Raw genomic sequence first — 444,348 nt, forward strand, 5'->3', positions numbered from 1 at the left:
GGATGCCGCCCAGCGTGTTGTTCGTCGCATCGATGGTGATCGGCTTGGCCGTGCGCGTCATGTCCTTGTCGAAGGTGGCGCCGGTGTACTGACCGGTCGCCGGGTCCAGCGTGCCGCCCGAGACCTTGCCGAAGTCGATGGTGATCTTGCCGCTGCCGATCGACGTGGTGGTGTTGGCCTGGCCCTTCGCGATGACCGACTGCGCCTGCGCGAGCTGCGAGATGTCGATGGCATAGGTCCCGACCGAGCGCGGGTCGGTGCCGCTCGCGGCCAGGATGCCGCTCACGCTCGGCGTGCCGGTGATGGCCTGAAACAGCGCCGGATCGCCCAGCTTCTTGGCAGCCGCCTGAATGCCGTTGAGCGCGCTTTGCAGCGTGCCGTAGGCCGAGAGCTTGCTGTTGTAGCTGGTCTGCTTGGCCTTCAGGGCCACGAGCGGCTGGTTCTCCGCGGTCTGCAGCTGGGTCAGCAAAGCGCCCAGGTCAAGGTTGGAGCCAACGCCGATGCTGCTGATCGATGCCATGTCGAGGGTGTCCTGAAAAGCGGGTGAAATGAAGAGGTCTGAAGCAGGTCGCGCTCAGGCTTGCTGACTCACCAGAAGCCCGGCCTGCTGGTCCATGACCCTGGCGATGCGAACGACCTCTTCGGTCGGAATCTGGCGAATGACTTCGCCGTTGCTGCGGTCGACCACCTTGACGATGAGCTTGTCGGTGTCGCGGTCGACCTCGAACTTCAGGCTGATCGAACGGCTTTCGAGCGACGCGTTGACGGACTTCACCGCCATCTCGATCTGCACCGGCGTCACCTCTTCGACCTCGGCCTTGCGCAGTGCGGCGGCCTCGGCGGCAGCCGTGGCCGTGGCCGCGCCGCCGGTGCGGCCGGCCAGCAGTTGCTGCAGCCAGGGGCTTTCTGTCGCGGCAGAGGCGGCGGGTACGGGCTGGGACATGGTCTGCGTTCTTCTTCTGGAGTTCGTTGTCCTGTGCGGCCTCGCCAACGACGTGGCCGCACAGGACAACGCAGGCGGTTTCGGATCGCCCCGACGGCCTGCGAGCACAAAGAAAGACACCGGGCGCCGCCCTCGTGAGGCGCGCCCGGCGGTCTTCGCGAATTAACGCAGCAGCGAGAGCACGCCTTGCGTCGTCTGGTTCGCCTGGGCCAGCACCGAGGTACCGGCTTGCTGCAGGATCTGCGCGCGCGTCATGTTCGACACTTCCACGGCGTAGTCCGAGTCTTCGATGCGCGAACGCGACGACGACAGGTTGGTGATCGTGGTGCCGAGGTTGGCGATGATCGAGTCGAAACGGTTCTGCACCGCACCCAGCGAGGAGCGCAGCTTGTCGACCTTCGACAGGGCAGCGTCCAGGGCCTTGAGCGGGTCGACCGTTGCGGTGGTGTTGCTGACCGTCTTGGTGGTCAGGGCGCCGGTCTTCGTGGCGTCTGCGTAGACGGTGTTGGCCTTGCTGTCGGTCACAACGCCGTTTTCATGCATCGTGATCGTTTCCGACGTCGCGGCGGTCAATGCGCCGCTGATGTCGACGAATTGCGCAGCAGGCGCGGTCTTGCTCTTCACATCGCCCGTGGTGATATCCACGGTGTAGGCGTCGGTGGTGCCGGCGCCGTCGATGTCGATCTCGTTGGCGGTTGCAAACGTGTTCACCAGTGCCTTGACCGTCGAAGCAGCCACGGGCTCGTTCTTGACGCTCATCGTGCCGGCGGTAGCCGTGGCGGTGAACACCGTACCGGTGCCGTTGATCTTGATCGTGTCGCCGGCAGTGGCCATCTTGCCGGTCAGCGACGTGACGGTTGCCGCGACGGCCGTACCGCCGTTGTTGGTGGCCGTCAGGTTGCCAGTCGTGTCAACGAAGAGCGCCGAGCCGTCGGCTGCCGTGATACCACCGGAGCTGTCGATCTTGACGTCCGTGGCCTTGCCGCTGAGGGAGACGGTGGCAGACAGGCTCTGGCCAGCCGGCGCCTTCAGCGAGTCCGTCAGCGCGGTGCCGGTGCGGCCCGTTTCAGCCAGCGTGTAGCTCTTCGACGAAGCGCTGTACGTGTAGGTGGAATTCGCGCCGATCTGGACCGTGCCGCCGTCCTGCATCTTGCCGAGCACGTCATTGGCCGTGGCAGCCACGGTGTTCTTCGTGTAAGCCGTGTTGCCGTTGGTGGTGGGACCCTTGGCCCAGCCGGCGACCAGCAGGTCGGCCTCGGTGGCGGCCTTGTTGGTGGCGCCCTTGCCGTTCACGTTGAAGTTGTCCAGACCCAGGGTCTTGGCGCTGATTTCCTGCAGGTCGATGTCGATGGTTTCGCCATCGTTCGCGCCCACTTGCACCGTCAACTTGCCGGCGTTGGCCGACAGGACCTTCACGCCGTTGAACTGGGTCTGCTCCGAGACGCGGTTGATTTCGTCCAGGCGCTGGCCGATTTCCGACTGGATCGAGTCCAGGTCGGTGGCCGAGTTGGTGCCGGTGGCGGCTTGCACCGACAGGTCGCGGATGCGCTGCAGGTTGTTGTTGACTTCGGTCAGTGCGCCTTCGGTCGTCTGCGCGATCGAGATGCCGTCGTTGGCGTTGCGCGAAGCTTGCGTCAGGCCCTTGATGTTGGCGGTGAAGCGGTTGGCGATGGCCTGGCCGGCTGCGTCGTCCTTGGCGCTGTTGATGCGCATGCCCGAAGACAGGCGCTCGATGGCCGTGTTCAGGGCCGATTGCGACTTGTTGAGGTTGTTCTGCGTGAGAAGAGAAAGGCTGTTCGTATTGATGACTTGCGCCATGTTCGACTCCTGATTGACAAAAGGTTGTGGACTCCGGCCATCGGCCGTAACGCTGGACCCGCTTCCACGGTGAGACTCAAGCCATCGTTGAAGGGGATATCGGCCGGTGTCCGCAAACCTTTAGGGCGACGACGAAAAAAGTTTGACGTCGCGGCCCTGCCTCGTCATGCCTGCATGCTCATGATGTCCTGGTAGGCCGACACCAACCGGTTGCGCACCTGCAGCCCGGTCTGGAACGCCACGTTGGCCTTCTGCAGGTCGACCATCACGTCGTTGAGCGCCACGCCGGGCTTGCCCAGCTCGAACGATTCGGCCTGCGCATAGGCCTGCTGCTGCGCGCCGCTGATGTTGGCGAGCGAGCGCTGCAGCTCGGCCGCAAAGCCGCCCGCGCCGGCCGGCGCAGAGGTCGCAGGCCCCATGCCGCTGGCGAGCGCGGTGGCGCGCATCTGCTGCAGGACGGATTCGATGGCATTGATGGAGGACATGGGCAAAAGTTCACTTCCAGCTGACTTGACACAGAGCACGCGAGCGCCCCAACCGGCAGGCAGCGTATCAAGGGAAGACCCCGATTCAAACGCGCAACTGAGGGCAAAACCCCCGGCTGTTCGACCGATCGAATTTGGCGGTGCCTGCTGAAAATCGTTCGCGAAACGAACAGGCCTTGGCCGAGATCGCCGGCCCCCTGGAATGACATCCCCCTACCGAATCCTCTCTCTCACCCCGGCGCCGGCCCCGTGCGGCGCGACGGCCGCAGCGAAGGCGCGCCGATGAGCACGGCCGCGCCCACGGGCGGCCTGCCGGCGGGCGGCAACGGCCTGCCTCCGATGCTGGAGCGCATGCGCGCGCAGCCGCGCCTGCCGCTGATCATCGGCGCCGCGGTGCTGGTGACGGTGCTGGCCGCAGCCCTGCTGTGGAGCCGCGGCCCTGACTACAAGGTGCTCTACACCAACGTGTCGGACCGCGACGGCGGCGCGATCATCGCGTCGCTGCAGCAGATGAACGTGCCCTACAAGTTCGCCGAGGGCGGCGGCGCGATCCTCATCGCGGGCGACAAGGTCGCGGAAACGCGCCTGAAGCTCGCGGCGCAGGGCCTGCCCAAGGCCGGCGGCGTGGGCTTCGAACTGATGGACAACCAGAAGTTCGGCACCAGCCAGTTCGCCGAGCAGGTCAACTACCAGCGCGGGCTCGAAGGCGAGTTGGCGCGCTCCATCGAATCGATCGGCAGCATCGAAGCAGCGCGCGTGCACCTGGCACTGCCCAAGCCCTCGCTGTTCGTGCGCGACCAGAAGAAGCCCTCGGCCTCGGTGGTGCTCACGCTCATGCGCGGGCGCAGCATCGACGAAGGCCAGGTGAGCGCCATCGTGCACATGGTGTCCAGCAGCGTGCCCGACCTGGACGCCAAGAACGTGACGGTGGTCGACCAGCGCGGCAACCTGCTGTCGTCGGCGCGCGGCACCAGCCAGGGGCTGGACGTGAGCCAGCTCAAGTACGCGCAGGAAATCGAGCAGGGCTACGTGCGCCGCATCGAAGCCATTCTTCAGCCGCTGGTGGGCGCAAGCAACGTGCGCGCGCAGGTCGCGGCCGAGATCGACTTCTCGGTGGTGGAGCACACCGACGAGAAGTACAAGCCCAACCAGGACCCGACGCAGGCCGCGATCCGCAGCCAGCAGTCCAGCGAATCGGCACAGCAGAACGGCGCGCCGCCCGGCGGCGTGCCGGGTGCGCTGTCGAACCAGCCGCCGGTGAACCCGACGGCGCCGATCACGGCGCCTAAGCCGCCGAACGCACCGGGCGCACCGAACACGCCCGCCGCGCCTGCCGCCGCACCGGCCGGCCCGAGCAACACGCGCAAGGACGTCACGACCAACTACGAACTCGACCGCACCATCCGCCACGTGCAGCAGGCCGCCGGCGGCGTGAAGCGCCTGTCGGTCGCCGTGGTGGTGAACCACCGCGACACGGTCGATGCCGCGGGCAAGGCCAGCGCCCATGCCCTCACGCCAGCCGAGCTGGAGCAGATCCGCAACCTCGCGAAGGAAGCCATGGGCTTCAGCACCGAGCGCGGCGATTCGCTCAACGTGGTCAACAGCGCCTTCGCCCGCGACGCCGAGGCCGGCCCCGCGCCCGAGCTGCCGTTCTGGCGCGACCGCGACAACCTTGCGCTCGGCAAGGCGCTGGTCCCCTACCTGCTCATCGGCCTGATCGCGCTGTTCGCCTGGTTCGCCGTGGTGCGTCCGCTGATGCGCCGGCACCTGGCGCCGCTGCCGCCCGCGCAACCTGCGACGCCCGTGGTCGCTGACGCCGCCGCGCCTTCCGCCGAACCCGAAGAAACACTGCAGCAGCGCGAGTCCACACGCCAGAAGGCCGACATGGACTACGCCCAGCAGACCGCCGACAAGGACCCCAAGCTCGTGGCCGCCCTGATCCAGCACTGGATGCACACCCATGACTAGCAGCGAGGCAGGAACCCGCAAGAGCGCCATCCTGCTCATGGCGCTGGGCGAAGACCGCGCCGCCGCCGCGCTGCACCTGCTGCCCACCTCCGAGGTGCAGGCGCTGGGCCTGGCCATGTCGAAGCTGAGCGCGGTGTCGCGCGACGAGCTGGCCTCGGTGCTGGCCGAGTTCCGCCAGGAGACCGAGCAACTGTCGGCGCTGCACCTGGGCTCGACGAGCTACATCCGCGCCGTGCTCAAGAAGGCACTGGGCGACGACCGCGCGAGCAACCTGCTCGAAGACATCCTGCAGCCCGACGAGCCGCACGGCGGCATCGAGCGCCTGAACGAACTCGAGGCCGGCGAGGTGGCCGAGCTCATCCGCGACGAGCACCCGCAGATCCTTGCGACGCTGCTGGTGCACCTGGACCGCATGAAGGCGTCGGAGGTGCTCGAGAAGCTGCCTGCGCGCCTGCGCCACGACGTGATCATGCGCGTGGCCACCTTCGGCGGCGTGCAGCCGTCGGCGCTGAACGAGCTGACCGAGGTGCTGACCGAAATGCTCGCGGGCCAGGGCCTGCGCCGCAGCCGCCTGGGCGGCGTGCGCACCGCGGCCGAGATCGTCAACCTGATGAGCACCACGGTGGAAGAAGAAGCCATTGCCCATGTGCGCGAGCAGGACGAGGCGCTGGCCCAGCGCATCGTCGACGAGATGTTCGTGTTCGAGAACCTGCTGGGTCTGGAAGACCGCAGCATCCAGCGCCTGCTCAAGGACATCGAGTCCGACTCGCTCATCATCGCGCTCAAGGGCGCACCCCTGGAGCTGCGCGACAAGTTCCTCAGCAACATGTCGCAGCGCGCGGCAGAAACGCTGCGCGAGGACATGGAACTGCGCGGCCCCGTGCGCGTGTCGCAGGTCGAGACCGAGCAGAAGGCCATCCTGCAGGTCGCCCGCCGTCTGGCGGACGCCGGCGAGATCGTGATCGCAGCGCCTGGCACCGATGACTTCGTCTGACCCCGGCGCCTTCGGTGGATCGCGCGAGCGCCTCGCCGCCATCCACGCCGCCGCGCGCCAGGCCGGCGCCGGCACGCCCGCGCTCTCGGCCTGGGAGCGCTGGGAGATGGGCACGCTCGATGGCAAGGCCGCCGCACCGTCCGCCGCGCGGCAGGCGGCGCAGCGCATCGCACCGCCGCCTGCACCGCCTGCGCCCAAAGTCGACCTCGCCGAGCTGGCCCGCATCCGCAAGGAAGCGCGCGCCGCCGGCGAAGCCGAGGGCCGCGCCGCCGGGCTGGCCGAAGGCCGCCAGGTCGGTCACACCGAAGGCTTGGCCACGGGCCTCGCCGCCGCCAGCGTGCACGCCGAACGCCTGCGCGCGCTGGCCCGCTCGTTGCCCGAAGCCTTGCGCGGCGCCGAAGCCGAACTGGCCGAGACCGTGCTGGCGCTCGCACTCGACGTGGCGCGCCAGGTGGTGCACCGCACCTACCAGGCCGAACCTGAATGGGTGCTGCCGCTGGTGCGCGATCTGCTGCACGCCGAACCCGTGCTGCGCGGCGAACCGCGCCTGCTGCTGCACCCCGACGACATCGCGCTGGTGAAGAACAGCCTGGGCAGCGAGATCGAGGCGGCCGGCTGGCAACTGCGCGCCGACGACAGCCTGGCGCGCGGCGGCTGCCGCGTGCAGTCGGCCACGGGCGAGCTGGACGCCAGCCTGGCCACGCGCTGGGAGCGCGTGGGCGCGGCGCTGCGTGGTGACGCCCCCTGAGCCGATGCAGGCCGCCGCCGCCAACCCTCATCTGAACAGCGTGCGCGCCGCGTTGGAGCAGGCGCGCGCCGACGTCGCCCGCTGCACGACCACGACCGCCTCGGGGCGCCTCACGCGCGCCGTCGGCCTCGTGCTCGAAGCCGTGGGCCTGCAGCTGCCCGTGGGCAGCGACTGCCTCATCGAACTGCCGCCCGGTCATCCGCAACGCCACGCGGAAGCGGAAGTCGTCGGCTTCGCAGGCGACCGTCTTTTCCTCATGTCGCAGACCGAAGTGGCGGGCCTGCTGCCCGGCGCGCGCGTGTTCGCACGGCCGAGCCTGCGCGAACCGGGCGCGACCGGTGACGCCCACACCAAGCGCCTGCCCGTCGGCGAAGGCATGCTCGGCCGCGTGGTCGATGCGGCCGGTCGCCCGCTCGACGGCCTGGGCCCGCTCGACGTGGCGCGCCAGGTGCCGCTCGCGGCGCCGCCGATCAACCCGCTGTCGCGCGCGGCCATCGACTCGGTGCTCGACGTGGGCGTACGCGCCATCAACGCGATGCTCACCGTCGGCCGCGGCCAGCGCATGGGCCTGTTTGCTGGCTCGGGCGTGGGCAAGAGCGTGCTGCTGGGCATGATGGCCCGCTACACCAGTGCCGAAGTGATCGTGGTCGGCCTCATCGGCGAACGCGGGCGCGAGGTGAAAGACTTCATCGAGAACACGCTGGGCGAGGAAGGCCTGGCCCGCGCTGTGGTGGTGGCCGCACCGGCCGACAACTCGCCGCTGCTGCGCCTGCAGGGTGCGGCCTATGCCACCTGCCTGGCCGAGTACTTTCGCGACCAGGGCAAGGACGTGCTGCTCATCATGGATTCGCTCACGCGCTATGCGATGGCGCAGCGCGAGATCGCACTGGCCGTGGGCGAGCCGCCCGCCACCAAGGGCTACCCGCCTTCGGTGTTCGCGCGGCTGCCCGCCTTGGTCGAACGCGCCGGCAACGGCGCGCGCGACGCGCAGGGGCGCGGCGGCTCGATCACGGCCTTCTACACCGTGCTGTCCGAAGGCGACGACCAGCAGGACCCGATCGCCGATTCGGCGCGCGCAATCCTCGACGGCCACATCGTGCTCTCCCGCACGCTGGCCGAGGCGGGGCACTACCCGGCCATCGACATCGAGGCGTCGATCAGCCGCGCGATGACGTCGCTGATTCCGCCCACGCAGTTCGACACCGTGCGCCGCTTCAAGCAGATGCTGTCGCGCTACCAGCGCAACCGCGACCTGATCAGCGTGGGCGCCTACGCGCCCGGGCACGACCTGCAGCTGGACCAGGCGATCGCGATGTACCCGCGCATCGAGGCCTTTTTGCAACAGTCGATGCACGAGCGCACGGGCTACGAGGAGGCCATCGCCCACATGGACAGCCTGTTCACCACCCCATCTCACGGACGCCCATGAGCAGCAGCAGCAAGCTCCCCCTCGGCATGCTCATCGACCTGGCGCAGAGCCAGACCGACGACGCCGCGCGCCGACTGGGCGCATTGCAAAGCGCGCACCTGAGTGCGCAGCAGAAGCTCGATCTGCTGCTGCAATACCGCCAGGACTACCACGCGCAGCTCGACGCGCTGATGCGCGGCGGCCTGCCGTCGTCGCAGTGGCGCAACTACCGCAACTTTCTCGGCACGCTCGACCACGCGATCGCGCAGCAGCGCGCCATCGCCGAGCGGGCCGGGCACCAGCTCGACCGCGGCCGCACCGACTGGCAACGCGAGAAGCGCCGCCTCAGCTCGTTCGACACGCTGGCCGATCGCGTGCGCGCGCAGGAGCTGATGGCGCAGGCCAAGCGCGAACAACGCGACAGCGACGAACGCGCCGCCCGCCAGTTCTTCGACCGCGCCTCGCACCCCACCCACTGAATCTTCGCCAGGAACCGACATGCCTCCCACGATCCCGCCGTCCGTCACGCCTGCAGCTACTTCGCCGGTGGCGCAGGCCGGCGCACGTGGCCGCAGCAGCGCCGACGAGACGCAGGGCCGCGCGTTCGGTGCGGCGCTCGAACGTTCGCGCGCGAGCCAGGCCGAGAAGACGCCGGATGCCGAGACTGCGGTTGCGGAGGCCAAGCCGGCGCGCAAGACGGAGCTTGCGGAAGAGATGCGGGATGCGCAGCCTGCCGAACCGGATCTCGCTTTTCTTGCTGCGGCTGTCACGCCGCAACAGGCATTGACTCTTGCGGGACGTGCGGTCACACAGAGCAGCGGTGCGCCAGAAACTGTACTGACGACCGATGCACAAACCGCCCTGCCTGCAGGCCCGGTTCGCCTGAGCAGCGATGCCGCAGTCACGCCCGAGCCGGCCCTCGCCACTAAAGACGTCTCCGCCCCCACCGCGACCGCCGCCGCACAGAGCGCAGCGCCCGAAACCGACACCGCAGCCCCACCCTCGCTGTACGAGATCGTGCGCGCCGCCGTAGCCGCACAACCGTTGGCTGTCGACGGAAAGAAGCCGGCTGCTGCACCTGCAGGCCCGCCCGTCGGCACCGCCGCACCGGGCCGCGCAGGCGCACCGCGCACCGTGAGCACCACCACCACCGAACAACTCGCAGCCGCTGCACAAGCCCAGCCCGTTGGCGATGCGAAGCCCGCTGCGGCAGAAGCCGCACCTGTCGCCGCAGCGCCCGCCACCGCTTCAAGCGACGACGCGGCAACCTCAGCCGCTTCTTTCGCCTTTCAACAACCCACCGCCGCTTCCACCGAGCGCACGGCCGAAAGCCCCGCCGCACGCCCCCTCGTGCACACGCTCGCCCCCGAAGTCGGCAGCGAGAAATGGGCACCCGCACTCGGCCAGCAGCTCGCGCGCATGAGCCTCACCGGCACGCACACGGCCGAGCTGAATCTCAACCCCGCCGGCCTCGGCCCGCTGAAGGTCACGCTGTCGATCGGCGAGCACCAGGCGCAGGCCGCGTTCGTGTCGGCCCACGAGAGCGTGCGCAAGGCCGTCGAGGCTGCGCTGCCGCAGCTGCGCACCAGCCTGTCGGAGCAGGGCATCACGCTGGGCCAGACCTCGGTCGGCGCGGACACGCGCGCGCCGTTCGGGCAGGACGCCGCGTTCGCGCAGCAACAGCAGCAGCAACAACACCAGCGACAGGGCGCGTGGCGACCGCAAGGCGCGTCTGCCACGGCCGACATCGCACGCACGACCACGGCGGCACCTCGCCCCGTTGCCACCCCACGCACGGGCCCGGGCGTCGACACCTTCGCCTGAAACCGCCCCCGCCCGCCTCCCGCAATGAACGGATGTGAAGCGCCTTTGTGCGCTTGTTCGGCCGTTCGCTCGCGGGGGACTTCGCAAAGAATAGATCGGACCCGTCCACCGTTTCACCATGGCTACCTCTTCTCCCGCCGCCACCGCGGCTGCGTCGGTCGCGACCGACCCGCCGGCCTCGCGCCGTATCTCGAAACTGCTGATCGGATGCGTGGCCGCGCTCGGCCTGGCCGCGGCCGGCGCGGCTGCGTACGTCTTCGTGCTTCCCCGCTTCACCGACCACGCCGCCGCCGAGACGGCCAAGGCGCCGGTGCCCGAGAAGCCCATCTTCCTCATGCTGGAGCCGCTGACCGTCAACCTGCAGTCGGAAGGCCGCTCGCGCTTCCTGCAGATCGGCTTGGCGCTGAAGCTGCGCGACGAGCAGGCCAAGGCGCAGATCGTCGAGTTCATGCCCGAGCTGCGCAGCCGCCTGCTGGTGCTGCTGTCGAACCGCCCGCCCGAATCGCTGGTCACGTCGGAAGACAAGGCCCGGCTGGCCACGGAGATTCACAGCGCCCTGAACGCACCGCTGGCCGAGGGCCTGCCCGAGCTGGGCATTGCGAGCGTGTCCTTCAACTCCTTCGTCGTGCAGTGACGACGATGCCCGTTTGCGGACCCGCGATCCATGGCGTATGAACAGGTGCTCTCCCAGGACGAGGTCGACGCGCTGCTGCAGGGCGTCACCGGCGGCGACCTCGACCAGGCCGCCGCGCCGGCATTGCCGCCCGACGGTCTGCCGGCCTACGACCTCGGCGCGCCCGACCGCGTGGTGCGCAATCGCATGCACACGCTGGAGGTCATCAACGACCGCTTTGCGCGCGGCCTGCGCAGCGCGCTGCTGAACTTCATGCGCCGCAGCCCCGACATCTCGGTCGGGCCGGTGCAGATCCAGCAGTTCGGCGAGTTCGTGCGGCACCTGCCGGTGCCCGCGAACATCAACATGATCCACATGAAGCCGCTGCGCGGCACCGCGCTCTTCGTGTTCGACCCGAAGCTCGTGTTCCTCGTGGTGGACAACCTGTTCGGCAGCGACGGGCGCTACCACGTGCGCGTGGAAGGCCGCGACTTCACGCGCACCGAGCAGCGCATCATCAAGCGCCTGCTCGACCTGTCGCTGCAGTGCTACGGCGACGCGTGGCAGCCCGTGTTCCCGCTGGCCTTCGACTACGTGCGCGCCGAGATGCACGGCAAGCTCGCCAACATCGTCGCGCCCAACGAGGTGGTGATCAACACCACGCTGCAGATCGAGTTCGGCCCCATCGGCGGCTTTCTGCACGTGTGCCTGCCCTACTCGATGATCGAGCCGATCCGCGACCTGCTGTCCAACCCGATCCAGGACGAGGTCGAGGTCGACAAGCGCTGGGTCACGCAGATGTCGCGCCAGATGCAGGCCGCCGACGTCGAGCTCACCGCCGACTTCGTCACCATGCCCTCGACGCTGGGCGAAGTGATGAAGCTGCGCGTGGGCGACGTCATTCCCATCGAGCTGCCGGCGACGGTGGTCGCCAAGGTCGGCGGCGTGCCCGTGATGGCCTGCGGCTACGGCACCTCCAACGAGCGCTACGCCCTGCGCGTGCAACACATGATCTCCCACCAAGACAGCGATTCGAAGAACGACCATGACTGACAACACCTCTGCCGCCAGCGACGCGGACGACTGGGCCAGCGCACTGGCCGAGCAGACCGCGGCCAGCGCGCCCACGCCCGAGCCGGCCGTGGCGCCGGCCACCGCGCACGTCTTCCAGCAGATCCAGGACGCGCCGGCCGCATCGTCCACCACGCCCGTGGACATCGCGCGCGTGCTCGACGTGCCGGTGCAGCTCACCGCCGAGATCGGCCGCACGCGCATCACCATCAAGAACCTGCTGCAGCTGTCGCAGGGTTCGGTGGTCGAGCTCGACGGCCTGGCCGGCCAGCCGCTGGACGTGCTGATCAACGGCTACCTCATTGCGCAGGGCGAGGTCGTGGTGGTGAACGAGAAGTACGGCATCCGCCTGACCGACATCGTCACGCCCTCCGAGCGCATGCAGAAGCTCGCGCGCGCATGAACCTGGCTCGGGTGTCTTCGCTGCTCGCGCGGGCAACCGCGCTGCTCGCACTGGGCGTGCATGCGGCCCATGCCGCGCTGCCCACCGTGCCCACGCCGGTGCGCGAAGCCGCACCGCCGTCGGCAGTCGGCGGCGCCGGCCTGCTGCAGGCGGGCTTCGGCATGGCGGCGGTCGTCGGCCTGATCTTCCTGTGCGCGTGGCTGGCGCGGCGCTTCGGCCTGCAGCGGCTGGGCGGCGGCCAGGTGGTGAAGGTGGTGTCCACCGCCATGGTCGGCCCACGCGAGCGCGTGGTCGTGGTGGAAGTGGCCGGCCAGTGGCTGGTGCTCGGCGTCACCGGCAGCCAGGTCAACACGCTGCACACGCTGCCGGCGCAAGCAACGCCTTCAGTTGCAACGCCCATGTCTCCACAGAATCCGGTGGGCCTGTTCGCCCAGAAGCTGCGCGACTCCCTTGCCGGCAAAGCGCGCACCACGCCATGACGCGCCCCGCCCTGCACCGCGGCCTGCGCACCGCCCTGCTGCTGCTCGCCGCCACGCTGCCCGCCGCCGCGTGGACGCAAGGGCTGCCCGGCCTCACCAGCACACCCGGCCCCGGCGGCAGCCAGACCTGGTCGCTGAGCGTGCAGACGCTGGTGCTGCTGACCTCGCTCACCTTCCTGCCCGCGCTGCTGCTGTCGATGACCAGCTTCACGCGCATCCTCATCGTGCTGGGCCTGCTGCGCACCGCCATCGGCACGCAGACCTCGCCGCCCAACCAGATCCTGGTGGGGCTGTCGCTGTTCCTCACCTTCTTCGTGATGTCGCCGGTGTTCGACAAGGCCTACACCGAGGCCTACGTGCCGTTCTCGGAAAGCAAGCTCGGCGCCGAGAAAGCGCTGGAGCGCGGCATTGCGCCCTTCAAGACCTTCATGCTCAAGCAGACCCGCGAGACCGACCTGGCGCTGTTCGCGCGGCTCGCCAAGGCGCCCGAAATGCAGGGGCCCGAAGACGTGCCGCTGCGCATCCTGCTGCCGGCCTTCGTCATCAGCGAGCTGAAGACCGCGTTCCAGATCGGCTTCACCATCTTCATTCCCTTTCTCATCATCGACCTCGTGGTGGCGAGCGTGCTGATGTCGATGGGCATGATGATGGTGCCGCCTGCATCGATCGCGCTGCCTTTCAAGCTGATGCTGTTCGTGCTGGCCGACGGCTGGCAGCTGCTCATCGGCGCGCTCTCGCAGAGCTTTTATTTATGACGCCCGAAGCCGTCATGACCATGGGCCACCGGGCCATGGAAATTTCGCTGCTGCTGGGCGCGCCGCTCTTGCTGGTGGCACTGGTGATCGGCCTGGTGGTCAGCATCTTCCAGGCGGCCACGCAGATCAACGAGGCCACGCTGTCCTTCATTCCCAAGCTGCTCGCCGTGTTCGCGACGCTGGTCATCGCCGGGCCGTGGATGCTCGACCGCATGCTCGACTACATGCGCGCCCTGTTCGCCAGCATCCCGCAGATGCTGGCGTGACGCCCTCGGTTTTCTCCGTCACCTCGGGCCAGCTCGAGGCCTGGCTGGTGGCCTTCCTCTGGCCTTTTGTGCGCATGCTGGCCATGATTTCCACGGCGCCGGTGTTCGGCGAGCCGTGGGCGACGCGGCAGCTGAAGGTCGGCATCGCCGCCGTGCTGACGCTGGTGATCTCGCCCACGATCGGACCGCTGCCCGCAGTGCCCGTGGTGTCGGCAGGCGGCCTCTGGATTGTTGTGCAGCAGGTGCTGATCGGCGCCGCCATGGGCTTCTCGATGCGGCTCGTGTTCACCGCCGTGCTGGCCGCGGGCGAGTACATCGGCCTGCAGATGGGTTTGTCGTTCGCGTCTTTCTTCGACCCCATGAGCCACGGCAGCACGATGGTGGTGTCGCGGCTGCTGAACATGCTGGCGATGCTGATCTTCATGGCGCTCGATGGCCACCTTCTCATGCTGGAAGCGCTGGCCGCGAGCTTCCACACGCTGCCCATCGCCGACGCGCCGCTGGCGGCCGGCGGCTGGTTGTTCCTGGTGCTGGCGGCCGGCGACATCTTCGCGAGCGGCCTGCTGCTGGCGCTGCCGCTGATCACCGCACTGCTCACGCTCAACCTCGCCATGGGCATCCTGAACCGCGCCTCGCCGCAGTTCAGCATCTTCGCAGTGGGATTTCCGCTGACACTGCTGGCGGGGCTGGTGATGCTGCAGTTGCTGATGCCGCACCTGGCGGCGTTTCTGGAGCCGCGGTTTGCGGAATCGCTGGCGAACATGCTGCGGTTCACGCAGGGGCTTCGGCCCTGAGGGGTGGACATCTGCTTGCGGCCGTTCAGCGGTTTTGAAGAACAGCAGGGTCACTTGATGAAAAGCCACTCCCCCTGAGATCATTCCGGTCGCAACACGGAAGGTCGCGCATGTCACACCCTGTTTACCTGTCCAGCTCCTCCCTGCCCCGGATGCCGGAAGGCAGCCGCAACGAATGGCGCAGCTTCTTCGGCCATGGCGCCGAGTTGGAGGCCAACGCGTTCTTCCCGATGTTCTGGCGCGCACTCTTCAGCACCAGCGACATCCGGCATGCGCGCTTCATCGACGAATACGACATTCATGATGAAGCCTCGGCCGTCGACCGGGAGGAGTGCCTGGCGGATTTCGGCGCCGACGCGACCTATCCCTACCTCGTCATTGACAAGGCCGTGGCGGTTGCGCGGCTGGCGACACGGCGTGAAGCGATCCTCGGCACCGTCGGGGAACGCTACCGCCCGATCTACGCGTCCTTTGAAGCACTGATTGCGCAGCACTTCGGGGACTACCTCCTGCTGCGCACTTCCGGCCTGCCGGACGCCGCCGACGCCGAGCCATGGCTGCGCGCCGATCTGGAGGACATCGACGGTCTCCACAACGGCAAGGCGCTCGAGAGCCTGATGTCGGATCTTGCAAGGCACGATGCGGACCCGGTCTGGACCTTGAGCGGCATCGCGTCGTCCAGCGATGGCGCCTGGCCCACGCTGGCGTTGCGAGAACACTTCCCCGACCCGCGACAACGGAAGGCCCGCAGACCGCCGACAACAACACAGCAGATCGACGAACACGATCGCGCGATCGCGGAACCCAAGGCGCAAGCTTCCAAGAGCTGGCTCGACCCCGCCCTGGAATGGCTGGGCGCCTTCGTGGCTGCGGGTGCGGCCTTGGGCGCCTACTACTTCACTCAATCCACCTGGCTGGCCGTGCTGGCATTCTTGTGCGTCGCAGTGGCATTGGGCTTCGGCATCGCGAGGTTGCGCGCCCCGAGACGATGACCCCGGCCCTGGCCATCCACGAGCCCGCTGCCGCTACATCGCGCGGAACAGGTGCCCGAACGCACGGCTGACCTTGAGCGGTCGCTGCAGGCCCCGCACGGACAGGCTGTAGCGCCCGTTCTCGTCACGCGTGGCGCTCTCGATGCAGTGGGTGTTGACGAGCACGCCGCGATGCACCTGCGTGAAGTCGGCGGCGTCGATGCGCGACACCAGATCGCGCAGGCTCATGCGCACCAACGCCTCGCCCTGGGCCGTGACGACGTTGACGTACTTCTCGGCGGTTTCCAGACAGATCACCTCCGAGACCGGAATCATCCGCACGGTGTTGCCGACGCCGGCGCGGATGACCTTGATCTTTTCAGGCGCGTCGGCCGGGTCGGTGATCGACTGCACGCGCTGCATCAGGGCCGCCATGCCACCGGCCGCCGGTGTCCGCGCGCGCTCGTGCAACCTTTGCTTCAGACGCTGCACGCAGACCTGCAAGCGTTCGAGCGTCGCCGGCTTGAGCATGTAGTCCATCGCCGCATGCTCGAACGCCGAGATCGCGAAATTGTCGTATGCGGTGATGAACACGAAGAGCGGCTCGGCCTGATCGTCGGGCCACTCGTCCGCGACGGCCTCGGCGACTTCCAGGCCGGTCTTGCCCGGCATCTTGATGTCCAGGAACATCACATCGGGCGCCAGGGTCTGGGCCAGCTCGATCGCCTTCAGGCCGTCTTCGGCGACGCCCGCGATGTTCAGTTCGGGCCAGGCTTCGAACAGCAGCCGCTGCAGCGTTCTCGACAGCACCGGTTCGTCTTCGGCAATCACGGCACGCCACGCGTTCACGAGGGAATCCTCACGACGGCGCGAACGCCGCACGGCGATCGCGCTTGCAAAGTCAGGGACGCGCGCACGCCATAGAGGGCCTGGAGGCGGTCACGCACGTTCTTCAGTCCGGAGCCGCAGACCTCGCCGGCCTGGTCATCACTCGAAGCGAGATGGTGCGGCGACAAGCCCAGGCCGGAATCGTCCACCGCGACCTCGATGCCCCCCTCGATCGACCGCGCCAGCACATCGATGCGTCCTGCGCCCAACTTCGGCTCCAGGCCGTGTCGGATGGCGTTCTCGACCAGCGGCTGCAACAGCATCGGCGGGACGGCGATTCGCGCCAGTTCGGCGGGCAAGTCGAGCCGGTAGGCCAGCCTGGGCCCCATGCGCAGGGACATGATGTCGAGGTACGCCCGCAGCTGGGCGAACTCCGACTGCAGCGTCGTCACTTCGTCGCGTGACGCGGCATGCGTGCTGCGCAGGTAGACGATCAGCTGGTCGATCATGCGCTCGGCCTGTGGCGGGTCTTCGCTGACGAGCGAGCGCAGGTTCGCCAGCGTGTTGAACAGCATGTGGGGTTCGAGTTGCGCGCGCAGCAGCCGCAGTTCCGATTCGGTGGCGAGGCGCTGGGCATCGGATCGCGCGACCGCCTCCTTGGCAAGCTGGTCACGCGTCGCGGCAACGTAGAGGACGAACACGGCCAGCACCAGGCCGAATGCGAACGCCACCATGTAGTCGCTTTCATGGCCCACGACGCGGCCGATCGGTTCGCCCAGGATCAGGAGCGCGACCAGGTGCCCCCCGAAGTACCCTGCCGGGATGGCGATCGCGCCGGTCAGCAGCCAACGGGGCAGCGCCTGCATTCGCCGCAGCCGTCTGGTGCGGCCCAGCAGCGCGACGCACGCGATGAACACCATGCCGACGCATTCGATAAAAACGAACAGGCGCGCCGGCGTCCCGAGCGCAGGCGCGGCCCAGAAGAGCAGCCCCGTCGCGATCGCGCACAGCAGGAACGCGCCGGCCGTCAGCCGCGCTGCGCCCATCCAGCGGGCGGGAAGGGAGGAGTCAACGCGGATCACAGGTGGCAGTCGGCTGCATGCATCGCGGCACTGTAGAGGTTGGCGCGCCATGCGGCTACCGATCAAGGGCCCGTGGGGGCGAGTTTGTCCTCGAACCGTCGTTTGGGTGGACCGAACGGCGACCGCTCGGTGCCGCTTCACGACCGTTGGCACCCTCCGCCGGGCGTTTGGGCGCCAAACCAGATGCGTGCCTGGCAGCGGCGGCCGACAGTGCGGGCCTCACCACTCGGGAGTAGTCCCCATGCAACGATCTTCTTTTTCTCTTTCGAACGCGCTGCTTTGCGCCGCGGCCACCGTCTGTGCAGCCCTCGTCACGACGAACGCACAGGCCTTCGACGGCATCGTGGAAAAGCAGGTGTTCACCCTGCCCGCCTACACGACCGTGAACGGCCAGGCCATCAAGGGCGTGCGCATCGGCTATGAAACCTATGGCCGTCTGAATGCGGCGCGAGACAACGTGATCCTCATCAATCACTTCATCACCGGCACCTCGCACGCCGCCGGTCGGTATGCCGCGAGCGACGCCGCGCCGGGTTACTGGGACACGATCATCGGCGCCGGCCTGCCGATCGACACCGACCGGTTCTTCGTCATCGCAACCGACGCGTTGAGCAACCCCAATCGCGCATCGGCCACCGTCATCAGCACCGGCCCCGCCAGCATCGACGCCGCCACCGGCAAACCGTATGGCCCGCGCTTCCCGGTGCTGGCGGCGCGGGACACGGTGGAGGTGCAGAAGGCCCTGCTCGATTCGTTGGGTATTCGAACCCTCTACGCCGTGGCGGGTGCGTCGGCCGGCGCCTGGATGTCGGTGGAATGGGCCTCGGCCTACCCGGAGCGCGTGCAGCGCCTGGTGTCCATCGTGGGCCCTGGCGTCGACAGCCCGGCCTATGCCATCGCCAAGATGAGCTCGTGGGGCGCGGCCGTGAAGCTGGACCCGAACTGGGCCAACGGCGACTACCACGGCAAGGCCGAACCGCTGGCGGGCATGACGCAGGCCATGCGACTGGTCACGCTCGACGCGCTCAGCTTCGCCTGGGCCGACAAGGCCTTCGGCCAGAAGTGGGCCGACCCGGGAAAAAACCCCGGCGAGGCGGCTGCAAATCAGTTTGCGGTCGATGCCACCCTCGAGAAGATCGGCGAAGCGCGTGCCAAGGGCATGGACGCCAACAGCTGGCTGTACACGCTGAAGGCCTTGCAGCTGCCCAGCGCCAAACCAGACCGCATCAAGGCCAAGTCGCTGTTCGTGGGCATCAGCTCGGATCAGATCTTTCCGCCGCTCTTGTCGAAACGCGCCGTGGAGATCCTCAAGGCGCAAGGCACGCCGGCAGAGTATGTCGAGATGAACAGCCCCAATGGCCATGCCGATGCGCTGGGTGCCACCATCGGCCAGGCCGGGCCGGCGATTGCGTCGCTCCTGGCGAAGTAGGCACGCGGGAGGGGCTGCGCCCCCCTGCGGCGGGCGCGCCCGGCGCTAAACTGCTTCTCCGTTTTTCAGGAGACCACGCCATGACCCGATTGCTCGTGCGCAGCTTCAGCGTTTCGCTCGATGGCTTTGCCGCCGGCCCGGACCAGAGCCTGGCGCACCCGCTGGGCGTTCGCGGCCCGGAACTCATGGACTGGTTCTTTCCCACGCGCGTCTGGCAGCAGATGCAAGGCACGGGCGAGGCCAACGGCGAGACCGGCATCGACAACGAGATCGCCGAACAAGGCTTCGTCGACATCGGGGCCTGGATCCTCGGTCGCAACATGTTCGGCCCGGTGCGCGGCCCCTGGCCCGATGACAGCTGGAAAGGCTGGTGGGGCGACGAGCCCCCCTATCACGTGCCGGTCTTCGTGCTGACCCACCATGCCCGCCCGCCCCTGACGATGCAGGGCGGCACCACCTTCCACTTCGTCACCGGCGGCATCCAGGATGCGCTGGCGCAGGCAAAAGCGGCCGCGGGTGCGCGCGACGTGCGCGTGGGCGGCGGCGCGGCGACCGTGCGCGCGTATCTGAAGGCCGGGCTCATCGACGAACTTCACCTGGCCGTGCGGCCGATGCTTCTGGGCAAGGGCGAGGCACTGTTCGCAGGCCTGGATCTGCCGGCGCTGGGCTACCGCTGCGAGCGGCAGGTCGCAGGCGAGCGCGCCACGCACATGTTCCTGCGCCGCAACGGGGCCTGACGTCAGGGAGGCGGCCCTTGCTCGCTCAATCGATCGATCCATCAACGGCTTCTGGCCAGATGCCGAACCGCGAGAATGCAGCCAACACCGTCCAGAGGAGCTCGCCTTGACCACCGTCACCATCACCCCCTCCATCCACGTCAGCAACACCAACGGCTTTGTCCTGTTCGGCGGCGTGAACGTCCTCGAGTCGAAGGACATGGCCCTGCGTGCTGCAGAAGAATATGTCCGCGTCACGCAAAAGCTCGGCATCCCCTACGTCTTCAAGGCCAGTTTCGACAAGGCGAATCGCTCGTCGATCCACTCCTACCGGGGCCCCGGCATGGAAGAGGGCCTGAAGATCTTCGAGGCCGTCAAGGCGGCGTTCGGCGTGCCCGTTCTTACCGACGTGCACGAGCCGTGGCAGGCGGCGCCCGTGGCCGAAGTGGTCGACGTTCTGCAGCTGCCCGCGTTCCTCGCGCGTCAGACCGACCTGGTCGTTGCGCTGGCCAAGACAGGCAAGGTCATCAACGTCAAGAAGCCCCAGTTCCTGAGCCCGACGCAGGTGCTCAACATCGTCGAAAAGATCAGGGAGGCAGGCACGTCCCCCGTCATCCTGTGCGACCGTGGCACCTGCTTCGGCTACGACAACCTGGTGGTGGACATGCTCGGCTTCGGCACCATGAAGAAAGTCACCGGGAACCTGCCCGTCATCTTCGACGTGACCCATGCGCTGCAGCAACGCGAGGCGAACGCCGTCGCTTCTGGCGGGCGACGCGAGCAAGTGGTCGAACTGGCGCGCGCAGGCCTGGCGGTGGGCCTGGCGGGCCTCTTTCTTGAAGCACACCCTGACCCGGCGCAGGCCAAGTGCGACGGTCCCAGCGCCCTGCCGCTGGACCAGCTGGAGCCCTTCCTCACGCAGCTGAAGGCGCTGGACGACCTGGTGAAGTCGTTCGCGCCCTTGCACATCCGCGCCTGAAAAAGACGCCGCGCCCGGCGCGCCCGCAGGGGCCAGCCGATCCGCGCGTTCTGCCGAACATCGCGATGGTCGGCTTCGTTGCTCAAGCAGCCGGCCGCACCCTCACAGGTAGTTGAACAACGAAATGCTGTTCAGCCGCGCAAACGTCATCTGCGTCGCCTGCAACGACGACTGCCGCTGGTAGAAATCAGAAATCGCGGTGTACGGATCGAGGTCCTCGATCGACGACAGGTAGCTTTCTTCCTGCAGCTTGTTCATCGCACCGGCGCTGTCGAGCGCCTGCAGCTCGACCTGGCGCGCGCCCACCGACGACAGCACCGTGAGCACGTTGTCGTGCGCGTTCGTGACCTTCACGTTGGCGGTGCTCAAGGCGTTGCGCAGCTGCGCCTGGGCCGCGGCGCCGCCGCCGTTCAGCGGTGCGCGCAACGCGCTCACCAGCTCGCCCAGGGCCGCGAAGATGTCGGTGCCGGCGTTCTTCGCGGTCGACACGTCGAAGCTGTCGCCATTGGCCGGCGAGCCGCTGATGGCAATCTGCACGCCGCCAAACGAGATCGGGGTGCCGGCGGTGAACGGGCCGCTCGCCGCCACCACGGGCGGCGTGTCCTTGGTCATCACCGTGTAGTCGGTGCCGGTGAAGCGGATGGTGAAGTCCTTGCCGTAATTCGGTGCGGTGGCGTCGGTGGTGCTCACCGCGCCGAACACGCCGGAGCCGGTGTTGGCAGGTGCGCCTGAAGCCACGTAGCCCGCGCCGCCCTGCACTGTCTGAAAGATGCTGCGGCCGTCGTCCGAAGTCGACATCTGGCGCGCCACGTCGATCTGCATCAGCCGCTCGCCCTGGTCGCCCACGTACTGCACGCCGCCGCCGGCGGCCATCACGAAGGGCGGGCTGCCGCTCTTGAAGCCGGCGAACAGGTACTGGCCGTTGCCGTTGTCGCTGTTGGCCACGCCCACGAGCTGCTCCAGACTGCTCTGGATGGCCGTGGCCAGCGAGCCGCGGTCGGCGTCCGACAGGCCGCCGCCGCCGGCCTGCACGACCAGCGTCTTCACGTGCTGCAGGATCGACGTCACCGAGTCGAGCGCGTTCTCTTCGGTCGACAGCGCCAGCGCCGCGCGTTGGCGGCTGGTGGTGAACTGGGCGCCCTCCGCCAGCGTCTGGCTCACGCCGAGCGCGCGCGCCGCGGCCACCGGGTCGTCGCCGGCCGACAAGAACTTGGAGTTGGTCGCCAGCTGCTGCTGGACCCTGAACAGCTTCTGCTGCTGCAGACCCATCGACTGCAGGCTCTGTTCGAAGAAGGATTGGGTGCTGATGCGCATCGCGGGTCCTGGAATCTGTGTGAAAGGTAGAAGGTTCAGCTGCTGATGCCGAGGATGGCGTCGAACATCGCCGAGGCGGTCTGGATCACCTTGGCGTTGGCCTGGTACATCTGCTGGAACATCAGCAGGTTGCCGGTTTCCTCGTCCTGCACAACGCCGGAAATCGCACGCTGGCTGGCCTTGATCTGGCCGGTCACGCTGTCCTGCGTGACGGCGGCCACCTTGATCGACATGGCGCGGTTGCCGACGTCGCTCACCAGCTGCGAGTAGGCGCCGTTGAAGGTCGCGGTGCCGTTCGACATCGTGGTCTTGCGCTGCAGTGCGCCCAGCAGCAGCGCATTTCCGCCGTCGGAGACACCGCCGGTGTTCTTGCCGAGGGTGAAGGTGTCGCCCTGCGCGGGCGCGCCCGTCATGCTCACGGTGATGCCGTCGAAGCGCATCTTCGCGCCCGCCGTGTAGGGCACGGGCGTGCCGGCCGGATAGCTGGTGGCGGTGCCGTCGGCCCGCGTGACAGTCACGGCCGAGCCGGCCGGAAAGCCCGACAGCGTGCCGGTGCCCGCGTTGAAGCTCAGCGTGACGTTGCCGGCCAGCGGCGAGCCCGGGTAGGCAGCATCGACCGTGGCCGCGCCCAGCGCGCCGCTGCCCTTGTTGCCCGCGGTGTTGCCGGTGACCACGGGCGACGCGGCGGCCACCTTGGCCGGATCGCGCACCAGCACGTCGAGGTCGCGCGCGCCGGTGCGCGTGGGCTGCACCAGGAACGAGTCGCCGGCCTGCGCCGTGCCACTCGCGGCCGTGAGGCTCACGCCGTCGAAGCTGATCGGGAAGGTGGTGAAACTGCCCATCGACGTCTTATCCGAAAGCCGTGTGACCGTGTAGGTGAGCGTGCCCGCCACGTCGGTGACGCTGACGTTGTAGTCGCTGGTCGTGAGCTTCGACGCATCGGTCAGCGTGGCGCCGAACTCGAGGTTGCCGGTGTTGCCCGCGTTGGCGATCGTGCCCGGCACGGCCTGCGAGAAGAAGTTCTGGCCCAGCACGCCGTTCAGGTCCACGCCCAGCTTGTGCTGCGCGTTCACCGCGTCGGCCACCGACATGGCGAGCCGGCCGACGGCGTTCTGCGTGGGGATCAGCGTGTCCTTGCGGAAGGCCATGAGGCCGCCGAGCACGCCGCCGGTGAAGGCGCTGTCGTCGAGCTCGACGGTGTTGCCGGCAAAGCCCGACAGCGCCACCACCTGGCGCGTCGGGTCCGACGACGACGCCACCGCCGCCATCTTCGAGGCATGGTCGCCCACCACCAGCGACTGGCCGGTGGCGATGAACACGTTGTACTTGCCGTTGTCCTGCTGCAGCACGCGCACGTCGACCACCTGGCTCAGCTCGCTCACGAGCTGGTCGCGCTGGTCGAGCAGGTCGTTCGGCGCCTGGCCGCCGGCCACCGCGCTCATCTGGCTGATCTGCTGGTTCAGGCTGGCGATCTTGGCGGCGTAGGTGTTGATCTGGCTCACGCTGCCCCCGATCTGCTCGTTGACCGAGGTGTTCAGGTCCGACAGGTACTGGTCCGTCGCACGGAACTTGCTGGCCAGCGACTGCGCCGCGCTGATCATCTGCTGGCGCGCCGCCGGGTCGGCCGGCGTGTTGGCCACGCCCTGCACGCTGGTGAAGAAGCTCTGCATCAGCGGCGCGATGCCCGAGGTCTTGTCGGCCAGCAGCGTGTCGATGCGGTTGACCTGCACGCCGTTGGTGGCGAGCGCGGCCGACTGCGACTGCGCGGCGGCCAGCTGCGCCGTGAGGTAGCGGTCGTAGCTGCGCGACACGGTCGTCACGTTGGCGCCCGAGCCGATGAAGCCCGAGCCGCTGGCAATGCCGCCGGCCGTGGCGATCTGGGCGATCTGGCGGCTGTAGCCGGCCGTGTACACGTTGGCGGTGTTGTGGGCCGTGGTCATCAACGCGGTGCGGGCGACCGCGAGGCCGCTCAGACCTGTGTAGAACATGCTTCCGGACATAAGGCTTTACCTGTCAAAGGGGTGTGTGGGAGCGGCATCGCGCGCGATGCCTCTCGGTGGTTATCGGCAGCGCGCGCCCGAAGTTGAGGGCGCGCGTTGTCTTTACGCTTGGCTCAGAACTCCGACCAGTCGCCCTTGGCGTCGCCGGCCATGGCGAGCTGCGGTGCGCCAGTCGGTTCGCGGCGCGTGGGCAGCGCCTTGGCGCGCGGCTTGGGCGTCGGTTTCTGCGGCTTGGGAATCGGCGTGATGCGCGTGAAGCTGGCGCGGGTCGTCGCGACCGCGTGGGCGTCGAGCTTGAAGACGCTCACGGCCTGCACGAGGCTGCCGGCCTGCTCCTGCAGCGACTGCGCCGCGGCCGAAGCCTCTTCGACCAGCGCCGCGTTCTGCTGCGTCACCTGGTCCATCTGCGTGATCGCCTGGTTGATCTGCTCGATGCCCGAGGTCTGCTCCTGGCTCGCCGCCGTGATCTCGCCCATGATGTCCGTCACGCGCTTCACGCTGCCCACGATCTCTTCCATCGTGCGGCCGGCTTCGGCGACCTGCTTGCTGCCTTCTTCGACCTTTTCTACCGAGTCGCCGATCAAGGTCTTGATTTCCTTGGCTGCGGCTGCGGAGCGTTGAGCGAGGCTGCGGACTTCCGAGGCCACGACTGCGAAGCCACGGCCTTGCTCGCCTGCGCGGGCCGCTTCAACAGCCGCATTCAGCGCCAGGATGTTTGTCTGGAACGCGATGCCATCGATCACGCCGATGATGTCGACGATCTTCTTGGACGAGGCGTTGATCGAGCCCATCGTGTCCACGACTTGCGACACGACTGCGCCGCCCTTCACGGCCACTTCCGACGCAGAGACCGCCAGCTGGTTGGCTTGCCGCGCGTTGTCCGCGTTCTGCTTCACCGTCGAGGTCAGCTCTTCCATCGATGCCGCCGTCTGCTCCAGCGAACTGGCCTGCTCTTCGGTGCGCGAAGAAAGATCCTGGTTGCCCGAAGCGATCTGCCCCGACGCCGTGGCGATCGTCTCCGTGCCCATGCGCACCTCGCCCACCACCTTCGCCAGGTTGGCGTTCATGTCCTTCAGCGCCTGCATCAGCTGGCCCGTCTCGTCGCGGCTGTCCACCCGGATGTTCGCGCTCAGATCGCCGGCCGCCACGGTCTCGGCCACGCCGACGGCCTTGGCCAGCGGGCGCACGATGCTGCGCGAGATGAAGAAGGCGAACAGGCCGCCCAGCAGCACCGTGAGCGCCGTCAGCAACAGCCGCAGGTTGAAGCTCTTCGCATTCGCTGCGTCGATGGCATGGCTCATCTCGTCGATGTCCCGGCGCTCGATGGCCAGCAGTTCGAGCACGCGGTTTTCATACGCCTTGGCGGCCGGCTGGAACGACAGCTGGTAGGCGCGCACGGTCTCGACCGTGTTGCCGCTGGCCTTGGCGCGGGTCACGTCGTCCTTGGCGGCCTGGTACTTGGTGCGCAGCTCGACGATGGACTTGTAGGTCGCCTTCTCTTCGTCGGTGACCAGCAGCGCCTCGACCTTGGCCATGGTCTCGGTGCCCTTCTTCACGCTGTCGGAGATCACGTCGGCGAACAGCATCGGCAACGCCTCGTCGGTGGTGCGCGCAATCATCGAGGTGCGCGCAATGGCCGAGTAGGTCAGCACGTACCAGTCGGCAATGAGCCGCTCCTTGGCCAGCGGGCTCTGCATCATGAGCCGCGTGGCTTCCGCGGTGTTGCGCGCGGACATCAGCGCCACGGCGCTGGAGATCACCGACAGGCCCAGCACGATCGCGAAGGCGATGGTCAGGCGGGTGCCGATGCGAAGGTTCGAAAAGAATGTCATGGGTCGTTCCTCAGGCGGTGGCGGCAGATTCGATGAGGCCCATCTCTTCGCTGGACATCAGCCGGTCGATGTCCACCAAAATCAGCATGCGTTCGTCCAGCGTGCCCAGGCCGATCAGGTAGTCGGTGTCGAGCACCGAGCCCATCTCGGGCGCCGGCTTGATCTGCTCGGCCGTGAGCGTGATCACGTCCGACACGCTGTCCACCACCATGCCCACCACGCGACCCGAGATGTTCAGCACGATCACCACCGTGAACTGGTCGTAGGTGGGTGCGCCCAGCTCGAACTTGATGCGCATGTCGATGATCGGCACGATGATGCCGCGCAGGTTGACCACGCCCTTGATGTAGTCCGGCGCGTTCGCGATGCGCGTCACGGCGTCGTAGCCGCGCAATTCCTGCACCTTCTGGATGTCGATGCCGTATTCCTCGTCGCCGAGCTTGAAGGTCACGACCTCCAGGCGGTTGGCCCCGGCGGATGCGGCCGGCGATGTGTTGTCTCTGGTGTGGTTCAGCATGTGTTCTTCTCCTCGTTCAATACGCATCCCGGGCGCCGGCACCCTCGCCCGCCCCGGTCCTGAATACCCCTGCGGCCCGGACCAGGCCCTCGGCCTGTTCCTGCAGCGACTGCGCCGTGGCCGACGCCTCTTCGACCAATGCGGCGTTCTGCTGCGTCACCTGGTCCATCTGTGCGATGGCCTGGTTGATCTGCTCGATGCCCGAGGTCTGCTCCTGGCTCGCCGTCGTGATCTCGCCCATGATGTCGGTCACGCGCTTCACGCTGCCGACGATCTCCTGCATGGTCCGGCCGGCCTCGGCCACCTGCTTGCTGCCCGCCTCGACCTTCTCCACCGAGTCGCCGATGAGGGTCTTGATTTCTTTCGCGGCAGCCGCCGAGCGTTGCGCCAGGCTGCGCACCTCCGACGCGACCACCGCAAAGCCCTTGCCCTGCTCGCCCGCGCGCGCGGCTTCCACCGCCGCGTTCAGCGCGAGGATGTTGGTCTGGAACGCGATGCCGTCGATCACGCCGATGATGTCGACGATCTTTTTTGACGAGGCGTTGATCGAGCCCATCGTGTCCACCACCTGCGACACGACCGCGCCGCCCTTCACGGCCACCTCCGACGCAGAGACGGCCAGCTGGTTCGCCTGCAGCGCGTTGTCCGCGTTCTGCTTCACGGTCGAGGTCAGCTCTTCCATCGACGCGGCCGTCTGTTCGAGCGAGCTGGCCTGCTGCTCGGTGCGCGACGACAGGTCCTCGTTGCCCGAGGCGATCTGGCTCGACGCCGACATCACGCCCGCCACGTTCGCGCCCACGTCCGCGACGATCGCGAAGAGGTTGGCGCTCATCTGATTCAGCGCGCGCAGCAGCCCCGCGATCTCGTCGCCGGGCCGCACCGTGAAGCGCACGAGGTCGCCGCCCGCGATGGTGCGTGCGACCTCGATGGCGTCGTCGAGCGGACGGAAGACCGTGCGCCCGAGGAACGCACCGAGGCCCAGCCACGCCAGCGCCGCGCCAAAGCTGCCCGCCGCCACGGCAGTGGGCAGCCAGCTGTGCGCGCCGGACACAACGGCCAGGCGGGACGCTTCCATCCAGCCCATCGCGCCCAGGCCCGCTGACAGCGCAGCCGCCGCGACGGTCACGCCGAACACACGGCGCCGCACCGGGATGCGCCGCAGCCGCGCCAACGGACGCACCCAGCCACTGCGCACCACCTCGCCCTGCAACAGTTCGAGGCCCTTGGCCTCGCCTTCGCGCATGCGGCGGTAGAGCGCATCGGCCGCCTCCACGTCTTCGCGCGCGGGACGGCTGCGCACGGACATGTAGCCCTCCACGCGGCCCTGGTGGCGGATCGGCGTGACGTTGGCGAGCACCCAGTAGAAGTCGCCGTTCTTGCGGCGGTTCTTGATGAGGCCGGTCCACGGCAGGCCTTGGTCCAAGGTGCGCCACAGGTCGGCGAAGGCCTCGGGCGGCACGTCGGGGTGGCGCACGATGTTGTGCGCCTTGCCCAGCAATTCGGCGGCCGTGAAGCCGCTGGCCGCGACGAAGGCCGGGTTGACGTAGGTGATGCGGCCCTGGAGGTCGGTGCGGGACACCAGGGCCTCTTCCTTCGACAGTTCGTATTCGGTGTCGGTGACGGGCAGATTGACGCGCATGGCCGGTGCGTCGCCTTCAGGCCAGGGCCAAGGCGTTGCTGCTGCCGTGGCTGCTGCCGCCGAGGCGGAACACGCCGACGACCTGCGACAGGCTGCCGGCCTGTTCCTGCAGCGACTGCGCGGCTGCTGAAGCTTCTTCGACCAGCGCCGCGTTCTGCTGCGTCACCTGGTCCATCTGCGTGATCGCCTGGTTGATCTGCTCGATGCCCGAGGTCTGTTCCTGACTGGCTGCCGTGATCTCGCCCATGATGTCCGTCACGCGCTTCACGCTGCCCACGATCTCTTCCATCGTGCGGCCCGCTTCTGCGACCTGCTTGCTGCCTTCTTCGACCTTTTCTACCGAGTCGCCGATCAGGGTCTTGATTTCCTTGGCGGCTGCGGCCGAGCGTTGAGCCAAGCTGCGAACTTCGGACGCGACCACTGCAAAGCCTCGGCCTTGTTCGCCCGCGCGTGCGGCCTCAACTGCGGCATTCAGCGCCAGGATGTTGGTCTGGAACGCGATGCCATCGATCACGCCGATGATGTCGACGATCTTCTTGGACGAGGCGTTGATCGAGCCCATCGTGTCCACGACCTGCGACACCACGGCGCCGCCCTTCACTGCGACTTCCGAAGCAGAGACGGCCAGCTGGTTCGCCTGCCGCGCGTTGTCCGCGTTCTGCTTCACCGTCGAGGTCAGCTCTTCCATCGATGCCGCCGTCTGCTCCAGCGAACTGGCTTGCTCTTCCGTGCGCGATGACAGATCCTGGTTGCCCGAGGCGATCTGCCCCGAGGCCGTGGCGATCGTCTCCGTGCCCGTGCGCACCTCGCCCACCACCTTCGCCAGGTTGGCGTTCATGTCCTTCAGCGCCTGCATCAGCTGGCCCGTCTCGTCGCGGCTGTCCACGCGGATGTTCGCGCTCAGGTCGCCGGCGGCCACCGTCTCCGCCACTTCGAGCGCATGGCCCAGCGGGCGCACGATGCCCAGCGTCAGGCGCCAAGAGAACAGCGCGCCCAGCACCAGCGCGATGGCCGACAGCGCGAGCAGCGTGGTGCGGCCCTCGGTGTGGTCGGCTGCGATGCCCTTGGCGGCGGCGTCGATCTTCTCGCGCTGGTGGTCGGCCAGGCTTTCGACGGCGTTGGCGTAGACGGTCAGTGCCGCCGTGAACTTGGTGTCGACCATCACGTTGGCTTCGTCGAACCGCTTCTCGTCCTTCAGCTTGTTGAGTGCACCCACAGTCTCGAGCACGACGACGCGCGCCGCGACCACCGCGGCATAGAGCGCTTTCTCTTCCGGGCTGGAGAGCATCGCCTCCAGCTTCTTCTGTGCGGGCGTGATGCGCGCCGAGCCCGCTGCCTGGAGCTTGGCGAAATAAGCCGCCACTTCAGGATCGGTGGTCTTGACCATCGCGTAGTTGGCGACGGTGTTCGACTTCAGCAGGCTGAGCCATTCGGCCGCCAGCCGCTCCTTGACCAGCGCGCCCTGCACCATCTCGTCGGTCGCCTGGCCCACGTTGGTGAGGCGCAGCACGCCGGTGCCCGCAATGAACGCCATCAGCAGCAACAACACCGCGAAGCCGAGCCCGAGGCGGGTGCCGATTTTCAGATCCTTCAAACTCATTGCGCTTTTCTTCCTTCAATAACGGGGAGCGGTGGCCGCATCGCGCGGCGGGCCACCGGCATGACATGACGGCATGGCGGGGCGGCCTGCGCCACCCCGTCTCCCTGTTATCGGCAGCGCGCCGCCAGACTTGAGTCTTTTTTCTGAATATCGGTGCGAGTCGGGGCGCGGGCGCATGCGTTCTCTGTCAGGCGTCGGTGGCGTTGACGTGCTGGAACACCCGGTCCAGCCGCTCGGCGACCTTCGCGTCGTGACGGCTCGAACGGGCCCGCGCCTGCGCCGCAAGGCCTGCGAGGCCGAGGCCGGTCAGGCAGGCCGCACCCGCGAGTGCCCACACGGCCCGCAGCGCCCAGGCGCAGCCCGTACCGATGTGAAAGCCCAGGAAGAGCGCCACGGCCAGCAGCAGGAGCAATACGGCGAAGCCCATGCCGACGCGGCGCATGGCTTTCGGATGGAAATGCGCAGACACGGGGCGTTCAGGCCGCGACGGCTTCGTCGGCGTCGAGCTTGAAGGTGCTCACGGCCTCCACCAGGGCGCCGGCCTGTTCCTGCAGCGACTGCGCCGCGGCCGACGCTTCTTCGACCAGCGCCGCGTTCTGCTGCGTCACCTGGTCCATCTGCGTGATCGCCTGGTTGATCTGCTCGATGCCCGAGGTCTGTTCCTGGCTCGCGGCCGTGATCTCACCCATGATGTCCGTCACGCGCTTCACGCTGCCCACGATCTCTTCCATCGTGCGGCCGGCTTCTGCGACCTGCTTGCTGCCTTCTTCGACCTTTTCTACCGAGTCGCCGATCAGGGTCTTGATTTCCTTGGCTGCTGCGGCGGAGCGTTGCGCGAGGCTGCGAACTTCCGAAGCGACCACTGCAAAGCCGCGACCTTGTTCACCCGCGCGTGCAGCTTCAACAGCAGCGTTCAATGCCAGGATGTTGGTCTGGAATGCGATGCCATCGATCACGCCGATGATGTCCACGATCTTCCTGGACGACGCATTGATCGATCCCATCGTGTCCACCACCTGCGACACGACCGCGCCCCCCTTGACGGCCACTTCCGAAGCCGACACCGCCAGCTGATTCGCCTGCCGCGCGTTGTCCGCGTTCTGCTTCACCGTCGAAGTCAGCTCTTCCATCGAAGCCGCTGTCTGCTCCAGCGAACTCGCTTGCTCTTCCGTGCGTGACGACAGGTCCTGGTTGCCCGCCGCAATCTGCCGCGACGCCACCGCGATCGAATCGGTCGAGGCCTTGATGCGCGTCACGAGGTCGGTGAGCGTGTCCTCCATCTCGCCCATGCCGCGCAGCAGCCGGCCGAAGTCACCGCCACGCTCGGTCTCGAACTCCTGGCTCAGGTCGCCCGAGGCCACGGTCTCGGCGATCAGCATCGCCTCGGCGACCGGCTCGGAGATGCTGCGCGTGAGCAGCCATGCGAGCACCGCGCCCAGCGCGAGCGCGGTCGCGGCCAGCGCAACGATGTAGAGACGGCCCGCCTGGTACTGCGCATCGATGACGGCAGCGCTCTTGTCGATCTCCTGCTGCTGGTGCGCCACCATGGCGCGGATGCTCGCGTCGTAGCCGTCGAGCATCGGCAACAGCTGCGTGTCGGTGCGCGTCGCGGCCTCGTCCTTCTGGCCGTCGGCCTTGAGCTGCAGGATCTGCTTGCGCAGTTCGACGTACTCGCCGCGCCGCTTCTGGATGTCGGCGCTCAGCGCCAGCTCGGCGGGCGACACGAGCATCGCTTCCAGCGTCTTCTGCGTTTCGGAGATGGTGGCGCTGGTCGCGGCAATCTGCTTTTGCAGGTGCGCCTGTACCTGCGCGTCGTCGCTCTTGAGCAGCGAGAAGGTGCGCACGCTGTTGGTGGCCGTGCCCAGCTGCCAGGCCGTGGCCAGGCGCTCCTTCGACAAGGTGCGCGAGGCCAGCTCCTTCGTGGCCTCGCCCACGTCCTGCAGCCGCAGCACGCCGATGCCCGCGACGGCCACCAGCAGCGCCAGCACCAGCGCAAAGCCGGCGCCCAGCCGCATTCCGATCGTCCAATTTTTTACCGTCATTCGCTTGTCTCCTCTCGGGGCCTCTCGTGTCGTTGTTCTCGGGTCCGGGCAGTCAAGTCAGGCTGTGCGAGCGGCTCAGCCGAACTTCTGCATGATGCGAACCAGCTTCTCGCCGTACTTCGGGTCGGTGGCATAGCCCGCGCGCTGCAGGCCGTGCGCGGCTTCGGCCGGGTCGGCGGTGGCCAGCACGTTCGCGTAGCGCGGGTTGCGCGTGATGAAGCGCGCGTAGTCGGTGAAGGCTTCCTCGTACGAGGCATAGGCGCGGAACTTGGCGCGCACCTTCTGCGGCTCGCCATCGATGTATTCGGTGGTGGTGGTCTCGACCGTCGCGCCCTTCCATCCCTTGTCGGCCTTGATGCCGAAGAGGTTGAAACTTTGCGTGCCGTCGTCGGCGCGGATCTCGCGCTTGCCCCAGCCCGATTCGAGCGCGGCCTGCGCCAGGATCAGCGGCGCGGGCACGCCGCTGGCCGCGCTGGCCGCCTGTGCCGAAGCACCCATGCGGTCCACGAACGCATCGACCTGGCCTTGCAGTGAGGCATTGGCGGCCGGCGCGGAGCCGCTCTTCATTTGATAGACGCCAAGGTCGGCCGCCGTCGACACGCGCGCGCCAGGCGACGAGCCGACGGGAATGCCCGCGCGCGGGCCGTACGGCAAGCCGCCCGGCGGCTCGAGCGACATCGGGCGCGTGCCGATGCCATCGTCGGCTTCAGGCGCCGCCGAAGGCATCTGCCGCCGCAGCTGCGCCAGCATCGCTTCGGCAAGCCCCACGCCGCGCCCCGAGAGGTTCTGCGTGAGCTGCTGGTCGAACATCGACAAGTAGACCTTCTGGTCCTGGCTGTCGAGCAGGCCGCTCGAGGGCGTGGCCTCGCGCATGCTCTTGAGCACCATGTTCATGAACAGCGCCTCGAACTGGCGCGAGACCTGTTGCAGGCCCTCTTCGGGCGAGGTGCGCACGGTGCGCCGCAGCGCATCGACGCCCTGCACGTCGAGCGCAAAACGCTGGTCGAGCGCGCCGCTGCGGCTGGCCGCGTCGGTGCCGGTCCATGCGGTGTTGGCAGAAATGGTCATGACAGCAGCCTCAGATGATCTCGAGCTCAGCGCTCAGAGCACCGGCCGACTTCATGGCCTGCAGGATCGACACCAGGTCCTGCGGGTTGGCGCCCAGGCTGTTCAGCCCCTTGACCACATCGGCCAGCGAAGCACCGCCGCGCACCATCTGGATCGCGCCGCCGCCCTGGTTGACGGAAATCTGCGAGGTCTGCGCCACCACGGTGCTGCCGCCCGAGAACGCGCCCGGTTGGCTGATCACCGGCTCGGTGTTGATCACCACCGACAGGTTGCCGTGCGCCACGGCGCAGTCTTTCACGCGCACCGCCTGGTTCATCACGACCGAGCCCGTGCGCGCATTCACCACCACCCGCGCGCCCGCCTGCGTGGGCGTGACCTCGAGCTCCTGCAGCTGCGCGAGAAAGCCCACGCGCCGCTGCGGCTCGGGCGCCTGCACGCGGATCACGCGCGCGTCCATCGCCTCGGCGGTGCCGGCGCCGAACTGGCGGTTGATGGCGTCCATGGCGCGCTGCGCGGTGCCGAAGTCGGAACGGTTCAGCTCGATGGTGAATGAGCCTTCCGCGCCCACCGGCGCCTCGACCGTGCGCTCCACCAGTGCGCCGGCGGGAATGCGCCCCGAGCTCAGCTGGTTGACCTGCACCCTGCTGCCGTTGGCTGCGGCGCCCGCGCCGCCCACCACCATGTTGCCCTGCGCCACGGCATAGGTTGCGCCGTCCACGCCCTTGAGCGGCGTCATCAGCAGCGTGCCGCCGCGCAGGCTCTTGGCATTGCCCATGGACGACACCGTGACGTCGATGTTCTGGCCCGGCCGCGCGAACGACGGCAGCGTAGCGGTCACCATCACGGCCGCCACGTTCTTCAGCTGCATGTTCACGCCCTGCGGGATCGTGATGCCCAGCTGCTGCAGCATGTTGTTCAGGCTCTGCGTGGTGAACGGCGTCTGCATCGTCTGGTCGCCCGTGCCGTCCAGGCCGACCATGAGGCCGTAGCCGATGAGCGGGTTGTCGCGCACGCCCTGGATGCTGGCGAGTTCCTTCAGGCGCTCCGCGTGCGCAGGCGCAAAGAACATGGACACGACCACCGCAAGCGCCGCGATGCGCCAGCGAGCCGAATCATTCGTGGGATGCCGCGGAACCGGCTTTGCCGGGCCGCAGGCATCGCCCCCTGCAAGGGGGTTGGCGTAGCGACACGAAGTGCGCGAAGACTGGGGGTTAGTCATTAGAACGGCATCACGTTCAAGAAGATGCGCTGCATCCAGCCCATGTGCTGGGCTTCATCGATGTAGCCCTTGGCCGAGTACTCGATGCGCGCATCGGCCACCAGCGTCGAGGGCACGGTGTTGTTGCCCGACACCGTGCGCGGGTTCACCACGCCCGAGAAGCGGATGTACTCCGTGCCCTGGTTGATGCCCATCTGCTTCTCGCCGCTCACCAGCAGGTTGCCGTTGGCCATCACGTCGGTCACGGTGACGGTGATCACGCCGTTGAAGGTGTTGTTGGCGTTGGCGCCGCCCTTGGCGTTGAGCGTGTTGGTGCCCGACAGCTTGGTCTCCTGCCCGTCGAGCAGGCCGCCGATGAGCTTGGGAATGGCCGCGAACACGCCGGTCGTGTTGCCCGTGCGGCTGGCATTGGCGCCCGAGTTCTTGGTCGCGTTGACCTTCTCGCTGATGAGGATGGTGAGGATGTCGCCGACATTGCGCGGGCGGCGGTCTTCGAACAGCGCGTTGGCACCGGGGCCGTCCTGAAAAATCGCCCCGGGAGCGCGCCGCGCCTGCACCGCCGCGTACTGGTCGGCACGCGCCGTCATCGGCTGGTGCACCAGCGGCTCGCGTGGCACCTGCGCGCAGCCGGCGGCCAGCGCAACAGCGAGCAGCGCCGCCGCCCGGCGAAGAAGACGCTCCCCCGCACGCATCACAACTGGGCCAGGCGCTGCAGCATCTGGTCCGAGGTCTGGACCGCCTTGCTGTTGATCTCGTACGAACGCTGGGTGGCGATCATGTTGACCAGCTCTTCCACCACGTTGACGTTGGAGGCCTCGACATAGCCCTGGCTCAGCGTGCCCGCGCCGTCCACGCCGGGGTTCACCTGGTTGGGTGCGCCCGAGGCGTCGGTCTCGGCATACAGGTTCTCGCCCTGGCTCTGCAGGCCCGTCGGGTTGACGAAGGTCGCGAGCTGCAGCTGGCCGACCTGCACGGTGTTGGTGCCGCCCGCCTGCACCACCGACACGATGCCGTCGCGGCCCACGGTGATGCTGGTGGCGTTGGCCGGGATGGTGATGGCCGGCTGCACCGGGAAGCCGCTGGCCGTGACCAGCTGGCCGTCGCGGTCGGTCTGGAACGAGCCGTCGCGCGTGTACGAGGTGGTGCCGTCGGGCATCAGCACCTGGAAGAAGCCGCTGCCGCTGATGGCCACATCGGTCGGCTTGTCGGTCTTGGTGAGGTTGCCCTGCGAGTGGATGCGCTCGGTGGCGACCACATGCACGCCGGTGCCGACCTGCAGGCCCGAGGGCAGGCGCGTCTGGTCGGAGCTCTGGCCGCCGACCTGGCGCAGGTTCTGGTAGACCAGATCTTCGAACACGGCGCGGCTGCGCTTGAAGCCGGTGGTGCCGACGTTGGCCAGGTTGTTCGACACGACGTCCAGCTGCGTCTGCTGCGCGTCCAGGCCGGTCTTGGCGATGTAGAGGGAGCGGATCATTTGGGGGAATTCTTGGGAAGGGGTTAGCCGTAGGCCAGCAGCTTGTTGGCGGTCTGCGCGTTGATGTCGGCGGTCTGCAGCGACTTCATCTGCATCTCGAAGCTGCGCGCGTTGGCGATCATTGCGACCATGGCATCGACCGGCTGCACGTTGCTGCCCTCGATGGCGCCCGAGATCAGCGTGACGGCCTCGTCGGCCTCGGCCGGCGGCAGGTCGGCGCGCATGCGGAACAGGCCGTCGTCGCCGCGCACGAGGTCGGTCGTCGGCGGGTTGACCAGCTTGAGCCGGCCCACTTCGGCGATGCCGGTGAGCACGGTCGAGGCCGCGTCGCGCGCACCCACGAGGCCGTTCGACGCAATGCTCACGGCCGAACCCGGCGGCACGGTGAGCGCGCCGTTGTCGCCCACCACGGGGCGCCCGCCCATCGTCGTGAGCTGGCCGTCGGCGCCGATCTGCAGGTTGCCGACGCGCGTGTAGGCCTCGCCGCCGTCGGCCGCCTGCACCACCAGCCAGCCCTCGCCGCCCACGGCCACGTCGAGCGCGCGGCCGGTCTGCGTGAGCGGGCCGTGGGTGAAGTCGGCGCCGGGCGTGGTGGCAGCCACGAAGGCGCGCGTGGGCGCTTCGTCGCCGACCACGGGCACGGCGCGGAAGGTCGCGATCTGCGAGCGGAAGCCCGGCGTCGAGACGTTCGCCATGTTGTTGGCGACCACGGCCTGTTGCTCCATGGCCTGCTTGGCGCCGCTCATGGCGACATACAGCATTCGATCCACGCGATGCTCCCGGTCAGCGGATGTTCATGAGCGTCTGCATGACCTGGTCCTGCGTCTTCACGGTCTGTGCATTGGCCTGGTAGTTGCGCTGCGCGACGATGAGGTTCACCAGCTCGGAGGTCAGGTCGACGTTGGACGACTCCAGCGCGCCCGAGGCCAGCGAACCGGCCTTGGTGCCTTCGCCCGGCGTGCCGGTGAGCGCATTGCCCGAGGCCTGCGTCTCGGCCCACACGTTGTTGCCCTTGGGCTCCAGGCCGTTCGGGTTGGCGAACGACGACAGCACGACCTGGCCCAGCAGACGCGTCTGCTCGTTGGAGAACTTGCCGGTGATGGTGCCGTCGGGATTGATCGAGAACGCGGTGAGCTCGCCCGACTTGTAGCCGTCCTGGCCCAGCTTGCTCATGCCGTTGGCGCTGCCGAACTGCGTGGTGCCCGTGAGGTCGACCGAGGTGGTGAGCGGCGAGGCCCCGTTGGTGAAGGTGAGCGGCCCGATGTTGAACGCACCCGAGGCCGGTGCGGTCATGACGCCCTTGGCATCGAAGGTCACGTTGGACAGCGCGGCGCCGCCGTTCAGCGGTGCGCCGTCGGAGGTGCCGTACACGTTCCAGGTGTTGGCCGCGGTCTTCACGAAGTACACGGCCACGTCGTGCGGGTTGCCCAGCGAGTCGTAGATGGGCCCGATGGCGTTCGGGTAGTTGTAGGTGGCCGCGTCGGTGGGGCTGAACGGCGTCTTGGCGGGCACCGTGCTGCGCGCGTCGAGGTTGAACTGCGCGTCGACGTTGGCCGTGGGCTTGGGCGGCATCATGCCGCCCTGCACCTGGATCGGCCCCGGTGTGCCGCCGCTGATGCCGCCGCTGGCATTGGCGCCGTAGCCGGTGAGCTGCAGGCCCTGCGCGTTGACGATGTAGCCGTCCTTGTCGCGCGTGAACTGGCCGTTGCGCGAGTAGAAGACCTCGCCACTGGTGCTGGCCAGGCGGAAGAAACCGTCGCCGTTGAGGATGGCCACGTCGAGCGGGCGCGTGCTCGACTGCGTCACGCCCTGCGTGAAGTTCTGCGTCACGCCCGACACCGAGGCGCCCAGGCCCACGCGCGAGCCGGCGTACACGTCCTGGAAGGTGGCGGCGGCCGACTTGTAGCCCACCGTGCCCGAGTTGGCGATGTTGTTGCCGATGACGTCGAGGTTTGCCGCGGCCACGCCGAGTCCGCTGATGCCTTGGGAAAAACTCATGAGAGGGTCCTTGTTCGATGCGAGGAAGAAGAGTGCGAAGGGCGCGAAAGGCGCGGCCCGCGCGGGCCACGCCGAACACGAAAGCTCAGAGGAACAGGCGCACGTCGCCCAGGCCGATGCTGGCGCCCGAGGCCAGCTCGAGCGTGACGCCGTCGGCGCCCTGCTTCACGGCGGCCACCTGCGAGAAGGTGAGCGCGGTGGCCTTCACCGTGGTGCCGTTGTTGCTGGCATCGACCGTGAAGCGGTAGGCGCCCGGCGCCACGGCCACGCCCAGGTCGTCCTTGCCGTCCCAGGTGACGGCGTTGACGCCTTCCTTCATGGCACCCGCGTCGAGCGTGCGGATCACCTTGCCGGTGCTGTCGACGATCTTGATCTCGACGTCGGCGGCGGTACCCGGCAGCTGCACGGCGAAGGCCTGCGTGGCGGGGTCCTTGCCGTCTTCGGGCTTCTTGGTGGTGAGCACGTCGCCGGGCGAGAGCACGTTGTAGCCAATGAGCGAGGTCGCCTGCAGCAGCTGGTTGGCGCCGCTCTGATTGACCAGGGCGGAGAGCGTGGCGTTGAGCTTCTCGATGCCGCTCACGGTGCTCATCTGCGCGAGCTGCGAGGTGAGCTCGGCGTTCTGCATCGGGTTGAGCGGGTCCTGGTTGTTCAGCTGCGTGACGAGCAGCTTGAGAAAGCGCTGCTCGCTGTCGGCGCTGGACACGTTGTTGTTGCTGTTCGCCGCCGTGGGCGCGTTCAGCCCGCTGATGGACGAGGTGTCGGAAAGGGCCATGGGGTCGGGGTTCTTCCTGCGGGAGGTGGGTGTGCGTGCGTGGCTTACTGGCCGATGGTCAGCGTCTTGACCATCAGCGTCTTGGCCGTGTTGAGCACCTCGACGTTGGCCTGGTAGCTGCGCGAGGCCGAGATCATGTTGGTCATCTCTTCGACCACGTTGACGTTGGGCATCGCCACATAGCCCTCGGCGTTGGCGTGCGGGCTCTTCGGGTCGAACACCAGCCTGGCGGGCGACGGGTCTTCGATGACACCGGCCACCTTGACACCGCCGATGTCGCGCCGGCCCGAAGCCGCCACCTCGAACACCACCTGCTTGGCGCGGTAGGGCTGGCCGTCGGGGCCGGCCACGCTCTCGGCGTTGGCGAGGTTGCTCGCGGTCACGTTCATGCGCTGCGACTGCGCGGTCATGGCGGAGCCCGCCACGTCGAAGATGTTCATGGCTGCACCGCCGACAGGAGCGACTTGATCTTGGCGTTGATGAGGGTCAGGTTCGACTCGTAGCGCAGCGCGTTGTCGGCGAAGGCCACGCGTTCGACGTCCATCTCGACGGTGTTGCCGTCGAGGCTGGACTGGTGCGGCACGCGGTACTGCAGGTCGTGGCCGGCCGTGGCCTGCGCCTGGCCCGCGAGGTGGCGCGACGAGGTGACGGCCATCGACACCGACGACGATGCGCGGCCGCGCTCGACGGCTTCGCTCAGGCGCGCGCCGAAGTCGAAGTCGCGCGCCTTGTAGTTCGGCGTGTCGGCATGGGCGATGTTGGCCGCGAGCACCTCCTGGCGTTCTGCCCGGAGATGGAGCGCTTCGCGGTGGAAGCGAAACGCCGCATCCAGCTTGTCGATCATCTTTGTTCCATCTGTTGAGGCGTCGCCAGTGCACGGGGCGCAGCGACCGATGGAAAGCGAGTCTATGCATGACGCGCGTCGGCAATCGCCCGAACAAAGGGGGGTTTCGCCTGCTGCTCGCACCTTCGCTCGCAGGGCAAATTCATAAAAATCCAGGGGCGCCGGTTGTGGCTTCCTTGCACCGGTGCCTTCCATTTTTCGCCCACTTCTTTCGCTCTCGATGACCCTCTCGCCGCTTCACCGACGCCTGCTGCGCACCGCCTGTGCGATGGGGCTGGCGTGCGCGATGTCGTCCGCTGCGGTCGCAAGCGATGCAGCCGAGAAGGCCGTCGAAACCTACCTCCAGGTGCAGAGCGCCGGCCTGCCGGGCCAGGTGACGGTCAGCCTCGAAGGGCGTGGCACGTCGGCGCTGCCGCCCTGCGACGCGCCCGAGGTGTTCCTGCCGCCGGGCGTCACGCCGTGGGGCCGCATCTCGGTGGGCGTGCGCTGCCACGCCGAGCGGCCGTGGACGCGCTTCGTGCAGGCGCGCGTCGCGGTGACGGGCCGCTACCTGGTGGCCGTGCACGCCATCGACGCGGGCCGCCCGCTGGGCGCCGGCGACGTGGTCGAGCGCACCGGCGACCTCACGCGGCTGCCGCGCTCGGTGGTCACCAGCGCGGCCGAGCTGGCCGGCATGGTGAGCGCCAACCGCGTGGCGCCCGGCGCGCCGATCCGCAAGGAGCTGCTGCGCGGCGTCGCCGTGATCCAGCAGGGCCAGACCGTGAAGGTGGTGGCGCAGGGGCCGGGCTTTGTCGTCAGCACCGAGGGCAAGGCCCTGAGCGGCGCCGCGGTGGGCGCGGTGGTGCAGGCCAAGACCCTGGACGGCCGGGTGATCCGCGGCGTGGCCGACGAGGAAGGACAGGTCCGGCTGGTGCAGTAGCGGCCGCCGCGCTCGCGCAGGCTTCACTTCATGCACGCCCTTCCTAAAGTTCTTGCACCGGCTGCCGATATACGGGTCAGCCCCTGAGGAATCACCTTGAAAATCGATCCCACCGCCCCTTCGGCCACGCCCCTGCACCGCACACCTGCACCGGGTGCGCCGGCGCCGTCGACGCCTGCCGAGGCCGTGCAGCGCCCCAAGGAAGCGCCCCCCGTTTCCGCGCTCGTCCATGCGATGCCCGCCGCCGTGGGGGGCAGTGATTTCGACGCAGCCCGCGTGGCCGCGATCCGCGAGGACATCCGCGCCGGCCGCTACGAGATCCGCCCCGAGCGCATCGCCGACGGCCTGCTGGCCAGCGTGCGCGAGCTGCTCGCACCGAAGGGCGAGGCATGACGACCTTGCTGGCACAGCTGCGTGCGGAAGCCGGCTGCATCGAGGAATTTCTCGCGGCGCTGGACGAGGAGGCGCAGGCCATGTCGGACAGCGCCTTCGACGCGCTGAGCGCCATCGCCGGCCGCAAGACCGCGCTGCTCGACCGCATGGCCGAACTCGACCGACAGCGCGAATCGCTGCAGGCGGCGCTGGGCTTCGCGCCCGGCCGTGCGGGTGCGGACGCCGCGGCTGCAGCGGGCGGTGAACCCACGCGCCAGGCCTGGCGCGAACTGCTCGCGCTGGCTGAAGACGCGCGCAACCGCAACCTGCACAACGGCACGCTGGTCTACGCGCACCTCGACTTCACGCAGCAGGCGCTGCACTTCCTGCAGGCCCGCGCCCAACCCTTCTACGGCCCCGACGGCGTGCGCAAGACGCAGGCCGGCGCGGGCACCCGGCTGGCCGCCGGCTGAGCAGTCTCGTGAACGCATCCGCACGCTTCGCCTTTCCACGCACCGCGATCCCGCTGGTGCTGCTGTGGCTCGCGTGCACCGGTGCCCATGCCTTCGAACTCGCCCCCGCCGTGCGGTCGGACGACGCCATCAACCTCGGCCAGCTGCACCCGGTGCGCACGGCCGTCGGCGACACGGCACGCATCGCGTACTCGGGCGCGGCCATGGCCATCGCCATGTCGGCCGCCTATGTGCCGTCGTACCGCCCGGGCGAACAGTCCCTGGGCCTGGCCTTCGGCAACTACCGGGGCTACACGGCCGCGGCACTGGGCTTCAAGCGCACCTCGGGCGACGGCGACGCGGCCTGGGGCATGGGCGTGTCCAGCACGGGCCGGGAGTGGGGCTTCAACGCAGGCATCGGCTGGAAGCTGCCGCGCAGCACCAGCGCCGCCCGCCCCTGACCCTCATGCCATTGCCCGGGACGCCCTTCACCACCTTCGCATGGATGCCATCGACATGAAGACCCTTCCTTCCACGCCAACGTCCCGCCACCAGAAGGTCGCACCCCGGGGAGCCCGCGCATGATGGCCGCGCAGCAGGGCGCGTGTCGCATCGCGATGGTGGGCTGCGACGAGGCGCAGCAGGCCGGCTGGGGCAACCGCCTGCGCCTGATGGGCTGCGAGCCCGTGTCCTTCGGCGACAGCACGGAGTTCCTGCTGGCTGTCACGCAGGGCCAGCAATTCGGTCTGCTGCTGGTCGTGCTGAAGGACGAAGGCGCGTGGCCGATCCTCACGGCGATGTGCCGCGCGCTGCGCATTCCCATTTTTCTGGTGGCGCGCGCCTCGCAGCGCGACCTGCTGGTCGACGTGCTGGCGGCCGCGGGCGGCGAAGCGCAGGGCGCGAGCATCGACTTCGCGGTGCTGCCTGTCGACGAGTTCGAGCTGGAACTGCGCGTGCGCGAATCGCTGCGGCGCAACCGCACCTTGCTGCAACCGCAGGCCACGGCCGCGTGCTTCGGCGACTACCAGTTCCTGGGCGAGCGCCGCGTCGTGGTGTGCCATGGCGTCGACGTGCGATTGAAGCCGCGCGAGTTCGAGCTGGCGCTGCTGCTGTTCCGCAACGCGGGGCGACTTCTGGAGCGCGACTGGCTGCTGGCCTCGCTGTGGGTGGACGCGCGCATCGAACGCACGAGCCGCACGCTGGACTGCTGCGTGGCCAGCATCCGCCGCAAGCTGTCGCTGCACAAGGGCGGCGAGTACGTGCTGGTCTCGGTGTATGGGCGGGGCTACGAACTGCGGCACACGGCGCCGGCGGCGCGGTGCGTGTCCGAGGTCGATGAAGCGCCGCTGATCGACACCGCGGACTTTCCGGACACATCGAACGAGCCGGTGTGGCTCGGCGAAAGCGCGCGGGCCTGAGCATGAGCATGAGCACCAGCCGGCGCGAGAAAACTGTGACGACCTCCGGCCTCGAGGAACCACCACAGAGGGCGGGTGCCGAAGCCTCCTCTACCAACGCCAGAAGACCGTCGCCGCCAGTATCCGCGGCCAACCTGAAGCCTGGCTGAAGCCCCGCATAAAACCCTTCTTGCTTCCGCACTCAGCCGCCGGTCAGCGAACCTAGGTTCAATGGCAGGACACACCGTGAGGGGGAGATTCTTTGCAGGACACCATGAGACTACTCGCAGAGGCATCGCTGATTCTTGCCCTGGCCATCGTCCTCGGCGGGTTGGTGCTCGGGCTGCTGGCCGGTCCGCAGCACCCCGACGACCCGGAGTAAGCCGTCGGGAGACCTTGCGTGGCCGCGCAGGACTACAGCGCAGTCGGCGGCTTCGCATCGATGGCCTTCAGCAGGGCCTGCAGCGCCTGGGTGCCCTGGCTGTCGAGTCCGAGCAGCGGTGCGCGCGGCACACCCGCCTCGAAGCCGCGCAGGCCCAGGCCGGCCTTGATGGTCGTGGGCAGGCCGCCCTGCAGGATGAAGCGCAGGATCGGCAGCTGGGCGTAGAACACGCGGCGCGCGCGGTCCAGGTCGCCTGCGGCGCAGATGTCGTACAGCGCCTGGGGCCACTCGGGAATCAGATTGGGCGCGGCGGTGCACCAGCCGATGGCGCCGGCCGCAAAGGCTTCGAGCGCCAGCGGGTTGCTGCCGTTGAAGAACGGAATGCCGCCATCGGACAGCTGCATCAGCGTGTGCATGCGCTGGATGTCGCCCGAGCTTTCCTTGACCATCGTGGCGTTCGCGATGTCCTTGACGATGCGCACGATCAGCTCGGGCTTCATGTCGACGCCGCTGGTGGCCGGGTTGTTGTAGACCATGATTGGCACGCCCACGGCCTGCGAGATCGTGGCGTAGTGGCGAAAGATCTCGTCGTCCGAGAGCTTCCAGTACGACACCGGAAGCACCATCACGGCATCGGCGCCGGCTGCTTCCGCGAACTTCGCCTTGCGCACCGCATTGCGCGTCGTCAGGTCGGAGATGCCCACGATGACCGGCAGGCGCTTGTTGACCTGCTGGATCGACGCTTCGGCGACGGCGTCCCATTCGGCGTCGTCCAGGTAGGCGCTTTCGCCGGTGCTGCCCAGCGGGGCGATGCCGTGCGAGCCGCGTTCGACGAGACGGTCGATGAGGCCGCGCACGGCCGCCAGGTCGACACGGCCCGAGGCCTTGTCGAACGGCGTGACGGGGTAGGAAATGATGCCTTTGAATGACGTGCTCATGATGGCTTGGGGATCTTTCGGTGAAGGGATCGAATGCACGCCGTTCAGCGCGAACGGATGCAGTCCGCGTGGCGGCCGGTGCGCAGGGTGCGGCGCGCGTAGTACGCGAAGGCCGCCTCGTTGCGCTTGGGACGCAGGATCCAGTCGTGCGCTTCACGGCCCAGGGCCGGATCGATGGGCTGGATGGCCCCTGCGGCGGCGGCCAGCAGCTGCATCCTGGCCGCGCGTTCGAACGCAATCGCCAGCACGCAGGCGGCCTCGACGCTTTCAGCGGCCACCAGCAGGCCGTGGTGCGAGAGCATCAGGGTGCGCTTGCTGCCCAGTGCCGTCGAGATGAGCTCGCCCTCCTCGTTGCCGACCGGCACGCCGGGCCACTTCGGAACGAAGGCCACGTCGTCGTACAGCACGCAGTTGTCCATGTGGGAAACCTCCAGCGGCACCTCGAGCATGCTCAGGGCCGCTGCGTGCAAGGCGTGCGTGTGGATGATGCAGTTGACGTCCGGCCGCGCGCGGTAGACCCACGAGTGAAAGCGGTTGGCCGGGTTGGCCATGCCCGAGCCCGACTTGACGTTCAGGTCTTCATCGACGACCAGCAGGTTGTCTTCCGAAATCTCGTCGAAGCCCAGGCCCAGGCGCTGCGTCAGGTACGTGCCGTGAATCTCGGTGCGCGTGGTGATCTGGCCCGCGAGGCCGGAGTCGTGCCCGTTCTCGAAGAGGATGCGGCACGTCAACGCCAGCTTCTGGCGCAGGGTGTACTCCGATGGCAACAGGGTCGTTTCCATCTCGGCATTCGCCTTGTCGATCAAGGCTTCTTTGTTGAGGGAAAAAGTGTCTTCTGACATAGCGATCGCTCCCGTATCAGCGTTGAGAAAAAGTCAGCCCGAGGTTTTTTCGAGCGTGGAAAGGGTGAGGTCCGGTTGTCCCGGGAACAGCGGTGCGTAGCCCGGCAGGCCTTCGATGCGGTCGATCCAGCGCTGCACCTGCGGGTAGCGCGCGAGATCGATGCCGCCCATCGGCGCCATGCGGGTGTACGGATACAAGGCGACGTCCGAAATGCTCGGTGCCGTTTCCGTGGAAACCCACTGCCTGCCTGTTGCCAGGCGTGCTTCGAGAATCGCCAGCGCTTCGTGGCCTTCCTGGCGCCAGGCGCGCGCCGGGGCGTCGGCGGGCGTGAGGTCTTTGCGCAGGGCCAGATGCAGCCGCAGCTGGGCCAGCGGGCGCATGTGCTGCTCTTGCTCGAAGTGCATCCATGCGAGCGTCTGCGCCTGGTCGTGGAGCGCCTGGGGCCACCACGGCGTGCCCTGTGCCAGGTAGAAAAGGATGGCGCCCGATTCGCTCAGCGTGCGGCCGTCGTCCAGTTCGAGCACGGGCACCCGCTTCATCGGCGCGTGGGCAAGGAAACTTGCCGACTGCAGGTCGCCGCGGTCGATCGACAGCGTGCGTCGCTGCAGATCGATGCCCACGAAACTCGCCAGGAGCCGGACCTTCCAGCAGTTGCCGGAGCGCTGTGTGTCGATGATGCGCATGGCGGTCAGTCCACCTTGGTGCCGGCGGCCTTGGTGATGCGCGTCCACTTGTCGGTCTCGCTGCGCACATGCTTCAGGTAGGCCGCTTCACCCGTGGGCAACGGCTCGACGCCGATCTCCGCCAGCTTGGCCTGCAGTTCGGGGCGGGCCAGGGCGCGCGCCAGGGCTTCGGACAACAACGTGGTCTGCTGCTTGGGCGTGCCCGGCGGCGCGAGCAGTGCATTCCACGACCCGATCAGGAAGGTGGGCACGCCGGCTTCGGCGCTGGTCGGCACCTTCGGCATGGCACCACTGCGCGCGTCGTCGGCGATGACGAGGGCCTTCAGGCGTCCGGCCTGGACCTGGCTCCGGATGACGGGAATGGCGTCGATCACGATCTGCACCTGCCCGCCCAACGCGGCATTGATGGCTTCGGCACCGCTCTTGAACGGCACATGGACGATCTCGGTGTGGGTGGCGATCTTGAAAAGCTCCAGCCCCAGGTGCGGCGAGCTGGCGTTGCCCGCGGAGCCGGCGTTGAGCTTGCCGGGATTGGCCTTGGCATAGGCCACCAGGCCTTTCACATCGTCGACGCGCAGCGCGTCGTTCACGGCCAGCACGTACGGCGAGTTGCTCACCAGCGAGACGGGCGCGAAGGCACTCGCGTCATAGGCGAGCTTGCTGTAGATCATCTTGTTGACGACCTGCGTGCCCACGGTGCCAAGCAGCAGCGTGTAGCCATCGGGTGCGGCCTGGGCGAGTGCCTGCGCCGCGATGTTGCCGCCCGCGCCAGCGCGGTTGTCGATGATCACCGACTGCTTGAGTTCTTCGCCCAGCTTCTGTCCCACCAGGCGCGCCACGACGTCAGTGATGCCGCCCGCGCCGAACGGCACGATCAGCTTGATAGGTTTGGCGGGATAGGCGGCCTGCGCAAAAGCAGGCCGGGGAAGGGCCACGACCGTGGCCGCGCACAGCACCGCGCCGAGCAGGGCCGCGGCAGTGAGAAATGGATTTTTCCAGCGAAAAGACAGGAAATTCGACATGACATACTCCAAAAGGAACCCAACGGTGCGGCGACCCATCGGTGTCGCTGCTCAGGACTCAAATGTACGATAGGACTCATGTGTCCTGCAAGAAACCATGACGATCAAGTTGAAACTCCTGCGCACGCAGGCAGGAATGACGCTGGAAGAACTGGCACAGGCGGCCGACCTCACGCGCAGTTATGTCTCCAAGGTGGAGCGTGGATTGGCGAACCCTTCGGTCGGTGTGGCACTGAAACTCGCCAAGGCGTTGAAGCTGCCGGTGGACGAGTTGTTCGGCCAGGCATCGACGAGCAGCTCAGTCACGATCACGCGTGCCGCTGACGCCAAGGCGAAGCAAAAAGACGAAGGCGCGCCGCGGCTGGTCGCTGGCACGGCACCCGGTCAACGCGTGGTCGCATTCGTGTTGCAGCCCGGTCGCGAAAAAGGCACGAAGCACCTGAAGAGCGACCACGAAGGCGAAGAGCTCATCTATGTGCTGAGCGGCGAGGTCAGCCTCGAACTCGACGACAAGACCGAAGACCTGGTCGCCGGAGACTGCGTGCATTTCAACGCCTCCGTGCCGCACCGGCTGATCTGCACGAGCAAGAAAGCGGCGCAAGTTCTGTTAGTGATTGCGAGCCCCTCGCCCGCCTCGTAAGACGATGTGCTTACAGCGAAGAAGCCAGTCGCGTTGCACGCGATGCGCTTCATGCGCCTGACCGTCGAGCACGCACACCGCCGTCTGTTTCTTCCAACCAACGGTCGCTGAAAGACCTGTCGAAAACCTGTCAGCGCTGGCGACAATCCGTCGCCCGCCGCCGGCAGTACACACACGCCGCAGCAGCGCGTCGCGTCTCATCGCGACAGGGAGGTGCGACCCCGCTCGCACTTCCGGCCTCATGTCCAAAAAGTTAGAACTACAAAGGAGAAGAACCATGACGCACGCGCGCAAGCTCGTGACCCTGATCGCCTGCCTCGTCCTGTCCGCCTGTGGCGGTGGCGGCGGGGATTCCGGCGGCGCCGGTTTTGCCGGCATCGGCATGCCCGGCTCACCGGGCACGTCCACCGGTGCGCCGGACGATGGCGCCACGCCGCCCGTGAGTCGCGTCGATGCGGCACTCGACAACGGAGACCCGAGCGGCCTGCGGCCCGAGGACCGCGCCACGCTGCTGGAGCGCGCCACGCGCAAGGCCATCGAACTGCGCCCGCGCCCGCAGCAGATATTGGCCGACATCTACAACACGAAGGGCCAGGTGCCGAACCTTGCGCTCGACATCAGCAAGAACAGCGCCGAGCTGACGCCTGCCAGCCTCACGCAGGCGATTCCGTTCATCGTTGCCGACGACGGTTCAGGCATCGCGGCCATCGCCGAACTGGGCGACGGCCGCGCGCTGGCCTACGGTGCCGACGTGCTGGGCTGGATGGCCGGCACGACGCGAGAGCAGCAGCATCTGCCGCTGTTCACGCGCGCCTTCACCTGGGTGATGACAGGGCAGGCCGACGGCACGCTGCCGGCCACGCTCAAGTTCAGCCAGGCCGGCTACAACGCGGGCGCCATCAAGAACTTCGCGACCCGCCTGCAGAAGAAGACGCAAGAGATCGCCTGCGACATCGCCTCGCCCACCAACACCTGCTGGCACGACGCCGACCTGCTCGTCTTCGGCGCCAGCGTGGCCGACAACCCCGCGCTGGGCGAGCTGGTGCGAAGCTACGTGAAGGCCGGCAAGGCCGTGATCTACATGCACAGCAGCTGGTGGACCGCCCCGGGCGGCACACGGCTGCTGTCCAGCCTGGGCATGAGCCTCGCCGCCGACCCCGGCAACTTCTTCGCGCCAGCGTCGGGTTACTCAGTGAGCGCAGGCCGCACAGCCGCCGACGCCCTGGCGCGCGGCGACCAGCTCGGCAGTCTGGTGCACACGCTCGAGTGGCTCGCGAAGGACAAGTACACGCAGGACTTCGCCGTCGACAACGCACCCATCGTCGGGATCGACGCCGCGCGCAAGGACCTGTCGAGCACCGAGCTGGCCGGCCGCCCGCTCTTCAAGACGGAGAACACCGAACTGCAGCGCCTGCTGGTGCTGTGGGCCGATGAATGGCGCCGCGACATCGCCTACGGCAAGATCAACCGCACCAGCGATGCAGCCAACTTCCTGCGCGCCTATGCGTCCGATTCGTGGCAGGCCCACGGCCGCACCGCGACCACGACGCAACCGGGCGGCCAGGGCGACTACATGCCCGCCGGCGCGCAAAAACTCGCCACGAGCACCGATTACGAAACCATCGAACTCACGCTCCCGCAAGGCAGCGGCAAGACGGCGATCGGCCGCGGCGCGATTCCAGCGAAGGCCGTGGCGCTCGAGATCGCCGAGGCACCCGCCGACGTGAACCTCGGCGTGCAGACCAGCCATGTCCGCACCTACGGCGACCCGCTGAAGGACAACAACAACTACGGCCGCCCGCGCCAGGCGCCGTCATGGACCGTGCCGCTGCAGCGTGATGCCGTCAACGACTTCGTCGCGCCGTTCGGCGGTCCGCTGTTCCTGAGCTACAGCGGCGCCACGGCCGGGCAGAAGGTCAAGCTGCGCGTGAAGGGCACGATCAGGTACGCCCACTTCGACTTCAGCCAGGGCCCCCCCGCACAGGCCGAGCTGGACGCCGCCATGGCCGCGCTGCAGCGCCAGGACTACGGCTGGTCGACCTTCAAGTTCCGCGGCGGTGAGCTGCAGCAGACCATCGCCGTCGCGTTCAAGAGCTTCAAGTCGGGCATGCCGGCCGGCACCCTGCGGACGCCGCAGGACCTCGTCACGCGGCGCATCGAAGGCATCCTCATGGACACCAACCACATGTCCAACGGCTACAACGACATGAAGATGCCCAGCACCGTGTCGACCTTGTGCACCAGCTTCGCATGGGCCTGCGACGACGCCGTGCACAACGCGCCGGGCGTGCAGCATTTCGTGAGCTGGCTGCCGGCGTGCGGCAGCGGTTGCTCGGGCCACCCGATCGACTCCGACAACTGGCCCATGGACATCGGCTGGGGCTGGCCGCACGAGCTGGGCCACAACACCGTGCAGCCCTGGATGCGGATCGTGATCAATGGCAAGGGCTGCAGCACCGAGTGCGACAACAACACGCTGTCCAGCGCGCACATGCTGCGCCGCTATGCCGTCCTCGGCGAGGACGACAGCGGCACCCGCACCGCCCACGCGGCCCTGTACAAGATGATCCAGGACAACCGGGCGCGCGCGCTCAGCGGCGAGCCGCAGCGCGCCGACATGCAGGCGCGGCTGTGGGGTGGCCCGGAGCAAAGCCCCATGCTCGCCATGTACTTCCAGCTGGCTTTTCTCTACACCCAGGCCCGTCACAGCGAAGCCCAGCCCACGGCCGCCAACACCCTCGAGTTCCTCACGCTGCTGTCGAAGGGCGGGCGTCTGGTCGCCAAGAAATGGAGCACCAACACGGCGGGCAACTACGGCATGAGCGGCTACCCCAGCAACGACATTTCGAACCACGAACTGCTGTACGTGCTGAGCTCGAAGATCATCGGCCAGGACCTGCGCAACGTCTTCGCCATGTACGGCGTTCCGCTGACGCAGACTGCGCTGGATTCGGTGGCGGCGCTGACGCTGCCGATGGCGCCGCAGCGCTTCTATGCCTTGGGGGCCAGCAAGGCCAACCAGCTGTCGACGGGGCAGTGGTTGTCGGTGCAGGGGCAGACGCCGGCGTATCCGTTCTGAGCGGACGGGGGCGTGGTCACGGCGTTCCGTCGTGGCCATGCCTGGTCTTCAGCATCGCTCGGGTACCGCAGGTCTTGTGAATCCGTGCGGGACGGCAGCCCGGCTGCTCCGGTGCGGAATGGCTCTTTGGCGGTAGGGAGTCGACGCATACGCAGGCGGTGGCATCGGCCGAGGCCCTGATCCCGCGAGGCTCTGTTCAGAAGCGAACAGGCGAAAAAATAGCCCCTTGCGGGGCTATTCTTGGAGGAGAGGGAGTCAGTTTGAGAAATGCCCGTCATTGCCCGCCAATGACCGTTTCTCCAACACTGACAATGGCTTAGCGCAGATAGAACGGCCGAGAATGTCCACCATTCGCCGCCGGAAACCGCGCCACTTTCGAGAGGGGGTGCGGATAAAAACTTGGACTGGTTTTACGTCGCAAGTCCAAGACTCTCTCGGTACTGGATGGGGCTCAGAGAGCCAAGGGAGATCTTGTCCAGATATTCCATCCGCTTCCACCGTGGGCGCCGCTCTTCAGTCCTAGCGTTGACCAGTGCGCGCCCGATGGCACCGATCGCCCGGCCGTCACTGACGGCAACGGCGCGCGCCGTTCGAGCGCGCGCCGTCCGGGGTCGTTTCAGATTGATTGAGGGAGTTAGCGAGCGCCGCCGTTGACGTGCAGGTGTTCGCCACTGATAAAAGAGGAATCATCGGACGCCAGGAAGACCGCAACCTTGCCCAACTCCTCGGTCTTGCCGAGGCGGCCGAGTGCCGTTCTCGAGGTGATGGCGTTGGCGAAGTCGGACCCGACGAAACCATTGGCAATCACTCTTTCGGTGGCGGTCAGCCCAGGGTTCAGGGCGTTGACCCGGATACCGCGCGGTCCCATCTCTTGGGCGAGGACGCTGGTGTAACCATCGATCGCAGCCTTGGACGCCGTGTAGACAGCATTGCCGGGCATAGGGAACCTCGCTGCCAACGAGCCGATATTGATAATGCTGGCGCCCGCCTTGAGGTGCTGGACGGCGGCGGCGGTCACCAACATCGTACCGAGCACATTGAGCTCGAACTCCTGATGGAACTGCTCTTCGGTGACCTCCTCGACGGTACCGAACGTGTGCATGCCGGCATTGTTCACCAGGATATCGAGCCGACCGAACGTCTTGATCGCCGCGTCCACAATGGCTTGAGCCGATACCTTCTTCGTGATGTTCGCGCCGATGGCGATGGCGTCGCCACCGGCTTTCTTGATATCCGCAACGACGGCATCCGCGCCCACCTGGTCGCTGTTGTAGTTGACGACGACCGAAGCGCCCTCGGCGGCCAGCGCCCGCGCGATTGCGGCACCGATACCGGTTGAGGATCCGGTCACGATGGCAACTTTTCCGGTAAGTTTCTTGGACATAATCAATTCCTTTGCAGATGGTTTTTTACTGATCGATACAAAACATGGCGTGCCGGTTTGCCTCAGGGCAGAGCGCCCCGTTTATTCCTTTGTCCGTGGGAGTGTTGTGGTGGAGGCTTAGCCGACCGAGGTTTTGTACCGAAAGTATATTAAGGTGGCTTGGGCTAGGTCAAGAAGGAATTGTACTTTTCGGTAAAAAACCCTAAGGTGTCAAAAGTGATGGATAGTTCTTCGAAAAAAAATCTTGGGGGGCGCCCCTTGGAGTTCTGTCTGGAGACAGCGCTCGAAGCGGCGACGGGCGTTTTTGCGTCGAAGGGATTTGAGGCGGCCTCGCTGAGTGATCTCTGCTCGGCGATGGGGATCAACCGGCCGAGCCTCTATCTGCACTTCGGGAACAAGGAGGCGCTCTACCTGAAATCGCTCGAACGCTACTCGCGCATGAGCGCACAGGATCTGGAGACCTGCCTTTCCGATCCGTCCGCGCGAGCGGGAGTCGAGCGGCGGCTGCGCGAAGTTGTGATGATGGCCACCGATCCGCACGGACCGGGTGTGTGCTTCACCACCCAAGGCCCCCTGAAGAGCCGCGCAGCGTCAGCGGAGACGCGCGAGGAGCTGGCGCGATGGCGCGGCGCCACAGCGCTCAGGCTGCGTGCGCGCTTTGATAAAGCGGTGATGGACGGCGAACTATCGCCCGGCACGAACACCGAGAGCCTCGCCAATTACTATACGGTGCTGATGCAGGGCTTAGCGGCGCAGGCGCAGGACGGCGGCGAGCGAGCGGCGCTGCTCAATGTGCTCGATGTCGCGATGGCTGCCTGGCCAGCGTCCCGCTAGGCGCTCTTTACGTTCGCGTCGGTGCGCTGCGGCGCCTTTTTGGGAACAATATCTCGCCGATTTCCAGCAGATCCCGCAATTAACACTCAGCTTCTCGGCGCAGTCGGCCAGTTCGAGTGCGCACCCATCAAAGAGCGCCAGCGTGAAGGCATTGCAATCGCTAAGACCAAGGGGTGTTGAATTCCGCTGATCTCTCACTGGGTTTAGAGGGTCAATTTTCGGCGGCAATCAACAGGCTCCGAAAGGCTGCTAGCCAGGGCGGCAACCGAGTACAGCACAGTCAGTCGGGCGGCGCGCAGGCCCTGCCCGCGCCATGCGCGCGGAGCAAACCCAAACATGGGCAAAACCATTGCACGCAGCCCACCAACCAGCGCGCCCAGCAAAAAGCCCCTGTAGCAAGGGCTGCTACAGGGGCTTGAGTTTGGAGGAGAGGGAGGGATTCGAACCCTCGGTACTATCGCTAGTACGCCTGATTTCGAGTCAGGTACATTCGACCACTCTGCCACCTCTCCGGTGCTGTCGAGCCTCAGATTATAGCCAGAAAAATCTGACTTTTGACACTCTGAACCTCAACCGCGCAAAACTTCAAGACCGCCGAGGTACGGACGCAACGCCGCCGGCACGTTGATCGAGCCGTCTTCGTTCTGGTGGTTCTCCAGCACGGCGACCAGCGCGCGGCCCACGGCCAGGCCGGAGCCGTTGAGGGTGTGCACCAGCTCGTTCTTGCCGTTGGCGTTCTTGAAACGGGCCTGCAGGCGGCGCGCCTGGAAGGCTTCGCAATTCGACACCGAGCTGATCTCGCGGTAGGTGTTTTGCGCGGGCAGCCACACCTCGAGGTCGTAGGTCTTGGCGGCGGTGAAGCCCATGTCGCCGGTGCACAGCAGCACCACGCGGTACGGCAGCTCCAGCGCCTGCAGCACGGCTTCGGCGTGGCCGGCCATCTGCTCGAGCGCGTCGTAGCTCTTCTCGGGGTGCACGATCTGCACCATCTCGACCTTGTCGAACTGGTGCTGGCGGATCATGCCGCGCGTGTCGCGCCCGGCGCTGCCGGCTTCCGAACGGAAGCACGGCGTGTGGGCGGTGAGCTTGATCGGCAGTTGCGCCTCGGCCACGACCTCGTCGCGCACGAAGTTGGTCAGCGGCACTTCGCTGGTCGGGATGAGGTACAGCGCCGAATGGTCGGACGCAGCCTCGCCGTCCTGGCCGCCCTTCTTCGCGGCGAACAGGTCGCCTTCGAACTTGGGCAGCTGGCCGGTGCCGCTGAGCGTGGCGGCGTTGACCACGTAGGGCACGTAGCACTCGGTGTAGCCGTGCTGTTCGGTCTGCAGGTCGACCATGAACTGCGCCAGCGCGCGGTGCAGGCGGGCGATCGGGCCCTTCATGACGGAGAAGCGCGAGCCCGAGAGCTTGGCGCCCATCTCGAAATCGAGCCCCAGCGGTGCGCCGAGGTCGACGTGGTCCTTGGGCGCAAAGGCCAGCGGCGTGGCGTTGGCGCCGGCGCCGCCCTTCGGGGCCCAACGGCGAATCTCGACGTTGCCGGCTTCGTCTTCACCGAGCGGCACGCTGGCGTGCGGCAGGTTGGGCACGGCGAGCAGCAGCGCGTGCAGCTCGGGCTGGATTTCTTCGAGGCGCTTGGACTGCGATTCCTGCTCGGCCTTGAGCGCGTTGACTTCGGCCATGAGCGCGTCGACCGACTCGCCCTTGGCCTTCAGCGGGCCGATCTGCTTGTTCAGCGTGTTGCGGCGCGCCTGGATTTCCTCGGTGCGGGTCTGCAGCGTCTTGCGCTCGGCCTCGAGCGCGCTGAACGCCGAGACGTCGAGGTAGGGCTGGTTCTTCTTGCGTTTTTCGAGGCCGGCCACAGCGGAGGCCAAGTCTTTGCGGAGCAGGGTGATGTCAAGCATGGGGAGATTTTAGGTGGGCGCCCGGCCCGCGCCCGCCCTCCCCGCTCGCACGCCTGCGACGACTCAGGCGACCGTGGCCGGATCGACGTTCGCCCCGCAGATGATCAGGCACACCTTCTCGCCCTCACGCGGCACGTAGGCGCCGGTCTGCAGCGCCGCCAGCGGCAGTGCGGCGGCCGGTTCCACGGCGAGCTTCAGCTCTTTCCACAGCCACTGCTGGGCGGCGCGGATGGATTCGTCGGACAGCAGCAGCGCGTCGCGCACCTGCTGCTGCGTGATCTCCCAGGCGATGGCGCCGATGCGGCGTGCGCCGAGCGAATCGGCTGCCACGCCGCCGACGTCCACGTCGACGGGTTCGCCCGCCTCGCGGGCGCGGAACAGCGTCGGGGCCTTCTCGGGTTCGAGCGCGACCACGCGGGCGCGCTGCTCGAACCAGCCGGCAAGGCCGCCGATCAGGCCGCCGCCGCCCACGCTCACGAGCACGGCGTCGGGCAGTCCGCCCTGCGCCTCGATCTCGCGGCCGAGCGTGCCGGCGCCGGCCACCACTTCGGGCTGGTCGTAGGCATGCGTAAGCAAGGCGCCGGTTTCTTTCTGGCGCGTCAGGCAGGCGGCCAGTGCGTCGGGGTACAGCTCGCCGACCACGACCACTTCGGCGCCCAGCGCCCGCAGGCGCGCGCGCTTGGCTTCGGGCGACACGCCCGGCAGGAACACCTGGCAGGGCACGCCCAGCGCCTTGGCGGCCGCGGCGGTGGCGATGCCGGCGTTGCCGCCCGAGGCGACGATCACGCCCGCAGCGGGGATGTCGTTGGCCAGCAGGCGGTTCATCATGCCGCGGGCCTTGAAGCTGCCGCTGACCTGCATGTGCTCCAGCTTGAGCCAGACTTCGGCGCCGGGCGCGGTCACGCCGACGGCGGCGGCCGGCAGCTTCCACAGCGGCGTTTCACGCAGAAAGTGGCCAGCGCGCTCGCTCAGCCTGCGGGAGGCGCTCTCGATTTCGGAGCGCCAGTTGGTGTTTTTCATGGGATTCAGGAGATGTGCCCGGGGGGCGGAATGTCGTCGAGCTTGAGGCCCTTGGGAAGCGGGAACTTGATGGTTTCCTCGATGCCGTCCATCTTGCGCACCGACACGGCGCCGAACGCGCGCACGCGCTCGATCACCTCGTGCACCAGCACCTCGGGCGCCGACGCGCCGGCCGTGAGGCCCACGCGCGACTTGCCTTCGAACCATTCGGGCTTGAGCTCGTCGGCCGAATCGACCATGTAGCTCTCGGTGCCCAGGCGCTGCGCCAGCTCGCGCAGGCGGTTGCTGTTGGAGCTGGTGGGGCTGCCGACCACGATCACGAGGTCGACCTGCGGGCTCATGATCTTCACCGCGTCCTGGCGGTTCTGGGTGGCGTAGCAGATGTCTTGCTGCTTGGGCTCGCGCACGTTCGGAAAGCGCGCGCGCACGGCGGCGGCGATCTCGGCGGCGTCGTCCACGCTGAGCGTGGTCTGGGTGACGACGGCGAGCTTCTCGGTCTGCAGCGGTGCGGCGTTGGCCACGTCGGCCACGTCTTCCACGAGGTGGATGCCGCTCGACAGCTGACCCATCGTGCCTTCGACCTCGGGGTGGCCCTTGTGGCCGATCATGATGAATTCGTAGCCCTCTTTCGCGAGCTTGGCCACCTCGACGTGCACCTTGGTCACGAGCGGGCAGGTAGCGTCGAAGATCGAGAAGCCGCGGTCGCGCGCCTCCTGCTCGACCGCCTTGCTCACGCCGTGCGCGCTGAACACCAGCGTGGAGCCGGGCGGCACGTCGGACAGCTCTTCGATGAAGATCGCGCCCTTGGCCTTGAGCTCGTTCACCACGTAGGTGTTGTGCACGATCTCGTGGCGCACGTAGATCGGCGCGCCGAACTTGGCGAGGGCACGCTCGACGATCTCGATGGCGCGGTCCACGCCGGCGCAGAAACCGCGCGGCTCGGCGAGAAGGACTTCCTCGATGTTCGGGTTCATAGCACGCCGATCAGCTTCACTTCGAAGGTGACGGGCTGGCCGGCCAAGGGATGGTTGAAGTCGAAGCGCACGCCGGTCTCGTTCGACTCGACGACCGCGCCCGCGTAGCTGCCCGCGCCGTCGGGCGTGGGGAACTGCACCACGTCGCCGACGGCGTACTGCTCGTCGGGGTCACCCATCTGGGCCAGCAGCTTGCGCGCCACCCATTGCTGCATGTCGGGATTGCGCTCGCCAAAGGCCTCGCCGGCGGGCAGCTCGAAGGTGGCGTGCGCGCCCTCTTCCAGGCCCATCAGGCGCTGCTCCATGGCCGGCGAGAGTTCGCCGGTGCCCAGCGACAGCGTGGCGGGCTTGTCGGCGAAGGTGTTGATGATGTCGCCCGCCGGACCGGCCAGCCGGTAGTGCAGGGTCAGGAAGGAGCCGGAAGTCACAACTTGGGACATGGGTGCAGCGAAGGTGGGCAAAGAGGAGGGAGGTGTCCCGATAAACTGACCCTCATTTTAAGGATCGGGGCAACATCTCGCCCCGGCCCAGGTTTCAGCAGGGTTTCATGGCATTCAAGGATCTCCCTCTCGACGCCCGGCCGCGCGAAAAGCTCATGGCGCGGGGCGCCGCCGCGCTGGCCGATGCCGAGCTGCTGGCGCTGCTGCTGCGCACCGGCGTGGCCGGCAAGAACGTGCTCCAGTTGGCCCAGCAACTGCTCGAACGCTTCGGCGGCCTGTCGGGGCTGCTGCACACCGCGCCCGATGACCTCAAAGAGGTCAAGGGCATGGGCGGCAGCGCCAAGCGCTCGGAACTCATGGCGGTGCTCGAGCTGGCGCGCCGCGCCATGGGCGAGCGCCTGAAGGAGCGCACGGTGTTCGACTCGCCCGAGGCGGTCAAGCAGTACCTGCAGCTGCACATCGGCTCACGCCCGCACGAGGTGTTCGCGGTGCTGTTCCTCGACGTGCAGCACCGCCTGCTCACGCTCGAAGAACTGTTTCGCGGCACGCTCACGCAGACCAGCGTCTACCCGCGCGAGGTCGTCACCCGCGCCCTGCACCACAAGGCCGCGGCCGTGGTGCTGGCCCACAACCACCCGAGCGGCAGCATCGAGCCCTCGCGCGCCGACGAATCGCTCACGCAAACCCTGCGCGCCGCGCTGGCGCTGGTCGACGTGCGCGTGCTCGACCACGTCATCGTGAGTCCGGGCCAGAGCTTCTCGATGGCGGAACGGGGACTGATCTGATGGCTTCGTCATCTTCCCGTCCCCCCGCGCTGAAAACCCTCGCCGACCTCAAGCAGGTGCAGCGCGTGCTCGCCGAAACCCGCGAACGCGAAGCCGCCGAGGCTGCCGCGCGCGCCGCGGCCGAGCGCAAGCGCGCCGCCGAGAAAGACCTGTTCACGCGCGCCATCGGTGCCACCGAGCCGCTGCGCCGCAAGGCCGCGGTGCCGCTCGCGCCCGAGCCGCCCGCGCCCATTCCGTTCCAGCACCAGCTCGACGAGCAGCGCGTGCTGCGCGAGTCGCTGTCCGACGAGTTCGACGTGACCACGCTGCTCGACGTCGACGACGCCATGAGCTTTCGCCGCCCCGGCATCGGCACCGACATCACGGCGCGGCTGCGCAAGGGCGACTGGTCGATCCAGGCGCAGGTCGACCTGCACGGCCTGCGCAGCGACGAGGCGCGCGAGGCGCTCGGCGGCTTCATCCGCAACGCCCACAAGCAGGGGCTGCGCTGCGTGCGCGTGGTGCACGGCAAGGGCCTGGGCTCGCCCGGCAAGCAGCCGGTGCTCAAGACCAAGACGCAGCGCTGGCTGATCCAGAAGAACGAGGTGATCGCGTTCGTGCAGGCGAAGCCGGCGGAGGGTGGGGCCGGGGCGCTGGTGGTGCTGTTGGCGCCCGTGCGGCGCTGACTGGCTCCCTCTCCCCTCGGGGAGAGGGTTGGGGTGAGGGCTGCGGCGCTTGCACCGACGCCGCGCCTTGTCGAGCGCACTTCCCTCACCCTATCCCTCTCCCCGAGGGGAGAGGGGACAAGACGGGGAACTACTTGCTCAGATCGACCTTGTAGACCGAGCGCCCCTTGCCGCTGTCATCGTCCGCCTTCAGAAGCGAGATGTTCGTCAGCCCCGCGTCCGTCGCAGCGCTCAGTTGCCCCTGCCCCGACGTGATCGTCACATTCCCCGCCGTCGTCACCTGCGTGAAGCGCCAGCTGCGCGCCGCGCCGTTGGCCGCGCGCGTGATGGTCTTCTTCGCCTTGATGTACGCGATCAGCACGTCGCGGTTCGCATCGGGCGAAGCGTAGATCGTCGCCCGGCCGTCCAGCGCCGGAATGAAGCTCGCACCACTGGTCGCGCGGTAGTTGTTCGTGGCAATGACGAACTCCTTCGCCGGGTCGATGGGCGCGCCCAGGTACATGAGGTTCTTGATGCGGCTGCCCACGGCCTGCGTCACGTCGATCTCGTACTGCATGTCGGGCGTGGTGAACATGTCGAAGTTGTAGCCCGGGAAGGTGCTGATCAGCGCCTGGTCGGTCGCGAGGGCCGGGTCGATGGTGTTGAAGCGCTTGGCCGCGGCTTCGAGCCAGCCCTTGATCTCGGCGCCCGTCACCTTCACTGCGTACACCGTGTTCGGGTACAGGTACAGGTCGGCGGCACTGAAGATCGCGAGGTTGCCCACGGCCACGTCGGTGTAGTCGCGCCCGCCCTCGAAGCCCGACTTGAAGGGCGCGCTCACCGACAGCACCGGCAGGCTCGCGTACTGCGGCAGGTTGGCCTGGATATACGTCTTCACGTAGTCGGCCTGGGCCTGGTTCACGATCTGGATCGCGCCCGGGTCGCCCACGTCGGCGAAGAAGGTGTTCATGCGGAAATCGGTGGTGCCGACCGGCGTCTTCACGTAGTCGATCGCGGCCTGGTGCTGGGTGTCGACCAGCGGCGCCACGCTCGGGTCGGCGTCGACGTACACGGCCTTGCCTGCGCCGTCCTTGCCGGTTTGCGTGGAGCGCGCCTCGACCAGCGTCTTGCTCTTGTCCACGCCCCAGGCCTTGCCATCCCACACCAGCTCCAGCTTCACGAGACCCAGCGCCTTGCCCCACGAGCTGGGCATCACGGCCGGCACGCCGTTGACGGTGCCGGCGGCGTTGTCCACACCGGCCTGCGTGTAGCCGGGCTTGGCGCCGCGGTCGGGGAACAGGCCGTGCTGGTGGCCCATCATCAGCACGTCGATGCCGGGCACCTTCGACAGGTACAGGCCCGGGCTTTCCATCGTCGGCGAATACGGCGAGCCGTCGAGGCCGCCGTGCTGCAGCGCGACGACGATGTCGGCGCCCTTCTCGCGCAGCTCGGGCACGTAGCGCTTGGCGGCTTCGACCGCGCCTTCGGTGCGCAGCTTGCCTTCGAGAAAGCGCTTGTCCCAGTTCATGATGCCGGGCGTGGTGAAGCCGATCACGCCGACCTTCACCGGCACCGTCACGCTCTTGCCGTCAGGCGCGGTGGCCGTGAACTGCTTGGTGACGATGGTGTACGGCGCCACGAGCGGCTTGCCGCTCTTGAGGCTGTGCACGTTGGCCACCACCATCGGGAAGCTCGGGCCTGCGCACTTCTTGCTGCCGTCCACGCCCTCGACATCGAGGCCGCCACCGAGCACCTGGTTGAGGAAGTCCAGGCCGTAGTTGAACTCGTGGTTGCCCAGCGTGCCGGCGTCGTAGCCGGTGGCGTTCATCACCTTGTACATCGACAGCGGCTGCGTGCACGGGATGCGGCTGACCAGCGCTTCGTAGTCGGCCAGCGCGGTGCCCTGGATGGTGTCGCCGTTGTCGAACAGCATCGTGTTCGCGAACTCCTTGCGCGCGGCGTTGATGAGCGTCGCAGTGCGCTCGTAGCCGTACGACTTGTCTTCGGCGAGCTTGAAGTAGTCGTAGCTGCGCACGTTGAAGTGCAGGTCGGTCGTTTCGAGCAGCGCGACCGTGGTGCGCGTGCCGGCGGCCACGGGCGCCGGCGCAGGCGCGGGCGCAGGGGGCGGAACGATCGGCGGGAAGGTAGTGCCGCCCCCGTTGCCACCGCCACAGGCGGTGAGCACGGCGGTCAGGACGGCGGCACAGGTGGACATGGGGGCGAGGCGCGCCAGCGACGCGGCCACTGCGTTGTTCATCGAGAGGTCTCCCTACGGATATGAGGAAGGCCAGTCTCCGAAAGCAGGGTGACAGACCGGTGAATCCGGGCCTGCCGTGCAGCGCCGTTGCGACAGCAGTTACGCCAGGTGATTCTTTAGTGGTACCGCCGCGTCCGCCACCGCTTCGGGCGCGGGGCTGCGGCCCGCTTCGAGCAGCTTGCGGCTCATCATGTGATCGACCGGCGCGTTCACCGATTCGACGCACACGAGCTGGCCGTCGACGTAGTGGAACAGCGAGAACGCCTCGGGCTTCGGCCCCGCGCGGCGCACGCTCACCAGGCCCGGCGTGCCTTCAGCCGGCATGAGGCCCGCCATCTGCAGGCGCAGGCCGCCCTGGTCGGACCAGAACCAAGCGACCGCGTCGTGATCGCGTGCGGCGCCGGTCAGCGTGGCCACGGCGGTGCGCGCCTGGTCGTTCGCGTTCTGCACCGATTCGAGCCGCAGCGCACGGCCCGCGCGGCGGTCGGGGAAGCGCGTGCAGTCGCCCACCGCGAGCACGTCGGCCGCGCTGGTCTGCATGTGGCCGTCGACCACGATGCCGTCGGCGCACTCGAGGCCCGCGGCCTGCGCGAGCGCGGTCTCGGGCACAGCGCCGATGCCCAGCAACAGCAGGTCGATCGGCTGCTTCGTGCCGTTGACTTCGACCGACACGAGCCGGTCGCCCACGACCTCGAAGGCGCCGGTCTGCGCGCCCAGCACGATGTCGATGCCGGCCGCGCGGTGCGTGGCCAGCACGTGCGCCGACAGCTCGGGCGACACCGCGCGGCCCAGGAGGCGCGGCGCGCATTCGATCACCTGCACGCGCTTGCCCAGCGCCTGCGCGGTGGCTGCCACTTCGAGGCCGATGAAGCCGCCGCCCAGCACCGTGACCTGCTGCGCATCCATCAGCCGCGTGCGCAGACGATGCGCCTCGTCGGCGGCACGCAGGCTCGCGACGTTTTCCAGGCCCGGCTGCAGGCCGGGCATCTGGCGTGCGCGCGTGCCGGTGGCCAGCACCAGGCGCTCCCACGGCAGCACCGCGCCCGAGCGCAGCGTGACGGTGTGCGCCTCGCGGTCGATGGCCACGGCGGCGTCGCCCAGGTGCAGCGTGATGCCCGCTTCGCGGTACCAGTCGGCGGCTTTGTGCGGCTGCGTGGTTTCTTCGGCGCTCTTGAGAAAAGCCTTCGACAGCGGCGGGCGGTGGTAAGGCTCACAGGCCTCTTCGCAGACCAGGTGCACGCGCGCGCCCTGCCCGGCTTCCGCCAGGCCCGCGCAGAGCTGGGCCGCGGCGTGGCCGCCGCCGATGATGACGATGGAATTCATGGAGAACAGTCTTTCGGGAATCGTTGTCTGGTCACTCACCGCGGTTGCGCATCCAGTCCGCGGTCTTGAAGAAAGAGTCGCGCAGGCGTGCGCGCAGGTCTTCAGGCACACCGGTCTCGCCCATCGCCTGGTCCATGCAGGCCAGCCACTGGTCGCGCTCCTTGATGCCGATGCTGTGACCGCCGATGGCCTGCGGCATGTGCCGCGCGCGCAGCATCGGGTGGCCGAAGCGGTCGGTGTAGTGGGCGGGCCCGCCGAGCCAGCCGCACAGGAACCAGAAGAGGCGCTGGCGCGCGTTGTCCAGGTCGGTGCCGTGCACGGCGCGCAGTTGCGCGTAGGCCGGCTCGAGGTCCATCAGGTCGTAGAAGCGCTCGACCAGCGCCTCCACCTTGGGCTCGCCGCCGATCCACTCGAAAGGCGTGCCGGCGGGCGGTTTGTCTTGAATCTGCATGAAAGCGAGTATCCCTGCGAGGGCACTCTAGAGCTGGATCAGGTCGGGAATGCCCACATCGGTGCTCACGTCGGCCGTGTAGTCCACGCCGTCGACGGCAAAGCCGAACAGGCGCAGGAACTCGGTCTTGTAGCCCGCGAAATCGGTCATCTCGTTGAGGTTCTCGCCGGTGACCTGCGGCCAGAGTTCCTGCACGCGCGCCTGCACCTGCGGTGCCAGTTCCTTGTAGTCGGCGCGCAGGCGGCCTTCGTCGTCCAGGTGCGGCGTGGCGCCGTACAGGCTGTCGGCGTACAGGCCGTGCACCTGCTCGATGCAGCCCTCGTGCGTGCCTTCGGCCTTCATCACCTTGAACAGCAGCGACAGGTACAGCGGCATCATCGGAATGGCCGAGCTGGCCTGCGTGACCACCGCCTTCAGCACCGACACGCGCGCGTCGCCGCCCTTGGCCGCCAGCTGCGCGCGGATGTCCAGCACCTTCTCGTCCAGATCCTTCTTGGCGGCACCGATGGAGCCGTTCCAGTAGATGTCGTGGGTGATCTGCTCGCCCAGGTAGGTGAAGGCCGTGGTCTTGGCGCCGTCGGCCAGCACGCCGGCCTGCTGCAGCGCGTCGATCCACATCTGCCAGTCGTCGCCGCCCATGACGGCGACGGTGTTGTCGATTTCTTCCTGCGTGGCGGGCTCGAGCACCGACTCCTTCACGGCCCCGCTGTCGGTGTCCAGGCCGCGCAGCGTCACGGCCTTGCCGATGGGCTTGAGCACGGAGTTGAAGACCTGGCCCGTCTTCGGGTGCGTGCGGCGCGGCGCGGCCAGGCTGTAGACCACGAGGTCGACCTGGCCGAGGTCGGCGCGGATGGTGTCGATGGTCTGCTGCTTCACCGCGTCGGAAAAGCCGTCGCCGTTGATGCTCTTGGCGTAGCGCCCTTCGGCCGTGGCGGCGCGGTGGAACGCGGCGGTGTTGTACCAGCCGGGCGAGCCGGGCTTGGTCGCGCTGCCCGCGCGTTCGAAGAACACGCCCAGCGTGTCGGCGCCGCAGCCGAAGGCCGCCGTGATGCGCGCGGCCAGGCCGTAGCCGGTGGAGGCGCCGATGACCAGCACGCGCTTCGGGCCGCCCGCGATGGAGGGCTTGGCTTTGACGTAGTCGATCTGTTGCCGGACATTGGCTTCGCAGCCCACGGGATGGGTGGTGACGCAGATGAAGCCGCGCACGCGGGGTTGGATGATCATGAAAAGCTCGCTCGGTAAGACATTCGGGGGACGGCGGCAGGGCACGTCGCGGCGTCGCGAATTTAACCCAGCCGGCAACAGGCCGATTCATCAGCCCCATATGCATATGTCGATTGACGATTTAATAATCTTGGGTTTTATTGATATGGTTCCGGCCTGAATTTCACTCTGGAGAGAGGACGATCCCACCATGCGCCACACCCTGCTTGCCGCGGCCCTTGCCGCCTCCGCCCTGCTGACCGGCGTTGCCGCCCATGCGGACCAGCTCGCCGACATCAAGAAAAAGGGCGAACTCGTGGTCGGCGTGCTCGGCACCGACGAGCCCGCCACCTTCATCGATCCGAAGACGCGCCAGATCGTCGGCTACGAGGTCGACCTGGTGAACGCCATCGCGAAAAAGATCGGCGTGAAGCCGGTGCTCAAGCAGATCGCCGTGGCCGCGCGCATTCCCGAACTGCAGCAGGGCCACGTGGACCTGGTGGCCGCCGGCCTCACGCACAACAAGGAGCGCGAGGCGCAGATCGACTTCTCGCTCACCACCTTCGTCACCGGCCAGAAGGCCGTCGTGAAGAAGACCAGCGGCATCACCGACGTGCCGCAGCTCGGCGGCAAGAAGGTGCTGACCATCCGCGGCGGCACGCAGGAGCCGAACATCCGCAAGGCCGTGCCCACCGCCGAGGTCGTGACCTTCGACACCAGCCAGCAGGCCTTCCAGGCGCTGCAGCAGGGCAAGGGCGTGGGCTACGTGGACGACGAGGCCGCGCTGCTGCGCAGCTACGCCAAGCTGGGCCCGCAGAAGGCGCAGTACGTGGTGCTCAAGCAGAACCTGAGCACCGAGTCGCTGGCCATCGGCATCAAGAAGGGCGAGAGCGGCCTGAAGGCCGTGGTGGACGACACGCTGCGCGAACTCGAGAAGTCGGGCGAAGCGCAGAAGATCTTCATCAAGTGGTACGGCCCGAACACGGCCTCCGGCTTCCAGACGCGCGACTTCAAGCTCGAGACCGACAAGATCGACTGACCGGTCTTTTGACTTTCTCCTTCCCCCCTGGGGGAAGGCCGGGATGGGGGCTGACAGCCTTCGCACAGGCCGCGGCGCATCGATCGCCGCCGTGCCCCCCACCCCCACCCTCCCCCAGCGGGGGAGTGAGCCAAGCCCCCTCGCGACGGTGATACTGTCGCCCCCCATGCCCCTGTTCGACTATTCGCTGCTGCTCACCGGCCAGTACCACGACATGCTGGTCGCGGGCCTGTGGCTGTCGCTGCAGCTGCTCGCGGTCTCGCTCGTCTTTGCGCTGCCGCTGGCGCTGGTGGTGGCGCTGCTGCGGCTCTCGCCGCTCGCACCGCTGCGCTGGCTCGGCTTTGCGTATGTGGAATCGATCCGCAACATCCCGCTGCTGGCCCACATGCTGTTCTGGTATTTCGGCGCGCCCGAGCTGCTGCCCGAAGGCATCAAGACCTGGCTCTATGAAGGCCACATCGAGGCCTACAGCGCGATCGTCGCGCTGTCGCTGTACACGGCCGCCTTCATGGCCGAGGACATCCGCAGCGGCATCCGCTCGATCCCGGCCGTGCAGTTCGAGGCCGGCCGTGCGCTGGGCTTCAGCTTCCTGGCCACCATGCGCCGCGTGGTGCTGCCGCAGGCGCTGCGCGTGACCGTGCCGCCGCTCATCTCGCAGACCCTGAGCCTGTGGAAGAACACCTCGATCGCCACCGTGATCGGCGTGGCCGAGCTGATGTACCAGGCCGGGCAGGTGGAAAGCGCGACCTTCCGCAGCTTCGAGTCGTTCGCGTTCGCGAGTGCGGCTTATCTGACGGTGTCGCTGGCGATCACGGGGCTCGCGACCTGGTACCACCACCGCTTCCCGGTGCGGACCATATGAAGGCGGTCGAGCGCCGCCGGGCCGCCCCAAGGCGCGAGCGGCCCCCTCGGGGGGCAGCGAGGACACGCAGTGCCGAGCGTGGGGGCCATTTCCAATGTTAGAAATCATCAACGACTACTGGGTCTACTTCCTCATCGGCCAGTACCCGAACGGCCCGCTCGGCGGGCTGGTGCTCACGCTGCTGCTGGCCTCGTGCGGGCTGGTGCTCGCACTGCCGCTGGGCATCGTGCTCGGCCTGGCGCGCGTGAGCCCGTGGCGCTGCGTGCGCTGGCCCGTCACGGCGCTGGTGTTCGTGGTGCGCGGCCTGCCGCTGTTGATGGTGATCTTCTGGGCCTACTTCTTCCTGCCCAGCGTCACGGGCGTGAAGACCGACCAGTTCACCACCATGCTGATCGCGCTCGTGATCTTCGATGCGGCCTACCTCGCCGAGATCGTGCGCGCCGGCATCCAGGGCCTGCCGCGCGGGCAGATGGAAACCGCGCGCGCGCTCGGCCTGAGCTACTTCGGCGCGATGCGCCTCGTGGTGCTGCCGCAGGCGCTGCGCAGCATGCTGCCCTCGCTGGTGAACCAGTTCGTCTCGACCATCAAGGAGACCTCGCTGGGCTACATCATCGGGCTGGCCGAGGTGTCGTTCATTGCCACGCAGATCAACACGCAGGTGTTCACCAAGCCGGCGCAGATCTACCTGATCCTGGGCCTGACCTACTTCATCCTGTGCTTCGGCCTCTCGCGCTTCGCCTACTGGCTGGAACGCCGGCTCGCGCGCCGCGGCCTTCCCGCCGCGACCCTCAAGGTGCCCGCATGATCGAACTCGAAAAAGTCAACAAGTGGTACGGCAGCTACCACGCGCTGGTCGACGTGACCGAAACCATCCACAAGGGCGAGGTGGTCGTCGTGTGCGGGCCCTCGGGCTCGGGCAAGTCGACGCTGATCCGCACCTTCAACCGGCTGGAGCCGATCCAGTCGGGCCGCATCACGCTCGACGGGCAGGACATCCACGCGCCCGGCCTGGACGTGAACGCCTTTCGCTCGCGCATCGGCTTTGTCTTTCAGCAGTTCAACCTGTTCCCGCACCTCAGCGTGCTGCAGAACTGCACCATGGCGCCGATGCAGCTGCACGGCCTGTCGCGCAAGGAAGCCGACGCGCGCGCGATGGCGCTGCTGGAGCGCGTGGGCCTCGCGAACAAGGCCAATGCCTGGCCCGGCGAGCTGTCGGGCGGCCAGCAGCAGCGCGTGGCCATTGCGCGCGCGCTCGCCATGAAGCCGCCGCTGATGCTGTTCGACGAACCCACCAGCGCGCTCGACCCCGAGATGGTCGGCGAGGTGCTGCTGGTGATGCGCGACCTCACGCGCGACGGCATGACCATGGTGTGCGTCACGCACGAGATGGGCTTCGCGCGCGAGGTGGCCGACCGCGTGCTCTTCATGGACCAGGGCCAGGTGCTCGAACGCGCCACGCCCGACGATTTCTTCAACCGCCCGCAGCACCCGCGTGCGCAGCAGTTTCTGTCCGACATCCGTTCGCCTTTTTCGAGAGACGCATGACCGACTCCACCCTTCCCCTCATCGACGTCGCGCCGCTCGTGGCCGGCGCGCCCGAACGCGAACGTGTGGCGGCGCAGATCGGCGACGCCTGTCGCGCGCACGGCTTCTTCTACGTCACGGGCCACGGTGTCGACACCGCATTGATCCAGCGGCTCGAAGACCTGAGCCACCAGTTCTTCGACCTCCCCGAAGAAACCAAGATGCAATGGCGCATGGCCCTGGGCGGCCGTGCCTGGCGCGGTTATTTCCCGCGCGGCGGCGAGCTGACCTCGGGCCGCCCCGACTGGAAGGAAGGCCTCTACCTGGGCACCGAGCTGCCCGCCGACCACCCGCTGGTGCAGGCGAAGACGCCGGTGCACGGGCCGAACCTCTTTCCCGATGTGCCGGATTTTCGCGAGACCATCCTCGCGTACATGGACGCCGTCACGCAGCTGGGCCACCGGCTGATGGAAGGCATCGCGCTGAGCCTCGGCCTGCCCGCGAACTACTTCGCGCAGCGCTACACGGCCGACCCGCTGATCCTGTTCCGCCTCTTCAACTACCCGACGCAGGCCGTGCCCGAGGGGCTGGACGTGCAATGGGGCGTGGGCGAGCACACCGACTACGGCCTGCTCACGATCCTGCACCAGGACACCGTGGGCGGCCTCGCGGTGCACACGCCGGGCGGCTGGATCGACGCGCCACCGGTGCCCGGCGCCTTCGTCTGCAACATCGGCGACATGCTCGACCGCATGACCGGCGGGCGCTACAAGTCGACGCCGCACCGCGTGAAGCGCAACACCTCGGGCCGCGACCGGCTGTCGTTCCCGCTGTTCTTCGACCCGAACTTCGAGGCCCGCGTGCAGCGCATCGAAGGCCTGGCCGGCGCCGACGCGCTGGACGACAGCGCCGAACGCTGGGACCGCGCGAACGTGCACGCGTTCAGCGGCCGCTACGGCGATTACCTGCTGGCCAAGGTGTCGAAGGTGTTTCCGCAGCTGCGGGACGAAGTGCTCTGAGGCGACCCCGCGGGGAGGTCGCTGAACGCGTCCTTCCCACGGGCGACATCCGCATCCGCATCGAGATCGGCCCCGCACGGCCGGGGCTTGGCGCCGCCATTCACTTTCATGAAATGGCAAGCAAGTGGCGATATCGAGCCATTTTCAACACTGAATCGGACATGAAGAATCCGCCGCGTCGCCGTCCATCCGGCCTGCGGCCAACGATTCCAACCCATCCCTCTCATGACGATTCAAAAATTCACCCAGCAAAGCTTGCAGGATTTCGCTCTCACCGCCAGTGCGCACAACCCGAGCCGCGGGAGCCAGAAATTCTCGATGCCTGAACGGGAGCCGCTGGAGTTCGGCGTCTGGGAGAGCGACGTGGGCACCTTCGCGCGCGCCACGCCCAAGGGCGAGCTGATGTTCATCCTGTCCGGCGCGGCCACGTTCATCGAAACCGATGGGCCCACGCTGAGCTTCGGTGCGGGCGATCTCCTGGTGGTTCCGCCGAACACGCAGGGCACCTGGGTGGTGTCCGAGAAGCTGCGCAAGGTCTATGTGATGGCATGAGGACTGGAACCACCATGACCTCCCTCACTTCTCCGCTTCTTGGCCTGAACGACCCGAGCCTGCTCCAGCGCAACGCGCTCATCGACGGCCAGTGGGTCGCCGGCCACAGCCGCTTCGACGTCACCGATCCGGCCACGGGCCTCAAGCTCGCCGATGTGCCCAATCTCGGTGCTGCCGATGCCGAACTGGCGATCGCGGCCGCCAACAGGGCCTGGCCCGCCTGGCGTGCCACCACCGGCAAGCAGCGCCACGCCATCCTGTTGAAGTGGTTCGAACTGCTGATGGCCCACCAGGACGATCTGGCCCGCCTCATGACGGCCGAGCAAGGCAAGCCCTTCGCCGAGGCCAAGGGTGAAGTGGCGTATGCCGCCAGCTTCGTCGAATGGTTCGCCGAAGAGGCCAAGCGGGTCAACGGCGAAACCTTGCCGCAGTTCGACAACAACCGCCGCCTGATGGTGCTGAAACAGGCCGTGGGCGTCTGCGCAGCCATCACGCCCTGGAATTTCCCGCTGGCCATGATCACCCGCAAGGTGGCGCCGGCCCTGGCCGCCGGGTGTCCGGTCATCGTCAAGCCTTCGGAGCTGACCCCGCTGACGGCGCTGGCAGCCGCCGAGCTGGCGGTGCGCGCCGGTGTGCCCGCGGGGGTCATCAATGTCCTGACGGCCGACGGCAGCAACAGCATCGCGGTCGGCAAGACGCTGTGCGCTTCGGACGTGGTGCGCCACATCAGCTTCACGGGCTCCACGGAAGTCGGCCGCATCCTGATGGCGCAAAGCGCGCCGACGGTGAAGAAGATGTCGTTGGAGCTGGGCGGCAACGCGCCCTTCATCGTGTTCGACGACGCCGACCTCGACTCCGCCGTCGAAGGCGCCCTGGCCAGCAAGTTCCGCAATGCCGGCCAGACCTGTGTCTGCGCCAACCGCCTCTATGTGCAGGACGCGGTCTACGACGCCTTCGTCGAGAAGTTCGCGGCGAAGGTCAGTGCGTTGAAGGTCGGCAATGGCTTCGATGAGGGCGTGGTGCAGGGCCCGCTCATCGAGCCGGCCGCTGTCGCGAAAGTCCAGAGCCACCTGGATGACGCGGTGTCCAAGGGCGCGCGCATCGTCGCGGGCGGCAAGGCCCTGGGCGGGCAGTTCTTTGCACCGACCGTCGTCGCCGATGCCACGCCAGAGATGCAATGCGCGCGCGAAGAAACCTTCGGTCCCTTTGCGCCCATCTTCCGGTTTTACGAGGAACAGGAAGCGATCGATGCGGCGAACCACACGGAGTTCGGCCTGGCGAGCTACTTCTATACCCGCGACGTCGGCCGCATCTTCCGGGTGGCGGAGGCGCTGGAATACGGCATGGTCGGCATCAATGCCGGCGTCATCGCGACCGAGCACGTCCCGTTCGGCGGCGTGAAGCAGTCAGGGCTCGGCCGCGAGGGTTCGCATCACGGCATCGACGACTACCTCGAGCTGAAGTTCCTGTGCCTCGGCGACATCCAGCATCCCAAGAAATAGACGAGTCGACTGAAGGCGCCGGCCTTCAGTCCACGCTGCGCGCCGAACTGGTGAGAGACCGCGCGCACAGCAGGAGCGCAGGCGCCAGCTTGCGCTCGGCCTCTTCCATGGTCCAGCGGCTGGTCGGCGCCACCACGTGCACGGAGGCCACGGGCCGGCCCTGGCTGCCCAGCACGGGTGCGGCGATGGTCATGTCGCCGAGGAACAGTTCTTCTTCGTTCGTGGCGTAGCCGCGTGCACGCGCCGTGCGCAGGGCGTCCATGATTTCGCCGACGTCGGTGCGCGTGCGCGTGGTGTGGACCACGCGATCGGAGGCCTCGATGCGCGCACGCGCTTCGTCTTCCGGCAGCGCGCTCAGGTAGGCGCGCCCCGACGCGGTGCAGTACATGGGCACGCGGCTGCCGATGGGCATGTGCACCGGCACGAACTGCGCGCTCACGAAACGCGCCACATAGACCATGTCGAGCCCGTCGGCCTCGGTGAGGCAGGTGGTCTCGGTCGTGACCTTGGTGAGCTCCGACAGGAAGGGCGTGGCCACGTCGATCAGCGCATGGGCCGAGAGGTAGTTGAAACCGATCTCCATCACGCGCGGCGTGAGCTGGTAGCGCCGCGTCTTCGGGTGCTTGCGCAGGTAGCCGAGCTTTTCGAGCGTGAACACCATGCGCTGCGCCGAGCTCTTGGTGATGTCGGTGGCGGCGGCCACGTCGGCCAGCGTCATGGTGCGGCGGCTGGCGCTGAAGGCGCACAGCACGGCCAGGCCTTTTTCCAGCGACTGGTTGAACAGAAGGCTGGGGCTGTCGTCCTGCGGAACGGCGGATTCGAGGGGGGCGTCCATGGATTCGAGTATAGCGGGAAGACTCAATCGAATCGCATATCGATTCTTAAAACGCGACTAGTGGTTTTCATTAATTGATTAGAGATTTAAAACAATCGATTATTGGCACGAATGCTGCATCGGTTCCGGTCTCTCTTTTCCATCCTTTCACCTTCCTCTTCCTCAGGAGTGCTCTCATGAAACGAGTCGTTCGTCACCTTCATCGCCTGGCCACGGGCCTGGCACTGGCCGCCGGCGTCGGGCTGGCCGGCGCCCAGAGCGCGGCACCCGCCGCCACTCCCGCACCCGCGAGCTACAACGTGGGCGCCACAGCCACGGGCGTGCCCTTCACCTTCCTGGACGTGAAGACGAACTCGATCCAGGGAATGATGGTCGACACCGTCACCGCCGTCGGCAAGGCGGGCGGCTTCGGCGTGAACGTGCAGCAGACCGTGTTCTCGGCGCTGATTCCCTCGCTCACGGCGCGCAAAGTCGACATCATTTCGGCCGCCATGCTGAAGACGCCCGCGCGCCAGGAGGTGGTCGACTTCAGCGACCCCGTGTATTCGTACGGCGAAGGCCTGATCGTGAAGGACAGCGACACGCGCCCCTATGTGTCGCTCGACGAACTCAAGGGCGAGGTGGTCGGCGCGCAGGTGGGCACCGTGTTCCTGGACATGCTCAACAAGAAGGGCATCTTCAAGGAAGTGCGCAGCTACGACTCGGTGGCCGACATGACTCGCGACCTGTCGCTGGGCCGCATCAAGGCCGGCCTGGGCGACCAGCCCGTCATCGCCTACCAGCTGCGCCAGGCCGCCTTCAACGGCGTCAAGCTGGTGCAGAGCTACAAGTCCGTGAACGTGGGCGACGTGTGCCTGGTGGTGCGCAAGGGCGACACGCAGACGCTCGAGCGCCTGAACAAGGCCATCGCCAAGGTCAAGGCCGACGGCACGCTGGCCGCCATCGTGGGCAAGTGGGGCATCTGAGATGAGCAGCTTCCTGCAGAACGCGCAGGAGTTCCTGCCCATCCTGCTGCAGGGCGCGGTGGTCACGGTGCAGGTCACCGTGCTGTCGTTCCTGCTGAGCAGCGTGCTCGGGCTGGCCTTTGCGCTGATGAAGCTGTCGCCGGTGCGGGCGCTGTCGGTCACGGCCGACGTGGTCATCAACGTGATCCGCGGGCTGCCGATCATCGTGCAGCTGTTCTACATCTACTTCGTGCTGCCCGAGTTCGGCGTCGAGCTCACGGCGTTCCAGGCCGGCGTGATCGGGCTGGGCATTGCCTACTCGGCCTACCAGGCGGAGAACTTCCGCGCCGGCATCGAGGCGGTCGACCCGGGCCAGCGCGAAGCGGCGCAGGCGATGGGCATGCGCTCGATGCTGATCATGCGCCGCGTGATCCTGCCGCAGGCCTTTCGCATCGCGCTGCCGCCCTACGGCAACACGCTCGTGATGATGCTGAAGGACTCGTCGCTGGTGTCCACCATCACCGTGGCCGAGATGACGCGCGCGGGCCAGCTCATCGCCTCGTCCACCTTCCAGAACATGACCGTCTACACGCTGGTCGCCCTGCTCTACCTGCTCATGAGCCTGCCGCTGGTGTGGGGCCTGCGCCGGCTCGAGAAGCGCTTTGCCGCCGGGAGAAAAAAACCATGATCGACGTCCACGGACTCGAAAAGAATTTCGGCGCGCACCGCGTGCTGCAGGGCGTGAGCCTGCGCGTGGACGCAGGCGAGGTGGTGTGCCTGATCGGCCCGTCGGGCTCGGGCAAGTCGACGGTGCTTCGCTGCATCAACGGGCTGGAGTCTTACGAAGGCGGCGAGGTGCGCGCCTTCGGCGAGCGCGTCGACCGCGCCGCGCCCACCATCCACCGGCTGCGCAGCCGCATGGGCATGGTGTTCCAGCGCTTCAACCTGTTCCCGCACCGCACCGTGCTGGAGAACGTGATGGAAGGCCCCGTCTTCGTGCAGAAGCGCCCGCCCGCGCAAGCCCGCGAAGAAGCGCTCGCGCTGCTGGCCAAGGTCGGCCTGGCCGAGAAGGCGCAGGCCTGGCCCGCGCAACTGTCGGGCGGCCAGCAGCAGCGCGTGGCCATTGCGCGCGCACTGGCCATGAAGCCCGAGGCGATGCTGTTCGACGAGCCCACCTCGGCGCTCGACCCCGAACTGGTCGGCGATGTGCTGGGCGTGATGCGCGCGCTGGCCGACGAAGGCATGACGATGATCGTCGTCACGCACGAGATGGGGTTCGCGCGCGAGGTGGCCGACCGCGTGTGCTTCCTGCACAGCGGCAGCATCGTCGAGGAAGGCCCGGCCGCGCAGGTGCTCGGCGCGCCGAGTCATGCGCGCACGCAGGACTTTTTGCGCCGCGTGCTGCATCCGTCGACGGGCGCAGCGGCATGAGCGACATGAGCGCCATCGCCATGCCGCCTTCGCTGTGGGCCGCCACCGCGCCGGCCGCGTCGCCCACGCCCCCGCTGGCCGAATCGCGCCATGCCGACGTGCTGGTCGTGGGCGCCGGCTTCACCGGCCTGAGCGCCGCGCTGCACCTGGCCGAAACGGGCGCGCGCGTGTGCGTGCTCGAAGCCGGCGAGCCCGGCTGGGGCGCCTCGGGGCGCAACGGCGGGCAGGTGAACCCCTCGCTCAAGCACGACCCCGACGACCTCGTGCGCCTGTACGGCGCGGCGCGCGCAGAGCCGCTCATCGAGGCCGTGTCGAACTCCGCCGACCTGGTGTTCGACCTCATCGCGCGCCATGGCATCGACTGCCAGCCCGTGCGCAACGGCTGGCTGCAGGTGGCCTATTCGCCGAAGCACGTCGGCGGGCTGCACGCACGCGCACGGCAATGGGAGCGTCGCGGCGTGCCCACGCGCATGCTCGATCGCGCCGAAGTCGCCGCGCGCCTGGGCACGCAGGCCTTCGCGGGCGGCTGGCTCGACGGGCGCGCGGGCGGCATCCAGCCGCTGGCCTACACGCGCGGGCTGGTGCGCGCCGCCCAGCAAGCGGGCGTGGCAGTGCACGGTGGCAGTGCGGTCACGGCGCTCGCGCGCCAGGGCGTGCACTGGCACGCCACCACGGCCAGCGGCGCCACCGTGACGGCCGACCAGGTGCTGCTGGCCACCAACGGCTACACCGGCGCGCTGTGGCCGACGCTGTCGCGCACCGTGCTGGCCGCCAACAGCTTCATCGTCGCGACCGAGCCACTGTCGGGCCGCGAGGCCGACGCCATCCTGCGGGGCGGCGAGACGGCCTCGACCTCGCAGCGCCTGCTGCTGTACTTCCGCAAGGACGCGCAGGGCCGGCTGCTCATGGGCGGGCGCGGCCACTTCGCCGATCCGACGGGCCCCGCCGATTTCGCGCACCTGGAGCGCTCGCTCGAACTGCTGTTCCCGCAGCTGGGTCCGTTGCGCTACCAGTACCGATGGGCCGGCCGCATCGCGGTCACGCGCGACTTCATGCCGCACGTGCACACGCCCGCGCCGGGCCTGACGATCGCGCTGGGCTACAACGGGCGCGGCATCGCACTGGCCACGAGCGTGGGGAAGCACGTGGCCGCGCGCATGGCCGATGCGCGCGCGCCGTTTCCGTACCCGGTGACGCCGCTGCAGCCGATTCCACTGCACGGGCTGCAGCGCTTCTACATCGGCGGTGGGGTGGCCTGGTACAGCCTGCTCGACCGACTGGCCTGAGCACACGCACGCACGCGCCCGCGGCGCGTGGCCGCACCTGAACTGAACACGCCAGCCGATCGCTGGCGTCCCCCATCAAGCGCTCTCACGGCCTTCAGTGCAGCGTTCTGGGGTCAGAAGGGGAGCGAGACCTCGAGGGCGCTTCGAGCGCGCGATGGCCCGGTGATGAGACCCGCGCGCGGCCTGCTCACGCAGAACCGCCATGGCGGTGGGCAAAGAGGAACGGGTTACGACGGAAACCAGCGCGGCACATGCGGCACCGCATCGTGCAGCGAATCGAGCACGTGAAAGGCCTGCGCGACGATCGCCTCGGGCGGGTGCTTGAGGTCGGGCACCACCACCACGCGCATCCCGGCGGCCAGCGCGGCCTTGGCGCCGTTCTCGCTGTCTTCGAAGGCGACGCAATCGGCAGGGTCCACGCCCAGGCGCTCGGCCGCGAGCCGGTACAGCGCCGGATCGGGCTTGGCGCGCGCCACCTCGTCGCCACCCGCGAAGGCCTCGAAGTGATGGAGCACGTCGAGGCTGCCCAGGCAGGCCGCGATCTGGCCGCGCGTGGACGACGAGGCGACCGCGCAGCGCGTGCCGCGTCCGCGCAAGGCGGTGAGCAGCTCGGCCGCGCCGGGCTTGATGGGAAAGAGCGGCCGGACGTCGCCTGCCAGACGTTCCAGCTGCAGCGCGGCAGTCACTTGCGCCGCCGCATGCTGGTAGGCAGCGACGCCGCCGAGCAGCGTCGCAAGGATCTGCTTCGACTCGCTCATGGCCAGCCCCACGCATTGCAGGTACTGGGCGTGCGAAAGCTCGACATCGAGCGTGCGGGCCGCTGCGATCCAGGCGGCCATGATGGGGCGCTCGGAATCGATCAGCAGCCCATCCATGTCAAAAATGGCGGCGGTGAACATCGAGGCGAATCCTAAGCCAGGGCGCGCCTGTGCCGCGGAGGCCATGAAAAAAGGGGCCATCGGCCCCTTCGTTCGAGAAACGGCAACGCGCCGCTCAGTCCCGCGCCAGCGCCCGGTTCAGCCCCAGCGCCGCCAGCGTGCCGAGCGCGCCCGACAGCAGGTAGATGCTCACGAAGGCCAGGCCGAAGTGGGCCGACAGGCCCAGGGCGACCAGCGGGGCAAAGGCCGCGCCGATGAGCCAGGCCAGGTCGGCCGTGAGGGCCGCGCCCACGTAGCGGTACTTGGGCGCGAAGTTGGAGGTCACGGCGCCGGCCGCCTGGCCGTACGACAGGCCCAGCAGTGCAAAGCCCAGCACGATGAAGATGTCCTGGCCGATGCGTCCGCCGTCGAGCAGCGTGGGCGCAAAGCCGCTGAACACGGCGATCATCGCGGCCAGGCCGCCGAGCGTGAAGCGACGGCCGATGCGGTCGGCGATCAGGCCCGAGGCCACGATGCCGATGGCACCGAACACCGCGCCGACCATCTGCACGATCAGGAACTCGGTGATCGACTGGTCGGAGTACAGCGAAATCCACGACAGCGGGAACACCGTGATCAGGTGAAACAGCGCGTAGCTGGCCAGCGCGGCGAACGCGCCGATCAGCAGGTTGGCGCCCTGCGAGCGGGTCAGCTCGACCACGCTGGTGGGCTGCAGCTCGCGCTCTTCGAGCAGGCGCGCGTACTCGTCGGTGGCCACCAGGCGCAGGCGCGCGAACAGCGCCACCACGTTGATGGCGAAGGCCACGTAGAAGGTGTAGCGCCAGCCCCAATCGAGGAAGTCGGCCAGCGGCAGGCTGGAATACAGGTACGCGAACAGCGCGCTGGCCACGAAGAAGCCCAGCGGTGCGCCCAGCTGGCCCAGCATGGCGTACCAGCCGCGCTTGTTGGGCGGGGCGTTCAGCGCCAGCAGCGACGGCAGGCCGTCCCACGAGCCGCCCAGTGCCAGGCCCTGGGCAAAGCGGAAGATCGACAGCAGCACGATGGCCGTGAAGCCGATGCTCGCGTAGCCCGGCAGGAAAGCAATGCCGGCCGTCGAGGTGCCCAGCAGGAACAGCGCAATCGTGAGCTTGGTCTCGCGCCCGAAGCGCCGCTGGATCGCCATCGAGATCACGGTGCCGAAGGGGCGCGCGATGAAGGCGAACGAGAAGATCACGAAGGCCCAGAGCACGCCTTCCAGGCGCTGCTCGAACGGGAAGAACACCGCCGGGAACACCAGCACCGAGGCGATGCCGTAGACGAAGAAGTCGAAATACTCGGAGGCGCGACCGATGACCACGCCGACCGCGATCTCGCCCGGGGCGATGTGCGAATGGTCGGCGCCTGCGACGCGGGCGCCGCCTTCGGTCGGGTGCGGCACGGGCTGGGCGCCTTGTGGACTGATGCTGGACGTCGTCATCTTGCTAGCTGGCTGGCTGTAATTCGGGTGTCACGCCGGGGCGCGACACAGGGGAAATTCTGGACACCCTGTAGCGTCTCACCGAATTGCATTTACCGCCATAGGACAAAACGTCCAATAGGCGAAATCCCTTGGGCGGCGTAGATTGCAGGGTCATTTTTGCGCGGCCTTCGCACTTTCCTCTCCCGGCATGCACATCCTCAAGACCCTTCGCCGAGCGCTTCTGCTGCTCTCCGCCGTTTTCCTGGCGGGCTGCAACACGGTGCTGTTGAACCCCTCCGGCGACATCGCCAACCAGCAGGGGCGCCTCATCGTCGTCTCGACGGTGCTGATGCTGATCATCATCATCCCGGTGATCGCGCTGACCATCTTCTTTGCCTGGCGCTATCGCCAGTCGAACAAGGAGGCCACCTACAGCCCCGACTGGGACCACTCCACGCAGCTCGAGCTGGCGATCTGGGCCGCGCCGCTCCTGATCATCATCGCGCTGGGCGCGATCACCTGGATCAGCACCCACACGCTGGACCCGTACCGCCCGCTGAGCCGCCTGGACGCGCAGCGCCCGATTCCCGCCGAAACCAAGCCCCTGGTGGTCGAGGTGGTGGCGCTGGACTGGAAGTGGCTCTTCATCTACCCAGAGCAGGGCATTGCCACGGTGAACGAGCTGGCGGCCCCGGTGGACCGCCCGATCAGCTTCAAGATCACGGCCTCGTCGGTCATGAACTCCTTCTTCATCCCCGCGCTGGCCGGCCAGATCTATGCCATGCCGGGCATGGAGACCAAGCTGCACGCGGTGATCAACAAGCCGGGTGAGTTCGACGGCTTCTCCGCCAACTACAGCGGCGCGGGCTTCTCGGGCATGCGCTTCAAGTTCCACGGCCTGAGCCATGACGGCTTCGACCAGTGGGTGGCCAAGGTCAAGACCGGCAAAGAGGGCGAACTGACCCGCGAGCAATACAAGAAGCTCGAAGTGCCGAGCGAGCGCGAGCCCGTGCGCCACTACGCCGCGGTCGATCCCGCCCTGTACGACGCCATCCTGAACCTGTGCGTCGACCGCAACAAGATGTGCATGAAGGAAATGATGGCCATCGACGCCGACGGCGGCCTGGGCAAGCCCGGCGCGTTCAACGTCGCCACCAAGCTGGCCTGGCAGGCCGACTCCCTCGACACGCCCAAGCGCAAGTACGTCACCGCGATGTGCACCACCGAAGAATAAGATGTTGCAGAACCTAGACCTGACGAAGCTCGTCTTCGGCCGCCTCTCCTGGGAGGCGATTCCCCTTCACGAGCCGATCCTGCTCGTGACCTTCGCGGCCGTGATCCTGGGCGGCCTGGCGCTGCTGGGCGCCGTGACCTACTTCAAGCTGTGGGGCACCTTGTGGAATGACTGGATCACCAGCATCGACCACAAGAAGATCGGCATCATGTACATCATCCTGGGCCTGGTGATGCTGCTGCGCGGCTTCGCCGACGCACTGATGATGCGGGCCCAGCAGGCCGTCGCCTTCGGCGACAACGCGGGCTTTCTGCCGCCGCACCACTACGACCAGATCTTCACCGCCCACGGCGTGATCATGATCTTCTTCGTGGCGATGCCGCTGGTCACGGGCCTCATGAACTTCGTGGTGCCACTGCAGATCGGCGCGCGCGACGTGGCCTTCCCGTTCCTGAACAACTTCAGCTTCTGGATGACCACCTTCGGCGCCGGCCTCGTGATGGCCTCGCTGTTCGTGGGCGAGTTCGCCAAGACCGGCTGGCTGGCGTACCCGCCGCTGTCGGGCATCCTGTTCAGTCCTGACGTGGGGGTGGATTACTACATCTGGTCCTTGCAGATCGCGGGGGTGGGCACATTGCTCTCGGGCGTGAACCTGCTGGCCACCATCGTGAAGATGCGCGCGCCCGGCATGACCATGATGAAGATGCCTGTGTTCACGTGGACCGCCCTGTGCACCAACGTGCTGATCGTGGCTGCCTTCCCGGTGCTCACGGCCGTGCTGGCCCTGCTGTCGCTCGACCGTTACGTCGGCACCAACTTCTTCACGAACGACATGGGCGGCAACGCCATGATGTACGTGAACCTGATCTGGATCTGGGGTCACCCCGAGGTGTACATCCTGATCCTGCCGGCCTTCGGCATCTTCTCGGAAGTGGTCTCCACCTTCTCCAGCAAGCGCCTGTTCGGCTACGCCTCGATGGTCTACGCCACGGTCGTGATCACGATCCTGTCGTACCTCGTGTGGCTGCACCACTTCTTCACTATGGGCTCCGGCGCCAGCGTGAACTCGTTCTTCGGCATCACGACGATGATCATCTCGATCCCGACAGGGGCGAAGATCTTCAACTGGCTCTTCACCATGTACCGCGGCCGCATCCGTTTCGAGCTGCCCATGATGTGGACCATCGGCTTCATGATCACCTTCGTGATCGGCGGCATGACCGGCGTGCTGCTGGCCGTGCCCCCGGCCGACTTCGTGCTGCACAACAGCCTGTTCCTCATTGCCCACTTCCACAACGTGATCATCGGCGGCGTGCTGTTCGGCATGCTGGCGGGCATCACCTACTGGTTCCCGAAGGCCTTCGGCTACAAGCTCGATCCGTTCTGGGGCAAGTGCTCGTTCTGGTTCTGGATCGTCGGCTTCTGGATGGCCTTCATGCCGCTGTACATCCTGGGCCTGATGGGCGTCACGCGCCGCATGAGCCACTTCCAGGACATGTCGCTGCAGATCTGGTTCCAGGTCGCCGCCGTCGGCGCCGTGCTCATCGCACTGGGTATCGCCTCGTTCCTGATCCAGCTGGTGGTGAGCTTCATCCGCCGCGAGTCGCTGCGCGACACCACGGGCGACCCGTGGAACGGCCGCACGCTCGAGTGGTCGACCTCGTCGCCGCCGCCGGCCTACAACTTCGCGTTCACGCCGCGCGTGCATGACAACGACGCCTGGACCGACATGAAGGCCCGCGGCTACCAGCGTCCGCTGGACGGCTTCAGCCCCGTGCACATGCCCAAGAACACGGCCGCCGGCTTCATCATCGCGGCGCTGAGCGCGGTGTGCGGCTTCGCCTTGATCTGGCAGATGTGGCTCGTGGCCGGCATCGGCTTCGTGACCATGCTGGTCGCGATCATCGTCCACACCTTCAACTACAAGCGCGACTACTACATCCCCGCGGAAGAAGTCGTTCGCACCGAAGAAGCGCGCACGCGCCTGCTGGCCACCGCCCATGTCTGATACCACCGCCCTCCCCTCCCGGAACGCGAACGCACCGGCGTTCGAGCTGTTCCACGTCCGCAACGAGGACCACCACCCCGAGAACGGCACGCTGCTGGGCTTCTGGCTCTACCTGATGAGCGACTGCCTCATCTTTGCCTGCCTGTTCGCGGTGTATGGCGTGCTGGGCCGCAACTACGCGGCCGGCCCCTCGGGCGCCGACCTGTTCGACCTGCCGCTGGTGGCGATGAACACGTCGCTGCTGCTGCTGTCGTCGATCACCTACGGCTTCGCGATGCTCGAGATGCAGCGCAAGCGCATGGGCGGCGTGCTGCTGTGGCTGGGCATCACCGGCCTCTTGGGCCTGGGCTTCATCGGCCTGGAGCTGTACGAGTTCGCGCACCTCCTGCACGAAGGCGCCGGCCCGCAGCGCAGCGCCTTCCTGTCGTCGTTCTTCGCGCTGGTGGGCACGCACGGCCTGCACGTGAGCTTCGGCATCATCTGGCTCGTCGTGCTGATGGTCCAGCTGCCCAAGCACGGCTTCACCCCCGCCAACCGCCGCCGCCTGATGTGCCTGTCGATGTTCTGGCACTTCCTGGACGTCGTGTGGATCGGCGTCTTCACCTTTGTGTATCTGATGGGATCGATGGCATGAGCGCCCACACCGACACCGCCGCGCACGGCCATGGCGCACACGATGGGCATGACGCCCACCACGACGACGGCCCCGTGAGCCACAGCACCTTCAAGGGCTACATGACCGGCTTCGTGCTGGCCGTGATCCTGACCGCGATCCCGTTCTGGCTCGTGATGGGCAAGGTGATCGCCAACCCGAGCACCACCGCCCTCGTCATCCTCGGCTTCGCCGTGGTGCAGATCGTGGTCCACATGGTGTACTTCCTGCACATGGACGCCAAGTCCGAAGGCGGCTGGAACATGCTGGCGCTGATCTTCACGCTGGTGCTCGTGGTCATCACGCTGGCCGGGTCGCTGTGGGTCATGTATCACATGAACACCAACATGATGCCGGCCATGGTCCACGACATGAAGAACATGCCCTGATGGCCTCGGCCGCCCGCCCGCGCTCCGTTGTCACGCGTGCGGCGCTGGCGGTCTGCGCCGTCCTCGCCTTTGCCGGCTTTCTTGCGCTCGGCACCTGGCAGGTCGAGCGCCGGGCCTGGAAGCTCGATCTCATCGCCCGCGTCGACCAGCGCGTGCACGCCCCGGCCACCGACGCGCCGGCGCGGTCCGAATGGCCCACGGTCAACGCGGCCGACAACGAATACACCCACGTGCGCCTTCGCGGCACGTTCCTCCACGACAAGGAAGCGCTGGTCCAGGCCAACACGAAGCTCGGCCCGGGCTTCTGGGTGCTGACCCCGCTGCGCACCGCCGACGGCAGCGTCGTGCTCGTCAACCGCGGCTTCGTGCCGCCCGAGGCGCGCGAGCGCGCGGCGCGCACCGCCCCCGAGCCCCAAGGCGACACCGCCGTGGCCGGCCTGCTGCGCCTCACCGAGCCGAAGGGCGGCTTCCTGCGCACGAACGACCCCGCGGCCGACCGCTGGTTCTCGCGTGACGTGCAGGCCATTGCCGCGGCGCGCGGCCTGGCCGATGTGGCGCCCTACTTCGTCGATGCCGAAGCCGGCCGCGCGATTGCGCAGGCCGCGCCCACGTGGCCGGCCGGCGGCCTGACGGTCGTCGCCTTCCCCAACAGCCACCTGGTCTACGCCCTCACCTGGTACGGGCTGGCGCTGATGGTGCTCGGCGCCTACTGGTTCGTGTGGCGCGACGACCGGCGCCGGCAGGCGGCACCCGGCGGCAGCGGCGAAAATGCGCCGCATGCCGACGCCGCACGCTCCGACCCCGCCGGTCCCGCCGATGTCCGCCGCGACTGACAAGCTCGTCGCGGTGGCCGGCGAGCTGCACGCCCCGCGCGCGGGCGTCGCCAGCCTGGACAACGCCATCGGCCACCAGAACATGCAGCAGCTGATCCAGCTGCGCTGGTTCGCCGTGGTCGGACAGGTGGCCACCATCCTCGTGGTGCACTACGGTTTCGGCATCCGCCTGCCGCTGAACCACATGCTGCAGGTGCTCACCTGCCTGGCGCTGTTCAACATGGTGAGCCTGCTGCGCCTGCGCATCCATGGCCGCGTGACCAACGAAGAGCTGTTCGTCGCGCTGCTGGTCGACGTGGCCACGCTCACAGCCCAGCTGTACCTCAGCGGCGGCGCCACCAACCCCTTCGTCTTTCTGTACCTGCTGCAGGTGATCCTGGGCGCGGTGCTGCTCAAGGCCTGGTCGACCTGGACCATCGTGGTCATCACCGGCCTGTGCTTTGCGGGCCTGGCGCTGTTCTCGCGCCCGCTGCCGCTGCCGCTGGACCACGACCGCGGCCTGTGGAGCCCCTACGTGCAGGGCATGCTGGTGTGCTTTGCGCTCAACGCCGCGCTGCTGGTGGTCTTCATCACCCGCATCAGCCGCAACCTGCGCGTGCGCGACGCGCGGCTGGCCGACCTGCGCCAGCGCGCGTCGGAAGAAGAACACATCGTGCGCATGGGCCTGCTGGCCTCCGGCGCGGCGCACGAGCTGGGCACGCCGCTGGCCACGCTGGCCGTGATCCTGGGCGACTGGCGCCGGCTGCCGCACTTCAGCTCCGACCCCGAGCTGCTGCAGGAAGTGGCCGAAATGGAAGTGCAGATCCAGCGCTGCAAGAGCATCGTGAGCGGCATCCTGCTATCGGCCGGCGAGACGCGCGGCGAATCGTCCGAAGAGACCACCGTGCGCACCTTCCTGGACGACCTCGTCGAAGAATGGCGCACCACCCGCCCGGTCGAGGAGTTCGACTACGAGAACCTGTTCGGGCAAGACCTGCCGATGGTCTCCGACTCGGCGATCAAGCAGATGGTGTGCAACGTGCTCGACAACGCGCTCGAGGCCTCGCCGCACTGGCTGCGCCTGGAAGCCACGCACGACGCCGATGCGCTCACCATCACCGTCACCGACGCGGGCCCCGGCTTCATGCCGGCCATCCTCGCGGAGTTCGGCAAGCCCTACCAGTCGAGCAAGGGCCGTCCCGGCGGCGGGCTGGGCCTGTTCCTGGTCGTGAACGTGGCGCGCACACTGGGCGGGCGCGTCTCCGTGCGCAACCGCCCCGAGGGCGGCGCCATCGTGACCATCACGCTGCCGCTGGCGGCCATCGTGCTCGAAGAGGACGAAGAAGCAGCAACCACCCTCGCGGACAACGCCGCCCCCCCAGCCCCGAGCAGCCCATGACCCCCACACCCGACCCCACCGCCGAGGTCCGCCAGCTGCTGATCGTCGAGGACGACGAAGCCTTCGCGCGCACGCTCGCGCGCTCGTTCGAGCGGCGCGGCTACGTGGTGGTGCATGCGCGCAACCTCGAGGAAGTGGAAGCGGTGCTCGAGGAAGGCGACGGCCCCTCGCCGGGCTACGCCGTGGTCGACCTGAAGCTCAACGGCGAGGCCTCGGGCCTGGCCTGTGTGCAGATCCTGCACCGGCACGACGCCGAGATGCTGATCGTGGTGCTCACCGGCTTCGCGAGCATTGCCACTGCCGTCGAGGCCATCAAGCTCGGCGCCTGCCATTACCTGGCCAAGCCCTCGAACACCGACGACATCGAGGCCGCCTTCGGCCGCGCCGCCGGCACCACCGAGGTCGAACTGACCAACCGCTCGACCTCGATCAAGACGCTGGAGTGGGAGCGCATCCACGAAATGCTGGCCGAAACCGGCTTCAACATCTCGGAAACCGCACGCCGGCTTGGCATGCATCGGCGCACATTGGCACGCAAACTCGGCAAACAGCAGGTCAAGTAACATGATCTGCCGGTTTCGCGCATTCTTGCGGAACCAAACCCGACCCTGGAGGCTCTGTTCCTGATGACGAATAGCCCGCCGCTGCAACTGCAGCCCGCCCTTTCCGCCGATCTGAAGAAAACGCCGGCGTCCGCCGCGCGCGACCAGACCGCGATGGAAGAGCTCTTCAACGCCCTGAGCCACGGCCTGGGCCTGTTGCTGGCGATCGCCTCGCTGCCGATCCTGGTCTACAGCGCCGCCCAGAAGGGCCAGGCCGCAGCCGTGGTGGGCGCGTCGCTCTTCGCGGGCACGGCCATCGTGCTGTACCTGATCTCCACGCTGTACCACGCGCTGCCGATCGGCCGCGCCAAAGCCTGGTTCAACCGGCTCGACCACGCGGCCATCTACCTGTTCATTGCGGGCAGCTACATGCCCTTCTTGTTCGGCGTGCTGCGCGGGCCCTGGGGCTGGACGCTGTTCGGCGCCATCACCGCCGCCGCCGTGCTGGGCGTGAGCGCCAAGCTGTTCAACCGCCTGCAGCACCCGCTGTGGTCCACCGGCCTGTACGTGGCGATGGGTTGGATGGCGCTGATGGCGGCGGTGCCGCTGTACGAGCGCATGTCATCGGCCGGTCTGGCCTGGCTCGTGGCCGGCGGGCTGTTCTACACGGCCGGGGCCGTGGTGTTCCTGTTCGACAACAAGGTGCGCTATGCGCATTCGGTGTGGCACCTGTTTGTGCTGGCCGGCAGCACCTGCCACTTCTTCGCCGTGCTCTGGCACGCGCACGGCTGAGCGCTTTTACTCAGTAGTGAGGCGGGAGTTCGTCGCGCAGGTTGCGCGCGCCCCCGTCCTGCCCCGCGTTCTGGCTCTGCAGCCGCAGCTGCGCGACCTGCAGGATCAGGCTGTCGATCTGCTGCTGTTGCCGGTAGATCGTCATGTTCAGCTGCTCGAGCAGGTCTTCGGCGTAGCTCGACTTGATCTCGAGGTCGTTCAGACGCTCTGTCACGTCGTTCGGTGAATGTTCCATGGGGCTATTGGACAGGAAGATCCACCGGTTTTCTTGACAGCGCCCCGCTCAGTCGCGCGTGCGCGTGTTCACGCAGCGGCTGCGAAACATCTTCGGGGCGACGCAGGCCAGCCAGCGTCATGCGCCGCCGCGATGAGCACCCCCACTTTTCCACGCTCATCGCAATTTTCTGCGGCACACCCGCTTCGGTTGACGATTGTTCGCAGTGCGTGCGACGGCATCCCCGCAGACTGCTTCGACCTCTTTGCCTGTCACGGAAGACGTCGATGCCGCGCACACTTTCAATTGAACCTCCCCCGATCCCCCTTGTCCTGAGACCCCGCGTACGGGAGGCAGCGGTAGCAAAACGGTCACGTACCGGCAATGCACCCTTAATGGCATATCGGCAGATCCAAATCAGCAGGGCAGCGTCGGGACCTACGGCGAATCCGCCTTCATTGGGTGCAATGGCAAGTGGTTCGGTGTTCTCGGTCACTCGGCGTTGCTCATCCATAACTGCGAATTCGATTCAATGAATTGCCTCATAGATGCGCGCGAATCGAATGGTATCGTCCCCAACGTTGTAATCAGCGACTGCAAGCTGCGCGGCAAGTTCGACATGGTCTCAAGCGTTCTGCAGTCGCTCACCATCCGCGACACCGTGCTGGAAAACCTCGACCTCCTCAACGCCACAGTCAAAGAGGATGTAGTGCTAGAGAGAGTCAAGGGCGGCGCCTTGAAAATTTCCATCAAAGAAGGCGCACGCAACTTTGTGCTCAAGGACAGTCAGATCTACGGCAACGACAACGCCGTTTGCAGCGTATATGCGGGGGCCTTCAAAACCCTTCTTGTCGAAAACAATATCTTTGGCGGCGGTCCGGGCAAGCGCACAGGCATCGGAGGTGGTTTTGAACCTGACGACAAGAATCCGCAACCCGTTCTCACGCAAAGCCTCGTGTTCAGGAACAACAAGATCCCGTCGCTGCGTAGCGGTCGGCTGAATGCCGCTCAGGTACTGCTCGAAGGCAACACCATCGATTCGTTGGAGCTTCAACAGGGCAACATTGGCAATTTGAAGATCGTCGGAAATACCATCAGCCGCTCGGTCGACTTCACCAACACCCAAGTCAAAGAAAGCAATGTGCAGTCGCTCGCCAAGGGGCAAGCCAAGCTCGAAGGCTCCAACATCAAGCTGAACTGAGGGCGGCGCCCCGCTCAGGACGTCGAGCCATTCAGCGCAGCCTTCGCGCCGTGCGACTCGACCTCGCCGCGCAGAAACACAAACACCACCACCGCCGTCAACACCGTCACCCCAGCCAGCACGCGCAACAGCGTCCCGAATGCCACGCCATACGCGTGCAGCAGCCCCGCGCGGTCCATGCCCGGCAACAAGGCGAGCGCCTGCGCCAGGTCGCCCGTCACCACGCGCTGCGCCGCCTGCGACACCGCCACGGACGAAGACGACGACACCCCCAGCTGCCGCACCACCAGCGCCGTGAGCCCCGCCCCCACCAGTGCCAGCGCAATGCCCTCCCCCGCGACCCGCACGGTGTTGAAGATGCCCGACGCCATGCCCGCCCGTTCGCGCGGCACCACGCTCACGGCCAGGCCATCCATCAGCCCCCACGGCAGGCCGATGCCGGCGCCGATCAGCAGCAGCGGGCCGACGAGGCCGTGCAAGGGCGTGCCCGGCGCGCAGCGGCTCAGCCACACCAGCCCCGCCGCACACACCAGCAACCCCACCGCCGAGATCACACCCGCCGAGAACCGGTGCGCAAGCCACGCAGCCAGCGTCGGCACCATGAGGATCGGCCCCGACAGCGCGAACATGAAACCGCCCGCCTCCAGCGCGCTGCGCCCTTCGAGCCCGATGAAGCGGATCGGCAGCAGCACCAGCAGCACGACAAAGCCGTAGGCCGGCGCCGCGGCCAGCAGCTGCACGCCGACGAAGCGCGGAAAGCGGAACAGCGACAGGTCGAGCATCGGATGCGCCACGCGCCGCTCGATGGCGATGAAGGCCGCGCCCGTGGCCAGCGCACCGGCCAGCGCCGCGAGCACCCACGGGCTGCCCCAGCCGCTGTCGGGCGCCTGCAGCACGCCCAGCGTGAGCAGGCTCAGCGCGGCCGTGAAGCTGAGCGTGCCCGGCACGTCCAGCCCCATTGCCTGCGGGTTGCGTGACTCGCGCATGCGCGGCGCGGCCAGGCACAGCGCGACGAGGCTCACGGCGCCGGGGCTCAGCATCACGGCGTGCCAGCCGACGGTGTCGGCCAGCCAGCCGGACAGGATCGATCCGCACGACAGCCCCACGCCGAACGAGGTGCCGATGAGGCTGAACGCCCGCAGCCGCGCCGGCCCGTCGAACAGCTGCGCCAGCGCCGCCGTGCCCGCCGCAAAGGCTGCCGCCGAGCCCAGCCCCTGCACGGCGCGCGCGAGATCGAAAGCAACGATGCCCGGCGCCAGCGTCAGCAGCGCACTGCTCAGCGCCACCACCGCCAGGCCCAGCAGAAAGACGCGCTTACGCCCGTACGCATCGGCCAGCGCGCCGGCCGCCATCAGCGTGGCGCCGAAGCTCAGCATGAAGGCGTTGGTCACCCAGTTGAGCTGCACCGGCGTGCCGCCCAGCGTGTCGCGGATCGCGGGCAGCACCACGGCCGGGCCGGTGAAGCTCAGCGGCATGCCGAGCGCGGCCAGGCAGACGGCGGCGAGCAACCAGGCTTTGTGGGAATCGGGGGAAGACATCGGGAGGGCTTTCACGCGGAAGAAGACAAAAGGGGAAATGCGTGAAACGAAGATAAAAGGGATTCAATGAAACGAAAATAGGCCCTCTTATCCTCACACTACCAACCTAAAGTTGCCAATCAAGCCCATGGACAGCTTCAGCGGACTCGAATCCTTCGTGCGGGCGGCCGACCTGCAGAGCTTTGCGCGGGCGGGCCGCGACCTGGGCATCTCGGCCTCGGCCGTGGGCAAGAACGTCGCGCGGCTCGAGGCGCAGGTGGCCGTGCGCCTGTTCCACCGCACCACGCGGCAGGTGCGGCTCACGGCCGAGGGCGCGATGTTCCACGAGCGCTGCCGCCGCATCCTCGACGAGCTCGGCGATGCGCGCGCCATGCTGCAGGACGCCGTCGCCACGCCGCGCGGCCGCCTGCGCGTGAGCCTGCCGACCATCGGCTACCGCTTTCTGTTGCCGATCCTGCCGGCGTTCAAGGCGCGCTATCCCGAGATCGAACTCGACCTCGACTTCAACGACCGGCTGGTCGACGTGGTGGCCGAAGGCGTCGACGTGGCGATCCGCAGCGGCGAGCTGGTCGATTCACAGCTCGTGGCGCGCCGCCTCGGCCCGTTCAGCTTCGTGCTCGCGGCCTCGCCGGCCTACCTCGCGCAGCACGGCGTGCCGCGAGTGCCGGCCGACCTCGCGCGCCACAGCTGCCTGCGCTACAAGTTCGTGACCGGCGGAAAGATCGAAGACTGGGACCTGCCCGGCCTGCCGCCCCAGCTGCCGCCGGGCCTGGTCTGCAACAACATGGAAGCCATGCTGGGCGCCGCGGTCGCGGGCCTGGGCATCGCGTACATGCCCGACTTCCTGGCGCGCGATGCGTTGCGCCGCGGCGAGCTGCAGCGCGTGCTGGCGCCGCACCTCGTGCGGCGAGGGCAGTTTTCTGCGCTGTGGCCGTCGAGCCGGCAGTTGTCGCCGAAGGTGCGGGCGTTTGTCGATTTCGCGAGTGAACACATGTTCACTGCGACCGCCGACGAAGAAGAGAAAGACAACCGCCCGCCGCGCCGCTGAACGGCGGGCGGGGCGGGTGCGTCAGGCCGCGACCGCGAGGTCGGGCGCTTCGACCGGCAGCGGGGCTGGCGCAGCCACGACAGTGGCCGGCTGCGGTTGCACCGGTGCAGCCGTGCGGCCCCACAGCGCCGCCAGTGCGTCCAGCGGGAACAGCGTGCGCGCGTCCTCCGGCGTCGCCGCGCGCACCGTGGTGCCCGCCACGTCGTCGATGTGGGCCGCGCGCACGGCGTCGGGCCGGTGCGCCGGCACCATGAACGGCGAGTGCGTGGTGTAGAGGATCTGGTGGCCGAAGTCGTTCTCCAGGTGCGCGAGCAGATCGGCCTGCGAGCGCGCATGCAGGTGCAGCCCGGGCTCGTCGAGCAGCAGCACGACCGCCCCGGATGCAACGCCCCGGGTGCCGGCGAAGAACGCGATGTAGAACGAGAAGAACCACTGGAAGCCGCGGCTGCGCTCGTCCAGGTTCACTTCGACTTCGTAGGCGCCGTTCGGGTCCGACACCAGCGTCTCCAGGTGCTGCCCGTCGAGGTTGAAGCGAATCTTGAGCGGGCGGTCCTTCCACAGCCGACGGATCTCGGCGGTCACGACGGCACCGGCCCGGTTCACCAACTGGTTGCGCGTCGCCAGGTCGTTCTTCGCCAACAGGTCCTGCAACTGCTGCGGGTCGAGCCCCGCCACCTGGCACAGCTTCTCGAAATTGCGCTCGCCCGCCGTGCGCTCGCCCCAGCCCTTGCGCATGAGGTACTCGGCGATGTTCTGGCGGCCGGGCAGCGAGGCGTAGTCCTCGACGTAGATGAAGCGCGGCAGTTGCTCCAGCACCCAGGCGCGGGCGCGGGCCAGCGCGGGCTGGTCGTTGTCGATCGTGCGTGCCAGCTCTTCGAGCTCGGTCAGCATCTGCGCCTGCTTGTCGGCGATCTCGGCGCCGGCCGTGGCCAGCGCCTGGCGCAGTGCCTGCAATGCCAGCAACGCGCCGGCCGACCACTTGACGAAATCGGGGCTCGGGATCATCGCGGCGTCGAAGGCGTCGGCCTCCTGTTCGAGCGGGGCCTTCAGTTCGTCGGCGACCTTCTCGGCCGCGGCCTTGACGGCGGGCACGATCTTGCGGACCTTGGCCTTGATGTCGCTCACGTCGATCGACAGCGGGCCCAGGCCCTCGAAGCCGGTCGTGCGCGTGGCGCCGTAGCCGCGACCGGCCGTGACCTGGCGCACGCCCGCTGCGCGCGGCAGGATGGCGGCGAGCGCCAGCTGTTCGGAGGCGTCGAGGTCCCAGCGCGTGTGCACGACGGGGGTGTCGTCGGTGCATTCGTCCAGGCGGCGGTGCCGCGGAAAGTCCTTGATGGGACTGAGTGCCGTGAGCCCGTCGGTCGGGTTCAGGCTGTGCAACGCGCGCAGCAGGTTCGATTTGCCGCTGTCATTTCGGCCGAGGATCGCTGTGATCTGGGAGGAATCGATGGAGCCGCTGTCGTGGATCGAGCGATAGTTGGTGATCTGGAATGACGCCAAGCGCATGCAGGAATTTCTCTTCTGAATTGGATACGGGGCCGGGGAATGTATTGCATCCCCGGCCCCGTCTTGCCGATCGCGGAAGAAAAAAACTGTACGGCGCGCTCTTGCCGCGGTGCTGCCCTACTCTGCCGCGCGCCGCAGCGTGTCGACCACCGGCCGGCGCAGCACATCGCGCAAGCCCCACCACCCCGCCGCCAGCGCGAGCACCGCGCCGGCCAGCGCGCCCGCCACTGGCACGAGTGGCGAGGCGGTCCAGGTGAACTCGAACACGTAGCGCGCGAGCCCCCAGCCGATCACCGAGGCCACGATGCTCGCGAGAAAGCCCGCGAGCAGACCGACGCCGATCAGTTCGGCGCGCTGCACCTGCCGCAGCAGGCTGGCGCGGGCGCCCACGGCGCGCATCACGGCGAACTCGCGCGCACGCTCTTCGCGCGTGGCGGTGACGGCCGCGAACAGCACCACCAGCCCGGCCGCCAGCGTGAAGCCGAACAGGAACTCGACCGCGCGGATCACCTGGTCGAGCACGCGCTGCACCTGGTTGATGGTGGCGCTCATGTCGACGTTGGTCACGTTGGGGAAGCTGCGCACCAGCGCGTTGTCGAAGCCGCGCGTTTCGGGCGCGCGGAAGGCGCCCATGTAGGTCACGGGCACGTCGGCCAGCGAGGCCACGGTGTACATCACGAAGAAGTTGGCGTGCAGCGAGCCCCAGTCGACCTTGCGCAGCGAGGTGATGCGCGCGTCGTTCTGCATGCCGCCGATGTCGAAGCGCAGGGTGTCGCCGAGCTTCAGGCCCAGCGTTTCGGCCAGGCCTTCTTCCACGCTCACCTCGTTCTTCGCCTCGGGCGTCCAGGCACCGGCGGTGACGGCGTTGTGCGCGGGCGCGGCGGTGCTGTTGCTCAGGTTGAACTCGCGGTCGACCAGGCGCTTGGCGCGGTCCTCGGTGTAGTCGTCGGGCGTCACGGGCTTGTCGTTGATCGCCACCAGCCGGCCGCGGATCATCGGGTACCAGTCGAACTTGGCGACGCCCGCGTCGCGCAGCGTCTTCTGGAACGCGTCGCTCTGCTCGGGCATCACGTTGATGACGAAACGGTTCGGCGCATCGGGCGGCGTGGCCTTGCGCCAGCTCGCGACGAGGTCGGTGCGCAGCAGAACGAGCAGCACCAGCGCCAGCAGGCCCACGGCGAGCGCGCTGACCTGCACCACGGCGTACGCCGGCCGCGCCGAGATCTGCCGCGTGGCCAGCACCAGCCAGCGCGGCGCGGTGGTTTCGTTGACGCTACGGCGCAGCACCTTCACGGCCAGCCAGCTCAGGAGCGCGAACACGGCCACGGCACCGGCAAAGCCGCCGACCGCGATCAGGCCCAGCTTGATGTCGCTGCTCGCCGCCATCAGCAGCGCCGCAAAGCCCGCCACGCCGATGCCGAGCACGGCGAGCGATGCAGGCTTGAGCCCGCCCACGTCGCGGCGAATCACGCGCAGCGGCGGCACGCGCGCCAACTGCAGCACCGGCGGCAGGCCGAAGGCGAACAGCAGCGTGAGCCCCATGCCCAGGCCGAAGGCCACGGGCCACAGCGTGGCGGCGGGCAATGCGGTCTCGACCAGCCCGGCCAGCAGCAGCACGAACACATAGTGGACGGCGAAGCCGATGGCCACGCCGATCGCGCTGGCCACGGTGCCGATCACCGCGAACTCGAAGGCATAGGCCGCGGCGATGGTGCGCTGGCTCTGGCCGAGCACGCGCAGCATGGCGCAGTCGTCCAGGTGGCTGGCCGCGAAGCCGCGCGCGGCCAGCGCCACGGCCACGGCCGACAGCAGCGCGGCGAGCAGCGCGACGAGGCTCAGGAATTTCTCGGCGCGGTCGAGCGTCTGGCGCATCTCGGGCCGGCCGCCTTCGAAGGAGTCGAGCCGCACGCCGCGCAGCTCGCCCTTCTTGATGGTGGCGTCGGCCCACTCGGTGAAGCGCTTCACCGCGGCGTCGTCGCCGGCCACGGCGTAGCGGTAGCCCACGCGGCTGGCCGGCTGCACGAGGCCGGTGCGCGCCACGTCGGACTGGTTGAGCATCACGCGTGGCGAAAAACTCATGAAGCCCGCGCCCCGGTCGGGTTCCAGCGTGATCACGCGGCCCACGCGCAGGCCGGTGTCGCCCAGCAGCAGCGTGTCGCCGACCTTCAGACCCAGCGAGTCGAGCAGCGAGGCATCGACCCAGACCTCGCCCGACGCCGGCACGTCGCGCGTCACGGTGCCCGCGCCTTCGGCCGTGGTGGCCGTCTGCAGGTTGCCGCGCAGCGGGTAGCCCGGCGCCACGGCCTTCAGGGCCACGAGCTTGCTGGCGCCACCCTGCGCCTCTTCGGCCCGCGCCATGGTGGGGAAACCGAAGGTGCCGGTGCCCGCAAGGCCGAACGACTTCGCCTGTGCGATGAAGGCCTCGGGCGTCGGGTTGTCGCTCACGACCACGGCGTCGCCGCCCAGCAGTTGGCGCGCGTCGCGCTGCAATCCGCCCTGCAGCCGGTCGGCAAAGAAGCCGACCGCCGTGAGCGCGGCCACGGCCAGCACCACGGCCACGATCAAGAGGCGCAGCTCGCCGGCACGCAGATCGCGCCAGAGCGTGCGCCAGCCAAGGCGAAGGGAAGCATTCATAGGCGCGAACGATAGCCGAGCCCCGCCAGGGCCGCGGCGATCAAGGGTTATTGCCCGCCCCGGGCCCTTGATCGAAGCGACATGCTGTCGCATGATGCGAAAAACGCATCCCGTCGCCACCGTCGGCACGGGGACTAAAACAGCCCGTGAACAGCCCGTTGTCGGACCGCCCTTCCCCCACAAGGAGTGTTGTCGATGCCTCGATGTCAGCGCCTGCCAGCCCTCGGCCTTTGTCTGGCCCTTGGTTTGTTGTTGAGTGCCTGTGACCCCAAGCCCGCGAGCGCTCCCGCCGCTGGCGCCGCCCCCGCTCCTGCAGGCGGCAGCCCGACCGGCGTCAAGCCGGCCGCCTCGGGCGACACCGTCGATCCCTCCGCTTCCCCCAAAGGCCCGTCCGAAGGCGGCGCAGCCGTGGGCGGCATGAGCGGCGCGGGCGGTGGTGGCACCTCCGGCGGGGCAGCCCCGGCCCCGAGCGGCGGCGACGGCACTGCCCCCAAATAAGAAAACAGAAGCCCCCGAAAGAAGAACCCACGATGAAACAACCCACATCCGTTGTGCAGGAGGTCATGTCATGGACATAAGCCGCCGGCAATTCTTCCGCGTGAGCAGCGCGGGCCTGATCGGCTCCAGCATCGTCGCGCTCGGCTTTTCGCCGACCGCCGCGCTGGCCGAGGCCCGCAACTTCAAGCTCGCGCGCACCACCGAGACCCGCAACACCTGCCCGTACTGCTCCGTGGGCTGCGGGCTCATCATGTACAGCCTGGGCGACAAGGCCAAGAACGTGGTGTCGGACATCCTGCACATCGAGGGCGATGCCGACCACCCCGTGAACCGCGGCACGCTGTGCCCCAAGGGCGCGGGCCTGCTCGACTTCGTGCACAGCCCGATGCGGCTGAAGTACCCGGAAGTGCGCGAGGCCGGCAGCACCGAGTGGAAGCGCATCGGCTGGAACGAAGCGCTCGACCGCATCGCCAAGCTGCTCAAGGCCGACCGCGACGCCAACTTCCAGACCGCCAACGCCGACGGCAAGACCGTCAACCGCTGGACCAGCACCGGCATGCTCTGCGCGTCGGCCTCGTCCAACGAAACCGGCTACATCACCCACAAGGCATTCCGCTCGACCGGAATGCTGGTCTTCGACAACCAGGCACGCGTTTGACACGGACCGACGGTGGCCAGTCTGGCCCCGACGTTCGGCAGAGGCGCAATGACCAACCATTGGCAGGACATCCAGAACGCGGATGTCGTGCTGATCATGGGCGGCAATGCCGCGGAGGCGCACCCGTGCGGCTTCAAGTGGGTCATCGAAGCCAAGAAACAGAACAAGGCCCGCCTGGTCGTGGTCGATCCGCGCTTCACGCGGTCGGCCGCCGTGGCCGACTACTACGCGCCGATCCGCGCGGGGTCGGACATCGCGTTCCTGGCGGGGGTCCTCAACTTTCTCCTGAGCAACGACAAGATCCAGACGGAGTACGTGCGCAACTACACCAACGCGCCGTTCATCGTCGGGCCTGACTACAAGTTCGAGGACGGCCTGTTCAGCGGCTACAACGCCGAGAAGCGCAACTACGACCCCAAGTCGTGGGCCTACGCGCTCGACGAGGCCGGCATGGCCAAGGTCGACATGACCATGCAGGACCCGCAGTGCGTGCTGCAGGTCATGAAGCGGCACTATTCGCGCTACACGCCCGAGCTGGTGAGCCGCATCACCGGCACGCCGCAGGACAAGTTCCTGAAGGTGTGCGAGTACATCGCGAGCACCAGCACCAGCGGCCGCACCATGACCATCATGTATGCGCTGGGGTGGACGCAGCACAGCCAGGGCTCGCAGATGATCCGCACCGGCGCGCTCGTGCAGTTGCTGCTGGGCAACATCGGCGTGCCGGGCGGCGGCATGAACGCGCTGCGCGGCCACAGCAACATCCAGGGTCTCACCGACCTGGGGCTGCTGTCGAACTCGCTGCCGGGCTACATGTCGCTGGCGCGCGACAGCGAGCAGACGCTGGAGGACTACTACAAGACCCGTGCCCTCAAGCCGCTGCGGCCCAACCAGATGAGCTACTGGCAGAACTACCCCAAGTTCTTCGTCAGCATGCAGAAGTCGTGGTGGGGCAACGCGGCCACGGCCGAGAACGAGTGGGCCTTTCACTACCTGCCCAAGATCGACAAGCTCTACGACATCCTGCAGGCCTTCGAGCTCATGAACCAGGGCAAGCTCAACGGCTACATCTGCCAGGGCTTCAACCCCGTGGGCTCGTTCCCCGACAAAAAGAAGATCATCGACGGGCTCTCCAAGCTCAAGTTCCTTGTCACCATCGATCCGCTGCAGACCGAAACGAGCGAGTTCTGGCGCAACTTCGGCGAGTTCAACGACGTCAAGACCACCGACATCCAGACCACGGTGTTCCGCCTGCCGTCGACCTGCTTCGCGGAAGAAGACGGCTCGCTCACCAACTCCAGCCGCTGGCTGCAGTGGCACTGGAAGGGCGCGGAGCCGCCGGGCGAGGCCAAGGGCGACATCGAGATCGTGGCCGGCATCTACAACCGCATCCGCCAGGCCTACATCAAGGACGGCGGTGCGTTCCCCGACCCGATCGTCAAGCTGACCTGGCCCTACAAGATTGCGCACTCGCCTTCGGCGCAAGAGCTGGCGATGGAATACAACGGCCGCGCGCTCACCGACCTGCTCGACCCGAAGGACCCGAGCAAGCCGCCGCTGGCCAAGGCCGGCGAACAGCTGGCGGGCTTCGGCCTGCTGCGCGACGACGGCTCCACCGCGAGCGGCTGCTGGATCTACGCTGGCGCCTGGACCCAGGCCGGCAACCAGATGGCGCGGCGCGACAACGCCGACCCGTACGGCATCGGCATGGTGCAGAACTGGGCCTGGGCCTGGCCGGCCAACCGGCGCATTCTGTACAACGGCGCCTCGACCGACCCGACCACCGGCAAGCCGTGGATCGCCCGACGCAACCTCGTGGCGTGGAACGGCAAGCAGTGGGCCGGCTCCGACGTGCCCGACATCCGCCCCGACGCCAACCCGATGGACGCCGACGCCGTGCGACCGTTCATCATGACGGCCGAAGGCGTCGCGCGGCTCTACGCGCCCACGGGCATGGCCGAAGGGCCGCTGCCCGAGCACTACGAGCCCTTCGAGTCGCCGCTGGTCAACAACCTGATGCACCCGAAGAACGACAAGGCGCGCGCCAATCCGGCGGCGCGCATCTTCAAGGGTGACCTCGAACGCCTGGGCACGCCGAAAGATTTTCCGTACGTGGCCACCAGCTACCGACTCACGGAGCACTTCCACTACTGGACCAAGAACGTGCGCACCTCGGCCATCATCCAGCCGCAGCAGTTCGTCGAGATCGGCGAAGAGCTCGCGAAGGAGAAGGGCATCGCCAACGGCGACATGGTGAAGGTGTCGAGCAAGCGCGGCTTCATCAAGGCCGTGGCGCTGGTCACCAAGCGCATCGTCGGGCTGCAGGTCGACGGCCGCACCGTGCACACGGTGGGACTGCCGAACCACTGGGGCTTCGTCGGCATCGCCAAGCCGGGCTACCTGGTGAACACGCTGACACCGTTCGTGGGCGATGCGAACACGCAGACGCCTGAGTACAAGTCGTTCACTGTGAACATCGAGAAGGCGTGAGATGAAGCGCACGCCCCTTCTCCATGACACGGCCCTGACTTGCCCCCTCTCCCGCGTGCGGGAGAGGGCCGGGGTGAGGGCCGACGGCGATGGAACCGCAGACAACACTTGCCAGGCTGCGGCCCTCACCCTAACCCTCTCCCGCACGCGGGAGAGGGGACAAGAAAAAGACCGGAGCCGCTGATGTCCTCCCTTCAAACCCTCGACATCCTCGCCCGCTCGGCCACCACCACGCCGTCGCCCGAGATCCGCAACCGCCCGCAGGTGCAGGAGGTTGCGAAGCTCATCGACGTGACGACCTGCATCGGCTGCAAGGCCTGCCAGGTCGCGTGCATGCAGTGGAACGACCTGCGCGACGACATCGGCACCACGCACGGCACCTACGACAACCCGAACGACCTCACGCCCGCCTCGTGGACCGTGATGCGTTTCTCGGAAGTCGAGCCCGAGGAAGGCAAGCTCGAGTGGCTGATCCGCAAGGACGGCTGCATGCACTGCGACGACCCGGGCTGCCTCAAGGCCTGCCCGGCGCCGGGCGCCATCGTCAAGTACGCCAACGGCATCGTCGACTTCATCAGCGAGCATTGCGTGGGCTGCGGCAACTGCGTCACCGGTTGCCCGTTCGACGTGCCGCGCATCAGCAAGGCCGACAACAAGGCCTACAAGTGCTCGCTGTGTTCCGACCGCGTGGGCGTGGGCCTGGAGCCGGCCTGCGTGAAGGCCTGCCCCACCGGCGCGCTGCACTTCGGCACCAAGGACGACATGCACGAGTACGCCGCGGAGCGCATCGTCGACCTGAAGGACCGCGGCTTTGCCAACGCCGGCGTGTACGACCCGGCCGGCGTGGGCGGCACGCACGTCATGTACGTGCTGCAGCACGCCGACCGCCCGGGCCTGTACGCCAACCTGCCTAAAAACCCGACCATCAGCCCGCTGGTGTCGCTGTGGAAGGGCGTGGCCAAGCCGCTGGCCATGGTCGCGATGATCGGTGCCGTGGTCGGCAGCTTCTTCCACTACATGAAGACCGGCCCCATCGAGCCCAAGGACGAGCACCCCGATGCCGACGCCGATGGCAAGCCCGATGACGTGGTGGTGATCGAGGCGCCGCCGGCCACGACGGCTGCGCCCCGCGCGACCGAAGCCCGAGGAGACACGCGATGACCCGCTACTACCTTCGCCGCTACCGCGACGCCACGCGTATGAACCACTGGTTCGTCGCGATCATGTTCTTCGCGGCCGCGCTCTCGGGCCTGGCCTTCTTCCACCCGAGCCTGTTCTTCCTGAGCACGCTGTTCGGCGGCGGGCAGTGGACGCGCATCCTGCATCCCTTCATGGGCCTTCTGATGGTGCTGGGCTTCGTGTTCCTGTTCGGCGCGATGTGGCGCGAGAACATCCTGGACAGCGGCGACCGCGAGTGGGTCAAGAACGCGCCGAAGATGCTCAAGGGCGACAAGTCGGGCATGCCACCCGTCGGCAAGTACAACGCCGGGCAGAAGCTGGTGTTCTGGGCCTTCGGCATCAGCCTCTTGCTGCTGCTGGTGACGGGCTTCATGTTCTGGAGTCCGTGGTTCGTCGGCTTCTTCCCGATCCTCTTGCGGCGCATCGCGGTGGTGGTGCATGCGGTCTCGGCGGTGGTGTTGATCCTGTCGGTCATCACGCACATCTATGCCGCGATCTGGGTCAAGGGCACGCTGCGCGCGATGACGCGGGGCACCGTCACCGAAGGATGGGCCAAGCTGAACCATCCTCTTTGGCATCGCAAAATGACGCGTGGTGAGTGATACTGCGCCGATGACGAGCCCCACCGGTACGCCGCCACCGATCCGCACCACGCGCGTCCTCGACCCCGAACAGATCGCGATGCAAGCCGGGCGGCAGATGCCGTTCCTGCGCCTGCCGGTGCGCGCCGCGGTGTTCTCCGACCGGCAATTGCGATTGCGCCAGCTCACGGCTTCGCACCCGATGCGCGAGTACCTGATCTTCATCGCCGACCTTGCGCAGGCGCAGCACCAGGTGCTGCAGGACTACCCGGCCGTCGCGCTCCCCGAATCCGAAGCGCTCGAGGCCGCCGCGAAAGTGCTCAAGCCGCCGATGCCCGCCTTCGGCTGGACGCGCGATGCGGTGTGGCGCGTGCAGCTGCGGCGCCTGCTCGGCCTCTTTCGCGCGCGCCTGCCCGAAGGCCCTGCACGCGACACGCTCGACCGCGTGGTGGCCGCCGACGACGCCTGGCTCGACCAGCAGGCCGACCTGCTCTCGCGCCGCATCATGTTCGGGCTCGACCTGGCCGCAGCGCCGCTGATCGCCTCTGGTCTCCAGGCCTACTGGACGCAGCTCGTGCTGCAGGTGGCCGATCGCAATGGCGAGAGCATTTTCGGCCGCACCGATCCCGGCAACGAATGCCCGTGCTGCGGCAGCGCGCCCACCGCGAGCATCACGCGCATCGGCGCCGACGAGGCGGGCTTTCGCTACCTGCACTGCTCGCTGTGCAGCACCGAGTGGCACTACGTGCGCATCAAGTGCACGCACTGCGAAAGCACCAAGGGCATCCATTTCGAATCGCTCACGCCGGAACCCGGCATCGAGCTGCCCGCGACCGGCGCACGCGAAGGCGCGGTGAAGGCCGAGTGCTGTGACAGCTGCGGCCACTACTTGAAGCAGATCGCGATGGAGCGAGACCCCGAGGTCGAGCCCGTCGCCGACGACCTCGCCAGCGTCACGCTCGACCTGCTGGTGTCCGAGGCCGGCCACCAGCGCAGCGGCCACAACCTGATGCTGCTGTTCGGCGACCCCGAAGAAATCCTCGACGACGGCGGAGGCGGCTGATGGCAGCGCCCGAAGAGTCCGTGGTCCACGGCTCGACGGCAAGGCCCCAGGATCTGCCTTCTGTCGATCAACTGCTGCGCGCCGATGCGCCGCGCGCCCTCTTGGCCGAACACGGCCGCACCCTCGTTGTCGGTGAAGCGCGCGCGCTGCTCGAAGGGCTTCGCGCGCGGGCCGTGGCCGGCACGCTCGCCGCGTCGGAAGTGCAGACCGAAGCGCTCGCCACTGCACTCACAGCTCGTGTCCAGGACCGCCTCGCACCGCGCATGCGCGCCGTGTTGAACCTCACCGGCACCGTCATCCACACCAACCTCGGCCGCGCGCTGCTGGCCGATGCCGCATTGCAGCGCCTGCTTGCGGTGATGACCTCGCCCAACAACCTCGAGTACGACCTCGCCACCGGCAGCCGCGGCGACCGCGATTCGCTGGTCGAGGAGCTGCTGTGCACCATCACCGGCGCCGAGGCCGCGACGGTGGTCAACAACAATGCGGCCGCGGTGCTGCTCACCATCGCGGCGCTCGCGCGCGAGCGCGAAGTGATCGTCTCGCGCGGCGAGCTGGTCGAGATCGGCGGCGCCTTCCGCATGCCTGATGTGATGGCCAGCGCCGGTGCGCGCATGGTCGAAGTGGGCACCACCAACCGCACGCATCCGCAGGACTACGAACGCGCCATCAACGCGCAGACCGCGCTCGTGATGAAGGTGCACACCAGCAACTACGCGGTGCAGGGCTTCACCGCCGCGGTCGACGAAGCCACGCTCGCCGGCATCGCGCATGCGCGCGGCGTACCGCTGGCCACGGATCTCGGCAGCGGGTCGCTCGTCGACCTCGCGCACTACGACCTGCCGCGCGAGCCGCTGCCGCAGGAAATGCTCGCGGCCGGCTGCGACGTGGTCACCTTCTCCGGCGACAAGCTGCTGGGCGGCCCGCAGGCCGGGCTCATCGTGGGCAGCAAGGAGGCCGTGGGCCGCATCCGCAAGTTCCCGATGAAGCGCGCGCTGCGCATGAGCAAGCTGCCGCTTGCGGCGCTCGAAGCGACGCTCTCGCTCTACCTGCGGCCCGAGCGCCTGGCGAAAGACCTGCCGACGCTGCGCCTGCTCACACGCCCCGCCGATGCGATCCGCGAGATGGCCGAGGCGCTCTTGCCTGCCGTTCAAGCTGCTGTGTCGCCGCGCTTCACCGTCGAGGTGGTGCCGCTGCTCGGCCAGATCGGCTCGGGCTCGCTGCCGGTCGAGCGTCTGCCTTCGGCCGGCCTCGCACTCGCACCGGCCGGCACCGCAAAGAAAGGCCTGGGCACGGCGCTCGACAAGCTCGCCACCGCCCTGCGCGGCCTGCCGCTACCGGTGATCGGCCGCATCGCGGAAGACCGCCTTCTTCTCGATCTGCGCTGCCTCGAAGACAGCGCCCCCTTCACGGCCCAGCTCGCCGAATTGCGCGAGCGGCTGGAGTAGCAGTCCCTTCCCTCAACCTCTACCCTCAGGAGAAAGCGATGAATCCCCTCGACGTGCTCGCCGGTATCGAAACGGAAACGCTGCAGCCCTTGGCCTTGCGCACCGACAGCGAGGCTCGCTTTCCGCGAGAGACGACCCAGGCGCTGGGCAAGGCGGGCCTGCTCGGGCTGATCTCGGCCACGTCGGTCGGCGGCCAGGGCCTGGGCTTGAAGGAAGCGGCGCAGGTGGTCTCGCGCATCGCGCAGACCTGCCCCTCCACCGCGATGGTGGTGTGCATGCACTACTGCGCCACCGCCGTGCTGGAACAACAGGGCCCCGAGGCCGTGCGCAAGGCCATCGCCCAAGGCAAGCACCTGGGCACCCTCGCTTTTTCCGAAGCCGATTCGCGCAGCCACTTCTGGGCGCCCACCGGCACCGCGCGCGCGGACGGCGCGAACGTGGTGCTCGATGCGCGCAAGAGCTGGGTCACCTCGGCCTTCGAGGCCGACAGCTATGTCTGGTCGAGCAAGCCGCTCGCAGCCGAAGGCGCGAGCACGCTGTGGCTGGTCGATGCGAAGTCCGATGGCCTCACTCAACCCGGCCGCTTCGACGGGCTGGGCCTGCGCGGCAATGCCTCAACGCCGATCACCGCGAAGGGCGTTCGCATCGGCGCCGACGCACGCCTGGGCGAAGACGGCAAGGGCTTCGACACGATGATGGGCGTGGTGCTGCCCTGGTTCTCGGCGCTCAGCGCGGCGTGTTCCGTCGGCCTCATGGAAGGCGCATTGAGCCGCGCCATCGGCCATGTGAGTCAGACGAAGCATGTGCACCTCGATTCGTCGCTGGCCGACCTGCCCACCATCCGCGCTTATCTCGCGCGCGCCCGCATCAAGACCGACATGGTGCAGACGCTGCTCGACGACACCGTGGCCGCCATCGGCGCGGGCCGCGCCGACACCATGCTGCGCGTGCTCGAAGTGAAAGCCGCAGCCGCCGAAACCGCGCTCGAAGTGACCGACATCGCCATGCGCGTGTGCGGCGGCGCGGCCTTCCGCAAGGAGGCCGGCATCGAGCGCCTGTTCCGCGATGCGCGCGCCTCGAGCGTGATGGCGCCCACCTCCGACGTGCTCTACGACTTCATCGGCAAGGCCATCACCGGCCTGCCCCTGTTCTGAAAGGCCCATCGCCATGTCCGAACCGGTATTGATCATGGGCGCAGTCGCCTACGCGCCCAAGGTCGTCACCATCTGGGAAGGCTTCAAGGCCTTCTTCATGAAGAACGGCCTGCCCTTCGACTACGTGCTGTATTCCAACTACGAAAGCCAGGTCGAGGCGCAGTTCGACGGCACGCTGCACCTGGCATGGAACTCGCCGCTGGCCTGGGTGCGCGCCGACCGCATCGCGCGCAGCCGCGGCCAGCAGGTGCAGGCCGTGGCGATGCGCGACACCGACTGCGACCTGCGCTCGGCCATCGTCGTGCGCGCCGACAGCCCGGTGCAGACGCTGGCCGACCTGCGCGGCAAGACGGTGGGCATGGGCGCGCTCGATTCGCCGCAGGCCACGCTGATTCCGCTCGACCACCTGCGCAGCGAAGGCTTGGTGACGGCACGCGACTTCCAGGCGCGCTACTTCGATGTGCTCGGCGGCAAGCACGGCGACCACATCGGCGGCGAGCGCGATGCGGCCGTGGCGCTGAGGGCGGGCGAAGTCGATGCCTGCTGCCTCATCGATGGCAACCACCTGGCCTTCGGCCTGGACGGCACGCTGCCTTCGGGCAGCACGCGCGTCATCGCGCGCACCGGCGCCTACGACCACTGCAACTTCACCACCAGCCCCGACGCGCCCGCCGAGCTGATCGAGCGCTTCGTCGCGCTGCTGATGGCGATGCGCTGGGACGACCCGCAGGTGCGCCCGCTGCTCGAACTCGAAGGCCTGCGCGAATGGCGTGCCGGCCGCACCAGCGGTTATGCGCTGCTCGAACGCGCGGTGGACGACGAGAACTTCTACAGCCGCGATGGCGCCATCCTCAACCCCGACTATCGATATTGAGTCGCTGGGCCTCGACCAGGGCGCCCTGCTGCTCATTCGCCGCGCGCTGGCCGAACGGCCGGTGGGGGGCGAGCTGCAGGTGCGTGGATGCTCGCCGGACTGGGAGATGCACCTCGAAGCCTGGTGCCGCAGCCAGGGGCATCCGCTGCGCTTCGACACCGTGGAGGGACGGCCGCAAGCCCGCATCACACGCGGCCCGCATGCCGAAGGCCGGTGGCGCGATGCGCAGGCGACCGGCACGGCGCTCGGCGACATCAACGGCGCGCCCGCCGACGACGCCGAAGCAGGCTGGGGGCTGGCCGCGCGCGGCGCCACGGTCGAGGCCGGCAGCCCGAATTTCTTCTTTGCGCTGCACCGCCGCCACGAGCTCTGGGCCGCGACGGCGGGCGAGCTCTACCGGCAGGCCGCGGCCGCCCAATGGGACCCGGCCACCGCCATCGAGTGGGATGCCGAGTTCGACCTGCCGCCCGCCATCGAAGCCGCCGTGATACAGGTGATGACGTACCTCATCGAGAACGAGAACGCCGCGCTGCTCGTGCCTGCGCGGCACCTCGGGCAGATCCACCCGCACTTTCGCGAGGTGCTGCAACTGCTGGCGCTGCAGTGCGCCGACGAGGCGCGGCATGTCGAGGTGTTCACGCGGCGCGCCACGCTGCGCGGCCACGAGCCTGCGCTGTCGACGGCCGGCGGGCAGGCGTCGCTGCGCACGCTGTTCGATGCACCGGATTTCTCGGTCGCCACCTTCCTGCTCGCCGTGCTGGGCGAGGGCAGCTTCGTGAACCTGCTGAACTTCCTGCAGGCGAACGCGCCCGACCCGGTAACGCGGCAGATCGCGCGGCTCACCGCGCGCGACGAGGCGCGGCACGTGGCCTTCGGCATGGCGCATCTGGAATACCGGCTCTCGGTGCAGCCCGACTACCAGGCCACGTTGCGCAACGCGATCGAGGTGCGCTACGACGCGCTCGCCAGCACCGCGGGGCTCAACGAGGAAGTGTTCGATGCGCTGGTGCTGCTGGCGGCCGGCGAGTTGTCGCCAGGCGCCGTCGCGCGCGGCCACGCGGCCGTGCAGCAGCTGCAGCGCGACATGGCCGCGGGCCGGCGTGCGCGCCTCGCGCGGCTGGGCTTCGGGCGCGACGAGGCGGAGCGGCTTTCCGCGCTGCACACGCGCAACTTCATGTGACGAGAACGACACGATGATCATCGGCACCGCCGGCCACATCGACCACGGCAAGACCACGCTGGTGCGCGCGCTCACGGGCGTCGACACCGACCGCCTGCCCGAGGAGAAACGGCGCGGCATCTCCATCGAGCTGGGCTACGCCTACCTGCACGCGCCCGACGGCGTATCGCTGGGCTTCGTCGACGTGCCGGGCCACGAGCGCCTGCTGCACACCATGCTGGCCGGCGCCACCGGCATCGACCACGCGCTGCTGGTGGTGGCAGCCGACGACGGCGTGATGCCGCAGACGCGCGAGCACCTCGCCGTGGTCGCGCTGCTCGGCGTGCGCGAGGCCACGGTGGCGCTCACCAAGACCGACCGGCTCGATGCCGCCACGCGCGATGCACGGCTGGCCGAGGTGCGCGCCGAGATCGCTGCGCTGCTCGCGCCCACGCCCTTCGCGCAGGCGCCGGTGTTCCCGGTGGCCGCGACCACCGGCGAGGGCATCGACGCGCTGCGCGAACGGCTGCTGGCCGTGGCGCGCGGCAACCCGACGCGCGCCGACGACCTCGCGTTCCGGCTCGCGGCCGATCGCGCCTTCACGCTGTCCGGTGTCGGCACCGTGGTGACCGGCACGGTCCACAGCGGCACGGTGCGCATCGGCGACGAACTGACGCTCGCGCCGCGTGCGCGCCCGGTGCGCGTGCGCGGCATCCACGCGCAGAACCGGGCCGCCGAGACGGCGCATGCGGGCCAGCGCTGCGCGCTCGCATTGGCCGGGCTCGCGAAGGACGAGGTGCACCGCGGCGACTGGGTCTGCGCGCCCGCCATCGCGCTGGCCACCGCGCGCATCGACGTACTGCTCACGCTGTCGCCCGACGAGGCGCGCGCCCTGCGCTCGGGCGCCACGGTGCACGCACACTTGGGCGCCAGCGACGTGATGGCCTCGGTCGCGCTGCTCGACCGCGAGGCACTGGCACCGGGCGAGACGGCGCTGGCGCAGTTGGTGCTGCGCGAACCGGTCGGCGCCTGGCACGGCGATCGCGGCGTGCTGCGCGACGCGTCGGCCAGCCGCACCGTGGCCGGCGTGCGCGTGCTCGACCCCTTCGCGCCGGTGCGCTACCGGCGCACGCCCGAACGGCTGCGCACGCTCGCGGCCTGGGCCGTCGACGAGCGCGATGCCTGCGTCGCCGCACTGCTGCACCACGCGCCGCTCGGCCTCGACACCGCGCGCCTCGCGCAAGCGCTCTCGCTGCCCGGCGAGGCCGCCCTGCCGCTGCCCGCCGATGCAGTGCGCATCGGCGCGACCGCCATCGCGCAGTCGCACCTCGACACGCTGCAGACACAGATCGTCGACCGCCTTTCTGACTTTCACCGCGACGCGCCCGACGAGGTCGGCCCCGATGCGCGACGCCTCAAGCGGCTGGTCGCCCCGCGCACCGACGACGCGCTGTGGCGCCATGCGATCGACGCGCTGCTGGCGCGTGCGGCGCTCGCGCGCAGCGGCACCTGGCTGCACCTGCCCGACCATGCGGCGCGGCTCGGCGAGGCCGAACAGAAGCTCGCGCAGAAGCTGCTGCCCATGCTGGCCGACGGTGGCTTCGACCCGCCGTGGGTGCGCGACCTCGCGAAAGATTGCGCCGTGGGCGAGCCGCTGGTGCGCCAGACGCTCGCGAGCCTCGCGCGGCGCGGCGAGACCTTCCAGGTGGTGAAAGACTTGTACTATCCGCTCGCGACCGTCGAACGGCTGGCCGCGCTCGCGCGCGACTGCCTCGACGGGCCCGAAGGCCTGCAGGCCGCGAGCTTTCGCGACGCCACCGGCCTGGGCCGCAAGCGCGCGATCCAGCTGCTGGAATTTTTCGACCGCGTGGGTTTCACGCGGCGGGTGAAGGACGCGCACTTGCTGCGCCCCGACACCCCGTTGTTCGACGCGATGCAGCGATGACAGGGTCATCGCAAGCACCGTGGTTCATGGGGGGGAATCGTCCCTGGTGGGGCGGCTGGGCTTCAAACCCAGTGGGTGGCGCCAGTCGTCGCCGGGAGGGTTCGACTCCCTCTCCCTTCCGCCCGCTTCTGCTGTCTTGCGCCTTCCCCTTTCGGGGGAAGGTTGGGATGGGGGCATGCGGCGTTCGCATGATGGCTGTGCCTGATCGATCGCCGCGTGCCCCCACCCCTGCCCTCCCCCAGCGGGGGAGGGAGAAACACGCGGGCCTACGGCAGCACGACGAGGCCCGGCGCACCGGCCTCGACGCGGCCAATCACCGCGGCCTGCCCGAAGCCCTCCTGCCGGAAGATTTCGAGCACTGCCTCGGCCACCTCAGGCGCGCAGCTCACGAGCAAGCCACCCGAAGTCTGCGGATCAGTCACCAGCGCCTGCGCGGTGGCCGGCAGCCCTTCGTGCAATTGCACATCGCCGCCATACCCCGCCCAGTTGCGCCCCGACGCACCCGTGACCAGCCCGCCGGCCGCCATCGCGATCACGTTGTCGAGCAACGGCACGCGCGACCACTCGACCACCGCCGTGAGCCCCGCGCCGCGCGCGAGTTCGAGCGTGTGACCGGCCAGACCGAAGCCGGTGACGTCGGTCAGCGCATGCACGCCGTCGAGCGCCGAGAGCGCGATGCCGGGCGTGTTGAGCTTGGTGGTGTTCTCGATGAGCTGGCGGTAGCCGGCCTCGGACAGCTGCTGCTTCTTGAGCGCCGCCGACAGCACGCCCACGCCCAGCGGCTTGCCGAGCACCAGCACGTCGCCGGCCTGCGCGTCGGCGTTACGCCGCACGCGCTTGGGGTGCACCAGCCCCATCGCGACCAGCCCGTAGATCGGCTCGACCGAATCGATGGTGTGGCCGCCCGCAATGGGAATGCCGGCCGCGCGGCACACGTCCTGCCCGCCGCGCACGATCTCGGCGATGACTTCCACTGGCAGCTGGTTGATCGGCATGGCGACCAGCGCCAGCGCCATGATCGGGCGTCCGCCCATCGCATACACGTCGCTGATCGCGTTGGTCGCGGCGATGCGGCCGAACTCGTAGGGGTCGTCCACGATGGGCATGAAGAAGTCGGTGGTGGCGATCAGCGCCTGCTCGTCGTTGAGCCGGTAGACTGCCGCGTCGTCGGCGGTCTCGATGCCGACCATGAGTTCGGGCGGAATCAGCCCGCCCGCATGGTTCTTGAGGATCTGCGACAGCACGCCCGGCGCAATCTTGCAGCCGCAGCCGCCCCCATGCGAGAAGCTGGTGAGCCGCAGCGGCGCCAACGGATTCAGGAGCTTGGAAGGTGCGGCTTCGATCATGGCGGCGGTTCGGTCGAATGGAACAAGCCGCAATTATCGAAGCCCGCGCCGCCGTCTGCCCGCGCGCCTGAACACACCCTTTTCTTTCTCCACTGAACGCTTCATCACATCATGCAAACGAAACAAACCGTGTCCCGGCTCGCGATCGCGCTGGCCCTGTCCCTCACCGCCGTGGGCGCCTTCGCCCAGGGCGTGCTGCGCGTGTCGGCCATTCCCGACGAGGCGCCCACCGAGCTGCAGCGCAAGTTCACGCCGCTGGGCGACTACCTGAAGAAGGAAACCGGCATGGACGTGCAGTTCACGCCCGTGACCGACTACGCCGCCGTGGTCGAGGGCCTGGCGACGAACAAGATCGACATGGCCTGGCTCGGCGGCTTCACCTTCGTGCAGGCGCGCATCCGCACCAACGGCGGTGCGGTGCCGATCGTGCAGCGCGCGGAAGACGAGGTGTTCACCAGCAAGTTCATCGTGCCGATCGACAGCCCTGCCAAGACCCTGGCCGACCTGAAGGGCAAGACCTTCGCCTTCGGCGCGCCCTCGTCCACCTCGGGCAGCCTGATGCCGCGCTACTTTTTGCTGCAGGCCGGCATCAACCCCGAGAAGGACTTCAAGACCGTCGCGTTCTCGGGCGCACACGACGCCACCGTGGCCTTCGTGGCCGCCTCGCGTGCCGAAGCCGGCGTGCTCAACGCGTCGGTGTGGGACAAGCTGGTCGAGTCGAAGAACCCCAACGCCGCCAAGGTGCGCGTGCTCGCGACCACGCCGACCTACTACGACTACAACTGGACGGTGCGCCCGGGCATGGACGCGGCACTGCAGAAGAAGCTGACCGACGCCTTCCTGAAGCTCGACCCGGCCAACCCGGCGCACAAGGAGATCATGGCGCTGCAGCGCGCGAGCAAGTTCATCCCCACCAAGTCGTCGAACTACGACGGCATCGAGACGGCGGGCAAGTCGGCAGGCCTGATCAAGTGACTTTGATGCGTGTGGGGGGTTCACCCTCACCCCAACCCTCTCCCGCCAGCGGGAGAGGGGGCCAACAGCCGGGCCCCGCTTTGCTCCCTCTCCCGCTGGCGGGAGAGGGCCGGGGTGAGGGAACGGCGCCCGAAAGACCTGCAGCGTGAGCTTCTCCCTCGAAGCCATCGGCGTCGTCCACCCCAACGGCCAGCGCGCGCTGTCCGGCGTGACGCTGGCCGCGCACAACGGCGAGCGCATCGCCGTCATCGGGCCTTCGGGCGCGGGCAAGACCACGCTGCTGCGTGTGCTCGGCGCGGCGCTGCGGCCCGGCGAGGGCGAGGTGCAGGCGCTGGGCCAGCACCCGTGGCGGTTGTCGGCGCGTGCGCTCAAGCAGCTGCGCGCGCGCATCGGCACCGTGCACCAGGCGCCGCCGATCGCGCCACGCCTGCGCGTGGTCACGGCCGTGCTCGCGGGCCGGCTCGGCCAGTGGTCGGTGCCGCGCGCGCTGGGTTCGCTTTTCTATCCGTCCGACATCGCAGGCGCGCACGAGGCGCTGACCCGGCTCGCGCTCGAAGACCGGCTGTTCGACCGCTGCGACCGCCTCTCGGGCGGCCAGCTGCAGCGCGTGGGCATCGCGCGCGTGCTGTACCAGCGCCCCGCGCTGCTGCTGGCGGACGAGCCGGTGTCGGCGCTCGACCCCACGCTGTCGCACGCGGCCGTGGGCCAGCTGGTCGCACAGAGCGAATCGACCGGCGCCACGCTGGTCGCGTCGCTGCACGCAGTCGATCTGGCGCTGCGCTGGTTTCCACGCATCGTGGGCATGCGCGACGGGCAGGTCGCCTTCGACCTGCCGGCCGCCGAGGTGACGCCGGCGCTGCTCGAGGCGCTCTATGCGAGCGAAGGCGGCGTGGCGACGCAGGGGCCGCTGCCGGTCGGCACCGCCGAGCCCGCCTTCCATAGGCCGGACTGCCCGTGATGGCGACGACGACGCTTTCTTCTCCCGCCCTGCGCGATCCGCAGGCGGGCCGCCGCCTGGCCGGCTGGCTTGCGGCGCTGGTCGTCGCATGGCCGATGCTGGCGCTCTCCGAATTCAAGCCGTGGGCGCTGTTCGGCAGCGGCAACCTTGCGGTGATCGGCGGTTTTCTCGCAGGCTTCTTTCCGCCCGACAGCTCGCCAGCTTTTCTCGCGCTGCTCGCCAAGGCCACGCTCGAGACGCTGGCCATGGCCACGGCCGGCACCGCCATGGCGCTGCTGATCGGCGCGCCGCTGGGCTTCGTGACCACGCGCGCGCTCTCCATCTCGCGCATCGGACCCGGCCCTGGCCGGCTGCAGGCCGGCATCGTCCGCCAGGCAGCGCGCTGGCTGCTGATGGTGCTGCGCGCCATTCCCGAGATCGTGTGGGCGCTGCTGTTCGTGCGCGCGCTCGGGCTCGGCCCCGCGGCCGGCGTGCTGGCGCTGGCCATCACCTACGGCGGCATGCTCGGCAAGGTCTACGCCGAAATCCTCGAATCGACCGACACGCGCCCCGCGCGCGCGCTGCTCGAAAGCGGCAGCGGCCGGCTCGCGGCGCTGTGCTATGGCCTGCTGCCGCACACGGCGCAGGAGCTGGCCTCGTACACCGTGTACCGCTGGGAATGCGCGGTGCGCGCCTCGGTGGTGATGGGTTTCGTGGGCGCAGGCGGCCTCGGGCAGCTGATGGACCAGTCGATGAAGATGCTCAACGGCGGCGAAGCCAGCAGCATCCTGCTCGTGTTCCTCGCGCTCGTGCTGCTGGCCGACATGCTCAGCAACGCGCTGCGAAAGCTCCTGGCATGACGACGCTGCCGCCACGCCCTCCTCTGTGCCTGCGCTGCTGGCTCGCAGTGGCGCTGATCGCCGCCGCGGTGGTCGCGAGCTTCGTCTACCTGGGCATCGACTACGGCGCGCTGGGCTCGGCCGAATCGCTCCGGCTGATGGGCAAGTTCATCGCGGAGTTCTTCCCGCCCGACGTATCGCCAGACTTCCTCGCCAAGGTCGGCCACGGCGCGCTGCAGACGCTGGCCGTGTCGGCGCTGGGCACTGTGCTGGCCGCCGTAGCCGGTGCCGTGCTCGCGCTGCCGGCCTCGGGCCGCACCGGCGCGCCGCTGCGCCATGGCGCGCGCTTCGTGCTCAACTTCTTGCGCAGCGTGCCCGAGCTGGTGTGGGCCGCGCTCATGGTGCTGGCCGCCGGCATCGGGCCGTTCGCGGGCGCGCTGGCATTGGCGCTGCACACCACGGGCGTGCTCGGCCGTCTCTTTGCCGAGGCGCTGGAGAACGCACCGCGCGAGCCCGAGCAGGCCTTGGCGCTATCCGGCGCCGGCCCGGTCGCCGCCTTCAGCTACGCCAGCCTGCCGATCGTGCTGCCGCAGTGGGTGGCCTACACGCTCTACCGCTGGGAAATGAACATCCGCATGGCGGCCGTGCTGGGCTTTGTCGGCGGCGGCGGGCTGGGGCAGCTGCTGTACTTCCACCTGTCGATCTTCCAGCAGCAGCAGGCGATGACGGTGCTGATCGCGATGTTCGTTCTGGTCACCTTTGTCGACTTGGCGAGTGCTCGCTTGCGCAGAGGCCTCGGCCCCGCCTACGCCTGAGCCCTGCGGCGACAATCGGGGGATGAGGTCCCTCCCGCCATGAGTCATCGCCAGCCCGTTCGGGTGGCCGATCGCCACGCCTTCGATTCGATCATCGACGCCCGCTCGCCGGCCGAGTTCGCGCTCGACCACATCCCCGGCGCCATCAACTGCCCGGTGCTCAACGACGAGGAGCGCCACATCGTCGGCACCGTCTACGTGCAGACCGGCGCCTTCGAGGCACGCCGCATCGGCGGCGCGATGGTGGCGGCCAACATCGCGACGCATCTGCGCGACACGCTCGCCGACCGGCCCGAGAAGTGGAAGCCGCTGGTCTACTGCTGGCGCGGCGGCATGCGCAGCGGCTCGATGGTCACGTGGCTGCGGCTCGTGGGCTGGGACGCGCAGCAACTCGCGGGCGGCTACAAGAGCTTTCGCCGGCACGTGATCTCGCAGATCGATGCGCTGACGCCGCAGCTCGACCTGCGCGTGGTCTGCGGTGCCACCGGCAGCGCCAAGACGCGCGTGCTGCACGCGCTGGCCGAGCGCGGCGCGCAGGTGCTCGACCTGGAAGACTTCGCCAACCACAAGGGCTCGCTGCTCGGCGCGCTGCCGGGCGTGCCGCAGCCTTCGCAAAAGCACTTCGAGACGCGCATCGCGACCGTGCTCGAAGCCATCGACCTCTCGCGCCCGCTGTATGTCGAGGGCGAGAGCGTGCGCATCGGGCGGCTGTCGCTGCCGCTGGCGCTGGTGGCGCAGATGCGCGCCGCGCCGTGCATCGAGGTGGCCGCCACGCCCGAGGCGCGCCTGAGCTACCTGCTGCGCGACTACGCCTACCTGGGCGACGACCGCGCGGCGCTCGCCGAAAAGATGGGCGTGCTGAAGGAAATGCAGGGCAAGGAAACGGTGACGCGCTGGCAGCAGTGGGCGCACGACGCCGACCTGCCGCACCTGTTCGCCGAACTCATGTCGCTGCACTACGACCCGCACTACGAGAAGTCGCAGGAGACGCACTTTCGCGCGTGGGCCAGGCGCCAGCGCGTGGCGGCGTCCGACCTGTCGGATCAGGGCATCGAGGCCGTGGCCGACGCGGTGCTGGCGCTCGCCAATCCACCCGTCGCACCCAGCCCGTCGGCATAGAGCACGCCGCGCGGCGCGCGGCACAGCCCCCAGAAACGCAGGCCGCTGAGCTCGGCCATGCGCACGCCCATCGCGGTCGGCGCCGAGATGGTCGCCATCGCCGCGATGCCCAGGCGCGCGCACTTGCGCACCAGCTCGTGGCTGCCGCGGCTGGACATCAGCACGAAGCCCGGCTCCTGCAGCCGATTCGCACGCGCGAGCTTCCCGAGCAGCTTGTCGAGCGCGTTGTGGCGGCCGACGTCTTCCATCAGGTCGGTGAGTTCGCCGTCGACCGTGGCCCAGCCCGCGGCGTGAATCGCGCCGGCTTCGGCATTGAGCACCTGGCGCGGCGACATGGCCGCGAAGGCGCGCAGCACGGTGGCCAGGTCGATGCGTTCGATCCAGTCGCGCGGCGGCACGCGCTGCGGCGACAGGTCGAGCCCCGCGAAGCTTTCGACGCCGCACACGCCACAGCCCGTACGGCCCGCGAGGCTGCGGCGCCGGTCCTTCAGGCGCTCGAAGCTGCGCGTGGCAATGTCGAGCTGCACCTCGATGCCGGGCATGCCCTCGGGCAGGCCGGCGTCGGAAGCATCGACCACCTGCACGTCGATGCCGCGGCAATCGGCGGCGCTGTCGAGGATGCCTTCGCTCAGCGCAAAGCCGAGCGCGAAGGCTTCCAGGTCTTGCGGCGTGGCCATCATCACCGCGTGCGAGACGCCGTTGAACACCAGCGCCACCGGCACCTCGGCGGCCAGCGTGTCGTCGCGCACCACGCCCTCGGGCGCAAGGCCGCGCTCGCCGAAGACGTGCACGGCATGCCGCGCGAGCGGCGGCAGGGAGTCAGGTTCGGGGGTGTTTTCCATGGCCGCGGCCATTGTCCGCTCAGCCGGGGTTTTCGTCAGCCGGCAGGCCGGCGACCAGCGCGCGCCCGGCGTCGGTGAGGTGCGCGACCCAGCGGTCGTCCAACTGCACCACGCGCACCCAGCCGGGCCCGCGCACGCCGCCGAGGGTGGCATCGCCCATCCGCGTGAGCTGGCGCATGACCACGCTCGCGCCCTGCCCGAGCCGCTTGCCCAGGCGCGGCAGCGACATGCCGCCCTCGCCCGGTGCTTCGGCAAGCGCGCGCAGGATCGCTATGGAGAAAGCGTCGGCGTCGAACCCGGAATCGCTCATGCCGCCACGGCGTCGGCCTGCGCCGCGACCGGCGCCACATGCAGCGACAGCACCACGGGAATCGACTTGGACGTCGGCGTGCCCGCGTTCTCTGCCACCGATGACAGCGGCACCAGCGGATTCGTCTCGGGGTAATAGGCTGCCAAGTTGCCACGCGGGATGTCGTACGCCACCAGCTTGAAGCGATCCGCACGGCGCTCCTGGCCGTCGCTCCACACGGTCTGGATGTCGACCCAGTCGCCGTCCTTCATGCCGAGCTGGCGGATGTCATCTTTGTGGATAAACACCACGCGGCGCTGGCCGAACACGCCGCGGTAGCGGTCGTCCATGCCGTAGATGGTGGTGTTGTACTGGTCGTGCGAGCGCGTGGTGAGCAGCGTGAACACCAGCGTGTCGCGCTGCGACGCAAAGCGCGCGCGGGCCCGGTGCGCGTGCGTGTCCATCGGCACGGCATGCGTGAAGAACACGGCCTTCTTCGACGCGGTGGCCCACACACGCTCGCTCGCCGTGTTGCGCAGGCGAAAGCCGCCGGGGTGCGCCACGCGTGCGTTGAAGTCCTTGAAGTCGTCGAACACGGCTTCGATCTTGTCGCGAATGCGGGCGTAGTCTTCCACCAGCCAGAGCCACGGCGTCTTGCTGCGTGCGCCGATGGTGGCCGCGGCCAGGCGCGCCACGATGGCGGGTTCGGACAGCAGGAGCTCCGACGCGGGCGGATTGATGCCCACCGAGATGTGGACCATGCTCATCGAGTCTTCGACCGTCACGCCCTGCGGGCCGTTGGCCTGCATGTCGATCTCGGTGCGGCCCAGGCACGGCAGGATGAGTGCCGCGCGCCCGTGCACGATGTGGCTGCGGTTGAGCTTGGTGGTCACGTGCACCGTGAGGTCGCACTGCTGCAGCCCCTTCCACGTCTGGTAGGTGTCGGGCGTGGCCGCAGCGAAGTTGCCGCCGAGCGCAAAGAACACCTTGCCCTTGCCGTCGAGCATGAGCTGGATCGCCTCGACCGTGTCCACGCCGTTCTCGCGCGGCGGCTCGAAGCCGAACACCTGCTGCAGCCGGTCGAGCAGCGCGGCCGGCGGCTTTTCCCAGATGCCCATGGTGCGGTCGCCCTGCACGTTGCTGTGGCCGCGCACCGGGCAGGCGCCCGCGCCTTCGCGGCCCATGTGGCCGCACAGCATGAGCCAGTTGCCGATCATCTGGATCGTGGCCACCGAATGCTGGTGCTGCGTGATGCCCATGCCCCAGCAGGCGATGACGCGCTTGGCGCCCAGGTACACATCGGCCGCCGCGCGGATCTGCGCTTCGCTCAGGCCCGACTCCTGCACCAGCAGCGGCCACGATTCGGCGCGCAGGTCGTCCGCCAGCGCCTCGAAGCCCAGCGTGTGGGTGGCGATGAAATCATGGTCGAGCACCGAGGGCTCGCCGCGCGCCACCGCCGCGTCTTCGCGCTCGATGACGTGCTTCATCATCCCCTTCACGGCCGCGAAGTCGCCGCCCACGCGCAGCTGGAAGTAGTGCGTGCTGATCGGCGTGGAGCCCAGCGTGGCCATCTCGAGCTTGTCCTGCGGATCGGCAAAGCGTTCCAGCCCGCGCTCGCGCAGCGGGTTGAAGCTCACGATGCGCGCGCCGCGCTTGGAAGCCGCGCGCAGCTCGCCGAGCATGCGCGGGTGGTTGGTGCCCGGGTTCTGGCCGAAGATGAAGATCGCATCGGCCTTCTCGAAATCTTCGAGCGTGACCGTGCCCTTGCCCACGCCGATCTGCGGACGCATGCCGCTGCCGCTGGGCTCGTGGCACATGTTCGAGCAGTCGGGAAAATTGTTGGTGCCGTACTCGCGCACGAACAGCTGGTACAGAAAAGCCGCCTCGTTGCTCGCGCGGCCCGAGGTGTAGAAGATGGCCTGGTTCGGGTCGGGCAGCGCGTTCAGGTGGCGCGCAATCAACGCGAAAGCGTCGTCCCAGTCGATGGGCACGTACCTGTCGCTGGCCGCGTCGTACACCATGGGATGCGTGAGCCGGCCCTGGTCTTCGAGCCAGAAGTCGCTCTGCTGGGCCAGTTCGGCCACGGTGTACTTCGCAAACAGCGCCGGGCCCGCGCGGCGCGCGGTGGCCTCGGCAGCCACGGCCTTCACGCCGTTCTCGCAGAACTCGAAGGTCGAGGCATGGTTGCGGTCGGGCCAGGCACAGCCCGGGCAATCGAAGCCGTCGGGCTGGTTGGCCGAGAGCAGCGTCTTCGCGCCCTTGACCGGAATGTCCTGCCGCAGCAGCGCATTCGTCACGCTGCGCAACGCGCCCCAGCCACCGGCCGGGCCCTTGTAAAACTCGATCTTCTGCTCGCTCATGGCGGCAGTGTTGGCTGGTGGGGGCGCGGCGTCAAATTGAATCGGGACATGCGGCGATTCAAAATGGAAATGAAGGGGGAGGAAAGCCGCTCAGGCCTCGCGCGCACCACCCATCAGCAACCCCCGCAGCTTGCTGCGCAGCGGCGTCTCCTCGACCTCCTGCACACCCGCAGTCTCGCGCAGCGCGAAGTCGCGGCTGTCGGCGTTGTGCAGGTCGATCTCACGTACCACCTGACCGTCCTTGTAGACGAAGGCCACGTCGGCCAGGGCGAGCACGTCCTCGATGTCGTGCGTGATCATCAACACCGGAATGCCCCACTGCTTGCGCACCTGCGCCAGCTCGTTGCGCAGTTCGGCGCGCAGCATCGGGTTGAGCGCGGCAAAAGGCTCGTCGAGCAGCAGCACCTGCGGCTCGCAGGCCAGCGCACGGGCCAGCGCCACGCGCTGCTGCTGGCCGCCCGAGAGTTTCTGCGGCCGGCTGTCGGCCAGCGCGGCGAGGCCGAAGCTGGCCAGCAGCGCCTGCACGCGCTCGGCGTCGCGCGCCGGCAGCGTGCGGCGGTGCCACGCCGTGAGCCCGAAGGCCACGTTCTCGCGCACCGTGAGGTGCGGGAACAGCGCGTAGTTCTGGAACAGGTAGCCGATGCGGCGCGCCGGCGCGGGCACGTCGATGCGCTGCGCTGCGTCGTACAGCGTGCGGCCGTCGAGCCGCACATGGCCCGCCGTCGGATGCAGCAGGCCGGCGATGGCCTGCAGGGTCAGCGACTTGCCGGCCCCCGAGGGGCCGTAGAGCGCAGCAAAGGGAACGTCGGTCTGGAAGCGCACGGCGAGGTCGAAGCGCCGGGCCCCGTCCTTCACCGTGAGCTGCAGATCGACATCGATCATGGCTTGCCGAAACCGTAGCGCGTGAGCACTTCCTGGGCGGCGGGCGTCGACAGGAAGGCGATGAAGTCGCCGGCCAGCGCCTTCTGCTTGCTGTCGGCCACCACGGCGATCGGGTACGTCACGGGCGTGTGGCCGGTGGGTGTGAAGGCGACCTTGACCTTGTCGCCGGCCACGGCCGCGTCGGTGCGGTAGACAAAGCCGGCCTCGACCTCGCCGCGGCTCACGTAGTCGAGCACTTGGCGCACGCTGTCGGCCTGCACGAACTTAGGTTCGAGCGCGGTCCACAGGTTGGCGTTGTCCAGCACCTGCTTGGTGTAGCGGCCGACCGGCACGGTGGCGGTCTTGCCGACGGCGATCCGCTTCACGCTGGCTCCGCTCAGGTCTTGCAGCGACTTCAGGCCGACGGCGCCCTGCGCAGGCTCGACCAGCACCAGGCTGTTGGTGACGAAGTCCTTGCGGGTGGCGGTGTCGATGAGCTTCTGGTCGTTGCCGCGGTTCATCGTTTCCTGGTCGGCGCTCGCGAACACGTCGACCGGCGCGCCCTGGCCGATCTGCTGCAGCAGCACGCCCGAGGCGGCGAAGTTGAAGCGCACGGTGCTGCCCGCCTTGGCGGCTTCGAACTTGGGACCGATTTCCTTGAACGCGTCGGTCAGGCTCGCAGCAGCGGACACGGTGATCTGCTGCGCGGCGGCCGCGAACGGCAGGGCCAGGGCGAGCACGAGGGACAAGAGGCGGAACGGACGCATGGCAAGAGTCTCCTGGAAAAAGTGGAAATCAACGAAGCGAAAAGAATCGGTTGGACACGACCAGCACGGCAATCGACAGCACCGACGTGACGACGACCAGCAGCAGCGCCAGGTCGTCGTGGCCGGCCTGCACGGCGTCGTAGATGGCCATCGACAGGGTCTGGGTCTGCTTGGGAATGGAGCCGGCCACCATCAGCGAGGCACCGAACTCGCCCATGGCGCGCGCGAACGCGAGCAGCGTGCCGGCCAGGATGCCGGGCCAGGCCAGCGGCAGCGTGACGCGCAGGAACACCGAGAACGGCGACTGGCGCAAGGTGCTCGCGGCGGCTTCGAGCGAGCGGTCGACGTTCGAGAACGCCGCGCTGGCCGACTTGAGCACCAGCGGCAGCGCAACCACGGCCGAGGCCACCACGGCGCCGTGCCAGCTGAAGATGATGGTGTAGTCGAAGTGCTCGCGCAGCCACGCGCCGAGCGGGCTGCGCCGCCCCGCCGCCACCAGGATGGCGTAGCCGATCACCGTGGGCGGCAGCACCAGCGGCAGCATGAACACGGCCTCGAGCACGCCCGAGCCGACGAACTGCTTGCGCGCGAACACCCAGCCCAGCGCCACGCCCGCGATCAGCGCCAACAAGGTCGCGACCGCCGCGACCTGCAGCGACAGGACCAGCGGAGACCAGTCGGTGGTGGCGATGAGCGAAGCGGTCGTCGTGTTCATTGAGATACGGCGTAATTGTTACATGAGGCGCCTTCTGGTTCACACGGGGATGCACGGAGGCGCGGGTCTTCATATACTGGCGAATACAGCGTTGGAGACTTTGTCGATCCGCCCCATGCGCCCTTCCGTTCACGACACCGTTGTCCGTTCGACCTCCGGCAGGCCCGAGCTGCGCCATGTGACGCAGGTGCACGAATGGCGCATCGAACGCACGCTGGACGCCGGCGGCTTCGTGCTGTCGATCATCGCGCCGGGCGGCGAGAGCCAGTCGTTTCTGGTCGCGCCGGGCGACGCGCAGGACATCGGCGAGGTGCTGCGCCGCAGTGCCGCGTGGACCGACCGGCGCGAGCAATGACCACCCAGTGGCACCACATGACGGGTGCGGAACGCATCCTCGAAGTGCTGCTGACGCGGCGCTCGGTCTCGCCGCGGCGCCTGCAATCGCCCGGCCCGAACCCCGACGAACTCGACGCCATCCTGCAGGCCGGCCTGCGCGCGCCCGACCATGGCGGGCTGCATCCGTGGCGCGTGATCGAGTTCCGTCCGCAGAACCGCGAGGCGCTGGCTTGGTGCTTCGAACAGGAAAAGCTGCGGCGCGATCCGCTCGCCAGCCCCACCGACCTGCGGCGCGCCCGCGAGCACGCCACGCGTCCGCCGCTGCTGCTGGGCTTCGTGGTGTCGCCGCGCGAGCGCAGCAAGATCCCGGCGCGCGAACAGTGGCTGGGCGCCGGCGCGGCGCTGGGCAACCTGCTGGCCGCCGCCCATCAGCTGGGCTACGGTGCCATCGTGCTCAGCGGCGAGCGCTGCTTCGACGAAACGCTGGTGCGCCAGGTCGGCGTGCAACCGGGCGAGTACCTGGCGGGCTTCATCAGCATGGGCACGGTCCGCGAGGCGCCGCCGCAGGCGCGCGAGACGCTGTCGCAGGACGTGTGGTCGTGCTGGCAAGGCGACCTGCTGCCGGGCGTGGCCGGCGATGCGTCAACCGACGACAACGGGGCAGGTCAGTCCATCCGGCCGTCGGAGCGCGTGCGCGGCAGCTGATCGAGCCGCGCGCCGAACCAGCCCACGCGCTCGGTCTCGCGCACGTCGAAGCGCGGCACGTAGGGCTTGATGTCGAGCACGGGCGTGCCGTCGAGCATGTCGTTGCCGCTGAAGTGCAGCGTGCTGCCTTCCACCGCCGTGAGCCGCACGATCGACAGGCCCAGCCGGTTGGGCCGCGCGGGCGCGCGCGTGGCGAACACGCCGTGCGTGGCGTCGTCGAGAAAGGGCACCACCTCGAGCCGTTCGTGTGCGCAGCGGTGCAGGTGCGTCACGAGGATCAGGTAGTCGAAGCCTTCGATGTCGCGCAGCCCCGATGCGAACTCGGCGAACACCTCGAGGCTGCCCGTTTCCTCGGGCGCGCCGGCCGTCTGGATGGGCATGCCCGAGGTCTCGGTGAAGCGGCTGCGCACGATGCCGATCGGGCGGCTGACGACGGGGTCGATGTCGGCGGCGTTCATGGCGCGAGCAGCCGCGTGAGCGCGCGAACGTCGGCCGCGGTCGCGAGGCGCGCAGCGTTCTCGATGGCGCGGTAGCGCTTCACGATGTCCTCGCCCACCGGCGTGAGCGCCGTGCCGCCGCCGCGCGAGCCGCCGGCTGCCGTGTTCACGGCCGGCGAAGCCAGCGTCTGGTTCATTTCGTCGATCAGCATCCACGCGCGGCGGTACGACATGCCGAGCAGGCGGGCCGCCGCCGAGATCGAGCCGGTCTCGGCCACGGCTTCGAGCACGGCGATCTTGCCGGGGCCGATGGCGATGGTGTCGTCCCGGTAGATGCGCAGGCGGAACTGGGCTTTGGATTTCATGATGGCGCGAAGGGTAAACCATCCGGGTGCCATCGGGCACCCAGCTACGCAGCGTCGAGCGCGCCGCTGTGCTCACGCGCCTGCGCCTGCCACTCGGGCGTCAGAAGGAAGGCCAGCGCGGCATCGAGCGCACGCGCGGGCCGCACGCCCTCCTGCGTCATGAAGCCGATGGGCGTGCGCACCTCGGGCGACACCAGCGGCAGCGCCTCCAGTTCGCGGTGGCTGCGCACGGCCGCGACCATGGCGCCGGGCAGCACGCTGCTGACGGTGCCCACGCTCACGGCCAGCGCGAGCGTGAGCACGGAATTGGTTTCGATGGCGGGCGCCACCGCGGCCACACCGGCGTCGCGCAGGGCCTGGTCGATGATGGCGCGGTTGTGCATGTCGGGCGTGAGCAGGCACAGCGGCAGCTTGCCGGCTTCGGCCCAGGGGATCGGGCGGCCGATGCGCAGCCGGTCGGCCGAGGGCTTCTTGGCGCGCCGCAGCAGGAAGTAATGTTCGATGCTCTGCGGCCAGGCCTTGAGCTTGACGCCCGGCAGGTGCATGCGCTCGGTGTAGCCCAAGGCGAGGTCGACTGAGAGGTTCTCGAGGCCTGTTTCCAGCTCCTGCGAACTCATGGAGAGCACGGCCGGCACGATGCCGGGGTGGCGTTGCTGCAGCATCGCGGCAAAGCGCGACAGCATCGGGATCGCGGTGGGCACGGCGGCCATGCGCAGGCGCCCGCGCGGGTCGTCAGCCTCGCTGCGCAGCTCCTGCAACAGCACCTCGTTGTCGCGCAGCATGCGCTGCGCCGTGGCCAGCACGCGCTCGCCTTCGTGCGTGAGGCCCACGTACACGCGGGAGCGCTTGACGATGACGACGCCGAACTCGCCTTCCAGCGCGCGCAGCGCGTTCGAAAGCGCCGGCTGCGTGATGTGGCAGGCCTGGGCGGCGCGGCCGAAATGCTTGTGCTCGCTGAGTGCGACGAGGTAGCGCATGGAGGCGAGAAGGTTCATCTCGTTGCCTTTCCGTCGGCGCTCCGCCTGCCCGACGCCGCCATGCCGTCAGGTATTTTTGCTGATCGAAATCGTCGGGAACTTCGCCGAGAAGTCCTTCGCCTTCTCCGCAATCCCCACCGCCACGCGGCGCGCCACAGCCTTGTAGAGCCCGGCCACTTCGCCCTCGGGATCGGACACCACGGTCGGCGCCCCGCTGTCCGCCTGCAGCCGGATGTTGATGTCCAGCGGCAGCGCGCCCAGGTATTCCATCTGGTACTCCGCCGCCATGTTCTTGCCGCCGTCCGCGCCGAAGATGTGCTCCGCATGGCCGCAGTTCGAGCAGATGTGCACCGCCATGTTTTCCACGATGCCCAGGATCGGCACGCCGACCTTCTCGAACATCTTGATGCCCTTGCGCGCGTCGAGCAGCGCGATGTCCTGCGGCGTGGTGACGATCACCGCGCCGGTCATCGGCACGCGCTGGCTCAGCGTGAGCTGGATGTCGCCGGTGCCCGGCGGCATGTCGACGATCAGGTAGTCGAGGTCTTTCCAGTTGGTCTGGCGCAGCAGCTGCTCCAGCGCCTGCGTGGCCATGGGGCCGCGCCAGATCATGGCCTGGTCGGCATCGACCAGGAAGCCGATCGACATCACCTGCACGCCATGGCGCTCCTTGGGCTCCATGGTCTTGCCGTCGAGGCTCTCGGGCTTGCCCTCCAGGCCCATCATCATGGGCTGGCTCGGGCCGTAGATGTCGGCGTCGAGCAGGCCCACGGTGGCGCCCTCGGCGGCCAGCGCCAGCGCCAGGTTGGCGGCCGTGGTGCTCTTGCCCACGCCGCCCTTGCCCGAGGCCACGGCCACGATGTTGCGCACGTTGGGCATCAGCTGCACGCCGCGCTGCACCGCATGGCTGATGACCTTGGTGACGATGTTGACCGACACGTTCTCCACGCCCGGCACCGCCTTGGCCGCGGCCACGAGCGACTTGCGGATGGCCGCGTGCTGGCTCTTGGCGGGATAGCCCAGTTCGAGCTCGAACGAGACATCGCCCTCGGATATCTGCAGGTTTTTGAGCGAGCGCGTCGCTGCGAATTCTTTGCCGGTGTTAGGGTCCGTGACGCTCTTGAGCGCGTCCATGAGCCCGTCGGGGGTGAGTGCCATTGATCAAACTCCTGAATGGCGGGTAGTCTATTCCGCCTGCCAAGCCCGTACCGGACCGCGCTCAATACCCGAAAACCCAGACGCCAAAAAAAGAATGCCCGAGACAAGCCCCGCCACCGGCCTGCTGCTGACAGGCGGCGGCGCCCGCGCCGCCTACCAGGTCGGCGTGCTCGAAGCCATCGCCGAGATCCGGCGCGACGCCCTGGCGGCCGGCGCGGCCGTTGGCAGCGGCAACCCGTTCCAGGTCATCACCGGCACCTCGGCCGGCGCCATCAACGCCGCCGCGCTGGCCTGCGGTTCCGACGACTTCGACCGCGTGGTCGCGCACATCGCGCAGGTGTGGGGCAACTTCCGCGCCGAGCAGGTCTACCGCGCCGACTCGCTCTCGGTGCTCGGCAGTGGCGCGCGCTGGCGCATGCTGCTCGGCCTGGGCCGTTTTGCGGCCAACTGGATGCGCATCAAGCCGAAGTCGCTGCTCGACAACGCGCCGCTGGCCGAATTGCTCGCACGCCTGGTGCCGCTGGACCGGCTGCCGCAGCTCATGCGGCAGGGACACGTGCAGGCGCTGGCCGTCACGGCGTCCAGCTACAGCTCGGGCGAGCACGTCACCTTCTTCGAAGCGGCCGTACCGATGGAACCCTGGGTGCGCTCGCAGCGCCTGTCGGTGCGCGACCGCATCACGCATGCGCACCTGATGGCATCGTCGGCCATTCCCTTTGTGTTCCCGGCCACCGCGCTGCCCATGCCGCCGGGCCACACCGAGTACTTCGGCGACGGCTCGATGCGCCAGTCGGCGCCCATCGCGGCGGCGATTCATCTGGGCGCGCAGCGCATCGTGGTGATCGGCGCGGGCCGCATGCACGAGCCGCGCGACGAGGCCGGGCCCAACACCCACAGCGGCTACCCGACCATGGCGCAGATCGCGGGCCATGCGCTGTCGAGCATCTTTCTCGATGCGCTCGCGGTCGACATCGAACGCCTGCGCCGCATCAACCACACGCTGGGCCTGATCCCCGAAGAGGCGCGCGCCGCCAGCACGCTGCGCCCGCTCGACCTGCTGGTGATCTCGCCGTCGGAGCGCATCGACATGATCGCGGCGCGCCACGTCGATGCATTGCCGGGTGCGGTGCGGCATCTGCTGGGCGGCTCGAAGGTCGCGGCCGATGTGAAGGGCGGCGCGCTCGCGAGCTACCTGCTGTTCGAGTCGGGCTACACACGCGAGCTGATGGCGCTCGGGCGCGCGGATGCGATGCGGCAGCGGGACGAGGTGCTGCGGTTCTTCGGGTGGGAGCTGGCGTGATGGCGCAGGCGGTCGACTGACATCCCGCCGCTCACCCCGCTTCGTCCACCAACCCCAGAACCACATCCATCAGCACATTCGCGCCCTGCACCAGGTCGGCGCTCGCCGTGTGCTCTTTCGGGTTGTGGCTGATGCCGCGCACGCTCGGCACGAAGATCATGGCGGCGGGCGCGATGCGCGCCATCATCTGCGCGTCGTGGCCCGCACCTGAGGTCATGCGGCGGTGGCTCAGGCCGCGTGCATGCGCACTGGCTTCGATGACGCGCACCAGCCGCTCGTCGAAGGGCACTGGCTCGAAGCGCGCCAGCGTGCGGGCTTCGACGGTCACGCCTTCGGTCGCTTCGAGTTGCCGCAGGTAGTTCGCGAGTTCGCCTTCGGCCGCCTGCAGCATCGCCTCGTCGGTGTTGCGCAGGTCGACCGTGAGTGTGGCGCGCGCCGCGATCACGTTGATGAGGTTGGGGTGCAGGTCGATCGCACCGACGGTTGCGACCTGGCTGCCGCCGTAGCGTCGCGCCAGCTCGCGCACGAACACCGCGATGGCGGCGGCGCAGTAGCCGGCGTCGTGGCGCAGGCGCATCGGCGTGGTGCCCGCGTGGTTCGACTGGCCGGTGACGACGATCTCCTGCCATGAGATGCCCTGCAGGTCGGCCACCGCGCCGATGGTGATGCCTTCGGCCTCCAGCACCGGGCCCTGCTCGATGTGCAGCTCGACAAACGCATGCGGCACCAGCGTGCCGCAGGGCATGTCGCCCGCGTAGCCGATGCGCGCGAGTTCGTCGCCCAGCCGCGCGCCGTCGGTGGCGACGGTGTCGAGCGCGGCATCGAGCGCCAGGCCGCCCGCATGCACCAGCGAGCCCAGCATGTCGGGCATGAAGCGCACGCCCTCCTCGTTGGTGAAGGCGGCGACCACGAAGGGGCGCAGCGTCTGGCGCTGGCGTTCGTTGAGCCAGCGCACCACCTCGAGGCCGGCCATCACGCCGTAGTTGCCGTCGTAGCGCCCGCCCGTGGCGACGGTGTCGATGTGCGAGCCGGTCATCACAGGTTTTGCACCGGGCCGTTGGCCGGGGCGGATGCCGAAGATGTTGCCGATGCGGTCGATGCGCACCGTGAGGCCCAGGTCTCGCATCCACTGCACGAGCTGGTCGCGGCCTGCGCGGTCGGCGTCGGTGAGTGCGATGCGGCAGACGCCGCCTTGCGCGGTCGCGCCGATGGCGGCATGGTCGTCGATGCGCGCCATCAGCGCCGCTTCAGCGATGCCTTCGCGTTGCAGCCATTGCGTCTGCGCCGTCACGACTTCTTCGCCCCAGCGACCGGTCAGCGCGCGGTACACGCCGGGCGCGGTCGCGCCCTCGGTGCTGAACAGCAGCACGCGCGAGCTGGCGTCGAGGCCGGCGGTGCGCGCCAGTTCGGGATCGGCCGCGAGCACCTGCAGCGCAGCCAAGCCTGCAGCGCCGGATTCGCCGACCAGCACGGGCACGTCGCCCGCCTCGCCGGTGGCGAAGGTGCGCATGGCGTGTTCAGCGTCGGCATCGGTGACGGTCATGAAGAGGTCGACGGAGGGCTGCAGAAAGCGCCACGCGAGCGGTGAGGTCTCGCCGCAGGCCAGCCCGGCCATCACGGAGTCGACGCTGCCGGTGGCGCGGTCGGGGCGGCCGCTGCGCGCGCTTTGCAGCAGGCAGTCGGCCTGCTCGGGCTCGACGACGATGAGCGTCGGGCGCGCGGCGCCGTAGCGCTCCCAGACATGGCTGGCCACGCCGGCTGCGAGCCCGCCGACGCCGCCTTGCACGATGACGTGGGTGAAGGGGCACGGCGCGCCGGGCGCGGTGTTCTCCAGCAGCTCGTCGACGAGGATGCCGTAGCCCTGCATCACGTCGCGCGGAATCTCTTCGTAGCCTTCGTAGGAGGTGTCGGAGACCACCTCCCAGCCATTCGCCTGAGCCAGGCGCGCGGCCTCCTCCACCGAGGCGTCGTAGTTGCCGGCGATGCGCACGATCTCGGCGCCGAGCGCGGCGATGGGCGCCTCGCGCTCTTCGCTGACCTGGGCGTGCAGCACGATCACGCAGCGGCAGCCCATGCTCTGCGCGGCCGCGGCCAGTGCGCGGCCATGGTTGCCGTCGGTCGCGCTGATGACGACGAAGTCGCGCAGCGCTGCGGCGTGCCGGCCCGCGAACAGGTCGGCCGGCGTCCAGCCCCGGTCGGGCCAGCGGCGCAGCACCAGGCGCAGCAAGGCCACCGGCGCGCCGAGCACCTTGAAGCTGCCGAGCGCGGAGCGGCGCGATTCGTCTTTCACGACGACCTGCGCGATGCCCAGTTGTGCCGCGAGCCGGGGCAAGCGCCACGCGGGTGTCGGCTGCGGCGCGAGCCGGTCCCAGGTGGACAGCCACTGGCGGCTCTCGCGGCCGCGTGCGATGTTCATGACGGCCTGCAGGGCCGCGTCGTAGCCGCGCCGTTGCGCGTGAGGGTTGGCGAAGAGCATGGGAAGAAAACCGGAAAAGAAAAATGGATCAGGCGGCGGTGCGCACGGGAAGCCGCAGCCGCACGATCTCCGCGAAATAGCGCGCGCCCGTGGTCAGCACCGCGTCGTTGAAGTCGTAGCGGCCGTTGTGCAGCGGCGTGCCGCCGGGCTCGCCCTCGGCGCCGTTGCCCAGGAAGACGAAGGCGCCCGGCACGGCGCGCAGGAAGGCGCCGAAGTCTTCCGAGATCATCATCGGCGCGACGTTGGCATCGACCTTCTCTGCGCCCACCACGGCCGTGGCGGCGGCCACCGCGGTCGGCACGCATTCGGCCCAGTTCACGGTGGGCGCGAACTCGTGCGTGTAGCTGAACGTGCAGTCCGCACCGTGCATGCGGCAGATGCTTTCGCTGATCTCGCGCATGCGCGCCTCCAGCATGCGCTGCACGGCGGGGTCGTAGCTGCGCGTGTCGCCCTTGATGACCACGTTCGACGGAATCGCGTTGCGGATGCCGTCGGTGATGAACTCGGTGCACGACACCACGGCCTGCGCGCCGGGATCGAGCGTGCGTGAGACGATGGTCTGCAGCGCCAGCACGATCTGCGCGCCGATCACGATCGGGTCGATGCCCATGTGCGGTCGCGCGGCGTGCGTGCCCCGGCCGTGGATGTGGATGACGAAGTTGTCTTCGCTCGCCATCAGGCCACCCGCGCGCGTGGCGAAGGTGCCGGCAGGCAGGCCGGGCATGTTGTGCAGGCCGTAGATCTCGTCGGCCGGAAAGCGCGTGAACAGGCCGTCTTCCATCATCGCGCGGGCGCCGCGGCCGTGCTCTTCGGCGGGCTGGAAGATGAAGCGCACGGTGCCGTCGAAATCGCGCCGCTCGCGCAGCAGCTGCGCCGCGCCGAGCACCATCGCCATGTGACCGTCGTGGCCGCAGGCGTGCATGCGCCCGGGCGTGCCGGAAGCGTAGGGCCGCTCGGTTGCCAGCTCGGTGATGGCGAGCGCGTCCATCTCGGCGCGCAGGCCGATCACGCCCGTTCCGCTGCCCACCGTGAGGCTGGCGACCAGCCCGGTGCCGCCGATGCCGGTGTGCACCTCGAGCCCCAGCGCCCGCAGCGCGTTGGCAATGAAGGCCGAGGTTTTTGCTTCCTCGAAGCCGGTCTCGGGCATCGCATGCAGCTGGTGCCGCCAACCGGCCAGCTGGTCGCGCAGGGGGTGGTCTGGAAACTTCATGGCGAGATGCTATTGACAACGCGGCGGGACAGGTGCGCAAAATGAGCCGCCGCCACGCAACGTTTTTGCGTGAAGCCTTTTCTTTTCATGACGCCCCTCGACGCCCTCGACCTGCACCTGCTGGAACTGATCCAGGCCGACAGCCGCCTCTCGCAGGGCGAACTCGGCGAGCGCATCCACCTGTCGACGGCGGCGGTGAACCGCCGGCTCAAGCGCCTGCGCGACGAGGGCGTGATCCAGCGCCACGGCGCCGTGCTGTCGCCGGCCGCGCTCGGGCACCCACTCACCATCGTGGTCGAGGTCGAGGCCGAGAGCGAGCAGATCGAACGGCTCGACGCCATGAAGCAGAGCTTTCGCGACTGCCCACAGGTGCAGCAGTGCTACTACGTGACGGGCGAGTGGGACTTCATCCTCGTGTGCGTGGTGCGCGACATGGCGCAGTACACGGCACTCACCCGCCAGCTGTTTTTCCAGAGCAACAACGTCAAGCGCTTTCGCACGCTGGTGACGATGGACCCGGTGAAGGTGAGCCTGGATGTGCCGGTGTCGGTGGGGGGCTGAGGGCGCGGGCTCAGCGCACCGGCAGCATCGATCGCAGCATCAGCAGCACCGCGCCGACGATCGGGGCCATGGCCAGCAGCCGGCCGGGTTCGAAGGCCAGCCCTGCGACGGCGCCGAGGAAGCAGCCGACCTTGATCCACGTCGGCACCGCGCCCCAGCCGCGCCGATGGGTCACGGCGAATGCGGTCAACGCGACCCAGCCGAATGCGCCGCCAATGACCGACAGCGTCCAGCTCAGCAGGTAGAACGCCGAATCCGCGTCGCGGAACGCGAGGGCCGTGCCCAGGCCGCACCAGGTGTGCCACCAGCCGTCGAACAGCAGGAAACCGGTGGCCGAGGCGGCCCACCAGAAGAAGGCGTAGAGGCTGGCAATGCCGGCGAGGGCCGCCAGGCCGCCCAGCAGGCGGCGGGTGATGTCGTCGAAGGGCGTGTGGTCGCGCCAGGCTGCTGTCTGTCCGTGGTCCATGGTCGGAGCTCCATTGGGTTCGCAATGGGTCCGACGGTAGGCGGCGAATGTGCGGGCTGGATGAAGCCTTTGTGAAGCGGGGGGATCAGGCCTCGGGTGCTTCTGGCGTGGCTGGTGCGTCAGGGGAAATGCCCAGCTCCGAGCACACGCGCCCCAGCAGCGCCTTCAGCGACGCCACCTCGGTCTCGAGCCGCGCCACGTTGGCCTTGAGCGCCGCGACCTCGCCGAGCGAATCGCCGTGCGTGGCAAAGGCGCCATCGCCCGATGCGCCCGGCCCCGCCACCTCTTCCGCCGGCGGCCCGCTCAGCAGGTGCGCCCAGCGGCTTTCGCGCGCGCCGGGCAGGCGCGCCAGCTTCACCACCAGCGCGCCGGCGGGGCGCTCGGACAGCTCGTTGAGGAAGCCTTCGACCGACGAGATGTCGGCGAAGTTGTGCATGCGGTCGCAGGCGATGCGCAGTTCGCCGGCCGTCTGCGGGCCACGCAGCATCAGCACGGTGAGCAGGATGACCGACTGCGACGGAATGCGCAGCACGCGGTCGGCGTTGTGTTCGTAGCGGAAGGCGCGCCCGCCGCTGGTTTCGGCCACGAGGCTGTAGCCCTTCAGGCTCTCGATGGCGGCTTGCACCTGCGACTCGCTGAGTTCGAGCACCGGGTTGCGGCTGGTCTTCTGGTTGCAGCCCGACACCAGCGAATTGAGCGTGAGCGGGTAGCTGTCGGGCACGGTGCGCTGCTTTTCGGCCAGCACCCCGAGCACGCGGGTTTCGAGGAGGGACAGGACGGGCAGCGGTGTGGTGGACATGGCTCGGGAAGAAGGGACGACAGAAGTGAAAAGGGCACGCACGCGCCTCAGGGCGCCACCACGGCCAGCATCGGCCCGAGGTCGCGCACGAAGTCGTTGCGCTGCAGTGTCTTCGAGTAGATCGCCGACACGGTGCCGTCGAGGTACAGCGCGTCGCGGCAATGCAGCACATCGCGGAAGTAGAGCGCGAAATCGTAGAAATTCACCGGCGTTTCGGCAAAGACGAAGACGGCCGTCGGGCCCGACACGCACACGCCGTTGCGGGTCTTGCGCGAATCCGAATTGGGAATGAGCGCCGGATGCACCGCGCCGTGGCGCAGCAGCAGCGGGCCCGACTGGGTTGCCAGCTGCACGCCGCCCTTCGCAACCACCGCCGGGTACTCCGACGCCTCGACGATGCGCGGCCCCTCGGCCGTCACCAGGAACACGCCGTTGGGCTTGCGAAAGAAATTGCCGACACCGTCGGCCAAATTCAAAGGCGCTTCCTCGCGGCCTTCGCGCACCAGCAGGCCGACCGGTGCAAAGTCGGCGTGGTACATGCCGGCGTTCACCGCGAACAGCAAGTGCTTGTGGCGCGCCTTCAACCAGGCCTCGAGCCGGTCGAAGCGCTTGAAGGCGGCGCCCGTGTCGTCGTTCAGGAACAGCGCGAGCCGCTCGGTGCGAAGGTCGACCTTCACGACGGTGTAGCGCGGCGCGTCTGCGGCCCCGGCGGCGGACCACGCCAGGCCGGCGAGCAGGAAGACCAGCGCAGGCAGCAGCAGTTTTTTCATGCGACGACCTGCGCTGCCGTTTTTTTTGCTCAACCGCCGTGGATGCGCGCGACCAGCGCCTTGGTGAAGGCCGCCGTGCCGGCCGTGCCGCCGAGGTCGCCGGTGCGCACGTTGTCCAGGTTGAGCGTCTGGTCGATGGCGGTGCGCAGGCGCGTGGCCAGCTCGGGCCGCTTGACGTGGTCGAGCATGAGCGCGGCGGCCAGCAGCAGCGCGGTCGGGTTGGCGATGCCCTTGCCGGCGATGTCGGGCGCCGAGCCGTGCACGGCCTCGAAGATCGCGGCGTCGGTGCCGATGTTGGCGCCGGGCGCCATGCCCAGGCCGCCGACCAGCCCGGCCACGAGGTCCGAGAGGATGTCGCCGAACAGGTTGGTGGTCACCAGCATGTCGAACTGCCAGGGGTTGAGCACCAGCTTCATCGCGCAGGCGTCGATGATCACGGTGTCGAGCTCGAACTGGCCCTTGTACTTCTCTTCGTACAGGTCGAGGCCGGTCTCCAGGAAGAGGCCCGTGAGCGCCTTCATGATGTTGGCCTTGTGGACCAGCGTGACCTTCTTGCGGCCGGTGGCCACGGCGGTGTCGAACGCGTATTCGAGCAGGCGGCGGCTGCCCTTGCGGGTGTTGACGCCGGTGGCCATGGCCACGGCATGCGGGTCGCCGTCGATGGGCACGTAGTGCTCGTGGCCGATGTACAGGCCTTCGAGGTTCTCGCGCACGACCACGAGGTCGATCTTGTCGTAGCGACCGCCCGGGATGATGGTGCGCGCGGGGCGCAGGTTGGCGTACAGCTGGAACTCCTCGCGCAGCCGCACGTTCGACGAGCGGTAGCCGCCGCCCGAGGGAGTTTCGAGCGGGCCCTTGAGGGCGAGCCGGGTGCTGCGGATGCTGTCGAGCGTGGCCTTGGGCAGCGGGTCGCCCGAGGCCTTGACGCCGCCCAGGCCGGCGATCTGGGTGTCCCACACGAAAGGCGCCTTCAGCGCATCGAGCGCGGCCAGGGTCGCGTCGACGATTTCAGGGCCGATGCCGTCGCCGGGGATCAGGGTTGCGGGAATGGAAGTGGTCATGGAATGGGCGCTCAGGTCGGTTGGCGAAATGGCTGGCGGGCATCATCCCACGGTGTGCCTGCGCGGCAGGCCCAAGACCGTATGCCCCCAGGGACGTACAGGAAGAACGGGAAGTGGCGTCCGATTTTCCAGTCGACCTTCCCGCCCGCGCCTCAACGTTCTTCCAGGCCGTCGAGTTCGTAGCTGAAGAGCGCCTCGCCCTTGGCGGTCTTCACCTGCATCTTGATGACGCCGTACTCCGGTGCGTACCAGGAGTCGACCGCGTTGTCTTCGCCGCGGGAGCGCATGTGGCAGACGTTTTCGAAAGTGCGGGCGTTGTAGTTCGGCTTCAGTTCCAGGTTCTCGAAGCCCACGAAAACGAGGTCCGCCTGGTACTTCTTGCCGAAGTCGAACGGCTCATTGCCCGCGCTCGTCGTCTTCACGCCCTTGCCGGCCAGCTTGAAGCTGGCACCCGGCTTGACGTCGGCCGGCACCTCGGGGAACGGGGCCGCAAAGACTTCCTTGATGACCACCTTGCTGGCGTTTCCGCCGAGCGCCGCGATGCCGTACTGCTCGGAACCCAGCCGCTGGCGGCCGGTTTCGTCGAAGAAATTGACCGTCTTGACGCCGCCGTCGGTGCTGACCACGCCCATGGCGGCCTTGCCCGCGAACTGGGACTTGATGATCTGGACCTTCGAGCGGTCGCTCAGCGTGTAGGCCACGCCGGGCTTGAGCTTGAAGCAATCGGCAAAAGACGGTGCGGCGGCGATGGCGCTGGTGGTTGCCGCGGCCGCGATGGCGGCGCCCAGAATTGCCTTGAATGCAAGTGACTTGGTGTTGTGCATTGAATCCTCCCAGTGGTTCGAGCGGGGATGATGCCATGCACTTTTCGCCGATTTTTCGGCTCAATGTGGGTCGTCGGGCAGCGCCTGATCGAGCAGCGAAGCGCGCGGCGAATCCGGCGATGCAAGCACGGAGATCGATGGCGTGGGGCATAGGGGACATGCGGGACATGCGGGACATGGGGGTTGATGCGTCACCGAACCCACCGGCGGACGCCGCCACCTAAAATGCCCGGTTCCGTCCGTACCACTCCCGAAAGCGCCCTCCCCGATGTCCGCCCCGCGCAAGCTCTTCGTTACCACCGCCCTGCCGTATGCCAACGGCAAGTTCCACATCGGCCACATGATGGAATACATCCAGGCCGACATCTGGGTGCGGAACCAGCGAATGAATGGCGCCGAGGTCAACTTCGTGTGCGCCGACGACGCACACGGCGCGGCCATCACCATCGCGGCCGACAAGGCCGGCGTGACGCCGCAGGCCTTCGTGGCCGAAATCGCCGCGGGCCGCAAGCCCTACCTGGACGGCTACCACATCGCCTTCGACAACTGGCACTCGACCGACGCGCCCGAGAACCATCAGCTCGCACAAGACATCTACCGCGACCTGCGCACCGCCGGCCTCATCGAGACCAAGAGCGTCGAGCAGTTCTACGACCCGGCCAAGGGCATGTTCCTGGCCGACCGCTTCATCAAGGGCGAGTGCCCCAACTGCCACGCGAAAGACCAGTACGGCGACAACTGCGAGGTGTGCGGCGCCGTGTACGCGCCCACCGAGCTGATCAACCCGTACTCGGCGCTGTCGGGCGCCAAGCCCGAGCTGCGCAGCTCGGAGCACTTCTTCTTCAAGCTGTCGGACCCGCGCTGCGAGGCCTACCTGAAGGAATGGACCGCCGCCCCGGGCCACGTGCAGTCCGAAGTGCAGAACAAGATCCGCGAGTGGCTCTACAAGGACGACGAAGGCAAGGGCGGCCTGGGCGACTGGGACATCAGCCGCGACGCGCCCTACTTCGGCATCGAGATCCCCGATGCGCCGGGCAAGTACTTCTACGTGTGGATGGACGCACCCGTGGGCTACCTGGCCTCGCTGAAGAACCTGCTGGACAAGCGCTGCATCGAGCTGGGCGGCGACGGCATCTCGTACACCGAGTACATGGCCGACCCCGAGCTGGAGCAGGTGCACTTCATCGGCAAGGACATCATCACCTTCCACACGCTGTTCTGGCCCGCGATGCTGCATTTCAGCGGCCGCAAGGCGCCCAACGCCATCTACGTGCACGGCCACCTGACGGTGAGCGGCGAGAAGATGAGCAAGAGCCGCGGCACCGGCATCGACCCGCTGAAGTACCTGTCGATCGGGCTCGACCCCGAATGGCTGCGCTACTACATCGCCGCCAAGCTCAACGGCCGCAACGAGGACATCGACTTCAACCCCGACGACTTCGTGGCGCGCGTCAACAGCGACCTCGTGGGCAAGTACATCAACATCGCCAGCCGCGCGGCCGGCTTCATCGGCAAGCGCTTCGGCGGCCAACTGGGCGCGGTGTCGGCCGACGGCGACACGCTGCTGTCCACGCTGCGTGCTGCGGCCACGCAGGTGCAGTCGCTGTACGACGGCCGCGACTACGCCCGCGCGCTGCGCGAGGTGATGGCGCTGGCCGACAAGGTGAACGAGTACGTCGACCAGAACAAGCCCTGGGAACTGGCCAAGAAGGAAGGTGCCGAGGCGCGCCTGCACGACGTGTGCACGGTGTGCATCGAAGCTTTCCGCCTGCTCACGCTGTACCTGAAGCCGGTGCTGCCGGCGCTGGCCGTGAACGTCGAGGCCTTCCTGAAGATCGCGCCGCTGACCTGGGCCGACGCCGCGCAAGCGCTGCCGGCCGGCCACGCCATCGGCGACTACAAGCACCTGATGCAGCGTGCCGATGCCAAGGTGGTCGACAAGCTGTTCGACGTGCCGGAAGCCGCCGCAGCCGCCGCGCCCGTCGCCGTGGAAGCACAAGACCTGCCGGGCGGCGAAGCCATCGCGCCGACCATCACGATCGACGACTTCGTGAAGATCGATCTGCGCCTCGCGAAGATCGTGGCCTGCGAGAAGGTCGAGGGCTCGACCAAGCTGCTGCGCCTGACGCTCGACGCGGGCGAAGGCAAGACGCGCAATGTGTTCAGCGGCATCGCCTCGGCCTACCAGCCGGAGCAGCTCGTGGGCAAGCTCACGGTGCTGGTCGCCAACCTCGCGCCGCGCAAGATGAAGTTCGGCATCAGCGAAGGCATGGTGCTGGCCGCGAGCCATGGCGACGAAAAGGCCCACCCGGGCATCCACGTGCTCGAGCCCTGGGCGGGCGCGACGCCGGGCATGCGCGTGCGCTGACCCGACGTCGAAAAGAAGAACTAGCCGAACTTGTTGTTCAGCACGAGGTCGGCAAACACCTTGCCGCCCACCGAGATGTGGTCGCGCATCGCCTCCGCGGCGTTGTCCGCGTGGCCTTTGAGAATCCACTCGACCACCCGTTCGTGCTCCCGCTGTGAAGCGGCGAGCCGTCCGGGCTTCTCGAACATCCGGCCGCGGTAGGCCGCGATGCGCAGGCGCACGGTCTGCGCCTGTTCCACGATGAAGGGGTTGCCGCTGGCGCGGTAGATCACGCCGTGCAGCGCGGCGTTGGCCTGCTGGTAGGCCTCGGCGTCGTCTGCCTGCGCCTGTGCGGCGGTGTCGGCCAGGGCGCGCAGCAACTCGTCGCGCAGTGCCGGGCCGATGCGCAGCGCCGCCAGCCGCGCCAGCACGCCTTCGAGCTCGCCGAGCGCTTCCATCATCGCGACCAGTTCGTTCGCCCGCAGCTGGCGCACGTAGATGCCGGTGCGCGGAACGATGTCGACGAGCCCCCGCGCACTGAGCAGCAGCAGCGCCTCGCGCACCGGCGTGCGCGAGGTGTTGAAGCTCAGGGCCAGCGCCTTTTCGTCGATGGGCATGCCGGGCGACAGCACGCCGCCCAGGATGTCTTGTTCGAGCCGGGCGCGGATGCGGTCCTGCAGGCTGTGGGTGTCGAGGGTTTTCGCGGGTTGCATGGCAATCTGGATATTAGCTAACCTTACAGATATATCAATTCATCTGTTTGGTACATCAATGTCTCCCACCCTTGCGATCGACGGCCACGTCGCCTACCTGACGCTGCACCGCCCCCAGGCCGCCAACAAGCTCACGCCGGAGGACTTGCCCGTGCTGATCCAGCATGTGGACACGGTGAACCGCACGCCCGAGGTGCTGGTGCTGGTCCTGCGCGCCGAGGGTAAGTACTTTTGCAGCGGGTTTGATATATCAGAAGTAGCCACCCAGAGCCAGACCGAGGGCCGCAGCTTCGGCGAGATGGTCGATGTGTTCGAAAACTGCCGCGCGGTCACCATCGCGGCGGTGCACGGCGGCGTCTACGGCGGCGCGACCGACCTCGTGCTGGCCTGCGACTTCCGCGTGGGCGCCCGCGCCGCCGAGATGTTCATGCCGGCCGCCCGGCTCGGCCTGCACTACTACCAGAGCGGCATGGAGCGCTACGTATCGCGGCTGGGGCTGGACACGGCCAAGCGGCTGTTCCTCACCGCCGAGAAGCTCGACGGCGCCGCCATGCGCGACTGCGGCTTCCTCACGCAACTGGTCGAGGACGCCGCAGCGCTGGACACCGAGGTGCAGCGCCTGCGCACCGTGCTTGCCGGCATGGCGCCGCTGGCGCTGCTGGGCATGAAGAAGCACCTGAACCAGATCGCACGCGGCACTGCCGATGCCGCCTCCATCGCACGCGAGGTGCAGCGCACCGTCGCGTCCGAAGACCTCGCCGAGGGCGGCCGGGCCTGGCGCGAGAAGCGCACGCCGGTGTTCCAGGGCCGCTGAGCGCGCCCGCCCTTCCCTACACAAGACTCAGGAGACAACCCATGAAGCAAGAACTGCGAGCCCTCTCGTTCGCGGCCGCCGCGCTGCTGGCCTCGGCCGGCGCGCTGGCCGACACCTACCCCTCGCGGCCGATCACGCTGGTGGTGGGCTTCCCCGCCGGCGGCGGTGCCGACACCGTGGCACGCATCGTGAGCGACAAGATGGCCAAGCTGCTCGGCCAGCCGATCGTCATCGACAACAAGCCGGGCGCCGGCACCACCATCGCATCCGACCAGGTCGCGCGCGCCGCGCCCGACGGCTACACGCTGCTGCTGGGCAGCGCCAACCTCTACGGCAGCGACAAGCTGCTCTACAAGAGCGTGAAGTACGACGGCGCGAAAAGCTTCGTGCCGATCTCGCGCTGGAGCTCCGCGCCGATGCTGCTGGCCGTCAACAAGGACGTGAGCGCGAAGACCGTGCAGGCGCTGATCGCCGAGGCGCGGCAGAACCCCGGCAAGCTGGCGTATTCGTCGTCGGGCGCCGGCGTGGTCACGCACCTGGCCGGCCTGTCGTTCGAGAAGGCAGCCGGCGTGCAGATGCTGCATGTGCCGTACAAGGGCGGCGCCCCGTCGATCCAGGCCGTGGCCGCGGGCGACGTGCAGCTCACCTTCGGCACGCCGCCCTCGGTGCTGCCGATGGCGCAGGGCCAGAAGCTGCGCGTGCTGGCCGTCACCTCGGGCCAACGCTCGCCGCTCTTTCCCGACGTGCCCAGCGTGGCCGAGGCCGGCGTGAAGGGCTACGACTACACCTTCTGGTTCGGCCTCTTCGCACCCGCAGGCCTGCCGCCGGAGGTGACGCAGAAGCTGTTCGACGCCAGCGTGGCGGCGCTCAACGACCCCGAGGTGAAGGCGCGACTGGAGAAGTCGGGCAACGAGTCGGCGCCCTCGAAGTCGCTGGCCGAATTCCGTGCCTGGGCCCTGGCCGAAGGCGCGAAGTCGAAGGAACTCACCGCGCGCTCCGGCGCGAGCATCGAATGACGACCGACGCAACCAAGGCGGGCCCGCTGCAGGGCTTCACCGTCATCGACCTGACCCGCGTGCTCGCAGGCCCGTACTGCACGATGCTGCTCGCCGACCTGGGCGCGCGCGTCATCAAGGTGGAGCAGCCCGGCCTGGGCGACGACGCGCGGCAGATCGGCCCCTTCGTCGAGGGCGACTCGGCCTACTTCATGTCGGTCAACCGCAACAAGGAGTCGATTGCGCTCGACCTGAAGGCGCCGGCCGACCGCGCGGTCTTCGAACAGCTGCTGGCCACGGCCGACGTGCTGGTCGAGAACTTCCGGCCCGGCACGATGGAAAAGCTGGGCTACGACTGGCCGACGCTGCGGGCGCGCTTTCCCCAACTGGTGTTCACCTCGGTCTCGGGCTTCGGCCAGACCGGGCCGTACAGCAAGCGCCCCGCCTACGACATGGTGGTGCAGGCAATGGGCGGCATCATGAGCCTCACCGGCCACCCGGGCGCGCCGCCGACGCGCGTGGGCGTGTCGATCGGCGACCTCGGCGCGGGCCTGTACGCGGCCATCGGCACGCAGGCCGCGCTGCTGCAGCGCGGTCGCACGGGCCGGGGCGACCGGGTCGACGTGGCGATGCTCGACTGCCAGGTCGCGCTGCTCGAGAACGCGATCTCGCGCATGGAGGCGGAAGGCCGCGCGCCGGGGCCGATCGGCTCGCGGCACCCGTCGATCACGCCCTTCGACGTGTTCCGCGCAGCCGACGGCTGGTTCGTGATCGCGGCGGGCAACGACGCGCTGTTCCAGCGCCTGTGCACTGCCCTCGACCTGCCCGCGCTCGCCGAGGACGCGCGCTTTGCCACCAACGCGGCACGCTGCCAGCACCACGAGGCGCTGAAGCAATTGCTCGAAGAGCGCCTGTCGACCGCGCCCTGCGCACACTGGCAGGCGCTGCTGATGCAGCACAACATTCCCACCGGCGACTACAACGACGTGGCGGCGGTGGTGAAAGACCCGCAGGTGCAGGCGCGCGAGATGCTGGTGCAGGTGCGCACGCAGGGCGGCCAGTCGCTCACGGTGGCGGGCAACCCGGTGCATGTCGGCGGGCTGCGCACGCAGGTGCGGCGGCAGCCGCCGCGGCTGGACCAGGACCGGAAAGCCATCCTGGCGTCACTCGCGCAGGCTTGAGCAGGACGGGGCCGGCAGGTGCAGAATCCGGCCCATGCAACGCAGTGACCGCCTCCGCCCCTTCGTCCTTTCCGCGCTCGGCCTCGCGGGTGCGCTGCTGCTGAGCGGCTGCGCGGTGGTCAGCGTCGCGAGCACCGCCGTGAGCGTGGGCGCCGGCGCAGTCGGCCTCGCGGCCGATGCCGCCATCGGCACCGCGCGTATCACCGGCAAGGTGGTGGGTGCGGCGGCCGACGCGGTGATTCCCGACAGCAAGGACTGATCCGCTTCCCGCCTCAGCGCGGCAGGCCCAGCGCCGCGAGGTGCGCGGGCGTGTGCTGCGCCTTCTCCTTGCGCACGAAGGCCGAACGCAGCGCCGCGTGCGGCTCGGCCGGATCGAAGAAATTGCGCCGCATGTGCGCCAGCTCCTCGTCGCGATACGCCTGCAGCGGCTTGGCCGCTTCGTCGCGGGCGCGCACCGCCTGCTTCTGCGCAACGCGCGCAGCCAGGTCCGGCGATGCCGCCAGTTGCGCGGCCAGCCGGCCAACCTCGTCACCCAGCTCCTCCGGCGCCGCCTGCAGCACGCGCTGCGCCAGGCCCAGCGCCACCGCGCGTTTCGCGCTCACGGGCAACGCCGACTGCGTGAGCCGCTCGGCCTCGTCGGCGCCCACGCGGCGCGGCAGGCTGTAGGTCCAGTATTCGGAGCCGTGCAGGCCCATCAACGTGTAGTGCGGGTTGAGCACCACGCCGTCGCGGCACCACACCTCGTCGGCCGCAAGCGCGAGCATCACGCCGCCCGCCGCGGCATTGCCGCCCAGCGCGGCCACGGTGAGGCGGTCGGTGGTGGTGAGCACGGCCTCGACCAGGTCGTTCATCGCGTGGATGTTCGCCCACGATTCCTCCGCCGGATCGGCCGCCGCCTCGATCACGTTCAGGTGGATGCCGTTGGAGAAGAAGTCGCGCAGCCCGCCGAGCACCAGCACCGACGTCGGGCGGGTGCAGGCGAAGCGGTAGGCAACCAGCAGACGCCGGCATTGCGCGGTGCTCATGGCGCCGCCCGCGAACGAGAAGTTCAGCACGCCGACAGCGCCGTGCTCGCTGTAGCGCATGTCGGTCCAGGTGCGGCGGCCAGCGGGCAACTCGAGCGGCGCGGGCACCTCGGGCAGCCCCGCAGGCAGCCGCGCACCCAGTGCTTCGACCGCCGGCAGCTTGTAGCTCGGCAGGCCCGAACCCGGCTCGCGCCAAGGCCGCAGTTGCGTGAGCCAGACCGCGCCGTCTACCGTGGCGCGGCAGACCGCACCGGTGCGCGTGGCGATCAGTTCGCCGGGCGTGCCGCGCAGTTCGTCTTCGGCATGGCCGCCGTGCAGGTACCACGGCGCGCCCAGCAGTTCGTCGAGTACGCCGGGCTGCGAATCGGCCGCGCGCAGGTGCTGCAGCACCGAGTCGGTGGTCTGCGTGGCCCAGTCGATGCGGCGCTCGGCCTGCTTCATGAAGGGCCGCCAACCGGCGGCGAGGTCGGCCGCCTTCTGCCGCTTCGGCTTGTACGTGCCCGAGGCGAAACGCTCGACCGCCAGCAGCACCGCATCGACGGCGGCATCGGCCACCTCGCCGCGGTACAGGTCGCTCTTGCCGGCCTGCGGCGGCACCTTCAGCGGCGACCAGGCCCAGACATCGCCGGCGTCCATCTCGGCCACGGCCTCGAGCACGGTGACGCCCCAGCTGGCAACGCCGCCCTGCAGCGTCCGGTCGAGCGACGACGGGCCCCGGTCGCCGGGCGGGCCCGGGTGCACGATCAGGCAGGTGTGGACGCGCCAGACATCCTCGGGAATCGCCGTGGTCAGCATCGGCGCGACGACGAGCGCGGGCGCGTGCTGGCGCACCGCCTCACGCAGCGCCTCGTCATCGCCGAGCGCCAGCACGATGCCTGCTGTGTGACCCCGGTCCTGGAGTTCGGCCAGCACGCGCTGCGTGAGGCTGTTGAAGGCGCTCGTGACGAGCAGGATGTGCATGGGCGGCCTCATTGACGTTTGTTTCTAAACGTCAAAAATGTATCTTTCAGCCTCGCCGCCGATAAGCTGGCTGAAAGTACTCACCCCGGGAAATCGCGGGCCCGCCGCGACGGCCGGGCCACAATGACCGCACATGTCGTCACCGCTGAACCTCACCCGCTTCCGACCCCGCCTGATGGACACGATGGCGGGCTACGACCGGGGGCGGTTCCTGAGGGACCTGGGCGCGGGCGCCACGGTGGGCATCGTGGCGCTGCCGCTGGCCATGGCCTTTGCCATCGCCTCGGGGCTCAAGCCCGAGGCCGGCATCTGGACCGCGATCATCGCGGGCTTCCTGATCTCATTCCTGGGCGGCTCGGCCGTGCAGATCGGCGGGCCGGCGGGCGCGTTCATCGTGATCGTCTACGGCATCGTCGAGCGCTATGGCGTGGCCAACCTGCTGATCGCCACCGCCTGCGCGGGCGTGCTGCTGTTCATGGCGGGGCTGTTCGGGCTCGGGCGACTGGTGCGCTTCGTGCCGCTGTCGATCGTGGTCGGCTTCACCAACGGCATCGCGGTGCTGATCCTGCTGTCGCAGCTCAAGGATTTGCTCGGCCTCACGGTGGAGCGCATGCCGGCTGACGTGTTCTCGCAGCTGCACGCGATGGCGCTGCGGCTGGACACCTTCAACCCGCAGGCCTTCGCGCTCGGGCTGGCCTGCGTGCTCGGCCTGCTGGCGTGGTCGCGGCTGTTTCGCGGCGACTCGGCGCTGGCGCGTGCGGTGCAGCGCGTGGGCGGGCGGTGGGTGCAGACGCGCCCGGTGCAGATCGTCGGGCGCATCCCGGGGCCGATCGTCGCGCTGGTGTCGCTCACGCTGGTGTCGTGGGGCTTCGCGCTGCCAGTAGAGACCATCGGCACGCGCTTCGGCGGCATTCCCGAGGGCGTGCCGGCCTTCGCGCTGCCCGACTTTTCGTGGGAGACCGTCAAGCAACTGGTGACGCCGACGCTCACCATCGCGCTGCTCGGCGCCATCGAGTCGCTGCTGTGCGCGCGCGTGGCCGACCAGGTCAGCGGCCAGCCGCGCCACGACCCCAACCAGGAGCTGATGGCGCAGGGCATCGCGAACATCGTCACGCCCTTTTTCGGCGGCATGCCGGCCACGGGCACCATCGCGCGCACCGTGACCAACATCCGCTCGGGCGGCAGCTCGCCCATTGCGGGCATCGTGCATGCGGTCACGCTGCTGCTCGTGGTGCTGCTGGCGGCGCCGCTGGCGCGCCACGTGCCACTCGCGGTGCTGGCGGGCATCCTGGTGTTCGTGGGGCTGAACATGGGCGAATGGCGCGAGTTCACGCCCGGCCAGCTGCGCCACTTCAGCCGCCACTACCGGCTGCTGATGCTCGGCACCTTCTTACTCACCGTGGTGTTCGACCTCACGGTGGCGGTGCAGGTGGGCATCGTGCTGGCGTGTGCGCTCTTCATCCGGCGCATGAGCGGGCTGTTCAGCGTCGAGCTCGTGACCTTGCAGCCGCCGGTGCTCACCTACCGGCTGTACGGCGCGATGTTCTTCGGCGCGGCGGCCAAGCTCGACGAAGCAGTGAACGCCGCTGAGCGCGCACCGCGCGGCATGACGGTGGTGCTGGACGCCACGCACCTGATCTACATCGATGCCACCGGCGTCGATGCGCTGCGGCAGCTGCACCGGGCGGTGCTGGCGCGCGACGGGCTGTTGCGCATCGAGTCGCTGCAACCGCAGCCGCTGGAGGTGCTGGAGCGTTCAGGCTTCGCCGAGGAGCTGACGACGGGCCAGCCCGGCGCGTCGCACAGCGCCTGATTGCCGCGCTACGGCGCCTCGGTGCCCCGGTCGGGCGACGACCCGCTGCGCACCACGCGCTGGTCGTCGTTCAGCGTGGCCGTGAACACCATCGACGAGTTCGGCGGCTGCACCCAGCGCCATTCCCATTCGGTCTCGCGCTTGAGCGCATAGGGCGTGACCTTGGCCGGCTTGCCGAGCAGCTTGCGCAGGTCTTCCATCATCATGCCGGGCTGCACCTTGGCGAAGTTCTCGGGCGTGAGCACCTGGCGCAGCGCGCTCATCTTGCCGTCGGCGCCGATGGTGATCATGTAGTTCTTCTGGCCCTGCGGCTGGCGGTTGAACTCCAGCACGCGGCCGTTGGGCACGTCCCAGACGTTCTCGGGTTCGCCGAAACGCGCGCGCACGTCGGCCTCGGTCGAGACGCCTTCTTCGAGCTCGCTGATGCGCTGCGGATCGCAGCCGGCGAGCCCGATGAGCCCCGCCAGCAGAGCCGCTGCAAGGCCGATCCGGCCCTTCTGAAATCGTTGCATGCCGTCCCCGGTAAAATTCGAGCGATAAAGGTCCAGTCTATGTCTATCTTCCGCCGCCCCCACTACACCTCCGAGATCACGAACTTCATCGAGGAGATGAAGGAAAAGAAGCCGACGCTGGAAGCCGAACAGCGCGCCGGCCGCGCCCTGCTCTGGGACAAGCACCTCGACCGCAGCCTGCTCGAGGAGTACAGCGAAGCCCGCGTGCCGATGCAGCCGTACGTCTACCAGACCCAACCCAAGTGAATGGTGCCCACCCGGCATCCCGCCGCCCCGCGTGCGCGCACAGCTATTAAGTTGATAGCAACCGCCTCATGAGCGCAGACGAGGACAACGGCACGATCGTGGCCAGCATGCCCGAGGTCGTCGACCAGGTCGCCCTGGCCCGGCTCTACGGCGAGCCGCTGTTCGCGATGCCGAAAGACCTGTACATCCCGCCCGAGGCGCTGCAGGTTTTTCTGGAGGCCTTCGAGGGCCCGCTCGACCTGTTGCTGTACCTGATCCGCAAGCAGAACTTCAACATCCTCGACATCCCGATGGCGGGACTCACGCGGCAGTACCTGAGCTACGTCGACGAAATTCGCCAGACCAACCTCGAACTCGCGGCCGAATACCTGCTGATGGCCGCGATGCTGATCGAGATCAAGTCGCGCATGCTGCTGCCGCCCAAGAAGGTGGCCGACGGCGAAGAAGCCGAAGACCCGCGCGCCGAACTGGTTCGCCGGCTCATGGAGTACGAGCAGACCAAGCTGCAGGCCGCCGCCATCAGCGCGCTGCCCACCTACGGGCGCGACTTCTGGAAGGCGCAGGTCTACATCGAGCAGTCGATCAAGCCGCGCTTCCCCGACGTCGACGTGGTCGAGCTGCGCGATGCCTGGGCCGACATCATGAAGCGCGCCAAGCTCGTGCAGCACCACAAGATCTCACGCGAAGAACTCAACGTGCGCGAGCACATGAGCATCGTGCTGCGCCACCTGCAGGGCCAGCGTTTCGTCGAGTTCGAAAAGCTCTTCGATGTTTCGCGCGGCGTGCCCGTGCTGATCGTCACCTTCATCGCGATGCTCGAGCTCGCGAAAGAAACGCTGATCGACATCACGCAGGCCGAGGCCTTCGCCCCTATTTACGTCCGACTGGCCTACTCGCCGGCCTGACCCTACCGGTTCCCACGCCTGTGACTTCCGCCGTTCGCGACTTCGACGTCCTCATTGTCGGCAGCGGCCTCGCAGGCCTCTCCGCCGCACTGCACCTGGCCCCCACGCACCGCGTGGCCGTGCTTACCAAGCGCGCGCTCAACGACGGCTCCAGCGCCTGGGCGCAAGGCGGCATCGCGGCCGTGCTGGCGGCGGGCGACAGCTTCGACGCCCACGTGGAAGACACGCTGGTGGCCGGTGCCGGCCTGTGCGACCCCGAGGCCACGCGCTTCGTGGTCGAAGGCGCGCCGCAGGCCATCGGCTGGTTGCGCGAACTGGGCGTGCCCTTCTCGGAAGAAGGCGGCGACCTGCACCTGACGCGCGAAGGCGGCCACAGCCAGCGCCGCATCGTGCACGTGACCGACGCCACGGGCGCGGCCGTGCAGCAGGTGCTGATCGAGCGGGTGCGCCGCACGCCCAACATCACGCTGTTCGAGCACCACACGCTGGTCGACCTGGTCACCGGCACCAAGCTCGGCCTGGCCGATCCGTCGTGCCAGGGCCTGTACGCGCTGGACGGCGAGACCGACGAGGTGCTGGCCTTCCGCGCGCCGCACACCATCCTGGCGACCGGCGGCGCAGGCAAGGTGTACCTGTACACCACCAACCCCGACACCGCCACCGGCGACGGCATTGCCGCCGCCTGGCGCGCGGGCTGCCGGGTGTCGAACCTGGAGTTCATCCAGTTCCACCCGACCTGCCTGTACCACCCGCACGCGAAGTCGTTCCTGATCAGCGAGGCGGTGCGTGGTGAGGGCGGCCTGCTGAAGCTGCCCGACGGCACGCGCTTCATGCCCACGCACGACGAGCGCGCCGAACTCGCGCCGCGCGACGTGGTGGCCCGCGCCATCGACTTCGAGATGAAGAAGCACGGGCTCGATTGCGTGTACCTCGACATCTCGCACCAGCCGCCCGCGTTCCTGAAAGAACACTTCCCCAACATCCTGGCGCGCTGCCTGGAGCTGGGCATCGACATCACGCGCGAGCCGATTCCCGTGGTGCCCGCCGCGCACTACACCTGCGGCGGCGTGCTCAGCGACCTGGCCGGTCGCACCGACATCCCGGGCCTGTACGCCATCGGCGAAACCGCCTGCACCGGCCTGCACGGCGCCAACCGGCTGGCCAGCAACTCGCTGGTCGAGTGCATGGTGTTCGCGCGCGCCGCGGCCGATGCCATTGCGCAGGCCCCGTCGCGCGAACGCGCCGCGCTGCCCGCCTGGGACGAAAGCCGCGTCACCGACGCCGACGAAGCCGTGGTCATCTCCCACAACTGGGACGAGCTGCGCCGCTTCATGTGGGACTACGTCGGCATCGTACGCACCAACAAGCGCCTGGAGCGTGCGAGCCACCGCATCGCGCTGCTGCAGGCCGAGATCCAGGAGTTCTACGCGAACTTCCACGTCACGCGCGACCTGCTCGAACTGCGCAACCTGGTGCAGGTGGCCGAGCTGATCGTGCGTTCCGCGCAGGCCCGCCACGAGAGCCGTGGCCTGCATTTCAGTCGCGATTACCCTTCGCTGGCCGAGCCCACCGCACCCACCGTGCTGGTGCCGCCGGTCGACTGAGCCCACCCTTCGTCACCTTTCGATCACCCTCAGGATGCCCGGCCACCGACGCCCGCAGGGAGAAAGCCAACCATGTCGAACACACCTTCCACACCCACCTCACCGTCCGAAGCTCTGTCCGAAGCCCCGGCCGGCACGCCCTACGGCACGCTGCCGCCCGCCTCGCCGCTGGCGCAGCGCAAGCCCGTGAGCCTGCCGCGGCTGGCCGACATGCATGCGCGCGGCGAAAAGATCGCCATGCTCACCGCCTACGACGCCACCTTCGCGGCCATGGCCGACGCAGCCGGCATCGACTGCCTGCTGGTCGGCGACTCGCTGGGCATGGTCTGCCAGGGCCTGAACAGCACCGTGGGCGTGAGCCTCGAAGCCATGCGCTATCACACCGACAGCGTCTCGCGCGGCCTGCGCCGCGTGCAGGGCACGACCTGGCTCATCGCCGACCTGCCCTTTGGCAGCTATCAAGAATCGCGCGAGCAGGCTCTTCGTAGCGCCACCGTGCTGATGCAGGCCGGCGCGCACATGGTCAAGCTCGAAGGCGGCGGCTGGACCACCGAGACCGTGCGCTTCCTGGTCGAACGCGGCATTCCCGTGTGCGCCCACCTCGGCCTGACGCCGCAGACCGTGCATGCGCTCGGCGGCTACCGCGTGCAGGGCAAGGGCGACACCGCCGGCGCGCTGCTCAAGCAGCAGGCCCACGCGCTGCAGGACGCGGGCGCAACCATGCTGGTGCTCGAAATGGTGCCGGCCGCGCTGGCCGCCGAACTCACCACGGAGCTGAAGCACTGCGCCACCATCGGCATCGGCGCCGGCAAAGCCACTGCCGGCCAGGTGCTCGTGCTGCACGACATGCTGGGCATCAACCTCGGGAAGATGCCGAAGTTCGTGCGCAACTTCATGGCCGACGCGCCGGGCGTGCTGCCCGCGCTGCAGGCCTACGTGCAGGCCGTGAAGAACGGCAGCTTCCCCGACGACCGCCTCCACGCCTGGTAAGCCCCGAAGGACACCGACCATGTACATCGCCAAGACCATCGACGAGCTGCGCCAGCACCTGTCTTCCAGCCGCCGCCCCACCTTCGTGCCCACCATGGGCAACCTGCACGAGGGCCACCTCGCGCTCGTGCGGCAGGCCAAGCCGCTGGGCGACGCCACGGTGGCGAGCATCTTCGTGAACCGCCTGCAGTTTTTGCCGCACGAAGACTTCGATACCTACCCGCGCACCTGGGACAGCGACTGCGAGAAGCTGCGCGCCGCCGGCTGCGACGTGCTGTTCGCGCCCGACGAGAAGGCGCTCTACCCCGAGCCCCAGACCTGCAAGGTGCACCCCGACCCGACGCTGGCCGACCTGCTCGAAGGGCACTTCCGCCCCGGCTTCTTCATCGGCGTGTGCACGGTGGTGATGAAGCTGTTCCAGTGCGTGCAGCCGCGCGTGGCCGTGTTCGGAAAGAAGGACTACCAGCAGCTGATGATGATCCGCCACATGGTGCGGCAGTTTGCGATGCCCATCGAGATCGTCGGCGGCGAGACCTTCCGCGCCGACGACGGCCTGGCGCTTTCGTCGCGCAACGGCTACCTGAGCGCCACCGAACGCGCCGAGGCCGTGCAGCTGTCGAAGGCGCTGCGAGACATGGCCGAGGCCGTGCGCGCCGGCGAGCGCGACGTGGCGGCCCTCGAGGCGCGCGCCATGCAGTCGCTCACGCAGCGCGGCTGGCAGCCCGACTACCTCGTGCTGCGCCGCCGCGCCGACCTGCAGACGCCGCAACCCGGCGATGCGCTCGTGGCCCTGGCCGCCGCGCGGCTGGGCAGCACGCGACTCATCGACAACCTCGAAATCGACACCCCTCTTTCAGCATGACCTACAGCGTCAAGGAAATCTTCTACACGCTGCAGGGCGAAGGCGGCCAGGCCGGCATGCCGGCCGTGTTCTGCCGCTTCGCCGGCTGCAACCTCTGGACCGGCCGCGAGGAAGACCGCGACACGGCCATCTGCCGTTTCTGCGACACCGATTTCGTCGGCACCGACGGCACGCTGGGCGGCAAGTTCAAGAGCGCCGACCAACTCGCCGACACCATCGCCGCGCAATGGCCCGCCGGCGACACCGCGCACCGGCTGGTGGTGCTCACGGGCGGCGAGCCGCTGCTGCAGGTCGATGCGGCGCTGGTCGATGCGCTGCACGCGCGGCACTTCCGCATCGCGGTCGAGAGCAACGGCACGGTCGCCGCGCCCGCGGGCATCGACTGGCTGTGCATCAGCCCCAAGGCCGGCGCGCCGTGGGTGCAGCAGCGCGGCCAGGAGCTGAAGCTGGTGTGGCCGCAGGCCGGGTTCGACCTCGACACGATGGCGCGCACGGGCGAGTTCACGCACCGTTTCCTGCAGCCGATGGACGGGCCCGACCGGCTCGCCAACACCGAACGCTGCATCGACGAATGCATGAGGCAGCCGGTATGGCGCCTCAGCGTGCAGACCCACAAGATCACGGGCATCCGCTGACGCGGCGGCCTCCTTCTTTTTCCTTCATTTCCGAGTTTCTTTTTTCTGACGATGCGCTTCACCATCAGCCAACGCTTCTTCTTCGACGCCGCCCACACGCTCAAACGCGAGATCGAAGTCGAAGGCAGCCGCCGCATTCACGGCCACACGTATCACGCAGAGGTGTGGCTTGCGGGCGAGCGCGACCCGGTGACGGGCATGGTGATCGACCTGGGCCTGCTGCGCCGACGGCTCGAGGATGTGCGCGAACAGCTCGACCACCATCTGCTGGACGACGTGCCGGGGCTGCATCCGCCGACGCTGGAGAACCTGTGTGTGTTCATTGCGGAGGCGCTGCCGGATCTGCGGGCCTCGCTGGCGCGCGTGCGCGTGTGGCGCGAGGCGCTGGGCGATTCCTGCACGGTGGAGTTCTAGAAGCAGGCCACCTGGCGCCGTGCCGGGCGGGGACTATGAACCAGCGTCTTGCTGCAGCCAACGCGCCACGGCCAGCGGCGTTCGGTCTTCGAAGCGGGGTCCGATGATCTGCAGCCCGACGGGTAACTGCTGAACGGTCTTTCCCACCGGCACCACCGTGGCCGGCAGGCCCGCCAGCGTGGCGAGACCCGACCAGGCCAACTGATCGCGATAGAACGTGGGTTCGCCGTCGATGTTCAGGGTGGTGTGCGCCCAGTCGGGCGCATCCATGTGCGCGAAGGCTGTCGTGCCGAAGACCGGTGCGATGACGACGTCGAAGCTTTCGAACAACCGCTGCCAGTCCCGCTGCAGGCTCATGCGCCGATCGAGCAGCCGCAGCCACTCGTGTGCCGGGATCGACGGCGGGGGATTCGGGCCACCGCGCGTGGTGATGGTGCGCAGGATGCTCACGTAGTCCCCCTGGATGGCCGCCAGGTCGGGCAGCAACGCGCTGGCGCGCTCGACACGTGCGCCAGCCGCAGCAAGGTTGCGCGACACCTCGTCGACCGCATGGCGCACCTGCGCACTGGTACGTGCCGAAGGATGTTCGCCAAGGGCCAGCACGCGCAGGCCACGTGCGCCAGCGTGCCGGGCGCGCGGCAGCGCCAGTTGGAAAGCGCGGGCTTCGTCGCCGTCAGGGCCGGCCAGCACGTCCAGCGCCAGTTCGAGGTCGCCCGCGCTGCGTGCCATCGGTCCGATGACCGACAGGATGTCGGGGGCCGCCTGGTAGCCGCCGGGGAAGTCGTGGCCGCGCACAGGCAGCAATCCGTGCGTCGGCTTGTGACCGCAGACCCCGCAGAAATGAGCGGGCACCCGGATCGAACCGCCGACGTCCGAGCCCAACTCCAGCGAGACCATGCCGGCCGCCAGCGCCGCGGCCGAGCCGCCAGAGGAACCACCGGGTGTGCGCCCCGCGTCCAGCGGATGCAGGGTGCGGCCGTAGACCGGGTTGTTGCTCTCGTAGTCGCCGAGCCCGAGCGCGAGGTTGGTCTTGCCGAGGATCACCGCGCCTGCGGCCTTCAGGCGACACACGGCGACCGCATCCTGGGCCGCCGGCGGCAGCGAGCGCGCGAACTCGAAACCCCAGGTCGTCGGCAGGCCCGCCACGTTGAACGACTCCTTCACGGTCATCGGCAATCCGAGCAACGGATGCCGCTCTCCTCGGGCCAGGGCAGCGTCCGCGGCACGCGCCTGCTCGCGTGCGCGCTCGAAGTTGCGAACGACCACAGCGTTGACTTGCGGGTCGCGGGCCTCGATGCGCGCGATGGCCGCGTCGCAGGCTTCGAGCGCACCGATCTGTCGTGCGGCGAGTGCCTGAACCAGCTGGCTGGCCGTCTGGCGTTCGGGGGGGAATGAGGACATGAGCGGTCTTACTGCAGCGGGAGATAGAGGTGGGTGCGCCATGCGTCGCCGAGCGGCTCGCGTGGATCGTTGACGTAGTGGATGAAGCAGGGCACGTCGCGCAGCGCGTACCCGGTGGCCGGCAGCCAGTCGCGGTAGATGGCGGTCCACGCGGCGTGCAGCAAGGTGTGCGCGCCTCGGTGCGTGAACACGGCGCAGCGGCCCGCGGGCAGATGGCACCATTCGAGGCTGCCGGCCAGCGACAACGCCGGCTGATCGGGGGTGCCGGTGCGTTCCGCCAGCGAGTGATCGAAGAGGATGCCGCACAGCATGCGCGCCTCCTGGTCGTCCGGGCCTTGCGGCTCGTCGGGAAATACGGCGACCCAGCTGCGCGCACGCGGGAGCAGGCCCGCCGCGCGCACCGCGGGCACCAGCTCTTCGAATGCGCGCTGCGCCGCGCCCGTGCGCACGCCGTCCTTCATGCCACGCGCGGTGGCCGTCAGCACCGCAAGTGCGGGCACATCCAGCATCTGCGGTCGCAGCACCGGGTCCTGGTGCACTGCGTCGGGATCGGGCGAGGGACGCCGGTCGAACAACTGCTGCCAGCGTGGCGCTTCACCCGCGCGCACTGCCATCGGCGTGGTATCGAGTTCGCGGCGCATGGCCTTGGCCAGCGCCTGCGCCGACTCGTAGCCGACCTGCAAGGCCACATCGGTCACTGAGACCGGGTTGTCGGCGAGCAGCTCGCAGGCGCGTTGCAGGCGCCGCCAGGTGACATAGCCCCCGACCGTGATGCCGAAGTAGGCGCGGAAGATTCGGTGGAAGTGGTAGCGCGACATGGCGGCCATGTCAGCCAGCAGGGCCCCATCCAGCGATTCACCGAGGTGAGCGTCGATATGGGCGGCTGCGCGCGAAAGCAGCTCGAGGTAGCGCACGGTCTGCGTGCGGTGGTTGGCGAAGGCATCGAGGGTCATGGACCCGGCGATTGTTTCGCGGACGGCGCGGTGCGGCGTGTCCCGGCTTGCTCGATAGCGCTGTGACCCGTGCCCGCCACTCCCTCCCCCAAAGGGAAGGAGTGAGGACAAGGCCTCAGGCGGCGCCGATGCCGGCGACCAGACTGCCCGGCGCCTGCCCGTTCTTCAGCCCAGCCGTGAACGCCAGCATCCGATCGATCGGCACCCGCGCGCGCACGCCCAGTGCCGGATCGACGTGAATCTCGCCCGCGCCGGTTTCCAGCGCATTCGCCAGTTCGACCAGCCCGTTCATCGCCATCCACGGGCAATGCGCGCAGCTCTTGCAGGTGCCGCCGTTGCCCGCCGTGGGCGCTTCGATGAAGGTCTTGCCGGGGTTCAGCGTGCGCAGCTTGTGCAGCATGCCGGTGTCGGTCGCGACGATGAACTCGGTCGCGTCGAAGCGCTGTGCCGCGTTCAGGATGGCCGAGGTGGAACCCACCGCATGCGCCAGCGCGATCACGTCCGACGGCGACTCGGGGTGCACCAGCACCTTGGCCTTCGGGTACTCCTTCATCAGCAGCTCGAGTTCGAGCGCCTTGAATTCGTCGTGCACGATGCACGCACCGTTCCAGCTGACCATGTCGGCGCCGGTCTGGCGGCGGATGTAGTCACCCAGGTGGCGGTCGGGGCCCCAGAGGATCTTCTGGCCGGCCGCGTGCAGCGCGTTCACCACGTCGAGCGCGCAGCTGGAGGTGACGAGCCAGTCGGCGCGCGCCTTCACGGCCGCGCTGGTGTTGGCGTAGACGACCACGGTGCGGTCGGGGTGCGCATCGCAGAAGGCGCTGAATTCGTCGACCGGGCAGCCCAGGTCGAGCGAGCAGTTCGCGTCGAGGTCGGGCATCAGCACGCGCTTCTCGGGCGAGAGGATCTTCGAGGTCTCGCCCATGAAGCGCACGCCCGACACCACCAGCGTAGTGGCGGCGTGATCGCGGCCGAAGCGCGCCATCTCGAGCGAATCGCTCACGATGCCGCCGGTTTCCTCGGCCAGGTCCTGCAGGTCGGGGTGCACGTAGAAGTGCGACACCATCACCGCGTTGCGTTCGCGCAGCAGCCGGCGGATGCGGTCCTTCAGCGCGATGCGTTCATCGGGCGAAGGCTCGGGGGGCACGCGGGCCCAGGCGTGGCGCGTGTCGCAAACCGAACCCTCCGCGGGCTGTTCGTAGTCGACATCGATGACGGAAGCGGTCCTCATGGCGGTTCAGTGGTTCAGGAAGCGCATCGAGTAGTCGATGGCCTTCACGTCCTTGGTCAACGCGCCGATCGAGATCCGGTCGACACCGGTCTCGGCCAGGGCGCGCAGGCCGTCCAGCGTGACGCCGCCCGAGATCTCGAGCACGGCCTTGCGATCGGCGCCCACGGCGTCGTTCAGGCGCACGGCCTCGCGCAGCGTGGGCAGGTCCATGTTGTCGAGCAGCACCATGCGGGCGCCGGCGTCCAGCGCTTCCTGCAGCTGGGCCAGGGTCTCGACCTCGACCTCGACAAACGCGGCCTGCGCGGCCACGGGCGCCACCGCGCGCAGGGCGGCGGCCACGCCACCGGCCGCGGCGATGTGGTTTTCCTTGATGAGCACCGCGTCGTACAGGCCGATGCGGTGGTTCAGCCCGCCGCCGGTGCGCACGGCGTACTTCTGCGCCAGGCGCAGGCCCGGCAGGGTCTTGCGGGTGTCGACGATGCGCGCGCGCGTGCCCTTCACGGCATCGGCGTACAGCGCGGTCTTGGTGGCGACGGCGCTCAGCAGCTGCAGAAAGTTGAGCGCGGTGCGCTCGGCCGTCAGCAGCGCACGGGCGCCACCCTGGATTTCGAGCACGGGCTGGTCGGCGGCGCAGCGTTCGCCCTCGCCGCACAACCAGGTGATGCGCGCCTGCGGATCGAGCCGCCGCACGGTGGCCTCGACCCAGGGCGCACCGCAGACCACGGCGGTTTCGCGCGCGAGCACGCGGGCATGGGCCGTGCGGGAAGCGTCGACCAGCGAGGCGGTCAAGTCGCCGTCGGCGACGTCTTCCTGCAGGGCGCGGGCGACGTCGGACTCGGCCAGCGCGGCGACGGCCGACGCCGAGAAATCAAAGCGAAGGCTCATGTCTCTGGAATCTCTAATTTTCAGGAGGAGTGGCGGGGGACCGAACCGGCTTGTACCGATTCCGGCACCGGGTCGCGCCCGGTCAGCGCCGCGACGGCATCGCGCGGGCTCACCTGGCCGTCGAGCAGCGCGACCACGCCTTCGGCGATGGGCATCTCGATGCCCAGGCCGCGCGCGCGCTGCACCACGGTGCGGGCGCAGTACACGCCCTCGGCCACGTGGCCCAGCGAATCGACGGCCTGCGCGAGCGTGCGGCCCTGGGCCAGCAGCAGCCCGACCTTGCGGTTGCGCGAGAGGTCGCCGGTGGAAGTCAGCACGAGGTCGCCCAGGCCCGACAGGCCCATGAAGGTGTCGGCGCGGGCGCCGAGCGCCAGGCCGAAGCGGGTCATTTCGGCCAGGCCGCGGGTGATCAGCGCCGCGCGGGCGTTGAGCCCGAGCGCGAGGCCGTCGCACAGCCCGGTGGCGATGGCGAGCACGTTCTTCACGGCGCCGCCGACTTCGACGCCGACGATGTCGTCGTTGGCGTACACGCGCAGGGCCGGGCCGTGGAAGGCGTCGACCAGTGCATCGCGCACGCCGGCGTGCGGGCTGGCGGCCACCAGCGCGGTCGGGCGCCCTTCGGCGACCTCCTGCGCAAAGCTGGGGCCGCTGAGTACGCCCGCCTTCAGTTCAGGCGCAACCTGCGCCCAGATTTCATGGGCGAGCAGGCCGAAGGCGGTGGGAGAGGTATCGCGCGCGGGCTCGACGCCCTTGCACAGCCACGCCACCGGCACTGTGGTGCCGCGCAGGGCGATCAGCTGTTCGCGCAGGGCGGCCATCGGCGTGGCGACGATGACGAGGTCGGCCCCGGCCTGCGCCTGGGCGATGTCGCCCGCGCGCACGGTCAGCGAGGCCGGCAGGGCCAGTCCGGGAAGGTAGCGGGTGTTTTCACGCGCGGCCGACATGGCGTCGGCCTGGGCGGCGTCGCGCGCCCACAGCGTGACCTCGTGGCGGGCCGCCGCGTTGACTGCGACGGCCGTGCCCCAGGCACCGGCGCCATGAACGCAGATCTTCATCGTGCGCTGGCGGCGTCGTGCGGCCTGTTTACTGGGCCAGGGTGGGTGCAGCCTGGCCGGCGGCCTGGGCTTGCTGCTGCTCGTACATGGCCTGGAAGTTGATTTCAGCCAGGTGCACGGGCGGGAAGCCGCCGCGCTGGATCACGTCGGCGACGTTGCCGCGCAGGTACGGGTAGACGATCTGCGGGCAGGCGATGCCCAGGATCGGGCCCATCTGGTCTTCCGGCAGGTTGCGGATCTCGAAGATGCCGGCTTGCTTGGCTTCGACCAGGAACACGGTGCGGTCGTCGATCTTGGTCTGCACGGTGGCCGACACGGTGATCTCGAAAATGCCGTCGGCCACGGGCTGGGCGTCCACGCCGAGCTGGATGTCGACGGTGGGCTGCGTCTGCTCCAGCAGGATCGCGGGCGAGTTGGGTTGTTCGAGCGACAGGTCCTTGAGGTAGACGCGCTGGATCTGGAACACGGGATCTTGGGCTTGCTGGTCGGCCATGGCTGAACTTTCGAGGATCAAAACAATGCCCGCCGGGGAGAGGGTCCCGCAGCGGGCTGCAGATGAGGGAACAAACGATTATCGCCCGACGGCCCGCGCACTTTCGTGACGCCCGGCCGCGGTGGGCTTCAGGCGCCCTGCAACAGCGGAACGAGGCCGCCTCGGCTGTCCAGGGCCTGCAGGTCGTCGCAGCCGCCCACGTGGGTGTCGCCGATGAAGATCTGCGGCACCGTGCGGCGCTGGGTAATCTCCATCATGGTGTTGCGGGCCTGCGGGTCGGTGTCGATGCGGATCTCTTCGATCTGCTCGACGCCCTTGGCCTTGAGGATCTGCTTCGCACGCGTGCAGTACGGGCAGACGGCGGTGGTGTACATCTTGACGGCTTGCATGCGCTCTACCTTGGGAAGAATCAGGCTTTTTCAACCGGCAGGTTAGCCTCTTTCCAGGCCTTCAGCCCGCCGGCGACGGCTTGGGCCTGCTCGTAGCCGAGCTTCTTGGCCGTGGCCACGGCGCGCTGGGCGCGGGCGCCGGTGGCGCACACCAGCAGCAGCGGCACGTTCTTGTTCTTGACCGTGCCAGCCAGTTTTTCCTCGAGCAGCTTCAGGGGCACGTTCTTGGCGCCGATCATGTGGCCGGTCGCAAACTCTTCGGGTTCGCGCACGTCGACCAGCACGGCGCGTTCGCGGTTGATGAGCTGCACGGCGCCCTGGGCCGTGAGCGTGCCTCCGCCCGCACCCCGGAGCATCGGCCAGGCCAGCATGCCGCCCGAAGTGAGCGCCATCAGGATCAGCATCCAGTTCGCGGTGACGAATTCGATCAATTTCACGGGGGTTCCTTGGATGGCAAACCCGGGATTTTAGAATGCTGGTTTTCCCACGCGCTTCCAAAGGCCTCCGACATGCACAAACTGGTACTGATCCGCCACGGCGAATCGACCTGGAACCTCGAAAACCGCTTCACCGGCTGGACCGACGTCGACCTGACCGAGACCGGCGTCGAGCAGGCCAAGCAGGCCGGCCGGCTGCTCAAGGCCGAGGGTTACGACTTCGACGTGGCCTACACCAGCGTGCTCAAGCGCGCCACCCGCACCCTCTGGCACACGCTCGACGAACTCGACCGCACCTGGCTGCCCGTGGTGCACTCCTGGCGCCTCAACGAACGCCACTACGGCGGCCTGCAGGGCCTGAACAAGGCCGAAACCGCCAAGAAGTACGGCGACGAGCAGGTGCTGGTCTGGCGCCGCAGCTACAGCACCCCGCCGCCGCCGCTGGAAGCCGACGACCCGCGCAGCGAGCGCTCCGACGTGCGCTACGCCAAGCTGTCGCCCGAGCAGATTCCGCTGACCGAGTGCCTGAAGGACACGGTGGCGCGCGTGCTGCCGTTCTGGAACGAGTCGATGGCCCCGGCCATCCGCACCGGTCGCCGGCTGGTGGTGGCCGCGCACGGCAATTCGATCCGCGCGCTGGTGAAGTACCTGGACGGCATCTCGGACGACGCCATCGTCGGCCTGAACATCCCGAACGGCATTCCGCTGGTCTACGAGCTCGACGACGACCTCAAGCCCCTGCGCCACTACTACCTGGGCGATGCCGCCGCCGCCGAAAAGGCCGCCGCCGCGGTGGCGTCGCAAGGCAAGGGCTGAAGACGTAAGCAAAAGAAGAAAACCCGGCTTGCCGGTCCCTCCGTGGAACCCCGGCAGGCAATTTGCTTCCAAGCTGTGTATATTGGTTCGACAGCCGTCGACATACAGGACATTTCACTCATGATGGGCCAGAAACTGAAGATCACCGGCTGGGTCGCCGCCGGCGCCGTTGCTGGCGTCCTGACCACCGTCTCGTTGCAGACGGTCGCGCGAGGTTCGCTCGCGCCGCTCCCGCTCGAGGAGTTGCAGCAGCTCGCGGCCGTCTTCGGGATGGTCAAGAGCGACTATGTCGAACCGGTCGACGAGAAGAAACTCATCTCGGACGCCATCTCGGGCATGGTCGCCGGGCTCGATCCGCACTCGCAGTACTTCGACAAGAAGTCCTTCAAGGAATTCCGCGAGGGCACCACGGGCCGTTTCGTGGGCGTGGGCATCGAGATCTCGCAGGAAGACGGCCTCATCAAGGTCGTCTCCCCCATCGAGGGCTCGCCGGCCTTCCGCGCCGGCCTCAAGCCGAACGACCTGATCACCAAGATCGACGACACCGCCGTGCGCGGCCTGTCGCTCAATGAAGCCGTCAAGCGCATGCGCGGCGAGGCCAACACCAAGGTGCTGCTGACCATCTTCCGCAAGGACGAGAGCCGCACCTTCCCGGTCACGATCACGCGCGAGGAAATCCGTACCCAGTCGGTGCGCGGCAAGATGATCGAGCCAGGCTACGGCTGGATCCGCCTGTCGCAGTTCCAGGAGCGCACGGTCGACGACTTCGTCAAGAAGATCGAAGAGCTCTACAAGGAAGACCCGAACCTCAAGGGCCTGGTGCTCGACCTGCGCAACGACCCGGGCGGCCTGCTCGATGCGGCGGTGGCGGTGTCGGCGGCCTTCCTGCCCGAGAACGTCACGGTGGTCACCACCGACGGCCAGCTGGCCGAAAGCAAGTCGATCTACAAGGCGGCGCCCGAGTACTACCAGCGCCGTTCGGGCAGCGACCCGCTGCGCAACCTGCCGGCCGCACTCAAGAACGTGCCGCTGGTGGTGCTGGTGAACGAAGGCTCGGCCTCGGCCAGCGAGATCGTGGCCGGCGCGCTGCAGGACCACAAGCGCGCCACCATCATGGGCAGCCAGACCTTCGGCAAGGGCTCCGTGCAGACGGTGCGCCCGCTCGGCCCGGACACCGGCCTGAAGATCACCACCGCGCGCTACTACACGCCCAGCGGCACCTCGATCCAGGCCAAGGGCATCGTGCCCAACGTGCTGGTCGACGAAAGCGCCGAGGGCAGCCCGTTTGCCGCCCTGCGCATGCGCGAGGCCGACCTCGAGAAGCACCTGGCCAGCGGCCAGGGCCCCGAGGTGAAGGACCCCGAGCGTGAAAAGGCCCGCGACGAAGCCCGCAAGCGCCTCGAGGAAGAAGCCAAGAAGCCGCCGCAGGACCGCAAGGTGCCCGAGTTCGGCACCGACAAGGACTTCCCGCTGGTGCAGGCGCTCAACCGCCTGAAGGGCCAGCCGGTGCTCGTGAGCAAGACGCAGGTCATCGTCGACAACAAGGACGAGAAGAAGGAAAACTGATCCCGGCGAGCGGGCCGCACGCACCGTGCGGTTCGCGCCACCGGCGGTTTTTCTTCCTCCGCAACGGCCCAGGCAGGCGCGCATGGACGACCACGACCTGCTGCGCTATTCGCGGCACATCCTCCTCGAAGAATTCGGCATCGACGGCCAGGCGCGCGTCGGTGCCGGCCGGGTGCTCGTCATCGGCGCCGGTGGGCTGGGCTCGCCGGTGGCCCTGTACCTCGCGGCAGCCGGGGTCGGCCACATCGTGCTGGTCGACGACGACGAGGTCGATCTCACCAATCTCCAGCGGCAGGTCGCCCACACGCATGCGCGGGTCGGTCAGTCCAAGGTCGCATCCGCCGCGCAGGCCATGCGCGACATCAACCCCGACATCGCCATCGAGACCCACGCGGTGCGCGCCGACGAGGCGCTGCTGTCGCAGCTCGTGGCCGGCGCCGACGTGGTGGTCGATTGCTGCGACAACTTCGCCACCCGGCAGGCCGTGAACCGCGCCTGCGTGGCGCACGCCAAGCCGCTGGTGGCGGGCGCAGCGATCCGCTTCGACGGGCAGTTGAGCGTGTACGACACGCGCGACGCCGCCTGCCCCTGCTACGCCTGCCTGTTCCCGCCCGAAGCCAGCTTCGAAGAAACGCGCTGCGCGGTGCTCGGCGTGTTCGGTCCGGTCGTCGGCACCATCGGCACACTGCAGGCCAGCGAGGCGCTCAAGCTGCTGGCGGGCATCGGGCCGTCGCTGGCGGGCAAGCTGCTGATGTTCGACGGGCGCAGCACCAGCTTCGACACGCTGCGTGTCTCGCGCGACCCGCACTGCAGCGTCTGCGCGCAGCGGCCCTCAACAGGCGCCTGAGCGCCCACCCTCTTCTCTTTTAAGGCTGGCGAGCCCCCTTGGCCCGCGCGGCGCCGCGCGACGCCGCCCCGGCCGTGGGCCGGTTCGCCTGCGCCAGCACGCCCGTGCAGTCGGCGTTCTCGCCGGGGCCGGTCTCGATGGTCGCGGCCAGCGCCAGCAGCGGGTTGATGGCGCCGAGCGCCAGCGCTGCCAGCCCACGGCCGGCCAGTGGCGCGATCTCGACGCCGCCCTTGGGTGCGCCAAAGGTGCCGCTCACGACCAGCGGCGTGCGCAGCGAGAGGAAGCTCGCGCTCTTGGGCTCGGGGCGGATCACGAAGTCGAGCGACTCGGTCGCGAGGTTGGCCTGGCCGGTGGCGGTGAAGACGGCGTTGGTGGTGTCCAGCACCAGCGTGCGCCCGCTCATCACGCCCTTGTTCACGTCGAAGGCCAGCGCCGCGCAGCGCAGCTCCACATCGCGGTCGCCGCGCAGCAGGAACTTGAGGATGTCGCCGCCCACCAGCGTCGCGAACACCGGCATCAGGTTGCCGAACTGGCCGCGCCCCGACAGCACCGCCATGTCGCCCGACGCACCGCCGAGCCAGCTGGCCACCGAATTGCCGGCGCCCGACAGATTGATGCGCCCGTCGAGCTGGCCGACGCTGTTGCCCGAGCTTTCCAGCTTGGGAATCAGCCGCGCGAGCTTCAGGCCGCGCACGTCGAGCGACACGCGGATGTCGGTCGGCGTCTTGCCGGCGTCGATGCGCACCGCGCCCACCAGCTTGCCGCTGGCCACGCCGAGGTCGAGCGGATCGAGCGACAACACGCCGTCGGTCAGCTTGATCTGGACGCTGCCACGGTCCAGCGGCACCTCGCGCACGTTGCGGATGCGCTCGGCGGTGTAGCCCACGTCGGCGTTCATGGCGTGAAGCCGCCCGAAGTCGAAGGGCGTGGTCGGCAGCACCTTGCCGCCGGGCGGGCGCTTGGGTTGGGCCGAGGCGACCGGCGTCACGCCTTCCACCGCGTTGGCCGAGCGCGCCGTGGGCGGCAGGCCGATCAGCGGACCCAGGTCGTCCATGTCCATCACGCGCGAGCGCAGCGTGCCCGACAGGCGCGGCACCTTGTCGGCCTGGTCGAAGCGCATGTCGCCGCCGATGTCCGACAGGCCCAGCCGGCCGTTGAGCCCCGCCGCCGCCCAGAGCTTGCCGCGCTTGCTCAGGCTGCCGCTCAGCGCATAGGGCGGGGTCTGCGGCAGCACGACGCCGGTCAGCGGGAACAGCGCGCTCAGCGTCTGGCCCTTGACCTGGAACGTGGCGTCGATGCCGTCGAAGCCCGCGAGCTGGGCCACCGTGCCGCTGGCCTTGAGCTTCGTCTGGCCGGCGGCAGCATTGATCTCGAGCGGGAACGGCGGCGCGCCCGCGGCGTTGATCTGCAGCACGTCGCCCGTGCGCCCGTCGGCCGTGAGCGGCTGGCCCTTGTAGCGGCCTTTGATGCGGTAGTGCAGCGGCAGCTCGCCGCGGGTGCTGTCGTAGTCGAGGTCGGCATGCACGTCGACGCCCAGGTGCGTAGCCAGGAAGTCGACGGCGCCCTTGTCGACCTGGATCAGGCCGATGGTCGGCACGGTGCCGGTGTCCGAGGTGTCCTTGCCGAAGGCCCAGGTGCGGCGCCCGTCGGCCTCCATCTGCAGCCCCACTGTGGGCCCGGACAGCGCCAGGCGCGGAATGACCACTTGCTTGTCGATGAGCGGCCAGAGCCGGATCTCGAAGCTCGCGCGCTCGGCCTTCACCAGGTAGGGGTCGCGCGCCCAGTCGGGGTTGGCGAACGCGATGCCGTCGAAGGTCACGGTGGCGGCTTTCCAGCCCAGGTCGACATCGAGCCGGCGGGTGATCTCGAACTTGCGCCCGGTCTTCTCGCTCACGAAACGGTTGAGCGGCTCGCGCAGCGTGTCCCACGGAAAGAAGGCGACGAGGAGCGCGAATGCGGCCAGCAGGACGGCGACCAGCAGCACGAAGGCCGCCAGCAGCTTCTGCCAGCGCGGCCGGGCGCGAAGGGATTGGGTTGCCATGCTCGATTCTTACCCGGATGACCGCCCCCGCCGGGTCGGCGGCGGGCCGCAGACCCCGTGCGGCATGGCCTACGGCGGCGACGGCGCGACCGTGCGTCGGAACCCGCCTACAACACGCGGCCCTCGAACCCTGCATGATCGGACGCGGGGAGGCCTCAATGTGTGCACGGGCAGACGCTCCCCTTCGCGGGACGCTTCAGGACACGAGCACCTGCCCACCTCGGAGGAAGCGGCTCGGCATGGATTCCAGATTGCAGACCTACGTCGTCGAAGACAACCCCACGATCCGTGAAAACCTCATCGGCACTCTGGAGGAGCTCGCCTGCGCGACGGTCGTCGGCTTTGCCGAGACCGAGCAGCATGCGCGCGAATGGCTGCACGGCCACACCGACGAATGGCACCTGGCCATCGTCGATCTCTTTCTGAAGCAAGGCAGTGGCCTGGGCATCCTTCAGGCCTGCCAGTCGCGCAAGCCTGGCCAGAAGGTGGTGGTGCTCAGCAACTATGCGACGCCCGACATCCGGCGCCGCTGCGCCGAGTTCGGGGTCGACGCGGTGTTCGACAAATCCAACGAGATCGACGCGCTGGTCGACTTCTGCCTGGCGCAGGCCGGAAGCATGCATGCCGCGCCCGATGCGAACTGAACGCAGGCCAGCACGGGCACGCGCCCCGGCCGCCGGCCCCCATGCGGGAGCACGCTCAATCGATGAGCTTGTTCTTCAGCGCGTAGTAGGTCAGGTCGCTGTTGGACGACAGATTCATCTTCTCCATCAGCCGCGTGCGGTAGGTGCTCACCGTCTTCACCGACAGCGACAGCGTCTTGGCGATGTCGCCGGCGGTCTCGCCCTTGGCCAGCTTCAGGAACACCTGGAACTCGCGCTCCGAGAGCTGCTCGTGCGGCGCCGCGTCGTCCTTGCGGTCGAGCTGGCGGGCCAGCAGTTCGGCCACGGCGGGCGTGATGTAGCGCCGGCCCAGCGAGATGGTGCGAATGGCGTTCACGATCTCGATGGGATCGCATTCCTTGTTGAGGTAGCCGCTCGCGCCCTGACGGATCAGGTTCATCGCGTAGTGCTCCTCGGGGTAGCCGCTGAGGATGAGGATGCCCACGTCCGGCGCCTTGGCGCGGATCATGGCCAGTGCATCGATGCCGCTTTGTCCCGGCATGGAGAGATCCATCACCAGCACGTCCAGTTCGGTGGTGCGTACCAGCTCGATGGCTTCGCGGCCGCTCGCTGCCTCGCCCGCCACGCGCAGGTCCACGTGCTCGGAGAAGAACTGCCGGAGGCCCGATCGCACGATGGCGTGGTCGTCCACAATTCCAATTTTGATCATCTGTTACTTTCGTCGTTGTGCTGCGGACTTGGAAGCCGAAGCATGCCGGTCCCTGATTGTTATCAATTATTCACGAAGTTGCATTGAATGCGACCTTAAAGGTGACATGCACTGGTTAGCCCCTCCAAAAATGGCCGTCAGCCTGCTGCTCGCGGCGCTGGCTGCATTGGCCCTCGTGGGCATCAACGAGGCAGGGTACAGGCAATCGAGCCGGGCCCTGGCGGACATCGACGAGGCACAGCAGATCCGCGGCACGCTCAACCAGATCCTGCAGAACATGCTGGACGCAGAAACCGGCCAGCGCGGCTTCCTGCTCACGGGCGAAGCCGCCTACCGCCAGCCCTACGACGTGGCCGTGAAGCAGGTCGACGGCAACCTGGCCACGCTGCGCCAGCTGTACGCCGAACGCCCGGCCGAGCGCACCCAGCTGACCGAGCTGTCCAAGCACGTGCTGCGCAAGATCGCCGAGATGGACATGAGCGTGCGGCTGCGCCACGAGGGCAACGAGGACGCCTGGAAGTTCGTCATGACCACCGACGTCGGGCGCGAGGAGATGGAGGCCATCCGCGCCACCGCCAGCGAGCTGGTGAAAGCCAGCAACCAGACACTGCGCGCCAGTCAGCAGCAGGTGATGAAGTCGCTGCAGCTGGCGCGCATCGGCACCGGCATCGTGGCGCTGGCCGCGCTGATCGCCTTCTTTCTGTACCTGCGCCAGACGCATGCGCTGCGCTCGGTGGGCGAGCGCCAGCAGGAGGTGCTGCAGCGCGAGCGCAATGCGCTGGAAGACGAGGTGCGCGAGCGCACCGCCTCGCTGGCCGAGCTCGCCACCCACCTGCAGGACGTGCGCGAGACCGAGCGCGGCTACCTGGCGCGCGAGCTGCACGACGAGCTGGGCTCGCTGCTCACCGCCGCCAAGCTCGACGTGGCGCGGCTGAAGTCGCGGCTGGCCGACGCGCCCGACGCGATCCAGCGGCTGCAGCATCTGACCGAGCTGCTCAACAGCGGCATCGCACTGAAGCGCCGCATCATCGAGGACCTGCGGCCTTCGTCGCTCTCCAACCTCGGGCTGGTCGCCTCGCTGGAAATTCTGGGGCGCGAGTTCGGAGAACGCTCGGGGCTGGCGATCGAGATGGCGCTGGAGCCCGTGAGCATGGACGAGTCGCGCCAGCTCACGATCTACCGCATGGTGCAGGAGAGCCTGACCAACATCGGCAAGTACGCCGAGGCCAGCGAAGCCACCATCGTGCTGAAGAACTACGCCAACCACGTGATCGTGGAAGTGACCGACAACGGCAAGGGCTTCGATGCACAACGCGTGCGCCCGTCGACGCACGGCCTGGCGGGCATGCGCCACCGCGTCGAGGCGGCACGCGGCAAGCTCACCATCACCTCCACGCCCGGACAGGGCACGCGGCTCACCGCGATGCTGCCGGTGGTGAAGCCGGCGAGCCCCGACACCACCGCGCCGCGCGCGGCCTCGGCCTGAGGGGCCGTGGCATTTCTTCACGCCACCGCCTGCAGCGACTCGGTCGCCTCCTACGCGCCCCCGCCCCGGTCGCTGACAGGGCCCCTGCGGCCCTGCCCTTAAGGTGGGTCCTGTGTCATCCGGTGCGGCATCGCTTCTTCGGCGCTGCTGTCGGATGCACGGTTTCAAACCATAAAAGAGGGAAGCCTCGAAGGAGTTCCGCATGCTGCACTACGCCGTGGTATTTCTGGTCATCGCACTCATCGCCGCCGTGTTCGGCTTCGGCGGCATCGCCGCCAGCGCGGTGGGTATCGCCAAGGTCCTTTTCATCATCTTTGCCGTGCTTGCCATCGCCAGCTTCCTGGCCGGCTTGCTACGACGCAAGTAGCGTAGTTACGATCCATAGGCTCCCGCATTTCATCTTCCCGGAAAGGACTCCCCCATGAACACGACCAAGACCCCTTCGCAACTCGCCGACGACGTGCGCCAGACCGCCCAGGAAGCGGCGGAAACCACCCGCGCCTACGCTCAGAACGCGGTGAATGCGGCGGGTGAAAAGGTCCGCGAACTGCGCCGCGACGCCGAACCGGGTGTCGAGCAGTTGGCCGCACGCGTGCAGCAAGCAGTGCAGCGCGGCCTCGACGCCGCCTCGACCACCGGCGCCCGCGCGCACCGCCGCATCGAACAGGCCGCCGACGTGACGGGCCGCTACATCTCGGACCAGCCCGTGCGCTCGGTGCTGCTGGCCGCCGCTGCCGGTGCCGCCATCACGGCGCTGATCGTGCTGGCCAGCCGCCGCAGCCGCGACGACTACTGATCCGTCGATCCGCCGTCACTGACCGACCGACCCCGCCCGACCACCCTCGCACATGCTTCATCCGATCTTCTCGACGGTGCTCGGGCACCCGGAACTCATTGCCGATCACATCGCCAACTACGCGGCCCTGGCCCGGCAGGAGAGTGCCGTGGCGGGGCGCGGCCTCGTCGCCCGACTGGTCGCGGGCGTCCTGGCCGTGGCCACCGCCGTGTTGGCGCTCGGGCTGATCGGCGTGGCCGTGCTGCTAGGCGTGCTGCACGGCAGCTTCCACTGGGTGCTGGTGGCCGTGCCGGCCGTGGCGGTGCTGATTGCGGCGATCTGCACCTGGATCGCCACCCGCCCGAGTCCGAACTACGGCTTCGACGATCTGCGCGCCCAGCTGGCCGCGGACCTCGACGCGCTGCACGCCGCCGGAGCCCGCCATGAGCAGCCCTGATCCCCGCCGCCCTGCCGCATCGCAGCTGACGCCGCAGCAGCGGCTGGCCATTTCGCGCCGCGCGCTCGTGCGGCAACTGAACGGCGGCGAGCCCGACGCACCGGCGCCCCACCGCGCCTTTGGCGCCGGCGAGGCCGACGACGATCTCGAATACGCACACACCGACGCCGATGCGCCACCCGCCTCGCCGGGGCGCCGTCACGGCGTCTGGAGCGGCATGGCGCGCGGCGTGGTGCAGCGCTGGTGGCGCCGCCATCCCGCGCACGCGGCGGGCCAGCTGGCCCGCCCCCTGCTCGAGCACTACGCCCGCACGGAGCCCGTCAAGCTCATGGCCGCCGCAGCAGCCACGGGCTCGCTGCTGGTGCTCGTGCGGCCCTGGCGGCTGATCTCGGCCACGGCCGTGATCGCGGCGGTGCTCAAGACCTCCGACGTGGCCGATCTGGTCAACACGCTGATGCAGAAGCCCGCGCGGCCACCACGGCAAGACCCGCCCTGACATCACGCCCGCGCGTACTTTGCGCACCCAAGAAAAAGCCCTCGCGAAGGGGGTTTTTCTGTTTCTGGCGGAGGGCCGATCAGCCCTTCACTTCGAGCTGGTTGTCCACCGACTTCACACCCTGCACCGCCTTGGCGATCTCTTCGGCGCGCGACTTGGCGGCGGCTGTCGGTGCCGGGCCCTTGAGGCTCACGGCGCCGCCCTTGGTGTCGACGTCGATCTTGATCGCACTCAGGTCCGGGTCCTTGGCCAGGCCGGCCGAGACCGAGGCGGTGATCGCGGCGTCGTCGACCGTGGCGGTCACGGCGGCGGTGGCGTCCTTGGTCGCTTCCTTCACATCGGCCACGGCGCCGGCCATGCCGGTCTTCGCATCGGCTGCGGCCTGTTCGGTCTTCGCCTTGGCATCGGAGGCCGCCTGCTCGGTCTTGGCGACCGCGCTGTCGAGCTTCTCGCCGGCCGTCTGATTGGCCGGCTTGTCGCAGGCGGCCAGGGTCAGTGCGGCGCCAGCCGCCAGCACGGCGAGCCAGGTGCGCGACGAGGCGAACGGGGCAAAGGAAGCGAGGGAACGGTTCGATGTTGTCATGCGGAAATCCTCCTGCGGTCGGAATGAATGCATGGACCGGCTTGGTCCACGACGATCAATCTAGCGCCCGCGGCCTGCGCACGGGTGTCGCCGCAGGCCCGAAGCGCTGTAGGACAAGCAAGCGACGGCAGGCGGCTCAGGCGCTGACGATCCAGCCTTCGAGCGGGTCCATGGCCTGCGGCAATCCGTAGCCGGGCCCCGGGCTGTCGGCGCGCTGGCGGGCCCAGGCGGCCTGCAGCAGGCACAGCACCGCATCGAGTTCATCGCCCTTCGCATCGGCCCTCAGCGCGTCGCGCTGCGCGGCTGTGAGGTCGAGCCGCAAACCGAGCCGCGTCTGTCCGGCCTCGAGCGCGGCCAGCAGGTCGGCGCGCGCGATCTCGCGCTCGGGCGACTGGCGCGCGAGGTCGTCGCTCTTGTAGCTGCGCCGGCCGATGAGTTCGCGCGCCAGCAGGCCCGGGTAGGCCTCCAGTGCGATGCGGTCCTTGTGGGTGCCCGTGTGCAGGCCCGGCAATGTCGCACCCGCCGCGAGCAGGCGCGGCACGCCAGCGTGCAGCATGTAGGCGACGGGTGGGTTCACCCATTTCATCGACGGACTCGAGCCAGCCGGTGCGTCGGTCGCACGGTGCGCGAACTTGCCGCCGACCGGGCGCGCCGCACAGAAGGCGGCGAAGGTGTCGCGGATCTCGGCACGGCTCAGGGCGGCGTAACGGGCGATCAGCGCGCTCCATGCCGTGGGCCATTGCAGGTGCTCGACCAGCTCGCGCGGCAGGCCAAAAGGAAAATCGAAGCCACCGACCCAGGCGGGCGTGCCACGCAGCCAGTCGCCCCACGTCTCCAGCGAGGAGAAGCGATGCAGACCCGTGAGCACGACCCTGTGCGTGTCGGCCATCTCGCCGACGGCCACGACGATGGGTTTGCGGGCCGTCGGTGCGCTCGAGAAATCGCAGCCGAAGAGCATCGCCCGCTTTCGGTCAGCCCAGTGCGAGCGCGATCACACCGGCCGCGATGAACAGCGCGCCCAGCAGCCTCAGCATGCGATCACCTTCGCGCAGGAGGTGCCCGCCGATCAGCGCGGCGAACAGCATCGACACCTCGCGCGCCGGCGCGACGTGCGAAATGGGCGCCTGCTGCACCGCGTACAGCACGAGCACGTACGAGACGGGGCTGATCGCCGCCACCAGCAGCGCGTACTTCCACTGCTCGCGCCACATGCGCGCGGTGGTCGCGCGGTCTTGCAGCGCGGCGGGCAGCAGCAGCACGAGGCGCACGAAGTTGCTCATGTAGTCGAGCAGGATCGGCGACATCGCGAGGAACTTGACGGCGTAGCTGTCGGTGATCGTGTAGGCCGCGATGAAGGCGCCGGTCAGCACGCCGTAGCGCATGCCCTTTTGCACGCGCTCGCGCTGCACCGGGTCGTGCTTCTTGTGAAAGAGGCGCGGGCCACCGGCCACCAGGAACACACCGAGCACCACGCCGAAGATGCCGGCCACGCCGACGAGACTGATCTTCTCGCCGAGGAACAGGATCGCGACCAGCGACGAGAGCAGCGGCCCTGAGCCGCGTGCCAGCGGGTAGACCACGGTGAGATCGGACTTGCGGTAGCCGCGCAGCAGCACGACGTAATAGAAGACGTGCAGCACGCCGCTCAGCACGATGAAGGCCCACTCCTTCGAGCCCCAGGTCGGCACGACGCTCCAGCCGAGCGTGATGCCCACGGGCGCCCACACCACGGCCATGAACACGCCGCTCTGGAACGCAAAGCGCGAGTCGCCGTTCGCCTTCTTGGCGGCGATGTTCCAGCTGGCGTGAATGACCCCGGCCAGGAGGATCAGTGCAAAGGCGGAAAGCGGCACCTCGAGTCAGGCGAACCCGAGCGCCGCCGGGCCGCCCCAAGGCGCGAGCGGCCCCCTCGGGGGGCAGCGAGGACACGAAGTGCCGAGCGTGGGGGCCACGTGCTCAGTGGCGGCCGACGATGGCGGCGGTGGCCATCAGTTCTTCGAGCAGCGCGAGCGAGACCTTGCCCGATACCTTGTACGGGTCGAGTTCGGGCTTCTCGGAGTACTTGAGCAAGGTCGAGGCGTTGAGCTTCGAGAGGTTGACCTGCCCCATCGTCCAGCCGCCGAAACGGCGTTCGGAGATTTCTTCGTAGTGCAGCAGCACCACGTCCTTGTGGCGCGCATCGCGCTGGATATGGCCGTAGAGATCGCTGATGGCTTCGCGCCCGCCCTCGATCGCCTGCAGGAAGGTGCCCGCGCCGTAGCAGAGGATGCCGGTGATGCCGCAGGCCGGGTTGTGCATGCGCGATTTCGTGAGGATCGCCTCGATGGCCTCGGGGCTGGTATCGACGGCACGGCTGGCGTAAAGAAGACGGACCAGCATGGCTCAGCTCTTTCGTGGCAAGAGGGAAAGGAATTCGCGGCGCAGGCTCGGGTCCTTGAGGAACACGCCGCGCATGACGGAGTTGATCATCTTGCTGTCCATTTCCTTCACGCCGCGCCAGGCCATGCAGAAGTGCTCGGCTTCCATGACCAGCGCAAGGCCGTCGGGCTGCGTCTTTTCCTGGATCAGGTCGGCCAGCTGCACCACGGCTTCTTCCTGGATCTGCGGACGGCCCATGACCCATTCGGCCAGGCGCGCGTACTTCGACAGGCCGATCACGTTCGTGTGCTCGTTGGGCATCACGCCGATCCAGAGCTTGCCGATGATCGGGCAGAAGTGGTGCGAGCAGGCGCTGCGCACGGTGATCGGGCCGACGATCATCAGCTCGTTCAAGTGCTCGGCGTTGGGAAACTCGGTGAGCGGCGGCGGCGGCACGTAGCGGCCGCGGAACACCTCGTTGAGGTACATCTTGGCCACGCGGCGCGCGGTGTTGTCGGTGTTGTGGTCGTTCTCGACGTCGATGACCAGGCTCTCGAGCACGCCCTTCATCTTGACCTCGACCTCGTCGAGCAGTGACTCCAGCTCGCCGGGTTGAATGAACTCGGCGATGTTGTCGTTGGCGTTGAAACGCTTGCGCGCTGCATTCAGTCGCTCGCGGATCTTGACGGAGACGGGGGTGCCCTCGTCATCGTCTTTTCGATCGGGAAGCGGTTCGACGTCGGTTTTCCTCAGCATGGCGGGGATCGTACCAGTGAATGGCTCCAAGGGATTCGGGCTGCAACGCCCGCCCCTTCTCGGAGCAATGCTATCAATTAGGTAGCGCGAAGTCGGCTACCAGCGGAAGGTGATCGGACATTCGGGCCCAGATCGGGCCGCGCGGCACCGAGCAAGCCAGCGGCTCAAGCTTGCGGCCGTAGACGAAATCGAGCTGCGCCACCGGCAGCCGCGACGGATACGTGAGCGTGCGGGGGCCGCGCAGGTCGCTGGTGTCGCGCAGGCCCATGGCGTTCATGGCGTAGCGCATGCGCGCGCCCCAGTCGTTGAAATCGCCGGCCACCACCACGGCCTCGTCGGCCGGCACCTCGCGCTCGATGAACTCGCGCAGTCGGGCCACCTGCCGCACGCGGCTGCCCTTGATGAGCCCCAGGTGCACCACGATGGCGTGGATCGGGCGGCCCTCCACCTCGATCACTGCGTGCAGCAGGCCGCGCTGTTCGAAACGGTGGTCGGAGATGTCCTGGTGGCTGGTGCGGATCACCGGCCAGCGCGTGAGCAGCGCGTTGCCGTGCTCGCCATGGCGCGTGACGGCGTTGGTCTCGTAGACGGCCGTGTAGCCCTCGGGCGCGAGAAAGTCGGCCTGCGGCAACTCGGGCCAGCGCGGAAAGCGGGCGGCGGCCTGGCGGTTCATCTTGCGCACTTCCTGCAGGCAGACGATGTCGGCATCGAGCTGCTCGATGGCGTGGCCCAGGTTGTGGATTTCAAGCCGCCGCGCCGGCCCGATCCCCTGCACACCCTTGTGGATGTTGTAGGTCGCGACCCGGAGGTTGTGCGTTGCTGCTGCGGCTGCCGGTGGGTTCATCGCGCAAATTCTGGCAGCAACAGAATGGCTTCGGCGTTCGACGGGGAAAAGCAGGCGTCGGCCGCCTCCTGGTACGGCAGCCACTTCCAGTCGGTGTGCTCGCGCGCGGCGAGCACGGGCGTCAGGCGCTCGGGCACGCACAGGCCGAACAGGTGCTCGGTGTTGTGGGTGATGCCGGGTTCGTAGCGCGCGCGCCAGCCGGGGTAGATCTCGTAGATGTTGCGCAGCTGCCAGTCGACCAGTTGCAACGCCAGCGGCGCGCCCTCGCCGCACTGGATGCCGGTTTCTTCGGCGACTTCGCGCGCCGCGGTGAGCATGAGCGGCTCGTCGAGGGCATCCTTGCTGCCGGTGACCGATTGCCAGAACTCATGGGCATCGGCGCGCCGGATCAGCAGCACGTCGAGCGCGGGCGTGTGGATCACGACCAGCACCGACTCGGGGATCTTGAAGGGACGCGTATCAGAAGCCACTGAGCACAGCGTCCAATGCGGCTGCCACCTCACCGGCCCGGGGAGCGAGCGAGGCGACCGGCTTCTTGAGAAGTCTTGCTGAAAGAGGGGCCGCCAGATGCGGCATCAAGGACAAGGTTTCCCCGTCCATTTCCACGGTCGGGCACAAGTTGACCGGTGCCTGGCGCGCTCCAACGCGAAACACAGGAACGACAAGGCGGGTCGACAAGTGATCGAGCAGGCCGCTTTGCACGTCAACGACGTAGGGAACCGTCCGGCGCGCCTCAAGCCGAGGGTTCTCGTAGATGTCGAACTGTGCCATTCAAGGCGCGTCCTGCCAGGCCACCATGCCCTCGCACCACAGCCCGTGCTTCTCCACCAGTTCGTTCTGTGCGGCGATCCAGTCCTTGTATTCCGCATTGAACTCGCGCTTGCGCTGCGCCATCGATTTCTTTTGCTCCAGCGCCTCGAGTTCCGCAAAGCGCGCCGCAGAAACAAGAACGACCGCCACGCGGTCGTTCTTCATCACGTGCACCGGTTCGCGCTCGGCTTGGCCGAGGTAGTAGCCGAATCGGTTCTTGGCTTCGGTGGCGGTGATCTGCATGGCTGGCTCCGGGGAGTGATTAGCCATTTTAGCCAATCACCCTGCCCGTGCCAACCGACCGGCCTCAGGCCGCGGCTTGCGGCGTGTTGCGCAGCTTGATGTGCAGTTCGCGCAGCTGCTTCTCGTCGACCGGGCTCGGCGCCTGCGTCAGCAGGTCTTGCGCGCGCTGGGTCTTGGGGAAGGCGATCACGTCGCGGATCGACTCGGCGCCGGTCATGAGCATGACGAGACGGTCCAGGCCGATGGCGATGCCGCCGTGCGGCGGGGCGCCGTACTGCAGCGCGTCCAGCAGGAAGCCGAACTTGAGCTGCGCGTCTTCGGCGCTGATCTTCAGCGCGCGGAACACCTTGCTCTGCACTTCCTCGCGGTGGATACGCACCGAGCCGCCCCCCATCTCGATGCCGTTGAGCACCATGTCGTAGGCCTTGGCAATGCACTTCTCGGGCGCGGTGTCCATGAGGTCTTCATGGCCGTCCTTCGGTGCGGTGAACGGGTGGTGCACGGCGCTCCAGCGCTGGCCTTCCTCGTCGAACTCGAACATCGGGAAGTCGACCACCCACAGCGGGGCCCAGCGGTCCTCGAAGAGGCCGGCCTTCTTGCCGAAGGCGCTGTGGCCGATCTTCACGCGCAGCGCGCCGATGGCGTCGTTGACGACCTTTTCCTTGTCGGCGCCGAAGAACAGGATGTCGCCGTTGCGGGCGCCGGTGCGGGCGATGATCTCGGCCAGCGTGGCGTCGTCGAGGTTCTTGACGATCGGGCTTTGCAGGCCTTCGCGGCCGGCGGCTGCGTCGTTGACCTTGATGTAGGCCAGGCCCTTGGCGCCGTAGATCTTCACGAACTCCTGGTACGCGTCGATCTCGCCGCGCGACAGGCCGCCCTCGGCACCGCCGCCGGGCACGCGCAGTGCGACGACGCGGCCGCCGGTCATGGTGGCGGCATTCGAGAACACCTTGAACTCGACGCGCTTCATCAGCTCGGTGAGTTCGGTGAATTCGAGCTTCACGCGCAGGTCGGGCTTGTCCGAGCCGTACTTGAACATCGCGTCGGCGTAGCTCATGGTCGGGAACACCGGCAGGTCGATGTCCGCGGCGTTGCGGAACATGGTGCGGACCATGCCTTCGAACATCTCGCGGATTTCTTCTTCGGCGAGGAACGAGGTCTCGATGTCGATCTGCGTGAACTCAGGCTGGCGGTCGGCGCGCAGGTCTTCGTCGCGGAAGCACTTCACGATCTGGTAGTAGCGGTCGTAGCCGGCCACCATCAGGAGCTGCTTGAAGAGCTGGGGTGACTGCGGCAGCGCGAAGAAGCTGCCGTCGTGCACGCGGCTGGGCACGAGGTAGTCGCGCGCGCCTTCGGGCGTGGACTTGCCGAGCATCGGCGTCTCGATGTCGATGAAGCCGTTGGCGTCGAGGAACTTGCGCGTTTCCATCGTCACCTTGTAGCGCAGCATCATGTTGCGCTGCATAGCCGGGCGACGCAGGTCGAGCACGCGGTGCGTGAGGCGGGTGGTTTCCGACAGGTTGTCGTCGTCCAGCAGGAACGGGGGCGTGACCGAGGGGTTCAGCACCTTCAGTTCGTGGCACAGCACTTCGATCTTGCCGCTCTTGAGGCTGTCGTTGGTCGTGCCTTCGGGGCGCGAACGCACCAAGCCGGTGATCTGCACGCAGAACTCGTTGCGCAGGTTCTCGGCCACGGCGAAGGTCGAGGCGCGGTCGGGGTCGCACACCACCTGCACGTAGCCTTCGCGGTCGCGCACATCGATGAAGATCACGCCGCCGTGGTCACGGCGACGGTTGACCCACCCGCACAGGGTGACGGTCTGGCCCAACAGGGCTTCGGTCACAAGACCGCAATAGTGAGTACGCATGGCCATAGGAAGGACTTCCGGCGCCGTCGTGGCGCGTTCGTTTTTTATGAGTTGGATGGCTTCACCGTCACCGCGGGGGGGCTGCCTGGAACGACCACCCCCATCGAGACGATGTACTTGAGCGCTTCGTCCACGCTCATCTGGAGTTCGATGCAGTCGCTGCGCTTGAGCATCACGAAGTAGCCGCCCGTGGGATTGGGCGTGGTCGGCACGTAGACGCTGAGGAACTCGCCCTCGCCCAGGTGCTCGGCGACTTCATTGCCGGGCGCGCCGGTGACGAAGGCGATGGTCCACACGTTTTCGCGCGGCCACTGGATCAGCACCGCGGTGCGAAAGGCATTGCCGTTCTCGGAGAACAGCGTGTCCGACACCTGCTTGACGCTCGAATAGATCGAGCGCACCACCGGAATGCGGCGCACCACGGCGTCGCCCCAGCCGAGCAGGCGCTTGCCGACGAAGTTGCTGGCCGTGGCGCCCACCACCAGCAGGATCGCCAGCGTGAGCAGCACGCCCAAGCCGCGCACCTTGTGGTCGCTGAGCCAGAGCTGCCACTGCTCGGGCAGCAGCCACAGCGTCTGGTCGAGCGTGCCGATGATCCAGTTCAGCACGCCGAGCGTGATGACCAGCGGCACGATCACCAGCAAGCCGGACAGCAGCCATTTGCGCAGGGCGGACATGGGAGAGGGTTCCGTCAGTCGCCGCTCTTGGCGGCAGCCGGTGCAGCGGGGGCCGGCGCGGGCGCCGGTGCGGGGCTGGCGGCGGAGGACGAGGAAGACGCGTCGGCCGACTTGGCACCGTCGCCGGAAGCAGCGGGCGCCGTGGCGGGCTCGGACTTCTTGCCGCTGCCCTCACGGAAGTCGGTCACGTACCAGCCCGAGCCCTTGAGCTGGAAGCCGGCGGCGGTGACCTGCTTTTCAAATGCGCTCGCACCGCATTCCGGGCACACCGAGAGTGGCGTGTCCGACATCTTCTGCAGAACGTCCTTGGCAAAGCCGCAGGAACTGCACTTGTAGGCGTAAATGGGCATGGAAAATCGGGTGGGAATGGGGGGCGTAGCAACTCGCAGCGAGCCGCTCGCAAAGCCCTCGATTATAGGGGCGACCCCGCCAGCAGGGGCCGCAGGGGTGCGGCCCTGCCCGCCGTCAGGCCGGCTCGGTCGCCAGGAGGCGGTGCGGCGTGTGAGTGTTCGCTATCCATTGCGGCATCAGCGAGCCGGTGACCATGCCCGCGAACGAGGACAGCACGCCGGCCAGCTGGGCCGGGAAGGCGGTGCCCCAGGGCATCGCCATGAACAGCAGCCAGACGCCGATGCCGCCGGCGATCGAGGCGATGGCGCCTTGCGTGGTGGCGCGGCGCCAGTACAGGCCGCAGACCAGCGGCACGAAGGCCCCCACCAGCGGCACCTGGTAGGCGCCCGACACCAGTTCGTAGATCGGCGTGCCCTGCATGCGGATCGCGTAGGCCAGCACGGCGGCGCTGAACACCAGCACCGTGATGCGCATGGTCATCAGGTTCTGGCGGTCGGTGCCGGCGGGGCGGAACTGGCGCCAGATGTTCTCGGTGAAGGTGACGCTGGGCGCCAGCAAGGTGGCCGAGGCGGTCGACTTGATGGCCGACAGCAGCGCGCCGAAGAACAGCACCTGCATCACGAAGGGCATCTTCTGCAGCACCAGCGTGGGCAGCACCTTCTGCGGATCTTCCTTCAGCAGCACGGCCACCTCCTCCGGCATGATGAGGAGCGCACTGGCCACGAGGAACATCGGCACGAAAGCGAACAGGATGTACGCCACCCCGCCGATCACCGGGCCGCGCGTGGCGGCCTTCACGCTGTTGGCCGACATCACGCGCTGGAACACGTCCTGCTGCGGAATGGAGCCCAGCATCATCGTGATGGCCGCGGCAAAGAAGAACACCATGTCGTGCCAGTTGGGCTCGGGCCAGAACTTGAAGAGGTCCTTGCTGACCGCGAAGGCGATCACCTTGTCGGCGCCGCCGGCCATGTCGCCCGCGAACATCGCGATGACCGCCAGGCCGATGACCAGGATGATCATCTGGATGAAGTCGGTCACGGCCACCGACCACATGCCGCCGAAGAGCGTGTAGGCCAGGATCGAGACCACGCCGATCACCATGCCCACCGGGATGCTGATGGCGCCGGCCGACAGCACGTTGAACACCAGCCCCAGCGCCGTGACCTGCGCCGACACCCAGCCCAGGTAGCTCAGCATGATGATCAGCGAGCAGGCCACTTCCACGCTGCGGCCGTAGCGCTCGCGGTAGTAGTCGCTGATGGTCAGCAACGTCATGCGGTACAGCTTGCCCGCGAAGAACAGGCCCACCAGGATCAGGCAGGTGCCCGCGCCGAACGGGTCTTCGACCACGCCGCTCAGGCCGCCTTCGATGAACTTGGCCGGAATGCCGAGCACCGTCTCGGACCCGAACCAGGTCGCGAAGGTGGTCGTGACGATCATGAACAGCGGCAGGTGCCGCCCCGCGATCGCGAAGTCGGTGGTGTTCTTCACCCGTTTGGCCGCATACAGGCCGATGGCGATGGTGACCAGCAGATAGACGATGACCAGCGTCAACAACACGGTGAAACTCCTCCAGCCTCTAGAACAAACGCACGCGCACCAGCAGTTGCATGGCGAGCAAACCCAGGACGAATCCGATGCCGCCATAAAGGATGGCCTGCAGCAGCCGGTTGGTGCGCTTCTGCGCGGCCAGCAGTTCCTGCAACTCGCGGCGGTGATCGGGCGGCCGATTTTCCAGGAAATCGTGCAGCAAGCGCGGCAATTGCGGCAGCAATTTCGCGTAGCGCGGCGCCTCGGCCCGCAGCTGCTGGAACAGCTTCTTCGGTCCGATCTGGTCGAGCATCCACTTCTCGAGGAAAGGCTTGGCCGTGGCCCAGAGGTCGAGCTCGGGGTCGATGCTTCGGCCCAGGCCTTCGATGTTCAGCAAGGTCTTCTGCAGCAGCACGAGCTGCGGCTGGATCTCGACGTGGAAGCGGCGCGAGGTCTGGAACAGGCGCATCAGCACCATGCCCAGCGAGATTTCCTTCAATGGTCGGTCGAAGTACGGCTCGCACACGGTGCGGATCGCGGCCTCGAGTTCGTCGATGCGCGTGCCCTGGGGCACCCAGCCGCTCTCGAGGTGCAGCTCGGCCACGCGCTTGTAGTCGCGCCGGAAGAAGGCCGCGAAGTTCTGCGCGAGGTACTCCTTGTCGGACTCGGTGAGCGTGCCGATGATGCCGAAGTCGAGCGAGATGTAGCGCCCGAAAGTCTCGGGCGCCAGGCTCACCTGGATGTTGCCCGGGTGCATGTCGGCATGGAAGAAGCCGTCGCGGAACACCTGCGTGAAGAAGATCGTCACGCCGTCGCGCGCGAGCTTGGGAATATCGACGCCGGCCGCCCGCAGCTTGTCGAGCTGGGCAATGGGCACGCCGTTCATGCGCTCCATCACCATCACCTCGGGGTGGCAGAAGTCCCAGAACATCTCGGGGATCAGCACCAGGTCGAGCGAGGCCATGTTGCGGCGCAGCTGCGCGGCGTTGGCCGCCTCGCGCACGAGGTCGAGCTCGTCGTGCAGGTACTTGTCGAACTCGCCGACCACCTCGCGCGGCTTCAGGCGCTTGCCGTCGGCCGAGAGGCCTTCGATCCAGCCGGCCATCATGGCCATGAGGGCCAGGTCCTTCTCGATCACGCCGCGCATGTTGGGGCGCAGCACCTTCACCGCCACGTCGCGGATCTCGCCCTGGTTGGCGCGGATGGTCGCGAAGTGCACCTGCGCGATCGAGGCGCTGGCAATGGGCGTTTCGTCGAACTGCACGAACACGTCGCTCACCGGGCGGCGGAAGGCGCGCTCGATGGTTGCGACGGCCACCGCCGAAGGGAACGGCGGCACGCGGTCCTGCAGAAAGGCCAGCTCGTCGGCGATGTCGGGCGGCAGCAGGTCGCGCCGCGTGGACAGCACCTGTCCAAACTTCACGAAGATGGGGCCCAGCCGCTCCAGTGCCTCGCGCAGGCGCTGGCCGCGCGGCGCGTCGAGGTTGCGCCCGACAGAGACGATGCGTGCCACCACGCGCAGCCAGGGCTTCTGGAAGCTCGTGAGCACGAGCTCGTCCAGGCCATAGCGCAGTGCGACCCAGACGATGAACAGGCCGCGATAGAAGCGACTCATTCGGCGTGGCCCGCCGCACCGCCGGCACGGGCCGAGCGGTCGCCGACGAACTGGCGCAGCGCGCCCACCACGCGGCGCACGCCGTTGCCCAGCGTGTGCGCGGGCACGTCGCCGATCACACGGGCCAGGTCGTCCTCGACGTCCCAGCGCACGTGGTCGACCAGCCAGTTGACCTCGGCCGCGAGTTGCACGTCGCCGACGATCTGCACGGAAGGCTTGTCGCCGCGCAGCGTGGCGCGGGCGATGTCGAAGGGGGAGTCATCGATCACGGTGAGCGTGAGTTCGGGCGTGGAGCCGGCGGGTGCCAGATCGAGCAGGCCGGCCGGCGTGGCCACCAGCTCCATCGTCACGAAGCGCCACTGGAAGCGCACCACCCTGCCCTGCTGGCGCAGCAGCCGCTGCTGTGCTTCGGGCTCCTGCTGCAGCACATGGTTCATGAACAGGACCACGCGGTGCTGGATCTCGTGGACTGCCCAGTCCGGCGGTTGCAGACGTTCGCCGATGCGGTTGAACAGGTCGCCGAGCAAAGAAAAAGGGGACGATGGTGTAGCCATGGTCCCCATTATCCCGTCAGTGCCACAGACGAGTGGCAGCTGTGACTCAGGTTTTTGTCATTGCAGCGCTTGCACGCCTGCGACCAACCAGCCGGCGCTGCCGGTCTTGGTCATGTTCCAGACTTCGCGGAACGGGGCCGGGCCCGCCGACGCGTCTTCGCGGATCATGCCGGAGAACTCCACGCTCGCCATGTAGGCGTCGGGCAGCTCTTCGATGCCCAGCAGCTTGGCGTCGAGCATCACGACTTCGGTCTTGTTCGACGAACCACCGGTGTGGCTGGCGCGATCGGCCAGCTGCGTGCGGATCTCTTCGACCATGCTGTCGGTCATCATGGAACGCAGCATCGACACGTCGGCGCGGTCCCAGGCGTCTTGCAGGGTCACGAAGTTGCGCTTGGCGGCGGTGAGGAAACCGTCGGCATCGAAGCCCGCGGGAACGCCCCAGGACTGCGAGCCGGCCAGTGCCGAACCGATCATGCTGCCGCCGGCTGCGGCACCCGCGGCCGACAGGCTGCTGCCGTGCGATGCCGGTGCGGCGTCGAAGGCGGTGGCGTTGCGCTCCCACGGCCGTGCCGAGGCGTCGTTGCCGACGTTGGCCGGGCTGTACTGTGCCGGTGCGCGTGCATCGGCGGGGCTGCCGGCGCCCTGGAAGGCGAAAGCACCCTGGCGGTTGGCGTTGCCCGACGACGCGGCCGAGCGCGCCTTGAAGATGCGCCACACCGCGAGCGCGGCGAAGGCCAGCAGCGCGATCAGCAGGATGTTGGCGAAGCCGGCACCCAGACCGAGCGAACTCGCAAGCCATGCCAGGCCGAGGCCGGCGGCGAGACCGCCGAGCATCGCGCCCCACGGACGCTTCGGTGCAGCGGCGGCGGGCGTTGCGGGCTTGGGCGCCGCATTGGTCGCGTTCTGCTGCGCGGGGGCCGCGGGCTGCGTGGCCTGGCGCTGCGTCACGTTGGACGACTGGCGACCGACGGACTTGCCGCCGCCCATGCGTGCGGCTTCCGCCTGAACGCTCCCCAGCACCAGCGCTGCTGCCAAAAACAAAGAACCCAAACTCTTCATGCCGTCTCCTCTTGAGCGAAAAATTCGCGTCGTCATCGTGATCAACACTTGATTCCAACATGGAGGGCTGCAATTCCCCCCGTCATATTGTGATAGTCCACATGTCCGAAACCGCCCTCTTTCATGAGGGTCTTGAGCTCCTCTTGCGAGGGATGCATCCGGATCGATTCGGCCAGGTAGCGGTAGCTCGCGTCGTCGCCGGCCACGAGCTTGCCCAGTCGCGGCAGCACATTGAACGAATACCAGTCGTAGGCCTTCGTGAGCGGCTTGGCGACCTTCGAGAACTCGAGCACCAGCAGCTTTCCGCGCGGCTTGAGCACGCGGTTCATCTCTTTGAGCGCGACGTCCTTGTGCGTCATGTTGCGCAGGCCGAAGGCCACGGTGACCACGTCGAAGTGGTTGTCGGGAAAGGGCAACTTTTCGGCGTCGCAGACCGTGGTGGGCAGCACCACGCCGGCGTCGAGCAGGCGGTTGCGGCCGGTGCGCAGCATGGCTTCGTTGATGTCGGTGTGAACCACCTGGCCCGTGGCGCCGACCTTCTTCGAGAAGGCGAGCGCGAGGTCGCCGGTGCCGCCCGCGATGTCGAGCACGCGCGAGCCTTCGCCCACGTTCGCGACCATCACGGTGTAGGCCTTCCAGGCCCGGTGCAGGCCGGCCGACATCAGGTCGTTCATGATGTCGTAGCGCGAGGCCACCGAGTCGAAGACGCCGCGAACGCGTTGCGCCTTCTCGCTTTCGTCGACTTTCTCGAAGCCGAAGTGGGTTGTACTCATGCGGGGGATGTTAGGCCGGAAGGCATTCCTTCAAGGCGACGACCCCGCGGGCACGGCGGACATTTGTTGCTTTTTCCTCCAACGGAGGGCCGCTGCAACGCGCGTCTTTGCTATGTGTAAGGCTATCTTTTCAATAGCAACAGGGTATGTTTACCCTCGGTCTCGCGCTCAGTGGCTGCTGCAGGCGCTGCCGCCCTTGTCGGCCATCGGCGCATCGCGGTCCACACCGGCCGCGGCCAGGCGCCGCTCGTAGTCGGCCCACAGCTCCGCCTGCCGGGCACCCAGCTCATACAGCAGGCTCCAGGTGTAGATGCCGGTGTTGTGGCCGTCGCTGAAGACGGGCTGCACGGCGTAATTGCCGACCGGCTCCAGCCCCACCAATTCGACCTCGCGCTTGCCGGTCTGCAGCACCTCCTGCCCCGGGCCGTGGCCCTGCACTTCGGCCGACGGCGAGCAGATGCGCATCAGCTCGAAGGGAATGCGGAAGGTCGCGCCGTCCGAGAAGCCGACTTCGAGCACGCGCGACTGGCCATGCACGGTGATCGATTGGGGCGTCGGCGCGCCGGCTTGCAAACCTGCCATGGGGAATCCGTTCGAAAGAAGGAAGAGAAGAGAGAAAAGGGATCGGAGTCGCGCAGTATGCCGCGCGCTCTGCGGCGGCGTGCTGGTCGCCTGCGCTTAGCATTGCGGCATGCCGTCACGCACACGCTTCCACCCGCTCCTGTCGCGTCCGAACCGGGCCGCCCTCGTCCTCTGCGTCGCGCTCGCGGGGGCTGCCCTCACCCCGCCCGCCCACGCTTTCTGGGGCCTGATCGGCAAGGCGGCGGGCAAAGCTGCGACGGCAGGAAAAGCGGCTGGCGTGGCGGGCAAAGGAGCGGCGGTCGGCGCGGGTGCAGTGGCGGCCGAAGGCGCGACGGGCGTGGCCGCCAAGGGCGCCATGGCGCTGGGCGACGACGCGGCGCATGCCGCTCAGGCGGGCTCGCGGGGCTTCGGCGGCGCGCATGAACTGAGCACCGTCAACGCCGCGCTGCCGCCCGAGGTCGCGGCCTACCTCGCCAAGCCGGCAAAGGACCTCACACCCAAAGACACGTCGTTCATGATGGACAGCTACCGACAGATGGTCGAACGCGCCGGCAAGAGCGGCGACTTCACCGCTGTCGAGCGTCTGCCGACCTCGGCGAACACCGCACGCACGCTGCCCGCAGAGCCCGTCAAGGCCGCCTCACCGCAGCCGGCGACCGCAGCAGCCACCGCATCGTCCGGCACCTCGGGCGTGCCCTTCCACGCGGTGCGCCTGCTGGCCCATGCCGCGCATGCGGGCAACAGGAGCGCGCAGGCCGAACTCGATCGTGTGTGCAGGGACGGCAGCGTGGCCTCGAGGCGCTTCTCGACGGAGACGCGCGCCACGCCGGAATTCAAGCAGGCCTGTGCGGACCGCAAGGCAGGCAGCGCAACGCGCACCGCCGCGGCCAGCTAGAAAAACGAAGGCCTCAAGCCAGCGTCGCGAGCCGGCGGACCATGTCGGCCTCCGCCTGCGGCAGCAGCGCCTGCACGGCGGCCAGCCGCTCGGCCGGCGCCGTCCGCTGCACGGCGGCCCAGACCGACCCCGGGAAATGGCTGTCCCAGTCGAAGCGCGCGATCACGTGCCAATGCAGGTGCGCCACCATGTTGCCGAGCGCGGCGATGTTGAGCTTGGTGGGCGCCAGCGCGTCGCGCAGGCTCTGCTCCACGCGCACGACAGCCTCCATGCACAGCACGCGGTCGGCCGCGTCGAGGTCGGAGAACTCCGCCGCATGGTCGCGCCACACCACGCGGTAGAAGGCCGGAAAGCCCTCTTCCTGCGCATGGATGACGCGCAGCTTCGCGCCTTCGAACACGAGGCGCCCGCCGGGCGCGTCGCACAGCGGGCAACCCGCCACCGCCGTCATTGAAATACCTCCGTGCTTCGCACTTCGGTGCGAGCTTGCTTGGGGCGGCCCGGCGCGGCGCTCATACGAGCACCCGCTCGATGCCGCCCTGGTTGGCAGCCGCCACGTACTTCGGCATCCAGTCGTCGCCGAGCAGCTTGTTGGCCATCTCGACCACGATGTAGTCGGCTTCGAGCAGGCCGTTGTTCAGGTCGTTGCCGTAGCGCGAGAGGCCTTGCAGGCAGCTCGGGCAGCTGGTGAGGATCTTCACGTTGTCGGTGGCGCCGACCTGGCCGGCATCGCGCAGCGCGGCCTCGCCCTTCTTCAGCTCTTCTTCCTTGCGGAAGCGGATCTGCGTCGAGATGTCCGGCCGCGACACGCCCAGCGTGCCCGACTCGCCGCAGCAGCGGTCGTTCTTGAGCACGTTGTCGCCGACCAGCGCCTTCACGGTCTTCATCGGGTCCTGCAGCTTCATCGGTGAATGGCAGGGGTCGTGGTACAGGTAGCCGCCACCGCCGGCATCGGCCAGGGTGATGCCCTTTTCGAGCAGGTACTCGTGGATGTCGATGATCCGGCAGCCCGGGAAGATCTTGTCGAACTGGTAGCCCTGCAGCTGGTCGTAGCAGGTGCCGCAGCTCACCACCACCGTCTTGATGTCCAGGTAGTTGAGCGTGTTGGCGACGCGGTGGAAGAGCACGCGGTTGTCCGTGATCATCTTCTCGGCCTTGTCGAACTGGCCGCTGCCGCGCTGCGGATAACCGCAGCACAGGTAGCCCGGCGGCAACACCGTCTGCACGCCCGCATGCCAGAGCATCGCCTGCGTGGCCAGGCCGACCTGCGAGAACAGCCGCTCCGAACCGCAGCCCGGGAAGTAGAAGACCGCTTCGGTTTCCGAGGTGGTCGTCTTCGGGTCGCGAATGATCGGCACGTAGTCGGCATCCTCGATGTCGAGCAGCGCGCGCGCCGTCTTCTTCGGCAGGTTGCCCGGCATCTTCTTGTTGATGAAGTGGATCACCTGCTCCTTGATCGGCGCAGGCCCCAGCGTGGCCGGCGGCGCGCCGGTCTGCTTTTTCGCCAGGCCGCGCAGCAGGTCGTTCGCCATGCGCTGCGCCTTGAAGCCGATGCCCACCATGCCCGCGCGCACCGCCTTGATGGTCTGCGGATTGGTCGCGTTCAGGAAGAACATCGCGGCCGCGTTGCCGGGGCGGAAGCTCTTCTGACCCATCTTGCGCAGCAGGTTGCGCATGTTCATCGACACGTCGCCGAAGTCGATCTTCACGGGGCACGGCGTGAGGCACTTGTGGCACACGGTGCAGTGGTCGGCCACGTCCTCGAACTCTTCCCAGTGCTTGATGCTGATGCCGCGCCGCGTCTGCTCTTCGTAGAGGAAAGCCTCCACCAGCAGCGAAGTCGCGAGGATCTTGTTGCGCGGGCTGTACAGCAGGTTGGCGCGCGGCACGTGCGTGGCGCACACCGGCTTGCACTTGCCGCAGCGCAGGCAGTCCTTCACGCTGTCGGCAATGGCGCCGATGTCGCTCTGCTGCATGATCAGCGACTCGTGCCCCATGAGGCCGAAGCTCGGCGTGTAGGCGTTGGTCAGGTCGGCGTGCAGCGTCTGCGCCTGCCCCGCGGGCGCGCGCAGCAGCTTGCCCTTGTTGAAGCGGCCTTCGGGGTCGACCCGGGCCTTGTACTCGGTGAACGGGCGCAGCTCTTCGTCGCTGAGGAACTCGAGCTTCGTGATGCCGATGCCGTGCTCGCCCGAGATCACGCCGTCCAGGCTGCGTGCCAGCGCCATGATGCGCACCACCGCGGCATGCGCGGTCTGCAGCATCTCGTAGTTGTCGCTGTTGACGGGCAGGTTGGTGTGCACGTTGCCGTCGCCCGCGTGCATGTGCAGCGCGACCCACACGCGGCCCTTGAGCACCTGCTTGTGGATGGCGGTGCACTCGGCCAGGATCGGCCCGAACTCGGCGCCCGAAAAAATCTCCTGCAGCGGCTGGCGCAGCTGGGTCTTCCAGCTGGCGCGCAGCGTGTGGTCCTGCAGTTGGGGGAACAGCGCGTCGACGTTCTGCAGCCAGCCGGCCCACAGCGCACGCACCTCGTGCACCAGCGCCACGGCCTGCGCCACGCGGTCTTCCAGCAGCTCGGCCGCGGGAATCTCGTGCGCGTCGTCGGTCTTGCCCAGCGGCAGGTTGCCGCGCGTGAGGAACACTTCGAGCGCATCGGTGAGCGCCAGCTTATTCTGCAGCGACAGCTCGATGTTGATGCGTTCGATGCCGTCGCTGTACTCGGCCATGCGCGGCAGCGGGATCACCACGTCTTCGTTGATCTTGAAGGCGTTGGTGTGCTTGCTGATGGCGGCCGTGCGCTTGCGGTCGAGCCAGAATTTCTTGCGCGCCTCGGGGCTGATGGCAATGAAGCCTTCGCCGCTGCGCGAGTTGGCGATGCGCACCACTTCCGAGGTGACGCGCGCCACCGCATCGGCGTCGTCGCCCGCGATGTCGCCGAACAGCACCATCTTCGGCAGGCCGCCGTGCTTCTTCGACTTGGTGGCGTAGCCGACCGCCTTGAGGTAGCGGTCGTCCAGGTGCTCGAGGCCGGCCAGCAGCACGCCCGAGCGTTTCTGCTCGGCGAACATGAAGTCCTTGATCTCGACGATGCTGGGCACCGCGTCTTTCGCGTTGCCGAAGAATTCGAGGCACACGGTGCGCGTGTGCGCCGGCATCTTGTGCACCACCCAGCGGCAGCTGGTGATGAGGCCGTCGCAGCCTTCTTTCTGGATGCCCGGCAGGCCCGAAAGGAACTTGTCGGTCACGTCCTTGCCCAGGCCTTCCTTGCGGAAGGTCTTGCCCGGAATGTCGAGGCGCTCGGTGCGCAGCGGGGTCTTGCCGTCGGCGGCGAAGTACTGCAGCTCGAACAGGGCGCTCTCGGCGTCGTGGATCTTGCCCAGGTTGTGGCCGATGCGGGTCACTTCGAGCCATTCGGCCTGCGGCGTGACCATGCGCCATGAGGCGAGGTTGTCGAGTGCCGTGCCCCAGAGCACGGCCTTCTTGCCGCCGGCGTTCATGGCGACGTTGCCGCCGACGCACGAGGCCTCGGCGGAGGTCGGGTCGACCGCGAACACGAAGCCCGCACGCTCAGCCGCGTCGGCCACGCGCTGCGTGACCACGCCGGCCTCGGTCCAGATGGTGGGCACGGGGTGGTCGAGGCCGGGCATCGAGATGTGCTCGACCTCGGTCATGGCCTCGAGCTTCTCGGTGTTGATGACCACGCTCTTCCACGTGAGCGGAATGGCGCCGCCGGTGTAGCCGGTGCCACCGCCGCGCGGAATGATGGTCAGGCCCAGCTCGATGCAGCCCTTGACCAGCAAGGCCATCTCGACCTCGGTGTCGGGGCACAGCACGACGAAGGGGTACTCGACGCGCCAGTCGGTGGCGTCGGTCACGTGCGACACGCGCGAAAGGCCGTCGAACTTGATGTTGTCCTTGGCCGTGAGCCGGCGCAGCACGCGCGTGGCCTTGCGGCGCAGGGCGGAGACTTCGCGGAAGGTGTCGTCGAAGGCGGCGACGGCCTGGCTGACGAGCCCGGTGAGCTCACCCACCAACTGGTCGCGCGGCAGGTCGCTGTCGGGGGTGCGGCGCTTCTGCACTTCGCCCAGGCGGTGGCGCAGGGCATCGACCAGCTGGCCGCGGCGGCGCGGGTTGTCCAGCAGGTCGTCGACGAGGTAGGGGTTGCGCTGCACGACCCAGATGTCGCCCAGCACCTCGTAGAGCATGCGCGCCGATCGGCCGGTGCGGCGCTCGGCACGCAGGGTCTGGAGCAGGTCCCAGCCGCGTTCGCCCAGCAGGCGAAGCACGATCTCCCGGTCGGAGAAGCTGGTGTAGTTGTACGGGATCTCGCGCAGTCGTACAGGCTCTGCGGCCTGTGACAACAGCGTATTCAACGCGGTCGGAGCATTCATCGGGTGGGGCCCTTGGCCAGGCGCTGCGCGCCCATGTAGCCGGGGGGTGGATTTTAGGGCAGGCCTTGGGGTCTTTGCCCTTCCCGTTCCGCTATTCCCTATGGCAGGCCCGATGCCTGCCGTGGCGCGGGGGCCGCCGGCCCTCACCCCTGCCCTCTCCCGGAGGGAGAGGGAGAAAGACAGGGGCTTAGAACAGCACCCGGCTGCGGATCGTCCCGTTCACCTTGGCCAGCTTTTCCAGCGCCAGGTCGGACGAGGCAGCGTCGATGTCCATCACGACGTAGCCGACCTTCTCGTTCGTCTGCAGGAACTGCGAGGAGATGTTGATGTTGTTGTCCGAGAAGATCTTGTTGATCTCGGACAGCACGCCCGGCACGTTGCGGTGGATGTGCAGCAGGCGGTGCTTGCCCGGGTGCGCCGGCAGCGCCACCTCGGGGAAGTTGACCGACGAGGTCGAAGTGCCGTTGTCGCTGTACTTGACCAGCTTCTCGGCCACTTCCAGCCCGATGTTGGCCTGGGCTTCCATGGTCGAACCGCCGATGTGCGGCGTGAGGATCACGTTGTCCAGCCCGCGCAGCGGCGACTGGAACTCGTCCTTGTTGCTGCGCGGCTCCACCGGGAACACGTCGATCGCGGCGCCCAACAGCTTCTTGCTCTTCAGGGCCTCGGCCAGCGCGTCGATCTCGACCACGGTGCCGCGCGAGGCGTTGATCAGGATCGACCCCGGCTTCATGGCGGCGATCTCGGCGGCGCCGATCATCCATTGGGTGGCTTGCGTCTCGGGCACGTGCAGGGTCACGATGTCGCTCTGGGCCAGCAGCTGGTGCAGCTCGCGCACCTGGCGGGCGTTGCCCAGCGGCAGCTTGGTGACCACGTCGAAGAAGGCCACATGCATGCCCAACGCCTCGGCCAGCACCGACAGCTGCGCGCCGATGGAGCCGTAGCCCACGATGCCCAGCGTCTTGCCGCGGATTTCGAAGGCGTTTTCGGCCGACTTGAGCCAGCCGCCGCGGTGCGCCACGGCGCTCTTCTCGGGCACGCCGCGCAGCAGCAGGATGGCTTCGGCCAGCACCAGCTCGGCCACCGAGCGGGTGTTGGAATACGGGGCGTTGAACACGGCCACGCCGTGTTCGCGGGCGGCTTCGAGGTCGACCTGGTTGGTGCCGATGCAGAAGCACCCGGCCGCCACCAGCTTGTGCGCGGCGGCGAACACCTCGGCCGTCAGCTGGGTGCGCGAGCGGATGCCCACGAAGTGCACGTCGGCGATCTTGGCCTTGAGTTCGGCGTCGGGCAACGCACCCGGCAGCGACTCGATGTTGGTGTAGCCGGCGGCGCGCAGCACCTCCACGGCCGAGGGGTGGATGCCCTCGAGCAAAAGGAACTTGATCCTGCTTTTGTCGAGGGAGGTTTTGCTGCTCATGACGTACTCGAGGAGGCCCCGGCCATGGCGACAAGCTAGGCCAAAAAAGGGGAGGGCGATGCTAGCATGGTGCAGCGCAGCATGTGCCCCGCAACCCGCGCCGGGCTTGGCGCCAAAGGGGTTTCCCCGATTGGAATAGCCCCCGGGTCCGTGCCCCAATGTGACGCGGCTGTGTCACGCACATGCCCTAGCATTCGCGCTTTCCATTTTTTCCCCGAGGAGACTTCATGCGATTCAAGACGCTCGCGTTGGCATCGGCGCTGGCCGCCACGCTGTTCAATGCAGCCCAGGCCCAGACCGAGATCCAGTGGTGGCATTCCATGACCGCCGTCAACAACGAGTGGGTCAACGACCTGGCCAAGCAGTTCAACGAGAGCCAGAAGGACTACAAGATCGTCCCCACCTTCAAGGGCACGTACGACGAATCCATGACGGCCTCCATCGCGGCCTTCCGTTCGGGCAACGCACCGCACATCCTGCAGGTGTTCGAGGTGGGCACCGCCACCATGATGGCCAGCAAGGGCGCCGTCATTCCGGTCGGCCAGGTCATGAAGGACGCGGGCGAGAAGTTCGACCCGGCCGCCTACATCCCCGCCGTGGCCGGTTACTACACCGCCCCCAACGGCCAGATGCTGAGCTTCCCGTTCAACAGCTCGACCACCATCTTCTATTTCAACAAGGACGCCTTCAAGGCCGCCGGCCTGCCCACCGACAAGGCACCCTCGACCTGGCCCGAAGTGGTCGCGGCAGCCGCCAAGCTCAAGGCGAGCGGTCACAAGTGCCCGTTCACCACCGCCTGGCAGAACTGGACGCAGGTCGAGAGCTTCTCGGCCTGGCACAACGTGGAGTTCGCCAGCAAGGCCAACGGCCTGCAGGGCCTGGACGCGCGCCTGAAGGTGAATTCGCCGCTGCACCAGCGCCACATCGAGAACCTGGCCAGCATGTCCAAGCAGGGCCTGTTCATCTACAAGGGCCGCGGCAACGTGCCTGAAGCCTCGTTCGTGTCGGGCGAGTGCGCCATGATCAACACGTCGTCGGGCTTCTACGGCAACGTGGCCAAGAACGCCAAGTTCGCCTACGGCCTGGCCCCCCTGCCCTACTACCCGGACGTGCCGGGCGCACCGCAGAACACCGTGATCGGCGGCGCCAGCCTGTGGGTCATGTCGGGCAAAAAGGCCGCCGAGTACAAGGGCGTGGCCAAGTTCTTCAGCTTCATCTCGACGCCTGAAGTGCAGTCCGCCAGCCACAAGCGCACCGGCTACCTGCCGGTGACCACCGCCTCGTACAAGCTCACCGAAGAGTCGGGTTTCTACAAGCAGAACCCCGGCACCGACGTGGCCGTGACGCAGATGATCCGCAAGGTCACCGACAAGAGCCGCGGCATCCGCCTGGGCAACTACGTGCAGATCCGCGCCATCGAGGACGAAGAGCTCGAACAGGTCTGGGGCGGCAAGAAGACGGCCAAGGAAGCCCTCGACGCCATCGTGACCCGCGGCAACGAGCAGCTGGAACGCTTCCAAAAGGCGAACAAAAGCTAACGATTGAAGATCCGGGCTCCGTGTCCGGCTAATATCGCCCGCCCCCGCACGCCCTTGTTCCAGGGCGCGCCGGGCGGGATTTTTTATGTAGAGGCTTCATGGAAAAACGCGTTTTCTTTCGCTCGGGCTGGTTGCCCTGGCTGCTGTTGACACCGCAGATGGCGGTGATCCTCGTGTTTTTCTTCTGGCCGGCCGGCCAGGCGCTGTTGCAGTCGTTGCAGCAGCAGGACGCGTTCGGCACGTCGGTCGAGTTCGTCGGGCTCGACAACTTCCGCCAGCTCTTCAACGACCCGGCCTATGGCGAGTCGTTCAAGACCACCGCGCTGTTCTCGGTGCTGGTGGCGGGCATCGGCATCAGCCTGTCGCTGATGCTGGCCGTGTTCGCCGACCGCATCACCCGCGGCGGCATGTTCTACAAGACCATGCTGATCCTGCCGTACGCCGTGGCGCCCGCCGTGGCGGCCGTGCTGTGGGTCTTCATGTTCTCGCCCTCGCTGGGCGTGGTGGCCTATGCCCTGGGCAAGATCGGCATCAACTGGAACCACCTGCTCGACTCGGGCCACGCCATGACGCTGATCGTGATGGCCTCGGTGTGGAAGCAGATTTCGTACAACTTCCTGTTCTTCCTGGCCGGCCTGCAGTCGATTCCGAAGTCGCTGATCGAGGCCGCGGCCATCGACGGCGCGCGCCCATGGCGCCGCTTCTGGACCGTGCAGTTCCCGCTGCTGTCGCCCACCACCTTCTTCCTGCTGGTGATCAACGTGGTCTACGCCTTCTTCGACACCTTCGCGATCGTCGATGCGGCCACGCAGGGCGGTCCGGGCAAGGACACGACCATCCTGGTCTACAAGGTCTACCACGACGGTTTCAAGGGCCTGGACCTCGGCGGTTCGGCCGCGCAGTCGGTGGTGCTGATGGTGATCGTGGTGGCGCTGACGGTCATCCAGTTCCGCTACGTCGAGAAGAAGGTGCAGTACTGATGAAGCAACAAGAACAAATAAAACTGGGCGGAGCGCAGCATGGTTGAGAAACGCGGCACGCAGGGCATCCTGGCCCACGTCATCATGATCCTGGGCGTGTTCATCGTCGCCTTCCCGCTCTACCTGGCGTTCGTGGCGTCCACGCACACGGCCCAGGAGATCGTGCAGGCGCCGATGCCCCTGACACCCGGCTCGAACATCGTCGACAGCTACAAGGGCGCGCTCTTCGGGCGCGAGAACAGCGCGGGCTCCAACGCCCCGGTGGCGCACATGATGTGGGTGAGCTTCGTGACGGCCATGGTCATCGCCATCGGCAAGATCACCATCTCGCTGCTGTCGGCCTTCGCCATCGTGTATTTCCGCTTCCCGTTCAAGAAGATCTGCTTCTGGGCGATCTTCGTGACGCTGATGCTGCCGGTGGAGGTGCGCATCCTGCCCACCTACAAGGTGCTGTCCGACCTGAACATGCTGAACACCTACGCGGGCCTCACGGTGCCGCTGATTGCGTCGGCCACGGCGACCTTCCTGTTCCGCCAGTTCTTCCTCACGGTGCCCGACGAACTCACCGAAGCGTCGCGCATGGACGGCGCGAGCCCCATGCGCTTCTTCTTCGACGTGCTGCTGCCGCTGTCGAAGACCTCGATCGCGGCGCTGTTCGTGATCCAGTTCATCTACGGCTGGAACCAGTACCTGTGGCCGCTGCTCGCGACCACGAGCGAAGACATGTACCCCGTGGTGGTCGGCATCAAGCGAATGATTGCCGGCGGCGACGGACAGAACGAATGGAACGTCGTGATGGCCACCGCCATCCTGGCGATGCTGCCGCCCGCGCTGGTGGTGATCCTGATGCAAAAGTGGTTCGTCAAGGGCCTCGTGGACACTGAAAAATAACTATGGCTGCTCTCTCTCTACGCAACGTCATCAAGCGCTACGGCCATGGGCCGAAAGCCAACCAGGTCATCCACGGCGTGAGCGCCGAGATCGCCGACCATGAATTCATCGTCATCGTCGGCCCCTCGGGCTGCGGCAAATCGACGCTGCTGCGCATGGTGGCCGGCCTCGAGGAAATCTCGGCCGGCGAGATCGCCATCGGCGGCAAGGTGGTGAACCAGCTCGAGCCCTCCGAGCGCGACATCGCCATGGTGTTCCAGAACTACGCGCTGTACCCGCACATGAGCGTGTTCGCGAACATGGCCTACGGCCTGAAGATCGCCAAGGTGCCGACGCCCGAGATCAAGGTGCGCGTCGACAAGGCCGCCAAGATCCTCGAGCTGGGCCACCTGCTCGAGCGCAAGCCGCGCGAACTCTCGGGCGGCCAGCGCCAGCGCGTGGCCATGGGCCGCGCCATCGTGCGCCAGCCGCGCGTGTTCCTGTTCGACGAACCGCTGTCGAACCTCGACGCCAAGCTGCGCGCCCAGACCCGCCTCGAAATCCAGAAGCTGCACCGCGAACTCGGCATCACCTCGCTGTTCGTCACGCACGACCAGGTCGAGGCCATGACGCTGGCACAGCGCATCATCGTGATGAACGGCGGCGTGATGGACCAGTTCGCGACGCCCGAAGAGGTGTACTCGCGCCCGGCCACCACGTTCGTGGCGAGCTTCATCGGCTCGCCGCCGATGAACCTGCTGCGGCACGCACCGGGCGTGCGCCCGGGCCAGATCCTCGGCATCCGCCCCGAGCACATGAAGCTCGACGAAAGCGGCTGGACGGTGCAGGTCGAACAGGTCGAACTGCTGGGCGCCGAGCGCCTGGTGTACGGCCGCATCGGCGAGGAGCAGATCATCATGCGCACCGACGAAGGCGACCACCCGCCGGTGGCCGGCGACACGGTGAAGATCGCCGCGCGCGAAGACAAGCTGCACTGGTTCGACGCCGGATCGGGCAAGAGGGCAGACTGAGCGATGGCCGAACGCAGCCCCTGGCCCTACCCCCGCTGGGTCGCCCACCGCGGCGCCGGCAAGCTGGCGCCTGAAAACACGCTCGCCGCCTTCCGCTTCGGCGCGTCGCATGGCTACCGCATGTTCGAGTGCGATGCCAAGCTCAGCGCCGACGGCGTGGTCTTCCTGATGCACGACGCCACGCTCGATCGCACCACCAACGGCCACGGCATCGGCGGCCAGCAGACATGGGGTGCGCTGTCGCAGCTCGACGCCGGTGGCTGGCACTCGCGCGCCTTCGCGGGCGAGCCGCTGCCCACGCTGGGGAACCTGGCGCGCTTCTGCCGCGCCAACGACCTCCTGCTGAACATCGAGATCAAGCCCACGCCCGGCACCGAACGCGAGACCGGCGAAGTGGTCGCACGCGAAGCCGCGCGCCTCTGGCAGGGCACGGCCGTGCCGCCGCTGCTCACCTCGTTCCAGATCGACGCGCTGAAGGGCGCCCAGGCCGTGCAGCCCGAACTGCCGCGCGGCCTGCTGCTCGACACGCTCTGGAACGGCTGGCTCGACACCGCGCTGAACCTGGGCTGCCAGGCCATCGTCTGCAACCACGCGCTGTGGGACGCCGCCACCGTGGCGCAGGTGCATGGCGCCGGCCTGCGCTCGCTGAGCTACACGGTGAACGACGATTGGGCCGCGCAACGGCTCATCGAGCTGGGCACCGACGGCATCATCACCGACCGGGTCGACCTGTTCAGTCCCGCGGGCTGAGGCTGCATTTCTTACCCGTTCTTACGTCATGGCGGCTTCTATGATGCGGCCATGAATCGGACCTCTCGCCTGGCGGGCCTGCGCCTCCCCGCGCTCCTTGCCGTGTTGACCGTGTGGGCCCTGCTGACGTGCGGCGTCGCCCTCGCGCAGCCGGACGCCAGCATGAACGCCGGCAACGGCAACCCCAACAACAGCGCCAACACCGTGGCCGCCGCTGCGGCCCCGCCACCCACCATCGCCGAGCTGCGCGCGCAGTTCGCCCGCATTGCCCCTTCGGGCAAGGCCAATGCCACGGTCGTTCCGGGCGCCGAAGACGACGCACGCAAGCAGCTCGCGCAGATCAACGAGATCGGCGTGCAGGCCGACAAGTTCGTCGCCGCCCGCACCAGCGAACTCGCCGACCTGAACGCACGGCTCGGCGAGCTCGGCAACCCGCCCGCCGCCGGCGCCACCGAAGACCCCAACATCACGCGCCAGCGCGCACAGCTGACCAAGGAGCGCAATGCGCTCGATGCGGACATCCGCCTGGCCAAGCTGCTGGCGATCGACGTGCGCCAGCGCGGCACCGACGTCGTGTCGCAGCGGCGCCAGCAGTTCGAGGCCGAGCTCACCAGCCGCGCCGCCTCGCCGCTCGGCCGCGAGTTCTGGGACGACCTGCGCGACGCCTGGCCCGACGACTTCGAACGGCTGCAGGCGCTCGGGTCGGCGCTCGGCGACGGCTTCGATCAGGCGCTGCAGCCCGAAAGCCGCACGCCGGTGATCGCCTCGTTCATCGGCGCGCTGCTGCTCGCATGGCTCGGCGTCTGGGCCGCCGAGCGCGGGCTGGCGCGCCTGGCCACGCGCGTGCTGCCGGCCGGGCGGCTGCGCCGCTCGCTGCTGGTGATCGCCATCGTCGCGACGCACGTGCTGCTGGTCGCCGTGGCCGCGCACGGCGTCGTCGAAGTGCTCAAGGCCCACGCCACGTGGGACGCGCAGGCGCGCAAGGCGCTGCAGTCGGCGGCGCAGACGCTGACCTTCATGGCGTTCATCATCGGGCTGGGGCGCGGGCTGCTGGCCACGGGGCGGCCGTCGTGGCGCCTGCCGGCCATTCCCGACCTCACGGCGCAGCGCCTGTCGGCGCTGCCGTGGCTGGTGGCGCTGGTGGCTGCGCTGGCGTGGACGCCCGCCGAGCTCAACGCGCTCATCGACGCCAGCTTTGCCGCCGTGGTGACCACGCACGTGGCGACGGCGCTGCTGCTCACCGCGCTGGTCGGCACCGTCGTGTACCGCCTGAAGGCGCTGCGTGCCGACGCGCCCGACGCCGGCCTGCCGGAACGGCCGATGTGGGTCGGGGTGCTGGTGGCGCTGATCGCGGTGCTGGTCATCACCATCTGGGTGCTGGTGGCCTTCGGCTACGTGGCGCTGGCGAGCTTCCTGGCCTCGCAGCTCACCTGGAGCGGCATCGTCGCGGCGGCCTTCTACGTGCTGTTCAAGTTCGCCGACGACCTGTTCATGGCGGTGGTGTCCTCGCGCAGCGCCTCCGGCCAGCGGCTGCAGAAGAGCTTCGGCCTGGCGCCGCAGACGCTCGACCAGGCGGCCACCGTGCTCTCGGGCCTGAGCCGCGTGGCGCTGTTCTTCTACATGCTGGTCGCATTGGCCGCGCCGCTGGGCACGGGCCCGGGCGAGGTGTTCCAGCGCGGCGGCAAGCTCGGCACCGGCGTGAAGGTGGGCGAGTTCCAGCTGGTGCCGGGCGCGATCCTCAGCGCCGTGGCCGTGGCGGTGATCGGCTTCATCGTGCTGCGGGTGTTCAAGCGCTGGCTCTCGCGCAGCTACCTGCCGAGCACGCAGTTCGAGCCGGGCATGCAGAGCTCGATCACCACGCTGCTGGGCTACGTGGGCGGCATCCTGGTGGTGGCGTTCTCGCTGTCGGCGCTGGGCATCGGCATCGAGCGCATCGCATGGGTGGCGAGCGCGCTGTCGGTGGGCATCGGCTTCGGCCTGCAGGCCATCGTGCAGAACTTCATCTCGGGCCTGATCCTGCTGGCCGAGCAGCCGGTGAAGGTGGGCGACTGGGTGGTGCTGGGCACCACCGAGGGCGACGTGCGGCGCATCAACGTGCGCGCCACCGAGATCCAGCTGGGCGACCGCTCGACGCTGATCGTGCCGAACTCGGAGTTCATCACCAAGACCGTGCGCAACATGACGCTGGCCAACGCCGAGGGCCGCGTGCTGATCCGCCTGCCGATGCCGCTGACCACCGACGCGCAGCGCGTGCGCGAGCTGATCCTCGAAGCCTGCCGCGCGCACGAGGGTGTGCTGGAAACGCCGGCGCCCTCGCTCACGCTCGAAGGCATCGAGAACGGGCTGCTGATCTTCCAGGCCATCGCCTACGTGCCGAGCCCCCGGCTGGCGGGCGGCGTGCGCAGCGACCTGCTGTTCACGATCCTCGATGCGCTCAAGCAGGCCGACCTGCCGCTGGCCACGCCCACGACGCTCGTGATGGCGGCGGCCGCGCCGGTGCTGCCCGCCGAGCCGTCGCCGGCCCCCGCCACGCCAGCGTCGCCGCTGCCGGGCACCACGAGCACCTGAAGCACTCGCCGCTCTATTCGAGCGGCAGTGCCCCCGTGCACTTGATTTCGTTCAGGCACACGCTGGAGCGCACGGCCGACACGCCCGGCATGTGCATCAGCGTGTGCATGAGGAACTGCGACAGCGCCTCCAGGTCGCGCGCGACCACCTTGAGCACGTAGTCGAAGTCGCCGGTCACCGAGTAGCACTCCAGGATCTGCCGCATGTCGGCGATGAGGTCCTGGAACTTGGGCAGCTCGTCGACATGGCCGCGCGCCATCGTGACGTGGATGAAGGCGATCACGCCCAGCCCGATGTGGCGCGCGTTGAGCCGCGCGGCGTAACCGCTGATCAGCCCCAGTTCTTCGAGCCGCCGGTGGCGTCGCAGGCACTGCGCAGGCGACAGCTGGGCCACCTCGGCCAGGTCCAGGTTGGACGCGCGGCCGTGCGCCTGGAGGTGGTCCAGAATCCGCCGGTCGGTGCGGTCGAGTTCGATGATCTGCAATTTCGTCTCTCCATATGCCTCAATGATGCAATTATGTTTCTTAAAGCGGGGAAAGCCCGAGGGGTTCATGCACCTTAATTGTGCAAAGTACGATCTAGACTTCGACGCGCCCGGATGGCGTTGCACCCATCCGGGCCGCTGAATGGCGCCTCCCAGGCTTTGCCGGCGGCTTCGAACGCACCCACACCCCTTTCCCCACCCGGAGACCCTTACGTGAAAAACGCTTTGCTTCGCACCCCCTTCAGCGCCGTGGCCCTGGCCCTCGGCGTGCTCGCCGCCGCACCGGCGCTGGCCGCCGACAAGTCGGTCGCCGTGACCGCCATCGTCGAGCACCCGGCCCTGGACGCCGTGCGCGACGGCGTGAAGGAAGAGCTGAAGGCCGCCGGCTACGAGGTGGGCAAGAACCTCAAGTTCAGCTACCAGAGCGCACAGGGCAACGTGGGCACCGCCGCCCAGATCGCCCGCAAGTACGTGGGCGATGCGCCCGACGTGATCGTGGCCATCGCCACGCCGTCGGCGCAGGCGACCGTGGCCGCCACCAAGACGATTCCCGTCGTGTACTCGGCCATCACCGACCCGGTGGCCGCCAAGCTGGTGAAGAACTGGGAGCCCTCGGGCACCAACGTGACCGGCGTGTCCGACCTGTCGCCGCTCGAAAAGCACATCGACCTGATCAAGAAGGTCGTGCCGAACGCCAAGCGCATCGGCGTGATCTACAGCCCCGGCGAAGCCAACTCGGTGGCCATCGTCACCGCGCTGAAGAAGGCCGCCGCCGACGCCGGCATGACCGTGGTCGAAGCCGCCGCCGCGCGCACGGTCGACGTACCCACCGCCGCCCAGAGCCTGGTCGGCAAGGCCGACGTGATCTACACGCCCACCGACAACAACGTGGTCTCGGCCTTCGAAGGCATCGTGAAGGTGGCCCAGCAGGCCAAGCTGCCCGTGGTGGCCGCCGACACCGCCACCGTCGAGCGCGGCGCCGTGGCTGCACTGGGCCTGAACTACACCGACATCGGCCGCCAGACCGGCAAGATCGTGGTGCGCATCCTCAAGGGCGAGAAGCCCGGCACCATCGCCTCGCAAACCAGCACCAACTTCGAGCTGGTGGTGAACCCCGGCGCGGCCAAGCTGCAGGGCGTGACCCTGTCGGACGCGCTGCTGAAGTCGGCGAAGGTCGTCAGCACCAAGTAAAAGCCGCCCCGGCGGGCTTTTAGCTCCCGGCGCAGGCCGGGCGCGCCAGCCCGCCGACTGCGCTCCCCGGAAGCCCCCATGTCCCTCATTGCTTCGCTGGGCGCCATCGAGATCGGTCTGATTTTCGGACTGGTCGCGCTGGGCGTCTTCATGTCGTTTCGCATCATCAACTTTCCCGACCTCACGGTGGACGGCAGCTTTCCGCTGGGCGCCGCCGTGGCCGCGACGCTCATCGTCGCGGGCTGGAACCCCGCCGCCGCCACGGCCGTGGCCTGCGTGGCCGGTGCCGCCGCAGGCTGGCTCACGGCCTGGCTCAACGTCAAGCTGAAGATCATGCAGCTGCTCGCGAGCATCCTGGTGATGATCGCGCTGTACTCCATCAACCTGCGCGTGATGGGCAAGCCCAACGTGGCGCTCATCACCGAACCCACGGTGTTCAGCATGGTCAGCTTCGGCGGCATGCCCGAGCAGTGGGCCAAGCCGCTGTTGCTGCTGATCATCGTGATCGCCGCGAAGATCGTCGTCGACATGTTCTTCGCCTCCGAAGCCGGCCTGGCGATGCGCGCCACCGGCGGCAACGCGCGCATGGCGCGTGCGCAGGGCATCTCGACCGACTTCCACACGATGGCGGGCCTGGCGCTCTCCAATGCGCTGGTGGCGCTGGCCGGTGCGCTGTTCGCGCAGAGCCAGGGCACGGCCGACATCTCGATGGGCGTGGGCACGATCGTGATCGGCCTGGCCGCCGTGATCATCGGCGAGACCCTGCTGCCCGCGCGCAGCATGGTCATCACCACGCTGGCCTGCGTGCTGGGTGCGCTGCTCTATCGCTTCTTCATCGCGATGGCGCTCAACACCGACTTCATGGGCCTGCAGGCGCAAGACCTGAACCTGGTGACCGCCGTGCTCGTGGCCTTCGCGCTGCTGGTGCCCGCCTACAAGCGCAAGCTGGGCGGACTCTTCAAGGGGAAGAACTGATGCTGCGCGCCCAACAACTCGAAATTACGTTCAACCCGGGCACGCCGATCGAAAACCGCGTGCTGCGCGGCCTGAGCCTGGACATTCCGACCGGCCAGTTCGTCACCGTGATCGGATCGAACGGCGCGGGCAAGTCGACCTTTCTCAACGCGATCAGCGGCGACCTGATGGTCGACAAGGGCCGCCTCGAAATCGACGGCAAGGACGTGACCCGCCTGAACGCCTGGCAGCGCTCGGGCATGGTGGCCCGCGTGTTCCAGGACCCGATGGCCGGCACCTGCGAGGCGCTGACCATCGAGGAAAACATGGCGCTGGCGTGGAAGCGCGGCGAGCGCAGGGGCTTCGGCTTCTCGCTGAATCGCAACCTGCGCGAGCTGTTCCGCGAGAAGCTGTCGATCCTGAAGCTGGGCCTCGAAAACCGGCTGGCCGACCGCATCGGCCTGCTCTCGGGCGGCCAGCGCCAGGCCGTGAGCCTGCTGATGGCGTCGCTGCGGCCTTCGCGCATCCTGCTGCTCGACGAGCACACGGCCGCGCTCGACCCGAAGACCGCGGCCTTCGTGCTGGAACTCACCGCCAAGATCGTCGAAGGCAGCCAGCTCACCGCGATGATGGTCACGCACAGCATGCGCCAGGCGCTGGACTACGGTTCGCGCACCGTGATGCTGCACGAAGGCCAGGTGATCCTCGACGTGGCCGGCGACCAGCGCTCGGGCCTGGACGTGCCCGACCTGCTGCGCATGTTCGAGCAGACGCGCGGCGAGAAGCTGGACGACGACAAGCTGCTGCTCGCCTGATGGACGCAGCGCCTTCTCTGCTCGTGCGCGACATGCGCGCGGACGATCTCGACGCCGTGCTGGCGGTCCAGCTCGCCTGCTACGGCGCGGGGTTCGTGGAGGACGGCGTGCTCATCGCGCGGCGGCTGGCCGCCTCGCCGCGCACCGGCTGGGTGGCCGAGCACGGCGGCGCCGTGCGGGCCTACCTGGCGGCGTACCCCTCGCAGCGCGGCAAGCTCACGCCGTTGCACGGCGACTTCGAGGTGGCGCCCGACGCCGACGCGCTGTACCTGCACGACCTGGCCGTGCACCCCGAGGCCTCGGGGCTGGGCCTGGGGCCGCGCCTCGTGCGCCACGCCTGGGCCCACGCACTGCGGGCGGGCTGGCGGCATTCGACGCTGGTGTCGGTGCAGGCCTCGGTCGGGTTCTGGGAGCGCCAGGGGTATGCGGCCACGGCGCCGGCCGGCGACGAGCAGCAGGCCCGGCTGGCAACCTACCCCGGGCTGTCGATCTACATGGCCCGCCGGCTCGATTAACGCCGGCTCAGCGGCCCCAGCCGCGCATCACCAACCACTGCACGGTGCCGCAGACCGCCGCCAGCGCGGCATAAGTGGTCATCGAGCCGTCGCGGCCCGTGACGATCAGGCCGGCCAGCGAAGTCAGCAGGCCGGCCCCGAAGGTGATCGCCCATTGCATCCACCCGCGCGGAACGCCGGTGCGCGGGCCCCCGAGAAAGCGGCCCACGACCACGAGCACCCCGGCAATGAAAGCCGCAGGTGCCGCAAAATTAAGCAGGTGATTGAAGAGGTCCAGCAAGTCCATGAAGGGCCGTGAGTGAGCACGAAGGCCATGTGGCGGCGCATATGGCTGTCATAGGGAAAGCCATTTGCCCCTCGGCAAACCTCGCCCGGCTGCTGATTTTATAATCATGGAATGTCAGTCTGGGCTCTCGGCTTGAACCACACGACCGCGCCGCTCGATCTGCGCGGTCGTTTCGCGTTCGCGCTCGACCAGATCGCCCCGACGCTGCACAGCCTGCGCAGTTCTTTCGGCAGCAGCAGCCACCCGCAGGTCGAGGCCGCGATCATCTCGACCTGCAACCGCACCGAGATCTATTGCGCCTCCGAGCACATCGCGCTCGACCACACCTTCGGCTGGCTGGCCCAGAGCGGCGGCGTGGCCCCCGCCCTGCTGCGCTCGCATGCCTACACCCTGCACGACGACGAAGCCGCACGCCATGCCTTCCGCGTGGCCAGCGGGCTCGACTCCATGGTGCTCGGCGAAGCCCAGATCCTCGGCCAGATGAAAGACGCCGTGCGCGCGGCCGAAACCGCCGGCGCGCTCGGCAGCACGCTCAACCAGCTGTTCCAGCGCTCGTTCGCGGTCGCCAAAGAAGTGCGCACCGCCACCGAAATCGGTGCCCACTCGATCAGCATGGCCGCCGCCGCCGTGCGCCTGGCCGGCCAGCTGTTCGAAGACCTGCGCACCACGCGCGTGCTGTTCGTCGGCGCGGGCGAAATGATCGACCTCGCGGCCACGCACTTCGCGGCCAAGGAGCCCAAGGCCATCGCCATCGCCAACCGCACGCTGGAGCGCGGCGAAAAGCTCGCCTCGCGCTTCGGCGGCGAAGCCATGCGGCTGGCCGACCTGCCGGCACGGCTGGCCGAGTTCGACATCGTCATCAGCTGCACCGCGAGCACGCTGCCGATCATCGGCCTGGGCGCCGTGGAGCGCGCGCTCAAGACCCGCAAGCACCGCCCGATGTTCATGGTCGACCTGGCCGTGCCGCGCGACATCGAGCCCGAAGTGAAGGCGCTCGAAGACATCTACCTGTACACCGTGGACGACCTCGCCCAGGTCGTGCAACAGGGCCAGGCCAACCGCCAGGCCGCCGTGGCGCAGGCCGAAGTCATCATCGACGCCGGCGTGCAGAGCTTCATGCACTGGCTGGGCCAGCGCGGCACCGTGCCGCTGATCCAGCAGCTGAACGCGCAGGCCGACGAATGGCGCGCCACCGAAATGGCCCGCGCGCGCAAGCTGCTCGCCAAGGGCGAATCGGTCGAGGCCGTGCTCGAAGCCATGTCGCGCGGGCTCACGCAGAAGATGATGCACGGCGCGATGGCCGAGCTGCATGCGGGCGATGCCGCCTCGCGCGAACAGACGGCGCAGACGCTCTCGCGCCTGTTCCTGCGCAAAGAGCGTTAGCGACGACGCTCGCAAATGGCCCGCCGCGCGGGCCGCGGTCTTCATTCATGCGCCCTGCCGCTGCACTGCGGCGTTCCTCCCTCCCATTTTTCGGGCCCCTTCCGTCGTGAAATCCTTTCTGCGCCACCAACTCGAACGTTATGTCCAACGCCTGGGCGAGCTCGACTTCCTGCTCTCGCGCGAAGACATCATGAGCGACATGGCGCAGTACCGCACCATCTCGCGCGAGCACGCCGAGGTCACGCAGATCGCCGGCCGCTACGAGCGCTTCAAGCAGCGCGAAGCCGACATCGCGGGTGCGAAAGAAATGCTCGACGACCCCGACATGGCCGAGATGGCCACGGAAGAAATCGCCGGTGCCGAGGCCGAGCTGGTGCAGCTCGAAGACGAGCTGCAGCGCCTGCTGCTGCCCAAGGACCCGGACGACGCGCGCAACGCCTTCATGGAAATCCGTGCCGGCACGGGCGGCGACGAATCGGCCCTCTTCGCAGGCGATCTGCTGCGCATGTACACGCGCTACTGCGAGCGCGCCGGCCTGCGCTGCGAGATCGTGAGCGAAAGCGCGAGCGAGCTCGGCGGCTACAAGGAAGTGGTGATCCGCATCGTCGGCGACGAGGTGTTCGGCAAGCTGCGCTTCGAATCGGGCGGCCACCGCGTGCAACGCGTGCCAGCCACCGAGACGCAGGGCCGCATCCACACCAGCGCCTGCACCGTCGCCGTGCTGGCCGAGCCCGACGAGACCGTGGCGGTGCAGATCAACCCGGCCGACCTGCGCATCGACACCTACCGCGCGAGCGGCGCCGGCGGCCAGCACATCAACAAGACCGACTCGGCCGTGCGCATCACGCACATCCCGACCGGCATCGTGGCCGAGTGCCAGGACGACCGCAGCCAGCACCGCAACAAGGCCAAGGCGCTGCAGGTGCTGTCGGCACGCATCCAGGAGAAGGACCGCAGCGAACGTGCGGCCAAGGACGCGGCGATGCGCAAGGGCCTGATCGGCAGCGGCGACCGCTCGGACCGCATCCGCACCTACAACTTCCCGCAGGGCCGGCTCACCGACCACCGCATCAACCTGACGCTCTACAAGCTGCTCGCCATCATGGAAGGCGACCTGGGCGATGTGCTCGAAGCACTGCGCGCCGCGCGCGAGGCCGAGCAGCTGGCCGAGCTGGAATCGAGCCTGCCCGCGTGATGACCGACACCACCGCACCGTCCACCGTGGCGCAGGCGCTGGCCGCGGCCGTCGCGCTGGGCGTCGACCGCCTCGACGCCCAGTTGCTGCTGCTGCACGCGCTGGGCCGCCCCGTGAACGACCGCGCCTGGCTGCTCGCGCACGACACCGACCCGTTTCCCGGCGAGGCCTGGCCCGCGTTCGCGCGCCAGCTGTCGCGCCGCACGGCGGGCGAGCCGGTCGCCTACCTGCTGGGCGAGAAAGAATTCCACGGCCTGCAGCTGCAGGTCGACGCCCGCGTGCTGGTGCCGCGCCCCGACACCGAAACGCTGGTCGAGTGGGCCCTCGCCTGCCTCGATGCCCGCCCGTCCCCGCGCGTGCTCGACCTCGGCACGGGCAGCGGCGCGATCGCGCTGGCGCTGCAGCATGCGCGCCCGGATGCGCAGGTCGACGCGGTCGATGCCAGCGCCGACGCGCTCGCGGTGGCCCGGGCCAACGCGCAGCGCCTGGGCCTGCCGGTGCGTTTCACCGAATCGAGCTGGCTCGACGGCGCCGCCGATGGCTACGCGGTCATCGCCAGCAACCCGCCGTACATCGCCGCCGGCGACCCGCACCTGCCCGCGCTGCGTCATGAGCCGACCCGCGCGCTGGTCGCGGGCGCCGACGGCCTCGACGACATCCGCCAGATCATGCGCGACGCGCCCACCCACCTGGCCGACGGCGGCTGGCTGCTGCTGGAGCACGGCCACGACCAGGCCGCGGCGGTGCGCCAGCTGCTGGCCGAACGCGGCTTCGCCGAAGTGCAAAGCCGCGACGATCTTGCCGGCATCGCGCGCTGCTCCGGCGGCGTTTGGCGCACGGTGAAATAATCCCCCCAGCCCACTTTTCTTCAGGAGTCCCCATGTCCGACGCTCAACAACGCATCGACGACCTCGTCAAATCCAACGAACTCGTGCTCTTCATGAAGGGCAACGCCAGCTTCCCGATGTGCGGTTTCTCGGGCCGCGCCATCCAGATCCTCAAGGCCGTGGGTGTCGACACCAAGGCGCTGAAGACCGTCAACGTGCTCGAAGACGACGGCATCCGCCAGGGCATCAAGGAATACAGCAACTGGCCCACCATCCCCCAGCTCTACGTGAAGGGCGAATTCGTGGGCGGCTCGGACATCATGATGGAGATGTACGAGTCGGGCGAGCTGCAGCAGGTGATCGGCGGCGGCGCGTCCGCCTGAGCCCTGCGCTCCCTGTTTGACGGGCGCCGCGCCCCGCGCGCGCCCGAACCCGGTGCCAGTCATGGCACCATGGCGGTCTACAACGTGCCGCCATGACTCTCACCCAAAGCCTGCTCATCATCGCGCTGCTGATCGCGATGAGCGCCTTCTTCTCCCTCGCCGAAATCTGCCTGGCCGCCTCGCGCCGCCTGCGTTTGCGCCAGATGGCCGACGAGGGCGACCCGCGCGCGGAAAAGGTGCTGCGCGTGCAGGAGCAGCCGGGCCACTACTTCACCGTGGTGCAGATCGGCCTGAACGCCGTGGCGATCCTCGGCGGCGTGGTCGGCGAAGGCTCGCTGAGCCCGTACTTCGCGCGCTTCTTCGAAAACTGGCTGAGCGTGGAGGTCGCGGCCAACATCGCCTTTCTCTGCTCGTTCGTGATCGTGATCGCGGTGTTCCTGGTGTTCGCCGACCTGTTCCCCAAGCGGCTCGGCATGAGCAACCCCGAGCAGCTGGCGGTGCGCCTGGTCGGACCCATGCAGTTGCTGATCACCACCTTCAAGCCGCTGGTGTGGTTCTTCACGCGGTGCACCGACCTGCTCTTCAAGCTGCTCGGCATGCCTATGGCGCGCGACGACAAGATCACCTCGGCCGACATCCTTGCCATGACCGAGGCCGGCGCGCGGGCCGGCGTGCTGGCGGTGCGCGAGCAGCAGGTGATTGCCAATGTGTTCGAGCTGGAAACGCGGCTCGTCAGCAGCGTGATGACCGCACGCGACAGCATCGCCTGGTTTTTGCACGACGACCCCGAGTCGGTGCTGCGCGCACGCATCGTCGCCGAGCCGTTCTCGGCCTACCCGGTGTGCGACGGCGACATCGACCATGTGCTCGGTTATGTCGACGCCAAGGACATGTTCCAGCGCGTGCTGAGCGGCCAGCCACTGGCCTTCGACCAGGGCCTGACGCTGCACAAGGCGCTGGTGATTCCCGACCGGCTCTCGCTCACCGAGGTGCTCGAGCAGTTCCAGCAGGCGCGCGAAGACTTCGCGATCATCGTCAACGAGTACAGCCTGGTGGTCGGCGTGATCACACTCAACGACGTGATGAGCACGGTGATGGGCGACCTGGTGTCGACCTCGACGCCCGAAGAAGAGCAAATCGTGAAGCGCGACGAGAACTCGTGGCTGATCGACGGCATCACGCCCATCCAGGACGTGCAGCGCGCACTGCACATCGACGAGTTGCCGCACGCCGAGGAGTACGAAACGCTCGCGGGCTTCCTCATGGTGATGCTGCGCCGCGTGCCCAAGCGCACGGACAGCGTGACCTGGGGCGGCTACACCTTCGAGGTGATGGACGTCGACAGCTACCGCATCGACCAGGTGATGGTCACCAGGGGCTCGACCACTGCCAAGGCCGTGGTCGCCGACTGAGCGATTGCGCTCAGGCCGCCGAGCGGTCGCGCTCGCGGTCCTTGTCGACGTACGCCCAGAGTCGCTGGTTCGCGAACACGGCGTTCGGGTACGGCGCCCGGCCGCGGCTGCCGTTGTAGCGGCCCAGCGTCATGAACAGATCGCCCTTCTCGCGGTCGAGGTAGTGGCGCAGGATCACGCAGCCGAAGCGCAGGTTGGTCTGCATGTGGAACAGCTTGGCGGAGTCGCTGTCGCCGATCACGCGGGTCCAGAACGGCATCACCTGCATGTAACCGCGCGCACCGGCGCTCGACACCGCAAACTTGCGGAAGTTGCTCTCGACCTGGACCAGACCCAGCACCAGGCTCACGTCGAGCCCCGAGCGCTTGGCCTCGTACCAGACGGTTTGCAGGAACTCGATGCGCGTGGACGCGTCGGCCACTTTCTTGCGCAGGCGCTCGCTCATCTCGCCGAGCCACCGCAGGTACGCAAGGCGAGCCTCGGTGTCGGCAAACTGCGGCACCGGCGGCGCCTTGTTGTGGACAGCCGAACTCAGCGCGGTGCGCACCGAGTCGATCAGCGGCTCTTCGATCTGCGCACCGGCCCAGGCCGTTTGCGGCAGCGACAGAGCCGTCAGGGCGCCTGCCGCAACGCTGCCCACACCTAACAGGCAGCTGCGTCGCGAAAGGCCCCCTGCCACGCTCATGCCGCGAGCTTGCCGGCGATGAAGTCGGCGATGCCGGCCGCAGGCACCTTGGTGGCCGCGGCGTCGCGCCGGCCCTGGTACTCGAGCTGGCCTTCCTTGAGGCCGCGGTCGGAGATGACCACGCGGTGCGGCACGCCGATCAGTTCCCAGTCGGCAAACATCGCGCCGGGGCGCTCGCCGCGGTCGTCGAGCAGCACGTCGACGCCCTTGGCCAGCAGCGCTTCGTAGAGCGCTTCGGCCGCGACCTTGACCTCGGGACTGCGGTCCATGCCGATCGGGCAGACCACCACGGTGAACGGCGCCAGCGCGTCGGGCCAGATGATGCCGCGCTCGTCGTGGTTCTGTTCGATGGCAGCGGCCGGCAGGCGCGTGATGCCGATGCCGTAGCAACCCATCTCGAGGAACTGCGGCTTGCCGCCTTCGTCGAGGTAGGTGGCGTTCATGTCCTTGCTGTACTTGGTGCCGAGCACGAAGACGTGGCCCACTTCGATGCCGCGCTCGATGGCCAGCACGCCCTTGCCGTCGGGCGAGGCGTCGCCGGCGACCACGTTGCGCAGGTCGGCCACCAGGTCGGGCTCGGGCAGGTCGCGGCCCCAGTTGACGCCGGTCATGTGGAAATCGACCTCGTTGGCGCCGGTGATCCAGTCGGCCAGCACGGCGGCCTCGCGGTCGGCCACGAGCTTGACGGGCTTCTTGAGGTTCAGCGGGCCGAGGTAGCCCGGCTTGCAGCCGAAGTGCTCGTCGATCTCGGCGGTGGTGGCAAAGCGGAAGCCCTTGTCGAGGCCCGGCAGCTTGCTGACCTTGATCTCGTTCATGTCGTGGTCGCCGCGCAGCAGCAGCAGCCAGACCTGTACGCCCTTGATGTTGCCGGTCGCGTCGAGGACGTCGGTGGCCAGCACCAGCGATTTGACCGTGGTCGCCAGCGGCACGCCGAGCAACTCGGCCACGTCGGCGCAGGTGCTCTTGCCGGGCGTGGGCGTCTTCTCGAGCGCGTTGGCGGCGGCGGGACGCGGGCCGGCCGGGGCAAGCGCCTCGGCCTTTTCCATGTTGGCCGCGTAGGTGCTGTCGGGGCAGTAGACGATGGCGTCTTCGCCGGTGGCGGCGATCACCTGGAACTCTTCGCTCAGGTCGCCGCCGATGGCGCCGCTGTCGGCCGCGACGGCGCGGTAGCGCAGGCCGAAGCGGTCGAAGATGTTGCGGTAGGCCTGCGCCATGATTTGGTAGCTGGCCTTGGCCGCGTCGAGGTCGCGGTCGAAGCTGTAGGCGTCCTTCATGATGAACTCGCGCCCGCGCATCAGGCCGAAGCGCGGACGGCGCTCGTCACGGAACTTGGTCTGGATCTGGTAGAAATTCTTCGGCAGCTGCTTGTAGCTGCGGATTTCCTGGCGCGCGATGTCGGTCACCACCTCTTCGCTGGTCGGCTGGATCACGAAGTCGCGGTCGTGGCGGTCCTTGATGCGCAGCAGCTCGGGGCCCATCTTGTCGAAGCGACCGGTCTCCTGCCAGAACTCGGCCGGCTGCACCACCGGCATCGCGAGCTCGACGGCGCCGGCGCGGTTCATTTCCTCGCGCACGATGGCCTCGACCTTGCGGATCACGCGCAGGCCCATGGGCATGTACGTGTAGATGCCCGTGCCGAGCTTCTTGATCATGCCGGCGCGCATCATGAGCCGATGGCTCGCGACCTCGGCGTCAGCGGGCGCTTCCTTCAGGGTGGAAACAAAAAATCGGGAAGCTTTCATCGGGATCGCGCAGGTGGGTTCGAAGTGAGGAGGGAGACAGGCACCCCGGATAGACCCTGAGAGCCCGGAACCGGTCGCTTGCCGAGGGCAACCCGGCATGCATAATCGACTCAGTTCAAAAATTGGGGTTTGATTATGCTCGACCGGGACGGCTTCAGGCCCAACGTCGGCATCATCCTGCTCAACCAGAGAAACCAGGTTTTCTGGGGCAAGCGCATACGCACGCATTCCTGGCAGTTTCCGCAAGGCGGCATCGACCGTGGCGAAAGTCCCGAGCAAGCCATGTTCCGGGAACTGCACGAGGAAGTCGGGCTCCATCCGGAGCATGTGCGCATCGTGGCCCGTACCCGCGACTGGTTGCGCTACGAGGTGCCGGATCGGTTCATCCGCCGTGACGCACGGGGCCACTACAAAGGCCAGAAGCAGATCTGGTATCTGCTGCAACTTGTCGGCCACGACTGGGATCTCAACCTGCGTGCCACCGACCATCCCGAATTCGACGCTTGGCGCTGGCATGACTACTGGGTCCCGCTCGACGTGGTCGTCGAGTTCAAGCGCGGCGTCTACGAGATGGCGCTTACCGAGCTTGCTCGCTACCTGCCCCGGCAGGATTTCCGCAACCGCTTCCTGCGCAGCAACGTGCGCGCCCGAGAATTCGAGCGCCACACGCTGGACCATGGAGCACCTGCGGGCCTCGACCTGCCGCCCGGCGGCAGCTTCGATCCGCATCCCGACCTTCCTTCTGCGAGCGATGAACCTCCTCCCAAGAACAGCGCGCCTTCTTCTTTCCCGACGCCACGCTGAGCGTGCGCTCGTCATCGCCTGCGTCAGCCTGCTGGCTGCCTGCGCCTCTCGCGGCTACGACACCGACAACCCCGACTGGGCCCAGGCCGGCATGCCACCCGCGCCCAAGAGCACGGAGCAGGACAAGGAGTGGGAAGAAACCGCGGTGCCGCCGCCGCCCGCCTTCAGCGAAAGCCGTCTGCTGCCGATCACGATGCCGCCCTACATGACGCTGAAGTTCGGCGTCGACCCGAACACGATCGCCATCACGAAGGATGGCATCGTGCGTTACGTGGTGGTGGCACAGAACCGGGCCGGAGGCGCCGTCAATGCGTTCTACGAAGGTGTGCGCTGCTCGACGGCAGAGATGAAGAGCTATGCCCGCTACAACAACGGCGCCTGGCAGGAAACCAAGTCGCCCGAGTGGAAGCGCGTGAAGGACATGAACTCCAGCTACGTGCCGGCGCTGGCATCCCAAGGCCTGTGCCGCGGCAACGCGCCGCGCAGCTCGGTCAACGAAATGGTTCAGAACATCCGCAATCCGCTGCGCGAACTGCCGTGAACCGACGGCGGGGCATGGCGCCCCGCCTTGGCGATCAACCCGGCATCAGCACCATGTTGTCGCGGTGCACCATCTCCGGCTCGGCCGCGTAGCCCAGCAGCCGTTCGAATTCGGCTGACGGCTTGCGGCACAGCAGCCGGGCCTCCATGCTCGAATAGTTGGCCAGACCGCGGGCCAGCTCGACGCCGTCGACGTCGCGTACCGCGATCACGTCGCCGCGCGAAAACTCACCCGACACACCCGTCATGCCGATCGGCAGCAGGCTCTTGCCTTCGCCGCGCACCTTCGCGGCCGCGCCGGCATCGACGATGACGGCACCGCGCAGTTGCAGGTGATCGGCCATCCAGCGCTTGCGCGCCTGGTGCTTGGCGGTCTGCGCCACCAGCAGCGTGCCGATGGATTCGCCGCGCGTGAGCCGCAGCAGCGCGTCGGCCTCGCGGCCCCAGGCAATGACGGTCGAGGCGCCGGAGCCCGCCGCGCGCTTGGCCGCGAGGATCTTGGTGATCATGCCGCCCCGCCCGATGCTCGAGCCGGCACCGCCGGCCATGGCTTCGAGCGCCGGGTCGCCTGCGGCAGCTTCGTGCACAAACCTGGCGTCGGGGTCCTTGCGTGGGTCGGCCGTGTACAGGCCCTTCTGGTCGGTCAGGATGATCAGCGCATCGGCCTCGACCAGGTTGGCAACCAGCGCGCCGAGCGTGTCGTTGTCGCCGAACTTGATCTCGTCGTTGACCACGGTGTCGTTTTCGTTGATCACCGGCACCACGCCCAAGCGCAGCAGCGTGACCAAGGTCGAGCGCGCGTTCAGGTAGCGTTCGCGGTCAGCCAAGTCGGCGTGCGTGAGAAGCACTTGCGCGCTGCCGATCTGGTTCTCACGCAGCTTGGTCTCGTACATCTGGGCCAGGCCCATCTGCCCGACGGCCGCTGCGGCCTGCAGTTCGTGGATCTCGTGCGGCCGGGTCTTCCAGCCCAGGCGCTTCATGCCTTCGGCGATGGCGCCGCTCGACACCATGACCACCTCGCGCCCGTCGCGCACCAGCTGCGCCAGCTGCCGGCACCACTCGCCGATGGCGGCTTCATCGAGGCCGCGCCCCTCGTTGGTCACGAGGCTGGAGCCCACCTTGACGACGATACGGCGGGCATCCCGCAAGGCAGTGGAACCGGAATTCGAGGTCATGAAGGAAGAAGGCGTGTTTCAGGGATGCAGCCTGCGCTGCTTGCTATCCATTTTGCAGCACCGAAGGCGCCGCAACGCCCTCAGTTTCCTTCGGGCGGCAGCGGAACGAAGCGCGGATCGACCACGACGGTTTCGTGCTCGGCCACCTGCTGCGCCTTGACCTGCTGGTACACAGCCTTGATCAGGTGCTCGCAACCCTCACGCGTGAGCGCCGAGATCTCGAAGACCGGGCCCTTGAAGCGCAGGCGCTTGACGAAGTCCTTGACCAGTGCCGCGCGCTCGTCGCCAGGCACCATGTCGAGCTTGTTCAGCACCAGCCAGCGCGGCTTGTCGTAGAGCGCGGCATCGTACTTCTTCAGCTCGCCCACGATGGCCTTGGCCTGAGCGACCGGGTCAACAGCATCGTCGAACGGCGCCATGTCGACCACGTGCAGCAGCAGGCGCGTGCGCTGCAAGTGCCGCAGGAACAGGTGACCGAGGCCGGCGCCTTCGGACGCACCTTCGATCAGGCCGGGCAGGTCGGCGACCACGAAGCTTTGCTCCGGACCGACGCGCACCACACCCAGGTTGGGGTGCAGTGTGGTGAAGGGGTAGTCCGCGATACGGGGACGGGCATTCGAGATGGCGCTGATCAGGGTCGACTTGCCCGCGTTGGGCATGCCCAGCAGCCCCACATCGGCCAGCACCTTGAGCTCGAGCTTGAGGCTCTTCTTCTCACCGGGCCAGCCGGGCGTCTTCTGGCGCGGCGCACGGTTGATCGCGCTCTTGAAGCGCATGTTGCCGAAACCGCCGTCACCGCCCTTGGCGATCGTGACGACCTCACCTTCCGTCAGCATCTCGTACAGAACCTCGCCGGTTTCGGCGTCGGTGATGATCGTGCCGACCGGCATCCTGAGCACGATGTCGTCGCCCGCGGCGCCGAACATGTCGGAGCCCATGCCGTGCTCGCCGCGCCTGGCTTCGTGCCGGCGCGAGTAGCGGAAATCGACCAGGGTGTTGAGATTCGAGTCGGCCACCGCGAACACGTGGCCGCCACGGCCGCCGTCGCCGCCGTTGGGGCCGCCGAACTCTTTGTACTTCTCATGACGGAACGACACGCAGCCGTTGCCGCCATCGCCCGCGGCGATGTCGATGAAGGCTTCGTCGACGAACTTCATGGGATGTCCAGTTTACAAATGAAGAAGCCCCGGCAATGCGGGGCCTCGGAAAGATCGAAGTGACTGGCGGGGCTTAGGCCGCGGGCGTCACGTTGACCATGTGCTTGTTCAGCGCACCCTTGTGACCGAACGACACGTGGCCGTCGACCAGGGCGAAGAGCGTGTGGTCCTTGCCCACGCCGACATTGACGCCGGGGTGGAACTGGGTGCCGCGCTGGCGCACGATGATCGAGCCTGCGCTGATCAGTTCGCCGCCGAAGGCCTTCACGCCGAGCATCTTGGGCTTGGAATCGCGCCCGTTTCGCGTTGAGCCGCCGCCTTTTTTCTGTGCCATGGAATGTGCTCCTTAGCCGGCGATCGCGCCGATTTGCAGTTCGGTGAACTGCTGGCGATGGCCTTGACGTTTTTGATAGTGCTTGCGACGGCGCATCTTGAAGATGCCGACCTTGTCGTGCTTGCCGTGCGACAGTACCGTGACTGTCACCGTTGCGCCGGACACCAGGGGCGTGCCAACCTTGATTTCAGCGCCGTTTCCGACAGCCAGAACCTGGTCGATCACGATTTCCTGGCCTACGTCCGCAGCAATCTGTTCTACTTTAATTTTTTCGCCGGAAGCAACGCGATATTGCTTGCCGCCGGTTTTTATGACCGCGTACATGTAAACCTCTTAGAAATGAGTCCCCGCAGCGAATTCCGCAGAGCCCAAGATTATAGCGCGGTTTGCGATCGCTCACCACCCCGACGCTGAGACACACCCGGGATTCGTGCACGGCTCCCTATAATTCCGGCGTTCCGGCCTCCAGGGCCGCCCTCATCTTCGCAGCGCCCCGCGCCTTCGCCTTGCCAGTTCCCGCCGCCGACACCTCCCCCACCGCCACCGTGCTGGACCTGATAGCCGGCGACATGGTCGAAGTCGACCGTGTGATCGCCCAACGCCTCAATACCGGCGTCCCGCTGGTCAGCCAGGTTTCGCAATACATCATCTCGGCGGGCGGCAAGCGGCTGCGGCCGGCACTGCTGCTGCTCATGGCAGGCGCACTCGGCTACACCGGCGACCAACGCTTCAATCTGGCGGCCGTGGTGGAGTTCATCCATACCGCCACCCTTTTGCATGACGACGTGGTCGACGAATCGACCTTGCGGCGTGGTCGCGCCACCGCCAACGAATCTTTCGGCAACCCCGCCAGCGTGCTGGTGGGCGACTTCCTGTACTCGCGCGCCTTCCAGATGATGTTGGATGCAAACAACATGCGCATCATGCAGATCCTCGCCGAAGCGACCAACGTGATCGCGGAAGGCGAAGTGCTGCAGCTGATGAACATGCACAACGCCTCGCTGGACGAAGCGGCGTACCTGCGCGTGATCCGCTCCAAGACCGCCAAGCTCTTCGAGGCGAGCACCCGGTTGGCGGCCGTGCTGGCCGGCACCACGCCCGAAATTGAAGAAGCCTGCGCCACTTACGGACAAGCGCTGGGCACCGCCTTCCAGGTGATCGACGATGTGCTCGACTACGCGGGCGACGCCCAGGAAACCGGGAAGAACGTCGGCGACGATCTGCGCGAAGGCAAGACCACCTTGCCGCTGATCTTCGCCATGCAACGCGGTACCCCCGAGCAGAGCGCCCTGGTGCGCGCTGCCATCGAGGCCGGCGACACCGCGCAGCTGGGGAAAATCGTCGAGATCGTTCGCGAAACCGGTGCCCTGGAAGCCTCGCGCGCAGCCGCAGCCGCAGAGGCCGAGCGTGCGATTCATGCATTGCGCGACCTTCCGTCGAATTTGCACGCTTCAGGTTTGCTACAATTAGCGGCTCAGTTGCTTGAGCGACGTGCCTGAAACACCTCCACAGAGTTGGCATCTAGGACGAGTTCTTTTTCTTGCAACCAATCGGGGTGTAGCTTAGCCTGGTAGAGCGCTACGTTCGGGACGTAGAGGCCGGAGGTTCGAATCCTCTCACCCCGACCAGTTTTTCTCGACTGGTCCAGTTAATGTCAGCTCCTGTTGCTGTGTAACGATTTACAGCACAGGCGTGTTCAGCGATGATCGTGAAGCACTTTTTCACATCTTTTGCATTCGCTGAATGGCCGCTGCCGAAATTCCCGTTAAAGAAACTACGCAGATCGCCCTTCCCGGCTTGGCGCGCGCCTTGGTGTCCGCCGGCAAGCTTGCAGCGAAATCAGCCGAAGAGATCTATCAGAAGTCGCTGAGCGGCCGCACCAGCTTCATCGCCGAGCTGACCGGCACCGGCGCCGTCTCTGCTGCAGACCTCGCCCACACCCTGTCGAGCGCTTTCGGCGCCCCACTGCTCGACCTCGATGCCATCGATCACCAGCGCCTGCCCAAGGACCTGCTCGATCCGAAGCTCTGCCATGCGTACCGCATCGTCGTTCTCAGCAAACGCAACAACCGCCTGATCGTCGCCACGGCCGACCCCTCGGACCAGCAGGCCGCAGAAAAGATCAAGTTCGCGTCGCAGATGGGCGTGGACTGGGTCATCGCGGAGTACGACAAGCTCTCGCGCATGATCGAGGCGGCCGCAGTCAGCGCGGCTGAATCCATCAACAGCATCGTCGGGGCCGAGTTCGAATTCGACGATGTCACGGCCGACACCTCGGGCGATGCCAACGAGCAAGCCATCGCCGAAGTCGAAGACGCACCCGTGGTGCGTTTCCTGCACAAGATGCTGCTCGACGCGGTCAGCATGCGGGCTTCGGACATTCACTTCGAGCCCTACGAGCACCACTACCGGGTGCGCTTTCGGGTCGACGGCGAGCTGCGCGAAATCGCCTCCCCGCCCACAGTCATCAAGGACAAGCTGGCCTCGCGCATCAAGGTCATTTCGCGGCTCGATATCTCGGAAAAGCGCGTGCCGCAAGACGGCCGCATGAAGCTCAAGATCGGTCCCGACCGCGTGATCGACTTCCGCGTGAGCACGCTGCCCACGCTGTTCGGCGAGAAGATCGTCGTGCGTATCCTGGACCCGAGCAGCGCGCGCATGGGCATCGATGCCCTGGGCTACGACGCCGACGAAAAGGAGCGGCTCCTCCACGCCATCGGCCGCCCCTACGGCATGGTGCTGGTGACCGGTCCCACGGGCTCGGGCAAGACCGTGTCGCTCTATACCTGCCTGAACCTGCTCAACCAGCCGGGCGTGAACATCGCGACGGCGGAAGACCCGTCGGAAATCAACCTGCCCGGCGTCAACCAGGTGAACGTCAACGAGAAGGCCGGCCTGACCTTCGCTGCCGCGCTGCGCGCCTTCCTGCGGCAGGATCCCGACATCATCATGGTCGGTGAAATCCGCGACCTCGAAACCGCCGACATCTCGATCAAGGCCGCGCAGACCGGCCACCTGGTGCTGTCGACGCTGCACACCAACGACGCCCCGACCACGCTCACGCGCATGCGCAACATGGGCATCGCGCCGTTCAACATCGCATCGAGCGTGATCCTGATCACCGCCCAACGCCTTGCGCGCCGACTGTGCATGCTGTGCCGCGCGCCAATCGATATTCCGCGCGAAGCCCTGCTCGAGGCCGGTTTCAACGAGGCAGACATCAACGGCACCTGGAAGCCATACCGCCCGGTCGGCTGCGCCGCCTGCAGCGGCGGCTACAAGGGCCGGGTCGGCATCTACCAGGTGATGCCGATCACGGAAGCCATCCAGGAAATCATCCTGCGCGACGGCAGCGCACTGGACATCGCGAACCAATCCGAAGCCGAAGGCGTGCGCTCGCTGCGCCAATCCGGCCTTCGCAAAGTCATGCAGGGCCTCACTTCGCTCGAAGAAGTCGTGGCCTGCACCAACCTATAACGAACACACTGAACCGGAGATCGAATGGCAACAGTGGCACCCTCCCGCTCGCAGGTCACACACAAGGAATTCGTCTTCGAATGGGAAGGCAAGGACCGCAACGGCAAGCTGGTGCGCGGCGAGCTTCGCGCCGCCGGCGAGAACCAGGTGCAGGCGGCACTGCGCCGCCAGGGCGTGCTGGCGTCCAAGATCAAGAAGCGCCGCATGCGCTCGGGCAAGGCGATCAAGCCCAAGGACATCGCCATCTTCACGCGCCAGCTCGCGACCATGATGAAAGCCGGCGTGCCGCTGCTGCAGTCCTTCGACATCGTCGGCCGCGGCAACGCGAACGCAAGTGTCGCCAAGCTGCTGAACGACATCCGCAGCGACGTCGAAACCGGCACCTCGCTGTCGGCCGCCTTTCGCAAGTTTCCGAAGTACTTCGACAACCTCTACTGCAACCTGGTGGAAGCCGGCGAGGCGGCCGGTATTCTGGAAGATCTGCTCGACCGCCTGGCCACCTACATGGAGAAGACCGAGGCGATCAAGTCGAAGATCAAGTCGGCATTGATGTACCCGACCTCGGTGGTCGTCGTGGCCTTCGTGGTGGTGGCGATCATCATGATCTTCGTGATCCCAGCGTTCAAGCAGGTGTTCTCCTCCTTCGGCGCTGACCTGCCCGCGCCGACGCTGATCGTGATGGCGATCAGCGAGTTTTTTGTTTCCTATTGGTGGCTGATCTTCGGCGTGATCGGTGGCGGCATCTACTTCTTCCTGCAAGCCTGGAAACGCAACGAGCGCGTCCAGAAGGTCATGGACCGCCTGCTGCTGCGCCTCCCCATCTTCGGCACGCTGATCGAGAAATCCTGCGTGGCGCGCTGGACCCGTACGCTCGCCACCATGTTCGCAGCCGGCGTGCCGCTGGTCGAGGCCCTCGACTCCGTGGGCGGTGCCTCGGGCAACTCGGTGTACGGCGATGCCACCGCCAAGATCCAGCAGGAAGTCTCGACCGGCACCAGCCTGACGACCGCCATGACCAACGTCAACCTGTTCCCGTCGATGGTGATCCAGATGACCGCCATCGGCGAGGAGTCGGGGTCAATCGACCACATGCTCGGCAAGGCCGCCGACTTCTATGAATCGGAAGTCGACGACATGGTCGCCGGTCTTTCCAGCCTGATGGAACCCATCATCATCGTGTTCCTCGGCGTCATCATCGGTGGCATCGTGGTGTCGATGTACCTGCCTATCTTCAAGCTCGGCCAGGTCGTCTGATGCTGGTGTCGCAAGGGTTCGACACCGCGCTGGCGGGTGTGCTGGGGCTATTGGTCGGCAGTTTCCTGAATGTGGTGATCTACCGCACCCCGGTCATGATGTACCGGGAGTGGCTGAGCGATGCGGTTGCCAACCTCATGTCGTCGAAGGACATGCCATCGCTTTGGTCGCTGGTCTTCGGCCCGAAGGCCGTGCCGCCCGCAGGTCTCGAAGCGGCCGCGGACAAGGCGGCCGAAGCCCTCGAGAAACTGCCACCTTTCGACCTGTCACGCCCTGCTTCGCGCTGCGGTGCCTGCGGTCACAAGATTCGCTGGTACCAGAACATCCCCGTGCTCAGCTACCTGCTGCTGCGTGGCCGATGCGCCAGCTGCAAGACCTCGATCAGTCCCCGCTACCCTCTTGTGGAGCTCATCACGGGCGCGCTGTTCGCTCTGTGCGCACATCGCTTCGGCATCACCCCCACCGGCGCGCTCTGGGCAGCTTTCGGCGCCGTGCTGATCTGCCAGTTCCTCATCGACTTCGACACCCAGTTCCTGCCCGATGCATTGAACTACCCACTGCTTTGGCTCGGCCTGATCGGCGCCGCCATGGGCTGGACGGGCGTCAACTTGAGCGCCGCGGTCTGGGGCGCCGTGTTCGGCTACCTGAGCCTGTGGCTTGTGTACCATGGCTATCGCCTGGCCACAGGCAAGGAAGGCATGGGACATGGGGACTTCAAACTGCTCGCCGCATTGGGTGCCTGGCTCGGCGCCGATTACCTCATCGCGATCATCCTCGTCTCCTCGGTGGTGGGCGCCGTGATCGGCCTCACGCTGCGCTTTGCCGGCAAGCTGGCCCACAAGGACATTCCCATCGCCTTCGGCCCCTTCCTGGCCGGTGCCGGCCTGATCTGCCTCGTGGTCGGTCCTGCCGTCGTGAAGCAGTGGATTCCTTTCGCTTTCCCTTTCGGGGCCCTGGCCCTTTGACGACGACAGCGGCATGGCGGTGAAGCGCATCGGCCTGACCGGGGGCATCGGCAGCGGCAAGAGCACGGTCGCAGCGCTGCTGGTGGCCGAAGGGGCGGTGCTGGTCGACACCGACGCCATCGCACGCAGCATCGCGCAAGCCGGAGGCATCGCGATGCCCGCCCTCGAAGCCGCGTTCGGCCCCTCAGTCATCGCACCCGACGGCGCTCTCGACCGGGCCGCCATGCGCCAGCTCGTGTTCACCGACGCGGGCGCCAAGACCCGCCTCGAAGCCATCCTGCACCCGCTGATAGGCGCCGAGACGCAGCGCCAGGCTGCCGCAGCGGGCGACGATGCCATCGTCGTGTTCGACGTGCCTCTGCTGGTCGAATCCGGTCGCTGGCGCGCCCTCGTGGACCGCGTGCTCGTGGTCGATGCCCGGGAAGAAACGCAACTGCAGCGTGTGATGGCCCGCTCGGGCTGGACGCCTGAGGCCGTGCGCGCCGTGATCGCCCAGCAGGCCCCGCGCAAGGCACGCCGGGCTGCCGCTGACGCCGTGATTTACAACGAGTCACTCAAGCTCGCGGAACTGGGCACCGAGGTGCGGGGTCTCTGGAAGCTGTGGGCTGCGGCCACCACGCGATAATCGGAGACCAGCCGCCCCGGCGGCTCTGTAACGATTACGACAAAAAGGCGCTCGCCACTGCAGTGCCCTCCCCGAGATGCTTTTCAACTCGTATCCCTTCATTTTTGTCTATTTCCCGCTGGTCCTGATCGGGTTCTTCCTGATCGGCAAGCGCAACACCCGTGCCGCCGCCGGCTTCCTCGGACTGGCCTCGCTGTTCTTCTACGGCTGGTGGAGCATGCAGGCCCTGCCGCTGCTGCTGGGCTCCATCTGCGTCAACTACTGGTTCGGCCTGCAGCTGACACCCGCACCGGGCCGCAACGACCGCAAGCGCAAGACGCTGCTGATCACCGCGCTGGTGATCAACCTGGGCGTGCTCGCCGTCTTCAAGTACGCCAATTTCTTCCTGGAAAACGTCGACGCCGGGCTGGTCGCGGCGGGTCTCACGCCGATCGATCTGGTGCACATCGTGCTGCCGATCGGCATCTCGTTCTACACCTTCACGCAGATCGCCTTCCTGGTCGACTGCTGGCAAGGCAAGGTGCACGAGCGCAGCTTCATCCACTACATGCTGTTCGTCACCTACTTCCCGCACCTGATCGCGGGCCCGGTGTTGCATCACGCGCAGATGATGCCGCAGTTCGCGAACCCCGCGACCTACCGCGTGGACCCGAACAAGGTCGCCATCGGCATCACGATCTTCGTCTTCGGCCTCGCCAAGAAACTCCTGATCGCCGACCCCATGGGGCAGTACGCCGACCTGATGTTCAACGGCGTTCACAAAGGCATCGAGCCCACGCTGTACACCGCATGGTTCGGCGCGCTGGCCTACACGCTGCAGATCTATTTCGACTTCTCGGGCTATTCGGACATGGCCGTGGGCCTCTCGATGTGCCTGGGCGTGCAGCTGCCGCTCAACTTCCGCTCGCCCTATAAGTCGACCAACATCATCGAGTTCTGGCGCCGCTGGCACATCTCGCTGTCGACCTTCCTGCGCGACTACCTCTACGTGCCGCTGGGCGGCAACCGCAAGGGTCCGGCGCGGCGCTACCTGAACCTGTTCCTCACGATGCTGCTGGGCGGCCTGTGGCACGGCGCGGCCTGGACCTTCGTGGTCTGGGGCGCGATGCACGGCGTGTTCCTGATGATCAACCACCTCTGGAACGCCAAGATCCGTCGCAACGCCACCCCGGGCCGCATCGCACGCGTGCTGGGCTGGCTGCTGACCTTCCTGTGCGTGGTGGCGGCCTGGGTCGTCTTCCGCGCCGACGGCATGACCACCGCCATGTCCATCTACAAGGGCATGCTCGGCATGCATGGCGCGCCGGCCTCGGCGTTCAGCGAGTTCGGCAAGGTGCCGTTCCGCAAGCCGGAGTTCTTCCAGCTCATGCTGGTGGCGATCGTCATCTGCCTGACGCTGCCGCCGACCATCACGCTGGAGCGCTGGATCCCCCATCCGAAGTCGATGGCCGGCCGCCCGGTGATGGCCCGCCTGTCGACCGTGGTGCTCGCCATCGGTACCTTCGCACTGTTCGCATGGTGCGTTTCGAAGCTGGGCGGCTACAGCCCCTTCCTCTATTTCCAATTCTGATTCGACATGACGACGACGACGCCCGCGAAAGTCTGGCTGCGCTTCTTCCTCATCGGCTACTTCGTCCTGATGGCCCTGTGGATCGTTTCGCTCACCAGCCCGGTGCCCTACGGCGACCTCACGCGCATCGGGCGCCTGTCCGAACGCGAATTCGGCTGGCGCGACCCGCCGCCCAAGGTCGACCCCGTCTACCTGGCAGGCACGCCCATCGAACAGGCGGACGTGATGGTGGTGGGCGACAGCTTCTCCATGACGCACCGCTGGCAGTCCGTGCTCGCCAAGGCCGGCTACCGCGTCTCGACCTCCTACTGGGGCCAGTACGGCGAATCGCTGTGCGGCGACTTCAGCCAGTGGGTCCATGACTCCGGCTTCAAGGGCAAGCTGGTCATCATCGAAAGCGTGGAGCGCCTGCTGGACATGCGCATGCGCTACAGCGAGCGCTGCAAGGACGGCAAGACCATCTTCCCCTACAGCGCCAAGCCCGAGCCCCTGATCGAGCCCGACGAGACCGTGCCGGGCTTCGCGCCCAACTGGGAAGTGCAGTACATGACCGGCGTCGTGACCTACTACCACACGTGGAAGGCCAAGAACTCGCCGGTAGACACCTATTTCGACCGTGACACCTGGGTAAGGAAAGTCCCCGATGGTTGCAAATTCTTCTCGCATCGCCAGTGCGACCGGATGCCCTTCTTCCAGGAAGACGAAGACAATGGCCCGTTGACCCCTGAGACGCTGGCGCGAATGAAGAACTTCACCGGTGCGCACAGCACCATCCCCCTCCTGTGGATGGTGGTGCCCAACAAGACCACGGTCTACATCAAGCCCGACTTCTCGAAAGACTTCGAAAACGGCTTGCGCGACGCGAAGCTCGGCCCCGACCTCTATGCCTTCACCCGCGAAAAGCACACGCAGATCCGCGACTTCTACTTCTCGAACGACACACACATGTCCATGCACGGACAGCTCGCACTCGGCGAGCGCATGCTGGCCGCCGTGCGCGAAGTGATGCCGACACCCCCTTCGAAATCGCCCTGAAGTTATGATTCCGCGACAGGAAACCGACAAATACGCGTGATCCTCTACGAGTACCCCTTCAACGAGCGCATCCGCACGTACCTGAGGCTGGAGCATCTGTTCCGTCGCCTCGGGGAACTGGTGCCCTCGGAATCGCCGCTTTCGCACCACTACGCCCTGGTCACGATTTTCGAGATCATGGATGTGGCGGCGCGCGCCGACCTCAAGGCCGACGTGCTGCGCGACCTCGACAAGCACAAGAACGTCTTCAACAGCTACCGGGGCAATCCGGCCATCGCCGAGACGGTGCTGAACCAAGTCGTCGACCAGCTCGAACGCAACTTCAGCGCGCTCAACGGCGTCGCTGGCAAGGCGGGCCAAGCGCTCACCGAGAACGAGTGGCTCATGAGCATCCGCAGCCGCGCCGGCATTCCGGGCGGCACCTGCGAATTCGACCTGCCCGCCTACTACGCTTGGCAGCACCGCGCGCCGCCCAGCCGCCGCGCCGACCTGGAACGCTGGTCGAACACGCTGTCGCCGCTGGCCTCGTCGATCTACCTGCTGCTCAAGCTGCTGCGCGACGCCGACGTGCCCTACAAGGTGATCGCCAGCCACGGGCAGTTCCAGCAGAACCTGCCGCAGGGGCGCAGCTTCCAGCTGCTGCGGTTGCGCATCGATCCCAAGCTGGGCCTTGTCCCGGAAATCAGCGGCAACCGCCTCATGGTCTCCGTGCGGCTCATGCGGCACGAAGCCGACGACCGCCTGCACGCGAGCACACAAGACACCCCCTTCGAACTGACGCTTTGCGCATGAGGCCCGGTGTGAGCAAGAAGAAAGAAGACGAGCGCATCGTCCGCTGCCCAAGTTGCGGCGGCGACAGCATCTACGCCGAGCGCAACCCGTTCCGGCCGTTCTGCAGCGCACGCTGCAAGGGCATCGACTTCGGTGCCTGGGCCAGCGAGGAGTTCAGGATGCCGGCGGAAGCACCGCCCGACGAAGAACCTTTCGGCGATCCCAAACTGACGCAGTAGATTGCCCAGCGACGCCGCAGCCCAAGGCTGCGGATTCGTCGTCAGTTGGCCGTCGCGGGCTGCACGCCCTCTTCCAGGAACACCTTGTCCAGGTAGGTCGCGAACTGCCGTGTGAACGCAGGCCGCAGGTGGCCGTGGTCCTTGTAGGCGGGCGCCCCATCGGGCATCGTCCGCGGACACTGGCCGTCCTTGCACAGGGCGCCCAGCACGTCGATCGCCTCCGCGCCGCTCGCGGCCGCAATCTGCAGGAGCCGCTGGTTGAGCTTCACCTGGTCGGCGGGCACAGGCGCGGTCGGCGAATTCCCCACCACCGAGAGCGTGCGCAGGCGGCTGCCCTCGATCATGCGACGGGGCTCGAAGTCGTCGCCCAGCGCGTTGTCGAGCAGCAGGTAGACCTTCTTCTTCTGCTTGACCAATTCGGTCACCCACGCCTGCAGCGCCACCAGCGAGGGCTCGATGCCGGCGCGGTCGCCGCGGGTCAAGGAGAGCGACGCGCCGTTCGCGCGCAGCACGTAGTCCAGCGGGAACTCGCCCGTGAAGTAGCAGTTCCAGCAGCTTCCGATCACCACGGTGTCGATCTGCGGGTCGCGCGCCATCGCCATCCACTGGTCGCGGGCCGGGCCGCAGCCAGGGTTCTGTTCGGCAAAGACGTTCGGAATGGCCGGGCACGCGCCGTAGGTGAAGAAGTAGGTGGTCGCCATGCGCTCGGGTGCGATGCGCGCCAGCTCTGCGGCACGGGGGCCGTATTCGATGACGTGGCTGTCGCCGATCAGCAGCACCTTGCGGGCGCCGTTGCCGATGCGGTTCACCGCGTAGGGTCCGAAGTTTTCCGAAGAAAAGCCAGCGTAGTAATCGCCGTCCACCGTCGCATCGGTCACCTTCTGCAGCAGCTCGCTGTTGTGGCGCGCCGGCAGGCCGTTCAGCACGGCCAGGCCGGCCACGGCCACGAACGCACCGGTTCCCACGAGCGTGCGCAGCATGCCCACGCCGACGCGGGCCCGCGTGAACCGCTCGATGAAACGATAGGTCAGCCAGGCCAGCAGCACGCTCGCGACCACCATCGTCACGCGCGTGGGCACCGAGAGCTCGGTGCCCTTGATGATCCGTTCGAACACCAGCAACGGCCAGTGCCACAGGTACAGCGGATAGCTGATCAGGCCGATCCATACCATCACACGGTTGGAAAGAAAGTACTTGTTCAGCACGCCCGTCGGGCCGGCCGCAATGCAGCTCACCGCACCCAGGGTCGGCAGCAGCGCCCACCAGCCCGGGAAGGCCTTGTCGCTGCGGGTCATCACGAGGCCCAGCACGATCAGGCCCACGCCCAGCACCGACTGCACATGGCTGCGCCAGATGTTCGGCACCGAAGGCTTCAGCCGCATGCAGGCCAGGATGCCACCCACCATCAGCTCCCAGAAGCGCGAGGCCGGCGAATAGAAGGCCGCCGTGCGGAACGGGTGGATCGTCGTCACGTTGATGAGGAACGACACCACCGCCAGCACCCACAACACCCGCACGATCGGCCAGCGCCGACGCCAGGCCAGCCCGAGCAGCAGCGGCCAGAAAATGTAGAACTGCTCCTCGATGCCCAATGACCACAGGTGCAGCAGCGGCTTGGTCTCGGCGGCCGTGTCGAAGTAGCCAGCCTCGCTCCAGAAAACGAAGTTGGCCACGAAGCCCACGCCACCCAGCGCCTGCTTGCCCAGCTCGACGAACTCCTTGTTCAGGAGCACGAACCAGCCGAAGGCGAGCACCGCCGCCAGCACCAGCATCAGCGCCGGGAAGATGCGGCGGATGCGGCGTGCATAGAAATCGCGGTAGCTGAAATCGCCGGCCGCGTGGCTCTGCATGATGATCGTCGTGATCAGGAAGCCCGAGATCACGAAGAAGATGTCGACGCCGATGAAGCCGCCAGGCAGCAGCTTCGGAAACGCGTGATAGAGGACGACCGAGGCCACGGCCACGGCGCGCAGGCCGTCAATGTCGGCACGGTACTTGGGATGCAGCATGTCTCTTACTTCTCGCGCACGGTCTCGCCGTGCAACGTCAGGCGAGGGTCGACACCGCCTCGGCGGCCGACGCGGGCAGCCCGCGCTCCTCGACCAGCCACTGCAGCACCGGCAGCGCGCCCGGCAGCACCGGCGCCACCTCCAGCGGCAGCTGCTGCCAGGCCATCGCCTGGCTCTCTCGCATTTCGAATTCGCCGGTCCAGTCCGTCACCTTGCACCAGTGCAGGCGCACCAGCGCATGCGGGTAGTCGTGCTCGGTGACCTTCCAGACCTCGGCGCCGCCGATGGTGACGCCCAACTCTTCCTGCAGCTCGCGGCGCAGGGCCTCTTCGACCGTTTCGCCGGCCTCGATCTTGCCGCCCGGAAATTCCCAGTAGCCCGCGTAGGCCTTGCCTTCGGGCCGCGTGGTGAGCAGCAGCGCGTCGTCGGCCAGGCGGATCAGCACGCCGACGGCCACTTCGGTGTGCTTGCGTGGCGTCTCGCTCACGCGCCGGCCCGCCCTGCGTAGTCGCGCGCGAACTGGTAGGCCACGCGGCCGCTGCGCGAGCCGCGCTCCAGCGCCCACACGAGCGCCTCGGGCCGTGCCGCAGCAATGGCCGCGTCGTCGACGCCGAACGACGAGAGCCACTGGCCCACGATCGTCAGGTATTCGTTCTGGCTGAAGGGATAGAAGCTCACCCAGAGGCCGAAGCGCTCCGACAGCGAAATCTTCTCTTCGATCACTTCGCCCGGATGCACCTCGCCATCGTCCGTGTGCTTGTACGTGAGGTTGTCCTTCATGTACTCGGGCAGCAGGTGGCGCCGGTTGCTGGTCGCGTAGATCAGCACGTTGGGCGTCGAGGCGGCAATCGACCCGTCCAGGATCGACTTGAGCGCCTTGTAGCCCGGCTCGCCCTCGTCGAAGCTCAGGTCGTCGCTGAAGACGATGAACTTCTCGGGGCGCTGCGAGACCACCTCGACGATGTCGGGCAGGTCGACCAGCTCGGCCTTGTCGACTTCGATCAGGCGCAAGCCCTGCGGCGCATAGGCCTGCAGACAGGCGCGGATCAGCGACGACTTGCCCGTGCCGCGTGCGCCGGTCAGCAGCACGTTGTTGGCCGGCTTGCCTTCGACGAACTGGCGCGTGTTGCGCTCGATCTTTTCCTTCTGGACGTCGATTTCCTTCAGCGAATCGAGCGCCATCGTGGCCACGTGCTTCACCGGCTCCAGCACACCATGGCCGGAGTTGCGGCGGCGGTAGCGCCAGGCGATGGAGGCGTTCCAGTCGGGCGGTGCCGACAGCGGCTGCGGCAGGATCGATTCGATGCGGCCGATGAGCTGCTCGGCGCGCTCGATGAGCTTCTGGAATTGCTCGTTCATGACCGGTAGTCGGCGTTGATGGTCACGTATTCGTGGCTGAAGTCGCAGGTCCACACGGTTTCGCTGGCGGTGCCGCGGCCCAGGCCGATGCGCACGGTGATTTCGCTCTGCTTCATCACGCGCTGGCCGTCTTCCTCGCGGTACGACGGGTTGCGCCCGCCCTTCACGGCCACATGCACGTCGTCCAGGAACAGGTCGATGCCGGTCTGGTCGAGATCGGCAATGCCGGCGTAGCCGACCGCCGCCAGGATGCGGCCCAGGTTCGGGTCGCTGGCGAAGAACGCGGTCTTGACCAGCGGCGAATGCGCCACGGCGTAGGCCACCTGACGGCACTCGGCCGTGTCCTTGCCACCGTCGACCTGGATGGTGATGAACTTGGTCGCGCCTTCGCCGTCGCGCACGATGGCTTGCGCCAGCAGGCGGGCCACGTCCCGCATCGCGGCCACGAGCACCTGGCCGTCGGCCGAGTCGAGCGAGGTGATGGGGGCGTGCGCGGCCTTCTGCGTGGCGATGACGACGAACGAGTCGTTGGTCGAGGTGTCGCCGTCGATGGTCACGCGGTTGAACGAGGCATCGGCCAGCTGCTTGGCCAGCGGCTGGATCAGCGACGGGTCGATCTTCGCGTCGGTCGCCATGAAGCCGAGCATGGTCGCCATGTTCGGACGGATCATGCCGGCGCCCTTGCTGATGCCGGTGATGGTGACCGTGGCGCCACCGATCTTCACCTGACGGCTGAACGCCTTCGGGATCGTGTCGGTGGTCATGATGCCTTCGGCGGCACGGCCCCAGTTATTTTCCGACGCGTCGGCCAGCGCGGCCGGCAGGCCGGCTTCGATGCGGTCCACGGGCAGCGGCTCCATGATCACGCCGGTCGAGAACGGCAGGATCTGCTCGGGTGCGAGTTCCAGGTGGCGCGCCAGCGCGATGCAGGTCGAGCGCGTGCGCATCAGGCCGTCTTCGCCGGTGCCGGCGTTGGCGTTGCCGGTGTTGATCACCATCGCGCGGATGCCGTAGTTGGCCGCCAGGTGGTCGCGGCAGACCTGCACGGGTGCCGCGCAGAAACGGTTCTGCGTGAACACGCCGCCGACCGCCGAGCCTTCGTCGATCAGCACGACGGTCAGGTCCTTGCGGTTGGCCTTGCGCACGCCGGCTTCGGCCACGCCGATGCGGACGCCGGGCACCGCGAACAAGGCGGCAGGATCGGGAGCGGACAGGTTCACGGGCATGGAATTTCTCTCAATGAAAAGTGCGGGACTTCAGCTCAGCTTGCCGTGGCACTGCTTGTACTTCTTGCCGCTGCCGCAGGGGCAGGGGTCGTTGCGGCCGACGCGCGCGAAGGCGGCGGCTTCGGCGCTCAGGGCGCCGGTGCCGACGGCCGCGAGACGGCGCTGGTTCTCTTCGTCGACGCGCACCTCGACCTCGCCCGTCTCGGTGGGCGCGGTGTAGGTGATGTTCGAGACGTTCTCGCCGCGGCTTTCCATTTCTTCGGCCGCCTGCTCGAGCTGTTCACCCGACTGCACGCGCACCGTCATGAGCTGGCGCGTGACTTCGTTCTTGACCGAGTCGAGCAGCTGGCCGAACAGTTCGAAGGCTTCGCGCTTGTATTCCTGCTTGGGCTGCTTCTGCGCATAACCGCGCAGGTGGATGCCCTGGCGCAGGTAGTCGAGCGAGGCCAGGTGTTCGCGCCAGTGGGTGTCGATGCTCTGCAGCAGCACCATGCGTTCGAACTGGGTGAAGTTCTCCTGGCCGATCAGCGTGACCTTGGCATCGAAGCTCTCGTTGGCGTAGGCCACGATTTTTTCGACCACTTCCTCGTCGGAGATGGCGTCGGCGGCCTCGACCTGCTGCTTGAGCGGCATGTCGATGCCCCACTCGCTGAACAGGCTCTTCTCGAGGTTGTCGAGGTCCCATTGCTCTTCGACCGATTCACGCGGCACGTACTGGCGCGCGAGGTCGGTGAAGCAGCCTTCGCGCAGCGCGGCGATCTGCGCCGTAAGGTCGGCCGCATCGAGGATGTCGTTGCGCTGCTGGTAGATCACCTTGCGCTGGTCGTTCGACACGTCGTCGTACTCGAGCAGCTGCTTGCGGATGTCGAAGTTGCGCGCCTCGACCTTGCGCTGCGCGCTCTCGATGCTGCGCGTGACGATGCCGGCCTCGATGGCTTCGCCGTCGGGCATCTTCAGGCGGTCCATGATCGCCTTCACGCGGTCGCCCGCGAAGATGCGCATCAGCGGATCGTCCAGGCTCAGGTAGAAGCGCGACGAACCCGGGTCGCCCTGGCGGCCCGAACGGCCGCGCAGCTGGTTGTCGATGCGGCGCGATTCGTGGCGTTCGGTGGCAATGATGCGCAGGCCGCCCAGCGACTTCACGAACTCGTGGTCCTTGGTCCATTCGGCGCGCACGTGCGCGATGTCGGCTTGCTTGGTGGCTTCGTCGCGGCCTTCGTCGTTCTCGATCGCCTCGATCATCTTCTCGATGTTGCCGCCCAGCACGATGTCGGTGCCGCGGCCGGCCATGTTGGTCGCGATGGTGATCATCTTCGTGCGACCGGCCTGCGCCACGATGTCGGCTTCGCGGGCGTGCTGCTTGGCGTTCAGCACCTGGTGCGGCAGGCCTGCCTTCTCGAGCAGGGCGTCGATGATTTCGGAGTTCTCGATCGACGAGGTGCCCACCAGCACCGGCTGGCCGCGCTCGTAGCACTCGCGGATGTCCTGGATGGCCGCTTCGTACTTCTCGCGCGTCGTCTTGTAGACGCGGTCGAGCTGGTCGTCGCGCTTGCTGATGCGGTTCGGCGGAATGATCGTGGTCTCGAGACCGTAGATTTCCTGGAACTCGTAGGCCTCGGTGTCGGCCGTGCCGGTCATGCCGGCCAGCTTGCCGTACAGGCGGAAGTAGTTCTGGAAGGTGATCGAGGCCAGTGTCTGGTTCTCGGCCTGGATCTCGACGCCTTCCTTGGCTTCCACGGCCTGGTGCAGGCCGTCGCTCCAGCGGCGACCGCTCATGAGGCGGCCGGTGAATTCGTCGACGATGACCACTTCGCCCTGCTGCACCACGTAGTGCTGGTCGCGGTGGTACAGGTGGCGGGCACGCAGCGCGGCATTCAGGTGATGCATCAGCGTGATGTTGGCGGGGTCGTACAGCGACGCGCCTTCGGGAATCAGCTTGAGCTCGCCCAGGATGCGCTCGGCGTTCTCGTGGCCGTCTTCGGTCAGGAACACCTGGTGGGTTTTCTCGTCCACCGTGAAGTCGCCGGGCACCGTGACGCCCTCGCCCGTGCGCGGATCGGCTTCGCCTTCCTGCTTCTTGAGCAGCGGCACCACCTTGTTGATCGCCAGGTACAGGTCGGTGTGGTCTTCGGCCTGGCCGCTGATGATCAGCGGCGTGCGGGCCTCGTCGATCAGGATGGAGTCCACCTCGTCGACGATCGCGAAGTTCAGGCCGCGCTGCACCCGGTCGCCGGGCTCGTAGACCATGTTGTCGCGCAGGTAGTCGAAGCCGTACTCGTTGTTGGTGCCGTACGTGATGTCGCTGCGGTAGGCCTCCTGCTTTTCTTCGCGCGGCATCTGGGGCAGGTTGATGCCCACCGACAGTCCCAGGAAGTTGTACAGGCGGCCCATCCAGGTCGCGTCGCGGTTGGCCAGGTAGTCGTTCACCGTGACCACGTGCACGCCCTTGCCGGACAGCGCATTCAGGTACACCGGCAGCGTGGCGGTCAGCGTCTTGCCTTCGCCGGTGCGCATTTCGGAAATCTTGCCGTTGTGCAGCGCCATGCCGCCGAGCAGCTGGACGTCGAAGTGGCGCATCTTCATGACACGCTTGGAGCCTTCGCGCACGGTGGCGAAGGCTTCGGGCAGCAGGTCGTCGAGGCTTTCGCCCTTGGCGACGCGGTCCTTGAATTCCTGCGTCTTGGCGCGCAGCGCGTCGTCGCTGAGCTTTTCGAATTCGGGTTCGAGCGCATTGATGCGCGTCACCGTCTTGCGATACTGCTTGAGGAGCCGGTCGTTGCGACTGCCGAAGATCTGGGTCAGGAAGTTGGTTGCCATGGGCGTGGAGAGGGGCGGGCACCTGACACGACAGGCACTGCGACCGGATTCCCTAAGATATGGTGAAAGCAGTTGGGCGCACCTTCTTCGAATGCAAGCTTGGCAAGTCTCGAAGTCGGATGGCCCCGTTCCGGAACAAACGCCGACGCAAGCGTCGGCAAACCGGGCATTTTAGCTGTCTTGTTTCTAACCCCTGGATTACCCATGTATCGCCGACTTCCCCCCGCCATTTCACTGCACGAAGCTGCGGCAGGCGCCCCCACCCTGGGGAGCCTGATGGCGCGCGCGCGGGACACGGCCGAGCGGCTGAAGGCCATCGAAGGGTTGATTCCGCCGGCCATGCGCGCGGCCATCCAGCCGGGGCCGGCCGAGGGCGATGTGTGGTGCCTGCTGGTCAAGGGCAGCGCCGCCGCGGCCAAGCTGCGGCAGCTGTCGCCGATGCTGGTCACGCGCCTGAAGAACCGGGGCTGGGACGTCGCGACGATCCGCATCAAGGTGTACACGGGGCGCTGAGCCCCGGGGCCATGCGACACGCGTGGCACGCGCGGCTCAGGCCACGGCGCGGTCGGGCCAGCTCGGATCGCTCGACGCGTCGGAGGTCAGCACCAGCACGACGTGCGCATCGGCCGCGATGGTCTCGGCCTCGCGCAGTTGCCGCACGGCCCCCAGGCCCGCCGCCGCCGCCAGCTCGGCGCTCACGCCGGCCGCGGTAAGCAGCCGCCGCGCCGCGCGGGCCTCGTCATCGCCCACCACCACGGCACCGCCGCCGCTGGCCGTGGCCGCCTGCCATTGCAGATACGTGACCGTCGCGCCCGCGCTCGACAGCTGCGCCGTGCGACCGGGGTAACTGCCGTTGAGCGCCCCGCCCCCGAGCACGCGCGACAGCCGCGGGAAGGGTTCGACCAGCCACATCCGCGGCAGGCGCGCGATGCGCCCTGCCGCCAACAGGTCGCGAAAGCCGGCGTAGATGCCCCAGGCCATGTCGCCACGGCCGGTCGGCACCACGACGTGGTCCGGCAGGCCGCCGTCCTGCAGGCACTCTTCGGCGATGGCCTTGTAGCCCTCCACACCCAATGGCGCGCTGCCGAGCGCCGGCAGCCGGTAGTTGGAGAGCGCGAAATAGCCCGGGTACTGCGAGCGCTCGCGCACGAAGCCCCAGCGGCCCGTGTTGTCGGCGAACACATAGCGCCGCGCGCCCAATGCGTCGAGCTGGCGCGCATAGGTGGCGGGCATCGCCTCGTAAGTGGCCACTTCGCAACCGAGCCCCGCGGCCCACGCGTAGTGCGCCGCCGAGACCGCCGTGTTGCCTGACGATGCGAGCACCAGCGTGTGGGCGCCGGCGTCCAGCGCCTGGGCCACGCCCATCGCGGTCAGCCGGTCTTTGGGCGAGCCGGTCGGGTTGCGCGATTCGTCCTTGATGCTCAGGCGCGCCACGCCGAACTGCTGCGCCAGGTCGGGCATGTCGTGCTGGGGCGTGTTTCCCTCGCCCAACGAAAAACCCTGCACGTACGGCATCGGCACCACGTCCGTGCCGCCGGGCCGGTAGCTTGCGCGCAGCCCGACATGAAAGCCGGCCTGCCGGCAGGCCGGGCAGCCGTCGTTCGCGAGCGTGACCGGGTACAGCGTGTCGCAGCGCAGGCACTGCAGCCCCTGCAGCCGCGGATTGCGCTCGGGCGTGAACGAGCGGCCGAGCACCCCGGCCGGCCGGCCCGGCAGGAAGGTCTGCGCGGGGTTCTCCGGCGGCGCGGTGAACTTGAAGTCCAGAACGGGCGATGGGGTCACGGATCGTTGACTCGTTAATAAATGTGACCGAATCTTATTCAAAATCAACGAAATCCACGATACGGGAGTTCATCCCATTGCAGTGAATTTCAGATTTCCTTCACTTATTTCCACGTGAATTCGTGGTTCAGCCCGATCACCACGCCGCGCACGCCCTGCGGCCCGGTGCGCGAGGTGCTGATGTCGACGCTGATCAGCGGCGTCAGGCTGAAGCGGCCGCCCACGCGCGAGGTCCACACGCCCCCGGCCCGGTTGCGCTCCGCGATCAGCGACACGGCGTCGTTCAGCGCCCACTCCACCGCCAAGCCGCCGCGCGGCGTGCGCAGGCCGGTGCCCAGCGCCCAGTCGGCGCCCAGGTTGGCGTGGAACTGCAGGCTGCCGGTGGGCCGCCACGTGAGCGGCACGACCAACTGGCCGCCCCAGCGACCGCCGCGCCGCAGGTCGGCCACCGCGCCCATCGACACGGCGGCGCTGAAAGGCGCGTCGGCGGCCGTCCCGGCAAAGGTCCATTTGAGTTGAGGACCGCCCGTGACCGAATGAACGCCCTGTGCCGAGAGCCGGTCGAAATTCAACCCCAGCTCGACCGGCCCGACCCGGCAGGCCGGCCCGACATGCCAGCCCGTCGTGACCGGCTCGGCGCCGCTGCGGCCCCACCAGGTTTCGTACTGGCACTGGCCCGGATCGAGCGTGCCGGCGTCGTCGACATCGAAGTGGCCGGCGGCCTGCGCGCCGAGGCCTGGCAGCGCCGCGCATGCGGCAAAAAGCAGGCGTGCGGTGCGCATGTTGTTGTTCTTCATCTCGTGCTTCCCTCAGAGAGCCCTGCCTCATTCTAGGAAGCCGGAAAGTCCACGCCATGACGCGGCGCAGCCCTCGCACCCTCAGAACTCGAACTGCGGCTGCAGCTCGCGGATGCGCTTGATCGCCACGCCGGCCGCTGCCGTGCGCGTCTCCACGCCCAGCTTCACGTACACGCGTTCCAGATGCTTCTTCGCGGTGGCCGGGCTGCTGCCGAGGATCTCGCCGATGTCCTTGTTGGTCTTGCCCTTGACCACCCAGTACAGCACCTCGGCCTCGCGCGCCGTGAGCTTCAGGCTCAGGCTCATGGCCTCGATCACGGCGGTGTCGGAGACCTCGCGCATGACGATCATCCATTCGTCGCCCGCATCGTCCTCGCCGGTCTGGCGGTGCAGCCGCAGGCTCAGGCTGCGCGCGCCCTGCGCGATGACCAGCGCGGGCGGCTCGATGCCGCGCGCGCGTGCCTCGGGCGCGTGCTGGCGCAGCCAGTCGAGCACGGCCGGCGGCGTCTCGGGCGCCTGCGTCTCGCAGTAGCGCGCCAGCAGGTCGCGCGCCAGCGCCGTCTGCCAGATCAGCCGCCCCTCGGGCAGCCGCACCGTGATGCTTGCGTAGCCGAAGGCGTCGAGCGCATTGCGTGCCTGGCCGGCCTGGTGCGCCTCCTGCCGCGCGCGGCGGGCGCCCTGCAGGTGCACGTTCATGCGCGCCAGCACCTCCTTCGGCTTGATGGGCTTGGTGACGTAGTCGACCCCGCCCGCCTCGAGCGCGGCCACGAGGTGCTCGGTCTCGGTGAGGCCCGTCATGAAGACGATGGGAATGTGCGCGGTGGCCGCATCGGCCTTGAGCCGGCGCGCCACCTCGAAGCCGTCGATGCCCGGCATCATGGCGTCGAGCAGCACGATGTCGGGACGCGCCTGCGCGGCGCGCTGCAGTGCCTGCTCGCCGTTGGTGGCGATGAGCACGGTGTAGCCCGATTCGTCGAGCGCGTCGTGCAGCACGGCGAGGTTGTCGGGCACGTCGTCGACGATCAGCACCAGGTCGCCGTGGGCGCCCTGCTGTTCACGCAGCGTGCGGGCGAGCGGCGAAGTGAGCATGGTCGGTGGAGACAAAAGGGTCATGCGGCGCCCTCGGCGGCTTCGGCCAGCGCGCGGCCCATGGCCTCGAACTGGAACTGGCGGGCCAGCGCGCGCTGGGCCTCGGTCCACGCGGCGCATTCGGGCTGCGCGGCGTCGATGTCGTCGAGCTGGTTCATGATGCCGCGAAAGTAGCCCAGACCCACGGCCTCGTCGAGTGCACGCAGACGCGCGAGCGACGGCGGCTGCATCGCACGCGGCGCGGCCACGGTGGGTGCGGGCCGCGCGGCGGTGTCGGTCCACTGCAGGGCGAGCCGGCGCTCCAGCCAGTCGAGCAGTTCGGTGTGGCGCACGGGCTTGACGAAGAAGTCTTCGGGCGCAATGCCCACGTCGTTGTCGAGCCCTTTGTCGAAAGCGTTGGCCGAGACGATGGCCACCGACGCTTCGGCCAGCCCCAGCTTGCGCGCGCGGCGGATGGTTTCCCAGCCGTCGATGCCGGGCATCGCGAGGTCGACGAACATGGCGTCGGGACGGTAGCCGGCGGCGATGAGGTCCAGCGCGTCGTGCCCGCTGGCCGCGCTGCGCAGCTCGAAGCCCAGCGGCGCGAGCACATGGCCCAGCAGCTCGCGGTCGGCCTCCTCGTTGTCGACCACCAGCAGGCGCCGCCGCGCGCCCTCGTAGCCGCGCCGTGCACGCGGCGCCGGCGCGATGCGCGCAGTGCCCGCCACCGCCTCGTGCACCCGCGGCAGGAACAGCCGCACGCAGAACAGCGAGCCCTCCCCCGGCGTGCTGCGCACCTTCATCTCGCCGCCCATCAGGTCGGTCAGCATCTTCGCGATGGTCAGGCCCAGGCCCGCGCCCGGCGCCGACGACACCGCCGCGTGGCCGCGCGCAAAGGGCTCGAAGATGCGCTCGATGTCGGCGTCCGTCATGCCCGGCCCGGTGTCCTCGATCTCGATGGCGGCGAACTCGCGTGCGTAGGACATGCGCAAGGTCACCTGGCCCGCCGCCGTGAACTTAATCGCGTTGCCCAGCAGGTTGATGAGGATCTGGCTCACGCGTTTTTCGTCGGCGCGCACCACGTCGGGCAACGCACCGGCCGCCTCGAAGCGAAAGCGCAGTCCCTTCTCGGCCGCCTGCAGTTCGAACATGTCGGCCAGCTCGCGCATGGCATCGGCAAAGCGCATGGGCCGCGCATCGAGCGTGAGCTTGCCGGCCTCGATGTGGGCGATGGCCAGCGTGCCCTCGATGAGCGACAGCAGGTGCTCGCCGCCGCGCTTGATGACGGCCACCGCCTGCTGGCGGTGCGGCGGCACCGAGTGGTCTTCGCCCATGAGCTGCGCATAGCCCAGGATGCTGTTGAGCGGCGTGCGCAGCTCGTGGCTGATGGCGCTGATGTAGCGGCTCTTGGCCTGGTTCGCGAGGTCCGCTGCGCGCCGCGCCTGGTCGGCCGCGAGCTTGGCGTGCTCGGCGATCTCCCGGGCTTCTTCGGCGCTCTGCTTGGCGTCCTGCAGCGCGCGGTCGGTTTCGCGGTGCAGCGCGATCTCTCGCACCAGCAGGTGGGTCTGCCGGTTCGACTCCTCTTGCGCCACCTTGCGGCTCTGGTGCGCCAGCACCAGCCACCACGCGACGATGCCCGCGATGACCAGCAGCGCCATGTAGGCCTTGAGAAAGCCCGAGCGCAATGAGGCCTGCTGCACGGCGACGAGCGCCCCGGCCACGTCGACCTGCGCCGCCAGCGCGAGCGCGCCCTCGCTCAGGGCGCGCAGCTCCTGCTGGTAGAGCACGCCGAACACCACGGCCAGCAGCGGCACGATGACCAGCATCAGCAGCAGGAAGTGCCCAAGCCCCGTGTCGAGGTAGCGCCAGCTGCGGCGCGGCAGCAGCCAGCGCAGCACGGCGGACCACTGCGCCGACAGGCTCGCGTGCGGCTTGCACAGGTCGCCGCAGCGCGCATCGAGCGTGCAGCACAGCGAGCAGATCGCGCCCTGGTAGGCCGGGCAGTGCGCCATGTCGGGGCCTTCGTACTCGCGCTCGCAGATCACGCAGTGCTGCACCTTCAGGCGCTGGTAGCTGCCGCCCTCGTCCGTCGACGGCTCGACCCGCGCCCAGCGCACCTTGCGTCCGCCCGCGGCCGGCGCAAACAGCACCGAGCCGCCCGCGTCGGACGTGCGCGCCAGGTAGTACTTGCCGCCCGTGGCCCACGCCAGCAACGGCGACGCCACCAGCGCCGTGCCGAGCGCGATCAGCGCCGAGAACGCTTGCGCCAGCGGCCCGAACACACCGAGGTGCGCCGTGATCGACAGCACCGACGCCAGCGCCATCGCGCCCACGCCCACCGGGTTGATGTCCCACAGGTGCGCGCGCTTGAACTCGATGCCGGGCGGCGACAGCCCCAGCGGCTTGTTGATGACCAGGTCGGCCACCACGGCCATCATCCAGGCGATGGCGATGTTGGCGAACAGCCCCAGCACATCGCCCAGCGCCTCGAACACGTTCATCTCCATCAGCATGAAGGCGATGAGCGCGTTGAACACCACCCACACCACGCGCCCCGGGTGGCTGTGCGCCACGCGCGAGAAGAAATTGCTCCAGGCCAGCGAGCCCGCATAGGCATTCGTCACGTTGATCTTCAGCTGCGAGATCACCACGAACAGCGCCGTCGCCGCCACCGCCCAGCCGTAGTTCGGGAACACGTACTCGTAGGCCGCCAGGTACATCTGGTTCGGATCGACCGCGCGCTCGACCGGCACCATGTGCGTGATCGCCAGGTAGGCCAGCAACGCCCCGCCCAGCATCTTGACCACGCCCAGCACCACCCAGCCCGGCCCGCCCGCCAGCACGCCCGCCCACCAGCGGCGCGCCGTGCCCGCGGTGCGCGCCGGCATGAAGCGCAGGTAGTCGGCCTGCTCGCCCATCTGCGTGATGAGCGCGATGCCGACCGTCAACGCGGCACCGAACAGGTGCAAGTTGAATCCTTGCGCGCCCGGCTTCGCCCCGCTGTAGTGCGTTATGCCCGCAAACGCACCAGGATCGCGCACGAGCACGAACACAAAAGGCACCACCAGCATCAGCAGCCACAGCGGCTGTGTCCACAGCTGCAGCCGGCTGATCACCGACACCCCGTGCGTGACCAGCGGAATCACCACCAGCGCGCACACCAGGTAGCCCCACACCGGCGGAATGCCCAGCGCCAGCTCGAGCGCATAGGCCATCACGGCTGCCTCGAGCGCAAAGAAGATGAAAGTGAAGCTCGCGTAGATCAGCGAGGTGAGCGTCGAGCCGATGTAGCCGAAGCCGGCGCCGCGCGTGAGCAGGTCCATGTCCAGGCCGTAGCGCGCCGCGTACATGCTGATCGGCAGGCCTGCCAGGAAGATGATGAGCCCCGTCGCCAGGATCGCCCAGAAGGCATTGGCAAAGCCGTACTGCACCAGCAGCGTGGCGCCGACCGCCTCCAGCACCAGGAACGAGGCCGCTCCGAAGGCCGTGTTGGCCACCCGCCATTCGGACCATTTGCGAAAGCGCTGTGGCGTGTAGCGCAGCGCGTAGTCCTCGAGCGTTTCGCTCGCGACCCAGCTGTTGTAGTCGCGCCGCACCTTCACGATGCGCTGGGGGGCGTCGTCGGTCAGGAGAGGGGGTTCGGCGGAATTCACACCGTTTCGGTGCAGCTTCCGTGCCACCAGGTACGGCATTTGGCGAACAGGGCACGACTGTTGCAAAGAGACCGGCTTGACCATAATCACCGACCGCCACCCGACGAAGCCGCCGCCATGGAACTGACCCCGCGCGAAAAAGACAAGCTGCTGATCTTCACGGCCGCCTTGCTGGCCGAACGCCGCAAGGCGCGCGGGCTCAAGCTCAACTACCCCGAAGCCGTCGCGCTCATCACCGCCGCCGTGATGGAAGGCGCCCGCGACGGCAAGAGCGTCGCCGAGCTGATGAGCGAGGGCCGCAGCGTGCTCACGCGCGCCGACGTGATGGACGGCATCGCCGACATGATCCCGGACATCCAGGTCGAAGCCAGCTTTCCCGACGGCACCAAGCTCGTGACCGTCCACCAGCCGATCGTCTGAACCTCCGCCACAAGAAGAAAGACCCCTCCATGCGCTTCGCAAAGACTTCCGCCCTGCTCGCCACCCTCCTCCTGCTGCCGCTGGCCGCCAGCGCCCACACCGGCGTCGACGGCGGCGTGCACCACGGCTTCGTGACCGGCTTCATGCACCCGCTGACCGGCGCCGACCACCTCGCGGCGATGGTCGCGGTCGGCCTGTGGAGCGCGCTGGTCGCGCGCCGCGCCTGGCCCGACCTGCTGTGGGCGCCGCTGGCCTTCGCCGGCATGCTGCTCGCGGGTGCGCTGGCCGGGCTGGCCGGCGTGCAGCTGCCCGCCGTCGAACCGATGATCGCCGCCTCGCTGCTGGTGCTGGGCCTCCTGGTCGCCACGCGCGTGCACCTGCCGGCCGGCGTCGCCATGGCCGTCGTGGGCCTGTTCGCCGTCTTCCACGGCGTGGCGCACGGCCACGAACTCGCGGGCGAGCACGGCGCCGCCCTCACGCTGGCCGGCATGGTCAGCGCCACGCTGCTGCTGCACGCGGCCGGCATCGCGCTGGGATGGGCCCTGCGCCATGCCAACGTATGGCTGCCACGCGTGGCCGGTGCTGCCGTGGTCGCCCTCGGCGCCACGCTGCTGGCCCAGGCGATCTGAGGCGGCCATGACGCCCGGCGAACTTTTCACCGACGACGGCGAGCACACGCTCAACCCCGGCCGCCGCGCCCTCACGCTGGTGGTGCGCAACACGGCCGACCGGCCGATCCAGGTCGGCTCGCACTACCACTTTGCAGAAACCAACGGCGCGCTCGACTTCGACCGCGCCGCCGCGCGCGGCATGCGGCTGAACATCGCTTCGGGCGCCGCGGTGCGCTTCGAGCCGGGCCAGCAGCGCACGGTCGAGCTGGTCGATTTTTCCGGCGATCGCATCGTCTACGGCTTTCGCGGCCTCGTTCAAGGGAAGCTCTGAAACATGGCCACCATCGGGCGACGCGCCTATGCAGAAATCTTCGGCCCCACCGTGGGCGACCGGGTTCGTCTCGCGGACACCGACCTGCTGATCGAAGTGGAAGCCGACTACACGCTGCGTGCCGGCGGCTACGGCGAAGAGGTGAAGTTCGGCGGCGGCAAGACGATCCGCGACGGCATGGCGCAGTCGCAGCGCACGCGCGCCCAAGGCGCCGTCGACACCGTGATGACCAACGCGTTGATCCTCGACCACTGGGGCATCGTCAAAGCCGACATCGGCCTGAAGGACGGCCGCATCGCCGCCATCGGCAAGGCCGGCAACCCTGACGTGCAACCGGGCGTGGACATCGTCATCGGCCCGGGCACCGAGATCATCAGCTGCGAAGGCACCATCGTCACCGCGGGTGGCATCGACAGCCACATCCACTTCATCTGCCCGCAGCAGATCGAAGAGGCGCTGGCCTCGGGCGTGACGACCATGCTCGGCGGCGGCACCGGCCCGGCCACCGGCACCTTCGCGACCACCGCGACGCCCGGCCCGTGGCACATCGAACGCATGCTGCAGGCGGCCGATGCGTTCCCGATGAACCTGGGCTTCCTCGGCAAAGGCAACGCCAGCCTGCCCGATGCGCTGCACGAACAGATCGAGGCCGGCGTCATGGGCCTGAAGCTGCACGAAGACTGGGGCACCACGCCCGCGGCCATCAGCAACTGCCTGGACGTGGCCGACGCCACCGACACGCAGGTGGCGATCCACAGCGACACGCTCAACGAGTCGGGCTTTGTCGAGAACACGATTGCCGCCGTGGGCGGGCGCGTCCTCTGCGCCTTTCACACCGAGGGCGCGGGCGGCGGCCATGCGCCCGACATCCTGCGCGTGGTCGGCGAGGCGAACTTCCTGCCCTCGTCGACCAACCCGACGATGCCCTACACCGTGAACACGCTCGACGAGCACGTCGACATGCTCATGGTGTGCCACCACCTGGACGCCGGCATCGCCGAAGACCTGGCCTTTGCCGAGTCGCGCATCCGCAAGGAAACCATCGCCGCCGAAGACGTGCTGCACGACCTGGGCGCGATCAGCATGTTCAGCTCCGACAGCCAGGCCATGGGCCGTGTCGGCGAGGTGATCATCCGCACCTGGCAGACCGCGCACAAGATGAAGCAGCAGCGCGGCGCACTGCCCGAAGACAGCGAACGCAACGACAACTTCCGCGTGCGGCGCTACATCGCCAAGTACACGATCAACCCGGCCCTCGCGCACGGCATCGCGCACGAGGTGGGCTCCATCGAAGTCGGCAAGTGGGCCGACCTCGTGGTCTGGAAGCCGGCCTTCTTCGGCGTGAAGCCCTTCACCATCATCAAGGGCGGCACTATCGCCATGGCCGCGATGGGCGACCCCAGCGCGTCGATTCCCACGCCACAGCCGGTGCACTTCCGGCCGATGTTCGGCGCCTACGGCGGCTCGCTCGCCAAGAGTTCACTGACCTTCGTCTCGCAGGCCGGGCTGGCCGCGGGCATCAAGGAGCGCTACGGCCTCAGCAAGCACCTCAGCGCGGTGAAGAACATCCGCAACGTGCGCAAGAGGGACCTGATCCACAACGGCTATACGCCGAAGATGGAGATCGACGCGCAGACCTACGCCGTGCGCGCCGACGGCCACCTGCTCACCTGCGAGCCGGCCAAGGTGCTGCCGATGGCGCAGCGGTACTTCCTGTTCTGAAACCTCACACCGCCGGATGCCGGCGGTGCCAGTCGGTCGCCCGCTGGAACGCCCAGCCCGCGCGCACCAGCAGGTCTTCTCCGAAGTGCGGCGCCACGAACTGGAAGGCCACCGGCACACCCGCCTCGGTGGCGCCGCCCGGCAAAGTGAGCGTGGGGCTGCCCGTGAGGTCGAACGGGCAGGTGTAGCGCAGCATGCCCGCCAGCAGCTCCGGGTCCACGCCGAGCTGGCTCGCGCGTTCGAGCGTTGGCGCCGCGAAGGGAATGGCCGGAATCAGCAGCAGGTCGATCGGCTCGAAGAACGCACGCACACGGCCAGTGAAATCGGCGCGGCGCAGCAGCAGCTTCTGGTAGTCGGTGGCGCTCTGCGACAGGCCGAGGTCGATCAGCCCCGAGAGGCCCGGACCGTACTCTGCACGCCGCGCCGGGTACGTGGCCTCATGCGCCACGGCAGTCTCGACCGCGCACAGCCGCGACCAGTCGAGCACCGCCTGCGCCGTGTCGGGAAACACCACCTCGCGCACCGAAGCCCCCAGCGATTCGACCGTGCGGATCGCGGCGGCCAGCGTGGCGCGCGTGGGAGCGTCCACGCGGTCCAGCGTCCAGGCGGGGTCGATGCCCACGCGCAGGCCGGCCAGGCCGCGCGTCATCGTCGCCAGGTAGTCGGGCACCGGCAACGTGCTCGCCGTCGGGTCGCGCGAATCGGCGCCGGCAATGGCCGCCAGCATCGCGCCCGCGTCGGCCGCGCTGCGCGTCATCGGGCCGATGTGGTCGAGCGAAGCGGCCAGCTCGAAGGCGCCGTAGCGGCTCACCCGCCCCCACGTCGGCTTCAGGCCCGTGATGCCGTTGGCCGCCGACGGAAAGCGGATCGACCCGCCCGTGTCGGTGCCCAGCGCGCCAAAGCACAGGCCTGCCGCCGTGGCCACGCCCGAGCCGCTGGACGACACGCCGGGCCACAGCGTGGCGTCCCACGGGTTGACCGGCGACGCGATCTGCGGATGGTGGTCGGCGAACGCGCCTTCGGTCTGCTGCAGCTTGCCGAGGATCACCGCGCCGGCCTCGCGCAGGCGGCGCACCACGGTCGCGTCTTCCGTCGGACGGAACGACTGGTGGATCGTCATGCCGTGCGCGCTCGGCACGCCCTCGGTCCACAGCAGGTCTTTCACGGCCAGCGGCACGCCGTGCAGCGGCCCGCGCGCGCGGCCAGCGGCGATCTCGGTGTCGGCGCGGCGCGCGTCGTCGAGTGCCTGCGCGTCCATGCGCGTCGCGTAGCTGCGCAGCCGCCCATCGACAGCCTCGATGCGCGCGAGCATGGCGCGCGTGACCTCCTCCGACGAGCGCTCGCGCGACTGGATCTGCCGGCCGACTTCCAGCAGTTCGAGATGATGCAATTCCTTGTCCGCCATGACTGACTCCCGCATGTGTAGGGTTGAGAAAAAGAAGGTCCGAATCCAAATACCAAGCGGCAGAAGCTGCCACCCCGGGCGAACCTTATCGGCGCGGGGCGGCCCGCGCTGGTCTCTTCCGGACATGCACTTGTGCTGGGGCGGACACCCCACGCGCAGCGCTCAACGCGCCTTCAGCAGCGTGTGCGGCGCGCAGCCGTACGCCTTGCGGAAGGCCCGGCTGAAATGCGACAGGTCGGAGAACCCGTGCTGGAACGCGACGTCCGTCACGCTGTGCGCGCGCCCGCCCATCAGCGCGTCGCGGCTGGCTGCGAGACGTGCCTGCCAGACCGCGCCCATCGCCGTGGCGCCCTGCCGCGCGAATGCCCGCGCCACGGTGCGCGCCGAGACGTGGTGCGCCTGCGCCATCGTGTCGAGCGAAAGAGCAGGGTCATCCAGGTGGCGCGCGATGTAGGCCGTCATGCGCGCGTGCAGGCCGTGCTCAGCGCCGGCGTCGCCGGTGAGGTCCTGCTGCAGTTCGAGCGTCACGGCCAGCAGATCGATGAGCGCGCCGCCGAAGCGTTCGGCGGCAGCGGAATGTGGCTGCGCAAAGGCCGGATTCGCCGTCTCCTGCAGCATCGCGTGCAGCGGCCTCGCGCCGGGGCGGTCCGCGGCGATGGTGCGGGCGGTGAAGTCTTCGGCCTTCGCAAAGCGCCGCAACAGCAGCCGGCGCGGCATGCGCGCCAGGTAGACCGAGCGCGCGTCCATCGTGCATTCGAACGGCCGGCCGGCGTCGTAGAGCAGCATGTCCCCGGTGTTCAGCCGCCCCTGCCGCCCGCCTTGCACGAACGCGCCCTCGCCGTCCTGCACGAACGCCAGCCACAGGTCGTCCAGGGGGTGCTGACGCAGGTGGTGCGCGTCGCGCGACCAGTAATGCAGCGGCGCCGACATGCGGTTGACGCTGACCGCGCCCACGTCACGCACGTCGAGCCGCCCTTCGAACGGCTCCGCCGTCATCGCACGGCTGGCCGCGGGAATGCAGTGACGGCACACGACGTCGTGCCAGTAGTCGAAACGCAGCGGGGTGGCGACATCGGTCGTCAGGTAGGCCAGGCTGTTCATGACGCGGATGCTGGGGCGGATGGGGCGCGGAGGCAAGCCCTGCGCGGGGCCCGGTACTTGCTACGAGAAGAAGAACCCTTGCTGCAACGTGCTCATGCCTACGCTTTCACTCACCCGCGCCACGCGCGCCGCTTCAGCCGCCCCGTGGCGCCAGGTGCTCGCGAATCCACTGGGCGAGCGCGTCTTCGTCCAGTGCTCCTTCGGCGAGCTTCAGCGTGATGAGCACGCAGTCGTGGTCGGACGCAACCAGCGCGAAGCCATTGAGGTCGAGGAACACTTCCATCGCGACAAAAGCTGTTCGCTTGTTGCCGTCCGTGAAGGGGTGGTTGCGCGCAATGCCGAAGGCGTAGGCTGCGGCCAGCGTGGCCACATCGGGCGATTCGTACAGCGCGCGGTTCTGCGGCCGGCCCATGGCCGAAGCCAGCAAGCCCTCGTCGCGCACGCCGGCCGGCCCGCCGTGTTCGGCCAGCTGTTCCTCATGCACGGCATGGATCAACTGCAGGCTGAGCCAGACCCAGGCCTGGTTGGCCGCGCTCATTTCGCCAGCTCGCGCAGCACGTTGCGCCGCTTCTTCATGACGCGCCGCGCCGCCTCCATCTGGCGTTCGAAGGCGTCGTCGTACGGTGTCAGCGTGAAGCCGCCACCGGCGGCCTGCGTGAGGTAGACCGTGTCGCCCTTGCCGACCTTCATGCTGGCCAGCACCTCCTTGGGCAGGATGACGCCGACCGAGTTGCCGATCTGGGTCAGTTTGAGTGCGGACATGGCGGACTCCCACGAGAAAAAGTTATAACAAGCGTTATATTATTCCGCCTCATCTGGAGTCGCAACCCGCCATGCTCACCGCCAACAAACTCATGCCCCAGGGCCGCGGCCTCGCGCCCGTGCTGCTCAAGCGTGCCGCCACCATCGAACTCGACTGGGACGTGCGCCAGAAAAGCCGTTTCGACGCCACCGACTCGCAGGGCCGGCAGATCGGCATCTTCCTGCCGCGCGGCACCGCGGTGCGCGGCGGCGACGTGCTGGTTGCGGAAGACGGCTCGCTGGTGCGCGTGATCGCGGCGCCGCAGCCGGTGCTGCGCATCACGCACTGCACCGCCCACGGCACGCCCTTCGACCTGACGCGCGCGGCTTACCACCTGGGCAACCGGCATGTGCCGATCGAGCTCAAGCCCGACCACCTGAAGATCGAACCCGACCACGTGCTGGCCGACATGCTGCGTTCGATGCACCTGATCGTCGTCGCCGTCGAAGAAGCCTTCGAGCCCGAAGGCGGTGCGTACGGGTCGCAAGGGCATTCGCATGGGGGCCACAGTCATGACCACGACCATGGCCATGACCACGGACATTCCCACGGCAAGAGCGGCCCAAAGCCGCTCGTGCTCGCCCCCGAACTGCTCGACGACGATCACGGCCACGACCACTCCCACGGCCACTCGCATTGAAATGAACCCTCGCGCTCCGAATCGCCGTCGCACTGCGTGTGGCTCTTCAGGGCGCGATCACGCCGACGGGGCACCTTGCTCCGCGAATGTCCTCCGCCCTTCGGGCTCCCCCTTGATTTCGCTGCGCAAGGCACCCCATCAGCGTGATCGTTGTTCGCAGCGGTCATTGATCAGCCGCGAACCGACAGCGTGCCCTCGTGCACAGGGCATCGGGTGCTCCCCGCAGCGAAATAAAGGAGGAGGCCGCAGGCCGGGGGACATTCGCGGAGGGGAGTACCCGGTGTCCTGTGCAAGCGCCCTGAACAACGGCGCAGGCTAGGAAGACATGCCCACCCCCCACAGCCTCCTACAGCTCATCTGGCTCGCCTCCCCCGCCCTGCCGGTCGGCGGCTTCTCGTACTCCGAAGGCATCGAGGCCGCCGTCGAATGGGCCGGCATCCAATCAGAAGCCAGTGCCACCGAGTGGCTCTCCGACCAGCTGCACCTGAGCTTCGCGCGCGGCGATCTCGCACTGATGGCCCAGGCCATCGCCGCCTGGCGCGCGAACGACCCACAACGCATCCGCACCCTCAACGACTGGGTGCTGCACACGCGCGAATCCGCCGAGTTCTTCCTGCAGACCGAGCAGATGGGCCGCTCCTTCGTCGAATGGCTGAAGCTTCACCACGCCGACACGGCCGAGGTCTTCGCCGGCCTGCCCGTGACCTACCCCGTGGCCTTCGCGTTCGCGGCCAGCCGCACCGAAGCCTCCGTACAAGACGGCTGCCTGGCCTTCGCCTTCGGCTGGGCCGAGAACATGGTGGCCGCCGCCGTCAAGGCCGTGCCGCTGGGCCAGAGCGCGGGCCAGCGCATCCTCGCGCGGCTGGCGAACGAGATCCCTGCGGCCGTCGACCGCGCGATGCAACTGAGCGACGACGATCGCCAGGCGTTTGCGCCCCTGCTGGCGGTGTTGTCGGCCCGCCATGAAACACAATATTCCCGCCTCTTCCGAAGCTGACCGAACCGGACCTTTCCGCCCATGACCTCCGCCCTGCACCACATCCCGAACCGCACCAAGAAGCTCCCGCCGCTGCGCGTGGGCATCGGCGGCCCCGTCGGCTCGGGCAAGACCACGTTGCTCGAAATGCTCTGCAAGGCGATGCGCGACAAGTACGACCTCGTCGCCATCACCAACGACATCTACACCAAGGAAGACCAGCGCCTGCTCACCGTGGCCGGCGCGCTGCCGGCCGAGCGCATCATGGGCGTGGAAACCGGCGGCTGCCCGCACACCGCGATCCGCGAAGACGCGTCGATCAACCTCGAAGCCATCGACCGCATGCTCGAAGACTTTCCCGACGCCGACATCGTGTTCGTCGAATCGGGCGGCGACAACCTCGCGGCCACCTTCAGCCCCGAGCTGTCGGACCTCACGATCTACGTGATCGACGTGGCGGCCGGCGAAAAAATCCCGCGCAAGGGCGGGCCCGGCATCACCAAGAGCGACCTGTTCGTCATCAACAAGACCGACCTCGCGCCCTACGTCGGCGCGAACCTCGACGTGATGGAACAGGACACCCAGCGCATGCGCCGCCAGCGCCCCTACGTGATGACCAACCTCAAGACGCTGACCGGCGTCGCCGAGGTCGTCGCTTTCATCGAAACGCGCGGCATGCTGACGGCTTAGGCTCGCCCCCAGGCTTCGCGCACTTCGTGTCGCTTCTCCAACCCCCTACCGGGGGCGACACCAGCAGCCCGGCAAAGCCGGTTCTGCGGTGTCTCGCGACCGGAACGCAGGGGCTCAAGCCGGCTGCATCTGCCCGAACTTCCCGCTGCCGAAGTCCTTCATCGCCTGCACGATCTCGTCGCGCGTGTTCATCACGAACGGGCCGTGGCCGACGATGGGCTCGTCGATCGGCTCGCCGCTCAGCAGCAGCACCACCGCGTCGTTGTTGGCGTCGATCGTCAGCGCATCGCCCGTGCGGTCGAGCAGCACCATCTGGGCGTCGCGCACCACCGTCTCGCCGTTCACCTGCACCGTCCCACGCAGCACCACGATGGCGGCGGCGTGGCCTTCGGGCACCGGCAGCGTCACCTGCGCGCCCTGGTTCAGGCGCAGGTCCCACACGTCGATCGGCGTGAAAGTGTGCGCCGGCCCCTTGTTGCCGAGATAGTCGCCCGCAATCACGCGCACGCTGCCCGCGCCTTCAGGCAGCGGCACCGACGGAATCTGCGCATCGACGATGGCCTGGTAGCCGGGCGTGGCCATCTTGTCCTTGGCGGGCAGGTTGACCCACAGCTGCACCATCTCGAGCTCGCCGCCGTCGCGCGTGAACGCTTCGGAATGGAACTCCTCGTGCAGGATGCCCGCGCCGGCGGTCATCCATTGCACGTCGCCGGGGCCGATGGTGCCGCCCTGCCCGGTCGAGTCGCGGTGCGACACCTCGCCCTTGTAGACGATGGTCACGGTCTCGAAGCCGCGGTGCGGGTGCTGGCCCACGCCGCGCGGCTGCGCGGTCGGGGTGAACTGGGCCGGACCAGCGTAGTCCAGCAGCAAAAAGGGGCTGGCGTGGCGGCCCAGCGTGTCGTAGCTGAACAGCGAGCGCACAGGAAAGCCGTCGCCGACCCAGTGCGGGCGCGGGGCGCTGTAGGTGCCGAGGATCTTCTTCATGGGGTCTTTCCTTTCCATCTGGCGGCTCGCCCGGTGCGGGAAAGCCATGCATCAAGGATGGGGCCGCAACGATGCTTTGAGTAGATGCCAGAATTCGCCCTCATCGTTCCATTTGACGAACGATCAACGGCACGGAGGCCCCCCAGCCATGCGCGACCTGAACGATCTCTACTACTACGCCCAGGTGGTCGACCACGGCGGTTTTGCCCCGGCCGGCCGCGCGCTGAGCGTGCCCAAGTCGAGCCTGAGCCGGCGCATCGCGCTGCTCGAAGAGCGGCTGGGCGTGCGCCTCATCCAGCGTTCCACGCGCCGTTTCAGCGTCACCGACATCGGCCGCCAGTACTACGAACATTGCGTCGCCATGCTGGTCGAAGCCGACGCCGCGCAGGAGGCCATCGACCGCCTGCAGGCCCAGCCGCAGGGGCTGGTGCGGCTGTCCTGCCCGCCGGCGCTGGTGTACTACCAGGTGGCCGAAATGCTCGCCCGCTTCATGACCGAATGCCCGCGCGTGACCGTGCAGTTGGAAAGCACCAACCGCCGCGTCGACGTGATCCGCGAGGGTTTCGACCTCGCGCTGCGCGTGCGCTTTCCGCCGCTCGAAGACACCGACCTGGTGATGAAGGTGCTGGGCCACAGCACGCAGCGGCTGGTGGCCCACCCGCGCCTGCTCGAAGGCCTGACGGCGCCGGCCAGCCCCGCCGACATCGGCCTGCTGCCCAGCCTCGACCTCGGCCCGGCCCAGCCGCACCACACCTGGTCGCTCGAAGGCCCCGACGGCGCGAGCGCCGAGGTGCGCCACCAGCCCCGGCTGGTGACCGACGACATGGCCGCGCTGCGGCATGCCGCCCTGCAGGGCGTGGGCGTGGCCAAGATGCCGACGATGATGGTGCGCGAAGACCTGCAGGCCGGCCGCCTCGTCGACGCGCTGCCGCAATGGGCGCCGCGCAGCGGCATCGTGCACGCGGTGTTCCCGTCGCGCCGCGGCCTGCTGCCGTCGGTGCGCAAGCTGGTGGACTTCCTGGCGGTGGAGTACGAGGCGCTCGAAGCCCTCGAACTGTCGGGTGTATCGGCACCGCCGGCCGCGTCGGGGCCGACGCGCACCTCAGTCGACTGATCCGGCGGTCACCGGCGCGTAGAGCGGCAGGCGCAGCGTCAGGCCGAGCACGCCGCCGTCGTCCGGCGCCGAATAGATGCGCCCGCCGTGGCGCCCCGCGATGCGCTCGCAGATGCGCGCACTGGCCAGCGAGGCGGCGTCGAGCGCATCGAAGAAGCGCGCCAGCGGTGGCCGTTCGCCTTCTGCGTCGAGGTCACGCCAGTGAATGACCGCCTGCGTGCCTTCGATGCGCGCGCGCACTTGCAGCGTCGCACCCGCCGCCATCACGCGCGCGGCATGCGCGGCCACCTTGGCCAGCAGCTCGCGCAGTTCCGACGGAATGCCGAAGACCGGCACTGCCTCTGCAGGCAGGTCTACATCGAGGCGCAGCGCTGTTGCATCGCCCGATTCAGCGCCGAGCAATGGCCGCAGGTCCTGCACGCGGCTGTCCGCCAGTTGCTGTTGCAGCTCGGTCCGGGCCTGCTGGGCGAGGCCACGGGCATGCGCCGCCGCGCGCGCATTGGCGACGAACAGCGCCCCCATCAGCGCGAGCACGCCGGTGAGCCCAAGGCCGATAAGCGTGGCAATGATCAAGCCGAGCTGACTGCCGTACATGGTCGACAGTCCTCAGCGCGTTTCGGGAAAGGCCGGCCGCGCGCAGGCGCTCGGGGCCCCGCACCGGGGCGGGGGCGGCCCCTCCCCGCGAAACCCCGGCGGAAAGAGAGGCGGCGGCAGCACGATGCAGCCCGACAGGCCGAGCGCTGCCAGCACGCCTGCGAGGTGGTGAATTCGGATCATGTGAATCGATGCGTTGCATGTTCGACGGCACGGACCGTTCGCGTGCGCCGGCCGCGCCGCCGCACGCGAACGGGGGCCGATCAGAACGCGTGGCGAATGCCGAAGTCGTAGCCGGTCGACGAACGCGGCAGGCCCGTGTAGCCCACGCCCGTGCTGCCGTAGCCCGTGGTGCTCGCGGCCGTGAGGCTGCCCGTGTAGTTCGCGTCGTTGCGGTTGCTCACGCGCGCCACGGTGGCGTACAGCGCCGTGCGCTTGGAGAGGTTGTGCACGTAGCCGATCGCGAGCTTGTTCGAACGCGGATCGTCGCCCGTGACGCCGACCGCGCCTTCGTTGTAGCGAACGGTCGAGTACGACGCGCGGATCAGGCCCGCGCCCACCGGCATGCTCGCGCCGATCAGGTAGCCGTTGTAGCTGTCGTGGCGGTCGCCCAGTGCCGCGAGGTCGAACTTGTTCTTCACGTTCGACAGCTCGCCGAACAGCTTGACCGGACCGAAGTCGTACGACGCACCGAGGTTGATGGTCTGCACCTTGCGCGTGAGCGTGGTGGTGTCGGCCGCGACGTTCTGGCCCACCGCCAGCGCGATGTCCAGCGGACCGTTCGCATAGCCGAAACGCCCGCCGACATAACGGCCTGCGCTGCTGCTGGTGGCGGCGGTGGTGTCCGTGGCGCTGGTCTTCGTGTTCTCGTTCAGGCTGTACTGCAGCTGGCCGTAGAAGCCACCCAGGTTCGGCGGCAGGAAGTAGCCGACCATGTTGCTGGCGCGCACGTAGTTCGTGTTGCCCAGCGCGGTGCTGCCGCTCACCGTGTTGATCACGCTCGAGCCCGAGCCGTTGGTGCCGAACGGGTCGAACACCGTGTCGTTCCAGAACGTGGCCGTGTAGTCGCGGCCCAGCCGCACTTCACCGAAGCCGCCCGACAGGCTGACCGTGGAACGGCGGTTGAAGTTGGCGATGCCCGTTGCGCCGTCGTCGTTGCTAATCGGCGCCTCGAGCCAGAAGCTCGCCGCGAGCCCGCCGCCCAGGTCTTCCGTGCCGCGAAAGCCGATGCGGCTGGAGTTGTAGCCCGAGTTGGCCAGGCTCCATTGGCTTTGCTTGCTGGTGGTGCCGGTGACGGGGTTGCGCGACGTGGCGCTCTGGTAACTCACGCCGGCATCGACGACGCCGAACAGGGTGACCGACGATTGGGCAGAGGCCAGGCCGGTGACGGCCAGCGCGGCGAGTGCCGTGAGGGATTTCTTCATTCAGGTTTCTCCGGGGTTTGCAGCTGCTCTTCATCGAGCCGCTGACCGGATGGTCCTGTTCAAAATTGGAGGAATCTGGTGGACGCCACCTCACGGCGGCCATGTGTTGTTTTGCACTCACGCCCCAACAAGCGCCCGGCAGGCGGTGTGGTGCGGGCGGCCCCTCTGTGCCGCCGAGGCGCACAGCGTTTCGCGGATCAGGGCTCGCAGCTGTTTGAGCGAAGCGAGTTCTGCGAGACCCCGCGAAATGCGAGCACCGCAGGGCAGCCCGAAGGGCCGGCACAGTGGGGCCGCCCGCGCCGCACCGCCTGCCGGGTGCGTTCCCACCACCGCCAGAGCGCGTATACCAGAAGTCTCCCAAAAGCCCGGCAATGCTCACCACTCCGAAGGAGTTCGACATGACCATTGTTTTGCAGCAAAGCGCGGTCGCCGCATCGCTCGGTGTGCAACAGCTCGCCACCGCGTTCAGCCCCGCGTTTTCCCATCTGCGCATTCTTCGCAACCTCATCATCCCGATGCCATCCGGTTGCGCCGTGCCCACCGCGCGCATCGATGCGGTGATCGTGTGCGAGACGGGCGTCTACCTGTTCGAGATCAAGGCCTGGCGTAACGCGTTCGTCTATCGCAAGAAGTCCGACGAGGCGCCACCGCGCTGGTTTCTGCGGTTACATGGCTGCACGCGGGCGCGTGAAGTGAAAGACCCGGCCTGGCAGGGCGGGCGCAAGACGACGCAGCTGCGCAGCCTGCTGCCGGACGACCTGCGGTTGCAGTACTTCGTGCTGTTGCCTTGCGAAGGCGTAGAACTCGAAGGGGTGATGCCCGCGGCCGTGATCACGCAGCAGGACCTGCCGTACATCGCGCGCCTGGTGCGCAACAACGGGCGCACGGCGCGCACGTATCCGCTGCTCGACGCGCACGCGGTCGATCGCACGGTGCAGCGGCTGCTGGAGATCCAGGGCGATCTGTCGCTGGAGACGCATGCGCAGAACTGCCGCGAACGGATCGAACGGCCTGCGGTGTCGTGGTCCGCCGTGAGCGCCATGGGATTGCAGTAACGACGGCTTGCCACCCGGCCCTGCAAGCGGGAGGGCGTCCCACATTCCTCCGACATTGGTGAAGACCATGCGGTGATGATGACGATCCCTCCCAAGTCTCTCGCAGCCCTTGCTGCGCTGTGCCTCGCGATGGCGGCCTGCCCCGCACAGGCCGCCGACCCGTTCACCGTGCAGGACATCCGCCTCGAAGGCCTGCAGCGCGTCGAAGCCGGCACGGTGTTCGCAACCCTGGGCCTCAAGGCCGGCGACACGTACAGCGATGACCGCGGCAGCGCGGCCATTCGCGCGCTGTTCGACCTCGGGCTCTTCAAGGACGTGCGCATCGACGTCATCAACGGCCAGGTGTTGGTCGTCATCGTCGAAGAGCGGCCGACCGTGGCCGACGTCGACTTTTCGGGTACCAAGGAATTCGACAAGGCCGCACTGCAGAAGGCGCTGCGAGACATCGGGCTGGCCGAAGGCCGGCCGTTCGACAAGGCGCTGGCCGACCGCGCGGAGCAGGAGCTCAAGCGCCAGTACATCGGCCGCAGCCTCTACAACGCGCAGGTCGTCACCACGGTCACGCCGCTGGAGCGCAACCGCGTCAACCTCACGTTCAGCGTGACGGAGGGCGAGCCGGCGCGCATCACGCGGGTGCGCGTGGTCGGGCCGCAGGCTTTCGACGAACGCACGCTGCTCGACCTGTTCGACCAGGACAGCGGCGGCTGGCTGGCCTGGTACACGAAGTCGAACCAGTACGCGCGCGCCAAGTTCGACGCCGACCTGGAAACGCTGCGCTCGTTCTACCTGACGCGCGGGTACCTCGAGTTCCGCATCGAGTCGACGCAGGTCGCGATCTCGCCGGACCGGCAGACGCTGGAACTCACGGTGAACATCAGCGAGGGCGAGAAGTTCGCCGTGGCCGGTGTGAAGCTGGCGGGCAACTACCTGGGGCGCGAGGACGAGTTCAAGTCGCTCGTCAGCGTGCGCCCCGGCGCGCCCTACAACGGCGAAGACGTGGCGGCCACCACCACGGCCTTTGCCGACCACTTCGGCACCTTCGGCTACGCCTTCGCGCGCGTGAAGGCGCAGCCCGAGATCGACCGCGCCCAGCGCCGCGTCGTGATGGTGCTGAACGCCGAGCCCGGGCGGCGCGCGTACGTGCGGCGCCTGAACATCGGCGGCAATGCGCGCACGCGCGACGAGGTGATCCGCCGCGAGTTCCGCCAGTACGAAGGCGCCTGGTACGACGGCACGAAGATCAGGCTCTCGCGCGACCGCGTCGACCGCCTGGGCTTCTTCACCGACGTGAACGTCGAGACCGCCGAAGTGCCGGGCAGCAACGACCAGGTCGACCTGAACGTCACCGTGACCGAGAAGCCCACGGGCGCGCTGCAGCTGGGCGCGGGCTACTCGTCGACCGACAATATCTCGCTGAGCTTCGGCATCACGCAGGAGAACGTGTTCGGCTCGGGCAACTACCTCGGGCTGCAGGTCAACACCAGCGCGTACAACCGCTCGGTGTCGCTCACGGCCACCGACCCGTACTTCACGAAGGACGGCATCTCGCGCACCTTCAACCTCTTCCACACCACCACGCGCCCTTACTACGAGGCCGACGGCAACTACAAGCTCGCCAGCGACGGCGGCTCGGTGCGCTTCGGGCTGCCGGTGAACGAGCTGGACACGGTGTACCTGGGGATCGGCGTGGAGCGCTATGCGTTCACGCCCGGCACCAACGGCTCGTACACGCTGGTCAATGGTTCGTACGTCTACACGGCCACGCCGCAGGCCTACCTCGACTACTTCCAGTGCACCGGCACGGCGCCGAGCGTGGTGTGCGCGGGCAAGAACGTGGTGGGCATTCCGGCGACGGTGGGCTGGTCGCGCGACGACCGCGACAGCGCGCTGGTGCCCACGCGCGGGCGCCTGCAGAGCGCCAACCTCGAGCTGGGCGTGGGCAGCGAACTGCGCTACCTGAAGACCAACTACCAGTACCAGCAGTACGTGCCGCTGTCCAAGCAGTACACGCTGGCCTTCAACGGCCAGCTCGGCTATGCGAAGGCGCTGGGCGGCAGCAGCTTCCCGATCTTCAAGAACTTCTATGCGGGCGGGCTCGGCTCGATCCGCGGCTTCGAGCAGAACTCGCTGGGCCCGACCGACGCGGTCACCGGCGGTTCGCTGGGCGGCACGCGCAAGGCGATCTTCAACATGGAGCTGACCACGCCCTTCCCCGGCGCGGGCAACGACAAGTCGCTGCGCCTGTACACCTTCTTCGATGCGGGCAACGTGTTCGCCGAACGCACGGCGAGCATGACCGACGCGCAGTGGAAGGCGCAGAACCGCCTGCGCGCCTCGGCCGGGCTGGGCATCAGCTGGATCTCGCCGTTGGGCCCGCTGCGCCTGGCGTATGCGGTGCCGATCGTCTACCAGAAGGAGGACACGGCCAATGGCATCGCGGCCGACCGCACGCAGCGCTTCCAGTTCCAGATCGGCACGTCGTTCTGAACCGGCCCGCCACACCATGAGCCGCATCCTGCTGGTGGAACACGGACGCGACATCGCGTCGGTGCTGCTGGACCTGCTGCACCGCGCGGGCCACGAGGTCGAGCAGCTCGGCGACGGCGCCGCTGCGCTAGACCGCATCCTGCATGCGCCCCACTCGCCGCCGGCGCTCACCCTGCTCGACGTGGTGCTGCCGCGCATCGACGGGCTGCAGGTGATCGAGCAGGTGCGCTCGCGCAGCGACCACCCGATCATCGTGCTGACGGCGCGCGCGCACGAGGCCGACCGGCTGCGCGGGCTCGACCTGGGCGCCGACGACTATGTCTGCAAGCCCTTCTCGCCGCGCGAGGTGGTGGCGCGCGTGCACACGGTGCTGCGCCGGCGTGCGCAGCGCGACCTGAACGTGGGCATGGCCTCGCCTTCCGTGGCCTTCGACAGCGCCATGGGCGACGCGTGGCTCGAAGGCCGGCCGCTGACGCTCACGCACCGCGAGCTGCTGTTGCTGCGTGCGCTCTCGCGCGAGCCAGGGCGCGTGTTCACACGCTCGAAGCTGCTCGAAGCGGCATTCCCCGAAGCACTCGACGTGAACGAGCGCGCGGTGGACGGGCACATCAAGAACCTGCGGCGCAAGCTCGCGGCCGTGTCGCCCTCGCACGGCTGGATTCGTTCGGTCTACGGCGTGGGGTTCAGCTTCGCGGAACGGCCGGGCTGAAGGTGGACCTGGCCTTGCACGGGCCGGGGCCGCGCGGCGTGCGGCCTTCGCTGCGCCTTTGCATGATCGGCGCCAGCGTCGACAGGCTGGCATTGCGCACGGCCGCCTGCCGTGCCTCGACGCAGGCACCGCGTGCCGCGACGCTGATGCCCAACGCCAGGCTGCAGAACGCCAGGCACCCCGCGCAGGTGTGCGCCAGCGCGCGCATCGCAGCGCGCGGCGTCACCCGCCAATCAGCGGACATGGTGGACCGGAGGGGCATGCGCAACACCGCTCAGCCTTCGGTGCGCGGCGGCACGCCGCACCGATCGCAGCCAGCAAGCCCCCGGCGCCCGATCGCTTCATCGGCCATGGGCCGCCTCTTTCTTCTTCGCAGGTGCCTGCACGCCCGAGGCCCGCGCTTCGGCCCAGACCACGAGCAGCGTCCACACATGCGTGACGACCCAGAACAGCGCCGTCAGCAGGAAGAACAGCAGGCCGGCATCGGTGTCGGCCGGGGGTGTGGATGCGGGCGCCGCATGCCCCGGCGGGGCCCAGGCGAGCGCGGCGGCGGCCAGCGCGTGGAAGGCAAAGGTCGGGCGGGAGCGGTGCGTGTCCGGTGTCATGGCGCGCATCGTGCGATTCGAATCGGGAGAAATGTGGGAGAGGCGCGGCAAGGCGGCCTCTCCCAGATTCCTCCCCAATCCGGCGCCATGATCGGCGGCTTGCCTATGACGTCCCCGCCCCCGAAACGCATGCCGCAGAATGCGCCCATGCCTCCGCCGCCGAGCCCATGCCGCGCCTGACACTCTCCCGCAAGATGTTCCTGGCGCTGGCCGCCCTGCTGATCGTGCTGCTGCTCAGCTTCGTGGGCTTTTCGATCGTCGCGCTGCAGCGGGGCCTGGGCGCCTACGTGGCCGAGATCGAGATCCGCCGCATGGACTGGCTCTCGCAGCTGCTGCTGAAGCACTACACCGCCAACGGCGACTGGAAGAAGCTGCGCGACAACGACGACGCCTGGCACCGCCTGCAGATGGGCCAGCTGGCGATGGTGATCGACGGCGCCACCACGCCCGACGACCGGCGATTGCCGCCCTGGTACGAGCGCCGCACGCCGAGCGACAACACGCAGCACACCGAGCCGTCCTCCGGCATCTCGCCCACCGCCTCGCCCCCGCTGCCGCCGCCGCAGCTCGACCTGCTGCCCCGTCGCTTCCTGATGCCGCCGCCGGGTTTCTTTCCCGGCCTGTCGGGCCCGCCCGATTCGATCTACCGCCGCCTGGCCCTGCTCGATGCGCAAGGCGCGTGGGTGGTCGGGGCCACCCTCGACCTGGCCACCGCCGCGCGCCTGCCGATCCGGCGCGGGCGCACCGTCGTGGGCTACCTCGCCCTGGCCCCGGTGCAGGGCCTCGAAAGCGAAGCCGACCGCGCCTTTCTTGCGCAGCAATCGGGCGTGATCGCGCTCACCGGGCTGTGCGGGCTGGCCTTCGCGCTCGTGCTGTCGTGGCTGCTCGCGCGCCGCTGGTTCAAGCCCATCGATGCGCTCACGCAGGCCGCGCAAGACGTGGCGCGCGGACGGCTCTCGACGCGCGTCGCGGTCCACGGTTCGGACGAACTCGCGCTGCTGGGCAAGACCTTCAACGACATGGCGCAGCGCCTGGACACCGTCGAGGCCTCGCGCCGCGCCTGGCTGGCCGACGCAGCGCACGAGCTGCGCACGCCGCTGGCGGCGATGCGCGCGGAGATCGAGGCGCTGCAGGACGGCGTGCGCAGCTTCGACGAACGCACCGCGCTGCGCATGCACCGGCAGGTGATTCGCCTCGGCCAGCTGGTCGACGACCTGCGCAGCAGCATGCGCGAGCCCCAGAGCGACCTGCTGAAAGCGCCGGTGTATCCGCTGTCGCTGCTGAAGGAGGCGCTCGACCACACGCGCGACCGCTTCACGCAGCGCGGCATCGCGGTCGATCGCGACGCCATCGACCGCATCGCCGCCTCGGCCCAGCCGGTGATCGACGGCGACGCGCACCGGCTGCACCAGGTCTTCATGAACCTGCTGGAGAACACGCTGGCCTACACCGATGCCGGCGGCGCGCTGCGCATCGGCGTGACCGTCGAAGGTGCATGGACCGGTCACTGCCTCACGCTGGTGTTCGACGACAGCGCACCGGGCGTACCCGAGGACGAAATTCCGCGGCTCTTCGACCGCCTGTTCCGCGGCGAGGCCTCGCGCAGCCGCGCGCTGGGCGGCTCGGGCCTGGGCCTGTCGATCTGCCGCGCAACCCTCGAAGCGCACGGCGGCAGCATCGAGGCGGCGCCCTCGCCGCTGGGCGGGCTGCGCATGACGATCACCCTTCCGCTGGCGGCCTCCGCATGACACGCATCGTGATCGTCGAGGACGAACTCGACATCGCCTCCGTGGTGCAGGACTACCTGCGCCACGCCGGCTACGACACCGAACACTTCGCCGACGGGCAGAGCGCGCTCGAACGCATCGTCGCCGCACCGCCCGACCTCACGCTGCTCGACATCATGCTGCCGCGCCTCGACGGCATCGAGGTGCTGCGCCGCGCGCGCGAGCACACGGCGCACCCGATCATCATGCTCACCGCACGCATCGAAGAGGTCGACCGTCTGCTCGGCCTGGAGCTGGGCGCCGACGACTACGTGTGCAAGCCCTTCTCGCCGCGCGAGCTGGTGGCGCGCGTGCGCGCCGTGCTGCGCCGCACCGCGCCTGCTTCCGTGCCGGGACAGCCGACTGCTTCGGACGACGCACCGGGCCTCGTGCTCGACGACGTGCACTGGCGCGCCTCGCTCGACGGCACGCCGCTGAACCTCACGCGCCGCGAGTTCGGGCTGCTGCAGGTGCTGTCGCGGCACCCGGGCCGCATCTTCTCGCGCGCGCGGCTGCTCGAGCTGGCCTACGACGACACCGTGGACGTGACCGAGCGCGCCATCGACAGCCACGTGAAGAACCTGCGCCGCAAGCTCGGCGCGGTGACGCCCGCGCACGACTGGATACGGTCGGTGTATGGCGTCGGCTTTGCGTGGGAAGCGCCGGCCGACGCGGCGCATTGAACGCCCTTGTTCCTTGTGGAAGCGGCGCTCAGCCGTTCCACGGCGGGCTCGCCACCACCGCCGACGTCGCGGGCCGCGACAAGCCCAGTGCCCCTTCCAGCATCCGCATGATCGTCTCGCGCGCCTGGTCGAAATCTTCCGGCTCCAGCGCCTGCTTGCCGAGCAGCATCCGCATCTGCCAAGCGAAGTCGGCATACGTCTGGGTCATGGCCCAGAGCGTGAAGAGCAGGTGCGGCACCGGCAGCGGGTCGATGTCGCCGCCCGCCATCCAACGTTGCAGCACGGCCGCCTCGGCGCGAAAGGCGGGCACCAGCTTGGCCTGGATATCGTCCGCACACTGCGGCGCCTGCGAGATGATTTCCTGCGCGAACAGGCGCGAACCCGAAGGGTGGTCGTAGGAGAACTTGAGCTTCTGCGTGACGTAGCGCTCCAGCGCCGCGTGCGGATCGAGGTCGGCATCGGCGAGGCTGTCCAGGTTCGACAGCCATGAATCCAGCACATCGTTGAAGACGCGCCGGTAGAGCGCCGACTTCGAGGGAAAGTAGTACAGCAGGCTCTGCTTGGACACCCCCGCATCGGCCGCGATGTCGTCGACCGACACGCCGCCATAGCCGTGCAGCGCAAAGCGCTCCTGCGCGACGGCGAGGATGGCGCTCTCCAGGTTCTGGCGGCGCGCCTGGCGCTTCACCGCAGGGGGACGTGGCGCGATGCTCATGGGTGCTTGATCCGCGCCAGGAAGCGCACCAATCGCTCGTCGCCGCACTGCGTGACGTTGAACCGGAACCACGCGAAGGGCTGCGGCGTGGTGCAGAAGTCCGCGGCGGCGGTGAGCGGCAGGCCCTGCTTGCGGGCTTCCAGCAGCACCGCATCGCTCGACGGCCGCGGCTCGCTGCCGGCCGGCCAGCCGGCACAGAGGAAGGGGCCGCCATCGGGCACGCACAGCGCCTGCAGGCCCGCGCCGGTCAGCAGCGACAGGGTGCGCTCGCCGGCGATCTTCAAGGACGTGTTGAGCCGCTGCAGAAAGCGCGCATGGCCGGCGTCGGCCAGCACTTCGCAGGCCACGCGTTCCTCGAACTCACTCGGCCCGAGCGTGGTGTGCAGGCAGCGCAGCGCGGGGTCGTCGGTCCAGCGCTGCGGCAACAGCACATGCGCGAGCCGCAGCCGGGCCGACAACGTGGCCGAGACGCTGCCGACCTGGGCCACGCGCTGCAGGCCGTCCATGGCCGCCAGGCTGGGCGCCTGCAGCGGCGAGAGCCCGCGCCAGGCGTCCAGCTCGATCACGCGCAGGTCGTGCCGCTCGGCGGCCTGCAGCGCCTGGTGCGCGCCTTGCGGCGTCATGCACACGCCCAGCGGATTGGACACGGCCGTCGACACGAACAGCAGCCGGCGCCTGCCCTCCGCAGGCAGCAAGGCGGCCTGCTCGTCGAGCGCGGCAATGTCGAGGCAGCCGCCGCGCCGCGGCACTTCCAGCGTGCCCCGGCCCAGCGTGTGGATCAGCCGGCGCAGCTGGCGCGACGCAGGCGACTCGATCAGCACCGCGTCGCCGGGCGCGGTCCACGCCTGCAACAGGCACATCGCGGCGCCGAGGCTGCCGGCGGCGGTCATCACCTGCTGCGCACCGAGTGCGGGCAGCTCGGTGCGATGGCGTGCGGCGATGCGTTCGCGCAATCGCGCCAGCCCGAGCCCGGGCCTGGCGCCGTCGTCCCATTCGGGGGTCGCCCGGGCCACGCGGCGCATGGCCTCGCGCACCAGTTCGTCGCCACGGTATTCGGCCGGCGGCGGTCGGTCGTGGTCCGCGTGCGCCTCGGCCGCGGGCGGAGTCGCAGCGTCCGGCGCAGGCGCGGGCCGGTGCAGCACGTAGTAGCCGCTGCCCGGCCGCGAGGCCAGCACCGAGCGTGCACGCAAGGCGCTGTACGACTCGGTGACGGTGAAGGTGCTGATGCCCAGCTTGCCGGCCAGCGCGCGCACCGACGGCATCTTGGTGCCGGGCGCCAGGCGCCCGTCGATGACGCGCAATTCGACGCCCACCACGAGGCGCTGCGCCAGCCCGAGGCCGGGCGCGGCTTCGTCCATGTCGCCCATCAGGCCCTGCATCCAACCGGCACCGGCCGGCGCCGGCTGGCGCAGCGCCGACGCGTTGCTTGAACTCTGCATCACCGGGTCTCCTTGAGAAACGCATGCGGCCTGTCTGGACAGGGTTTGCCCTGGGCAACTGTGCTGGGGAGTGCACCAAACAGCATGGTCGGCAGCGGCAAACACTTTCTCGTTCGCTGCGCCAACTGTGTATGGGCGGCACCCCTCGTTTGCTGAATCATCGCGACATTCGACCACTTGGTCAAACTTCATGAGGGCTCGCTCTCTCATGTCGCACACGGTTACCCCACCACGACCTGGAGCTTGAAAGCCCATGAGCAGCACGATGAATCCCGTCGCGCCCAGCGCGCACATTGCCTCCGATGTGCGCGCCGGCCGTCTCGACCCCGCGCAGTACGCGAAGAACTTCTGCGACGCCCACCCGCCGCTGAACGTGGTGCAGGCCAACATCGAAGCCGAGCGCTGCTACTACTGCTTCGACGCGCCCTGCCAGACGGCCTGCCCCACGGGCATCGACATCCCGACCTTCATCCGCCGCATTGCCGACGGCAACCTGCGCGGCGCGGCGCGCACCATCCTCGAAGAGAACCCGCTGGGCGGCATGTGCGCCCGCGTCTGCCCCACCGAGGTGCTGTGCGAGCAGGCCTGCGTGCGCAACAGCAACGAGAGCAAGCCGGTCGAAATCGGCCTGCTGCAGCGCCATGCGACCGATGCCTTCTTCGACGCGCCCGGCGCACCGCTCTTCGTGCGCGCGGCCGACACCGGCCAGCGCATTGCCGTCGTCGGCGCGGGCCCGGCCGGCCTGGCCTGTGCGCACCGGCTTGCGGTGCTGGGCCACCAGGTGACGCTGTTCGATGCGCGCCCCAAGCTCGGCGGCCTGAACGAGTACGGCCTGGCCAGCTACAAGACAGTGGACGGCTTCGCGCAGCGCGAGATCGAGTGGCTGCTGTCGGTCGGTGGCATCGAGGTGCGCAACAACCAGGCACTGGGCCGCGAGCTGCACCTGGATGCACTCGCCACCGCGTACGACGCCGTGTTCCTGGGCCTCGGCCTGGCCGGCGTGAACACGCTGGGCCTGGGCGAGCAGACCGGCGTGCGCGATGCGGTGGACTTCATCGCCGAGCTGCGCCAGGCGGCCTCGCCGGCCGACGTGGCCATCGGCCGCCACGTGGTCGTCATCGGCGGCGGCATGACCGCCGTGGACGCGGCCGTGCAGTCGCGCAAGCTCGGCGCGGAAGACGTGAGCATCGTCTACCGGCGCGGCGCGGAGGCCATGGGCGCCTCGGTCGACGAGCAGCGCTGGGCCAAGGAAAACGGCGTGCGCATCATCCACTGGGCCGCGCCCAAGGCCCTGCGCGCCAAGGGCGGCGTGCTGCGCGGCATCGACTTCGCACGCACCGCGCTGGTCGACGGCAAGCTGGTCGAGACCGGCGAGGCCCTCGCGCTGCAGGCCGACATGGTGCTGTGCGCCATCGGCCAGAGCTTTGTCGCGACCGTGCTGGAAGACAGCGGCGTTCGCTTGCAAGGCGGGCGCATCGACACCGATGCCGAATGCCGCAGCTCGCGCCCCAAGGTCTGGGCCGGCGGCGACGCGCGCTTCGGCGGGCGCGACCTCACGGTCGAGGCGGTGGAAGACGGCAAGCAGGCCGCGCTGTCCATCGACCGCCATCTGCGCGCCGCCTGACGCGACGCCGCCCCTCTTCCTTTCTCACCTCTCATCCGAGCGCGCCGCAGCGCGACAGGAGCAATTCACATGGCAGACCTGAGCATCGACTTCGTGGGCATCCGCAGCCCCAACCCTTTCTGGCTGGCCTCGGCACCGCCGACCGATAAAGAGATCAACGTCGTGCGCGCCTTCGAGGCCGGCTGGGGCGGCGTGGTCTGGAAGACCGTGGGCGAAGACCCGAACGTGGTCAACGTGCACGGCCCGCGCTACGCCGTGTCGTATGCGGCCGACCGCCGCGTGACGGGCTTCAACAACATCGAGCTGATTTCCGACCGGCCGCTGCGCACCAACCTCGAAGAGATGACGCGCGTGAAGCGCAACTGGCCCGACCGCGCGCTGGTGGCGTCGATCATGGTGCCGTGCACCGAAGAGGCGTGGAAGAACATCCTGCCGATGGTCGAAGACACGGGCTGCGACGGCATCGAGTTGAACTTCGGCTGCCCGCACGGCATGAGCGAACGCGGCATGGGCGCGGCCGTGGGCCAGGTGCCCGAGTACATCCAGATGGTGGCCGAGTGGTGCAAGCACTACTCGAAGCTGCCGGTGATCGTGAAGCTCACGCCCAACGTGGCCGACATCCGGCCCGCCGCGCGTGCGGCCAAGAAGGGCGGCGCCGACGCGGTGAGCCTCATCAACACCATCAACTCGATCATGGGCGTCGACCTCGATGCCATGGCGATGTTCCCGCACACCGACGGCAAGGGCTCGCACGGCGGCTACTGCGGCCCCGGCGCCAAGCCCATCGCGCTGCACATGGTGGCCGAGATCGCGCGCGACCCGCAGACCGCCGGCCTGCCCATCTCCGGCATCGGCGGCGTCTCGACCTGGCGCGATGCGGCCGAGTTCATCGCGCTGGGCAGCGGCTCGGTGCAGGTGTGCACCGCCGCCATGGTCTACGGCTTCAAGATCGTGCAGGACCTGTGCGACGGCCTCTCCAACTTCATGGACCAGAAGGGCTACGCCAACCTCGAACAGATGCGCGGCCGCGCGGTCGGCAGCATCACCGACTGGCAGCAGCTGAACCTGAACCACGTCGACAAGGCGGTGATTCACCAGGACCTGTGCATCCAGTGCGGCCGCTGTCACGTGGTGTGCGAAGACACCTCGCACCAGGCCATCAGCGCCACGAAAGACGGCATGCGCTTCTTCGAGGTGAAGGAAGAAGAGTGCGTCGGCTGCAACCTGTGCGTGTCGATCTGCCCGGTGCCCGGCGCGCTGTCGATGCGCACGCTGAAGGCCGGCGAAACCGATGCGCGCACCGGCCACCCGGTGGTCGGCCACTACGCCAACTGGACCACGCACCCCAACAACCCGATGCGCGTCGCCGAAGCCAGCCCGCACTGATCCGCCGGGTCGGCACGGATCGTGCCTGCGCCGCGTGAGTCCCCTTCCCAGCCCAGCCCCATGCAGGAACAAACACCATGAACACCTCATCGCAAAGCGGCAACCCCACAGCCAACCTCTGGAACGAAGACCTCGCGCCCACCACGCTGGCACAGCGAACGTGGCGCTGGTACCACTTCGCCGCACTCTGGGTAGGCATGGTGATGTGCATCCCTGCCTACATGCTGGCGGCCAGCCTCATCGAAGGCGGCATGTCGTGGGGGCAGGCGGTGCTGACCGTGTTCCTCGGCAACGCCATCGTGCTGGTGCCGATGCTGCTCATCGGGCACGCGGGCGCGAAGTACGGCATTCCGTATGCGGTGATGGCGCGCGCCTCGTTCGGCACGCGCGGCGCGCGGTTGCCGGCGTTGCTGCGGGCCATCGTGGCCTGCGGCTGGTACGGCATCCAGACCTGGTTCGGCGGCCAGATGATCTACACGCTGGTCGGCGTGCTCATGGGCCAGCAACTCGGCGGCGACAAGCTGCCGATGCTCGGCATCAACGGCGCACAGCTGGTGTGCTTCCTGGTCTTCTGGGCGATCCAGCTGTACTTCGTGGTGCACGGCATCGAGTCGATCCGCCGGCTCGAAACCTACACCGCGCCGCTGAAGATCATCGTGTGCATTGCGCTGCTCTACTGGGCTGTGCAACGTGCGGGCGGCCTGGGCCCGATCTTCGACCAGCCTTCGCAGTTCGAAGCCGGCGGCAAGAAGGCCGGCATGTTCTGGGCCGTGTTCTGGCCGTCGCTCACGGCCATGGTGGGCTTCTGGGCCACGCTGGCGCTGAACATCCCCGACTTCACACGCTTCTCGCGCTCGCAGCGCGACCAGGTGGTGGGCCAGGTGATCGGCCTGCCCGCGCCCATGGGCCTGCTCGCGATGATGGCGGTGATGGTCACCTCCGCCACCGTGGTCATCTACGGCAAGGCGCTGTGGGACCCGGTGGACCTGGCCAGCCGCATGACCGGCGCCGCGGTGCTCATTGCGCTCATCATCCTGCTGATCGACACGGTGAGCGTGAACCTGGCGGCCAACCTCGTGGGTCCGGCCTACGACTTCTCGGCCCTCAACCCGAAGAAGATTTCGTACCGCACGGGCGGCTACATCACGGCCGGCATCGCCATCGTGATGATGCCGTGGAAGGTGCTGGAGACCACGCAGGGCTACATCTTCACCTGGCTCATCGGCTACTCGGCGCTGCTCGGGCCGGTGGCCGGCATCCTGATTGCCGACTACTACCTGATTCGCCGCAAGGAGCTGGACGTCGATGCGCTCTACCGCGAGAACGGCGCCTACAGCTACGGCAACGGCTGGAACATGGCGGCCGTCATCGCCTTCATCGTCGGTGTGCTGCCGAACATCCCGGGCTTCCTGAACGCGGCCTTTCCGTCGGCCGTGCCGATGATGCCCGAGTTCTTCAAGACGATCTACACCTACGCCTGGTTCGTCGGCGTGGTGTTGTCCGCCGTCGTCTACATGGGGCTGATGAAGGCGCGCGCGCCGCAGCGCCAGGGCATGACTGCACCACTCAAGACCCCTGTTTGAAACAAGCAAAAGGAACCCACGCCATGACCGTACTCATTCGCGGTGGCACGGTGGTCAACGCCGATGCCGAGCACCGCGGCGACGTGCTCTGCCAGGGGGACAAGATCCTCCAGGTCGGCACCGACCTGCAGGTGCCGGCCGGCACCGAGGTGATCGACGCCGGCGGCGCCTACGTGATGCCCGGCGGCATCGACCCGCACACCCACATGCAGCTGCCCTTCATGGGCACCGTGGCGGCCGACGACTTCTTCAGCGGCACGGCAGCCGGCCTGGCCGGCGGCACCACCAGCATCATCGACTTCGTGATTCCCGACCCGCAGCAGTCGCTGATGGACGCCTTTCGCATGTGGCGCGGCTGGGCCGAAAAATCCGCCGGCGACTACAGCTTTCACGTGGCCGTGACCTGGTGGAACGACAGCGTGCACAAGGACATGGGCACGCTGGTGCAGGAGCACGGCGTGAACAGCTTCAAGCACTTCATGGCCTACAAGAACGCGATCATGGCCGACGACGAAATTCTGGTGAAGAGCTTCCAGCGCTCGCTCGAACTCGGCGCCATGCCGACGGTGCACGCGGAAAACGGCGAGCTGGTCGCGATGCTGCAGCAGCAACTGCTGGCACAGGGCATTCGCGGGCCCGAGGGCCATCCGCTGTCGCGCCCGCCGATGGTCGAGGCCGAAGCCGCCAACCGCGCCATTGCCATCGCCGACGTGCTGGGCGTGCCGATCTACGTGGTGCACGTGTCGTGCGGCGAAGCGCTGGAGGCCATCACCCGCGCCCGCGCACGCGGCCAGCGCGTGTACGGCGAAGTGCTGGCCGGCCACCTGGTGGTCGACGAAAGCGCCTACCGCGACCCCGACTTCGCGCGCGCCGCTGCCCACGTGATGAGCCCGCCCTTTCGCTCGCGCGAGAACCAGGCCATGCTGTGGCGCGGCCTGCAGGGCGGCAACCTGCACACCACGGCGACCGACCACTGCACCTTCTGCGCCGAGCAGAAAGCGGCCGGCCGCAACGACTTCACGAAGATCCCCAACGGCTGCGGCGGCGTCGAAGAACGCATGGCCGTGCTGTGGGATGCGGGCGTCAACGCCGGCCGGCTCACGCCGTCGGAGTTCGTGCGCGTCACTTCGACCAACGCGGCGCAGCTGTTCAACCTGTACCCGCGCAAGGGCGTGATCCAGCCCGGTGCCGACGCCGACCTCGTGGTGTGGGACCCGAAGGCGACCAAGACGCTGTCGGTAAAAACGCAGCACTCGAAGAGCGACTTCAATATCTTCGAAGGCCGCGAAGTCACCGGCGTGCCGCGCCACACCGTGAGCGCGGGCCGCTGGGTCTACCGCGACGGCGACCTGCGCGCCGAGCCCGGCACCGGTCGCTACCTGAAGCGCCCGGCCTTCGCACCGATGTTCACCGCGCTGGAACGCTTCAAGCACCAGCACGCACCCACAGCCGTGGCGCGCTGAATCCCCAAGGAGTCATACATGAATGCAGCAGTGGACACACAACAGGTGCTGACGATCAACGGCGAGCGCCTGTGGAACTCGCTGATGGAGCTGGCGCGCATCGGCGCCACGCCCAAGGGCGGCGTGAAGCGGCTGGCGCTGACCGACCTCGACAAGCAGGGCCGCGACCTCGTGGTGTCGTGGGGCAAGGAAGCGGGCCTGAGCATCACCGTCGACAAGATCGGCAACGTCTTCATGCGCCGCGAAGGCACCCACCCCGCGCTGCCGCCCATCGTGTCGGGCAGCCACATCGACACGCAGCCCACCGGCGGCAAGTTCGACGGCAACTACGGCGTGCTGTCGGCGCTGGAAGTGGTGCGCACGCTGAACGACCAGGGCATCCGCACCGAAGCGCCCATCGAGGTCGCGTTCTGGACCAACGAGGAAGGCTCGCGCTTCGTGCCGGTGATGATGGGTTCGGGCGTCTTCTGCGGCGCCTTCAGCCTCGAACACGCCTATGCGGCAAAGGACACCGAAGGCAAGACGGTGCGCGAAGAGCTGGAACGCATCGGCTACATCGGCGACCAGACGCCGGGCGACCACCCCATCGGCGCCTACTTCGAGGCCCACATCGAGCAAGGCCCGGTGCTGGAAGATGCGGACAAGGTCATCGGCGTGGTGCCCGCGGTGCTCGGCCTCTCGTGGTACGACTGCGTCGTCACCGGCATGGAGGCGCATGCGGGCCCGACGCCCATGCACCTGCGTCGCGACGCGCTGCAGGTGGCGACGCGGATCATGCAGGAGGTGGTGGCCATCGGGCTGCGCTACCCACCCTACGGGCGCGGCACGGTCGGCATGGTGCAGGTGCACCCGAACAGCCGCAACGTGATTCCGGGCGAGGTGAAGTTCTCGATCGACCTGCGCAACGTGAGCGGGGAACTGCTCGACCGCATGCACGGCGAGATCCTCTCCTTCGTCGAGCGCACCGGCCGCGAGACCGGGTTGGGCGTGACGATCGAGCGCGTGTCGTACTTTCCACCCTGCCCGTTTCACCCGGACTGCGTGGACGCGGTGCGCCGCGCGACCGAACGGCTCGGCTACTCGACCATGGACGTGGTCTCGGGCGCGGGCCACGACGCGATCTATGCCGCGCGGCTCGCGCCGGCCGGCATGATCTTCGTGCCCTGCAAGGACGGCATCAGCCACAACGAGATCGAGGACGCGCAGCCCGACCACCTGACGGCCGGCTGCAACGTCTTGCTGCACGCGATGCTGGAGCGCGCGAAGCGCGTCGACTGACGCGCTCGCGGCGGCGGCGTTGCCGTTACTGGTACGCCGCCAGCTCCTGCTTCGCGATCGCGTTGCGGTGCACCTCGTCGGGACCGTCGGCCACGCGCAGGTGGCGTTCGTAGGCGTAGAAGTGCGTGAGCAGCGTGTCCTGGCTCAGGCCCATCGCGCCGAAGGCCTGCATGGCCCAGTCGATCACCTTCACGCAGTTGTTGGGCGTGAGCACCTTGATCATCGCGATCTCTTTCGCCGCGACCTTGTTGCCCACGGTGTCCATGCGGTAGGCCGCGTTGAGCACCATCCAGCGCGACTGCTCGATGAGCATGCGCGACTCGGCAATGCGTTCGCGCCACACGCCCTGTTCCGACAGCGGCTTGTGGAAGGCCACGCGCGACACGAGGCGCTGGCACATCATCTCCAGCGCGGCTTCGGCCATGCCGATGGCGCGCATGCAGTGGTGGATGCGTCCGGGACCAAGGCGACCTTGCGCAATCTCGAAGCCGCGGCCCTCGCCGAGCAGGATGTTCTCGACCGGCACGCGCACGTTGTCGAACACGATCTCGGGGTGGCCGAAGGGCGGGTCGTACATGCCCAGCAGCTGCATGTCGCGCACGATGGTGATGCCCGGCGTGTTCTTCGGCACGAGCACCATCGACTGCTGCTTGTGGCGGTCGGCGTTGTCGGGGTCGGTCTTGCCCATCAGCACGAAGATCTCGCAGCGCTCGTTCATGGCGCCGGTGATGTACCACTTGCGCCCGTTGATGACGTACTCGTCGCCTTCGCGGCGGATGCTGCAGCGGATGTTGGTGGCGTCGCTGGAGGCCACCTCGGGCTCGGTCATGGCGAACGACGAGCGGATCTCGCCGGCCAGCAGCGGCGTGAGCCAGCGCTCCTGCTGCGCCTTGGTGCCGTAGCGCGCGAGCACTTCCATGTTGCCGGTGTCGGGCGCGGAGCAGTTGAAGATTTCTGCGCTCCAGTAGCGCCGGCCCATGATCTCGCACAGCGGCGCGTACTCGACGTTGGTGAGGCCGGGGCCGTGTTCGGCTTCGGGCAGGAACAGGTTCCACAGGCCGCGCTCGCGCGCCTTGGCCTTGAGGCCGGCCATCATCGGCAGCTCGGCGTAGGGCCGGCCGGCGCGGGCGTTGGCGGCCAGCTCTTCCTCGCGGCGCTTCTCGTTCGGGTAGACGTGCTCGTCCATGAACTGGAGCAGCTCGGCGCGCAGCGCGAGCACCCGGGGCGTGAATTCGAATTGCATGTCGTCTCGTCCTTCTTCCAATGTGCGGTCGAAGATACGTCGCGATGCGGATCGGGACGGTCGTTCGCGCGACAGCACGAACGCCGCCCCTGCGCGAATCAACGGGGCGTGGGCAGCGCCGTCGCGAGCGCGCCCAGCGCCGCCACCACCTTCTGCACCGACTGCGCGGCGCGCGCGTCCTTCAGTGCGCCGTCGGCATCGAAGGCCTCGTTCGCACGCCCGAGCGCGAACTGCTGCGGCGCCACCAGCATCGCGAAGGCCATCTGCAGGTACTGGCGCAGGAAGTTCATCGAGCGCAGCGCGCCCAGCGGCCCGGGCGAAGCCGACAGCAGCGCGGCCGGCTTGTTGGCCGTGGCGGCCAGCCCGCCCGCGTGGCCGTCGCCCGGCGGAATGCGCGAGAGCCAGCTGAAGGCGTTGATGACCAGCGGCGTGGGAAAGCCGTTGTACTCGGGCGTGACGATCAGCACGCCGTCGCTCGCCGCAATGGCGCGCCGCAGTTCGAGCGCCCCCGCCGGCACGCCCGAGGCGGCCTCGAGGTCGCCGTCGTACACGGGCAGCGCGAGCGCGCGCAGGTCCATCTCGGTCACCTGCAGGCCTGCCGCACGCGCGGTGGCGGCGGCCACGGCCGCCAGCTGGCGGTTGAGCGAACCGTCGCGAGCGCTGCCGGGAATGATCAGGATGCGGGGACTGTCCATGCGAGGCTCCTTGCCGTGCGTTGAATTGGGAACGCCGCGCCGCACGTTTCGCGTGCGGCGCGGCGTTCGTCAGTGTCGCATCGAGGATGCGATCCGGTGTGTCAGCTGCGCTGCGAATCCAGCTGCTCGCTGTTCGTCACAACCTCCTGCGCCTTCATGTAGCTCTCGATCAGCAGCTGGTAGGGCGGGAACACGGCGCTGTAGGCCTCGGCCCATTGCGCGGCATCGTCGCGGTGCCAGGTCTTCTGCACTTCGGAGCACACGGCCGCGGTGTCGATCGGCACCACGCCGGCCTGCACCACGCGCGCCAGCGTGATCTCCTGCGCCATCTTCGAGTAGGTGCCCGAGGCGTCGACCACCGCGAACACGCGGTAGCCGTCGTACACCGCCGAGATGCTCGGGAAGGCCATGCACACGCTGGTGATGGTGCCGGCAATGATCAGCGTGCCGCGCCCGGTCGCCTTCACGGCGGCCACGAACTCGGGGTTGTCCCAGGCGTTGATCTCGCCCTTGCGCGCCACGTACTGCGCATGCGGCGCGTACTTGTGCACTTCGGGAATCAGCGGCCCGTTCGGTCCTTGCGGCACCGAGGCGGTGGTGATGACCGGAATCTTCGCCAGCGTCGCGACCTTGGCCAGCGTGGTGACGTTGGCGCGCAGCTCGGTCATCGGCATGTCCTTCACGGTCTGGAACAGGCCGCTCTGGTGGTCGATGAGCAGCATCACGGCGTCATTGGGGTCGATGACGGGCTTGGCGCCGTTGAAGTTGGCGACGTTGTTGGGAATGGTCATGGCGTGCTCACTTTCCCTGGGTCAGCTGGGTGTAGCTGGTGATGAGGTTGCAGTAGTCGGGGATGTGGTTGGAGAACAGCGTGCCCAGGCCCTCGATGTCGTTGCGCCAGTCGCGGTGCAGCTCGCAGGCCACGCCGAACCACGACATCAGCTGTGCGCCGGCGGCCGACATGCGGTCCCACGCGGCCTGGCGCGTCACGTCGTTGAAGGTGCCCGACGCATCAGTGACGACGAACACGTCGAAGCCCTCGGCCAGCGCCGACAGCGCCGGGAAGGCCACGCAGACCTCGGTGACCACGCCGGCAATCAGCAACTGCTTCTTGCCCGTGGCCTTCACGGCCTTGACGAAGTCCTCGTTGTCCCAGGCGTTGATCTGGCCGGGGCGGGGAATGTAGGGCGCGTCGGGAAACTGCGCCTTCAGCTCGGGCACGAGCGGGCCGTTGGGGCCGTTCTCGAAGCTGGTGGTCAGCACCGTGGGCAGCTTGAAGTAGCTGGCGATGTCGGCCAGGGCCAGCACGTTGTTCTTGAACTTGTCGGGGTCGATGTCGCGCACCAGCGAGAGCAGGCCGGTCTGGTGGTCGACCAGCAGCACGGCGACATCGTTCTTGTCGAGACGGGTGTAAGGCTTTGACATGAGAGGCTTCCTTTGTGAGGTTGAATGCCGGGGAAAAATGGCCCCCGATGCATGTCCGTCAGCGTAAAAGCGCGCCCAAAATTCCGGTAGTCGGCGAAATTTGCCTGCAGCGTTCCACCCGATGGACGATGGCAACACCCGTGCGCGCAGGTCGGATGAATTCGCGCCCGCCGGGCCCGATCCGTGGGGGCGGGTAAAATACCCCTACATGTCCCGCTGGTTTGCCGCTACCGTCCTCGCTTTCATGCTGTCCTGCTACGGCTTCGCCGTGCTCGCGCACGGGCTCGTCGGCGGCAACCATGCGACGTCGTCCGGTGAACGCCAGACCGTCGTGACGCTCGCCGTCTCGCTGGCCGATGGCGGCGACAAGGACATCGGCAACACGCCTTCTTCCGAAGACCCGTCCGCCATGGACGAAGCCGGCTCCGAGCACGCCGAACTGCTCGACGCCCGCCCCCACGCGCGCAACCTGCTGGTGCTCTCCGCGCAACCGCCGCGGCTGGGGTCCACCTCGGTGGTCTCGCCGCTGCTCGACCGGCCCAAGCGGCCACCCCGGCCCCACGCCCTTCTCGCCGCCTGAGGCCGCGCGGCGGCGAGCGAACGCCTGAGGACCGATCCGGTCCGGGCGTTTGCGCTCACCCGATCCGGCCCGTCGCCTGTTTCACGCGACGCACCTGCCCCTTCTTTTTCAGCCGTCTGACGGCCCTGCCGCACGTGTCACGCGACCCGTCCGGCCCTCTCTCTTTTTCAGGATTTTTTGATGAACTCCAGCCAATCGGCCTACCCCTCCAGCTTCGGCGCACCGTTGGCCTCGGTCCAGGAACGCAACCGCGTTCTGCGCAACACCTACTGGCTGCTCGCGCTGTCGATGGTGCCCACCGTGCTGGGCGCCTGGCTCGGCGTGGCCACCGGCCTCACGCGCGCCCTGTCGCCGGGCATCGGCATCATGGTGTTTCTCGGCGGCGCCTTCGGCTTCATGTACGCCATCGAGAAGACCAAGAACTCCGCCGCCGGCGTGCCCGTGCTGCTGGCCTTCACCTTCTTCATGGGCCTGATGCTGTCGCGCCTGGTCGGCAGCGTGCTCGGCCTGTCCAACGGCGCCAGCCTGGTCATGACTGCCTTCGCCGGCACCGGCGGCATCTTCCTGGGCATGGCCATGCTCTCGACGGTCATCAAGCGCGACATCTCGGCCATGGGCAAGTGGCTCTTCGTGGGCGCCATCGGCCTGCTGGTGGTGGGCATCGCCAACATCTTCATCCAGTCGAGCGCGCTGATGATGACGCTGTCGGTCGCCGCCATCGGCATCTTCTCGGCCTTCATCCTGCATGACCTGAAGCGCGTGAAGGACGGCCTGGAAACCAACTACATCTCGGCCACGCTGGGCGTGTACCTGAGCCTCTACAACGTGTTCCAGTCGCTGCTGGCCCTGCTGGGCATCGCCGGCGGCCGGGACGAGTAAGCGCACACAGAACGACAAGACAAGGAAGGAAGCACCATGCGCCTCACCACCAAGGGCCGCTTCGCGGTCACCGCGATGATCGACATCGCCCTGCACGGCCGCTCGGGCCCCGTCACGCTGGCCTCGATCAGCCTGCGCCAGCAGGTCTCGCTCTCGTACCTGGAACTGCTGTTCGCCAAGCTGCGCCGCAACGGGCTGGTCGAATCCACCCGCGGCCCCGGCGGCGGCTACTCGCTGAGCCGCAAGGCCGCGGAGATCACCGTGGCCGACGTCGTGCTCACCATCGAAGACCTGGGCGCCAGCAAGATCCGCCCGCGTGCCGCCGGCTCGGACAACGAGCCCGGCCGCTGCGAGATCGACGACCTGTGGGCCTCCGTGAACCTGCGCGCCGTCGAGTTCCTGCGCTCGATCACGCTGCAGAGCCTGGTCGACGAACAGAAGGCCAAGGGCGTGCAGCCCGCCACCAGCGCGGCCGCACGCCGCACGACGGCCGTCGTCGGCTCGCCGGTGCGCAAGCCCTTCGTGGTCGACGCGCCGAACTCGGTGTTCGCACTGGGACGGCGCCACAGCACGAGCAGCTGACGCCTGCCACGCGCGGGCTTCGCCTTGAATGTGCGGCCCGCGCGGACTAGACTGGAATGGCAAAGGCACCCGCGGTGCCGGGGGCCAAGGAGCCTGCCATGTACAAGCGTGTTCTCGTCGCAACCGACGGCTCTTCGCTGTCGGACAAGGCGGTGGCCGCGGCCATCGACCTCGCGTTGCTCACCGGCGCCGAGTTGGTGAGCGTCAACGTCGCGCACATCCAGCCGTATGGCTATTTCGAAGGCTCGATGCTGCTGAACCAGACGGATTTCGAAGCCAACCAGAAACACGTCGAGCAGGCGGCCCAGCGCGTGGCCGATGCGGTGCGCGACACCGCCCTGGCCAAGGGCGTGCGCCGCGCCGACGCGGTGGTCATGAAGTCGAACCAGGTGGCCGAAGCCATCATCCACGCCGCCAAGAACCAGGACTGCGACCTGATCGTGATGGCCTCGCACGGGCGCCGCAGCCTCGCACGGCTGCTGCTGGGCAGCGAGACGCTGCACGTGCTGACGCACTCGCACATTCCGGTGCTGGTGCTGCGCTGAACGGAACGAACGAGGCACCGCGCACGCGGTGCGCGGGGGTTATCGGGTCGCTGCGGACTCGACGGTTTCGACGACCGTGCGACCGGCCGGCGGGCACGACGGCCCGGCATCGCGGCCGAAGCAGCGCGCGGCCTGCGTGCGCGCCTGGGCTTCCTGCGCGTGGCGCGCTTGCGCGGCATCGACCTGGTAGTCGAGCAGCCACTTCATGAGCAACAGCATCGCAATGACCAGCCCGAGCGCCACGCCCAGCAGGGTCGTGCGCCAGTTGCGCGGTCGCGCCGCAGACGGCGCGCGGGCCGGTGCGCTGCTCTCCATCGCGGTGAAGCCCGCAAGGCTGCGGGAGGCGCCACCGTCATGGATGCGGCGGCGGGGTGGTTCGGGGGTCGCGGAACGCGCGGACACCGAGGTCTGCGCGCGCTTCACGCGCGGCGCATGGGCAGTGTCCGAAGGCAGGTGGCGGGCAGGCATGACGGGGGCGATTATGAACGGCTCGCGCGCCCAGCCCGCGCCTCAGCCCGTGCGTCAGGCACCGACACCGAACGCCGCGTGGTAGCGCACCTCGCCGACCGGCCACGCGCCGTGGAACGACACGGCCTGAAAGTATTCCGGCGGCACGCCCGGCAGCACCAGCCCGGGCCGCACGACGAAGCCGAAGCGGCCATAGAAGGCCGGGTCGCCCAGCAGCACGCAGCCTTGCGCGCCGGCGTCGCGCAGACCGGCCAGCGCGGCGTCCATCAGCAGCCGGCCGATGCCCTGCCCCTGGCGCGCAGGCGCCACCGAGATCGGCCCCAGGCCATGCCAGCCGGTCGTGCCGTCGGAAATTGCCACGGGCGACAGCGCGACATGGCCGACGATCTCGCCACCGTCCTCGACCACGAGCGACAGCGTGAGCTGATCGGCCGCGCGCAAGGCGTCGACGATGAGGTGCTCGGTGCCGTCGGCATGCGGTGCCTCGGCAAACGCCGCCACCGTCAGTTGCCGGATCGCGGCCTCGTCGCCCGGTTGCTCGGGGCGAACCACCGGCCCCGCCTCCGCCCGCCGCGCGGCGGCCTCCACCTTCTTTTGCGTGTCGGCATCCACCAGCGCCCGCATGGCACGAAACAGCGGCCGGCTGCCGGTGTGCTTCTGGCCGTAGCCGAGGTTGAATTCGTAGTCGAAGTCCGGCGGGTTCGCGCCCTGGTTGTGCTGCAGCAGGGTTTCGAGCTTGTCGAGCGCCTTCACCGCCTGCGCTTCGGGCGTCTCGGCTTTCTCGTACTCGTCCCACAGCGCGAGGATGCCCGCGCGCAGCGGCGCGTCGAGCGTGCGCGTGAGCACCTGCAGGTCTTCGCGCTCCTGCGCGCTCTTGTCGGGGTGCGCGCCTTGCACGATGGCGGGGATGTCGCCGTGGATCGCCTCGCCCAGGTCGTGCACCACGCACATCTTCAGCACCTTGAGCAGGTCGAGGTCGGCCAGTTCGTCCTCGAAGGCCATGGCCATGAGGCACAGGCGCCAGCTGTGCTCTGCCGTGCTCTCGGTGCGGCCCGAGGCCGTGTGCGCGCTGCGCAGCACGCTCTTGAGGCGCTCGGCCTCGCGAAGGAAGTCCAGCCTTCCCTTGATCTGATCGATGTCCATCTCGCGGTCTCGTTGGTCCTGAATGATTTCAGGCCGAGCCTAAGCGATCCGGACGCAGGCCGTCGTTACAGCGCCGGCCCCAGCCCGATGGGCGCGGGCACGACATTCACGATGCGCGTGAAGAGCGCGGCGTAGATCTCGTCAGGTGCCTGGTGGTCAGTGAACAGGTCGCGGTTCTCGCCGAAGGCCGCGTCGAGCTCGCGCCAGTCGTCTTCGCCGAGCACGCGCTCAGCCAGCGGCAGGATTTCGCGCTCCTCGTGCGCCATGTGGTCCAGGTAGAAGCTCACGTACTCGTTCATCGCCTGTTCGAAGGCCACGCGGCGCGGCTCGCCGAGCATCTCGAACGCGAGCAGCGCGTGCTCGACATGGCGGATCTTGCGCTCGCCCCAGGCATGGTCGTTGTCGAGCTTGTCCATCAGGTCGCGCGAGATCGGCGTGCAGGCGCGCAGCCGGGGAAAGAGCAGCTCGGTTTCCTTCGGGTGGTGGCGCTTCTCGGGAAATTCGCTCACGTAGAACAGCATGGCGCGCAGCGTCGCGAAGTCGGGCATCGTGCCCTTGCGGCGGTGCTGGTCGAGCAGCATCACGATGGAACGCAGCATGGCCGCCAGCGCAGCGTGCTCCTGGCGAATGATCCGGACGGCGGCATGGGTCATGGAAGGTCTCCTTCTTTCGAAGGCCCCAAGGGTCGCAAGTCCGAGGCGGCCCGGGCTTGCTCCAGATCAAGGCCCGTGCACGCGGCCAGGCACAGACTGGCACGGCCTTTCCTCTTTTTCTTCTTCAACGCACCCTGGAGGCTCCTCACCATGTACCAACACATCCTGGTTCCGATCGACGGCAGTTCCACGTCCGGCGAAGGCCTGGCCGAAGCCATCCGCCTGGCCAAGCTCACGGGCGGCCGCCTGCGGCTGGTTCACATCCTGGACGAGCTCTCGTTCGCGCTCGGCGTCCGCGCCTACGCGGGCCAGTCGGTGGACTGGCTCGAAGGCCTGCGCGCCACCGCCGTGGCGCTGCTGGAGAACGCGCGCGCCCAGGCGCAAGCCGAAGGCGTCGAGGCCGACACCGTGCTGCGCGACGGCTTCAAGGCCGGCGCGGTCCACGACCAGGTGGTGACCGAGGCCATCGCCTCGAAGGCCGACCTGATCGTGCTCGGCACGCACGGGCGGCGCGGCCTGAGCCGCTGGGCCATGGGCAGCAATGCCGAACACATCCTGCGCATGGCGCCCGTGCCGGTGCTGCTGATCCGCGCACCCGAGATCGCTGCGAAGGTCGACCACGAGCGCTTCAGCCTGCCGGACGGGCTGGTCGCGAACCAGTAAGCGGGGTCGCCCGCCGCCGGTTTGACGGGGCCCGGCGGCGCGCCCAGAATGAACTGCAGCGCTCGCGGCTCATTTCTCTTTTTTCGCGCGAGAACCGCCCGCCCGTTCCCCAGTTTCAAGGAGCAGCGCCATGAACTCACCCCAGCACATCCGGCAGTCCATGGACACCCTCACGCGCCACTTCGCGGCGCACCCCCAGGACGCCCTGACCCAGGACAAACCGGCCGTGGCCACGCTGGTGTCGGGCCTGCGCTTCCGCGTGACCGGGCCCACGGGGGAATCGCTCGAGACCGACATGCCGAAGGCCATCGGAGGCAACGCGGAAGCGCCATCGCCCGGCTGGTTCATGCGCGCCGCCCTGGCGAGTTGCGAAACGACCGTGATCGCCATGCGGGCGGCCCAACTCGGCATCGCGTTGACGACCCTCGAAGTGGTCGTCGGCAGCCAGTCGGACAGCCGCGGCCTGCTCGGCGAGCCGGCCTCCGTGCCCGCAGGCCCCAGCCGCATGCAGGTCGCGGTGCGGATCGCCGCGGATGGCGTGCCGGAGCAGGAGCTGCGCGACATCGTGCAGTGGGCCGAGGCGCACTCCCCGGTGGGCACTGCGCTGCGCCGGGCCATCCCGCTCGATGTCGCGGTGCAGGTCGGGCCGGCCTGACGGCACCGGCGAAGGCCGGCCTCAGGCGTAGGAACGCAGCCGCACCGCAAAGGCCGCCAGCGGCGCGATGCCGCTGCCCTCGGCGCGCTCGCACCAGTCCTGCAGCCGCTTCACGAGCTGTTCGCCGGTGGCGCCCGAGCGGCTCCACAGCGCCGTCAGCTCTCGCCGCATCGCGTACATCGTTTCCAACGCTTGCGAGGCCACCAGCGCTTGCGTGAGTTGCGCATGGCGCGTGGCGTCGAGCGCCTTTTCTTCCTTCCCGAGCCAGGGCCGTGCGGCGCGCAGTGCGCGGGCCCTGTTCGGTGCGAGCGCGTGCGGCCGTGCCAGCTCTTCGGTACAGGCCTGCTTCAGCGAACGCGAGTAGTTCGACAGCACGTCGTAGTGATGCCGGATCACCGCCTGCACCGTGAGCAGGTCGACGGTGGCGCGCGGCGTGGTGAGGCGCGGCTTCGGCGCCAGGTGCTTCACCTTGGCCAGCCCCACCGCCTGCAGCGCGCGGATGTAGACCCAGCCGATGTCGAACTCGAACCACTTGTTCGACAGCTTGGCCGAGGTCGGGAACGCGTGGTGGTTGTTGTGCAGCTCCTCGCCGCCGATCAGCAGACCGATGGGAAAGATGTTCGTGCTCGCGTCCGCCGCAGGCCAGTTGCGGTAGCCCCAGAAGTGGCCGATGCCGTTGACCACGCCGGCGGCCCAGAACGGAATCCACGCGATCTGCACCACCAGCACCAGCGCGCCCGGCAACACACCGAACAGCGCCATGTCGATCAGGCCCATGCAGGTGATGCCCAGCGTCTGGTAGCGCGTGTAGAGCCGGCGCTCGAGCCAGTCGTCGGGCGTGCCGTGGCCATAGCGGCTCAGCGTTTCGGGATTGCGCGCCTCGGCCACGTACAGCAGCACGCCGCCCCAGAGCACGCGCTTCAGGCCCACCACCTGCGGACTGTGCGGGTCCTCGGGCGTGTCGCACTTGGCGTGGTGCTTGCGGTGCACGGCGGCCCACTGCTTGGTGACCATGCCCGTCGTCATCCACAGCCAGAAGCGGAAGAAGTGGCTCGCAATGGGGTGCAGGTCGAGCGCGCGGTGCGCCTGGTGGCGGTGCAGGAAGATGGTGACCGAGGCGATGGTGACGTGCGTCAGCGCCAGTGCGGCCAGCAGCACGCCCCACCACGGAAGATCGAGCGCGCCGGAGAAAAGAAAAGATGCCATTCGTACGGACCCCTTGGACACAGTGGACAACGGGCGCGATTCTCGGAAGCACCCCGCCCGCAGGCCTTGCGCCAGATCAACGGCGGGCGCCGCCGCTGCCGCGCGTGCGACATGCGTGCTACGCTTCTTGGCTCCATGCGCCCACCCTCCTCTGTGGCGCCGGCGTTTTTTCTCCCAGCCCCCGCATGACCTCTGCCCCCCACATCGCGGTGCTCGACGACGAGGTCGACATCACGCTGCTGCTGGCCAACTACCTCCAGAGCCACGGCTTTCGCGTCACCCAGATCCACGACGGCGCGGCGCTGCGGGCGCTCATGGCCGCCGATCCGGCCGACCTCGTGCTGCTCGACCTCGGCCTGCCCGGAGAAGACGGTTTTTCCATCGCACGCTACATGCGCGAGAACTGGCGCTGCGGCCTCGTGATCGTCACCGGCCGCGGCGACCCGGTCGACAAGGTGGTGGGCCTCGAAGTGGGCGCCGACGACTACGTGACCAAGCCCTTCGACCTGCGCGAGCTGGTCGCACGCGTCAAGGCCGTGCTGCGCCGCCTGACGCCCGACGCGTCGGTGGCGACGGCCGCCGCACCCACGCCGCCCGAGCGCCTGCGCTTCGCCGGCTGGCGCCTGGACACCGCGGCGCGCAGCCTCAGCAACGCGCAGGGCGAGGCCGTGCCGCTGACCACCGGCGAGTTCGACCTGCTGTGCGCCTTCGCGCGGCACCCGGGCCGCGTGCTCTCGCGCGACTTCCTGCTCGAACAGACGCGCGGTCGCGAGGCTGCGCCCTTCGACCGCACGATCGACGTGCAGGTCGGCCGGCTGCGCAAGAAGATCGAGGCCAACGCCGACGATCCGCAGCTCATCAAGTCGGTGCGCGGCGCGGGCTACATCCTGGTGCCGCCGGTCACCCATGGCTGACGGCACAACACCGCCCTCCATCCCCGGCCTGCCCTCGGGCGTCGAGGAAGGCAGCGTGTTCCGCTCGCTGTTCGCCGCCTACCCCGATTCGCTGCTGGTGGTCGACCAGTCGGGCCGCATCGTGCTGGCCAACCCCTCGGCTGCTGCCATGCTCGGCTACGCGGCCGACGAGCTCGTGGGCCTGAGCGTCGAAGCGCTGGTGCCCGACAGCATCCGCCCGCGCCACGCGGCGTTCCGCGAAGCCTACGGCCGCGCGCCGCGTCCGCGTCCGATGGGCACCGACATGGAGCTCGTCGCCAAGCGCAAGGACGGCAGCGAGGTGATGGTCGAGATCGCGCTGAGCCCGCTGCAGAACCAGGGCCTGCCCTTCGTGGTGGCTGCGATCCGCGACATCGGCGCCTACCCGCGCGTGAAGCAGGCGCTGCAACGTGCGCGCTACAGCGAACATCTTGCGCAACTGGGCCGCCTGGCGGTCGACACGCGCGACCTGCAGGTGGTGCTGGCGCAGGTGCCCGACATCGTCGCGACCGCGCTGCAGGTCGAGGTCGCGATGGTGTGGCTGCTCGACGGCAGCCAGCGCGAATTTCGCCTCGCCAGCGGCGTGGGCCTGCTCGCCGACGAAAGCGTCGGCCTGCGCATCGCCAACCGGCCCGACACCCAACCGGGCTACGTGCTCTCGCAAGGCTGCCCCGTCGTGGTCGCCGACTACCGCGAGGAGCGCCGCTTCGCCGTGCCGCCCACGTACCTCGAGGCCGGACTGGTCAGCGCGCTGGCCGTGCCGCTGTCCGACCGGGGCCGCGTGACCGGCATGCTGTCGGTGCGTGCCACCGCCGCGCGGCGTTTCGGCGACGAGGAAATCCGCTTTCTCGAATCGGTGGCGAGCCTGCTGGCCACCAGCCTGCAGCGCGTGCAGACCGAAGAAGCGCTGAACCACGCGCAGCGCCTGGAGAGCGTGGGCCAGCTCACCGGCGGCATCGCGCACGACTTCAACAACCTGCTGACCATCATCCAGGGCAACCTGCAGGTGCTCGAAGAGCTGCCGCAGCTCGCAGCCGACGGCTACGCGCAGCAGCTCGTGGCCGCCGCCGCGCGCGCCAGCCGGCGCGGCGCCGAACTCACGGGCAAGCTGCTGGCCTTCTCGCGGCGCCAGATGCTGCAGCCCGACGCGGTCGACGTGCGGCAGATGCTGCACTCGCTCACCGACATGCTGCGCCGCACGCTCGACCAGCGCATCCAGATCGAGATCGACGCCGCCGACCCTTGCCCCGCCGTGCGTGCCGACCCGGGCCAACTCGAATCGGCGCTGCTGAACATCGCCATCAACGCGCGCGACGCCATGCCCGAGGGCGGCCGCCTGCACTTCCGCGCCGAAGCCTGCGACGCCCTGCCCGCCACCGTGCGCCAGGAACTCAGCGACGCCGATGCCGGCCGCCGCTTTGTCGCGCTCTCCATCGCCGACAGCGGCACCGGCATGACCGACGCGGTGATGGAGCACATCTTCGAGCCCTTCTTCACCACCAAGGAAGCGGGGCGCGGCACCGGCCTGGGCCTGAGCACGGTGTACGGCTTCGTGAAGCAATCGCGCGGCGCCATCGCCATCGACAGCAAGGTCAACGGCGGCACCACCGTCACGCTCTACCTGCCGCAGGTCGAAGCCGACGCGACGAGTGCTGCAGCACCTGTCGATGAAGAGTCCATGGAGATCGAAGCCGAGGCCACGCTGGCACCGGGCCTGCGCGTGATGCTGGTCGAAGACGACGCCGAGGTGCGACAGGTCATCCACACCTTCCTGACCACGTTGGGTTGCGAGGTCGCAACCGCCGCCAACGCCGAACAGGCCTTGCCCGCCATGGCCGCAGAGGCCACGCCCTTCGACCTGCTGCTGAGCGACATCGCGCTCGGCCCTGGCATGCGCGGCACGCGGCTGGCCGCCGAGGCGGTGCAACGCCAGCCGCGGCTGGCGGTGTTGCTGATGTCGGGGTTCTCGGCGGAGCTGCTCGACGCCGACCGCGAAGCGCCCCCGGGCTGGGAGTTGCTGCGCAAGCCTTATTCGCGCAGCGAGCTGGCGCGTGCGATGGCGCGGGCGTTGCTGGCTGCGCGCGAGTGAGCGACGGCTCTCGTTACTGAAGCATGGCAGGCGCCGGCGCCAGGCAGCGCTGCACGAAGGCCGACAGCGCACCCACGTCGGGAATCTGCACCTCGCGCCGGCCCTTGGTGGCAAAACCGATGACCTTGTCGCGCGCCAGCCGCGAGAGTGCACGGCTCACGCTCTCGAGCGTCATGCCCAGGTAGTTGCCGATTTCGGCGCGCGTCATGCGCAGCGTGATCTCGTCGGTGCGCATGCCGCGGTCGGCCAGCGACTCGGCCCAGTAGCGCAGGAAGTCGGCCACGCGCGCGTCGGCCGGCAAGGTGCACACCGACATCAGCGAATCGCGGTCGTGCGCGATCTCGCGGCTCATGGCGGCGTGCAGCATCTGCAGCAGTGCGGGGTGCGCGGTGCAGGCCGTCAGCAGCGATTCGTAAGGCACGACCCAGACTTCGCCCGTGTCCATCGCCACGGCGTCGCACACGTAGCGCTGGCCCGCGATGCCGTCGAAGCCCAGCCAGTCGCCACGGAACTTGAGGCCCACCACCTGCTCTCGGCCGTCGGCCGAGAGGTTGACGATCTTGAAGAAACCCGAGTTCAGGATGTAGAGATTGCCGAAGCGCTCGCCGGCCTGGTAGATCACGTCGCCCGTGTGCACCATGCGGCGCTGCGGTTGCAGCTGCTCGGCCAACAGGCGCAGCCGCTCGGCCGTGCGCCGGCCTGCATCCTCCTTCTGCACCGTCGGAAGGGGCCGAAGCGGGAGGATGGGGTTGGGGCGGGCACTCGTGAGCATGGGGATTCCTCGGCGTTCTGTTCTGTCTTGTTCATCTGCCTGCAATCAGGCGATGTCTCGATGCTAGGAAGCGCGAGGCCCCGCAGTGACAACGGCCCGCATCGGTGCGTAACGTCGGGTGAATGCTCTGTGTCCGGCGTGTAACAGCGGCGCCGGCCTTGATGTGCGTCAAGGCGAGAAAGACAAGGCTGGCTAGCCTCCGCGAGACACATGTCGAACCTTGCCATGCACTCCTTCGCCGCTGCGCTGTCGCCCCAGAAAGAAGCCAGCCTGCTGGGCCGCGCCCGGCTGCTCCAGCGCGCCGCGCTCGACGGCGCCGCGCCGCCGCGGCTGCTGCGCGGCAAGAACCTCGGCCTGCTGTGCGAGGCCAGCGACGGCGAGGCCTTGGCGCTGCTGCGCCGCGCTGCCGAGGAACTGGGCGCGCAGGTCGCGACGGTGCGCTCCAGTCTGTCCTCCGCCACATCGGCACAGGAGCTGCAGCACACAGCGCGCATGCTCGGTCGGCTGTACGACGCCGTGGCCTGCGAGGGCATCGACCCCGCGCTGGTGCGCCGAATCGGCCAGCACGCCGGCATTCCGGTGCACGACGGCGCAGCGGCCGACAGCCACCCCACGGCGGCGCTCGCGGGGCTGCTGGGCGAGCGCACGGCGGCGGCGGACAACCGGCGCTTCGTGCTGCAGGCGTTGCTGATCGAGAGCATCGCCTGACAAGACAGCGCGGCAGCGCCTCAGCCGCACCAGTCCGCAATGCGATGGCTCAAATCCATCCACAGCGCCTGCAGCGCCACCGCCGCCAGTAACACCCCCGCCAGCCGCGCCCCCCAGGCCTGGCGCGTGCCGCTGTCGCCCCACCCGCGCAGGCGCTGCCACAGCCATGGCGCGGCGAGCAGCGACACGCTGCTGCCGAGCGCGAACAGCGCCATCGTCGATGCGCCCTGCCACGGGCCGTTGCCCAAGGCGGCCAGCATCAGCGCCGAATAGAGCAGGCCGCAGGGCATCGCGACCCAGAGCGTGCCCGTGGCCAGCACGCCCAGCAGCGAGCCGCCGGCCATCGGCCTCAAGCGTGCTTCGAGCGCGCGCCCGGCGCGTTGCGCCCACAGCGGCTGGCGGCCCGCGACGGCGAGCACCATGCCCCAGGCGAGCACGAACACATGCAGCATCACCCACAACGGCCGCCAGGCCGCGACCTGCGCGCTCGCGGCGCCCAGGCCGTGCAGGCTCGCGGCGGCGATGGCGCCGGCAGCGGCGTAGCTCGCCATGCGGCCGAGGTGAAAGGCGACCGGTGCGATGGCGTGCGTGGCCTGCGAGGGTCCGCCCACCGGCACGATGCGGATCACCGCGGACGACACCGCGCCGCACATCGCCACGCAATGCGGCCCGCCTGCGAGCCCCATCAGCAATGCGGCGCCGGCGAGTGCGGGTGATTCCATCAGGTCAGACCACGCGCGAGAAGCGCGTGCGGGTGGCGGCGCAGTAGCGGTCGAACACCATCGCCACCGCGCGCACGAGGAACCAGCCGGCCTCGGTGACCTCGATGGCGCGCGGCGACAGGCGCACCAACCCCTGTTCGGCCATCGGCGCCAGCGCGGCGCGTTCGGGCGCGAAGTAGTCCGAAAACGCGATGCCGTGCGCGGCCTCGACGGCGTCGAAGTCGACGCGACCCCGGCACATCAGCGCCATGATCACGTCGCGGCGCAGCACGTCGTCGTCCGACAGCGCGAGCCCCTTGACCACGGGCAGGCGGCCCTGGTCGAGTAGCGCGTAATAGTCTTCCAGCGTCTTCGCGTTCTGGCTGTAGGTCGCTCCCACGCGGCCGATGGCCGACACGCCGAGTGCGACGAGGTCGCCGTCGGGCTGGGTGCTGTAACCCTGGAAGTCGCGGTGCAGCCGGCCCTCCCGCTTGGCCACGGCCAGCGGGTCGTCGGGCAGCGCGAAGTGGTCCATGCCGATGTAGACGTAGCCGGCCTCGGTGAGCGCGGCAATCGCGCGACCGAGCATGCGCACGCGCGTGGGCGCATCGGGCAGCTCGTCGGCGGCGATGCGCCGCTGCGGCTTGAAGCGCTCCGGCAGGTGGGCGTAGGCGTACAGCGCGATGCGGTCGGGCCGCAGTTCGCGGATCTGCGCGAGGGTGCGTTCGAACGAGGCATCGTTCTGGCGCGGCAGGCCGTAGATTAGGTCGACGTTGATCGAGCGAAAACCCAGCGCGCGCGCCGTGTCCATCAGCGCGAAGACCTGCTCCGCGGGCTGGATACGGTGCACGGCCTGCTGCACGGCGGGGTCGAAGTCCTGCACGCCGAAGCTCAGGCGATTGAAGCCGAGCGCGGCCAGTGTCGCTAAGCGCTTCGCATCGACGGTGCGCGGATCGATCTCGATCGACTGCTCGCCGCCCGGCACGAAGGCGAACGCGCGGCGCAGCATCGCGACCAGTTCGCCGAGTTCTTCGTCGTCGAGAAAGGTTGGCGTGCCGCCGCCGAGGTGCAGCTGGCCGACCGGCGCATTGGGCCCGAGCTGCGCGACCTGCAGCGCCACTTCGCGTGCGAGGTAGTCGAGGTACTCGCGTCCGCGCTCGCGGTGCTTGGTGACGACCTTGTTGCAGGCGCAGTAATAGCACAGCGATTCGCAGAATGGGATGTGCACGTACAGCGACAGCGGCTCACCGGCCGTGTCCGCATCGCGCCGTTGGTGCAACGCCTGCGCGTAGTCACCGGCGCTGAAGCTGTCGACAAAGCGGTCGGCCGTCGGGTACGAGGTGTAGCGCGGTCCGGGCACGTCGAAGCGGTGCAGCAGCTCGACGGGCAGCACGGACGGGGTCTCAGGAACACAAGCCAGGGGAAGCGTCATGCAGCAGTCTCTTTCTCGGACGGCAGCGCCAGCAGCGTGGTGCACGCGCTCGAGGCCGCCGCCATCAGCCAGAACACGAAGAAGGACACGGTGTAGATGCCCTGGCGCGACAGGCGCAGCGCGTCGGCACCGCAGTACGAGTGGATGGGGTCGATCAACGCGAACACCAGCACCTCCATGCCGCAGGCGACAAGGAACGACGGCCACAGGATGCCGGCGACGCGGCGCATGGCACTCATGGGGCCACCCGCTTCGGAAGTGGCACATCGTCCTCCGGTGTCGCCGCATGGTTGCGCCCGGCCTGCGCCGGCATGCGCTTCTTGTCGGCCAGCGTGCGGTTGATCTCGATGCCTTCGCGGTAGTAGTCCTCCGACACCAGCACCTCGGGCGTGCGCAGCGCCAGCCAGACGGTCACGATGCTCGCGAGCACCACGACCGCGGGCCCCGCAATCACCAGCCAGACCAGCGGGTAGCGCCACCAGGGGCCGGAGGTCGCGGGCTCGTTCATCGACAGGGCATCGTTCATGGGAAGACCTTTCAGCGCGGCACCAGGAAGACCGCTTTTTCGGAAACCTGCGCCGCGCCATCCGCCTCGCGGATGTCGAAGTGCACTGTGTGCGAACCGGCCGGCGCGGCGCCATAAGGCACCTGCAGCCGCACAGCCACCCAACGCGCCTGCGCGGGCTCGACCTCGATCGCTTCGTCAGGCGACACGCTCAGCCCCTCGATGCCGCGCGCGGCGATGCGGTAGTGCTGCGTGCGCTCGGTCGCGTTCATGATCTGCAGCCGGTAGACGTTCTCCAGCCGCCCGCCTTCGACGATGCGCGCCAGCGAGGCGCGGTCGCGCACCACGTCGACCTTCAGCGGCGTGCGTGCGACCAGGCTGGCGAGCAGGCCCGCCACCAGCAGCGCGAGCAATGCGGTGTAGACGAGCACGCGCGGTCGCAGCACGCGGCGCCAGAGCTGGCGGCGCGACCAGCCGGCCTCCATGCCGTTCTGCGTGTCGTAGCGGATCAGGCGCGGCGCGTAGCCCATCTTGTCCATCACGCTGTCGCAGGCGTCCACGCACAGGCCGCAGCCGATGCATTCGTACTGCAGGCCTTCGCGGATGTCGATGCCAGTCGGGCACACCTGCACGCACAGGCTGCAGTCGATGCAGTCGCCCAGCCCGGCACTGCGCGGATCGACGGTCTTGCGGCGCGGTGCACGCGGCTCGCCGCGCTGCGGGTCGTAGCTGACGATGAGCGTGTCGCGGTCGAACATCGCGCTCTGGAAGCGCGCGTAGGGGCACATGTACTTGCACACCTGCTCGCGCATGAAGCCGGCGTTGCCGTACGTGGCAAAGCCGTAGAAGAACACCCAGAACACTTCCCACGAGCCCATCTGCAGCTGCAGCAGGGCCGAGCCCAGCTCGCGGACGGGCGTGAAGTAGCCCACGAAGGTGAAGCCGGTCCACAGCGCAATGGCGATCCAGACGCTGTGCTTGAGGGCCTTCTTTCCGAGCTTCTCGACAGAGAGCGCGCCGGCATCGAGGCGGATGCGCGCGCTTCGGTTGCCTTCGATGCGCTGCTCGACCCACAGGAACATCTCGGTGTAGACGGTCTGCGGGCAGGCGTAGCCGCACCACAGGCGGCCGGCCACGGCCGTGAAGAGAAAGAGCGCCAGCGCGCTGACCACCAGCAGGCCCGACAGGTAGATCAGGTCTTGCGGGTACAGCACCAGCCCGAAGATGTAGAAGCGCCGCGCGGCCAGGTCGAACAGCACCATCTGCCGCTCGCCCCACTCCACCCAGGGCATGCCGTAGAACACCAGCTGGGTGAGGAAGACCATGGCCCAGCGCCAGCGCGCGAACAGGCCCTGCACGCTGCGCGGGTAGATCTTCTTCGTCGCCTCGTAGAGACCGACCTCCGGCGCAGCGGCAGGCGGCGCACTGACGATGGGGATGACGGTCTTGCGCCTCATGGCGTCGCGGCAGGTGGGTTGGACATGCCCCACACGTACGACGCCAGCAGCTTGATCTGCGCCTCGGTCAGGCGGCCGTCCTGCGCGGGCATGGTGCTGTGCTTGCCCTCGTTGATGATCTGCACGATGGCGGCTTCGCCGTAGCCGTGCAGCCAGATGCGGTCGTTCAGGCGCGGCGCGCCCATCGCGGCGTTGCCCACGCCGCCGATGCCGTGGCAGGCCGCGCAGGCGGTGAACTTCGACTTGCCCAGGCCCGCGCGCAGCGAGTCGTGCGGCTCGCCCGACAGGCTCAGCACGTAGTTGGCGACGTTCTTCACGTCGTCGGGCGAGCCGACCATCGCGGCGGCCGGCGGCATGACGCCGGTGCGGCCGTGGGTGATCGATTCGACGATCTTGTCGGGCGTGCCGCCGTGCAGCCAGTCGGCGTCGGTGAGGTTCGGAAAGCCCTTGCTGCCGCGCGCGTCGGAGCCGTGGCACTGCGCGCAGCTGTTCATGAACAGGCGCTCGCCGATGGCACGGGCCTGCGGGTCGCGCGCGGCCTCTTCGATCGACATGGGCGTGTAGCGCGCATACACCGGCTCCAGCGCCTGCGTGGCCTTGGCCACGTCCTGCTCGTACTCGCCGCGCGAACTCCAGTCGAAGGTGCCCTTGAAGCTGCCCAGGCCCGGGAACACAGCCAGGTAGCCGATGCCGAAGACGATGGTCAGCACAAACATTCCCACCCACCACATCGGCAGCGGGTTATTGGATTCGCGCAGGTCTTCGTCCCAGACGTGACCCGTGGTGTTGTCGGAGTCCGAGGCCACGCGCTTGCGCGCCGTGAGCCACAGCAGCAGCACGCAGCCCAGGATGCTCAGCAGCGAGGCCACGGCCACGTAGCTGGACCAGAAGTTGTTGATGAAATCGCTCATCGTGGGGCTCCCCGTCAGTCTTGTTCGAAGGGCAGGCGCGCCGCTTCGGCGAAGCGCTGCGTGTTGCGGCGCGAGCAAGCCCAGGCCACGATGCCGATGAAGACGACGAAGCAGGCGATGGTCGCGGCGATGCGCAGGGTGGTGATGTCGGTCATGGGGCGTTGCCTGTTCTTTGTTCTTACTTGAGCGCCAGGCCCAGCGACTGCAGGTAGGCCACGGTGGCGTCCATGTCGGTCTTGCCGGCCACCTCGTCGGCGGCCTTGGCAATCTCTTCGTCGGTGTAGGGCACGCCGACCTTGCGCAGCGCGCGCATGTGGGTGGCGATGCTGTCGCCGTCGACCAGCCCCTTCTCCAGCCACGGGTAGGCCGGCATGTTCGACTCGGGCACGAGGTCGCGCGGGTTGTTCAGGTGGATGCGGTGCCACTCGTCGCTGTACTTGCCGCCCACGCGGTGCAGGTCGGGGCCGGTGCGCTTGCTGCCCCACTGAAAGGGGTGGTCGTACACGAACTCGCCGGCCACCGAGTAGTGACCGTAGCGCAGCGTCTCCGAGCGGAACGGGCGGATCATCTGCGAGTGGCAGTTGTAGCAACCCTCGCGCAGGTACACGTCGCGCCCGGCCAGCTGCAGCGGCGTGAGCGGCTTCACGCCCTGCACCGCCTCGGTGGTCGACTTCTGGAAGAACAGCGGCACGATCTCCACGAGGCCGCCGATGGCCACCACCAGCAGGATCAGCACGATCATCAGCAGGTTGTTGGTCTCGATCTTCTCGTGCGTGAAGCCGGTGGCGGCGGGCGCCGGGGTCTTGTTGTCAGGTGCGTTCATCGTGCGTCCTCGAGGGCTTCAGGCGTGGGCGGCGGCAACGGCCGGGATCTCGGCGCGCACCGAGCGGCCGCTGATCACGGTCATCCAGACGTTCCAGGCCATGACCAGCATGCCGCCCAGGTAGAGCACGCCGCCGATCACGCGCACCAGGTAGTAGGGGAAGGTGGCCTTCACGCTTTCGACGAAGGTGTAGGTCAGCGTGCCGTCGGCATTGATCTCGCGCCACATGAGGCCCTGCATCACGCCGGCGATCCACATCGCGGCGATGTACAGCACGATGCCGATGGTGGCCATCCAGAAGTGCAGGTCGATGGCGCGCACGCTGTACATGGCGATGCGGCCGTACATGCGCGGGATCAGGTAGTACAGCGAGCCCATGGTGATGAAGCCCACCCAGCCCAGCGCGCCGGAGTGCACGTGGCCCACGGTCCAGTCGGTGTAGTGGCTCAGGGCGTTGACGGTCTTGATGGACATCATCGGACCCTCGAAGGTCGACATGCCGTAGAACGACAACGAGACGATCAAAAAGCGCAGGATCGGGTCGGTGCGCAGCTTGTGCCAGGCGCCCGACAGCGTCATCACGCCGTTGATCATGCCGCCCCAGCTGGGCGCGAGCAGGATGAGCGAGAACACCATGCCCAGCGATTGCGTCCAGTCGGGCAGCGCGGTGTAGTGCAGGTGGTGCGGGCCGGCCCACATGTAGGTGAAGATCAGCGCCCAGAAGTGCACGATCGACAGCCGGTACGAGTACACCGGGCGCCCCGCCTGCTTGGGGATGTAGTAGTACATCATTCCCAGGAAGCCGGCCGTGAGGAAGAAGCCCACGGCGTTGTGGCCGTACCACCACTGCACCATGGCGTCCTGCACGCCGGCGTAGGCCGAGTAGCTCTTCATCCAGCCGGCCGGAATGGCCGCGCTGTTGACGATGTGCAGCAGCGCCACGGCAATGATGAAAGCGCCGTAGAACCAGTTGGCCACGTAGATGTGGCGCACCTTGCGCAGGCCGATGGTGCCGAAGAACACGATGGCGTAGGCCACCCAGACCACGGCGATCAGGATGTCGATGGGCCACTCGAGCTCGGCGTATTCCTTGCCGCTGGTGTAGCCCAGCGGCAGGCTGATAGCGGCGGCAACGATCACCAGTTGCCAGCCCCAGAACACGAAAGAAGCCAGTGCCGGTGCGAACAAACGGACCTGGCAGGTGCGCTGCACCACGTGGAAGCTCGTGGCCATGAGCGCGCAGCCGCCGAACGCGAAGATCACCGCGTTGGTGTGCAGCGGACGCAGGCGGCCGTAGCTGAGCCAGGGAATGCCGAAGTTGAGGTCGGGCCAGGTCAGCTGCGAGGCGATGATCACGCCGACCAGCATGCCGACCACCCCCCAGACCACCGACATGAGTGCGAACTGCCGCACGACGGTGTCGTCGTAGATGGCCGCTGGAGGGTGCGTGGTCTGCTGCATCGTGGTGCCCGTGAATGTGGTTTGCGGGCAGTGTCTGCCGGCATCACCGGGGCGGGCTTGATGCAGATCAAGCCATCGGTCGCTGTGTCAGTCGTTGTTCAAAATGCGGTCGCCTTCGACCTCGATGTCCTCGAACTGGCCACGCTCGATGGCCCACCAGAGACCCCCGAGGATCGCGAGCACGAGCACCACCGACAGCGGCACGAGCAGGAACAGCACGTCCATCAGGCCACCGCCGCTTTCGCCACTTTCGCCGGCGCGGCGAGGCGCGCTGCGTTGAGCACCACAAGCAGCGAACTCGCGGCCATGCCCAGCCCCGCGAGCCAGGGCGGCAGCCAGCCGACCACGGCCAGCGGCACGCACACGGCGTTGTAGGCCGCGGCCCAGAACAGGTTCTGGCGCACCACGCGCAGCGTACGGCGCGCCTGCGCCACGGCCGCGGGAATGGCCTGCAACGCATCGCCGAGCACCACGAAATCGGAACGTGCGCGCGACAGCGGCACGGCATGGCCGAAGGCGAACGACGCATTGGCGCGCGCCAGGCTCGGGCCGTCGTTCAAGCCGTCGCCCACCATCGCCACCTCGCGACCGGCGGCCTGCAGCTGCCACAGCACCTCGAGCTTGTCCTCGGGTGCGCAATCACCCTGCACCGCCGCGATGCCGGCCTGCGCGCCGATGGCACGCGCTGCGTTGTCGCGGTCGCCGGACAACAGGCGCACCGACAGGCCCTGTGCCTGCAACGCCGCCACGGCCTGCGTGGCATCGGGGCGCAGCTCCTCGGCGAGCACGAAGCTGGCGATCCAGCCTTCGTTGTCGCTCAGGTGGATCTGCGCCGCATCGACCTCCAGCGGCGGCACTTCGCAGAAGGACGCGGAGCCCAGGCGCACGGGGCGCGCGTCGTGGTCGTCCACCGCATCGCGCCGGTGCAGCGAGGCCGCCACGCCCTGCCCCACCGTCTCGCGCAGCTGCGTCGCCGACCAGGCCGGCGGCGCACGGAACTGCGCCTGCCAGGCGTTCACGAGCGCGCGCGCCGCCGGGTGCAGCGACAGCGTGGCGAGCGCCGCGCCGATCTCCAGCGCATCGCCGGGCCGCAAGCCCTGGCGGCAGTACACGCGTTCCAGGCGCGGCGTGTCGCCCGTGAGCGTGCCGGTCTTGTCGAACACCACCGTGTCGACGCCGGCCAGCGCTTCCAGCGCCTGCAGGTTCGACGTGAGCACGCCGCCGCGCGCCAGGGCGCCCGCGCTCGCCAGCATCGCGGCCGGCGTGGCGAGCGACAAGGCGCAGGGGCAGGTGACGATCAGCACCGCCACCGCGACCATCAGCGCCTTGCCGGGATCGACCGACCACCACAGCGCGCCCGCACCGAACGCGCAGACCAGCACGGCGATGAGGAAGGGCCGCGCGATGCGGTCGGCCAGCCGGGCCAGGCGCGGCTTGTCGAGCGCGGCGTTTTCCATGAGCCGCACGATCTGCGCGAAGCGCGTGCCCTCGCCCACCGAGGCGATGCGCACCTGCACCACGGCCGACAGGTTGTGGCTGCCCGCGAGCACGCGGTCGCCGCAGGGGCGCGGCACGGGGCGTGACTCGCCGGTGAGCAGCGCCTCGTCGGCGGTGGTGTCGCCGTCGATCACCGTGCCGTCGGCCGGAAAGGCCTCGCCGGGGCGCACGCGCACCACGTCGCCCGCCGCGAGCCGGCGCACCGCCACGCGAGTCCAGGCACCATCGGCCCCGAGCCGTTCGACGCCGTCGGGCAGCCGGTGCATCAGCGCCTCGAGCGCGCCGGCCGTGCGGTCGCGCAGCCGCGCCTCGAGCCAGCGGCCGGTGAGCAGGAAGAAGACGAACATCGTCAGCGAGTCGAAGTAGACCTCGTGCCCCAGCGGTCCCGTGGGGTCGAAGGTGGCGGCGGTGCTCACCACGAAGGTGATGACCACGCCGAAGGTCACGGGCAGGTCCATGCCGATGCGTCCGATGCGCAGGTCGCGCCAGGCGCTGCGAAAGAACGGCCCGCACGAGAACAGCACCACGGGCAGGCTGAGCACCCACGAGGCCCAGCGCAGCAGCTGGGCCGCATCGGCCGTCATGTCGCCGGGGCGCGCGACGTAGGCCGGGTAGGCGTACATCATCACCTGCATCATGCAGAAGCCCGCGACCAGCCAGCGCCACAGCGCCATGCGCAGCTCGCGCGTGCGCGTCTCGCGCGCGCTGCGGCTGCCGGCCGGCAGCAAGGGGTAGCCCACGCGCGCGCTGGCCTCGAACCAGCGCGAAGGGCGCGTGGCCGCCGCCGACCACACGACACGCGCGCGCCGGCTCGCGGCATTCACCTGCACCTCGACCACGCCGGGCACCTGCGCCAGCGCAGCCTCGACGGTGAAGGCGCAGCCCGCGCAGTGCATGCCCTCGACGGCGACATGCGATTCCCAGCGGCCCGTGGCGGCATCCACGGGGCGGCCGAACGCGGTCCACTCGGCGGGGTCGTCGAGCAGCTGCCAGGCGTCCGCGCGGGCGTCGCCGCCGGCGGACGATGGCAGGGACGGAAACGGCGCGAGCGCGGCGGAAGCTTGCATCGGGGCAGGCTAAGCGCCCTGCCGATGCAAGCGTTTGATCTGCATCAAGGTTCGTGACGGCGGCCAGGGCCGCGCAGGACCTTCGGTCAGCCAGTCAGGCGGGCGTCTTCGCGAGCTCCACCGGCGGTGTGCCGGCCTTGAACATGCTGGCCAGCTGCTGGCGCAGTTCGGGCGAGTCGGTGTGGCCGTGCACGGCCACGGCGTGCTGGACGGCGGCATCGAGCAGTTCGCCTTCGGAATCGGCGCAGAGCGCGACACTGCAGTTCATCGTGCTCGGATACTCGCGGCAGTCGATGTATTGGCGTGACATGGCGGCTCCTTCATGTGTCCTTATGGACGTGCTTCGAAGATCAGGTTGAAGGGCGTTTCGCTGGCGCGGCGGAAGTGCGAGAAGCCGCCCTGCGAGACGACGTCGCGCAGGCGCGCTTCGCCGGCCTGCGCACCCAGGCACAGGCCCACTTCCTGCGAACGCGAGGCCGGCGTGCAGATGAAGCTCGAGGCCGAATAGAACACGCGCCCCACCGGGTTGATGTTGTCTTCCAGCCGGTCGTTGGCAAAGGGCTCGACGATCATCCACGTGCCCTGCGGCTTGAGGGCTTGCCGCACGTACGCCGCCGCGCCGACGGGGTCGCCCATGTCGTGCAGGCAGTCGAAGACGGCGACCAGGTCGTAGTCTTCGCCGGGGAAATCCTTGGCGCTCGCGACCTCGAAGCGCAGGCGCTTTTCATCGTCCACACCAGCCTTGCGCGCGGTTTCGCGCGCGCGCTCGATCGAAGGCGCGTGGTAGTCGAAACCGACGAAGCTGGACTCGGGATAGGCCTGCGCCATCAGCAGTGTCGAGGCACCGTGCCCGCAGCCCACGTCGGCCACGCGTGCACCGTTTTTCAGCAGCGGCTCGATGCCTTCGAGCGCCGGAATCCACTGGCTCACCAGGTTGGCCGCGTAGCCAGGCCGGAAGAAGCGCTCCGTGCCATGGAACAGGGCCACGTCGTGCTCGTGCCAGCCGATGCCCAGGCCCGTGCGCATGGCCTGGACCATCTTGGGAATGATCTTGAACTGCGCCACGGCGATCTGGAACGCGCCGGGCACGAAGGCCGGGCTGCCTTCCTCGGCCAGTGCAAAGGCCTGCTCCTCGGTCAGCGAGAACAGCTCGCCTTTGGGGTCGTACTCGACGTAGCCGCTGGCGGCCTGGGCCGAGAGCCATTCGCGCAGGTAGCGCGGGTCGGTCTCGGTGCGGCGGGCCAGCGCCTCCGCGGTGGAAGGGCCTTCGGCCAGCGCCTTGTACAGGCCGAGCTGGTCGCCGACGACGATGGTGGCCGCGTGCATCACGGCCCCGATGTCGTGGACGAAGTTACCCATGAACGCGTTAAGCCGTGTTTCGTCGATGGCCATGTGTATCCCCTTCGTCGGCAGGCGACTTGCGCGGCCCTTGCGTGCCTATACTGAATTCGCGGCAAAGGGCCTGCGCGCATCCTGCGTCTCGATGCGTGCAGGCGCCATACGCAGCAATGCGTATGCACCGTGAAAGGGCCTGCCATGACGCACCTGTCGCGCAACGATTGGGCGAACGCACTTCGCCTGCTGGAAAAGCTCGAGTCCGGGCATTCGCCCGTGCGGCATCGCGGCGCCGACGACGATCACCTGCGCACCACCCGCCGCATCGCCAAGGCGCCGGGCCGGCGCGAGTTCCGCCGCGCCGCCCTGCAGGCCGACTACTGTCAGCGCGTGGGGCTGGAGCATGCGATGGCGGTGGCCTTCCTGTACCGGCTGGCCTGCCGCGACCCGGCGCCGCTGCCCGAGGCATTGCCCGCCGGCCTCACGCCGCGCGAGGGCGATGTCATGCACTGGCTCTCGCAAGGCAAGACCGACGCCGAAATCGCCGCCCTGCTGACGATCAGCCCCCGCACCGTGCACAAGCACCTGGAGCATGTCTACGTGAAGCTGGGCGTCGAGACGCGCACGGCCGCCGTGCTGCGCGCGCTCGGCATGGGCCGGCCTCCCTGAAGAAGTGAGACCGGCTCGGCTCCTGCGCGCTATTCGATGCGGAAGACGAACTCCTGCGTCGCCAGCACTTCCGCATCGCCCGTGGTCTGGCACTCGTAGCGCATCACCGCGGCGCGCACGGCCGAGTGGTACACGCGCGGCCCCGACAGGAAGCGCACTTCCTGCACATGGCCGCCCTTGATGCGGACCTCGGCCTTGACCACGCCACCGATGCCCTCGTCCATCGCCTTGCGCGGCATCTCGGGCTTGACCTGCCGCGGGCAGGCCACCGCGATGTCGGTGGTGGTCGCCTTCGGCGGGGCCGGCGGCGCGGGAGGCGCCGGCGGTGCGGCCGGCGGCGGCGGCGTGGGCTCCGTGTTCTGCACGGCGGTGATCGCGGGCGCCGAGGTGGCGGGCGGTGTCACGGCCGGTGGCGGCACATAGGCCGGGCGCGGCGGCGGCGGGGCCTTGGGCGTTTCCTGCCGCACGATCTTCTTCGGCGGCGGTGGAGGCGGCGGCGGTGGCTTGATCTCGCTGATGATGGTCGCGTCCATCGGCTTCTTGATCAGCTCGACCGTCTGGCGCGCGAGCCCCGACACGAGCGCATAGCCCACGCCGACGTGGAACAGCACCATCACGGCGATGCCCACAGGGCCGAAGCGCGACTTGGGGTTGAAATCCTTGCGGGAGCGCTTCATGGGATGAACTGCTCCGCGCCGACGATGCCCAGCTTGCTCACGCCCGTGCGCTGCGCCGAAGCCATCACACCGGCCACCACTTCGTACTTCGCGCGGCGGTCGGGCCGCAGGTGCACCTCGGGCTGCACGGCCTGCGCGGCGACCTGCTCGAAGCGCCGCTCCATCTCACTGCGGTCGGTCAGCGGCTCGCCGTTCCACTGCACGACACTGAGCGCGTCGATGTCGATGCGCAGCACCTCGGGCTTGAGGTCGCTGGGCGGCGGGTTGCCTGTGGGCATGTTCAGGTTCACCGAATGCAGCTGGATCGGGATGGTGATGATCAGCATGATCAGCAGCACCAGCATCACGTCGATGAGCGGCGTGGTGTTGATGTCCATCAGGGGCTCATCGGAGGGCGCGCTGCTGCGCCGCCCCTGCTTTTCTTTTCTTGGCATGGCTTGTCTCGCTGTCTGCTCGTCAGTTGCGCGCCGGCGGCTCGGTGATGAAGCCCACCTTGGCGATCCCGGCCGCCTGGCAGGCGTAGATGATCCGGCCCACCGGCTCGTAGTCGGAATGCCAGTCGCCGCGGATGTGCACCTCGGGCTGCGGGTTCAGGGCCGCCACCTTGGTGAGCCGCGCGACCAGCGCGGGCGTGTCGCGCACCGGCGTGTCGTACCAGTAGGTGCGGCCGCTGGCGTCCACCGAGATCACGACGGTCTCGGGCTTGCTCTCGCGCACCTCGTTGCGCTCTTTGGGCACCGCGACGGGCACCGAGTAATTGACCACCGGGATGGTGATGAGGAAGATGATCAGCAGCACCAGCATCACGTCGACCAGCGGCGTGGTGTTGATGGCCGCGATGGCCTGTTCCTCGTCTCCCCCGGAAGCCGGGATGTTCATCGCCATGGCGCAGTCCGCTTGTGTGCGCGGGGCGTCAGGCGGCGGCGCTGCCGGCCAGGATCACGGAGTGCAGCTCGCCGCTGAACTCGCGCACGTCGTCCATCACGGTGATGTTGCGGCGCAGGAGCCAGTTGTAGCCCAGCACCGCGGGCACGGCCACGGCCAGGCCGATGGCGGTCATGATGAGCGCCTCGCCCACCGGGCCGGCCACCTTGTCGATCGACGCCTGCCCCGCCACGCCGATGGCGGTGAGCGCGTGGTAGATGCCCCAGACCGTGCCGAACAGGCCGACGAACGGCGCCGTCGAGCCCACGGTGGCCAGCAGCGACATGCCGTTGCTCAGGCGCCGCTGCACGCGCTCGGTGGCGCGGTGGATGCACAGGTCGACGAAGTCGGCAAAGTCGACCTTGCCGCGCAGGCCGTCGTGCTTCTGCGTGGCCTGCATGCCGGCGTCGGCAATGAAGCGGAACGGGCTGCCCTCGGCCAGCCGCGCGGTGCCGGCCTGCACGGTGCCCGCGTTCCAGAACTCGTTGTCGACCGCGCGCGCCTGGCGGCCCATGCGCATCTGCTCGAGCAGCTTGGTGACGATCACGTACCAGCTGCCCATCGACATGATGGCCAGGATGGCGAGCACGGCCTTGGCGACGGCATCGCTCTGCGACCAGAGCGCGCCGACGCCGTAGGGGTTGTCGACCTTGGCTGTGGCGGCATGTGCCGCAGCGGGTGCGGCAGGCTTCTCGGGCACCGCCACGGGCGCCGGTGCGGCGGCGCTGGCCGCGGCCTGCGGAGCCGCCGGGGTCTGGGCGCCCGCCAGTTGCGGCGCGCTGCCCAGGCCTAGGGCCAGAACGAAAGGCGCGGCCACCGCCGCCAGCCGTGCAAGGAATGTCTTCGTCATCGTTGTCTTCTCCGGAAAAAATAGGTTCTCTTCAGGCCGTGGCCTACCAACCGCGCGCCTTGTCCCAGACCGCCTGCACGCCGCTGCCGGCGCCTTCCACCACGTGGTAGCGGTCGTAGGGCGCGGCCGTCATGCAGGCGTGGTGCGGCAGCACGCGCACGCGAGTGCCGACGGGCAGCGCGCGGAACATGGCTTGTGCTTCTTCATCACCCTCGCAGGCGATGAGGCCGTGCTCCTGGTGCAGCTCGGCCACGCACAGGCCGGGCAACGGCACGGTGCCCTCGGCCTGGCACACCAGCCCGAAGCCCAGGCCGCTGCGGAACTCGGCCGCCGACTGGTCCTTCGACAGCGCGAGCCCGCCGGCGTCGATGAGCACGCGGCGCGAGCGCGGGTTGTGGCCGATCACGGTGGCCAGCACCGACAGCGCGATGTCTTCCACGCCGCAGATGCCGCGCGCCACCTGGTCGAGGTCGCAGAAGGTGTAGACGCCGGGGCGCATCTCGGTGACGCCTTCGAGCGTCTGCGCGCACACGGCCGTGGGCGTGGAGCCCACGCTCACCACCTCGACCGGAATGCCGACCGCGCGCAGCCGCTCGGCCGCATGCACGGCGCCGGCGCGTTCGGCCTCGGCGATGGCACGGATCGCCGTGCCGCCCTGCACGTGGTAGCTGTGGCCTGCATGCGTGAGCACGCCGGCCAGCGTCAGCGATTCGCTGCGCTGCACTTCGCGCGCGAGCGAGAGCAGGTCGTCGTCGTGCGGGCCGACACCGCCGCGGCCGCCGCCCGTGTCGATCTCGAGCAGCACGCGGAAAGTCGCGCCCAGCGTTCGCGCGCGCGCACCGGCCGCCTGCACGGCGTCGATCGAATCGGCCAGCAGCGTCACGCGCGCGCCGCTCGTGCGCTGGATGTCGTGCAGCGCCTCGATCTTGTTCGCGTCGATGCCGACGGCATAGGTCAGATCAGTGAAGCCGTGGCGCGCGAAGTACGCGACCTCGGCCACGGTCGACACCGTGAGCCCGCCGGCCTGCCCGCGCGTGGCGCGGCGCGCCACTTCCGCCGACTTGGCGGTCTTCAGGTGCGGGCGCAGCGCCACGCCGTGGCGCGCCGCGCGCTGCGCCATCGCTTCGCAGTTGCGTTCGAGCACCCCGACGTCGAGCAGCAGCGCGGGCGTGGTGAGTTCGGCCAGGGGCGTCATCGGCCGGTTCCGGACGCGATCTGCGCCATCACGCCGTCGATTTCCTCGGCCACGCGCTGCACCAGCGGCGGCAGCAGCACCAGCGTCATGTGCGCGGCGCCTTCGATGCAGGCCAGGCGGCGTTGTGTCGACAGCGCCGCATGCGCCTCCTGGAATTCGGGCCAGCGCGCCTGCACCGCGGCGATCGCCGGGTCGGCGCCGGCCGGCAGCGGCTGCTGCTTGGCCCACAGCACGGCGAGCGGACGCGCACCGAAATCAGGCGAGGCAGCCGCCTGGCGCGCGACGTGCGGCAGGCCGCGCACCTCGGCCAGCATGGTGTCGAGCGCTTCGGGCGTGTAGGTCGCCTTCATCTGACGCAGCACCTGCGGCATGTCGGCAAACAGGGCCTCGATGGGCGCCTGCTCCGGCGGCGGCGGACCACCGGCCTGGAAGTTCGCGCGCTTGTCGCGCTCGGCCGCGAACTGCGATTCGGGCGGGTGCTCGTACATCGCGAACTGGTCAGGGTGGCTCGCATCGAGCATCACCACACCGGCCACCTGCTGCGGATACAGGCCCGCGTAGACCCGGTTCAGCAGGCCGCCGAGCGAATGGCCGACGAGCACGATCGGGCCCGTCACGCCGGCCGCTGCCAGCAGCGCATGCAGGCGGTGCGCAGTGCGCTCGCCGTCGAAAGGCGCGTCGTCGGCCTCGCTCCAGCCCATGCCGGCGCGGTCGTAGCTGATCACCGGGTGCTTCGCCGACAGCGCCTGCTGCAGCCGCGCGTAGGTCGGCGAGGCGCAGCCGCCGCCGGCTTCGATCACGAGCGTGGGCTGCGTGGCGCTGGCGGGCACGGGGCCGCTGCGCTGCAGGTGCATCGCACGGCCGTCGATGGTGTACAGCTCGCCGGGCGCGGCCATGTGGTGCGGGCGGCCGGGTTGCTCCACGCGCGGCCAGTAGTCGAGGTCGCGCACGCGGTACGGCAGGTTGGCGAAGTCGGTGCTCAGCGAGGCCGGCGTCGACACGTACAGCACCGACTTGGCGAGGGGACCGAACTCCGCATGGAAGTGCTGCGCCGACTTCACGATGACCAGCTTCTTGGCGGTCAGGTCGATGCCCAGGCCCGTGAAGAGGTCGGCGCCGATGACCTGGTTGCGCTTGCTGATGAGCACGATGTCCACGCCGTCGGCGGCCTGCACCCACACGCACGGGCCCATGGGCGTGCGCACGCCCGAGAGGCCGCCCTGCGAATGCGCCTCCACCACGCGCTTGACGGTCACGTGCAGGTCGATCGGGTCGCCCGAGGCCGGGCCGCACTTGCCGCCCAGGCGCAGCTCGAAGCTCGCGCCCTCGCCCGCGTCGCGGCACAGCTGCACCGCGCCCAGGTCCCACACGCCGCCGAAAGCCACGTCGCCGATGCCGCGCTCGACCACGGCGCGCAGCATGAAGGTGCTGTCGCTGGTGGCGCCGCCGCCGGGGTTGTCGGCGGTGTCGGCAATGACCACCGGGCCGTCGGGCGTGGCCATGGCGCGGGCGAGCGTTTCTTCGATCGAGAGCGAGGGCACGCCGGTTTCGTGGCGCAGGTCCCAGAAGGCACGGCCCAGTTCTTCGGCGAGCTTGGCGGCCAGCGCGGGGTCGTTGTCGGTCACCACCCACATCTTGGCGCCCGACTCGGGCACGTCGGCCCACGGGAAGCCATGGCCCAGCGACACCGAGAGCACGCCCGGCTGCTTTTCGGCGTCTTGCATGCGGCGCACGAAGCCGGCCATCGGTTCGCGCGTGGTGTGCCACTTGCCGACCATGCGGCAATCGTGCACGGCCGTCACGGGCCGCACGCGGCCCTGCGCGGTGTCGACCACGATGCGGATCAGTTCGGTGAGGCGATCGAACGCGTCGGTGTGCGGATATTCCTTGTAGCAAATGATGGCGTCGGCCGCGTTCAGCATCTTCTGCGTGAAGTGGCAGTGCAGGTCGAGCGACACGCCGATGGGCACGTTCGGCCCGACGATCTCGCGCACGCGCGAGATCACGTCGCCTTCGCAGTCGTCGTAGCCGTCGGCCACCATCGCGCCGTGCAGCACGAGGATCACGCCGTCGACCGGGCCGGCCTTGCGCAGGTCGTCCAGAATCTCGTCGCGCAGGCGCTCGTACACGCTGCGCACGGTGCGACCCAGCGGCTGCGCAAAGGCCAGCAGGCTCTCGACCGTTTCATGGCCTTCGGCGGCGAGCTGCCGGCGCACTTCCACCGCGTACAGGCCGTAGCCGGCCGCATCGCGCGTGCTGGCGTCGCCGCGGAAAATGCCGTATTCCTCGTAGCTGCCCAGGCCGGTGGGGGCCGAGACAAAGGTGTTGGTCTCGGTGGCGAACAGGGTGGTGAAGAACTTCATGCGCGGGACTCCTGGCGGGCAAGGTGGATGTTTCGCGAGCGCGTCGTGGCGAGCAGCAGTCCCACGACGCGGCCGCTCTTGCGCTCCACGTTGAGAACCGATTTGCCCATCTGGGACAGCACCGGGTCGACCGAGACGAGCGTCATCACGTCGGCCGACAGCGGCGTCAGCACGCACGCGTGCTGGCCGTGGCGGCCCTGCACGGTGAGCCGCAGCTTGCCGTCCACCAGCGCCATCTGCGCGGTGGCGTCGAGGTCGGGGCTGGTGTAGTCGCCGCACAGTTCGTCGGCGAGCGATGCGGCATCGGGCGCAGTCTCGGGCAGGCGCTCGAAGCGACGCGGCTGGCCGCCTTCGTGCAGCACGAGTGCGTCGGGTGCGCGCTGCGGATCGAGGTCGGCGGTGTCGAGCACGAGGTCGTTCGTCGGCAGATCCTGCAGGCTCAACCACAGCTTGCCGTCGCCCTGGTTCAAGGGCTTGGCCTCGCCGGCCTGCCACGACATCGCCAGCTTGCCGCCCACGTCCGAGAAGCTCAGCAAACCGCCCGTGGAGGGTGCGTGGTAGCGCTGGCCGGGCAGCGCGGGGAAGGCGCTGGCCAGCGGGCGCACGTCGGGCGGCGAGAGCGCGTCGCCCAGCAACAGCTCGATCACCTTGAGGGTCAGCATCCCCGGCGATACGGGCGCGCCGTTCACCATGGCGATGATGTCCAGCCCGTGGCTGGGCACGCTGATCATCTGCGACTGCGCGCCGAGCACGGCGCCCGCGTGGTGGACGATTTCAACGCCGCGGTACGGGTGGCGCGCCAGCCCGAAGCCGTAGTTCACCTGGGAGCCCGACGACAGCGTGGTGGGCGCCGACAGCAGGGCCCAGCTCTTCGCACTGCCCACGATCTTTTCGCTGCCGTGCATGTGCGCGAGCCAGCGCAGCATGTCGTCCGCCGTCGACACCAGCGAGCCACCGCCGTCGAGTTCGCACGGGTACAGGCCGCGGCGCCAGCCGCCGCCGGGGGCGGGCATGTACAGGCCGGCCAGGCCGGGGACCACGTCGAGGTCGGTCTGCACCGACGAGGTGTCAGGCATGCCCAGCGGGCCGAACAGGCGCACCTTCAAAAAGTCGTCGAAGCTCTGGCCGCTCACGCGCTCGACGATCTTCGCCAGCAGGAAGTAGCCGCCGTTGCTGTAGACCATGTGCGTGCCGGGCTCGAAGTTCAGCTCGCTCTGGCGCGCCATGGCCGGCAGGCCCGGGCCGGGCAAGGTGAACGTGAGGCCGTGCGCAATGGCCCACAGCTCGTCGTGGCCGCGCCAGCCGCTGGTGTGCGTGAGCAGGTGGCGCAGCGTGGGGCCGTTGGCGCTGAGCTGCGGCAGCTCGGGCAGGTATTTCTGCACCGGGTCTTCCACGTCGAGCAGGCCGTCTTCGGCCAGCAGCAGCACGGCCATGGCCGTGAAGTGCTTGCTGGTGGAGGCGATGCGCATGCGCGTGGTCGGCGTGAGGGCCACGCCCATCTCCAGGCTGGCCATGCCGACGGCGCGGCGGTACAGCAGGCGGCCATGCTGTGCGATGGCCAGCACCAGGCCGGGCGCGTCGCTGCGGTTCAGGGGCGCCACCAGCGCGTCGATGGCGGCCAGTGCGGAAGCAGTGTCAGGAAGAGAGGCTGAAGGGTGTGGTTGTGACATGGAGGAACAACGAACGATGAAAGGGAGGAGCGGGATCTCGAAGCAGCAGGCTCGGCTCAGTTCGGCTTCGCTTCGCGCATCAGGCGAACGAACGGGCCTTCGGTGGCGCGCAGCACCAGGGCGCCCAGGCTGCCGCCGACCAGCGTGGTCGCGACGATGGACACCGCCAACCCGTTGGGCATCGACTTGAGCGCGTCCGACAACATGCCGACCATCAGCGGACCCACCACGCCGAAGGGCAGGCTGGCGATCGTGAGCAAGGCGATGGTGCGGGCGCGCAGGTGCGGCGGCGCGGCGTCCTGCAGCACGTTGGGCAGCAGCACCGCGCTGCCGATGAGCGGCACCACCAGCAGCCCCAGCAGCGCGAAGTTGTGGTTGGCCGAGCTCGTGAACAGCAGCAGCGTCGACATCAGCGCCGCCGAGAGATTGCCCAGCATGATCAGGCGCAGCGCGGCGGCCGGCCCCATGCGCGGCTGCACGTAGCGCATCGACATCACGCCCAGCAGGCCGCCGGCCACCGTGCCGCACAGGAAGGCCAGACCCATGCCCTGCCCCATCTGCACCGGCGTGACGCCATAGGTGCGCGCCGTGACGATCGGCAGCCAGGTGCCCAGCGAACTCAGGCCCACGCTGGTCAGGCCCACGCCGACCACCAGGCCCGCGAAGGTGCGCCAGTGCAGGCGCAGGTGCTGGCGCAGGGTCGCGGCGCCCGGTGCGTCTGTGACCGGCGCATCCGGCTTTGCCTTGGCTGCCCGGGCACCGCCGTGCGGCGTGCGCCGGATCGACAGCACCAGCAGCGTCACCGGAATGCCGGCGGAGGCCAGCACGAAGAAGGTCAGGCGCCAGGCTTCGAGCTGCTGCATCGCGACGGGCAGCCAGGGCCGCAGGTCGTCCGTGAGGTGCACGATGGTGCCGCCCAGCAGCGCGCCCAGCGCACTGCCGAAGATGGCCGACAGCGCGAACACCGCATTCGCCAGCACCCGCTGCGCGCGCGGGAACAGGTCGGGGATCATGCTGTTGGTGATGGGCGTGAGGCCCGCCTCGCCCACGCCCAGGCCGACGGAGGCGACGAACAGCACGCCGTAGTCCATGGCCGTGCCGCGCATGGCGGTGGCGGCGCTCCACAGCACCACGCAGGCCGCGAGCACGATGCGCCGGTCGTAGCGGTCGCTGAGCCAGCCCAGCGGCAAGGTGGCGATGCCGGTGAACAGCACGATGCCCGCGCCCTGCAGCAGCCCGATCTGCGTGTCGGACAGCGACAGCGTCTGGCGGATCGGCTCCGTCAGCAGCGTGAGGATGACCTTGTCGATCGAGCCCAGCACCGTCGCGATGATGAGCACCGCCAGCGCATACCAGGCGCTGGTGGGCGCCTTGCGGGTCGTTTCCAGGGCCGCAGGGGCGGCCGCATCCAGCGGCATCGGTGCCGCGAACGGTGGGAGGCCCGACATGTCAGAACGGAACGTTGACGTTCACGCCGATGGTGCGCGCCGGCACGAGCGCCGCAGTCACCAGGTTCGGGTTCGCGTTCAGGCCGGTTTCGATCGACACGATGCCGCGCTTGTTCGTCAGGTTGCGCACGTAGGCCGAGACGCTGAAGGTCTTGAAGTCGATGCCCGCCTGCAGGTCGACCAGCGTGTAGGCCGGCATGGTGATGCTCGGCAGGGCCGTGCTGCCGCGGTAGCCCGCATCGCGCTTGCCCGTGTAGCGCGCGCTGATGCCGACGTAGGCCGGGTGGTCGGCCAGGCTGAAGTTGCGCGTCACGCCCAGCGTGGTGGCAAAGCGCGGCGTGTGCGGCAGGCGCGTGCCGGCCTTGGCGCCGATGCCCTTGGCGTCCTCGGTCAGGCGCGCGTCAATGGCGGCGGCGTTGGCGGTGAAGCGCCATTCCTTGCTGGGCTTCCAGTTGAGCGTGAGCTCGCTGCCCTTGATGCGGGCCGCACCCGCGTTGGTGATGAAAGTGAAGGCGCCGCTGCGCGTGGGCTGCTGCACGCCGCTCCATTCGATGTCGTACAGCGCGGCTTCCAGTGACAGCGTGCGGTCCAGCAGGTCGGCCTTGTAGCCCAGCTCGTAGCTCCACAGCGAGTCGGAGTTGTACGACGGCTGCACGACGCGGCGGTCGGTGTCGGGCTTCAGCACGTTGGGACCGCCGGGGCGATAACCGCTGGCCGCGCGGAAGTACGCGGTGCTCGTCTCCGACAGCGTGTACTTGGCGGCGGCCAGGTAGGTGGTCGGGCTTTCCGACGAGGTGCCGGCGGCATTGGCGGCGACCGAACCGACGAGCTGCCCGCTCTGGCGGCTGGCGTATTCCTGCTTGTTGCGCGACAGGCGCAGGCCGCCTGTGAGCGAGAACCTGGGCGTCACGTTCCAGGTGACGTCGCCATAGAGCGCCTCTTCGCGGTAGCGCGAGGACTGCGTCGACGTCAACAGGCCGAGGCTGCGACCCCCGATCAGGTTGGCGTCCATGCCGCCGTTGTTGCTGCCGCGCTCGCGGTTCAGGTACAGGCCCGCCAGCCACTCGATGGTGGTGCCCGAGCGCGAGGTCAGGCGGAACTCCTGGCTGACGCGGTGCTGCTCCACGGCACTGTTGACCGGCACCGAGGCCACCGGCACGCGCAGCGCGCTCAACAGCGGCCCGTACAGGCCGGTGACGTCGGCGGTGGTGTTGATCTTCACGTCCTGCGCGGAGGTGATCGAGTTCAGGCGGGCCCAGCCGAAGTCGTACTCCACGTCCAGCCCGAACAGCTGCGTGAGGTTGCGGACCGATTCGTTGGCCGACAGCTGGCGCGTGCGCTCCCGCGTCCAGGGGCGCAGCGTGCGCTTGTCCATCTCTTCAAAGCCCAGGCCCTTGCGATGCACGTCCTGCACCGTGCCCGTGAGGCGCACCGTGAGTTCGCGCGTGGGCGTGAGCAGCAGCGAGACGCGGCCGCCGTCGGTGTGGCCGCGGTCGACATTGCGCCCGCGCGCCAGGCCCGTGGCGTCGTAGCTGCCGCCGACCTGGTCGGTGAAGGCCGCGAAGCGGATGGCCGCCACGTCTTCCTTGATCGGCACGTTGAGCACCGCGCCGGTCGTGAAGCCCGGGCCGCCGCCCTGCGTCCACGAAGTGCCGAGCCGCACCGAGCCCGCAAACTCCATGGTGTCGGGCTGGTTGGTCACGTACTTGAGCACGCCGCTCATGGCGCCGGCGCCGTACAGCGTGCCCTGCGGGCCGCGCAGCACTTCGATGTGGCTCAGGTCGAGCATGCCCATGTCCAGCGGCGTGTTGCCGCCGTTGGCGCCGGCCGAGCTCAGGCCGGTGGCCACGTCGTCCGCGTACACGCCCACGGTCGCGATGCCCTGCACCGGGCCCATGGTCAGCCCGCGCATGGTGAGCGTGCCGCCCACGCTGCCGCTGCTGGTGAGGTTCACGCCCGGCTGCTCGGCCACGTAGTCGGCCAGGTTCTTGGCGCCCGCGCGCTCCAGCGCCTGCGCCTTCATCACGTTGACCTGCATGGGGATCTCGCGCACCGGCTCGCGGCGACGCGTGGCGGTGATGGTGACGCTGTCGAGCGACTGCGGCGATTCGTCGGCCTGCGGCTTCGCGGCGGCAGCGGCCGTGTAGATCACGATGGCGCCGTCGTCACCGCGGCGCGTCTGCAGCGGCGTGCCTTCGAGCAGCTGCGTCAGCGCGTCCTGCGGCGAGAGCGCCCCCTTCACGCCGCGTGTGGCCACACCCTTCACATCGTCGACCTTGTAGAGCAGCTGCACGCCGCCTTGCGCGATGTAGGCGTCGAGTGCGGTCTTGAGATCGCCGCCGCTCACATCGAAACCTTGCGTCGGAGCCTGCGTCTGCGCGTGTGCGGCCATGCCGCTCGCCAGCGCCCATGCGCCGCCGATGACCCATGGGCGCAGGGCCCCGTACGTTCGCTTCTTCTTGGACGGCAGACCGGTGCGGGGCGCGATGCGATTCATGGGTGTCTCTCCAGCGTGGTTATTTGTTTGGGTACCCACTGAGACGAATGCCCCGTCACATTCCGGTAATTTACTGACTCGAAATTCTTATTTCATTGCCTGCCTCGTGTGCTGCAAGGCCGAAGCCCTGCTTCAGAAGCACCACGAAGCCGCTCATGTTGTTCGCATCGAAGCTGCCGCCGATGCGCACCTGCGCGACGACCGGATCGGCGATCACGAGCTTGCGCAGGTTGTAGCGGTTGAACTGCGCCGCCGCGTCGCCCAGCGTGGTCTGGTCGAACACGAGCTTGCCTTCGCGCCAGCGCAGTTCGTCGTCGACCTGCTTGGGCGCCTTCGACATCACGAGCACGTTGTCGGCATGCGTGACGGCCGCCTGGTTGCGCGTGAGCACTGTGGGCTCGGCGCTTTTTGCATCGGGCTTGGCCGCGGCGATCTGCACGCGCCCTTCTTCCACCGTCACGTTCACCTGGTCGCCCTGGCGCCGCACGAGAAAGCGCGTGCCCAGCACGGTGATGCGGCGGTCGCCGGCGATGACGACGAAGGGGTGGTCCTTGTCGTGCGCGATGTCGAAGTAGGCCTCGCCCGCGTCGAGCCACACCTTGCGCCCGGTGTCGTTCACGGCCGTGCGCACCTGCGTGGCGGTGTTCAGCGTGAGCCTGGAGCCATCGGACAGCGCCACCGACTGGCGCGCGCCCACGGCCGTGGCGTAGTACTGGCCGCGCGCTTCCTGCGTGTACTGCCAGCCGAGCCAGGCGGTGCCGGCGACGGCCACGAACACGCCGGCGGCGATGCGTTGCAGCGAGAAGCGCGACAGGCGTTGTGGCGGACGTGCGGCCTGCGGCGCGGGTGCGGGTGCGGGCACCGGAATCGGGATCTCCGGCGTGCGCAGCGCGCCCAGCCGGTCACCGCGCTCCCAGGCGCTGGACAGCCGCAGCCAGGCCACGCGGTGGGCGATCGACGCGGCGATCCAGGCGTCCAGTTGCTGCTGGTCGGTGTCGGTCCACGCGCCGCTGTCGCGGCGGGCCAGCCAATCGGCGGCCAACGATTCAATGCGCTGGGCGTCGCTCATGTGGAAAGCCTCCGCTCGTTCTGCGCTCGCCCGAAGGCCTTGGTGTCCAGCTGCACGCCGCCCGACAGCAGGGCGTCGGCCAGGGCGCGCACGCCGCGCGACACCTGCCGCTCGACCGTGTCCTCGGTGATGCCCAGCTGCGTGGCGACCTCGCGCTGCGAGAGGCCGTCGATCTTGCGCATCTCGATCACGCGGCGGCATTTGGACGGCAGCGCGTCGAGGGCGGTCTGCAGCAGCCGCAGCTCGCCGCGGCCGGCGGCATGGCGCTCGGGCGTGAGCTCGTCGGCGGAGAAATCGAGCGCGTCGAGGTCGGCAATGATCTCGATGGAAACGATCTGCGCGCGCCGGGCGCGGTCGATCAGCAGGTTGCGCGCGGTGGCAAAAACAAAGGGCTTGACCTGGTCGGGCATGGATTTGGAGGCGGACTCATAAATGCGCACGTAGACGTCCTGCCGCAGGTCGGGCACTTCGGCGTCGTCGCGCCAGTTGCGGCGAAGGAAACGCGTGAGCGCGGCTTCCATCGGCAGCACCTCGCTGACGAACCAGGCATCCAAGTCACTGAGAACCACGAAGCGCTCCTGGAAATTGAAGGGCCGACACGAAAGAACGGCAGGTCGCCGGGATTGGCGACAGACAGTGAGACGAACGGCCCGAAGATTTCCGGTAACGCGCGGGGGCCCGCCGGCGAAATTTCTTCCAGTTTCCGTGCCCGGCGGCGGTCCCCGAAATTCTAGAAGGCCGGGCCCAAGGGCTTTTCCCCCTTGCCCCGTTACCGGAAAGTGCGCTCGAACTCGTCTCACCGGGGGCAGAAGAAAAACCAATTCGCGGAAACACAGACCGACATGATTCGAATCCGGAGGCAGCCCCCCACCCTCCTTGCCCTCTTCATCACCCGCCCCCGCCTTGCCCTCGCCGTTGCCGGCCTGCTGGCGACGGGGCTGGCCTTCGCCCACGCGCGCGAGTTCGACGTGAAGGGCGGCGAGCTGCGGCCCGCGCTCGACGCCTACATCGCGCAGTCGGGCGTGCAGCTCATCTACAAGATGGAAGACGTCAAGGACCTCTCGACCCGGGGCATCAAGGGAAAGATCGCCGCCGACGCGGCGCTCGACCGCCTGCTCGACGGCACCCGCCTGCGTGTGCGGCGCGGGCAGGACGGTGCGATGGTGCTCATTGCGCCGGCCCGCTCGCCTGCGGCCGCGCGTTCGGAGCCGCTGCCGCGCACGGTCGAGTAATACGATCGGCTTCACCCGTCGCGTGCGGGACAACGCCGGCGCCGTTCGGCCCTGCGAGATGCACCGGAATGGCGCGCATTTCTCGCACTTTCTGACACACTACCTGCGCAACAAGCGAGTGGTGTGAGCTGCGCCTCGACGGCCGGCCGGTGGTCCCTCCGCTTCGCCGCGCTGCCTGCACGACGCCCATGAAATTTTTCGCGAACGGGAAAACCCGCATCAGCCTGAACACGCGCCTCAGCGTCGGCGTTGCGGCCATCGTGCTGGCCACCACCTTCGGCATCGCCACGGTGGCGCTGCACCTGGTCAAGGACCGCATGCGGGCCTCGATCGCCAGCGAGGAGTTCGCGCGGCTGTCGGCCATCGCGAACGCGGTCGACCAGAAGTTCGCCAGCCGGCGCATCCTGCTGAAGACGCTGGCCGAGAGCGTGGCCTCGCACGGCTTCACGAGCGACGCGCCGCTGCAGGCCTTCGTGGAACAGCACCCGTCGCTGCGCGCGGCCTTCGACAACGTCGCCATGCTCGACACCGACGGCGACCTGGTCGCCAACATGAACGGCCCGGAACAGCTGCACAAGCTGAACGTGAAGGACCGCGCGTACTTCAAGGACACGGTCGCCTCCCGCACCGGCGTGATCTCCGAGCCCTACCGCAACCGGCTCAGCGGCCTGGCGCAGGTGGCCATCACCGAGCCCGTGCGCGACCGCGACGGCCGAGTGCGGTTCGTGATCTCGGGCTCCATCAACCTGAAGGACCGCAGCATCCTGGGCGAGCTGGCCGACGTGCGCTTCGGCCAGACCGGCTACGTGTTCATCACCACCTCCGACGGCATCGTGATCGACCACCCGCTGGCCGACCGCGTGCTCAAGCAGGCCAACGCCGCCATGGCCGACGACGCGCCCGATATCGAGCGCGCGCTCGCGGGCTTCGAAGGCACCGTCGAAGGCGTCAACCACGCGGGCGTGCCCGGGCTGTACGCCTTCAAGCGCATCCGCCAGGCCGACTGGATCATCGGCTCGATGTACCCGCGCCACGAGGCCTTTGCGCGCATCGACGCCATCGAGCGCACCGCGTGGGGCGGCGCCCTCGTGCTGGCGCTGCTGGCCGGTGCACTGGCGCTGGGCGTGGTGCGGCGGCAGCTGCGTCCGCTCACCGAACTGCACCGCCACATGCTCGACGCCCACGCCTCGCCCGACCGGGTGGCCGTGGCGCGCACCTATCCGGACGACGAGATCGGCGACCTCTCGCGCACCTTCGACCGGCTCCTGCAGCAGCGCCAGGCCAGCGAGAAGTTCCTGCGCGACATCACCGACAACCTGCCGGCCATGATCTCGCACGCCGACGCGCAGGGCCGCTATTCCTTCGTGAACGCGCGGCTGTGCGAGGAGCTGGGCTACAGCGTGGAAGAGCTGGTGGGCCAGCCCGTGCAAAGCATGAGCGGCCTGCACGACGACCCGGCGCTCGAGAACCACCTGCGGCGCGTGCTGGCCGGCGAGGCCGTGTCCTTCGAGCGGCGCGGCGCCGCGCACCGCGACGAGGAAGAGCACTTCTTCCAGACCGACTTCATCCCCGACCTCGATCCGCAGGGACAGGTGCGCGGCTACTACGCGATGACCTTCGACATCACGCAGCGCAAGCGCATCGAGCTCGAGCTGGCGCACAGCGAGGCGCAGATCCGCACCATTGCCGACAACATTCCCGCGCTGGTCTCGCACGTCGACGCCGGGCTGTACTACACCTTCGTCAACGCCAAGGTGCGGACACTGCACCGCGGCAACCCCCTGGTCGGCCAGTGGATGCCGGGCATCCGCGGCGAGGCCGATTTCGCGGTGGTGCGCCCGTACATCGAACGCGCGCTGGCGGGCGAGACCGTCATCGTCGAGAAGGCCGGCGACGCGGCGCTGGGCATCGGCGAGCGCACCTTCAAGGCCCACTACATCCCCGACCAGGATGCCGAGGGGATGGTGCACGGCGTGTTCGCGATGACCTTCGACATCACCGACGAAGTGAACATCCGCCGCGCCCTCACGCAGCAGGAAAAGCGCCTGCGCGACGTGACCGACAACATCCCGGCGCTGGTGGCCTACTTCGACCGCGACGAGAACTGCCTGTACGGCAACAGCCGTGCGCGGCGCATGGCGGGCCTGGACGAACGCGCACCGCTCGACGGCGTGACGCTGCGCTCGGCCGTGGGCGAGACGGTGTATGTGCAGCACACGCCGCACCTGCCCCTGGTGCTCGCCGGCAAGGCGGCGCAGTACCCGGTGCAGGTACCGGTCGAAGACCGGGAGGCGCACTTCCAGGTGAACCTGATCCCCGACCGCGACCTGGCGGGCGACGTGCTGGGCTTCTACCTCATGACCTTCAACGTCACGGCGCTGAAGGAGGCCGAGCGCAAGCTCATCGAGCTGGCGCGCCTGGACGTGCTGACCGGCCTGCCGAACCGGCTGGCCTTCAACGAGCAACTGCCCGCGGCGATGCTGCGCGCGCGCCGCACCGACGGCGGCATGGCGCTGATGTTCCTGGACATCGACCACTTCAAGGCCATCAACGACACGCTGGGCCATGCCATCGGCGACGGCGTGCTGGCCGAATACGCGCGGCGCCTGCGCACCAGCGTGCGCGAGACCGACACCGTGGTGCGCCTGGCCGGCGACGAGTTCGTGGTGGTGCTCGAGAACGTGTACTCGAAGGACGCCGTGGCGGGCGTGGCGCAGAAGATCGTCGCGCACATCGAGGCGCCGGTGTTCCATGTGGACGGCCGGCGGCTGGACGTCACGACCAGCATCGGCGTCGTATTCCTCGAGACGGTCGATGCCAGCATCGGCGCCGGCGAACTGCTCGCGTGCGCGGACACGGCGCTCTACGATGCCAAGTCGCAGGGCCGCAACCGGTTCGCATTTTTCCGTTAGCGTCGCAACATCCCGCCGCGCGCCCCCCACACCCACCAGGAGATCCATCCATGGCCGCCACCGAAGTCGTCATGCCCGAACAGCTCGTGCAGGAGCTCGACCTGCAAAGCCGCATGCCGATCGCGCGCATCGGCCAGGCGCTGATGTCGCTGGGCATGGTCACGCAGACGCAGCTCGACGCGGCGCTCCAGCAGCAGCAGCGCGAGCCCACCGTGCCGCTGGGCGAGACGCTGGTGCGCATGGGCGTCGTGAGCCGCGGCCAGCTGCAGACCGCGCTGGTGCGCAAGATGGGCTACCCGCTCGTGAACCTGCATGTGTTCCCGGCCGCGGCCGACGCGCTGCGCAAGGTCAGCCACGACGCGGCGCGGCGCCTGCAGGTGATGCCGCTCATGCTGCACGGCGGGCGCCTGGTGCTCGCGGTCGACGACCCCGTGAACCGCCACGCGGTGATCGACGAGGTGGAGTTCATCGCGCAGATGAAGGTGATTCCGGTGCTGGGCCAGTGCCTGGACCTGGACGGCGTGCTGCACAAGGCCTACGAGAAGGTCGGCCAGGTGGCGGCCGACCGGCCGGTGATCGACATGAACGACCCGATGCGCCCGCTCGAGTTCGACATGACGGGCACCAGCACGCTGCTAAAGACGCTCGAGAAGGAAGAGTCGGCCGCCGCGCCGTCCGCGGGCGACGCGCCCGTCGAGCAGTCGGACAACTCGCTGGTGCGCATGATCAACAGCATGATCCTCGAGGCCCACCGCGAGGGCGCCTCCGACATCCACATCGAGAGCGACCCGGGCCAGGAAAAAACGCGCATCCGCTTTCGCCGCGACGGCCGGCTCTACACCTACCTGGAGCTGCCGCCCAGCTACCGCAACGCCGTGGTCGCGCGCGTGAAGATCATGTGCGACCTGGACATCAGCGAGAAGCGCAAGCCCCAGGACGGCAAGATCAACTTCTCGAAGTACTCGCCGCAGCACCGCATCGAGCTGCGCGTGGCCACCATCCCGACCAACAACGGCCTGGAAGACGTGGTGATGCGCATCCTGGCCTCGGCCAAGCCCATTGCGCTCGACGCGCTGGGGCTGTCGCAGCGCAACCTGGCGCAGCTGTCGCAGGCGGTCGACCGGCCCTACGGCATGGTGCTGTGCGTGGGCCCCACCGGCTCGGGAAAGACCACCACGCTTCACTCGGCGCTCATGCGCATCAACACGCCCGAGCGCAAGATCTGGACGGCCGAAGACCCCATCGAAATCACGCAGCCGGGCCTGCGCCAGGTGCAGGTCAACCCGCGCATCGACTGGACCTTTGCCAAGGCGCTGCGCGCCTTCGTGCGCGCCGACCCCGACGTGATCATGGTCGGCGAGATCCGCGACGCCGAAACCGCGAAGACCGCCATCGAGGCCTCGCTCACCGGCCACCTCGTGCTGTCGACGCTGCACACCAACAGCGCGCCCGAAACCGTGACGCGCCTGCTCGACATGGGCATGGACCCGTTCAACTTCGCCGACTCGCTGCTGGCCGTGCTGGCGCAGCGGCTGGTGCGCTGCCTGTGCCCGCAGTGCGTGCAAAGCCGTCCCGCGACCGACGAAGCCGTCGAGGAACTGCTGGCCGACTACATGCACGCCTTCGGCGCGCAGGACACGCCGGCCGCGCGCGACGCCGTGCGCGCCGAGTGGATGCAGCGCCACGGGCGCGACGGACACATCCAGACCTACACGAGCACCGGCTGCAAGCACTGCAACGACACCGGCTTCAAGGGGCGCGTGGGCATCCACGAACTCATGGTGATGTCGAAGGGCCTGCGCCGGCTGGTGCAAGGCGGCGCGCGCGCCGAGGAACTGCAGGACGCGGCCATGCGCGAAGGCATGCGCACGCTGCGTCAGGACGGCATCGAAAAGGTGCTGGCGGGCCGGACCACGCTCGAGGAAGTGCGCGCGACCAGCAACGTCTGAAACGGGAAAAGGCTCAGCTCAGGCGGCGGCGTCCCACGCCACCGCCGGCAACGTGGCAATGGCCGGGCGTGCGAACAGGTAGCCCTGAAACAGCTCCACGCCGATCTCGCGCAAGGCGCGCACCTCTTCGGCCGCCTCGACGCCTTCCGCGATCACGCGGATGTGCAGCTCGTCGCAGGTGGCGACAAAGCCGCGCACGATGGTGAGCCGCACCGGGTCGGCATGGATGCTGCGGATCAGGCTCAGGTCGATCTTCACCACGTCGGGCTGGAACGCGGCCAGCAGCTCGAAGCCCGCGTAGGCCGCGCCGAAGTCGTCGATGGCCGAGGTGAAACCGTGGCGCTTGAAGGCGCGGAAGGTGTCGGCCAGGCCGTGCAGGTCACGCACGCGCTCGCCCTCGGTGATCTCGAACATCAGCTGGCGCACGGGAAACTTGCAGCGTTTGGCCGCGGCCATGGCAGTGCGGAAGCACTCGGCCTGCCCTGCAACATCATTGGGCATGACGTTGAGGCTGAGGCGGGACTTCATGCCCAGACCCGAGGCGATCTCGATGGCTTTGACGCGGCAGGCTTCGTGGAAGGCGAAGCGGTCGACCGGGTCGACGCGCCCTAGCACTTCGGCCGCGCCTTCGCCCGACAGGCCGCGCACCAGCGCCTCGTGGGCATAGATCTCGTGCCGGCCCAGGTCCACGATGGGCTGGAACGCCATGGTGAACCCCGAGGCGAGGCCCGCAGGCGCGGCATCCGCATGTATTTCGGCGATCACGGTTCGTGGACCTCGCAGGCAAGGTTGCAATGGCGCCGGAGGGCGCCTCCCAGGGCGTAAATGTAAACCCTTCCATACACCGCACGCACAACCGCCTGCAGACAAAGATCCGTCGCATGAAGGCATGCGGCCTACGCTGCGCGCAAGCTGTAGACCGAAATCACTCGTGGGTTTTCCCGGTATCAGAAAAATCTGTAGCAGCTTTGGGACGCTAGGACCGCGTCCTATGTCCCATCGAGGGGAGATTGGTTAGAAAGGGGCGCCCGCTACCGAAACCGGTGGGTGGATTTTCACTGTCGTTCCTGGGTTTCCAGTCCACCGTTGAAAGGTCCCGTCCGATGCGCCACCTGCCTCGCCCCCTCCTTCGCACCCTGGCCCGGGCCATGCTGCCCCTCGGTGCTTTGTTCACATTGGCACCGTCCGCCCAGGCGGCCACCGCGACCACGACCTTCCAGGTCACGGCCACGGTGCTCAAGGCCTGCCTGATGAGCACGCCGGCCACGCTGGCGTTCGGCAACTACGACCCGTCGGCCGCCTCGCTGAACGGCACCACCAGCCTCAACGTGACCTGCACCTTCGGCACGCCCTACTCGATCGGCCTGAGCCCGGGCACCGGCTCGGGCGCGACCGTCTCGTCACGCGTGATGACCAGCATCTCTTCGGCCGCCGGCAACAACACGCTGGGCTATAGCCTGTTCAAGGACAGCGGCCACCTGACCAACTGGGACAACAGCATCGCCGGCACCGGCTACACCGGCAGCGGATTGCCCCAGACGCAGACGATCTACGGCCAGATTCCCACAGGGCAGTACGCCGCGGCACCGGCCACCGACTACGTTGACACGATCACGGTCACGCTGACCTACTGACCGGATTGACTGCACGCCCGTCCGGCATGCGCCGCGCATTCCTGCTGGGGCCTGCCCTGTGGGCCGGCCTGCTGCTGGCGCCCCTTCCGGCCGCCGCCACCAGCCTCAGCGTGGCGCCGCTGCGCATCGTGCTCACGCCGCAGCGCCCGGTCGCCTCGCTCACCATGGGCAACGCCGAAGACACCGAGGTCGCCGTGCAGGCCGAGGTGGTGGCGTGGTCGCAGCAGGACGGACGCGATGCCTATGAACCCACGCGCGATGTGCTGGTCAACCCGGCCATCTTCCGTCTGCCGCCGGGCGGGCGGCAGATCGTGCGCCTCGGGCTGCAGGTGCCGGCCGACGCCGCGGAGCGCAGCTACCGCATCTTTCTTCGCCAATTGCCGCGCGACCAGGCCTTGCCGGCGGACGGCGCCGAGGGCGCGAAGGTGCAGACGCTGCTGCGCATCGGCGTGCCGGTGTTCGTGCCGCCGCTGCAGCCGCGCCGCGCGCTGCAATGGTCGCTGCAGGCCGACCGCGGCGCACGCTACAGGCTGGTGTTCGACAACCAGGGCAGCGAGCACATCCAGGTCACGCAGCTCGTGGTGCGCCGCGAGGACGGCACCGAGCTGCTGCGCAAGAGCCTGTCGCAGTACGCACTGGCCGGGCAGTCGGCCGGCATCGACATCGAGTTGCCCGCGCTGCCGCCCGACACCCGCCTTCAGATCGAGGCCGCCACCGATGCACCCGAGGCGTCGTCCAGCGCCACCGTGCGCGTGCCCCGTGCGCCTGCCACGCCGCGCTAGCCTCTGGGTCTGCTGCGGCTGGCTGGGCCTGCGTGTGGCCTGCGCACAGACGGGACCCACCGATGCGGGCGGCGAGGTGCAGCCGGCGATCCTCGACGTGCGCATCAACGGCCTGAGCCAGCCGGCGCCGCGCCCGCTGCTGCGGCGCGGTGCGCAGCTGCTGGCGGCGGAATCCGACTTCGCGGCCTGGCGCCTGGTGCGGCCCGCCACCGCGGCGCTGCGGCGCGAAGACACCAATTACTACGACCTGCGCGCGCTGCCGGACGCGCAGTTGCGGCTCGACGAAGGCGCGCAGCGCGTGGACCTCAGCGTGCCCGCCGAGGCGTTCACGGTCGGCACCGTGCATGCGCACCTGAACGACCGCCCGCCGCTGTCGGCCTCGGTCTTCGGGGCCTTTCTCAACTACGACCTGGCCTTGCAGCACGACCGCGAAGGCACGCGCGCCTCGGGCTACTTCGATGCGGCCGCGTCGGCCGAGGGGGGGATGGTGGGCACGAGCGTCGTCGCCGGGCAGTCCGCATTCGGCGGGCGCGGCACGACGCGGCTGGACAGTTACTTCCGCCGCGACGACCCCGCGCGGCTCACGCGCCTCACGGTGGGCGATTCGGTCACGCAGGCCTCTGCGTGGTCCACGCCCTTCCGCTTCGGCGGCGTGCAGTTCGGCACCCGCTTCGGGCTGCAGCCCGGCTTCATCAGCTACCCGATGCCCAGCCTGCGCGGCGGTGCGGCCGTGCCCTCGGCGGTGGAGGTGTATGTGAACGACACGCTGCGCTACCAGCGCCGTGTCGATGCCGGCCCGTTCGCGATCAGCGACGTGCCCGTGCTCACCGGCGCGGGTGAGATGCGCTTTGCCGTCACCGACGCACTCGGCGTACAACGCATGGTGACCACGCCCTACTACGTGAGCTCGAACCTGCTGCGCGCCGGCCTCTCCGACTACTCGCTCGAAGCCGGCTGGACGCGCCTGCGCTACGGCGAACGCAGCTTCGACTACGGCCCGCCCTTCGTCGCCGGCACCTGGCGCCACGGCGTGAACGACAGCGTCACCGTCGAGGCGCGCGGCGAAGCCAGCGCACGCAGCCAGACCGCGGGCGCCGGTGTGACCTGGGTCTGGGGCACGCTGGGCGAGCTGTCGCTGCACGGCGCCGCGAGCCGCGACCGCGACGGTGACAGCGGCCGGCTCTGGCGCGCGGCCTACACGCGCACCAGCGACGAATGGAACTTCTCGGCGAGCCGGCAGGTGGCCAGCCGCGGCTTCACGCAGATCGCCTGGCAGGACAGCCCCGTGCACACCGACGCGCAGACGCAGCTGTTCGCGGGGCGCTCGCTGGGCCGCTACGGCACGCTCGGCGCGAGCCACACGCGGCTGCGCTACAACACCGGCGAGCACATCGGCGTGACCACCGCCAGCTGGTCGATCGGCATCGGCGGCAACGCCTGGCTCGGCACCTCAGTGGCCCGCACGCGCCAGGACGGCAAGCCTTCCATCACCTCGGTGAGCGTGAGCCTCACGCTCGCGCTCGGCGAGCGCCGGCACGCCACGCTCTCGGTGCAGCAGCAGAAACCGGGCGGCCATTCGGCCGTGGCCGAGTGGGTGCAGCAGCCGCCCAGCGACGAGGGGTGGGGCTACCGGCTGCGCGCCGCCGACGGCGAGAACGCGCGCAGCGAGGCCGGCGCCGACCTGCGCGGGCGCTACGGCCAGCTCTCGGCCGAGGTGGCGCGCGCCCAGGGCCAGACCGCGGCGCGCGTGCGCGCCAGCGGCGCGGTCGGCATCGCGGGCGGCGTGGGCTTTGCCACGCGCCAATCGGACGACGCCTTTGCGCTCGTGACCGTGCCCGGCGCGGCCGGCGTGAAGGTGTACCGGGAAAACCAGCCCTGGACCACCACCAACAGCGAAGGCCGCGCCGTCGTCTCGGGCCTGCGCGCCTACGAGCCGAACCACATCAGCATCGACAACGGCGACCTGCCGATCGAGGCCCAGGTGCGCACCGACGTGCTGCGCGTGGTACCGCGCTACAAGGGCGTGGCGCAGGCCAGCTTCGACATTGCGCGCGATACGGTGGCGAACGTCACCGTGCTGCTGCCCGACGGCAGCCCGCTGCCACCGGGCATCGACGTGATGCGGCCGGCGCGCGGCACGTCGATGCTGTCGGGTTTTCACGGCCTCGTGTCGGTCGACGATCCGCAACCGAACGAAGGCTTCGAGGCGCGATGGAAGAGCGGGCATTGCCGCTTCACGCTCGGCGCGCCCGACCGCGCCGCCGGCGCCCTGCCATCGATGGGACCCTACCGATGCGAACCCGTGTCGTCGTCCCCGCGCTGACGGTCGCACTGGCGATGGCGGGGTTGCTGGCCCCGGGCGCGTCGCTGGCTGCGTGCACGGGCCTGGGCGCATTCACCTGCACCGTCACCGTCAGCGTGGCAACGCCGCTGGCCTTCGGCAACTACGACCCCGCCGCCGCAGCGCCCAAGGACAACACCACAGCCATCACCGTCGTCGGCAAGGTCGATGGCCTGGTCGGGCTTCTGGTGACCGTGTCCTACGCGATCGGCCTCAGCGTGGGCTCGGCCGGCAACCTCGCCAACCGGCAGATGGTGGGCCCGGTCAGCACCACGCCGCTGGGCTACAACCTCTACACCACCAGCGCGCACAGCACCGTCTGGGATGCCAGCAACGTGACCGACAGCTACGGCGTCACGCTCTCCCTGCTCGGCACCGCGTCGGTGACGAAAAACTACACCGTCTACGGCCGCATTCCACCCGGCCAATACGTGGCGCCGGGCCCCTACAGCAGCACGATCACCGTGACGGTGACCTACTGAGGCAACGACCCGCTCAGATCGATCGCCCGCCGTCCACCGGCATCTCGACCCCGGTCAGGAAGTGCGCCTGCGGGCTGCCCAGGAACACCGCGACGTTCGCCACGTCTTCCGGGTCGCACATGCGGCCCAGCGGAATCGTCGAGACGAAGCGCGCGCGGTTCTCAGTGGTGTCCGCCACGCCCATGAAATCCTGCAGCAGCCCGGTGGCGGCCATCACGGGTGCGATGAGGTTCACGCGGATGCCGTCGGGCGCGAGCTCGACCGCCATCGACTTCGTCATGACCCGCACAGCACCCTTCGAACTGTTGTACCAGGTAAGGCCCGGGCGCGGACGGATGGAGCCGACCGAGCCGATGTTGAGGATCACGCCGCCCCCGTTCGCCTTCATCACCGGCACGACGGCGCGGGCCATGTGATAGATCGACTTCACGTTCACCGAGAACACGCGGTCGAAGGTGGCCTCGTCGACGTCGAGCATCGACTGGTTGCGGTGCGTGGTGCCCGCGTTGTTGATGACGATGTCGGGCCCGCCGAAGCGCGCCTTCGCCTGCTCGACCAGCGCCTGCACCTGCTCGAAGCGGGTCACGTCGCAGGCCACGGGCATGGCGTTGTCGCCCAGCGCCGAGGCCACCGCCTGCGCGGCCTCCAGGTTGATATCGGCCAGTACGACCTTCGCGCCCGCCGCGACATACGCGCGGGCGATGGCGGCGCCGAAGCCGCTCCCCGCCCCGGTGACGATCGCCGTCTTCTGGTTCAGCATCGACATGGTGTGAGTCTCCTTATTCGTAGTGATGGACGACGGTCTTGGTGGTGCTCATCTCGTCGAGCGCCAGCAGACCCTTCTCGCGGCCGTAGCCGCTCTTCTTCACGCCGCCGAAGGGCAGCTCGACGCCGCCTCCCGCGCCGTAGCAGTTGATGAACACCTGCCCGCTCGCCAGCCGCCGCGCCATGCGCGCCTGCCGGTTGCCGTTCTCGGTCCACACGCCGGCCACGAGGCCGTACTCGGTGGCGTTGGCCAGCTGCACCGCGTCGTCCTCGTCGTCGAAGGGCATCGCCGCGAGCACGGGGCCGAAGATCTCCTGGCTTGCCAGCCGGTGCGTGCGCGGCACCGGGCCGAAGAGCACGGGCGCGACAAAAAAACCTTCGGGCGGCAGGCCGTCGGCGAGCTGGCCTTCGGCCAACCGCGGCACGCCTTCGGCCACCGCGTCGCGCACGATGGCCTGCACGCGCGCCTGGTGCCGCGCGTTGATCATCGGCCCGCAGTCGAGGTCCTGCTCCGGGGTGCCGACCTTCAGCGCCGCGAAGTGCGTCGCGATGGTGTCGACGAAGCGGTCGTAGATGCCTTTGTGCACCAGCAGGCGGCTGCCGGCCGAGCAGGTCTGGCCGGCGTTCTGCACGATGGCGCGCACGATGATCGGCGCGGCCTTGGCGAGGTCGGCGTCGTCGAACACGATCTGCGGCGACTTGCCGCCCAGCTCCAGCACGCAAGGCACGTGGTGACGCGCGGTGGCCTGCTGCACCTGCATGCCGACCTCGGGCGAGCCGGTGAAGGTCGCGAAGTCGATGCCCGGGTGCGCGGTGAGCGCGGCACCGGCCTCGGTGCCCAGGCCGGTCACGATGTTCAGCGCGCCCGGCGGCAGGCCGGCTTCCATCGCGAGCTCGGCGAGCTTGAGGGCGCTGAGGCACGCATCTTCCGACGGCTTGACCACCGCCGCGTTGCCCATCGCCAATGCGGGCGCGAGCGTGCGGCCCATCATCTGCGCGGGGTAGTTCCACGGAATGATGTGCGCCGTCACGCCGTGCGGAATGCGCAGCACACTCACGTTGTAGCCGTTCAGGTACGGGATGGTCTGGCCGTGCACCTTGTCGGCCGCGCCGCCATAGAACTCGAAGTAGCGCGCCACCGCCGCCGCATCGGCGCGCGCCACGGCCATCGGCTTTCCGGTGTCGCGCGCCTCGAGCTGTGCCAGCGCCTCGCCGTTGGCCAGGATGAGCTGCGCGAGGCGCTGCAAGATGCGCCCGCGCTCGGTGGACGTCATGCGCCCCCACGCGCCGTCGAGCGCACGGCGCGCGGCGGCCACCGCCAGGTCCACGTCTTCGGCCCGCCCGCGGGCCAGGGTGCCGAAGGGCTGCGCGCTGCAGGGGTCGAGCACCGGCAGGGTCTCGCCCGAAAGCGCATCGACCCAGCGGCCGTCGATCAACATCTGGCGTTTCATCTCAGGCCTGTGCGGTCACGCCGGCGGGCTCGACTTCCTTCATGAAGTTGGGATCGTTGTAGTGGTACAGGTCGTCCAGGTAGGGCACGAAGAAGTCGTAGAACGAGCGCGTGTCGTAGCGCGCCTGCTCGCCCGCCGCAATGCACTCGGGAATGGGCGCCACGCTGGCGTCGTCGTCGGGGTAGAAGAAGAAGGTCAGCGCATAGCGCTTCATCGGCGGGTTGACGACGCGATGCGGCGTGGCGATGAAGTGGTCGTTCGACAGCCGGTTGAGCACCTGCCCGGTGTTGACGATGAGCGCATCCTTCACGTAACGCACCTTGAGCCATTCCTTGGCCGGCGTCATCACCTGCAGGCCCGGCACCGGCGTCATCGGCAGCAGCGTGAGAAAGCTGCCGTCGGAGTGCGGCGCCAATGCGTACTGGCCTTCGTCCATGTGCTCCTCGGGATGGTAGTAAGCGCAGCGCTGGTAGTACTCGGGCGCCTTGAACATCGGATCGAAGTGCTCGGCGCGCAGGCCGAGCGCGCGCGCGTAGATGGGCAGCAGCTTGAGTGACAGCTTTTCCATCGCGCTCTGATAGGCATGCAATGCGGTCTTGAAGGCCGGCAGGCTCTCGGGCCACTGGTTCAGGCCGCGGTGGCGCACGTTGGCGCGCACCTTCGGATCGTCCGCGTTGCGGTTGCGCATGAAGAGCCAGGCCGCGTTGGTGTCCTTCTTGGTGTTGACCGCGATCTTTTCCATGATGGCGGTCGACTTCAAGATCGACGACTTCGGCGGCAGGTAGCCCTGGTGGTGGTGGCCGACGCGGTGGCGCAGCTTTTCTTCCATCGACAGCTCGAACAGCTTGGCGGTCTGCGCGAACGACTCGTCGATGAGCGACTGCGGGATGCCGTGGTTCACGATGGCGAAGAAGCCCAGGTTCTCCTGAATGAGCTTCACGTCGGCGGCCAGTTGCTCCAGCGCGCCGGGCTCGCCGGTGAGGTAGGGGCCGACATCGAGCAAGGGCAGTTCCTTCGCGGCAGCGATGGCGGCTTTCACTTGCTCGGACGGTGCGACGGTGGGAGGAATGGCACGGGGGTTGGCTGTCATGGTCTTGTCTCCTGGGATGGGGTCGTGAGGTTGGAAAGGGTCGTCTTGCAAAGCAGCATCGCGCCGCTTCAACTCCAGTTCTTGCACTTCGATTCCGCCTTCGATGCGAAGGCCTGCTCGCCCGGTATGCGCTGCACCGGCTTGTAGTAGTCCCACGGACGCTTCGATTCGGCCGGGCTCTTGATCTCCATGAGCTGCAGGTCGTGCACCATGCGGCCGTCGCCGCGGATGTGGCCGCTGGACGTGTACATGTCGTCGATCTTCAGCGTGCGCAGTTGCGTCATCACCGCATCGGCGCTGTCGCTACGGGCGGCGCCCACAGCCTTCAGGTACTGCAGCGCAGCCGAGTAGCTGGCGGCCTGCATGCTGGTGGGCATCTTCTTCATCTTCTCGAAGAAGCGGGCCGACCATTTGCGCGAGCGCTCGTCGGTGTCCCAGTACCAGGCCTCGGTCAGGTTGATGCCGCTGGTGAGCTTCAGGCCGAGCGCGTGCACGTCGGTGATGAAGAGCATGAGGCCCGCGATCTTCATCGACTTGGTGATGCCGAACTGCTGCGCGGCCTTGATGGACCCGATGGTGTCGCCACCGCCGTTGGCCAGGCCCAGCACCTGCGCCTTCGAGGCCTGCGCCTGCAGCAGGAACGACGAGAAGTCGGTGGCCGACAGCGGATGCCGCACGCTGCCGACGACTTTTCCGCCATTGGCGAGGACGACCTGCGTGGTCTCCTTCTCCAGCGAGTCGCCGAAAGCGTAGTCCACCGTCAGGAAGTACCAGCTCTTGCCGCCCTGGCGCGTCATGGCGGCGCCGGTGCCGCGCGCCAGCGCCACGGTGTCGTACAGGTAGTGCACGGTGTAGGGCGAGCACTCTTCGTTGGTGAGCTGCGCCGCCACGCCGCCGGTCACCATCACGACCTTCTTCTTCTCGGCCGCGATCTTGGCAATGGCCAGGCTGGTGCCCGAGCTGGGCCCGCTGATGATCATGTCCACGCCCTGCGTGTCGAACCACTCGCGCGCCTTGGTGGCGGCAATGTCGGGCTTGGCCGAGTGGTTGGCGGTGATCACCTCGATCTTCTTGCCGTTCACGGTGCCGCCCGCGTCGGCGACGGCCATCTTCACGGCCTCCACCAAACCCGCGCCACCCATGTCGGAGTAGAGGCCGCTCATGTCGGCCATCACGCCGATGCGCACGACGTCGTCGTTGCCTTGCGCAAAGGCTGGTGCGGCCATGGCGGCCAGCACGGCCACCATGATGTGTCGGCGCAGGGGCCGTGGCCTTGGAATCTCTTGTGTTGTCTGCTTCGAATGCTCTTGCATTTTTTTGTCTCCTTCTTCTGTCGTAGGTTTCGAACGCTATCGGTCCGCTGCGGGGCTCCCATGGCTGGCGTGCTGCGCCGACTGGTGGCGCAGCAGTTGCAACATCTGAGGCCGCACAGGCCCCGGCAGGCGCGCCGCGGCGGCCTCGCAGTGCGCCCAGAGCGCGGGTGCGACAGGGGCGCGCAGGCGCACGGCATCGAGCAGCCGCTGGATCGCCAGCCGGTCGTGCCGCATGGCGACGCTGCGCTCCAGCAGGGCCAGTGCCGCAGCACGCGCCTCCTGCGCCTGCTGCGGCGATGCCTGCGCTTCGCCGCCGGCGCGCAGCGACTTCTTGAGCGTGCGGATGGCTTCGCGCTTCATGCGGCTTCCTGTGCGTGCGGCAACGCAGCCACGGCCTGCGCCAGTTGCTCGGCGATGGGCGTGTCGAAAAAAGCGCCGTCCTGCTGCGCGATGAACTGCCCGATGCGCAGCTCCAGCAGGCGACGCAGGCGGTAGCGTGCGCGCCGTGCGCGGGCGAGCGCACGCACCCCGGGCGCCTGCGCGTGCCAGGCCTGGTGACGGTCGATGGTGTCCGACAGCACCTGCAGCGATGCCGGATCGCCGGCCGCGCTCAGCAGGATGGGCGGCACCCAGTCGCCCGGCGCGTGGCGCGCCATCGTGGCAATGCGGCGGATGTCGGTCGCCATGCGCTGCGCGCCCGGCAGGTCCGACTTGTGGACCACGAAGATGTCGGCCATTTCCATGATGCCGGCCTTCATGGCCTGCACGATGTCGCCGCTGTCGGGCAACAGCACCAGCGCCAGGGTGTCGACCTGCGCGCGCACCGCGTGCTCGGCCTGGCCGACACCGACGGTTTCGAGCAGCACCTCGTCGAAGCCGAAACGGTCCATCAGCTCCAGCATCTCGGGCAGGTGGTCGGCCAGCCCGTCGCCGGTGCGGCGCGAGCCGAGCGAGCGGATGTACAGCTGCGCGTTGCCCGCGAGTTCGTCCATGCGCACGCGGTCGCCGAGGATGGCGCCGCCGCTCTTCGGGCTGCTCGGGTCCACGGCCAGCACACCCAGACGCCCGCGCGGTGCGCGCAGTTGCGCGAGGTGGCCGACCAGCGTGCTCTTGCCCGCGCCGGGCGCGCCGGTAACGCCGACACGCCGCGCCGCGTGCGACGGCGGATCGCGCGCCAGCGCCATCGGGTCGGCGTTGGCCAGCCGCGTGAGTTCGCGGCTCAAGGCCCACCGATCGAGCGGCGCCGCGTCCATGTTCATGCCGCCACCTTGCCCAGCACCTCGTCCGCATGCTCGTTGAGCAGCGGCGGCAGGCCGTAGCGCGGCGTGAAACCGTCGAAGCGGATCGGGCTGGCCACGGCCTGCAGCGGCAGGCTGCCGTCGCCCAGCGACACCACCAGCCGCCGCGCGTTCGCGATGTCACCGCACAGCGCATCGTTGAGCGTGCCGACCTCGGCCGCCACCACGCCCAGCGGCACCAGCCGTCGCACCCACTCGGCCGCCGGCGCGCCGCGCAGCAGCTGCGCGATGGCGGCGATGACCTCGGCGCGGTGCGCGCGCCGGCCTGCCATGGTGCAAAAGCGCACGTCGGTGGTCCATTCGGAATGGCCGACTTCGTCGCAGAAGATCTTCCAGAACTTGTCGTGCGTGATGAACAGCGTGAGCCAGCCGTCGGCAGTCAGGAAGATCTGCGCCGGCACCACGTACGGGTGCGACGAGTCGGCCTGCCGCGCCACGGTCTCGCCCGCATTGAGCACGGCGCCGGCCAGGTAGTTGAGCTGCGAGAGCATCACGTCGTACATCGCGACATCGACCTGCCCGCCCTGCCCCTGCACGATCTTGGCCAGCAGGCCGACCGCGGCCACCAGCCCGGCCGAGTTGTCGACGGCGGAGTAGCCGGCCTTGGTGGGCGGCGCATCGGGGTCGCCGGTGAGCGCCATCACGCCGGTCAGCGCCTGGATCACGTAGTCGTAGGCGGGGCTGTCGGCATGCGGGCCGTCCAGGCCGTAGCCGGTGAGCGCGACGCAGACGATGCGCTCGTTCCACTGCCGCATCGCGTCATACGTCAGGCCGAGCTTGCGGATCGCCGAGGGCCGCAGGTTGGTGATGACCGCGTGCGAGGTCTCGGCAATGCGGCCCAGCGCCTCCTGCCCCTCGGTGCTTGCCAGGTCGAGCACCACGCTCTTCTTGCTGCGGTTGAGGCTGGCGAAGTAGGCGTTGTGCGGGCCGATGAAATGCGGGCTCACGCTGCGGGCGATGTCACCTTCGGGCGTCTCGATCTTGATGACCTCGGCGCCCATGTCGGCGAGCATCAGGCCGCAGTACGGGCCGGCCAGCATGTGGCCGACTTCGATGATGCGGATGCCGTCAAGCGGCCCCGCGGTACTCACAGGAGTACCTCCGTGCTTCGCACTGCGGTGTGAGCTTGCTTGAGGCGGCCCGGCGCGGCGCTCATGCAAGGCACTCCGCCAGTGAAGCCACCACCAGCTCCAGCGGCATGTCCGCCGTGAAGACCGCGCTCACGCCGAGCGTGCGCAGGTGGGCATGGTCTTCGGCCGGGATGGTGCCGCCGACGAACACCTTCACGTCGTGCGCCTTCAGCTCGCGCAGCTGCGCGATCACTTCCGACACCAGCTCCTTGTGGCTGCCCGACAGGATGCTCAGGCCCACCGCATCGACGCCTTCGTCGACCGCCACCTGCGCGATCTGCAGCGGGCTGCGGCGCAGGCCGGTGTAGATCACTTCGGCGCCGGCGTTGCGCAGGGTCAGGGCGATGATCTTGGCGCCGATGTCGTGGCCGTCGAGGCCGGGCTTGCCGATCAGGATGCGCCGGGCCGCGAGCGCGGCGGTGCCTGGTTGCTGCGTGCTCATAGGTTCACCGGTTCCTTGAATTCGCCCCACTGGGCTTTGAGACAGGCCACCATCTCGCCGACGGTGGCGTAGGCGTGGCAGCACTCCACGAGGTAGGGCATGACGTTCTCGCGGTCCTTGGCCGACGCAGCCGACAGCCGCGCGAGCGAGCGCGCCACGGCCGCGTTGTCGCGCGTGTCGAGCGTGCGCTGGAACTTCTCCAGCGCGCGCTGCGCCACGGTGGGGTCGAGCGTGAAGACTTCGCCGACCTTGATCTCTTCGTTGGCTTTCTTGAAGTGGTTCTGCCCCACCACCACGGTACGCCCGGCGTCGTTGTCGAGCTTGCGCTCCAGGCCGCGCTCGGCCAGGCGCATCTGGATCCAGCCTTCTTCGATGGCGCGCACCACGCCGCCGTAGGCATCGATCTCGTCCATCACGCCCACGATCTGCGCTTCGATGCGGTCGGTGTGCTGCTCCAGGAAGTAGCTGCCACCCAGCGGATCGACGGTGCGGCCGATGCCGCTTTCATACGCCAGGATCTGCTGCGTGCGCACCGCCAGCTCGGCCGAGAATTCGGTCGGAATCTGGAAGGCTTCGTCGAAGGCGCAGGTGAAGATCGACTGCGCGCCGCCGAACACCGCGGCCATGGTTTCCACCGCGACGCGCACCACGTTGTTGTAGGGCTGCGGCGCCACCAGCGACGAGCCGCCGCACACCACGCCGAAGCGGAAGTGCTGGGCCTTCGGGTCCTGCACGCCGTAGCGTTCCTTCATGAGGCGCGCCCACAGCCGACGGCCGGCGCGGAACTTCGCGATCTCGTCGAAGAAGTCCATGTGCACGTAGAAGAAGAACGACAGCCGCTTGGCGAATTTCTCGACATCGCCGCCGCGTGCACGCAGCTCGTCCACATAGGCCAGGCCGTTGGCCAGTGTGTAGGCCATTTCTTCGGCGGCGGTGGCGCCCGCGTCGCGCACATGCGCCCCGGCAATGCTGATCGGGTTGAAGCGCGGCGACACCTCGTTCGAGTACAGGATGGTGTCGGCAATGAGCCGCATCGACGGGCGCACCGGAAAGATCCAGGTGCCGCGCGCCACGTACTCCTTGAGGATGTCGTTCTGGATGGTGCCGGTGAGCTGGTCGCGCCGCACGCCCTGCTTGTCAGCCACCGCCAGGTACATCGCATAGATGATCGCGGCCGTGCCGTTGATGGTGAACGAGGTCGAGATGCGCGACAGGTCGAGGTCCTTGAACAGGATCTCCGCCTCGCTGAGGTTCGACAGCGACACGCCGACCTTGCCGATCTCGGGGCGTGCCATCGGATGCGTGGGGTCGAGTCCGCACTGGGTCGGCAGGTCCAGCGCCACCGACAGGCCCGTCTGCCCCTTGGCCAGCAGGAACTTGTAGCGCTCGTTCGATTCCTCGGCGGTGCCGAAGCCGGAGTACTGGCGGATGGTCCACAGCCGGCCCTGGTAACCGTCCGGGAAGATGCCGCGCGTGAACGGATAGGCGCCGGGCTCGCCGATGTGCTCGGGCCGCACGGCGCCGGCACCGACGCTGGCGGGCACCTCGATGCCGGTCGGGCTCGTGGGGTACAGGCGCGGCTCGTTGGCGGCGCTGGGCATGAGGTCGTCGCGATTCATCGGGCGGCCTTGGCAAGAAAGAGGTCGGAGGCCTGCCAGTGGTCGTCGTGCAGCCAGGTGGCCAGCACCTGCGCATGCTCGACCTCGCGCCGCGCGCTGTACGAAGCCCCTTCGCGCCACGCGATGAGCTGCGCCTTCATGCCACGCAGCACCTGCGGCGGATGCGCCCGCAGCGGCGCGATGAAGGCGCGCAGGTCTTCGCCGTCGGCGCCGTCTGCAATCGATGCATCGGCCAAGCCCCACTGCAGCGCCTGCGCCGCATCGATCATTTCGCAGCGGCCCATCATGCGCAGTGCGCGCGCGCCGCCCACGAGCCGGCACAGGTCGGGCCCGCCGCCCCAGGCCGTGCTGATCGCCAGCTTGGCCTGGATGAAGCCGATGCGCGCATGCGCGGCCTGCAGGCGCATGTCGCAGGCCAGTGCCAGCTCGGCCCCGCCGCCGATAGCGTCGCCATTGAGGTAGGCCAGCACCGGCACCGGGCAGCGGCGCACGGCGTCGAGTGCGCCGCGCGAGCGTTCGACCATCGCGTGGGTCGCGGCCTCGTCGCGTACTTCCGACAGCTCCACCAGGTCGCCCCCGGCGGCGAAGAAGCGCTCGCCGGCGCCGCGCAGCACGAGCAGCCGCGTGTCGGGCCGGGCCCCGTGCGCGGCGACCGCCTGGGCCAGCGCCGTGAGCACGCGGCCCGCGAGGGCGTTGTGCTTGGCGGCGCGGTCGATGGTGATCCACACCACGCCGTCGGCGTGTGCGTCCACTGTGATGTCCTGGCTGGCTTGCTGCACCTTGGTATGTCTCCGTCGAACTGTCGTGGACCCATCGTAGGAACCGACTTGTTCGAGAACAAGAACCTATGTTCAGCATTACGAACGAATGACAGAATGACCGCGCGGATCGTGCTCGCCGATCCCGTTTGTTCAGGCGGCTGAATTTCGTCGCCCGGTCCGTTCCACCGTTCAGGAGAAGCGCCCATGACTGGCGTCACCGTGACCGCGATCGCGCGGGTGATCGACATCTTCGAAGCGTTCCAGGCGAGCCAGCGTCCGCTGTCGCTCACCGAACTGGCCGAAGCCGTGGGCGTGCCCAAGAGCACCTGCCACGCCATCGTCTCGACGCTGACCGCGCGCGGCTACCTGTACACCTTGAGCCGCCCGCGCGCGCTCTACCCGACGCGGCGCATGTTCGACGTGATGCACGACATCAGCGTGAAAGACCCGTTCATCGAGCGCGCCACGCCGGTGCTCGAGCGGCTGCGCGACGCCACGCGCGAGACCGTGATCCTCGGCAAGCGCCAGGGCGACTCGGTGATCTACCTGCAGGTGGTCGAGGGCCTGCACCCCATCCGCTATTCGGCCAAGCCCGGCGAGTTCAAGCCGCTGCACTCCAGCTCGATCGGCAAGGCGCTGCTGGGCAGCCTGAAGGAGCCCGAGCTGCGCACCTGGCTCAAGGAGCGCACGCTGCCCGCCGTGACCGCCACCACCAAGACCGCGCACGAGGCGCTGGTGGCCGACGTGCTCGACAGCCGCAAGCTCGGCTACTTCGTGACGCGCGGCGAGAACGTGAGCGACGTGTGGGCCGTGGCGGCCTTCCTGCAGCTGCACAACGACACGGTGGCGGTGGCCGTGGCCGGGCCGCAGCACCGCATCGAATCCAGCGTGGCCGAAGTGGCACGGCTGCTGGTGGCCAGCTGCAGCTTCCTGGCGCGGCAAGTCGAGCGGGGCTGACCGCTCAGCCGCGCAGCATACCCGCCAGGCGCTTGGCGATGAGTTCATCCGCCTGCGCCATGATGCGGTCGATGAGCTCGGCGCAGCTGGGCACGTCGTGGATCAGGCCGGCCACCATGCCGCAGCTCCAGGCACCGGCGTCCATGTCGCCCTCGGTCATCACCTTCGGGTAGATGCCGGCGACCTGGTCCATGATGTCGTCGATCTTCAGCGCGTCGCCCTTGATGCGTTCGATCTCGATGAGGCGCTCCACGCCCGCGTTGTTGATCACGCGCTCGGTGTTGCGCAGCGACCGCATGATCAGGCGCGTGTCGAGTTCCGAGGCATTGACGATGGCCTGCTTCACGTTCGCGTGCACCGGTGCTTCCTTGGTCGCGATGAAGCGCGTGCCCATGTTCATGCCCTCGGCGCCCAGCGCGAGCGCGGCCACGAGGCTGCGGCCGTCGGCCATGCCGCCCGAGGCGACGAACGGGATCTTCAGTTCTTCGGCTGCGCGCGGCAGCAGGATCATGTTGGGCACGTCGTCTTCGCCGGGGTGGCCGCCGCACTCGAAGCCGTCCACGCTCACGGCGTCGCAGCCGATGCGCTCGGCCTTGAGCGCGTGGCGCACCGAGGTGCACTTGTGGATCACCTTGATGCCCGCGGCCTTCAGCGCGGGCATGTAGGCCTCGGGGCTGCGGCCTGCGGTTTCCACGGCCTTGATGCCGCCTTCGACGATGGCCGCGATGTACTCGGGGTACGGCGGCGAGGCGAAGGTCGGCAAAAAGGTGAGGTTCACGCCGAAGGGCTTGTCGGTCATCTCGTGGCAGCGCGCGATCTCGCGGGCCAGCAGTTCGGGCGTCTTCTGCGTGAGGCCCGTGATGATCCCCAGGCCGCCGGCGTTGGAGACGGCCGCGGCCAGCTCGGCAAAGCCGACGTAGTGCATGCCGCCCTGGATGATCGGGTGGCGGATGCCGAAGAGTTCGGTGATGCGGGTTTTCAAGGGAACGTCCTTTGGTCGGGGTTGCAGAAAAAGAAAACTCAGGGGGGCGACGCATCGCCGGGGGACACGACGCGCAGCACGTCGCGCGCCATGACTTTCATCCAGGCCTTGTCGCTCTTCAGCGCGGGCTCGGCAAAGGCCTTGGCAAAGGTGGGCCGCACGATCTTGGCGTAGTTCAGCGTGCCGAGAATGATCGTCAGCACGACCACGGACGGGATCTCGCGGCGGATCAGGCCGGCCGCCTGCGCCTCTTCCAGCAAGGCCAGGCTTCCCTGCAGAAAGCTTTCCAGCGGCCGGATCTGCGCCTGCTGGATGCGCTCGGCGTTGTCGAGCAGCTCGCGCGTGACGAGCCGGAAGCCCGTGGGCCGCGCCTGCATCCATTCGACCTGCAGCGCCACGTAGGCCTGCAGGCGCGCCTGCAGGCTGGCGCTCGTGTCGACGCGCTTGCGCATGCGCGCCATCAGCTCCTCGGCCTGCTTCTCGAGGACGGCGCGGTACAGCAGCTCCTTGCTCGGGAAGTGGTGCAGCAGCCCCGGGTTGCCGACCTCGCATTCGCGCGCGATGGCCGACAGCGACGCGCCCTGGAAGCCGTGGTCGGCAAAGTGCTGCTCGGCACGCGCCAGGATGATTTCTTTGCGGGAGGTCGGTGGAGCTGATGACATCGCGCGATTGTAGAAATCGGAACGCTCAATGAATGGCGCGCAGGTGACCCGCCCAGTACGGCGCGCGCAGGTCGCGCTTGAGCAGCTTGCCCGACTCGGTGCGCGGCAGCGCCGCCACGAAGTCGACGGTCTTCGGGCACTTGAAGTGCGCAATGCGCTCGCGCATGAAATCGATGATGTGGTCGGCATTCGCCGTGGCCCCGGGGCGCAGCACCACGCAGGCCTTGACCGACTCGCCCCACACCGCATCGGGCACGCCGATGACTGCGCCGTCGGCCACGTCGGGGTGCTTCATCAGGGTGTTCTCGACTTCCGCGGGATAGATGTTCTCGCCGCCCGAGACGATCATGTCCTTGATCCGGTCGCTCAGGAACAGGTAGCCGTCCTGCAGGTAGCCGGCATCGCCCGAGCGGAACCAGCCGCCCTCGGCATCGCGCCCCTCAGGAAAGGCCTCCTGCGTGGCTTCGGACTTCTGCCAGTAGGCCTTGAAGTTGCGGTCGCTGCGAATCCAGACCTCGCCCACCCGCCCGTCTTCCAGGTCGGCCAGCGTCAAGGGGTCGACGATGCGCAGCGCCGTGCGCGGCATCGGCCGCCCGGCCGAACGCAGCAACCCCGCACCACGGCGATGGTCTTCGGCTGTGAGGGCGGTCACGACGCCGCAGACTTCCGTCAAGCCGTAGATCTGGGAGAAGTCGCAGCCGAAGACCTCCATCGCCGCCTCCAGCACGGGCTCGGTGATCGGCGAGCCGCCGTACGCCATGAGCCGCAGGCTGGCGAAGTCCAGCGTGCGGCTGACGGGATGGGCCAGAAGGAACCCGATCATTGCGGGCACCACCAGCACATGCGTGATCTTCTCGCCGGACAGCGCGCGCAGGAACACCTCCGGCTGAAACTCGCGGAAGATCACGCAGCGGCAGCCGACGTAGATCGGAAACAGCAGCTGCAGCATGCCTGCGATGTGGAAGGTCGGCAGCGCGTGCGCGAGCACCGCGTTGCGATCGAGCTTCCACGCCTGCGCGATCACCTCGCACGCGGACACCAGGCCGCGGTGCGTGAGCACCACGCCCTTGGGGCGGCCCGTGGTGCCCGACGAATACATGTGAATCGCCGCGTCGTCAGGCAGCACGTCGCGCGGCGGGAGCTGGTCGTCGAAACCCGCGCACCACAGGTCCAGCCGCGCCGGGTCGTCGGCTTCGCAGTCGGTCAGGAACACGCACACACCGCCCGGCCCGGCGGCCTGCGCCCCCTGCGCCGAAAACTCGGTGTCGGCGATGAGCACGCGCGCACCGGAATCTTCGAGAACGAAGCGGATTTCTTCCACGCTGAAACGCCAGTTGACCGGCACGCAGGCAGCGCCGATCTTCATCGCCGCGAACACCAGCAGCGCGCAGTCCACCTGACTTCTGCCCAGAATCGCGACGCGGCTGCCCGGGCCGATGTCCAGCGATCGCAGCGCGTTGGCGAGCTGGTTCGCGCGCCGGTTCATCTCGGCGAACGCGATGGACTGCGTGTCCGACGCAAAGAGCGCGGCCTGCGGCTGCAGGCGGGCCTGTTGCATGAGGCTGTCGATCAGGTTGGATTCGTTCATTGCTTTCTTGTCTCCTGGTTGTGGGTGGCGCGCGGCGCCGCACCGCCCGGTCCGGGCGTGCGCAGGCCGCGACGCGGGGAAGCGGCAGTTTTTCTTTTCAGGGTGCGGGTTGCAGCGCGGCGATCTGCGCGTGCAGCTGCGCATGGAAGCGCGGCGCGCTGTACTCGAAGGTGCCGAAGGTCAGCGCCTCGTTCGCGCCCGACGCCAGGCCGGCCTGGATCGACTCGGCCAGTGCGTAGTCTTCCGCGAGCGTGCGGCGGTACAGCGCGACGTTCGCGTCCCAGTGCGCCTGGGCCTTCTCCGAGGCCGGCGCTTCGGGAATCAGCGTGAGCTCGTGCACGCGCGTGCGCGTGGGGCCCAACGGTTCCAGGCTGCTGAGTTGCGCGTGGTCGGGCTGCACGAGGATGGTCGTGTTCGGAAAGAAGAAGTAGGTCAGGTTGCCGTAGCGCCGCGGATCGAAACCGTCGACCCCGGGCTGGTCTTGCGGGAACTTCGACTTGACGAGGTACAGGCGCCGGTTCAACGCGAACTCGTCGACGATCTGCATGTTGTTCATGAACATGTGGGCGATGGTTTCGCGGTGCGCCACCTTGAAGTGGTACGCCTCGAAGGACCCGTCGACCAGCAGCTTCCAGTTGGCCTCGACCACGTACGAGCGCGGCGCAAAGGCCACGGGCGTGCGCAGCCCCGCGAGCGATTCGAGGTTGTCCATCAGCGCGCCCAGTGCGGCGCCCGCGTCGCTCTCGGCCAGCGACGCATCGAGCAGCACCCAGACCAGGCCCGCGCGCTCGACCGTGGCGAGCCGGCGCAGGCCCGACTCTTCCTGCTTGAGGCACGGAAAGCCGAAGGATTCCGGCACGCCGCGCAGTGCGCCGTCGGGCTTGTAGGTCCATGCGTGGTACGGGCACACAAAGGCGCGCACCTCACTGCCGCTGCCCTCGGGCACCACGCGCGCACCGCGGTGGCGGCACACGTTCAGAAAGGCCTGCACCTGCCCGTTCTCCTGGCGCACCAGCAGCAGCGGCACGCCGATGTAGGTGAGCGACAGCCACGCGCCGGGCGTGGCGAGCGACGCACCGGCGGCCACCGGCTGCGGATGCCGGTGCAGCAGGCGCCGCTCGTCGCGGGCCATGGCCTCGTCGGTGTAGCGGGCGACCGGCACCCGGTCACCCTGCCCTTGGGCGTCCGCGCGCCCGGCCTGCAGGGCCGCGGTCGCCCGGCGATGGAGTTCGGCGGCGAAGTTGTCGTTCATCTCGGGGGCTTTCTTGTCGATGCAATGCGCGCCCTTCGAGGGGCGATTGCCCGCAGTCTACCGACTGACCAGTCGGTACGTCAACAACCCCGGAGTGCCCTCGCGCGTCAGGCCGGCTTGCGCAGGAAACCCTGCTGGGCGCCGTTGCGGTTGGGCGCGAAGCCGTTGGCCTGCAGCGTCTCTTCGGTGGTTTCGTAGAACACGCCGATCTTCATGATCTCGCGCGCCTGCTGCGCGGTGGCGATGGGGCGGCCGAACTCGGTCGAGATGCGCACCAGCTGCCTGATCTGTTCCACCGAGCTCATCTTGCCGGTGCGGGTCTGGTTCCAGAGCACGTCCTCGATGCCGCAGCGCACGTGCAGGCCCAGGGCGATGCCGATCATGTTCACGGGCAGCACGTTGAGCACCGAGCTCTCGACCGTGACCACCGAGCCGTCGGGTGCGGCGCGCAGGAAGTTGGCCAGGTTGAAGATGTTCGCCTGGTCCATGCCGCCGCTGATCGCCACCCAGTTCATCACCAGCGGGCCCTTGTAGACGCCGCGGCGGATCATCCGCTCGATGGTCTCGAAGCTGTTGATGTTGTAGCACTGGAACTCGCTCTGGATGCCCGCGGCCGTGAGGCGGCGGATGTGCTCCTCGACCCAGCTGGGGTTCGAGGGCACGATCATGTCCTTGTACGTGGAGTACAGCCGCGGGTCGCCGCGCGACAGGCCCTTGAAGTCGTCCAGGCCGGCGTGCTCGGTCACGTTCATCTGCGTGGTGTTGACGGTCACGGTCACCTGGTCGGGCCTGGGCGTGAGTTCGGCCAGCATGTGGCGTGTGTCGTCGCTGAGCCACTTGGCGGCGGAGCCGTCGTCCTCGGGTGCGAAGCTGATCGAGCCGCCCACCTGGATCACCATTTCAGGCACGCGGGCGCGCACGCCGGCGATCAGTTCGTTGAACATCGACAGGCGCTTGCTGCCCTTGCCGTTGGCCTCGCGCACATGCAGGTGCAGCACGGTGGCGCCGGCTTCATAGCAGTCGACCGCCTTCTGGATCTGCTCTTCCATCGTGACCGGAATGTCTTCCGGAAAGTCTTCGGGAATCCACCCCGGCGCATAGGGCGCGGCCGTGATGATCAGGGGCTGCTGGTTCTCGGGATAGAGGTGGCCGTCGAGGAAGTTCATGAGGGGTGTGTCTCCGGTGGGAAGGTGGTTCTGACGTCAAAAGTGTCTGGCGCAGCGGAGAAAACTTCTTGCTCATTTGGGGCGGTGTTTTGTCTTTCTGGGACGTTGAAAAGGCCAAGGCTTCGCTGTCGCGATTCGGTAAGTGGCCGACGCCTGGCGCCAAGCATGGAGAGGAGGTGGCGCCGCAGAATTTGCACGCCTTTGTCTCTTCAACCTGAGGACGAACTTCATGTGTCTGCATCTGCTGCGAGCCCCCCTTCTCTTCCTGGCCGCGCTGTGCTGCGGCATGGGCACAGCCTCGGCCCAAGCCCAGGCCCAGGCCTGGCCCGACAAGCCCATCCGGCTGATCGTTCCAGCGCCGCCGGGCGGCATCTCCGACGCGTCGGCGCGGCTGCTCGCGGAGCAGCTGCGCACGAACCTCGGCCAGACCGTGCTGGTCGACAACAAGCCGGGCGGCTCCACCGTCATCGCGCAGCGCGCGGTGATGAGCGCGCCGGCCGACGGCTACACGCTGATGGTGGCGCCGTCGAGCGTGCTGTCCGACATTCCGCTCACCGTGAAGACGCCCTATGACCCGCTGAAGACCTTCACCTACGTCGGCGAAGTGACCGGCATGGTGCATGTGCTGGTGGCCAACGCCGGCTTCCCGCCGAACACGGTGAAGGACCTGCTGGCGCACGCCAGGCAGCATCCGCGCACGCTCAGCGTGGCCAACCTGAGCACGGGCACGCGCTCCAACCTGCTGGGCGAAATGCTGCGCGAACGCAGCGGCAACGACCTCCTCGTGGTGCCGTACAAGGGCTCGGCGCCGGCGCTGGTCGACCTCATGGGCAACCAGGTGCAGCTCACGTTCGAGGTGGTGAGCAACGTCACGCCGCTGATCCGCAGCGGCAAGATCAAGGCGCTGGCCGTGGCGTCGTCCAGGCGCTCGCGCTTCCTGCCCGACGTGCCCACCTTCGGCGAGCTGGGCCTGCCCGACTTCGTGATGCCCGACGCGAGCGTGGGCGTGTTCGTGCTCAGCAGCATGCCGCCGGCGCTGCAGGAGAAAATCCACGCCGAGGTGGCCCGGGCCGTGCAGTCGCCGAAATTCCGCGAGGCCCTGCTCGCGCAGAATTACGATCCGCCCCGCGACATGTCGCTGCCGCAGCTGCGCCAGACGCTGGACGCCACGACCGCCCACAATCGGGCCATCATCGAGAAACTGAAACTCAAGATCAGCCCCGAGTGAGCACGGGGCCCCTTCACAAGCCACCCATGAAACACCTCGGTCGACTGATGCGCAGCGCGAGCCTCAGCGGCTACGTGGAGCTGGTGCAGTCGCTCGGCCGGGACCCGCATGCCTTCATGCGCACCGTGGGGCTGAAAGCCCAGTTGCTCGAGCACCCCGAGACGCTGATCCCCGGCGACGCCGTGCGCGAGCTGCTCGAGATCACCGCGCGCGCCACGCGCACCGAAGATTTCGCGCTGCGGCTCGCGGCGCAGCGCAAGCTCTCGGCGCTGGGCCCCATCAGCGTGGTGCTGAAGGAAGAGCCCACGCCGCGCGACGCGCTCGACACGCTGGGCCGCTACCTGAAGCTGGTGAACGCCTCACTGAGCTTTCGCCTCGAGGACACGGGCGACATGGTCATCCTGCGCGAAGACCTGCTGCCCAGCCCCGGCCTGCCGATGCGCCAGTCGATGGAGCTGGCCGTGGGCATCATGTTCCGCATCCTCAGCGAGCTGATCGATCCGCAGTGGCGCCCGCAGCAGGTGTGCTTCACGCACCGCCCGCCGGCGGACGTGTCGGCGCACCGCGCCTTCTTCGGGCGCCACGTCAAGTTCAACCAGGATTTCAACGGCCTCGTGTGCCTGGCGGCCGACCTGCGCAAGCCGCGCGAATCGGGCGACCAGGGCGCGGCACGTTTTGCGCGCGAGTACCTCGATGCGGCGCTGAAAGACCGCGGCGAGAGCACGCGCGAAGCCTGCCGCGAACTCATCCTGGCGCTGATGCCCGGCGGCGGTTGCACCGCGCAGGAAGTGGCGCGGCACCTGCGCGTGGACCGCCGCACGCTGCACCGCCGGCTCGAGGCCGAAGGCTTCACCTTCAGCAGCCTGCTCGACCACGTGCGCTCCGACCTCGTGAAGCGCCACCTGCGCGACAGCGACCTGCCGCTGAGCGAGGTGGCCGAGCTGTTGGGCTTTTCAGGGCCCAGCAGCTTCAGCCACTGGTTTCGCCACCACTTCGGCTGCAGCGCCTCGCAGTGGAGCAAGCAGACGGCCGGCGCAGTGGCTCAGGGCGCGGTGCGCGCGTTCTGAACCAGGTCTTCGAGGCGCAGGGCATGCGAGAGGCCCTCCAGCAAACACCAGACCGCGTGTGCGACGCGCACCCTCATCTCTCAGGCCGCCTTGCGCAGGAAGCCCTGGTTGCCCCCGTTGCGATTGGGCGCGAAGCCGTTGGCCGCGAGCGACTCTTCGGCTGTCTCGTAGAACACACCGATCTTCGAGATCTCGCGCGCCTGCTGCGCCGTGGCGATCGGTCGGCCGAACTGGCGCGAGATGGCCACCAGCTGCTCGATCTGCGCCACCGTGCCGATCTTGGCCGAGCGCGTCTGGTTCCACAGCACGTCCTCGGTGCCGCAGCGCACATGCAGGCCCATCGCAATGCCCATCATGTTCACGGGCAGCACGTTGCGCACCGAGCTTTCGACAGTGAGCACCGCGCCATCAGGCACCGCACGCACGAAGTTGGCCAGGTTGTAGATGTTCGGCGCGTCCATGCCGCCGCTGATCGCCACCCAGTTCATCACCAGCGGGCCCTTGTAGACGCCGCGCCGCATGAGCCGTTCGACCGACTCGAAGCTGTTGATGTTGTAGCACTGGAAGGCGCTCTGGATGCCCGCCTTGGTGAGGCGGCGGATGTGCTCCTCGACCCAGCCCGGCTGCGCCGGCACCGTCATCTCCTTGTAGGCCTCGTAGATGGCGGGAATCTCGCGCGAGGTGCCCTTGAAGTCGGCCAGCTCGGCGTGCTCCGTGACGTTCATCTGCGAGGTGTTGACCGTCACCGTCACCTGGTCGGGCGTGGGTTCCAGCTCGGCCAGCATGTGGCGCGTGTCGTCGCTGAGCCACTTGGCAGCGGCGCCTTCCGATTCCGGTGCGAAGCTGATCGAGCCGCCGACCTGGATGATCATTTCGGGCACGCGTGCACGCACGCCGGCGATCAGCTCGTTGAACTTCGACAGCCGCTTGCTGCCCTTGCCGTCAAGCTCGCGCACATGCAGATGCAGCACGGTGGCGCCGGCGTTGTAGCAATCGACCGCCTTCTGGATCTGCTCTTCCATCGTGACCGGGATCTCGCCCGGGAAGTCGGAGGGAAGCCAGCCCGGTGCGTAGGGCGCGGCGGTGATGATCAGCGGTTGCTGGTTTTCGGGAAAGAGATGGCCGTCGAGGAAGTTCATGGCGTGGCGCTTTCGGGTTGCGATGCGGAGGTCGGAAGGGAGCGCACGGATCAATAGGGCACGTCGCCGACGATGCCGGCGCGTTCCATCTTTCGCGGCGAGGGCCAGTAGTCGTTCAGCGCGTAGTGCTGCGTGCTGCGGTTGTCCCAGACGACCACGTCGCCCGGCTGCCACGACCAGCGCACCTGGTACTCGGGAATGGTGGCGCGGCTGAGCAGGTAGTTCAGCAGCAGCGCCGCGCCGGGCGTCTTGTCGATGCCGTGCCGCACGTTCTCGGGGGTGCTGTAGTTCACGAAGTGCGTGGTGAAGCTGCCCACGTAGAGCACCTTCTCGCCGGTCTCCGGGTGCGTGCGCACCACGGGGTGCTCCACGGGCGGGTTGTCCTGGCCCAGCTTGAGGCGGGCTTCCATCGGCATCACGGCGCCGAACGAATGCTCGATGCTGGCCTTGGCGCGCAGCTTGCTGATCTTCTGCTTGATCTCTTCGGGCAGCTCGTCGTGCGCCTGCACCATGTTCACCCAGATGGTGTCGCCACCGATCTCGGGGCACTCGATGCAGCGCAGCACAGCGCCCATCGCGGGGCTCTGGCGCCACAGGCCGTCGCAGTGGTAGGTGTTCTCGTAGCTGTGCTTGTTGTCGCTGCGGTAGATGCGCACGAGGCCCGGGTGCTCGGGGTCGCTGCCGACCACGGGGTGGTCTTCGAGTTCGCCGAAGCAGCGTGCAAAGGCGACATGCTCGGCGCGCTCGATGTCCTGCCCACGAAAGAACAACACCTTGTGCTGGAGCAGCGCGGCGCGGATCGCCGCAAAGCGCTCGGGGTTGCGCGAGGCCTCGCCCAGGTGGACGTCCGAGATTTCCGCGCCGATGGACGGCGTGATGGGTCTGATCTTCATGTGGGTCTCCGGTGGAATGGCGGGTGCCGCTCAGTTCGCCTGGATGCGGTACTTCTTGACGATGGCGGCGTTGCGCTCCGACAGCGCGCGGGTCTCGGCGATGAGCGCAGGCGTGTCGACACTGAGTTCGGGCTCCAGGCCCACGTCGAGCAGCTTCTGCTGCACGGCGGGCGCCTGGCCGGCCTTCTCGATCGCGGCGTGCAGCTTGGCCAGCACGTCGGCCGGCAGCTTGGCCGAACCGATGAAGCCGACCCAGCCGCGGAACTGCAGGTCGGGGTAGCCAAGCTCGGTGGTGGTGGGCAGGTCGGGCAGGAAGCGCGAGCGGGTCTTGCCGGTGAAGGCATAGGGGCGCAGCTTGCCGGCCTTGATGAGCGGCATCGAGGTGAGCATGCCGTCGAACATCAGGTCGACCTGGCCGCCCAGCAGGTCTTGCAGTGCGGGCGGCGAGCCGGGGTAGCCGATGTGCTGCAGGTCGAGCCCGGCGCGGTCGCTGAGGATCAGGCCCGCGTACTGCGACACGGTGCCGGGGCTGTAGCTGGCGAAGCTGGCCTTGCCCTTGCGCGTCTTCAGCTCGGCAACGAGGCCCTGGAAATCCTTGGCCGGAAAGTTCGCGGCCGTGACGAGCACCACGCCCGAGCGCGCCACCGAGGCGATGGGCACCACGTCCTTCAGCGGATCGAAGGGCATCTTCACGACCTGCGGCGTTTCGGCCAGCACGTTGCTTGCGGCCATCACGATCGTGTTGCCGTCGGCCGGCGCCTGCAGCATGGCCTGCAGGCCGATGGAGCCGCCCGCGCCGGGGCGGTTCTCGACGATCACGGGACGGCCGATGTCCAGCGCCATCTGTTGCCCGACGACGCGGGCGACGATGTCCATCGTCCCGCCTGGCGGCGCGGGAACGATGAGCTTGAGGGGTTTGTCGCCCAGTGCCCAGGCCCCGAGGGCCATCGAGCATCCGACCAGCGCCACGGCGGCGGCGCGTGCACATTGCAGCAGTTTCATGGGGTGTCTCCGGTTGTTGTCTTGCAGGCCTCGGTGGGCCGATGCCGCCAGTATCCGGCGCACCCCGTTCGCAGTTCTTGCTTTATTGGGGCATCGATTTGCCAATTTGGGACATCGCCAAGACCACGCTTCCCGCCGCCGCCACGCGCCGCAAGAATCCGTTCCATCCAGCCCCCACACACCTCAGGAGACGCACCATGAACCAGGCCATCCGCTTCCACGAAACCGGCGGCGCCGACGTGCTGAAGCTCGAACACGTCGAGGTCGGCGAGCCCGGCCCGGGCCAGGCGCGCGTGCGCCACAGCCTCATCGCCGTCAACTTCATCGACATCTATTTCCGTACGGGGCGCTATCCGCTCGCACTGCCCAATGGCCTCGGTTCCGATGCCGTGGGTGTGGTCGAGGCCGTGGGGCCGGGCGTGACCGACATCCGCGTGGGTGATCGCGTGGGCTACCTCCTCGGGCCGCAGGGTGCGTATTCGCAAGTGCGTGTGATGCCTGCTGATGTGCTCATTCCGCTGCCCGATGGCATCTCGGACAGCACCGCCGCCACGCTGATGATGAAGGGCATGACGGCGCAGTACCTGTTCCGCCAGGTCTATCCATTGAAGGGAGGCGAGACCATCCTGTACCACGCAGCGGCCGGTGGCGTCGGCCTCATCGCCTGCCAGTGGGCGCGTGCGATGGGCGTCACGATGATCGGCACGGTCAGCACCGACGAGAAGGCTGCGGTTGCCAAGGCCAACGGTTGCGCGCACACCATCGTGACCTCGCGCGAGAACATCGCCCAGCGCGTGCGCGAGATCACCGACGGCAAGGGTGTTCCTGTTGTGTACGACTCAGTAGGCAAAGACACCCTGGACGCGTCACTCGATTGCCTGCAGCCACGCGGAACGCTGGTGAGCAACGGCACGTCGTCGGGGTCCGTGGTCCTCGACACCAAGGTGCTCGCGGGCAAGGGCTCGTTGTGGCTCACGCGGCCCGCGATGGTTCATTACATCCACCCGCGCCCGCACATGCTGTCGATGGCCGACGAGCTGTTCGGCCACGTGCTGGCCGGTCGCATCGTGAGCGAGCCGCAGCAGAGCTTCGCGCTGGCCGATGCAGCCGAAGCGCACCGCGCACTCGAAGGCCGCAAGACCACCGGCGCCACCGTGCTCGTGCCCTGAGAAAGTGCGGCACCGTGTCTTGCCTGGTCCGCGCGGCGAGTCTCACCCACTACCGCGAGGTCGCGCGCACCAGCGGACTGGAGCCGGTGCGCATGCTCCTCGACGCCGGCCTGAGCCCGCGCGTGCTGGACGAGCCCGACCTGATGATCCCGGTCGATCGCCTCGCCGCGCTGCTGCAGGCCTCGGCCGAGCGGTCGGGCAACGAGGGCTTCGGGCTGTGCATGGCCGAGGGGCGGCGGCTGTCGAACCTCGGGGCCGTCGGCCTGCTGATGCGCGAGCAACCGACGCTGCGCGATTCGCTGGCCGTGCTGATGCGCTACCTGCCGATGCTCAACGGCGCGCTGTCGCTGATGGTCGAAGACTTCGACGCCGTGGTGCTCATCCGCGAGGAAGTGAAGCCCGGCAAGGCGAACCGCGCCACGCGCCAGCGCATCGAGCTGGCGCTGGGCGTGATGCTGCGCCTCATGCGGCAGTTTCTCGGCGCCGACTGGCAACCCCGCCGCGTGTGCCTGGCGCACCCCGCGCCGCGCGACCTGCGCACGCACCACCGCGTGATGGGCCCGGCCGTCGCGTTCGACCAGGACGTCCACGGCATCGTCTGCGCGCGCGAAGACCTGGACACACCCAACCCCTCGGCCGACCCGGCCATGGCGCGCTATGCGCGGCGACTGCTCGAGGCCGCCGCGCAGCCACCCGGCGATGCGCTGCCGGACGACGTCCGGCGCACCGTGCTGCTGCTCCTGCCCACCGGGCGCTGCAGCATCGCGCAGGTGTCGGCGCACGTGGGCGTGGAGTGCCGCACGATCCAGCGCCGGCTCGCGGACGACGGGCAGCGCTTCTCGGCGATCGTCAACGACGTGCGCAAGGAACTCGCCGTGCGCCATGTGCTGGACAGCGACCGCCCGCTGGCCGAGGTCGCGGGCCTGCTCGGCTTCTGCGCGCCCAGCGGACTGTCCCGCTGGTTCCATGCGCAGTACGGTTGCAGTGCGAAGGAAAGCCGAGCGCGGCGGGGTGCGCGGCGCCCCGCTTCGGCCTCGCGCGAATGACGTGGAGAATCGCTCTTCCTCCCACGAGCAAGAGCGAGCCTTGGCCACCTTCCCGCCCCCCGATGCGACCGGCGCCCCCCGCGACCTGCTGCTCAAGGTGACGCCGCCCCGTGTCCCGCGTCACCTCGTCTCTCGCGCGCGGCTGCTGTCGAGTGCCGACGCCTTGCGCGACCACGCGGTGGTCGTGGTGCAGGCGCCGTCGGGCTTCGGCAAGACCTCGCTGCTCGCGCAGTGGCGGCTGGAGTACCTGGGCCTGGGCGTGCCGGTCGGCTGGGTCTCGGCGCAGAGCCAGGACGACCCGGGCCGGCTGGTGCAGAGCCTGGCGCTGGCGCTGCGTGTCGCCATGGGCCGCCCCGCGTTCGGGCGCAGCGTGTTCGAGGACGACCGGCCCGGCACGCTCGGCAGCGTCACGGCGCTGCTAGCCGAGCTGGCCCAGGCGGCGTTGAACGTGGTGCTGGTCATCGACGAGGCCGACCGCCTGCCGCCCGCCACGCGCGAGGCGCTGGCCTACCTGCTGCGCAATGCGCCGCCCAACGTGCGCACGCTCATTGCCACGCGGCCCGACGGCCGGCTCGACATCGAGGACCTCGTGGCCTACGGGCAGTGCGTGGAGATCGGCCCGGCGCTGCTGAAGTTCAGCCTCGACGAGACGCTGCAGCTGGTGCAGGCCCGCTTCGGCGCGCGCGTCGACCGCAACACGGCCGCCCGGCTGCACGAGCTGACCGAAGGCTGGCCGCTGGGCCTGCAGCTGGCGACGACGATCATCTCGCGCGGGGCCGATGCGAACGCCGCGCTGTCCGACATGACGGCCGCCGCCGGCGAGCTGCAGGGCGAGCTGGTGCGGCTGCTGCTGGTCAACCTCGACCCCCAGGATCGCGACTTCCTGGCCCGCATCGCCGTGCTCGACCTGCTGCATCCCGCGCTGTGCCGCGCCGTCTCCGGCGTCGACGATGCCGCGGCGCGGCTGGCCCGGCTGAGCAACGACACGCCGGTGTTCGCCGCCGCCGAAGGGGGCGAGTGGCTGCGCATGCATGCGCTGGCGCGCGACGTGCTGCGCCAGCGTTTTGCCGCGCTCGATGCCGCCGAGCAGGTGGCGGCGCATGCGCGTGCCGCGCAGTGGCTGGCCGCGCACGACCTGCTCGACGAAGCCGCCCACCATGCGCTGAGCGCGGGTCAGCACCAGACCGCCTACGAGCTCGCGGAGCGCAGCCTCTACGAATCGCTCATGCGGCGCGGCCGGCAGGCCACGGTGCTCGAATGGATGGCGCAGATGCCCGCCGACGAACTCGACCGTCGCCCACGCCTGCTGCTGGCCGCGGCGTGGACGCTGGCGTCGAGCGAGCGGCACGAAGAAGCCGGCAAGTTCGTGGCGCGCATCCTCGCGCAGCCCGATGTGAGCGACGCGCTGCGCTGCGAATGCGCACTGATCCTCGGTGGCGCCGCCGTGTTCGCGGACGACCCCGACCGTTTTGTCGAGCTGCACGCGCCGTGGACCGAGGCCGTGCCGCTCACCGACCCGCTGCTGCTGCAGTCGCATGCCAACCGCATGGCCTACCGCGCGCTGCTCGAAGGCGAACCGGCGCTGGCACGCCTGCGCCAGCAGCAGGCCCTGCGCGGGCATCCGGGCCACGGCGTCGACTACATCCGGCGCTGGAGCGAGCTGGTCATCGGAATGAGCTATGCGTGGGAGGGCCAGGTGCTGCTGGCCGAACAGCTGCTGCGGCCCGCCGTGGCCGGCGCCGAGGCCGAGATGGGCCGGCGCCATCGCTTCAGCTGCAACCTGGCCGCGCTGCTCGCGTCGGTGGCCTGGGAGCGCGACCTGCCGGGCGACGCCGCCACGCTGCTGGCCGACCGCCTCGACGTGCTGGAGCACAGCGGCCTGCCCGAATCGCTGCTGCAGGCCTACCGCACCGCGGCGCGCATCGCAGCGGCCGAAGGCGCCGAGCACCGCGCGCTGGAACTGCTGAACGCGCTGGACGCGGCCGGTGCCGCGCGGCGCCTGCCGCGGTTGCGCATCGCCAGCCTGGCCGAGCAGGTGCGCCTGCACGCGCAGCGCCACCGCGCCCAGACCTGCCGCGAGCTGTGCGAACGCATCGACGCGCAACTGGCCGACCCCGCGCTGCCGCAGGGCCCGCTGTGGCGGCGCAGCGTGGAAGCGCTGCGCGACGTGGCGCGCGCGCACGCGGCCATCGCCGCGCGCGACTGGCCCGACGCCCTGGCGCAACTGGCGCGCGCCGACGAACAGGCGCGCCAGCGCAAGCAGGGCGGCCTGCACATCGAGCTGCTGGGCCTGCGCGCGCTGGCATTGGAGCGCTGCGGCCAGCCGGCGCAGGCACTGCTGCGCGAGGCGATGGACCTGGCGCGCGCCTACGGCCTGCAGCGCGTGCTCTCCGACGCACACCCCGAGCTGGGCGCCTGGGTCGGCACGCTCGCGGCCGAGGGCGCGCAGCCCGAGATCACGGTTGTGCCGCTCCAGCCCCACGTGCTGCCTGCGCCTGCGTCACCCCTGCCGCTCGGCGCCGTGCTCACGCCCAAGGAGGGCGAGGTGCTGGCGCTGCTGGCGCGCAACCTGTCGAACAAGGAAATCGGACGCGCCATGCAGGTGGGCGAGACCACCATCAAGTGGCATGTGAAGAACCTGTTCGCCAAGCTCGACGCCGGCACCCGCACGCAGGTGGTCCAGCGCGCACGCATCCTGGGACTTCTCACACCCGCGCACTGAGGGTTTGTCCCTCCCCTCAAGGGCCCGTTCCCCCTCCCGCGAGGAGGGGGCGCGCGAAGGGGCCCCGACCTATTCTTGCGCCCAGCACGGTCACCGCCGCACAGCGGTTCCACACGACCGGCACAGGAGACAAGACAATGGGTTCCACGATCCAGCCAGCCCTCTCGAACGGGGCCCCCGCCGTGCACACGCGCGGCATCCAGGTCCATCCCGTGACCTGCGCCATCGGCGCCGAGCTGCGCCACGTGTCGCTGGCGGAGGCCTCGCGCGATGCGGGCCTGGCCGCCGAGATCCGCGCCCTGCTGGTGCAGCACAAGGTGCTGTTCTTCCGCCAGCAGGAGCTCACGCGCACCGAGCACGTCACGTTCGCCCGCCACTTCGGCGAGCTCGAAGACCACCCCGTGGTCGGCAGCGACCCCGAGCACCCGGGCCTCGTGCGCATCTACAAGAACCCCGAGACGCCGGTCGACCGCTACGAGAACAGCTGGCACACCGACGCCACCTGGCGCGAGAAGCCGCCCTTCGGCTGCGTGCTGCGGTGCGTCGAATGCCCGCCGGTCGGCGGCGACACGATGTGGGCCAACATGGTGCTGGCCTTCGAGAAGCTGCCCGCGCACATCCAGCAGCAGATTGCCGGGCTGCGCGCGCGCCACAGCATCGAGGCCACCTTCGGCGCCGCGATGCCGACCGAGAAGCGCCTGGCGCTGAAGGCCCAGTTCCCCGACGCCGAGCACCCCGTGGTGCGCACGCACCCCGACACGGGCGAAAAGATCCTGTTCGTCAACGGCTTCACGACGCACTTCACCAACTTCCACACGCCGGCCAACGTGCGCTATGGGCAGGACTACACCCAGGGCCACTCGGCGCTGCTGCAGTACCTGATCAGCCAGGCTGCCATCCCCGAGTACCAGGTGCGCTGGCGCTGGCAGCCGGGCGACGTGGCCATGTGGGACAACCGTTCGACCCAGCACTACGCGGTCATGGACTACCCGCCCTGCCATCGAAAGATGGAACGCGCCGGCATCGTCGGCGAAGCGGTCTTCTGAGCGGGCGCAGCGCCCCTTCTTCTTCTTCCCTCTCTTTCCTTCTTCTACCGAGGTTCCTGCCATGAATTTTCTCGACGGCCATCTGTTCCCCGAAAACCAGCAGCCGCTGATCATCACCGCCGCGCCGTACGCCCCTTCATGGATGCCTTCGGACTTCCCCGGCGAGATTGCCGTGACCATGGAGGACCAGATCCAACGGGCGGTGGACTGCTACAACGCCGGCGCCACCGTGCTGCACCTGCACGTGCGCGAGCTCGACGGCCGGGGCAGCAAGCGCCTGTCCAAGTTCAACGAGCTGATTGCCGGCGTGCGTGCGCGCGTGCCCGAAATGATCATCCAGGTGGGCGGCTCGATCAGCTTCGCACCCGAGACCGACGGTGCGGCCGCCAAGTGGCTGAGTGACGACACGCGCCACATGCTGGCCGACCTCGACCCCAAGCCCGACCAGGTGACGGTGACCATCAACACCTCGCAGATGAACGTGATGGAGCAGTTCGACCTGCGCGACATCCAGGGCACGTCGATGGAAGACCCCGCCACCTTCAACGCCTACAAGGAAATGACCGTGCCTTCGCAGCCCGGCTGGGCCGAGGAGCACATCCGCCGACTGACCAAGGCGGGCATCCAGAGCGCCTTCCAGTGCTACAACATCAACAGCTTCGAGTCGGTGGAGCGGCTGATGCGCCGCGGCATCTACAAGGGCCCGCTGGTCATGAACTGGGTGGCCATCGGCGGCGGCATGGACGTGCCCAACGTCTACAGCCTGGCCAACTTCATGCGCGCCGTGCCCGACGGCGCGGTGGTGACGGTGGAGGCCTCGGTGCTCAACGTGCTGCCGATCAACATGATGGGCATCGCCATGGGCCTGCACGTGCGCACCGGCACCGAAGACAACCTGTGGAACCAGGACCGCTCGGCCAAGATCGGCACCGCCAGGCAAGTCGAGCAACTCGTTCGCATCTCGCGCGAATTCGGCCGCCCCATCGCCACGGGCCAGCAGGCACGCGAGATGTCCAAGATCGGCGTTTTCTACGACACCACCGAAGCGTCGCTGGCGGCCAACGGCTTCGCGCCCAATGCCCCGGGCCGGCAGCAGGGCTTCCTGCGCAAGGCGGCCTGAGCCCCACGCGCCGTCGGCACACGAACACCTGGAGACATCGCGATGAAAAAGACCCACAACATCCTTCGCCGCCTGCGGCCATGGGCGGTCGCCCTGGCCGCCGCGCCCCTGCTCGCCCATGCCTGGACCAACAAGCCCGTACGAATCGTGGTGCCCGCGCCCGCGGGCGGCACCATGGACGTCGTGGCCCGTGTGTTGTCCGAAGCGATCTCGGCCGAGATCGGGCAGCCGGTGATCGTCGACAACAAGCCGGGCGCCGGCGGCGCCATCGGGGTGCAGGCGCTCAACAGCGCACCGCCCGACGGGCAGACCATCATGTTCATGGTCAGCAACATCCTGACCGAAATTCCGCTGGTGATGAAGACCAGCTTCGACCCGGTCAAGGACGTGAAACCGGTGACCATGGTGGCGCGCTCGGCGATGGTGCTGGTGAGCGCACCGACGGTGCCGGCCAACGACCTGAAAGGACTCATCGCCTACCTGAAGACCGGCAAGGGCAGCCCGGGCAGCTACGCCTCGTACTCCGCGGGAACCAGCTCGCACTACGCCGGCGCCATCTTTGCCAGGAAGGCGGGGCTGGACCTGCAGCATGTGCCGTTCCCGGGCTCGCCGCCGGCGCTGCAGAACCTGATGGGCAGCCAGGTCGACATCCTGTTCGACGGCATCGTCACGTCGCTGCCGCTGATCAAGGCCGGCAAGGTGAAGGTCTTCGGGGTCGGGGCCAAGACCCGGCTGGCACAGCTTCCGGACGTGCCCACGATGGCCGAACAGGGCTTCGACGAGATCGACTTCTCGAACTGGGCCGGCGCCATCGTGTCGGCCAAGATGCCCGACGACCTCGTCAAGCGGATCAATGCGGTCCTCACGAAGGCCGCCTCCTCGCCGAAGGTGCGGGAGCGGCTCATTGCGCAGAACTTCGTGCCGATGACCAGCGAGAGCCCCGAGCAGCTCGCGAAGATCACGCACGACGAGTACGAACGCAACGCGCGGATCGTCAAGACCTACAACATCCAGCTCAACCAGTGAGCGTGCAGGCTGCCATGACTGCGCCCACTGTCCTCATCGTTCCCGGCCTGCGCGACGCCGTCGCCAGCCACTGGCAGACCCTGCTCGCCGCGCGCCTGCCGCGCGTGCGCGCCGTGCCGCCCATGGGCCGCGACGACCTCGACTGCGCCGCGCGCGTCGAAGCCATCGAGCGCGAGGCGCAGGCGGTCGAGGGCCCGCTGGTCATCGTGGCGCACAGCGGCGGCGTCGTGATGCTGGCGCACTGGGCGCAGCGCACGCGCCGGCCGGTGCGCGGCGCGCTGCTCGCCACGCCGCCCGACTTCGAACATCCGATGCCCGAGGGCTATCCCCGCATCGAGGCCTTGCGCGCCGGCGGCTGGCTGCCGGTGCCGACCGGGCCGCTGCCGTTCCCGAGCATCGTGGCGGCGAGCCGCAACGACCCGCTGGCCTCGTTCGAATGCGCAGCGCAGATGGCGCAGGGCTGGGGCAGCCAGCTCGTCGACCTCGGCGAAGTCGGCCACCTCAACCCCGCCTCGGGCTACGGCGCGTGGCCGGGCGCGCAGGCGTTCATCGACGAACTCTCGGCGGGCTGAGCCTTTTTTTTCTGCCCGCCCTTCCTCCCGAGAAAGAAACTTCCCATGGTCCAAGCCATCCGCTTCCACGAAACCGGCAGCGCCGACGTGCTCAAGCTCGAACACGTCGAGGTCGGCGAGCCCGGCCCGGGCCAGGCGCGCGTGCGCCACAGCCTCATCGCCGTCAACTTCATCGACATCTATTTCCGCACCGGGCGCTATCCGCTCGCACTGCCCAACGGCCTCGGTTCCGATGCCGTGGGTGTGGTCGAGGCCGTGGGGCCGGGCGTGACCGACATCCGCGTGGGTGATCGCGTGGGCTACCTCCTCGGGCCGCAGGGTGCGTATTCGCAAGTGCGTGTGATGCCGGCCGATGTGCTGATCCCGCTGCCCGATGGCATCTCGGACCGCACCGCCGCCACGTTGATGATGAAGGGCATGACGGCGCAGTACCTGTTCCGCCAGGTCTATCCGCTCAAGGGTGGCGAGACGATCCTGTATCACGCAGCGGCCGGTGGCGTGGGCCTCATCGCCTGCCAGTGGGCGCGTGCGATGGGCGTCACGATGATCGGCACGGTCAGCACCGACGAGAAGGCGGCCGTTGCCAAGGCCAACGGTTGCACCCACACCATCGTGACCTCGCGCGAGAACATCGCCCAGCGCGTGCGCGAAATCACCGACGGCAAGGGCGTGCCGGTCGTGTACGACTCGGTGGGCAAGGACACGCTGGAAGCTTCGCTCGATTGCCTGCAGCCGCGCGGCACGCTCGTGAGCAATGGCACGTCTTCTGGCGCCGTGATCGTCGACTCGCAGGTACTGGCCGCCAAAGGTTCGATCTGGCTCACGCGGCCGGCGATGGTGCATTACATCCACCCGCGCCCGCACATGCTGTCGATGGCCGACGAACTCTTCGGCCATGTGCTGGCCGGCCGCATCGTGAGCGAGCCGCAGCAGAGCTTTGCACTGGCCGATGCGGCTGAAGCGCACCGCGCGCTCGAAGGCCGCAAGACCACCGGCGCGACCGTGCTCGTGCCCTGAGCACCGACGCACACGCCCCCACGAATAAACACAACGAGCAGGAGACAAGACCTTGAAGAAGAAGACCCTCATCGCCACCGCAGCCGTCCTGGCCGCCGGCCCCGCCCTTGCCCAGTCCTCGCTCACGCTGTTCGGCGTGGTCGATGCGGGCGTCAGCCACTACCGCACCACCAGCAGTTCGTACAACCCGCTGCGCCCGGCCGAGCTGCGCCAGAGCCAGACCGTGCTGTCGCCCTCGGGCAATGCGTCGAGCCGCATCGGCTTTCGCGGCACCGAAGACCTGGGCGGTGGGCTGGCCGCGAGCTTCTGGCTCGAGGCGCCGCTGAGCAACGACACGGGCAGCGGCATCACGAACTTCGGACGCCGTTCCACGCTCAGCCTGAGCGGCCCCTTCGGCGAAGTGCGCCTGGGCCGCGACTACACGGCCTCGTTCTGGAACGACGCCGTGTTCGACCCCTTCAGCGTCAACGGCGTGGGCACCAACCTGATCGCCGTGGTCAACAGCAACATCGCCGCCGCGCGCGCGCTGGCCACGGGCGGCCTGCTGGGCGGCGGCCTCTCGGCGGGCACCGACAGCTACCTGCGCACGAGCAACGCCGTCAGCTACTTCCTGCCGCCGAACCTGGGCGGCTTCTACGGCCAGGTGCAGTACGCGCTGCACGAGAACACCAAGGTCAGCCACACGCCCGACAGCCCCTCGCAGCGCGGGCGCTACGTAGGCGGTCGCATCGGTTGGGCCAGCGGTCCGGCCGACGTGGCGCTGGGCTACGGCGAGAGCACGCTGGCCAGCGCCGCCGCGCAGAGCGAAAAGATCAAGAGCCTGAACCTCGGCGCCTCCTACGACTTCGGCGTGGTGAAGGTGTTCGGCGAATGGTCGCGCGTGCGGGATGTGCGCAACAGCGCCACGCCGTTCGCCAGCGGCTCGCTGCGCCTGAGCGATCGCTACGACGGCCTCATGGCCGGCGTGAACGTGCCGCTGGGCGCGGGCATGCTGCGCGCCTCGTATGGACGCGTGCGCTTCGTCAACGGGCTGGACCTGCCCGACGGCAATTCGTCGGTCAACAAGCTGGCGCTGGGCTACGTGCACAACCTGTCGAAGCGCACGGCGCTGTATGCCTCGGTGGCGCGCATCCACATCGCCAACGGCCGCAACAACCCGACCGTGATGGGCGTGACGCCGCTGGTGCTGAGCCTGCCGGCGATCTTTCCGCAGCCGGCCTATGCGACCACCAACGGCATGCAGCCGCACCGCGCGCTGGGTTACGACGTGGGTATTCGCATGGCGTTCTGAGCGCCTGACAACCACGGCGGCGCCCCCGCGCCGTCGCTTCGGTGTGGCACGATCCACGGATGCTTCAACCGTCCCGCCGCATCCCGTACCGCACCTGGCCGGGCGCGCTCGCGATCCTCCTGGCCATTGCCGCGTATGTCGGCGGCCTCACCTTCTGGAACAACCACACGCCCGGCAGCCGGCCGCTGCCCGCGGGCGAGACCGTGTCGGTCGGCCATGCGCGCTTCGAGCCCGCACCGGGCTGGCAGATGGACGTGTCGCGCTCCAAGGCGGGCCAGTCGCTCATGCTCTTCAAGGGCGGCCACAAGTTCCTCGTGACCACGCGCCTGTGGATGGGCGGGCCCGACGGCCCCATGCTGCGCCAGCAGCGGCTCATGGAGCGCGGCCAGGGCCTGACCATCGAGGGCGACGTGTCCGACTTCGTCACCGGCTGGGGCCTGCAGGGCAAGACCTTCGCCTACTACGGCGCCAAGCTCGCCGGCCGCTTCTGGCAGGTGGTCGACACGCAGCGCCGTTCGCTGGTGCAGATCGACGTGTACGGCCCCGCCGACGGCTTCAACGAGGCGCTGGCCGACGCCCGCAGGATGCTCGACTCGATGGACCTGGAGGCACCGCTGTGAGCACCAACACCGAAGCCCCCACCGAAGCCATCGCGACGCAGGAAGACGCCGACTGGCCCATCGGCACCGACTCGTTCTTCCAGCCGCAGCGCGCCGCGTTCTGGCTGCTGTCGGCGCTGATCCTCAACGGGCTGTTCTACACGGTGTCGATGTTCTCGCTGGGCTTTCGCGTGGTGCCCGTCACCGCGCTGCTGGGGCTGCTGGTGTGGGGCGGCTACACGGCGGCGTTCGTGCTGTTTTTCCGCACGCTCGACCTGCTGGAGCAGCACCCGCCCGAGGCCTATGTGCTGGCCTTCGCATGGGGCGGGCTGGGCGCGGTGTACTTCGCCGCGCCGGCCAACGTCGCCATCCAGAGCCTGTGCGCCAAGCTGGTGTCGCCCGAGTTCGTCGCGGTCTGGGGGCCGGCCATCGCGGGGCCGATCACCGAAGAATTCTTGAAGTTGGCCGGCGTGATCCTGCTGGTGCTGATTGCACGCAACCAGTTCGAAACGTATCTGTCGGTGCTGATCGTCGGCGCCATGGCCGGGCTGGGCTTCCAGGTGATCGAGAACCTGAGCTACACGGTAAACAGCGCCGTGAACTTTCCGCTCGAGAACCAGGTGTACCCGGTGCTCTACCACCTGCTGATGCGCGGGCTGCTGAGCGGGCTGTGGAGCCATGCGGCCTACACGACCATCGCGTCGTTCGGCGTCGCGTGGTTCCTGCTCAACCCGCAGCGCTCGATGGCGGCGCGCATCGGCTGCGCCCTCTTCTACTTCGCGCTGGCGTGGGCCATGCACTTCATCTGGAACTCGCCGCTGCTCGAAGACCGCTTCGACGACGGCTTTGTCGGCATCGCGCTGCTGCTGGTCGTCAAGGGCATCCCGGTGGTGATCGCCGCCGCCTTCGTGTGGCGCGCCGCCGCGCGCGAGAACGGCACCTACCTGCACGCGCTGGCGGCGTACTTCGTGCCCGAGCGCGAGCTGATCCGCGACGACGAATGGGTGCGCCTGGGCGCGCCGCTGCTGCGCTACCGCGTGCGCCGCGACATGGGCAAGGAATTCGGCCAGCGCGCCCGGCACCTGAAGGCGCAGCTGCAGCGCGAGCAGCTGCGGCTCATCCTGAAGGCCGGCACGCACGGGCGCGGGCCGCAGACGCGGCGCCACGAGGTGGCGGTGCGGCGCCTGCGGGCCGAGCTCGACCTGCTCACCCGGCCGCAGGGCTGAGGGCCGACGCGTCGGCCTGCGCGCGGGCGCGCTGCACAGACAGCGAGCGCGCCGGGTTCACCAGCACGAGCCCGAGCAGCCCGCCGGCAATGAGCAGCCCCCCGCTGACCGCGAAGCCGAGCTCGTAGCCGTGCGCGGCCACCGCCTGGTTCGCCTCGATGAGGCGGCCCATGACCACGGGCGCGGCAATGCCGGCGAGCGAGGCCACGGAGTTCTCGACGGCCAGCATGCCGCCGCGCTGGGTGTCGGGCGTGATCTCGCCCATCATGGCCGGCCCCAGCGAATAGACGATGGGCGCCAGCCCCGACGCGATGGCGATGATGCAGATCTTCTGCACCGGCCCGAGGTCGAACGCCATCAGCGTGCAGAAGAGCACCCCACCCACGACCAGCGCCAGGCTCGACAGCACGCCGCGCGCGCCGCGCGACGAGGCACCGCGCACCAGCAGGCGCTGCGACCACCACGACAGCGCCAGATTGACCGGCACGCCCAGCAGCACCACGAGGGCGAACATCCGCCCCGCGTCGACCGCGCTGTAGCCCAGCCCCCTCTGGATGTAGGCGGGCAGCCAGGTCAGCGTAAGCGCCAGCCCCCAGTACGCGACGAAGTGCAGCAGCATGATGCCGATCGCGCTGCGGTCCGTGAGCAGCCGCGCATAGGGAATGCGGCGCCCGGACGCCGGCGCCGCGCCGTGCGTCGCCTTGCGCTCGACGAGCGTGCCCTCCTCGCCGAACACCCGCCACGCGACGGCCCAGGCCAAGCCGACGAGCGCGAGCACGATGAAGTTGGCACGCCAGCCCCAGGCCTGCGTGATCATCGGAATCAGCAGGCCCGAGAGCACCAGCGCCACGGAGGCGCCGGCGTTCATCACCGTCACCGGCAGGCTGCGCCGGCTGTCGGGGAACCACTTGTAGACCGCGTGGTTGGCCACCGGCGCGGCCGGCCCCTCGCCGGCGCCCAGGATCACGCGCGCCACGACGATCATCGCGATCGACGAGGTGAAGATCATTGGCAGCTGCACCAGCGACCACAGCACGGCCATGCCGAGCAGCAGGTGCGTGGTCTTGACGCGGTTGGCGATCATGCCGACCACGACGCCCGAGATCGCGAACAGCCAGAAGAAGCTGCCGCCGATCAAGCCGAACTGCACGGGCGTGAGCTTCAGCTCGGTCATCATGGGCACGGCCACCAGGCCGATGACGATCTTGTCGACGAAGTTCACCAGTTGAAGAAAGGTCAGCAGGGCGACGATCGTCCATGCCTTGCCGGGGCGGAATTGAGTGTTCACGTTGTCTCCGTTGTTGTTGCGTCTGTGCGCTTCTTTTTCTGGCCGTGTCGTTGTCTACGGCCTCGTGCCGCCGCGGCTCAGCATGCCGCCAGCGCGAAGGCCGCGGCCCGCTCGCCGATGACGATCGAGATCGCGTTGGTGTTGGTCGACGCAATCGTCGGCATGACCGACGCGTCGGCCACGCGCAGCCCGCGCACGCCGTGCACCTGCAACGCCGGATCGACCACCGACTGCGCGGCGTCGGTGCCGATGCGGCAGGTGCCCACCGGGTGGTAGGCCGTGGCCCCGGTGGCGCGGATGTGCGCGATCAGGGCCTCGTCGCTGCCGGCCTGCGGCCCCGGCCGGACCTCGCTGCGGATCAGCCGCGCCATGGGCCCCGTCTCGGCGATGCGGCGCGACAGCTTCAACGCATGCAGGCAGGCCTGCACGTCGCGCGCATCGGTGAAGTGGCGGGCCACGAGCTTCGGGTCGGCGGCAGGGTCGGCGCTGCGGATGTGCGACGCGCCGCGCGAGTGCGGGCAGATCTGGAACGACGCGAGCGTGATGCCGTCGAAGCGGTCGATGGCCATCCGGCCCTTGCCGCGGTTGTTGGAGGTGCTCAGCTGCTGCACCTGCAGCTTGAGTTCGGCGTCCGTCCCGCCGGGCTGCATCGGCGCGAAGGTCTGCGCGGTGATGGAGTTCGACGACAGCGGGCCGTCGCGCCGCAGCAGCCAGCGCAGGCCCAGCCGGCCCTGTCCCCAGGGACTGGACAGGGCCTTGTTCCAGCTCACGCCCGGGTTCACCTCGTACTGCAGCGGGCTGTAGACATGCTCGCTGAGGTTCTCGCCGACCATCGGCAGCTCGTGCAGCAGCGGCACGCCCTGCGCCGACAGCGCCTCGCGCCCGCCGACACCCGACAGCTCCAGCAGCTGCGGCGAGTTGAAGGCGCCGCCGCACAGCAGCACTTCGCGCCGGGCCGTGAAGACCACCTCGCGCCCGCCGATGCGCGCACGCACGCCGGTGGCGCGCCCGCCTTCCAGCACCACGCGCCCGACCATCGCGCCGGTCATCAGCGTGAGGTTGGGCCGGCCGCGTGCCGGGTCGAGGTAGGCCATGCGCGTGTTGCAGCGCACGCCGTTGCGGGTGTTGAACTGCAGGTAGCTGCCGCCGTAGCCGCGCGCGTTGTAGTCGGCCACGCGCGGGGCGATGCCGGCCTGTGCGCTGGCATCGAGAAAGGCGTCGGCCAGCCCGTCGACCGGCTGGAACTCGGTCACCGTGACCGGTCCTTCGCGTCCGCGCGAGGCCGCGTCGCCGCCCTGGAAGCTCTCGATCTTGCGGAACCAGGGCAGGAGGTCAGCGTAGGCCCAGCCCGGGCAACCGTCCTCGGCCCAGCGGTCGTACTCGCGCGGCGTGCCGTGCACCCAGATCATGCCGTTGACGGTGGACGAGCCGCCCACCACCCAGCCGCGCGGCCAGTAGATGCGGCGGTCGTTCAGTTGCGGATCGGGCTCGGTGAAGAAGCTGCGCGTGAGCCGCCCCTGCTCCAGCACCTTGGCCACGCCCAGCGGGATGCGCGTCCACGCGCTGGTGTCGGGCGGCCCGGCCTCCAGCAGCAGGACCTGGTGGCGCCCGCTCTCGCTCAGGCGCGCCGCGGCGGCGGCCCCGGCCGAGCCGGCGCCGACCACGATGAAATCGAAACTGTCGCTCGCAACCATGGCGCCGCCCCGTCTCAGGCGGCCGGCTCGGCGAGCGCGGCCTTGAGCGTGCGCACCGCATGGCGCATGCGCACGAACTGCAGCTCCGGCAGCAACGGCTGTGCACGGCGCCGGCTCGGGCGAGTACTACCACGCGAGCCATGTGGCGGACACCACGGGCGTCGCGCCGAAGGCCGACCTTGCGCTGTCGAACCCGCGCGACCGCTACTGGTGGCCGCGCCAGCACTGGCGGCAAGACCCGCTGCTGGGCAGCGTGTTCGAGGAACGGCTCGACCCGCAGGCCAACCGCGCCGCCACGCTCGCGATGACGCGCTTCACCGAAGGCACGAAGGCGATGATCAACACCGACTGGCGCCAGTGGCCGCGCTGGGCCGGCTCGACCTACATGGCCGCCACCACGCAGACCCAGGTGGCGGTGACCGATCGCGCCACGGGGCAGGCGCTGCCCGGCGCCGCGGTGTCGGTCTGGCGCGACCCCGGCGCCCAGAAGCCGCTGGAACTGCTGGCCAGCGGCACGGCCGATGCGCAGGGCCGCTTCGTCTTCGACTGGGGCTGCGGCTTCAGCTGCTTCACGGTCGGCAAGACGAACCTGCTGGTGAAGGCCGGCGCCACGGGCCGCGAGAACGGCGCCACCTGGTTCACCATCTTCGATGCCTTCGAGCAGAAGGCGGTGCAGGGCCGCACGCACTTCACCATCGACCTCGCGCTCGGCGGTGCCGAGGCCGCGCCGCCGACGGTCTCGCTGGCCGCGATGGGCCCGGCGGTGGTCGGCCAGCCCGTCGTGCTTGCGCCCGTGGCAAGCGATGCGAGCGGCACCGCGGGCGTGAAGGTGATGGTGGCGGGCAGCGACCTGCCGGTGTGCACCTTCGTCGCCGCGCCCTATGCCTGCCAGTGGACACCGGCGCGGCCGGGCGTGCAGACGATCCAGGTGCTGGCGATCAACGCGGCCGGCCGCACCGCCACCGTGACAGCGAACGTGTTCGTGCAACCCGCCGGCGAACGCGTCGCCGCCCGCTGATGCGCGCCGTGACACCCCTGGGCCACGCGGTGTTCTCGCTCGCGCTGCGCGGCGCATGGAAGCGCGAGGACGATGCCGACGCCATGGCGTCCGCGCGCAAGCCGCGGGCCGAGGCACCGCCTGGACGAGGCCCGGCCTCCCCCGCTGCGGCCGGGCCCGCGCCGGCCCCTTCGACCGGCAGCCTCGAGGTCGCGGCCCATGGCGGCCGCGGGCCCGGCGTTGCCGTGCGGCGCATCGCGGTGCTGGAGCATTCCGACCCCGACCGGCACTTCGTGGCCAGCGCCGTGCGCGAGGCGGGCCACGAGGTCATCGAGTTCTCGCTCCTGAGAAAGTTTGCACAGGTGCTGTCCGCCGGAGAGCAGTTCGACCTGTTGCTGCTCGCACTCGACGGCAGCCCCGACGTGGTCTGGTCGGCGGCCAAGTTCCTGCGGCGCCTGGCCGGTGAATCCACGCCGCTGCTGCTGTTGATGCGGCCGGAGCAGCTGCTCGGCAACAAGGTCGTCACCTCGGAGCTCGCCGACGACTTCGTGCTGATGCCGTGCGAAGACTGCGAGCTGGTCGTGCGCGTCTTCCGCGTGCTGGCCTCCCGGGCCGAGGCGGCGAAGGAGGTCTTCTGCTTCGGCCGCTTCGAGTTCGATCCGGTCGGCTGCACGGTCAGCATCGACGGACATGGCACGCGCCTTCAGCCGCGCCAGTTCGAGCTGGCGCTGTTCCTGTTCCGGCATGCGAACCGTGCGTACTCGCGCGAGGAAATCTTCCGCGCGGTGTGGGGCGACGCGGGCCCCCTGGGCCAGACCCGCACGGTCGATGTGCACATGACCCGGCTGCGCAAGCTGCTGAAGATGACGGGCACCAAGGACGTGTCGCTGGTGTCGATCCGCGGCTTCGGCTACCGGCTCTTCATGAACACGTACCCGAGCGCCTGAACGAGCACCTGAACGAGCGACCTACTTCGCGGGCAGGTACAGGCGCGGATCGACGGCCTTGCCGCGGTAGCGGATCTCGAAGTGCAGCTTGGCGCGGCCGCCCTCCGCCGGGCCGATCTCGGCGAGCTTCTGGCCGCGCTGCACGCGCTGGCCCTGCTTCACGCCCACCGTGCCCACGTTGGTGTAGATCGACATGTAGGAGCCGCCGTGGTCGACCATGATCACGCTGCCGTAGCCGCGCATGGTTTCGGTGGCGGCCACCGAGCCGGCGCCGATCGCGTGCACGGGCTCGCCGCTGCTGCCGCTGATGTCCAGGCCCTTGTTGCTGTTGCCGTTGAAACCGGCGATGACCGCGCCCTGCGTCGGCCAGCCCCAGTCGCTGCGCCGCGACGCGGGCGGCACGACAGGGTCGCGCTCGCGAGGGACGGGCACAGGCTTGGCCTTGTCGGTGCTACTGCTGCCGCTGCTGCGCGGCGGAGGCGTGGCACCCGCCGTCGTGGCACCGCCCGGCGGCACCACGCGCAGCACCTGGCCGGCTTCGAGCTGGTCGGGGTCCTTGATCTGGTTCCAGCGGGCAATCTCGGCCGTCGTGCGGCCGTGGCGCTGCGCGATGCGGTAGAGCGTGTCGCCCGTTTGCACGACGTATTCGCCGGGGCCGGCCACCGGCGTGCTCGGCGTGGTGGAACATGCGCCCACCAGCAATGCCGCCATCAACGCGGCGCATGCGCCCCATCTTCTCCCTGTCACAACCACGCGCTGAGTCCTTTCTGAATCGTCCGGATCACGCGACCTCGCAGGTCGAGGCGCGCCTGAACAATGCGGCAAGGCTACCAGCAGTCGTTGCGCGGACATTGCGCCCGCGAATCAGTCGGGCACGCGCTCCCGGCTGCGCGCCTGCGCATGGCCCAGGAAGGCGCGCAGCTGCGAAGGCCGCACGGGCTTGACGAGCACCGGCAGGCCGGCCTCGCGCGCTGCGGCCAGGTAGTCGCCTCCCACATCGCCGGTCACGATCAACGCGGGCAGCTCAGCCTCGTTCAATGCGAGGCGCAGGTCCGCGATGGCCTGGATGCCGCTGGCCTGCACGCCGAGCCGCAAGTCGACCACGAGCGCATCGGGCCGGAAGCCCGCCTGCAGGCAACCCAGCGCGCCCGCCATGTCGCTCGCGGCGCGCACCTCCGCGCCCCAGGAGGCCAGCAGCCCTTGCAGCGCCTGCAACGAACTCTGGTCGTCATCGACCACGAGCACGCGCACCGCCAATGCGGTGGTCGATGACGCAGCGAGCCGTTCGGCATCGTCCGCCCGCCCGCTCTCGGCCGCATCGGCCAACGGCACCTGCACTTCGAACACACTGCCCTGCCCCGGCTGCGAGCGCACGGTCACGCCCAGGTCGAGCAGTTCGCTCAATCGCTTGACGGTCGCAAGGCCAAGGCCATAGCCCAGGCGGCGGTCGCGCGCCGGGTTATCGATTTGATAGAACTCGTCGAAGATGTGCGGCAGGTGCTCGGGCGTGATGCCGATGCCCGTGTCTTCGATGGCGAGTCGCAGCCGTCCGTTGTCGACCGCGCCGCCGATGCGCACCGTGCCCTTGCGCGTGTAGCGGATGGCGTTCGCCAGCAGGTTGGTGAGCACGCGCGTGAGCAAGGCACGGTCGCTGCGGACGGTGGCGGGGTCGATGGCCATCTCGAACTTCAGACCCTTGGCCGCAGCCACCGCCTGGTGTGGCCGGCAGCAGTCGCGCAGCAGCGCGTCGATGGCGAAATGCGACCACTGCGGGCTGATCGATCCGGCATCGGCGCGTGTGATGTCGAGCAGGTCGTCGACCACATCGGTCATGCCGTCGGCGCAAGCCACGAGCTGCTCCGAGAGCTGTTGCACCTGCGGCTGCGTGCTGACCGTGTGCAGCGTCTGCGCGAGCAGCGCCATCGCGTTGAGCGGCTGGCGAAGGTCGTGGTTGGCCGAGGCGAAGAAGCGCATGCGCGCCGCCACGGCTTCTTCGGCGGTCTGGCGGGCCGAGCGGCTGCGTTCGTTTTCGGCGCTCAGCGCGGTCACCAGTTCGGCATTGCGCCGGCGCTGCGCCTGGATCTCGTGCAGCGCGCGCGAGAGTTCCCTGGAACTCAGCAGCGTGTAGACGCCGATCAGCGTCACGATCATCGCCATGGCCAGGTGGTAGCTGCCACCGAACCAGATGTCGCGCAGCACCAGCGGGCCGAGGATGAGGCCCACGTAGACGATGGCCGACCGCTCCATCGTCGAGAGCCGGATCGCGCCACCGAGCGAGACGGTGACCATCGTGATGTGAAGGATGGCCTCGGCCTGCGCCGGCCCATCCTTCTGCAGCAGGACGCACAGGACACCCCACGACAAGGCCAGGCTCTGGCTGCTGGCCATGAGGGGCAACGCCATCGCCGCAAGGTTCGATCGACGGCCGGGCCGCAGCGCCCATGCCACCCAGATGCCGCCCCGCACGGCGACGAGAAAGCAGTAGACGGTGAACCACGCCTGCACGCGCGCGCCGTCCGCGCCCGTCGCGTATTCGCGGTAGCACAGGTACCCACCGAGCGCGGCCAGCATCCACGCCCACGGCGTGGTGCGGATCATCTGCTCGACCTGCTGGAGCTGGAGGTCCGAGAAGCGCAGGCATGCGGCGATGAGGCCGCGCACACCACGGTCGCGCGGCGGTTGCAGCGGCGATGCGAGGGCGGCAGGCACCGAAGGCTTCATCGCGGCTCCAGCAGCAGTCCCGCGCGCCGCGCCTGGACCAGCAGGTGGGTGCGGTTGCGCGCGTCCATCGTGTCGAGCAGCGCCGTGATGTGGAGCTTGACCGTGCGTTCCGCAATCGCCAGCTCGGCGGCGATCTGCTTGTTCTGGCGGCCTTGCGCCACCAGCAGCAGCACTTCGAGCTGGCGCGGCGTGAGGCTCGCCACCGGCAGGCCGGTGCGCGACGTCAGCACATCGAAAGACTCGCCACCGGCGGCCACCTCGTCCAGCGCCGCCGCGATGTGCGCCACCGAGCGCGACTTGCCGATGAAGCCGGCCGCCCCCGCGGCGCGTGCGCGGGCGGCGAGTGCGGGTTCTTCGTCGCCCGAGATCATCAGGCGCGACACGAGGGGATGCCGGGCCCCGAAGAGGCGCAAGCCCTCGAGGCCGTCTTCGCCGCCCAGGCGGTAGTCGATCAGCACGATGTCGGGCGCGCATTGCGAGGCACGCGCGACGCCTTCGGCCAGCGAGAGCGCGGTCTGCACTTCGAAGTCGGGGCGGGCGTGCGTCAGCGCATGCGCAAAGCCGACACCGAACAGCGGGTGATCGTCGACAAGCAGGAGTTTCATGGTGCCGTGATCCTTGGGTGCGGGCCCGGCCCGCGCCCTCTCCTCGTAGGGCGCCATTGTTGTCTACACCGGCGCATCGGTGCAGCAGCTTTCGCGAAGCCTCAGTTGCAACGACCAGCCGCGCGCAGCAGCGCATTGCAGGCTGGTGCGGAGCCCGTCGCCGGCCGCGTGGCGGGGCGGCGCGCGGACGCGGGGGCATCGCTCTGGCGCATCTCCTGGCAGATGGCATCGCTGACCACGCGGCCCACGACCGACACCGAGCCCTCCACGTAGCAGCTGTAGACCCGTCCGCCGTCGGTGCGGGCCTGGAAGGTCGTCTGCACACCGCTGTCGGCCCGGTTCGAGATGGTGAACGCCTGCGGCGGCAGGCCCAGCGCGCGCGAGGTGTTCGTGACGATGGCGTCGTCGGTCACGGCATGCGAGGCGCATCCGCCTGCCAGAACGGCAGCGATGAGAAGCAAGGGCACGCAGAGAAGCGTTCGTGAAGAGGTCATGCCGCAAGCCTATCGGGACGCCTTGCAACGGCCCATAGCACCTTAGGGCAGGTGCCCGAAGGTGCTATGGGCCGCACGCGGCGCCGTCCCTACGATCCGGCCCTCTGAAACGAACAAGCACAGAAGGCGCCGGGCCCCGGCGCCAGCGGACGAGGAGGAACACAGACATGACGAAGACGAGCAGCTACGGACGGTGGTTGGTGTGCGCAGGGGCGCTGGCCCTGCTGGCGGCCTGCGGCGGCGGTGGTGGCGGCGGATCGGGCGGCGGCGCGCTGCCGCCCCTCGGCCTCTTTCCACCCGCGCCCCCGCCGGCGGCAGCGACCCATCGACTGGAGATCGGCATCACCGGCAGCGGGCGCGTCGGCTCGCAGCCCGCGGGCATCGACTGCACCGATCGCTGCAGTGCGGATTTCAGCGCGGGCACGGAGGTCGTCCTCGCGGCCAGGCCGGCCGCGGGACAGGTGCTCGTCAATTGGGGCGGCGCCTGCAGCGGCAACGCCAGCACCTGCACCGTGCGGATGGACGCGGCACTCGGCGTGACGGCCACTTTCGTGGCCGCACCGCCGGTGATCGGCTGGGGCGATGCGTCGGCGCTGTCGGCCGGCGGCGCCAGCCTGCCGAAGACCGCGATCGACGCGCAAGGGCGTGCGCTGGTCGTGTGGCGTCAGATCGAAGGCAACCCCCAGGTGGATCGCCTGTGGGGCAGCCGCTACCTGCCCGGCAGCGGCTGGACCGCGCCGCAGCGCCTCGAGGCCAACGCCGGCGGCGTGCGCGACATCCGCGTTGCCATCGACAAGCCCAGCGGCCGCGCCGTCGTGCTGTGGACCCAGCTGAGCTCCGTGACTGGCTACGACCTGTGGGCGCTGCCCGTCGACCCCGCAGGCGGCTGGGGCAGCCCCGCGCTGCTGGAGACCGGCACCGGCATCGTCGGCAACGCCAGCGTGGGCATCGACGCCAACGGCAACGCCGTCGCCGTGTGGTCGCAGATCGGACCAGCCACGCGCTTCAGCATCTATGCCAACCGCTACACCCCCGCCGGCGGCTGGGGCAGCGCTGCGCTCATCGAGACCAACGAAGTCGTGGGCAGCGTGGACGGCGACCCAGCTGTCGTGGTCGCGGGGTCCGGCGAATCGGTCGCGGTGTGGAAGCGCTCCGACGGCAGCAGCGCCTCGCTCTGGACCAACCGCGCCAACGCAAGCGGCACCTGGACCACGGCCACTGAACTCGTGCCCGACACCGGCACCGGCCACTCCATCGGCGCCCACGACCTGGCGATCGACGCCGCCGGCAACGCCCTGCTCGCCTGGGGCCAGGTCGACCTGCCCGGCGGCAGCAACCAGTGGGAGAGCGCCGTGTGGTTCAAGCGCTTCTCGGCGGGCGCATGGCAGAGCAGCAACGCACGCGTGGGCGCACCCTTCGTCGCCACGCAGGCGTTGCTGAGCACGCCCGTGCTGCGCATGAATGCGGCAGGCGCGGCGGTCGTGAGCTGGGGGCGGCTGGACAACGCGCTCATGGCGGCGACAGCGGCGCCGGGGGCAGCATTCGGCGCGGACCGTGCGGTGCGGGCCGCAGCTTCACAGGCGTTGGCGAGCTTGCCTGCTGTGGGTGTCGACGATGCGACCAACGCGCTGGTGGCCTGGGCGCAGGGCAATGGGGTGGGAACGAGCGATCTCTATGCGGCTCGGCACACGTTGGCGGATGGCTGGGGGACGCCGGTGGCTCAGGAGGGCACGGACGAAATTGCGACTGCGCCGGATCTGGCGATGAATGAAGTGGGGAATGCGGTGTTGGTTTGGCAGCAGTTTGAGGCTGCGGTGGGAACGCGCATTCTGGTGCGGCAGTACGGGTCGGGCAGGTAAGTTGCGTGAGGGGGCAAATGGCTTGCCCCCGATCGCGAGCCCGCATGAACAGCGGGCTGATGGCGGAGAGTGTGAGATTCGAACTCACGGACGCTTTCACGTCGGCAGTTTTCAAGACTGCTGGTTTAAACCACTCACCCAACTCTCCGGAACCGTCGATTTTAAGCTGACCGCGCAGCCTTACTCGTCATCGGGCAGGAACAGCGTCTGCAGGTCGCTCAGGAAGTCGAGTCCGCGCTCGGTGGGCCACACGCGGAACAGGTCGCGTGCGACGAGCCCCTTGCGTTCGGCCTCTTCCATGCCGCGCTGGATCGAGGTCATCGCCAGGCCCGTGCGTTCGCTGAACTGGGGCAGCGTGAAGCCCTGCTTCAGGCGCAGCGCGTTGAGCATGAACTCGAACGGCAAGTCGGCCAGCGCCACTTCGTCGCTTTGCGACACAGCCATGCCGGCGCGCGCGTTTTCCATGTACAGGCGCGGTTCGCGGTAACGCACCTGCCGCACGATGCGGTGCGCAAAGCTCAGCTTGCTGTGCGCACCGGCGCCAATGCCGAGGTAGTCGCCGAACTGCCAGTAGTTGAGGTTGTGCGCACATTGGTGCCCGTCGCGCGCATAGGCCGAGACCTCGTAGCGCGACATGCCGCTCGCGCCCGTGCGCTCGGTGATGCGGTCGAGCATGGCGTAGGCGATGTCGTCCTCGGGCAGCGTGGGCGGAAACTTGGCGAACCAGGTGTTGGGCTCGATGGTGAGGTGATAGATCGAGATGTGCGGCGGCGCGAGGGCCAGAGCCTGGGTCAGGTCGGCGTCGAGGCCTTCCATGGTCTGGCCCGGCAGGGCGTACATCAGGTCGAGGTTGAAGGTGTCGAAGGCACTCGCGGCTTCTTCCACTGCGGCGATGGCCTGGGCGCGGTCGTGCACGCGGCCCAGCGCCGTCAGGTGCTCGTCGTTGAAGCTCTGCACGCCCACCGACAGGCGCGTGACGCCGGCCGAGCGATACGCGCGGAAGCGGTTGCGCTCGAAGGTGCCGGGGTTGGCCTCGAGCGTGATCTCGCACTCAGGCGCGAGCTTGAGGCGCGCGCGCACATCGCCGAGCAACCGGTCGATGGCTTGCGGCGAGAACAGGCTGGGCGTGCCGCCGCCGATAAAGATGGTGTGGACGGTGCGGCCCCAGATCAACGGCAGCGCGGCGTCGAGGTCGGCGATCAGCGCGTCGATGTAGGCGGCTTCAGGAAGGCCGTCGATGTCGGCCTCGCTCGTGGCGCGCCACTCGTGCGAGTTGAAGTCGCAATACGGGCACTTGCGCAGGCACCACGGCAGGTGGATGTACAGCGACAGCGGCGGCAGCGCGGCGAGTTGCAACGGGCCGGGGCGCATCCAGTGCAGCACGTCATTGGCCTGGGGGGCGCCGCCGGGTTGGGCGGGCTGGATCGGGAAAACGGTGGCCATCGGTCAGAACCAGCGCTCGCGCATCAGGGCGAGCATGGCCTGCGCGGCGCGGCCGCGGTGGCTGTGGGCGTTCTTCACGTCGGGCGGCAGCTGGGCGAAGGTCTTGCCGAAACTCGGCAGGTACATCACGGGGTCGAAGCCGAAGCCGTTGTCGCCGATGGGCGCGGGCGCGATTTCGCCGACCACGCGGCCGACGGCAATGAGCGGCTCGGGGTCGTCGTGGCGGCGCAGCGCGACGAGCGTGCTCACGAGCGCGGCGCGGCGGTTGACCACGCCGTCGAGCTGTTCGAGCAGCGCCTTCACGTTGTTGGCATCGCCCTTGGCGTAGCCGAACTGCGTGGCGTAGTAAGCGGTATCGACACCCGGCAGGCCGCCGAAGGCATCGACGCACAGGCCGGCGTCGTCGGCAATGGCCGGCAGGCCGGTGGCGGCGCTGGCGTGGCGCGCCTTGGTGAGCGCGTTCTCGACGAAGGTGCGGAAAGGTTCTTCAGCCTCGCCCACGCCCAGCGCCGATTGCGGCACCAGGGTGACGGACAGCTCGGCAAACAGCTGCTGGAGTTCGGCGAGCTTGCCCGCGTTGTTGGAAGCCAGAACCAGTTTCATGGAAAGTCAAAAATGGCTGTGGCGCCCGATGGAGGGCGGGCGCCAGTAGCTGGTGGTTGTGGTCGTCGGTCGGTCAGTTCGAAAGCAGGGCTTGCTGCTGCAGGCTCACGAGTTCGCCGATGCCCTTTTCGGCCAGGCCAAGCAGGAGGTTCATTTCGTCGCGCGTGAAGGCCACGCCTTCGGCCGTGCCCTGCACTTCGACGAAGTGACCGGCGCCGGTCATGACGACGTTCATGTCGGTGTCGCAGGCCGAGTCTTCGGTGTATTCGAGGTCGAGCAGCGGCGTGCCGCCGACGATGCCCACCGAGATGGCGGCCACCTGGCCCTTGATGGGCGAGGTCTTGATGGCGCCGGAGGCCAGCAGCTTGTCGACGGCGTCCTGTGCGGCCACGAAGGCGCCGGTGATGGCCGCGGTGCGCGTGCCGCCGTCGGCCTGCAGCACATCGCAGTCGAGGTGGATGGTGCGTTCGCCGAGCGCGGCGAGGTCGAACACGGCGCGCATCGAGCGGCCGATGAGGCGCTGGATTTCCTGCGTGCGGCCGGTCTGCTTGCCCTTGGCGGCTTCGCGGCTGCTGCGGGTGTGGGTGGCGCGCGGCAGCATGCCGTATTCGGCCGTCACCCAGCCTTCGCCGCTGCCCTTCTTGTGCGGCGGCACTTTTTCTTCGACGGAGGCGGTGCACAGCACGCGGGTCTGGCCGAACTCGATGAGCACGGAGCCTTCGGCATGGATGGTGAAGCCGCGGGTGATGCGCACGGGGCGCAGCTGGTCGGCGGCGCGGCCGCCGCTTCGTGTGAAAGCAGTCATTTTTTGAAAGAGAAAACCGAAAGAAGAAAAAAGGGGAAAACTGCGCGCTCAGGTCTTGCGTGCAGCGGAGCGGCGGATGGCTTCGTTGATCTCGGCGATGGAGCGCTCGATGGCGTCTTCGTCGAGGTCGTCGATCTCGCTGTCGGACGGCATGCCGGCCTGGATGGTCGAGGCGAACACGCCGTCGTCGATGGTTTCGGTGGACACGCCGCGGTCGTCGCCGGGCGTCTCGGGCATTTCCCATTCGAGCGCGATGAGCGTCACGTTGTCGCTGTGGGCGCCGCCCTTGCGCAGCGCCATCTCGGCGAGGTCGGGCGCAGCGTCGGACACGGGCTTGCCGGACGACAGGGTGTGCACGATGACGGCGTCGTCGAGCACGCCCCAGACGCCATCGGAGCACAGCATGAGGCGGTCGCCGCGCTGCAGCGGCAGAGGCGCCGACACGTCGAACAGCGGCGTGGTGGGCGAGCCCAGGCAGGTCAGCAGCAGGTTGCGGTTGACGGGCGCGTCGGTGGCGCCATGGGGTTTGGGGCGCTCGGCGTGCGAGTGATCGCGCGTGCGGGTCAGCAGGCGGCCGTCGCGCACGACGTAGAGGCGCGAGTCGCCGCAATGCAGCCAGGTGGCGGTGGCGTTCTGCAGCACGGCCGCAACCACGGTGGTGCGGGGCGTGTCGAGCATCGCCTTGTGGCTGGCGTACCGCATGATCTGCTGGTGCGCCGACATGGCCGATTCGGCCAGGAAGGCCTTCACGTCCTTCACGGTGGGGCGGGCCTCGCGCTGGTACAGCGCGGCGATGGTCTGCAGCGCCAGCTGGGCCGCCACTTCGCCTTCCGGGTGACCGCCCATGCCATCGGCGAGCACGAACAGACCCGACTCCCGCGTGTAGCAGTAGCCCATGCGGTCTTCGTTCTTGACGCGGCCGCCCTTGCGGCTGACCTGGAACACGGAGAACTTCATGTCGATCAGGCCGGACGGGTGGTGGGCGCGACGGCGCGCGGCAGGCTCTTCTTGTCGAAGGAGCGGATGTTGTCGATCGACAGGCGCACCTTTTCGCCGACCGTGAGCTTGGTGTAGCGGCGCTCGCCTTCGCGGCTGAGTTCTTTTTGCAGCGCAAAGACCGACTGCGGGCGCGAGAGCGGGTCGAGCGACATGCACCATTCGACCACCTCGATGAGGTTGTCGGAATACACGCCGCGCAGGCGCGAGAGCGACAGGCTCAGGCGGTCTTTTTCGATGCGACGCGGCGCGTCGTTGGGCGGATAACCCTGCATGCAGGCGTAGATGCAGGCGCCGATGGCGTAGATGTCGGTCCAGGGGCCCATCGACGAATCGCGCCGGTACATCTCGGGGGCGGCGAAGCCGGGCGTGTACATGGGGCGGATGAAGATGCCTTCTTTGCTGAGCACTTCGCGCGCGGCGCCGAAGTCGATCAGCACGGCGCGGTCGTCGTCGGTGACGAAGATGTTGGCGGGCTTGATGTCCAGGTGCAGCATCTTGTACTGGTGGACGATGCGCAGGCCGCGCAGGATTTCGTCGAACAGCGAACGGATGGTCGACTCGCGGAACACCTTTTGCCGCTTCAGGTCGCGCGCCGTGACCACGAAATCCTGCAGGGTCGCGCCCTCCAGGTAGTTCATGACCATGTAGACGGTTTCGTTCTCGCGAAAGAAATTGAGCACGCTGACCACCGACGCATGCGAAATTTGCGCGAGCGAGCGGCCTTCTTCGAAAAAGCTCTTGAGCCCCAGGCGGTACAGCGACAGCTTCTCGGGCGGCACCTGCGGCGCCAGCTCGCCGGGGCCCCGGGTGGCGAGCGACGACGGCAGGTATTCCTTGACGGCCACCTGCTGGCCGTTCGGGTCGATCGCGAGGTAGACCACGCCGAAACCGCCTGCTGAAAGCCGGCGAACAACGCGATATCCGCCAATGACCGTATCGGGCAACAGGGGCGTAGGCTTGACCTTTGACATAATCCGGGAGTTTCGCCCGAAGGCGATGGTGCGGCAAGCGAACGCTGTACCGACGCCTCGGTGCTTGCAAGCAAAACCACAGTGAGGCGCAATGCCAGTTTACAGCATGACCGGCTATGCCAGCGGCCAGAACGGCCCCGCAGGCAGCCACTCCGAAGCCGATGCACGGCCCTCCGCCGCGGGCCGACTCGGGGTCGAAATCCGCTCGGTCAACAGCCGCTTTCTCGACCTCACCTTCAAGCTCCCCGAGGAGCTGCGCCAGCATGAGACCGCGCTGCGCGAGCTGCTCACGGCCAAGCTCAAGCGCGGCAAGGTCGAGGTGCGCGCGGCCATCGAGAACACGTCCCAGGCGGGCGTGGTCGAGCCCTCCGTCAAGCTGCTTCAGCGGCTGAACGGCGTGCAGGACGGCATCCGCGCCTGGCTGCCCGGCGCCCGCGAGCTCAGCGTGGCCGACGTGCTGCGGCTGGCCGGCGGCGACGGTGCCACGCGCGGCGACTGGGGCCCCGACCTGCTCGACGTGGCAGGCAAGGCCCTGGAGGCCCTGATGTCGGCCCGCCAGCGCGAAGGCGCCCGGCTGGCCAAGATGCTCGAGGCCCACCTGGCCCAGCTGCGCACCCTGGTGCAGCAGGCTGGCCCGCTGGTGCCGCAGCTGGTCGAACAGCAGCGCAACCGCTTCCTGGAGCGCTGGCAGGAGGCCATGGGCCTGACCGCCGGCACGGGCGGCACGCTGCCCGAAGCCGCCCAGGACCGCGCCCTGACCGAAGCCACCGCCTTCGCGATCCGCATCGACGTGGCGGAAGAGCTCACGCGGCTGAATTCGCACCTCGACGAGATCGAGCGGCTGCTCAAGAAGGGCGGCGACATCGGCAAGCGGCTGGATTTCCTGATCCAGGAACTGCACCGCGAAGCCAACACCCTGGGCTCCAAATCGGCGGCCCTGGAACTCACACGCATCGGCGTGGACATGAAGGTCCTCATCGAGCAGATGCGCGAGCAGGTGCAGAACATCGAATGACGACGAGCCCCCCCATGGACTATCCCGGCAACATCTTCGTGGTCGCCGCGCCCAGCGGCGCTGGCAAATCGAGCCTGGTCAAGGCGCTCATGGAGCTCGACTCGGCCGTTCAACCCTCGGTGTCCCACACCACTCGCCCCCCGCGCGGGCAGGAAAAACACGGCCGGGAGTACTTTTTTGCCTCCCCGACCGAGTTCGACGCCCTGATTGCGGCCGACGGCTTCGTGGAATGGGCCCACGTGCACGGCCACCGCTACGGCACGTCGAAGAAGGCGGTCGAGGAGCGGGTGGCCCTGGGCACCGACGTGATCCTCGAAATCGACTTCCAGGGCGCGCTGCAGATCCGCAAGACCTTTGCCAACGCGGTCATGATCTTCATCCTCCCGCCCAGCTGGGAAGAGCTGCGCTCCCGCCTCGAGCGGCGCGGCGAGGACAGCGCCGCAGTGATCGAACTGCGCCTGAAGAACGCGGCCGAAGAGATGGCCCAGGCCGGAAAATTCGATTTCGTTATAATCAACGAGTTATTTGAGCGCGCACTCTTCGATCTCAAGGCGATCGTCCACGCGCAGAGGCTCCGGTATTCCGCACAGCGCAGAGCACGTGCCGATACGTTCGCCGCACTGAACATCCCTTGAAATCCCCGCTCACCGACCGAAAGAATTCATCATGGCCCGCATCACCGTCGAAGATTGTCTCGTTCAGATCCCGAACCGCTTCCAGCTCGTTCTCGCCGCCACGTACCGTGCGCGCATGCTGAGCCAAGGCCACGCGCCCAAGATCGAAAGCAAGAACAAGCCCGCCGTCACGGCCCTGCGCGAAATCGCCGAAGGCAAGATCGGCATCGAAATGCTCAAGAAAGTGCCGGGCTGATCTTCTGACGCAGCCCTGCAACGAAAAGGCACCGCATTGCGGTGCTTTTTTTACGTCCGGACGCGTCCACAGAGCGGTCACGCTAAAGTGATAGCCATGAGTGCGGTCGCCAAACCTACGTCCCTCACGCCGAAACCGAGTCCGGCGGCGCTGAACGCGGCCGCCGCGAGTTTTGCCGCGTTGACGGCCCGCCTCGACTACCTGAGCCCCGAAGACACCGAGCTGGTTCGCCGGGCCTACCGCTTCGCCGACGAAGCCCACCTCGGGCAGCTGCGCAACAGCGGCGAGCCGTACATCACCCACCCCATCGCCGTGGCGGCGCAGTGCGCCGAGTGGAAGCTCGACGCGCAGGCGCTCATGGCCGCGCTGTTGCACGACGCCATCGAAGACTGCGGTGTCACCAAGCCGGAACTCATCGAGCGCTTCGGCGCCCCGGTGGCCGAGCTGGTCGACGGGCTCACCAAGCTCGACAAGCTGCAGTTCAACACGCGCGAAGAAAACCAGGCCGAGTCCTTCCGCAAGATGCTGCTGGCCATGGCGCGCGATGTGCGCGTCATCCTGGTCAAGCTGGCCGACCGCACGCACAACATGCGCACGCTGGCCGATGCGCCGCGCGAAAAGTGGGCCCGCATCTCGCGTGAAACGCTGGAAATCTACGCCCCCATTGCGCACCGGCTGGGCCTGAACCAGACCTACCGCGAGCTGCAGGACCTGTCGTTCCGGCACCTCAAGCCCTGGCGCTACGCCACGCTGGCCAAGGCCGTTGCCAAGGCCCGCGGACGACGACGCGACCTGATCCAGAAGGTGCAGAAAGAGGTCGAGACGGCCTTCTCCGCCGCCAGCATGACGCTGCGCATCGCGGGGCGCGAGAAAACGCTCTATTCCATCTACCGCAAGATGGAAGAAAAGCACCTGAGCTTCGCGCAGGTCACCGACATCTACGGCTTCCGGCTCATCGTGCCGAACGTGATCGCCTGCTACACGGGCCTGGGCATCCTGCACCAGATGTACAAGCCGCTGCCCGGCAAGTTCAAGGACCACATCGCGATCGCCAAGCTCAACGGCTACCAGTCGCTGCACACCACGCTGGTGGGGCCGGCCGGCGTGAGCGTGGAGTTCCAGCTGCGCACCGAGGCCATGCACGTCGTGGCCGAGTCTGGCGTGGCAGCGCACTGGCTCTACAAGGCCGCCGAACCCAATGCCGCGAGCAACGACCGGCTGGGCACCAAGTGGCTGCAGTCGCTGCTCGACATCCAGGACGAGACGCGCGACGCCGCCGAGTTCTGGGACCACGTCAAGGTCGACCTGTTCCCCGATGCCGTCTACGTCTTCACGCCCAAGAGCCAGATCATGGCGCTGCCGCGCGGCGCCACGGTGGTCGACTTTGCGTACGCGATCCACAGCAACATCGGCGACCACACCTCGGCCGCGCGCATCAACGGCGACCAGGTGCCGCTGCGCACCGAGCTGAAGAACGGCGACGTGGTCGAAGTGATCACCGCCCCCGTGTCGACGCCCAACCCCGCGTGGCTGGGCTTCGTGCGCACCGGCCGGGCACGCTCCAAGATCCGCCACTACCTGAAGACCCTGGCGCATGCCGAGTCCGAAGGCCTGGGCGAAAAGCTGCTGGCCCAGGCGCTGCGCGCCGAAGGCCTCGGCAAGCTGCCCGAGGAAGACGAACAACACCAGGCGCTGTGGGAGAAGCTGCTGCGCTTCACCGGCAACCGCACCCGCGCCGAGCTGCTGACCGACATCGGCCTGGGCAAGCGCATCGCGAGCATCGTCGCCAAGCGGCTCATGGCGCTGATGGCCGAGATCGGCGAGCGCCCTGACGCCCTTCTCCTGAGCCGCGAGCGCTTCACCTCGCACGAGGCCGTGTCGCAAGGCGCTGTGACGCTCGACGGCAGCGAGAACTCTTCCGTGCGCTTCGCGCAGTGCTGCCGCCCCATTCCCGGCGACCAGATCGTCGGCTACCTCGGGCACGGCGAAGGGCTGGTGGTGCACACCGACGACTGCGGCGTGGGCCAGCGCCTGCGCAACAAGGACAGCGAACGCTTCTTCGCGGTTGAATGGGCCGACGAGCCCACACGCGCCTTCGAGACCGGCGTGGTCATCACCGTGCGCAACGACAAGGGCGTGCTGGCCCGCGTGGCCGCCACCCTGGCCGATGCCGAAGCCGACATCACGCACGTGGAAATGGCCGACGAGACCCCGCAGGACTCGACCGACCTGCGCTTCGTGATCGCGGTGCGCGACCGTGCGCACCTTGACGCCGTGCTGCGCGCCGCGCGCCGGACCGCGTCGGTGCTGACCGCGGCGCGGACGATTCCGGCGCCCTGACCTTCTTCGTCAGTTCGCCGGCGTGCGCGGCGCCGGGTAGCTCACCGACAGAATCTCCACCTCGTGCGCCCCGCCGGGCGTCATGAGCTTCACCACGTCGCCTTCGCGCGCCTTGAGCAACGCGCGTGCGATCGGGGAAATCCAGCTGACCTCCGACTTGGCGCTCTCGGCCTCGTCGATGCCGAGGATCGTGACGCTGCGCTCCTCGCCGGTCTCGTCGGCATAGCGGACCGTGGCACCGAAGAAGACCTGGTCACGCCCATGGTGTACCGAGGGGTCGGTGATCTCCGCGATTTCGAGGCGCTTGCCGAGAAAGCGGATGCGCCGGTCGATCTCGCGCAGGCGCTTCTTGCCGTAGAGGTAGTCGCCGTTCTCGGAGCGGTCGCCGTTCTTCGCGGCCCAGTGCACGGCCTCAACGACCTTGGGGCGCTCCTCGTCCATCAGCTGCAGCAGTTCGTCGCGCAGGCGCGCGTAGCCCTCGGGCGTGATGTAGTTCTTGCTGCCGGCCGGCAGCGGGGGCGCCGCGCCGCCTGCGCCGTCATCGTCGTCGTCCGCATCGGCGTCCGACTCCTTGGTGAATGCCTTGTTCAATGCAGAGCCCTTCAAATCGGAAATACTGGGCGCCCTTGCCGCGCCCCTACAAGCCGGTGAGTTTGCCGCAACCGCAATGCCCAGGAGACAGGAGCCCCTGTGATCGCCACCAGACACTTCTCACGCCGCTGCAGCACCTCGGCGAAGCTTCATTTTGGCGTTCTCGCGGCCCTTGCCGGCGTGCTGTTCGCCCTTCCCTTCAGCACCCACGCCAGAACGCAGACCTGCTTCGTCGTGAGCATCCACAGCGGCGATACCTTGACCGCCCGCTGCGGCGACGCGGCCAGTGCCAACGCGTGGCGTCGCGTGCGCCTGCAGGGCATCGAGGCACCAAAGCCCGGGCAACCCTTCGCAGAGCAGGCTCAGCAGAAGATGCACGACATGGTCCGTCTCAAGCCGGCAGATGTCGACTGCGACGATCCCACATCTCACGCCCGCGAACGCATCTGTCGTGTGATGGTGACGCCGGACTCGGCACCCAACGGCCCGAGGACGCTCGACGCAAGCCTGGCATTGCTGACCGTCGGATTGGCGCGCTGGAAGCCCGCGCAAGCGCAGCGCCTGTCGCCCCAGGAGCGCGGGCAGTACGAATTCGCAGAGGAAGAAGCAAAAGCCAAGCGGGCCGGCCTCTGGAAAGACGCGCGACCGGTGCACCCTTGATGCGGGCACGGCGCAATGACCGGCCAAAGAAAAAGGGTTAGCTCGAAAAACGAGCTAACCCTTGAAGAGTGGTGCGGCTGGCAGGAATTGAACCCACGACCCCTTGGTTCGTAGCCAAGTACTCTATCCAACTGAGCTACAGCCGCACAGCTTTCGATTATAGCGTGTTTTTTCGCGCGCCCAAACCTTTGTGATCGAAAGCTGAAAATACGAACGATGACAGCCAATCAGAGCGCCTATTCCCGTGCATCTGACCCGCGCCTCTCCAAAGAGGCCCATCCGACCCGGTACACTCCGCCCCGCCCGGAATAGCCTGGGCCGCCGTAGGCAACACGGCGCCATACCATCCAAGGAATACTGAATGAACCGCATCGAACTGGTCGAGAAGATCGCCACCACCCACAACCTGAGCAAGGCCGAGGCCGCACGCGTGCTCGAAACGATCACCAGCAGCGTCGTCGCTGCCGTGAAGAAGGGCGACTCGGTCCAGCTGGTCGGCTTCGGTACTTTCAAGCAAGTCGCACGCGCCGCACGCTCGGGCTTCAACCCCCAAGCCGGCACCAAGATCAAGATCGCCGCCACCAAGGTGCCGAAGTTCGTCGCCGGCGCTGCCTTCAAGGCCGCCATCGACCCCAAGGCCGCCAAGCGCAAGGCTGAAAAGGCCGCTGCTGCACCCGCTGCCAAGAAGGCCGCCGCTCCGAAGAAGGCAGCTGTCACCAAGGCTGCTGTCACGAAGGCCGTCGTCGCCAAGGCTCCCGCCAAGAAGGCCGTCGCCAAGAAGAAGTAAGACCGACGATGCGACGACAGTTGCACAGGCCTGGCCTGGCAGTTGTCTGTATCGACGTCAAAAAGCCGCCCTCGGGCGGCTTTTTTTGTGGGCGCGTGCCGCGCAGCGAATGCGGGCAGCGCAACCCTCTGTGAGGGCCCCAAACGAAAATAGCCTGGAAGAGAAACCCTTCCAGGCTATTCGAGAGATGGTGCGGCTGGCAGGAATTGAACCCACGACCCCTTGGTTCGTAGCCAAGTACTCTATCCAACTGAGCTACAGCCGCGCAGCCTTGAATTCTACCCTGCCGAAAGCGCTGTTCCGGCGAGGCCTTCAAAAAAGCTTCACTGCCTTGTGATGCGACGGCCTCAGGCCACTTGTTCGCCGCCCGCCTTGCGCCCCATCAGCCTTGCGGCCATGCGCTTCACCAGCAGGTAGAACAGCGGCACGAAGAAGATGCCCAGCGCCGTCGCCGCGAGCACGCCACCGAACACGCCGGTGCCGATCGCGGTCTGGCTGCCCGAGCCCGCGCCGGTGGCAAGTGCCAGCGGAATCACGCCCGCCAGGAAGGCCAGCGACGTCATCAGGATGGGCCGCAACCGCAGGCGCGCGCCTTCGGCCACGGCTTCGAGCAGCGGCACGCCACGGCGCAACGCGGCTTCCGCGAACTCGATGATCAGGATCGCGTTCTTGGCCGACAGGCCGATGGTCGCGAGCAGGCCGACCTGGAAGTAGATGTCGTTCGACAACCCGCGCAACGCCGCCGCGATCACCGCGCCGAGCACGCCCAGCGGAATCACCAGCATCACAGAGACCGGCACCGACCAGCTCTCGTACAGCGCCGCCAGGCACAGGAACACCACGAGGATCGACAACGCGAACAGCAGCGGTGCCTGCCCGCCCGACAGCCGCTCCTGGTACGACAGGCCACTCCAGGCCTGGCCCGTGCCGCGCTGCTGCTTCGCGAGGCTCTCGATGGCCGCCATGGCCGTGCCCGAGCTAATGCCCTGCGCGGCCGCGCCCTGGATCTGCACCGCGGGCAGGCCGTTGTAGCGCTCCAGCTGCGACGCGCCCTGCGACCAGTGCGTGGTCGCAAAGGCCGAGAACGGCGTCATCGCACCCGTGCTGCCGCGCACGAACCACTGGCTGATGTCGTCCGGTGCCGAACGGTACGGCGCATCGGCCTGCACGTACACGCGCTTCACGCGGCCACGGTCGATGAAGTCGTTCACGTAGCTGCCGCCCCAGGCGATGCCCAGCGTGGTGTTCACGTCGTCCAGCGACAGCCGCAGGGCCGAGGCCTTCAGCTGGTCGATGTCGACCTGCAGCTGCGGCGTGCCGGCCACGCTGTTGGCGCGCACCGACTGCAGGCGCTTGTCCTTGTTGGCCTCGCGCACCAGTGTTTCGCGCGCCTGCAACAGCCGCTCGGCGCCCATGCCCGAGGTGTCCTGCAGCCAGAACTCGAAGCCGTTCGATTCGCCCAGCCCTTCGATGGGCGGCGGCACCATGCCGAAGACCTCGGCGTCGCGCTGCTGCCTGGCCAGCGCCTTGCCGGCGCGCTCGACGATGGCGTGCGCGCGCTTGTCGGCACTGGCGCGTTCGGACCAGTCCTTCAGCGAGACGAACGCCATGCCCATGTTCTGCCCCGAGCCGCTGTAGCTCCAGCCGGTGAGCGTGAAGATGGTGTCGGTCGTGTCCTTCTCGGTTTCGAGAAAGTGCTTTTCGATGGCGCGGTTCACTTCGTCGGTGCGGCCCGCCGTGGCGCCGGCCGGCAGCGTCGCGATCACCATCACGCTGCCCTGGTCCTCTTCCGGCAGGAAGCCGCCGGGCAGGCTCAGGTACAGCAGGCCCATGCCGGCCACGATGGCGACGTACACGGCCGTGAAGCGCAGCGGCTTGCGCAGGATGCGGCCCAGCACGCTCACGTAGCGGCCCTGCGCTGCGTCGAAGCGGCGGTTGAACGCGCCCAGGAAGCCACGCGTGCGCGGTGGCACGCCGGGCTTCAGGAAGCGCGCGCACAGCGCCGGAATGAGCACGATGGCCACCACCACCGACAGCGCCATCGACGCAATGATGGTCACCGAGAACTGCCGGTAGATCACGCCCACCGAGCCCCCGAAGAAGGCCATGGGCAGGAACACCGCCGACACCACCACCGCGATGCCGACGAGTGCGCCGGTGATCTCTTTCATCGACTTGATGGTGGCCGCCTTCGCATCGAGCCCCTCTTCGTGCATGACGCGCTCGACGTTCTCCACCACCACGATGGCGTCGTCCACCAGCAGGCCGATGGCCAGCACCATGCCGAACAGCGTGAGCACGTTGATCGAATAGCCAAAGGCCGCCAGCACGCCGAAGGTGCCCAACAGCACCACCGGCACGGTGATCGCGGGGATCACCGTGGCGCGCCAGTTCTGCAAGAAGAGGAACATCACGACCACCACCAGCGCGATGGCCTCCAGCAGCGTCCGGATGACCGACTTGATGGAGATCTTGACGAAGCGCGTGGTGTCTTCCGCGTAGGCCACGCGCAGGCCGGCGGGCAGCGAGCGCTCGAGCTCGGCGATGCGCGCCTTCACCGCACTGGCGGTGGTCAGCGCGTTGGCGCCGGGCGCCAGCATCACGGCCGAGCCCGCGGCCGGGTGGCCGTTCAGGCGCGTGGTCTCGGCATACGACTCGCTGCCGATTTCCACGCGTGCCACGTCGCCCAGCCGCACCACGGCACCATCGGCCTGGGTCTTGAGCACGATGCCCTTGAACTGATCGGGCGTCTGCAGCCGCGAGAGCGCAGTGACGGTGGCGTTGAGGTGCTGTGTCGGCGCCGACGGCCGCGCGCCGATCTCGCCCACCGACACCTGCGTGTTCTGCGCGGCAATGGCGGCCGTCACGTCGGACGGCATCAGCTGGTAGCTGGCCAGCCGGTGCGGGTCGAGCCAGATGCGCATGGCGTACGCCGCGCCGAAGGCCTGCACCGAGCCCACGCCGTCGACGCGGCTGATGGGGTCGCGCAGGTTGCTGGCCATCCAGTCGGCGATGTCGGTGTCGGTGCGCTGGCCGGTCTCGTCGTAGAGCGCCACGATCAGCAGGAAGTTGTTCTGCGACTTGGCGACCGTCACGCCCTGCTGCTGCACCGCCTGCGGCAGCCGGCTGGTGGCCTGGCTGACCTTGTTCTGCACCTGCACCTGCGCGGTGTCGGGGTCGATGCCCTGGCGGAAGGTGACGTTGATCTCGGTGTAGCCGGCCGAGCTGCTCGTCGACTTGAAGTACATCAGGCCGTCGATGCCCTTGAGCTGCTGCTCGAGCACCTGCGTCACGCTGTTTTCCACCGCCTGCGCCGAGGCGCCGGGGTAGTTGGCGGACACCACCACGGTGGGCGGCGCGATGTCCGGGTACTGCGACACCGGCAGCGTGCGAATGGCCACGCCGCCGGCCAGCATGATGAGGATGGCAATGACCCAGGCGAAGACAGGCCGCTGGATGAAGAAATTGGCGATCACGGGAGGTTCTTGTCGTTTCTTAATCGGCGGGCGATGCACCCGCCGTGGACACCGGCACCGGCTTCACTTTTTCGCCGGGGCGCGCGCGCTGCAGGCCGTCGACCACGAGGCGGTCGCCTTCGCGCAGGCCCTGGGTCACGACCCAGTGCTCGCCCTCGCTGCTGCGCACTTCGAGCGCGCGCAGCTCGACCTTGTTGTCGGCCCCCACAACCAGCGCGGTCGGTTCGCCCTTTTCGTTGCGCGCCACGCCGCGCTGCGGCGCCAGGATGGCCCGGCGCTCGACGCCGGACTCGACCTGCGCACGCACGTACATGCCGGGCAGCAGCAGCCCTTGCGGGTTCGGAAATTCCGCGCGCAATGTGACCGAGCCGGTGGCCGCGTCGACACTCACTTCGGAGAACTTCAGCGTGCCGGCGTGCGGGTACGGCAGGCCGTCTTCCATGCGCAGGCTGACCTTGGTGCTGGCCGGCGCCATGTCGCCCGAGATGAAGCGGCGCTTGAGCTTCGTCAGCTCCAGGCTCGACTGCACGACATCGACATAGATCGGGTCGAGCCGCTGGATCGTGGCCAGCGCCATCGCCTGGCCCGGCGCCACGAGCGCGCCTTCGGTCACGCCCGAGCGGCCGATGCGCCCCGCGATGGGCGCGGTGATGCGCGTGAAGTCGAGGTTGATGCGCGCCGCCTTCACGGCCGCTTGCGCGGCCTTCACGCCGGCTTGCGCCTGCACCAGCGCGGCCTGCGCCTCTTCGTGCTCCTGCCGGCTCACGGCGTTGGCCTTGACCAGTTCGCCGAAGCGATCGGCCTTGCCGCGCAGGCTGGCGATGGTGGCCTGCGAGGTCGCCAACGCGGCCTGCGCCTGCTCGTGCGCGGCCTCGAACGGGCCGGGCTCGATCTCGTACAGCACCTGGCCCGCGCGGACCATGCCGCCTTCTTCGAACAGCCGCTTGCGCACGATGCCATTGACCTGCGGCCGCACCTCGGAGACGCGGTAGGCGGCCGTGCGGCCCGAGAGCTCGGTGCGCACGGCCACATCGCCGGCACGCAGAGTCACCACACCGACTTCAGGCGGCGCGTCATCGGTGGTGGAGGCCTGCTTGGCGCCGCATGCAGCGAGCGCGAGCAGGGACATCGGAAGCAGAAGCTTGAAAAGCGGGGTCATGGCCATCGGGAATCGCGGTGCGGTACGACGCGCACGGGGGATCGCCCGGCTGGTTACATTTGCACCCAAATGGTGCATTCTGCCTTCGATGTTGCGTTGCAACCTGAAGGAATCCTGTGTTTCCCGTAGGTGAAATCGGCGGCGGCCGCGGGCCCCGCTCGCGCCCTTGCAGCAGCAAAGAAAAAGGCCGCGCAGTGCGGCCTTCGTCGGAGTGTCTACAGAGGGGGAATGTGGTGGTAGGCCGTGAGTGGCTTGAACACTCGACCAACGGATTATGAGTCCGCTGCTCTAACCAACTGAGCTAACGGCCCACGCGGGCCCGATTCTATGCGCCGCGCGCGGCCATCTACTTGCGGTAGCTCAGCGCGTTGCTCACCAGCCGCGACGTGATGTCGACGATCTGGATCATGCGGTCGTACGGCATGCGGGTCGGACCGATCACGCCCAGCGTGCCGACCACCTGGCCGTCGACCTCGTAATTGGCGCTGACGATCGACAGCTCTTCGAAGGGCACGACCTGGCTTTCGCCGCCGATGAAGATGCGCACGCCCTCGGCCTTGCTCGACACGTCGAGCAGCCGCATCAGTTGCGCCTTCTCCTCGAAGAGATCAAAGGCGCGCCGCAGCTGCCCCATGTCGCTGGAAAAGTCGGTCACCGACAGCAGGTTGCGCTCGCCGGAGATCACGACGTCGTCGGCCTTGGCATCGGTGAGCACTTCGGAGCTGACCTGCACCGCGGCCTGCATCAGCGCGGCGATTTCTCCGCGCAGCTTCTCGACCTCGGACTGCAGCCGGTCGCGCACCTGCTCGATCGTCAGGCCCGCGAAATGCGCGTTGATGTAGTTCGAGGCCTCGACCAGTTGCGACTGCGAGTAGTCGGACTCGGGGAAGATCACGCGGTTCTGCACGTCGCCGTCGGGCGACACGATGATCACCAGCAGCCGCCGCTCCGACAGGCGCAAAAATTCGATCTGCTTGAACACCGAGGCACGCCGCGGCGCCATCACGACGCCGACGAACTGCGACAGGTTCGACAGCAGGTGGGCGGCGTTGGCGATCACCTTCTGCGGCTGGTCGGCCGCCAGGCTCGGCGCGCTCATCTGCTCGCGCTGGGCGGTCAGCATGGTGTCGACGAAGAGCCGGTAGCCGCGCGTGGTCGGCACGCGTCCGGCCGAGGTGTGGGGGCTTGCAATGAGCCCCAGCGCCTCGAGGTCGGACATGACGTTGCGGATGGTCGCGGGCGAGAGATCCAGCCCCGCCGAACGCGAGAGCGTGCGTGATCCGACGGGTTGCCCATCGGCGATGTAACGCTCGACCAGCGTCTTCAAAAGCAACTTGGCACGGTCGTCCAGCATTGCAAGATTTTAGTGTTGTAATTTGTTAGCTATGACCTCTCGCTTTCGTCACGTCGCCCTGATCGGCAAATACCAGGCTTCCGGCGCCCGGGCGCAAGCCGATGCGCGCGACGGCGTGATGGAGGGCATTGGCGCCTTCCTCGAATCGCAGGGTTGCACGGTGTTCGTGGAGCGTTCGTCCTGCGAGGACACCGATGCCCCGCCGCACCCGCGCTACCAGGCGCTGTCGGTCGAAGAAATCGGCCAGCGCTGCGACCTCGGCCTCGTGGTCGGCGGTGACGGCACCATGCTCGGCATTGGCCGGCAGCTCGCGTGCTACGGCATCCCGCTGATCGGCATCAACCGCGGCCGGCTCGGCTTCATCACCGACATTCCGCTGGACAACTACCAGGCCACGCTGATCCCGATGCTGGCCGGCGAATACGAAGAAGACCACCGCAGCCTGATGCACGCGCAGGTGATCCGCGACGAGGCCGTGGTGTTCGACGCGCTCGCGATGAACGACGTGGTAGTCAACCGCGGCGCCACCTCGGGCATGGTCGAGATGCGCGTGTCGGTGGGCCGCCATTTCGTGGCCAACCAGCGCGCCGACGGGTTGATCATCGCGTCGCCCACGGGTTCGACGGCCTATGCGCTGTCGGCCGGCGGGCCGCTGCTGCATCCGGCGGTGCCGGGCTGGGTGATGGTGCCGATCGCGCCGCACACGCTGTCGAACCGCCCCGTGCTGCTGCCCGACGCCGACGAGATCGTGATCGAGCTGGTGAGCGGGCGCGACGCCAGCGCCAATTTCGACATGCAGTCGCTCGCCTCGCTCGCCATCGGCGACCGCGTGGTGGTGCGCCGCTCCGATTTCCGGGTGCGCTTCCTGCACCCGCGCGGCTGGAGCTACTTCGACACGCTGCGCAAGAAACTCCATTGGAACGAAGGGGGCTCCTGAATGAAGGACCACGCCTCCCGCTTGAGGACAAACTGAGATGGCTTTGCGACGCATCGCACTGCGCGACTTCGTGATCGTGCGGTCCCTTGAACTCGATCTGTCGGCCGGCTTCACGGTGCTGACCGGGGAAACCGGCGCCGGCAAGTCCATCCTGATCGACGCGCTGCAGCTGGCGCTGGGCAACCGCGCCGACGCCGGTGCCGTGCGCGAAGGCGCCGAGCGGCTCGATGTGAGCGCCGAGTTCGACGCCGACCCGGCCCTGGCCGGCTGGCTCGACGAAGGCGGCTTCGAGGTCGGCGACGGCCTGCTGCTGCGCCGCACGGTCGACCTGCAGGGACGCAGCCGCGGCTGGATCAACGGCAGCCCCGCCACCGCCACGCAACTGCGCGAACTGGGCGACCGCCTGCTCGACATCCACGGCCAGCACGCCTGGCAGAGCCTGACCCGACCCGAGGCCGTGCGCGGCCTGCTCGACGCCTACGCGGGCGCGCGCACCGACGCGCTCGACGCCGCCTGGCACAGCTGGCGGCAGGCGCTCTCGGCGCTTGAGCACGCACGCTCGGCGCAAGACTCGCTGCAACGCGAGCGCGAGCGGCTGCAGTGGCAGATTTCAGAAGTCGCCAAGCTCGCGCCGGGTGCCGACGAGTGGGACGAACTCTCGGCCCATCATTCGCGCATCTCGAACGCGCAGGCGCTCATCGACGCGGCCCAGGGCGCGAGCCAGGCGCTCGAAGACGACGACAACGGCGCCCTTGCCGCGCTCACGCGCGCCGCGACGCTGCTGCAGAACTGCGAGCACATCGAGCCCGAATTCCGCACGCTGGGCGAGGTGTTGGCTTCCTGCGTGGCGCAGGCCTCGGACGCGGCCCATTCGCTGCACGGCTACCTGCGCGACGCCGACACCGACCCCAAAACCCTCGCCGAACTCGACGAGCGCATGGGCCTGTGGATGTCGCTCGCGCGCCGCTACAAGCGCACGCCGGCCGAACTGCCCGTGCTGCTGGCCGGCTGGCAGGCCGAGCTGCAGGCGCTCGACGCGCAAAGCGACCTCGAAGGCCTGGAACGCGCCGAGCAGAACACCCAGCAGGCCTACATGAAGGAAGCCAAGGCCCTCGGCAAGATCCGCAAGCAGGCTGCGCCGCGCCTGGCCCAAGCCGTCACGCAGGCGATGCAGGGGCTGGGCATGCAGGGCGGGCGCTTCGACGTCGAACTGCAGCCGCTGGTACAGCCCGGCCGTGCCGGCCTCGAAGAAATCTCGTTCCTGGTGGCCGGCCACGCCGGCAGCACGCCGCGTGCCATCGGCAAGGTGGCCTCGGGCGGTGAGCTCTCGCGCATCGCACTGGCCATCGCCGTGACGACCAGCGAACTGGGCGCCGCGCAGACGCTGATCTTCGACGAGGTCGATGCAGGCGTCGGCGGTGCCGTCGCCGAGACCGTGGGCCGCCTCATGAAGCAACTCGGCCGCGACCGCCAGGTGCTCGCCGTGACCCATCTTCCGCAAGTAGCAGCCTGCGCCGACCATCACCTCGTGGTCGCCAAGCGCCAGACGACAACCGCCGGCACGGAAGGCCCGCGCACCGAAAGCGGCGTGTCGCGCCTCGCGGCCGACGACCGGGCACGCGAAATCGCCCGCATGCTGGGCGGCGAAAAGGTATCGGCCACCTCGCTGGCCCATGCGCGCGAAATGCTCGGCCACAAGACGCCGGCGACCGCCCCATGACGGCCATGAATCTCGACCTCGTCCTCATCACCGGCATGTCGGGCTCCGGCAAGTCGGTGGCGCTGCACGCGCTGGAAGACGCCGGCTACTACTGCGTCGACAACCTGCCGCCCGAGCTGCTCACCGCTTTCATCGCGCTGCAACACGAGCAGCAAGCCACGCGCGTGGCAATTGCGATGGACGTGCGCAGCGGCGTGTCGCTGCCGATCGTGCCGCAGCAACTCGAAGCACTGCGCGCCGACGGCGTCTCGCTGCGCTCGCTGTTCCTCGACGCGACCACCGATGCGCTGCTGCGTCGCTATTCGGAAACGCGCCGGCGCCACCCGCTCTCGCGCCAGGAAAGCCGCACCGACGTGCCCGAACAGCACCGCGTGCTGGTGCAGGCCATCGAACTCGAACGCGAACTGCTGGCCGACCTGCGCGACGGCGCCGACGTGATCGACACCAGTCTCATCCGCCCCGCGCAGCTCCAGAGCTACATCAAGGGGCTGATCTCGGCGCCGCAGAACGCGCTGACGCTGGTGTTCGAGTCGTTCGCCTTCAAGCGCGGCGTGCCGCTGGACGCCGACTACGTGTTCGACGTGCGCATGCTGCCCAACCCGCACTACGTGCCGGCACTGCGCGCACTGACGGGCCGCGACGAACCGGTGATCGAGTGGCTGCGCGAGCACGACGACGTGGCGCGCATGTTCGACGACATCGAACAGTTCCTGACGCACTGGCTCGATGCACTGGCGCGCGACCACCGCAGCTACGTGACGGTGGCCATCGGCTGCACCGGCGGGCAGCACCGGTCGGTGTTCCTGGTCGAGCAGCTGGCGCGCGCTTTCGGTGCCCGCTGGGGCGCACTCAAGCGCCACCGCGAACTCGACGCCTGACGACGGCGAAGGCCGTTCAGGCCTCGGCGGCTTCCAGCAGCTTGCGCATCGGAGCGGGCAGCCCCAACCGGCTCCACTCCTGCGCCTCGACCCAGCGCGCGCCCTCGCCTTGCGGCTGGACGTCTTGGAGCAGCACGGGATGCAGGTGCAGGTCCTTGTGGGTCAGCACGTGCACGAAGGGCGGCAGGTCTTGCGTGTCATGCGCTGCGCCCGACGGCAAGGCCGCGAGCAGCGCCTCGTGGCTGTCGAACACCGGCAGGCAATGCAGCCCCGCCCAGATGCCCTTGGCCGGTCGCTTCTCCAGCCACACGCGCCCTTGGGCATCGCGCGCCAGCAGCACCCACAGCGACTGGGCGCTGCGCTTGAGCTTGCGCGTCTTCACGGGATAGCGCTCGGGTGCGCCCTGGCGCGAGCCCACGCAGCTGGCATTCACCGGGCAGATCATGCAGCTGGGCTTGCGCGGCAGGCAGACCGTGGCGCCGAGGTCCATCAGGCCCTGCGTGTAGTGCGCCACCGCCTCGCGCTGGCCTTCTGGCGGCAGCAGCTGCGTGGCGAGGTCCCACAGCGCACGCTCCTGCGCCGACGACGACATGTCGCCGTCGAAGCCGAGCACGCGCGTCAGCACGCGCTTCACATTGCCGTCGAGGATGGCCACGCGCTCGCCGAAACAGAAGGCCGCAATCGCCGCAGCGGTGGAACGCCCGATGCCGGGCAGGGTCACGAGTTCAACAGCGGTGTGCGGAAAGGCACCGCCGAAGCGCGCAACCACCTCCTGCGCGCAGCGGTGCATGTTGCGCGCGCGGCTGTAGTAGCCCAGCCCGCTCCACAGGCCGAACACCTCGTCCTCGGTGCCGGCAGCCAGCGCCGCCACATCCGGGAAGCGCTCGAGAAAGCGCGCGAAGTAACCGAGCACAGTCGTGACCTGGGTCTGCTGGAGCATCACCTCCGACAGCCAGACCCGGTACGGATCGCGCGTGTTCTGCCACGGCAGTTCGCTGCGCCCGTGGCTGCGCTGCCAGCGCACGATCTGTGCGGCGAAATCGGGGGGCAGCGGCGGAGGTGGGGAGACGGCCGCCCGCGCGGCGGCGCGCTCAGGCCGCACGCAGTTGCTCGTCCGCGATGGCGGCGGCCGCGGCAGGCGGCTGGCTGCCGTGCTGCGCGATCAGCGAGGTGAACTCGTGCAGGCGCTCCTGCAGCGCAGCCAGGTGGCTCTCTTGCGCGGCGATCTCGGACAGCCGGTCATCGAGGCTGCCCGCGGCGTTCTGGATGCGTTCGATCGCTTCGATGCGCTTGCTGAAATTGCGGCGGCGCTCCTTGAGCTGCGCATCGATCTGCGCGCTCGCGCCCTTGCTCCAGCGCTCGACCTCGGTCATGGCGGCTTCGTTGACGAGCCGCAGCCGGCTGGCCAGTGCACGCACCAGCTTGTCGCAGAAGTCGGCCTGCGCAAGCTTGATCAGGTTGCCCACGCCCAGGTAGTGGATGTGGCTGCGCTCGATCTGGCCCAGCTCCTGCTCGAAGCCGCTCAGGTCGGGCTCGGCCGGCGCCTGCAGCGTGAAGCCCTGCTCGGCGTTGAGCTGGCGGAAGGTGGCGTGCAGCATCGACTGGATCTCGGCCGTCGTCGCCTGCACTTCACGCAGGTTGTTGCGCAGCGCATCGAAGGTTTCGCCGTACACCTTGCGCACGTTGAACTTGACGCCGGGGCGCTTGAGCGCCGCGGCCAGCTTGACCATGTCGGCCTTGAGCGCCGTGCGTCCGAGCACCGCGTACACCTCGCGCAGCAGCTTGCCCTGCACCGAGCGCAGCGCCAGGATGCGGGTGTTGCTGCCTTCGAATTCGGCGTGTTCCTGGTCGATGCGTGCGCGCATGTGGCGGATGACCGACACGTTCTTGCCGCGCAGGCCCTGCAGTTCCAGCGCCTGCTCCGACAGGTCACGCTGGCGCACTTTCAGCAGGCGCTCGGCCTCGGTGCGCAGCGCCGTCATGCCGGCGTCGACCGCAAGCCGCAGCATGGTTTCTCGCTTGCCGAGCACGCCTTCGCCGAGCAGCGCTTCGAGCGCCGGCAGCCGGCTGGCGTCGAGCAGGGCCGCGTCGTGAGCGATCTTGGCTTGCAGGCCCTTCTGCGCCGACACCGGCAGCACCTGCGCCAGCGGCACTTCGAGCAGCCGGGCCGCGCCTTCGCGCTGGCGCTCGATCTGCTGCGCGATCTGCGTCGGGGTGCTCAGCGTGTCCCACAGCGTGTCGATCTTGTTGAGCACCACGAAGCGCGTGTCGTGGCTCTCGTCGCCGGTGATCAGGTGCTCGCGCCAGATCGACAGGTCGGAGCGGGTCACGCCGGTTTCGGCGCCCAGGATGAAGACAACGGCATGCGCCTGCGGGATCAGGCTCACGGTGAGTTCGGGCTCGGCGCCGATCGCGTTCAGGCCGGGCGTGTCGAGGATCACCAGCCCCTGCTCCAGCAGCGGGTGCGGCATGTTCAGCACCGCATGGCGCCAGCGCGGAATTTCGACGCGGCCTTCGGCGTCCTGCACGGGGTTGTCGTCGGGCGTCTCGGGGTTCCAGAATCCCAGCGCGCGGGCTTCGTCCTTGCTCACCCAGCGGACTTCGGCCACCTTGCCCATGGCCTGGGCCAGTTGCTCGGCGTCGCCCACCTCGATGGGCAGCTCGGTCCAGCGCGTGGGCCGCTCGCGCCAGTGGGTGAGCGAATGCGGCTCCAGGCGGGTTTCGATGGGCAGCAGGCGCAGCTTCGGCGCCAGTGCGGCGTCGTAGCCCAGCTCGGTCGGGCACATCGTGGTGCGCCCGGCGCTGGCCGGCATGATCCGCCGCCCGTAGCCGGCGAAGAAGATCGCGTTGATCAGCTCCGACTTGCCGCGCGAGAACTCGGCCACGAAGGCCACCATGACCTTGCTGGTGCGGATCTGGTCTTCGAGTGCGCGCAGCCGTTCGGCCACGGCCTGGTCGAGCAGCTCGTTGTCGGTCAGCCAACGGGACAGCCACTGAAGGCGGCGGGCGAAGTTGCTCCGCCAGGCGCCGTGCTGATCGAGCTGTTGGTTGAAAGAGCGGCTCAAGGGGAAGATGTAAGTAAGAATTTACAAATATAACATCGCCGAATGGCGAGCGGGGTACCTATAAGAGTTTGCCCCGAAGCAACGCCGCGGAGCCAGCCTTCCCTACGATTTCTGGCAATGGGGGCAGTAATAAGTGGAGCGCTGCCCCTGTTTCATTTGCCGGATCGGCGTACCGCACACCCGGCACGGCTCGCCCGCGCGGCCGTAGACGGTCGCTTCGAGCTGGAAGTAGCCGCTCTGCCCGTCCACGTTCGAGAAGTCACGCAGGGTGCTGCCGCCCTTCTCCACCGCCCGCGCCAGGATTTCGCGCACCGCCGCATGCAGCTTCGCCGCGCGCGGCCGGCTGATGCGCGCTGCCGACAAGGTCGGGCGGATGCCCGCCATGAACAGCGCCTCCGACGCGTAGATGTTGCCGACGCCCACCACCACGTCGCCCGCAAGCAGCACCTGCTTGATAGCCGTGCGGCGTTTCTTCAGCCCCGCGTGGAAGGCGTCGAGGTCGAAGGCATCGCCCAGCGGCTCCATGCCCAGTCCGCCGAGCAGCTTGAGGGCCCAGGGCGCCTCTTCGTCGTCCACATAGACCACGGCGCCGAAGCGGCGCGGGTCGTTCAGCCGCAGGGTCCCGAGTTCGGTGACGAGGTCGAAGTGGTCGTGCACGCCGGGCTCCGGCAGGTGGATGTCGAAACGCAGGCTGCCCGACATGCCCAGGTGCAGCAGCAGCAGCCCGCGGTCCAGGTCGATCAGCAGGTACTTGCCGCGGCGACGCACCTCGCGCACGCGGCGCCCGACCAGCGCATGCGGCAGCACCATCAGCGCCCAGCGCAGCGGCTTGCCGATGCGCACGGACTCGATGCGCGCGCCGGCGATGCGGTCGGCAAAGCCGCGCCGGGTGACTTCGACTTCGGGTAGTTCAGGCATGAAAAGTAAAACTCCGGCAGCGACGAAGCCCCATGCGGCGCTCGTTCAAATGGCTGGATTATTATGGTCAGATGAACCCATCGCCCCGCCGTCACCGCCTTGCGGCGGCCGCGTCTCTCGTGCTGCTTGCCTATGCAACGCAGGCCCAGTCTCTTGAACCCACCGCCGCCGGCAACCCCGCTCCCGCCATCGAGCGCACAGCGCCGCCGAAGCCGCCGGTGCGACCCCGGGCCACCACGGCCGCCAAGCCGGCCGCCGAGGCCGCACAGCCGTCGGCGCTGACGGCCGACCTGTTCTACGAAATCCTCATGGGCGAGATCACCGCCCGCTCCGGCGACCCCGGCTCCGGCTATTCGCTGGTGCTCGACGCCGCTCGGCGCCTGCGCGACGGCAAGCTGTTCCAGCGCGCGGTCGAGATTGCGCTGCAGTCGCGCTCCGGCGACGCGGCCATCTCCGCGGCGCGCGCCTGGCAGGAAGCGCTGCCCAATTCGCGCGATGCCCGGCGCATCGAGCTGCAGATCCTGATCGCGCTGAACCGCATCAGCGAAACCGTCGATCCGCTGCGCGCCGAAGTCGCGGCCACCTCGCAGATCGAGCGCCCCCTGCTGATGGCGGTGATCGCGCGCACCTACGGCCGCGCCGCCGACAAGAAACTCGCCGCCTCGGTGGTCGAGCAGGCGCTGGTCGACGAACTCAAGAGCCCGACCACCGGTGGACTGGCCTGGGCCACCGTGGGCCGACTGCGCCTGAACGCTGGCGACCCCTCGGGGGCGCTGGACGCCGCGCGCAAGGGGCAGGCGATCGATCCGGCGTCCGAGGCGCCCTCGGCGCTGGCGCTCGACCTCATCGACCCGGGCCAGCCGCTGGCCGAGCCGATCGTCACGCGCTACCTCGCCAACAACCCCAAGGCCTCGCCCGACCTGCGCATCGCCTATGCGCGCACGCTGGTCGAGAACCGCCGCTTCAGCGACGCCACCGCACAGCTCCAGACCCTGACGGCGGCACGCCCCGAACTGGCAGAGCCCTGGCTGCTGCTCGGCAGCCTGCAGATGCAGGCCCGCCAGGAAGCGGCGGCCGAAAGCTCGCTCAAGCGCTACGTCGACCTGATGACCGCCCCGGGCCAAAGCCAGGACGCCGGTGACGTCGCCGACCGCAAGCGCGGGCTGACGCAGGCGTATCTCGTGCTGTCGCAGCTGGCCGAACGACGCAAGGATTTCCAGGCGGCCGACCGCTGGGTCTCGCGCATCGACAGCTCCGACAACCAGAGCGCCATCCAGGGCCGCCGCGCCAGCCTGCTCGCGAAGCAAGGCAAGCTGCCCCAGGCCCGCGAGCTGCTGCGCGCACTGCCCGAGCGCACGGCGGACGAGCGCAAGCAGAAACTGCTCGCCGAAGCCCAGTTGCTGCGCGAAGCCAAGCAATACCAGGCCGCTTACGACCTGCTGGCCCAAGCCTCGGCGGCTGCGCCGGACGATGGCGACCTCGTCTACGACCAGGCCATGATGGCCGAGAAGCTCAACCGCCTGGACGACATGGAGCGGCTGCTGCGCCGCCTGATGGCGCTCAAGCCCGAGAGCCAGAACGCCTACAACGCGCTGGGCTACTCGTTTGCCGAGCGCAAGATCCGGCTCGACGAGGCCCGCACGCTCATCCAGAAGGCCGTGCAGCTCGCGCCCGAAGACCCGTTCATTGCCGACAGCCTGGGCTGGGTCGAGTTCCGGCTCGGCAACACGGCGGAGGCGATCCGCATCCTCGAGGCGGCCTACAAGACGCGGCCCGACCCCGAGATCGGCGCGCATTTCGGTGAAGTGCTGTGGTCGGCTGGTCAGAAGGACCGCGCTGTCGCGATCTGGAAAGAGTCGCTGCTCACGGACGCCGAAAACGAGACGCTGCAGGAAACCCTCAAGCGCCTGCGCGTCAAACCCTGAATGGCATCGATCACGCACACGACTCCCACGGGGGACGACAACGCCCTCACCCGCCGCGCGGCGCTCGGCGCGGGCGGCGGTGCATTGCTGCTGTGGCTGACGGGCTGCGCCCAGCTCTCGGGCGGCCCCGCTGCCGCTCCCGGGCGTTCGGCCAGTTGGAGCGGCCGCATGTCGCTGCGCATCGACAGCGAACCCGTCCAGACCTTTGCCGCCCTGTTCGAGCTGCGCGGCTCGGCCGAAACCGGCGACCTGACACTGACCACGCCCATCGGCAGCACGCTCGCGCAACTGCACTGGGCGCCGGGTGAAGCCCTGCTGAAGAACGGCAGCGACACCCGCCGCTACGACTCCGTCGATGCGCTGATCGAAGCCGCCACGGGCGCCGCCATTCCGGTCGGCGCGCTGTTCGGCTGGCTCGACGGCCGCGCCGACCCCGTGCCCGGCTGGCGCGCCGATCTGGGCCAGCTGTCGAACGGCCGCCTGCAGGCCACGCGCGAATCCCCCGCGCCCCGAGCCGACCTGCGCATCGTCTTCGAACGCTCATGAAGGCGATCTACGACCTGCCTGCGCCGGCCAAGCTGAATCTGTTCCTGCACATCACCGGGCGGCGCGACGACGGCTACCACCTGCTGCAGTCGGTCTTCATGCTGATCGACTGGTGCGACACGCTGCATGTCGAGCTGCGCCATGACGGCCAACTGAGCCGTGAAGATCTCACCACGCCGCTGCCGGCCGACGACTTAGTACTGCGGGCCGCCCGCGCGCTGCAGGCGCACGCCGCGCCAGGCCAGGGCGCGCACATCGGCATCGCCAAGCATGTGCCGGCGCAGGCGGGCATGGGGGGTGGCTCATCGGACGCGGCCACCTGCTTGCTCGCGCTCAACCGCCTCTGGAAGCTGAACCTGCCGCTGTCGCGCCTGGCGCAGATCGGGTTGAAGCTCGGTGCGGACGTCCCTTTTTTCCTCGGCGGGCGCAACGCCTGGGTCGAGGGCATCGGCGAAGAAATCACACCGGTAAACTTGCCACCGGCACGCTTCGTGGTGGCCAAGCCCCCCGAGGGACTGGATACCCGATTAATTTTTTCTGCGGATGATCTGGAACGGGCAACTCCTGTTGCTATAATCTCAGGCTTTGCTGCAGATAGCGAACAGCTAGAAGCCACAAACCTCGGCAACGGGGTTTACGACTTCGGTCACAACGACCTGCAGCCGGTTGCCCAACGGCTTTGCCCCGCAGTCACCGACGCCATCGAATGGCTCGGACTGCAAGGATTGAAAGCCCGGATGACCGGCTCCGGAAGTTCGGTGTTCGCAAAGATGCCGCAATCGCCGCAGGAAGCGGAACTGCTTGAAGCCCCTCGGGGATGGCAGGTTCGACAATGCGACAATCTGGCGGTTCATCCACTCTGGGGATGGGCAGCCTGAAGAGATAATCGGAACGCTCTGCGGTTCGATGCGACATATATCGGTGGGTGGTGCAAACCATCAACCTGTGTAGGGGAGTCGCCAAGCTGGTTAAGGCACTGGATTTTGATTCCAGCATGCAAAGGTTCGAATCCTTTCTCCCCTGCCAAATCTCTCAAACTGCGGCCTGATGGCCGCAGTGCTTCTTTTGCAGTCCACCGGCTGCAATAATCGGCAGCCCACACAGGCCGCCACGACTCGAAACCTTGGCGGCTTTCCCGCAAGCCCATTTGCACTGCCCGGACGCGCTCATGCAGGCCAATCACCCTGATTTCTTGGTTTTCACCGGCAACGCCAATCCCGGCCTTGCTGCAGAAATCGCGCACAACCTCGGCACCTCGCTGGGCGCCGCACGCGTCGGTCGCTTCTCCGACGGTGAAGTCACCGTCGAGATCAACCAGAACGTTCGTGCCCGCGACGTGTTCGTGGTGCAGTCGACCTGCGCGCCGACCAACGAAAACCTGATGGAACTGCTGATCATGGTCGACGCGCTCAAGCGCGCTTCGGCCGAGCGGATCAGCGCCGTGATTCCCTACTTCGGCTACGCCCGCCAGGACCGCCGCCCGCGTTCGAGCCGCGTGCCGATCTCGGCCAAGGTGGTGGCCAACCTGCTGGAAACCGTGGGCGTCGAGCGCGTGCTCACCATGGACTTGCACGCCGACCAGATCCAGGGCTTCTTCGACATTCCGGTCGACAACATCTACGCCTCGCCCGTGCTGCTGGGCGACCTGCGCCAGAAGAACTACGAAGACCTCATCGTGGTCTCGCCCGACGTCGGCGGCGTGGTCCGTGCCCGTGCGCTGGCCAAGCAACTGAACTGCGACCTCGCCATCATCGACAAGCGCCGCCCGAAGGCCAATGTCAGCGAAGTCATGAACGTGATCGGCGAGATCGACGGCCGCAACTGCGTGATCATGGACGACATGATCGACACGGCCGGCACGCTGGTCAAAGCGGCCGAAGTGCTGAAGGAGCGCGGCGCCAAGAGCGTGTACGCCTACTGCACGCACCCGATCTTCTCGGGCCCGGCCATCGAACGCCTGTCCAAGGGCACCGCCCTGGACGAAGTGGTCGTCACCAACACCATCCCTCTTTCCGACGCGGCCGTCGCGTGCGGAAAGATCCGCCAGCTCTCCGTGGCACCGCTGATCGCCGAAACGATCCAGCGCATTGCCAAGGGCGAGTCGGTGATGAGTTTGTTCTCGGACCAGGACAACCTGTTCTGACCTGAGAGCGAAAAAGCGGGCCTCCTTCGGAGGCCTTTTTGAATCGGAGTCGCACTGGTCGCGGTGGACTCTCACAGGAGCTAGTTATGAAATTCGTCGCTTATGAGCGCGCAAAGCAGGGCACGGGTGCGAGCCGCCGTCTCCGCATCACGGGCAAGACCCCGGGCATCGTCTACGGTGGTGACACCCAGCCGCAACTGATCGAAATCGATCACAACGCGCTGTGGCACGCCCTGAAAAAGGAAGCCTTCCACTCGTCGATCCTCGAAATGGAATTCGCCGGCGCCGTCACCAAGGTGCTGCTGCGCGACGTGCAATACCACCCGTTCCGCCAGCTGGTGCAACACATCGACTTCCAACGCGTCGATGCCAAGACCCGCATGAACATGAAGGTGCCGCTTCACTTCAAGGGTGAAGAAGAGTCCGACGCCGTCAAGCTGGATCACAACCTCGTGAACCACGTGATGACCGAACTGGAAATCAACTGCCTGCCGAGCGATCTGCCTGAATTCCTCGAGATCGATCTGTCGGGTCTGAAGAAGAACGCCACGCTGCACGTCAACGACATCAAGCTGCCCAAGGGCGTGAAGTTCGTGAGCCACGGCAAGACCAACCCCGTCATCGTGTCGGCCGTGCCGCCGCTGGTGTCGGAAGAGCCGGCTCCCGCCGCCGAAGGCGCTGCTGCCGAAGGCGCTGCTGCTGCCGCTGGCAAGCCCGCCGCCAAGACGGCCAAGAAGAAGTAATCCTCTTTCTTTCCGTCCGCGAACAGAAGGCCCGCCTCGTGCGGGCCTTTTGCTTTGTGGGGCGGCGAGATAATTCCCGCCATGATCAAGCTGTTTGTCGGCCTCGGAAACCCGGGCCCTGAGTACGAAGCCACGCGCCACAACGCCGGCTTCTGGTGGATCGACGCCCTCGCGCGCGACTGGAAGCTCAACCTCGTGCCCGAGCGGGGCTACCACGGCCTCGCAGCGCGCGCGAACATCGGCGGCCAGAGCATCTGGCTGCTGGAGCCGCAGACCTTCATGAACCTGTCGGGCAAGTCGGTGGCCGCGCTGGCGCGCTTCTTCAAGATCGCCCCCGAAGAAATCCTCGTGGTGCACGACGAGCTCGACGTGGTGCCCGGCCAGGCCAAGCTCAAGTTCGGCGGCAGCCATGCGGGCCACAACGGCCTGCGCGACATCCACGCGCAGCTCGGCACCGGCGACTACTGGCGCCTGCGGCTGGGCATCGGCCATCCCGGCGTGAAGTCGGAGGTCGTCAATTGGGTGCTCAAGAAGCCGCTCAAGGAACAACGTGAAGCGATTGAAGACGCCATCGTGCGCACCTTGCATGCCGCCCCCGCCCTGGTGGCCGGCGAGATGGAAAAGGCCACGCTGATGATTCACACGAGCAAACCGCCGCGGCCCAAGCCGCCGAGGCGGGAGCCCGGCGACGGAGGCACGACGCCTGCCGCCACCTAGCCGGCCACGGGAGTGCAGGGAGGGAGAGAACTAAAAATGAGAAGAAGAACGACGAAGAACAAGAAGACGGAAGAAGCCGCAACCAAGACGGCAACCAACCGGGTGATGGCTGTTTTTGCGATCGCGCTGTCCGCAGCCGCCATGGGCGCTTCAGCCCAGACCTGGCGATGCGGCAACACCTATTCCGACCAGCCGTGCGAAGGTGGGCGGACCGTGAAGGTGGACGACCGGCGCAACGAGGCGGACCGCAAGGCGGCGGAAGACGCCGCGCGCCGCAACGAACGCAGCGCCGACCGGCTGGCGCGCAGCCGCCAGTCGCTGGAGCGGGAGGCGCTCAGCCAGGGCAGTGCCACGACCTTCGATGCGGGGCGCTTCACCACGAACGCGCAACCGCTCACGCCCGCCGAAAAGGCCGCCCAGGCCCGCCAGCGCAAGCACACGGCCGCCCCCCGCCCGACGAGCGCGCGCTTCAACAGCCCGTCGACCGGCGACACGGCCCCGAAGGAAACCAGCAAGAAGAAGAAGAAAAAGAAGGAGTAGCCCGGCTCAGACGGCGCCGGCTGACGACGGCGAGGCGGCATCCGACGCAGGCGGTGCCGCCTTGTCTGCCGTGAGACGCACGTACTTCTGCAGCAGCGTCTCGCGGGTCTCCACATGGTCCGGGTTCACCGGGATGCAGGCCACCGGGCAGATCTGCACGCACTGCGGCTCATCGAAGTGACCGACGCACTCGGTGCACTTGTGCGGATCGATCTCGTAGAACTCGGCGCCCATGTAGATCGCATCGTTCGGGCACTCGGGCTCGCAGACATCGCAGTTGATGCATTCGTCGGTGATCATGAGGGCCATCCCCCGATTATCGGCGGAGCGGGCGCATGCCCCGCCGCAGACCTTGCGGAGCCCCCGCCGGCGTCAGGGCGGTCCGACGAGGAGCGACAAAGTTCACAGTCGAGGCACGGTTGTTGCACCAGTCAGTTATGCTGCGGCCCGCCCCATGAGTCTGTTTCTATTCAAGCGCATCGCCACGCTGATCGGCACCCTGATCGGCGCCTCGGTCATCGTTTTCCTCGTCCTCGAGATCCTGCCCGGCAATGCCGCGCAGATGCTCATGGGCCCCGACGCCTCGCCCGATGCCGTCGCGGCCCTGGCCACCAAGCTCGGCCTCGACCAGCCCGCGTGGACGCGCTACTGGCACTGGATCGGCGGCCTGCTCACCGGCAACCTCGGCGACAGCTACGCCTACAGCTCGCCCGTCATCGACCTGATCCTCGAACGTCTGGCCCTCACGGTGCCACTGGCCGTGATGGCGATGAGCCTGACCGTCGTGATCGCTCTGCTGGTCGGCGTCACCGCCGCCGCGCGCCACAACAAGCTCGGCGACGTCGGCCTCATGGGCATGGCCCAGGTCGGTATCGCCATTCCCAACTTCTGGTTCGCGATCCTGCTGATCCTCGTGTTCTCGGTGCAGCTGCAGTGGTTCTCCGCCGGCGGCTTCGAGGGCTGGGGCGAAGGCATCTTCGCGGGACTGAAATCGCTGCTGCTGCCAGCCTTGTCGCTCGCCGTGGTGCAGGCTGCGATCCTCGCGCGCATCACACGCTCCGCCGTGCTCGAGGTGATGCGCGAAGACTTCGTTCGCACGGCACGCGCCAAAGGCGTGTCGCAGCGCATGGTGCTGTGGACCCACGTGCTGCGCAACGCGATGATCCCCGTCATCACCGTCATGGGCATGCAGTTCTCCGAGCTGCTGGCCGGCACCATCGTGGTGGAGAACGTGTTCTACCTGCCGGGCCTGGGCCGCTTGATCTTCCAGGCCATCAGCAACCGCGACCTGATCGTGGTGCGCAACTGCGTGATGCTGCTCGCGGCGATGGTCGTCATCGTGAACTTCGTGGTCGACGTGCTCTACGCCGTCATCGACCCGCGCATCAAGGCGAGCGACGTATGAGCGCCACCACCGTTCCCAGCGCTGTCGCGCTCAAGGTGCCGGGCTTCTGGCGCCGTGCCCTGCACCACCGCAGCTTCGTGATCGGCGGCGTGCTGAGCCTGCTGCTGTTGATCGCTGCCGTGCTCTCCCTGGTCTGGACGCCCTGGTCGCCCTACACGATGGACATGCCGAACAAGATGCAGGGCCCCTCGGCCACGCACTGGCTCGGCACCGATGCGTTCGGTCGCGACGTGGCCTCGCTGCTGCTGGTGGGCGCGCGTGCATCCATCCTCGTGGGCGTGATCGCCGTGGGCATCGGCCTCGTCGTCGGCACCGCGCTGGGCCTGTTGGCTGCTGCGAGACGCGGTTGGGTCGAAGAAGCGGTGATGCGCCTGTCGGACTTCACGCTCGCCTTCCCCGCGATCCTCTCGGCGATCATGATGACCGCCGTGTTCGGCGCAGGCATCGTGAACGCCATCGTCGCGATCGGCATCTACAACATCCCGACCTTCGCGCGCATCACGCGCGCTTCGGCCAACGCGATCTGGTCGCGCGAGTACGTCGCCGCCGCACGCGCCTGCGGCAAGGGATCGTTCGCGATCACGATGCAGCACGTGCTGCCCAACATCTCGGCCGTGCTGATCGTGCAGATCACGATCCGTTTCGCCATCGCCATCCTGGCCGAAGCCGCCCTCTCCTACCTCGGCCTCGGCACACAGCCGCCGCAGCCCTCGTGGGGCCGCATGCTCAGCGAAGCCCAGACCCTCATGTTCCAGCAGCCGCTGCTGGCGGTGTTCCCGGGCATGGCCATCGCCCTCGCGGTGCTCGGCCTGAACCTGATGGGCGACGGCCTGCGCGACCTGCTCGATCCGCGCCTGGCGCGCGCGAGATAAGCAAGCACGTCATGGCGCTTCTCGAAGTCAACGACCTCCACATCGGCCTGCAGACGCAGCGCGGGCCGGCTGAAGCCGTGCGCGGCATTTCCTTCTCGCTGGAGCGCGGCGAAACGCTGGGCATCGTCGGTGAATCCGGCTGCGGCAAGTCGATCACCGTGATGTCGCTCATGGGCTTGCTGCCCGCCACCGCGAAGGTCACGGGCAGCATCCGCTTCGACGGCACCGAGCTGGTCGGGCGCGACGAGAAAGACATGTGCCAGATCCGCGGCAACCGCATCGGCATGATCTTTCAAGAGCCGATGACGGCGCTGAACCCGGTGCATACCATCGTGCGCCAGGTCGGCGAGCCGCTGCGGCTGCACCGCGGCCTGTCGAAGGCCGAGGCGCGCAAGGAAGTGCTCGCGCTGCTCGACCGTGTCGGCATTCCCGATGCCGCCTCGCGCCTCGATGCCTACCCGCACCAGTTCTCCGGCGGGCAACGCCAGCGCATCGGCATCGCGATGGCACTGGCCTGCGGGCCCGACCTGCTGATTGCCGATGAGCCCACCACCGCGCTCGACGTGACGATCCAGAAGCAGATCCTCGAGCTCATCCAGGGCCTCGTGGCCGAGCGCGGCATGGCGCTGATCTTGATTTCGCACGACCTCGGCGTGATCTCGCAAACGGTCTCGAAGATGCTCGTGATGTACGGCGGCAGCGTGGTCGAGAGCGGCCCGACCGACGCCGTGTTCGCCAAGCGCGCCCACCCCTACACGCAAGGCCTGTTCGCCGCGCGCCCCGCCATCGGCGCACCGCGCGGCCTGCGCCTGGCCACCATCCGCGGCAGCGTGCCCGAGCTGGTCGACCTGCCGCCGGGCTGCCCGTTCGCGGGCCGCTGCGCGTACACGGTGGATGCCTGCCACGCCACGCGGCCGTCCGCCACGGTGCTGCCACCGGACCACGCGGTGCGCTGCATCCGTCTCGAAGAAATTGCGGCCGAGCAGGCCATCGCGCCATGAATTCATCGACCCCGCTGCTGCAGGTGACCGACCTCGTGCGGCACTACGCATTGCCGCGCGAAAAGCTCTTCGGCCCGCCACCCACCGTGAAGGCGCTCAACGGCGTGAGCTTCGCCGTGCAGGCCGGCAAGAGCCTGGGCATCGTCGGTGAATCGGGCTCGGGCAAGTCGACCATCGCGCGCCTCGTGATGGCGCTGGACACGCCGACCTCGGGCAGCGTCGCGCTCGAAGGCCGCAACCTGCACACGCTCTCGAAGACCGACCTGCGCACCGCGCGGCGCGACTTCCAGATGGTCTTTCAAGACCCGTACGGCTCGCTCGATCCGCGCCAGACCGTCGCACGCATCGTCGCCGAACCGCTCGAAGCACTGGCCGAAACGCGACGCGCCGAGCAGCGCGAACGCGCCGCCGAAGCGCTCGCGGCCGTCGGCCTGCGCACCACCGACCTCGACAAGTACCCGCACGAATTCTCGGGCGGCCAGCGCCAGCGCATCGCGATCGCACGTGCCCTCATCACGCGCCCCAAGCTCATCGTCGCCGACGAGCCCGTGAGCGCGCTCGACGTGTCCGTGCAGGCCCAGGTGCTCAACCTCATGCAGGACCTGCAGCAGCAGTTCGGCATCAGCTACCTGCTCATCAGCCACGACCTCGCGGTGGTCAACCACCTGTGCGACGACGTGTGCGTGGTGTTCAAGGGCCAGATCGTGGAGCAGGGACCGCCGGCCGATCTATTCCACCATGCACAGCATCCGTACACCCGCACCTTGCTGTCGGCGGTGCTGCACACGCCGCCCGGCGGCACGCTGCGCGCAGCCTGAACACGGGGGGCCTTGCCCCTCGGACACATCGGTCATGAGCATCTGGTGGCGCCACGCGTTGGCTTCGCGCAAGATCGCTCGCCCATCCGGGAACGTCCCGAGGAAATACCGCCCGCGCCGGCGCGCACCGGAGGGCCTGCTGCGAGAGAATGATTCGCTGCACGTGGCATCTTTCGTGCTGTGTGTCTTTCTTTCGTGGCGCTGCGCTTCCCCCTGGGGCACGGTGCGCGCCGAAGCAGTCATTCGACACTGACCGTTTTCCGGAGATCACCCCGTATGTTGAACCGTCGCACCCTCCTTACCACCGCCGGCGCCACTGTCGCCCTGGCCACTCCGCTGGCCGGCATGGCGCAGGGCCGCAAGGACGCCATCGTGATCGGCATGGCCCTGGAGCCGCCGGGCCTGGATCCGACCACCGGCGCCGCCGCCGCCATTGCCGAGGTCGTGCAATACAACATCCTGGAAACGCTGACCAAGATCAACGTCGACGGCAGCGTCACGCCGCTCCTGGCCGAGAGCTGGGAAATCTCGCCCGACCTGAAGACCTACACCTTCAAGCTGCGCAAGGGCGTGAAGTTCCAGAACGGCGAGCCGTTCAACGCGTCCACCGTCAAGTTCGCGTTCGACCGCGCCGGCGGCGAGAAGAGCACCAACAAGGACAAGCGCACCTTCGCCAACCTCGCCACGCAGGTGGTCGACGAGCACACGGTCGTGGTCATCAACAAGGAGATCGACCCCGACCTGCCCTTCGTGCTCGGTCAGGCCACGGCCGCCATCGTCGAGCCCAAGAGCGTCGACGGCAACGCCACCAAGCCGATCGGCACCGGCCCCTACAAGCTGGACAGCTGGGCCAAGGGCTCGTCGATCACGCTGAGCAAGTGGGAGGGCTTTCGCGCCCCCGCCCTCGCGAAGATCAACAAGGTCACCTTCCGCTTCATCTCGGACACCGCCGCGCAGGCCGCCGCCGTGCTCTCGGGCGACGTCGACGTGTTCACGCGCATCGGCACGCGCGCCGTGCCGCAGTTCCGCAACAACCCGCAGTTCCAGACCATCCTGGCCGGTTCGCGCGCCAAGACCATCCTCTCGATCAACAACAAGAAGAAGCCGCTCGACGACGTGCGCGTGCGCCGCGCCATCCTCGCGGCCATCGACCGCAAGGCCTTCATCGAGGGCGCGGCCGACGGCCTGGGCGTGCCGATCGGCAGCCATTACGTGCCGGGCGCCGCGGGCTATGTCGACACCACGGGCATCAACCCTTTCGACATCGAGAAGGCCAAGAAGCTGCTCGCCGAGGCCGGCGTGAAGACCCCGCTCGAACTGCGCATGACCCTGCCCCCGCCGCCGTATGCGCGCCAGGGCGGCGAAGTCATCGTGGCGCAGCTCGCCAAGATCGGCATCAACGTGAAGATCCAGAACGTCGAGTGGGCACAGTGGCTCAGCGGCACCTACGGCAACAAGGACTACGACCTGTCGATCATTTCGCACGTCGAGCCCTTCGATCTCGGCAACTACGCCAAGCCCGACTACTACTGGGGCTACCAGTCGAAGGCCTTCGACACGCTGTTCGACAAGATCAAGTCCACCGGCAACGCGGCCGAGCGCAACAAGCTGCTGGGCGAGGCGCAGAAGCTGCTGGCCACCGACGCGGCCAACGGCTTCCTCTACCAGCCGCAGTTCCCGACCGTGGCCAAGAAGAACGTCAAGGGCCTCTGGAAAGAGAACCCGATCTTCGTGAACGACCTGTCCGCGCTGTCGTGGGGATGAGCCCCGCAGTGTCTGACCCCTCCCTGCCTTCGTTGAGCGACCTGTCGGCGCAGGAGCTGTCCGCGGCCTACCGCGAGAAGCGCTTGTCGCCGGTCGAGGTGACGCGCGCCGTCATCGCGCGCATCGAGCACTGCGAGCCCCGGCTGCAGGCCACGTGGCTGTTCCGGCCCGAGGCTGCGCTGGAGCAGGCGCGTGCCTCGGAGCAGCGCTGGCAGCGCGGCGATGCGCGCGGTCCGCTCGACGGCGTGCCGACCACCATCAAGGAAAACATCGCCACGCGCGGCGACCCGCTGCCCGCGGGCACGGCCGCCGTCGACCTCATGCCCGCCGCCGCCGACGCCCCGCCGGCCGCGCGCCTGAAGGAAGCCGGCGCCGTCATCGTCAGCAAGACCACCATGCCCGACTACGGCATGTTGTCGTCGGGGCTGTCGAGCTTTCACACGCTCGCGCGCAACCCCTGGGACCTGAGCCGCACGCCGGGCGGTTCCAGCGCCGGCGCCGGTGCCGCCGCGGCCGCGGGCTACGGCCCGCTGCACCTGGGCACCGACATCGGCGGCTCGCTGCGGCTGCCCGCCAGCTGGTGCGGCATCTTCACGCTCAAGCCCAGCCTGGGGCGCATCCCGATCGATCCGCCCTACATGGGCCGCGCTGCCGGCCCCATGACGCGCACCGTCGGCGACGCCGCGCTCATGATGCAGGCGCTGGCCCGGCCCGATGCGCGCGACAGCATGAGCCTGCCCGCGCAGGACATCGACTGGGCCGCGTTCGACGTCGCGCCCGACCACCTGCGCGGCCTGCGCATCGGGCTGCTGCTCGACGCCGGCTGCGGCCTCGCGGTCGAACCCGAGATCCAGGCCGCGGTCGAGCTGGCCGCGCGCCTGTTCGAAAAGGCCGGCGCCACGGTCGAGCCGATGCAGCCCTTCATGTCGCAGGCCCTGCTCGACGGCATGGACCACCTGTGGCGCATGCGCTCGCTCGTGGACATGAAGGCCCTGCGCCCCGACCAGCGCGCCAAGGTGCTGCCCTACATCCGCGAATGGGCCGAGAGCGCTGCCGAGTTCAGCGGCGAGCATGTGTTCCGCAGCTTCAGCCAGTTCCATGCGACGCGCGTCACCACGGTGAACGCCTGCGCCCGCTTCGACTACGTGATCTCGCCGGTGTCGCCCAACATGCCCGCGGCAGCCGAGGCGCCCTCGCCCACCAACGACCCGCTGCGGCCGCTGGAGCACATCGGCTTCACCGTGCCGTTCAACATGTCGGAGCAGCCGGCCGCGTCGGTGAACTGCGGGTACTCGGCGGGTGGTCTGCCGATCGGGCTGCAAATTGCGGGACAGCGCTTCGATGATCTCGGCGTGCTGCGCGTGGCGCGCGCGTTCGAGCAGATACGGGAAGTGCAGCGGCCCTGGCCGCTGGTCTGAGCGCGCTTGGCCTGAAGCTCTTCAGGCCAGCTGCGACGACAGCATCTCCCGCGCCCGCGTCACGAACGCGGTTTCGCCCCGCCGCGCGGGCAGCCACTGGAACGCCACGCGAGGCAGCGCCGGAAGCCCATGTGGCGTGGCCAGCCGCGCGATGCCATCACCGATCGCCGATTCGTTGAGGCAAGCCACGCCTAGGCCTGCCGCCAGAGCCGACTGAAGACCCGCCACGCCTGACGCCACGTGCGCCAGCACGTAGGGCACGCGACGACGGCGCAGCAGGGCCACGGTGAACTGGTGCAACGAGCAGGTGTCGGGCAGCGCCAGCAGCCGCACCGGCTCGCCGCGCACCACGCGCAGGCCGGCCGCACCGAGCCACGCCAGCGATTCGCGCCGCAGCACCGCACCACTGCCGGCCGCTGCTGCATTGGCGCCCGCGATGTTCATCGCCAGCCCCACGTCGAAGTCGCCGTGCGCATAGGCAGCGCGCAGCGCGTCGCTCTTCAGGATGGTCACGTGCAGCCGCACCTGCGGATAGCGCTCGCCGAGCCGGCCCAGCAGACGGGTGAGGTCGCCGGGGCGAAAGTAGTCGGTCACGGCCAGCCGCAGCTCGCCCTGCAGGGTTTCGCCGCGCAGGTCGCGAAAGGCCTCGTCGCTCAGCGCGAGGAGGCGCCGCGCATGGCCCAGCAACCGCGTGCCCGCCTCGGTGGGCACCACGCCGGCCTTGCTGCGGGTCAGCAGCGACTGGCCGGCGCGCTCCTCGAGCTTGCGGATCTGCTCGCTCACCGAGGACTGCGACAGGTACACGCGCGGCGCCGCGGCCGTGAGGCTGCCGGCGTCGGCCACCGCCACCAGGGTGCGCAACTGTTCGAGGTCGAAGCCTTGCATGGTGTCTGCCTATCCATTCGCTGATCCGATGGATTCCATCATATCTTCCCGCTTTTCCGATGATGAGGCCGTGCCCACAATCACCCCATCGACCACCCGTTCTTCACCCCCCAAAAAGGAGTTCACCATGCCCCACATCGTCGTCCACCTCTCCGGCCAACCTGACGCCGCCCTCACCCGCAAGACCGTCGACACGGTCGCCGAGCTCACGCAGAGCGTGCTCGGCAAGGCGCTGCCGGTCATCGCCGTCACGGTGCAGTACATCGCCGCCGACAGCTGGTTCATCGGCGGGCAGTCGCTGGCCGAACTCGGCAAGTCGGCCTTCCACCTGGACATCAGCGTGACCGACGAGACCAACACCAAGGCCGAGAAGGCGCGCTACCTGCGCGAGGTGTACGCGGCCATGGCGGCGCTGCGGCCCCACCTGCACGAGGTCTCGTACATCCACGTGATCGATGCGCGCGGCGCGGCCTACGGCTACGGCGGCAAGACGCAGGAGTACCGCCACCAGCAAGCGGGCGTCTAAGGCGTCTCACAGGGACTTGAAAGACGCCGAGGGGGCGTGGCACCATGCCGCCATGCCCTCCCACGGAACCCCGCTCGCCGCCGACAGCCTCGGCAATCCGCTCACGCTCGACGACGCCGCCAGCCTCGCGTTGGTCGACGACTTCGTCATGGGCTTCATTTCGACCGAGGCGCGCGCCGTGAACCTGCTGGCGCTGGCCGACAGCGATGCCAGCCCCATCGTTCAGGCCTACTGCGCGACGCTGCACCTGTTCGCCGAATCGCGCGAGGCTGCCGCCAATGCGCGGCCCTTCCTCGACAAGGCCCGCGCCGGCGCTGCGCGCGCCACACCGCGCGAGCAGCGCTACATCGCCGCCGTCCAGGCCTGGGCCGACGGCGACATCGCACGCGCCATCGCGCTGCATGCCGAGCAGGCGCTCGAGCATCCGCGCGACCTGGTGTCGGTCAAGCTGGGCCAGTACCACTGCTTCAACACTGGCGACTGCCCTGGCATGCTGCGGCTAGCGCTCGCGGCGCTGCCAGCCGCGGCCGAGGTGCCCTACGTGCACGGCATGGCGGCCTTCGGCTACGAGCAATGCCACCTGCTGCGCGAGGCCGAGGCCAGCGCACGCCGTGCGATCGGCCTGTGCCGCAAGGAGCCATGGGCGCACCATGCGCTGGCGCACGTGATGCTCACCGAAGGCCGGCTGACCGAGGGGCTGGCGTTCATGCACAGCGTGAGCGACACCTGGACCGGGCTCAACTCCTTCATGGTCACGCACAACTGGTGGCACGTGGCGCTGTTCCTCATCGACCTGGGCCGCGACGCCGAAGCGCTCGCCGTGTACGACGAACACGCCTGGGGCGTGGTGAAGGACTACTCGCAGGACCAGATCGGCGCCGTGTCGCTGCTCGCGCGGCTCGAGCTCGCGGGCATCGACGTCGGTGCGCGCTGGGACGACGTGGCCGACCACCTGCGGCAGCGCCAGGCCGACCATGTGCTGCCCTTTCTCGACCTGCAGTACCTCTATGGCCTGGCGCGCGCCGGTAGGCCCGAGGCCGAGGTGCTGCTGCACAACATCGAGGCCTTCGCGCCCGTCGCCCCGGCGTCCACGCGCGCCGCCTGGCAGCGCGTGTGCGTGCCGGCCGCGCGCGGCCTCGTGGCCCATGCGCGCGGCGATGTCGCGGGCGCGGTCGAGGGCCTGGGTGTGGCGCTGCCGCGCATGATCGAGATCGGCGGCAGCCATGCGCAGCGCGACCTGTTCGAGCAGCTCTATCTCGACGCGCTGGTGCGCACCGGCACCGAGGCGGCGCTTGCAGGCTCACAAGGCCTGCTGCAGCAGCAGCTCAACGGCCAGCCCGAATCGCTGCGGCTGCGGCGGCAGGCGGACGCGGTCTACGCGCGGCTGGGACTCGGGCAGCTCGCGAGGCGCTGAGCGCCGGGCTCAGTCTTTCTTCAGGTGCCGCCGCTGGTCGTAGGTCGGCTGCGGCGGCAGGTCGGCGAGGTGGCGCGTGTCGGCCCACTCGACGATCTCGATGGCGTCCGGCGCGGCCGGGTCGGCGATGCGGATGCGGTTGAAGCCCGCATTCGGAATCTCGCTCTGGCGCGGGCCGCTGAGGCTCAGGCCGCGCGCGGTGCGCCACACCATGTCGAGCACGCCGCCGTGCGTGACGACGATCAGGCGCTGGCCGCGGTGCGCGGCTGCAACGGTGCCGAGCGCGCCGATCACGCGCGCATGGAACTCGCGCGCGCTCTCGCCCTGCGGCATGGCGTGGTCTTCGCGGAACTCCAGCCACTCTTCCCAGGCGCGCGGATGCTGGCTCTGGATCTCGTCGGCCCGCATGCCCTCGACCACGCCGAAGTGCTGCTCGCGCAGCGCCGCCGAGGTGACCACCTGCAGCGCGAGCTGCTGCGCCGCGGGCGCCGCAGTCTGCTGGGCGCGCATGAGGTCGCTGCTGATGAGGTGCTGTGCCGTCTCGCCCGCCAGCCGCAGGCCGAGGCGGCGCGCCTGCTCGTGGCCGATGTCGTTGAGCGGGACGTCCGCGTGGCCCTGGAAGCGCAGTTCGCGGTTCCAGGCGGTCTCGCCGTGGCGGATCAGGATGAGGTCGGTGGAGGCGGAGTCGGGGGTGCTGGTGGACATTGCATGCATTGTCCCCCGAGTGCATGACATGGCGGCTTCGTGCCAACCCGCTGTTGCACGACGGCCACCTCGTACACGCCGTCCGATCGCGCAGAATCAGCCCATGCCTCATCTTGTCCTGCTGCCCGGCCTTGCCTGCGACGAACGCCTCTGGGAGGCCCAGTTGCCCGCCCTGCCCGCCGCCTTCGGCGCCCGCGTGAGCGATGTCCAGACGCGCCACGACACCATCGAAGGCATGGCCAGCGCCGTGCTGCGCGAACACGACGGCCCGCTGGTGCTGTGCGGCGCGTCGATGGGCGGCATGGTCGCGATGGAGGCGGCACGCCAGGCGCCCGAGCGCATCGCCGGGCTGATGCTGCTGGGCACCAGCGCGCGGCCCGAGACGCCCGACATGTTCACGCTGCGCGAAGGCGCCATCGAGTGGTTCGAGCGCGGCGAGGTGCGCGAGATCATCGAGCCCAACGTCGCCTTCGCCTTCCATGCCGCGCAGGCCGCCAACCCCGCGCTGGTGCAACGCTACCTCGACATCGTGCTCGGCGCCGGCGCGGCCCAGCTCATCCGCCAGAACCACGCCGTGATGCGCCGACCCGACGCGCGCACACACCTGGCCTTGCTGCGCGTACCGGTGCTGCTGATGTGCGGCGACGACGACCGCCTCGCGCCGCCCGAATGCACCCGCGAGATGGCGGCGCTGCTGCCGCGCGCCGAGGTGGTGTGGGTGCCGCAGTGCGGCCACATGCTGACGATGGAGAAGCCTGCGTTCGTCAACACGGCGCTCAACGCCTGGCTGGGCAAGCACTTCCCGAACGCTTGAGAGCCCCGGTCAGTGCAACTGGCCGCCGGTTTCCGCGACGTCCTGCTTCACAGCCAGCGCGGTCTTCACGGTGATGCGCAACGCCTCGACCAGCGTCTCGAGCGCCATGCTCGGCGCGCCCGGAAAGCGCGCCGCCTGTGCCGGCAGGTAGGGAATGTGGATGAAGCCGCCGCGCACGCCCTTCGCCATCGCCTGCGTCGCGATGCGGTGCATCAGCCCGTAGAAGAGGTGGTTGCACACGAAGGTGCCCGCGCTGTTCGACACCGAGGCCGGCACGCCGCCCGCGCGCAGTTCGCGCACGATGGCCTTCACGGGCAAGCTTGAGAAGTAGGCGACGGGCGCGCCGGGCACCACCGGCACGTCGATTGGCTGGCGGCCGAGGTTGTCGGGCACGCGGGCGTCGTCGACGTTGATGGCGATGCGCTCGGGCGTGAACTCGGCGCGGCCGCCCGCTTGGCCGATGCAGATCACCAGCGTCGGCTGGAGCTCGTCCATCGCGCGGTCGAGCGCGTCGAGCGCCTCGCCGAAGATGCAGGGCACCAGGCGCGCATGCACCGTGGCGCGGCCGCACGTCCAGCCGTCGAGCGAGCGCACCGCTTCCCATGACGGATTGAGCAGCTCCTGCTCGAAGGGCTCGAAGCCCGTCAACAAAACGCTGGGAGAAGCGCGCTTCGCCGGCATCGCGTTCAAGCCATCGCGCGGACGGCGATGCCTTCCTGCTGCAAGCGCTCGCGGATGCGCCGCGCGAAGGCCAGCGCATGCGCGCCGTCACCGTGCAGGCACACGCTCTGGGCATTGACTGCCACGGTGCTGCCGTCGATGGCGACCACGCGGTGGTCGCGCACCAGCGACAGCGTCTGCGCCAGCGACTGTTCTTCGCTCTCGATGAGCGCGCCGGGCTGGCTGCGCGGCACGAGGCTGCCGTCGGGCATGTAGCCGCGGTCGGCGAACACCTCTTCGACGGGCTGCAGGCCGGCGCGGCGGGCCGCGTCGATCATGTTGCTGCCGGCCAGGCCGAAGAACTTGAGTGAAGGGTCGAAGCGGCGCACCGCCTCGCACAGCGCCTCGGCGAGTTCGGGCTCTTTCACCGCCTGGTTGTAGAGCTGGCCGTGCGGCTTCACGTGCGAGAGCCGGCCGCCCTCGGCCTTGACGATCGCGGCCAGCGCGCCGACCTGGTAGAGCACGTTCGCCACGATCTCCTCGGGCGGCAGGTGCATGGTGCTGCGGCCGAAGTTCTCGCGGTCGGGAAAGCTCGGGTGCGCGCCGATCGCCACGCCGTGGGCCATGGCCCAGCGCACGCACTGCTGCATCGTCTTGGCGTCGCCCGCGTGCCAGCCGCAGGCGATGTTGGCGGAACTCACGAGGCCGAGCAGCGCTTCGTCGCTGCCGGCGCCTTCGCCGAGGTCGGCGTTCAGGTCGATCTGCATGGGATGTTCTCCGTCTCGTGGGGCAGGTGCGAAAACGACCTGCGCGAACCGACAGTCTAGGGCCTGCTCACGCTATTTCTGGCGTCGCGAAGGTCTGCCACAGCGGGCCAATCAAGGCGCGTGACGCCGCGTGTGCATGCGCACACGCAAGGAGCGCAACGCCGAGTGGCCCGCTGTGGCAGACCTTCCCTCCGGGTTGGCCGGCAAAGGGGCCGTCTGCGGCGTTGCCCGCGCTTGCAAGGCAGAAGCCTTGCTGCGCACGCGCGCCTTGCAGCCAGCCCCTTTGCCGGCCAACGCGACGCCAGAAATAGCGTGAGCAGGCCCTAAGCCGCGCCGGGCCAGCCCGCAGCGGCGAGCCCTTGCGCCACCTGCGCCAGGTAGCGCTGCTGCCCGGCCCAGGCCGCAAGCGCATGCGACAGGTCGGTGCGCACCAGCCGCAACCGGCCGCCGAGCGGCGCCTGCGCGAGCTTCCACAAGTCGGCGCGGATCACCACGCCGATGCGCGGGTAGCCGCCGGTGGTCTGCGCGTCGCCCATGAGGATGATCGGCTGGCCCGAGGGCGGCACCTGGACCGTGCCGGGGATCACGCCCGAGGACAGCATGTCGCCGGCCGCCTTGCGCTGCAGCTCGGCGCCGGCAAGCCGGCTGCCCATGCGGTTGCTCTGCGGCGTGATGCGCCAGCGCTCGTTCCACAGCAGCGCCTGCGCGTCGGGTGTGAACAGGTCGAACTCGGGGCCGGGCAGCACGCGCAGCGCAAGCGCGCCATCGGCCTCGGCCGTGCCCCAGTCGGGCGCGCGCAAGCCGAAAGGACGGCGCGCACTTTGGTCGGCATCGAGGCGCGAAGCGCCCAGCGCGAGCCGGTCGCCCTTGCGCAGCGCACGGCCTTCATGGCCGCCGAAGCCGGCCTTGAGGTCGGTGCTGCGCGAGCCGAGCATGGGTGCGACGTCGATGCCGCCCGCCACCGCAAGCCAGCTGCGCAGGCCGGCCTTCGGCGTGCCGGGCGCGTTGGCGCCGGCGAGCCGCAGCGTCTGGCCGGCGCGCACGGGCACGCTCCAGCAGGGCCACAGCGGCACGCCGTCGAGCGTGGCGCCGAAGTCGTCGCCGGTGAGCGCGATGCGGGTGTCGGTCTCGAACTGCAGCTCGCAGCCGCCCATGGTGAATTCGATGCCGGCCGCCGCGTCGGCGTTGCCGGCCAGCCGGTTCGCCAGCGTGAGCGCGAGCATGTCGAGCGCGCCGCCCGGGCAGATGCCGAGCTGGCGCAGGCCGGGCCGGCCGAGGTCCTGCACCGAGGCATGCACGCCGGGTTTGCGCACGAGGATCATGGCTGCAGGCTTTCGACGACGAAGCGCACGCGGTCGCCGGGGCGCAGCAGCGTGGGCGACTCGGCCGACGGGTCGAACAGCTCGAGCGGCGTGCGGCCGATGAGCTGCCAGCCGCCCGGCGACACCAGCGGGTAGATGCCGGTCTGCTCGCCGCCGATGCCGACCGAGCGCGCCGGCACGGCGGTGCGCGGTTCGGCGCGGCGCGGTGTCGCGAGTTCGGGCGACAGCCCACCCATGAAGGCAAAGCCCGGCAAAAAGCCGAGCAGGTAGACCACGTAGTCGCCGCCGCTGTGGCGGCGCACCACCTCGGCCGCCGACAGCCCGGTGTGGGCCGCCACGTCGGCGAGGTCGGGACCGTGCTCGCCGCCGTAGGCCACGGGAATCTCGATGCGTCGCCCTTCGGCGGCGTGGGCCGCAAGCCCCGGCCAGGCCTGAAGCACGCGCGCCGCGAGTTCCTCGAACGCCACGGCGGTCGGGTCGAAGGTCAGCGTGAGGTTGTTCATGCCCGGCAGCGCCTCGCCGACGCCGGGCCAGGCCAGCACCTCGGCGGCCAGCGCCCAGATGCGCTGCTGCTGCGCCAGCGTGGCGGGCGCGGGCAGGTCGCACACCAGCGCCGCATCGCCCAGCGGATGCAGGCGGGGCAAGGGGGTGTCGCTCACCTCAGCGCGAAGCCTGGGTGCGGGTCATTCTCTGCCCAGGCTGCGAACCTTGGCAGTGAGCTGCTGCTCGACGTTCGGCGAGACGAACTTGTTGACCTCGCCGCCGAGCATGGCGATCTCGCGCACGAAGGTGCTGGAGATGAACTGGTACTTGTCGCTCGGCGTGAGGAACACGGTCTCGACGTCGGGCATCAGCGAGCGGTTCATGCCGGCGAGCTGGAACTCGTAGTCGAAGTCGGTCACGGCGCGCAGGCCGCGCACCATGGCCTTGCCGCCGCGCGCAACGACGAAGTCACGCAGCAGGCCCGAGAAGCTCTCGACCGTCACCTGGTCGCTGTAGGGCTTCACCGCCTCGCGGGCCATGTCCATGCGCTCGGAGAGCGTGAACAGCGCCTTCTTGTGGTGGCCCGCCGCGACGGCGACGATCACCTTGGAGAAGAGTTGGGTTGCACGCCGCACCACGTCCTCGTGACCGAGGGTGATGGGGTCGAAAGTGCCGGGATAAACCGCGATCACGTTGCTGGCCATGGTTGGTTCTTCCTCATGCTGCCGGTGCGGCTTGTCCGGCGGATTATGCAGGCACGGACACGGCGCGCCGCAGCAGATGGGCATGCACGGCGCCGGCCTTCAGGTAGCGGAATTCCACGAGGCCGAGCGCGGCGAGTTCTTCGGCGGCCCAGCGGCGCGGCGCCTCCAGGTAGATCGCGCCGTCGGCATGCAGCGCACGCGCGGCGGCGCGCAGGGCCGGCTCGTACAGCGCGACGGTCTCGAAGGGCGGATCGAGAAACACCGCCTGCAGGCTGCCCGCCGCCGCGCGTTCGAGCGCGGTGACGCCGTTGCCGCGTTCCACGCGCACGGCCTTGGCCGAGAGCTTGGTCTTGGCGGCCTCCAGCTGGGCGACCAGCGCGCCGTCCTGCTCGCACAGCAGCACGTTGGCCGCGCCGCGCGAGGCGGCTTCGAGGCCAAGCGCGCCGGTGCCCGCGAAGGCGTCGATGCAGTGCCAGCCCGGCAGCGCACCGCCGCCCACGCCCGCGAGGCTCGCGAGCCAGTTGAACAGCGTTTCGCGCACACGGTCGGGCGTGGGACGCAAGCCGGGCTTGTCGGCCACGGCGAGGCGGGTGCGTTTCCACTCGCCGCCAATGATGCGGACCTCGTTGGGCCGCGACGGGCGCTTGGCGGCGGGGGCGCGCGAGGCAGGCGCGGCGGCGTTCTTTTTTGTGGGCTTCTGGGGCATGCGGCGAGCTTAACGCCGCAGCTGGCCCCACTTCACTCAGTAGCCCATGAACGCACGACGGGCCAGCAAGGCCGCCAGCACGAGCATGGTGCCGCCGATGAGCGCATCGAGCATCTGCCAGGCGCGCGGGCGTGCGAACACCGGCGCCAGCAGCCGCGCGCCGAAGCCCAGCGCGGTGAACCACAGCACGCTGGCCAGCGACGCGCCCGCCACGAACCAGAGCTTGAGCGCACCCGGGTACTGCGCCCCGGCGCTGCCCACGAGCAGCACGGTGTCCAGGTAGACGTGCGGGTTCAGCAACGTGAAGCCGGCGGCCTGCGCGACCACCGCGGCGCGCGAGCGCGAGGCGCCCTGCGACACCGTCTGCAGCGCGCCCGGCTGCCGCGAGCGCCACAGCGCGCGCAGGCCGTAGCCGCAGAGAAAGGCCGCGCCGAAACCCGCGAGCAGCGTCGCCAGCATCGGCCGGCCCTTCAGCGCCTGCGCCATGCCGGCCACGCCCGCGGCGACCAGCACCGCGTCGCAGACGGCGCAGAACAACACCACCGCGCTCACATGCTCGCGACGCAAACCCTGGCGCAGCACGTACGCGTTCTGGGCACCGATGGCGACGATGAGCACCAGGCTCATGAAGAGCCCGTTGAGGAAAGCGGTGGACGTGTGGACGGCGGTCATGGCCCGAGCTTGCCGCCCGCATCACCTTAAATCAAACTAAACTTTCTAACTTCAATTCAGTTTTACTTCATTCTCCACGATGCTCGACTACGCCGCCCTGCACGCCCTTGCCGCCGTGGTGCGCGAAGGCAGTTTCGAGCGCGCCGCCCGCGCGCTGCACGTCACGCCCTCGGCGGTGTCGCAGCGCGTGAAGCTGCTCGAGGAGCGCACCGGCGGCGCGCTGCTGGTGCGCGGCCAGCCCTGCGTGGCGACCGAGGCCGGCCTGCAGCTGTGCCGGCACGTCGAGCGCGTGGGCATGCTGGAGCACGAGCTGCGCGAGGCCCTGCCCGCGCTCGGCATGGGCAGCGGCGAGGCGCACGAGCGGGTCACGGTGCGGGTGGCCGTCAACGCCGACAGCCTCGCGACCTGGTTCATGGCGGGGGCCGCGGCCTTTGCCGCGCAGGCACCCGACGCCCTGCTCGACCTCACGGCCGACGACCAGGACCACACGGCCGAGCGGCTGCGCAGTGGCGCGGTGCTCGCAGCCGTGACCGCGCTGGCCCAGCCGGTCACCGGCTGCAACAGTGAAGCGCTGGGCACGGTGCACTACGTGGCCGCCGCGAGCCCCGATTTTGTGGAACGGTATTTCGCCAAGGGCGTTGGGGCGCGCACGCTGGCCGCTGCGCCGAACCTGGTGTTCGACCGCAAGGACCGGCTGCAGGCGCGCTGGGTGCGCCGCATCTGCCATCGCAACATGGAAACGCCGCGCCACTGGGTGCCCTCGCCCGCTGCCTTCGTCGAGGCGGCCTGCCGCGGCATGGGCTGGGGCATGCACCCGACCAGCATGGTGGCCGACGCCTTGCGCGACGGCACGCTGGTCGAACTGGTGCCCGGCGCGACGCTGCCGGTGCCGCTGTACTGGCAGCAGGCGCGCGCAGCGCCCCGCCTGTTGGAACAGCTCGGCGCCGCGGTGCGCGCCGCCGCGCGCAGCGGGCCGCACGCGCTGGCCTGAGCCTTCTTACGGAGCGGCCGGCTTGCCGCCCACCACCACCGTCACCATGCGCTGCGGTTGCAGCTTGCGGCCGAACGCGGCCTGGATGTCGGCGGCCGTGACCGCGTTCATGCGCGCGGTCCAGGTGTCGAGGTAGTCCAGCGGCAGGCCGTACCAGGCGATGTTGGCGACGTTGCCGATCAGCTTGCGATTGCTGTCCAGCAGCAGCGGGAAGCCGCCGATCAGGTTGTCCTTCGCGGCCTTCAGTTCCTTCTCGGTCGGGCCTTCGGCCACGAACTTCGCGAGCACCTCGCGCGAGACCTTGGTCGCCGCGTCGGCCTGGTCGGGCCGGGTCTGGAAGCCGATGCGGAAGGCGCCCGCGTCGAGCCCCGGCGCAAAGCCGCTGTACACGCTGTAGGCCAGGCCGCGCTTCTCGCGCACCTCTTCGGTCAGCCGCGAGACAAAGCCACCGCCGCCGAGTACGTAGTTGCCGAGCGTGAGCGCGAAGTGGTCCGGGTCCTGGCGCGGGTAGCCGGGCTGGCCGATGAAGACGTGGGCCTGCGCCGAGTCGAAGGGAATGCGCTCGTCCTTCGGCGCCGTAAGCGCCACCACCGGCGCGATGGCCGGCAGCGGTGCGCAGGCCGCAGGGCTGGGCAGGCGCGACAGCAGCGTGGTCGCGAGCGCCTCGGCCTCGGCGCGCGTGACCGCGCCCACGATGCTGAGCTTGGCGCGGCACGGCAGGATCAGCTGCTCGTAGCGCTGACGCATGGCGGCCGTGTCGATGCGCGCCAGCGTCTCTTCGGTCACTTCCTGGCCGTAGGGATGCGTGCCGTACACGGCCTGCGCGAAGGCGCGGCCGACCACGGTTGCGGGCTTGGTGTTGGCTTCCTTGATGGCGGCGTTGATGCGCTCGCGTTCGCGCGGCCAGATGTCGTCGGGGAACGAGGGCTCACCGATCTCGCGCGCGGCCAGGGCCACGGACTTGGTCAGCAGCGCCGGGTCGGACAGCGTGCGCAGCGTGTAGCTGGTCCGGTCGGTGCCGGCGCTCACGTCGAAGCTGGCGCCCAGATCGGCCCAGGCCTCGCCCAGCGCGTTCTGGTCGAGCGCGGGCTCGCCGTTGCGGCCGGCACGCACGCCCTTCTCGACCATTGCGGCGCTGGTGCTGGCCAGCCCGGCCTGCGCCGCCGGGTCGCGCCGGCTGCCGGCGTCGAAGTCGATCTGCACGTCGACGATCGGCAGCGCGTTGGTCGACACCAGGTACACCTTGGCGCCGTTGGCCAGCGTCCAGTGCTCGATGGGCAGCGCGGCCTGCGCACTGCCCATGCCGAACAGCGCGGTGATGCCCGCCAGGAGGGCGGTGCTTGCAAATTTCTTGAGGTTCTTCATGGAGGGAATCCGGTGCCTTTCAGCGCATCTCGCCAGCGGGGGCGGCGAAGCCGCGGCCGCGCTTGGGTTCGGGCGGCAGGGGCCGCAGCGTGGCGACCGTGAGCTGGTCATCGCCGAAGTACTTGGCGGCCACCGCCTGCACCTGCGCCGCCGTCACGGCCTGCAGCCGGGCGACGATGCGCTCGCTGGCGTCCAGCGGCAGGCCCTGAATCCAGTTGCTGCCGAGTTCGCGCGCCTGCGCCATCACCGAATCGCGCTTGTAGGTTTCGCTCGCCACCCACTGCGTCTTGACGCGGGCCAGCTCGGCCTCGCCGACACCGTCTTTCGCCACGCGCGCCACCTGGGCACGCAGTGCAGCTTCGACCGTCTCGGCGGTCTTGCCGGCCGCCGGCACGCCGTCGAGCATGAAGAGCTGCGGACCGCGACCGACGAAGCCCGCATACGCGCCGGCCGAATCGGCCACGCGGCCGGGGCCTTGCGTGAGCGCGCGGTCGAGCCGCGCACCGGCGTAGCCGTCGAGCACGGCCGAGAGCACCACCAGCGCCCAGGCGTCGCTGTTGGCGTCGTCGAGGTTGGTGAGCTGCGGCACGCGGAAGGCGAGCGACACATACGCCTGCTCGGCGGGGGCCTTGAATTCGAGGCGGCGGATGCCGCGCTGCGTGGGCTCGGTGCGCGGCTTGCGCTCCGGCACGGCGCGCGCGGGGATGCTGCCGTAGTACTTCTCGGCCAGCGCGCGCACGCGCGCCACGTCGACATCGCCGGCCACCACGAGCACGGCGTTGGCGGGCACGTACCAGCGCTGGAAGAAGGCGCGCGCGTCGGCGGGCGTCATCGATTCGAGGTCGCTCATCCAGCCCACCACGGGGCGGCGGTACGGCGACGAGGTGAAGACGGCCGCATTCTGCTGCTCGCCGAGCAGGGCGCGCGGCTGGTCGTCGGTGCGCAGACGGCGCTCTTCCTTGACCACCTCGATCTCGCGCTTGAACTCGTCGTCGGGCCACTGGTTGTTGGCGAAGCGGTCCGATTCGAGCTTCATCACCTGTTCGAGGCTGCCGACCGGGATCTGCTGGTAGTAGCCCGTGGCATCGCGCATGGTGAAGGCGTTTTCCTGCCCGCCCAGCGCCGCCACGCGGCGCGAGAACTCGCCGGCCGGCACGCTCTTCGTGCCCTTGAACAGCATGTGCTCCAGCACGTGCGCCACGCCCGAGGTGCCGTCGACCTCGTCCATGGAGCCGACCCGCACCCAGACCATCTGCACCGCGGTCGGCGAGCGCCGGTCGGGCTGCACGATCACGGTCATGCCGTTGGCGAGGGTGAATTGCTGGGGGCCCGGAGCTGCGGCGGCGGAGGCCGACGCAGCGGGAGCGGGGGTGGACTGGGCCTGCGCGGGCACGGTCCACAGCGCAGAAAGCGCCAGGGCCAGCACCGCACCAGACGCAGCGCGGCGTGGCGAGAGGTGTTTCATAGAATGGGTCGGATTGTAAAAAGCTCCCGATGTTCAGTTTCTTCAAGAAAAAACCACCTGCCGATGCCCCGGTGACACCGGCCCCGCCGCCGACCACCGAACCCGCGCCGCCCCCGGCCGCGGAACCCGCACCGGCACGCTCGGTGTTCTCGCCGTCGAGCTGGTTCGGGTCGAAGCCTGCGGCGGAAGCGCCTGCACCCGTTCCTGCGCCGCCGCCCGCACCCGTGCCTGCCCCAGCTCCCGAGCCGGCGCCTGTCGCGCCGGAGGTTGCTCCGGCTGCAGAGGTCACACCTGTGGTGGCGCCAGCGCCCTCCCCTGTGCCTGCACCGACGCCAGCGCCGGTTCCGGTCGCCGCACCGGCGCCGATCCCTGCGCCAGTGCCCGTTCCTGCACCTGCACCTGCACCCGTCATTGCACCGCCGCCCCCTCCGGCGCCCGTGCCCGCACCGCCTCCCGCTCCCATCGCCGTCGTCGAGCCACCCGCCATCGCCACCGAGCGCAAGAGCTGGTTCGACAAGCTCAAGACCGGCCTGCGCAAGACCGGCACCGGCATCCAGGCCGTGTTCGTCAATGCGCAGATCGACGACGCGCTGTATGAAGAACTCGAATCGGCGCTCTTGATGGCCGACACCGGCGTCAAGGCCACCGAGTACCTGCTCGACGACCTGAAGGTGCGCGTCAAGCGCCAGATGGCCACCGACGCTGCGCAGGTCAAGCTGCTGCTGGCCGATGCCGTCACCGACCTGCTCAAGCCGCTCGAGAAGCCGCTGGTCATCGGCGAGTACACGCCCACCGTGATCATGGTGGCCGGCGTCAATGGCGCGGGCAAGACCACCTCCATCGGCAAGCTCACCAAGCACCTGGCCACCGAAGGCGCCTCCGTGCTGCTGGCCGCGGCCGACACCTTCCGCGCGGCGGCGCGCGAGCAGCTGCTGGTCTGGGCCGACCGCAACACCGTCGAGATCGTGAGCAACGAAGGCGGCGACCCGTCGGCCGTGAGCTTCGACGCCGTGAACGCCGGCAAGGCGCGCGGCAAGGACGTGGTGCTGGTCGACACGGCAGGCCGCCTGCCGACGCAGCTGCACCTGATGGACGAGTTGAAGAAGATCAAGCGCGTCGTCACCAAGGCCGACGCCACCGCGCCGCACGAGGTGCTGCTGGTGATCGACGGCAACACCGGCCAGAACGCGCTCGCGCAGGTCAGGTCCTTCGACGAAACGCTGGGCCTCACGGGCCTCATCGTCACCAAGCTCGACGGCACCGCCAAGGGCGGCGTGCTGTGCGCCATCGCGCGCGAGCGGCCCATTCCGGTGTACTTCATCGGCGTGGGCGAAAAGCTCGAAGACCTCGAGACCTTCAACGCCCGCGAGTTCGCGCAGGCCTTGCTCGGCTGAGGCTTCCGCCTCCCACCTTTCGCTTCGGACAAAAAAAACGGCCCCCGGCTTTCGCCGGAGGCCGTCAGCTCCCTGTCTTTCTTGTTTCTCCCTTGTATTCCCCCTGCGTGTGGCCTGTGCGGCGTCGCGCTTCGTGTGCGAAGGCACCGGTGGTCGACGCCTGCAATACCCCCTGATTTCGCTTCCCTGAAACCCGAAATTACGACGGGAGGCGAAAGCCCGGCAGTGCCAAAAGTCATTGCATGTGCGCCCAACCGAATCGATCGGCACGCAATGAACTACAACGTATTCACTTTCAGCCGCAGGCTGTGTGCCAAACGCTACGGAGCCGGCGTGAGCTCGGCCATGGCCTGCAGCAGCGCGTCGGGTGCCACGGGCTTGAACAGCACCGGCACGCCCGACTCGCGCACGCGCTGCAGGCGGTCGGGCGAGGTCTCGCCGGTGATCAGCAGCAGCGGCAGTTCAGTGCCCAGGTGCCGACTCAGACGCAGGCCCACGTCGAGGCCGTCGACGCCGTCGGCCAGGCGGTAGTCGCACATCAGCAGGCCGAAGGGCCGGCCCTCGGCGCGGGCCTGGTGCAGCGCATCGGCCGCGGCAGCCTCATCGGCGACGGCGTGTGCGTCGATTGCGTGCGAGCGCAGCAGGCCGGTCATGGCTTCGCGAATCTCGAGTTCGTCGTCCATCAGCAGCACGCGACCGGGCAGCGTGGCGGCGCGGCGGCGCACCGACAGTTCGGCGCTGCCGGCCGGGAACGGTCCCACGAGCGCACTGACCTGCGGCGGCACGGTCGGCAGCACGACACGGAAGTGCGTGCCCCGGCCGGGGCGCGAATGCATCTGCACCGGGTGGCCCAGCAGCCGCGACAGGCGCCGCACGATCGACAGGCCGATGCCCAGGCCGCGCGCACGGTCGCGGCCCGGGTTATCGATTTGGTAGAACTCTTCGAAGATGCGGTGCGACTGCTCGGGTGCAATGCCGATGCCGGTGTCGCGCACCTCGATCCACACGGTGTCGCCGCGGTCGCGCGCCGTCACGGTCACGCCGCCCTGCATGGTGTACTTCAACGCGTTGTCCATCAGGTTGGACAGCATGCGGTGCAGCAGCTGCGGATCGCTGCGCACCCACAGGCCGCTGGCGCGCACGCGCAGCTGCAGCTCCTTCTGCTCCGCCTGCGCCGAGAAGGTGTGGTTGAGCGGCAGGAACAGCGCATCGAGCTCGACCGGCTGCGGCGCCGGCGTGATGACGCCCGCGTCGAGCCGGGACACATCGAGCATGGTGTCGAGCGACGCGCCCAGCGCGTTCACGGCGCGCATCAGGCGCTCGGCGTTGCGGCTCTCGGGACGGCCGCGCAGCTCGTTCTCGAGCGCGGCGCCGAACAGCGCGATGGCATGCAGCGGCTGGCGCAGGTCGTGGCTGGCGGCGCCGAGGAAGCGGGTCTTTTCTTCGCTGGCGCGCTCGGTGGCGGCGATCTGCTCGCCCAGGCGCGCAGCCAGCGCCTCGTTCTCGAAGCGCAGCATGAGCGAGTCGGTCAGCAGCCGGTGCTGGCGCACGCCGGCGTGCAGCGTGAGCATCAAATAGGCCGAGCCGGCCGCCGCCAAAAACAGGTGCAGGCCGTCGCCCTGCCAGGCCAGCGCGATGATCATGCCCAGCGACATGGGCAGCGTGTAGCCGAACAGCGCGGGCTTGAGCGGCCACAGCGACTGCGCGGCGCGCGCGCAGCTGCCGACGATCACGGCCATCAGCAGCGAGGTCATGGGCAGGTTCTCGTGCGGCACGATGAACCAGGGCACCACGGCCGTGATCATGCTCACCAGCGTGACCATGCGCGAGATCTTGCGCGCCCAGTACGGGCTCTCGGAGGCCGGCTTGTCGGGCGTCCAGCGCGGCGTGAAGAAGACGTAGATGTCGACCGCCGCCAGCGCCGCCATCCAGAACAGCAGGCGCGCATCGCTGAGCTGCGAATAGATGATGCAGCCGAACACGATCACGAAGCCCAGGTGGGTCAGCGTGGAGATGCCGTAGGTGTCGTAGACCGAGCCGACGTGCTCGCGCAGCACGCGCTGGCCCAGCAGCTGGCCGGCGGCGGCATCGCCGCGGCCCGCCAGCGTGGCGCCGCTCAACGCAGCATGCTGATCAGCTGGGCGCGCGAGCGCATGCCGAACAGCAGGAGGATGGTCGAGACATGGTTCTTCACCGTGCCCTCGCTCAGGTTGGCCAGGTGCGCGATCTCCTTGTTCGCCTTGCCTTCGAGCACCCACTGCAGCACCTGCATCTGGCGCGGCGTGAGCTCCTGCCAGGCGCTGGCGTGCGCGAACTCCGCATACCCCGACAACGACTTGGGCAGCACCGCGGGCGGCAGCGGCTGCTGCGGCGTGCCGTCGGCCTCGAACAGGCCGCAGGCGCGGATGAAGCCCACCATCTCCTTCAGGTCGGCGGACTTCGGCAGGAAGGCGCTGGCACCGAGTGCGAGCGCGCCCTGCGCCAGCGTGCTGTTGGCGGTGCCCGAGAGCACCACGACGCGCGCCGCCGGAAAGCGCAGGCGGAACTCGGCCAGGCCGCTGAGGCCGTGCGTGTCGGGCAGCGCGAGGTCGAGCAGCACGAGGCCGATGGCCGCCTCGTTCGCCGCATAAAGCGCGAGCGCGTCGGCGATGTTGCCGGCCTCGAACACCGAGATGCGCGCACCCGAGGTGGCAGCCTGGGCCTGCACCAGCGCGCTCACGCCCAGGCGCAGCAGGTCGTGGTCGTCCACCACCAGGATCGCGCCGGACACGCCGGCAGGCACACCGGTGTCGGTGAGGGGCGGCGGGGGTGCGGAGGGGGAGTCGAAAGAGGCCACGGATTTGATCTTAGCGGCGCAAGCCCCGGGCGACAGTGCCCTTAGTCATGACACCGGGACAGCGCTACTTGCCAGGGTGCCGCACCGTGGGCACCATGAGCGTCTTGCCGCAACGCACGGCGCCCCGGAGACCTGCCATGACCCACACCGCCGCCGCCCCGCTCGCCACCAGCGAGCGCAAGGTCGACCGCCTGCTCGCCCACTACGAGGAGAGCCACCGCCATCCGACCAACGAGCTGATCCACTTCGTGGCCATTCCCGCGATCATGCTGAGCATCGTCGGGCTGCTGTTCGCGATCCATCCGTGGGTGGCCTACGCCTTCGTGGCGGCCAGCCTCGTGTACTACGCCCTGCTGCGCTCGCCGGCCTTCCTCGTCACCATGCTGGCGCTCACGGTGCTGGCGCTGGTGGCGGTGCATGCGATGGGCGCCGCGGTGGCGCCGGTGTCGGCGGCGATCTTCGTGGTGGCGTGGATCTTCCAGTTCGTCGGCCACAAGATGGAAGGCAAAAAGCCTTCGTTCTTCGAGGACATCCAGTACCTCTGGGTCGGTCCGCTGTTCGTGCTGTCGAAGCTGTTCCTGAAGCTCGGCATTCGCTGGTAAACGGCGCCTTTCGCCCCGCGCCTTCTTCGCTGCCGCCTGCGGCGCCGCCCTCGGGTGAACCCTGAGGGGTGATGGCGCGCATCACGTTTTCTGATTGGCCCCCGCGCGGCACGTCATGCACGATGCCGACCGACATGACCGCAAGCGCTCGCCACGAAGCGCGCGGCATGCGTCCTCGCCAACGACCTGGAGACACACACCATGCCTTCCCGCCTCACCCTGCGCACCCTTGCGCTTTCGTTCTCGCTGCTGGCCGCCGGCCTCGGCGGCGCCGCCCATGCCGGCACCGTCACGGTCGTCACCTCCTTTCCCAAGGAACTGACGCAGGCCTACAAGGTGGCGTTCGAGAAAGCCAACCCCGGCATCAAGCTGGAGATCCTCAACAAGAGCACGGTGCAGGGCATCTCGTACGTGCGCGAGCTGCCGGTGGGCCAGCGGCCCGACATCTTCTGGGCCTCGGCGCCTGATGCCTTCGAGGTGCTGGCCGGGCAGAAGCTGCTCGAGAACGTGGCGGCGCAGGCCAACAAGGCGGTGCCCGAGAAGGTCGGCAACTACCCCATCAACAACCCGCAGGGCCTGTACCTCGGGCAGGCGCTGGCCGGCTACGGCCTGATGTGGAACACGCGCTACATGACCGCCAACAAGCTGCCGTCGCCCGCGCAGTGGAGCGACCTGATGAAGCCGGTGTACTTCGGCCACGCGGCCATGAGCGCGCCCTCGCGCTCGGGCACCACGCACCTCACGGTCGAGACGCTGCTGCAGGGCGAAGGCTGGGACAAGGGCTGGAACCAGCTGCTGCAGATTTCGGGCAACAGCGCGGCCATCACCGAGCGCAGCTTCGGCGTGCCCGACGGCGTGAACAACGGCCAGTTCGGCATCGGCCTGGTGATCGACTTCTTCGGCCTGGCCGGCAAGTTCTCGGGCTTCCCGGTGGAGTTCGTCTACCCCGACGTGACGGCCGTGGTGCCGGCCAACATCGGCCTCATCAGCGGCAGCAAGAACCCCGAAGAGGCGCGCAAGTTCATCGCCTACAGCGTGTCGACCGAAGGCCAGCTGCTGCTGCTCGATCCGAAGATCTCGCGCCTGCCGGTGCTGCCGCCGTCGGCGCTGGGTGGCAAGGTGCCGCCCGCCTACCCGAACCCGTTCGAGATCGCCAAGCGCGCCAAGGTGCACTTCGACTCCGACCTTTCGGAAGCCCGCTACAACGTGGTGTCCTCGCTGTTCGACCAGACCATCACCTTCCGCCACAAGGAACTCAAGGCCGCCACCAAGGCGATCCACGAGGCCACCGCCGCACTCGCCAAGAAGCCCAACGCGCAGGGCCAGGCGCAGCTCAAGCAGGCGCGCGACCTGGCCTTCACGCCACTGGTGGGCGCGTCGATGGCGAACGACAAGGACTTCCTGGCGCTGTTCACCGCCAACAAGAAGGATGCCGCGTCGAACAAGCAGGTCACCGGCCTCGAAGACCGCTGGAGCACGCAGGCCCGCGAGCAGTACGAACGCGCCCGCACGCTGGCCGAGCAGGCCCTGGCCAGCGCCCGCTGAACCCCTTTGACCACCACTGAGCGCCACCGGACACCTCACCGATGACCACCCTCACCGCTGGCACCGCGCCGGCCACCTCGCGCCCGCGCCGCTTCAGCCAGGTCCGCCCCGGCGCCTGGCTGGCCGGCGCCCTCGTGCTCGGCTTTCTGCTGCTGTTTCTCGTGCTGCCCGTCGGCCGGGTTTTCTACACCGCCTTCGTCGACGCCGACGGCGGCCTGACCTTCGGCCACTTCGGCGCCTTCTTCGAACAGGGGCTGATGCGCGAGTCGTTCTTCAACAGCCTGTTCGTGGCCACCGCGTCGGCCGTGTTCGCGGCGCTCATCGCGGTGCCGCTGTCGTACTTCACGGTGCGCTTCCAGTTCCGCGGCGCGATGCTGATCCAGACGCTGGGCGTGCTGCCTCTGATCATGCCGCCCTTCGTGGGCGCGGCCGCCATGCAGCTGATCTTCGGCCGCTCGGGCTCGCTGAACCTGCTGCTCAACCAGTACTTCGGCATCACGCTGCCGATCATGGAAGGGCTCAACGGCGTGATCTTCGTGGAGGCCATCCACTACTTCCCGTTCATCCTGATGAACCTCACGGTGGCGCTGCGCAACATCGACGGCGCCATGGAAGAAGCGGCCCTGAACCTCGGCTGCACCGGCTGGCGCCTGTTCTGGCGCGTGATCTTCCCGCTGGCCATGCCGGGCTTCGTGGCCGGCGCTTCGCTGGTGTTCGTGAAGGTGTTCGACGACCTGGGCACGCCGCTGGTGCTGGGCCAGACCAACATGCTGGCGCCGCAGGCCTACCTGCGCATCACGCAGGTCGGGCTGGAAGACCCGCTGGGCTACGTGATCAGCGTGATCATGATCGTGTTCTCGATCACGGCCATGGCGCTGTCGGCGCGCATGCTGGCGGGCAAGGACTACTCCACCATCCAGAAGGGCGGCGCGAGCATCGCCAAGCGCCAGCTGTCGCCGCTGGGCACCTTCGCGGCCTACGGCTGGATCTTCGTGGTGCTGCTGGTGGTGCTGAGCCCGCACCTGGGCGTGCTGCTGCTGTCGCTGGCGCAGGTGTGGAGCTTCTCGCCGCTGCCCGACGCCTACACGCTGGCCCACTACGAGACCGTGTTCCACGATGCCGGCGGCATGATGAAGAACACGCTGCTGTACTGCGGCCTGGCCGCCGGCCTCGACGTGATTCTGGGCGTGACCATCGCCTACCTGATGCTGCGCACCTCGCTGCCCGCGCGCAAGTGGCTCGACTGGATCGCCACCGCCTCGCTGGCGGTGCCGGGCATCGTGCTGGCCATCGGCTACCTGCGCCTGTTCAAGGGCGTCACGGTGCCTGGCACCGACACGCTGCTGACCAGCACCTGGATCGTGATCATGCTGGCCTACGCGGTGCGCCGCCTGCCTTACGCGCTGCGCTCCTGCGTGGCCGCGCTGCAGCAGGTGCACGTGTCGCTCGAAGAGGCGGCCGAGAGCCTGGGCGCGACCAAGATGCGCACCATCCAGCGCGTGGTCGTGCCGCTGATGGCGGGCGGCATCCTGGCGGGCTTCGTGACCAGCTTCATCACGGCGGCGGTAGAGCTGTCGGCCACCATCCTGCTGTCGTCGGCCGAGTCGCAGGCGCCGATGAGCTACGGCATCTACCTGTACATGCAGAGCGTGGCCGGCCGCGGACCCGGCGCGGCGCTGGGCGTGCTGGCGATCGCCGTGGTGGCGCTGGGCACCTACCTGTCGCACCTGGTGGTCGAGCGCACCGGCCAGCGGCTCACGGCCCGGCCGCTCGATGAAGCGCTGCCGCCGCTGCCGATCGCGGCACCTGCCGCACCTGTCGTGCCCGCCCCTATTGCTGCCGCCCCGGCGGCCAAGATCTGACCCAAGGCTCCCCATGAAAAAAGTACCAGTCCAGTGCCGCAACGTGCGGCTCGCCTACGGCACCACCGAAGTGCTCAAGGACGTCAACATCGACATCGAGCCCGGCGAGTTCTTCGCCCTGCTCGGGCCTTCGGGCTCGGGCAAGTCGACGCTGCTGCGCCTGATTGCCGGCTTCAACCGCCACCAGCACGGCGAAGTGCTGATCGACGGCAAGGACGTGAGCGACAAGGCGCCCTGGGAGCGCAACGTCGGCATGGTGTTCCAGAGCTATGCGCTGTGGCCGCACATGACCGTGTGGGACAACGTGGCCTTCGGGCTGGTGGAGCGCAAGGCGCCCAAGGCGGTCATCAAGGAAAAGGTGACGGCCGCGCTCGAGCTGGTGGGGCTGCTGCCGTATGCGCAGCGCCGCCCGAGCCAGCTGTCGGGTGGCCAGCAGCAGCGCGTGGCGCTGGCGCGCACCATCGTCATCGAGCCGCAGGTGCTGCTGCTCGACGAACCGCTGTCCAACCTCGACAAGACCTTGCGCGTGCAGATGCGCCAGGAGCTGCTGTCGATGCAGCGCCGCCTCGGGCTGACCACCATCTTCGTCACGCACGACCAGGAAGAAGCCATGACCACGGCCGACCGCATGGCCGTGCTCGACAAGGGCGTGGTGCAGCAGGTCGGCGCGCCGGCCACGCTCTACGATTACCCGGTGAACACCTTCGTCGCCAACTTCGTCGGCACCATGAACCTGCTCGAAGGCAAGGTGCGCTCGCGCCGCGGCGACACGCTCTCGCTGGACGTCGACGGCGTGGGCGAGCTGCACTTTCCGCTGCCCACCGACGCGCCCGAAGCCGACACGCTGCAGATCAGCTTTCGCCCGCACTCGCTGCGCGTGGACGTGGCCGACGCCGCGCACGACGCGCGCTACGTGTGGGTGCCGGGCACGGTGGAGGCCAGCGAATTCCTCGGCGAGTTCACGCGGTATCGCGTGCGCGTGGGCCACCAGAACCTGGCAGTCGATCACCCGCACCACATGGGGCTGTCGAAGTTCCCGGTCGGCGGCGCGGTGAGCCTGGGCATCGAGCCCTCGCAAGTGCGCCTGTTCGGCGCCTGACGCGCCGCGCGCCGATGGAACTGCACCAGATCCGCGCCTTTGTCGCGGTGGCACGCGTGGGCAACGTGACGCGCGCGGCCGACGTGCTGTGCGTCACGCAGCCCGCGGTCACCGCGCAGATCAAGGGCCTGGAGTCGAGCCTCGGCGTGGCCCTGTTCGACCGCGGCGCCGGCCGCATGACGCTCACGCGCGCCGGCGACCGGCTGCTGCCGCAGGCCGAGGCGCTGCTGAGCGCGGCCAGCGAGCTCAAGGGTGCGGCGCGGCGCATGCAGGGCGAACTCGGCGGGCGCATCGACCTGGGCCTGCCGGGCGAGACGCCCGAGTTCCTGCGCACCGGCCACCTGGCCGTTGCGGTGCAGCGCAGCCTGCCGCTGGTGGAGCTGCACACGCGCACCCACGCCGTGGGCCACCTGCTCGACCAGGTGCGCGGCGGCGGGCTGGCGGGCGCCTTCACGATCAGCGTGCACCCGCCGCGCGACCTGCAGTGGATCGCGCTGCGCTCGGTCTGCTACCGCATCGCCTTTCCGCCGCGCCTGGCCACCGAGATGCAGCGCGGTGGCTGGCGCGTGCTGGCCGGGCTGCCGTGGGTGGACGGCACGGCGGAATCGCACGTGCACCAGATGCTGCGCGGCCTGTTCGAGCAGCAGGGCCTGGCGCCCAACGTCGTGATGCGCAGCGACGACACCAGCGCGCTCGAAACCTTCGTGCGCGCCGGCAGCGCCTGCGCGCTGCTGCGCGAAGAAGTCGCCGTGCCGGGTGTGGAGCGCGGCGACTGGGTCGTGTGGGGGCACGCGCGGGTGGATGCGCAGCTGTACTTCAGCAGTGCGACGGAGCGTGCCGGCGACCCGCTGGTGGTGGCGCTGACGTCGGCGGTGCAGTCGGTCTGGGGCTGATCACACCGACACGAGCGGCTCGGCCTCGTAAGCCCGGTGCAGCAACTCCAGGAAGGCCGGTGCCGGCGGCAACGCCACGTCGCCGATGCGGTGCACCGCCACGCCGGGCGTCCACGAGTTCATGACCACGGCGCCGGCCAGCGTGGGCAGGTCGGCCATCCGCAGCACCTGGCTGCGCTGCGGGACGCCGAGGCGATCGAGCTGGCGGCGCACGATGCCCATCGTGGTGCCGGTGAGGATGTCGGCCTCGGGCCACACCACCGCCTGGCCGTCCCAGAAAGCCAGGTTCCAGATCGATGCCTCACTGAGCCGGCCGTGCCGGTCGAGAAAGGCCGTGTCGTCGAAGCCCTGCGCGGCGGCCTGGCGCAGCAGCTGGGTCTTGGCGCCTTCGCCGACGTGCTTCACGGCCGGCAGGAAGCGCTCGTGCTCGATCGCGGCCAGGGTCAGCGGGCCGGCGGGGCCGTTGGAAGGCGGGCCGGTGCGGATCAGCAGCTCTGGCACCGCGTCGGCCACGGTGAACTCGCCGGCCGGGGAGTAGACGGTGGCCGTCAGCGACAGGTCCGCCGGGCCGGCCGCGAGCGCGGCCCGCAGGTGCGCGCGCACCGCGTCGTCGGGCAGCGCCTGGCCGAACAGGGTCTGCGAGGCGAAGCGCAGCCGCGCCAGATGGAGGTCGAGCCCCCGCACCCGGCCGCCGCGCACCTGCATGGCCGTGAAATGGGCGTGGCCGGCGAAGGCGAGCGACGCCAGGGCCTCGGCGGGTGCGGGCTGGCCGTTGCGTTGCACGACGAACGTGGAAGAAGAAGGGGTGCTGGCGGACATGGTTTCGTTGCTCCTGGAGGGGGACCGTTGCGAATGGATCATCAAGTTCCTGAACTATCCCGCGTTGACTTCCCTTTGAGAAACGAATAGTTTTTGGGCAATCATCAAAAATCATTTGAAGATCAATGCACCCCAAACTCCTCCCCGGCACCCGCGCCCTGCGCACCTTCGAGGCTGCCGGGCGGCACCTGAACTTCACGCGGGCCGCCGAAGAAGTCGGGCTGACGCCGGCTGCCGTGAGTCACCAGATCAAGGAGATCGAAGACCAGCTGGGCCTGGTGCTGTTCACGCGCACCAGCCGCAGCATCCGCCTGACGCCGGCCGGCGCCGTGTGGTTCGAGGCCACCGCCGACGCGCTCGACACCCTGCGCCGCGCCGCCGGCCGCGCCCGGCGCATGGCGCGCGGGGCGGCGACGCTGCGCGTGTCGACCAGCGCCCGCTTCGCGACCAACTGGCTGCTGCCCCGGCTCCCGCAGTTCCGGGCCGCGAACCCGGGGCTGGAACTGGGTTTCGACATCTCCGATGCCCTGAGGAATTTCGACGCCGACGACATCGACGTGGCGATCCGCTTCGGCAACGGGCACGACGCGGGCACGCGCTCGCAGCGCCTGTTCGACACCGTGATCGTGCCGGTCTGCAGCCCCAGGCTGATCGCCAGCGGGCCTCCGCTGGCAACGCCGCGCGACCTGTTCGAGCACACGCTGTGCTACGTCGACTGGAAGACCGACGGCATGGTCTGGCCGAACTGGCCGATGTGGATGGCCGCCGCCGGCATCGAGGGCTTCGACGACAGCCGCTGCATCGGGTTCGGCGATTCGAGCGATGTGGTGCGCGCCGTCACCGAGAGCGGCATGGTCGGCCTGGCCGACCTGGACATGATCGCCGCCGACCTCGCCCAGGGCCGGCTGGTGCGGCTGTTCGACATCGGCGTGCCCATGGCGGCGGGCTACGCCTACCACCTGGTCTACCCGGAAGGCAGCGCCCAGGACCCGCGCATTCTGGCGTTCCAGGACTGGCTGCTCGGACAAGCGGCACGGACTTGAAAAACGCCAAATGGCATACAAATATCCAGCAAATCGCGACAAAAGCTATCGCAACGATAGAAATGCAAGGGAACCCTTGGCTTAGCACTCCCTCTAACCGAGTGCTAATATGACCGCCACAAAGGAGTTTCCCCTGATGACAACGCTGTCTGGAGTCTCTGCCAACCAGCTGGCCGTCGCCAACCCATGGTCGATGGTCCCCCCGCTGGGCAACCTGGATGCCTACATTTCGGCCGCCAACCGCCTGCCGCTGCTCACGCTCGAAGAAGAGCAGGGCTTCGCACGCAAGTTGCGCGACCAGAACGACCTCGAAGCCGCCGGTGCGCTGATCCTGTCGCACCTGCGCCTGGTCGTCTCCATTTCCCGCCAGTACCTGGGCTACGGGCTGCCGCACGGCGACCTGATCCAGGAAGGCAATGTCGGTCTCATGAAGGCCGTGAAGCGTTTCGACCCCGACCAGGGCGTGCGACTGGTGAGCTACGCCATGCACTGGATCAAGGCCGAGATCCACGAGTACATCCTGAAAAACTGGCGCATGGTCAAGGTCGCGACGACCAAGGCCCAGCGCAAGCTGTTCTTCAATCTGCGTTCGATGAAGCAGAGTTTCAAGGCCGACTCGGCCGCGGCCGACAACGGCACGCACCGCGAGACGCTGAGCCCCGACGAGGTCTCGCAGATGGCCACGCGCCTGAACGTGAAGCCCGAGGAAGTGCTCGAGATGGAAACCCGCCTGTCGGGCGGCGACGTGCTGCTCGATCCGGGTCCGTCCGATGACGGCGACGAAGGCTTCGGCCCCATCGCCTACCTGGCCGACGCCACGCAGGAACCGACCGCCTTGCTCGAATCGCAGCAGCGCGACCGCCTGTCGAGCGACGGCATCGCCACCGCCCTCGAGGCGCTGGACGACCGCAGCCGCCGCATCGTCGAAGAACGCTGGCTCAAGGTGAACGACGACGGTTCGGGCGGCATGACGCTGCACGACCTGGCCGCGGTGTACGGCGTGAGCGCCGAACGCATCCGCCAGATCGAAGTGGCGGCGATGAAGAAGATGAAGAAGGCGCTGGCCGAGTACGCGTAAGCGTAGTGACCACCCTCCTCCACGAAGAAGCCCGGCAGTGCCGGGCTTTTTTTCGTTCAGAACGTCAGGGCGTTGACTTGGTCAACGTGCGCAGCGCCCGCTTCGCGATGTAGCGGGTCTCGGCGGTGGGCGACTCGGCCACCCAGCGCGTGCACAGCGTCTCGACCCATTCGGGCTGCGTCTTGCTGGCGTCGTTGAGCCAGTTGGCCACCGAGTTCTGCACGTAGCGGTGGCCGTCGGCGCGCAGCGGCTCCAGCAGCGGCAGCGCCAGCCAGGGCTCGGCCTTCAGCGCGTCGATCTGCGCACACCACACGCCGCGCGGGCGCGTGAGTTCGCTGGCAAAGCGGCGCACGTTCGGATCGGCATCGGCCACCCAGGGCTGCAGCAGCGCCAGCGCTTCGTCGAGCGAGCCGATGACGCTGTCGCGAACCGCCATCCATGCGAACTCGCGCACGCCGAAGTGCGAATCGGCGGCGAAACGGCGCACGGCGACGAGCTGCTCGGCCAGCGGCAGGTCCGACAGCGTGATCCACTGCACCGCCCAGCAGCGCGCGACGTCGCTCGCGTGCGTGGCCAGCCGGTGCGCCACCGCATCGCGCTCGGCATGCGCGGCCGTCATGTCGTACAGCGCCCGCGCGATGTGGCTGTGGCGCTGCATGGGCTTGAAGGCGGCCAGCATGGCGAGCGTGTCTTCCAGCCGCTCGTGCGCCGCGTCGAGGCCGACATGGCCCGCCACGCTGCGTGCGAGCAGCGGCAGTTCGAGTGCGAGGAATTCGTTGAGGTTGACGGTTTCGAGCAACCCGCCGTTCAGCGCGCCCAGCACCTCGGGCGGAATGAGCGCGATGCGGAACGCGCCCTTGCGCGACTTCAGATGGTCGACCGATGCCATGGCTTGCACACCCGGCTCAGGAAGCGAGCAGCGTCTTCAGGTCCGACACCATCGCCGGCACGCCCGCGCCGTAGCGCGCGTAGAGCCGCAGCCGACCCTGCGGGTCGTAGATGTAGCTCGCGGCCGAGTGGTCCATGGCGTAGCTGGTCGGCGTCTTGCCGTCGACCTTCTTGTAATAGACCTTGAAGTCTTTCGCGAGGGCGACGAGTTGCTCGGGCGTGGGGATGAGGGCCACGAAGCTCGGATCGAACGCGCCCATGTAGGCCTTGAGCACCTCCGGCGTGTCGCGCGCCGGATCGACGGTGACGAACAGCACCTGCAGCTTGCTGCCGTCGGCGCCGAGTTGCTGCTTGACCTGCGCCATCTCGGTCATGGTGGTCGGGCAGACGTCGGGGCACTGCACGTAGCCGAAGAACAGCACGACTGCCTTGCCCTTGAAATCGGCCAGCGTGCGCACCTTGCCGTCGGCATCGGTGAGCGAAAAGTCTTTGGCGTAGTCGGCGCCCGTGATGTCGACCGCCTGGAAGCTCTGCTTGGGTTGCTGCTCGCTGCAGGCCGACAGGCCCAAGCCCAAAGTGGCCGAGGCGGCCACCCAGCCGGCCGTGGCGGCGATCGATTTCAGGGCATTGCGCTTGTTCATGGGCAGACGGTCCGGTCAGCGGAGGTAATGGTCGACGAGCAGCGCCGCGAACAGCACGCTCAGGTGGATGAGCGAAAACCGGAAGGTCTTGCGCGCCAACGCGTCGGAGTAGTTGCGCCACAGCGCGAAGGCATAGCCGGTGAAGCCGATGCTCACGCCGATGGCCACGGCGAGGTAGAGCCAGCCGCTCATGCCGTAGATGAACGGCATCAGGCAGGCCGCGAACAGAATGAAGGTGTACAGCAGCACCTGCAGCCGCGTGAACTCGTTGCCGTGCGTCACGGGCAGCATCGGCAGGCCGGCCTTGCGGTAGTCCTCGACGCGGTACAGCGCCAGCGCCCAGAAGTGCGGCGGGGTCCACAGGAAGATGATCAGGAACAGGATCAGCGCTTCGGGACCGACGTCGCCCGTCATGGCCGACCAGCCCAGCACCGGCGGCATGGCACCCGAGGCGCCGCCGATCACGATGTTCTGCGGCGTCAGCGGCTTCAGGATGACGGTGTAGATCACCGCGTAGCCGACAAAGGTGGCGAAGGTGAGCCACATGGTCAGCGGGTTGACCGTGAACCACAACAGCGCCGAACCGGCCGCGCACAGCAGCGCCGAGAACACCAGCGCCTGCATGTCGCTGAGCTGCCCGCGCGCCGTGGGGCGCCAGGCGGTGCGCTTCATCTTGGCGTCGATGCCCTTCTCGACCAGGCAGTTGAACGCCGCTGCCGCGCCGGCCACGAGCCAGATGCCGATGCAAGCCAGCACGCCGCGCTGCACGTCGGCCCACGACGGCAGGCCGGGCACGGCCAGCACCATGCCGATGAGCGCGCAGAACACGATCAGCTGCACCACGCGCGGCTTGGTGAGCGCGTAGAACTGGCGCAGCACGTTGGCGGTGCTGGTGTGCTGAACGGGGATCGGGGTGCTCACGCGGTGGCTTTCTTCGGGTTGGGGGTGCCGCGCGCATTGTCGACGGCGCGCGGAATCGGTGCAGCCGATCCAGCGGCAACGCTTTCGCGGCGGCTCTCGCACAGCGCCCAGGTCAGGGCCACGGCCAGCGCCGCGGCGCCGCCGGTGTGGAGCACAGCCGCGGCCAGCGGCCAGCCGAGCAGCACGTTGCCCAGGCCGGTGGCCAGCTGCAGCAGCGCCAGGCCGGCCAGCCAGTGCGCCTGCGCGCGCAGCGCCTCGAGGCGGCGCAGGCGCCAGGCCAGCAGGCCGAGCGCCACGAACACGGCGTACGCCATGAGGCGGTGCGCGTAGTGGATGGCGGTGAGCGCGGAAAAGTCGAGCGGCTGGCCGTCGCCGGTCACGCCGAGGTGGCGCCAGATCTCGAAGCCCTGCACGAAATTCATCGGCGGCCACCAGCTGTCCTGGCAGGTCGGGAACTGGGTGCAGGCCAGCACCGCGTAGTTGGTGCTGACCCAGCCGCCGAGCGCGATCTGCAGCACCAGCAGCACCGCCGTGGCGATCAGCCCGTTGCGCAGGGCCGGCGACACGGCCGTGGGCAGGCGCTGCGCCGCCACCTGGCGGTAGCGCACGGCCTGGATGCACAGCAGCGCGAGCAGCACGATCGCCCCCATCAGGTGCATCGTGACGATGGCGGGGAACAGCTTCCAGGTGACGGTCATGGCGCCGAAGGCGCCCTGCAGGCAGACCCAGACCAGCGTGGCCGCGGGCCACCAGGGGCTGAGCACGACGTGGTGGTGCGCGCTGTCGACCGGCGGCGCAGGCTGGCGGCGCTGGCGGCGGCGCACGATCCAGGTCGCGCCCGCGAGCGTGAGGATCAGCACCCCGACGCCAGTCGCGAGGTAACGGTGGACCATCTCGATCCAGGCCTTGCTGTGCGTCACCGGGCCGGTCGGCTGGGCCGCCTGCGCCATGGCGATCTCGTGGCGCGCGCCGGCCGGGCTGGCGTTGCCGTAGCAGCCGGGCCAGTCGGGGCAGCCCAGGCCCGAATCGGTGAGCCGCGTGAAGGCGCCGAACAGCGTGAGGTCGAAGGTGAGGAACAGCGTGAGCACGGTCAGCGCGTGCAGCCGCCGCGCGGGGCCGGAACCGGCGTTGCGGCGCCACACCCAGAGCAGCGGGCCGAGCGCGAGCAGCACGCCGGCGGCCATCATCCAGGCGATCGGCGTGAGGTCGTAGAGGGAGCTCGTGTCCATGAGACGGTTGTTCGTGCGGGGCTCAGCGGCCCGCTTCGTCCCACGAGGACGAGGCGCGCAGCAGGCGGTCGATGTCGCGCTTGGCGCGGCTCGCACCGGCGGCGTCCATGCGGGCCGGGAAACGCATCATCCAGTTGCCCATCGGATCGACCACGTAGAGGTGCTCGGACAGTGTGTGGCCCTTCACGGGCGCGAGCCAGCGGGCGAGTTGGTCGGCCGGCACGCGCAGCACGGTCGCGCCGTGCAGGCCGTTGGTCAGGCGCTCGGGCACGGGTGCCGCGTCGCTCACGAGCCAGACGCGGTCCAGGCGGTCTTTTTCGCGGCCCAGGCTCTCGCGCAGCTGGCGCTGCAGGTACAGCTGCTGCTCGCACAGCGCGTCGCAGGCCGCATCGGCCACCGCCACCAGCAGCCACTGGCCCTTGAGCGTGGCCAGCTCGACCGGCGCGCCGTTGCGGTCGGTCGCCGTCAGGCGGGGCATCTCGTGCTGTGGATCGATCAGCTCGCCGTACACGCTGCGGCCCTCGGGCCGGATCACGTAGTAGGTGAAGTACGAGGCGATGACGGGTGCCGCACACATCAGCAGCACGGCGATCATCTTCCAGCGCCCGTGGACCGTGCGACGGTTCTCGGCGGCGTCGAGCGCCTGGCCCGGCGACGGCATCGAGTGCACGGTCAGGCCCAGCGGCTCGTCAGAGGCCGCGGCCATCGCGTGCGCGGCGCCGCGCGCGCCGGAAGGGGGAGATGAATTGGAACCAGACATAGAGGATGACAACGAGGGCCGACAGGCCGAACCACTGGAATGCGTAACCGTAGTGCCTCTCGAGGCCCAACGCCGGGGCCGGCCAGTCGCGCTGCAGGCCCTCGGACGCCGGCCCGCTCTGCTGCAGCGACACGTCGGTACGCAGCGGCAGCTGGGTCTCGGCACGGAATGCCTCCAGGTCGAGATTTTGCCGGATGGGGGAAGACCCCTGAATGCCCGGTGCCGGAGCGGTGGGGCCTGACGCCGCCGGGGCCGGCGCGGCGGCCGATGCGGCGGGTGCCGGTGCAGCCTTGCCGCCGAGCTCGAACAGATGGCTCGGCGGCGGCTCGATCAGCGCCGTGAGTTCGACGATGCCGGGCGGCGTCTCGACCACGCCGAGCTGCGTGCGGTCGACGAAATTGCGCTGCACCCAGCCACGCTGGACCATCACGGTCTGCTCGCTGCCTTCGAGCGCGAACGGCGTCAGCACATAGAAACCCGGCGTGCCGTGCATCTGGCGGTTGTCCAGGTAGACCGTCTGCGCCGTGAGCCACAGGCCGCGCAGCTGCACCGGCCGGTGCAGCTCGCCGACCGCTTCGCTCAGTGCCAGGAACTCCGCCTGCGACAGCGGGGGCTTTTGCTTCTGCGCATCGATGCGGGCCTGCAGCGCTTCTTTCTGCGCGGCGCGCGAGAGCTGCCAGCGGCCCAGCGACACGGTGGCTGCCAGCGCCAGCACGGCCGCCAGCGTGACGATCAGGAAACGGCCCCGGCCCGTGCGGCGGCGCGGCGTGGCGGAGGAGGAAAGGGATTCGGGGGGCTCGGGGGTCACTGGAGCGGACGGGGCGTGCGGCCGATAATGCGGGTCATGAAATACTTCGTCGCCCTGATCTTTCTGGGCATCTTCGCGAGCCTCGGCTTCGCGCTCTACTTCATGCTGAAGGACGGTCGCGACGGGCAAAACAAGCGCGGCGGCATGGCCCGCGCCCTCACCTTTCGGATCGGCCTGTCGGTCTTTTTGTTCCTGTGCATGCTGCTGGCCTGGAAACTCGGCTACATCCAGCCCACCGGGCTCCCGCTCGGAAAGTAACAGATGGTGCTCGTTCCACGAGAACCATGAAAAAGGCGCCTTACGGCGCCTTTTTTCTGGAATGCCGAGAGGTTTGTCGCTCAAAGCCAATAGACCAGCACGTAGAGACCGAGCCAGACCACGTCCACGAAGTGCCAGTACCAGGCGGCGCCTTCGAAGCCGAAATGACGCTCGGCGGTGAAATGACCCTTCTGCAGGCGCAGCGTGATGAACAGCAGCATCAGCATGCCGATGAACACGTGCAGGCCGTGGAAGCCGGTCAGCATGAAGAAGGTCGAACCGTAGGTGCCCGACGTGAGCTTCAGGTTCAGTTCGGTGTACAGGTGGAAGTACTCGTAGCCCTGCACGCCCAGGAAGATCACGCCCAGCAGCACGGTGAGCCACATGAAGCGGATGCACTGTGCACGGTGGTCGGCACGCAGTGCGTGGTGGGCGATGGTCAGCGTCACGCCCGAGCTCAGCAGCAGCGCGGTGTTGATGGTCGGCAGCCAGAACGGGCCGACGGTCTGGAACGGCTCGATGATGCCGGCCGGCGAACCGGTGACACCCGCGGCAACGCTGGGCCACACGGCCTTGAAGTCGGGCCAGAGGATCGCGTTGTCCAGGCTGCCGAGCGTCGGCAGCGCGTGGGTGCGGGCCCACCACAGCGCCGTGAAGAAGGCGCCGAAGAACATCACTTCCGAGAAGATGAACCAGCTCATGCTCCAGCGGTACGAGAGGTCGATCTTGTGGCCGTACTGGCCGCTCTCGCTCTCGCCGATGGCGGCACGGAACCACACGAAGAGCGTGCCGAGCCAGATCACCATGCCCAGCAGCAGCGACCAGGCGCCCCACTGGTGGCTGTTGATCCATTGCCCCGCGCCGAGGATCACGAAGAACAAGCCGATCGCGGACACGACCGGGTAGGCCGAGGGTCCGGGCACGAAGTAGTAGGGCGTGGTGCCGTGGGTGGTTGAACTCATATCAGCTCCTGGCTTTCTTTCTTCTCTCGATTCAATGATTCTGGAGATCGTGGTTTTTTATCTTCGGCTCAGCAGGCAGCGCTCAGGCGGTCGCGACCACATGCCGCACCAGCAGCACCAGCCCGACCACGAAGACGATCACTGCGGCAAACGCCACCACGATGACGTGCAGCGGATTGAGCTTGCCCAGGTCTTCCTTGTAGGCGCTGTTGCGGCGCACCCCGAAGAACGACCAGCCCACCGCCTTCATCGTGTCCCACAGCGTGGGCTTGGGGCGCGGTGCATCCGGCGGCAACGGTGAGGTCACGAGCGCGGCTCATCGGCGACGACATGCGAAACGGCGGCCACCGGGGCCGGAGGCGTCTTGCCGCCCACCTCGAAGAAGGTGTACGACAGCGTGATGGTCTTGACGTCCTTCGAGATCTTCGGATCGATCACGAAGGCGACCGGCCACTGCTTCTTCTCGCCTGCATCGAGCGTGTACTGGTTGAAGCAGAAGCACTCGAGCTTGTTGAAATGCGCTGCGGCCTGCTGCGGCGCGTAGCTCGGGATGGCCTGCGCGGCCATGCGGCGGTTCTGCGTGTTCTGGAACTCGTACATCACCGTGTTCAGCTGGCCCGGGTGCACTTCGATGAAGCGTTCGGCCGGCTTGAAGTCCCAGAGGCCGCCGCGCACGTTGGAGTCGAACTCGACCTTGATCGTGCGGGTCATGTCGACCTGCGTGTTGTCCGGGATGCGCACGTTCTTGGCGCCGCTGGCGCCGCCCGGCACCTGGAGCTCGGAGAGCGCGAGGATGTTGATGCCGGTCATCTCGCAGATGGCGCGGTACATCGGCACCAGCGCATAGCCGAAGGCGAACATGCCGCAGGTCACCACGGCCAGCTTGCCGACCATGCGGACGTTGGCGCGGCGGATGCGTTGGCCGAGGCTCATGCTGTTGCTTCCGTTCGGGGTGCGATATGCGGTGGCGCGGTCAGCGACCGCTGAACCAGACCATGCGGGCGATGAAACCGATGAAGAAGATCACCGCGATGGAGGCCAGCGTGAGCCCCATGCGTCGGTTGTTCTTTCTTTGTTCGGGCGTCGTCATCGTCGTGCAGTCGTTGTGCTTGTCTGGCGTGCGCGGGTGATCAGCCGATCACCTTGGTAGCGGTCACGTCGAGCTTGGGCGGGTTCTCGAAGGTGTGGAACGGGGCCGGCGACGGCACTTCCCACTCGAGGCCTTCAGCCGCTTCCCAGGGCTTTTGCGCCGCTGGCTCACCCTTGCCGCGCATCGAAGGCAGCACGATGAACAGGAAGAAGTAGACCTGGGCGAAGCCGAAGAAGAACGCACCCACCGAGGCGATGGCGTTGAAGTCGGCAAACTGCATCGGGTAGTCGGCATAGCGACGCGGCATGCCGGCCAGACCCAGGAAGTGCATCGGGAAGAAAGTGACGTTGAACGAGATCAGCGACCACCAGAAGTGGACCTTGCCGCGCGTTTCGTTGTACATCACGCCGGTCCACTTGGGCGCCCAGTAGTAGAAGCCCGAGAACATGGCGAACAGCGAGCCGGCCACCAGCACGTAGTGGAAGTGGGCCACCACGTAATACGTGTCCTGCAGCTGCGTGTCGATCGGTGCGACCGCGAGGATCAGGCCGGTGAAGCCACCCATCGTGAACACGAAGATGAAGCCGACCGCGAACAGCATGGGCGTCTCGAAGGTCATCGAGCCCTGCCACATCGTCGCAATCCAGTTGAAAATTTTCACGGCCGTGGGCACCGCGATCAGCATGGTCGCGTACATGAAGAACAGCTGGCCGGTGAGCGGCATGCCGGTCGTGAACATGTGGTGGGCCCACACGATGAACGACAGGATGGCGATGGACGAGGTGGCGTACACCATCGAGGCATAGCCGAACAGGCGCTTGCGGGCGAAGGCCGGCACCACCTGGCTGATGATGCCGAAGGCCGGCAAGATCATGATGTAGACCTCGGGGTGGCCGAAGAACCAGAAGATGTGCTGATACATCACCGGGTCGCCGCCGCCGGCGGGGTTGAAGAAGCTGGTGCCGAAGTGGCGGTCGGTCAGCGTCATCGTGATGGCGCCTGCGAGCACGGGCATCACGGCGATCAGCAGGTAGGCGGTGATGAGCCAGGTCCAGCAGAACATCGGCATCTTCATCAGCGTCATGCCGGGGGCGCGCATGTTCAGGATGGTGACGATGATGTTGATCGAACCCATGATCGACGAGGCGCCCATGATGTGCATCGCGAAAATGCCGGCGTCCATCGAGGGGCCCATCTGCAGCGTGAGCGGTGCGTACAGCGTCCAGCCGGCTGCGGGTGCGCCGCCGGGCATGAAGAACGAACCCGCCAGCATGATGGCCGCCGGGATCAGCAGCCAGAAGCTGAAGTTGTTCATGCGCGCGAACGCCATGTCGGATGCGCCGATCTGCAGCGGGATCATCCAGTTCGCGAAGCCCACGAAGGCCGGCATGATCGCGCCGAACACCATGATCAGGCCGTGCATGGTGGTGAACTGGTTGAACAGCTCGGGGTTCACCAGCTGCAGGCCGGGCTGGAACAGCTCGGCGCGGATCAGCAATGCAAGCACGCCGCCTATCATCAGCATCGTGAAGCTGAACAGCAGGTAGAGCGTGCCGATGTCCTTGTGGTTGGTCGCGAACACCCAACGGCGCCAGCCGGTGGGCGCGTGGTGGTCGTGATGCTCGTCGTGTGCGTGGCCGCCGGGGGCGTGACCGTGGGGGTCGAGGACTGCGCTCATGTCGTTGTTCCTTGCAATTTCTTCTTCGCGGGGCGCCGTCGGATCACTTGCCGCGCAGGGCCAGCACTTCAGCCGGTTGCACCAGCTGGCCCGTCTTGTTCGACCAGCTGTTCTTGGTGTACGTGGCCACGGCCGCGAGGTCGGTGTCGCTCAGCTGCTTCCAGGCAGGCATGGCACCGTTGTTCTGGCCGTTGAGCAGCACCATCAGCTGCACCTTGTGGTCGGAATCGGTCACCTTGGCGGCGCCGTCGAGCGGCTTGATCGGGCCTGCGCCCTTGCCGTTGGCCTGGTGGCAGGCCGCGCAGTTGGAGGCGTAGACCTTCTCGCCGCGTGCCAGCATGTCGGGCAGCGTCCAGACCTTGGTCGGGTCGTCGAGCTTGGCGGCGGCTTCCTTGCGCTTGGTGGCGACCCAGGTCGTGTAGTCGGCGGCCGAGACCACCTTCACGTGGATCGGCATGTAGGCGTGTTCCTTGCCGCACAGTTCTTGGCACTGGCCGTAGTAGTCGCCCACGGTCTCGGCACGAAACCAGGTGTCACGCACGAAGCCGGGAATGGCGTCCTGCTTGAGGCCCAGCTGCGGCACGGCGAAGGCGTGGATCACGTCGTTCGCGGTGGTGATGATGCGGACCTTCTTCTGCACCGGCACGACCATCGGGTTGTCGACCTTGAACAGGTAGTCGTCGGGCATGACGCCCTTGGCACCGGCGTCGGACATGGCCCGCTGCGAGCTGTCGAGCGTCGAGATGAAGGCCAGGCCCTCGCCTTCGCCGTTCAGGTAGTCGTAGCCCCACTTCCACTGGTAGCCCGTGGTCTTGATCGTGAGGTCGGCGTTCGTGGTGTCCTTCTGGGCCACGAGCACCTTGGTGGCGGGCAGCGCCATCACGATCACGATGAGGAAGGGCACGATGGTCCAGATGACCTCGACCACCACCGATTCATGGAAGTTGGCGGCCTTGTGGCCCACCGACTTGCGGTGCTTCCAGATCGAATAGAACATCACCGCGAACACGGCGATGAAGATGACCGTGCAGATGATCATCATGATCGTGTGGAGCAGATGCTGCTCCTGCGCGATCTTGGTCACGCCGACCGGAAGATTCAGCTGGCGCACCGAAGGGCCGCCGGGCAGATCGTTGACTGCGTGCGCCGCGTTGCTGAACGCCGCGCCGGCCGCCAGCAACAGATTCGCCGGCCTGTACTTATTGCGCCAAATGCTCTTCATCGTGTTCACGTTTCTTCAATTTTTCGAAAACCCAACCGTGCAGCACCGCGCGAGCCCCCTCAGGCGCCACGCAACGCCATGCGAATCTCGCGCGCCAATGCGGCTCGCAACTCCGGGCGTACATAGCGCCCCACCCTGACCGATCGACCCTGCCCCGAGACCTCGATCAGTGAACGATCACCGGTCTGCGGTTCGATCCGCACCTGGTGCGGAAGAAATTCTGTGCGCTCGTAGTGCCCACCGTTCTCGAGCTCCACGACGAGGCGTCCGCCTTGCAGCGCGATCCGTTCGCCATCGGTGGCATGCCGCGCGTACATCATGAACGCAAAGCCCACCGCGGCCAGTTCGAGCCAGGCGAATGGCAATACCAACGGCGCACCGTGCAGCCAGAACACCATGCCCGTTCCCAGAGATACCACGCACAGCGAGGCGTAGAGCCAGGCCAGCTGGCTCGGCGTCACCGAGCAATTTCGTTTCAGGAACCAGTGGATGTTCTGGCCTGAGACGGTGGCAAAACGAAACACGGAATTCGACACGGGCGAGTTCAGCAAATCGGTGCGTCGATGGTGGCCAAACCCCTCGTACAAACAGGATCCGACACCCCTCGATCACGGGACAATACCCGCGAGTTTCACGCAACGGCGGATTGTAGCGGGTAGAGCGCGGGCCCCGCGCACCGAATGAGGGCTGCCGGGTCGCTCAGGCGCCAGGGCGGCCGCGCTGGAGCATCGATCGCATCTCGCGCAACGACACCGCGCTCTCGGCCGACAGCGCGACGCGCGGCGTCGGCTTGAAGGCGTGGCCGTAGATGACCTCGAAGGTCAGCGCGATGCGACCCTCGCCTTCCGCGGCCGGCGCCAGCTCGGGCAGGGCCTGCTTGAGCGACCGGTGCCAGGCCTTGCCGCGCAGTGCGGGGAAGCGCGCCGGATGCAGATTGCGCCCCAGGGTGCGCAGCTCGGCCAGGGCGGCCTCGGGGGTGGCCCAGGTGAGCACGATGCGCTCCATGTCCATCACGGGCTCGGCGAAACCGGCGTGCACGAGCATGTCGCCCCAGTCGTGCATGTCGGTGTATTCATGGCCGGCGGCGGGCCAGCCGAGCCGGGCATGCAACGCCCGCAGCTCGCGCACTGTGTCCGGGCCCAGGCAGGAAAACATCAGGAAGCCGTTGGTCGCGACCAGCCGGTGCCACTGCGCGATGAGCGCCTCGGGGTCGGCCGCCATGTGCAGCGACATGTTGGCCCAGAGCAGGTCGACGCCGTCTTCGGGCGTGGCGTCGAAGCGGGCCTTGCCGCCCTGCCAGCGGCGCGCGCTCCACCAGGGCGCGGTCAGGGCCTCGCCGGTCCGTTCGGCCAATGCGGGTTCGGGTTCGATGACGAAGGCTTCGGCGTCGCGGTAGCGGCGGGCCAGCAGCGCGTGGGCTTCGAGGCCGCCGCGCAGCGGCGACCAGTCGGCCCAGGTGCGGGGCTGGGCCTTGATCCATTGCAGCCGGTCTTCCATCCGGCGGCCGATTTCCTCGTGCAGCCAGGGCGAGCCCTCGGCGGGCGCGAGCCGGCGCCAGCGGTCGGCCGCCGTGGGATCGATGGTCGGCGGTCTTCTTGCGGGGTCGGTGGCCATGGGGCCGTGAGTATATTGAGGCATGCACAACCGCCGGGCCCTGAGGCCTTTCACCTCATTGCTTGCGCGGCTGCCCAGCCAGTGCGAGGTCTGCCGCGCCTGGCCCGCGCAGCGCGTGTGCGACGCCTGCGTGGCCCGCTTTGCACCGCCGACCGCGCGCTGCGGCGGCTGCGCCCTGCCGATGCCCAAAGGCGTGGCCCGCTGCGGCGAATGCATCAAGCACCCGCCGCCGCTCGACGCCTGCCTCGCGGCCTGCACCTATGCCTGGCCGTGGCCCGATTGCATCGCCCAGTTCAAGTTTCGCGGCGAGGCGGGCTGGGCCGGTCCGCTGGCCACACTGCTGCGCAGCGCGCCGTGGGTGGAGCCGGCGCTGGAGCAATGCGACCTCGTGCTGCCGATGCCGCTGGCGCCCGGACGCCTCGGCGAGCGCGGCTTCAACCAGGCGCACGAGCTCGCGCGCCGGCTGGCCCCCACCAAGACCGACGCCACGCTGCTGCTGCGCACGCGCGACACGCCCGCGCAGAGCGGCCTGCCGCGCGCCGACCGGCTGCGCAACCTGCGCGGAGCCTTCGCCGTGGAGCCGCTGCGCGCCGACGGCCTGCAGGGACGGCGCGTGGTGCTGGTGGACGACGTAATGACCAGCGGCGCCTCGCTGTTCGCCGCGGCCGCCACCGTGCGCCTCGCGGGCGCGGCGCACATCACCGGTGTGGTGCTGGCACGGACCGATCCGCCGCGCTGAAGCCACCGGCGGCGCCCGCGACAATCGGCGCATGTTCCATATCGTCCTGGTCCACCCCGAAATTCCGCCGAACACCGGCAACGTGATCCGGCTCGCGGCCAACACCGGCTGCACGCTGCACCTGGTGGAGCCGCTCGGCTTTTCGATGGACGACCGCCTGCTGCGCCGCGCCGGGCTCGACTACCACGAGTACGCCGAAGTCAAGCGCCACGCCGACTGGGCCGCGCTGCTGGCCACGCAGCAACCGCCGGCCGACCGCATGTTCGCGCTGACCACGCGCGGCACCCGCGCCGTGCACGACGTGCGCTTCCAGCCCGGCGACTGGCTGGTGTTCGGCTCGGAAACCGCCGGCCTGCCGCCGCCGATTCGCGACGGCTTTGCAGAACCGCAGCGCCTGCGGCTGCCGATGCGTGCGGGCCAGCGCAGCCTGAATTTGTCGAACGCGGTGGCGGTCACGGTGTTCGAAGCGTGGCGGCAAAACGGTTTCGCCTGACGGCCATTCAGCCCCTCACGCGGCAGGGGCACATCCGATCGGCGCCGGGCGGCGTATGGGAAGACATGCCGGTGATTCGCACCGGCATCCGTCCCCTCAACGCTGACTGCCAAGGAGTCCCGCCATGCACACCGCCACCCTGCGCCTCATCACGATCGCCGCCCTCGCCTTCACCGGCGGCGCCCATGCCTTCCAGGGCGAGCAGAACCCGCTGCCGCCCGCGCCCTTCCAGTCGTCGCTGACGCGCGCCCAGGTCCAGGCGCAAGCCCTGCAGCCTCTGCTGATCAGCAATGGCGGCACCGGCGTGGCCCGCCCGACCGCGGGCAATGTCGACCGCGCAGCAGTGCGCGCGAGCGCCGTCGGCATCACCCGACAGGGCGCCGCCACCTATGGCGAGGTCACCGACCGCCGGATGTAAAGAGAAGAAGAAGAAAGAGTCCGCTCAGGGAAAACGGCGCACCACCGACTCAGCGACGCACGCCGGCTTGGCGGCGCCTTCGAGTTCGATGGTGGTTTCCCAGGTCATCTGCAGACCGTCATTGGGAATCGGCTCGGCGCTCAGCAGCTTCATGCGGGCGCGCAGGCGCTGGCCCACCGGCACCGGCGACATGAAGCGCACGCGGTTCAGGCCGTAGTTCACGCCCATGCGCGACTCGACCACGTCGATGGCTGTCTCGAAGAACTTCGGCAGCAGCGACAAGGTGAGAAACCCGTGCGCAATCGGCGCGCCGAAGGGGCCGGACTTGGCCCGCTCCACATCGACGTGGATCCACTGGTGGTCGCCGGTCGCCTCGGCGAACTGGTTCACCTGCTGCTGCGTCACGGAAATCCAGTCGCTCACGGCGACTTCCTGGCCGACGCAGGCGGCGAGATCCTGAAGGGTCTGGAATGTCTTTTTGGTCATGCGGGGCATTCTGGTGCCAAGGGCACAAGGCTGGCTGTCGGACTTGCGACAACCACGAATCGGGGAAATCCAAAGGTCAGGCGTCGAGCCATTCGCAGATCGGCTGCCATTGCTCCAGGTCGCGCTGCACACGGCCCGGCGCGATGTCGAACAGCGTGAGCCCGCGCGCTGCCAGTTGCACGTAGTTCTGCGTGTCACGCAGCTCGCCCAGCACGGGCACGCCGAGCCCGGCAATGAACTCGTGCAGCCGGTCGGCCGCCAGCGTGCGCGCGTTCACGCGCATGCCGACGAGGCCGATGCGGGTCTTTTCGGCGCGGCGGCTTTCCATCAGGCGGTCGAGGAAATCGCGCGTGGCGTAGATGTCGAAGATGCTCGGCTGCAGCGGCACGATCACGCGGTCGGCCAGCGCCAGCACCTCTTTGAAGCGCCAGCCGTGCAGGCCGGCCGGCGTGTCGAGCACCGCATGGGTGGTGCCGCGCGGCGGGCGCACCACGGTGCTCTCGCCGGTGGCTTCCCAGGTGGCGATGGGGCGGGCCTGCGGCGGGCGCAGGCCGAGCCACATCCGGGAAGACTGCTGGCGGTCCACGTCGCCGAGCATCACGGCATGGCCGCGGCTCGCGAAATAGCCCGCGATGTTCGTTGCAATCGTCGACTTGCCCACGCCACCCTTGGGATTGGCGACCAGAACCACCGGCATGAGGATCTCCTCCAGAACTGGGACAGGGGGGGATGGTAGTCGCCCCGGGCTTCGCGTCGGCGACGGCGGGCCGTCTGCGTTATGTTCGCGACATGACGACAACAACATCCATGGAGAACCCCGGCAGCATCTATGTGCTGGCGGCCCACCCCCACTGGCGCGACTCGCGCGTGAACCGCCGGTTGTTCGCCGCCGCGCAGCGCGTGCCCGGCGCCGAGGTGAACGACCTCTACGGCAGCTACCCCGATTTCGCCATCGACGTGGAGGTCGAACGCGAGCGGCTGGCCCGCGCGGACCTCGTGGTGCTGCTGCACCCGATCCAGTGGTACTCGATGCCGCCGCTGCAAAAGCTCTGGCTCGACGACGTGCTCGGCTACGGCTGGGCCTACGGCCCCGGCGGCACGGCCCTGCAGGGCAAGGACTGCTGGCTGGTCGCCACCACCGGCGGCCCGGAGCCCAGCTACCACCCGCAAAGCTACAACCGCTATTTCTTCGACGCCTTCCTGCCGCCTTATGAGCAGACCGCCGCGCTGTGCGGCATGCGCTTTCTGCCGCCGCTGCTGCTGCACGGCGCGCGCCGCGTCAGCGAGGCCGAGGTGGCCGCGCACGTCGAGGTGTTCGTGCAGCGCCTGGAGAGCTACCCGGTCTGGCCCGAGATGGACGAGCTCGACGCCTGCATCGCCTGCCCGGTGCCCGAGACCGACCGCCCCGCCGAATCGGACGATGTGAGCAAGGTGGTGGCCGGCGTCTTCCACAGCGCGATGACGCACGGCCTGGCCGTCGCCAACGGCAGCACCAGCACCAACAAGGCGGCCTGAGCATGGAACACGCACCCGCCTGGCTGACCAGCAGCCTGATCTACCTAGGCGCCGCCGTGCTGGTGGTGCCGCTGTCGAAGTTCCTCGGGCTCGGCTCGATCATCGGCTACCTCGTGGCCGGCATCGCCATCGGACCCTGGGGCCTGGGCCTCGTGTCCAGCGTGGAAGACGTGCTGCATTTCGCCGAGTTCGGCGTGGTGCTGATGCTGTTCCTGGTGGGCCTCGAGCTCGAGCCCAAGCGCCTGTGGAGCCTGCGCCGCCCGATCTTCGGCTGGGGTTCGGCGCAGGTGCTCAGCTGCGCGGCGGTGCTGTTCGCCATCGGCTGGGCCGTGGGCGCACCGTGGCGCGTGGCGCTGGTGGCGGCGCTCGGGCTGGCACTGTCGTCCACCGCCATCGCGCTGCAGGTGTTCGGCGAACGCAACCTGCTGAAGACGCCCAGCGGCCAGGCCGGCTTCTCGATCCTGCTATTCCAGGACGTGGCCGCGATCCCGATCCTTGCGCTGCTGCCGTTGCTGGCCGGCGCCACGGCGGCCGAGCAGTCCATCAGCGGGCTGGACCGCGCGCTCGAGGCGCTGAAGATCGTCGGCGTGATCGCCGGCATCATCCTCGGCGGCCGGCTGCTGCTGCGCCCGATCCTGCGCTGGATCGCGCGCAGCGACACGCCCGAGATCTTCACCGCCGCCGCGCTGCTGCTGGTGGTGGCCATCGCGGCGCTCATGCAGTTCGTCGGCCTGTCGATGGCGCTGGGCGCCTTCCTCGCCGGCGTGCTGCTGGCCGAGAGCGAGTACCGGCGCGAGCTCGAGACCGACATCGAGCCCTTCAAGGGCCTGCTGCTGGGGCTGTTCTTCATCGCGGTGGGCATGTCGATCAACTTCGGCGTGCTGGTGGCCAACCCCTGGGTCATGGCGGCGCTGGTGCTGAGCTTCCTCGCAATCAAGCTGGTCGTGATCTACGCGCTGGCCAAGGCCATGGGCCTGGCCTATCAGGAGCGGCCGGTGTTCACGCTGCTGCTGGCGCAGGGCGGCGAGTTCGCCTTCGTGGTGTTCCAGGCCGCCGGGCCCGACGTGTTGCCGCCGCAGACCACCTCGCTGCTGATCGGCGCGGTCGCGCTGTCGATGCTGCTGTCGCCGCTGCTGCTGGTGCTGCTCGACAAGTTCGTGCTGCCGCGCTACAGCCGCACGGGCGGGCCGCAGATGGACGAAATCTCGGAACAGCAGGACGCCAAGGTGCTGATCTGCGGCTTCGGCCGCTACGGCCAGATCGTCGGGCGCCTGCTGATGTCGCAGGGCCTGCAGGTGACGGTGCTCGACCACGACGCCGACACCGTCGAAGGCCTGCGCCAGTTCGGCTTCCGGGTGTTCTACGGCGACGCCACGCGGCTCGACCTGCTGCGCACGGCGGGCGCGGGCACGGCGCGCGCCATCGTGGTGGCGGTGGACGACATCGAGCAGTCGCTGGACATCGTCGACCTGGTGCGCGAGAACTTCCCGCAGGCGCGCATCGTGGCGCGTGCGCGCAACGTGACGCACCTGTTCCAGCTGCGCGACCGCGGCGTGCAGGACATCGAGCGCGAGGTGTTCGAGTCGTCGCTGCGCAGCGGCCGTTCGACGCTGGAGGCGCTGGGCTGGCCGGCGGCCGAGGCGCGCGAGGCGTCGATGCGTTTCCGCCAGCGAAACCTCAAGCTCAGCGACGAGATCTACCCGCACTACAAGGACCGCGCCAAGCTGATCGCCGCCAACAAGGCGGGCCGCCAGCAGTTCGAGGAACAGATGGCGCGCGAGCGCGAAGAACGCAAGCTGCGCTCGGGCCAGGACTGGGACCGGCTCGGCGAAGACGAGCCGGGCGACGCGAAGGCGCCCTGAGGCCCGGGCTCAGACCGGCACGGTCAGGTACACACCCTCGCGGCCGATCACCGGCGCGCGGGTCGGCATGAAGATCGTGCAGCCGTCGCAGGGCGAGCGGATCTCGCGCCCGGCCTGCACCGCGATCAGCTCACCCTGGTCGAAGGTCTCGAAGCCGAGCACGGGCCGCACGAAAGCGAAGTCGTCCGACGTGACCATGTGGACCTCGAGCAGCCGGAAGCGGCGCGCGGCCACCGCCACGCGCGGCACCGGGTCGATGAGGCCGAGATGCGCCAGGAAGCGCAGCGACACGTCGGTGGCCAGGTCGGCCGCCGACTGCGCGAAATGCTGGCCGCACTCGACCACCACCGCACCGCCGTCGATGCCCGGCTCGCCGTGCCGGCCGTAGGCCGTGACGCCCGTGCCGGGCGCGGCGCCGACAGGCATCACGAGGTGCACCGGCGGGCCGCCGACGGCCTGCGCCAACCCTGCGTTGCGTTCGAACTCCGGGTAGACCCAGAAGGGCTGCACGGGCGCGCGCGTGGAATGGATGTCCAGCACGTAGTCGGCCGCGTCGAGCACCGGCCGCAGCTCGCGCGCGCGGCGCAGCTCGGGGCTGTGCTCGGTGCCGTCGAGCAGCGCGGGCGACCAGATGCGGTTCAGGTTGTGCACCAGCTGGCGGTTCTCGTAGGGCTGCGCGATGTCGAAGGCCTCGTAGGCCTCGACGTTCGCGAAGCTCACGGTGAGCGTGCCGATCTTCGGGCGCACGCCGCGGTCGAGCAGGTGCGTGGCCGCGACCATGCCGCAGATCTCGTTGCCGTGCGTGAGCGCGTTGATGAGCACGTGCGGGCCGGGCTTGCCCGACGCGAAGCGGTGCACGTAGTCGATGCCGGTGTTGCCCTGCCGGTAGGCCGAGAGGTCGCGCGGCAGCACCTCCAGCGGTGCGGTGTCGGGAGCGAAAGCCTGCAGTGTCTGTGTCATGAAACCAGCCGCCCGCTCACTCGCCGCGGATGCCGGCGCGCTTGACCATCTCGCCGTACAGCGCGAGCCGCTCCGACATCATGGCCGTGAACTGCGCGGGCGACTGCGCCTCGGGTGCGAGCGAACCACGCGCCACCAGCGCCTCGACCATCGTCGGCTGCTCGGCCACCGTGCGCACGGCCTTGTGCAGCGCGGCGATGACCTCGGGCGGCGTCTTCGCGGGCGCGGCCAGGCCGATCCACGAGGTGGTGTTCAGCACCGGATAACCCAGCTCCGTGAAGGTCGGCACGTCGGGCAGCGCCGCGACGCGCGTGGGCGAGGCCACGGCCAGCGCGCGCAGCTTGCCGGCCTGGATGTGCGGGAGGAAGGGCGCGAGGTTGTCCAGGCCGAACTGCACTTCGTTCGAGATCAGCGCGGTCACCAGCGGGCCGCCGCCGCGGTACGGCACGTGCGTGGCGTTGAGCTGCAGCTGCGACTTCATCAGCTCGACGTTGAGCTGGCCCATGCTGCCCGGCCCGGCGCTGCAGAAGTTGAGCTCGCCGGGGCGCGACTTCACCAGCGCCACGAACTCCTTGAAGGTCTTGGCGGGCACGGCCGGGTTCACCAGCAGCACGTTGATGGAGCGCGCGAGCTGGCTGATCGACAGGAAATCCTTGATCGGGTCGTAGCCCGGGTTGGCCTGCGTCAGCGGGTTGGCCAGGTGCGAGCTCTGCGACGACACCACGAGCGTGTAGCCGTCGGGCTTGGCACGCGCCACCTGCGCGCTGGCGATAGAGCCGCCGGCACCGGCGCGGTTGTCGATGACCACCGGCGTGCCCAGCGCCTTCGACAGCGGCTCGGCGTACAGCCGCGCGATCAGGTCGACCGAGCCGCCGGCCGGGAACGGCACCACCAGCGTGACCGGTCGGGCGGGAAAGGCCTGCGCACGCGCCGACAGGGGCAGCAGCGCCGCCGTCAGGCCGGCGCCGAGGATCTCGCGCCGACGGAGGGCGGGCACAGCGGGGGTGGTGGAACGCATGGCAAGGTCTTTCTGCAGAAGAAGCGGGCAATCGGGCGGACAGGTCCGCCCGAAATCGTGCATTCATTTTTGCAAGGAGCCCCTATTTTTGCAATACTCGTTGCAAACATGAGGTTTCTCCGATGCCGCACGCAGCCCCCCCCGCCGCCCCCAGCCTGAACCAGCGCATCTCGGGCTACGGCAAGAAGCTCACCAAGAGCGAGCGACGCCTCATCGAGGAGCTGCAGGCGCACCACCCGCAGGGGCTGCTCGAATCTGCAACGAGCCTTGCAAGAAAGGTGGGCACCAGCGCCTCGACCGTGGTGCGGCTGCTCGCCAAGCTGGGCTACACGAGCTACGCGCAGGCGCAGATGGAAGCGCGCGCCGAAGTCACCGCCCTGCTCGCTTCGCCCGCCACGCGCGCCGACGCGGTCATCGGCGACGACACCTCGGTGCGCAGCTGCCTGGACAACGCGCTGCTGCACGACCAGCACAACCTGGCCGCCACCTTCGCGGCGCTCGACGTGGACGCGTTCGAAGCCGCGGTGAAGCTGCTCACGCAGCGCAAGGTGCGCGTGCATGTGCTCGGCCAGCGGCATGGCGTGCCGCTGGCCAGCCACCTGGCGCTGCACCTGAACCTGTGCCTGCCCGATGTGCGGCTGCTGGGCGGCGCGGGCCCGCTGCCGCTCGAAGACCAGCTGCTGCGCATCGACGAACACGACCTGCTGCTCACGCCCACCTTCCGCCGCCACTCGCTCGCCATCGCGCGCACGGCCGCGTACTTTCGCGAGCGGGGCGCGAAGGTCGTCATGGTCACCGACAGCCCCACGGCGCCCGCCGCGGCCTCGGCCGATCATTTGCTGCTGGTGCGCACCTCCAGCGCGTCGCCGTTCGATTCATACACGGCGGCGCTGTCGGTCTGCAATGCGTTGATCACCGCGGTGGCGCAACGCCGCAAGAAAGAGCTGGCCA

The 444,348-nt window shown here is 68.4% G+C and carries 436 protein-coding genes, 8 tRNA genes and 2 pseudogenes (2 of these 446 cut by a window edge); 213 read left to right on the top strand and 233 right to left on the bottom strand.

Translation table 11 applies throughout. From position 1 onward, the window contains the following. From fliD to fliE, 4 genes are all read right to left on the bottom strand, one after another. On the bottom strand, positions 1–520 hold the beginning of the coding sequence (gene fliD, locus CLU95_RS07865) for a flagellar filament capping protein FliD (RefSeq protein WP_099791982.1). 929 nt of this gene lie to the left of the window's left edge; 520 of the gene's 1,449 nt are visible here — the first part of the coding sequence; the start codon lies at positions 518–520; its stop codon lies beyond the left edge, outside the window. 54 nt (positions 521–574) lie between these two features. Further along, complete coding sequence (locus tag CLU95_RS07870; protein ID WP_099791984.1) at positions 575–943, bottom strand: flagellar protein FlaG; 369 nt, start codon at positions 941–943, stop codon at positions 575–577. Between the two features lie 162 nt (positions 944–1,105). Beyond that, entirely contained in the window at positions 1,106–2,761 is a 1,656-nt protein-coding gene (locus tag CLU95_RS07875) for a FliC/FljB family flagellin (protein ID WP_099791986.1), read from the bottom strand. Between the two features lie 164 nt (positions 2,762–2,925). Then, positions 2,926–3,246 carry a flagellar hook-basal body complex protein FliE gene (fliE, locus tag CLU95_RS07880; RefSeq protein WP_099791988.1) on the bottom strand — a complete coding sequence of 107 codons (321 nt, stop codon included), beginning with the start codon at positions 3,244–3,246 and terminating at the stop codon, positions 2,926–2,928. A 282-nt stretch (positions 3,247–3,528) separates the two neighbouring features. Here fliE and fliF point away from each other — a divergent pair, with 282 nt between their 5' ends. The 14 genes from fliF to CLU95_RS07950 all read left to right on the top strand — a co-directional run bounded on the left by fliF (position 3,529) and on the right by CLU95_RS07950 (position 15,561). Then, complete coding sequence (fliF, locus tag CLU95_RS07885; protein WP_099797167.1) at positions 3,529–5,214, top strand: flagellar basal-body MS-ring/collar protein FliF; 1,686 nt, start codon at positions 3,529–3,531, stop codon at positions 5,212–5,214. Next, entirely contained in the window at positions 5,207–6,208 is a 1,002-nt protein-coding gene (gene fliG, locus CLU95_RS07890; protein WP_062469343.1) for a flagellar motor switch protein FliG, read from the top strand. Before fliF ends, fliG begins: the two co-directional genes overlap by 8 nt. Then, entirely contained in the window at positions 6,195–6,956 is a 762-nt protein-coding gene (gene fliH, locus CLU95_RS07895; protein ID WP_099791990.1) for a flagellar assembly protein FliH, read from the top strand. The genes fliG and fliH overlap by 14 nt, the downstream gene beginning before the upstream one ends. A 4-nt stretch (positions 6,957–6,960) precedes the next feature. Next, positions 6,961–8,385: a flagellar protein export ATPase FliI gene (gene fliI / locus CLU95_RS07900; protein ID WP_099791992.1), complete on the top strand. Its 1,425-nt coding sequence runs from the start codon at positions 6,961–6,963 to the stop codon at positions 8,383–8,385. Beyond that, positions 8,382–8,843, top strand: coding sequence for a flagellar export protein FliJ (gene fliJ / locus CLU95_RS07905; protein ID WP_099791994.1), 462 nt, complete (start codon positions 8,382–8,384; stop codon positions 8,841–8,843). The genes fliI and fliJ overlap by 4 nt, the downstream gene beginning before the upstream one ends. Before the next feature lie 19 nt (positions 8,844–8,862). Continuing rightward, positions 8,863–10,188, top strand: coding sequence for a flagellar hook-length control protein FliK (locus tag CLU95_RS07910; protein ID WP_099791995.1), 1,326 nt, complete (start codon positions 8,863–8,865; stop codon positions 10,186–10,188). A 118-nt stretch (positions 10,189–10,306) separates the two neighbouring features. Further along, positions 10,307–10,822, top strand: coding sequence for a flagellar basal body-associated protein FliL (fliL, locus tag CLU95_RS07915; RefSeq protein ID WP_099791997.1), 516 nt, complete (start codon positions 10,307–10,309; stop codon positions 10,820–10,822). A gap of 30 nt (positions 10,823–10,852) precedes the next feature. Beyond that, complete coding sequence (fliM, locus tag CLU95_RS07920) at positions 10,853–11,854, top strand: flagellar motor switch protein FliM (protein WP_099791999.1); 1,002 nt, start codon at positions 10,853–10,855, stop codon at positions 11,852–11,854. Beyond that, positions 11,847–12,275, top strand: a complete 429-nt coding sequence (gene fliN, locus CLU95_RS07925) for a flagellar motor switch protein FliN (protein ID WP_099792001.1) — start codon at positions 11,847–11,849, stop codon at positions 12,273–12,275. Before fliM ends, fliN begins: the two co-directional genes overlap by 8 nt. Further along, a complete protein-coding gene (fliO, locus tag CLU95_RS07930) occupies positions 12,272–12,754 on the top strand; it encodes a flagellar biosynthetic protein FliO (protein WP_099792003.1) in 483 nt (160 codons plus the stop codon). The genes fliN and fliO overlap by 4 nt, the downstream gene beginning before the upstream one ends. A 23-nt stretch (positions 12,755–12,777) precedes the next feature. Then, the gene (fliP, locus tag CLU95_RS07935) at positions 12,778–13,509 is read left to right on the top strand and encodes a flagellar type III secretion system pore protein FliP (RefSeq protein ID WP_373670017.1); all 732 of its coding nucleotides are present in this window, start codon (positions 12,778–12,780) and stop codon (positions 13,507–13,509) included. After that, positions 13,506–13,775, top strand: coding sequence for a flagellar biosynthesis protein FliQ (gene fliQ, locus CLU95_RS07940; RefSeq protein WP_099792007.1), 270 nt, complete (start codon positions 13,506–13,508; stop codon positions 13,773–13,775). Before fliP ends, fliQ begins: the two co-directional genes overlap by 4 nt. Further along, a complete protein-coding gene (fliR, locus tag CLU95_RS07945; RefSeq protein ID WP_099792009.1) occupies positions 13,772–14,569 on the top strand; it encodes a flagellar biosynthetic protein FliR in 798 nt (265 codons plus the stop codon). The genes fliQ and fliR overlap by 4 nt, the downstream gene beginning before the upstream one ends. A gap of 110 nt (positions 14,570–14,679) precedes the next feature. Then, positions 14,680–15,561: a hypothetical protein gene (locus CLU95_RS07950; protein ID WP_143605977.1), complete on the top strand. Its 882-nt coding sequence runs from the start codon at positions 14,680–14,682 to the stop codon at positions 15,559–15,561. Between the two features lie 33 nt (positions 15,562–15,594). Here CLU95_RS07950 and CLU95_RS07955 read toward each other — a convergent pair whose 3' ends face one another. Together CLU95_RS07955 and CLU95_RS07960 are read right to left on the bottom strand one after the other, a co-directional pair. Further along, a complete protein-coding gene (locus tag CLU95_RS07955; protein ID WP_099792013.1) occupies positions 15,595–16,389 on the bottom strand; it encodes a LytR/AlgR family response regulator transcription factor in 795 nt (264 codons plus the stop codon). Next, positions 16,386–17,450, bottom strand: a complete 1,065-nt coding sequence (locus CLU95_RS07960) for a sensor histidine kinase (RefSeq protein ID WP_257214558.1) — start codon at positions 17,448–17,450, stop codon at positions 16,386–16,388. Before CLU95_RS07960 ends, CLU95_RS07955 begins: the two co-directional genes overlap by 4 nt. Before the next feature lie 241 nt (positions 17,451–17,691). Here CLU95_RS07960 and CLU95_RS07965 point away from each other — a divergent pair, with 241 nt between their 5' ends. The 3 genes from CLU95_RS07965 to kdsA all read left to right on the top strand — a co-directional run bounded on the left by CLU95_RS07965 (position 17,692) and on the right by kdsA (position 20,574). Next, entirely contained in the window at positions 17,692–18,879 is a 1,188-nt protein-coding gene (locus tag CLU95_RS07965; RefSeq protein ID WP_180288566.1) for an alpha/beta fold hydrolase, read from the top strand. Between the two features lie 80 nt (positions 18,880–18,959). Further along, positions 18,960–19,616, top strand: a complete 657-nt coding sequence (locus tag CLU95_RS07970; RefSeq protein ID WP_099792017.1) for a dihydrofolate reductase family protein — start codon at positions 18,960–18,962, stop codon at positions 19,614–19,616. 106 nt (positions 19,617–19,722) lie between these two features. After that, positions 19,723–20,574: a 3-deoxy-8-phosphooctulonate synthase gene (kdsA, locus tag CLU95_RS07975; RefSeq protein WP_099792019.1), complete on the top strand. Its 852-nt coding sequence runs from the start codon at positions 19,723–19,725 to the stop codon at positions 20,572–20,574. 102 nt (positions 20,575–20,676) lie between these two features. Here the strand turns inward: kdsA and flgL are convergent, their stop codons facing one another. The 17 genes from flgL to flgB form a co-directional block, all read right to left on the bottom strand. Continuing rightward, positions 20,677–21,888: a flagellar hook-associated protein FlgL gene (gene flgL / locus CLU95_RS07980; RefSeq protein WP_099792021.1), complete on the bottom strand. Its 1,212-nt coding sequence runs from the start codon at positions 21,886–21,888 to the stop codon at positions 20,677–20,679. Positions 21,889–21,923: 35 nt separating this feature from the next. Continuing rightward, positions 21,924–23,876 (bottom strand): flagellar hook-associated protein FlgK, encoded by a 1,953-nt coding sequence (gene flgK, locus CLU95_RS07985; RefSeq protein ID WP_257214559.1) that lies wholly within the window; start codon positions 23,874–23,876, stop codon positions 21,924–21,926. 125 nt (positions 23,877–24,001) lie between these two features. Continuing rightward, positions 24,002–25,720 (bottom strand): methyl-accepting chemotaxis protein, encoded by a 1,719-nt coding sequence (locus tag CLU95_RS07990; RefSeq protein WP_099792025.1) that lies wholly within the window; start codon positions 25,718–25,720, stop codon positions 24,002–24,004. 10 nt (positions 25,721–25,730) lie between these two features. Then, on the bottom strand, positions 25,731–26,237 hold the full coding sequence (locus CLU95_RS07995) for a chemotaxis protein CheW (RefSeq protein WP_099792027.1): 507 nt from the start codon (positions 26,235–26,237) through the stop codon (positions 25,731–25,733). Between the two features lie 16 nt (positions 26,238–26,253). After that, a complete protein-coding gene (locus CLU95_RS08000; RefSeq protein ID WP_099792029.1) occupies positions 26,254–27,876 on the bottom strand; it encodes a methyl-accepting chemotaxis protein in 1,623 nt (540 codons plus the stop codon). 16 nt (positions 27,877–27,892) lie between these two features. After that, a complete protein-coding gene (locus CLU95_RS08005; protein ID WP_099792031.1) occupies positions 27,893–29,476 on the bottom strand; it encodes a methyl-accepting chemotaxis protein in 1,584 nt (527 codons plus the stop codon). A 187-nt stretch (positions 29,477–29,663) separates the two neighbouring features. Beyond that, positions 29,664–29,945 carry a hypothetical protein gene (locus CLU95_RS08010; RefSeq protein ID WP_143605978.1) on the bottom strand — a complete coding sequence of 94 codons (282 nt, stop codon included), beginning with the start codon at positions 29,943–29,945 and terminating at the stop codon, positions 29,664–29,666. A 7-nt stretch (positions 29,946–29,952) separates the two neighbouring features. After that, a complete protein-coding gene (locus CLU95_RS08015; protein WP_099792035.1) occupies positions 29,953–31,518 on the bottom strand; it encodes a methyl-accepting chemotaxis protein in 1,566 nt (521 codons plus the stop codon). Between the two features lie 75 nt (positions 31,519–31,593). Then, positions 31,594–32,586 (bottom strand): flagellar assembly peptidoglycan hydrolase FlgJ, encoded by a 993-nt coding sequence (gene flgJ / locus CLU95_RS08020; RefSeq protein WP_099792037.1) that lies wholly within the window; start codon positions 32,584–32,586, stop codon positions 31,594–31,596. A gap of 10 nt (positions 32,587–32,596) precedes the next feature. Beyond that, positions 32,597–33,655: a flagellar basal body P-ring protein FlgI gene (locus tag CLU95_RS08025; RefSeq protein WP_257214560.1), complete on the bottom strand. Its 1,059-nt coding sequence runs from the start codon at positions 33,653–33,655 to the stop codon at positions 32,597–32,599. 149 nt (positions 33,656–33,804) lie between these two features. Beyond that, positions 33,805–34,497 (bottom strand): flagellar basal body L-ring protein FlgH, encoded by a 693-nt coding sequence (locus CLU95_RS08035; RefSeq protein WP_099792039.1) that lies wholly within the window; start codon positions 34,495–34,497, stop codon positions 33,805–33,807. Further along, positions 34,497–35,279, bottom strand: coding sequence for a flagellar basal-body rod protein FlgG (gene flgG, locus CLU95_RS08040; protein ID WP_062469245.1), 783 nt, complete (start codon positions 35,277–35,279; stop codon positions 34,497–34,499). Before flgG ends, CLU95_RS08035 begins: the two co-directional genes overlap by 1 nt. Before the next feature lie 23 nt (positions 35,280–35,302). After that, positions 35,303–36,049, bottom strand: a complete 747-nt coding sequence (locus CLU95_RS08045) for a flagellar basal body rod protein FlgF (RefSeq protein WP_099792040.1) — start codon at positions 36,047–36,049, stop codon at positions 35,303–35,305. Between the two features lie 13 nt (positions 36,050–36,062). Then, entirely contained in the window at positions 36,063–37,277 is a 1,215-nt protein-coding gene (gene flgE, locus CLU95_RS08050; protein ID WP_099792042.1) for a flagellar hook protein FlgE, read from the bottom strand. A gap of 85 nt (positions 37,278–37,362) precedes the next feature. Continuing rightward, positions 37,363–38,049: a flagellar hook assembly protein FlgD gene (locus CLU95_RS08055; protein ID WP_099792044.1), complete on the bottom strand. Its 687-nt coding sequence runs from the start codon at positions 38,047–38,049 to the stop codon at positions 37,363–37,365. Positions 38,050–38,093: 44 nt separating this feature from the next. Beyond that, positions 38,094–38,489, bottom strand: coding sequence for a flagellar basal body rod protein FlgC (gene flgC, locus CLU95_RS08060; protein ID WP_099792046.1), 396 nt, complete (start codon positions 38,487–38,489; stop codon positions 38,094–38,096). Beyond that, a complete protein-coding gene (flgB, locus tag CLU95_RS08065; protein WP_099792048.1) occupies positions 38,486–38,893 on the bottom strand; it encodes a flagellar basal body rod protein FlgB in 408 nt (135 codons plus the stop codon). Before flgB ends, flgC begins: the two co-directional genes overlap by 4 nt. A 220-nt stretch (positions 38,894–39,113) precedes the next feature. Between flgB and flgA the strand changes: the two genes are divergently transcribed. From flgA to CLU95_RS08090, 5 genes are all read left to right on the top strand, one after another. Continuing rightward, a complete protein-coding gene (gene flgA / locus CLU95_RS08070) occupies positions 39,114–39,812 on the top strand; it encodes a flagellar basal body P-ring formation chaperone FlgA (RefSeq protein ID WP_099792050.1) in 699 nt (232 codons plus the stop codon). Positions 39,813–39,908: 96 nt separating this feature from the next. Then, complete coding sequence (gene flgM / locus CLU95_RS08075; RefSeq protein WP_099792052.1) at positions 39,909–40,205, top strand: flagellar biosynthesis anti-sigma factor FlgM; 297 nt, start codon at positions 39,909–39,911, stop codon at positions 40,203–40,205. Next, a complete protein-coding gene (locus CLU95_RS08080) occupies positions 40,202–40,657 on the top strand; it encodes a flagella synthesis protein FlgN (protein WP_257214561.1) in 456 nt (151 codons plus the stop codon). The genes flgM and CLU95_RS08080 overlap by 4 nt, the downstream gene beginning before the upstream one ends. Positions 40,658–40,665: 8 nt before the next feature. Further along, complete coding sequence (locus CLU95_RS08085; protein WP_099792054.1) at positions 40,666–41,097, top strand: YadA-like family protein; 432 nt, start codon at positions 40,666–40,668, stop codon at positions 41,095–41,097. A 120-nt stretch (positions 41,098–41,217) separates the two neighbouring features. Next, positions 41,218–42,054: a winged helix-turn-helix transcriptional regulator gene (locus tag CLU95_RS08090; RefSeq protein ID WP_099792056.1), complete on the top strand. Its 837-nt coding sequence runs from the start codon at positions 41,218–41,220 to the stop codon at positions 42,052–42,054. Between the two features lie 393 nt (positions 42,055–42,447). Here CLU95_RS08090 and CLU95_RS08095 read toward each other — a convergent pair whose 3' ends face one another. Genes CLU95_RS08095 through CLU95_RS08110 form a run of 4 tightly spaced genes read right to left on the bottom strand, consistent with a single transcriptional unit; the run spans position 42,448 to position 45,901 of the window. Then, complete coding sequence (locus CLU95_RS08095) at positions 42,448–43,353, bottom strand: dihydrodipicolinate synthase family protein (RefSeq protein ID WP_099792058.1); 906 nt, start codon at positions 43,351–43,353, stop codon at positions 42,448–42,450. Positions 43,354–43,397: 44 nt separating this feature from the next. Further along, positions 43,398–44,195 carry an aldolase gene (locus CLU95_RS08100; protein ID WP_099792060.1) on the bottom strand — a complete coding sequence of 266 codons (798 nt, stop codon included), beginning with the start codon at positions 44,193–44,195 and terminating at the stop codon, positions 43,398–43,400. A 33-nt stretch (positions 44,196–44,228) separates the two neighbouring features. Next, the gene (locus tag CLU95_RS08105) at positions 44,229–44,879 is read right to left on the bottom strand and encodes a glutathione S-transferase family protein (RefSeq protein ID WP_099792062.1); all 651 of its coding nucleotides are present in this window, start codon (positions 44,877–44,879) and stop codon (positions 44,229–44,231) included. A gap of 5 nt (positions 44,880–44,884) precedes the next feature. After that, positions 44,885–45,901 (bottom strand): Bug family tripartite tricarboxylate transporter substrate binding protein, encoded by a 1,017-nt coding sequence (locus CLU95_RS08110; RefSeq protein WP_099792064.1) that lies wholly within the window; start codon positions 45,899–45,901, stop codon positions 44,885–44,887. Positions 45,902–45,998: 97 nt separating this feature from the next. Here CLU95_RS08110 and CLU95_RS08115 point away from each other — a divergent pair, with 97 nt between their 5' ends. Then, positions 45,999–46,541 carry a helix-turn-helix domain-containing protein gene (locus CLU95_RS08115; protein WP_099792066.1) on the top strand — a complete coding sequence of 181 codons (543 nt, stop codon included), beginning with the start codon at positions 45,999–46,001 and terminating at the stop codon, positions 46,539–46,541. Positions 46,542–46,818: 277 nt separating this feature from the next. Beyond that, entirely contained in the window at positions 46,819–49,620 is a 2,802-nt protein-coding gene (locus CLU95_RS08120; RefSeq protein WP_099792068.1) for an ImpA family metalloprotease, read from the top strand. A gap of 634 nt (positions 49,621–50,254) precedes the next feature. Here CLU95_RS08120 and CLU95_RS08125 read toward each other — a convergent pair. Continuing rightward, positions 50,255–51,004: an SDR family NAD(P)-dependent oxidoreductase gene (locus CLU95_RS08125; RefSeq protein WP_099792070.1), complete on the bottom strand. Its 750-nt coding sequence runs from the start codon at positions 51,002–51,004 to the stop codon at positions 50,255–50,257. A gap of 219 nt (positions 51,005–51,223) precedes the next feature. Here CLU95_RS08125 and CLU95_RS08130 point away from each other — a divergent pair, with 219 nt between their 5' ends. Continuing rightward, entirely contained in the window at positions 51,224–51,838 is a 615-nt protein-coding gene (locus CLU95_RS08130) for a TetR/AcrR family transcriptional regulator (RefSeq protein ID WP_099792072.1), read from the top strand. Between the two features lie 422 nt (positions 51,839–52,260). Here the strand turns inward: CLU95_RS08130 and CLU95_RS08140 are convergent. The 5 genes from CLU95_RS08140 to CLU95_RS08160 form a co-directional block, all read right to left on the bottom strand. After that, positions 52,261–52,350 (bottom strand) — tRNA-Ser (locus CLU95_RS08140). A gap of 57 nt (positions 52,351–52,407) precedes the next feature. Beyond that, positions 52,408–53,739, bottom strand: coding sequence for a serine--tRNA ligase (gene serS, locus CLU95_RS08145; protein ID WP_099792074.1), 1,332 nt, complete (start codon positions 53,737–53,739; stop codon positions 52,408–52,410). Positions 53,740–53,802: 63 nt separating this feature from the next. Continuing rightward, positions 53,803–54,759 carry a threonine/serine dehydratase gene (locus tag CLU95_RS08150; protein WP_373668488.1) on the bottom strand — a complete coding sequence of 319 codons (957 nt, stop codon included), beginning with the start codon at positions 54,757–54,759 and terminating at the stop codon, positions 53,803–53,805. Between the two features lie 5 nt (positions 54,760–54,764). Then, the gene (gene ispH / locus CLU95_RS08155) at positions 54,765–55,733 is read right to left on the bottom strand and encodes a 4-hydroxy-3-methylbut-2-enyl diphosphate reductase (RefSeq protein ID WP_099792076.1); all 969 of its coding nucleotides are present in this window, start codon (positions 55,731–55,733) and stop codon (positions 54,765–54,767) included. Next, on the bottom strand, positions 55,730–56,173 hold the full coding sequence (locus CLU95_RS08160; protein WP_099797172.1) for an FKBP-type peptidyl-prolyl cis-trans isomerase: 444 nt from the start codon (positions 56,171–56,173) through the stop codon (positions 55,730–55,732). The genes ispH and CLU95_RS08160 overlap by 4 nt, the downstream gene beginning before the upstream one ends. A 107-nt stretch (positions 56,174–56,280) precedes the next feature. Between CLU95_RS08160 and radC the strand changes: the two genes are divergently transcribed. Both radC and CLU95_RS08170 read left to right on the top strand, forming a co-directional pair. Beyond that, positions 56,281–56,958 (top strand): RadC family protein, encoded by a 678-nt coding sequence (gene radC / locus CLU95_RS08165; protein ID WP_099792078.1) that lies wholly within the window; start codon positions 56,281–56,283, stop codon positions 56,956–56,958. Continuing rightward, positions 56,958–57,623 carry a Smr/MutS family protein gene (locus tag CLU95_RS08170; protein ID WP_099792079.1) on the top strand — a complete coding sequence of 222 codons (666 nt, stop codon included), beginning with the start codon at positions 56,958–56,960 and terminating at the stop codon, positions 57,621–57,623. The genes radC and CLU95_RS08170 overlap by 1 nt, the downstream gene beginning before the upstream one ends. 130 nt (positions 57,624–57,753) lie before the next feature. Here CLU95_RS08170 and CLU95_RS08175 read toward each other — a convergent pair whose 3' ends face one another. From CLU95_RS08175 to fabV, 4 genes are all read right to left on the bottom strand, one after another. After that, complete coding sequence (locus CLU95_RS08175) at positions 57,754–59,817, bottom strand: bifunctional 2',3'-cyclic-nucleotide 2'-phosphodiesterase/3'-nucleotidase (RefSeq protein ID WP_099797173.1); 2,064 nt, start codon at positions 59,815–59,817, stop codon at positions 57,754–57,756. A 141-nt stretch (positions 59,818–59,958) separates the two neighbouring features. After that, the gene (locus CLU95_RS08180) at positions 59,959–61,182 is read right to left on the bottom strand and encodes an NAD(P)/FAD-dependent oxidoreductase (RefSeq protein ID WP_099792081.1); all 1,224 of its coding nucleotides are present in this window, start codon (positions 61,180–61,182) and stop codon (positions 59,959–59,961) included. 31 nt (positions 61,183–61,213) lie between these two features. Then, positions 61,214–61,633 carry a group II truncated hemoglobin gene (locus tag CLU95_RS08185; protein ID WP_099792083.1) on the bottom strand — a complete coding sequence of 140 codons (420 nt, stop codon included), beginning with the start codon at positions 61,631–61,633 and terminating at the stop codon, positions 61,214–61,216. Between the two features lie 27 nt (positions 61,634–61,660). Further along, positions 61,661–62,857, bottom strand: coding sequence for an enoyl-ACP reductase FabV (gene fabV, locus CLU95_RS08190; protein WP_099792085.1), 1,197 nt, complete (start codon positions 62,855–62,857; stop codon positions 61,661–61,663). Positions 62,858–63,047: 190 nt separating this feature from the next. Between fabV and CLU95_RS08195 the strand changes: the two genes are divergently transcribed. The 7 genes from CLU95_RS08195 (at position 63,048) to CLU95_RS08225 (ending at position 69,334) form a co-directional block, all read left to right on the top strand. Beyond that, positions 63,048–63,875 (top strand): ABC transporter substrate-binding protein, encoded by an 828-nt coding sequence (locus CLU95_RS08195; RefSeq protein WP_099792087.1) that lies wholly within the window; start codon positions 63,048–63,050, stop codon positions 63,873–63,875. Between the two features lie 166 nt (positions 63,876–64,041). Continuing rightward, positions 64,042–64,737 carry an amino acid ABC transporter permease gene (locus CLU95_RS08200; protein WP_099792089.1) on the top strand — a complete coding sequence of 232 codons (696 nt, stop codon included), beginning with the start codon at positions 64,042–64,044 and terminating at the stop codon, positions 64,735–64,737. Positions 64,738–64,831: 94 nt separating this feature from the next. Beyond that, complete coding sequence (locus CLU95_RS08205) at positions 64,832–65,542, top strand: amino acid ABC transporter permease (protein WP_056578437.1); 711 nt, start codon at positions 64,832–64,834, stop codon at positions 65,540–65,542. Next, positions 65,539–66,282 carry an amino acid ABC transporter ATP-binding protein gene (locus tag CLU95_RS08210; RefSeq protein ID WP_099792091.1) on the top strand — a complete coding sequence of 248 codons (744 nt, stop codon included), beginning with the start codon at positions 65,539–65,541 and terminating at the stop codon, positions 66,280–66,282. The genes CLU95_RS08205 and CLU95_RS08210 overlap by 4 nt, the downstream gene beginning before the upstream one ends. After that, positions 66,279–67,280: an isopenicillin N synthase family dioxygenase gene (locus CLU95_RS08215; protein ID WP_099792093.1), complete on the top strand. Its 1,002-nt coding sequence runs from the start codon at positions 66,279–66,281 to the stop codon at positions 67,278–67,280. Before CLU95_RS08210 ends, CLU95_RS08215 begins: the two co-directional genes overlap by 4 nt. Before the next feature lie 318 nt (positions 67,281–67,598). Further along, positions 67,599–67,832, top strand: coding sequence for a cupin domain-containing protein (locus CLU95_RS08220; protein ID WP_180288567.1), 234 nt, complete (start codon positions 67,599–67,601; stop codon positions 67,830–67,832). Between the two features lie 14 nt (positions 67,833–67,846). Continuing rightward, the gene (locus CLU95_RS08225; RefSeq protein ID WP_099792097.1) at positions 67,847–69,334 is read left to right on the top strand and encodes an NAD-dependent succinate-semialdehyde dehydrogenase; all 1,488 of its coding nucleotides are present in this window, start codon (positions 67,847–67,849) and stop codon (positions 69,332–69,334) included. 25 nt (positions 69,335–69,359) lie between these two features. Here CLU95_RS08225 and CLU95_RS08230 read toward each other — a convergent pair whose 3' ends face one another. After that, entirely contained in the window at positions 69,360–70,169 is an 810-nt protein-coding gene (locus CLU95_RS08230) for an IclR family transcriptional regulator (protein WP_099792099.1), read from the bottom strand. A gap of 176 nt (positions 70,170–70,345) precedes the next feature. Here CLU95_RS08230 and CLU95_RS08235 point away from each other — a divergent pair, with 176 nt between their 5' ends. Genes CLU95_RS08235 through CLU95_RS08250 form a run of 4 tightly spaced genes read left to right on the top strand, consistent with a single transcriptional unit; the run spans position 70,346 to position 73,830 of the window. Continuing rightward, entirely contained in the window at positions 70,346–71,134 is a 789-nt protein-coding gene (locus tag CLU95_RS08235) for an ABC transporter substrate-binding protein (RefSeq protein ID WP_099792101.1), read from the top strand. A 1-nt stretch (position 71,135) separates the two neighbouring features. Next, on the top strand, positions 71,136–71,801 hold the full coding sequence (gene ehuD, locus CLU95_RS08240) for an ectoine/hydroxyectoine ABC transporter permease subunit EhuD (RefSeq protein WP_099792103.1): 666 nt from the start codon (positions 71,136–71,138) through the stop codon (positions 71,799–71,801). After that, a complete protein-coding gene (locus CLU95_RS08245; RefSeq protein WP_099792105.1) occupies positions 71,798–72,544 on the top strand; it encodes an amino acid ABC transporter ATP-binding protein in 747 nt (248 codons plus the stop codon). The genes ehuD and CLU95_RS08245 overlap by 4 nt, the downstream gene beginning before the upstream one ends. Positions 72,545–72,549: 5 nt before the next feature. Continuing rightward, positions 72,550–73,830 carry an NAD(P)/FAD-dependent oxidoreductase gene (locus CLU95_RS08250; protein ID WP_180288724.1) on the top strand — a complete coding sequence of 427 codons (1,281 nt, stop codon included), beginning with the start codon at positions 72,550–72,552 and terminating at the stop codon, positions 73,828–73,830. 227 nt (positions 73,831–74,057) lie between these two features. On the opposite strand, the gene CLU95_RS08255 is transcribed toward CLU95_RS08250, so the two are convergent. After that, a complete protein-coding gene (locus tag CLU95_RS08255; RefSeq protein WP_099792109.1) occupies positions 74,058–74,729 on the bottom strand; it encodes an HAD family hydrolase in 672 nt (223 codons plus the stop codon). Between the two features lie 94 nt (positions 74,730–74,823). Further along, entirely contained in the window at positions 74,824–76,164 is a 1,341-nt protein-coding gene (locus CLU95_RS08260) for an MFS transporter (RefSeq protein WP_099792111.1), read from the bottom strand. Positions 76,165–76,354: 190 nt separating this feature from the next. On the opposite strand from CLU95_RS08260, the gene cyoA reads away from it, so the two are divergent. The 8 genes from cyoA (at position 76,355) to trhA (ending at position 83,974) form a co-directional block, all read left to right on the top strand. Next, positions 76,355–77,380 carry a ubiquinol oxidase subunit II gene (gene cyoA / locus CLU95_RS08265; RefSeq protein ID WP_099792113.1) on the top strand — a complete coding sequence of 342 codons (1,026 nt, stop codon included), beginning with the start codon at positions 76,355–76,357 and terminating at the stop codon, positions 77,378–77,380. 1 nt (position 77,381) lies between these two features. Continuing rightward, the gene (cyoB, locus tag CLU95_RS08270) at positions 77,382–79,388 is read left to right on the top strand and encodes a cytochrome o ubiquinol oxidase subunit I (RefSeq protein ID WP_099792115.1); all 2,007 of its coding nucleotides are present in this window, start codon (positions 77,382–77,384) and stop codon (positions 79,386–79,388) included. Beyond that, positions 79,381–80,022 (top strand): cytochrome o ubiquinol oxidase subunit III, encoded by a 642-nt coding sequence (cyoC, locus tag CLU95_RS08275; RefSeq protein ID WP_099792117.1) that lies wholly within the window; start codon positions 79,381–79,383, stop codon positions 80,020–80,022. Before cyoB ends, cyoC begins: the two co-directional genes overlap by 8 nt. Then, a complete protein-coding gene (cyoD, locus tag CLU95_RS08280; protein ID WP_099792119.1) occupies positions 80,019–80,429 on the top strand; it encodes a cytochrome o ubiquinol oxidase subunit IV in 411 nt (136 codons plus the stop codon). The genes cyoC and cyoD overlap by 4 nt, the downstream gene beginning before the upstream one ends. Continuing rightward, positions 80,429–81,262: an SURF1 family protein gene (locus CLU95_RS08285; RefSeq protein ID WP_099792121.1), complete on the top strand. Its 834-nt coding sequence runs from the start codon at positions 80,429–80,431 to the stop codon at positions 81,260–81,262. Before cyoD ends, CLU95_RS08285 begins: the two co-directional genes overlap by 1 nt. Further along, entirely contained in the window at positions 81,246–82,640 is a 1,395-nt protein-coding gene (locus tag CLU95_RS08290) for an ATP-binding protein (protein WP_099797174.1), read from the top strand. Before CLU95_RS08285 ends, CLU95_RS08290 begins: the two co-directional genes overlap by 17 nt. Then, positions 82,637–83,203, top strand: coding sequence for a response regulator transcription factor (locus CLU95_RS08295; RefSeq protein ID WP_099792123.1), 567 nt, complete (start codon positions 82,637–82,639; stop codon positions 83,201–83,203). The genes CLU95_RS08290 and CLU95_RS08295 overlap by 4 nt, the downstream gene beginning before the upstream one ends. Positions 83,204–83,266: 63 nt before the next feature. Beyond that, the gene (gene trhA / locus CLU95_RS08300) at positions 83,267–83,974 is read left to right on the top strand and encodes a PAQR family membrane homeostasis protein TrhA (protein ID WP_099792125.1); all 708 of its coding nucleotides are present in this window, start codon (positions 83,267–83,269) and stop codon (positions 83,972–83,974) included. Positions 83,975–83,984: 10 nt separating this feature from the next. Here the strand turns inward: trhA and CLU95_RS08305 are convergent, their stop codons facing one another. Next, on the bottom strand, positions 83,985–84,209 hold the full coding sequence (locus tag CLU95_RS08305; RefSeq protein ID WP_062469081.1) for a SlyX family protein: 225 nt from the start codon (positions 84,207–84,209) through the stop codon (positions 83,985–83,987). Between the two features lie 511 nt (positions 84,210–84,720). Here CLU95_RS08305 and CLU95_RS08310 point away from each other — a divergent pair. Further along, entirely contained in the window at positions 84,721–85,389 is a 669-nt protein-coding gene (locus CLU95_RS08310) for a hypothetical protein (protein WP_099792127.1), read from the top strand. 14 nt (positions 85,390–85,403) lie between these two features. Here CLU95_RS08310 and CLU95_RS08315 read toward each other — a convergent pair whose 3' ends face one another. Continuing rightward, on the bottom strand, positions 85,404–86,927 hold the full coding sequence (locus tag CLU95_RS08315) for an MFS transporter (RefSeq protein WP_099792129.1): 1,524 nt from the start codon (positions 86,925–86,927) through the stop codon (positions 85,404–85,406). Positions 86,928–87,054: 127 nt separating this feature from the next. Between CLU95_RS08315 and CLU95_RS08320 the strand changes: the two genes are divergently transcribed. Beyond that, positions 87,055–87,975, top strand: a complete 921-nt coding sequence (locus tag CLU95_RS08320) for a LysR family transcriptional regulator (protein WP_099792131.1) — start codon at positions 87,055–87,057, stop codon at positions 87,973–87,975. 21 nt (positions 87,976–87,996) lie between these two features. Here CLU95_RS08320 and CLU95_RS08325 read toward each other — a convergent pair whose 3' ends face one another. Both CLU95_RS08325 and CLU95_RS08330 read right to left on the bottom strand, forming a co-directional pair. Further along, on the bottom strand, positions 87,997–89,481 hold the full coding sequence (locus tag CLU95_RS08325; protein ID WP_099792133.1) for an AAA family ATPase: 1,485 nt from the start codon (positions 89,479–89,481) through the stop codon (positions 87,997–87,999). Positions 89,482–89,598: 117 nt separating this feature from the next. Beyond that, a complete protein-coding gene (locus tag CLU95_RS08330; RefSeq protein ID WP_099792135.1) occupies positions 89,599–92,115 on the bottom strand; it encodes an ABC transporter permease in 2,517 nt (838 codons plus the stop codon). A 252-nt stretch (positions 92,116–92,367) separates the two neighbouring features. Between CLU95_RS08330 and CLU95_RS08335 the strand changes: the two genes are divergently transcribed. From CLU95_RS08335 to CLU95_RS08395, 11 genes are all read left to right on the top strand, one after another. Further along, entirely contained in the window at positions 92,368–92,613 is a 246-nt protein-coding gene (locus CLU95_RS08335; protein ID WP_257214562.1) for a hypothetical protein, read from the top strand. 70 nt (positions 92,614–92,683) lie between these two features. After that, on the top strand, positions 92,684–95,761 hold the full coding sequence (gene fdnG / locus CLU95_RS08345; RefSeq protein WP_143605980.1) for a formate dehydrogenase-N subunit alpha: 3,078 nt from the start codon (positions 92,684–92,686) through the stop codon (positions 95,759–95,761). 183 nt (positions 95,762–95,944) lie between these two features. After that, the gene (gene fdxH, locus CLU95_RS08355) at positions 95,945–96,922 is read left to right on the top strand and encodes a formate dehydrogenase subunit beta (protein WP_099792146.1); all 978 of its coding nucleotides are present in this window, start codon (positions 95,945–95,947) and stop codon (positions 96,920–96,922) included. After that, on the top strand, positions 96,919–97,542 hold the full coding sequence (locus CLU95_RS08360) for a formate dehydrogenase subunit gamma (RefSeq protein ID WP_099792148.1): 624 nt from the start codon (positions 96,919–96,921) through the stop codon (positions 97,540–97,542). The genes fdxH and CLU95_RS08360 overlap by 4 nt, the downstream gene beginning before the upstream one ends. Before the next feature lie 10 nt (positions 97,543–97,552). Beyond that, positions 97,553–98,584, top strand: coding sequence for a formate dehydrogenase accessory protein FdhE (gene fdhE / locus CLU95_RS08365; protein WP_099792150.1), 1,032 nt, complete (start codon positions 97,553–97,555; stop codon positions 98,582–98,584). Next, positions 98,584–100,032, top strand: coding sequence for an L-seryl-tRNA(Sec) selenium transferase (gene selA, locus CLU95_RS08370; protein WP_099792151.1), 1,449 nt, complete (start codon positions 98,584–98,586; stop codon positions 100,030–100,032). The genes fdhE and selA overlap by 1 nt, the downstream gene beginning before the upstream one ends. A gap of 38 nt (positions 100,033–100,070) precedes the next feature. Further along, complete coding sequence (locus CLU95_RS08375) at positions 100,071–101,186, top strand: acyl-CoA dehydrogenase family protein (RefSeq protein WP_099792153.1); 1,116 nt, start codon at positions 100,071–100,073, stop codon at positions 101,184–101,186. Positions 101,187–101,199: 13 nt separating this feature from the next. After that, complete coding sequence (locus CLU95_RS08380; protein WP_099792155.1) at positions 101,200–102,060, top strand: phosphate/phosphite/phosphonate ABC transporter substrate-binding protein; 861 nt, start codon at positions 101,200–101,202, stop codon at positions 102,058–102,060. After that, on the top strand, positions 102,026–103,240 hold the full coding sequence (locus CLU95_RS08385) for a ferritin-like domain-containing protein (protein ID WP_099792157.1): 1,215 nt from the start codon (positions 102,026–102,028) through the stop codon (positions 103,238–103,240). Before CLU95_RS08380 ends, CLU95_RS08385 begins: the two co-directional genes overlap by 35 nt. A 13-nt stretch (positions 103,241–103,253) precedes the next feature. Then, positions 103,254–105,164 carry a selenocysteine-specific translation elongation factor gene (gene selB / locus CLU95_RS08390; RefSeq protein WP_099792159.1) on the top strand — a complete coding sequence of 637 codons (1,911 nt, stop codon included), beginning with the start codon at positions 103,254–103,256 and terminating at the stop codon, positions 105,162–105,164. A 28-nt stretch (positions 105,165–105,192) separates the two neighbouring features. Then, a tRNA-Sec gene (locus tag CLU95_RS08395) sits at positions 105,193–105,285 on the top strand. A 145-nt stretch (positions 105,286–105,430) separates the two neighbouring features. Here CLU95_RS08395 and selD read toward each other — a convergent pair. Beyond that, the gene (gene selD / locus CLU95_RS08400; protein ID WP_099792161.1) at positions 105,431–106,510 is read right to left on the bottom strand and encodes a selenide, water dikinase SelD; all 1,080 of its coding nucleotides are present in this window, start codon (positions 106,508–106,510) and stop codon (positions 105,431–105,433) included. A gap of 111 nt (positions 106,511–106,621) precedes the next feature. On the opposite strand from selD, the gene CLU95_RS08405 reads away from it, so the two are divergent. From CLU95_RS08405 to mnmH, 5 genes are all read left to right on the top strand, one after another. Next, positions 106,622–107,485 carry a putative selenate ABC transporter substrate-binding protein gene (locus CLU95_RS08405; RefSeq protein WP_099792163.1) on the top strand — a complete coding sequence of 288 codons (864 nt, stop codon included), beginning with the start codon at positions 106,622–106,624 and terminating at the stop codon, positions 107,483–107,485. Between the two features lie 145 nt (positions 107,486–107,630). Then, positions 107,631–108,443 carry a phosphonate ABC transporter ATP-binding protein gene (locus CLU95_RS08410; RefSeq protein WP_099792165.1) on the top strand — a complete coding sequence of 271 codons (813 nt, stop codon included), beginning with the start codon at positions 107,631–107,633 and terminating at the stop codon, positions 108,441–108,443. Then, positions 108,443–109,282, top strand: a complete 840-nt coding sequence (locus CLU95_RS08415; protein ID WP_099792167.1) for a PhnE/PtxC family ABC transporter permease — start codon at positions 108,443–108,445, stop codon at positions 109,280–109,282. Before CLU95_RS08410 ends, CLU95_RS08415 begins: the two co-directional genes overlap by 1 nt. Further along, positions 109,279–110,076 carry a phosphonate ABC transporter, permease protein PhnE gene (gene phnE, locus CLU95_RS08420; protein ID WP_099792169.1) on the top strand — a complete coding sequence of 266 codons (798 nt, stop codon included), beginning with the start codon at positions 109,279–109,281 and terminating at the stop codon, positions 110,074–110,076. Before CLU95_RS08415 ends, phnE begins: the two co-directional genes overlap by 4 nt. Positions 110,077–110,115: 39 nt before the next feature. After that, positions 110,116–111,195 (top strand): tRNA 2-selenouridine(34) synthase MnmH, encoded by a 1,080-nt coding sequence (gene mnmH / locus CLU95_RS08425; RefSeq protein ID WP_099792171.1) that lies wholly within the window; start codon positions 110,116–110,118, stop codon positions 111,193–111,195. Here the strand turns inward: mnmH and fdhD are convergent. From fdhD to modB, 6 genes are all read right to left on the bottom strand, one after another. Then, positions 111,120–112,037: a formate dehydrogenase accessory sulfurtransferase FdhD gene (fdhD, locus tag CLU95_RS08430; RefSeq protein WP_257214563.1), complete on the bottom strand. Its 918-nt coding sequence runs from the start codon at positions 112,035–112,037 to the stop codon at positions 111,120–111,122. The genes mnmH and fdhD overlap by 76 nt on opposite strands. Positions 112,038–112,056: 19 nt before the next feature. Next, the gene (locus CLU95_RS08435; protein WP_099792175.1) at positions 112,057–112,347 is read right to left on the bottom strand and encodes a hypothetical protein; all 291 of its coding nucleotides are present in this window, start codon (positions 112,345–112,347) and stop codon (positions 112,057–112,059) included. After that, the gene (locus CLU95_RS08440; protein ID WP_099792177.1) at positions 112,344–114,686 is read right to left on the bottom strand and encodes an FdhF/YdeP family oxidoreductase; all 2,343 of its coding nucleotides are present in this window, start codon (positions 114,684–114,686) and stop codon (positions 112,344–112,346) included. Before CLU95_RS08440 ends, CLU95_RS08435 begins: the two co-directional genes overlap by 4 nt. A gap of 90 nt (positions 114,687–114,776) precedes the next feature. After that, positions 114,777–115,568 carry an ABC transporter ATP-binding protein gene (locus CLU95_RS08445; protein ID WP_099792179.1) on the bottom strand — a complete coding sequence of 264 codons (792 nt, stop codon included), beginning with the start codon at positions 115,566–115,568 and terminating at the stop codon, positions 114,777–114,779. Next, on the bottom strand, positions 115,565–116,314 hold the full coding sequence (gene modA / locus CLU95_RS08450; RefSeq protein WP_099792181.1) for a molybdate ABC transporter substrate-binding protein: 750 nt from the start codon (positions 116,312–116,314) through the stop codon (positions 115,565–115,567). The genes CLU95_RS08445 and modA overlap by 4 nt, the downstream gene beginning before the upstream one ends. Before the next feature lie 28 nt (positions 116,315–116,342). Beyond that, entirely contained in the window at positions 116,343–117,029 is a 687-nt protein-coding gene (gene modB, locus CLU95_RS08455; protein ID WP_099792183.1) for a molybdate ABC transporter permease subunit, read from the bottom strand. Positions 117,030–117,144: 115 nt separating this feature from the next. Here modB and CLU95_RS31105 point away from each other — a divergent pair, with 115 nt between their 5' ends. Together CLU95_RS31105 and CLU95_RS08460 are read left to right on the top strand one after the other, a co-directional pair. After that, positions 117,145–117,384, top strand: coding sequence for a hypothetical protein (locus CLU95_RS31105; protein WP_257214564.1), 240 nt, complete (start codon positions 117,145–117,147; stop codon positions 117,382–117,384). Next, positions 117,381–118,070: a nitroreductase family protein gene (locus CLU95_RS08460; protein ID WP_257214565.1), complete on the top strand. Its 690-nt coding sequence runs from the start codon at positions 117,381–117,383 to the stop codon at positions 118,068–118,070. The genes CLU95_RS31105 and CLU95_RS08460 overlap by 4 nt, the downstream gene beginning before the upstream one ends. Here the strand turns inward: CLU95_RS08460 and tsaA are convergent. The 4 genes from tsaA to apbC are packed head-to-tail and all read right to left on the bottom strand — an operon-like array spanning position 118,031 to position 121,007. Beyond that, positions 118,031–118,528 carry a tRNA (N6-threonylcarbamoyladenosine(37)-N6)-methyltransferase TrmO gene (gene tsaA / locus CLU95_RS08465; RefSeq protein ID WP_099792188.1) on the bottom strand — a complete coding sequence of 166 codons (498 nt, stop codon included), beginning with the start codon at positions 118,526–118,528 and terminating at the stop codon, positions 118,031–118,033. The genes CLU95_RS08460 and tsaA overlap by 40 nt on opposite strands. Next, a complete protein-coding gene (locus CLU95_RS08470; RefSeq protein WP_062478989.1) occupies positions 118,525–118,872 on the bottom strand; it encodes a winged helix-turn-helix domain-containing protein in 348 nt (115 codons plus the stop codon). Before CLU95_RS08470 ends, tsaA begins: the two co-directional genes overlap by 4 nt. A gap of 44 nt (positions 118,873–118,916) precedes the next feature. After that, positions 118,917–119,867 (bottom strand): LysR substrate-binding domain-containing protein, encoded by a 951-nt coding sequence (locus CLU95_RS08475; RefSeq protein WP_099792190.1) that lies wholly within the window; start codon positions 119,865–119,867, stop codon positions 118,917–118,919. A gap of 48 nt (positions 119,868–119,915) precedes the next feature. Then, positions 119,916–121,007, bottom strand: coding sequence for an iron-sulfur cluster carrier protein ApbC (gene apbC, locus CLU95_RS08480; protein ID WP_099792192.1), 1,092 nt, complete (start codon positions 121,005–121,007; stop codon positions 119,916–119,918). Positions 121,008–121,101: 94 nt separating this feature from the next. On the opposite strand from apbC, the gene CLU95_RS08485 reads away from it, so the two are divergent. Continuing rightward, entirely contained in the window at positions 121,102–122,307 is a 1,206-nt protein-coding gene (locus tag CLU95_RS08485; protein ID WP_099792194.1) for a patatin-like phospholipase family protein, read from the top strand. Between the two features lie 31 nt (positions 122,308–122,338). Here the strand turns inward: CLU95_RS08485 and CLU95_RS31110 are convergent, their stop codons facing one another. The 3 genes and pseudogenes from CLU95_RS31110 to CLU95_RS08495 all read right to left on the bottom strand — a co-directional run bounded on the left by CLU95_RS31110 (position 122,339) and on the right by CLU95_RS08495 (position 125,993). After that, the gene (locus CLU95_RS31110) at positions 122,339–123,598 is read right to left on the bottom strand and encodes a M20 family metallo-hydrolase (protein WP_373670020.1); all 1,260 of its coding nucleotides are present in this window, start codon (positions 123,596–123,598) and stop codon (positions 122,339–122,341) included. Then, a pseudogene (locus tag CLU95_RS31115) lies at positions 123,587–124,783 on the bottom strand (diaminopropionate ammonia-lyase); the annotation flags it as partial. The pseudogene CLU95_RS31115 and the gene CLU95_RS31110, both read right to left, overlap by 12 nt. Positions 124,784–124,811: 28 nt before the next feature. Beyond that, complete coding sequence (locus CLU95_RS08495; RefSeq protein ID WP_099792198.1) at positions 124,812–125,993, bottom strand: M20 aminoacylase family protein; 1,182 nt, start codon at positions 125,991–125,993, stop codon at positions 124,812–124,814. 87 nt (positions 125,994–126,080) lie between these two features. Between CLU95_RS08495 and CLU95_RS08500 the strand changes: the two genes are divergently transcribed. Then, entirely contained in the window at positions 126,081–126,554 is a 474-nt protein-coding gene (locus CLU95_RS08500) for an Lrp/AsnC family transcriptional regulator (protein ID WP_099792200.1), read from the top strand. Between the two features lie 10 nt (positions 126,555–126,564). Here CLU95_RS08500 and CLU95_RS08505 read toward each other — a convergent pair whose 3' ends face one another. From CLU95_RS08505 to CLU95_RS08525, 5 genes are all read right to left on the bottom strand, one after another. Continuing rightward, complete coding sequence (locus tag CLU95_RS08505; protein ID WP_099792202.1) at positions 126,565–127,020, bottom strand: hypothetical protein; 456 nt, start codon at positions 127,018–127,020, stop codon at positions 126,565–126,567. Between the two features lie 85 nt (positions 127,021–127,105). Continuing rightward, the gene (locus CLU95_RS08510; protein WP_099792204.1) at positions 127,106–127,819 is read right to left on the bottom strand and encodes a YceH family protein; all 714 of its coding nucleotides are present in this window, start codon (positions 127,817–127,819) and stop codon (positions 127,106–127,108) included. Positions 127,820–127,866: 47 nt separating this feature from the next. Continuing rightward, positions 127,867–128,589: a phosphodiester glycosidase family protein gene (locus CLU95_RS08515; RefSeq protein ID WP_099792206.1), complete on the bottom strand. Its 723-nt coding sequence runs from the start codon at positions 128,587–128,589 to the stop codon at positions 127,867–127,869. 29 nt (positions 128,590–128,618) lie between these two features. After that, entirely contained in the window at positions 128,619–129,650 is a 1,032-nt protein-coding gene (locus CLU95_RS08520; protein WP_099792208.1) for an isocitrate/isopropylmalate dehydrogenase family protein, read from the bottom strand. Positions 129,651–129,802: 152 nt separating this feature from the next. Beyond that, a complete protein-coding gene (locus CLU95_RS08525; protein WP_099792210.1) occupies positions 129,803–130,474 on the bottom strand; it encodes a hypothetical protein in 672 nt (223 codons plus the stop codon). 268 nt (positions 130,475–130,742) lie between these two features. Between CLU95_RS08525 and metG the strand changes: the two genes are divergently transcribed. Then, a complete protein-coding gene (gene metG / locus CLU95_RS08530) occupies positions 130,743–132,842 on the top strand; it encodes a methionine--tRNA ligase (RefSeq protein ID WP_099792212.1) in 2,100 nt (699 codons plus the stop codon). 20 nt (positions 132,843–132,862) lie between these two features. On the opposite strand, the gene CLU95_RS08535 is transcribed toward metG, so the two are convergent. Further along, positions 132,863–133,534, bottom strand: coding sequence for a GntR family transcriptional regulator (locus tag CLU95_RS08535; protein ID WP_099792214.1), 672 nt, complete (start codon positions 133,532–133,534; stop codon positions 132,863–132,865). A gap of 58 nt (positions 133,535–133,592) precedes the next feature. Here CLU95_RS08535 and CLU95_RS08540 point away from each other — a divergent pair, with 58 nt between their 5' ends. The 4 genes from CLU95_RS08540 to CLU95_RS08555 are packed head-to-tail and all read left to right on the top strand — an operon-like array spanning position 133,593 to position 136,783. Beyond that, positions 133,593–134,348 (top strand): enoyl-CoA hydratase/isomerase family protein, encoded by a 756-nt coding sequence (locus CLU95_RS08540; RefSeq protein ID WP_099792216.1) that lies wholly within the window; start codon positions 133,593–133,595, stop codon positions 134,346–134,348. A 41-nt stretch (positions 134,349–134,389) separates the two neighbouring features. Then, positions 134,390–135,364: a Bug family tripartite tricarboxylate transporter substrate binding protein gene (locus CLU95_RS08545; RefSeq protein ID WP_099792218.1), complete on the top strand. Its 975-nt coding sequence runs from the start codon at positions 134,390–134,392 to the stop codon at positions 135,362–135,364. After that, positions 135,361–136,524: a CaiB/BaiF CoA transferase family protein gene (locus CLU95_RS08550; RefSeq protein ID WP_099792220.1), complete on the top strand. Its 1,164-nt coding sequence runs from the start codon at positions 135,361–135,363 to the stop codon at positions 136,522–136,524. The genes CLU95_RS08545 and CLU95_RS08550 overlap by 4 nt, the downstream gene beginning before the upstream one ends. 34 nt (positions 136,525–136,558) lie before the next feature. Next, entirely contained in the window at positions 136,559–136,783 is a 225-nt protein-coding gene (locus CLU95_RS08555; protein WP_099792222.1) for a hypothetical protein, read from the top strand. Positions 136,784–136,796: 13 nt separating this feature from the next. On the opposite strand, the gene CLU95_RS08560 is transcribed toward CLU95_RS08555, so the two are convergent. Further along, positions 136,797–138,509 carry a hydrogenase maturation protein gene (locus CLU95_RS08560; protein WP_099792224.1) on the bottom strand — a complete coding sequence of 571 codons (1,713 nt, stop codon included), beginning with the start codon at positions 138,507–138,509 and terminating at the stop codon, positions 136,797–136,799. 133 nt (positions 138,510–138,642) lie between these two features. On the opposite strand from CLU95_RS08560, the gene CLU95_RS08565 reads away from it, so the two are divergent. After that, a complete protein-coding gene (locus tag CLU95_RS08565; RefSeq protein ID WP_099792226.1) occupies positions 138,643–140,322 on the top strand; it encodes a SulP family inorganic anion transporter in 1,680 nt (559 codons plus the stop codon). Between the two features lie 8 nt (positions 140,323–140,330). On the opposite strand, the gene CLU95_RS08570 is transcribed toward CLU95_RS08565, so the two are convergent. Further along, the gene (locus CLU95_RS08570) at positions 140,331–140,834 is read right to left on the bottom strand and encodes an outer membrane protein assembly factor BamE (protein WP_099792228.1); all 504 of its coding nucleotides are present in this window, start codon (positions 140,832–140,834) and stop codon (positions 140,331–140,333) included. A 39-nt stretch (positions 140,835–140,873) separates the two neighbouring features. Between CLU95_RS08570 and CLU95_RS08575 the strand changes: the two genes are divergently transcribed. From CLU95_RS08575 to CLU95_RS08605, 7 genes are all read left to right on the top strand, one after another. Continuing rightward, positions 140,874–141,080 (top strand): DUF3460 family protein, encoded by a 207-nt coding sequence (locus tag CLU95_RS08575; protein WP_056578352.1) that lies wholly within the window; start codon positions 140,874–140,876, stop codon positions 141,078–141,080. A gap of 68 nt (positions 141,081–141,148) precedes the next feature. Further along, on the top strand, positions 141,149–141,985 hold the full coding sequence (locus CLU95_RS08580; protein WP_056578351.1) for a segregation and condensation protein A: 837 nt from the start codon (positions 141,149–141,151) through the stop codon (positions 141,983–141,985). Between the two features lie 20 nt (positions 141,986–142,005). Next, complete coding sequence (nadB, locus tag CLU95_RS08585; RefSeq protein ID WP_099792230.1) at positions 142,006–143,589, top strand: L-aspartate oxidase; 1,584 nt, start codon at positions 142,006–142,008, stop codon at positions 143,587–143,589. 72 nt (positions 143,590–143,661) lie between these two features. Then, a complete protein-coding gene (panB, locus tag CLU95_RS08590; protein WP_257214566.1) occupies positions 143,662–144,579 on the top strand; it encodes a 3-methyl-2-oxobutanoate hydroxymethyltransferase in 918 nt (305 codons plus the stop codon). Between the two features lie 19 nt (positions 144,580–144,598). Next, positions 144,599–145,441 (top strand): pantoate--beta-alanine ligase, encoded by an 843-nt coding sequence (panC, locus tag CLU95_RS08595; protein ID WP_099792232.1) that lies wholly within the window; start codon positions 144,599–144,601, stop codon positions 145,439–145,441. Beyond that, positions 145,438–146,076, top strand: coding sequence for a 7-carboxy-7-deazaguanine synthase (gene queE, locus CLU95_RS08600; RefSeq protein ID WP_099792234.1), 639 nt, complete (start codon positions 145,438–145,440; stop codon positions 146,074–146,076). Before panC ends, queE begins: the two co-directional genes overlap by 4 nt. Before the next feature lie 51 nt (positions 146,077–146,127). After that, a complete protein-coding gene (locus CLU95_RS08605; RefSeq protein ID WP_056578341.1) occupies positions 146,128–146,490 on the top strand; it encodes a 6-pyruvoyl trahydropterin synthase family protein in 363 nt (120 codons plus the stop codon). Between the two features lie 33 nt (positions 146,491–146,523). Here the strand turns inward: CLU95_RS08605 and CLU95_RS08610 are convergent, their stop codons facing one another. The 8 genes from CLU95_RS08610 to CLU95_RS08645 form a co-directional block, all read right to left on the bottom strand. After that, positions 146,524–147,891, bottom strand: a complete 1,368-nt coding sequence (locus tag CLU95_RS08610; RefSeq protein ID WP_257214567.1) for an amidase family protein — start codon at positions 147,889–147,891, stop codon at positions 146,524–146,526. Between the two features lie 8 nt (positions 147,892–147,899). Then, the gene (locus CLU95_RS08615) at positions 147,900–148,844 is read right to left on the bottom strand and encodes an AraC family transcriptional regulator (RefSeq protein ID WP_099792238.1); all 945 of its coding nucleotides are present in this window, start codon (positions 148,842–148,844) and stop codon (positions 147,900–147,902) included. Positions 148,845–148,959: 115 nt separating this feature from the next. Next, a complete protein-coding gene (gene nadA / locus CLU95_RS08620; protein WP_099792240.1) occupies positions 148,960–150,075 on the bottom strand; it encodes a quinolinate synthase NadA in 1,116 nt (371 codons plus the stop codon). Between the two features lie 6 nt (positions 150,076–150,081). Continuing rightward, positions 150,082–150,960 carry a carboxylating nicotinate-nucleotide diphosphorylase gene (nadC, locus tag CLU95_RS08625; protein ID WP_099792242.1) on the bottom strand — a complete coding sequence of 293 codons (879 nt, stop codon included), beginning with the start codon at positions 150,958–150,960 and terminating at the stop codon, positions 150,082–150,084. A gap of 20 nt (positions 150,961–150,980) precedes the next feature. Continuing rightward, complete coding sequence (locus tag CLU95_RS08630) at positions 150,981–152,015, bottom strand: NAD(P)H-dependent glycerol-3-phosphate dehydrogenase (RefSeq protein WP_099792244.1); 1,035 nt, start codon at positions 152,013–152,015, stop codon at positions 150,981–150,983. 28 nt (positions 152,016–152,043) lie between these two features. Then, positions 152,044–152,508, bottom strand: coding sequence for a protein-export chaperone SecB (secB, locus tag CLU95_RS08635; protein WP_099792246.1), 465 nt, complete (start codon positions 152,506–152,508; stop codon positions 152,044–152,046). Between the two features lie 128 nt (positions 152,509–152,636). Beyond that, on the bottom strand, positions 152,637–152,897 hold the full coding sequence (gene grxC / locus CLU95_RS08640; protein ID WP_099792248.1) for a glutaredoxin 3: 261 nt from the start codon (positions 152,895–152,897) through the stop codon (positions 152,637–152,639). Between the two features lie 20 nt (positions 152,898–152,917). Beyond that, complete coding sequence (locus tag CLU95_RS08645; RefSeq protein ID WP_373670022.1) at positions 152,918–153,301, bottom strand: rhodanese-like domain-containing protein; 384 nt, start codon at positions 153,299–153,301, stop codon at positions 152,918–152,920. 105 nt (positions 153,302–153,406) lie between these two features. Here CLU95_RS08645 and gpmA point away from each other — a divergent pair, with 105 nt between their 5' ends. The 3 genes from gpmA to CLU95_RS08660 all read left to right on the top strand — a co-directional run bounded on the left by gpmA (position 153,407) and on the right by CLU95_RS08660 (position 156,563). Next, positions 153,407–154,150 (top strand): 2,3-diphosphoglycerate-dependent phosphoglycerate mutase, encoded by a 744-nt coding sequence (gene gpmA, locus CLU95_RS08650; protein WP_013543140.1) that lies wholly within the window; start codon positions 153,407–153,409, stop codon positions 154,148–154,150. 123 nt (positions 154,151–154,273) lie between these two features. Continuing rightward, a complete protein-coding gene (locus CLU95_RS08655) occupies positions 154,274–155,716 on the top strand; it encodes a S41 family peptidase (protein ID WP_099797176.1) in 1,443 nt (480 codons plus the stop codon). Between the two features lie 82 nt (positions 155,717–155,798). Next, on the top strand, positions 155,799–156,563 hold the full coding sequence (locus CLU95_RS08660) for a HesA/MoeB/ThiF family protein (protein ID WP_099792252.1): 765 nt from the start codon (positions 155,799–155,801) through the stop codon (positions 156,561–156,563). Positions 156,564–156,582: 19 nt separating this feature from the next. Here CLU95_RS08660 and CLU95_RS08665 read toward each other — a convergent pair whose 3' ends face one another. Continuing rightward, complete coding sequence (locus CLU95_RS08665; protein WP_099792254.1) at positions 156,583–158,604, bottom strand: AsmA family protein; 2,022 nt, start codon at positions 158,602–158,604, stop codon at positions 156,583–156,585. Between the two features lie 239 nt (positions 158,605–158,843). On the opposite strand from CLU95_RS08665, the gene CLU95_RS08670 reads away from it, so the two are divergent. Beyond that, positions 158,844–159,248 (top strand): response regulator, encoded by a 405-nt coding sequence (locus CLU95_RS08670; protein ID WP_099792256.1) that lies wholly within the window; start codon positions 158,844–158,846, stop codon positions 159,246–159,248. Positions 159,249–159,303: 55 nt separating this feature from the next. Here CLU95_RS08670 and CLU95_RS08675 read toward each other — a convergent pair whose 3' ends face one another. Then, the gene (locus CLU95_RS08675; protein WP_007837167.1) at positions 159,304–159,936 is read right to left on the bottom strand and encodes a response regulator; all 633 of its coding nucleotides are present in this window, start codon (positions 159,934–159,936) and stop codon (positions 159,304–159,306) included. A gap of 130 nt (positions 159,937–160,066) precedes the next feature. Between CLU95_RS08675 and CLU95_RS08680 the strand changes: the two genes are divergently transcribed. The 5 genes from CLU95_RS08680 (at position 160,067) to CLU95_RS08700 (ending at position 163,150) form a co-directional block, all read left to right on the top strand. Then, on the top strand, positions 160,067–161,422 hold the full coding sequence (locus tag CLU95_RS08680) for a sensor histidine kinase (RefSeq protein WP_099792259.1): 1,356 nt from the start codon (positions 160,067–160,069) through the stop codon (positions 161,420–161,422). 202 nt (positions 161,423–161,624) lie between these two features. Then, positions 161,625–161,789 (top strand): DUF1328 domain-containing protein, encoded by a 165-nt coding sequence (locus CLU95_RS08685; RefSeq protein WP_070063586.1) that lies wholly within the window; start codon positions 161,625–161,627, stop codon positions 161,787–161,789. Between the two features lie 54 nt (positions 161,790–161,843). Beyond that, positions 161,844–162,218 carry a hypothetical protein gene (locus tag CLU95_RS08690; RefSeq protein ID WP_099792261.1) on the top strand — a complete coding sequence of 125 codons (375 nt, stop codon included), beginning with the start codon at positions 161,844–161,846 and terminating at the stop codon, positions 162,216–162,218. Positions 162,219–162,270: 52 nt separating this feature from the next. After that, complete coding sequence (locus CLU95_RS08695; protein ID WP_099792263.1) at positions 162,271–162,654, top strand: hypothetical protein; 384 nt, start codon at positions 162,271–162,273, stop codon at positions 162,652–162,654. Beyond that, positions 162,641–163,150: a hypothetical protein gene (locus CLU95_RS08700; protein WP_099792265.1), complete on the top strand. Its 510-nt coding sequence runs from the start codon at positions 162,641–162,643 to the stop codon at positions 163,148–163,150. The genes CLU95_RS08695 and CLU95_RS08700 overlap by 14 nt, the downstream gene beginning before the upstream one ends. A 79-nt stretch (positions 163,151–163,229) precedes the next feature. On the opposite strand, the gene CLU95_RS08705 is transcribed toward CLU95_RS08700, so the two are convergent. From CLU95_RS08705 to CLU95_RS08790, 18 genes are all read right to left on the bottom strand, one after another. Then, entirely contained in the window at positions 163,230–163,733 is a 504-nt protein-coding gene (locus tag CLU95_RS08705) for a BON domain-containing protein (RefSeq protein ID WP_099792267.1), read from the bottom strand. Positions 163,734–163,869: 136 nt separating this feature from the next. Continuing rightward, the gene (locus CLU95_RS08710) at positions 163,870–164,691 is read right to left on the bottom strand and encodes a DUF429 domain-containing protein (RefSeq protein WP_099792269.1); all 822 of its coding nucleotides are present in this window, start codon (positions 164,689–164,691) and stop codon (positions 163,870–163,872) included. Positions 164,692–164,704: 13 nt separating this feature from the next. Then, the gene (locus CLU95_RS08715) at positions 164,705–165,586 is read right to left on the bottom strand and encodes a DMT family transporter (protein WP_099792271.1); all 882 of its coding nucleotides are present in this window, start codon (positions 165,584–165,586) and stop codon (positions 164,705–164,707) included. Between the two features lie 103 nt (positions 165,587–165,689). Further along, positions 165,690–166,112 carry a BLUF domain-containing protein gene (locus tag CLU95_RS08720; RefSeq protein ID WP_099792273.1) on the bottom strand — a complete coding sequence of 141 codons (423 nt, stop codon included), beginning with the start codon at positions 166,110–166,112 and terminating at the stop codon, positions 165,690–165,692. A 3-nt stretch (positions 166,113–166,115) separates the two neighbouring features. After that, a complete protein-coding gene (gene folE / locus CLU95_RS08725; protein ID WP_099792275.1) occupies positions 166,116–166,847 on the bottom strand; it encodes a GTP cyclohydrolase I in 732 nt (243 codons plus the stop codon). A 73-nt stretch (positions 166,848–166,920) separates the two neighbouring features. After that, a complete protein-coding gene (locus tag CLU95_RS08730; protein ID WP_099792277.1) occupies positions 166,921–167,691 on the bottom strand; it encodes an endonuclease/exonuclease/phosphatase family protein in 771 nt (256 codons plus the stop codon). Then, a complete protein-coding gene (nudB, locus tag CLU95_RS08735; RefSeq protein ID WP_099792279.1) occupies positions 167,688–168,161 on the bottom strand; it encodes a dihydroneopterin triphosphate diphosphatase in 474 nt (157 codons plus the stop codon). The genes CLU95_RS08730 and nudB overlap by 4 nt, the downstream gene beginning before the upstream one ends. Next, positions 168,151–168,462, bottom strand: a complete 312-nt coding sequence (locus CLU95_RS08740; RefSeq protein WP_099792282.1) for a CcdB family protein — start codon at positions 168,460–168,462, stop codon at positions 168,151–168,153. The genes nudB and CLU95_RS08740 overlap by 11 nt, the downstream gene beginning before the upstream one ends. After that, positions 168,463–168,744: a type II toxin-antitoxin system prevent-host-death family antitoxin gene (locus tag CLU95_RS08745; RefSeq protein ID WP_099792284.1), complete on the bottom strand. Its 282-nt coding sequence runs from the start codon at positions 168,742–168,744 to the stop codon at positions 168,463–168,465. 64 nt (positions 168,745–168,808) lie between these two features. Then, positions 168,809–170,617: an aspartate--tRNA ligase gene (gene aspS / locus CLU95_RS08750; RefSeq protein ID WP_099792286.1), complete on the bottom strand. Its 1,809-nt coding sequence runs from the start codon at positions 170,615–170,617 to the stop codon at positions 168,809–168,811. 38 nt (positions 170,618–170,655) lie between these two features. Next, the gene (locus CLU95_RS08755) at positions 170,656–171,288 is read right to left on the bottom strand and encodes a DUF502 domain-containing protein (protein ID WP_099792288.1); all 633 of its coding nucleotides are present in this window, start codon (positions 171,286–171,288) and stop codon (positions 170,656–170,658) included. 14 nt (positions 171,289–171,302) lie between these two features. Beyond that, entirely contained in the window at positions 171,303–171,638 is a 336-nt protein-coding gene (locus tag CLU95_RS08760) for an FmdB family zinc ribbon protein (protein ID WP_099792290.1), read from the bottom strand. A gap of 115 nt (positions 171,639–171,753) precedes the next feature. Further along, positions 171,754–173,202, bottom strand: coding sequence for a sodium:solute symporter family protein (locus CLU95_RS08765; RefSeq protein WP_099792293.1), 1,449 nt, complete (start codon positions 173,200–173,202; stop codon positions 171,754–171,756). Between the two features lie 19 nt (positions 173,203–173,221). Next, positions 173,222–174,787 carry a ubiquinone biosynthesis regulatory protein kinase UbiB gene (ubiB, locus tag CLU95_RS08770; RefSeq protein WP_099792295.1) on the bottom strand — a complete coding sequence of 522 codons (1,566 nt, stop codon included), beginning with the start codon at positions 174,785–174,787 and terminating at the stop codon, positions 173,222–173,224. Continuing rightward, positions 174,784–175,341 (bottom strand): ubiquinone biosynthesis accessory factor UbiJ, encoded by a 558-nt coding sequence (locus CLU95_RS08775; protein WP_099792297.1) that lies wholly within the window; start codon positions 175,339–175,341, stop codon positions 174,784–174,786. Before CLU95_RS08775 ends, ubiB begins: the two co-directional genes overlap by 4 nt. Before the next feature lie 57 nt (positions 175,342–175,398). Continuing rightward, positions 175,399–176,403, bottom strand: a complete 1,005-nt coding sequence (locus tag CLU95_RS08780; protein WP_099792299.1) for a Tim44 domain-containing protein — start codon at positions 176,401–176,403, stop codon at positions 175,399–175,401. 41 nt (positions 176,404–176,444) lie between these two features. After that, positions 176,445–177,176, bottom strand: coding sequence for a bifunctional demethylmenaquinone methyltransferase/2-methoxy-6-polyprenyl-1,4-benzoquinol methylase UbiE (ubiE, locus tag CLU95_RS08785; protein WP_070063595.1), 732 nt, complete (start codon positions 177,174–177,176; stop codon positions 176,445–176,447). Between the two features lie 168 nt (positions 177,177–177,344). Continuing rightward, the gene (locus CLU95_RS08790; protein ID WP_099792301.1) at positions 177,345–177,758 is read right to left on the bottom strand and encodes a gamma-butyrobetaine hydroxylase-like domain-containing protein; all 414 of its coding nucleotides are present in this window, start codon (positions 177,756–177,758) and stop codon (positions 177,345–177,347) included. A gap of 277 nt (positions 177,759–178,035) precedes the next feature. On the opposite strand from CLU95_RS08790, the gene CLU95_RS08795 reads away from it, so the two are divergent. Then, the gene (locus tag CLU95_RS08795) at positions 178,036–178,653 is read left to right on the top strand and encodes a hypothetical protein (protein WP_099792303.1); all 618 of its coding nucleotides are present in this window, start codon (positions 178,036–178,038) and stop codon (positions 178,651–178,653) included. Positions 178,654–178,666: 13 nt separating this feature from the next. Here CLU95_RS08795 and CLU95_RS08800 read toward each other — a convergent pair whose 3' ends face one another. From CLU95_RS08800 to serA, 3 genes are all read right to left on the bottom strand, one after another. Beyond that, on the bottom strand, positions 178,667–179,104 hold the full coding sequence (locus CLU95_RS08800; protein WP_099792305.1) for an HIT family protein: 438 nt from the start codon (positions 179,102–179,104) through the stop codon (positions 178,667–178,669). Positions 179,105–179,165: 61 nt separating this feature from the next. Then, positions 179,166–183,044 (bottom strand): DUF3683 domain-containing protein, encoded by a 3,879-nt coding sequence (locus tag CLU95_RS08805; RefSeq protein ID WP_099792307.1) that lies wholly within the window; start codon positions 183,042–183,044, stop codon positions 179,166–179,168. A gap of 187 nt (positions 183,045–183,231) precedes the next feature. After that, positions 183,232–184,464 (bottom strand): phosphoglycerate dehydrogenase, encoded by a 1,233-nt coding sequence (gene serA / locus CLU95_RS08810; protein ID WP_099792309.1) that lies wholly within the window; start codon positions 184,462–184,464, stop codon positions 183,232–183,234. A 227-nt stretch (positions 184,465–184,691) separates the two neighbouring features. Here serA and ugpB point away from each other — a divergent pair, with 227 nt between their 5' ends. From ugpB to CLU95_RS08840, 6 genes are all read left to right on the top strand, one after another. Next, a complete protein-coding gene (ugpB, locus tag CLU95_RS08815) occupies positions 184,692–186,002 on the top strand; it encodes a sn-glycerol-3-phosphate ABC transporter substrate-binding protein UgpB (protein ID WP_099792311.1) in 1,311 nt (436 codons plus the stop codon). 98 nt (positions 186,003–186,100) lie between these two features. Beyond that, entirely contained in the window at positions 186,101–186,982 is an 882-nt protein-coding gene (ugpA, locus tag CLU95_RS08820; protein WP_099792313.1) for a sn-glycerol-3-phosphate ABC transporter permease UgpA, read from the top strand. Between the two features lie 39 nt (positions 186,983–187,021). After that, positions 187,022–187,873, top strand: a complete 852-nt coding sequence (gene ugpE, locus CLU95_RS08825; RefSeq protein WP_099792315.1) for a sn-glycerol-3-phosphate ABC transporter permease UgpE — start codon at positions 187,022–187,024, stop codon at positions 187,871–187,873. Positions 187,874–187,875: 2 nt separating this feature from the next. Beyond that, the gene (gene ugpC / locus CLU95_RS08830) at positions 187,876–188,883 is read left to right on the top strand and encodes a sn-glycerol-3-phosphate ABC transporter ATP-binding protein UgpC (RefSeq protein WP_099792317.1); all 1,008 of its coding nucleotides are present in this window, start codon (positions 187,876–187,878) and stop codon (positions 188,881–188,883) included. Between the two features lie 3 nt (positions 188,884–188,886). Next, the gene (gene ugpQ / locus CLU95_RS08835; RefSeq protein WP_099792319.1) at positions 188,887–189,633 is read left to right on the top strand and encodes a glycerophosphodiester phosphodiesterase; all 747 of its coding nucleotides are present in this window, start codon (positions 188,887–188,889) and stop codon (positions 189,631–189,633) included. Positions 189,634–189,684: 51 nt separating this feature from the next. Beyond that, positions 189,685–192,201 carry a DUF3772 domain-containing protein gene (locus CLU95_RS08840; protein ID WP_099792321.1) on the top strand — a complete coding sequence of 839 codons (2,517 nt, stop codon included), beginning with the start codon at positions 189,685–189,687 and terminating at the stop codon, positions 192,199–192,201. A gap of 13 nt (positions 192,202–192,214) precedes the next feature. On the opposite strand, the gene CLU95_RS08845 is transcribed toward CLU95_RS08840, so the two are convergent. Beyond that, positions 192,215–192,685, bottom strand: a complete 471-nt coding sequence (locus CLU95_RS08845; RefSeq protein ID WP_056578260.1) for an Lrp/AsnC family transcriptional regulator — start codon at positions 192,683–192,685, stop codon at positions 192,215–192,217. Between the two features lie 213 nt (positions 192,686–192,898). On the opposite strand from CLU95_RS08845, the gene CLU95_RS08850 reads away from it, so the two are divergent. The 4 genes from CLU95_RS08850 (at position 192,899) to CLU95_RS08865 (ending at position 196,160) form a co-directional block, all read left to right on the top strand. Next, positions 192,899–193,876, top strand: a complete 978-nt coding sequence (locus CLU95_RS08850) for an ABC transporter substrate-binding protein (protein WP_180288568.1) — start codon at positions 192,899–192,901, stop codon at positions 193,874–193,876. A 78-nt stretch (positions 193,877–193,954) separates the two neighbouring features. Beyond that, entirely contained in the window at positions 193,955–194,851 is an 897-nt protein-coding gene (locus CLU95_RS08855) for an ABC transporter permease (protein ID WP_099792325.1), read from the top strand. Continuing rightward, a complete protein-coding gene (locus CLU95_RS08860) occupies positions 194,851–195,645 on the top strand; it encodes an ABC transporter ATP-binding protein (RefSeq protein ID WP_099792327.1) in 795 nt (264 codons plus the stop codon). The genes CLU95_RS08855 and CLU95_RS08860 overlap by 1 nt, the downstream gene beginning before the upstream one ends. After that, entirely contained in the window at positions 195,645–196,160 is a 516-nt protein-coding gene (locus CLU95_RS08865; protein WP_099792329.1) for a GNAT family N-acetyltransferase, read from the top strand. The genes CLU95_RS08860 and CLU95_RS08865 overlap by 1 nt, the downstream gene beginning before the upstream one ends. A gap of 7 nt (positions 196,161–196,167) precedes the next feature. Here the strand turns inward: CLU95_RS08865 and CLU95_RS08870 are convergent, their stop codons facing one another. Then, complete coding sequence (locus tag CLU95_RS08870; RefSeq protein WP_099792331.1) at positions 196,168–196,446, bottom strand: hypothetical protein; 279 nt, start codon at positions 196,444–196,446, stop codon at positions 196,168–196,170. A gap of 111 nt (positions 196,447–196,557) precedes the next feature. Between CLU95_RS08870 and hemA the strand changes: the two genes are divergently transcribed. From hemA to CLU95_RS08895, 5 genes are all read left to right on the top strand, one after another. Then, the gene (gene hemA, locus CLU95_RS08875; protein WP_099792333.1) at positions 196,558–197,829 is read left to right on the top strand and encodes a glutamyl-tRNA reductase; all 1,272 of its coding nucleotides are present in this window, start codon (positions 196,558–196,560) and stop codon (positions 197,827–197,829) included. A gap of 106 nt (positions 197,830–197,935) precedes the next feature. Next, a complete protein-coding gene (prfA, locus tag CLU95_RS08880) occupies positions 197,936–199,024 on the top strand; it encodes a peptide chain release factor 1 (protein WP_099792335.1) in 1,089 nt (362 codons plus the stop codon). Further along, a complete protein-coding gene (gene prmC, locus CLU95_RS08885) occupies positions 199,024–199,872 on the top strand; it encodes a peptide chain release factor N(5)-glutamine methyltransferase (protein ID WP_099792337.1) in 849 nt (282 codons plus the stop codon). The genes prfA and prmC overlap by 1 nt, the downstream gene beginning before the upstream one ends. 32 nt (positions 199,873–199,904) lie before the next feature. After that, complete coding sequence (gene grxD / locus CLU95_RS08890) at positions 199,905–200,234, top strand: Grx4 family monothiol glutaredoxin (protein ID WP_056578246.1); 330 nt, start codon at positions 199,905–199,907, stop codon at positions 200,232–200,234. Positions 200,235–200,326: 92 nt separating this feature from the next. Continuing rightward, complete coding sequence (locus CLU95_RS08895; RefSeq protein ID WP_099792339.1) at positions 200,327–201,646, top strand: hemolysin family protein; 1,320 nt, start codon at positions 200,327–200,329, stop codon at positions 201,644–201,646. 10 nt (positions 201,647–201,656) lie between these two features. Here CLU95_RS08895 and CLU95_RS08900 read toward each other — a convergent pair whose 3' ends face one another. Together CLU95_RS08900 and CLU95_RS08905 are read right to left on the bottom strand one after the other, a co-directional pair. After that, the gene (locus CLU95_RS08900) at positions 201,657–202,331 is read right to left on the bottom strand and encodes a lytic transglycosylase domain-containing protein (RefSeq protein ID WP_099792341.1); all 675 of its coding nucleotides are present in this window, start codon (positions 202,329–202,331) and stop codon (positions 201,657–201,659) included. Next, positions 202,328–204,073 (bottom strand): proline--tRNA ligase, encoded by a 1,746-nt coding sequence (locus tag CLU95_RS08905; RefSeq protein WP_099792343.1) that lies wholly within the window; start codon positions 204,071–204,073, stop codon positions 202,328–202,330. Before CLU95_RS08905 ends, CLU95_RS08900 begins: the two co-directional genes overlap by 4 nt. A gap of 135 nt (positions 204,074–204,208) precedes the next feature. Between CLU95_RS08905 and CLU95_RS08910 the strand changes: the two genes are divergently transcribed. Beyond that, positions 204,209–204,877, top strand: coding sequence for an RNA pyrophosphohydrolase (locus tag CLU95_RS08910; RefSeq protein WP_099792345.1), 669 nt, complete (start codon positions 204,209–204,211; stop codon positions 204,875–204,877). Further along, complete coding sequence (locus CLU95_RS08915; RefSeq protein WP_099792347.1) at positions 204,825–205,418, top strand: CNP1-like family protein; 594 nt, start codon at positions 204,825–204,827, stop codon at positions 205,416–205,418. Before CLU95_RS08910 ends, CLU95_RS08915 begins: the two co-directional genes overlap by 53 nt. Before the next feature lie 34 nt (positions 205,419–205,452). Here the strand turns inward: CLU95_RS08915 and proB are convergent, their stop codons facing one another. From proB to rplU, 4 genes are all read right to left on the bottom strand, one after another. Next, positions 205,453–206,592, bottom strand: coding sequence for a glutamate 5-kinase (gene proB / locus CLU95_RS08920; protein ID WP_099792349.1), 1,140 nt, complete (start codon positions 206,590–206,592; stop codon positions 205,453–205,455). An 80-nt stretch (positions 206,593–206,672) separates the two neighbouring features. Continuing rightward, positions 206,673–207,749 (bottom strand): Obg family GTPase CgtA, encoded by a 1,077-nt coding sequence (cgtA, locus tag CLU95_RS08925; RefSeq protein ID WP_099792351.1) that lies wholly within the window; start codon positions 207,747–207,749, stop codon positions 206,673–206,675. 73 nt (positions 207,750–207,822) lie between these two features. Then, entirely contained in the window at positions 207,823–208,083 is a 261-nt protein-coding gene (gene rpmA, locus CLU95_RS08930) for a 50S ribosomal protein L27 (protein WP_013543198.1), read from the bottom strand. Positions 208,084–208,095: 12 nt separating this feature from the next. Then, the gene (gene rplU / locus CLU95_RS08935; protein WP_042578903.1) at positions 208,096–208,407 is read right to left on the bottom strand and encodes a 50S ribosomal protein L21; all 312 of its coding nucleotides are present in this window, start codon (positions 208,405–208,407) and stop codon (positions 208,096–208,098) included. Positions 208,408–208,589: 182 nt separating this feature from the next. Here rplU and CLU95_RS08940 point away from each other — a divergent pair, with 182 nt between their 5' ends. The 10 genes from CLU95_RS08940 to CLU95_RS08985 all read left to right on the top strand — a co-directional run bounded on the left by CLU95_RS08940 (position 208,590) and on the right by CLU95_RS08985 (position 218,019). Then, a complete protein-coding gene (locus CLU95_RS08940) occupies positions 208,590–209,582 on the top strand; it encodes a polyprenyl synthetase family protein (protein WP_099792353.1) in 993 nt (330 codons plus the stop codon). A gap of 52 nt (positions 209,583–209,634) precedes the next feature. Next, a tRNA-Pro gene (locus CLU95_RS08945) sits at positions 209,635–209,711 on the top strand. A gap of 115 nt (positions 209,712–209,826) precedes the next feature. After that, positions 209,827–211,560: a type IV-A pilus assembly ATPase PilB gene (gene pilB, locus CLU95_RS08950; protein ID WP_099792355.1), complete on the top strand. Its 1,734-nt coding sequence runs from the start codon at positions 209,827–209,829 to the stop codon at positions 211,558–211,560. A 24-nt stretch (positions 211,561–211,584) separates the two neighbouring features. Continuing rightward, positions 211,585–212,814: a type II secretion system F family protein gene (locus CLU95_RS08955; RefSeq protein ID WP_099792357.1), complete on the top strand. Its 1,230-nt coding sequence runs from the start codon at positions 211,585–211,587 to the stop codon at positions 212,812–212,814. Next, positions 212,814–213,779 (top strand): prepilin peptidase, encoded by a 966-nt coding sequence (locus CLU95_RS08960; RefSeq protein ID WP_099792359.1) that lies wholly within the window; start codon positions 212,814–212,816, stop codon positions 213,777–213,779. The genes CLU95_RS08955 and CLU95_RS08960 overlap by 1 nt, the downstream gene beginning before the upstream one ends. Before the next feature lie 13 nt (positions 213,780–213,792). Next, complete coding sequence (gene coaE, locus CLU95_RS08965; protein ID WP_180288569.1) at positions 213,793–214,404, top strand: dephospho-CoA kinase; 612 nt, start codon at positions 213,793–213,795, stop codon at positions 214,402–214,404. 76 nt (positions 214,405–214,480) lie between these two features. After that, positions 214,481–215,974, top strand: a complete 1,494-nt coding sequence (locus tag CLU95_RS08970; protein WP_099792361.1) for an MBOAT family O-acyltransferase — start codon at positions 214,481–214,483, stop codon at positions 215,972–215,974. Between the two features lie 6 nt (positions 215,975–215,980). Next, the gene (locus CLU95_RS08975; RefSeq protein ID WP_099792363.1) at positions 215,981–217,009 is read left to right on the top strand and encodes a hypothetical protein; all 1,029 of its coding nucleotides are present in this window, start codon (positions 215,981–215,983) and stop codon (positions 217,007–217,009) included. A gap of 36 nt (positions 217,010–217,045) precedes the next feature. Further along, the gene (zapD, locus tag CLU95_RS08980; protein WP_099792365.1) at positions 217,046–217,801 is read left to right on the top strand and encodes a cell division protein ZapD; all 756 of its coding nucleotides are present in this window, start codon (positions 217,046–217,048) and stop codon (positions 217,799–217,801) included. A gap of 8 nt (positions 217,802–217,809) precedes the next feature. Then, positions 217,810–218,019, top strand: coding sequence for a DNA gyrase inhibitor YacG (locus CLU95_RS08985; protein ID WP_373668548.1), 210 nt, complete (start codon positions 217,810–217,812; stop codon positions 218,017–218,019). 41 nt (positions 218,020–218,060) lie between these two features. On the opposite strand, the gene CLU95_RS08990 is transcribed toward CLU95_RS08985, so the two are convergent. Genes CLU95_RS08990 through secA form a run of 5 tightly spaced genes read right to left on the bottom strand, consistent with a single transcriptional unit; the run spans position 218,061 to position 225,430 of the window. Beyond that, positions 218,061–220,028, bottom strand: a complete 1,968-nt coding sequence (locus tag CLU95_RS08990) for an acyltransferase family protein (RefSeq protein ID WP_099792372.1) — start codon at positions 220,026–220,028, stop codon at positions 218,061–218,063. 37 nt (positions 220,029–220,065) lie between these two features. Beyond that, positions 220,066–220,515, bottom strand: a complete 450-nt coding sequence (locus CLU95_RS08995) for an NUDIX domain-containing protein (protein WP_099792375.1) — start codon at positions 220,513–220,515, stop codon at positions 220,066–220,068. Then, on the bottom strand, positions 220,512–221,387 hold the full coding sequence (locus CLU95_RS09000; protein WP_099792377.1) for an ATP-binding protein: 876 nt from the start codon (positions 221,385–221,387) through the stop codon (positions 220,512–220,514). Before CLU95_RS09000 ends, CLU95_RS08995 begins: the two co-directional genes overlap by 4 nt. Next, positions 221,384–222,613, bottom strand: a complete 1,230-nt coding sequence (argJ, locus tag CLU95_RS09005) for a bifunctional glutamate N-acetyltransferase/amino-acid acetyltransferase ArgJ (protein ID WP_099792379.1) — start codon at positions 222,611–222,613, stop codon at positions 221,384–221,386. The genes CLU95_RS09000 and argJ overlap by 4 nt, the downstream gene beginning before the upstream one ends. Before the next feature lie 30 nt (positions 222,614–222,643). Beyond that, positions 222,644–225,430 carry a preprotein translocase subunit SecA gene (gene secA / locus CLU95_RS09010; protein WP_099792381.1) on the bottom strand — a complete coding sequence of 929 codons (2,787 nt, stop codon included), beginning with the start codon at positions 225,428–225,430 and terminating at the stop codon, positions 222,644–222,646. A gap of 204 nt (positions 225,431–225,634) precedes the next feature. Between secA and CLU95_RS09015 the strand changes: the two genes are divergently transcribed. Further along, the gene (locus CLU95_RS09015) at positions 225,635–225,943 is read left to right on the top strand and encodes a DciA family protein (RefSeq protein ID WP_056578205.1); all 309 of its coding nucleotides are present in this window, start codon (positions 225,635–225,637) and stop codon (positions 225,941–225,943) included. Between the two features lie 36 nt (positions 225,944–225,979). Here the strand turns inward: CLU95_RS09015 and CLU95_RS09020 are convergent, their stop codons facing one another. The 4 genes from CLU95_RS09020 to CLU95_RS09035 form a co-directional block, all read right to left on the bottom strand. Continuing rightward, complete coding sequence (locus CLU95_RS09020) at positions 225,980–227,212, bottom strand: pyridoxal-phosphate dependent enzyme (RefSeq protein ID WP_099792384.1); 1,233 nt, start codon at positions 227,210–227,212, stop codon at positions 225,980–225,982. A 104-nt stretch (positions 227,213–227,316) separates the two neighbouring features. Further along, entirely contained in the window at positions 227,317–228,009 is a 693-nt protein-coding gene (locus CLU95_RS09025) for a hypothetical protein (RefSeq protein ID WP_257214568.1), read from the bottom strand. Between the two features lie 81 nt (positions 228,010–228,090). Next, on the bottom strand, positions 228,091–229,098 hold the full coding sequence (locus CLU95_RS09030) for a response regulator transcription factor (RefSeq protein ID WP_099792386.1): 1,008 nt from the start codon (positions 229,096–229,098) through the stop codon (positions 228,091–228,093). Between the two features lie 20 nt (positions 229,099–229,118). Further along, on the bottom strand, positions 229,119–232,769 hold the full coding sequence (locus CLU95_RS09035; RefSeq protein WP_257214569.1) for a hybrid sensor histidine kinase/response regulator: 3,651 nt from the start codon (positions 232,767–232,769) through the stop codon (positions 229,119–229,121). A 78-nt stretch (positions 232,770–232,847) separates the two neighbouring features. Between CLU95_RS09035 and CLU95_RS09040 the strand changes: the two genes are divergently transcribed. The 4 genes from CLU95_RS09040 to ureC are packed head-to-tail and all read left to right on the top strand — an operon-like array spanning position 232,848 to position 235,814. Continuing rightward, positions 232,848–233,150 (top strand): urease subunit gamma, encoded by a 303-nt coding sequence (locus tag CLU95_RS09040; RefSeq protein WP_099792388.1) that lies wholly within the window; start codon positions 232,848–232,850, stop codon positions 233,148–233,150. Between the two features lie 29 nt (positions 233,151–233,179). Next, on the top strand, positions 233,180–233,779 hold the full coding sequence (locus CLU95_RS09045; protein WP_099792390.1) for a HupE/UreJ family protein: 600 nt from the start codon (positions 233,180–233,182) through the stop codon (positions 233,777–233,779). Positions 233,780–233,786: 7 nt separating this feature from the next. Beyond that, positions 233,787–234,092, top strand: a complete 306-nt coding sequence (locus CLU95_RS09050) for an urease subunit beta (protein ID WP_099792392.1) — start codon at positions 233,787–233,789, stop codon at positions 234,090–234,092. A gap of 3 nt (positions 234,093–234,095) precedes the next feature. Continuing rightward, positions 234,096–235,814 carry an urease subunit alpha gene (gene ureC, locus CLU95_RS09055; protein ID WP_099792394.1) on the top strand — a complete coding sequence of 573 codons (1,719 nt, stop codon included), beginning with the start codon at positions 234,096–234,098 and terminating at the stop codon, positions 235,812–235,814. A 4-nt stretch (positions 235,815–235,818) separates the two neighbouring features. Here the strand turns inward: ureC and CLU95_RS09060 are convergent, their stop codons facing one another. The 4 genes from CLU95_RS09060 to CLU95_RS09075 form a co-directional block, all read right to left on the bottom strand. Next, positions 235,819–237,219, bottom strand: coding sequence for an amidase (locus tag CLU95_RS09060; RefSeq protein ID WP_099792396.1), 1,401 nt, complete (start codon positions 237,217–237,219; stop codon positions 235,819–235,821). 162 nt (positions 237,220–237,381) lie between these two features. Further along, positions 237,382–238,320 (bottom strand): helix-turn-helix domain-containing protein, encoded by a 939-nt coding sequence (locus tag CLU95_RS09065; RefSeq protein ID WP_099792398.1) that lies wholly within the window; start codon positions 238,318–238,320, stop codon positions 237,382–237,384. Between the two features lie 133 nt (positions 238,321–238,453). Beyond that, positions 238,454–238,858 carry a type II toxin-antitoxin system death-on-curing family toxin gene (locus tag CLU95_RS09070; protein WP_099792400.1) on the bottom strand — a complete coding sequence of 135 codons (405 nt, stop codon included), beginning with the start codon at positions 238,856–238,858 and terminating at the stop codon, positions 238,454–238,456. Then, positions 238,855–239,082, bottom strand: coding sequence for an AbrB/MazE/SpoVT family DNA-binding domain-containing protein (locus tag CLU95_RS09075; RefSeq protein WP_095743901.1), 228 nt, complete (start codon positions 239,080–239,082; stop codon positions 238,855–238,857). Before CLU95_RS09075 ends, CLU95_RS09070 begins: the two co-directional genes overlap by 4 nt. A 71-nt stretch (positions 239,083–239,153) precedes the next feature. Between CLU95_RS09075 and ureE the strand changes: the two genes are divergently transcribed. The 3 genes from ureE (at position 239,154) to ureG (ending at position 241,428) form a co-directional block, all read left to right on the top strand. Further along, a complete protein-coding gene (gene ureE / locus CLU95_RS09080) occupies positions 239,154–239,762 on the top strand; it encodes an urease accessory protein UreE (RefSeq protein WP_099792402.1) in 609 nt (202 codons plus the stop codon). A gap of 325 nt (positions 239,763–240,087) precedes the next feature. Continuing rightward, on the top strand, positions 240,088–240,759 hold the full coding sequence (locus tag CLU95_RS09085; protein ID WP_099792404.1) for an urease accessory protein UreF: 672 nt from the start codon (positions 240,088–240,090) through the stop codon (positions 240,757–240,759). 21 nt (positions 240,760–240,780) lie between these two features. Beyond that, entirely contained in the window at positions 240,781–241,428 is a 648-nt protein-coding gene (gene ureG / locus CLU95_RS09090; RefSeq protein ID WP_099792406.1) for an urease accessory protein UreG, read from the top strand. A gap of 114 nt (positions 241,429–241,542) precedes the next feature. Here the strand turns inward: ureG and CLU95_RS09095 are convergent, their stop codons facing one another. After that, positions 241,543–242,412, bottom strand: a complete 870-nt coding sequence (locus CLU95_RS09095; RefSeq protein ID WP_099792408.1) for a pirin family protein — start codon at positions 242,410–242,412, stop codon at positions 241,543–241,545. Between the two features lie 148 nt (positions 242,413–242,560). Between CLU95_RS09095 and CLU95_RS09100 the strand changes: the two genes are divergently transcribed. Then, positions 242,561–243,526: a LysR family transcriptional regulator gene (locus CLU95_RS09100; protein WP_099792410.1), complete on the top strand. Its 966-nt coding sequence runs from the start codon at positions 242,561–242,563 to the stop codon at positions 243,524–243,526. Here the strand turns inward: CLU95_RS09100 and CLU95_RS09105 are convergent. Continuing rightward, positions 243,515–244,120, bottom strand: coding sequence for an ATP-binding protein (locus tag CLU95_RS09105; RefSeq protein WP_099792412.1), 606 nt, complete (start codon positions 244,118–244,120; stop codon positions 243,515–243,517). The genes CLU95_RS09100 and CLU95_RS09105 overlap by 12 nt on opposite strands. Before the next feature lie 263 nt (positions 244,121–244,383). Next, entirely contained in the window at positions 244,384–245,544 is a 1,161-nt protein-coding gene (locus CLU95_RS09110) for a porin (RefSeq protein WP_099792414.1), read from the bottom strand. A gap of 398 nt (positions 245,545–245,942) precedes the next feature. Between CLU95_RS09110 and CLU95_RS09115 the strand changes: the two genes are divergently transcribed. From CLU95_RS09115 to CLU95_RS09125, 3 genes are all read left to right on the top strand, one after another. After that, positions 245,943–246,599 carry a nuclease-related domain-containing protein gene (locus CLU95_RS09115; RefSeq protein WP_099797180.1) on the top strand — a complete coding sequence of 219 codons (657 nt, stop codon included), beginning with the start codon at positions 245,943–245,945 and terminating at the stop codon, positions 246,597–246,599. 78 nt (positions 246,600–246,677) lie between these two features. After that, a complete protein-coding gene (gene bamA / locus CLU95_RS09120; protein ID WP_099797181.1) occupies positions 246,678–249,086 on the top strand; it encodes an outer membrane protein assembly factor BamA in 2,409 nt (802 codons plus the stop codon). Positions 249,087–249,102: 16 nt separating this feature from the next. Next, on the top strand, positions 249,103–249,795 hold the full coding sequence (locus CLU95_RS09125) for a response regulator (protein ID WP_099792416.1): 693 nt from the start codon (positions 249,103–249,105) through the stop codon (positions 249,793–249,795). On the opposite strand, the gene CLU95_RS09130 is transcribed toward CLU95_RS09125, so the two are convergent. Next, entirely contained in the window at positions 249,770–250,039 is a 270-nt protein-coding gene (locus CLU95_RS09130) for a hypothetical protein (RefSeq protein WP_143605981.1), read from the bottom strand. The two genes, CLU95_RS09125 and CLU95_RS09130, sit on opposite strands and share 26 nt — an antisense overlap. Before the next feature lie 97 nt (positions 250,040–250,136). After that, positions 250,137–250,409 carry a hypothetical protein gene (locus tag CLU95_RS09135; protein ID WP_099792422.1) on the bottom strand — a complete coding sequence of 91 codons (273 nt, stop codon included), beginning with the start codon at positions 250,407–250,409 and terminating at the stop codon, positions 250,137–250,139. Between the two features lie 158 nt (positions 250,410–250,567). Between CLU95_RS09135 and CLU95_RS09140 the strand changes: the two genes are divergently transcribed. Together CLU95_RS09140 and CLU95_RS09145 are read left to right on the top strand one after the other, a co-directional pair. Continuing rightward, the gene (locus tag CLU95_RS09140) at positions 250,568–252,148 is read left to right on the top strand and encodes an ATP-binding protein (RefSeq protein WP_099792424.1); all 1,581 of its coding nucleotides are present in this window, start codon (positions 250,568–250,570) and stop codon (positions 252,146–252,148) included. Beyond that, positions 252,145–252,849 carry a response regulator gene (locus CLU95_RS09145; protein ID WP_099792426.1) on the top strand — a complete coding sequence of 235 codons (705 nt, stop codon included), beginning with the start codon at positions 252,145–252,147 and terminating at the stop codon, positions 252,847–252,849. The genes CLU95_RS09140 and CLU95_RS09145 overlap by 4 nt, the downstream gene beginning before the upstream one ends. Positions 252,850–252,877: 28 nt before the next feature. Here the strand turns inward: CLU95_RS09145 and CLU95_RS09150 are convergent, their stop codons facing one another. Both CLU95_RS09150 and CLU95_RS09155 read right to left on the bottom strand, forming a co-directional pair. Continuing rightward, entirely contained in the window at positions 252,878–253,564 is a 687-nt protein-coding gene (locus CLU95_RS09150) for a TetR family transcriptional regulator C-terminal domain-containing protein (protein WP_099792428.1), read from the bottom strand. Continuing rightward, positions 253,561–255,003: an aminotransferase-like domain-containing protein gene (locus CLU95_RS09155; RefSeq protein ID WP_180288570.1), complete on the bottom strand. Its 1,443-nt coding sequence runs from the start codon at positions 255,001–255,003 to the stop codon at positions 253,561–253,563. The genes CLU95_RS09150 and CLU95_RS09155 overlap by 4 nt, the downstream gene beginning before the upstream one ends. A gap of 253 nt (positions 255,004–255,256) precedes the next feature. On the opposite strand from CLU95_RS09155, the gene CLU95_RS09160 reads away from it, so the two are divergent. The 5 genes from CLU95_RS09160 to CLU95_RS09180 all read left to right on the top strand — a co-directional run bounded on the left by CLU95_RS09160 (position 255,257) and on the right by CLU95_RS09180 (position 262,337). Beyond that, the gene (locus CLU95_RS09160; RefSeq protein ID WP_373668562.1) at positions 255,257–256,627 is read left to right on the top strand and encodes an NAD(P)-dependent oxidoreductase; all 1,371 of its coding nucleotides are present in this window, start codon (positions 255,257–255,259) and stop codon (positions 256,625–256,627) included. A 69-nt stretch (positions 256,628–256,696) separates the two neighbouring features. Further along, complete coding sequence (gene preA, locus CLU95_RS09165) at positions 256,697–258,013, top strand: NAD-dependent dihydropyrimidine dehydrogenase subunit PreA (RefSeq protein ID WP_099792430.1); 1,317 nt, start codon at positions 256,697–256,699, stop codon at positions 258,011–258,013. 77 nt (positions 258,014–258,090) lie between these two features. Next, on the top strand, positions 258,091–259,596 hold the full coding sequence (locus CLU95_RS09170) for an NCS1 family nucleobase:cation symporter-1 (RefSeq protein ID WP_099792432.1): 1,506 nt from the start codon (positions 258,091–258,093) through the stop codon (positions 259,594–259,596). A 23-nt stretch (positions 259,597–259,619) separates the two neighbouring features. After that, positions 259,620–261,059, top strand: a complete 1,440-nt coding sequence (gene hydA, locus CLU95_RS09175; protein ID WP_099792434.1) for a dihydropyrimidinase — start codon at positions 259,620–259,622, stop codon at positions 261,057–261,059. 18 nt (positions 261,060–261,077) lie between these two features. Beyond that, positions 261,078–262,337, top strand: coding sequence for a Zn-dependent hydrolase (locus tag CLU95_RS09180; RefSeq protein WP_099792436.1), 1,260 nt, complete (start codon positions 261,078–261,080; stop codon positions 262,335–262,337). 25 nt (positions 262,338–262,362) lie between these two features. On the opposite strand, the gene CLU95_RS09185 is transcribed toward CLU95_RS09180, so the two are convergent. The 4 genes from CLU95_RS09185 to ycaC all read right to left on the bottom strand — a co-directional run bounded on the left by CLU95_RS09185 (position 262,363) and on the right by ycaC (position 265,700). Next, positions 262,363–263,580, bottom strand: a complete 1,218-nt coding sequence (locus tag CLU95_RS09185; protein ID WP_099792438.1) for an acyl-CoA dehydrogenase family protein — start codon at positions 263,578–263,580, stop codon at positions 262,363–262,365. Positions 263,581–263,678: 98 nt separating this feature from the next. Next, positions 263,679–264,275 carry an NADPH-dependent FMN reductase gene (locus CLU95_RS09190; RefSeq protein ID WP_099792440.1) on the bottom strand — a complete coding sequence of 199 codons (597 nt, stop codon included), beginning with the start codon at positions 264,273–264,275 and terminating at the stop codon, positions 263,679–263,681. Positions 264,276–264,376: 101 nt separating this feature from the next. Further along, the gene (locus CLU95_RS09195) at positions 264,377–265,066 is read right to left on the bottom strand and encodes an isochorismatase family protein (protein WP_099792442.1); all 690 of its coding nucleotides are present in this window, start codon (positions 265,064–265,066) and stop codon (positions 264,377–264,379) included. 7 nt (positions 265,067–265,073) lie between these two features. Then, positions 265,074–265,700: an isochorismate family cysteine hydrolase YcaC gene (gene ycaC / locus CLU95_RS09200; RefSeq protein ID WP_099792444.1), complete on the bottom strand. Its 627-nt coding sequence runs from the start codon at positions 265,698–265,700 to the stop codon at positions 265,074–265,076. A gap of 244 nt (positions 265,701–265,944) precedes the next feature. Between ycaC and CLU95_RS09205 the strand changes: the two genes are divergently transcribed. The 4 genes from CLU95_RS09205 to CLU95_RS09220 all read left to right on the top strand — a co-directional run bounded on the left by CLU95_RS09205 (position 265,945) and on the right by CLU95_RS09220 (position 268,286). Beyond that, positions 265,945–266,280 (top strand): hypothetical protein, encoded by a 336-nt coding sequence (locus tag CLU95_RS09205; protein WP_099797184.1) that lies wholly within the window; start codon positions 265,945–265,947, stop codon positions 266,278–266,280. Positions 266,281–266,460: 180 nt separating this feature from the next. Then, positions 266,461–267,159 carry a Bax inhibitor-1/YccA family protein gene (locus CLU95_RS09210; RefSeq protein WP_099792446.1) on the top strand — a complete coding sequence of 233 codons (699 nt, stop codon included), beginning with the start codon at positions 266,461–266,463 and terminating at the stop codon, positions 267,157–267,159. A 36-nt stretch (positions 267,160–267,195) separates the two neighbouring features. Beyond that, the gene (locus CLU95_RS09215; RefSeq protein WP_099792448.1) at positions 267,196–267,741 is read left to right on the top strand and encodes an Rrf2 family transcriptional regulator; all 546 of its coding nucleotides are present in this window, start codon (positions 267,196–267,198) and stop codon (positions 267,739–267,741) included. 98 nt (positions 267,742–267,839) lie between these two features. Then, on the top strand, positions 267,840–268,286 hold the full coding sequence (locus CLU95_RS09220) for a universal stress protein (protein ID WP_062479963.1): 447 nt from the start codon (positions 267,840–267,842) through the stop codon (positions 268,284–268,286). Between the two features lie 39 nt (positions 268,287–268,325). Here the strand turns inward: CLU95_RS09220 and CLU95_RS09225 are convergent, their stop codons facing one another. The 4 genes and pseudogenes from CLU95_RS09225 to CLU95_RS09235 all read right to left on the bottom strand — a co-directional run bounded on the left by CLU95_RS09225 (position 268,326) and on the right by CLU95_RS09235 (position 270,550). After that, the gene (locus CLU95_RS09225; protein ID WP_062479965.1) at positions 268,326–268,754 is read right to left on the bottom strand and encodes a hypothetical protein; all 429 of its coding nucleotides are present in this window, start codon (positions 268,752–268,754) and stop codon (positions 268,326–268,328) included. Between the two features lie 54 nt (positions 268,755–268,808). Beyond that, positions 268,809–269,306 carry a GNAT family N-acetyltransferase gene (locus CLU95_RS31125; RefSeq protein ID WP_257214799.1) on the bottom strand — a complete coding sequence of 166 codons (498 nt, stop codon included), beginning with the start codon at positions 269,304–269,306 and terminating at the stop codon, positions 268,809–268,811. A 24-nt stretch (positions 269,307–269,330) separates the two neighbouring features. Further along, positions 269,331–269,897, bottom strand: a pseudogene (locus tag CLU95_RS31130) (HD domain-containing protein); the annotation flags it as partial. Positions 269,898–269,962: 65 nt separating this feature from the next. Continuing rightward, on the bottom strand, positions 269,963–270,550 hold the full coding sequence (locus tag CLU95_RS09235; protein ID WP_099792453.1) for a hemerythrin domain-containing protein: 588 nt from the start codon (positions 270,548–270,550) through the stop codon (positions 269,963–269,965). 150 nt (positions 270,551–270,700) lie between these two features. On the opposite strand from CLU95_RS09235, the gene CLU95_RS09240 reads away from it, so the two are divergent. Then, positions 270,701–271,213: a universal stress protein gene (locus CLU95_RS09240; protein WP_099792455.1), complete on the top strand. Its 513-nt coding sequence runs from the start codon at positions 270,701–270,703 to the stop codon at positions 271,211–271,213. 130 nt (positions 271,214–271,343) lie between these two features. Further along, a complete protein-coding gene (locus tag CLU95_RS09245) occupies positions 271,344–271,868 on the top strand; it encodes an OsmC family protein (protein WP_099792457.1) in 525 nt (174 codons plus the stop codon). A gap of 21 nt (positions 271,869–271,889) precedes the next feature. On the opposite strand, the gene CLU95_RS09250 is transcribed toward CLU95_RS09245, so the two are convergent. Beyond that, positions 271,890–273,074 carry a DesA family fatty acid desaturase gene (locus CLU95_RS09250; protein ID WP_099792459.1) on the bottom strand — a complete coding sequence of 395 codons (1,185 nt, stop codon included), beginning with the start codon at positions 273,072–273,074 and terminating at the stop codon, positions 271,890–271,892. 185 nt (positions 273,075–273,259) lie between these two features. Here CLU95_RS09250 and CLU95_RS09255 point away from each other — a divergent pair, with 185 nt between their 5' ends. After that, the gene (locus tag CLU95_RS09255) at positions 273,260–273,988 is read left to right on the top strand and encodes a winged helix-turn-helix domain-containing protein (protein WP_099792461.1); all 729 of its coding nucleotides are present in this window, start codon (positions 273,260–273,262) and stop codon (positions 273,986–273,988) included. After that, positions 273,981–276,095, top strand: coding sequence for a PAS domain S-box protein (locus CLU95_RS09260; RefSeq protein ID WP_099792463.1), 2,115 nt, complete (start codon positions 273,981–273,983; stop codon positions 276,093–276,095). Before CLU95_RS09255 ends, CLU95_RS09260 begins: the two co-directional genes overlap by 8 nt. A gap of 13 nt (positions 276,096–276,108) precedes the next feature. Here CLU95_RS09260 and CLU95_RS09265 read toward each other — a convergent pair whose 3' ends face one another. Beyond that, positions 276,109–276,867 (bottom strand): Crp/Fnr family transcriptional regulator, encoded by a 759-nt coding sequence (locus tag CLU95_RS09265; protein WP_257214570.1) that lies wholly within the window; start codon positions 276,865–276,867, stop codon positions 276,109–276,111. Between the two features lie 225 nt (positions 276,868–277,092). Here CLU95_RS09265 and CLU95_RS09270 point away from each other — a divergent pair, with 225 nt between their 5' ends. Further along, complete coding sequence (locus tag CLU95_RS09270; RefSeq protein ID WP_257214571.1) at positions 277,093–277,575, top strand: ornithine carbamoyltransferase; 483 nt, start codon at positions 277,093–277,095, stop codon at positions 277,573–277,575. Between the two features lie 20 nt (positions 277,576–277,595). Here CLU95_RS09270 and CLU95_RS09275 read toward each other — a convergent pair whose 3' ends face one another. The 13 genes from CLU95_RS09275 to CLU95_RS09335 all read right to left on the bottom strand — a co-directional run bounded on the left by CLU95_RS09275 (position 277,596) and on the right by CLU95_RS09335 (position 288,821). After that, positions 277,596–278,297 carry a sulfite exporter TauE/SafE family protein gene (locus tag CLU95_RS09275; protein WP_099792467.1) on the bottom strand — a complete coding sequence of 234 codons (702 nt, stop codon included), beginning with the start codon at positions 278,295–278,297 and terminating at the stop codon, positions 277,596–277,598. 4 nt (positions 278,298–278,301) lie between these two features. Further along, positions 278,302–279,708 (bottom strand): oxygen-independent coproporphyrinogen III oxidase, encoded by a 1,407-nt coding sequence (gene hemN / locus CLU95_RS09280; RefSeq protein WP_099792469.1) that lies wholly within the window; start codon positions 279,706–279,708, stop codon positions 278,302–278,304. After that, on the bottom strand, positions 279,705–279,947 hold the full coding sequence (locus tag CLU95_RS09285) for a hypothetical protein (protein ID WP_099792471.1): 243 nt from the start codon (positions 279,945–279,947) through the stop codon (positions 279,705–279,707). Before CLU95_RS09285 ends, hemN begins: the two co-directional genes overlap by 4 nt. Next, positions 279,944–280,234 carry a FixH family protein gene (locus tag CLU95_RS09290; protein WP_099792473.1) on the bottom strand — a complete coding sequence of 97 codons (291 nt, stop codon included), beginning with the start codon at positions 280,232–280,234 and terminating at the stop codon, positions 279,944–279,946. Before CLU95_RS09290 ends, CLU95_RS09285 begins: the two co-directional genes overlap by 4 nt. 11 nt (positions 280,235–280,245) lie before the next feature. Then, positions 280,246–281,670, bottom strand: coding sequence for a cytochrome c oxidase accessory protein CcoG (ccoG, locus tag CLU95_RS09295; protein WP_099792475.1), 1,425 nt, complete (start codon positions 281,668–281,670; stop codon positions 280,246–280,248). Further along, the gene (ccoP, locus tag CLU95_RS09300; protein ID WP_099792477.1) at positions 281,667–282,581 is read right to left on the bottom strand and encodes a cytochrome-c oxidase, cbb3-type subunit III; all 915 of its coding nucleotides are present in this window, start codon (positions 282,579–282,581) and stop codon (positions 281,667–281,669) included. The genes ccoG and ccoP overlap by 4 nt, the downstream gene beginning before the upstream one ends. Positions 282,582–282,595: 14 nt before the next feature. Continuing rightward, positions 282,596–282,736, bottom strand: coding sequence for a cbb3-type cytochrome oxidase subunit 3 (locus CLU95_RS09305; RefSeq protein ID WP_062481697.1), 141 nt, complete (start codon positions 282,734–282,736; stop codon positions 282,596–282,598). Positions 282,737–282,759: 23 nt separating this feature from the next. Beyond that, on the bottom strand, positions 282,760–283,404 hold the full coding sequence (gene ccoO, locus CLU95_RS09310; protein WP_099792479.1) for a cytochrome-c oxidase, cbb3-type subunit II: 645 nt from the start codon (positions 283,402–283,404) through the stop codon (positions 282,760–282,762). An 18-nt stretch (positions 283,405–283,422) separates the two neighbouring features. After that, positions 283,423–284,865, bottom strand: a complete 1,443-nt coding sequence (gene ccoN, locus CLU95_RS09315) for a cytochrome-c oxidase, cbb3-type subunit I (RefSeq protein ID WP_099792481.1) — start codon at positions 284,863–284,865, stop codon at positions 283,423–283,425. Positions 284,866–284,952: 87 nt separating this feature from the next. Next, complete coding sequence (gene ccoS / locus CLU95_RS09320; protein WP_062481719.1) at positions 284,953–285,090, bottom strand: cbb3-type cytochrome oxidase assembly protein CcoS; 138 nt, start codon at positions 285,088–285,090, stop codon at positions 284,953–284,955. Beyond that, entirely contained in the window at positions 285,090–287,429 is a 2,340-nt protein-coding gene (locus CLU95_RS09325) for a heavy metal translocating P-type ATPase (protein ID WP_099792483.1), read from the bottom strand. The genes ccoS and CLU95_RS09325 overlap by 1 nt, the downstream gene beginning before the upstream one ends. Before the next feature lie 94 nt (positions 287,430–287,523). Further along, positions 287,524–287,739: a DUF1059 domain-containing protein gene (locus CLU95_RS09330; RefSeq protein WP_099792485.1), complete on the bottom strand. Its 216-nt coding sequence runs from the start codon at positions 287,737–287,739 to the stop codon at positions 287,524–287,526. 20 nt (positions 287,740–287,759) lie between these two features. Beyond that, positions 287,760–288,821, bottom strand: a complete 1,062-nt coding sequence (locus CLU95_RS09335; protein WP_099792487.1) for a class I SAM-dependent methyltransferase — start codon at positions 288,819–288,821, stop codon at positions 287,760–287,762. Positions 288,822–288,965: 144 nt separating this feature from the next. Between CLU95_RS09335 and CLU95_RS09340 the strand changes: the two genes are divergently transcribed. Continuing rightward, positions 288,966–289,433 (top strand): helix-turn-helix transcriptional regulator, encoded by a 468-nt coding sequence (locus CLU95_RS09340; protein ID WP_099792489.1) that lies wholly within the window; start codon positions 288,966–288,968, stop codon positions 289,431–289,433. A 29-nt stretch (positions 289,434–289,462) separates the two neighbouring features. On the opposite strand, the gene CLU95_RS09345 is transcribed toward CLU95_RS09340, so the two are convergent. The 11 genes from CLU95_RS09345 to CLU95_RS09395 form a co-directional block, all read right to left on the bottom strand. Continuing rightward, positions 289,463–290,110, bottom strand: coding sequence for an energy transducer TonB (locus tag CLU95_RS09345; protein WP_099792491.1), 648 nt, complete (start codon positions 290,108–290,110; stop codon positions 289,463–289,465). Next, a complete protein-coding gene (locus CLU95_RS09350) occupies positions 290,107–290,544 on the bottom strand; it encodes an ExbD/TolR family protein (RefSeq protein WP_099792493.1) in 438 nt (145 codons plus the stop codon). The genes CLU95_RS09345 and CLU95_RS09350 overlap by 4 nt, the downstream gene beginning before the upstream one ends. Before the next feature lie 22 nt (positions 290,545–290,566). Next, complete coding sequence (locus tag CLU95_RS09355) at positions 290,567–290,995, bottom strand: ExbD/TolR family protein (RefSeq protein ID WP_070062084.1); 429 nt, start codon at positions 290,993–290,995, stop codon at positions 290,567–290,569. Between the two features lie 28 nt (positions 290,996–291,023). Beyond that, positions 291,024–291,884 (bottom strand): MotA/TolQ/ExbB proton channel family protein, encoded by an 861-nt coding sequence (locus CLU95_RS09360; protein ID WP_099792495.1) that lies wholly within the window; start codon positions 291,882–291,884, stop codon positions 291,024–291,026. Positions 291,885–291,927: 43 nt separating this feature from the next. Next, a complete protein-coding gene (locus CLU95_RS09365; RefSeq protein ID WP_099792497.1) occupies positions 291,928–293,079 on the bottom strand; it encodes an alanine racemase in 1,152 nt (383 codons plus the stop codon). Then, positions 293,076–295,442: an alpha/beta fold hydrolase gene (locus CLU95_RS09370; protein WP_099792499.1), complete on the bottom strand. Its 2,367-nt coding sequence runs from the start codon at positions 295,440–295,442 to the stop codon at positions 293,076–293,078. Before CLU95_RS09370 ends, CLU95_RS09365 begins: the two co-directional genes overlap by 4 nt. Continuing rightward, on the bottom strand, positions 295,439–297,112 hold the full coding sequence (locus tag CLU95_RS09375) for a serine hydrolase domain-containing protein (RefSeq protein ID WP_099792501.1): 1,674 nt from the start codon (positions 297,110–297,112) through the stop codon (positions 295,439–295,441). Before CLU95_RS09375 ends, CLU95_RS09370 begins: the two co-directional genes overlap by 4 nt. A 56-nt stretch (positions 297,113–297,168) precedes the next feature. Continuing rightward, a complete protein-coding gene (locus CLU95_RS09380; RefSeq protein WP_099792503.1) occupies positions 297,169–298,560 on the bottom strand; it encodes an MFS transporter in 1,392 nt (463 codons plus the stop codon). 1 nt (position 298,561) lies between these two features. Continuing rightward, positions 298,562–301,057, bottom strand: a complete 2,496-nt coding sequence (locus tag CLU95_RS09385) for a TonB-dependent receptor domain-containing protein (RefSeq protein ID WP_099792505.1) — start codon at positions 301,055–301,057, stop codon at positions 298,562–298,564. Between the two features lie 70 nt (positions 301,058–301,127). Beyond that, complete coding sequence (locus tag CLU95_RS09390; RefSeq protein ID WP_099792506.1) at positions 301,128–302,126, bottom strand: FecR family protein; 999 nt, start codon at positions 302,124–302,126, stop codon at positions 301,128–301,130. Further along, positions 302,123–302,695 carry an RNA polymerase sigma factor gene (locus CLU95_RS09395; protein ID WP_225616778.1) on the bottom strand — a complete coding sequence of 191 codons (573 nt, stop codon included), beginning with the start codon at positions 302,693–302,695 and terminating at the stop codon, positions 302,123–302,125. Before CLU95_RS09395 ends, CLU95_RS09390 begins: the two co-directional genes overlap by 4 nt. A gap of 273 nt (positions 302,696–302,968) precedes the next feature. Between CLU95_RS09395 and CLU95_RS09400 the strand changes: the two genes are divergently transcribed. The 3 genes from CLU95_RS09400 (at position 302,969) to CLU95_RS09410 (ending at position 308,219) form a co-directional block, all read left to right on the top strand. Next, positions 302,969–303,358 carry an STN domain-containing protein gene (locus CLU95_RS09400; RefSeq protein ID WP_099792508.1) on the top strand — a complete coding sequence of 130 codons (390 nt, stop codon included), beginning with the start codon at positions 302,969–302,971 and terminating at the stop codon, positions 303,356–303,358. A gap of 188 nt (positions 303,359–303,546) precedes the next feature. Then, positions 303,547–306,270, top strand: a complete 2,724-nt coding sequence (locus CLU95_RS09405) for a sensor domain-containing diguanylate cyclase (protein WP_099792510.1) — start codon at positions 303,547–303,549, stop codon at positions 306,268–306,270. A 50-nt stretch (positions 306,271–306,320) separates the two neighbouring features. Beyond that, positions 306,321–308,219, top strand: a complete 1,899-nt coding sequence (locus CLU95_RS09410) for a GspE/PulE family protein (RefSeq protein WP_099792512.1) — start codon at positions 306,321–306,323, stop codon at positions 308,217–308,219. Positions 308,220–308,237: 18 nt separating this feature from the next. Here the strand turns inward: CLU95_RS09410 and CLU95_RS09415 are convergent, their stop codons facing one another. Next, the gene (locus CLU95_RS09415; RefSeq protein ID WP_257214573.1) at positions 308,238–308,984 is read right to left on the bottom strand and encodes an EAL domain-containing protein; all 747 of its coding nucleotides are present in this window, start codon (positions 308,982–308,984) and stop codon (positions 308,238–308,240) included. A 383-nt stretch (positions 308,985–309,367) separates the two neighbouring features. Here CLU95_RS09415 and CLU95_RS09420 point away from each other — a divergent pair, with 383 nt between their 5' ends. The 4 genes from CLU95_RS09420 to CLU95_RS09435 are packed head-to-tail and all read left to right on the top strand — an operon-like array spanning position 309,368 to position 313,458. Beyond that, positions 309,368–309,853 carry a Csu type fimbrial protein gene (locus CLU95_RS09420; protein WP_099797188.1) on the top strand — a complete coding sequence of 162 codons (486 nt, stop codon included), beginning with the start codon at positions 309,368–309,370 and terminating at the stop codon, positions 309,851–309,853. Positions 309,854–309,879: 26 nt separating this feature from the next. Continuing rightward, the gene (locus CLU95_RS09425) at positions 309,880–310,635 is read left to right on the top strand and encodes a fimbrial biogenesis chaperone (RefSeq protein WP_099792514.1); all 756 of its coding nucleotides are present in this window, start codon (positions 309,880–309,882) and stop codon (positions 310,633–310,635) included. After that, positions 310,613–312,958 carry a fimbria/pilus outer membrane usher protein gene (locus CLU95_RS09430; RefSeq protein ID WP_099792516.1) on the top strand — a complete coding sequence of 782 codons (2,346 nt, stop codon included), beginning with the start codon at positions 310,613–310,615 and terminating at the stop codon, positions 312,956–312,958. Before CLU95_RS09425 ends, CLU95_RS09430 begins: the two co-directional genes overlap by 23 nt. Further along, the gene (locus tag CLU95_RS09435; RefSeq protein WP_180288571.1) at positions 312,928–313,458 is read left to right on the top strand and encodes a Csu type fimbrial protein; all 531 of its coding nucleotides are present in this window, start codon (positions 312,928–312,930) and stop codon (positions 313,456–313,458) included. The genes CLU95_RS09430 and CLU95_RS09435 overlap by 31 nt, the downstream gene beginning before the upstream one ends. 13 nt (positions 313,459–313,471) lie before the next feature. Here the strand turns inward: CLU95_RS09435 and CLU95_RS09440 are convergent, their stop codons facing one another. The 10 genes from CLU95_RS09440 to CLU95_RS09485 all read right to left on the bottom strand — a co-directional run bounded on the left by CLU95_RS09440 (position 313,472) and on the right by CLU95_RS09485 (position 323,318). Beyond that, positions 313,472–314,224, bottom strand: a complete 753-nt coding sequence (locus CLU95_RS09440) for an SDR family oxidoreductase (protein ID WP_099792520.1) — start codon at positions 314,222–314,224, stop codon at positions 313,472–313,474. Between the two features lie 13 nt (positions 314,225–314,237). Then, the gene (locus CLU95_RS09445; RefSeq protein ID WP_099792522.1) at positions 314,238–315,674 is read right to left on the bottom strand and encodes an aldehyde dehydrogenase family protein; all 1,437 of its coding nucleotides are present in this window, start codon (positions 315,672–315,674) and stop codon (positions 314,238–314,240) included. Between the two features lies 1 nt (position 315,675). Beyond that, positions 315,676–316,764: an isopenicillin N synthase family dioxygenase gene (locus CLU95_RS09450; protein WP_099792524.1), complete on the bottom strand. Its 1,089-nt coding sequence runs from the start codon at positions 316,762–316,764 to the stop codon at positions 315,676–315,678. Between the two features lie 68 nt (positions 316,765–316,832). Continuing rightward, the gene (locus tag CLU95_RS09455) at positions 316,833–318,011 is read right to left on the bottom strand and encodes an ABC transporter substrate-binding protein (RefSeq protein ID WP_099792526.1); all 1,179 of its coding nucleotides are present in this window, start codon (positions 318,009–318,011) and stop codon (positions 316,833–316,835) included. A gap of 102 nt (positions 318,012–318,113) precedes the next feature. Further along, on the bottom strand, positions 318,114–318,437 hold the full coding sequence (locus CLU95_RS09460) for a hypothetical protein (protein WP_099792528.1): 324 nt from the start codon (positions 318,435–318,437) through the stop codon (positions 318,114–318,116). After that, positions 318,434–319,336: an ArgK/MeaB family GTPase gene (locus tag CLU95_RS09465; protein ID WP_257214574.1), complete on the bottom strand. Its 903-nt coding sequence runs from the start codon at positions 319,334–319,336 to the stop codon at positions 318,434–318,436. Before CLU95_RS09465 ends, CLU95_RS09460 begins: the two co-directional genes overlap by 4 nt. Next, positions 319,333–320,466: a CaiB/BaiF CoA transferase family protein gene (locus tag CLU95_RS09470; protein WP_257214575.1), complete on the bottom strand. Its 1,134-nt coding sequence runs from the start codon at positions 320,464–320,466 to the stop codon at positions 319,333–319,335. Before CLU95_RS09470 ends, CLU95_RS09465 begins: the two co-directional genes overlap by 4 nt. Before the next feature lie 61 nt (positions 320,467–320,527). Next, positions 320,528–320,947, bottom strand: a complete 420-nt coding sequence (locus CLU95_RS09475) for a cobalamin B12-binding domain-containing protein (RefSeq protein ID WP_099792533.1) — start codon at positions 320,945–320,947, stop codon at positions 320,528–320,530. Beyond that, the gene (locus tag CLU95_RS09480; protein ID WP_099792535.1) at positions 320,944–322,566 is read right to left on the bottom strand and encodes an acyl-CoA mutase large subunit family protein; all 1,623 of its coding nucleotides are present in this window, start codon (positions 322,564–322,566) and stop codon (positions 320,944–320,946) included. Before CLU95_RS09480 ends, CLU95_RS09475 begins: the two co-directional genes overlap by 4 nt. Next, on the bottom strand, positions 322,563–323,318 hold the full coding sequence (locus CLU95_RS09485) for an enoyl-CoA hydratase/isomerase family protein (RefSeq protein ID WP_257214576.1): 756 nt from the start codon (positions 323,316–323,318) through the stop codon (positions 322,563–322,565). Before CLU95_RS09485 ends, CLU95_RS09480 begins: the two co-directional genes overlap by 4 nt. A gap of 213 nt (positions 323,319–323,531) precedes the next feature. On the opposite strand from CLU95_RS09485, the gene CLU95_RS09490 reads away from it, so the two are divergent. Beyond that, complete coding sequence (locus tag CLU95_RS09490; RefSeq protein ID WP_099792539.1) at positions 323,532–324,284, top strand: IclR family transcriptional regulator; 753 nt, start codon at positions 323,532–323,534, stop codon at positions 324,282–324,284. Positions 324,285–324,288: 4 nt separating this feature from the next. Here CLU95_RS09490 and CLU95_RS09495 read toward each other — a convergent pair whose 3' ends face one another. The 5 genes from CLU95_RS09495 to CLU95_RS09515 form a co-directional block, all read right to left on the bottom strand. Then, entirely contained in the window at positions 324,289–325,266 is a 978-nt protein-coding gene (locus CLU95_RS09495; protein ID WP_099792541.1) for an NAD(P)H-dependent flavin oxidoreductase, read from the bottom strand. A gap of 38 nt (positions 325,267–325,304) precedes the next feature. After that, positions 325,305–325,928, bottom strand: coding sequence for a TetR/AcrR family transcriptional regulator (locus tag CLU95_RS09500; protein WP_099792543.1), 624 nt, complete (start codon positions 325,926–325,928; stop codon positions 325,305–325,307). 25 nt (positions 325,929–325,953) lie between these two features. Beyond that, positions 325,954–327,516 (bottom strand): long-chain-fatty-acid--CoA ligase, encoded by a 1,563-nt coding sequence (locus CLU95_RS09505; RefSeq protein ID WP_180288572.1) that lies wholly within the window; start codon positions 327,514–327,516, stop codon positions 325,954–325,956. A gap of 97 nt (positions 327,517–327,613) precedes the next feature. Continuing rightward, positions 327,614–328,768, bottom strand: coding sequence for an aromatic ring-hydroxylating oxygenase subunit alpha (locus tag CLU95_RS09510; protein ID WP_099792548.1), 1,155 nt, complete (start codon positions 328,766–328,768; stop codon positions 327,614–327,616). A gap of 107 nt (positions 328,769–328,875) precedes the next feature. Further along, positions 328,876–329,934: a 3-keto-5-aminohexanoate cleavage protein gene (locus tag CLU95_RS09515; protein ID WP_099792550.1), complete on the bottom strand. Its 1,059-nt coding sequence runs from the start codon at positions 329,932–329,934 to the stop codon at positions 328,876–328,878. Between the two features lie 229 nt (positions 329,935–330,163). Here CLU95_RS09515 and CLU95_RS09520 point away from each other — a divergent pair, with 229 nt between their 5' ends. Together CLU95_RS09520 and CLU95_RS09525 are read left to right on the top strand one after the other, a co-directional pair. After that, the gene (locus CLU95_RS09520; protein ID WP_257214577.1) at positions 330,164–331,162 is read left to right on the top strand and encodes a Bug family tripartite tricarboxylate transporter substrate binding protein; all 999 of its coding nucleotides are present in this window, start codon (positions 330,164–330,166) and stop codon (positions 331,160–331,162) included. Between the two features lie 26 nt (positions 331,163–331,188). Beyond that, positions 331,189–332,229 carry an AraC family transcriptional regulator gene (locus tag CLU95_RS09525; RefSeq protein WP_099792554.1) on the top strand — a complete coding sequence of 347 codons (1,041 nt, stop codon included), beginning with the start codon at positions 331,189–331,191 and terminating at the stop codon, positions 332,227–332,229. An 80-nt stretch (positions 332,230–332,309) separates the two neighbouring features. Here CLU95_RS09525 and CLU95_RS09530 read toward each other — a convergent pair whose 3' ends face one another. Genes CLU95_RS09530 through CLU95_RS09540 form a run of 3 tightly spaced genes read right to left on the bottom strand, consistent with a single transcriptional unit; the run spans position 332,310 to position 335,263 of the window. Beyond that, positions 332,310–333,368 carry a 3-keto-5-aminohexanoate cleavage protein gene (locus tag CLU95_RS09530; RefSeq protein WP_099792556.1) on the bottom strand — a complete coding sequence of 353 codons (1,059 nt, stop codon included), beginning with the start codon at positions 333,366–333,368 and terminating at the stop codon, positions 332,310–332,312. Positions 333,369–333,418: 50 nt separating this feature from the next. Then, positions 333,419–334,261, bottom strand: a complete 843-nt coding sequence (locus CLU95_RS09535; protein WP_099792558.1) for a TauD/TfdA dioxygenase family protein — start codon at positions 334,259–334,261, stop codon at positions 333,419–333,421. Positions 334,262–334,291: 30 nt separating this feature from the next. After that, entirely contained in the window at positions 334,292–335,263 is a 972-nt protein-coding gene (locus tag CLU95_RS09540) for a Bug family tripartite tricarboxylate transporter substrate binding protein (protein WP_099792560.1), read from the bottom strand. A 197-nt stretch (positions 335,264–335,460) separates the two neighbouring features. On the opposite strand from CLU95_RS09540, the gene CLU95_RS09545 reads away from it, so the two are divergent. The 11 genes from CLU95_RS09545 (at position 335,461) to CLU95_RS09595 (ending at position 348,097) form a co-directional block, all read left to right on the top strand. Then, positions 335,461–336,432 carry a quinone oxidoreductase family protein gene (locus tag CLU95_RS09545; protein WP_099792562.1) on the top strand — a complete coding sequence of 324 codons (972 nt, stop codon included), beginning with the start codon at positions 335,461–335,463 and terminating at the stop codon, positions 336,430–336,432. Between the two features lie 14 nt (positions 336,433–336,446). Then, a complete protein-coding gene (locus tag CLU95_RS09550) occupies positions 336,447–337,478 on the top strand; it encodes an AraC family transcriptional regulator (RefSeq protein WP_099792564.1) in 1,032 nt (343 codons plus the stop codon). A 40-nt stretch (positions 337,479–337,518) separates the two neighbouring features. Beyond that, positions 337,519–340,200, top strand: coding sequence for a helix-turn-helix transcriptional regulator (locus CLU95_RS09555; RefSeq protein WP_099792566.1), 2,682 nt, complete (start codon positions 337,519–337,521; stop codon positions 340,198–340,200). 197 nt (positions 340,201–340,397) lie between these two features. Beyond that, positions 340,398–341,246 (top strand): TauD/TfdA dioxygenase family protein, encoded by an 849-nt coding sequence (locus CLU95_RS09560; RefSeq protein WP_099797190.1) that lies wholly within the window; start codon positions 340,398–340,400, stop codon positions 341,244–341,246. A gap of 61 nt (positions 341,247–341,307) precedes the next feature. Then, a complete protein-coding gene (locus tag CLU95_RS09565) occupies positions 341,308–342,366 on the top strand; it encodes a 3-keto-5-aminohexanoate cleavage protein (protein ID WP_099792568.1) in 1,059 nt (352 codons plus the stop codon). Between the two features lie 42 nt (positions 342,367–342,408). After that, positions 342,409–343,392 (top strand): tripartite tricarboxylate transporter substrate binding protein, encoded by a 984-nt coding sequence (locus tag CLU95_RS09570; RefSeq protein ID WP_099792570.1) that lies wholly within the window; start codon positions 342,409–342,411, stop codon positions 343,390–343,392. Between the two features lie 14 nt (positions 343,393–343,406). Beyond that, positions 343,407–343,964: an RBBP9/YdeN family alpha/beta hydrolase gene (locus CLU95_RS09575; RefSeq protein ID WP_099797191.1), complete on the top strand. Its 558-nt coding sequence runs from the start codon at positions 343,407–343,409 to the stop codon at positions 343,962–343,964. 45 nt (positions 343,965–344,009) lie between these two features. Then, on the top strand, positions 344,010–344,981 hold the full coding sequence (locus CLU95_RS09580) for a quinone oxidoreductase family protein (protein WP_099792572.1): 972 nt from the start codon (positions 344,010–344,012) through the stop codon (positions 344,979–344,981). Positions 344,982–345,033: 52 nt separating this feature from the next. Continuing rightward, the gene (locus CLU95_RS09585; protein WP_099792574.1) at positions 345,034–346,272 is read left to right on the top strand and encodes a porin; all 1,239 of its coding nucleotides are present in this window, start codon (positions 345,034–345,036) and stop codon (positions 346,270–346,272) included. 59 nt (positions 346,273–346,331) lie between these two features. Further along, positions 346,332–346,892, top strand: coding sequence for a hypothetical protein (locus CLU95_RS09590; RefSeq protein WP_099792576.1), 561 nt, complete (start codon positions 346,332–346,334; stop codon positions 346,890–346,892). Then, positions 346,889–348,097 carry a PrsW family intramembrane metalloprotease gene (locus CLU95_RS09595; RefSeq protein ID WP_257214578.1) on the top strand — a complete coding sequence of 403 codons (1,209 nt, stop codon included), beginning with the start codon at positions 346,889–346,891 and terminating at the stop codon, positions 348,095–348,097. The genes CLU95_RS09590 and CLU95_RS09595 overlap by 4 nt, the downstream gene beginning before the upstream one ends. On the opposite strand, the gene CLU95_RS09600 is transcribed toward CLU95_RS09595, so the two are convergent. Next, positions 348,078–349,385, bottom strand: coding sequence for an MFS transporter (locus CLU95_RS09600; RefSeq protein ID WP_099792578.1), 1,308 nt, complete (start codon positions 349,383–349,385; stop codon positions 348,078–348,080). The two genes, CLU95_RS09595 and CLU95_RS09600, sit on opposite strands and share 20 nt — an antisense overlap. 77 nt (positions 349,386–349,462) lie before the next feature. Next, positions 349,463–351,079 carry a GMC family oxidoreductase gene (locus CLU95_RS09605; RefSeq protein ID WP_099792580.1) on the bottom strand — a complete coding sequence of 539 codons (1,617 nt, stop codon included), beginning with the start codon at positions 351,077–351,079 and terminating at the stop codon, positions 349,463–349,465. 100 nt (positions 351,080–351,179) lie between these two features. On the opposite strand from CLU95_RS09605, the gene CLU95_RS09610 reads away from it, so the two are divergent. Together CLU95_RS09610 and CLU95_RS09615 are read left to right on the top strand one after the other, a co-directional pair. Continuing rightward, positions 351,180–352,097, top strand: coding sequence for a hypothetical protein (locus CLU95_RS09610; RefSeq protein WP_099792582.1), 918 nt, complete (start codon positions 351,180–351,182; stop codon positions 352,095–352,097). Beyond that, on the top strand, positions 352,097–353,023 hold the full coding sequence (locus CLU95_RS09615) for a winged helix-turn-helix transcriptional regulator (RefSeq protein WP_099792584.1): 927 nt from the start codon (positions 352,097–352,099) through the stop codon (positions 353,021–353,023). Before CLU95_RS09610 ends, CLU95_RS09615 begins: the two co-directional genes overlap by 1 nt. A 21-nt stretch (positions 353,024–353,044) precedes the next feature. Here CLU95_RS09615 and CLU95_RS09620 read toward each other — a convergent pair whose 3' ends face one another. The 4 genes from CLU95_RS09620 to CLU95_RS09635 all read right to left on the bottom strand — a co-directional run bounded on the left by CLU95_RS09620 (position 353,045) and on the right by CLU95_RS09635 (position 356,816). After that, entirely contained in the window at positions 353,045–353,734 is a 690-nt protein-coding gene (locus CLU95_RS09620) for a peptidoglycan DD-metalloendopeptidase family protein (protein WP_257214579.1), read from the bottom strand. A gap of 153 nt (positions 353,735–353,887) precedes the next feature. Further along, positions 353,888–355,744 (bottom strand): ATP-binding response regulator, encoded by a 1,857-nt coding sequence (locus tag CLU95_RS09625; RefSeq protein ID WP_099792588.1) that lies wholly within the window; start codon positions 355,742–355,744, stop codon positions 353,888–353,890. Further along, positions 355,741–356,349: a response regulator transcription factor gene (locus CLU95_RS09630; RefSeq protein WP_070062039.1), complete on the bottom strand. Its 609-nt coding sequence runs from the start codon at positions 356,347–356,349 to the stop codon at positions 355,741–355,743. The genes CLU95_RS09625 and CLU95_RS09630 overlap by 4 nt, the downstream gene beginning before the upstream one ends. 101 nt (positions 356,350–356,450) lie before the next feature. Then, entirely contained in the window at positions 356,451–356,816 is a 366-nt protein-coding gene (locus CLU95_RS09635; protein ID WP_257214580.1) for a hypothetical protein, read from the bottom strand. Positions 356,817–357,010: 194 nt separating this feature from the next. Between CLU95_RS09635 and CLU95_RS09640 the strand changes: the two genes are divergently transcribed. Further along, positions 357,011–358,702, top strand: a complete 1,692-nt coding sequence (locus CLU95_RS09640) for an InlB B-repeat-containing protein (RefSeq protein WP_099792592.1) — start codon at positions 357,011–357,013, stop codon at positions 358,700–358,702. A 60-nt stretch (positions 358,703–358,762) separates the two neighbouring features. Here the strand turns inward: CLU95_RS09640 and CLU95_RS09645 are convergent. The 6 genes from CLU95_RS09645 to CLU95_RS09670 form a co-directional block, all read right to left on the bottom strand. Continuing rightward, positions 358,763–358,850: transfer RNA gene (locus tag CLU95_RS09645), tRNA-Ser, on the bottom strand. Between the two features lie 32 nt (positions 358,851–358,882). Beyond that, positions 358,883–360,145, bottom strand: coding sequence for a radical SAM family heme chaperone HemW (gene hemW / locus CLU95_RS09650; protein WP_099792594.1), 1,263 nt, complete (start codon positions 360,143–360,145; stop codon positions 358,883–358,885). 3 nt (positions 360,146–360,148) lie between these two features. Further along, the gene (locus CLU95_RS09655; protein ID WP_099792596.1) at positions 360,149–360,748 is read right to left on the bottom strand and encodes a non-canonical purine NTP pyrophosphatase; all 600 of its coding nucleotides are present in this window, start codon (positions 360,746–360,748) and stop codon (positions 360,149–360,151) included. A 73-nt stretch (positions 360,749–360,821) separates the two neighbouring features. Then, positions 360,822–361,553, bottom strand: coding sequence for a ribonuclease PH (rph, locus tag CLU95_RS09660; protein ID WP_099792598.1), 732 nt, complete (start codon positions 361,551–361,553; stop codon positions 360,822–360,824). Between the two features lie 48 nt (positions 361,554–361,601). Next, complete coding sequence (locus CLU95_RS09665; protein ID WP_099792600.1) at positions 361,602–362,510, bottom strand: PP2C family protein-serine/threonine phosphatase; 909 nt, start codon at positions 362,508–362,510, stop codon at positions 361,602–361,604. 5 nt (positions 362,511–362,515) lie between these two features. Then, entirely contained in the window at positions 362,516–363,523 is a 1,008-nt protein-coding gene (locus tag CLU95_RS09670) for a serine/threonine protein kinase (RefSeq protein WP_099792602.1), read from the bottom strand. 91 nt (positions 363,524–363,614) lie between these two features. Between CLU95_RS09670 and CLU95_RS09675 the strand changes: the two genes are divergently transcribed. The 4 genes from CLU95_RS09675 to CLU95_RS09690 all read left to right on the top strand — a co-directional run bounded on the left by CLU95_RS09675 (position 363,615) and on the right by CLU95_RS09690 (position 367,748). Next, positions 363,615–364,538 carry a YicC/YloC family endoribonuclease gene (locus CLU95_RS09675; RefSeq protein WP_056573333.1) on the top strand — a complete coding sequence of 308 codons (924 nt, stop codon included), beginning with the start codon at positions 363,615–363,617 and terminating at the stop codon, positions 364,536–364,538. A gap of 14 nt (positions 364,539–364,552) precedes the next feature. Then, positions 364,553–365,173 (top strand): guanylate kinase, encoded by a 621-nt coding sequence (gmk, locus tag CLU95_RS09680; RefSeq protein ID WP_056573336.1) that lies wholly within the window; start codon positions 364,553–364,555, stop codon positions 365,171–365,173. 31 nt (positions 365,174–365,204) lie between these two features. Then, positions 365,205–365,408, top strand: a complete 204-nt coding sequence (rpoZ, locus tag CLU95_RS09685) for a DNA-directed RNA polymerase subunit omega (RefSeq protein ID WP_013543330.1) — start codon at positions 365,205–365,207, stop codon at positions 365,406–365,408. Positions 365,409–365,504: 96 nt separating this feature from the next. Continuing rightward, positions 365,505–367,748, top strand: coding sequence for a RelA/SpoT family protein (locus tag CLU95_RS09690; RefSeq protein WP_099792604.1), 2,244 nt, complete (start codon positions 365,505–365,507; stop codon positions 367,746–367,748). Positions 367,749–367,757: 9 nt separating this feature from the next. On the opposite strand, the gene greB is transcribed toward CLU95_RS09690, so the two are convergent. Then, entirely contained in the window at positions 367,758–368,339 is a 582-nt protein-coding gene (greB, locus tag CLU95_RS09695; protein ID WP_099792606.1) for a transcription elongation factor GreB, read from the bottom strand. A gap of 99 nt (positions 368,340–368,438) precedes the next feature. Between greB and CLU95_RS09700 the strand changes: the two genes are divergently transcribed. Continuing rightward, positions 368,439–368,999 carry a thermonuclease family protein gene (locus tag CLU95_RS09700; protein ID WP_257214581.1) on the top strand — a complete coding sequence of 187 codons (561 nt, stop codon included), beginning with the start codon at positions 368,439–368,441 and terminating at the stop codon, positions 368,997–368,999. Between the two features lie 69 nt (positions 369,000–369,068). Here the strand turns inward: CLU95_RS09700 and CLU95_RS09705 are convergent. Further along, a tRNA-Arg gene (locus CLU95_RS09705) sits at positions 369,069–369,145 on the bottom strand. A gap of 215 nt (positions 369,146–369,360) precedes the next feature. Here CLU95_RS09705 and CLU95_RS09710 point away from each other — a divergent pair. After that, positions 369,361–369,786 (top strand): HU family DNA-binding protein, encoded by a 426-nt coding sequence (locus CLU95_RS09710; protein WP_062476298.1) that lies wholly within the window; start codon positions 369,361–369,363, stop codon positions 369,784–369,786. A 188-nt stretch (positions 369,787–369,974) separates the two neighbouring features. On the opposite strand, the gene CLU95_RS09715 is transcribed toward CLU95_RS09710, so the two are convergent. From CLU95_RS09715 to hrcA, 5 genes are all read right to left on the bottom strand, one after another. Further along, positions 369,975–370,051: transfer RNA gene (locus tag CLU95_RS09715), tRNA-Arg, on the bottom strand. Between the two features lie 82 nt (positions 370,052–370,133). Continuing rightward, the gene (locus CLU95_RS09720; protein WP_099792608.1) at positions 370,134–373,262 is read right to left on the bottom strand and encodes an efflux RND transporter permease subunit; all 3,129 of its coding nucleotides are present in this window, start codon (positions 373,260–373,262) and stop codon (positions 370,134–370,136) included. 19 nt (positions 373,263–373,281) lie between these two features. After that, positions 373,282–374,391, bottom strand: coding sequence for an efflux RND transporter periplasmic adaptor subunit (locus CLU95_RS09725; protein ID WP_257214582.1), 1,110 nt, complete (start codon positions 374,389–374,391; stop codon positions 373,282–373,284). A 264-nt stretch (positions 374,392–374,655) separates the two neighbouring features. Further along, positions 374,656–374,732: transfer RNA gene (locus CLU95_RS09730), tRNA-Ile, on the bottom strand. A gap of 35 nt (positions 374,733–374,767) precedes the next feature. Then, positions 374,768–375,775: a heat-inducible transcriptional repressor HrcA gene (hrcA, locus tag CLU95_RS09735; RefSeq protein WP_099792610.1), complete on the bottom strand. Its 1,008-nt coding sequence runs from the start codon at positions 375,773–375,775 to the stop codon at positions 374,768–374,770. A 31-nt stretch (positions 375,776–375,806) separates the two neighbouring features. On the opposite strand from hrcA, the gene CLU95_RS09740 reads away from it, so the two are divergent. Genes CLU95_RS09740 through rapZ form a run of 3 tightly spaced genes read left to right on the top strand, consistent with a single transcriptional unit; the run spans position 375,807 to position 379,310 of the window. After that, positions 375,807–376,712 carry an NAD kinase gene (locus CLU95_RS09740; RefSeq protein WP_056573377.1) on the top strand — a complete coding sequence of 302 codons (906 nt, stop codon included), beginning with the start codon at positions 375,807–375,809 and terminating at the stop codon, positions 376,710–376,712. A gap of 37 nt (positions 376,713–376,749) precedes the next feature. Further along, entirely contained in the window at positions 376,750–378,432 is a 1,683-nt protein-coding gene (gene recN / locus CLU95_RS09745; protein WP_099792612.1) for a DNA repair protein RecN, read from the top strand. A gap of 5 nt (positions 378,433–378,437) precedes the next feature. Then, complete coding sequence (gene rapZ / locus CLU95_RS09750) at positions 378,438–379,310, top strand: RNase adapter RapZ (protein WP_062476353.1); 873 nt, start codon at positions 378,438–378,440, stop codon at positions 379,308–379,310. 16 nt (positions 379,311–379,326) lie between these two features. On the opposite strand, the gene mutY is transcribed toward rapZ, so the two are convergent. From mutY to mutM, 3 genes are all read right to left on the bottom strand, one after another. Continuing rightward, positions 379,327–380,361 carry an A/G-specific adenine glycosylase gene (gene mutY, locus CLU95_RS09755; RefSeq protein ID WP_099797195.1) on the bottom strand — a complete coding sequence of 345 codons (1,035 nt, stop codon included), beginning with the start codon at positions 380,359–380,361 and terminating at the stop codon, positions 379,327–379,329. Between the two features lie 40 nt (positions 380,362–380,401). Further along, entirely contained in the window at positions 380,402–382,375 is a 1,974-nt protein-coding gene (locus tag CLU95_RS09760) for a dynamin family protein (protein ID WP_099792614.1), read from the bottom strand. A 102-nt stretch (positions 382,376–382,477) separates the two neighbouring features. Continuing rightward, positions 382,478–383,293: a bifunctional DNA-formamidopyrimidine glycosylase/DNA-(apurinic or apyrimidinic site) lyase gene (gene mutM, locus CLU95_RS09765; protein ID WP_099792616.1), complete on the bottom strand. Its 816-nt coding sequence runs from the start codon at positions 383,291–383,293 to the stop codon at positions 382,478–382,480. Between the two features lie 71 nt (positions 383,294–383,364). On the opposite strand from mutM, the gene CLU95_RS09770 reads away from it, so the two are divergent. The 8 genes from CLU95_RS09770 (at position 383,365) to CLU95_RS09805 (ending at position 389,907) form a co-directional block, all read left to right on the top strand. Further along, positions 383,365–385,218, top strand: a complete 1,854-nt coding sequence (locus CLU95_RS09770; protein WP_099797196.1) for a tetratricopeptide repeat protein — start codon at positions 383,365–383,367, stop codon at positions 385,216–385,218. Next, positions 385,219–385,764, top strand: a complete 546-nt coding sequence (locus CLU95_RS09775; RefSeq protein ID WP_099792618.1) for a lipoprotein insertase outer membrane protein LolB — start codon at positions 385,219–385,221, stop codon at positions 385,762–385,764. Then, positions 385,761–386,642 carry a 4-(cytidine 5'-diphospho)-2-C-methyl-D-erythritol kinase gene (gene ispE, locus CLU95_RS09780; RefSeq protein WP_099792619.1) on the top strand — a complete coding sequence of 294 codons (882 nt, stop codon included), beginning with the start codon at positions 385,761–385,763 and terminating at the stop codon, positions 386,640–386,642. The genes CLU95_RS09775 and ispE overlap by 4 nt, the downstream gene beginning before the upstream one ends. Before the next feature lie 71 nt (positions 386,643–386,713). After that, positions 386,714–386,790 (top strand) — tRNA-Gln (locus CLU95_RS09785). Positions 386,791–386,932: 142 nt separating this feature from the next. Further along, positions 386,933–387,907, top strand: coding sequence for a ribose-phosphate pyrophosphokinase (locus CLU95_RS09790; RefSeq protein ID WP_062476346.1), 975 nt, complete (start codon positions 386,933–386,935; stop codon positions 387,905–387,907). An 86-nt stretch (positions 387,908–387,993) separates the two neighbouring features. Beyond that, on the top strand, positions 387,994–388,650 hold the full coding sequence (locus CLU95_RS09795) for a 50S ribosomal protein L25/general stress protein Ctc (protein WP_099792621.1): 657 nt from the start codon (positions 387,994–387,996) through the stop codon (positions 388,648–388,650). A gap of 81 nt (positions 388,651–388,731) precedes the next feature. Beyond that, positions 388,732–389,367, top strand: a complete 636-nt coding sequence (gene pth, locus CLU95_RS09800) for an aminoacyl-tRNA hydrolase (RefSeq protein ID WP_056573407.1) — start codon at positions 388,732–388,734, stop codon at positions 389,365–389,367. A gap of 105 nt (positions 389,368–389,472) precedes the next feature. Beyond that, positions 389,473–389,907, top strand: coding sequence for a hypothetical protein (locus CLU95_RS09805; RefSeq protein WP_099792623.1), 435 nt, complete (start codon positions 389,473–389,475; stop codon positions 389,905–389,907). 6 nt (positions 389,908–389,913) lie between these two features. On the opposite strand, the gene CLU95_RS09810 is transcribed toward CLU95_RS09805, so the two are convergent. After that, complete coding sequence (locus tag CLU95_RS09810) at positions 389,914–390,216, bottom strand: YfhL family 4Fe-4S dicluster ferredoxin (RefSeq protein WP_099792625.1); 303 nt, start codon at positions 390,214–390,216, stop codon at positions 389,914–389,916. 145 nt (positions 390,217–390,361) lie between these two features. Between CLU95_RS09810 and CLU95_RS09815 the strand changes: the two genes are divergently transcribed. From CLU95_RS09815 to CLU95_RS09840, 6 genes are all read left to right on the top strand, one after another. After that, on the top strand, positions 390,362–391,312 hold the full coding sequence (locus CLU95_RS09815; RefSeq protein ID WP_099792627.1) for an ABC transporter permease: 951 nt from the start codon (positions 390,362–390,364) through the stop codon (positions 391,310–391,312). After that, positions 391,309–392,184: an ABC transporter permease gene (locus CLU95_RS09820; protein ID WP_099792629.1), complete on the top strand. Its 876-nt coding sequence runs from the start codon at positions 391,309–391,311 to the stop codon at positions 392,182–392,184. Before CLU95_RS09815 ends, CLU95_RS09820 begins: the two co-directional genes overlap by 4 nt. 11 nt (positions 392,185–392,195) lie before the next feature. Further along, complete coding sequence (locus tag CLU95_RS09825; protein ID WP_099792631.1) at positions 392,196–393,185, top strand: ABC transporter ATP-binding protein; 990 nt, start codon at positions 392,196–392,198, stop codon at positions 393,183–393,185. Further along, entirely contained in the window at positions 393,182–394,003 is an 822-nt protein-coding gene (locus CLU95_RS09830; RefSeq protein ID WP_099792633.1) for an ATP-binding cassette domain-containing protein, read from the top strand. Before CLU95_RS09825 ends, CLU95_RS09830 begins: the two co-directional genes overlap by 4 nt. A gap of 276 nt (positions 394,004–394,279) precedes the next feature. Then, positions 394,280–395,767 (top strand): ABC transporter substrate-binding protein, encoded by a 1,488-nt coding sequence (locus tag CLU95_RS09835; protein ID WP_099792635.1) that lies wholly within the window; start codon positions 394,280–394,282, stop codon positions 395,765–395,767. Continuing rightward, complete coding sequence (locus CLU95_RS09840; RefSeq protein ID WP_099792637.1) at positions 395,764–397,185, top strand: amidase; 1,422 nt, start codon at positions 395,764–395,766, stop codon at positions 397,183–397,185. The genes CLU95_RS09835 and CLU95_RS09840 overlap by 4 nt, the downstream gene beginning before the upstream one ends. A gap of 21 nt (positions 397,186–397,206) precedes the next feature. Here the strand turns inward: CLU95_RS09840 and CLU95_RS09845 are convergent, their stop codons facing one another. Next, positions 397,207–398,070: a LysR family transcriptional regulator gene (locus tag CLU95_RS09845; RefSeq protein ID WP_099792639.1), complete on the bottom strand. Its 864-nt coding sequence runs from the start codon at positions 398,068–398,070 to the stop codon at positions 397,207–397,209. A 127-nt stretch (positions 398,071–398,197) separates the two neighbouring features. Here CLU95_RS09845 and CLU95_RS09850 point away from each other — a divergent pair, with 127 nt between their 5' ends. Both CLU95_RS09850 and CLU95_RS09855 read left to right on the top strand, forming a co-directional pair. Then, positions 398,198–398,596, top strand: a complete 399-nt coding sequence (locus tag CLU95_RS09850) for a tautomerase family protein (RefSeq protein WP_099792641.1) — start codon at positions 398,198–398,200, stop codon at positions 398,594–398,596. 52 nt (positions 398,597–398,648) lie between these two features. After that, on the top strand, positions 398,649–400,010 hold the full coding sequence (locus CLU95_RS09855) for a tetratricopeptide repeat protein (protein ID WP_099792643.1): 1,362 nt from the start codon (positions 398,649–398,651) through the stop codon (positions 400,008–400,010). A 9-nt stretch (positions 400,011–400,019) separates the two neighbouring features. Here the strand turns inward: CLU95_RS09855 and CLU95_RS09860 are convergent, their stop codons facing one another. Next, positions 400,020–400,715, bottom strand: a complete 696-nt coding sequence (locus CLU95_RS09860; protein WP_099792645.1) for a histidine phosphatase family protein — start codon at positions 400,713–400,715, stop codon at positions 400,020–400,022. Between the two features lie 103 nt (positions 400,716–400,818). On the opposite strand from CLU95_RS09860, the gene CLU95_RS09865 reads away from it, so the two are divergent. Continuing rightward, a complete protein-coding gene (locus tag CLU95_RS09865; RefSeq protein WP_180288573.1) occupies positions 400,819–401,529 on the top strand; it encodes an alpha/beta fold hydrolase in 711 nt (236 codons plus the stop codon). Between the two features lie 9 nt (positions 401,530–401,538). On the opposite strand, the gene pcp is transcribed toward CLU95_RS09865, so the two are convergent. The 7 genes from pcp to CLU95_RS09900 all read right to left on the bottom strand — a co-directional run bounded on the left by pcp (position 401,539) and on the right by CLU95_RS09900 (position 406,843). Then, positions 401,539–402,210, bottom strand: a complete 672-nt coding sequence (pcp, locus tag CLU95_RS09870) for a pyroglutamyl-peptidase I (RefSeq protein ID WP_099792647.1) — start codon at positions 402,208–402,210, stop codon at positions 401,539–401,541. Between the two features lie 5 nt (positions 402,211–402,215). Next, positions 402,216–402,956, bottom strand: a complete 741-nt coding sequence (gene pxpA / locus CLU95_RS09875) for a 5-oxoprolinase subunit PxpA (protein ID WP_099792648.1) — start codon at positions 402,954–402,956, stop codon at positions 402,216–402,218. Between the two features lie 323 nt (positions 402,957–403,279). Further along, entirely contained in the window at positions 403,280–404,278 is a 999-nt protein-coding gene (locus tag CLU95_RS09880) for a biotin-dependent carboxyltransferase family protein (RefSeq protein WP_099792650.1), read from the bottom strand. Continuing rightward, positions 404,275–404,922, bottom strand: a complete 648-nt coding sequence (pxpB, locus tag CLU95_RS09885; protein WP_099797198.1) for a 5-oxoprolinase subunit PxpB — start codon at positions 404,920–404,922, stop codon at positions 404,275–404,277. The genes CLU95_RS09880 and pxpB overlap by 4 nt, the downstream gene beginning before the upstream one ends. Positions 404,923–404,961: 39 nt before the next feature. Further along, positions 404,962–405,465, bottom strand: coding sequence for a pantetheine-phosphate adenylyltransferase (coaD, locus tag CLU95_RS09890; protein ID WP_062481439.1), 504 nt, complete (start codon positions 405,463–405,465; stop codon positions 404,962–404,964). Between the two features lie 43 nt (positions 405,466–405,508). Then, the gene (locus tag CLU95_RS09895; protein ID WP_099792652.1) at positions 405,509–406,171 is read right to left on the bottom strand and encodes an RsmD family RNA methyltransferase; all 663 of its coding nucleotides are present in this window, start codon (positions 406,169–406,171) and stop codon (positions 405,509–405,511) included. A gap of 36 nt (positions 406,172–406,207) precedes the next feature. Continuing rightward, positions 406,208–406,843 (bottom strand): LysE/ArgO family amino acid transporter, encoded by a 636-nt coding sequence (locus tag CLU95_RS09900; RefSeq protein ID WP_099792654.1) that lies wholly within the window; start codon positions 406,841–406,843, stop codon positions 406,208–406,210. 79 nt (positions 406,844–406,922) lie between these two features. Here CLU95_RS09900 and CLU95_RS09905 point away from each other — a divergent pair, with 79 nt between their 5' ends. Further along, positions 406,923–407,834 (top strand): LysR family transcriptional regulator ArgP, encoded by a 912-nt coding sequence (locus CLU95_RS09905; protein WP_099792656.1) that lies wholly within the window; start codon positions 406,923–406,925, stop codon positions 407,832–407,834. A 6-nt stretch (positions 407,835–407,840) separates the two neighbouring features. Here the strand turns inward: CLU95_RS09905 and CLU95_RS09910 are convergent, their stop codons facing one another. Continuing rightward, a complete protein-coding gene (locus CLU95_RS09910; RefSeq protein WP_099792658.1) occupies positions 407,841–409,199 on the bottom strand; it encodes a M16 family metallopeptidase in 1,359 nt (452 codons plus the stop codon). Positions 409,200–409,218: 19 nt separating this feature from the next. Beyond that, on the bottom strand, positions 409,219–410,664 hold the full coding sequence (locus tag CLU95_RS09915) for a M16 family metallopeptidase (RefSeq protein ID WP_099792660.1): 1,446 nt from the start codon (positions 410,662–410,664) through the stop codon (positions 409,219–409,221). A gap of 29 nt (positions 410,665–410,693) precedes the next feature. Between CLU95_RS09915 and ftsY the strand changes: the two genes are divergently transcribed. Then, complete coding sequence (gene ftsY / locus CLU95_RS09925) at positions 410,694–412,058, top strand: signal recognition particle-docking protein FtsY (protein ID WP_180288574.1); 1,365 nt, start codon at positions 410,694–410,696, stop codon at positions 412,056–412,058. Positions 412,059–412,378: 320 nt separating this feature from the next. Here ftsY and CLU95_RS09930 read toward each other — a convergent pair whose 3' ends face one another. Then, on the bottom strand, positions 412,379–414,178 hold the full coding sequence (locus tag CLU95_RS09930) for a hybrid sensor histidine kinase/response regulator (RefSeq protein ID WP_257214584.1): 1,800 nt from the start codon (positions 414,176–414,178) through the stop codon (positions 412,379–412,381). Next, on the bottom strand, positions 414,175–414,894 hold the full coding sequence (locus CLU95_RS09935) for a response regulator transcription factor (protein ID WP_099792662.1): 720 nt from the start codon (positions 414,892–414,894) through the stop codon (positions 414,175–414,177). The genes CLU95_RS09930 and CLU95_RS09935 overlap by 4 nt, the downstream gene beginning before the upstream one ends. Before the next feature lie 137 nt (positions 414,895–415,031). On the opposite strand from CLU95_RS09935, the gene CLU95_RS09940 reads away from it, so the two are divergent. The 5 genes from CLU95_RS09940 (at position 415,032) to CLU95_RS09960 (ending at position 420,895) form a co-directional block, all read left to right on the top strand. Then, positions 415,032–415,496, top strand: coding sequence for an Mpo1 family 2-hydroxy fatty acid dioxygenase (locus CLU95_RS09940; RefSeq protein ID WP_099792664.1), 465 nt, complete (start codon positions 415,032–415,034; stop codon positions 415,494–415,496). A gap of 201 nt (positions 415,497–415,697) precedes the next feature. After that, the gene (locus CLU95_RS09945) at positions 415,698–417,041 is read left to right on the top strand and encodes an ABC transporter substrate-binding protein (protein ID WP_099792666.1); all 1,344 of its coding nucleotides are present in this window, start codon (positions 415,698–415,700) and stop codon (positions 417,039–417,041) included. A 41-nt stretch (positions 417,042–417,082) separates the two neighbouring features. Further along, on the top strand, positions 417,083–418,903 hold the full coding sequence (locus CLU95_RS09950; RefSeq protein ID WP_099792668.1) for an ABC transporter permease: 1,821 nt from the start codon (positions 417,083–417,085) through the stop codon (positions 418,901–418,903). A gap of 13 nt (positions 418,904–418,916) precedes the next feature. Then, positions 418,917–420,002 (top strand): ABC transporter ATP-binding protein, encoded by a 1,086-nt coding sequence (locus tag CLU95_RS09955; protein ID WP_099792670.1) that lies wholly within the window; start codon positions 418,917–418,919, stop codon positions 420,000–420,002. Between the two features lie 14 nt (positions 420,003–420,016). Beyond that, positions 420,017–420,895: a LysR family transcriptional regulator gene (locus CLU95_RS09960; RefSeq protein ID WP_099792672.1), complete on the top strand. Its 879-nt coding sequence runs from the start codon at positions 420,017–420,019 to the stop codon at positions 420,893–420,895. Here CLU95_RS09960 and CLU95_RS09965 read toward each other — a convergent pair whose 3' ends face one another. Then, positions 420,896–421,714 (bottom strand): aminotransferase class IV family protein, encoded by an 819-nt coding sequence (locus CLU95_RS09965; protein ID WP_099792674.1) that lies wholly within the window; start codon positions 421,712–421,714, stop codon positions 420,896–420,898. A 125-nt stretch (positions 421,715–421,839) separates the two neighbouring features. Between CLU95_RS09965 and CLU95_RS09970 the strand changes: the two genes are divergently transcribed. Both CLU95_RS09970 and rpoH read left to right on the top strand, forming a co-directional pair. After that, the gene (locus tag CLU95_RS09970) at positions 421,840–422,757 is read left to right on the top strand and encodes a LysR substrate-binding domain-containing protein (RefSeq protein WP_099792676.1); all 918 of its coding nucleotides are present in this window, start codon (positions 421,840–421,842) and stop codon (positions 422,755–422,757) included. Positions 422,758–422,893: 136 nt separating this feature from the next. Continuing rightward, positions 422,894–423,835, top strand: a complete 942-nt coding sequence (rpoH, locus tag CLU95_RS09975) for an RNA polymerase sigma factor RpoH (RefSeq protein ID WP_099792678.1) — start codon at positions 422,894–422,896, stop codon at positions 423,833–423,835. Between the two features lie 64 nt (positions 423,836–423,899). Here rpoH and CLU95_RS09980 read toward each other — a convergent pair whose 3' ends face one another. From CLU95_RS09980 to CLU95_RS10005, 6 genes are read right to left on the bottom strand one after another with little or no spacing between them, the layout of a single operon-like run. Continuing rightward, positions 423,900–424,724 (bottom strand): DNA alkylation repair protein, encoded by an 825-nt coding sequence (locus CLU95_RS09980; protein WP_099792680.1) that lies wholly within the window; start codon positions 424,722–424,724, stop codon positions 423,900–423,902. Between the two features lie 16 nt (positions 424,725–424,740). After that, positions 424,741–425,364: an SCO family protein gene (locus CLU95_RS09985; RefSeq protein WP_099792682.1), complete on the bottom strand. Its 624-nt coding sequence runs from the start codon at positions 425,362–425,364 to the stop codon at positions 424,741–424,743. A gap of 15 nt (positions 425,365–425,379) precedes the next feature. After that, on the bottom strand, positions 425,380–426,285 hold the full coding sequence (cyoE, locus tag CLU95_RS09990; RefSeq protein ID WP_099792684.1) for a heme o synthase: 906 nt from the start codon (positions 426,283–426,285) through the stop codon (positions 425,380–425,382). Continuing rightward, the gene (locus CLU95_RS09995) at positions 426,282–427,514 is read right to left on the bottom strand and encodes a COX15/CtaA family protein (RefSeq protein WP_099792686.1); all 1,233 of its coding nucleotides are present in this window, start codon (positions 427,512–427,514) and stop codon (positions 426,282–426,284) included. The genes cyoE and CLU95_RS09995 overlap by 4 nt, the downstream gene beginning before the upstream one ends. A gap of 22 nt (positions 427,515–427,536) precedes the next feature. Next, positions 427,537–428,220, bottom strand: coding sequence for a hypothetical protein (locus CLU95_RS10000; RefSeq protein WP_099792688.1), 684 nt, complete (start codon positions 428,218–428,220; stop codon positions 427,537–427,539). Further along, positions 428,204–429,082: an SURF1 family protein gene (locus tag CLU95_RS10005; RefSeq protein WP_099792690.1), complete on the bottom strand. Its 879-nt coding sequence runs from the start codon at positions 429,080–429,082 to the stop codon at positions 428,204–428,206. Before CLU95_RS10005 ends, CLU95_RS10000 begins: the two co-directional genes overlap by 17 nt. 27 nt (positions 429,083–429,109) lie before the next feature. Here CLU95_RS10005 and CLU95_RS10010 point away from each other — a divergent pair, with 27 nt between their 5' ends. Continuing rightward, a complete protein-coding gene (locus CLU95_RS10010) occupies positions 429,110–429,340 on the top strand; it encodes a twin transmembrane helix small protein (RefSeq protein ID WP_099792692.1) in 231 nt (76 codons plus the stop codon). An 80-nt stretch (positions 429,341–429,420) separates the two neighbouring features. Here CLU95_RS10010 and CLU95_RS10015 read toward each other — a convergent pair whose 3' ends face one another. The 8 genes from CLU95_RS10015 to CLU95_RS10045 form a co-directional block, all read right to left on the bottom strand. Beyond that, on the bottom strand, positions 429,421–430,302 hold the full coding sequence (locus CLU95_RS10015) for a cytochrome c oxidase subunit 3 (protein ID WP_099792694.1): 882 nt from the start codon (positions 430,300–430,302) through the stop codon (positions 429,421–429,423). 82 nt (positions 430,303–430,384) lie between these two features. After that, positions 430,385–430,552 (bottom strand): DUF2970 domain-containing protein, encoded by a 168-nt coding sequence (locus tag CLU95_RS10020; RefSeq protein WP_099797201.1) that lies wholly within the window; start codon positions 430,550–430,552, stop codon positions 430,385–430,387. A gap of 53 nt (positions 430,553–430,605) precedes the next feature. Next, on the bottom strand, positions 430,606–431,235 hold the full coding sequence (locus CLU95_RS10025; protein WP_099792696.1) for a cytochrome c oxidase assembly protein: 630 nt from the start codon (positions 431,233–431,235) through the stop codon (positions 430,606–430,608). A 40-nt stretch (positions 431,236–431,275) separates the two neighbouring features. After that, positions 431,276–431,392, bottom strand: coding sequence for a cytochrome oxidase small assembly protein (locus CLU95_RS31010; protein WP_216846572.1), 117 nt, complete (start codon positions 431,390–431,392; stop codon positions 431,276–431,278). 40 nt (positions 431,393–431,432) lie between these two features. Continuing rightward, a complete protein-coding gene (ctaD, locus tag CLU95_RS10030) occupies positions 431,433–433,070 on the bottom strand; it encodes a cytochrome c oxidase subunit I (RefSeq protein WP_099792698.1) in 1,638 nt (545 codons plus the stop codon). A gap of 43 nt (positions 433,071–433,113) precedes the next feature. Beyond that, positions 433,114–434,292, bottom strand: coding sequence for a cytochrome c oxidase subunit II (coxB, locus tag CLU95_RS10035; protein ID WP_099792700.1), 1,179 nt, complete (start codon positions 434,290–434,292; stop codon positions 433,114–433,116). Between the two features lie 59 nt (positions 434,293–434,351). Beyond that, complete coding sequence (locus CLU95_RS10040; protein ID WP_099792703.1) at positions 434,352–434,828, bottom strand: DUF2244 domain-containing protein; 477 nt, start codon at positions 434,826–434,828, stop codon at positions 434,352–434,354. Positions 434,829–434,991: 163 nt separating this feature from the next. Continuing rightward, entirely contained in the window at positions 434,992–435,906 is a 915-nt protein-coding gene (locus CLU95_RS10045) for a class I SAM-dependent methyltransferase (protein ID WP_099792705.1), read from the bottom strand. A gap of 22 nt (positions 435,907–435,928) precedes the next feature. Here CLU95_RS10045 and CLU95_RS10050 point away from each other — a divergent pair, with 22 nt between their 5' ends. The 3 genes from CLU95_RS10050 to CLU95_RS10060 all read left to right on the top strand — a co-directional run bounded on the left by CLU95_RS10050 (position 435,929) and on the right by CLU95_RS10060 (position 437,556). Next, a complete protein-coding gene (locus tag CLU95_RS10050) occupies positions 435,929–436,645 on the top strand; it encodes a ComF family protein (protein WP_099792707.1) in 717 nt (238 codons plus the stop codon). A gap of 31 nt (positions 436,646–436,676) precedes the next feature. Beyond that, positions 436,677–437,138 (top strand): tRNA (uridine(34)/cytosine(34)/5-carboxymethylaminomethyluridine(34)-2'-O)-methyltransferase TrmL, encoded by a 462-nt coding sequence (gene trmL, locus CLU95_RS10055; RefSeq protein ID WP_099792709.1) that lies wholly within the window; start codon positions 436,677–436,679, stop codon positions 437,136–437,138. A 124-nt stretch (positions 437,139–437,262) separates the two neighbouring features. Then, entirely contained in the window at positions 437,263–437,556 is a 294-nt protein-coding gene (locus CLU95_RS10060; protein ID WP_099792711.1) for a DUF4148 domain-containing protein, read from the top strand. 24 nt (positions 437,557–437,580) lie between these two features. Here the strand turns inward: CLU95_RS10060 and CLU95_RS10065 are convergent, their stop codons facing one another. Both CLU95_RS10065 and CLU95_RS10070 read right to left on the bottom strand, forming a co-directional pair. Beyond that, positions 437,581–438,051 carry a MaoC family dehydratase gene (locus tag CLU95_RS10065; RefSeq protein ID WP_099792714.1) on the bottom strand — a complete coding sequence of 157 codons (471 nt, stop codon included), beginning with the start codon at positions 438,049–438,051 and terminating at the stop codon, positions 437,581–437,583. Between the two features lie 67 nt (positions 438,052–438,118). Continuing rightward, positions 438,119–438,739 (bottom strand): ParA family protein, encoded by a 621-nt coding sequence (locus tag CLU95_RS10070; protein ID WP_099792716.1) that lies wholly within the window; start codon positions 438,737–438,739, stop codon positions 438,119–438,121. Between the two features lie 92 nt (positions 438,740–438,831). Here CLU95_RS10070 and kefF point away from each other — a divergent pair, with 92 nt between their 5' ends. Both kefF and kefC read left to right on the top strand, forming a co-directional pair. Then, positions 438,832–439,557, top strand: a complete 726-nt coding sequence (kefF, locus tag CLU95_RS10075; RefSeq protein ID WP_099792718.1) for a glutathione-regulated potassium-efflux system oxidoreductase KefF — start codon at positions 438,832–438,834, stop codon at positions 439,555–439,557. Between the two features lie 2 nt (positions 439,558–439,559). Further along, the gene (gene kefC / locus CLU95_RS10080; RefSeq protein ID WP_099792720.1) at positions 439,560–441,419 is read left to right on the top strand and encodes a glutathione-regulated potassium-efflux system protein KefC; all 1,860 of its coding nucleotides are present in this window, start codon (positions 439,560–439,562) and stop codon (positions 441,417–441,419) included. A gap of 9 nt (positions 441,420–441,428) precedes the next feature. Here the strand turns inward: kefC and CLU95_RS10085 are convergent, their stop codons facing one another. Both CLU95_RS10085 and CLU95_RS10090 read right to left on the bottom strand, forming a co-directional pair. Further along, complete coding sequence (locus tag CLU95_RS10085; RefSeq protein WP_099792722.1) at positions 441,429–442,379, bottom strand: succinylglutamate desuccinylase/aspartoacylase domain-containing protein; 951 nt, start codon at positions 442,377–442,379, stop codon at positions 441,429–441,431. A 16-nt stretch (positions 442,380–442,395) separates the two neighbouring features. Continuing rightward, positions 442,396–443,397: a Bug family tripartite tricarboxylate transporter substrate binding protein gene (locus CLU95_RS10090; RefSeq protein ID WP_099792724.1), complete on the bottom strand. Its 1,002-nt coding sequence runs from the start codon at positions 443,395–443,397 to the stop codon at positions 442,396–442,398. A 122-nt stretch (positions 443,398–443,519) separates the two neighbouring features. On the opposite strand from CLU95_RS10090, the gene CLU95_RS10095 reads away from it, so the two are divergent. Further along, positions 443,520–444,348 carry the 5' portion of a MurR/RpiR family transcriptional regulator gene (locus CLU95_RS10095; protein ID WP_099792726.1) on the top strand. It continues 68 nt past the right edge of the window, so only the first 829 of its 897 coding nucleotides appear in the window; it begins with the start codon at positions 443,520–443,522; the stop codon falls past the right edge of the window.

This window comes from Variovorax sp. 54 (assembly GCF_002754375.1).
Classification (GTDB): domain Bacteria; phylum Pseudomonadota; class Gammaproteobacteria; order Burkholderiales; family Burkholderiaceae_C; genus Variovorax.

Excerpts from the sequence above, each read along its gene's own strand:
- CLU95_RS07870 (WP_099791984.1), bottom strand. The coding sequence starts at position 943 with ATGTCCCAGCCCGTACCCGCCGCCTCTGCCGCGACAGAAAGCCCCTGG.
- CLU95_RS07875 (WP_099791986.1), bottom strand. The coding sequence starts at position 2,761 with ATGGCGCAAGTCATCAATACGAACAGCCTTTCTCTTCTCACGCAGAAC.
- fliE (WP_099791988.1), bottom strand. The coding sequence starts at position 3,246 with ATGTCCTCCATCAATGCCATCGAATCCGTCCTGCAGCAGATGCGCGCC.
- fliF (WP_099797167.1), top strand. The coding sequence starts at position 3,529 with ATGAGCACGGCCGCGCCCACGGGCGGCCTGCCGGCGGGCGGCAACGGC.
- fliG (WP_062469343.1), top strand. The coding sequence starts at position 5,207 with ATGACTAGCAGCGAGGCAGGAACCCGCAAGAGCGCCATCCTGCTCATG.
- fliH (WP_099791990.1), top strand. The coding sequence starts at position 6,195 with ATGACTTCGTCTGACCCCGGCGCCTTCGGTGGATCGCGCGAGCGCCTC.
- fliI (WP_099791992.1), top strand. The coding sequence starts at position 6,961 with ATGCAGGCCGCCGCCGCCAACCCTCATCTGAACAGCGTGCGCGCCGCG.
- fliJ (WP_099791994.1), top strand. The coding sequence starts at position 8,382 with ATGAGCAGCAGCAGCAAGCTCCCCCTCGGCATGCTCATCGACCTGGCG.
- CLU95_RS07910 (WP_099791995.1), top strand. The coding sequence starts at position 8,863 with ATGCCTCCCACGATCCCGCCGTCCGTCACGCCTGCAGCTACTTCGCCG.
- fliL (WP_099791997.1), top strand. The coding sequence starts at position 10,307 with ATGGCTACCTCTTCTCCCGCCGCCACCGCGGCTGCGTCGGTCGCGACC.
- fliM (WP_099791999.1), top strand. The coding sequence starts at position 10,853 with ATGGCGTATGAACAGGTGCTCTCCCAGGACGAGGTCGACGCGCTGCTG.
- fliN (WP_099792001.1), top strand. The coding sequence starts at position 11,847 with ATGACTGACAACACCTCTGCCGCCAGCGACGCGGACGACTGGGCCAGC.
- fliO (WP_099792003.1), top strand. The coding sequence starts at position 12,272 with ATGAACCTGGCTCGGGTGTCTTCGCTGCTCGCGCGGGCAACCGCGCTG.
- fliQ (WP_099792007.1), top strand. The coding sequence starts at position 13,506 with ATGACGCCCGAAGCCGTCATGACCATGGGCCACCGGGCCATGGAAATT.
- CLU95_RS07950 (WP_143605977.1), top strand. The coding sequence starts at position 14,680 with ATGTCACACCCTGTTTACCTGTCCAGCTCCTCCCTGCCCCGGATGCCG.
- CLU95_RS07965 (WP_180288566.1), top strand. The coding sequence starts at position 17,692 with ATGCAACGATCTTCTTTTTCTCTTTCGAACGCGCTGCTTTGCGCCGCG.
- CLU95_RS07970 (WP_099792017.1), top strand. The coding sequence starts at position 18,960 with ATGACCCGATTGCTCGTGCGCAGCTTCAGCGTTTCGCTCGATGGCTTT.
- flgL (WP_099792021.1), bottom strand. The coding sequence starts at position 21,888 with ATGCGCATCAGCACCCAATCCTTCTTCGAACAGAGCCTGCAGTCGATG.
- flgK (WP_257214559.1), bottom strand. The coding sequence starts at position 23,876 with ATGTTCTACACAGGTCTGAGCGGCCTCGCGGTCGCCCGCACCGCGTTG.
- CLU95_RS07990 (WP_099792025.1), bottom strand. The coding sequence starts at position 25,720 with ATGACATTCTTTTCGAACCTTCGCATCGGCACCCGCCTGACCATCGCC.
- CLU95_RS07995 (WP_099792027.1), bottom strand. The coding sequence starts at position 26,237 with ATGCTGAACCACACCAGAGACAACACATCGCCGGCCGCATCCGCCGGG.
- CLU95_RS08000 (WP_099792029.1), bottom strand. The coding sequence starts at position 27,876 with ATGCGCGTCAATCTGCCCGTCACCGACACCGAATACGAACTGTCGAAG.
- CLU95_RS08005 (WP_099792031.1), bottom strand. The coding sequence starts at position 29,476 with ATGAGTTTGAAGGATCTGAAAATCGGCACCCGCCTCGGGCTCGGCTTC.
- CLU95_RS08015 (WP_099792035.1), bottom strand. The coding sequence starts at position 31,518 with ATGACGGTAAAAAATTGGACGATCGGAATGCGGCTGGGCGCCGGCTTT.
- flgJ (WP_099792037.1), bottom strand. The coding sequence starts at position 32,586 with ATGACCATTTCTGCCAACACCGCATGGACCGGCACCGACGCGGCCAGC.
- CLU95_RS08025 (WP_257214560.1), bottom strand. The coding sequence starts at position 33,655 with ATGTTCTTTGCGCCTGCGCACGCGGAGCGCCTGAAGGAACTCGCCAGC.
- CLU95_RS08035 (WP_099792039.1), bottom strand. The coding sequence starts at position 34,497 with ATGCGTGCGGGGGAGCGTCTTCTTCGCCGGGCGGCGGCGCTGCTCGCT.
- flgG (WP_062469245.1), bottom strand. The coding sequence starts at position 35,279 with ATGATCCGCTCCCTCTACATCGCCAAGACCGGCCTGGACGCGCAGCAG.
- flgE (WP_099792042.1), bottom strand. The coding sequence starts at position 37,277 with ATGAGTTTTTCCCAAGGCATCAGCGGACTCGGCGTGGCCGCGGCAAAC.
- CLU95_RS08055 (WP_099792044.1), bottom strand. The coding sequence starts at position 38,049 with ATGGCCCTTTCCGACACCTCGTCCATCAGCGGGCTGAACGCGCCCACG.
- flgC (WP_099792046.1), bottom strand. The coding sequence starts at position 38,489 with ATGAACATCTTCGACGTGGCGGGCTCCGCCATGACCGCGCAGTCGCAG.
- flgB (WP_099792048.1), bottom strand. The coding sequence starts at position 38,893 with ATGATCGACAAGCTGGATGCGGCGTTTCGCTTCCACCGCGAAGCGCTC.
- flgA (WP_099792050.1), top strand. The coding sequence starts at position 39,114 with ATGACCCTCTCGCCGCTTCACCGACGCCTGCTGCGCACCGCCTGTGCG.
- CLU95_RS08080 (WP_257214561.1), top strand. The coding sequence starts at position 40,202 with ATGACGACCTTGCTGGCACAGCTGCGTGCGGAAGCCGGCTGCATCGAG.
- CLU95_RS08090 (WP_099792056.1), top strand. The coding sequence starts at position 41,218 with ATGATGGCCGCGCAGCAGGGCGCGTGTCGCATCGCGATGGTGGGCTGC.
- CLU95_RS08095 (WP_099792058.1), bottom strand. The coding sequence starts at position 43,353 with ATGAGCACGTCATTCAAAGGCATCATTTCCTACCCCGTCACGCCGTTC.
- CLU95_RS08100 (WP_099792060.1), bottom strand. The coding sequence starts at position 44,195 with ATGTCAGAAGACACTTTTTCCCTCAACAAAGAAGCCTTGATCGACAAG.
- CLU95_RS08105 (WP_099792062.1), bottom strand. The coding sequence starts at position 44,879 with ATGCGCATCATCGACACACAGCGCTCCGGCAACTGCTGGAAGGTCCGG.
- CLU95_RS08110 (WP_099792064.1), bottom strand. The coding sequence starts at position 45,901 with ATGTCGAATTTCCTGTCTTTTCGCTGGAAAAATCCATTTCTCACTGCC.
- CLU95_RS08115 (WP_099792066.1), top strand. The coding sequence starts at position 45,999 with ATGACGATCAAGTTGAAACTCCTGCGCACGCAGGCAGGAATGACGCTG.
- CLU95_RS08120 (WP_099792068.1), top strand. The coding sequence starts at position 46,819 with ATGACGCACGCGCGCAAGCTCGTGACCCTGATCGCCTGCCTCGTCCTG.
- CLU95_RS08125 (WP_099792070.1), bottom strand. The coding sequence starts at position 51,004 with ATGTCCAAGAAACTTACCGGAAAAGTTGCCATCGTGACCGGATCCTCA.
- CLU95_RS08130 (WP_099792072.1), top strand. The coding sequence starts at position 51,224 with ATGGATAGTTCTTCGAAAAAAAATCTTGGGGGGCGCCCCTTGGAGTTC.
- serS (WP_099792074.1), bottom strand. The coding sequence starts at position 53,739 with ATGCTTGACATCACCCTGCTCCGCAAAGACTTGGCCTCCGCTGTGGCC.
- CLU95_RS08150 (WP_373668488.1), bottom strand. The coding sequence starts at position 54,759 with ATGAAAAACACCAACTGGCGCTCCGAAATCGAGAGCGCCTCCCGCAGG.
- ispH (WP_099792076.1), bottom strand. The coding sequence starts at position 55,733 with ATGAACCCGAACATCGAGGAAGTCCTTCTCGCCGAGCCGCGCGGTTTC.
- CLU95_RS08160 (WP_099797172.1), bottom strand. The coding sequence starts at position 56,173 with ATGTCCCAAGTTGTGACTTCCGGCTCCTTCCTGACCCTGCACTACCGG.
- radC (WP_099792078.1), top strand. The coding sequence starts at position 56,281 with ATGGCATTCAAGGATCTCCCTCTCGACGCCCGGCCGCGCGAAAAGCTC.
- CLU95_RS08170 (WP_099792079.1), top strand. The coding sequence starts at position 56,958 with ATGGCTTCGTCATCTTCCCGTCCCCCCGCGCTGAAAACCCTCGCCGAC.
- CLU95_RS08175 (WP_099797173.1), bottom strand. The coding sequence starts at position 59,817 with ATGTCCACCTGTGCCGCCGTCCTGACCGCCGTGCTCACCGCCTGTGGC.
- CLU95_RS08180 (WP_099792081.1), bottom strand. The coding sequence starts at position 61,182 with ATGAATTCCATCGTCATCATCGGCGGCGGCCACGCCGCGGCCCAGCTC.
- CLU95_RS08185 (WP_099792083.1), bottom strand. The coding sequence starts at position 61,633 with ATGCAGATTCAAGACAAACCGCCCGCCGGCACGCCTTTCGAGTGGATC.
- fabV (WP_099792085.1), bottom strand. The coding sequence starts at position 62,857 with ATGATCATCCAACCCCGCGTGCGCGGCTTCATCTGCGTCACCACCCAT.
- CLU95_RS08195 (WP_099792087.1), top strand. The coding sequence starts at position 63,048 with ATGCGCCACACCCTGCTTGCCGCGGCCCTTGCCGCCTCCGCCCTGCTG.
- CLU95_RS08200 (WP_099792089.1), top strand. The coding sequence starts at position 64,042 with ATGCCCCTGTTCGACTATTCGCTGCTGCTCACCGGCCAGTACCACGAC.
- CLU95_RS08205 (WP_056578437.1), top strand. The coding sequence starts at position 64,832 with ATGTTAGAAATCATCAACGACTACTGGGTCTACTTCCTCATCGGCCAG.
- CLU95_RS08210 (WP_099792091.1), top strand. The coding sequence starts at position 65,539 with ATGATCGAACTCGAAAAAGTCAACAAGTGGTACGGCAGCTACCACGCG.
- CLU95_RS08215 (WP_099792093.1), top strand. The coding sequence starts at position 66,279 with ATGACCGACTCCACCCTTCCCCTCATCGACGTCGCGCCGCTCGTGGCC.
- CLU95_RS08220 (WP_180288567.1), top strand. The coding sequence starts at position 67,599 with ATGCCTGAACGGGAGCCGCTGGAGTTCGGCGTCTGGGAGAGCGACGTG.
- CLU95_RS08225 (WP_099792097.1), top strand. The coding sequence starts at position 67,847 with ATGACCTCCCTCACTTCTCCGCTTCTTGGCCTGAACGACCCGAGCCTG.
- CLU95_RS08230 (WP_099792099.1), bottom strand. The coding sequence starts at position 70,169 with ATGGACGCCCCCCTCGAATCCGCCGTTCCGCAGGACGACAGCCCCAGC.
- CLU95_RS08235 (WP_099792101.1), top strand. The coding sequence starts at position 70,346 with ATGAAACGAGTCGTTCGTCACCTTCATCGCCTGGCCACGGGCCTGGCA.
- ehuD (WP_099792103.1), top strand. The coding sequence starts at position 71,136 with ATGAGCAGCTTCCTGCAGAACGCGCAGGAGTTCCTGCCCATCCTGCTG.
- CLU95_RS08245 (WP_099792105.1), top strand. The coding sequence starts at position 71,798 with ATGATCGACGTCCACGGACTCGAAAAGAATTTCGGCGCGCACCGCGTG.
- CLU95_RS08250 (WP_180288724.1), top strand. The coding sequence starts at position 72,550 with ATGAGCGCCATCGCCATGCCGCCTTCGCTGTGGGCCGCCACCGCGCCG.
- CLU95_RS08255 (WP_099792109.1), bottom strand. The coding sequence starts at position 74,729 with ATGTTCACCGCCGCCATTTTTGACATGGATGGGCTGCTGATCGATTCC.
- CLU95_RS08260 (WP_099792111.1), bottom strand. The coding sequence starts at position 76,164 with ATGACGACGTCCAGCATCAGTCCACAAGGCGCCCAGCCCGTGCCGCAC.
- cyoA (WP_099792113.1), top strand. The coding sequence starts at position 76,355 with ATGCACATCCTCAAGACCCTTCGCCGAGCGCTTCTGCTGCTCTCCGCC.
- cyoB (WP_099792115.1), top strand. The coding sequence starts at position 77,382 with ATGTTGCAGAACCTAGACCTGACGAAGCTCGTCTTCGGCCGCCTCTCC.
- cyoC (WP_099792117.1), top strand. The coding sequence starts at position 79,381 with ATGTCTGATACCACCGCCCTCCCCTCCCGGAACGCGAACGCACCGGCG.
- cyoD (WP_099792119.1), top strand. The coding sequence starts at position 80,019 with ATGAGCGCCCACACCGACACCGCCGCGCACGGCCATGGCGCACACGAT.
- CLU95_RS08285 (WP_099792121.1), top strand. The coding sequence starts at position 80,429 with ATGGCCTCGGCCGCCCGCCCGCGCTCCGTTGTCACGCGTGCGGCGCTG.
- CLU95_RS08290 (WP_099797174.1), top strand. The coding sequence starts at position 81,246 with ATGTCCGCCGCGACTGACAAGCTCGTCGCGGTGGCCGGCGAGCTGCAC.
- CLU95_RS08295 (WP_099792123.1), top strand. The coding sequence starts at position 82,637 with ATGACCCCCACACCCGACCCCACCGCCGAGGTCCGCCAGCTGCTGATC.
- trhA (WP_099792125.1), top strand. The coding sequence starts at position 83,267 with ATGACGAATAGCCCGCCGCTGCAACTGCAGCCCGCCCTTTCCGCCGAT.
- CLU95_RS08305 (WP_062469081.1), bottom strand. The coding sequence starts at position 84,209 with ATGGAACATTCACCGAACGACGTGACAGAGCGTCTGAACGACCTCGAG.
- CLU95_RS08310 (WP_099792127.1), top strand. The coding sequence starts at position 84,721 with ATGAATTGCCTCATAGATGCGCGCGAATCGAATGGTATCGTCCCCAAC.
- CLU95_RS08315 (WP_099792129.1), bottom strand. The coding sequence starts at position 86,927 with ATGTCTTCCCCCGATTCCCACAAAGCCTGGTTGCTCGCCGCCGTCTGC.
- CLU95_RS08320 (WP_099792131.1), top strand. The coding sequence starts at position 87,055 with ATGGACAGCTTCAGCGGACTCGAATCCTTCGTGCGGGCGGCCGACCTG.
- CLU95_RS08325 (WP_099792133.1), bottom strand. The coding sequence starts at position 89,481 with ATGCGCTTGGCGTCATTCCAGATCACCAACTATCGCTCGATCCACGAC.
- CLU95_RS08330 (WP_099792135.1), bottom strand. The coding sequence starts at position 92,115 with ATGAATGCTTCCCTTCGCCTTGGCTGGCGCACGCTCTGGCGCGATCTG.
- fdxH (WP_099792146.1), top strand. The coding sequence starts at position 95,945 with ATGTCCTCCCTTCAAACCCTCGACATCCTCGCCCGCTCGGCCACCACC.
- CLU95_RS08360 (WP_099792148.1), top strand. The coding sequence starts at position 96,919 with ATGACCCGCTACTACCTTCGCCGCTACCGCGACGCCACGCGTATGAAC.
- fdhE (WP_099792150.1), top strand. The coding sequence starts at position 97,553 with ATGACGAGCCCCACCGGTACGCCGCCACCGATCCGCACCACGCGCGTC.
- selA (WP_099792151.1), top strand. The coding sequence starts at position 98,584 with ATGGCAGCGCCCGAAGAGTCCGTGGTCCACGGCTCGACGGCAAGGCCC.
- CLU95_RS08375 (WP_099792153.1), top strand. The coding sequence starts at position 100,071 with ATGAATCCCCTCGACGTGCTCGCCGGTATCGAAACGGAAACGCTGCAG.
- CLU95_RS08380 (WP_099792155.1), top strand. The coding sequence starts at position 101,200 with ATGTCCGAACCGGTATTGATCATGGGCGCAGTCGCCTACGCGCCCAAG.
- CLU95_RS08385 (WP_099792157.1), top strand. The coding sequence starts at position 102,026 with ATGGCGCCATCCTCAACCCCGACTATCGATATTGAGTCGCTGGGCCTC.
- selB (WP_099792159.1), top strand. The coding sequence starts at position 103,254 with ATGATCATCGGCACCGCCGGCCACATCGACCACGGCAAGACCACGCTG.
- selD (WP_099792161.1), bottom strand. The coding sequence starts at position 106,510 with ATGATCGAAGCCGCACCTTCCAAGCTCCTGAATCCGTTGGCGCCGCTG.
- CLU95_RS08405 (WP_099792163.1), top strand. The coding sequence starts at position 106,622 with ATGCAAACGAAACAAACCGTGTCCCGGCTCGCGATCGCGCTGGCCCTG.
- CLU95_RS08415 (WP_099792167.1), top strand. The coding sequence starts at position 108,443 with ATGGCGACGACGACGCTTTCTTCTCCCGCCCTGCGCGATCCGCAGGCG.
- phnE (WP_099792169.1), top strand. The coding sequence starts at position 109,279 with ATGACGACGCTGCCGCCACGCCCTCCTCTGTGCCTGCGCTGCTGGCTC.
- mnmH (WP_099792171.1), top strand. The coding sequence starts at position 110,116 with ATGAGTCATCGCCAGCCCGTTCGGGTGGCCGATCGCCACGCCTTCGAT.
- fdhD (WP_257214563.1), bottom strand. The coding sequence starts at position 112,037 with ATGGAAAACACCCCCGAACCTGACTCCCTGCCGCCGCTCGCGCGGCAT.
- CLU95_RS08435 (WP_099792175.1), bottom strand. The coding sequence starts at position 112,347 with ATGAGCGATTCCGGGTTCGACGCCGACGCTTTCTCCATAGCGATCCTG.
- CLU95_RS08440 (WP_099792177.1), bottom strand. The coding sequence starts at position 114,686 with ATGAGCGAGCAGAAGATCGAGTTTTACAAGGGCCCGGCCGGTGGCTGG.
- CLU95_RS08445 (WP_099792179.1), bottom strand. The coding sequence starts at position 115,568 with ATGATCGATGTCGATCTGCAGCTCACGGTGAAGGACGGGGCCCGGCGC.
- modA (WP_099792181.1), bottom strand. The coding sequence starts at position 116,314 with ATGCGTCCGTTCCGCCTCTTGTCCCTCGTGCTCGCCCTGGCCCTGCCG.
- modB (WP_099792183.1), bottom strand. The coding sequence starts at position 117,029 with ATGAACACGACGACCGCTTCGCTCATCGCCACCACCGACTGGTCTCCG.
- CLU95_RS31105 (WP_257214564.1), top strand. The coding sequence starts at position 117,145 with ATGCGCCCTTCCGTTCACGACACCGTTGTCCGTTCGACCTCCGGCAGG.
- CLU95_RS08460 (WP_257214565.1), top strand. The coding sequence starts at position 117,381 with ATGACCACCCAGTGGCACCACATGACGGGTGCGGAACGCATCCTCGAA.
- tsaA (WP_099792188.1), bottom strand. The coding sequence starts at position 118,528 with ATGAACGCCGCCGACATCGACCCCGTCGTCAGCCGCCCGATCGGCATC.
- CLU95_RS08470 (WP_062478989.1), bottom strand. The coding sequence starts at position 118,872 with ATGAAATCCAAAGCCCAGTTCCGCCTGCGCATCTACCGGGACGACACC.
- CLU95_RS08475 (WP_099792190.1), bottom strand. The coding sequence starts at position 119,867 with ATGAACCTTCTCGCCTCCATGCGCTACCTCGTCGCACTCAGCGAGCAC.
- apbC (WP_099792192.1), bottom strand. The coding sequence starts at position 121,007 with ATGGCACTCACCCCCGACGGGCTCATGGACGCGCTCAAGAGCGTCACG.
- CLU95_RS08485 (WP_099792194.1), top strand. The coding sequence starts at position 121,102 with ATGCCCGAGACAAGCCCCGCCACCGGCCTGCTGCTGACAGGCGGCGGC.
- CLU95_RS08495 (WP_099792198.1), bottom strand. The coding sequence starts at position 125,993 with ATGAAGTTTCCAGACCACCCCCTGCGCGACCAGCTGGCCGGTTGGCGG.
- CLU95_RS08500 (WP_099792200.1), top strand. The coding sequence starts at position 126,081 with ATGACGCCCCTCGACGCCCTCGACCTGCACCTGCTGGAACTGATCCAG.
- CLU95_RS08505 (WP_099792202.1), bottom strand. The coding sequence starts at position 127,020 with ATGGACCACGGACAGACAGCAGCCTGGCGCGACCACACGCCCTTCGAC.
- CLU95_RS08510 (WP_099792204.1), bottom strand. The coding sequence starts at position 127,819 with ATGTCCACCACACCGCTGCCCGTCCTGTCCCTCCTCGAAACCCGCGTG.
- CLU95_RS08515 (WP_099792206.1), bottom strand. The coding sequence starts at position 128,589 with ATGAAAAAACTGCTGCTGCCTGCGCTGGTCTTCCTGCTCGCCGGCCTG.
- CLU95_RS08520 (WP_099792208.1), bottom strand. The coding sequence starts at position 129,650 with ATGACCACTTCCATTCCCGCAACCCTGATCCCCGGCGACGGCATCGGC.
- CLU95_RS08525 (WP_099792210.1), bottom strand. The coding sequence starts at position 130,474 with ATGCACAACACCAAGTCACTTGCATTCAAGGCAATTCTGGGCGCCGCC.
- metG (WP_099792212.1), top strand. The coding sequence starts at position 130,743 with ATGTCCGCCCCGCGCAAGCTCTTCGTTACCACCGCCCTGCCGTATGCC.
- CLU95_RS08535 (WP_099792214.1), bottom strand. The coding sequence starts at position 133,534 with ATGCAACCCGCGAAAACCCTCGACACCCACAGCCTGCAGGACCGCATC.
- CLU95_RS08540 (WP_099792216.1), top strand. The coding sequence starts at position 133,593 with ATGTCTCCCACCCTTGCGATCGACGGCCACGTCGCCTACCTGACGCTG.
- CLU95_RS08545 (WP_099792218.1), top strand. The coding sequence starts at position 134,390 with ATGAAGCAAGAACTGCGAGCCCTCTCGTTCGCGGCCGCCGCGCTGCTG.
- CLU95_RS08550 (WP_099792220.1), top strand. The coding sequence starts at position 135,361 with ATGACGACCGACGCAACCAAGGCGGGCCCGCTGCAGGGCTTCACCGTC.
- CLU95_RS08555 (WP_099792222.1), top strand. The coding sequence starts at position 136,559 with ATGCAACGCAGTGACCGCCTCCGCCCCTTCGTCCTTTCCGCGCTCGGC.
- CLU95_RS08560 (WP_099792224.1), bottom strand. The coding sequence starts at position 138,509 with ATGCACATCCTGCTCGTCACGAGCGCCTTCAACAGCCTCACGCAGCGC.
- CLU95_RS08565 (WP_099792226.1), top strand. The coding sequence starts at position 138,643 with ATGTCGTCACCGCTGAACCTCACCCGCTTCCGACCCCGCCTGATGGAC.
- CLU95_RS08570 (WP_099792228.1), bottom strand. The coding sequence starts at position 140,834 with ATGCAACGATTTCAGAAGGGCCGGATCGGCCTTGCAGCGGCTCTGCTG.
- CLU95_RS08575 (WP_056578352.1), top strand. The coding sequence starts at position 140,874 with ATGTCTATCTTCCGCCGCCCCCACTACACCTCCGAGATCACGAACTTC.
- CLU95_RS08580 (WP_056578351.1), top strand. The coding sequence starts at position 141,149 with ATGAGCGCAGACGAGGACAACGGCACGATCGTGGCCAGCATGCCCGAG.
- panB (WP_257214566.1), top strand. The coding sequence starts at position 143,662 with ATGTCGAACACACCTTCCACACCCACCTCACCGTCCGAAGCTCTGTCC.
- panC (WP_099792232.1), top strand. The coding sequence starts at position 144,599 with ATGTACATCGCCAAGACCATCGACGAGCTGCGCCAGCACCTGTCTTCC.
- queE (WP_099792234.1), top strand. The coding sequence starts at position 145,438 with ATGACCTACAGCGTCAAGGAAATCTTCTACACGCTGCAGGGCGAAGGC.
- CLU95_RS08605 (WP_056578341.1), top strand. The coding sequence starts at position 146,128 with ATGCGCTTCACCATCAGCCAACGCTTCTTCTTCGACGCCGCCCACACG.
- CLU95_RS08610 (WP_257214567.1), bottom strand. The coding sequence starts at position 147,891 with ATGTCCTCATTCCCCCCCGAACGCCAGACGGCCAGCCAGCTGGTTCAG.
- CLU95_RS08615 (WP_099792238.1), bottom strand. The coding sequence starts at position 148,844 with ATGACCCTCGATGCCTTCGCCAACCACCGCACGCAGACCGTGCGCTAC.
- nadA (WP_099792240.1), bottom strand. The coding sequence starts at position 150,075 with ATGAGGACCGCTTCCGTCATCGATGTCGACTACGAACAGCCCGCGGAG.
- nadC (WP_099792242.1), bottom strand. The coding sequence starts at position 150,960 with ATGAGCCTTCGCTTTGATTTCTCGGCGTCGGCCGTCGCCGCGCTGGCC.
- CLU95_RS08630 (WP_099792244.1), bottom strand. The coding sequence starts at position 152,015 with ATGAAGATCTGCGTTCATGGCGCCGGTGCCTGGGGCACGGCCGTCGCA.
- secB (WP_099792246.1), bottom strand. The coding sequence starts at position 152,508 with ATGGCCGACCAGCAAGCCCAAGATCCCGTGTTCCAGATCCAGCGCGTC.
- grxC (WP_099792248.1), bottom strand. The coding sequence starts at position 152,897 with ATGCAAGCCGTCAAGATGTACACCACCGCCGTCTGCCCGTACTGCACG.
- CLU95_RS08645 (WP_373670022.1), bottom strand. The coding sequence starts at position 153,301 with ATGCTGATCCTGATGGCGCTCACTTCGGGCGGCATGCTGGCCTGGCCG.
- gpmA (WP_013543140.1), top strand. The coding sequence starts at position 153,407 with ATGCACAAACTGGTACTGATCCGCCACGGCGAATCGACCTGGAACCTC.
- CLU95_RS08655 (WP_099797176.1), top strand. The coding sequence starts at position 154,274 with ATGGGCCAGAAACTGAAGATCACCGGCTGGGTCGCCGCCGGCGCCGTT.
- CLU95_RS08660 (WP_099792252.1), top strand. The coding sequence starts at position 155,799 with ATGGACGACCACGACCTGCTGCGCTATTCGCGGCACATCCTCCTCGAA.
- CLU95_RS08665 (WP_099792254.1), bottom strand. The coding sequence starts at position 158,604 with ATGGCAACCCAATCCCTTCGCGCCCGGCCGCGCTGGCAGAAGCTGCTG.
- CLU95_RS08670 (WP_099792256.1), top strand. The coding sequence starts at position 158,844 with ATGGATTCCAGATTGCAGACCTACGTCGTCGAAGACAACCCCACGATC.
- CLU95_RS08675 (WP_007837167.1), bottom strand. The coding sequence starts at position 159,936 with ATGATCAAAATTGGAATTGTGGACGACCACGCCATCGTGCGATCGGGC.
- CLU95_RS08680 (WP_099792259.1), top strand. The coding sequence starts at position 160,067 with ATGGCCGTCAGCCTGCTGCTCGCGGCGCTGGCTGCATTGGCCCTCGTG.
- CLU95_RS08685 (WP_070063586.1), top strand. The coding sequence starts at position 161,625 with ATGCTGCACTACGCCGTGGTATTTCTGGTCATCGCACTCATCGCCGCC.
- CLU95_RS08690 (WP_099792261.1), top strand. The coding sequence starts at position 161,844 with ATGAACACGACCAAGACCCCTTCGCAACTCGCCGACGACGTGCGCCAG.
- CLU95_RS08695 (WP_099792263.1), top strand. The coding sequence starts at position 162,271 with ATGCTTCATCCGATCTTCTCGACGGTGCTCGGGCACCCGGAACTCATT.
- CLU95_RS08700 (WP_099792265.1), top strand. The coding sequence starts at position 162,641 with ATGAGCAGCCCTGATCCCCGCCGCCCTGCCGCATCGCAGCTGACGCCG.
- CLU95_RS08705 (WP_099792267.1), bottom strand. The coding sequence starts at position 163,733 with ATGACAACATCGAACCGTTCCCTCGCTTCCTTTGCCCCGTTCGCCTCG.
- CLU95_RS08710 (WP_099792269.1), bottom strand. The coding sequence starts at position 164,691 with ATGCTCTTCGGCTGCGATTTCTCGAGCGCACCGACGGCCCGCAAACCC.
- CLU95_RS08720 (WP_099792273.1), bottom strand. The coding sequence starts at position 166,112 with ATGCTGGTCCGTCTTCTTTACGCCAGCCGTGCCGTCGATACCAGCCCC.
- folE (WP_099792275.1), bottom strand. The coding sequence starts at position 166,847 with ATGCTGAGGAAAACCGACGTCGAACCGCTTCCCGATCGAAAAGACGAT.
- CLU95_RS08730 (WP_099792277.1), bottom strand. The coding sequence starts at position 167,691 with ATGAACCCACCGGCAGCCGCAGCAGCAACGCACAACCTCCGGGTCGCG.
- CLU95_RS08740 (WP_099792282.1), bottom strand. The coding sequence starts at position 168,462 with ATGGCACAGTTCGACATCTACGAGAACCCTCGGCTTGAGGCGCGCCGG.
- CLU95_RS08745 (WP_099792284.1), bottom strand. The coding sequence starts at position 168,744 with ATGCAGATCACCGCCACCGAAGCCAAGAACCGATTCGGCTACTACCTC.
- aspS (WP_099792286.1), bottom strand. The coding sequence starts at position 170,617 with ATGGCCATGCGTACTCACTATTGCGGTCTTGTGACCGAAGCCCTGTTG.
- CLU95_RS08755 (WP_099792288.1), bottom strand. The coding sequence starts at position 171,288 with ATGTCCGCCCTGCGCAAATGGCTGCTGTCCGGCTTGCTGGTGATCGTG.
- CLU95_RS08760 (WP_099792290.1), bottom strand. The coding sequence starts at position 171,638 with ATGCCCATTTACGCCTACAAGTGCAGTTCCTGCGGCTTTGCCAAGGAC.
- ubiB (WP_099792295.1), bottom strand. The coding sequence starts at position 174,787 with ATGAGTCGCTTCTATCGCGGCCTGTTCATCGTCTGGGTCGCACTGCGC.
- CLU95_RS08775 (WP_099792297.1), bottom strand. The coding sequence starts at position 175,341 with ATGGCTACACCATCGTCCCCTTTTTCTTTGCTCGGCGACCTGTTCAAC.
- CLU95_RS08780 (WP_099792299.1), bottom strand. The coding sequence starts at position 176,403 with ATGAAGAGTTTGGGTTCTTTGTTTTTGGCAGCAGCGCTGGTGCTGGGG.
- ubiE (WP_070063595.1), bottom strand. The coding sequence starts at position 177,176 with ATGAGTACAACCCACTTCGGCTTCGAGAAAGTCGACGAAAGCGAGAAG.
- CLU95_RS08790 (WP_099792301.1), bottom strand. The coding sequence starts at position 177,758 with ATGGCAGGTTTGCAAGCCGGCGCGCCGACGCCCCAATCGATCACCGTG.
- CLU95_RS08800 (WP_099792305.1), bottom strand. The coding sequence starts at position 179,104 with ATGACGGCGGTGGCGGGTTGCCCGCTGTGCGACGCGCCCGGCGGGCGC.
- CLU95_RS08805 (WP_099792307.1), bottom strand. The coding sequence starts at position 183,044 with ATGAATGCTCCGACCGCGTTGAATACGCTGTTGTCACAGGCCGCAGAG.
- serA (WP_099792309.1), bottom strand. The coding sequence starts at position 184,464 with ATGAGCAGCAAAACCTCCCTCGACAAAAGCAGGATCAAGTTCCTTTTG.
- ugpB (WP_099792311.1), top strand. The coding sequence starts at position 184,692 with ATGCGATTCAAGACGCTCGCGTTGGCATCGGCGCTGGCCGCCACGCTG.
- ugpA (WP_099792313.1), top strand. The coding sequence starts at position 186,101 with ATGGAAAAACGCGTTTTCTTTCGCTCGGGCTGGTTGCCCTGGCTGCTG.
- ugpE (WP_099792315.1), top strand. The coding sequence starts at position 187,022 with ATGGTTGAGAAACGCGGCACGCAGGGCATCCTGGCCCACGTCATCATG.
- ugpC (WP_099792317.1), top strand. The coding sequence starts at position 187,876 with ATGGCTGCTCTCTCTCTACGCAACGTCATCAAGCGCTACGGCCATGGG.
- ugpQ (WP_099792319.1), top strand. The coding sequence starts at position 188,887 with ATGGCCGAACGCAGCCCCTGGCCCTACCCCCGCTGGGTCGCCCACCGC.
- CLU95_RS08840 (WP_099792321.1), top strand. The coding sequence starts at position 189,685 with ATGAATCGGACCTCTCGCCTGGCGGGCCTGCGCCTCCCCGCGCTCCTT.
- CLU95_RS08855 (WP_099792325.1), top strand. The coding sequence starts at position 193,955 with ATGTCCCTCATTGCTTCGCTGGGCGCCATCGAGATCGGTCTGATTTTC.
- CLU95_RS08860 (WP_099792327.1), top strand. The coding sequence starts at position 194,851 with ATGCTGCGCGCCCAACAACTCGAAATTACGTTCAACCCGGGCACGCCG.
- CLU95_RS08865 (WP_099792329.1), top strand. The coding sequence starts at position 195,645 with ATGGACGCAGCGCCTTCTCTGCTCGTGCGCGACATGCGCGCGGACGAT.
- CLU95_RS08870 (WP_099792331.1), bottom strand. The coding sequence starts at position 196,446 with ATGGACTTGCTGGACCTCTTCAATCACCTGCTTAATTTTGCGGCACCT.
- hemA (WP_099792333.1), top strand. The coding sequence starts at position 196,558 with ATGTCAGTCTGGGCTCTCGGCTTGAACCACACGACCGCGCCGCTCGAT.
- prmC (WP_099792337.1), top strand. The coding sequence starts at position 199,024 with ATGACCGACACCACCGCACCGTCCACCGTGGCGCAGGCGCTGGCCGCG.
- grxD (WP_056578246.1), top strand. The coding sequence starts at position 199,905 with ATGTCCGACGCTCAACAACGCATCGACGACCTCGTCAAATCCAACGAA.
- CLU95_RS08895 (WP_099792339.1), top strand. The coding sequence starts at position 200,327 with ATGACTCTCACCCAAAGCCTGCTCATCATCGCGCTGCTGATCGCGATG.
- CLU95_RS08900 (WP_099792341.1), bottom strand. The coding sequence starts at position 202,331 with ATGAGCGTGGCAGGGGGCCTTTCGCGACGCAGCTGCCTGTTAGGTGTG.
- CLU95_RS08905 (WP_099792343.1), bottom strand. The coding sequence starts at position 204,073 with ATGAAAGCTTCCCGATTTTTTGTTTCCACCCTGAAGGAAGCGCCCGCT.
- CLU95_RS08910 (WP_099792345.1), top strand. The coding sequence starts at position 204,209 with ATGCTCGACCGGGACGGCTTCAGGCCCAACGTCGGCATCATCCTGCTC.
- CLU95_RS08915 (WP_099792347.1), top strand. The coding sequence starts at position 204,825 with ATGAACCTCCTCCCAAGAACAGCGCGCCTTCTTCTTTCCCGACGCCAC.
- proB (WP_099792349.1), bottom strand. The coding sequence starts at position 206,592 with ATGACCTCGAATTCCGGTTCCACTGCCTTGCGGGATGCCCGCCGTATC.
- cgtA (WP_099792351.1), bottom strand. The coding sequence starts at position 207,749 with ATGAAGTTCGTCGACGAAGCCTTCATCGACATCGCCGCGGGCGATGGC.
- rpmA (WP_013543198.1), bottom strand. The coding sequence starts at position 208,083 with ATGGCACAGAAAAAAGGCGGCGGCTCAACGCGAAACGGGCGCGATTCC.
- rplU (WP_042578903.1), bottom strand. The coding sequence starts at position 208,407 with ATGTACGCGGTCATAAAAACCGGCGGCAAGCAATATCGCGTTGCTTCC.
- pilB (WP_099792355.1), top strand. The coding sequence starts at position 209,827 with ATGGCCGCTGCCGAAATTCCCGTTAAAGAAACTACGCAGATCGCCCTT.
- CLU95_RS08955 (WP_099792357.1), top strand. The coding sequence starts at position 211,585 with ATGGCAACAGTGGCACCCTCCCGCTCGCAGGTCACACACAAGGAATTC.
- CLU95_RS08960 (WP_099792359.1), top strand. The coding sequence starts at position 212,814 with ATGCTGGTGTCGCAAGGGTTCGACACCGCGCTGGCGGGTGTGCTGGGG.
- coaE (WP_180288569.1), top strand. The coding sequence starts at position 213,793 with ATGGCGGTGAAGCGCATCGGCCTGACCGGGGGCATCGGCAGCGGCAAG.
- CLU95_RS08970 (WP_099792361.1), top strand. The coding sequence starts at position 214,481 with ATGCTTTTCAACTCGTATCCCTTCATTTTTGTCTATTTCCCGCTGGTC.
- CLU95_RS08975 (WP_099792363.1), top strand. The coding sequence starts at position 215,981 with ATGACGACGACGACGCCCGCGAAAGTCTGGCTGCGCTTCTTCCTCATC.
- CLU95_RS08990 (WP_099792372.1), bottom strand. The coding sequence starts at position 220,028 with ATGCTGCATCCCAAGTACCGTGCCGACATTGACGGCCTGCGCGCCGTG.
- CLU95_RS09000 (WP_099792377.1), bottom strand. The coding sequence starts at position 221,387 with ATGAACGAGCAATTCCAGAAGCTCATCGAGCGCGCCGAGCAGCTCATC.
- argJ (WP_099792379.1), bottom strand. The coding sequence starts at position 222,613 with ATGCCCGTGAACCTGTCCGCTCCCGATCCTGCCGCCTTGTTCGCGGTG.
- secA (WP_099792381.1), bottom strand. The coding sequence starts at position 225,430 with ATGGCAACCAACTTCCTGACCCAGATCTTCGGCAGTCGCAACGACCGG.
- CLU95_RS09015 (WP_056578205.1), top strand. The coding sequence starts at position 225,635 with ATGTATCGCCGACTTCCCCCCGCCATTTCACTGCACGAAGCTGCGGCA.
- CLU95_RS09025 (WP_257214568.1), bottom strand. The coding sequence starts at position 228,009 with ATGAAGAACAACAACATGCGCACCGCACGCCTGCTTTTTGCCGCATGC.
- CLU95_RS09030 (WP_099792386.1), bottom strand. The coding sequence starts at position 229,098 with ATGCTCACTTCGCCGCTCGCCCGCACGCTGCGTGAACAGCAGGGCGCC.
- CLU95_RS09035 (WP_257214569.1), bottom strand. The coding sequence starts at position 232,769 with ATGCCGTACCTGGTGGCACGGAAGCTGCACCGAAACGGTGTGAATTCC.
- CLU95_RS09040 (WP_099792388.1), top strand. The coding sequence starts at position 232,848 with ATGGAACTGACCCCGCGCGAAAAAGACAAGCTGCTGATCTTCACGGCC.
- CLU95_RS09045 (WP_099792390.1), top strand. The coding sequence starts at position 233,180 with ATGCGCTTCGCAAAGACTTCCGCCCTGCTCGCCACCCTCCTCCTGCTG.
- CLU95_RS09050 (WP_099792392.1), top strand. The coding sequence starts at position 233,787 with ATGACGCCCGGCGAACTTTTCACCGACGACGGCGAGCACACGCTCAAC.
- ureC (WP_099792394.1), top strand. The coding sequence starts at position 234,096 with ATGGCCACCATCGGGCGACGCGCCTATGCAGAAATCTTCGGCCCCACC.
- CLU95_RS09060 (WP_099792396.1), bottom strand. The coding sequence starts at position 237,219 with ATGGCGGACAAGGAATTGCATCATCTCGAACTGCTGGAAGTCGGCCGG.
- CLU95_RS09065 (WP_099792398.1), bottom strand. The coding sequence starts at position 238,320 with ATGAACAGCCTGGCCTACCTGACGACCGATGTCGCCACCCCGCTGCGT.
- CLU95_RS09070 (WP_099792400.1), bottom strand. The coding sequence starts at position 238,858 with ATGAGCGCGGCCAACCAGGCCTGGGTCTGGCTCAGCCTGCAGTTGATC.
- CLU95_RS09075 (WP_095743901.1), bottom strand. The coding sequence starts at position 239,082 with ATGTCCGCACTCAAACTGACCCAGATCGGCAACTCGGTCGGCGTCATC.
- ureE (WP_099792402.1), top strand. The coding sequence starts at position 239,154 with ATGCTCACCGCCAACAAACTCATGCCCCAGGGCCGCGGCCTCGCGCCC.
- CLU95_RS09085 (WP_099792404.1), top strand. The coding sequence starts at position 240,088 with ATGCCCACCCCCCACAGCCTCCTACAGCTCATCTGGCTCGCCTCCCCC.
- ureG (WP_099792406.1), top strand. The coding sequence starts at position 240,781 with ATGACCTCCGCCCTGCACCACATCCCGAACCGCACCAAGAAGCTCCCG.
- CLU95_RS09095 (WP_099792408.1), bottom strand. The coding sequence starts at position 242,412 with ATGAAGAAGATCCTCGGCACCTACAGCGCCCCGCGCCCGCACTGGGTC.
- CLU95_RS09100 (WP_099792410.1), top strand. The coding sequence starts at position 242,561 with ATGCGCGACCTGAACGATCTCTACTACTACGCCCAGGTGGTCGACCAC.
- CLU95_RS09105 (WP_099792412.1), bottom strand. The coding sequence starts at position 244,120 with ATGTACGGCAGTCAGCTCGGCTTGATCATTGCCACGCTTATCGGCCTT.
- CLU95_RS09110 (WP_099792414.1), bottom strand. The coding sequence starts at position 245,544 with ATGAAGAAATCCCTCACGGCACTCGCCGCGCTGGCCGTCACCGGCCTG.
- CLU95_RS09115 (WP_099797180.1), top strand. The coding sequence starts at position 245,943 with ATGACCATTGTTTTGCAGCAAAGCGCGGTCGCCGCATCGCTCGGTGTG.
- bamA (WP_099797181.1), top strand. The coding sequence starts at position 246,678 with ATGACGATCCCTCCCAAGTCTCTCGCAGCCCTTGCTGCGCTGTGCCTC.
- CLU95_RS09125 (WP_099792416.1), top strand. The coding sequence starts at position 249,103 with ATGAGCCGCATCCTGCTGGTGGAACACGGACGCGACATCGCGTCGGTG.
- CLU95_RS09130 (WP_143605981.1), bottom strand. The coding sequence starts at position 250,039 with ATGTCCGCTGATTGGCGGGTGACGCCGCGCGCTGCGATGCGCGCGCTG.
- CLU95_RS09135 (WP_099792422.1), bottom strand. The coding sequence starts at position 250,409 with ATGCGCGCCATGACACCGGACACGCACCGCTCCCGCCCGACCTTTGCC.
- CLU95_RS09140 (WP_099792424.1), top strand. The coding sequence starts at position 250,568 with ATGCCGCGCCTGACACTCTCCCGCAAGATGTTCCTGGCGCTGGCCGCC.
- CLU95_RS09145 (WP_099792426.1), top strand. The coding sequence starts at position 252,145 with ATGACACGCATCGTGATCGTCGAGGACGAACTCGACATCGCCTCCGTG.
- CLU95_RS09150 (WP_099792428.1), bottom strand. The coding sequence starts at position 253,564 with ATGAGCATCGCGCCACGTCCCCCTGCGGTGAAGCGCCAGGCGCGCCGC.
- CLU95_RS09155 (WP_180288570.1), bottom strand. The coding sequence starts at position 255,003 with ATGCAGAGTTCAAGCAACGCGTCGGCGCTGCGCCAGCCGGCGCCGGCC.
- CLU95_RS09160 (WP_373668562.1), top strand. The coding sequence starts at position 255,257 with ATGAGCAGCACGATGAATCCCGTCGCGCCCAGCGCGCACATTGCCTCC.
- preA (WP_099792430.1), top strand. The coding sequence starts at position 256,697 with ATGGCAGACCTGAGCATCGACTTCGTGGGCATCCGCAGCCCCAACCCT.
- CLU95_RS09170 (WP_099792432.1), top strand. The coding sequence starts at position 258,091 with ATGAACACCTCATCGCAAAGCGGCAACCCCACAGCCAACCTCTGGAAC.
- hydA (WP_099792434.1), top strand. The coding sequence starts at position 259,620 with ATGACCGTACTCATTCGCGGTGGCACGGTGGTCAACGCCGATGCCGAG.
- CLU95_RS09180 (WP_099792436.1), top strand. The coding sequence starts at position 261,078 with ATGAATGCAGCAGTGGACACACAACAGGTGCTGACGATCAACGGCGAG.
- CLU95_RS09185 (WP_099792438.1), bottom strand. The coding sequence starts at position 263,580 with ATGCAATTCGAATTCACGCCCCGGGTGCTCGCGCTGCGCGCCGAGCTG.
- CLU95_RS09190 (WP_099792440.1), bottom strand. The coding sequence starts at position 264,275 with ATGGACAGTCCCCGCATCCTGATCATTCCCGGCAGCGCTCGCGACGGT.
- CLU95_RS09195 (WP_099792442.1), bottom strand. The coding sequence starts at position 265,066 with ATGACCATTCCCAACAACGTCGCCAACTTCAACGGCGCCAAGCCCGTC.
- ycaC (WP_099792444.1), bottom strand. The coding sequence starts at position 265,700 with ATGTCAAAGCCTTACACCCGTCTCGACAAGAACGATGTCGCCGTGCTG.
- CLU95_RS09205 (WP_099797184.1), top strand. The coding sequence starts at position 265,945 with ATGCTGTCCTGCTACGGCTTCGCCGTGCTCGCGCACGGGCTCGTCGGC.
- CLU95_RS09210 (WP_099792446.1), top strand. The coding sequence starts at position 266,461 with ATGAACTCCAGCCAATCGGCCTACCCCTCCAGCTTCGGCGCACCGTTG.
- CLU95_RS09215 (WP_099792448.1), top strand. The coding sequence starts at position 267,196 with ATGCGCCTCACCACCAAGGGCCGCTTCGCGGTCACCGCGATGATCGAC.
- CLU95_RS09220 (WP_062479963.1), top strand. The coding sequence starts at position 267,840 with ATGTACAAGCGTGTTCTCGTCGCAACCGACGGCTCTTCGCTGTCGGAC.
- CLU95_RS09225 (WP_062479965.1), bottom strand. The coding sequence starts at position 268,754 with ATGCCTGCCCGCCACCTGCCTTCGGACACTGCCCATGCGCCGCGCGTG.
- CLU95_RS09235 (WP_099792453.1), bottom strand. The coding sequence starts at position 270,550 with ATGACCCATGCCGCCGTCCGGATCATTCGCCAGGAGCACGCTGCGCTG.
- CLU95_RS09240 (WP_099792455.1), top strand. The coding sequence starts at position 270,701 with ATGTACCAACACATCCTGGTTCCGATCGACGGCAGTTCCACGTCCGGC.
- CLU95_RS09245 (WP_099792457.1), top strand. The coding sequence starts at position 271,344 with ATGAACTCACCCCAGCACATCCGGCAGTCCATGGACACCCTCACGCGC.
- CLU95_RS09250 (WP_099792459.1), bottom strand. The coding sequence starts at position 273,074 with ATGGCATCTTTTCTTTTCTCCGGCGCGCTCGATCTTCCGTGGTGGGGC.
- CLU95_RS09255 (WP_099792461.1), top strand. The coding sequence starts at position 273,260 with ATGACCTCTGCCCCCCACATCGCGGTGCTCGACGACGAGGTCGACATC.
- CLU95_RS09260 (WP_099792463.1), top strand. The coding sequence starts at position 273,981 with ATGGCTGACGGCACAACACCGCCCTCCATCCCCGGCCTGCCCTCGGGC.
- CLU95_RS09265 (WP_257214570.1), bottom strand. The coding sequence starts at position 276,867 with ATGCTCACGAGTGCCCGCCCCAACCCCATCCTCCCGCTTCGGCCCCTT.
- CLU95_RS09270 (WP_257214571.1), top strand. The coding sequence starts at position 277,093 with ATGCACTCCTTCGCCGCTGCGCTGTCGCCCCAGAAAGAAGCCAGCCTG.
- CLU95_RS09275 (WP_099792467.1), bottom strand. The coding sequence starts at position 278,297 with ATGGAATCACCCGCACTCGCCGGCGCCGCATTGCTGATGGGGCTCGCA.
- hemN (WP_099792469.1), bottom strand. The coding sequence starts at position 279,708 with ATGACGCTTCCCCTGGCTTGTGTTCCTGAGACCCCGTCCGTGCTGCCC.
- CLU95_RS09285 (WP_099792471.1), bottom strand. The coding sequence starts at position 279,947 with ATGAGTGCCATGCGCCGCGTCGCCGGCATCCTGTGGCCGTCGTTCCTT.
- CLU95_RS09290 (WP_099792473.1), bottom strand. The coding sequence starts at position 280,234 with ATGAACGATGCCCTGTCGATGAACGAGCCCGCGACCTCCGGCCCCTGG.
- ccoG (WP_099792475.1), bottom strand. The coding sequence starts at position 281,670 with ATGAGGCGCAAGACCGTCATCCCCATCGTCAGTGCGCCGCCTGCCGCT.
- ccoP (WP_099792477.1), bottom strand. The coding sequence starts at position 282,581 with ATGAGCGATTTCATCAACAACTTCTGGTCCAGCTACGTGGCCGTGGCC.
- CLU95_RS09305 (WP_062481697.1), bottom strand. The coding sequence starts at position 282,736 with ATGACCGACATCACCACCCTGCGCATCGCCGCGACCATCGCCTGCTTC.
- ccoO (WP_099792479.1), bottom strand. The coding sequence starts at position 283,404 with ATGAACGCACCTGACAACAAGACCCCGGCGCCCGCCGCCACCGGCTTC.
- ccoN (WP_099792481.1), bottom strand. The coding sequence starts at position 284,865 with ATGCAGCAGACCACGCACCCTCCAGCGGCCATCTACGACGACACCGTC.
- ccoS (WP_062481719.1), bottom strand. The coding sequence starts at position 285,090 with ATGGACGTGCTGTTCCTGCTCGTGCCGCTGTCGGTGGTGCTCGTGCTC.
- CLU95_RS09325 (WP_099792483.1), bottom strand. The coding sequence starts at position 287,429 with ATGCAAGCTTCCGCCGCGCTCGCGCCGTTTCCGTCCCTGCCATCGTCC.
- CLU95_RS09330 (WP_099792485.1), bottom strand. The coding sequence starts at position 287,739 with ATGTCACGCCAATACATCGACTGCCGCGAGTATCCGAGCACGATGAAC.
- CLU95_RS09335 (WP_099792487.1), bottom strand. The coding sequence starts at position 288,821 with ATGGCCATCGACGAAACACGGCTTAACGCGTTCATGGGTAACTTCGTC.
- CLU95_RS09340 (WP_099792489.1), top strand. The coding sequence starts at position 288,966 with ATGACGCACCTGTCGCGCAACGATTGGGCGAACGCACTTCGCCTGCTG.
- CLU95_RS09345 (WP_099792491.1), bottom strand. The coding sequence starts at position 290,110 with ATGAAGCGCTCCCGCAAGGATTTCAACCCCAAGTCGCGCTTCGGCCCT.
- CLU95_RS09350 (WP_099792493.1), bottom strand. The coding sequence starts at position 290,544 with ATGCCAAGAAAAGAAAAGCAGGGGCGGCGCAGCAGCGCGCCCTCCGAT.
- CLU95_RS09355 (WP_070062084.1), bottom strand. The coding sequence starts at position 290,995 with ATGGCGATGAACATCCCGGCTTCCGGGGGAGACGAGGAACAGGCCATC.
- CLU95_RS09360 (WP_099792495.1), bottom strand. The coding sequence starts at position 291,884 with ATGACGAAGACATTCCTTGCACGGCTGGCGGCGGTGGCCGCGCCTTTC.
- CLU95_RS09365 (WP_099792497.1), bottom strand. The coding sequence starts at position 293,079 with ATGACGCCCCTGGCCGAACTCACCACGCCCGCGCTGCTGCTCGACGTC.
- CLU95_RS09370 (WP_099792499.1), bottom strand. The coding sequence starts at position 295,442 with ATGAAGTTCTTCACCACCCTGTTCGCCACCGAGACCAACACCTTTGTC.
- CLU95_RS09375 (WP_099792501.1), bottom strand. The coding sequence starts at position 297,112 with ATGTCACAACCACACCCTTCAGCCTCTCTTCCTGACACTGCTTCCGCA.
- CLU95_RS09380 (WP_099792503.1), bottom strand. The coding sequence starts at position 298,560 with ATGTCGGGCCTCCCACCGTTCGCGGCACCGATGCCGCTGGATGCGGCC.
- CLU95_RS09385 (WP_099792505.1), bottom strand. The coding sequence starts at position 301,057 with ATGAATCGCATCGCGCCCCGCACCGGTCTGCCGTCCAAGAAGAAGCGA.
- CLU95_RS09390 (WP_099792506.1), bottom strand. The coding sequence starts at position 302,126 with ATGAGCGACGCCCAGCGCATTGAATCGTTGGCCGCCGATTGGCTGGCC.
- CLU95_RS09400 (WP_099792508.1), top strand. The coding sequence starts at position 302,969 with ATGATTCGAATCCGGAGGCAGCCCCCCACCCTCCTTGCCCTCTTCATC.
- CLU95_RS09405 (WP_099792510.1), top strand. The coding sequence starts at position 303,547 with ATGAAATTTTTCGCGAACGGGAAAACCCGCATCAGCCTGAACACGCGC.
- CLU95_RS09410 (WP_099792512.1), top strand. The coding sequence starts at position 306,321 with ATGGCCGCCACCGAAGTCGTCATGCCCGAACAGCTCGTGCAGGAGCTC.
- CLU95_RS09420 (WP_099797188.1), top strand. The coding sequence starts at position 309,368 with ATGCTGCCCCTCGGTGCTTTGTTCACATTGGCACCGTCCGCCCAGGCG.
- CLU95_RS09425 (WP_099792514.1), top strand. The coding sequence starts at position 309,880 with ATGCGCCGCGCATTCCTGCTGGGGCCTGCCCTGTGGGCCGGCCTGCTG.
- CLU95_RS09435 (WP_180288571.1), top strand. The coding sequence starts at position 312,928 with ATGCGAACCCGTGTCGTCGTCCCCGCGCTGACGGTCGCACTGGCGATG.
- CLU95_RS09440 (WP_099792520.1), bottom strand. The coding sequence starts at position 314,224 with ATGTCGATGCTGAACCAGAAGACGGCGATCGTCACCGGGGCGGGGAGC.
- CLU95_RS09445 (WP_099792522.1), bottom strand. The coding sequence starts at position 315,674 with ATGAAACGCCAGATGTTGATCGACGGCCGCTGGGTCGATGCGCTTTCG.
- CLU95_RS09450 (WP_099792524.1), bottom strand. The coding sequence starts at position 316,764 with ATGACAGCCAACCCCCGTGCCATTCCTCCCACCGTCGCACCGTCCGAG.
- CLU95_RS09455 (WP_099792526.1), bottom strand. The coding sequence starts at position 318,011 with ATGGTGGCCGTGCTGGCCGCCATGGCCGCACCAGCCTTTGCGCAAGGC.
- CLU95_RS09460 (WP_099792528.1), bottom strand. The coding sequence starts at position 318,437 with ATGAAGCGCGAAGCCATCCGCACGCTCAAGAAGTCGCTGCGCGCCGGC.
- CLU95_RS09465 (WP_257214574.1), bottom strand. The coding sequence starts at position 319,336 with ATGAACATGGACGCGGCGCCGCTCGATCGGTGGGCCTTGAGCCGCGAA.
- CLU95_RS09475 (WP_099792533.1), bottom strand. The coding sequence starts at position 320,947 with ATGAGCACGCAGCAACCAGGCACCGCCGCGCTCGCGGCCCGGCGCATC.
- CLU95_RS09480 (WP_099792535.1), bottom strand. The coding sequence starts at position 322,566 with ATGAATCGCGACGACCTCATGCCCAGCGCCGCCAACGAGCCGCGCCTG.
- CLU95_RS09490 (WP_099792539.1), top strand. The coding sequence starts at position 323,532 with ATGACTGGCGTCACCGTGACCGCGATCGCGCGGGTGATCGACATCTTC.
- CLU95_RS09500 (WP_099792543.1), bottom strand. The coding sequence starts at position 325,928 with ATGTCATCAGCTCCACCGACCTCCCGCAAAGAAATCATCCTGGCGCGT.
- CLU95_RS09505 (WP_180288572.1), bottom strand. The coding sequence starts at position 327,516 with ATGAACGAATCCAACCTGATCGACAGCCTCATGCAACAGGCCCGCCTG.
- CLU95_RS09510 (WP_099792548.1), bottom strand. The coding sequence starts at position 328,768 with ATGAACGACAACTTCGCCGCCGAACTCCATCGCCGGGCGACCGCGGCC.
- CLU95_RS09515 (WP_099792550.1), bottom strand. The coding sequence starts at position 329,934 with ATGAACTTCCTCGACGGCCACCTCTATCCCGAGAACCAGCAGCCCCTG.
- CLU95_RS09520 (WP_257214577.1), top strand. The coding sequence starts at position 330,164 with ATGTGTCTGCATCTGCTGCGAGCCCCCCTTCTCTTCCTGGCCGCGCTG.
- CLU95_RS09525 (WP_099792554.1), top strand. The coding sequence starts at position 331,189 with ATGAAACACCTCGGTCGACTGATGCGCAGCGCGAGCCTCAGCGGCTAC.
- CLU95_RS09530 (WP_099792556.1), bottom strand. The coding sequence starts at position 333,368 with ATGAACTTCCTCGACGGCCATCTCTTTCCCGAAAACCAGCAACCGCTG.
- CLU95_RS09535 (WP_099792558.1), bottom strand. The coding sequence starts at position 334,261 with ATGAAGATCAGACCCATCACGCCGTCCATCGGCGCGGAAATCTCGGAC.
- CLU95_RS09540 (WP_099792560.1), bottom strand. The coding sequence starts at position 335,263 with ATGAAACTGCTGCAATGTGCACGCGCCGCCGCCGTGGCGCTGGTCGGA.
- CLU95_RS09545 (WP_099792562.1), top strand. The coding sequence starts at position 335,461 with ATGAACCAGGCCATCCGCTTCCACGAAACCGGCGGCGCCGACGTGCTG.
- CLU95_RS09565 (WP_099792568.1), top strand. The coding sequence starts at position 341,308 with ATGAATTTTCTCGACGGCCATCTGTTCCCCGAAAACCAGCAGCCGCTG.
- CLU95_RS09570 (WP_099792570.1), top strand. The coding sequence starts at position 342,409 with ATGAAAAAGACCCACAACATCCTTCGCCGCCTGCGGCCATGGGCGGTC.
- CLU95_RS09575 (WP_099797191.1), top strand. The coding sequence starts at position 343,407 with ATGACTGCGCCCACTGTCCTCATCGTTCCCGGCCTGCGCGACGCCGTC.
- CLU95_RS09580 (WP_099792572.1), top strand. The coding sequence starts at position 344,010 with ATGGTCCAAGCCATCCGCTTCCACGAAACCGGCAGCGCCGACGTGCTC.
- CLU95_RS09590 (WP_099792576.1), top strand. The coding sequence starts at position 346,332 with ATGCTTCAACCGTCCCGCCGCATCCCGTACCGCACCTGGCCGGGCGCG.
- CLU95_RS09605 (WP_099792580.1), bottom strand. The coding sequence starts at position 351,079 with ATGGTTGCGAGCGACAGTTTCGATTTCATCGTGGTCGGCGCCGGCTCG.
- CLU95_RS09615 (WP_099792584.1), top strand. The coding sequence starts at position 352,097 with ATGCGCGCCGTGACACCCCTGGGCCACGCGGTGTTCTCGCTCGCGCTG.
- CLU95_RS09620 (WP_257214579.1), bottom strand. The coding sequence starts at position 353,734 with ATGGCGGCATTGCTGGTGGGCGCATGTTCCACCACGCCGAGCACGCCG.
- CLU95_RS09625 (WP_099792588.1), bottom strand. The coding sequence starts at position 355,744 with ATGAAGCCTTCGGTGCCTGCCGCCCTCGCATCGCCGCTGCAACCGCCG.
- CLU95_RS09630 (WP_070062039.1), bottom strand. The coding sequence starts at position 356,349 with ATGAAACTCCTGCTTGTCGACGATCACCCGCTGTTCGGTGTCGGCTTT.
- CLU95_RS09640 (WP_099792592.1), top strand. The coding sequence starts at position 357,011 with ATGACGAAGACGAGCAGCTACGGACGGTGGTTGGTGTGCGCAGGGGCG.
- hemW (WP_099792594.1), bottom strand. The coding sequence starts at position 360,145 with ATGGCCACCGTTTTCCCGATCCAGCCCGCCCAACCCGGCGGCGCCCCC.
- CLU95_RS09655 (WP_099792596.1), bottom strand. The coding sequence starts at position 360,748 with ATGAAACTGGTTCTGGCTTCCAACAACGCGGGCAAGCTCGCCGAACTC.
- rph (WP_099792598.1), bottom strand. The coding sequence starts at position 361,553 with ATGACTGCTTTCACACGAAGCGGCGGCCGCGCCGCCGACCAGCTGCGC.
- CLU95_RS09665 (WP_099792600.1), bottom strand. The coding sequence starts at position 362,510 with ATGAAGTTCTCCGTGTTCCAGGTCAGCCGCAAGGGCGGCCGCGTCAAG.
- CLU95_RS09670 (WP_099792602.1), bottom strand. The coding sequence starts at position 363,523 with ATGTCAAAGGTCAAGCCTACGCCCCTGTTGCCCGATACGGTCATTGGC.
- CLU95_RS09675 (WP_056573333.1), top strand. The coding sequence starts at position 363,615 with ATGCCAGTTTACAGCATGACCGGCTATGCCAGCGGCCAGAACGGCCCC.
- gmk (WP_056573336.1), top strand. The coding sequence starts at position 364,553 with ATGGACTATCCCGGCAACATCTTCGTGGTCGCCGCGCCCAGCGGCGCT.
- rpoZ (WP_013543330.1), top strand. The coding sequence starts at position 365,205 with ATGGCCCGCATCACCGTCGAAGATTGTCTCGTTCAGATCCCGAACCGC.
- CLU95_RS09690 (WP_099792604.1), top strand. The coding sequence starts at position 365,505 with ATGAGTGCGGTCGCCAAACCTACGTCCCTCACGCCGAAACCGAGTCCG.
- CLU95_RS09710 (WP_062476298.1), top strand. The coding sequence starts at position 369,361 with ATGAACCGCATCGAACTGGTCGAGAAGATCGCCACCACCCACAACCTG.
- CLU95_RS09725 (WP_257214582.1), bottom strand. The coding sequence starts at position 374,391 with ATGTCCCTGCTCGCGCTCGCTGCATGCGGCGCCAAGCAGGCCTCCACC.
- hrcA (WP_099792610.1), bottom strand. The coding sequence starts at position 375,775 with ATGCTGGACGACCGTGCCAAGTTGCTTTTGAAGACGCTGGTCGAGCGT.
- CLU95_RS09740 (WP_056573377.1), top strand. The coding sequence starts at position 375,807 with ATGACCTCTCGCTTTCGTCACGTCGCCCTGATCGGCAAATACCAGGCT.
- recN (WP_099792612.1), top strand. The coding sequence starts at position 376,750 with ATGGCTTTGCGACGCATCGCACTGCGCGACTTCGTGATCGTGCGGTCC.
- rapZ (WP_062476353.1), top strand. The coding sequence starts at position 378,438 with ATGAATCTCGACCTCGTCCTCATCACCGGCATGTCGGGCTCCGGCAAG.
- mutM (WP_099792616.1), bottom strand. The coding sequence starts at position 383,293 with ATGCCTGAACTACCCGAAGTCGAAGTCACCCGGCGCGGCTTTGCCGAC.
- CLU95_RS09770 (WP_099797196.1), top strand. The coding sequence starts at position 383,365 with ATGAACCCATCGCCCCGCCGTCACCGCCTTGCGGCGGCCGCGTCTCTC.
- CLU95_RS09775 (WP_099792618.1), top strand. The coding sequence starts at position 385,219 with ATGGCATCGATCACGCACACGACTCCCACGGGGGACGACAACGCCCTC.
- ispE (WP_099792619.1), top strand. The coding sequence starts at position 385,761 with ATGAAGGCGATCTACGACCTGCCTGCGCCGGCCAAGCTGAATCTGTTC.
- CLU95_RS09790 (WP_062476346.1), top strand. The coding sequence starts at position 386,933 with ATGCAGGCCAATCACCCTGATTTCTTGGTTTTCACCGGCAACGCCAAT.
- CLU95_RS09795 (WP_099792621.1), top strand. The coding sequence starts at position 387,994 with ATGAAATTCGTCGCTTATGAGCGCGCAAAGCAGGGCACGGGTGCGAGC.
- pth (WP_056573407.1), top strand. The coding sequence starts at position 388,732 with ATGATCAAGCTGTTTGTCGGCCTCGGAAACCCGGGCCCTGAGTACGAA.
- CLU95_RS09805 (WP_099792623.1), top strand. The coding sequence starts at position 389,473 with ATGGCTGTTTTTGCGATCGCGCTGTCCGCAGCCGCCATGGGCGCTTCA.
- CLU95_RS09810 (WP_099792625.1), bottom strand. The coding sequence starts at position 390,216 with ATGGCCCTCATGATCACCGACGAATGCATCAACTGCGATGTCTGCGAG.
- CLU95_RS09815 (WP_099792627.1), top strand. The coding sequence starts at position 390,362 with ATGAGTCTGTTTCTATTCAAGCGCATCGCCACGCTGATCGGCACCCTG.
- CLU95_RS09820 (WP_099792629.1), top strand. The coding sequence starts at position 391,309 with ATGAGCGCCACCACCGTTCCCAGCGCTGTCGCGCTCAAGGTGCCGGGC.
- CLU95_RS09825 (WP_099792631.1), top strand. The coding sequence starts at position 392,196 with ATGGCGCTTCTCGAAGTCAACGACCTCCACATCGGCCTGCAGACGCAG.
- CLU95_RS09830 (WP_099792633.1), top strand. The coding sequence starts at position 393,182 with ATGAATTCATCGACCCCGCTGCTGCAGGTGACCGACCTCGTGCGGCAC.
- CLU95_RS09835 (WP_099792635.1), top strand. The coding sequence starts at position 394,280 with ATGTTGAACCGTCGCACCCTCCTTACCACCGCCGGCGCCACTGTCGCC.
- CLU95_RS09840 (WP_099792637.1), top strand. The coding sequence starts at position 395,764 with ATGAGCCCCGCAGTGTCTGACCCCTCCCTGCCTTCGTTGAGCGACCTG.
- CLU95_RS09845 (WP_099792639.1), bottom strand. The coding sequence starts at position 398,070 with ATGCAAGGCTTCGACCTCGAACAGTTGCGCACCCTGGTGGCGGTGGCC.
- CLU95_RS09850 (WP_099792641.1), top strand. The coding sequence starts at position 398,198 with ATGCCCCACATCGTCGTCCACCTCTCCGGCCAACCTGACGCCGCCCTC.
- CLU95_RS09855 (WP_099792643.1), top strand. The coding sequence starts at position 398,649 with ATGCCCTCCCACGGAACCCCGCTCGCCGCCGACAGCCTCGGCAATCCG.
- CLU95_RS09860 (WP_099792645.1), bottom strand. The coding sequence starts at position 400,715 with ATGTCCACCAGCACCCCCGACTCCGCCTCCACCGACCTCATCCTGATC.
- CLU95_RS09865 (WP_180288573.1), top strand. The coding sequence starts at position 400,819 with ATGCCTCATCTTGTCCTGCTGCCCGGCCTTGCCTGCGACGAACGCCTC.
- pcp (WP_099792647.1), bottom strand. The coding sequence starts at position 402,210 with ATGCCGGCGAAGCGCGCTTCTCCCAGCGTTTTGTTGACGGGCTTCGAG.
- pxpA (WP_099792648.1), bottom strand. The coding sequence starts at position 402,956 with ATGCAGATCGACCTGAACGCCGACCTCGGCGAAGGCGCCGGCAGCGAC.
- CLU95_RS09880 (WP_099792650.1), bottom strand. The coding sequence starts at position 404,278 with ATGATCCTCGTGCGCAAACCCGGCGTGCATGCCTCGGTGCAGGACCTC.
- coaD (WP_062481439.1), bottom strand. The coding sequence starts at position 405,465 with ATGGCCAGCAACGTGATCGCGGTTTATCCCGGCACTTTCGACCCCATC.
- CLU95_RS09895 (WP_099792652.1), bottom strand. The coding sequence starts at position 406,171 with ATGCCCCAGAAGCCCACAAAAAAGAACGCCGCCGCGCCTGCCTCGCGC.
- CLU95_RS09900 (WP_099792654.1), bottom strand. The coding sequence starts at position 406,843 with ATGACCGCCGTCCACACGTCCACCGCTTTCCTCAACGGGCTCTTCATG.
- CLU95_RS09905 (WP_099792656.1), top strand. The coding sequence starts at position 406,923 with ATGCTCGACTACGCCGCCCTGCACGCCCTTGCCGCCGTGGTGCGCGAA.
- CLU95_RS09910 (WP_099792658.1), bottom strand. The coding sequence starts at position 409,199 with ATGAAGAACCTCAAGAAATTTGCAAGCACCGCCCTCCTGGCGGGCATC.
- CLU95_RS09915 (WP_099792660.1), bottom strand. The coding sequence starts at position 410,664 with ATGAAACACCTCTCGCCACGCCGCGCTGCGTCTGGTGCGGTGCTGGCC.
- ftsY (WP_180288574.1), top strand. The coding sequence starts at position 410,694 with ATGTTCAGTTTCTTCAAGAAAAAACCACCTGCCGATGCCCCGGTGACA.
- CLU95_RS09940 (WP_099792664.1), top strand. The coding sequence starts at position 415,032 with ATGACCCACACCGCCGCCGCCCCGCTCGCCACCAGCGAGCGCAAGGTC.
- CLU95_RS09945 (WP_099792666.1), top strand. The coding sequence starts at position 415,698 with ATGCCTTCCCGCCTCACCCTGCGCACCCTTGCGCTTTCGTTCTCGCTG.
- CLU95_RS09950 (WP_099792668.1), top strand. The coding sequence starts at position 417,083 with ATGACCACCCTCACCGCTGGCACCGCGCCGGCCACCTCGCGCCCGCGC.
- CLU95_RS09955 (WP_099792670.1), top strand. The coding sequence starts at position 418,917 with ATGAAAAAAGTACCAGTCCAGTGCCGCAACGTGCGGCTCGCCTACGGC.
- CLU95_RS09960 (WP_099792672.1), top strand. The coding sequence starts at position 420,017 with ATGGAACTGCACCAGATCCGCGCCTTTGTCGCGGTGGCACGCGTGGGC.
- CLU95_RS09965 (WP_099792674.1), bottom strand. The coding sequence starts at position 421,714 with ATGTCCGCCAGCACCCCTTCTTCTTCCACGTTCGTCGTGCAACGCAAC.
- CLU95_RS09970 (WP_099792676.1), top strand. The coding sequence starts at position 421,840 with ATGCACCCCAAACTCCTCCCCGGCACCCGCGCCCTGCGCACCTTCGAG.
- rpoH (WP_099792678.1), top strand. The coding sequence starts at position 422,894 with ATGACAACGCTGTCTGGAGTCTCTGCCAACCAGCTGGCCGTCGCCAAC.
- CLU95_RS09980 (WP_099792680.1), bottom strand. The coding sequence starts at position 424,724 with ATGGCATCGGTCGACCATCTGAAGTCGCGCAAGGGCGCGTTCCGCATC.
- CLU95_RS09985 (WP_099792682.1), bottom strand. The coding sequence starts at position 425,364 with ATGAACAAGCGCAATGCCCTGAAATCGATCGCCGCCACGGCCGGCTGG.
- CLU95_RS09995 (WP_099792686.1), bottom strand. The coding sequence starts at position 427,514 with ATGGACACGAGCTCCCTCTACGACCTCACGCCGATCGCCTGGATGATG.
- CLU95_RS10000 (WP_099792688.1), bottom strand. The coding sequence starts at position 428,220 with ATGGCCGCGGCCTCTGACGAGCCGCTGGGCCTGACCGTGCACTCGATG.
- CLU95_RS10010 (WP_099792692.1), top strand. The coding sequence starts at position 429,110 with ATGCGGGTCATGAAATACTTCGTCGCCCTGATCTTTCTGGGCATCTTC.
- CLU95_RS10015 (WP_099792694.1), bottom strand. The coding sequence starts at position 430,302 with ATGAGTTCAACCACCCACGGCACCACGCCCTACTACTTCGTGCCCGGA.
- CLU95_RS10020 (WP_099797201.1), bottom strand. The coding sequence starts at position 430,552 with ATGAAGGCGGTGGGCTGGTCGTTCTTCGGGGTGCGCCGCAACAGCGCC.
- CLU95_RS10025 (WP_099792696.1), bottom strand. The coding sequence starts at position 431,235 with ATGAGCCTCGGCCAACGCATCCGCCGCGCCAACGTCCGCATGGTCGGC.
- CLU95_RS31010 (WP_216846572.1), bottom strand. The coding sequence starts at position 431,392 with ATGACGACGCCCGAACAAAGAAAGAACAACCGACGCATGGGGCTCACG.
- ctaD (WP_099792698.1), bottom strand. The coding sequence starts at position 433,070 with ATGAGCGCAGTCCTCGACCCCCACGGTCACGCCCCCGGCGGCCACGCA.
- coxB (WP_099792700.1), bottom strand. The coding sequence starts at position 434,292 with ATGAAGAGCATTTGGCGCAATAAGTACAGGCCGGCGAATCTGTTGCTG.
- CLU95_RS10045 (WP_099792705.1), bottom strand. The coding sequence starts at position 435,906 with ATGGCCACCGACCCCGCAAGAAGACCGCCGACCATCGATCCCACGGCG.
- CLU95_RS10050 (WP_099792707.1), top strand. The coding sequence starts at position 435,929 with ATGCACAACCGCCGGGCCCTGAGGCCTTTCACCTCATTGCTTGCGCGG.
- trmL (WP_099792709.1), top strand. The coding sequence starts at position 436,677 with ATGTTCCATATCGTCCTGGTCCACCCCGAAATTCCGCCGAACACCGGC.
- CLU95_RS10060 (WP_099792711.1), top strand. The coding sequence starts at position 437,263 with ATGCACACCGCCACCCTGCGCCTCATCACGATCGCCGCCCTCGCCTTC.
- CLU95_RS10065 (WP_099792714.1), bottom strand. The coding sequence starts at position 438,051 with ATGCCCCGCATGACCAAAAAGACATTCCAGACCCTTCAGGATCTCGCC.
- CLU95_RS10070 (WP_099792716.1), bottom strand. The coding sequence starts at position 438,739 with ATGCCGGTGGTTCTGGTCGCCAATCCCAAGGGTGGCGTGGGCAAGTCG.
- kefF (WP_099792718.1), top strand. The coding sequence starts at position 438,832 with ATGACGACAACAACATCCATGGAGAACCCCGGCAGCATCTATGTGCTG.
- kefC (WP_099792720.1), top strand. The coding sequence starts at position 439,560 with ATGGAACACGCACCCGCCTGGCTGACCAGCAGCCTGATCTACCTAGGC.
- CLU95_RS10085 (WP_099792722.1), bottom strand. The coding sequence starts at position 442,379 with ATGACACAGACACTGCAGGCTTTCGCTCCCGACACCGCACCGCTGGAG.
- CLU95_RS10090 (WP_099792724.1), bottom strand. The coding sequence starts at position 443,397 with ATGCGTTCCACCACCCCCGCTGTGCCCGCCCTCCGTCGGCGCGAGATC.